The organism is Metabacillus idriensis (assembly GCF_050483325.1).
Taxonomy (GTDB): Bacteria; Bacillota; Bacilli; order Bacillales; family Bacillaceae; genus Bacillus_P; species Bacillus_P idriensis_A.
The window spans coordinates 1-461,373 of sequence record NZ_JBCMYF010000001.1 but is presented as its reverse complement, the minus strand read 5'-3'; the positions used below and the strand labels follow the sequence as shown (position 1 = coordinate 461,373).

The following is a 461,373-nucleotide window of genomic DNA, read 5'->3' as shown; positions in this document are numbered from 1 at the left end:
TCGGTAGACTTCAAGCCACGCAGCTTCAACTGCCGGATCACCTTTATATGTAAGGGTTACGTCCCTGTTCAGTGTTCCCGCAGGAATAGGAAGGCCGGCTGCTGCCAATGCTTGAACGGATACATCATAGATACTTGGCTTATGGAGTGCTTCATTCAGCGTTTGGTGCAAATCTGGATCTTTTTTATAGATTTCCAGCACATGTGTGGTTTTGTATCCCAATGCAAATTCAATCATCCGGTATTGATGAGACTGAAAGCCTGATGCTTGTCCGAGCTTGTCGCGGAACTGGACATATTCTGATGGGGTTAAGGTTGAAAGAACGTCCCAGGCATCAATGATTTGAGATTGGATTTTCGATACGCGGGCAAGCATTTTAAAAGCCATCGATAATTCCCCTTTTTCAATGGCTTCGATGCTTGCGCTGAGTTCATGAAGGATCAGCTTCATCCACAGCTCGCTTACTTGATGAATGATGATAAACAGCATTTCATCATGATGGCCCGACAATCGTTTCTGGCTGCTGAGCAGCGGTTCTAAGTGAAGATACTCCCCGTATGTCATCCGATTGATAAAATCGGTATGTATCCCCTTTTCGTCTTTTGGATCATTCATATGATCTCCCCCTCATAGCAAAAGAGCCCAGACTGCTGCTGAACTCCTCTATTTTTTGCTCAATATCGTTTTTTTCTGATCTTCGGTAATCACATTCATTTTTGAAAATAAATCAGCATAGAATGCGAGTTTATTTGGACGTTTCCACATTCTCATCACACACCTTTTTTGCTCCGGGGCAACTTTTTTAACTATACTAAATAATATGTCGCGCGGGTAAATATGTGACAAGCAAATTAAGAGCGATAGGAAATTTTTTCAAGGTCGAGAAGCATTGCCTTTAAATCCGTCTTTGTGCCTGCATATCCTGTGAGCATTCCTTTAGCTCCAATCACACGGTGACAGGGGACGAAGATTGGCAATGAATTTTTCTTGTTGGCCTGACCAACTGCCCGAACCGCTTTTGGGCTGCCGATTTTAACAGCGACATCAAGGTAAGTCCGAGACTCACCAAAAGGAATTTCTGAAAGGGCGGACCACACTTGTTCTTGAAAAGCCGTCCCTTCCTGTTTGAGCGGCAGCTGAAAAGAGGTTCTCTCTCCTTCGAAATATTCGGATAATTGTTTTTTTGCTTCCTTTAATAAATGATGTTCATCTGACTGCTGCATTGGATGTTCGAGCAAATATTCTTCAAATTGTTCCTCTGTAAGGAATAGCTTTGTAATAAAGTGATCATTAGCTGTTACCATCACTTTGCCAATTGGTGCGGGAACTGTTGTGTATGAGTGCATATGATTTCCTCTCACATGGTTTGTTTGATTGGCAGAGTGATGTGAAAGGCTGTGCCATTTCCGACTTTGCTTTCTACTTCCACTTTGCCGCAGTGCTCTTCAATGATTTTATAGCTGACCATTAAACCAAGGCCGGTTCCTCTGTCTTTTGTAGTATAGAACGGTTCTCCCAGACGCTTGATTTTATCTTCGGGAATTCCTGATCCTTCATCAATAATGGATACCAGAAGTTCATTTTCATTTTTCATCATCATATCTACCTGAATCGTGCCGCCGCTCGGCATCACTTCAATCGCATTTTTCAAGATATTAATAAATACTTGTTTCAGCTGATTTGGCTCACAATAAACAAGCGGGACAGACCCGTTATGATTCAATTGGATCTGTACATTCACAAGGATTGCCTGGGCGTTCAGCAAATCAATCGTTTCCTTCATAATGGTGACCACTTCTTTTTCCTGATAGGAGATCGCCTGGGGCTTTGCAAGGATCAAAAATTCAGTAATGATGGATTCAATTCTGCTGAGCTCAGATGTTATCACATTAAAATACATCGAAAAATCTTCTTTGACATTCGCTTCAAGAAGCTGAATAAATCCCTTTAATGCCGTCATCGGATTGCGGATTTCATGAGCAATTCCGGCTGCGAGTTCACCGACGACACTCAGTGTATCTGATTTGCGAAGACGCTCTTCCAATTCTTTCTTTTCCGTAATGTCGCGGAAGATCGCAAGGTTCATGTTTTCAATTATGTTTCGCTTTAATGAAAACTCCAGAATTTTTTCTTTATTATTTTGAAGCTTAAACGGGATTTCCTCTGTTGTTTCATCGATAAAATACATTGAATTCCCTTCTATTTTGTCGTAGGAAATCAGCTCGTGCAGATTGTATTTATGAATCTCAGGAAGCGGAATTTCAAGGATATGACTTGCTGTCGGATTTGCATCAATAATCGTGTAGCTGTCATCAATCAGCACAATGCCGTCCATCGCCCCGTTAAAAATCTTCCTGAACTTCTGTTCGCTTTCACGGAGCTCTTTTTCCATGCGTTTACGATCGCTGACATTCCTGAGAATCGTTAAATGATGTCCATCAGTCACGTCCATTTTTGATGTGAATTCAAGCTGTTTGCATTGTCCGTTTGGCATGTAAAACAATAATTCCTCCCGGATGGCGCCTTTCCTCACATATTCTTTTTTTGCCGCTCTGAACTTCAGATCGCTTAAGTCCATAAAATCGTAAATGCTGCTGCTGATCAAATTTTCTATCGACAATTCAAAGGTCCGGCAGGCAGACTGATTGGCACTGATGATTCTGCCGTCATTGTTCCAGATGATAATGGCATCGATTGCATTCTCAAAAATCTCCCTGAAGCGTTCCTCGCTCTTAAAGAGCTTCATTTCCATATTCCGTTTATCGGTAATATCCCTCATAATCGCCATATTAAATCCGCTCAGCACATTTGATGTTGAGGTGAATTCAAACACTTTTTTTCTTCCTGACATAAGAAGAACAGGCATTTCGCCTTTAGCACGGCCTCCCTCATTCAGGATCGACCAAAGCTTATCAAGTTTAAACTGATTTTCCCCTTCTATAAAATCATCCAGTTTAAATGAACTCAATTTGCTTTTATCAATTTCAAAGTTCTGACAGAACGAACCGTTTGCATCGATAAACTGGCCGCTGCCGTCAAATATCACAATGCCGTCCACAGCCCGGTGAAAAAGATCTTTAAAGAGCTGTTCATTAATTGTCCGTTCCCGCTCAAGCATTTTATTAGAGGAAATATCGCGCATCAACGCTAAATGCTTCGTTCCAAGGGCATTTTTCTGAATGGAGATCTCGACGAATTTCACTTGTCCATTATCAAGTTTAATAATCAGCTCATCTGTTGCCTGATCATGATCCCTCAGTTCTTCCACTTGCTTATGAAGCTGCTGATGAGGGACCAGGGATAAAAAATCGCACATTTTCCGCTTCTGCATTTCTTTTTTTGTCAGTTGAAAAAGGTGGCAGGCTGATTTATTGCAATCTATAAAATGAAAGGACTCATCAATGATAATGATGGCTTCCATAGCACTCTCAAAGACGATTTCATGTTGACGGCTGTTTTCCAGCAGGCGTTTGTTTTCCATTTCCAGCAACTTAATCTGTTCCTGCAGTGATGTGATTTCACATTTATTGATAACTTTGCTCATGCTATTTTCGCTCCTTGCCGCCGGGCAAATTTTCATCCTTTTTAAATTCAACATGTTTAAATTCAACATGAAAATGAATTGTCCTTCATCATTTTCTGTTTAGTGACAATTTTACTCCATAGTACCTACACAAACAGTTCCATTCAGACAAAAAATGCAAATATTTAAATATTTTACATCTATCTTACATGTTCTTTACAATCCTTTTAAAATGGCTTATATTCCAATCTGGCTGTTTTAAACTCTTTGTAAGATGGGTAAAAGGGTAACAAAGACTGCTTGTGGGGAAACTATACTCGGGAGCCTCTGATGACTTCTGTGAAAATGGGTGATTGTGTGAAAAATCGTGAGAGCTATTTCGATAATGCGAAGTTTATTCTGATCATACTTGTTGTGTTTGGTCATGTGATTCGCTCATTTATTGATAATAATGAATTTATGCTGAATGTTTATAAGTTTGTATATACCTTTCATATGCCGGCCTTTATTTTGATTTCAGGGTTCTTTGCCAAAGGATACAACAAAAAGGGCTATGTACAGAAAATCTTTAAAAAACTGATCATCCCTTATTTGATTTTTCAAGGGATTTACTCTGTGTATTACTTCCTGGTGGAATCCGGAAACACACTTGCTGTTGATCCATTAGATCCGCACTGGTCGCTGTGGTTCCTTATGAGTTTATTCTTTTGGAATCTGTTCTTATTTGCTTACACTAAGCTTGATAAGCGGCTTGCGATGCTGATTGCAATCGGACTAGGGGTAGCGATCGGCTATGTTGATTCAGCCAGCAATTACTTGAGTGTTTCAAGAACATTTGTGTTCTTCCCGCTCTTTTTAGCTGGGTTCTACCTTGATAAATCACATTTCAAGAAATTAACGACGGCGAAGGTTCGTTTGGCATCCATTGCATTATTGCTTATAACGTTTATTGCCTATTTCAATCTTGATTTTGATTATGAATGGCTGTTTGGCTCGAAGCCATATTCTGCAGTAAGCAATGCAGATGCGGCAGATGCATTTATCCGATTAGGATTCTACAGTCTGACATTTATTCTGACGTTCAGCTTTCTGTCCCTGATACCGAAGAGAAACTTTTTCTTCACTCATTGGGGAACAAGAACATTCTATGTTTATCTGCTGCACGGTTTCATTGTCAAATCGTTCAGAAACAGCGAGGCTCTTGATTGGCTTAAGGATTATCAGAGCGTCACTCTGATTATTCTCCTGTCCATTCTGTTAACATTTATCTTATCAACAAACTTTGTCAAAACGGTGACACAGCCGATTATTGAACTGAAGGCTACAAATTTAAAGAAATACTTTAAAAACCGGGAAGAAAAGGTGCAATACAGATAGAAACTAACCATCACCCCATCACAGGTGATGGTTTTTTCCATGTTTTTTACTCTCCTTTCTTTATGGGTAAAATGTGATAGAATAGATTGATTCAAAAATTAAGGTAGAAGTGGTGTTTTAAATGAAAGTTGTACTAAGTACATTAAATGCAAAATATATCCATACCAGTCTTGCCCTCCGCTGTCTAAAAGCACATGCACAGCCTGAATTCGATGTGACGCTTGCTGAATATACGATTAAAGACCCTGCTATGAATGTCGTAACAGATCTTTTCCGCATGCAGCCTGATGTTGTCGGTTTCAGCTGCTATATATGGAACATTGAAGAAACAATCAAGATTATTAAAATGATGAAAAAGATAAATCCATCGCTGATCATTATGCTTGGCGGTCCAGAAGTGACGTATGATACAAGAGAATGGATGGAACAGATTCCCGAGGTTGATCACATCGTCATCGGTGAAGGTGAAGAAACGTTTAAACAGTTTCTAAAAGAGCTTCAGGCCGAAAAAAACTTCAAAAACGTGAGCGGTATTGCCTATCGGGAGAATGGCAGCATCATCATTAATCCGCAGCGAAATAAAATCAATCTGGCTGAACTCGCCTCTCCCTTCCGTTTCGAAGAAGATATTCCCCATCTCTCAAAGCGCGTTACTTATATTGAAACGAGCAGAGGCTGTCCGTTCAGCTGTCAGTTCTGTCTTTCATCGATCGAAGTGGGTGTGCGTTATTTTGACCGCGAAAAAGTAAAAGATGACATTCGCTACTTGATGAAAAACGGCGCAAAAACGATTAAATTTGTAGACCGAACGTTTAATATCAGCAGAAGCTATGCAATGGAGATGTTCCAATTTTTAATTGATGAGCATCTGCCGGGAACGGTGTTTCAGTTTGAAATAACGGCTGACATCATGCGTCCTGAGGTCATTCAATTTTTAAACGATAATGCTCCTAAAGGATTGTTCCGTTTTGAAATCGGGGTACAGTCTACAAATGACGCCACAAATGATCTTGTGATGAGACGCCAGAACTTCAGCAAACTGACTCGTACCGTTACAATGGTAAAAGAAGGCGGAAAAATTGATCAGCATCTGGATTTAATTGCAGGTCTTCCTGAAGAAGATTACACGTCATTCCGTAAAACCTTTAATGATGTGTTTGAAATGCGTCCTGAAGAAATGCAGCTCGGTTTTCTGAAAATGCTGCGCGGAACTGGCTTGCGCCTGCGGGCTGCTGATCATGACTATGTCTATATGGATCACTCGCCATATGAGATTTTGAAAAACAATGTTCTTCCGTTTGAGGACATTGTGAAGATCAAACAGGTTGAGGATGTTTTAGAGAAGTATTGGAACGACCATCGAATGGATGCAACGATTGAATATTTAATTAAAGAGGTTTTTGATACTCCGTTTGACTTCTTCCAGGCATTCGGAACGTATTGGGATGAACAGGGCTGGGTCCGAATCGGACATCAGCTTGAAGACTTATTTAAAAGGCTTTATACCTTCCTGGCCGCTCATTATCATGATCAGGCTGCCGTTGCAGAAGGATTTATGAAGTTTGATTACCTGTCTTCACAAAAGCATAAACCACGCAAGCCTTGGTGGGATGATATGCTGTCGAAAACAGAAAGAAGCAAGCTCTATCAAACCATTCTCTCAAACCCTGGCCTGCTTGGCGAAGAGTTTGAACGGAAAGCATTCGCTGAAAAAGATTTATACAAGCATACGGTGCTGGATAAAGTGCCTTTCCAGCTTGATGCCTATTTAAGAACAGGCAAACTGATTATGGGTGAGAGCATTGTCCTTGTCCATTACGATCCAATCACGATGAAGACGACTCCTTACGCTGTGACAGAACGAAAACTTGAAGATAAAGTTAGTTAACACGAAAAGCGGAATCAGATGCTTAAAGCATCTGCGGTTCCGCTTTTCTTTTTTCCTTAACTCTCTTGCTTGTCGTTTTTATTACATGCCTTTGCTTTTTTCTCTGCAAATGCATCTATAAATTTGGCTGAGTTGAAATCGCCCATTTCGGTACCGAACTCTTCTTCAAGCAGACTTGGCTCCATCGGCTTTTTATGCTGTTCGCTGTGAGCGCTTTTGTTTGATTTTTTTGTCATGAAAAGGATCCTCCAGAGCGTCCTTTGCTTCCATTTTTGCTGTTGCGGTTTGCACCTTTAGCCGGATTTTCCTGACTGTATACAGCTTCGCTTGAGAATTCTGTATCAGGCAGGCTTTCCTTCGGTGTAAAATTGTTTTTCAGCGCTTGATCTCTTGCAGTTTTTCTTTTCATAAAAAATCCCCCTCATCAGATGTGTGAGAATTCCTCACTATATATAGTGTGAGTCATACGTTTCATCTTATGAGAGGGAAAACGAGTCATTTATGGTCTTGTTTGTGCTGATAAGCGATGAGAACGATTTCTTCGCCTGTTTCAGTGCGAAGTTCATTTTCCATTTTCTTCACTTTTTCCAAGTACTCATCTCTAAGCATGGCGACTGGAAATTCCTGATTCATGATGATCACTCCTTTTTTACTAGCATAGCCAGAGGCATTCTTTCATATCCGGGCTTTTAAAAGAACATACTAAAAATGGAGGTGAACAGGATGACCAAAAAAGATGAGTACTCTTTAGGCGATACCCTTCCACATCAAGCCAGTGCTCCGTCTTGGAAAGGCACAGGAATCAGCATGCAAAAGCCTTTCATTAACGAGCATGGTGTTGTCATTGGAGACAGTTTTTATGACTCCAAACAATCTCCCTTAAACAAATGGAGTGATGAAATCGATCCTGCAATTATGGCAGGCGATCAATGGGTTCACCCAACAAACGATATCGGCTGGAATACGAGTGAGAATCGCGAGCTGATTGAAAGCAAAAAAAAGCCCGAGGGCTTTCCTTTTACACATCCGGATAAAGATGCAGGATATGGACAGGATTGAGTCATTCTTTGCAAATAAGCCGAAGCGCATAGATTGCTTCGGCTTTTATTGTCAAATCTTACTCAAGATTACCCGTTAGTACATCTACTAATTCAGGTCCATTTTTAATCAGTTCTGTCTGTTTAAACTCTTTAAATCCGTCACCGCCTGAAGCAAGGTAGTTGCTTGTTGAGACGGTATACGTGCTGTGGTCCTGAATCCATTCTCCCCGATTGTTTTTTATATCGCTGATTTTTTGCCCGAGGGCCGCATTTCGATTGATGGAATAGGTGATTCCCTCTATTTGAAGTAAATTTTCATTTTTCAGGGCCCACTGCTGTTCAAGGATGTTTTTTAATTCTTTTCCGGTCATTGATACCTTCACTGCGTAATGATGAAAAGGAAGAGCCGCGATTGCCTGCTGCTTTGTTATCTCTCCTGCTTTTAAACTCTCACGTATTCCGCCATGATGGACCATGGATATCTCTGTATCCATTTCTTTATTCAGAGCGCCTGCTATGAAGCCTGCTAAAGGAGATTCACCCTGATCATTCTTCTTTCTGGAAAGATTTTGAGAAAGACTGCCAACGGGAGTACTATATTCATCTCCAATCCTTTCCTCATATTTCTTAATCAGCTGAAGAGCGGATTGGTCGGGTTTGACGGTATTGTGGTCCGTAAAGACAATTTCAGCCTCTTTTTGAACGATCTCTTCCTTTTTGCGGTCAATCGTAAGTGTCACGTCTGATAGAGCTTTACCGTACGAGTAGCTTTGAACGAGCAGCTTATTATCTACAACCGTGTTGGCATGCTGATGGCTGTGCGCGCCGAAGATCACATCGACTTCATCACTGATGTTTGGCGCCATATCGGTTAAAGCTTCGCCCGCATTCTCCCCGTTTTCATCTGAATTCACTCCCACATGTGCTAAAACAACGATTGATTTTACCCCTTTTTTATTTAATTGTTCAACTGTATGATTGATCGCTTCTGTTTCATCAATGATTTCAACCTGTTCTTGATTTTCAGGCAGAAGAAATTGATTTGTTTCAGTCGTGACAACACCAATAAACCCAATTCTGACGCCATCTATTTCTTTGATGGAATACGCGGGAAACATCGGTTTCCCTGTTTTTTTACGGATGACATTTGCTGAAATATATTCGAAATGAGTGCCTTTAAAGAAACCTGTTTTAGGATGGAATCCGCCGCTTACAAGCCTCATGAGTTCGTCTGCTCCCTGGTCAAATTCGTGGTTTCCTGGAGTGCCGACATCGACACGGAGCTGATTTAAGAATTCTGCGGTCGGTTCATCTTGAAAAAGAGAAGAAATGGGAGGACTTCCGCCTGTCATATCGCCTGCATGGACAAGCATCGTGTGTTCGTGTTCCTGTCTAAGTCTGTTTACATGAGCAGATAGATATTCTGCACCGCCAACTTTTTTTCCAGAAAGGACAGAATGCGTATTCAGCTGCCCATGCAAATCGTTCAAGCCAAGCAAATGAATCTCCGAAAGCTGATTTTCACCTGTACCGGCGCGTCCCTGACTCCCGCCATAAACAGATGCAAGAAAAAGGATAAACACGCCTAAAAAGAACATGGATGCCATTTTTACAGTATGCTTCAAATCTGCTTCCCTCCTTTAGATGGTTCTAACGTAGCACGCCAAAATGAAGGGCATCTAAAGTTCAGGTAAAGGATTATTAAGTTTTGTTAAGAAAAGTAAAAAAGAATCGAATTCATACGATTCCGCATGATCCTGCATCAATTTCCTCTGTTCAGCCGCTATGAAATCCTTTACAATAGAACACCTGAGCTTTAAAAGATTTCCATTCCGTCAATTCCAAAATCTAACATCCCACATATCCAGTAAAAGCAAGTATACTAGTAGTCAGTTCCAGTCAGTTCCAATGTTTTTAGAAATGAGGGTTTCCTATGCGTTCAGATAAACATCTGCAAAAGAAAAAAAGCGGCAAAAAGAGAGTCCTGATCTTTTTCACCATCATCACTCTTCTCTTTGCGGGACTTAGCTGGTTTGCCTATGATCAATTTCTCTCAGGCGTAAATAAAACAGCAGCAGAATCCAGCATAAAAAAGAAAGAATATACTTTTAACGGCCAAAAAGATGAAAATGGAAACACAAATATTCTAGTGCTTGGCAGTGATTCAAGAGGAGAAAAACATCCCCGCACAGATACAATCATGATTGCTCAATACAATGAAAAAACCAATAAACCAAAACTTCTTTCGATCATGCGGGATTCCTATGTGGAAATTCCCGGGCACGGCCAGAATAAAATAAATGCCGCATTTGCCATCGGCGGTCCTGATCTCCTGCGCGAAACCATCAAGCATAACTTTGATATCGATATTCAGCATTATGCAATCATTGACTTCAAAGGTTTTGAAAGCATGATCAATACAGCCTTTCCAGAAGGCGTAGAAATAAATGTCCGGCACCAAATGTCAGAAAAAATCGGCGTAACGATTGAACCTGGACTGCAAAAGCTTGACGGTGAGCACTTATTGGGGTATGTGCGCTACCGCGGCGGAGCCGACAGCGACTTCGGCAGAGTAAGGCGCCAGCAGGAAGTGATGAATCTGTTAATGAAAGATATGCTTACTGTAGAGGGCGTTACAAAACTCCCTAAACTTGCTGGAGTCATCACACCTTATATTAATACCAATGTAGATACGTCCACCGGGATTTTCATTGCAAAAGATATGATTACGAATAAATCCAATTTAGAAACATTGCGCATTCCCGTCGACGGCAGCTTTGAAAATTCACGATATGACGGAGCGGGATCTGTACTGGATCTGAATATCGAGGAAAATAGAGAAGCGATTCAAACGTTTATGAATTCATAAGAAAAAGCTATTGCCGCTGGCAATAGCTTTTTTCTATGGGTATCAAAATTGGTTTACTCTAGTTAAATTACTTCAGATAACTGGCAAATACATTTTTGACCTTCGGAACGACGTAGTGACTGCCTCCCCGTTCTTTTACATCCTCAATCATCATCGTAATCAGAAGTTCAGGGTTCTCGGTGTTCATACCGACAAACCAGCCATTTTCTTTCCCGATCTCTTCTTTGGTCGTTTTCAGTTCCGCGGTTCCTGTTTTGCCGGCAAGTTTGATATTCGGCAATTTCGGATTGTGCCCTGTTCCGTTTGGATCTTCTACAACTTTGATTAAATCAGAGAGAATAATGGAATTCTGCTCAGGGCTGATTATGCCTTCCTTCCAAAATTCAGGCGCAGGCTGTTCTTTTTTCTCAAGATACGGCTTCAGCATGCTTCCTTCGTTCAAAAAGACGGTATAGGCCGCAGCAAGGTGCATAGGGCTCATCTGCACTTCCCCTTGTCCGTAGCCTGAGTCTGCGAGGAGAACTCCACCAGCCGCTAAATCAGAATTTGAGATGGATGACGCTGCAATTGGGAAATCATAATCAATGTCTTCACTAAATCCAAATTCCTCTAAGCCTTTTTTAAATGCTTCCGGTCCGATTTCTAAAGCAGCTTGAGCGAAATAGATGTTATCGGATGTGACAAGTGCACGTTCTAAGTTTACAGATGAATACATATCTGAGACTCTCGTAATCGTATATTTGCCCCACTCAGGCCCTTTTTGCCATGTTGGCCCGTTAATTTTCTTTACAGCTTCAGGATCAATGCTCCCGGTCTTTAACCCCACCGCTGCCGTGATAGCCTTAAACGTAGAACCCGGTGAAAAATTTTTGTTAAATTTCGCACTGAGCGGTTTTTGCGGATGTTCAGCCAGTGTCTTGTAAGCTGCGCCAGACATTCCAAAAACAAAGGCATTCGGATTATAGGATGGACTGCTGACCATCGCCAGGGTTTCTCCTGTTTTAGGGTGGAGGGCAACAGCAGTGCCTGAGTCCCCTCTCAGCTGATCATACAGCTGCTTTTGCAGGTCAGTATCTATGGTGACTGTGATATCTTCCCCATTTACAGCAGGCGTTTCCGCAATCGTTTCATTGGAACCGTCAATATAGATTCTGTAGCCCTGCTTTCCTCTCAGGCGTTCCTCATATACATATTCAAGACCTGTCTTTCCGATTTGCGAGGTGCTTGTATAGCCTTTATCCTTTAGCTTCTCAAGCTGCTCAGCTGTGATGCTGCCGACATACCCTGACAGATGGGCAGAACTTTCTCCCTGTGGATAATATCTGCTGTCAACATCTGCTTTTTGAAAGCCCGGCAGAGAAGTTACTTTTATAAGAAGCTCCTTATTGGCAGGATCCACTTTCACAATTGGCACAGAAACATCAGGCTTGACCCAGTTGGCCGAAAGCTTAGCGTCAATGTCCTGGACGGAAAGATTCAGCAATTTAGCTGCTTCCGCTTTTACCTTTTCAGGCTCATCGCCAAGCTGCCCGGGAACAACTTGAATTTCAGGAACTTTTGCCTGTATGGCGATTCCTTTTCCGTTTTTATCAAAAATACTTCCCCGAATCGGCTTTAGTTCAGAAACGCGGACAGCATCCCCTTCCTTAAGCTGAGGAAAAATCATTGCTGGATTCCATGCTAAAAACCAATTTTCTTCTTTTTCCGTTTCTTCCTGGACAAATACAGCATCCTGTTCAAACTCCACCGGACCTGCAATTGTCTCCATTTTTAATGCATATGGCAGAGAAGCTTTTTTCTCATCTCCCCTGTCTGCATCCTCTTCAGGCTTGTTATATGTAACATTCAACTTGCTGACTTCAATGGATTCATAAATTTTTTTGTACCGGTCTGTAAACTCTTTTTCGGTCATTTTGCTTTTTGCATCTGCTGACAGGAAATCGTACATCTCGTTAAATTTTTGCTTGTTCCACAGGCTGACATATTCCTGAAATCTCTCTTCAGGCGAAGTCCCTTTTGAACAGCCGCCTAAAACGATGAGCAGCATTACGATTACAGCGAGTATAGGACTTTTCTTCACAATATCTGATCTCTCCCGTTTGTTGATGCTTTAAGTATAGCATAGTCAAGGGATTATTTTCCTGACAACTGTGATCTCATAAGAAATGCTCAAGCGCCCGTTTAGTGCAGGCATACAGAAAAGAGATTCGCCAGTAAAGCGCTTTTTGCCAATACTCTCGGATCCGTGTTGGCCAAGAAGCTTGGCGATTCCGCTCTCCATCAAAGTGCAAAACCTAATACTTTCATCCATAAAAAAAAGCAGGCGCATACACGCCCGCTGAAGCTGTTTATCCAATAATAACCCGTTCCTTTGGATAATGATAATTTGGTTTGACTTCTTTTGAACCGATAATGTAAATAAAGGTCACGATTCCGATCCGGCCGATAAACATGAGGATCATAATGATGCATTTACCGATGATGCTCAAATCAGGCGTAATCCCCATGGAAAGCCCCGTTGTTCCGAACGCGGAACAAACTTCAAACAGAATCTCTATGAAGGTGAATCTTTCAGTAATGGATAAAATAAAGACAGATGTAAAACAAAGAGCAAAAGCCATTAAGGTAACCACAAGTGATTTTTTCACATCATCTTCGTGCAGCTCTCTTTTAAAAATTTTGATTGTTTTGTTCCCTTTTGCAAAGTGATAAAGCGCCAGTAAATTAAGCGCGAATGTGGTAGTCCGGATTCCTCCTCCGACTGAGCTCGGGGATGCGCCGATAAACATCAGGGCACATAGTATCAGCAGTGTTGCTTCAGAAAACAGGCTGACATCCATGGTTGCGAGCCCGCCGCTTCTCGTAGCGGTTGACTGAAACAGTGAGTAGAAAAAGGTCTCATGCCAGGATTTATCCTGAAAGAAAAATTGAAATTCAAGCAATGCAATCATGATCGTGCCGCCAATAACGAGCAGCGCATATGTAACTGTCGTAAGTTTCGTAAAGAGGGTAAAACGGTATTTCCCTTTTTTGCTGAACAGAAAGGTTTTCACTTCGATTAGAACAGGGAAGCCAATGGCTCCAAGCGTTATTAATAGGATGATGACAAATTGAATAAAGTAATCATGTGAATACGGAATCATTGAAGCACCTGTAATGTCAAACCCGCCATTGGTGGTCGCACTGACAGAGTTAAAAAAGCCATGCAGGAAAGCTTCCTGCCATGTCGGATAGTATTTTAGAAAATAAGTGCCGAGGATCATGCCCCCGCTGAACTCGATAATCAGGATTAAAAGCAAAATTTGCTTCATCAGATTCACAATGCCTGACAGAGCATACTGGTTTTGATCAGCCATGATTAATCGTCTCTCTCTAAGTCCGATGCGTTTTCCTACAATCAGCCAGACAAAAGTGCCGAGCGTCATGACTCCAATTCCTCCGAATTGAAGAACAAACATAAGGATAAAAATGCCTGGTACGGTTAAGGTGTCCGATATATTAACTACACTTAAACCTGTCACGCTTACTGCGCTGACCGCTGTAAAAAGACCGTCCATAAAACTCCAGTCCACCCCTGGCTGATGCGCAACAGGCAGGCTCAATAAAGCGACCGAAACACTGACTGCAATAATGTAATAGGCTGCTATCAGCTGAAACGGAGTTAATTTCTGCAAGAATAATTTAGATCGTTTCATTGGTTAGGTTCATTCCTTAAATAATGGGGTTAACTGCATGGTCTCTATCATAATGAAAAGCAGAGCAGTTGAAAAGGGGTATTCGGAAAATTAACGAAGAAAGATACAAATATAAGTCTAGCTTCATTTTCAACATGAACCTAATAAAACATACCTGGCCGATTTTCAAAAACAAGCTGAAAATCAAGATTTCTATTATGGGTTAAGCATATGATTTACTATTCCGTGTTTTGATGCATTTTTCTGCAGTATTGCACAAAGTTCTTGACATATAAAAAACAGATGAGATCTTAGTCTCATCTGTTTTTCCCTGTTTATTTCGCTTCTAAACGGCGAATTCTCTCATCTAGGTCAGGATGTGTTGAAAAGAGAGCAAGCCCGCGTTTCCCGCTGATTTTAAGCGTGGCAACAGACGATTGCTCATTATTGATCCGCTGTGTGTATCCTTTAAGGGCGCGCAGCGCATGAACCATTTTGTCTTTTCCGGCAAGATCCGCCCCGCCGTTGTCGGCATGAAATTCCCGGTGGCGCGAATAAGCAAATACTACAAGACTGCCAAGGATAGAAAACAGCAGCTGGAAGATTAGAATTGCAATGAAATGAACTATTGGAGCCATATCTTCTCTGACAAATCTAGATGCAATCCATGCTGCAATTCTTGCTAGGAAGACAACAAATGTATTTACAACACCTTGCAGCAATGTCATTGTCACCATGTCACCATTGGATATATGCGCTACCTCGTGGGCCAGCACACCTTCAACCGCTGCATCATCCATTTCCTCAAGCAGGCCAGAAGATACAGCTACAAGCGAATTGTTTTTAGAAGGACCTGTTGCAAAAGCATTGACCTCCCGTGATTGATAGATCCCCACTTCCGGCATCTTCCTGATACCGGCAGCTCTCGATAATCTGTGTACACGGTCTACAAGATTTCTTTCATACACAGATAAGGATTGATCTGGTTTTAACACCTTCACGCCCATCATCATTTTAGCCATCCATTTAGACATCAGGAGAGAAATAAATGACCCGGTAAAACCGACGACTGCACTGAACACAAGCAGGCTTATGAGATCGATTCCACCTGAAGCAGTCACATATGAGCCAACTCCTAGCAGGGAGAGGACTGCCCCTATCGTAATGAGCACAAGAATATTTGTTAAAATAAAGAGGAAAATCCGTTTACCCATCTTGCACCTCCATCATTTTGAGTTCAAGTGAACTTGTATTATAATCATATTATAATTAAAATACATTGTATAAGGCAAATAAAAACACTTTGGTAAACTCAGGAAAAACGGCTCATCCATTGGGCTAATACATCAGAAAAGAGGTGTGCGATGAAAACGAAACAGTTAAAGCGGTCTGATATGGCAAGACTGCTGCTTGCTTTAAAAGGAGAAAGCGGACAAACGCCGCTCCAATTGCTTAACCAATTAGGCTTCGGTCACGATGGCCCTGAAAATGCACTGCCTGATATTATTAAAAATCATAAACCATTCCCAAGAGGTCTATCTACAAATGAAATCGTCACACTTGCAAAGCTGTGTGAATTGACGTCACTGAAGTCAACATCCATCCAAAACTGGATAAAGCGAGATATAAAGGAATTGATTGGCGCACCGGAACTCGGCAAGAAGTACTCAATTGAACAGGCTGCCATTCTGCTGATTGTCAGAGATTTAAAATCGGTTTTTGATTTTGATACAATCAGACAATTATTGATGAGTCTGTTTAATACCTTATCAGACCGGAGTGATGACTTAATCTCTCCATTAACTTATTACGCTGCATATGGAGAAATTCTCGAAAGAATGGAATCCATTACGATTTTCTCCTTATCAAAGCATGAAATGGAGGAGGAAATTTCAAAAAAAATCGAAACTTCCAGGGATCTGTTTCAGGATATTTCAAATGAATTATGGATGCAGGTTAAAAATATTTTAACGGTTACTGTCCTATCTGTAATCGCCTCTTATCTTCAAAGAAGAACTGAGCTGTTTTTCCAGCAGCATCTCGAAAAAAAATAGGATTACCTCTCCAAATACATTTGAAGGTCATCGTTTTGCTTTCCTGTTAAATGGTCCCGGATGAGGCTTGCAAGCACGTAGCTGCAGACGGTCCCGTTTCCGCCATATCCAAGCAAAAACAGGCAGTGCGGCAATTCGGGGTATTCTTTTATCATGGGAAGCCCGTCATGAGTACTTCCAAATACGGCTCCCCAGAAGTATTCAGCCTTAATCCGCAGTTCCGGGAAAAGCTTTTTCACTTCAAGCAGGAGCTGATCTCTTTTGTGGACCAGCTTCGAATCCATTTTCAGAGCATCTATTGTTGGTTCATCTAATCCTCCCGCGATAATCCGATTATCTGCGGTCGTTCTCATATATAAATATGGCCTTGCTGTTTCCCAAATCAGGGATTGCCGGTACCAGATATTGTTCTTGGCCAGTCTATTTGTGACAATTGCATATGAACTGGACAAAACGGCATTTTGTTCGCGTCTGATTTCCTGATTTCTGTACCCGGCCGCCATGATGACCTTCTTCGCTTTGATGCATGCCCCGCTTGCTGTATACAGCATCACACAGCCATGTTCAAACTTCCTCCCGACTATTTCGGTCTTTTCAAAAACTCGCACACCCTTAGTTTCAGCTGCATTTATTAGTGAAATCGCAAGCTTATAAGGATTCACTTCTGCATCACCTCCAGAGAGGATTCCTGCCGGCTTTTTAAATCCATACATTTTCTCAATATCAGAAGAGGACAGCCATTCTGCATGAAAGGAATGTTTTTTCAGCATGTCATATTCTTTTCTCAACATGTCAGCATCAGCCTCATCAGATGCATAATACAGACTCTCTCTTCTTTTAAAATCAGGCTGAATTGTCAGTGACGGAATCAGCTTTCCTAATCCTCTTAATGCCTGTTCACAAAGCCGGTAATGCCTCACAGCATTCTCCTCGCCAAAAGAATTTGCACAGGATGTCAGCATTTTATCATTTGAATATTGCAGCAGTCCGGTATTTGCACTCGAACTTCCGCTGCCTGTCCGATCCTTTTCAACTAATACGACGTCCATTCCTGTTTCACTTAAAAAATAAGCACAGTGGGCACCAGATTCACCGCCTCCGATGATTAAGACGTCACAGCTGATATCCTTCTCCAAGGCTTTATAGGGCTTTGGGGTCAATGTTTCCGGCCAGAAAAACGTGCCGCTCCGGATATCCATCTCTTCACCGCCTCTTTTAGTTTGTGATGATAGTTTTTGTTATTCCATAAGTTTCATTCAGCACCTGTTCATACTGCTGTCTGGTGACCATTGCCAGTATATTTTTCAAGCTGAAATCAACACTATAGAAACAGCCATTAAGGGCTGCATCTTTTCATATAAAAGGAGTTGAAAACAATGGCACGCAGCAGCAGCAAATTACTTGTTCCAGGAATTGAACAGGCACTGGATCAAATCAAATATGAGATTGCACAGGAATTTGGAGTTACTCTTGGATCTGATACAGCAGCACGCTCTAACGGATCTGTAGGCGGAGAAATCACAAAACGCTTAGTCGCTCAAGCACAAGCAGGACTTGGCGGACAACCTTCTAAAACTGAATAACATGGCAAAAACCGCCGGGTGCAAGTACCCGGCGGTTCTCAAGTTTATAAGTTATGTAAAAAATAAAAAGCGCCAATCCGTTCTAATCATTCTTTTTGGCACTTTAAACATTAATCACGATCGGATCTTGACCCCTTGTCATCGTCGTCATCGTCATCCTCTTCGCCGTCATCTCTTTCTCGATCATATTGATCCTTGCCCCGATTTTTTTCTCTGCTATCTTCATCTCTATCGTCGTCGTCATCATCGTCATCGCGGTCATCTCTGTCTTCACGCTGCCAATGGCCCTTTTCCCTTTCACGCCGCTTTTTCTCTGCTTCTTTTTTTGCTTTTTCAGCTTTTTTATCTTTATCAATTATCGAAACTTTGTCTTTAGGCGGCTCAGGGATGACTTTTTTCTTCTCCGGAATCGTTTCTTTCAGCTCTTCCTCCTTTATTTCAGGCTTTTCTCTTTTTGCCGGTTTTTCGGGAGGTGCTTGTTTTTCTGTCTCTTCCGCAGGAGGCTTCACGGCTGGAGGTGTTTCCTTGCTGTTTTCTTCTTCATCAGAATGAATGGGTGTCTCTTGCTTTCCTTCTTCTTTTTCGCCCTTATTTTCGTTTGAAGGAGGAGTTTCTGCAGGCTGCTCCGCAGGTTTGGGGTTTAATAGCATATACTTGCCTGTTGAAATGCCTTGATCAGACGCTTTTTTTCTAGTCTCAACATCTGCTTCAACCGCACTTACTTTCACATCTTCGCTTTCATATGAATGTTTCAGTTCATCAACATCCGCAAGCATTTTCTTTTTGGCAGATTCATGTTTGTCATCTGTGGTAACCGTTGTAATAAATATTTCTTTATCGCCCTTTAAATAACCTAAATCTTTGCTTTTGTCGACAATTTTGACAAAAACGTCTGAAATCTTTCTGTTTTTCCAGTCTTTTAAATCACCAAGCATTTTTTCCCCATCTTCATTCATCGGCTCAATCTGCACGACCTGAAGCTTCTCATTTAATCTCAGTTCAAAGCTTGGATTAATATCAATTGTCATGTAAGCATACACTTTGTCATCTTTAAAAACGGGCAGGACTGTAAAAAAAAGAAGGATGATAGCCACAACTGCCAATAACCCGTTTCTCATTCCGCGCAAATTAAAAATGCTTAATGACTTTGCCCTTTCGCTTGCATCTGAAAGTTGAAAAAAAGTAATTTCCTCACCCAGCTCGTATGAACGTTTTTGTTTGTTTGCTTTCAAAAATTGTCCATCGGGGGTAAGTAATGTAATGTAATCATCATTTCGATCAACGACGATCCCTTTTTTCATGATTGAAGCACCCCTCTTATATAGTCTTTCAGATAAATGTAATCCCCAGATAAAATAATTGTCATAGCAATAATGTATTTTCTATTTCTCTCTATTGTTTTGCGACTGACAGATACAAGCGTCTCAAGCTGTTTGACCGGCAGCTGTTTTTTTGTAAACAGGATGCGCTTGAGTTCATCATGTTCAATAAGAATTTGTGCCACCTTAATTGCATTTTGTCTTGCATCCATATGCTTTGGAGACTGCTCCATCAGTTCTGAAAAAGACAAGCCGAATTCCTTCAGTACAGACTGGAAGTAAATAATCTCTTCTCTGCGCTGTTCTTGTTCAATCAGTTTTTGATGCTCTTCAATCGACAGATCCGCCTCGATCTTGCTTTGCGAGGCTTCGCCTTCTTCATGTTCCTGAAGGTCAATGTTTACAGTCTGCGCATTTCTTGCTTCTTTCCGGATATAATCGATCACTTTTCTCTTTATAATCAATTCGGCGAACGCAAGAAGCGAGCTCCCTTTTTCAGTTGAATACTTTTCAATGGCCTCATTAAAAGCAATGAGTCCGATACTGAATTCATCGTCTCTCTCATCAATGTACCTTTTGCAGACCGAAGAAACGGTTTTTGCCACGAAAGGTTTATATTGGTCAATCAGTGTGTTCTGCATTTGCTGATTCCCATCTTGGATCTGCAAGACAGTCTCTTCTAAAGTTGGTTTCTTTTTGCCAAGTTTAAACAGTAGGCTAAGCACCGGTTCTCACCTCAGTTTCTCCCATATTACTTCGTATAATCATAGCTAATTTGCATGGAGAGCGCAAAGGAAGAAAAATGGAATTATGCTTACCCGTTGATTTAAAGGGAATGGGAGACGGAAAAAGAATGAAAGCTCTCAGATGATTTTATATCTTCGGTTTTACTCCTCTCGATTATTTTTTTCTCACTAAACAGCTACGAAATGAATTCGGAATTTGAGGGTGTGAAAATACTTTTTTTACAAAAAGATTACAAAGTATGTGAAAAAATATAGGAAAATTGGCTGCATTTGAAAATTTTATCAAATTAAAGGAAGGGAATTACCAATAAGAAGAATTAATTACTATTTTTTCCTCACCTTCAGAAAAATGTCCAAATTGCACAATACCTATTGAAGATAGGTATTGTGCCAAACACTGTTCATTTTTCCCAGATCAAAAAAAGCATCCGGTTCAAATTCGGATGCTTCCTTCTTATCTGTCTTCCGCTTTTTCAATCATTCGTTCTTCTTCTGATTCCGGCTTGTCGCTTTCGTCTTTTGAAAGGAACCAGCCTGCTATTGCTATGCCTGCAAGGACAATCCAGAAAATCAGTTTCCAAGTGGCAGACTCAATGAAATGCTTATCTATCATATTGATGTCAGGATGTGCTAATGTGTATAACGCGAGCTTCACACCAACCCAGCCTACAATAACGAAAGCTGCAGTTTCAAGACTGGGTCTCCTTTGCAGAAGAGCGACGAAAAAGCTTGCTGCAAATCTCATAATGACCAGACCGATGACCCCGCCTGCAAGAATGACTAAAAACTGTCCGCCGTCAAGTCCCCCGATTGTAGGCAAGGCTGTTTCAGGCAAAGTTACAGCAAGAGCAACGGCTGCTAAAATCGAATCGACTGCAAAAGCGATATCGGCAAGCTCGACTTTGATGACGGTTCCCCAAAACCCTGATTCCTTCCGTTCTTTCTGATTATGGAGATCCTTTTTAAAGACGAACTTTTTAAGAATATGATTGATTGAAATAAACAGGAGGTAAATCGCTCCAATTGCCTGCACCTGCCAGACGTCCACTAAAAATGAAATTAAAAACAAGGAACCAAAACGCAGGACGAAAGCTCCCGCCAATCCGTAAAACAGCGCTTTTTTCCGCTGATCATCAGGCAAATGCTTAACCATGACGGCCATGACCAAAGCGTTATCTGCTGCTAAAATCCCTTCAAGGGCAATTAATACAAGGAGCACCCAGCCGTACTCTAGCAATAAAGCTAAATCCATTCTTACATTCCTCCTAATAGCGTATTTAATCTATATACCCACTATCATTTCACTTCTATCCTAAAAACACCTTTGCCTAATCATGGCAAAGGTGTTTTTCTGGTTAATTCTTATGAGTAAATGTTGACGGCTTAATGGCTTTTCTTGTCATAAACTTGTACAAAAGAAATACAATGACAGCAACAACCCCTGCAGGAAGCAGATAGTCGTTGGCTATTCCGCCGACTTCCTTCCATTTATCGCCCAATTTAAAGCCAAGATAGACATACAAAAATGTAATCGGCAGCATGGCAGCAAACGTATAGACAGAAAAAATCCAGACGTTCATTTTAGCCATTCCGCATGGTATGGAAATCAGCGTTCTCACTCCGGGAAGAAAACGGGCGGTAAAAGCCACCATTGCTCCATTCTTTTCGAAAAAAGCATCTGCTTTTGAAAGATTTTCTTCATTAATGAACATATATTTTCCATACTTTATAAGAAATGGTCTTCCCCCGTAGCGGCCAAGCGCATAAAGCGTCAGCGGTCCGATCGTTCCGCCGACTGTACCTGCAAGAACCGTTCCCCATAAAGTCATATCTCCCTGATAAACCCAATACCCCGCAAGCGGAAGAACCACTTCAGCAGGCACAAACTCAAAGCATAGTGCAAGGAGCACGCCAAAGTACGAAAGGTCTTTAAAGTATTCAATAAAAGCCAGAATGTAATGTTCCATGTTCAGTACCAAACTCCTTTTCAGTTCTACAAGCTATCATACTACACATACGATTAAAAAGGGACAACTTTACAGATTTTTAATTTTCGGCTTTTTTTCTGCGGATAAAGAGCAACTCTTTAATCGAGGTGAAGAAATGGATTGGCTGCAGGCAATGATATTAGGATTTATACAAGGTCTGACTGAGTTTCTGCCGATAAGTTCTACCGGGCATCTCTATTTGGGAAGAATGCTGTTTGGCATGAAAGACGGGGGCATCTTTCTTGATACGATGCTGCATATTGGAACCTTTATCGCACTTATTGTGTTTTACCGGGATATTTTGCTGAAGCTTTTGAAAAATCCTTTTACCAAGCTGACGTTTTTATTATTCCTTGGAACACTGCCGGCTGTTTTCGCAGGAGTATTTATCAGTGATTTTTTTGACGGCATTTCAAAATCAGGCGTTACCATCGGATGGGAGTTTTTAATTACAGGAGTATTTTTATGGTTTGCTGATTCCATAAAGAAAGGCTCAAAAAAACTGGATGATCTGACAGCTGGCGACGCATTATTCATCGGATGCTTTCAGGCGCTTGCTATTTTCCCGGCGATTTCAAGGTCAGGAATGACGATAGTTGCAGGCTTGATGCGGAAAATAGATAAAGAAACCGCTGCTTACTTTTCATTTTTGCTTTCCATACCCGCGATATTTGGAGCCCTCGTATTTCAATCAGCTGATCTTTTTTCAGGTCATGCAGCTTCAATCGGCTTCATGCCATTGCTTTTGGCAACCTTGACCGCCGCATTTACTGGATATGCCGCTGTGAAATGGATGATAGGGTATGTAAAAAAGCACTCTTTAAAAGGATTTGCGGTATATGTTTGGGCTTTGGGTATATGGGTTATTGTGATTCAATCTATTTAAACCAAGTAAAAAATAGCCGCCTTAAGAGGTGCGGCTATTTTTTTTTCTGAACATCAGCTTCAAAAATGAGCGGATTTTAGGATATTTATTCTGATAGGGATACCACTGAATCTCCGTTTTTTTCTTTCCTCGGTCAAGCAAAACGGATTTTTCGTGACAGAACACTCGAATGCCGTCTTTGCCGTGATACTTTCCAATTCCGCTGTGTTTCACTCCTCCGAATGGAAGATGGTGATTGGCAGCTGATATCATCACATCGTTAATGACTGCATTTCCGGTTACAAGCTTTGAAACGACCCGTTTCGCTTTCTTAATGTCTTTGCTCCAAACGCTTGCATTCAATCCGTATATGGAGTCATTTGCAAGTCCTATTGCTTCTTGCTCTGATTTAAAAGGCATAACCGTTACGACGGGACCGAATGTTTCCTCTTGTACAAGTTTCATGTTTTGATGAACGTCAACAACAATTGTTGGAGGAATGAAAAGTCCGGCAGACAAGTCCCAATCACGCGGCATTGTGCCGGTGACCAAACGGGCTCCTCCCGCAATCGCCTCTTCCAGCTGATCTTTAATTATGTCAATCTGTCCGTGATAGGTCATGGATCCAATATCATCATTAACGTCCGTTCCCTGTTTAAGCTTAACCGTTTCATTTTGCAGCTTTTCAAGAAATTCAGCATAAACACTCTGCTCGACATATATCCTCTCAGAGCTCATGCACACTTGCCCGCTGTTCGTAAAAGCACCCCACGCTGCACCTTTTGCAGCGCGGTCGATGTTTGCATCTGCAAAAACAATGACAGGATCTTTTCCTCCAAGTTCAAGCGTCGATGGGATTAATTGTTTTGCAGCTTCCTCCTGTATTTTTTTCCCTGTTGCAACCGACCCGGTGAAAAAAATATAATCAGGCTTTCCGCTCACAAGCGCAGCTCCCACTTCCTTTCCTCCATGAGCCACTTGTACGAGCCCTTTAGGAAACTCAGCAAGCTTGAATAAATGTTCAATGCATTTCCCTACTAAAGGCGTTACTTCAGATGGCTTCAGGATAACGGAATTGCCGGCAGCAAGTGCACTCAGAATCGGGACCATCGAGAGCTGCAGAGGATAGTTCCATGGTGAAATAACAAGCACCGTGCCTCTTGCCATATATTCTATGTAGCTTCTCTTTCCAAAGAAATTAACCGGAGTATGCACACGGCGCGCAGCAAGACTTTTCCCCGCCGTTTTTTCTAAAAAAGAAATCGCATCCAAAACTGGCATTACATCAGCACTGACAGCTTCTACTTTCACTTTTCCAGTATCTGCTGCGATCACTTCGATGATTTCATCCATCCTCTCCAGCATAACGTCCTTTACCTTTCGAATGAAAGAAAGCCTTTCCTTCACACTTTTTTCTTTCCAGGTGTCAGAGGCTGATTTTGATAGATCATACATTTGCTGAATATGATAAATAGGAGTTTCATCTATATTTTCAGCACTGGTTAAAGTAGCTGGGTTCAGGACGGTCATAGACTGATTGCGGGACATTGCAGCCCCTCCTTTTCGGCATCGTTATTTAGCTATTCCCACTAAAAAAGATCATAAACTTTATTAATCGCATCTACTAATACTATCGTCTTATACCTGAAAGAATTGACATTCTTCAGCTAAAAACCATTTTTTTCTGCGCATCATCACACAATAAACGCAGAAGCTAAGAAAAAAAGGAAAGCGGGAGAAAAATCATGCACACAATGTGGAAAGGCTCGATCAGCTTCGGCCTTGTCAATATCCCAATCAAATTATATGCAGCTACTGAAGATAAAGATGTGAAACTCAGAAATTTACACAGCAAATGCCATACCCCTATTCAATATGAAAAAAAATGTCCGAACTGTGATGAAACTGTCGGGAATGACGATATTGTCAAAGGGTATGAATATGTAAAAGGCAAGTTTGTCATTTTAGATGAAGATGAATTGAAACAGCTAAAACATGAACATGAAGATAAAGCTGTTGAAATTATTGATTTTGTGAACCTGGAAGAAATCGATCCCATCTATTTCAATCGATCTTATTTTATCGGTCCCGGTGAAAATGGCGGTAAAGCCTATTCGCTGCTTCGTGAAGCTCTTTTAAAATCTGGAAAAATCGGTGTTGCTGAAATGACCATCCGTTCTAAACAGCAGCTGGCTGTTGTCCGCGTGTATCAAAATACCATTGTCATGGAAACCATTCATTATCCGGATGAAGTCAGAAATACAGCAGACGTTCCAAGTGTGCCCGAAAAAACAGAGCTTGGAGAAAAAGAACTTGAAACAGCGATCATGCTGATTGATCAATTAACAACAACCTTCAGCCCGGAAACCTACAAAGATGACTACCGGGAAGCCTTGCTTAATCTTATTCAGAAAAAAGCCGGCAGTAATGAGGGGAAAACACCGGCAGATGCACCGCGCGAAAATGTTGTTGACCTGATGAGCGCTCTTCAGGCAAGTATTGACCGCTCAAAAGAAAAGCCGGCGAAAAAAGAGACTGCCGCAAAAAAACAGGAGCCAGCCAAAGCGAAGAAAAAAACGAAAACTGCCCGTAAAAAAGCCTGATATCAAAAAACCTCGTCAGGTCATACGAGGTTTTCTTCTTTGACTATCCAAGAAGCCGCTTCAAACAGAGTGTCAAACCGAAAATCTGCACCATGATCCTCTGAACCGATTAAAATCGTTTTCGCGCAAGCGGCCTTGCCTGCAAGGATATCAACATCCCGATCGCCGATCATGTAGCTGTGTTCAAGATTGATTCCATGCTTTTCGGCAAGTGCTGTAATCATGCCAGGCCCTGGCTTTCTGCAGCTGCATCCGGCGTAAGGGGCATGAGCGCAGTAAGCAACCTCCTGGATACGGCCGCCCTCTTTTTCAATTTCACCAATCATTTTTAGGTGAATCTGCTGGAGCATCTCCTCTTTCATATAGCCAAGACCCACACCTCCCTGATTCGTCACGACAAATATAGTAAAGCCTTTATCATAGAGAAGCCTTACTGCTTTTGCAGCTCCTTCTAAAAGATAGAGCTGAGCGGGATGATTCACGAATTTTACGCGGTCCGATAAAACTTCATTGATCACGCCGTCACGATCCAGAAAAATGGCTTTTTTCAAATTGAAACGCTCCCCTTCATAAATAGAATGCTAATGTGCAACAGTAAGAAAAAATGCAAAAGGACGATTGCCATGTATGTAAAACCAATGCTTCCAACCCTTTCAGCCCAAATTCCTGAAGGAGAAAAGTGGAGCTATGAAGTCAAATATGATGGATTCAGGGCTATTTTGTCCATTTCAGAAGAAGAAACCACACTTATCAGCCGCAACGGAAAAGACCTTGGCCCGCTTTTCCCTGAAATCATAGATGCTGTCCAATCTATCTTTGACAGGCTGCAGGAATTTATGCCGTGCACTTTCGACGGTGAACTCGTATCATTAAAAAACCCGTATAAAGCATCCTTTGAAGTCATCCAGCAGCGCGGAAGGATGAGAGCTAAGGACAAGATCAGCCAGGCTTCAGAAACAAATCCGTGTCAGTACTTGATCTTTGATATTCTTGAATGCAAGCACGAAAAAACGGCTCTTTCAGATTATCTTTCACGAAAAAAGAAACTAAAAAACATTGCAGCATCATGCGGATTCCCTCTTGAACCTATAAATAACACTCAGCTTATTCAATATGTTCCCTCCTGTTCAAGGACTTTGTGGAGCAGCATTCTGGCATTTGATTCAGAAGGAATGATTGCAAAAGAACATAAAAGCAAGTGGGAGGCAGGAGTGCGCACGAAATCCTGGATGAAAATAAAAAATTATAAATATGCTTTGTTTTTTATTATAGGATATGACAAGAAGAATGGGTATTTTAAAGCGGGTGTATACAAGGGTGAGGATGTGATAGACGCTGGTGTTTTTTCTCATGGTCTGGAGGGATCTGACCGAGATTCTTTACTTAAAATTCTACGGGAAAATAAAAATAGCGAGGATTCACAATGGATCACCATTTCCCCTGCGATTTGCGTGGAGCTGCAATTTCTGGAGCTTTATAAAAATCAGCTGCGCGAACCCTCTTTTTCAGCATTCCGGTTTGATCAGCATCCTGAAGAATGCACATGGGAGCAGCTGAAGCTGAATGCCGTTTCATTTCACGAAGAAGTCCAGATCACACATCCTGATAAACCGCTGTGGGAAAAACCGCTGAGAACGAAAACAGATTATTTGGCTTATTTAGTGGAGGTTTCCAACTATATGCTGCCTTTCTTGAAAAATAAACTTCTGACGGTTATTCGTTATCCTCACGGAACTTCTGATGAAGCTTTTTATCAAAAAAACTGTCCGGATTATGCGCCAAAGTTTGTGGCAACATCGGAGCAGGATGGTATCAAGTATATCTTGTGCAACGATATCTCTACTTTGATCTGGCTTGGAAATCAGCTCGCCCTGGAATTTCATATCCCTTTCCAGACCTATGATTCCTCCTGTCCGAATGAAATTGTTTTTGATCTTGACCCTCCGTCTAGGGATGATTTTCACTTGGCAGTTTCAGCAGCGATTGAGATGCGCAAGCTCTTTGATTCATTCGGCCTTGCTTCCTTTCCAAAGCTATCTGGAGGTAAAGGAATTCAGATACATATTCCCTTGACTAAAAATCGTTTTTCATATGGGCAGACAAAACAGTTTACGTCCTTTATTGCTGAATACCTTGTCAATGCTTTCCCTGAGCTGTATACAACTGAGCGGCTCAAAAAAAACCGGGGAAACCGGCTGTATATCGACTATATCCAGCATGCTGAAGGTAAAACGATTATTGCTCCCTATTCTGTAAGAGGGAATCCTGATGGTGCATATGCGGCTGCCCCTCTAAACTGGGATGAAGTGAACGAAGAACTGAGTGTTCATCAATTTACGATGGAGGCTGTATCAGAGCGAGTGAAAGATGGCTGCCCTTTTCAAAAATACTTTACTTCCCCGCAGGACGAAGTGATTGAGCAGGTGCTTGATTTCATCGCTAATAATAAAGGACAGCATTCTTTATAATTAAGAAGGAATCGGAAAATTGCAGGTTTGGTTCAGAAGTGCAAAACATTAAAACAGCATAGGAAATAACACTTCAACTAGCCGAATAATTGGTGTGTTTTATCTTACAAAATACCCTTTACTACTGGGTAATTGTGATAAAATGGAAATAAACTTGAAAATTATTAAAGAGCAATATTGTCATATAAAGCAGCCTGTCGCTGTGAAGGGAGTGTGGTCAAAAATAATGAATTTAAAACATAAATTACCTCTAATTGGGTCTGCCTTCTTACTTATAATTACAATCATTAATCTTGTGTCAAAAAATAGCTTGATTAATGGTGTTATCAGCATTTCCCTTTTCCTAATAACCATTATTTTGTACTATATTTCAAGAAGACAACTAATGAAACAAAGTGAGAAATGAAAAAGCCTCTTCAGAAACCGGGGGATATTGATTTGAATATTTTTGAACTGCTCGGCATTTTCACAGCATTTTACGCTATCAGGTTTTTTATGGATACGAACTATAAGAAACGAAAAAAGAAGTGGGTAGCTCTTGATATCATTCTTATTTCAATATTGGCTTTTATAGTTCAAAGGATAATAAATTTCTTATTCAATTAATGAGAGCGATTGATGCAATTCCCCTATGATTACGCTAGATCACTCGGACGCAGAACACTTTTTCATGACCTATGATCAAACAGCAAGACACATGCAGAAAATTGGACATGAGGTGAATATAAAGCTTGACATACTATTTTCTATTTGAACAATAAAAAAAATCCCGGCATCCGCGGGATTTTTTATCGAAATAATAAATGCTGGCTATGAACGCCTGCTTTTTTGAGCAAGGCCATAAGCTGCTGCTGCTCTTCAGTAGAAAGCCCCGAAAAGGCGCGCGCCATTCTAAGCGTGTGAATCGGATAAATTTCATCCAGATAGGTTTGTCCTTTTTCCGTCAGCTTCGCATAGACAGACCGTTTATCTTTTGGATCTTGTTCACGGTAGATAAATTCATTTTTTTCAAGCTTATCAATGACATAAGTTACATTGCCGCTGACAAGCAGCAGCCTGGAGCCGATTTGCTGAAGCTTTTGCGGACCCTTCGTATAAAGCAGTTCAAGAACTGAAAACTCCGTCGGATTAAAACCGTGTTCTTTGCTGTCGCGGATGGAGTGCTCTGACACACTTTTAAAAGCTCTTGCAAACGTTTTAAATAAATTCAATGAAAGTTCAAGTTCTTCATTTGTATAAGACACCATTCTCATCGCCCTCTTACTTTAACATTCTTAAAATGTCATAAAATTCACACAGTTCTTTCATTTATTCTACTATCAATCCTGTGTTTTTTGAAGCAGTTTCTTTTTTAGAATTACTAGATTCATTGTGAGCATCCCTGCGGTATATTGATTCTTTTATTAATGTTAATTGGACTTATTCAGGAATCATTTTGACCATCTGATTCCTTTATTCTCTCATATAGGCTGTATTAGGTAATTAAACCCGTTCATTGATTCCTCTTTTTTAAAATTTGATCTGGTTTTTTGGATTCATACAGGCTCTTTAATTCCTCTTTTCAAGTAGTTCATCTGGAATAAGGAATCATTCAAGCCTAGTGCTCTGATTTCTAACTAAAACTTTGTTTGTGACCATCTACTAGAATCCCCAAATCTTCTCTTCTGTTGATATTGGCAAACCGTTCGGGATTGCTGAAATTAGCTTCATCTAAATAGACGGGATTTAATTGATTCAGCAAGGTCATCATCTTTAATTGTTTTTGATCTAATAATCTCTCAATCTCAGATAAAATGGAGAAATGATATAACGCACATAGAGGATGACACTTTCCGTATACGACTGGGATGACAGCCGGCTGTTTTTCATTTATGCCAGATATGAGAACCGTCAGAATCTCCTTATCAATAAGCGGCATATCGCATGCCAAAACAAGATACCAGTCTGCCTGAACCTCTTTCATGGCAGTATATAGTCCTGCGAGCGGGCCCATCCCTTTATACTGGGCGCTATCGCTGAAAAATTGAACATGCTCTTTAGCATGATCTGTCCGCCCGATAACTGCCGCAGTTTCTGTTACCGCTTTCAAATTCTTTAAAGCTAAATCCAAAAAAGTACTGTCTTCGTAAGGCTCAAGTGCTTTATCTGAACCAAACCGCCGTGACTGTCCGCCGGCTAAAACGATACCTGCAAGTTTCATTTCCATTCAGCCCCTGCCTGCACATCTTTTTCTCATCTTAACACACAATGATTAGTGGAAGCTATTATCTCTAATTTCATTTTATAAGGAAAATGGAAAAGGACGAGGAAAATCATTAAGAAGAACTGAAGGAGTTATCGAAGAATCTGGGTTATCAATCTATTTTGTATGCAAGTTGGTGCCGATTCATCAAACGTTCCCCTCTCAGTCATTTGCTGCATAAAGCACCTGCAGCTCAACAGCAGAAAGAAACAATATTTTATTACACGCAAGAAAAAAAGCCGGAGACGAACTCGACTTTGAACCGAGGCTATTATTATTACATGAATGGACTGAAAACAGTATGCCGGAAATTGATTCTGTCATCTGAAAAGTTCCTCCAAGCCCCAATAAAGACAAGGTCACATACAGGTTAAATGTCATTTTTAAACACTCTTAATTCATGTTCAAACAGACTTTTTATGTGAAAGCTTGATTAAAGGGATATTCTTATAAAAATGATGATATTCCTTTTTTAACTCTGACATGGTCATGCTGCTTAAAACTTCGGGATTATAAATGCCAAGTGATAATAGCTTTTTGCAGTAAAAAGCTCTTTGATCTTCCAATGCTTTTTGAAATAATTTACTCATATTTTCATTTCCCCTTTCATTATGTCCTCTCTTCACTTTACCCGCTGATTGTTGCGATTCAGTTAAGTGCGTGTAAAAATTCACTGACATGTGTTAAAAAGCTGTAAATGGTCGAAACTAGTTTCTAAATCGTTCCAGGAGATGATGAAACAGTGAAGCATATTCGGCCGGCAGCTTTCCGCAAAAACCAGCATGATCAAGACATTTACTTCCTTAATACGTTTGAACCAAAACAAGAACAGCTCTTTTTCGCACGCCTTTCGATTCCAGATGAAAAGCTTCTATTTTTATGTGCATATGAAACGGGCCTTAACCGTTTCGGTGATGTAACTTCATTATTCACAGAAGAATACATCCTTGAGCTGACTCAATATTTGACAGGCTATTCCTCCTCAATCCCTTCAGCAGCCCATCAAGATGATTTTTTCAAAAAGCCATTTTGCACAAAACGCAGAAATTCATGAGCATCTTTCCCGATAACGGTATGCAGATCCTCAAGCATTTCATCCCTCCTTACATCTAATTCCACTATTTTTTTGGCAATTTCAGCTGCCTTCTTCATGTCCATGCTGTCTCCTCCTTCAAACTCTTACTGTTAGTTTAATAAGAAAAAATCCTTTTTTCAGCATTCTTGTCAATAAACCTTACATATTATTTTCTTTTTCTTACAAACCATGTTAGATTTTCTGACAAAACTTCACTTTTCCAGCTCAGAGTGAGGTATAATTGGAAAAAGAATCTAATGTGCGGGGTGGAAAGATGGAACAGCACGACCACTCATATAAAGACAAAAAAGTCATTTCAATTGGAATTGTCAGCGAACTTACCGGCTTATCACTAAGGCAGATCCGCTACTATGAAGAAAGGCATTTAATTTCTCCCCAAAGAACAACACGGGGAACGAGAAAATATTCATTTTCCGATGTAGAGAGGCTCATGGACATCGCAAACAAACGGGAAGATGGAGTACAGACAAATGAAATTCTAAAAGAAATGCGGAAAAAAGAAATGCGCAGCAAACCGGATTACCGTAAAAAAATGCTCGAAGGCCAGCTTAACGCGCAATTTCATTTCCGGAATAAGAAATGAAGGGCATAAAATTCATATCAGTGATGCGAAAAAGCTCAGAGCCTTTATGCTCTGAGCTTTTTCAGGTGAATATGAATAAAAAATGCGGCATCTTAATCAAATTGATTGAAACCGAAATGTTTAAAATTGAAACCGATTAACAAGCCTGCTCAATTTTCCGGACAAGTCTGATAAGGAATCTGCGTTGCTTGAGATTTCTTCCATGGACTGGCTGGACTGCTCTGCAGATGCTGCTGTTTGTTCAATTCCTGCAGCTGCTTCTTCCGATACAGATGCAATGCTTGATATGGATTCATTCATTAGTTCACTGCTTTTCATGATCTGTTTTAAATCCTTTTGAATGGTGACAATTCTTGTTGACATATCTTCAATAAAAGCTTTGATTTCAGAAAAGCTTTCCCCTGTTTGATGAATGGATTTTGCTCCTTTTACAATCTGCTCATATCCGTCTCCAAGGTTTTCAGCTACTTCTTCCGTTTCTTTTCTGACATTGCCTACAATTTTATTAATATCAACAATCGACCTGGATACTTGTTCAGCAAGCTTTCGGACTTCATCTGCCACAACTGCGAATCCTCTTCCATGTTCTCCTGCACGTGCAGCTTCGATTGCTGCATTCAGAGCGAGGAGATTCGTTTGGTCTGCGATGCTTTGAATAACGTCTACTAAAGTAGAAATCTGTCCTGACTGTTCATCAAGACGTTTCACTTTCAGCACTGTATTTTCCATTAAATCATTAATGCGGTTCATTTGACTGACAGAATCGCTCATTAATGAATAGCCTGTCTGTGATTGATTCAGCACTTCAGCAGAGGCTTTTGCGACAGACTCGCCATTCTGATTGGCGATGTATATCGAATTCATCAGCTCGCCCATAGTTTCAGCCAGATCGGACGCTGAGTTTGCCTGTGTTTCTGCACCTGAAGACAGCTCTTGCATGGTTGAGGCAATTTGCTCACTGCCTGCCTTTAGCTCTTTTGATGAGGTTTGAAGCTGTTCACTCTGCTCAGCAACAGACAAAGAAGCTCCTGAAATATCTTTCACAATGCCATTCAGCTGCTGATTCATTTCATTTACAGAATGAATGAGGTCGCCTATTTCATCGCGTGTACTGGATACAAGAGGCTCATGATTCAGCTGACCATTCGAGATCGCCTTCATTCGGCTGACGATTGCTGAAATCGGTTTTGTGAGCGCATTAGAAATCCGGATGGCCAAGTAGACACCGATTGCGACTATTACAACTGAAAACACAATCCCAAGAACATTAATAAACCGGCCTTGATTAATGATTGCATCTCCATCTTCAATAATGGCTTTTTCCCGCTCACCAGCAAGAGAATCAAACCCATCTGTCAGCTCATCGGCTAGATTTTGCACATCCCCGCGGAGTGTCTGGTTCGCCGTTACTCTCATTCCGGAATCAAAGCTTTTGATAACTTCCTCTTCCACGATTTCTTCCCAGTCAGCACTTTTTTCCATTAACTCGCGGCTTTTCGGGTTATCACTTTGGGCAAGAAGTTTTTTCTGCAGCGCCTGACTTTCTTCAGTCAGTTCATAATATTGATCTTTATACTCATCTTTTCCATAAATAAAATACGCTCTAATGAGAGACACGCGCTGCGTAATATTATCTCTGAGCTTTCCTTCTGCGAGAAGCGACTGCATATCCTCCTGCACAATCTGCTTTGTCCCGCTGTTAACCATGCTGAAACCAACAATATTAAACGCGGCCATCATAAGACTGAGCACAATAATAACTGAAAAACTGCCAAGCAGCTTTCCTTTTAAAGTAAATGATGCAAAGCTCTTTTTCTCTCTCGGCTTCCTTTTATTTAACCGCTTCATCCTTTAGGTGCCCCCTCTTTTCTGTACTATAGATACTATTCCTCACTTCAGTTCCATTTTTCCTGTGAAATAAGGCTCATATCTTGTTCATCGGCTATTTTGACAGAATATTTAGAGAGAGATTAAGAAAAGCGAAATCAATTTCTTTAACCCGGCTGAACAGGGAATAGGCAGGCAAATGCACGAATGATTTTGAAAAGCACACCTATTAATTTGGAAACCAAGCGAATTATTTCTAAACTCACATGAATTAATTTGAAAACCAAGATAAAAGCTGCGATGCTATTATTCTGGAAGCAAAAAAAAGACAGCGCATATGCGCCGTCTTTTTTATACGATTTTCGGATGATCCGGTTCAGAAACAATCTTCGGATGATCCGGCTCTGATACAATCTTCGGATGATCCGGTTCAGAAAATAAGCCAACTCCTGCTGCAAATGCTAACGAAAAAACTCCAGCGGTGATGCCCATAACTATTTTTTTCATGACAAGCTCTCCCTTGTTATTTAATTTGCATATGCACGTTTCAAAGCGGTACATACGATTTGGTAATATTGAACGGCTGATTTGTATTTGTGGCGATCTTCGAAGTAGGATGCCATAAGCTCTGAATATTCAATGATATACTGCTGTTTTTCATGCTCGATAAAATAAGGGATAACGACTTCCATCATAAAAAATTCAAATTCAGAAGAGAGATTATCCTCCAGCAAATATTCATAGATTTTAAAATGATAGTCATATTCCTGATTAGGATTATTTTCTAATATGGTTTTACCCTCTACTATCCACTTCTCAGCCTCTTCTTTATTTTCTAATTGATAATAAGCATAAAGAATCGAAAAAATGGTGCTTAATGATTCATTTTTATCTTTAAATTGCAGAGCTTCATTGTAGCGGTCAATTGCCTGTTCATATTTTCTGGTGATTGAACTGAGATACCCCATATTATGATAGATCATTCCAAGCAGACTTTTATCATTCAGCTGCTCGGCAATTTTCCTTGCCAGCAAGTAGCTTTCTTCTGAACGGGTATGTTCCTCGCACCGCAAATAATTAATTCCAAGCAAGATCTGACACTCCGCACATCTCATTAGATCATATCTTGATTGATATATATTTAAAGCAAAGTGAGTGTACTGGATGACCAGTGCCGCTTTTCTTAATTGACTCAGAGTCAGGGCAACCGAATAATAGAGATCTGCTTCTTCCCACTTTTCAAAAGGCAAATGCTTCGTTAAAAAGCGCTCCGCCCCTTTGAGGTGCATAAGGGCTGAAGAATATTTACTTTGAAGATAGTGATGAAGGCCGACAAATTTCTCGTAATAATAAGTCATCTTTTCTTCGAAGATATCTTTGTACAAATTGATCTTTTCAAGCAATGCATCCGCTTCTGCAAACTCTCTTTCAGTCAGCAAATACCTGAATTCAAACAGGACAAAGTAAATCATGGCTGTTGTGTCACTCGATGACTGGATTTCTTTCTGCAGGTCAATGTACCTTTTTTTCAGATGATCGTGCTTGCGGTGAACGATATCATGATACCAGTCAAATAAGGATTTCATCAGGGGAATTTCTTCTTCTTCGATGAGGTTGATCTCAAGCCTGCTGCATAGGTAATCAAGTACTTCAATACTTGCGGTCGTCTGATTGTTTTCGATTTTCGATAAGTAAGAAGTGGAAATGATGCCTCGTGAAAGTTCCTCCTGCGTCTTATTCTGCTGTATGCGATAGAACCTTATTCGACTTCCGATTTCCATGTTCAGCACCTCATCTTATACTAATCTGTATGTTTAGTTCTCTCTTTATTATGCCGAATCCTTTTACATTCGTATTGGGAAAATAGACTCAATTTTTCTGAATAATACATAAAATAAAGACCCATATTTCCCAATATGCAAAAAATCCAGGAAACATCCCTCCTATTTCCTCCTATTATTCCTGAAAATAGCCCCGCTTTTCCCAATACAAATGACTCTATTAAAATGGTAGCATAATTGATAGAATAGTCAAACTTTTTTAGACTCCATGATAATTCTATACTATTTAAGGAGGTTTATTCATGAAAAAGGGGAAGGCTCAGAGTATTTTGTCAGCTATTATTCTTATTTTCTCCATGATTTTTTCTGTATATCCTGCTCTTAATAAATATCAGGATGATGCCATTTTTTATGGAACGTCCATACCATCGCAGCACGCAGCTGCTGCAGCCGCATTCATTTTTTCTAAATGCCCTAACATGTCAAAAACTGAGTTGCACAGCCGTGTGAAAAACACCGCTGTCCGTCTCGGTAATCTCTTTTATTATGGTGCAGGACTAATTAGTGAACAGGGTGCGGCGATCCAAATAGAAAAATAGAGCTCGGTCCTTTTGGACATGAGCTCTATTTCAGGTTTTAGACAACTTTTAATTCTACCTCGATATTTCCTTTTGTTGCTTTTGAATAAGGACAAACACCATGAGCTTTCTGTACAAGCTCTTCCGCTCTTTCTTTTGATATGTCTGGAATGTGAACTTCTAAAATAACAGATAAACCGAAACCAGAATCGTCCTTCCCAATTGATACATGTGATGTAACAGATGTTTGGCCGATATTTTCGCGCTCGGTTCTCGCTACCAGATTTAATGCACTGTCAAAGCAAGCGGAATATCCTGCTGCAAATAATTGCTCAGGATTCGTTCCCTCTCCGCCTCTTCCGCCAAGTGCTTTAGGCATATCAATGGCAAGGTCAAGCTCTTTGTCTTTCGTTTGGACTCTTCCTTCTCTTCCGCCTGTTGCAGTTGCAGTTGCTGTGTAAAGTTTTTTCATGTTAGGATCCCCATTTCATTTTATAAAATTAAATTGTGCATAATTTGTTTTTGCAAAATTAATATAACAGCGATATAATGGGTTTGTCAATCAATAAATGTCGGGAGCAATGAACCAATGCCATCAGAGAAACATCCTCTCAGCCTGGAACAGCAGCTTTGTTTTTCCATTTATGCGTGTTCTAGAGAGATGACAAAAATGTACAGACCCATTTTGCAGGAGCTTGAACTGACGTACCCTCAATATTTGGTCATGCTTGTACTGTGGGAGCATGAAAAAATGAGCGTGAAGGACTTGGGCAAGGAACTGTTTTTGGATTCAGGCACACTCACTCCCCTTCTGAAAAGACTTGAAGAAGCCGGTTTGGTTGAGCGCATTCGTTCTAAAGCAGATGAGCGCAAAGTAGAAATCAGTTTAACGGCAAAGGGCCTGAAATTGAAAGAAGAAGCGTACCGTGTCCCTGAGTATATGCTGAATTCAAGCGGTCTTTCACAGGAAGATTTCCAGAGGCTGAATCACGAATTTCGGAGTCTGCTTAAAAAACTGACTTCTTTATAATTATTTTTCTTCAAAATGAACTATAGTAGTTTATAACAGCTAAAAAGTGACGATATATAAATTATTCACGGATATTTTGCATGAAATGTGAGGTGATTCTCTTGAATATGGTAGATATTCTAATTGAGAAATATCGGCAGGAAATGTTTGAAAGCGCCAAAAGAGACGGACTTAGTTCCGTGACTACCCTAAAAGCAAGCCAGCAGCTTGACCGCATTTTAAATATCGGCATGCAAATAGAACCGTCGAAATGGATGGAACGAAAGAATCAAGTATTGAATTAACGATATAGGAAAAAAAGGGGAAACATCTAAAGCTCACTAAAAGCCAATAAAGATCAGGCTGAATATCCAGTTAGACTATTGACGGGAGGGATAGGCGCTCGATCCGATATAAATGTGTGAAGAAATGGATTGTCTAATAAGTCTATAAAATGAAGAAGACAGGAAAAACAAATGTTTTTTCCTGTCTTTTCTTTTAGGATCATTTCATAAATTTTGTTGTTATTAGACTCCATGTTACAAACTTTAAGTGGATTGCAGCGGAAGGAACTTGACTCCTGCGGGAAAATAGAGGGAAATGGGAGACCCCGCAGGCATGCCGAGGAGGCTCCCACCCTCCCCGCGGAAAGCAAGTTCCTCTCGCTGCAAGGAACGGACAACATTTATAACATATAACAATAATTATGCTAAAACAGACTTTTTGTACTGCTCCTTTTAAGGGTTTTCTTTTTCTTCAACCACCTGATCCACATAATCAACAATCAGTTCATCTTCATCTGTTTCCCTCACACGGAAGGCAATGGCCTTGGTCTCGTTTTGATCATCCTGATCATAATAGGCGCGGAACACATAAAAGCTTTCTTCTTTAATTTCAAAATCTTCGAGTTCCAGATTGTCTATCTTCCACTTCTTTTTCAGCGAAATCAGCTCTTGAGGAGAGTGATAAGCTCCTTCTAAATAGATGTCTCTCATCTCTCTTTTATTTTCATCCAGAATGGCTTCAAGCATATCCTCAGTCACAACAAGCCTTCGGTCACGGCCCTCATCTTCATCCTTGCAGGCAGACAGGAACAGGGCAAGAAGACAGAGGATTAGAACCTTATGTATGTTTCTCACTTATTTACCCCCGTACAAACTGAAACCGGCCCAAAACAGGCCGGCTGATCAGCTTGATAGTTTATTTGAACCTGTCATTTCATCTGGAGGAACAAAAGTCACTTTTTGCCCTTGTTCATTCCATTCTATCTTCAGTTTTTCTCCCACATCAATTTCACATATATTTCGAATCTCACTCGGAATGGTTATCGTTCCCTTGCTGCTTAAAGTCGTTTCATTTTCATAGGCGTTGTTATCATCCATGATTAAATCGATGGTTTTACCATCTGTCTGAACGATGACCCGTTCACCTGTCTGTATGTTTAATTTTTTGCGAATGTAGGAAGGAATCATCACTTGACCATTTGACCAGATTTTCACGAAAAATGGACCTGTTTTCATCGATATCACTCCATTCCTTCTAAAGATACCTTCTATTATAGCATGAAAAACGGCCATTTCCTTTTTTCACGCACTGATTCAGGCTGCAGCCATGGCAGCACTAAAAATCAATCAGAGATCCTGATTGCTTTCAAGCCTCCATTTTTTTAGCAGCGCTGGTGGATTTTCTAAGGACAAGCTCTGTCGGGAGAATGTAATCTTTCCCTTCAATCCCTTCATTTAAAGCCTGATAGATAAGATGAGCTGCGAGCGAACCAATTTCATAATTGGATTGCTTGACCGTCGAGAGCGGCGGTGAGATATATTGGGAAATTTCAATATCGTCAAAGCCGATGATGGATAAATCATCTGGTATATGCAGACCGGATTCTTTAAATGCTTTTAATGCTCCGACAGCCATTTCATCATTTGCACAAAAGACGGCAGATGGCGCATTTCCTTGCATCATGAGGATCTTGGCAGCATAATAGCCGCCTTCCCTCGTATATTGTCCCTGAAGGATCCAGCTTGGATGAAGAGTAATTCCTGAGTCTTTAAGGGCCTGTTTATACCCTTCAAACCGAAGCTGGTTATCACGATTATGGGAAGGTCCTCCAATATATGCGAGCTCTTTGTGGCCAAGTTCTATTAAATGCCGTGTTGCCTGATAGCCTCCAGAAAAATTATCAACAAGCACATGGATGATCGAATCGCTCTCAAGCTTCCGGTCAAGGACGATGATTGGAAAATCCTCTCTTACCGACCCAAGAATCAGTTCATCCGGAAGACTTTCAGCCAAAATAATGACGCCATCCACCCGGCGCTCCTGCAAAAACTTTGAAGCTGTTGTCACATTGCCTCCGATGGAACTGCAGGCGATAAGACCATATTGATGAGTAAGGAGCGTGTCTTGCACACCCCGCATTAATTCAGAATAAAAGGGTCCGGATAGATCCTGCACGATAATCCCGATTGTTTCGGTTTTGCTTCGTTTCAGGTCTCGTGCAATCCCGTTTTTTTGATAGTTTAACGTTTTTGCAGCTTCTAAAACACGTTTTGCGGTTTCTGCATTCACTCTTGAATTATGATTTAACGCATAGGATGCTGTTGAAACAGCTACCCCTGCCAATTTAGCAACATCTTTGATTGTGGCCATACGATTTCTCCACCTTACTTTCATTGCTTCTTTCTGGTTGCCTGAGATGACTTTAACGGAGTTGTTTCCGGGGAGTTCGAGGTTGTGGATACGGTCAATCGCTATTCAAACCGGCACGAAATGTCCGGTTTGAATGCGAAATAGGACCTGTTTAATCTTAGAATACTGCTTAAGCCCACCACATATTCGTCGGCTGTTCTTTAATTAATACGCTTTTCAGATTTGTGACCGCACGCTGGAAACCTTCTTCAATCGACATGATCGGATCTTCATGCTCAATGCTTACAACATAGTCATATCCGTATGTTCTTAGTGCGCTGATCATATCAGACCATTCCTGCATGCTGTGTCCGCAGCCGACAGAACGGAAATTCCATGCTCTTGACTGAATTTCGCCGTAAGGCTGCATGTCAGTCAAGCCATACATGTTGATGTTGTCCTGATCAAGGTATGTGTCTTTTGCATGGAAATGATGTATCGCTCCTGCTTTGCCAAGGATTTTAATGGCGCCGACAGGATCAATGCCCTGCCACCATAAGTGACTTGGGTCTAGGTTAGCACCGATTGCATCACATGTTTCTTCTCTTAGTTTTAAAAGAGTATAAGGAGTGTGAACAAGGAATCCGCCGTGAAGCTCTAAACCGATTTTCACGTTTAGACTTTGTGCAAGCCCTCCGACTTCCTTCCAGTAAGGAATCAATTTTTGCTCCCACTGCCATTTTAATACGTCATTGTATTCGTTCGGCCATGGTGCTACCGGCCAGTTTGGATATTTTGCATCTTCATGATCGCCTGCTGTTCCGGAGAAACAGTTGACAACAGGAACGTTCATTTCATTCGCAAGCTTAATCGTGTTAACCAAAGTTTCATGAGATTCAGCAGCAAATGCCGCATCCGGTGAAATCGGATTGCCGTGGCAGCTGAACGCGCTGATTGTCAGTCCGCGTGAAGTAACTTTTTCCAAATACTCATTTTGCTTTTCCTTGTTGCCCAGAAGTTCTTCTAAAGAACAATGTGCATTGCCAGGATAGCAGCCTGTTCCAATCTCAACCGCTTCAACACCTGATGCTTTCACATAATCTAACATTTCATCAAGATTTTTATCTGCAAATAAAACAGTAAATACTCCAAGTTTCATCGTAATCTTCCTTTCTATGCTTTTAATAGCTCGTCCATTTTTTTCGAATTGAGCGCAACTGCGTCCATCAAATCGCCATCAAAATGCTCCTGTTCAACGATAAACCATGGCAGTTCAAGCTCTTTTCCAAGGGTAAGCAATGATTTCATGTCAAGTTGTCCAGTGCCGATGACTGTGCTCTGTTTCTCGCCATTTGTTTCTTTCATATCTTTAATATGAAGGGTCACAACACGCTCGCGCTGCTCTTTGATAAGTGCCAGAGGATCAAGTCCCGCAAAAGAAACCCAATAGCAGTCAAGCTCGAATTTTACAAGCTTTGCGTCCGTCTCATTGAGCAAAACATCAAAAGGTGTCTGCTCTCCGAATTGATGAAATTCGAAATCATGATTATGATAAGCAAGCTGCAGGCCTTCCTGCTTAATGATTTCACCAGCTTTGTTCAATTCTTCGGCAATTCGCTTGTAATCAACAAGTCCTGTTCTTTGCTCTTCCGTCAAATAAGGCATGATAATCAGGTCGTTTCCGATTTCCTGATTGTAAGAAATCACTTGTTTAAGCCCGTCCCCCGTAATTTGGTCATAAGGCACATGACTCCCCGCTGCCTTCAGTCCATACTCTGTTAATGCTTTTTTCAGACGATCGGCAGGCGTGTCATAATAGCCTGCAAATTGTACCCCTTCGTACCCGAGATCCGCCACTTTTTTCAAAGTGCCGAGAAAATCCTCCTCAAGCAGTGTTCTGATTGTATAGAGCTGAAGTCCTTTTTTCGTCATGATTTCTCCCCCTTATGAAAGTTTAACGATTGTTTTTGTTTCGTTTGACTCTAAAGCGCCGAGAACGATTTTAAGAGATTTGTAGCCTTCTTCTCCGGAAACGGCAGGCTCAGTGTTGCCGATGATGCTGTCTACGAATTTATCGATGACTTTTGAGGATGTTTGTCCGCCTTCATCGTTTGATTGAATTTTGCCTAGTTCATAGTTAACTACTTCACCCGTAGTATATTGAGCAATTAAAGAGAATTCTGGATGATCTTCTAAACGAAGAACGCCTTTTTCACCGTAAATTACTGTTGCATTATCTTCTTTGCTGTAAGACCAGCTGGCTGCAAGTGATCCCATAATGCCGCTTTCTGTTTTTAAAACACATACTGCATTATCATCAACATCTGCGCCTTCTTTAGCAACTGTATCAACGAATGCTGCCACCTCTGTTACTTCTTCGCCAAGAATGTAGCGCATTAAATCTGCTTTATGAACACCAAGGTCTCCCATTGCACCGATAAATGCGTCTTCTTTCTTGAAGAACCAGCTTTCGCGTCCGTCTGCACTCCAGCCTTCAGGACCGCCATGGCCAAATGCTGTACGGAAAGAGAATACTTTGCCGATTTCTCCATTTTTGATCAGTTCTCTCGCTTTTTCATGTGAAGGCACAAAACGCTGGTTGTGGCCGATCATAAGCTTGCGGCTGTTTTCTTTCGCAGCTGCAATCATTGCTTCTGCTTCTTCTTTTGATGTAGCCATTGGCTTTTCGCAAAGAACATGTTTGCCTGCATTTAACGCAGCAATTGAAATTGGCGCATGAAGGGCATTTGGAGTACAAACGCTTACAGCGTCAATCTCTTCTAGGGCAAGCATCTCTCTGTAGTCTGTGAATGCTTTTGCATTGTATTGCTGCGCAGTAAGGTTTGCACGGTCTTCGTTAATATCGCAGACAGCTACGATTTCAGCAAATTTGTTTCCTGCCCATTCAGGCAAATGTCTGTGCTTTGAAATGCTTCCGCATCCGATAACGCCGATTTTTAAAGTTTTCATGATTATTTCCTCCAATGTGTTAAGTTATGAAATCGATTCCCAGATCAACATTCTATTTTATTCTTTTCTTTCAAAATAAACAGGTTCGCCTGTTTCAGACGATTTATAAATCGCTTCCAAAATTTCAGTTACGATAAGGGCTTGTTCAGGTTTTACAATTGGGTCTTTATCTTCAATAATGGATTCAATCCATAGTCTAGCTTCAATATCTGCTTCGCTTTCAAGCTTGCCGTCAACAACGGGTGCTCCTGATTCATCCAAGTCCACCATCGTCGTATAAAGCTTGCCGTGCCGCTCGCCATTGATGCGGAGGCCATTCTCCATATCCGCTCCGCCTTCAGTTCCCATCAGAGTGCATTTGCTCTCCCCGACATTCAAGGAATTCAGTGCCCAGCTTGACTCAAGGAAGATCGTTGCTCCGTTTTGCATCGTAATATAGGCGAATGCTGAATCTTCAACTTTGAATTGTTCAGGATCCCAAGGACCCCAGAGATTTGCAGCATTTTCTTTTGTGCCAAGTTTATGAAAAGCGGTTCCGACAACCATTTTTGGCTCATAATTATTCATCATCCATAACGTCAGATCAAGTGCATGAGTGCCGATGTCGATTAATGGACCTCCGCCCTGCTTTTCTTTATCCAAAAACACGCCCCATGTCGGTACTGCGCGTCTTCTGATGGCATGTGCTTTTGCAAAATAGATATCACCAAGCTCGCCTTCTTCACAAAGTGTTTTTAAATGCAGGCTGTCTGCCCGGTAGCGATTCTGGTATGCAACCGATAATTTTTTGCCTGTACGCTTTGCCGTCTCAAGCATTTTTCGCGCTTCAGCAGCAGAGGTTGCCATCGGCTTTTCGCACATCACATGCTTCCCTGCTTCCAAAGCTGCAATTGAAATGTCTGAATGTGAATCATTCGGCGTACAAACATGTACAACATCCACTCCAGGATTTGCAAGCAATTCTCTAAAATCTGTGTAATGTTCAGCCATTTCTGATCCATATTGCATTTTCGCTTCAATCGCTCTTTCTTCAACAAGATCAAAAAAAGCCACCATTTGAACATTCTTCAGCCGTGCGAGAGCAGGCATATGCTTCCCGGTTGCAATTCCTCCGCACCCGATAATTCCAACTCGAACAATCGTACTCATAGTCCACCTCCGAGTTATTTCCGATTATAATTTGAAACGTTTCACATCAATTAAAAAATATATGTAGAAATTCCTTTATGAATAAAGCGGAATTCAATGTGAAACGTTTCGACAAATTCATTCTAACATGAAAGCGCTTTTAATAAAATAAAAATTTGAAAATATTATTCTATAAATTTATTTTTCATGTATTCTTGAAAAAAGCTTTTATTTAAAACTTTTTTCGAAGATCTCAGTCTAATGGATACAGGCAGCAAAGGATTTGGCAGAAATGCCGTTTTTAATAGTGAAAGCGGGGATTTTCTAGCCTTTATAACAAATCAATTTAACCATTTATATAGCCAGTCTGATTTCCTTTTACACGGAGAAACCGCAGAACAAAAAGGAGGAATACACTTTGACAGACCCCACACTCGCGGAAAAAGCCATCAAAGGTGATGACGGGGCCTTCCTGCTTCTAATAAAGCAGCATAAGGAACAGCTTTACCGGACGGCATTTATGTATTTAAGAAATGAAACGGATGCGCTTGAAGCCGTACAGGAAGTCACATTCCGTGCATATAAATCGCTTCATAAAGTGAAAGAGCCTTCTTTTTTCACCACCTATCTGATTCGGATCATGCTGAATTATTGTCATGATCAATTGAAGAGAAAAAAAAGATTCCAGATTAATGAGAAACTGGCTGCCTCTGGTTCCGGCACCGATTCCTTTGTTTATCTTGAAATTGAAGAGGCCCTGCTGCGGCTGGATGAAAAATACCAGAATGTAATCTTGATGAAATACATTTACGATCTTAAAATCAAAGACATCGCACAGCAGCTGAATCGTCCGGAGAGTACAGTGAAAACCTGGCTTACTAAAGCACTCGCTTTATTGCGCAAGCAGCTTGACGAGGGAGGGAATTTTCATGTTTGAAAGAGAAGAAAGCGAGTTAACAAGATTAAAGAAAAAGACAGATCAGATTAAAGTCCCAAAAGACAGTCTTGATGATGCGATTATGGCAGGCTATCAAAAAGCGAAACGGACAAAAAAGCGGCCGTCGTTTAAATGGGCGTCGCTTGCTGCAGCTGTTTTCATTTTCACATTCATTACACTTGTACGGGTCTCCCCAGTATTTGCAGAGTATGTTAGTTCTTTTCCCGGAATGGAAAAAATGGTTGAAATCATCCGCTTCAACAAAGGGCTGTTGTCCGCAGTCGAAAATAATTTTGCACAGGAAATTGGGGTATCGGATGAACATAGCAGCATTAAAATCACAATTGATTCAGCGATCATGGATCAGAGGAAATTGAAGATTTTTTATACCGTTCATAATCAGTCAGAAAAGGCAAAAGTAAAAGTAAAAAACATGGAATTGCATTCAGGCTCTGCCGATTTAACTCAAAATGCTTTTTTCACTTCAGGGCATATAGACGAGGAATTAGCAAAAAATAAAAGTTCGAATTGGTCAATGGAATATGATTTTTCGGAGCCTATGACTAAAGAAGATTTTCAGCTCAAATTGGAGGTTCATACTAAGAGGCCCCTTTCCCGACCTGAGGCAGCTGTGTTTCAATTCTCCTTTCACCTGGATCAGGATCTGGTTGATGAAAAAATGAAAGTGATCAATATTGATCAGACCGTTACAGTCCAAAAACAGAAAATCACATTCAAAAAGGCCGAGATCACTCCCCTTTCTGCAGCACTGCAAGTTCAGTACGATAAGAATAATACAATGGAGCTCTTTGTATTTGAGGACCTCAGGCTTGTCGATGAAAAAGGAGAGCCATGGTCGATTTATCATAATGGACTTGTTGGAAAAGAAATCAGTGCATCAGAAGATATGATTTATCTAGAAAGCAATTATTTTGAACAGCCAAAGGAACTTTACCTCGAATTCAGCAAAATCCGTGCAGTTAAAAAATCGGATTTAGTTGTCATCGTTGACCCTGAGACGAATACCGTGCTAAAGAGACCTCAAGATGATGTGTTCAATAAAATTGAGGTAATAAAAAATGAAGTTTCTTTTGCCTATTATGAGAAGAAAGAAGCCTCAAGCATGTTTATCAATGAGGTAACAGATGCGAATGGCGTCAATTTGTCCGGCAGTTCTTCTGGCGAAGGTCCATCTTCTGATACCGGCGAAAAACGATTCGCCATCCAGTTTGACCGCAGCAAAATAACGAAAGGCCCGCTTTCTATGAAATTTGTAGACTATCCTGGCTATATAGAAAAAAAGACAAGAATTCAAATCAAATGAGAAAATGCCCGCTGACTGTCAGCGGGCATTTTTTGTTAGTTGCGGCGCAATTTCGCAAGCAGACGCAAAATCTCAAGATATAGCCAAACTAAGGTGACCAGAAGAGCAAATCCTGCATACCATTCCATATGCTTAGGAAGACCTGCCTTTGATCCATTTTCAATAAAGTCGAAGTCGAGCACAAGATTCAAGGCTGCAACAATGACGATTGCGACTGAAATGAGAATGCCAATCGGAGATGCATCATGCAAAAAAGGAACCGTTACGCCGAAGAAGCTAAGCACAAATGACAGCAAGTACATAATCATAATCCCGCCTGTTGCTGCGATAACTCCTAATCTGAAATTGCGTGTTACTTTGATTAATCTAGAACGGTAGGCCAGCAGCAAAGCAAGGAAAACACTTGCCGTAAGAAGCACAGCCTGCATCACGATTCCTTCATAGAGTGATGCGTAATAAGCTGAAATCCCTCCAACAAACATCCCTTCAAGCACAGCATATACAGGCGCCAAAACTGGAGCCGTCTTTGGAACAAAGCTGACAATCAGCGCAACAATAAATCCGCCAATCGCCCCGCCGATCATAATTGCTGTCACATCCTGGCCCTGTGCACTGTAATACCAGGCTGCACCTGCCGCAGTAATCAAAATAAACAGCAGCAAAAATGATTTATTAATTGCTCCCATAAGCGTCATCGGCTTGCTTGCGTATGATCCTTCCCGTTTTGTAAAAGCTTTTAAAGCTGGATTTGAAGTTCTCAAATGATCTCTTCCTCTCTTTTGTGGTTGAGTGTAATACGTCCAATCAGCCAAAAAGTTTCATGACCAAAATAGTTTGCTAGTTTCAGTATATCTTATTTCTTCGCAGGATATGAAAATCTTCTTCACTGTCACTATAAAGAGATATGAAGAATGAGTAGCAGAAGAATGAATTTTCTTCATTTCTCTTTAAATTCTCTTTAAGTTCTCTTTATCTATTCTTTATATATAATCTATCTATGCAGCTGCTCATTTTGAACACCTCTTGTGCTCATTTTGTATGATCAGTATTTTGTTCTTTATTTGAGGTGCTCAATTTGTATTGACCTGATCATTTTGTTCGATTTTGGAGCTTTGCCAATTATAAAAAAACGCCAATCAGCGGTGATCCCCTGTATTTTCTCAACAAGCTCAATTGTTTTCCAGGAAGGGTTTTTTAGAGACCGGACACACAATCCAAGTCCACAAAAAAACCTGAAATTCAGGCGCTCATTTTTCACCCAGATGCCAATTTCCAGATCATCTTCTATGTATAATATATTCAAGTGATTTCATCTCCTCCCCATATATGCTACAAAATATGGATGACCCTGAAAAGAGATAAAAATAAACATACTTGCCGTTTTCATTTTCTCAACAACGAAAAAAACCGGTCAGAAACCGGTTTTTCCCATTATTTTTTCAGTTTTAACACCTGTCCAAGATTAGCCACCAGATTCTCTGTATAGAGAGGGCCTTTTTCAAGCGCCTCTTCTAATGTTGAAATTCCAGGGACGATTGAAAAAACGGAATCAATTCCCTCTTCATGTACGCTTTCATACCCATCGCCGATTGAACCCGCAATCGCAATAACAGGGATATTCATCTTTTTTGCAGTTCGTGATACCCCGACAGGCGTTTTGCCGTGAATGGTTTGTCCATCAATTCTGCCTTCACCAGTTATGACAAGATCCGCTCCAGCCATGTGCTTTTCAAGCTCCACGGTTTCTATGACAATGTCGGCTCCGCGCTTTAGATTCGCATTCAAAAAGGCAAGCAGCCCAGCACCCAGTCCTCCTGCTGCACCGGATCCTTCGCTTTTTTCAACATCCTTGCCCGTTTCTTTTAGGATAAGAGAAGCATAATGTGCAAGGTTTTGATCTAGTAAAGCAACTGTTTCATTTGTAGCTCCTTTTTGTGGACCGAATATGGCGGAAGCGCCGTTCGGCCCTGTCAAGGGGTTATCGACATCACAGGCAACATCAATGGCTACACCTGATAATTCTTTCATCATTCCAGATACATCAATTCTTGCTAGCTTTGATAAGGCGCCTCCGCCGTATGCTAAATCTGCTCCCTCTGCATCAAGGAATTTCACTCCAAGCGCTTGAGCCATGCCCATGCCGCCGTCATTCGTTGCACTTCCCCCAATGCCGATAATCAAATGCTCTGCCCCTTTTTGCACGGCATCTTTAATAAGCTCGCCAGTACCGGCAGTTGAGGTCATTAACGGATTTCTTCTTTCAGGCGGAACTAGATGAAGCCCTGAAGCAGCCGCCATTTCAATGACAGCTGTCTTCCGGTCTCCAAGCCAGCCGTATTCAGCTTCAACAGGAAGACCTAAAGGACCTGTCACAGTCAGGGAGGTAAACGTTCCGCCTGTTGCATCCACCAAGGCCTGAACAGTCCCTTCCCCGCCGTCGGCCATTGGAATTTTAACCGTCTGCACTTCAGGCAAGGACCGTCTTAATCCGCGTTCTATTGCTTCACATACTTCGAGCGCCGTCATGCTTTCTTTAAATGAATCTGGTGCTATCACAATCTTCAACTCTTTCAGCTCCTATCCGAACAGTTTGAATACGCCAAATATTAAGGTAGAGATAACCGCCAGTGTGAATCCGACAAGAGATTCATAGGGAATCAGCTTCATTCTTTCTTTCATTCCCATAAAAACACTTCCGCCTGTTGCATGAAAGAAGCTTCCGTGGGGAAGATGATCAAGCACAGTAGCACCCGCATGCACCATGGCTGCTCCTGCAAGTCCGGATATCCCGATTTCCATAATTGTCGGAGCAAATACACTGCTTGCTACTGCTGTGCCCGCTGTTGTCGAGGCAGTAGCCATTGACATTAAAATACCTGATGCGGGAGCCAGAATAAATGCCGGCAGTCCAGAAGCATTTAAACCTGCTACAATCACATCCTTAAGACCTGAATTCGCAATAATTCCTGCAAGCGTCCCTGTTCCGATAAGCATGATTGCAACACCAGACATTTTCAAAAGCCCTGAAGTGGCAAAATCGGTTAAGCGGGTACCGTTCTTTGTCGCGATTGCTCCAATGATGCCGCCTAGAGGCAAAGCGATAATCGGATCGACCGCAATATCAAAAACCGGTCTTAACGCAAGCAATAAGATGGCCGCAAGCGGACCGCTGATGGCTGCTGCAAAAGAAGGCAAATTGCCGCCATCCTGAGAAGTAATTTCTTCAGCTTTTACCTGTTCACCTTTTAAAACCATTCTTTTAGCTAAAACATATGTGACAATGACACCAAAAACAGCAGGAATGATGCCGGCTGCCATCACGGATGTAAGCGGCACGTCAAATGCATCTGCTGCCGCAATCGTATTTGGATTTGGCGACATAATATTTCCTGCTTTTCCTCCACCGATCATCGCAAGCAAAATCGCCGGCTTAGAGAGCTTTGCCCTTTGTGCAATGGCAAGAGCAATCGGTGCAACGGTAATAACAGCTACATCTATAAAGACACCGACCATTGTTAAAAGCATCGTTGCTATTACGAGGGCAAGCAGTGAGCGTTTTTCTCCTATTTTCTTTATGATCGTATCTGCTATCACTGAGGCAGAACCTGATTCAATCAGCACACCAGCAAGTACGCCTGCAGCTAAAATTCTCAGAACAGCCGGCGTGATATCCTTGGCGCCGGTGATCATTAATTCTACGGTTTCCGTCAGATTGACTCCCCCAAGAAGGCCGCCTGCCAGCGCGCCAGCCATCATGCCGTATGCCGGAGGTACTTTCTTTAAGATGAGAACGATTGCAACAATCAGTGCACACACTGCACCGAAAGCGCTTACTTGAATATCCAATGGTGTTTCCCCCTTTGTAAGTGTTTCATTTATCTAATTGTAATCGCTTACTAAAAAAGAATCATTGTCACAGATAACAAAAAAAGAAAACAATAATGGTGGCTTATTTGTGCAAATGCACAGCTTAAGTCACCATTATTGCTGCATATAAGGTCATCAAATCCAGCGTTTTCCTCGGATTATAAGATGTAATTTCTTCTATTTTATCAAGCCTGTATCTGAGAGTGTTTCGATGGATAAACAGCTCCTCAGCTGTTCTATTCATGTCCCCGTCAAACAGAATGAATGCTTTTAAGGTTTGCAGCAGTTCTCCATTTCGGTCTGAGCGGTGTAAAATGCTCATCGTATAAGTAAATAGCTCATGTTTCGTTTCGTCTTTCTTATTTCTGAGCAATACGGAAAGCGCCCAATCTGTATATGTGTAGAAATAACCATCAGCACAGTGTTTTCTTGCAGCATCCAGGGTTTCTTTTGCACTCTCATAAGAAAGGGATACTCCGCAAAGTCCTTCGTACAGGTAACCAAGAGCACCGTATATTCCAAGGTCCATTTTTATAAGCATGTCATTCATTTTATTCACCACAACCGATGACTGAACAGTTTTGCTTTCGATCAGCCAGACAATCTCTGCAGCAGAAGTTGTTACGATTAAATCATTATTTCCGGCTTTCAGCTCCAATTCTTTCATAAAGCCCTGCCTGTTTTTTAGAGGAATCTCTTCAGGAAGGAGAAAAAGAACAGCCTGTCTTTCTATGGAAATGTTCAGATTCAGGCGTTCTGCCCGTTCTTTAAATTCAGCTGTCTGCTGCTCCCCGCCTTTTAATAGCTGAATGAGCGTTTCTTGTTTTAATGCTTCATTCCACCGCATTTGATCAGCTAAATAAGCCTGTTCTATTGTAAGCTCAGCCGCCATTTTTACAAGCTCTCCAAACGGAGCGACAACTGAGGGATCACCGGTAATGCCGATTACTCCGATTAATTCCTGATGGAAAAAAATCGGCAAATTGACTCCCTGCTTCGTTCGCGGATAATTTTGGCTGTCCTGCTCTGTAAACACAACTTTTTCTTCAGTCTGCAGAACTTTCAGTGCTCCGTGATGTTCATCGCCAAGTCGTGTGCTGTCACCGGAGCCGATTAAGATTCCATCCTTGTTCATGACATTGACATTGTAGGGAATAATGGACATCGTTCTTGCGACAATCTCTTTTGCGAGTTTCTCATTCATTCGATTTCTCCTGCTGATCGTTTTCTTAAATTCTATCATTCAAAAAATAAATGACAATTATTCAATATTTCTAAAAAATATGAAACTTTACGCCTATTATGCCGTATAAGTAAGTGGGACCCAAAGAAAGGAAATTTTACCAAAAAAGAAAGAGAGAGGGGGATAGACATGTTTGGTTACCCGATTGAAACCATTTTTTTAATCGGACTGATTATCGCCGGAAGCTTGACCTTGCTGTTTGTCTTTTTCGGAGACGCCGCCCTAGGCATCACCGAAGGTATTCCGTTTTTAAGTCCGACGCTTGTCCTCGCATTTATGACATTCTTTTTTGCCTGCGGATACATTCTTGAGATGACCGCCCTGTTTTCAATGTTTCTTTCCATACTCATTTCCATCTTCAGTTCAGCAATTCTAGTTACTCTGCTTCACATTTTTGTATTCGTTCCGCTTTCTTCAGCTGAGGAATCGCTTTCTTATCATGAATCAGAGCTCAAAGGCCGTGTCGGCCATGTGATTACATCCATCCCAGTTGACGGATTCGGTGAAGTGCTGCTTTCAAGCAGTGTCGGCTCGATTTCAAAAACGGCTGCAAGCTTTGATAATACCCCAATTCCAAGCGGAACAAAGATTCTAGTTATTGAAAGCAAAAACAGCATCGCATTCGTCACATCGTATCAGCCATTTGAAGACACACTTAAGGGGGACACATTATGACCATGCCAATCATTATTGTTTTATGTATTGTCTTTTTCATTCTCATTGCTTTAATCGCCGTATTTGTTACAAAATACCGGACAGCAGGGCCGGATGAGGCACTTATTGTAACGGGAAGCTATCTTGGCGCTAAAAACGTCCATACTGATGAAAACAGCAACAAGATCAAAATTGTCCGCGGCGGAGGAACGTTCGTGCTGCCTGTCTTTCAGCAAGCAGAACCGCTGAGCCTTCTATCAAGCAAATTGGACGTTTCTACACCTGAAGTCTATACCGAACAAGGCGTTCCCGTCATGGCAGATGGAACGGCGATCATTAAAATCGGCGGTTCCATCGGAGAGATCGCAACAGCTGCTGAACAATTTCTCGGGAAATCAAAAACAGACCGCGAGCAGGAAGCGCGTGAGGTTCTAGAGGGCCACCTCCGCTCAATTCTCGGCTCAATGACCGTTGAGGAAATTTACAAAAACCGCGAAAAATTCTCTCAGGAAGTACAGCGCGTGGCTTCTCAGGATCTGGCGAAAATGGGACTTGTCATTGTATCCTTCACCATTAAAGATGTCCGTGATAAAAATGGATACCTTGATTCTTTAGGAAAACCGAGAATTGCCCAGGTCAAGCGCGATGCTGACATTGCTACAGCTGAAGCTGAAAAAGAAACCCGCATCAAACGGGCAGAAGCAGCAAAAGAGGCGAAAAAATCAGAGCTTGAGCGTGCAACAGAAATTGCCGAAGCGGAGAAGCTGAATCAGCTGAAAATGGCAGAATACCGTAGAGATCAGGATACAGCAAAAGCAAATGCCGATCAGGCCTATGACCTTGAAACGGCAAAAGCAAGGCAGCATGTTACTGAACAAGAAATGCAGGTTAAAATCATCGAACGTCAAAAGCAAATTGAACTTGAAGAAAGAGAAATCCGGCGCCGCGAACTTCAGTATGATTCTGAAGTGAAGAAAAAAGCAGATGCAGACCGCTACTCTGTTGAACAGGCAGCTGCTGCAGAAAAAGCAAAACAGCTTGCAGATGCAGATGCAAATCAGTACCGGATAGAAGCATTGGCAAGAGCTGAGGCAGAGAGAATCCGCATGGACGGATTAGCAAAAGCCGAAGCACAGCGCGCTCAAGGGGAAACAGAAGCCGAAGTCATCCGCCTGAAAGGGATTGCTGAGGCTGTTGCCAAAGAGAAAATTGCTGAAGCATTCGAACAATACGGTCAGGCTGCGATATTGGATATGATTGTGAAAATGCTGCCTGAATACGCAAAGCAAGTTGCAGCTCCCCTTTCAAATATTGATAAAATCACAGTTGTTGACACCGGCGGCAGCGGGGAAAACAGCGGCGCCAATAAGGTTACCAGCTATGCGACTAATCTGATGAGCTCCCTTCAGGAAAGTCTGAAAGCATCCTCAGGCATTGATATAAAAGAGCTGATTGAAAATTACTCCGGAAAAGGCAATATTAAGCAAAGCATCGATCAGCTCTCATTAAATCAGAAGAGAGAAATAGATAAAAAAGAATAGACAAACTAGACGCTTGGAAATCATCCAAGCGTTTTTTCTATATATACATCATGTATGCATCGTTTTCAGGCATAAAAAGATCGCATGCTGTTTTCAGCATGCGCAAGCAGGAAGAGGTGTCTTACAAATATGAGGATTTTGAGAAAAGCATCTTCCTCATAAGACATCCTATTCATTCTTCTTTTTGTTCGCATGTGTGTTTGTCCAAGACGCGTAAAATTTGTCGAAAATCAGCAAATACCCTAATGGGTTCTATGTAAAAAAAAGAGCCCCTGATTTATCATCAGAAGCTCCCGGCTATGATTAGTATCCGCCGTTGCCGCCGTAGAATGAAGCTCCTACGATGATTAAAAGAATAAATAATACGACTACAAGCGCGAAGCCATTGTTGTTTCGATCAGACATTTCTCTTCCTCCATTTCACCTCTTAGTCACTTTCCTTATCAAAATATGTAAAATGATAGTTATTGACATAGGACAAGAGTGGAGTTTGCTAAAAAACCCTCAAATGCCCTAAGTACATTTGAGGGTTCATGCGATTAATCTTCGTCTTCCCATTCTGTTTTCAGAAGGTTTCCGTTTTCTGCTGAAATTTCGACTTCTGCTTCTTTGCCGTTTTCATCCTGAATTTCAAAACTGTAGACTGCTTTTCCGTCTTCATTTTCAAGCTCAGCTTCTTCAACTGTTCCCTTTGCCTCTTTTAATGCAATTTTCGTTGCTTCTTCCAAACTGATTTTCACCTGCTTAGAATCAACATTAGAATCATCGCCGTCATCATCTTGATTATCGACCTGTTTCTTTTTCGTGATTTCGCCTGAGTCGGCATTTACGTGAAAATCAAAGTCTTTTCCGCCTGACTTCACTTCAATGTCATATACCCAGACACCTGATTCACGTTCAAGCTCCATTTCTGAAATGCTGCCTTTTTGCTCCTTCAGGACGATTTCTTTTGCCTGCTCGTAGCTGATTTTCAGATTTTGCTCTTCTGCCTTTTTCTCTGCCTGGGCACGGTCATTCGGTCCGATAAATTGTGATCCAGCCCCAATTCCCCCAATGACGAGTGCTCCTGTTAATAAAGCTGTTGTTAATTTCATGTTTTATTCCTCCTTGTTTTTCTCTTACAATCTTATCTTAGACCTCGAAAATGATAAAAAAGAGATAGAAACATTAGAAATTGATGAGAAAAACATGAAATGCTTATCATTTATCGTATTATTTACATCTGAAAATAAAAAAACACCTTCTGACAAATCAAAAGATGTTATTCAGTCTTCTTCATTTTCAATGGCTACAGATAAAATTTCCCCTGTAAACGCGTCAATTTGGATGGTTGCTTCCTGCTGTCCTGATTCGATTTCGACTTCATAGAACACACTGCCTTCCTCTTCTTCCAGGTCAATATCTTCTATTTTTCCTTTCACTTCATCCAGCGCGATTTTTTCTGCCTGTTCTTCTGTCAATTTGACAGGCTGCTTTGTTTTTTCAATGCTGCTTTTGTCCTCTGATGTAATTTCACCGCTGTCACCATTCATTTCCACTTTAATTTCTTCCGTTTTTGTAAGCAATAAGATGCTGTAGGTTTCCCCCTGCAAAGTAATCATCTGAACGTTCCCGCTGTAGGTTTGCTCTGCCAGCTTTTTCGCTTCTGCTTCTGTCAGGACCGGTTCATTCTCCCTTTCAAAATCTGCCTGCTTTACCTGCTTCAGGTTTTGGATGCTGCCCGTCGCGGCATCAACTTCGAGCGTATATAGTCCCTTCTTTTCTTCAAGCTCCACCTGATAGACTTCTATGCCATCTGATTTCGTTAACGCTATTTCTTTAATTGTTCCTGTATAGTGCGCTTCTACTAGACTTCTGGCTTCTTCTACGGTTACCTTCACATCACTCTTCATGTCAGAAGCAATCCCGATGATTCCAATGACGCCAATGATCACAATCACACTGATGATGGTCCATTTTCTGTTCATGATTCCCTCCTATTATGCATCCCTTGAAATCATCTTACATCTTCAAGATTAAAACTTCATGAGAATTAAGAAAAGCGGAACCGACTGTTCAACCCCGACAGGCAGATAAGAATTCACCCATAAAGTCCGGTTCCCGCCTTTTTGGGTGAATTTGTTCCGACCGAGGGGTTAGGAGGTGGAGCTAGACATCGAAGCGCAATATTTTATCCTTTCTGATTTATCAAAAAAAGATGAACAGCAGTTCCTTTTCCCTCTGTGCTTTCGATTGAAATTTCTCCTCCATGGGCGTGAACAATTTTCCGGGCAATGGAAAGACCAAGTCCTGTCCCTCCTGTTTCCCTGTTTCGCGCTTTATCCACTCTGAAAAAACGGTCGAATACATGCTCTAGATCCTCCGCCGGAATTCCGATGCCCTGATCGGCAATCGAAAGATGCACCTTCCCATTCTTCCGTTCAGCCGTACATGTGATGTTCTTTGAACTGTACTTCATCGCATTATCGAACAAAATAAACAGCAGCTGCTTCATTTTCAGCTCGTCTGCAAAGATGAACAGCTCCTTTTGATCAAAATGAAAGTCAATATGACGGCTGTAAACCTGCTCGATTGTTCTTCCTGACTGGTGACAAAGCGAAACAAGATCGATTTTTTCCAGCTTCAGCTGCATACGCGCATCATTTTCCGCGAGCTGAAGAAGCTGACCTGTCATTTCTTTCATTCTCACTGCTTCAGAGTAAATCGCATCTACAGATTCTTCCATGACTTCAGGCTTTGTTGTCCCCCATCGCCTCAGCAGGTTTGCATAGCTTTCAATTATTGTTAAAGGGGTTTTCAATTCATGTGAAGCATCGGATATGAACTGCTGCTGTTTTTCAAAATTTGTCTGAAGCAGATCAATCATATTGTTGAACGTATTGGTCATCTGCTGGAGTTCATCCTTAGAATGCCCGCTGACTTCGATTTTTTTAAAGGTTTCCTTTTTCTCAATCTCTTCCATCGTCCTTATTAAAGAGTTGATTGGCTTTAGAATCATCCTGCTCAGCATTCTTCCCGCAAAGAAGGAAGGAACCAATACGAGAAGCGAAGCGATGGCCAGGACGATTTTTAATACATTCAAATTCTCATTCACATTCTCCAGATTTTCGGTTACCTCAAGCTGTACGACTTCTCCATTGCTCCAAATCACCGGTACAGCAGCCTTTGCAAAAGAAAGTCCTTCACCCTTGACGACTTCGCTGCTTTCAGAGGACCGAAATTCCGGAGACAGGATGTTTCGATAATCTGCATTTTTTGAAACAACTAAAATTTCTTTTGATTGATCATTAATAATCCTGATCATCCCGTCAGCAGGCAGATAAGCTCTTAAAAGGTCTGATGAGTTTACCGGCTGGGTTTCATCCTCCCTTATGGCTCCTGCTATGGCTTCAGCCTGCAGCTTTACCCGGTCCAGCTCGCTGTTTTGAGTCATCGTTAGAAACAAAAAATAGATGGCAGCATTAATCGCAAGAACGATAATCAGCATCCAGACAGTTGAAAAAAGCTGAATTTTATGATTGATTTTCATGATGCAGGCTCCTTGATTGAGTATCCGACACCTCTTGCTGTATGTATAAGGGCAAAATCAAACTCACTGTCTACTTTTTTCCGCAAATAACGGATATACACATCAACGACATTTGTATCACCGTAATAGTCATATCCCCACACTCCGGTCAGGATCTGCTCCCGGTTAAGCACCTGATTTTTATGGTTAAGTAAAAAGACAAGCAAATCAAATTCCCTCGGCGTCAGTTCAATTTCTGCCGCACCCCGCCTGACGTCTCTTGTTTTTTCATTCACTGTAAGATCTGCAGCCTGCAAGATTCCTTCTTCCTCAGTTGAACGGATTGAATGGCCCGTCCGCAGACAAACCCTGATTCTCGCAAGCAGTTCTTCTATTTGAAAAGGTTTTGTTATGTAATCATTTGCTCCCTGATCAAGACCGCTCACTTTATCAGGAAGCGAATCGCGTGCTGTCAAAAGAATAACAGGAGTTTCCTGATCATTTGCACGAAGCCTTCTAAGCACCTCAATACCTGTCAAACCAGGGAGCATCACATCAAGCAGGATTAAATTCCAGGAAGAAGAACGAATTTGTTCAAGCGCATCAAGACCATCGTGAACGGAGTGAACGGCATATCCTTCAAATTCAAGCTCCAGTTTCAGCACTCTGGCAATCTTCACTTCATCTTCTACAATCAAGATTTTTGCTTTCTCCATAATTGCCCCCCTGACACCGTTTTTACTTGCAGTATATCATGATTTTACCCTTCCTGTTGGCATTGATTCCTAAACTGGGGTACTATGAAAAGACAAGCCGGCCGGAGGTGTATACTTATCGAAACCATTGTTATTGTCATTGTCATTTTTATGCTGACAGCGGTTCTCTTTTTTAAAAAAGCTGCTTCCCCAAAAGGTGCAGCACGCTCAATGCTGATCGTTGCCCACAGAGGGGCATCAGGCTATGCACCGGAAAATACGATTGCATCCTACGATAAAGCGATCGAAATGAAAGCTGATTTTATTGAAATTGACCTGCAATTAAGTAAAGATGGCCGTTTAATGGTCATTCATGATGATTCTGTTGAAAGAACAACAAATGGAAAAGGCAGCGTACGCGATCTCACATATAATGAGCTCCGGAAACTAGATGCCGGAAGCTGGTTTAACGAATCGTTTGCTGGACAAAAAATCCCGACCTTTGATGAGGTACTCGACCGCTATAGTGAAAAATGCGGACTTCTCATTGAGCTGAAAAGCCCTTCTTTGTATCCAGGCATTGAGCAGAAAGTCTACGATGCTTTAGCAAGCAGAGGCCTGATTGAAAATCGGCAGACAACTGTCATTGTCCAATCATTCGATACTGATTCGATGAAACGATTCCATGAAATCGCTCCAACGATTCCAATCGGAGTCCTTGTAAAATTCACGCCAAAAGGGATATCCAACACACAGCTCGAGGAATTTAAGACCTATGCAAACTATGTGAACCCAAACAGACGGCTCGTTACAAAAAAACTAATCGCGCGTATTCATGAACACGATATGAAAATCATTCCGTATACGATTCGCGACCGCAAAACAGCAAAAGCTTTTATGATGCTGGATTTGGACGGAATTACAACGGATTTTCCTGATTATATTAAAGCTCAAAAAGCATGAAGCTGCCCTTCATGCTTTTTTTTATTATAGAAAAATTGTTTATTCGCTTCGATTCAGTGTAAAGCCTATGCGATGCAGGATCTCTTCTAGATTGCCGCCTATCATTACATCTTTCAAATCTAAATTCAGCTGCACAGCTTTCATTGCTAAATCCGGCCTAATTCCCGTCAAAGCAGGAGTTACCCCGATCAGTTTCAGCATTTGAACTAGATTTAACAAATGAAAACTAACGTCGTCGGTCATTTGCAGAATGCCTGATAAATCAATAATCAAGTATTGCAAAGATAATTCTGTACTAGATGAGAGAGCTGTATGAATGATTTTTTCAGCCCGGTATTCGCTGATATCACCAATGATCGGCAGGATTGCAACACCTTTTGTAATCGGGACAATCGGGGCTGAAAGATGAATAATTTCTTTGTTGGCATTATCAAGCTCCAAGACATACGACAGCAGGGATGCCATCGTTTCGAATAGCTCGACATGCTTGTCTGTAAAAGCAAAAGGCTTCGAATCAAGACCGCAAATGGTTCCGTAATTCTCACCATTTTCATAGAAAATCGGAATTCCGATAAAGCAGCCGCCGCCTAAATTTTTGGTCACATTCAGATCTTTTGTCAGATCACTGCCGGCTAAATCAGAAATGATCAGTACTTCTCTTCCCTTATCAACGCTCAATTTACAGAACGTTTCTTTAAAAGGAAGCTCTGAGCCTTCTTCCAAAAGCGTCAATTCCTGATTGAGAACTTTCACAATCTCATTTTTATGACGATCATTTTTTGCAATGAACAATGTATTGATTTCAATAAATTGACTCATCATCTTAAGAATGCTTTCAGAAGCTTCATCAAAATTACGATATTTTTTAATAGGGGTACTTAAACCTAAAAGCATTTCTGACATCTATTTTTTCCAGCCTTTCTGATGGTCTTAGATAGTATCTACACTTTCAAACTATATTCATTACCCATTCTGAAATAATACTAAACAGGCAGATGGTCAACTATTCACCTTATTCGTCATAAATTCAGCAATACTTTAGCAGTCATTTCAATTATAAAGGAAGGGGCTGTATTCTGCCGATAAATCTTTTTTCTGAATCACCAAAAATGAAAAGGTTTTCAATTAATTTTCATAACATTTCCATTTTTCAATAACAAAAGGATACACAAATTCTTCATGTATAATGATGGATATCATCTACAGAAGGAGTCGTCCGGAAACATGCAAAACGTATTTCGCTGGGTCTGCATCCTTATTGGCTGTTTTGCTGTGTCCCTCGGTGTTCATTTGCTATCATCCTCAGAACTGGTGATTGGCGGAACGGCCGGTCTTGGTATCGTAGCACAGCATCTGACCAATTATTCATTTGGAACCCTGTTTTTTGTCATTAATCTGCCATTTTATGCACTCGCTGTCACTCAGCTTGGCATCGCCTTTGCCCTTCGGACGTTTATCAGCGTCAGCATCTTGTCCATCACCTCAGAATTTCTGCAGCAAACTTTCATTGTCCATTTTCCGCACCCGGTCCTTGCAGCCATCCTTGGAGGAATCTCCATCGGCATCGGGCTGATCTTCCTCTTCAGAAACGGATCATCCTTAGGCGGCATGAACATTCTCTGCATTTTCCTTGAGAAGAAATTCGGATTTAACCCAGGCAAAACGATGCTCATCACCGACCTCATGATCGTTGGTTCAGCCCTGCTTGTCTTCGGACCGCTGCAAATTGTCTACTCGACTGTCGCGATCTTTGTTATGACCGCAATCCTGGGCAGATATCATAAAAAAGCCCCGATTGAGAGGGAGAGCCATGAAGCAGATTCTGAGGAGAATCGGGTTTCGGCTACGGCTTAAATATAAAAAACACAAGCCTCAGGCTTGTGTTTTTTCGCGGTGAACTTTTTTACTGAACAGTCTTAAGTTGTCGAATAGATTCAAGGGAGACAGGCTGTGCGGTTTTTGCAGACTGATAGATAGCTGCTATGATTTCGAGTGGTTTAATCCCTTCTAAACCATTCACTAAAGGCTCACGATCTTCTTTAATAGCAGAAATCATATCAAGCATTTGCTCACGGTGAGAGTTCCCGGAAATCGCTCCCGGATCATTCGCCCCTGTTCCTTGTTCTTCATCAGAACTTTTTGCAAGGTTTTGTACTTCCACACCATAATGGTCTGTCAAATTTTCGGCCGCTTCTTTTAGATAAAAATGAGTTAGTTTATCATTATCGATGACAGCTGTGCCTGATGTTCCAAATACTTCAAGCCTTGCAGAAAGACCTGGAAATGCACTTGTAGTCCCAACAATTGTACCCAATGCACCGCTTGTAAACTTAACAGTTGCAACAGCCACATCCTCTACCTCAATTCGTTCATGTGCAAGTGTAGCTGCATGTGCATATACACTCTCAACAGGACCCATTAAATATTGCAGGAGATCTATCGTATGAATGGACTGATTCATCAATGCGCCTCCGCCATCCAATTTCCAAGTACCTCTCCAATCACCGCTATCATAATATTCTTGTGATCTATACCAATTTACCGCAGCCTGACCGAGAATCATTTTTCCAAACTTGTCTTCCTCTATTGCCTTTTTTATGTCAATAGTTGATGAATCAAAACGATGCTGTGAAATGATGGATAATTTCACATTTGCATTTTTACAGGCATCAATCATTTCATATGCCTTCTCGAGAGTAGTATCTATTGGTTTTTCACAGATGATATGCTTCCCTGCTTTAGCAGCGTCCAAAGTAATCGATTTATGAGATCCGCTTGGAGTTAAAATGCATACAACGTCTATATCTTCCCGCTTCAGCAATTCTCTATAATCAATATACCAGTCAGCGTCAGCCCGGTCCCCGAGTGCTTTAGCTTTTTCCAGGTTTTCATCTGCTACAGCGACCAGTACTGCTTCCTCGATTTCCTTTATTTGTAATCGATGCGTCTCACTGATTACGCCGCAGCCGATAATCCCAAATCGTATCTTTTCTGTCATCCTTTTTCATCCTCTCCTGAATACTACTTCCACTTTGAATCTGTCTCTTGAAGCAAATCTTTTAATGCTTTGGCAGCAACTTTAAATAATTCTGGCCCGCTGAATCCGGAGAATGTTTCAGCAGCAGCCAAGTGCGGTTCCAATGAAAGAAAACCATCGTACCCGCTTGTTTTAAGTGTTTGCAGCAGTTCTCTTACTTCCCCATCTCCATTTCCTGCCGGCACAACCTTACCTCCTTCAAACAGAGCATCTTTTATATGGACATATTCAACATATGATTTTAATAAAGGATAAGCTTCTGAATAGGGCTTTACACCGCATTGAACAAAGTTTGCGGGATCAAAGGCCATTCTAAGATAAGGGGAATTGATTGTTTCTAGAATATCCAAGCAGCGAATCGCATTGTCTCCGTATATTTCTTTTTCATTTTCATGCAAAAGGACGATTCCGGCTTGTTCTGCTTTTTCCACAAGAACCGATAATCTGCTGATTACTTTGTCTCTATACGCTTCAGGTTTATGTCCATCAGGAATAAAAAAAGAGAAGATGCGAATATATTTCGCATGAAAAAATTCAGCTGCAAACAAAGCCCGGTCAAATTGAATCAAGTGTTCATCGAAATCATCAAGAATATTAATTTTTCCTATTGGAGAACCAATAGAAGATAGCTGGATTTCTTTTCTCAGCAATTCCTCTTTCAGGCTTCTTAACTCTTGATCAGATAATTGCAGAACATTTTTACCCCAAACTCCCCTAAGCTCAATAAATCGAATATCTTCAGATTCCAGCACTTCAATTTGAACATGCAGGTCTGGCGAAATTTCATCAGCAAATCCAGTTAATGTCAGCATTCTTTTCCTCCTTGTGTTTTTATTTCAAATTTGAGCCGTTTTGGTCTGATTAAGAACGCGCATTGATCTATCCATACACCAAAGTCCTAAAACACTGCTTCCGCACAATGCTATTAAACCTGGCACAAGATACAGCACACAGCATAAAGACAGCAATCCAAAAAGAGTCAAAATTGTATTTAAAGGATATTTAATTGCAAGTTTGATAGATGTTTTAACTATTGCAAAATAGCCTGTCTGAAAATGCGTATAAAATGAAATGCTATATAGGCAAATCACTATAAATAACACGATCAACTGCGCTGTGAAAAACCTTCCCAAAATAAAAAGATGTGTATGACCAGACATAAAAAAGGCAAGGTCTATGATCAATAAGCTCCCAGTAAATAGAATAACTCCATTTGCTTTTTGACTATTCAAAAATTCTTTTCTATAAGTCTTCCAAAAAAGTTGAATCGTATTAAATGGCTGTTCACTGATCATCCATTTTCTAAGTATAGTTTGAGCTGCAATGGAAGCCGGCACCCAGCCGAAAAGCACAAGTCCAAGAAGAGTAAATGCTACCCATAATAAATGAAGGTAAATTAAACGCACGATCCAATCGGTTAAGTGATAAAAAGTTTCGCGGAACTTCTGATTGTTCATATTTGTTAACTCCTTATCAATCTAAGAATAGCCTAAGTATTTCCTCTCCTTCCGCTTGCTTTTTGCTGAAAGCAGGAAGAATGGCGACCAATGGTTCATTTATTGCAATCTCATTTTTCTCGAAAAGATTGATATGTTTGTTTATTGGCAGACCATATAAGTGCCTTTCACCATTTTGATTTTCAGTCATGAATGGATAGAAATCTTCTTTGTCATCTCTTGAAAGAATTAAATGATCCAGAGGATTCAATCCATTTTTGTTTAATAGCTGTGATAGATGATCGTGAGTTGATATAAAAACATCTCCTTCTCTCTTAGAGAGCATCACTGCCAGTTTTTCTCGTGATGAAGGGTATAATTTCACGTTAATTTCATGCCTGTTTTTTGTCATTTCTAATAGCTCAGCTTCAACAGCAGCTTCATATTCAGGTGATATTTTAGAAAAAATCATTACATTTACTTCAGGTGCTGATCTCTGACATCCAGTTAAGAAGACAATAAAGAATAAAGGCACAATATAGAGATATCTATTCATTTCATACTTCCTTTTAAGACTAAGAATGAACAATGTCCCAAAAATTAATGCTTTTGGGACACCATCAGCAATTAATTATTAACGGTTTCAGCAAACTTAGCCTTTATTTCTTCGTATGCCTCTTCTGGAGAAATCTTTTCGAAGATCAGTTCTTCCCCTACTTGCGTATAATCATTTTGTATAAAGTTCCCCCAGCCTTTAGGGCCGCCGTTAAATGGCTGCGCATCAGGTGCAGTCTCATTTATCATATTTAACTGAGCTTTATCAGAGTCTGTAAAACTTGAATTTAATTCGTTCAAAACGATGCTGGATACTGGAAGTCCTCTTGTATTTCCAAGAATGGCGGTTGCCTCTGGATCGTTAATAAAGAAATCAATAAACTTTTTCGCCTCATCTTTTTGAGATGAGTGTTCACTGACAGACCAGAACATAGATGGCTTTAAATATCCTCCAGCTTCCTTATCTCTTGGGGCCTTAATCAGTGCAAAATTGCCTGGAATCACACTGTCAAAGCTCGGAAATTGTGCTGCGAAGCCCTGTTTGAACAATATCGTGCCATTTAAAAGCAAATCCCTTTTAGGGTCATATTCTTGCTCTGAGACAGCTACCTCCGCAGGAGTCACAACCCCTTTTTCACGCAAGTCGTTGAAAATAGTAATCCACTGCATCCAGGTTTCTTTGTCGATGTTGAATTTTCCATTCTCTGTTGTTAAATGTCCTTTTCCCTTGCTTAATTGGTACATCTCATAAACGCCTGCATCGTAAGAAAAATCTCTGACAACATATTTTCCTTTTTCCAATTTCGGCTGGATTTGTTCAGCAAGTTCAAAAAACTCATCCCATGTCCATCCTGTCTTTGGTGCCTCAATTCCCAATTTCTCAAGAGCTGCCTTGTTATAGATCATGCCATATGCATTATTTCCAAGCGGAATTGCCTTCAATTGATCTTCATATACGCCTGAATTCAACAAATTTTCATCAATATCTTTTGTTACAATTCCATCCATTAAATCTGCGAGCTGATTTCTAGAAGCATATTCTTGCAAATATTGTGCATCCATCTGAATAATATCAGGTGCATTTTTTGCTGCAGATTGAGTTGCAAGCTTGTCCCAATATCCGTCCCATCCAGAGAATTCGGTTTCAAACGAAACATCCGGATTCTTTTCTTTGTAAAGCTCGATAACCTTCAATGTTGCATCATGTCTTTCTTGAGATCCCCACCAAACAATCCTGAGCTTTGTTTTTTCAGATTTTCCCCCCGACGAATCCTGACCGTTAGAAGATTGTGCACTGCATGCAGTTACACTGATCGCTAATAGAGATGCAATGATTAATAGCAGCAGCTTTCTTACTTTCCTGTTCATTCTGATTCCCCCTCGAATTAAAGAAAATAATAACTGATTTCTTTTATTATAAAGCGCTTACATATTGAGTTTATATAAGACAGTTGCACAATAACTTTCAATTTTGAACAATGAATTTAGAAAACTTCTATAAAAGCAATGTCATTGTTTTAATAAATCGGTCGGGTTTACTCCAGTATACTTTTTAAATAGAGAACTAAAGTAAGGCGTATTTTTATAACCGACTTCCTCAGCAATTTCATAGATTAACAATTTGCCTTCCAAAATGAGATTTTTTGCTTTCTCCATTCTTACTTTATTTACATAGTGATTAAAAGAGAGACCGGTGGCTTTTTTAAAGATTTGGCTTAAATAGTTTCTAGAAATATAAATTTGTTCTGATAGATCTTGAAGTGTAATATTTTCGCTGTAATGCTCCTGAACATACTGCATCATATATTCGACCGCCTGCTTATGCCGAATATTTTCTTTTTCATTTAATGTTTGATGTTCACAAACTGCAGTCAGCACACCGCTTAACCAAACATTAAATTGATTTAAGCTGGTTATATCATCAATAGCATGATAGATGTCTTTCCCTTCAGTCATTTCATCAACATTTAATCCATTCTCATAAAGAGAATACGTAAGAACTGCCCATATTTCTTTGCAAATTAATTTCATCTGGGAAGGCAAATAATAATTTTTATCTTCACACTCTTTTACAAATTCAGCGATTAATTTCAAGCCATATTCTTTATGGTAGATTTTAAATGCTTCAGCTAATTCCCGGTAAAATGGCACTGGCCGCAGAAATTCTATTTTTTTATTAAGTTGTCCGCTCTCCTTTAAAATCAGCCTTTCATATTGCACAATTTCATATGGCGATGCTTTTGTTAAAGCATATAAAGCCTCTTCTGTTGAAACCGATATATCCGGAAAGCAAGCTTTAATGCTTCCCACCCCCATTTGAAATGGGTGAGTCAGGATTTGACGAACATCCTCTAAAATCATCTTTCCAAGTTTCAATGTGTTATTAATGACTGTTTCTGAGTCCATTTCATCACCAAACGAAAGTAAAATAGATGAATCATAGTAATCAAGCTCAATCCACTCTGCATTTACAAAATGGGGAAAAGACAATTTTCTATGATTAAATGACTTAATAAACAGCGGCCATGAAGGATTTGATTTCAGCCCATGAGACTTTTCCATTTGAATGCACACCACGATATGTTTTAGGTTTGTCATTTTTATTTTCTCATTATTAAAGAGTGTTTCTTGCTGATCCTGTAATCCGATAACAACTGATTTCAGCCATGAATTCTTAAGCATAGACTGATAGTTTTCAAGTTTATCATTTGCTTCTCTTTGCTGCTTCTCAGCTAATGAGTCTTTTTCAATTTGGGATATTACTTTTTGCAAGACTTCAGTGATTGTTTGTATCGTTACAGGCTTTGATAAATAATCATGTACATTCAATTGCAATGCTTTTCTGGCATATTCAAAGTCTGCATATCCGCTCAATATAATGGCTTTTCCATTAAAATTGCGTTCTCTCAGCTTATGAAGCATTTCCAGACCTGTCATTACAGGCATATAGATATCTGTCATAACGATATCCGGACACGTCTTCATAACTGCATCATAGCCTGAAGCCCCATCTGTACCTTCCCCGACACAAACTGCCCCAATTGTTTCCCATGGTATAGCTTTCCTCATCCCAGCCAATACGTGACGGTCATCATCCACAATTACGACTTTCCACATTGCTTTCACCTTCCCCTAAAATCATTTGTTTTGGAATTTTAATTAAAGCTGTCGTGCCAATATTCTCCTCGCCATAAAGCGTGACAGTATATGATGGTCCAAAATAAGCGAGCAGCCTGTCTCTGACATTTTTTATCCCATATCCGCCTTTGTTTACTTTATTAATAGAATGATTCTTTTTAAGACCAGTGCCATTATCCTTGATTGTTATCAGTAAATTATTTTGAATCTCGTAAACTTTAATAAGAATGAATCCCGAATCTTTATTATGCAGACCATGTATAAGAGCATTTTCTACAAATGGCTGCAGCGTCATTTTTGGGATGTAACATTGAAGGAATGCGCCGGGAATATCAATCCGGTAATCAAAACGATGATCTAAACGAATTTGCTGAATTTGAAGATAGGATTCGAGATGAATTAATTCATCTTTTAAATGGATGAAATTTTCACCATTAGATAATCCCACCCGAAACATTTTTCCCATTAGTTCGAGAACGCGGCTTATTTGCACCTGTCCTTCTGCAATAGCCATCCAATTCAATTGATCTAGAGTATTATATAAAAAGTGCGGGTTGATATTGGCTTGAAGAGCAGCAACTTCTGCCCTTCTTTTCTCATTGAATTCCACTTCGAGATCTTCGTATAACTTCTTTATCCTCAGGATCATGTGTTTATATCCTGTAAATAAAGTGCCAAATTCATTTTGATAGTCGTTTGGCAGCTGAAGCTCTTTTTCACATATCGAAAATTCATCCATGTTCTCAAGGAGAGCTTTAAACGGTTTCGTAAATTGTTTCGTTAGATAAAACGTTAACAGAACAACAAGAATGATAGCGATTAATCCTATCAGAAAAAGAATGGCTGCCAGTTCTAAACTGTTTTTTGCAATTTCCTTCCAAGGAGTTATTTCTACTAATAGCCAGTCATTGTTAAATAGTTTTGACCACACTACAAATGTATCTTCATAACGCATAAACCCATCAGAATTAAGGTCAGCTTCTTCATTCTTTTCAATATCAGCAATTGTGCCTAGGGCATTCTCAATGTCGATTTTGCCAATGGAAGCTATGGGCAGCTCGGAGGAGTCAACCAAAATGCGATTTACTTTTCCATTTTCATCTTCGAGCATTTTTCCATAACTGGACGATTTGATGTTTACAACTAATACGCCTTCTGCCTTTCCATTTAATGAATAGACTTTCCTTGCAAAACTGATGACGGATATTGTCCCTTGCGGAGATTGAATTCTATGTTTTTCAAGCCATGAAAAATCAGCCTGATCAAGGCGATTCAGCCATCCGGTCCGGTGGTATTGATCAATCGAATAATAACGGATAGGACCTTCTTGATCTCTTAATGGAGGGTCATTTAAATAAAGATGAATGGAATCGATCATAGGCATACTAAAAACAAGATCAAAAAAAGAAGAATTGATGTTCGAAATGCTTTTGTAAGATGAATAATCATCTTTTTCCCCTTGAAGATATTCCTGTAAATCACTGTTTCTTGTCATGGCCAGGGAAACTTGTTCGATTGCTTTTTTTTGAATACTGATTTGTTCATTCATTTCTCTTAATAGTTTCTGCTGATAATGTGAGGTATTGCTTTGCATTTGTGAAATAGATACTTGATAGCTGACAATCACGATCGTAACTAAAAGGAGGGTGACAAATCCTGCAAATGCAAGAAAGAATACATTTCGAATGGGATAGCGTTTAAATGGACTTTTCATGAAGGTTCTCCCTCTTTCAATGTATGGTTAAAACGGCAAAAAGGCTGTATAAACAGCCTCATTTTAAACCTATGGTTTCATCCTTTTAATCCAGATGTAGCTACTCCGTCTACAATATGCCTCTGGGCAAAGAAGAAAATAAGGATGGCAGGAACAACGGATAGAAGTGACATGGCAAATAACTGTCCCCAAGGTACTGCGGTATTGGTGTCAACAAACATTTTGAGTGCCAGGCCGACTGTATATTTATCAACAGAGTTTATATAGATCAGCTGTCCTAAAAAATCGTCCCAATTCCATAAGAAGCAATAAATAGCCACTGTTACTAGAGGAGGCTTCATGAGAGGAAGGATAATTCTAAAATAAATACCGAACCAGGAGCATCCGTCTATTTTTGCAGCCTCATCCAATTCTTTTGGAATTCCTCTAATAAACTGAACCAGTAAAAAGATGAAAAAGGAGCCCCCTATTCCACCGGCCAGAGTGTGAGGCACGATGAAAGGCAAGTACGTATTGACCCAGCCAAAAGCGTTAAACATATCATATTGAGGAACAAGTGTAATTTGACTAGGCAGCATTAACGTGATTAAAACAATTGAAAACCAAAAGTTCTTTAACGGAAAATCAAGTCGGGCAAAAGCGAATGCAACAAGACTGCATGAAATTAATGTCGTAAATAACACGCCTGAAATCAATTCAAATGTATTCAAATAAAATTGCGTGAATGTAAACCCGGGAATGGCATACCAGCCATCAATAAAATTTGAGAAGGTCGGGTTTGTCGGAAAAAAGTGAATAGAATCAATCTCTTCATTTGATTTAAAGGCAGCTCCGAACCACCAAAGAATCGGATAGACCATAAAAAGACATACAAGCAAAAGAGTGATATGAGAAACCCATTTCTTTTTCATCAATCTCATCCTTTCTCCGATTCGTAAAATACCCAATAGCGGGAGGAAATAAAAATGACTGCAGTGACGATTCCAATAATAACAAGCAGTATCCAGGCCAGCGCTGAAGCATAGCCCATTTCAAATCTGGCAAATGCTCTTTCATATAAATAAAGAGCAAACATATAGGTAGATTGAATAGGTCCGCCTTTTGTGATCACAAAGGCCTGTGTGAACATTTGAAATGAACCGATCGTTTGAAGCACGAGATTAAACAAAATAACTGGTGATAGCATGGGAAGTGTAATAAGGAAGAACTGCCTGATTTTGGTTGCTCCATCAACAGCTGAAGCTTCATACAATTCAGGTGAGATCTGTTTTAATCCTGCCAAGAAAATAACCATTGATGAACCAAATTGCCAGACAACCAGCAATATTAATGTACCAAGTGCAGTATCAGGACTGCCGATCCAGCTGCGTCCAGATATTCCAAATAAAGAAAGCGCTCCATTCACAATACCGTCTGAACCAAAGATGTTGCTCCAAAGGATGGCTACTGCTACACTTGTACCAATCAATGAAGGCAAATAAACAAGTGTTCTATAGATTGAAATACCTTTTAACTTTTGATTTAAGAACATGGCCATAAGAAGTGCAGTAATCAATTTGAGCGGAACTGACAGAATGACAAAAAATAAAGTGATGGATAACGATTTATAAAAAAGCTTATCCTGCAAAAATATCTTCTGATAATTTTCTATTCCCACCCAATTTGGGGCTTCAAGCAATGAATAATCCGTAAATGAGAAATACAATGACTGAAGCATCGGATAGAGAGTAAGAAGAAAAAGTCCAAGAAGCCAAGGTGAAATAAATAAGTAGCCCGTTAATGGCGCATCCCACTTTTTCTGCCTTTTTGCACGTACTTTAGGTTGATTGATAATAGTTGTGATTGCGCTTTCATTTATCGGTTTCATAAATCCTCCTTTTATCTGCTTTTTTCAAGTATAGGTGAGGATTATAAGAGGATAAATGATAGAAACGCACAAAAAATTATAAAAAATCAATAATCTTTTGTCGCTTCAGTGATTGAACTATTTTCACATATCTACTAAACCGATTTATTAACTTATTCTACATAGAAGATACATAAGTTACAATCTATTTTTAAGTTTTTAACGTTGGCAGGCGGCGTTTTTATACTTGCTTAACTTTGTTTTAGCGCCAAAGACAGACAGCGGTTTTTTTCAGAAAATCGCGTTTCCGTTACGGAATAAGAAAGGAGCCATGGATATTGTGATCCTGGCTCCTTCTATGTTTTCATAACATGTGGTTGTTACAGCCACTGATAGAAATCCTTATTTGCTGCCCCAATTCAGGGAATCCATCTGCATTACTTTCCAAAATAAAGGATTTACTTGCCGGAATGCCTCTTTTACTAGCGGGAATCGGAGGAATACTTTCTATTTTCCAGATACCTCCTAAATTTATACTCTACCATTTTATACGCAGATGGAGCTTTTCCTATGTGCACCTGGCAAAATGGCATCTGACTGAGATTTGCCTCTCAGATTCAGGGAATCCATCTGCATTACTTTCCAAAATAAAGGATTTACTTGCCGGAATGCCTCTTTTACTAGCGGGAATCGGAGGAATACTTGCCGGTTTGGGAGGAATACTTTCTTTTTTCCAGATACCTCCTAAATTTATACTCTACCATTTTATGCGCAGATGGAGCTTTTCCTATGTGCACTTGGCAAAATGGCATCTGACTGAGATTTGCCTCTCAGATTCAGGGAATCCATCTGCATTACTTTCCAAAATAAAAGATTTACTTGCCGGAATGCCTCTTTTACTAGCGGGAACCCGAGGAATACTTGCCGGTTTGGACGGAACACTTGCTTTTTTCCAGTTATCCCCTGTTAACAGTAAAAAAAGATGAAATCACAATGATTTCATCCTCTTTCACACTATTACTTATAAATCAAATACTCTTTGCGAACCTTCTTAAATTCATTTTGTTCTTTCTGGTACTTATTCATGATTTCTGTAACAGAAGCTCCATTCAGAATCATCGGTCTGACCCATGTGTTTCCGATTAATTTATCGAAGAAGTTGGTCGATAAGAATTGGAAGTCGTTCGGGTACATGTCATGAACTGTTTTGATAATGTGAAGACCTGTTGGGATGGCTTCAAATTCTTCGCGGTCTGTGACATAGATTTCTACCCCGTGACTCAGCTTTCCAGTGTGTTTAGAAAATGTAGGTGTGAAGGATGCTGCTCTGAATTTCACACCTGGCAGGCTCAGCGAGTTGAGTTCTGCAGCCAGGTCTGTGCTGTTGATGAACGGTGCGCCGATCAGTTCAAATGGCTTCGTTGTACCGCGGCCTTCTGACAGGTTTGTTCCTTCAACCAGACCCGTTGCCGGATAAACAAAGGTTGTTGAAACAGTTGGCATGTTAGGTGACGGAAGGACAAACGGGAGTCCTGTGTCATCGTAATCCATTGAGCGCTTCCAGCCTTTCATTTTCACGACTGTCAGATCTGCCCCAATTTCAAATTCTTCGTTAAAGAAAGAGGCAAGTTCTCCAACGGTCATGCCGTGTTTTGTCGGAATCGGATATAGACCGACGAACGATGCGGCTTCTGGCTCAAGAACGGGTCCATTCACTGAAAGTCCGCCTTGAGGATTCGGACGGTCAAGCACAACGATTGGAATGTTGTTTTCTTTTGCTGCTTCCATCGCATATGCCATTGTATAAATGTAAGTGTAGTAGCGTGTCCCGACGTCCTGGATGTCAAAGACAAGCACTTCCACGTTTTCAAGCATTTTTGGTGTCGGTTTTTTTGTTTGTCCATAAAGGCTGTAAACAGGCAGGCCGGTTTTTTCATCGATGTAGAATTCGACGTAAGATCCTGCCTGAGCATCCCCGCGCACTCCATGCTCCGGACCGAATAAGGCTGTCAGTTCAATATCAGGATCATTGTGCAGCAGATCCACTATGCTGGTAAGCTTTGAGTCGATTCCAGTCGGATTTGTAATTAAGCCGACTTTTTTGCCTTTTAAAAGATCTTTTTGATCTTCTAAAAGAACTTCAACACCAGGCAATACTTTATTCTTTTTCTTTTCCTTATGAGCAGCAACATCTTTTGCTGCAGGCAAAGCACTTAGAGCAAGCATCAGGATCGTAATCAGCACAAAAATTCGTTTCAATGAAACCTCTCCCCTTCAAATCGGATTATTTAAGCTGTTTTCCTGAACGAATATCAAGTCCATAGCCAAATGGATATAGAATTTCATCCGGCTGTGTGACAGATGGAATATCAACAGGCAATTTCCCTTTTGGCTTTGAATCGCCAAAGATTGTTTTGATGCCGGCCGGGATATTCGGCTGTCTGTACGCACCGTTTGAATAGCCTTTAAATCCGTAGACCGCAAGCACCGCTTTTGCTTCTTCAAAATTTGCTGCATCATATGGGTTGCGCAGACTCATTAAGACAAAGTCTTTGTCTTTTGCCTGAGCGTCTTTCATAACCGCTCTCGGGAATGCTGTTGCCCACTTGCTTGAATCCTGTACGCTGTCATCGATCACACCGTCATTTACAGCCGGATCGTTTTTAACAATGTAGGAACCTGTAATCACATAGTCCGCTTCATCAATCATTGCGGCTACTTCATCATTAAACACTTTGCTTGAGAACGCATAGCCAGTTACTTCAATATCTTTCTTTTTGCCTTTTAATTCTTTTATGCTTCTTGTCATTGCTTCCACTTGATCCGCAAAAGGAGCGAGGACTAAAACCTTTTCACCTTTTTTAGGCTTGAAAGGAAGTGTTTTGTCTTCATTTTTCAAAAGAGTGACTGCATCCTCAGCCATTTTCTTTTCTTTCATCAAATGATGTTTATTCCCAACAATTTTCAGAGCATTTTCAACCTTTTCATCAATCGGTGTCTGATCCGGAGTCAAGATTCCGCGTTTCACTTTAAGCTCGAGGATTCTTTCAACAGAAGCATTAACCTGCTCAATCGGAAGGTCTCCAGTTTCAACAGCTTCTTTTACTGCGTTAAAAACAGACGCTAAATTCTCTTCCATTTCAAGCGAATTGACTTGCGCAGGCATTAACGCAATATCCACACCTGATTTTAAAGCTAAGACAACCGCTTCTTCCTGGCCAAAGTTGTCAGAAATGGCTTTCATATTCAGCGCATCTGTCACGATAACACCATTAAAACCCATTTCCTCACGCAGAAGCCCTGTGAGCACTTTTTTCGAAAGAGTGGCTGGAACAAGGATTTCCTGTCCATCTTTTTTGCTGATGTACGTTGTATCGTCAAAAGCCGGGAACTGTACATGTGCAGTCATGACCATATCTACGCCCTCATCAATCGCTTTTTGGAAAGGAGCAAGCTCGACTGCACGCAATCTTTCCTTATCATGTGTGACAATCGGCAGTCCGTAATGGCTGTCTGTTGCTGTATCGCCATGTCCCGGGAAATGCTTAGTCGTTGCAGCCATGTTCTCGCTTTGGAGACCTTTAATCGTCTGGATGCCAAGCTTTGAAACAAGCTCAGGATTTGAGCTGTATGAACGGACTCCGATAACGGGATTTCCAGGGTTATTGTTTACATCCACAGAAGGACCAAAGTTTACATTCACGCCAAGTGACGATAATTCTTTTCCAATGATTTCGCCAGTTTGATAGGCATATTTTTCACTTCTTGCTGCCCCGAGCGCCATATTGCCGGGCAGGTTCGTTCCGGTTTGAAGGCGGGTGACGATTCCGCCTTCCTGATCAATCGTAATAAACAGCGGCAGTTCAGGGCTTGCTTTTTGCAGACCGTCCGTTAGACGTGCTGTCTGTTCTGTTCCAACTACATTTTCGGCAAATAGAATGACTCCGCCAAGGTGATATTTCTGGATAATGCCGCCAACTTCATCATTCATAACCGTAAAGCCGGTCGCCTTGCTTTCCCCTTGTTTTTGCCAGTTGCGGAAGTCCGGCATCAGCATCTGCCCTATTTTCTCATCAACTGTCATATTCTGAACAATGGCATTCACATCTGTTTCAGCAGACACTTTAGCAGGTTTGATGCCTGCTAAAGCAGATACTGACAGGACTGCTGCAAGAGCGGCAGAGACCCATTTCTTTTTCCCCATATTATCCATCCCCTTATTTAGTAGTTTCCATAGCTTCATAAACGGCTGTTACTACACTTCCATAGCTTCCTGTTGTGAAAAGATCCCCGAAAAATTGATTGGAGTTCACAGCCGGATTCACAAGCGGCGAATGCTTTTTATTTGTCAGCAGGACGATTCCTAAATCCTGTTCTGGATCAATAATCGTGACTGTTCCTGTCCAGCCCGTATGACCGTATGCACTGTCGCTTGCATATTGCTGAACATCCAGTCCATGCTGTCATTTCCGTTTAATCTCCAGCCAAGACCATAAGTCCCGTTCATGTCTGAAGGTTCAACGAATTCTTCAATGACGTCCCTGTCGAACAGCTTCTCATTTCCATAACCGCCGCCGTTCAGCATGACCTGCAGCAGAACAGCGAGATCACTTGTTGTAGAGAATAGACCTGCATGTCCTGAAACGCCTTCCATTGAATAGAATGCTTTTTCATCATGCACTTCCCCTTGAAGCGTGTATGTTCGGATGTTAGGGAAGTTAATCACTCCGTCACGCGTGTTGCCCAATAATTCAGTAGCTGCCATATCTTTTGGCTTGAAGCCTTTTTGCAGCGGATTAAAGACCGTATCTTTTAATTTCAAAGGCTTGTACAATTCATTTTCCACATACTCATCAAGCTTCTGGCCCGTGATTTTTTCCACGATGGTGCCAAGCAGCATATAATCAACATCACTGTAGACATTTTGAGTCCCAGGCTCATAGGTAAGCGGCGTTTTATTGATGTTTTCAATCGTTTTTTCGCGTTCCTGTGAGTAAAGCTCTTTTGATACTGCCGGATTATGGTACTGCGGATCTGGTTTAAAACCGGCCGTATGATGCAGGACATCGATAATGCGCATCGTATCTTTTCCTTTAATCACATCTGCTTCTGTGTCTTTAAAACCAGGTATGTAATCCTGCACTTTTGCATGAATATCAAGCTTTCCTTCGCTCGCAAGCTTCTGCAGGGCAAAATTTGCCGCATACATTTTCGTATTCGATGCAAGGTCGAACAGAGTATCGTTTTCCATCTTCAAAAACTTCTTAAGGGGTGTATGTCCGTCAAACTTTTGCTTGTAGCCGTAGCTTTCATTCTTCACGATTTTCCCGTCTTTTATGACAATCAGCGCCGCTCCAGGAAATCCTGCGGCCACTTCTTTTTCAATCAGCTGATCGACTTTTTCAAGCTTTTCAGATGAAAATCCAACTTCTTCTGGTTTTTTGGCTTTAGTTAAAACAGGGTATTGAACATGGCCTTTAGATGAAGCTTTTTCATTTGGTTCTGCAAAAGAAGCACTTGGTGAAAGAAGTGAGATCGCGAGAACAGAAGTTAGTGCACAGCTTGTCCATTTTTTCATTTTGTTTCCCCTTTGAAATCGTATTTTTATAGCTTATGAAACAACCAGTTTCACTTTTTGACCAGGCAGGGCCAGATCAAGCAGCGGCAAATCCTCTGCAGAAACGTGTCCGATGACATTCACCCGCTCGTCAGCTTCCAAGTTACGCCGGCAAATCTGAATTTCTCCTTTATAACGTCCATAGCCGTCGTTGTCCATCGTAATCATTCCTATTTGACGGTCGATTGTGTTCTCAGGTTCTACCTCTGAAGCTGTGCGTGTACCTTGAAGACGGTAGACATCTCTCGAAACATCCGGCCGAAATTGGTATGTTCCGCAGGAAAAAGTACTAGAGATGACATTCATTATTAGAATATTCTGTTTTTTGTAGATAGAAAGATTCTCGATCAATTCATTTTCTGCACCAGGATCCCCAATGAATACTTCATCCACCTGCTGCATCAGTTCAACTCCGGCAGCATATGGGTTCATGTCCCTGTGCTTTTCAAGTGTCGGCAAGCCGTCAAATAATGGTCCCCGTTTTGTTTTTGCACCTGGAATAAAAGCAGCAATTGGTATACCGTATTTTCTGAACATCTGATTCTGCTGATGAAAAAATGCTTCGTCAAGCCCGGTTTCACGCCTTGGATAAAAATTGTGCCAGGCAATGAGCCGTTCTGATTGAATACCGCTGCCAAGAATCGTCTGCAGCTCCTTTTCTGTAAGAGTGCTTGCATTAAGCGAAAGAGAAAAGACGTCGGATAAAGATTTAATCGTTTCATAGTCGAACCCGTCATCTAGCCGGATTCCTTTAACTCCGAATGAGTTTAAATCTTCGAATCTGCTGATGCCAAGGTGATCTAGTGTCTTTAAGGAGACATCTGCATGAATCTCAATATCATGGCTCCCGGCAAGTTTTAGAAGCTCTGTCATCCTGCTTGCGAGGTTTCCTTTTTCTTCAGGGATGTGAAGCGAGGTAAACGCCCGCTTCACTCCTGATTTTGCTGCATGAACAATCTGTTTTTCAGCGTTTGGATCCTGAAGGTAAAATGAAATGCCGATCACTTGAATTCAACTGCCATTTCATCTTTAAATCCGAACAGGTACGTGAAAATAAATCCAAATACATAAGAGATCAGCAGTCCTGCAAGGTAAAGAAGAATCTGGTTTGTATGCACTAAGAATGTAAGCGGAAGGCCTGATACCCCGACTGCGATAGTAGCGATATCAAAATGAGCCTGGAATGCTCCCCCTACGCCTGCTCCTAAACATGCAGTCAAGAACGGACGGCCAAGCGGAAGTGTCACCCCAAAGATTAACGGTTCGCCGATTCCAAGCATTCCTGAAGGAAGTCCCCCTCCGATCGCACGTTTTAAGCTTTTCTTTTTCGTTTTAAAGTAAATGGCAAATGCTGCGCCGACTTGACCCGCTCCGCCCATAGCAAGGATTGGAAGCAATGGGTCATCTCCAATGGAGTTTATCAGTTCAAGATGAACCGGTGTTAATCCCTGATGAAGTCCTGTTACAACTAACGGAAGGAACGTTGCGCCAAGCACAAATCCGGCTACCACTCCGCCTAGATCAAGTACACTCAGCAAGCCTTTTGTGATTGTATCAGATACAAATCCGCCGACTGGCATGAACACGATGTAAGTCACGATACCTGTAATTAATAGTGCGATTGTAGGTGTAACAATGATGTCCAGCGATTGCGGAACAAATTTTCTTACTTGTTTTTCAACTAAAGCAATGAAAATAGCTGCAAATAAAACGCCTATTAAACCGCCGCGCCCAGGAAGCAGGTTTTCGCCAAACAAAGCGATGTCGCCGACAGCCGGGTTAATGACAAGGATTCCCGCCAGTGCACCAAGCGCTGGTGATCCTCCAAATTCTTTAGCAGCGTTTGTACCGACTAAAATGCCAAGGTAAGCAAACAGACCAGATCCGATAACAGTTAAAATAATAGCTAATTGTGAATCTGCAGCAAGCCAGCCTGCCTGAACGATTGCTTTTGTAATACCTGTAATTAATCCAGAAGCAACAAGTGCCGGAATCAGCGGGATGAAGATGCTTGCGATTCTGCGCAAAAATAGTTTAAAAGGTTTTGCATTCTTTTTATCAATCTCTGATTTGTTTTTCGAAGCTGCGTCCTTCAGGTCAAAATCATCAGCAGCTGCAAGCAGTTTTTCAAATTCTGCTGAAACTTTATTTACAGCTCCAGGTCCGAGGATAATCTGGATTGTTTCTTCTTCTACAATCCCCAGTACCCCATCTGTTTTCTTGATGGCTTCCATGTTGACCTTTGACCGGTCGTGCGGTGAGACGCGAAGTCGTGTCATGCAATGTGTGGTGGCTGCAATGTTAGCCGCTCCGCCAAGATGCTCCAATAGTTGTTCTGCAATCAATAAGTTTCTGTTATTCCCCTTTGCCATCTTAAAGCCCCCTTTGAACGTGTCTATTTATATTTTTCTGTCATTGATTTGATGGCCGCTCTTGTATTGTCGATATATTGAACGGTCTCATCGTACTGCTCTGTAGCCATTCCGAGAAACAAAATGTCGATCATATACAGCTGTGCCAGCCTGGAAGAAGTTGCAGCACTCCTGAACGGCGCTTCGTTTGAAAAAGATGTGTGAAGCGACACGTCGCTAAGGGACGATACAGTCGTCTGTCCAAAGTGCGTAAGGCCGATGGTTTTAACGCCGCGCTCTTTAGCAAGTTTCAGCACATTGATGATTTCCTGTGTCTCTCCTGAAAATGAAATGGCGAACAGGACATCATCCGGATCCGCATTGGCAATCAGGGTTGCAACCAGATGCATATCTGTAAAAGCTGTTGCCCCTTTATTAATGCGAATCAGTTTTTGCTGGGCATCCTGAGCTACAATGCTTGAAGCTCCTACTCCGCAAAAATGAACGTTTTTAGCTTTAAGCAGCAAGCTGATCGCTTCTTTCAAATTTTCATGATCGATAATTTCTGCTGTATCCCGGATAATCTGAATCGTATTGCTCGTTGTTTTTTCAACGACTCTGTACAGGGATTCGGAAGGTTCAATATCACGGTACCCCTGTTCGACCGATTTCATCAGGTCGCCGGCAATGCGCATTTTGAGATCCTGAAATCCTTTTAAGCCAAGTGATTTGCAGAGCCTGACAACTGCTGCCCCGCTTGTTTTTGCTGACGTGCTTAATTCACTGACCGTGCTGTTTACTACTTCATGCGGATGCTGCAAAATGTAATCAGCAAGCTTCTGCTCGGACTGCGGGAGCTTGTTCAGCATGGTTTGAATGATGGATAATCCGCCTGTTGCCATAGGATTCGCTCCTTAAGATGTATGGAGTGAGATGGCTTTTCGTACATCCCCATCCGCACGATTTAATAGGTTTGATGCTTCTTCCAATGAAGTGTTTGTTTTGATCATGACAATCGCAGGCTTCACTTTAAGCCCTGCTTTTTCAAGCGTTTCTTTTGCAAGCTCATATTCCGCATCCGTCACCGTTTGGATGATGCTGATTGCTCTCTCCTTCAGCTTGTGGTTGCTGACATTCACATCGACCATAAGATTTTCATAGACTTTTCCGATCTTGATCATTGTCGCTGTTGAAATCATGTTGAGCACCATTTTATGAGCCGTTGCCGCTTTCATCCGGGTTGATCCGGTGACCACTTCAGGTCCCACGACAACTTCAATGCCGATATCAGCAGCTTCAGATATCAACGCATCCTTGTTGCAAGAAAGTGCGACTGCATTTGCCCCTGTTTGTTTGGCATAACGAAGGGCCCCAATCACATAAGGTGTCCGGCCGCTTGCTGCAATGCCGACAACCGTGTCATCTGCCGATAGATGAATCGCTTTTAGATCAGCCACTCCAAACTCTTCTTTATCTTCTGCTCCCTCTACAGCACGGACAAATGCTTTCTCTCCGCCTGCAATCAGACCGATCACTGTATCAGGTGACGTGCTGAACGTCGGCGGGCACTCAACCGCATCAAGAACTCCAAGTCTTCCGCTTGTGCCGGCTCCAATGTAAATCAATCTTCCTCCCTTCTTTAACGATTCATATGCACATTCAACGGCGGCCTTTATTTCAGGCAAAACCTCCTGCACAGCAATCGCCACTTTCAAATCTTCATTGTTCATCATTGAAAGAATTTCGAGTGTATTTGCGCTGTCAATATTCATAGTTTGTTCATTTCTCAATTCTGTCGTTAATGAACGCAGCTGTTTTTCCATAAACGGGTGATGCCTCCTAATAAATAAAATTCTCAATTTTCAGTATATTGCATCTTAAACATAATTTCAAATTAATATTTGTTTTTATGAAATTATGTTTCAGATTATATGTAAATGATAGCGCTTTTATGACTAGACGGCAAGAGGAAATGTTTTGAATAAACGTGTGTTCACGAAATAAAAGTAGGTAGAAAAGCACGTTTTTCCACTAAAAAAGAAATGACATTGAGGCCATCCGTACTGAAATAGATTTCATTTTCTTTCTGAGTAGTTATATTGAATGATTTTTGCATTTTTATATAAATGGAAGACTACTTTAAGCATCACTTTGCGGTATGGAAATCTTTACTTCTAAAGATTTAACAGAGTTTCATGATACGCTGGAGCTCTAGCGTTCCGCATGCCAAAATTCACGGAACCGGGCTCTGCCCAACTCAAAAGATCTGCATAGAAAAACAGCCAAGGATTTACATCCCGGGCTGTTTTTCTGCCTATACTATTCTTTTTTCTTTCGCTTCTTTGATCCAGTCAGGAAATTCGTTCAGCAACCGATCATAGAGCTCCTCATCTTTCATAGTATCAATGTCCTGAACATGGAAGAAGTTCGCGTTATCAATGAATCTTCCTTCCATCGTGTCAAGGTTTTCGAGCACTTTGAAGTTTGAATCACCAACTCCGACAAACTGCCAGAAAATCGGTTTGTCCGAAGACGCGACAACCGGCTTTTTGATCGTGCTTTTGCAGCCGCCGTCATTAATAAACACAATAAAAGCGGGATCCTTGCTCGGGTCTTCTTTTAAATATTTATTCATGACGTCGTACATAACAGGCGGTTCATCGTTGCGGCCGAATTTATGTATCGTATCGTTTGATAAGATTCTTTCATTGACATAGTTTGCAAAATCTCTTTCTGTTACAGAAGGCAGTCTTGAAAACTCATTGTCATAGACCCACACATCAAGCATGCCGTCATCATCAAATTGGCTTGCGACTGCAAGGATGCGTTCCACCACTTTTTGAACGGTTCCATTTTTATAGAGGGTTCTCATTGAACCCGATATATCAAGAACTAATCCGACTCTTGCGACGACTCCGGTGAGCTTCTTTTTTTCAAGAACGATGCCGGCGGTTTTTTTCATTAAGTTAATTGAACTCACAATTTTTATCCCCTTTGCAATCTATTAAACTTCTAATCCGTAATTCTTGCAAAGTGCTGCAAGTCCGCCAGAAAAACCGCTTCCAATTGCATTGAACTTCCAGTCCTGACCATGTTTGTACAATTCACAAACCACTACAGCTGTTTCAACAGAAAAATCTTCCCCCAAGTCATAACGGAGCACTTCTTCTGAATTATCAGCATTCACAACACGCACAAATGCGTTTGATACTTGTCCAAAATTCTGATGGCGGCCATCTGCATCATGAATCGTTACCGTAATACCAATTTTCTCAACATGGGAAGGCATCAGCGCGAAATCAATGATCATTTGCTCATCATCACCGTCCCCTTCTCCTGTACGGTTATCCCCTGTATGCTCAACAGCGCCATTTGGACTTTTTAAGTTATTGTAAAAAACAAATTCCAGGTCGTTTTGAACCTTGCCGCTTCCATCTGCAAGAAAAGCCGATGCATCAAGGTCAAAGTCTTTGCCGCCTGAATACTTATTTGTATCCCAGCCAAGGCCAATAATGACTTTCGTTAAACCGGGGTTTGTTTTTGTCAGATCAATCCGCTGTCCTTTTGATAAAGAAATTGACATATTCATCACCTCGTAAAGTATTTTCCAAAAAGGAAGTCTGCTTCCATTGTACTACGAAATCCGTAAAAAAAAGTTTCAAAAAGAAAGATTGTCCGATTTTTTAGAACACATTGAAATCGATGGGAATGTTTGAGACCAAAGAGGGAGTGGAAAAGTTTAAGACAACCATTTAAGGAGGCTAACCATGCAGCAGCATAAATTGTACATTAACGGTGAATATATAAACTCAACTTCAGAGGAAACAATTGATGTCGTAAATCCAGCAACGGAAAAAGTCATCTCCAGAATCTTCGCTGGTACAGAAGACGATGCAAACAAAGCCATTGAGGCAGCATACGAGGCGCAGAAAAAATGGGAGAAAGTCCCCTCTGCTGATAGAGGTAAAATTGTACGCGAGCTAGGCGATAAGCTGAAAGAAAGACGCGGAACGTTCATTGAACTGCTGAGCGAGGAACAGGGCAAGCCATATGAACAGGCAAGCGGCGAAGTCGATACCGCAATCGACTACTTCTATTATATGTCCGAATGGGCACGCCGGATTGAAGGAGAAATTATTCCGAGTGACCGTCCAAATGAGAACATTCTGATGTTCAGAAAACCAATCGGAGTAGTAGCAGGAATTGTTCCCTGGAACTTCCCGGTGTTTATTTTGGCAAGAAAAGTGGCAACTGCCCTGATTACCGGCTGCTCGATCGTATTAAAACCCAGTCAGCAAACACCGAATACGGCAGCTGAATTCACTAAGATTATCGCTGAAATGAAAGACATCCCTGCAGGGGTCTATAATTTCATAACCGGAAAAGGATCAACCATCGGCACAGTAATGGCCTCTCATCCTAAAGTCGGCATCATTACAATGACCGGCAGTGTGAAGGCCGGAACGAAAGTCATGGAAGCAGCAGCCAAAAACATAACAAAAGTCAATCTGGAGCTTGGCGGCAAAGCACCGGCAATCGTAACGAGAAACGCTAATATAGAGACGGCTGTGAAAAGCATCAAAACGTCCCGCATCACAAACTCAGGCCAGGCCTGCACAAATGCAGAGCGAGTATATGTTCATGAGGACATCGCAGAAGAATTCATTGAAAAAATGACGCAGGCGATGAAAGACACGAAGCTTGGCATGCCGAATGATAAAGATGCTGAAATGGGTCCGCTTGTCAGTCAGGACCGTCTCGATCTTGTTCATGAAATGGTGGAAAAGGCTGTTCAGCGCGGTGCGAAAGTTTTAACCGGCGGTAAACGGGCAGATATGACCAGCGGATTCTTCTACGAGCCGACTGTTATTACTAACGTGCAGCAGGATTCAGAAATCATTCAGGAAGAAATTTTTGGACCGGTTCTTCCAATCATGACATTTAAAACGCTTGATGAAGCGATTGAGCTTGCCAACGATTCAGATTATGGACTGTCTTCTTCTATTTATACAGACAATGTGCATGAAGCGATGAGAGCAGCCAATGAACTGAAATTCGGCGAAACATTCATTAACCGTGAAAACTTTGAAGCCATTCAAGGCTATCATGCAGGTCTTCGCAAATCAGGACTTGGCGGAGCTGACGGAAAACACGGAATCGAAGATTTCACTGTAACACATGCAGTGTATATGCAATATGACGATGAGAAGCAATGATCGGAATGCGTTCAGACAAATGTCTGGACGCTTTTTTTTTCATAAATCCCCCTCAAATGGAGCATGATTAAAAAAGGAGGGATCTGTATGTTATATTCAAAACCGCTTAGAATTCTTTTGCTCATTCTTTCTTGGGGCAGTCTTCTTTTCCTGAAACGTGCTTCTGCAAAACGATTTTCTCCTGCAGCCATTTTAGCATCGCTGCTTTTAACTGTGGAATCGATGATTGCCGTTCCCTATAAATTATGGACAATCAAAGGCGGCTTAAAAAAACGGTTATGGGGAGATCTCAGCTTTATTTTAGGTCCTTTCTTTTCAGGGACCCTGTGGATTTTCCACCTTACATACGGGAAGTTTTGGAAATACATGCTGTTAAATATAGTTTTTGATTTTCTATTGGCTTACCCTCTTACCTTTTTGTTTGAAAAATCAGGATTGTACCGCCTGAAACGATTAAGCAAGAATCGTTTATTTTCTCTGTCTTTGGTTTATGCAGCTGTAATATACGGGTATCAGCGATTTTTGGAAAAACAATCTTCAAGAATGAGTGAGGAATCATGAAGGGGAATGGTCTATTTTCCACAAGAACCCAATAAAGATAAAGAGGAACAAGCGAAAGGGTGATTTGGATTGGAGAAACAAGAAATAGCTCAATATGAGCTTGAGAAAAGAGTAGAAGAGCTGTCAAAAAAACTTGAGAGATTGGAAGCAAAAAGTACACGGAGCAGTATTTTCGGACCGGACATATGGGTTCTTATTCCGGTTGCAGCCATAGTGATGTGGGGTTTATCTAACATTTTCAGCTAATAAAACAGCAGGGAAAGACTTTAACGGGTTAGGTTACGAAGTTTAAACGGATAAATAACACGGAAATAATATATCAAATAAGCATACTGATCCGCATAGGAATTGGTATGCTTTATTTGTGGCAACATAAGGATTTACAATTTTTCATTTCTATATACTCACCTCAACTTAACGTTCATTCTTTTCAATTTTCCAAATCAAATTTTCAGGTTTGTCCTTTTCAAGAAATGTTAAACAATAAACTTTATGAAATTCTTTATCCCCAAACTCCACTTTATGATTCAGCTTCCATTCAAGACTTCCGTAATCACTGAAAAGATCCTGCTCATCCGTGTTTTCAACAAAGAAAAGTTTTTCCTTATTGATCACATTCCCGTTTCTTTTCTTAACTTCCATATAAACATGAATACTCCTTACCTCATGATGACAAATGATGGTACATACGTATTTCTTATTAGGGCTGCTCTTCTTTAGCAGCGGATAGATGTTTTCATAGCCTGTTTTTTTTATAGTGTTATAGATTTCTTCTAAATCAGGTAAATCCCAATTCAGTTCTTGGGCAGCTTTTTTCATCCCCTTATGGACAATCTCAAGGATTTGTTCTTTTTTTTCCCTATCAGAGGTCAAACCTAAGATTCCTTCAACATTTGCAACAACAAAAACAGGAAAGTAATCAAATATGATATGTGCAAACGCATCGATCTGCTCTTTTTGTTTTAGATTCTCTACACAAAAAATCTGAATTCCTTTATCTTCTTTTGCAGTTAGTTTTGGCAATAGACGGCTATATAAAAATGTGATACATCTTGTTTCATGGAAAAAAGCCCAGTTTAAATCCTTGTTCTTTGGAACATAAAGTTGAATATCTTTAATGCGAGGCATTGTTTAATCTCCTTAACTGAAATTCCCTGCTATTTCACTAAAAAGAGTCCTTGTTGAAAAAATGACACTCGATTATGGTTTACAATTTATTAAATCATACGTTTGTATCTCAAGGAACTATACCCTTCTTCCTTTTCTTCATACTGAAGTTTAAACCCCTTAGCTTCATAAAATGGAATTCCTTTAAAGTTTCCTTTCTGCACTGAAATCCATTGTTCTTTAGCATTAAATTCTTTTTGCTGCTTAGTTATAGCATTAAGTAAAAGAGTGCCAATTCCTTGATTGCGTCTTTTGGGATTTAGATATAGGGCATAAATTTCTCCTGAAATATCGCTTATCATTCCTCCACCGCCAGCGCCAATTACCATGTCATTTTGAATAGCAACAAAATACCCGCCCCAAGATCTATCTGAAGCTGTAACATCTTCTAATAGTCTTTCGCAACTGTAATATTCTCTGATCACTTTTTCTAAATATTCTTCTGAGTATATATGCCCGTATGTTGCCCAGTTTGCCACTCTGCAAACTTCTGAAATTCCTTGCACATCTGTGGTGGCTGCTTTACGAATTTGTACCAAAGATAATTTCTCCATTTCAGCATGTCATTTTAGTCCAGTTGAAAAAATTCTCTTCTTTTATATGGGAATTCTCCCTAAAATAGCCGATTTCCTTCTTCAACAATCTTTCCTATCGCAATCACGACGAAAAACACACCATTTTAGCTGCTAAATGATGTGTAGATTACTTTGCGATATCCTTTTTTGCACCACTGAATGAACCCATTAGGACAAAAAATACCGTATTATTTTTTGTTCCGAATCATGCTTATGATATTCAGAAGTACTGCTGCGGCGATCACAATGACTGTCACCACTACGGTTCTCTTAATCGAGACTGGGTCTTGTTGCACATATATTGCGATATATGCCCAAATGAATACGAGCGGATAATAGATGTCATTATTGTTGAATGTAAACCATACTGCCAGGACTGCCCCAACTACCAGCATGATAATCGTCCATGCCAGTTCATTTAGTCCGAGGAAGGACCCGATGCCGTTTGTATAAAAGAAAATAAAGAAATTGACGATCGTTGCAACCGAAATCCATCCTAGATAGATAGAAAATGGTGTGCGCATCATCCATTTAGCATCCGGTGATGACTGGATTCTCGTATATACTGTAATCAGCGAGATCAGAAGGCCAAGCATGACAAGAAGAGAAGCTGTAAACAATTCATAATGGAAAACAAAAATCCAAAGACAGTTAAACAGACAGCTGATAAAAAACCAATAGCCGATCTTTTCATAGACTTTCCGTTCCGCGTCTTTCACAAAAAATAGCCTTACCACCCAGATTCCGAGCAGCAAATAGATCAAGCCCCAAATCGAAAAAGCATATCCGGCCGGAGTGAACAGCACTGGAATACTGTCTGACACTTCACCGGTCGTCTGCCCGTTAATCGGCAGCGCATTTGCGAGATAATTAACTGCGATGACAAGGATGTACCCAATAACATTTATAAGGGCTAAAACTGAAAAACGCTTCATGATGTTCTCCTCCCTTTCCCCTCTAGTTTATTTTGCTTGTCTTTTTTTAATACCCTAAAAAATGATACATAAAAAAAGTGAGCGCATCGAAGAGAAAAACGTGTTACTTTCCAGAACCGGACAATTACTTTCCAACATGCTGGAATTACCAGCTGGAATGAAAAAAATACTTGCTGTTTTTAATAGAATACTAACTTATTTCCATTTCCCTCCTAAAAATAAGAAAAACGCAGGAATCCGTGATCCCTGCGAAAGTCTTCATCATTTAGTTTTATAAAAAAAGCGTGAAAGTCCAATACCAACTGTCCCGAGTGCGATAAACAAAATAGCCCGCAGGACAATTGAGAGAGAAACAAGATCGATGAGAACCAGCTTGGATAACGTGAGAAACAGCAGGCCGATTCCTAAAATCCGCACCTTTCGATGGTTTTTCAAAACGCCATAGACGACACAGACGACCGCATATATAGCCCAAATTCCTGTAACGGACATCATTCTTATTTCAAATGACATATTTGAAGCAGCCGCAAGAGTGAGCATGGTCGCAAAAATAAACGTCGTAATCACTAGGACTGCAAACAAGACGGCATTCAGAAACCGGAGCTCACTTTCCTTGAATTCAGGTCTGTATTTTCGAAGCATTAGCTTCAATGCGATCAATGATGCAACAATACTCATCCAAACGGCTGTTTCATAGGACCATACATGATCAATCACCTTAGTGCAGCTCGCTAAAAGGCCAATAACATAGACAATCAAACCAATATATTTTTGAATGTTCCCTTTCACTGCGAAGCCCACATATAACGCAACGAGTCCATGCAGCAGAAGCAAAAGACTAATTTGTTCTGCCCCTGTTACTTCTACTATATAAATGCCTGCAGCATAAGTAGCGATTGGGGCAAATATATCCAGCTTCTCTGTCTCCATTTTTTTTAAGAAAAGCCAGACTGCAGCTCCTGCATACACAGCGAAAGCAGCGCCTAAAAATCCTAAATAAACGGTCTCATCCGCAAGAGCCTGAAACCAGAAATGCGTGAGGACAAAGCTGATCAGCACCAATGTTTTTTGCTGCAGCTGATAAAACGATTGGATAAAGTAAGTCAGCATAAGCCCCGCATGCTGAAAAAGAATCGCTGATAAAATAAGGGTACTGTGCTGATCAGGAGCAAAAGCAGCAAACACAAACAGCGCCGCATGCAGCAGGAAAAAGGAAGAAAAGTATAGGACAATGTATCTTTTCTTCATTGCATACACCAAAAGTCCGGCATAAAACAAAAATTCATAAGCGACAAATAAAAGAGCATTGTTTGATTCGCTTTCCACTAAAAACGGCACTAAAAATCCGGCAATCCCAGCTAAAACGGCAACCGGCTGAGAACGATGCCTGTGAGAAAGAAACATGCCGGCACTTACCCAAATCACATTTAAAACAAAAGCAAGCGCTGAAGGAATCAAGCCGTATAATACATTTGCCGAAAATGTGGATAAGATGAAAATAACAATAGCTCCTCCGAGCAAAACCTGTCCAAGTGCCGCTCTTCCTTTCCGGATTTGCCATTCCCCGCCTGCAATCAGAGCAGCAGAACTCAAAAAGCCAAGCATGCATTTTACTTCATCCGTAATAAAACCTTCATCTGATGCGGCCTTAAACGCCCATAAAACCCCAAGCAGCAAGACCAGAATAAATACCCGCGGAAGCCAGACTTGTCCAATCACCCGCTCCCAGTCAACCGGTTCTGCCTTTATTTTTGGGGCAGCCGGCCTTCTTTCAGCAGAAACCGGCTCTTGTGCCTGATAGACAGTTTTCGCAGCAGGGGTTTCTCCTTTAATTTGATTCAGCTCAGCTCGAAGTTCACTTACTTCTTGCTGCAAATGCCTCATTTGCGTTTCCATTTCATCTATTTTTCTTTCTAAATTCATACGTCACCTCTGCCCTCTTTCTAAGCTTCATTATATGGCAAAAAATAGGGAATGAATAGTTCTTTGAATTTCCTATTTTTTATCATCTAAAGTCACTTTTTATCATATACCTTAATCATTACGAAAAAAGGAGACGGTAAGGTGAAAGGACAAGTTCGGCTGCTTCCTCATAAATACGGACCGATTGTGAAAAATGTAAAAGCAAATTCTGATGGGGTAGAAATGATTCGTGCTCCAAAGCTCTGGGCACAAGGGGTAAAAGGAAAAGGAATTACGATTGCGGTGCTGGATACGGGCTGTGATGTGAATCATCCTGACCTGAGAGGGAATATTGCCGGCGGCCGGAATTTTACCACTGACGATAATGGAAACCCTAATAGCCTGACAGATTATCACGGCCATGGTACACATGTATCGGGCACCATCGCGGCGGCAAGGTATGTGGGAGTTGCGCCTCAGGCAAAGATTCTTGTAGTAAAAGTGCTGGCGGGTGAAACAGGCAGCGGAGAATATGCGTGGATTACAAACGGCATCTTATATGCCATTGAACAAAAAGTAGATGTGATCTCCATGTCACTTGGCGGACCTTCAGATCACTCAGAAATGCGCAAAGCTGTTAAAAAAGCGGTTGCCAATCAAATCGCGGTCGTCTGCGCAGCAGGAAATGAAGGAGATAACGACAGCAGAACAGCCGAGTTTTCTTATCCGGGATCCTATAACGAAGTCATTTCGGTCGGATCAATCGGCTTCGGCAAAACTTCGTCGCCGTTTTCAAACTCTAATAATGAAGTTGATCTCGTGGCACCTGGCGAAAAAATTGTCTCTACCATCCCGGGAGGAGAATATGCGGCATTCACCGGAACCTCGATGTCAACACCGCATGTTGCGGGTGCCATTGCATTAATTAAACAGCTTGAACAAGAGGAATTTGACCGCAAATTTACAGAAGCAGAAGTATATGCGCAATTAATCAAGCGGACCATCCCCCAAGGAAATCCAAAAACGCAGGAAGGCAATGGACTTGTTTATTTAACTGCACCGGATTTGCTGAGAGAAAGTGTTGAGGAGAACAGGCTAATTGAAGAATAATATGATGGCCATCGCCTGGAATATGGTGATGGTTTTTTTCTCTCAGGAAAAATTTCTAGAACCTCCCACAGCGTTTAAGTATTCCTTCCATTTCAAAAATTTCCTGTAAAACATAAAAAACCCCAGGCTTCCCTAGGGATTCTCATTTATCTATTTCGTTAACAGCTGCAAAATCATCTCTGCATCCTTTTCTTCCACGTTCATTTCATCAGCAAGCTTTGCTGGATTTTCAGCGAGTGCAGGACTTTTTTTGAGGGCAGCAAGCGCCTGATAGCAAAGGCTGATCGGCGTTTTTTCAATACGGGTGCTGATAATTCTGCATACTCCGCTCTTTTTAGTCTTAATAGCCCCGAACTGCTCGAGCTGATCGAGCTTTTGCATGGCGGAGCGCCTTGAAACGCCTAGTTCATCTGAAAGTTCGCTGATTTGATAGTTCACATTACCATCCGCATCTCGTTTGACAAGCAAATAGCCTAATAGTTTTGAATAGATTCTTGATAGATTTACTAATGCTCTGTCATTTATGTTCATATACCTGCCACCTAATCCAATCTGTTACAAATAAGTATACATATTGTCTTAGTGCGAATGTTTCATATCATCGTTTTGTAATATAGTTTTCATTGTTTTGTTATAAATTTGTGAGTTTTTAGGAGGAAAAAACATGTTAATTAAAGCTAACGACCTAAAAAGCGCAGAAATTTCAGTAAAATCTGAAATTAATGATTGAAGAAATGGAAAGTTGAGTTATAATTTAATGAATAAAAGCATAAAAGCGTAAAAGCACAATCATTAATAGGGGGCATTACAATGAATTGGAAAACAAAGCTTGGCATGAGTGCTGCAATCTCAGCAATGATCATCTCAGCGGGATGCGGAAGCAAAGATACGGCAGGCAGTGCAGAAAGTGAAAAGACGTATCAAGTCGGGGTTACTCAAATTGTAGAGCATCCTTCTCTGGACGCTGCATTGGAAGGATTTAAGAAAGCGCTTGATGAAAAAGGATTAAAAGTTGATTATGATGTCCAGATTGCTGGCGGGGATCAAAACAACAGCCAGACGATCGCAAGCAATTTTGTCGGAGATGACGTTGACCTTATTTTCGCGAATTCAACGCCAAGTGCTCTAAGCGCACTGAATGCAACAAAAGATATACCTATCGTCTTTACATCCGTAACGGATCCAATTGGAGCAGGACTGGTTAAAACCTTTGAAGAGCCTGGAGCGAATATTACCGGTACAACCGATACTCATCCTGAAGCGATACCAAGCACGGTTAAATTCATCGATGAAAATGTCGAAGGCAATAAAATCGGAATGATTTACAATTCTGGAGAACAAAATTCAGCTGCGCAAATCGATCTTGTTAAAAAAGCGATTAAAGGAACTGACTTAGAAATCGTTGAGTCATCAGTTTCCACTTCTGCTGAAGTCAAACAAGCGGCTGAAGCACTTGTCGGAAAAGTGGATTCCTTCTATATCATTACTGACAATACGGTCGTTTCAGCATTAGAATCCGTTATCTCTGTAGCAGGCGATGAAGATATTCCCCTGTTTGTCGGTGAACTTGATTCAGTAGCACGCGGAGGATTTGCCGCTTATGGATTTGATTACAGCGACATCGGCTATGAAGCAGGATTAAAAGCAGCCGAAATTTTATCCGGTGATAAAGAAGCAAACGAAATACCGGTTGATTTCCCGCAAAAGCTTAAACTTCAAATCAGCAAAAAAGCAGCTGAAGCAATGAATGTTGAAATTCAGGAAGATTGGAAAGATGCAGAGATTATCGACTAAGGAGGACTCATCATGTTTACTGCACTTTTCTCGTCCGTTGAATCCGGACTGATATATGCCATCATGGCGCTCGGAGTATACCTTTCATTTCGAATATTGGATTTTCCAGACTTAACAGTGGACGGAAGCTTTGTAACCGGAGCTGCCGTCTGTGCAGCGATGATTGTAAATGGCATTAATCCTTTCATTGCAACGCTTGCAGCTCTGCTTGCAGGGTTTGCGGCAGGCTGTCTGACAGGCATCCTTCATACGAAAGGAAACATTAACCCGCTGCTCGCCGGTATTTTAATGATGATTGCCCTGTATTCCATCAACCTGCGGATTATGGGGCAGTCAAATGTCCCTCTTCTTCAAGAAAGCACAGTGTTTACGTCTTTGCTTAATGGGTGGAATTCACTCGGAATTGATTCTTTTATGCAATCATTCTTTCTTTCTATCGGTCTTGAAAACTTTATTCCAAAAACGTGGTCGATATTGATCGCAATGCTGATCCTTATAGTCATCATTAAGTTTGTCTTGGACTATTTCCTGAAAACAGAAGTCGGCATCGCCATCCGTGCAGTCGGCGATAATGAAAAAATGATCGCAAGCTTTTCAGCTAATACAGATATGATGAAAATTATCGGTCTTGGTTTATCAAATGCGCTTGTCGCTTTTTCAGGAGCATTCATTGCCCAGTATTCAGGATTCAGTGATGTCGGAATGGGAATCGGGATGATCATTATCGGTCTTGCTTCCGTCATTATCGGAGAAGCTCTTGTTGGGATAAAAACGATTATCCGGGCAACACTCGCGGTCATTATCGGAGCCATCATCTACAGGATGATTATTGCCCTTGCTCTCAGAGCCGATTTTCTTGAAACAGGCGACATGAAAATGATTACCGCAGCCATCGTCATTGCGGCGCTGGTTGTCCCGCAGCTGCTCGCTAAACGGAAGCGCAAAAAAAGCCTGCATCGAAAGAGAGGTGTCAAAATTGCTTGAATTGAATCAGATACAAAAAGTATTTAACGAAGGCTCGCCTGATGAAAAAAAGGCTTTAAACGGCCTCTCTCTTTCTCTTCATAAAGGTGACTTTGTCACTGTCATTGGAAGCAACGGTGCAGGAAAATCGACTCTTTTGAACATCATTTCAGGCAGAATGTTCCCTGATGAAGGAGATGTATCCATAAATGGAAAAAACGTCAGCTTCGTCCGCGAACATAAACGCGCAAAGTATATCGGGCGTGTGTTCCAGGATCCAATGGCAGGAACTTCCCCCGCTTTGACCATTGAAGAAAATCTGGCTATTGCTTACTCCCGTGTAAAAAAGCGGTCTCTGCGGCCCGGTGTTACCGCCAAACGCAGAGAGTTTTTCAAAGAACAGCTTGCCTCCCTTGGTCTGCGGCTTGAAGACAGGCTGTCCGCAAAAGTAGGTCTGCTCTCAGGCGGAGAAAGGCAGGCCCTCTCCCTGCTGATGGCGACGTTTACTGATCCTGATATTCTTCTGCTAGATGAGCATACAGCTGCACTTGATCCGGCACGTGCTGAACTGATCACACAGCTTACAAAAAAGCTGGTTACAAACGGCAGCCTGACTACCCTGATGATTACTCACAATATGCAGCAGGCAGTTGATCTTGGAAATCGCCTGATCATGATGGACGGCGGCCGCATCATCTATGAAGCAGAAGGCGAACAGAAGAAAAAACTGACAGTAGCTTCACTCTTAAATGAGTTTTCGAAAATTAAAGGAAATGGCTCCCTTTCTGATAAAGTAATGCTGAGTTAGAAAAGCGGAGCCGACTGGTTAGCTCAGGCATGGCAGATAAGAATTCCCCTGAAAAGTCCGGGTTTGACTTTTCAGGGGAATTTGTTCTGACCGAGGGGTTAGGAGGTGGAGCTAGACACCCCGAAAATCGGAACCGCCCGTTCTGGCCGAAGAGTTGGGCGGTGGAGCTGGACATCATGAAAAGCGGAGCCGCCTGTTTAGCTCCTTAACCTTACCTATCATTCTTGAAAATTTCAGGATTAGCTTTCCTCCTTTAGTGGTAAATGCTTACTAACCACACTAAAGGAGATGGACGAAGATGGAACAAGAAAAACGCACCTATTTTGTTGATATTGCAAGTGGAGAAATCCTTGAAAACCCGGTCGAATCCAGTCCAAGCTTTAAAATTTCCGCCAATCAATCGGAGCTGAATGAATTGAAATCGTACTATAGCGATAACAGCGCAGCGGATTTTAAAACGTTCCAGCGCGCACAGGTTCCATTTCGCGAATATCACCATGACGCAGAAAATAAAGAGTATGATGACTCCATGAGAAAAATATATGCCATGATCTACATGCTTGGAGACTCAGAAGCAAGACGCCATATTGAAGAGAACGGCATATTAAAAGACAATCATTCCAACAACCCTGATGAAGTAGAAAATTTTAAATAAGCATAAGGTCCATTGCTCCCTAGGCAATGGACCTTTTCTTTGTTCAGCTGATCGCTTCAAGCTGTTCATATAACCCCGCTATCAGCTTTTCTTTTTCTTCCTTCAATCTGTTCAGCTCCATCAGCTGCTCTAGTTCAGACAGCGAAAGCATCTGTTCTTCGATACGGAACAATTCGGTTTCATGCTGTTCAATCTGCCTTTCAATTTCTGTTGATGCTGTCACCTTCTTTACTGCGTTTGTTTTTTTTGGTTCAGGTTTTGAGACCATTTTCGCTGCCTCTTCCTTTTTATCCAAAAGACCTCTCATCTTTTCCCTGGCCCATGAGTAATTGCCGTCAAATGCATGCAGCTGTTTGTTAGACAGCCAGAATGTTTTGGTGAAAAGTTTATTGAGAAAATACCTGTCATGCGAAACAGCAAGGATGGTGCCTTCAAATTGCTCAATCGCCTCCTCGAGCACTTCCCTTGAATCAATATCCAAATGATTGGTCGGTTCATCCAGAATGAGAAAATTAAGATCCTTCTGCATCAGTTTAGCAAGCTGAATCCTCATTCTCTCACCACCGCTCGTGTTTTTCATTTTTTTAAACACCGCTGGTCCGTAAAACAAGAATTTCGCTAAAATATGGCGGGCGTCATCTTCTGCCACAGACAAATCTTCTCTGAAATAATCAATGATTGTAACTTCTGAATCTGGAAGGGATAGCTGCTGTGAGAGATAGCCGATTTTCACACTGCTGCCGATCCGTACTCCTTCATCATCAGGCACATGTTCTCCCATGATAAGCTTTAGCAGTGTTGACTTGCCCGAACCGTTTTCCCCGACAATTGCGGCCCTTTCCTTATAAATAAGCTCCAGGCTGACATTACCAAACACCTGTCTATTGCCAAAGGTTTTTGTTACATTTTCAAAGGTCAGCACTTTTTTGCCGCTCCGGTCCGTTCCGTCAAAATGAAGATTCATTTTCCTGTGGGTTAAAATCGGCTTTTTTACTTTCTCCATTCTCTCAAGTGCACGCTCCATATTCCGCGCACGTTTATGAAGCCCCTCATTTGGAGGATTGGCCTGATTGGCCCATTCTCTAAGCCTTTTAATGGCTTCCCGCATTTTTTTAATCTTTTTTTGCTGATCCTGGTAAGCCTGAAATTCTGCCATCAGCCTCTTCTGTTTTTCCGCAATAAAACCGGAATAATTATGATGGTAGACTGTGACCTCTCCATCTTCTAAGTCGATGATTTTTGCAGCCGTTTCATCTAAAAATGTGCGGTCATGGGAAATGACAACAACCGTCCCCTTATATTCTTTTAAAAAGCTTTCAAGCCATTCTACAGCCGCTATATCAAGGTGATTAGTCGGCTCATCCAGCAATAGGATCTGGGGGGCCTGCAGCAGCATCAAACCAAGGGCAACCTTTGTTTTCTCTCCGCCGCTGATATGGTCAAAATCAGCGGTCAGAAGCGGCTGCAGCTGCAGTCCGTTTGCAACGGCGCTGATTTTGGCATCCATCTCATACCCTCCCAGATTTTCATACTTTTCCTGGCAAATGCCATATCGTGCAATGGCTTTTTCCAATTTATCAGGATCTTCTGTATCAGACATTTCTTTTTCCAGCTGGCCAAGTTCGTTCGTTAGCTGATGCAATTCTGCAAAAGCCTGTCTCAGAACCTCGTCAACCGTAGTTCCTGGAGGGAACATAGGAATTTGGGCAAGATATCCGACCTTCATTCCTTTTTTAATTGAAATTGTTCCTGCGTCAGGCTGCTCAATTCCTGACAAACATTTAAATAACGTTGTTTTTCCCGTCCCATTTCGGCCTACAAATCCGATTTTTTCATTTTCGTTTATTTCGAATGATAAATTTTCAAAAATAAGCTGGCTTCCATATGATTTAGATAATTGGTGTACTGAACAGATTGTCATTAATAACATCTCCTTTAATAAGTAAAGCGGAACCGCCCGTTTAGCGCAGGCATGACAGATAAGAATGCGTCAGAAAAGTCCGGGTTTGGCTTTTTTGATGCATTTGTTGGCAAAGGATTTAGGCGAAGGAGCTAGACATCGATGTGCATAGCTCTGTTCCTGCATAAAACGAAAAAAAGACCAGAAAGAAGCAGTTTCCTGCTTATCCTGGTCAATCGAAAAACGGAACCGCCGTGCTCAGCTCCAAGGGGCAGATAAAGATCCGGGTGAAAAGTCCGGATGACTTTTTTTGCGGGGCTGTTCTGACCGGGAAGGCAGGCGGTTCGGCTAGTCAATGTTGACATAAAAAAACGGAGAGCGAGTAAGCTCTCCGCATCCCTTTAAATGAATGGATAAGAGAATCTTCTTAACGTTTGATAGTGCCTATGCAATTAGTAAAAAAGGGCATACGTATCCCGTTGATTACAATTGCATGAAAAATTGCACGACATAAATAAAGATATGACAACTCTTTACCGTGCGACACTTTCAAACTCATCATCTCTTATCCACCTCCGTTCCTGTAGTTATTTCCAGTATAACCGATGACTGTCAAAATTATCAATCAATTTTTCAGAATACATTTATTTGCAGCATATGGAAAACATAAACCTGAGATAAAGGAGGAATACCCTTGAAAAATCAGAACTCAAAACTGCCTCAATTTCCAGAACCTTACTGGAGAGATACTGCTAAGCTGCCTTCTTATCAGAAACTCTCCAAGCATTTAAATGTGGATGTGGCGATTGTCGGAGGCGGAATAACCGGGATTACTGCTGCCTATTTGCTTGCAAAAGAGGGAAAGTCGGTGGCTCTGCTCGATTCGGATGTATTGATAAATGGGACAACCGGCCATACAACCGCAAAAATAACGGTTCAGCACGACATCATATATGACGAACTTATTCAGCACTTTGGCGCAGACGGAGCAAAGCATTACTACGAAGCTAATAAAAGCGGTCTTGACTTCATTCGAAAAACGGTTGAAGAAAAGAAGATTGACTGCGGGTTCTCAGACGAAGACGCCATTCTTTATGCCGTTTCAGATGACTCACTGAAAAAACTGCATAAAGAAAAAGAAGCCTACGATACTCTGGGCATTCCTTACGAATACACAAATTCAATTCCGCTTGAGATTGACATCCAGGGTGCGCTGATCGTAAAACATCAGGCTCAGTTTCATCCATTGAAATATTTACATACCCTGCTTCAGGAAATGTCCCAGTCTGGTGTTCAAATTTTTGAAAACACAGCGATTATTGATGTAAAAGGAACAGAAGAAGAACCGAAGCTGATTACAAATGAAGGGTTTGAAATTACCTGTCAGCACGTCATTGCGGCATCGCATTTTCCTTTTTTTGATGGGAATGGATTTTATTTTGCAAGAATGTATGCAGAGCGTTCATACGTACTGAGTGCTAAAACGGAGAAGCCATATCCTGGAGGCATGTATTTAAGTGTGGATGAACCTAAACGGTCTCTCCGTTCAGCCGGAAGCGGAGAAGAACAACTCGTCATCATCGGCGGAGAAGGCCATAAAGCCGGACAAGTAAAAGATACGCATAAGCCTTATGAAAACCTTGAATCTTTCGGTGAAGAAGTTTTCGGCATAAATGATATCACACATAGATGGTCAGCACAGGATTTATACACTCTAGATAAGGTGCCTTACATCGGAAACCTCACTTCAAGCCATAAAAACATGTATACAGCAACAGGCTTTCATAAATGGGGCATGACAAACGGAACCTTTGCAGCCCTTATGCTGAGAGACCTGATTGTAAAAAAAGAAGCCCGCTACCTTGATCTCTTTACACCTTCCCGCTTTCAATCCGATCCGAGTGTAAAAGAGTTTCTGAAACAAAATGCGGACGTAGCCAAGCATTTAATCTCAGGCAAGCTCAAGCGTCCATCGAAAAAGCCTGAAGATCTAAAAACAAACGAAGGCTGTGCCGTCATGTTTCAGGGAAAAAAGGCCGGTGCCTATAAAGATGAACATGGCGTCCTTCACCTCGTTGATACAACCTGCACTCATTTAGGCTGCGAAACGGAGTGGAACAGCGGCGATAGAACATGGGATTGTCCATGTCACGGCTCAAGGTTTTCTTACAGCGGTGAAGTGATTGAGGGTCCTGCAGATAAGCCTCTTAAAGTGCTTGATGCAGAATCTGAATAGAATTTTATAAAAATGAAGCAGTCAGGAAAAACAAGATTTTTCCTGACTGCTTTTTTTCTGTGAAAATGTGACTGCAGTCCCGGTATTGTTACCGCTTTTAATGATTTAAAGCATAAATAGCAGCGGCACTCACCTTAGTGCTGCCACTTCTAACGGATCAATCCACCAAAAATGGCGGCACTCGCGACACTGATGCCGCTTATAAGTTTACAAGTCTCTAAAAAAGTCTGCACTTATACCTTTTTAACAAATTCAGATTTCAGCTGCATGGCGCCAAAACCATCAATTTTGCAGTCGATATCATGATCTCCATCTACTAAACGGATACTCTTTACTTTTGTCCCTATTTTGATGACGGATGAGCTTCCTTTTACTTTAAGGTCTTTGATGACGGTAACAGAATCCCCATCGTTTAAGACATTTCCGTTTGCACCTTTAACTGTCTTTTGTTCTTCCGGATTTTCAGCTTCCGCATCTTTCGTCCACTCATGAGCACATTCTGGGCAGATAAACAGAGTGCCGTCTTCATAAGTGTAAGCTGATTGGCATTTTGGGCAATTTGGCAATTCGTGCATGTGGTTCCCCCCCATTTTTATGCATAAAAAAAGACTCCCGGCATGGGAGTCCTTTCGTTCAATTACTTTTGAACGTTAGCAGCTTGTGGTCCACGAGCGCCTTCAACGATTTCGAAAGTAACTTCTTGGCCTTCTTCTAAGCTTTTGAAGCCTTCGCCTTGAATAGCAGAGAAATGTACGAATACGTCTTCTTGACCTTCTGCTTCGATGAAACCGAAACCTTTTTCTGCGTTAAACCATTTAACTTTACCTTGTAACATGTGTGTATCCTCCTCGTGCGTCGTCCGCACAATTGTATTACTATCCCTGCTCTAGATAATATTCTTCAAGACGAATGCCTTTTTAATCATATTACGAACAAAAATAATTACTCTTATTATAGCAAATTAGGCCTCTGCCCGCAACCGTTTCTCATATTTTTTTAGGCTCATAGCCAATCTTTTCAGGTAACTTCGAAATGTGTCGCCTTTCTTACAATTTGGCAATCTGCTGTCCATAGACTCCTAAAACATATTAAGATGAAAGTTCTAATAAAATTTAAGATAGCGGGTGTGGAACATTTTATATTACCGGACGCTTCGGAATCATGAACAGAAACCGTGGGTTACGTTTATCCACGGAGCCGGCGGAAGTTCTGCCATATGGTACAAACAAATACGCGAATTTAAAAACCATTTTAATATCCTGCTGATTGATCTACGCGGACATGGGAAATCAGAAAAAGGCATGTGGAAAAAGGGCGATAATTTCAATGAGATTGCACAGGAAGTCATTGACGTCCACGATCATCTTAACATCAGCTCTTCTCATTTTGTAGGCATTTCCCTTGGTACAATTGTCATCCAGTCCATTGCAAGGCAGAGGCCTCGTCTCCTGTCTTCCATGCTGTTAGGCGGAGCGATCACTAAACTGAATGCTTTTACCCGCTTTTTGCTCATTCTCGGCAACCTCGGAAAACGGATACTGCCCTACATGTGGCTTTATTCTTTTTTTGCCTGGATCATCATGCCTTCCCCAAATCATAAAGAAGCGCGATCCATGTTTATCACTCAAGCAAAAAAAATGTGCCAGAAGGAGTTTATTCACTGGTTCTCACTGACAAGATTTGTAAACCCTTACTTAATGGAGCTTCAAAAGGATTTTCACCAGATCCCGACTCTCTTTGTAATGGGTGATGAAGACCACTTATTTTTGTCTGCGGTTAAGGAAATTGAAGCTGCACATAAAGAAGTCAAAGCCATTTACATAAGAAATTCCGGCCACGTCTGCAATATCGACCAGCCTGAACAGTTTAATGCAGCTGCCATACAATTTATAAAAGAAAAGCATTCTTTCAAGCTTGTTATATAAAAAACGCCTGGACTTAGTTAGTCCAGGCATTTTTTATATAAGATGAAAACTGAGGCATCATGCTCAGTGTTTTGTCTATGGATCAAACTTTCCTCTACTTATGATTGACGAAAAAATACTGAATTGCCTGTTTCAATTTCCCTTCAGCCTGTTCAATATAAGCTGCAGCCTGTTCCTGTGAAGACCGAGTAACCGTCATAAAGATCGCTTCTTTTAAGTTATATTGTGTTTGATGCATGGCAGTTACAGCTGCTTTTGCTTCAATTCCCGTCAAATCCATTAATATATTTTCAGCCCGCTTTTTCAGTTTCTTATTAATGAGCTGCATATCAACCATTTCATTTTGATAAACTTTTCCGAGACGGATCATGACTGCAGTAGATATCATATTCAGCGCCATTTTCTGGGCAGTGCCTGCCTTCAGTCTTGTTGAACCTCTAATGACTTCAGGACCCGTATTTAATTCAATGGCCGCATCACTTATAGCGGAAACGTCCGTATTCTTATTGTTGCTGATTGAAACGGCGTATGCACCTGCCTCTTTTGCATATGACAGTCCGCTAATAACAAACGGTGTAGAACCGCTGGCAGTCAGTCCGATTACACAATCAGAAGCATTTAACCGATAGGTTTCGAGTTCATTTCGAATAACGTCCGCATCATCTTCAGTCTCCTCAAGGGGCTGCCACATCGCTTCATTTCCGCCTGATACAATGGCCGTCCATCTGCCGGGTTCTGCTGAAAAAGTTGGTCCAAGCTCCACAGCATCGAGCATGCCTACTCTGCCGCTGGTTCCCGCTCCAATAACAAAGACTCTGCCGCCCTCATTCCATCGCTTTACGACTGCATCAACCGCTTTGGCAATTTCAGGAAGAGCTTCATTTACTGCCGCTGTAATCGCTGCATCTTCTTTGTGCATCATTTCCACAATCTGAAGGGAATCCATTTCATCAATAAGCGAAGTCTTCTCATTTCTCTCTTCAGTAGGTTTACTCGCCATTATAATCGCTCCATATCAATCGTGAATTTATAGCGATCTGCGCGGTAGACAGACCTGACGACCTCAAGCGGTTTGTTGGTATCGAGCGTTGTTCTCCGTTCAATCAGCAGGACTGGTGCCCCTTCCGCTACTTCGAGCATTTCAGCCTCCGTTTTTCTGGCAAAGGAGGCTTCAAGCACTTGCCGGCCGTACTGGATCTTTAATCCAAGCTTGTTTTCCACATAATCATAAATGGAGTTCACTGCTATCTCTTCTGTAAGACCGTGTGCAAGCTCTTTTGAGATATAAAGCATTTCATAGGCCATTGGAAGCTGATCAGCAAGTCTCACCCGTTTCAGCTCAAAAAGAGGAGCTCCCGCTTCAACATCAAGTTTAAGAGCCAGATCAGTACTTGCTTCAACCTCTTTAAAACTGATGACACGTGTGCCTGGTTCAAGTCCTCTTGATCGCATATCTTCAGAAAAACTTGTTAATCCCTGAAGCGGCTGCTCGATTTTTTGATGGGCAACGAAAGTCCCCTTCCCGCGCTGCCGGTATAAATACCCATCATTCACCAGATTCGAAAGAGCCTGTCTCACCGTCATCCTGCTTATTCCATACTTTTCAGCGTATTCCCTTTCAGAAGGAATCATTTCACCAGGGACTAATTCCTGCTGTAAAATGGCTTCTTTAATCCCCTCTTCAAGCTGATAATAAATTGGGAGCGGAGAATTCTTTTGAATCATTTTGCAAACATCTTCCTTTCATCTTGATGCAATTTTGACAAAGCTTCTTGATCGGCAATGATGATTGTATTCGGGTGCTTTCTTAAAATGGTTGCCGGTATGGAGTTGGTTACATCAGAATGAAACAGATCATATAAAATGGATGATTTTTGCAGGCCTGAAGCGAGCAGCAGGATTTTTTTACTTTTCATAATAGAAGCAATCCCCATTGTTACTGCATGAGTTGGTACATCTTCAATTGTATCAAAGTAACGTGCATTTGCCTCTCGGGTAGACTGCTCCAAAGCTACTAAATGAGTATTTGATTCAAACGAACTTCCAGGTTCGTTAAATCCAATGTGCCCATTTTGACCGATGCCAAGCAGCTGAAGATCAATTCCGCCGAATTCTTCAATTTTCAGGTCATAGTTCCCGCATTCCGCTTTCATATCATGTGCTTCTCCGTTTGGAAGAAAAGTTTGAGAAAATGGAATATTAACCTCATCAAAAAAGTGTTTTTTCATATAAGCATGATAGCTGTTTTCATCTTCCTTTGATAAGCCGGCATATTCATCAAGATTGAATGATTTCACTTGCTGATAGTCTGTTTTGTTTTGCTGATGATCCAGAATCAGCTGCTGATAAGTGCCGAGGACCGTGCCTCCAGTTGCCAGACCAAGCACAGAATCGGTTTTTGACTTGATTTGATCCAAAATGACCTCTGCTGCAAGCATACTCATTTCATGATAATCTTTTGCTTCAATTAGTTTCATTGTTCAACACTTCCTGTGAAAGAGATTTTGCCCCTGCAATATGTCATCAGCACTTCGCAATTTTCATCAAGTACGACGATATCAGCATCTTTCCCGCTTGATAAACTGCCTTTTCGATCATATACGCCGACTTGTTTAGCAGGATTTACCGATGCCATTTTCACAATCTCTTCAAGTGAACAGCCGGAATAATTCATCATGTTCACTGCCGCATCTCTGAACGTTAAAATACTTCCTGCAAGAGTTCCATCTGCAAGAGTGGCCCTGTCAGAATCAACCGTTACCTCTTGTCCGCCAAGGTCATATTTGCCTGCACCAAGACCTTTTGCTCTCATCGCATCTGTAATTAATATCGTTCCCTCACTGCCTTTTACTTTATAAGCAAACTTCACCATTTCAGGAGAAATATGAATACCATCCAAAATCATTTCAGTTTTCACATCATCCATCATCAGTACAGTACCAGCTACCCCTGGTTCCCTATGGTGAATGCCTCTCATTCCATTGAAAAGATGTGTAGCGTGGTTCACGCCGTTTTCAACAGCCTTTTCAACTTCTGAATAGACAGCATCACTGTGGCCAATTGAAGCCGTAATCCCAGCAGATGTCAAATGGCGGGCAAGCTCATACCCATTCTTGCGTTCCGGTGCAAGTGTGACCAGTTTAATATGATTATTTGCTTCTTCCGCCCATTTCTCAAAAAGATTGATTGATGGTTCAATGATATTGCCCGGCGCCTGTGCGCCTGCACGTTTAGGGTTCAGAAAAGGACCTTCTAAATGAATACCGAGCACTTCGGCTCCATCCTTATTTTCATGATCGATATAATCAGCTGCATTCTTCAGCGCATCCGAAATCTGCCCGCGATCCGCTGTCATCGTTGTTGCGAGATAACTCGTTGTCCCTTCTTTTGGAAGAGCTCTGCTCATGGTTAAAATCGCTTCTTTCGTCGCATCCATCACATCTGCACCATCAGCACCATGGATATGAATATCAATAAAACCAGGCAAAATAGAAGCCTTGCCTTTAAGATTAATCACCTTATCATCAGCTGCAGGTTCCGGCATTTCAGCCAAGTCGCCAGCTGCACTAATTTTATTTTCTTCAATAAGAATAAAACCGTTTTTGAAAACGACTTCACCTGTATATAACTTTGCGTTCATTAAATAGGTTTTCTGCATGGTTCCAGCTCCTTGCATCTATACTCATCCTTACTATATCACCCATTTAGCTAGTTGTCTATACCAGTATAAATCAAGGTAAAACTCCCTCCTATGATGATATGGGTGTTGGCATCATTGAAGGGAATTTAAGTTTATAGACTAAAACAATAAGCTTATGGAATATAGGTAGATCTCGAATTATCTTCTGATTTTTTCAATTTCATCTGCTACAAATTGAACTTGTGTACCCACAATGACCTGAATGCTGTTTTTACCGACAATATTAATCCCCGGTACACCTGTATCTTTAATCTTTTTCTGATCTACAGCATTCATATCTTTCACTTCAATTCTTAAACGGGTCACGCAGTTGTCAACTGACGTCACATTGGCATCTCCGCCTAAACCTTCATAAATTTGAGCAGCCATTCCTGCAAATTTTGATCCTTCAGCGTGAGATTGATTGCTGCTGACTGTATCTTCTTCAAGCGTTTCATCCGAATCTGCTTCTCTTCCAGGAGTAGCCAGATTGAATTTTGTGATTAAGAATCTGAATAACACATAATAAATGACTGCTACAACTAGTCCTTGCAAAAGCAGCATATATGGCTGATTCGCCAGCGGCAATCTTGAACTTAATACAAAGTCAACAAACCCTGCACTAAAACCAAATCCCGCTGTCCAATGGAAAAATGCTGCTACAGCTAATGAAAGACCTGTTAAGGCTGCATGAACCACATAAAGTGCCGGAGCTAAAAACATGAATGAGAATTCAAGCGGCTCTGTAACACCGGTAAAGAATGAAGCAAAACCTGCCGCTAACATAAGCGATGCAGCCTGTTTTTTTCTTTTCGTTTTTGCAGTATGATACATTGCTAACGCTGCGGCAGGTAAACCAAACATCATAATCGGGAAAAATCCTGCTTGATACATTCCTGTAATACCTTTTGTTCCTGTTCCTGCCCAGAAATTACCTATATCGTTAATTCCAGCGACATCAAACCAGAACACTGAGTTTAAAGCATGATGCAATCCAGTAGGAATTAAAATTCGATTGAAGAAACCATATAATCCAGCCCCAATAAACCCTAATTTACTGATCCATGTTCCAAAAGCAACTAAGCCAGTAAAGATGACAGGCCAAGCGAAGAACAATACTACTGAAACAAGCAGCATAGAAACAGCTGTCATGATCGGAACTAAACGCTTACCGCTGAAGAATGATAAAGCAGCCGGCAATTGTACGTGACTAAAACGGTTGTACATCATTGACGCTACAATCCCTGAAAGAATCCCAACAAATTGATTTCCTATTTTAGCAAACGCAGCATTCACATTTTCCGGGTCAACCCCTTGAAGCATAGCTACTGAGTTTGTTGATAGCAGAGTTGTAATAACGAGGTAGGCTACCAAACCGCTCATTGCGGCGGAACCATCTTTTTCTTTAGACATACCTAACGCTACCCCAACAGCAAAAAGAATCGCCATATTGTCAATAATTGATGATCCGGCTTTAATTAAAAATGCTGCTGCCGGATTGCCTGCTCCCCAGCCTGCAGGATCGATCCAATAACCAATTCCCATCAGAATCGCCGCAGCCGGCAATACTGCTACAGGCAGCATCAATGAACGGCCGATTTTCTGTAGATATTTCATCATTTTACATTCCTCCAAAATAAAGTATAGGATAATTAAGAGTTAAAATTGATGAAAAACGACTCCTTGTATTCGTTTTCAAATTTACTATAACATGTATTCAACTAGTTATCTATACCAGTTAACTTTATTTTTTTTTACAAATTAAACCTTTCGAGTGAAAAATGTCGATAATCGCCTAGACCTGTTCTTTTATTCAGTATGGACTTCACATTAAAAAACAGGTACGCTGCTAACTCTTGAGTTCAGCTAAGAAAAAAAGCACCCCATCTCTCAGGGTGCTGCATTCGCTTACTTGTCTTTCTTCTTTTTCAAGTTTACGCCGATGGCTGCGCCATTTCGGCTGGAATCGGCCACTCCTTTAAATGAATCTTTTTCATGATCAATCAGGATGCTTTGCACGTTTCCGATGACCACAGGGCTTGGTCCAAAATTGTGGTTCATTTGATTTAAACGGGTGATGACGTCTGAGGAAATGCCGCTTTCAAAGCGGTACGAGCTCAAATTGTTCGTATAGATTCTAGGCTCCTCGACTGCTGCTTTTAATTCCATATCGTATTCGATTGTGTGAAGAATCGTTTGAAGCACGGATGTGATAATGGTAGGTCCCCCAGGTGATCCGACGGTTAACACCGGTTTTTCATCTTCAAAAACAATAGTCGGAGTCATGCTGCTGAGCGGACGTTTATTCGGCTGCACTTCATTGGCTCCGCCTGGAACAGCGTCAAAGTCAGTCAGTTCATTGTTCAGCATCAAACCGTAGCCCGGAACCATAATCCCTGTTCCAAAAACCTGCTCAATGGTTGTTGTGTAAGAAACAACATTCCCCCATCTGTCGGTCACGCTGAAGTGAGTTGTTTCGCCGTACTGCCTGTCGTTTGGCTGAACCGTTTGTTCATAGTCGGCAGCTCCTTCTTCATATTTCCACGGATCTCCCGCTTGGGGATTTTCATTAACTGCATCAAGACTGATCAGTTCCTGTCTTTCAGAAATGTAATCCGGATGCAGAAGTCCCTCTGCAGGTACATTTACAAACTCAGGATCACCTGCATAAACTGCGCGGTCAGCGTATGCAAGATGCATGGCCTCTGCGAGGAGATGATATTTCTCAGCTGAGCGAACTTCATATTGAGATAAGTTGAAATCATCAAGGATCTTCAGCATCTGCAGCAAGAATACTCCGCCTGAGCTTGGCGGCGGCATGCTGGCAATTTCATATCCTTGATATTCGCCCCAAATTGGTTCATCAATGGTGACATCATATTTCTTCAAATCTTTCGGCGTCATCGAGCCTCCAAAATCCTGAACAGTTCCGGCCAGAGCTTGTCCGATTTCGCCTTTATAGAACGCATCCGTTCCTTTTGAACGAATCAGTTTAAATGTTTTCGCCAAATCTTTTTGAACAAGCTTGTCCCCTTCTTTTAACGGAGTTCCTTTTGGAAGAAAGACATCCTCAGCTGCTGTTGCTGATAACGTTTCGGCATTGTCTGAAATCGCTGCGGCTAGAACCGAATCGATTTTAAATCCCTTTTCAGCAAGCTTAATTGAAGGACTGATCAGCTTATCCATTGATCGTGTGCCCCACATGTCCAAAGCCGTTTCAAGTCCTTTTAATGTTCCTGGAACCCCAACCGCAGTGCCGCCTTTATATCGTTCTGAAAAAGGAATCGGAACCCCATTTTCATCAAGAAACATATCAGGCGCTGCTCCTGCCGGCGCCCGTTCGCGGCTGTTGATAATCGTTGTTTCTTCGGTTTTGCCGTCATACACCATCATGAACCCGCCGCCGCCGATTCCTGACATCATCGGCTCTGTCACATTCAGCGCAAATTGGATGGCAACCGCTGCATCAATCGCATTCCCGCCTTTTTTAAGAACCTCTGCGCCAATTTCTGAAGCCAGAGGATGGGCAGTTGCTACCATTCCATCACGGCCTACATCAACTTGGCTGTACTTCTCTTTTTTCTCGGGCTTTTTAGCCTCTGTACTGGCTGGAAATCCCCCGGCAATCAAAATGGCAATCAGGAAAACACTCAAGCTTCTTTTCATAACCTTCCTCCTCATAAGTAGAATCTCCTCTCTACCATATGGAAAAGAAAATAGAGAATCAAGCGATATATCTGAATTATCTGAATATTAGTCCGTTCATCCTATCCTTATTTATCTCTTTAGGGAATATAGTATGGTATGACATGTAGATATCAATTCCTTTAGCATACAGGAAAAATATGCTAACATTCCTTTATGAAAGGAGACTTAAATGATGATCTTTCAAGTAAAACGAAATGCGATTCTTGTTGCTATTGTGCTCTTTTTGATTATTCTGCCGTTTTTTCTGCTCTTCGAGTCTGAATCACTTCCAACACTGATTATTCCTTTCTTGCTGTCTGCTTTTTTAGCCCACGCATTAATTAAATCTTACTTTGTCATTGAAAATCAAAAATTGATCATCGTGTTCGGGTTAATCAAAAAAGAAATTCAAATTAGGGATATGAAGGAGATCCGCTATTCCAATAACCCGCTCTCAGCTCCCGCATGGACGCTGAAAAGACTTGAAATCATTTTTGCCAAGCCGATTGGAACGAGACCAAATGCCGATACAAGATTTGCCCTTGTCTCTCTGCCTAAGGACGAAACTGGATTTTTTACGGAAATTACGAAGATAAATCCGCATCTTAAAACACCTTAAAAAGTGCCGCACGGCTATCATGCGGCACTTTTTTTCCTAATAAAGCTCAAGCCGGTAAATGGCTTCGCCGTTTTCTTTTTTACCTGTATCTTCAAATCCCGCTTTTTCATAAAGTTTTAATGCCTGAACATTTTCGGGATTGACTCCAAGGAGCAGAAAAGGACTGACATCATAGCGCGATTTCATAAAACTGAGAATGATCTCCAAAGCAGCAAAACCATATCCTTTTCCTTGGTGGCTCTTATCGATCATAAAGCGGACAAGCCAGTACACTCCGTCCTCAGGATCTTTGCCGACCATCGCAAACCCGATCATCTTATTTTCCGCATAAATCCCAAGCGGCAAATAAGATGTTTCAAATTTGGATTCTGCAAGCGAATACAGATTGCCCGCAACAAATCTCTCTTGTTCTTTTTGAACCTTCAGCGATATACACGTCTCCCAATTATGCTTCGTGATGGGATGAAGCTGAATCTGCATGCTGTGCCACCTTCTGTTCCTTTTCAAAGTATGAATCTGTTATTCTTAATACGATGAGGCCGCCGGAAAAATAGACGGCAGATGCTATGAAAAAAAGGTATGTTATGGTAAAGTACTGAGCTAAAAATCCGCCTCCCATAATGGCTGCCGCTGACATAAGCGATGTAAAAAAATGATAAGTTCCAACTTGCATCCCTCTCTTTTCTTCTGTCGTCCACTGTGTCAGCAGCATTTTTTCACCGTGTTTTTGCATTGCTCCAAAGAGCCCCATGATCATTTGGCATACATATACTTCTTCAATTGTCCCAATATGAGGGTAATATAATAGGATCAAAGCCATACCGAACGAAGAAACCGAAAGCATTTCTTTGTCGCTTACCTTCCCAGACATGCGCCCTAAGAGCGGATGAACCAGCGCCGCTGAAAGACCGAATAATCCATATGAGATTCCGAACTGCGAATAAGAGGAACCTATATTTTTTACAAATAAAAGATAGAAAGGGAAAATGAAATTGCCTGCAAAAAACAGCGTGCTCTGAGCCGCAATAAACTTTCTGAACGAATCATTTTTCATCGCGGCCATACTCCTCATAAAAGTAGTTCATGAAAAGTTCCTCTTCGTCATACGCACGCTTCTGCCTGAAAAACTCATCCGATCTGGGATACGCACGCTTCATTTGTTCTTTTGTCGGATAAGGCTGATACGGCAAATAATATGTGCCGCCAAACGAAATGGTGACATCAATCATTTTCCGGATGACGTTCCTGGTCTTTTTAATCTCTTCTTCAGACATCCCCTGATTGATTAACAAAACAAACGCAAACATATCATCACGGCCGTAGGACATGACAGCGTCTTCATTATGATCAACGTATCGAATCGTGATATTAAATAAATTCAGCTCTTCCTCTGTTAATGTCTTCCTCAGACTGTCCACATAGTCTGGGAATGCATCAGCCGGAACAAAGTATTCTTGAAGGATATCTGTATTTGTTTCATGTTCATACTCCAGAAACTCAGACTCTGACCGCATCACATTATTTCTCGTAATATAGGAATCTTCTTTTTTCACAAAATAGTTTTTTTGAGCTTTCCAAAACGTATTTTTTCCCCAGTCGTAATTCCTTGATAGACCAAGCAGGAATTTCATTAGTGCGACATTCTTTTCTTCGCTCAGTTCATCATATTCTGTACGTGCCCCCTGTTCACCTGCAAGCACATAGTTTGTCACATACATTTCCTTCAAAAAAGAATCAGGCGCAGTGGATATTCTGGCAAGATGCATTTTGACATTTTCATTGCCGCTGACTTCATGCTTGAAGTAATCAGCATATTTTTTATAATCGAGAGCTTTTGATTTCATGACATAGAGTTCATCATCCGTTAAGCTGATTTCTGCATCCAAAATGACTCCGAACAAACCATATCCGCCTATGACAAGCGGGAAAAGCTCTGGATTTTCCGTTCGGCTGACGCGCACAATCTCTCCATCCGCGTTCAGCAAATGAAAGGATTGGATGCTTTCTATAAGTGAACCATGACGGATATCCCGTCCATGCACGTTTACACTCATCGAACCGCCAACCGTAAACATATTTTGGGACTGCATGACTTTCACTGCAAGGCCATGAGGGTTGACATGGCGCTGGATATCATCCCACGTCGCCCCGCTTTGAACTGTGATCGTCTTTTTCTTCTTATCAAAATCCAAAATCTTATTGTAAGTAGTCATATCAAGGACGATGGCATCTTTGTAATAAGTATGCCCTCCCTGGCTGTGCTGTTTTCCTGCAATCGAGATTTTCTTATTTGTCTTTTTTGCTTCAGCAATAGCTTTTTTGAATGACTCAATCTCTTTTCCTTTAACGACTTTAGCAATTTTCACAGGCATCAATCTGCTGACATCAGTCATAAGCAACGGATCATTCTTATTTTCCTCAGAAGCTGCATTTAGTGAAAAGAAAAATACTGTTAAAAATCCGAGAGTGAGGAGTACTAAAAATTCCTTTTTCATCAATACACCGCCAAATAGAAAAATGTGTTATTTAGTTACATTTTACACTTAGAGGATATATTTTACAATCATCTTTTATGACAACAGCAGCACCTTCCCATGTTTTAATCTGCAAAAAAGAAGGAATACATACACTAACACCTACTAAAAGGAGATGTTTTTCTTGGATAAGCAAAAATTAAACAAAGATGTACTCGATATATTGGAAAAGCATAAGGTCGGCACACTTGCTACTGTAGTAGATAACAAGCCTCACTCCCGCTATATGACTTTTTTTAATGATGAATTAATGCTTTATACACCTACTAGTAAAAATACACACAAAGCAGAAGAAATTGACGAAAACCCGAATGTTCATATCCTGCTTGGCTATGAAGGTGAAGGATATGGGGATTCTTACATTGAGTTTGAAGGCAGGGCAAGCATCAGCGAAGATCAGGAATTAAAGGATAAAATCTGGAACGATCATATGAAAAACTGGTTGGATGGCCCGAACGATCCAAATTACATCATTCTTGCGATTAAGCCGAATAAAATCAGATTAATGAACAGCGAGCATGAGTCACCCCAGACGTTAGAAGTCTAAGAATTCAAGAACCGGCATCAGGCTGCCGGTTCTTTTTGTGCCAATTTCTTGTTTTCATAAGAACCTCATGAGAAAATGAAAGCAAGAACGCTATCTAGAAGGTGATCAAATGTATTACGTAGTAGTGGATATTGGCTGTTCTGACTGCGGAGAAGCTTCGAATGTTGTCGGCATATTTACGGAAGAAACAAAAGCAAGGACTGCGCTCGAGCACTATAAAGCAACGAACAAACTTGATCTGTATGGGGATGACCATCAATTTTTAATATACAAATTAACAGAGCTCAACTCCATTCACAATAACAGCTTCGACCATCTTATTTATGACAGTGAAGAGGAATGAAGAATCGGGCTTTCTAGGCAAGGCCCTAAAAGAAAGCAGGCAGGAAAAACTTATGTTTTTCCTGCCTGCTTTTCTATGCACTAAATTAGTGGCGTCAGTTCCAGTAGTGGTGCCGCTTTTAATGGGGCATTGCATAAAAAGTGGCGGCTCTCGCCATTGTGCTGCCATTTTTAACGGTTCAATACACCAAAAGTGGCGGCACTTGCCATTGTCCTGCCATTTTTTACGGTTCAATACATCAAAAGTGGCGGCACTCGCTATAGTGGTGCCATTTTTTACGATGCAATACACCAAAAGTTGCGGCTCTCGCCATTGTGCAGCCGTTTTTCACGATGCTATACACCAAAAGTGGCGGCACTCTCCATAGTGCTGCCATTTTTTACGATGTAATATACCAAAAGTGGCGGCACTCGGTTTAGGCCTGCTACTCTTAATTGGACTGCCCCATTCCTTTACCTTAATATCCCTTTAGACCGTGCCTGTTTGAGCCAATCAGGAAATTCGTTTAATAAACGATTATACAATTCCTCGTCTGTCACCTCGTTTAAATCGTCAAGAGCGAAGAAATCAGCATTATCAACGACTCTTCCAGCTAAATCGTCAAGTTTTTGAAGCACACCAAATTTTGCGTTTCCAAGGCCTACAAATTGCCAGAAAACAGGTTGATTGGAGCAATCTATTAATAGGTTCGAAATTTTCTTATCTTCATAGATTCCTCCGTCACTGAAAAACACGACATAAGTAGGCAGGGAATCGCTCGGTTCTTCTTCTGTATACTTGCGGATCACGTCTTTCATGACTTCAGGTTCATTGTTGCCAATGCCAAGACCTCCAAAGAACTTAGGTCTAGGATAGGTTTTCTCTACATATCCCTCAAATTCTCTTTCCGTCACGCTTTTCGCTCTCATTGACTTGCTACCGAAAAACCAAGTATCCATCACTCCGTCATCATCCATGCAGGCAGCGACAGCAAGCACCTTTTCAAAGGCACTTTGAACGGTTCCATTTGAATAAAGATTTGCCATCGACCCGGATGCATCAATGACAACAGCTACTCTTGCCTTCACATGAGGAATCTTTTTCTTTTCAAGCGAAATGACGACTTTCTTTTTCAGCAAATCAATCTTAGTTAAATTAATGGGTGCTTGCTTTATATGATTCTCCTTAATTTCTTCCTCCACGTCCGATTCCTCTTCAACCGTGACACCATGTGCTTCAGCAAGGGGTTTTAGCCCGCCGTTAAAACCTCTTCCTATCGCCCTAAGCTTATACCCCGAAGTATGCCGGTACAATTCGGCAAGAACAAGTGCTTTTTCATCAAGAGCATCAGTAACCTCATATGTAATTTCAGATTGAGCTGTTAAAATTGTTACACTGCATCCCTTTACTTCTTTAAATGAGGCAGATTCTCCATCTAAGGCTGCAGCAAAAACGCACTTTTCCGCTAATGAATTCGGCAGCTGCCCCAATTGAATCGTAAAGACGGCAGATTGGTCAGAAGTCCGCTTGAATGTCACGATTTTCTGAGGATCAGCAGGCTGATTGTAAAAAATCATATAATCATCTGATGGGACCAAGCCATTTGAACCAACCATAAAGCAGCTTATGTCAAGATCGCACGGCGCATATTCCCATGAAATTGAAATGTCGATTGCACCGCCGTTTCCTGCAAGTGCATTGCCCCCTTTTGAAAGCTTAACTTCATTTTTTATCATCCTTATCCCCCCTGTAAAAAGTCCATCTTTATTGTATTACAAAATAGCAGGCAATACTGTAACTCCTTCCAATTTGGGCAAAACGGTTGATTCTTTTTAACAAATCCAGTAAAATTGTAAATTGTGTTTTACGTTCGGATTTAAAAAATGAAGGGAGCCCAGTATGTATAATTCTGTCCTAACACGCAGTGAACAGCCATCCATTGACGCAGAAGAACTTCAGTTTCAGCTTTTTAGAATGCAGGATAATCTGAAGGAAATTGCCAAACGATGGCAGGTTGTCGGAATTGAGCAGACAAAAGAAGATAAATGGGTCGTAGTTTATGCACAAAATGACGGTGATTCATGCAAGGTGATGCTGAATGATTGTGAATCAGCTTATCGGGGGACTTGGGATTTTTCCATCCACGCCACATACAACGATGATAAAGCGATTCACATCGGAGATATTAAAGGCCCTGCAAATAAGGGATACGGATCCATTTGCATGAATTATTTAAAAGAGTTTGCCAAAGATCAAAACATTCCCTACATCACTGGCGACATTGCCAAAAGAGACTGGGATCACGTTGACCGTCTTGTCCATTTTTATGAAAAACACGACTTTAAAGTAAATATTGACTATGACAAGCAAGCTGGCGAAATTGAATGGAATGATATGTATTGAGAAGCAGACAGAGTCTGCTTCTTTTTTTGTTGGTCAAAAAATGCGGAGGTTGCTGTGCCAGCCGAATCTTGATTTTTTACAGTCTGTTTTTCGACGTTACTAATTTTCATTCTTTTTAGGCAATCTTCTAATGGATTATCTCCATTTGAATACTTTTCAAGATCATCTTAGCTTCTATGGTAAAGGTGATGAATACTTTCTCAATAATACGCTTCGTACAGAAGGTACAGCACTTAAAATGGAATCCGACTCGACATAAGTGTTCCAGAACCGAATTTACAGCACTTAATGTGGAATCTGACACGACATAAGTGTTCCAGAACCGAATTTGCAGCACTTAATGCGGTATCTGACACGACATAAGTGTTCCAGAACCGAATTTACAGCACTTAATGTGGAATCTAACACGACATAAGTGTTCCAGAATCGAATTTACAGCACTTAAAATGGAATCCGACACGACATAAGTGTTCCAGAACCGAATTTACAGCACTTAATATAGGCTCCGCCACGACATAAGTGTTTCAAAACCGAATTTACAGCACTTAATGTGGAATCCGACACGACATAAGTGTTCCAGAACCGAATTTACAGCACTTAAAATGGAATCTGACACGATATAAGTGTTCCAGAACCTAATTTACAGCACTTAATGTGGAATCTAACACGACATAAGTGTTCCAGAATCGAATTTACAGCGCTTAAAATGGAATCCGACACGACATAAGTGTTCCAGAACCGAATTTACAGCACTTAATATAGGCTCCGCCACGACATAAGTGTTTCAAAACCGAATTTACAGCACTTAATGTTGACATAATTCTCTCCTCTCTCTCTCACATCCCTAATTTCAAAGTTTTCAAATTATAGGATTACTCTCCTAATACTTAGGGTATGTACAACTAGGGCATTTTTTCCTGTTTACCATAATCGCGCTATTTTAAAAAAAGAAAGGAGCCATGAACCTTCAATGAGAAAAAAAGCATTACTCTTATTCTCTGCCCTTTTTCTAATCAGCATGCTTACCGCCTGCGCAGAAAAAGAGAAATTATCAGATGGCACGGAACTGATTGATAAAGATGAATTTGTGTTTGCGGCTTCAGGTGAATTCAAGCCGTTCAGCTATGTGACGGATGATATGACGATGACCGGATTTGATGTTGCCGTAGGTGAGGCGATCGCAAAGGAGCTTGGCCTTGAGCCAGTTCAAAAGCGGATCAAATTTAAAGGCATTGTTGAAGGCGTGAAAACCGGCCGTGCAGATGCGGCAGTTGCCAGCCACACCATTAATGATCAGCGTGCAAAGCATGTTTCTTTTTCCACTCCCTACTACTATTCGGGTCCTCAGATATTCACACGTCCTGACAGTGATATCAAAACAACAGAAGATTTAAAAGGAAAAGAAGTTGCCGTAGCAAAAGGTTCTACATATGCTGCAACCGCAGGAAAATACACGAAAAACATAAAGATGTACGATAGCGATATTACTGCCCTTAAAGCGCTGAGTACAGGCCGCCACGACGCGGTCATAACTGATTTTGTAACAGGAAAAAGTGCAGCTAAAGGCGGATTTGACATTGCCGGTCAGCAGCTGATCGAACGAAGCGAGCAGGCTGTAGTCATTCCGCAGGATAATCCCGTTCTTTTAAAAAGAGTGAATGAAGCGCTGGAAAAACTCAGACAGGACGGTACCCTTAAGAAAATCAGCATTGATTACTTCGGAGAAGACATTACGACGAAACCTGAGTAACCCACCATTTGCACAGAAAGGATGTTGTTCATTTTGCCTAGTTTTTCACATTTTTTTGATTCGTTAGTTGCGAATAAAGGCGTCTTTTTTGATGCGATGCTTGTCACCCTGCAATTAACAGTTGTTTCTATATTAATCGGTATTGTCATCGGCCTCTTTTTCGCTCTTTTAAAAATTTCTAAATTAAAAGTGCTTGGCATTATCTCGGATACTTACATTTATTTAGTTCGGGGAACGCCTTTGATTGTACAGATCTTCATCCTGTACTTCGGATTCAGCGGTCTCTTTTTAATTCCCGATTTCTGGGCAGCTTCACTGGCTCTTGCGTTCCATAATGGTGCCTATATTGCCGAGATTTTCCGGGGAACCATTCAGTCCATTGATAAAGGACAGATGGAAGCAGGGCGCTCTCTCGGGATGACAAGAGGCCTTACAATGAGAAGAATCATTATGCCCCAGGCTTTCAGACGCGCTCTTCCACCCCTTGGAAACCAGATGATTATCGGGCTTAAGGATTCGTCGCTTGCCGCCTTTATTTCCATAAATGAGCTCTTTAATGTGGCGACAACACTTGGCTCAAACAACTTTGACGAAATGACATTTTTATTAATTGTTGCCGTTTATTACTTAATTTTAGTGGCCATTTTAACACTTATCGTAAATGGTCTCGAAAAGAAAATGTCGATCAGCGACCGCTAAGGAGGTAATGTTTTTTGGAAACGAAAGAAATGATCAAGGTTGAAAAGCTGAATAAATCATTCGGAGACCTGCATGTATTAAAAGATATTGATATGAAAGTGAACGAAAGCGATGTTGTCTGTCTAATCGGTTCAAGCGGATCCGGGAAAAGCACCCTGCTCAGATGCCTGAACTTCCTTGAGAAAAAAGACAATGGAAAAATCATCATTAATGGTGAAGAAATCACTCAGGCTACACATGACATCAATGAAGTCCGCCAAAAAGTCGGAATGGTTTTTCAGCACTTTCAATTATTCCCTCATAAAACCGTGATTGAAAATATCATGGAAGCACCGCTTATGGTGAAAAAAATGAAAAAAGAACAGGCAGCCTCTGAAGCCCGCGCCCTGCTTGAAAAAGTTGGCCTTTCAGATAAAGCCGATGTGTATCCAAATAAACTTTCTGGAGGCCAGAAGCAGCGCGTGGCGATTGCCCGAGCCCTTGCGATGAAGCCTGAAATCATGTTATTTGATGAACCAACATCAGCACTTGATCCTGAGCTTGTAGGTGAAGTATTAGCGACAATGAAAGAGCTCGCTGTTGAGGGAATGACGATGGTTGTCGTCACGCATGAAATGCAATTTGCCCGCGAGGTGGCCGATTGGATTGTATATATGAACGAAGGGCGAATTGTTGAAAGAGGCCACCCTGATGACTTCTTTACCAATCCTCAGGAAGAACGCACGAAAGAATTTTTAAAAACGACTCAGTTAAATTAAATGAAAAGCGGAACCGACTGTTCTGACGAGGGACTAGGAGGTGGAGCTAGCCATTTATCTAAGAACAAAAGCTCAGATAACTATATTTCCTTATCTGCCCCCCTTTTATAAAATCTTAAAAACACAAAAAAGACGTGAGATTTCCGGATCTCACGTCTTTTTATTTGCTCTCTACAATAAATTTCATATTGCTTTTGTCTGCAGAATTGAGTATGATGAAAACGGTTCAAAGAGGTCTGATGACTAACATCCAATTACTTACAATAGATACCAGCTTGAGAGGAGATTTTTGATGAAAGAAAGAGCATTATTTTTTATCACGGGATTATTGATATTAACACTTGGTGTTTCACTGATTATCAAATCAGGATTAGGAGCATCTTCATGGGACGCGCTCGCTGTGGGCGAATCAAACATGTTTGGCCTGACAGTCGGAACTTGTATTTTCATTAATGGAATCGCTTTAATTTTCATCAATGCTTTTTTGTTGAAGAAAAAGCCTGAAATTCTTGCAGCAGCAAGTATTCTCCTAATTGGAGCATTAATTGATTTTTGGCTGCTGGTTGTTTTAAAACACTATTCGCCTACTGTCCTGTTTTTCCAAGCTTCAGCTCTTATTGCAGGCATTCTCTCAATGGGCGTCGGAGTAGCTATTTACCTGCAGGCTAAATTCCCTGCAAGCCCGATGGACACATTGATGGTTGCGATTCATACTCGTTTTGGTCTGAACTTAAGAAATTCTCGAATCATCAGTGAAGCATTCGCTCTTCTGCTTGCTTTTATTTTTCAAGGGGCGATCGGAATCGGAACATTTATCGTCACGCTTACATTAGGCTTTGTTGTTCAGTACTTTTTCCCTAAATTTGAAGGATTATTATCAAGAATGAGCAGCAAACTATCTTATAAATAATCCAAATTTCTTTTAAAAATAGGGTTGCTTTGTTCCTAGTAATCTATTATAGTTGAATACGTCAGAGGTCAGACATCAGATGACGGCTGACTCTCTTTTCGGAATTAGATGAAAGCGTATACAGATTCTTTTCAAAAAAATGCTTTTAAATACATCACAGAGGTGAAGAAAATGAAATACCTAATCGCCCTTCTCGGTTTAGCGATTGTACTTGGATTAGCATGGGTTGCAAGCAGCGACCGCAAAAAAATTAAGTTCAAACCTGTTGCCCTAATGATTGTGATTCAAATCGTATTAACATTCCTTTTATTGAACACGAAGTTTGGTTTGATCATGATCACAGCGATTGCTGATGGATTCGGCAAATTGCTTGGCTATGCAAATGAAGGAATCATGTTCGTTTTCGGCGGACTTGCAAATGATGGACAAGCTCCATTTTTCTTGAATGTATTGCTTCCGATCGTCTTTATCTCAGCACTTATCGGGATTTTCCAGTACATTAAGGTTCTTCCTTTTATCATGAAAGGCATTGGCTTTGTATTAAGCAAAATCAATGGTATGGGCAAACTCGAATCATATAACGCAGTGGCATCTGCCATTGTTGGACAATCAGAAGTTTTCATTACTGTTAAAAAACAGCTTGGCCAATTATCATCACAGCGTCTTTACACGCTTTGTGCTTCAGCTATGTCTACGGTATCCATGTCAATCGTTGGTGCTTACATGACAATGATCGAGCCAAGATACGTTGTAACAGCAATCGTCATCAACCTGTTTGGCGGATTCATTATCGCATCAATCATTAATCCTTACACGGTTTCTGATGAAGAAGATATTCTTGTCATTCAAGAAGAGGAAAAACAATCCTTCTTCGAAATGCTTGGCGAATATATCATGGATGGATTTAAAGTAGCTATTATCGTAGGTGCAATGCTTATCGGTTTCGTTGCTTTAATCGCTGCTGTCAACAATATTTTCGATATGATTTTCGGGATTACATTCCAGGGAATCTTAGGTTACATTTTTGCCCCAATTGCATTCATTATGGGTGTTCCTATGAGTGAAGCAGTTGCTGCCGGCGGAATTATGGCCACTAAATTAGTGACAAACGAATTCGTTGCAATGATGGATTTAGCAAAAGTATCTGAGAACTTCAGCGAACGCACACTTGGAATTATCTCAGTATTCCTTGTATCCTTTGCTAACTTCTCTTCAATCGGAATCATTGCAGGTGCTGTTAAAGGACTTCATGAAAAACAAGGGAACGTTGTTGCCCGCTTTGGATTGAAATTGCTTTACGGTGCAACACTTGTAAGTATTTTATCTGCGATTATTGTAAGTATCGTATTGTAATAATAAAAAGCAGCAGGGAGACGTTATAAGCCCCTGCTGCTTTTTTTGTTTTTATTTAAGCTTCTTCCCATCAAACATAAACCTGTAAACCGGCAGTTCTTGTCCAACTTCAGAAGGAATGTATCCAAATGTGACATAGCTGTCAATCGATTCCGGTTCTAAAGAAAGTGACAGCAAGTTGTTTTGCGGCTGTGCAGATAAGAAAATGTATGTGCCTTTCGGGAACACAACCTCTTTCTTTTCAAGCTTCGTCTGCACTTCTGAAAGCTGGATGCCTTCATACTTCTCCGTGTTTTCCTTGCTGGTTACTTCATAAGCTTCAACCGGCAGCTTCATTTGCTTTGGCAGCTGGAATCCTTTTAAGCCCTGATTCTGAAGCTTAGCAGCAATTTCTCCCTGGTCTGGCTTCAGCACATAGGCTGTCGGCCTTTCTCTTGTTAACGTCGCTTCTGCTTCTGTTGCACTGAAATAGTTCACTGGAATATCTTTTACCGTTCCCGTTGCAATATCAATCATTTCAAGCGTTTGATTTTCAAGTTCCACGGCTTCGCTGTTGACGATGACAGGATCTTTATCATTGCCGCGCAGCCCTTTTTTGATTAGCTTAGCACGCTCTAGCGCTACTGTCGTTTTGACTTTTTTCGCATTCTCTGCAGTCTGTCTTAATATATGCTCGTGCGTGGCAATTTGAGCAGCAACACGGCGACCGAAATCTTCTCTTCCAATGGCAATTCCGCGGCTTTCAACTAAAAATGAAAACGACGTCTGCAGGCCAAAAGCGTTCCGGCCAATGCGCGGCTCAGTTCCCCCTTCAAGGATATCAATCTCTCCATTAGTTACTCCAGTTGTATAATAGCGGTCACCTGTAAAGCCCTTGTCTTCTAACGTATTTAAAGTCGGATCGACATACAGGCTGTCGGACATCGTCCGGATTTTTTCAGGAATGTTTAAGTTTCTTCCTGATAATAGCAGAATATCATGATATTTCAGCAATCCGCTCTCACCGAACTTATCAAAAGAACTAGAATACGGTGTGTATTCATGAGCATCTATGACTACCTCTGGAGTATACTTGTTGTATTCATGATGTATCGCCTGCACCTCTGGCGATTCAAGCTTTACATGATCTCTGTTTCCATCAAGACCGTTTTGCAGCTGGCGTTTAAAATTGTACGAGCCGTCCGGATTCACACGCGGTACGACAATAACGTTTATTTTATCTAAAACCTCATCCCCAAGTTCCCCTGTCAGCCGGTTCGCGATCGCTAGAATCGATTCTCCGCTTGCCGGCTCATTTCCATGAATCTGGCTTTGGATCCATACAGTCGGTTTTCGGGATAAATAACTAGGGTTGATTTTATGATCTTTCGTAAAATAAAGGGCCGGGATTTCAAGGCCATTTTGAGAAGTGCCGATGTTTTTCACCGAAACATACGGGCTCTTCCCTTTCAGCTCTTCTATGTAAGCAAGCATTTCCTCCTGAGTTGTAAAAGCTTCTTCTCCTTTTACAAATGCAGGTGTTCCATCCGTTATTTCAATCTCAGGAAACAGCGGCCTTACTTGTTCAGGCTGGCTGTAAGTCTTCCCGTAATACGGTGTATCAGCGCTCACTGCAGGCGCTAATAAAAAACTGGCTGTCAATAATACTGGAATTGAGCTTTTTTTCAGAACCTTTTTCATGGACTGCCTCCTCTTTCTTCTTGTAATTCTAATGATAGAGGAAAAGAGTTTTATTTTCAAAAAATTAAGAATAGTTTATTACTCCCATGAAATTCGACAATTTTATATATTTCGGCTAAATCAGGACATATGATACAATTATTATTTCGTGATTCGAAGGTTTTATAGCTAAGATAACTCAGCAGCTTTTGATTTCGTTTCGCTTTTCCTTCTTTTGAATCATTTTTCCATTCATACAAAAAGAGCCTGAAATTCATCTGAATTTTGACCCCTCTTCCATGGTTAACCAGACGGTTCAGTTTTCTTTTCCACACAAGTTTATAGGGGCCTATTCTGCTTGTTTGTGTACCTGTATTTTCGTTAATCGATTTTATAGGGATCCATTCTGCTTGTTTGTGTACCTGTATTTTCGTTAATCGGTTTTATAGGGATCCATTTTGCTTGTTTGTGTACCTGTATTTTCGTTTATCGATTTTATAGGGTTCCATTCTGCTTGTTTGTGTACCTGTATTTTCGTTTATCAATTTTATAGGGTTCCATTCTGCTTGTTTGTGTACCTGTATTTTCGTTAATCGATTTTATAGGGATCCATTCTGCTTGTTTGTGTACCTGTATTTTCGTTAATCGATTTTATAGGGATCCATTCTGCTTGTTTGTATACCTGTATTTTCGTTAATCGATTTTATAGGGATCCATTCTGCTTGTTTGTGTACCTGTATTTTCGTTTATCGATTTTATAGGGTTCCATTCTGCTTGTTTGTGTACCTGTATTTTCGTTTATCGGTTTTATAAGGCTTCATTCACATCGTAAAAAAGAGGCCAACATTTATCATTGGCCTCCGGACAGTTTTTTCTTTTTTCTCAGTTCCTTATATTTTTCAAATTCAAATCCATGTAAAAATGCTTTTGCCGCGGAATATCCCGATTGATAAAGCAAGGCAATCTCTTCGTCCTTCAAATCAAAATCAGTCGCGGTAATCCCCCCTGCAGGGATTTGAATCGTTCTTTCTTTTGTTTCTTTAGTTAAATGCCTAAGATCATGTGCCTGCAGCATTGTTTTAAAGATATTCTTAAAAAGATGAATGGGTGTTGGAATCACTGCCCCCATTTGAATTTCCTCTTTCACAAACCTGAAGCCGAAAGTCGGAAAGCGCGGCTCCTCTTTCGAATCAAAGATCCAGATTGGAAAATTGCTGAGCAGCCCTCCATCTAATATATAAGAGGTAAATCTTGTTTTTGACTTCCATTTGACCGGCCTGAAGAAAAAAGGCAGAGAGGCGCTCATCATGACGGCAGTTGATATTTTTACATCGCCTGGTTTCATGCTGTATTTCGGTAAATCATCCGGTAAAATAAGCATTTCTCCGTTTGAAACATCTGATGCGATAATCTTCAGTTTCCCTGCCGGCAGATCGTCAAAAGTCCTGATCCCTTTAGCGGCAAGCATAGAATCCACCCATTCTTCCAGATAATCATTTTTGTAAAATCCTAAATGAATCATGAGTTCAAATAGTCCGCCGACAATCGGGATATAATTTAATAAGGATTTGCCTCTAAATTTAGTAAAATCCATTTGGATAAGAAGATCGCGGATTTCATAGCTTTTATACCCGCTTGCCAAAAGAGCAGCGATTACCGCCCCGGCTGACGTGCCGGCAAGTCTCTCCCACTCCACCTGCTCTTCTTCCATTGCCAAAATGGCTCCGGTAAACGCAATTCCCCGAACGCCTCCGCCTTCAAATACCCCGTCTGCCTTCATAAATGGTCACCCCGCAGGATCAGATTTTCTCTCTTCCTACCTTCAAGATTTCAGCTCCCAATTCCTTTTTGCAATGTTCAAATGATTCCATTCTCCCAGCATTTTCTTTTCATGGTTCAGCAGCCATTCTTTTCTCCACGTTTCCCAGGCGTATCCCGTCAGACTGCTGTTTTTCCCAATCACCCGGTGGCATGGTATTAAAATGGCAAGCTTGTTTTTGCCATTAGTCATGCCTACTGCTCTAGACGCTTTTGGGCTTCCTATTTTATCCGCAATTTCGGAATATGAAGCTGTTTGGCCGAACGGGATAGAGGTGACTTCAGACCATACCTTTAGCTGAAAAACGGTTCCGTTTGCATCGATTGGAACCGTAAAAAAAGGGTTTTCTCCTTTAAAATAATCATCAAGTTCTTGAATACACCGCACAATATAGGGATGACAGTCTGATTCTTTTTCTGCCGCATCCGTAAAAGAAACACCGGATATTCCCTTCTCAGAACCAATCACTTCAATCCATCCGACCGGTGAATGATAATATCCTTTCATTTCAATGACACCTCCCATTTCTTTATTATAAACGCCTTCTCTATTGTATTTTTGCGGTTTCATTTCTCCTATTACGAGATCAAACACCCACATGATAAAATGAAAGAAAGGAGCTGATCTTATGGAAATGAAATTTTGGAATGCCATCGTATCCTGTGATCAAACCTATGATGGCATTTTCTATTACGGTGTCCGTACAACTGGCATCTTCTGCAGGCCTTCTTGTCCTTCAAGAACACCTAAACAGGAGAATGTAACGATTTATGCAGATATTGACACCCCTGTTCTTGATGGGCTGCGTCCCTGTAAACGATGCCGTCCGGATGAGCTGCTGACTCGTTCCATTATACAAACAGCAAAAGCCTATATAACTGATCATCTTACAGATGAAATAACTCTCGGTAAATTGGCAGAAAAGCTATATATAAGTCCCTTCCATCTGCAGAGGATTTTTAAGGATGCAACGAATACGTCGCCAAGCCAGTATTTGCTGGAGAAAAGAGTACAACGGGCTGAGCAGCTTATTCGTGAAACAGAGCTTCCCATACAAGAAATCGCCTCTGCAGCAGGGTTTAAAAATGCAGCTCACTTCTCAGCCGTTTTTAAAAAGAAAACGAATCTCTCGCCAACCGAATACCGTTCGACTCATTAAAAAAGAGAGAATCCGCACGGAATTCTCTCTTTTAACCTCTATTTATTCAGCAGGCCTTCATTTTTCAGATAATCTTCAGCCACTTCTGCAGCCGGCTTTCCTTCTACATTTACTTGATAATTCATATCACGCATTTCATCATCTGTAATTTTGCCGGCCAGTTTGTTCAAAGCATCTTCAATTTCCGGATGCTCTTCAAGTGTTTCCTGCTTTACTAACGGTGCTCCCTGATAAGGCGGAAACAGATTTTTATCATCTTCAAGAACCGTTAAGTCATACTGCTTCAGTTCACTGTCGGTTGAATAGGCATCAATCAGATTGATTTCCCCTGATTGAATCGCTTCATACCTTAGTTTTGGCTCCATTGTTTTTAAGTTTGGAAAGGTCGTTCCATATAGCTTTTGAATCCCTTTATAGCCGTCCATTCGATCTGAAAATTCGAGGGTAAACCCGGCTTTCATATTGCCTGCGACTTGTTTTAAATCCGACATTTTTTCAAGGCCATACTGATTAACCGCTTCTTTCGGAACAGCAAGTGTATATGTGTTGTTGAACTGCATCGGCTCTAGATAAGCCATATCAAATTCTTTTTGCATGCCTTCTTTCGCCTGCTCATACACTTCTTTCCTGTCTGTGCTGACTGCCTCCTCTTTTAAGAAGGTAGTGATGGCTGTACCCGTAAACTCCGGGTAAATATCGATATCGCCAGATTCAAGTGCGTTGAATACAAACGACGTTTTTCCAAGACCCGGCTTCACTTCAACTTCTAGATCTGTGTCCTGTTCAATCAGCAGTTTGTACATATTGATTAAGATTTCAGGCTCAGAGCCAAGTTTTCCTGCAATCACGATATCTTTTTTCCCTGTGCCGAATGAGAGCGGCACAGCTGCGATCAGTACGGCGATCAGCGCTGCAACCCCAATGGCTTTCATCGATCGTTTTGCAGATGCTTTTTCCACTAATCGAAGGATGATGTCAAAGAAAATAGCGAGCAATGCAGCAGGAATGGCTCCAAGCAAAATCAGCATATTGTCATTTCGGTCAATTCCAAGAAGAATCAGCTTTCCGAGGCCTCCTGCTCCAATTAGAGCGGCAAGCGTTGTTGTTCCAACGATAAGAACCATAGCTGTACGAATACCGGCCATGATGACAGGGAGAGCGAGCGGAAGCTCCACTTTGAACAGGCGCTTTGAGCTGTTCATCCCCATCGCTCTGGCAGCTTCTATTAAAGAAGGATCCACTTCTTTGATCCCCGTGTATGTATTTCTTAAGATTGGCAGCAGCGCATAAATCACTAATGCAATAATAGCCGGCACAACCCCAATTCCAACAAGAGGAATCAGCAATCCAAGCAGTGCAAGCGAGGGGATTGTCTGCAGGACCGCTGAAACCCCGATCACCCCTTCAGCCGCCTGTGCTTTTCTCGTTAAATAAATGCCAAGCGGAATCGAGATCACCACTGCAAGCAATAAAGCTATGAAAGAAATTTGAATATGTTCAAACAGAGCGGACACAAGCTCACCCTGTCTTTCCTTAAAAACATCACTAAATGCATTCATAGATTAACCTCTTTCTTCCGTTCGTCCAGATAGAAACTGAACGGCAGACTCTCTAGTAATGGTGCCGATTATTTGCCCATTCCGTTCAACTGGAACCATGTCTTCTTCCCCTAAACGGGCTAAGGCCTCTCTGATTGTTGCGGAATATGAAAGCGGCACTTTAAGTGGATCTGTCTCCTGAGGAGGACGCACGAACCCTTCAATAGAACCATCCAGCACATTAACGGCAGCACGATTGCCGATAAATTCCCTGACGAACTCATTTGCAGGATTTGCAACAATGGCTTGTGGTGTATCGACCTGAATGGCCTCTCCATCTTTCATCACACAAATACGGTCTCCCAACGCGAGGGCCTCTTGCATATCATGTGTGACAAATACAATTGTCTTATGAATTCGCTTCTGAAGATCAAGCATGTCCTGCTGCAGTTTTTCACGGCTGATCGGATCAAGCGCGCTGAATGGCTCATCCATCAGAATAATATCCGGATCTGCCGCAAGCGCTCTGATGACGCCGATTCGCTGCTGCTGGCCGCCTGATAATTCGCTCGGTTTCCGTTTTCGATATGTACTCGGTTCAAGACCTACCATTTCAAGCAGTTCATCTGTTCGTTTACTGATTTTATCCGCGTCCCATTCTCTGAGTTCAGGAACAATCGCGATATTCTCTTCAATTGTCATATGCGGAAACAGCGCAATCTGCTGCAGGACATAGCCAATGTTCCAGCGAAGTTCATGAATATCGTAATCATGAACATTTTTTCCATCGATAAACACGGATCCGTCTGTTGCGTCAATCAAACGGTTAATCATTTTCATTGTCGTTGTTTTTCCGCAGCCGGATGGCCCGATAAAAACAAAAAATTCCCCTTCTTCTATCGTTAAATCCAAGGCATTAACGGCTTTTGTACCATCCTTAAACACCTTAGATACGTTCTCAAAGCGGATCATCAGCTCACCTTTTTCTATTATGTAGTTAAAAAATAGTCATACCTTTTCCTCTATTACCCGAAATAATCAGAAGGTATTCATGTTTTTTCAAATAACAAAAATTTTTTCTTAAGCAAAAGTGGAATTATCTGTATAATACTAGAAAAGAGAGGATGAAGCCAGTAATGAAAATCAAAACGGATTCTGTAACAGGATATAAGGATGCTGTCATTTCTTATACGCTTCTTAGCAAAAATGCTGAAGCGAAAAGCCTCGCCATCATGTTTCCAGGTCTGGGTTATTCAGCTCAGGGACCTCTTTTTCATTATTCGACAGGGGTATTTCTAAATAAGAATGCGGACGTGCTGCAGATTAATTATCAATACAATTCAGCATTCTATGAATCTTTTTCAAATGATGAACTTGACGCGGCGTTAAAAAGTGATGTACGAAACGTCATCGACACTGTATTAAGCTCACATACTTACAGTAATTTTTATCTGATAGGAAAATCATTGGGAACCATTGGCTTAGCTTCTGAGCTTGGCAGAACAGCCTTTTTCGATGCAAGAGTGATTTGGCTGACGCCGCTTTTGAATCGGGAAGATGTTTTTGTCTCGATGGTAAAAAGGAAAAAAAGAGGATTGTGCATTATTGGTGATAAGGATCCTTATTATAAAGAAGATCGATTTCAGGAGCTGAAGGAAAATCCGGCAATCGATACCCTTCTTATTACTGACGCAAATCATAGTTTAGAAGTGGAAGGGGATCCTGCGGATTCCATAGATCTATTAAAAGAAGTGATGAAGAAAATTGCAGCATTTTAAAAGCGCGGCAGTGAGCCGCGCTTCTTTTTATTCAAACAGCTGATCAACGGCACTTTGAGGAAGAGCTTTTTCTCCGCCAATGATGTAATAAACCGCTGTTGAATCCATATACTTTTGAACAGTTGTCTTCGTGGCAGCATTAGCCTGCTTTGGATCTGTCAATACGACAGGGCTGAAACTCATGGCTGCAAGTGCAGAACCTGCAAGTGCATCAGGATAGTTTGTTCCTGTGGCAAGATACGTGTAGAATGGATTAATTTCATCTGCAAATTGGTCAATGATCCGGCTGTTTGTTTCATAGCGGTCTTTGCCGCTGATTCGTTTCATGCCTGGCAGTTTTTTGGCAGTCGCGTCAGAAATAGCACCTGTTCCGCCAATAACATACGTTTTATCTGCTTCCCAGCGTTTCATGTAACTAGTAACAGATGATGGAATTGAGTCTTTATTTGCAAGCAAAATCGGCATTTCCAATTGAGCAGCGATTGGAGCTATAGATAGAGCATCTGCAAATGTTTTTCCTGTTGCAACTACGACTGTTCCATAAGTTCCAATTTCCTCAGCGATTTTAACAGAAGTCTCAAATCGGTCTTTGCCGCTGATTCTAGTAACAAAGATGCCCATTTTTTCAAGCTGGGTTTTAACATTGTCAGAGATTGCTCCCTTTCCTCCCACTAAAAAAACATCTTGTACATTTAAACGGTCAAGCTCAGTTTTCACTGATGCCGGAAGATTATTAGGATCTGTAAGCAGCAGTGGAGCCCCGTATCGATAAGCAAGCGGCGTCGCGCTTAGAGCATCTGGAAAATTCGTTCCGGTTGCAAGAACAGCGAACTCTGATCCTCCATCAGCCCAGCCATCCTGAGAAAGCTTCACAGCTGTTTCATAGCGGTCTTTGCCGGAAATTCTCTCAAACGTATTCTCGAGAGGTTCTTCTTCATAACCGGCAGAATGGAAAATTAAATAATCCTCATTTAAGTCTGTTGAAAAAGGATTTGTAACCTCAATATAATAAGTTCCTGGAGCAAGTGATGCTTCCAGATACTGAAGACCTCCGCCTTCCTCGTCTGCTAACATACTTTCAGCAACTTTTTTCCCGCTGGCATCAAGTAATCGCACATCCATCACTCGTGAAGTTTCTTCACTGATCTCGTCTTCATTTACCATTAAAGATAATAATGAATATTCTTCAGTATCAGCAACTGAAAACTTGAAGTAATCAACATCTTTTCCATTATTGGAAACTTGATTATGTATCGTTCCAGATAAATAATAATCTACTTCCGAATAAGTAGCTTTCTCCATAACATTGTTTGGTTCGTCTTCGTAATAAGTTGCTTCATCCTCATTAAAACTTGCTGCTTTTATTTCATTTTTCCCTAAGCCCTTCTGGTCAACAGCAGATGCCAGTTTCTGTTCGGCTGTCTGTACCGGACTTGTTTCTGCAAATCCCTGCCCCATAGGAAGTGCCAGAAATAATCCGCACGCTAAGATCCATTCTTTTTTCATGTTATCCCCCTGTTTTCTATATGAAATCTATTAGATTATACTCGTAATTTTTGGTAGATGTAAGATACATTTCCCATAAATTAGGCTGTCTTATTAACTATTTCTTTCGACTTATTTTGACAAGTTGAATATAAGAAAAGCGTATTATTAACTATTTCTTTCGACTTATTTTGACAAGTTGAATATAAGAAAAGCGTAAGCGCCCGTTTAGCGCAGGCAAACAGATAAGGATCCGACAGAAAAGGTGCTTTTTGCCAATACTTTCGGAGCGGTTATGGCCGAGGAGCCTGAGCGATTCCGCTCGCCATCGAAGCGCAAAATGATATACTTTCTTATCTCCTTAGAAAAAAGCCCTGATCAGATCAGGACTTTCTCTTGTGCAGCTTACTCAAATAATGAGGCAATTGCTGATTCGGGAAGAGCATTTTCTCCCCCGATGATGTAATACATTTTTGCTGAATCCGCATAAGCAGCAAGTGTATCGATTGTTGTCTGCTCAGCTGCTGCAGGATTTGTTAAAATCAGAGGATTGGCATGAACCGCTGCTGCAGCAGAACCCGACAAGGCATCCGGGTAGTTTGCTCCAGTTGCGATAAACGGACTTGTCATATTCAAATCAGCTGCAAAGTACTTGATAATGCTGCTGTTTGTTTCATAACGGGTTGCCCCGCTGATGCGTTTATGATTTGGAAAACCTTTGGCGATCTTATCAGGCACAGCCCCTGCTCCGCCAATTACAAGGGTTTGCTTCATTTTGCTTGATTTAACGTATTGATTCACAGAATCAGGGATTGCATTTTTCTTTGTTAAAAGAATTGGCATCGTTTTCGATGCAGCAATAGGCGCAATCGATAAGGCATCTGCAAAGCTTTCGCCGGTTGCAACGACAGCACGGTCCACTGTTCCAAGCTGTTTTGCGATATTGACAGATGTCTCGTAGCGGTCTTTCCCGCTGATTCTTGAAACTGTTGTCATGCCGGCTGCTTTTAACTCTTTTTCTACATTAGCTGTAATAACCGATGCTCCGCCAACCAAAATGACTTTTTTCGCTCCCAATCTCTTAAGCTCACTTTTTACAACTGCAGGAAGCTTATTTGTGTCTGTTAATAAAAGTGGAGCTTTGTTTTTATGTGCAAGCGGTGCTGCACTTAAAGCATCCGGATAATTTTTGCCTGTTGCCATCACAACAGTACCGGAAGCAGCAAAGCTTTCTTTTGATACTTTAACAGCTGTTTCATATCGGTCTGAACCAGAAATCCGCTCCATAGGAAGATTCATGCGGTCAAATGCTTTCACTGCTCCGAAAGCATCAAGACGGCCCCAGCCGGAAACTGTGTCATAGCCTGGAATGACTTCTTCTTCAGGGTATGGGTATTCTTCGTCATATGGATACTCTTCATAGTCATCCATAGGATTATCCTGTTCATCAAACGCGATGTCAGCGGCAGATTTCGTTAAGATTCCTTCTACTTCACCTGGTGTTAAATCTTGATTATGTGAAAGAAGAAGACCTGCCACTGCTGCAACATGAGGAGTGGCCATTGATGTTCCCGTCATATTCGTTACATTGCCATCAGGCATTAAGCTTGGAATGTCTGTACCTGGTGCAACAAGATCCAGGCCGTTTCCATAGTTTGAATAATCCGATACTAAATCGATGCGGTTTGTACCGCCTACAGAAATAACATACTTAGAAGAAGCAGGATAAGAAAGCTCTTCCATTCCGTCATTTCCGCTTGCTGCTACAACTGTTACATCATGATCATTTGCATATTTTAAAGCACTCTCGATAACGCGGCTGTATCCTCCGCCAAGACTTAAGTTAATAACTTGAGCACCTTGATCTACAGCATATCGAATGCCAAATGCGATTCCTTCAGTGTCTCCGCTTCCTGCTGCATCAAGGACTTTTACAGGAAGAATTTTGGCATGAGGGTTGATGCCCGCCATTGAATAATGGTTATTTGCTTCTGCCGCAATGATGCCTGACACATGAGTTCCATGTCCATTGTCATCCATGGCATTTGTGTTTTTCTCAATAAAGTTGTAGCCTTTTTCAGTCAGTACCTTGCTGCTTAAATCTGCAAGAGTATGATCTACTCCTGTGTCAGCTACAGCAATGACTGAATCACTGAGCTGCCTGCCTTTTAGTAATTTTTGAAGCTGTTCAAATTGAATGTCAGCACCCGCAATGCCGCCATCTTTTCCTTCATTTTTCAATGACCATTGATATGGATATTGAGCGTCTGCAGTAAATGCTTTGTACTGCTGCACAGGTTCTGCATATTCAACCTCCGGCAGCTTTGCAAGCTGTCCTGCAGCCGTTTTTAACGTTTTTGCTGAAGCTTTGAAATCAGCTGTGCTTCCTTCCACTTCCATTACATACATGTCAGGGAAAACCGATTTATTGGCTTTAAGCGGTGAAGCCGACTGAATACCGTATGATTTTGTTTTTGATTGAATGCTGCTTAACTTCTTGCCTTCTTTCAGTTTTACAATGACACGGTTTTCATAGCTGCTTGCCGCAGGTACAGAATATCCGCCTTTTTGTAAAATAGAAGAAACCGTCTTGTTCGTTACGTTTGAAATTCCGATGCTTTTCCCTGTTTTTTCAATTTGATCCTTCAGGAAAGACGGCACTGATTCAAGCGCTGTGCTGTATAAACGATTGATTGCATCTTGATCCGCGCCTGTAATTTTATACGTACTGCTGCTGCCCTTTGCGGCAACATCTGCAAACAAGCCTTTTAATTGGGTTAAATCCTGAAAAACGTTATCACGGATCGTCTTGCTGAAAACCATTTTTGTGCTTAAAAATGGAGCAATTTTGTAATACATGGAAGACAATTCTTTTCCATTTTCTGTTTTGGCAAGGACATCTTCACGGATGCTTCTCAAATCTTTTAATATAGCTTTTCCGTTTTCTCTTTCTTTTGTGCTGAGCTCAGCCGGACACTCTTCTGTGCTTACATATTCAGAAGGTGGAAGTGTGATCCCGTCGTAGCCGATTGTATAGGAAGCGGCTGGCATGGAAGGCTCTTCCTCTTCTTCCTCAATCGTCATCTCTTCTTCTATGTATTCTTCTTCCATAGCATAATGCTCTACTTTAATGTAAAAAGGTCCAGCCCATGCTGCCGGGAAATCAATGACTGCCGGCTGATCTGTATAAGAATATCCCATATATCTGTCAAATGCGCGATTATCAATGGCATTTTCAAGACTGGAATATACTGTTACGTTCAATTCAGCTTCTGATTGAAGTTTTACGCGCAGGTGCGTGTAATCTTTAATTTCAGCTTCCGTTGGATCGATTGTGTACCAGTGTACTTGTTCCGATTCCTCAAACAAACCTTCAACTGTCTCTGAAATGGTTAAATTGGCTTCTTCTTTCGGCACATCAGCTTCTGCTGCCTCAACATCCTTTACAGGAAATTGGCTGAAAAACAAGGCAAAAATCAGAATGACTGCCATGAAACTGCTAAACTTTCTTTTCGTCATTTGAAACCTCCGCTTAATAGATTCATAATATTTACAGTTTCTATTAAAACACAGAACCTCTCTTATTGGAAAAGTTTTCTATACAATTAAGGTAGATTTAAACAAGGAGCTGCTATCCGCAGCTCCTCGTCAGTATGAACCTATTCTTTTACAGCACCATATCTGATTTCACATATTGATAAAGAAGTTTTGCCGTATTTTCAAGCGAATCTTTATGAGTGCGCTCAAACGCATGGGACGAGTCGATCCCAGGTCCGATTAATCCGTGCACAATATCATTGCCGGAACGGATGGCCGCTGAAGCATCTGAACCATAATAAGGATAAATATCTAATTGATAGCCGATGTTATGCTCCTTCGCAAGATTCGTTAAATTTTTGCGGAGCTCATAATGATAAGGACCGCTTGCGTCTTTCACACAAATGGAGACAGTATACTCATCCGTTGACTGTCCGTCTCCCATCGCCCCCATATCAACTGCTAAATATTCAACGGTTTCAGGTGTGATGTTGGAGTTTCCGCCGTAGCCGATTTCCTCATTATTTGAAATTAAAAAATGAGTTGTATACGGGAGCAGCAATTTCTCTTCCTTAATCTGTTTCATAAGCTGAAGCAAAAGAGCAACACTTGCTTTATCATCTAAATGGCGGGATTTGATAAAGCCATTTTCCGTGATTTCTACTCGAGGATCAAAAGAAACAAAATCTCCGACTTCAATCCCGAGCGCGCGAACATCTTCCGCGTTTTTCACAACCTCATCAAGGCGAATTTCCATATTGGCCTGATTGCGTTCTGCTTTTCCTGCATCTTTGTAGACGTGAACAGAAGTCTGATGCATCAAGATCGTACCTGTAAATACTTTGCCTGAAGAGGATTCGATTTTGCAGTATTCCCCTTCAATCGAGTTGAAGGTAAAACCGCCGATTAAATCAATCGAGAGCCGCCCGCTCGCTTTCACTTCTTTTACAATTGCCCCAAGCGTATCGACGTGTGCTGTCAGCATACGGTGATTCGAATTGTCTTTTCCTGGAATCGTTGCAAGCAGTCCGCCTTTGCGGTTGCGCCTCGTCTCAATTTGACACTCCGCTAAATAGTTTTCTACATATGTAATCACTTCATTTGTATTTCCTGATGGACTCGGTATGGATACGAGTTCTTTGATCAGCTGCATCGTTTCATTCAATAGAATTCTCCCCTTTTGGCTGCTTTTTCTATATTATAGCAGTTTCCGGCTCTCTTAAAATAGCAAAACCGACTCCCCGTCATAGAGAATCGGCTGAAAGACATTATTTATATGAGATGATGCTGAGTCCATGAGCTTCAAGTTCAATCGCTGTTCCTGAAATCTCTTGACCTGTTAAAAGGCACGCAGCCTTCTTCGTTTCATTAGGAAGAGAAGCTTCAACTGTATGCTCTGCACCGTTTAAAATGAACAGGATCTTTTCATCCTTGTACATTTTTGTATACATGACATATTCATCTTTATTGCCGGCCTGCGTAAATTGAATTTTTCCCTTGTTGCCGAATGCCGCATTATTTTTACGAAGATCAATCATCTGCGAAATAAAATTCAATAAGTCGCTGTCCTGTTTCTTTTCATCCCAGATCATACACTTGCGGCAGCCGGGGTCCATCACACCCGTCATGCCGATTTCGTCGCCATAATAAATGCATGGAGCACCCGGTGAGGAGAGCAGAAATGCGAAAAGCTGCTTCACTTTAGCTGTATTTTCCCCGCAGACTGTAGCAATACGAGGGGTATCATGACTTCCAAGCAAGTTAAAGGCAACCTCTGACACTTGCTCAGGATACATAAGCAGTGCTTCTGATGTTCGGTTTATAAACTCTGATGCCGTTACTTTTCCGTGGGCAAAATAGTCGATTGCAACGCTTGTATAGGGGTAATTCATGACCGCATCAAATTGATCGCCCTGCAGCCAAGGCATGGCATCATGCCACACTTCTCCCAAAATATAAACCTCTGGATCGATGGCTTTTATTTCTTTACGGAACTCGCGCCAGAAGTCATGCGATACTTCATTTGCCACATCAAGTCTCCATCCGTCAATGCCAAATTCACGCACCCAGTAGCGTCCAACCTCAAGCAGATATTCCCGCACTTCAGGATTCCCTGTTCTGAGCTTCGGCATATTTTCAGAGAATCCAAATGTTTCATAATGAACCTTGCCGTCTTTTTTCAAAGGAAATTGATCAATGTGGAACCAATCTTTATACTTCGATGCTTCGCCGTTTACGACCACATCCTGAAACGGCGGAAACTCATAGCCGCAATGATTAAACACCGCATCAAGCATCACCTTAATGCCGTTTTCATGACAAACCTTAATTAATCTCTTAAACGTTTCTTTATCCCCAAACTGAGGATCAATTTCCAAATAGTCAATCGTATCGTACTTATGATTCGAAAATGCTTTAAAAATAGGGGTGAAATAGATGCCTGTAATGCCAAGCTTCACAAGGTAATCAATATGTTGAATGACCCCTTCAAAGTCGCCTCCAAAGCTGTTTGATGCTGTCGGCTCTGTACTGCCCCAAGGCAAGGAATTCTTAGGATTAAGTGCAGCATCTCCATTTGCAAAGCGTTCCGGGAAAATCTGATACCAGACAGTATCCTTTACCCATGAAGGAGCAGTAAAGATATCTTCTTCATTAATATATGGAAATGTAAAATAGTAGCCGTTATGATCCTGAGGTTTTTTATCAAGGAAACCCTGCTCTGTGTAAATCAGCGTTTGATCGCCTGAAACCATCTCAAACCCATACTTTAAACGTCTATGGGGAGGTTTAACAGCAGCCGTCCATATATCGTAAAGCTCAGTCTTTCCAAGCAGCGTCATCTCAATATGGTCTTCTGACTTCCATTTCCAGACTCCTTCACTTTCCTGCACCCATGTAAACGGATCACCCCAGATTAAATTCACTTTTTCTGCATCATTTTTCTTTGTCTGCAGACGGATGTGCAGCGTATCTTTATCATAAGCGTATGCAAAATTATTTTTTGGACGGTGGTATACCGCTTCTTTTAAGATCATTTTCAGTTCCTCCAATTATAGACTTAAACGTTTAAGTAGCGGTAAAAAAAGCAGAAGCTACTCTGCCGGTAAATACGTGTATTTTTCTAAATGCAGACCTCGATTATCTTTAATGAGATCAGATAAAACCTGAAAAGCAATCATTGCTTTAGAATTCTTAAATAAAACGGTTTTTGCTTCAGCAGAAAGGATTTCCGGACAATGTGATGTACAGATCACGGCATCACCCTTAATGTTCCGGTATTTTAATACAATGCCTGCCAAAAATTCGTCGAGAATAATCGCCGGCCGATCACTGTTCATTGACAAAAAATCAGCGAGGTCTTTTTCATTCTCCACAAGATGAATATTTTCTTCAGCAACCCCTGACGCCCTTTTAATTTGCTCAGTAAGTCCTGCGTTGTGAAACTTCTCCATAATTAAAACGGAGGATTCTTGTTCCAGCAGGTTTTTGGCAGCTGAAAAAGCTCCATGGTAATCATACATAACCTTATAAAAAAGTTCATCATCAATTACACTGTCAACGAGCACAAGCGGAACTCCTGCTGGAACCGTTTTTGAAATGCTGTAGAAAAAATCTTCCCGGACATCAATCAGGAAAACGCCATCCAGCTTTCGTTCTGCGATAATTTCAAGATTTGGTTTTTCGACATCAATACTTGAGAGCACAACGTGATAACCCTGTTTTGTCAGCAGCTGCTCAAGTTCAAAAATAAACTCGGCATGATATGAGCGCCGCCACACCCCTTCATGCGCAGAGCGGTTTAAGAGAATGCCGATTAAACCGGTTTTCTGCTTAACAAGTGATCTTGCAGCAAGGTTAGGCACGTAGTTCAGCTTCTTGGCAATCTGCAGCACACGTTCCTTTGTCTCTGCTGGAATTGATTGATTTTCTGCATTATTTAATACGTAGCTCACAGTCGCAACCGAAACATTCGCTTCAGCCGCAATATCTTTCATCGTTGCTTTTTTCATAGCTTTCACCATTTCTGCTTAATCGTTTAAGTTCAGTATACGGAAAAAAAAATTGAATGTCCAGAGAGAAAATACGGCCTCGCGCTGCCAGTTTGAACGTTGGTAAACATGAAAAGTGGCGGCATGCGTCCTTGTGCTGCCACTTTCATCGGTGCAGAACATGAAAAATGGCGGCATTTGCCCTAGTGCTGCCACTTTGATCGGTGCACATCATGAAAAATGGCGGCATTCGCCCTAGTGGTGCCATTTTGATCGGTGCACAACATGAAAAATGGCCGCATTCGCCCTAGTAGTGCCATTTTGATCGGTGCACAACATGAAAAGTGGCAGATTTCGTCCTAGTGCTGCCACTTTGAACAGAAAAACCGGCTGCCCAAGTAAGCAAGCCGGCTTTACCATCCTTCATACCGTTCTCAAAATCGGAAGCGTGCAGCATCTAAATGAGCCGCCTGATTTGATGATTTCAGTAATATCCACTTCTATAACATCGTATCCTCTGTCTCTGAGCTGCTGGTTCACATTTTGATTAACAGGAAGACTGATGATTTTTTTATCGCCGATCGACAGGACATTTGTGCCCATAGTGAATTGCTCTGTTTCCGTTACTTCGATTAAGTTGTAGCGTTTTCCAAGCATTTTCAGCTCTTTCTCTTCAAAAGCATCTGGGAAGACAAGGGCTTCCGTTTCAGACAGGACATTAAAAACGCAGTCGAGATGCAGGTATTTTTCATTAATTGGTACAGGAATGACTTCAAAGGCGGGAACGAGCGACTGCAGTTTTTCGATTGCATTCATGCACGTTCTGTCACTTACTCCTACGAAAATTGACGTTCTGTCAATGAGGACATCTCCGCCTTCAATCCGGTGTTCTTTCAGGCATTGCATTGGATAACCTTGTGAGTCTAGCCAGCTCCTTAGCACTTCTTCCTCACCCTGTCTGATGTCCTGGCCCATTTCTGATACAAAAACGGTTTTGCCCAAAGTGAAGCCGATGTCACGGGTGAACACTTGCTCAGGGTACTTTTCATAAGGAGTGAGCATGATTACTTCCGCTCCATTTTCTTCTAATGTTTTCACAAATTGCTGATGCTGTCTGACGGCAAGCCCGACGTCAATATTTTCATCGGCATAATGCCGCTGTGTTTCATTGATGACTTCTGTAATTCGCATATAGTTCGGCTGACAGACAAGCACCCTTTTTAATGAATCATATTCGCTGAAACAGGCTAATGTCTGATCTGGTTTTCGAATTGTCGTCAAAATAAATTCCCCCATAAAAGATTGCTTTTATGAAATTATTCCCTAAATGGCATAAATATTAAACTTATTTGTGACATTATCTTACGCCTATTTATTTTTATTCCTCTGTTAGTAATTGTCAAACATGTTAAATTGTTATATAGTTTTAAAGGTTGTACTATATATTTCTCATATGAGGCTGGAAACAATGAAAATGGAAAATGAACTAGAAGTATTGCGAAAAGAAAATCAGCTTTTAAAAGAACTCATCACACAATGGCCGTCTGCATTTACATATGTAAATCCGGAACTTGAACTTGCTGTCTGTAAAGAGAAGCCAGACACGCCTCCATCTATTTCGAAAATGACCAGCACACAGCTGACGGCTCACACAGATCAGCGCCTCTACCTATCATCATCTGAAAACGAATCATTTCATCATACAGAAGCTTTTTTATCCGACATTTTTGATCTGGTTGCCCATCATGTGGTATTTATTGATGAAGCAGGCATTGTTACCTTATGCAATCTTCAAGCAGCAAAAGATCACGGAGTCAGCCGGGACGAAATCATCGGAAAGCATTTAAGAGAGCTTGTAAATATTCCGGACGAACAGCTACTGACGCTTGAAACAGCCCGCACAGGGATTGAATTTGTTGACCGTGAAGTGCTTGATAAAAATTACGGCATCCTGAACACAAGAATCCTCTGGAATTCCAAAGGATCAATCAAACGGGTCATCGGGACCTTCTACTTTTTAAATGCCATAAAAGAAGCGGAAAAACAGGCGATTGCGGGAAGAATAGCGGCTGGAATTGCCCATGAAATCAGAAACCCTTTAACAACGGTAAGAGGATTTCTGCAAGTGCTTCAAGCTTCAGCAGATGCTGAGACGAAAAACTTGTTTCAAACGGTTTTAATACCCGAAATCGACCGGGCAAATAAAATCATTTCCGATTTCCTGAGCATCGCAAAACCTGCTGAAATCCGGTCTGAGCAATTCGAAGTGAAAGAGTTTCTGCTGAATCATTTAGGAAGAATTTTAGAAAGCGAATCTCTGCTTTACTCGATTGAATTGCATATAAAAATCGATCCCTCTGCAGATGGAATCTGCATTCTTGGAAATAAGGATGAACTGCTTCAGGTCTTTTTGAATTTGTTTCAAAATTCGTTTCAGGCGAAAAACACAGATCCGCTGAGCATACAGATCACCTGCATGCTCCAGGAAAACAGGCTGCAGATCAGCTTTTCTGATAACGGTCGCGGCATCATCCCCTCCGCTCTGAATCATATTTTCGATCCTTTTTTCTCCACTAAAGACAGCGGGACAGGTCTTGGTCTTTCTGTTTCGAAAAAAATTGTGGAGAACCATAAGGGTACAATGACGGCAAGCAGTGATGAATTTGGGACCGTTTTTCATCTTGAATTCCCTGTTTGGGAAAATCGGATTAAAAAATAACTCACATGAAAAGCTCAGAGTTATATGATATGCCCTGAGCTTTCTTATTATAAAAATATCTTTTGCAAAAGCCCGCTTATGAGTTTAAAAATGCAGTCTAATAACAATGATCATCATCTCTTAATCAGCATTTTATCTAATTCACGCACTTTGTCATAGGACTCTAAAAGGTGGTCGGGCACCATTGTTCTCCCATATTCCCATGCATTGTTTTCTATCTCAGCCATAAGTTCCTCTTTTTCATCATCGCCCCCATAGATCAGGGTTCTTAAATCATGTTTGTTTTTCTTAAAACTTAAATAATAGCCAATCTCATGATAAATAAGGATTTTAACAAAGTTTTCATCCGATTCTCTAATTCTCACTTTCCCTCTATATCCGTTTATTTGAAGATAATTGAATTTAATCGTATTCGTCGATACGTTATAACTCATATGTGAAGGCAGCTGATTATCAAATTCGAAATTAATATCTAAATGGTGATCATCTAATACATCTTTAATGATTTTTTCGATATTCCATATATATAACATCTTATCTCTCCCTATCTTTCAGGAATTTACCCTGCTCACTATTATTTCATAAGTCAGAGCTGAAATGAATCATGCTTATTAAAGAAATGCCCTCTGCATAAGAACATTAAACGATTCTTTTAATAGATTCTTTCTTATCAGCAGAATACCTTCTAAAATTAACCGATAGAACTATCTCAATAAAAAACGAGTAAGAAATCTCAGCGATTCCTTACTCGTCTTTTCGATTATCCATTACTAGCTCATCATAAATCAGCTTGCCGATTTCACTGATTGTTCTTCTGCCTGCTTCTTTGTTTTGAACCTGATCAATCAGAACAGCGGCATAAGCCGTCCGATCACCATATCGGATGATGGCGCAATCATGTTCAATACCTGGCAGCTCGCCGGTTTTGTTGCCTGCGTATACCTTATCCTTATCCATATGATAGGGAAGCTTGTCTGTAAATTGCTGCTTTTGCAGGATCTCTTCTATTTGTTTTCTGCTTACTTCCGTGAGAAAGCCGTCCTCGCCGATTGCTTTTAAGCATTTCAGCATGTCATCAGCAGCTGTCCAGTTATTCACACCATTTTTGATTGCTTCCAAATCCATCATTTCCCGGTTCAGCTCTGTGCTTGTAAGGTTCAGATCCTTTATACAGGCTCTGATCGCCTGTATGCCCGCTCTATGGATTAAAAAGTTAGTTGCTGCATTATCGGATACGACGATCATTAATGAAAGCAAATCTGAAACTGTTAAGACAGCATCATCTGAGAAAGACTGCAGGACACCTGCTCCGCCTGTTTTTTTAATATCATAAAGGTTCACTTTTTCATCTAATGAAAAAATACCACGCTCTTTTAGACGAAAAGCTGTCAGCAGGATGGGCAGTTTAATCAGGCTTGCCGATGAAAAAATACCGCGGCTGTTCTGTTCGATGATTTTCCCATCAAGATTGAGTGCGAGTCCAATTCTTCCCGGACAACTTTCCGTCACTTCCTGCAGCTTTCGCTCAAAGTTTACCGTCATTTCGTTGCTGCGATTTGAGAAAAATCCTGGTCGCCCATGATGCTCTTGTCATATAAATGACAGGCAACGAAATGATTTTCTTCTACTTCCTGCCACACTGGCTTTTTAGAAGCGCAGGCTTCCATCGCATAGGCACAGCGTGTTCTGAATACACAGCCGCTCGGGGGGTTCATCGGGCTCGGCAGCTCACCCTGAAGAATAATGCGCTCCCGCTTGTCTTCTATATCGGGATCAGGAATCGGAATGGCAGTCAGCAGAGCCTGTGTGTATGGATGGAGCGGTTTTTTGTACAGCTCGCTGCTTGCCGTCTGCTCGACTAGGTGGCCAAGATACATAACCCCGATGCGGTCGCTGATTTGTTTGACCATCGACAGGTCATGCGCGATAAAGAGATAGGTTAGTCCTTTCTCCTTTTGCAGACGTTTCATTAGATTCACAACTTGAGCCTGGACAGATACATCAAGTGCTGAAATCGGCTCATCTGCAATAATGAATTCCGGGTCAAGGGCAAGGGCCCGTGCAATGCCGATCCGCTGTCTTTGCCCGCCGCTGAATTCGTGCGGGTAACGGTTGGCATGATCACGGTTTAAGCCTACATCTTCTAGGAGCTGATGCACTTTTTCTGTACGGCCCTGTTTATTCTTGTACATGCCGTGAACTTCCATTGGTTCAGAAATAATTTCAAGGACTGTTGACCGCGGATTTAATGAGGCATACGGATCCTGAAAAATCATTTGCATCTGCCGGTAGTAGGCAAATTTGTCTTTCCCTTTTAAATCATGAATGTTTTTTCCGTTAAAAAGAACTTCTCCTTCTGTCTGGTCGTATAAACCGAGAATCGTCCTTCCGGCAGTGGATTTTCCGCAACCTGATTCACCGACAATGCCGAATGTCTCACCTTTTTTCACCGTGAATGAAATGCCGTCTACTGCTTTTAGAGTCGCCCCTTTACCAAGATGAAAATGTTTCTTTAAATTTCGTACTTCAAGCAAATTCTCCACTGTTATCCCTCCGTCTTTTGCCAATAGCGTCTAGCTGCACATAATTCCTTTTCATAAATGGTTCCTGCCATCTCCAGAATCTCAATGGACTTCCCGGTGTTCGGCGAATGAAGCAGTTTGCCGTCTCCATAATAAATGCCCACGTGATGAAGACTTCCTTTTCCTTCTTCGTAGGCAAAAAATAATAAGTCGCCTGGCTCCATCGCGTCCAGTTCAACTTTTTCACCTGAAGCAGCCTGATCATGAGCATCCCTTGGAATGATGTATCCATTTGCTTTGCACATTGTGTAGCTGAAACCGGAGCAATCAAAGCCAAAGCTGCTCATTCCGCCCCAGAGATAAGGAAGGCCGATGAATCTTTCGCCATCAGCCACGATGTCTCCGCCGTTTCCTTTTGGCACATTATCAAACCCATCAAAGATGGAAACATCCGCTGCGTTCAGTTTCCCTCTTCCAACTGGCGTTTCAACTTCAATCCATTCTGTTCCTTCGTTTAATACAGGCAAGATGGTTTGAAAACTCAATGCAAATTGAGGGGTTTCATCTTCAGCATAAAGCATTGTTTTATTGCTGTGAATGACTGCAATCGGACCTTGCAAAGATTCCCCAGCCTCTTCAATTTGACAAATTGGCATCCACCCCGGGTACCCTCTCTCATCCTTTGAAGAGGACTGAGCAGGAATAATCACATGTGCAAAGCCGCCCTGTTCTGCCAAGATCCATACTTCTTCCCCAAGCAAAGCCTGTGTCTGAATTCGATTTTCATTGCAAAGGGCAAGGCTTGTTTCATAAGTCAGTCCGCTCAGCCATGAATCAATGTCAGCCGGATTTACAACGGCTTGTTTATCCAGCTCCCGTGCTGTATCCTTTGCCGTCCATACGGTTGCAACAGATACCGCAACTCTGCCTTTTCGTAACGTCATTTTGTCATAACCTCCCCATCGTTTAGAAGAACATCAGAAATTCCCAGTCCATAGCTTTCTGAAAATGTCATTTTTCTGCCGCTATACCGGACTCCGCCCTCTGCAATTTCTTTTGCAAGCATGAGCGGGGCATCAAAATCAAAACGTGTAATGTTCTTTTTGGCTGCTGCAAAGTGGGCGGCGGCGGTAATGCCGATTCTCGTTTCAATCATGCTTCCGACCATGCATTCCACTCCACAGATTTCAGCAAGCTGATTGATGATGGAAGCTTGATAGATGCCCCCTGCTTTCATTAATTTGATATTAATCAAATCCGCACTTCTCGTTTTCAGCACGTCAAATGCCTGCTTTGGAGTAAACACGCTTTCATCCGCCATAATCGGCGTTTCTACGGAGTCTGTTACTTGTTTTAACCCCTCTATGTCATGAGCTTTAACCGGCTGCTCCACTAATTCTATGTCCAAGCCCAGGTCTTCCATTTTGCCGATGACATTGACCGCTTCTTTCGGCTTCCATCCTTGATTGGCATCGAGCCGGATTTTAATAGCCGGACCGACCCTGCTTCTGATTTCCCGGATCCGGTTAATATCCAGTGTGCTGTTGCCAAGCCCCACTTTAACCTTCAGCACATTAAAACCTTGCTGGACATAGGAAACAGCATCTTCTCCCATTTCGTGCACGTCATTTACACTGACAGTAAAATCCGTTTCCATCTCCTGTTTATATCCGCCTAAATATTGATAAAGCGGCAGTCTGCTATGTTTGGCAAGACAATCATAAAGGGCCATATCAACCGCAGCTTTTGCACTTGAATTGCCTGTTAAAATTGTTTGTATTCCCTGGAAAATAACTTCGTAGTTCAATAGATTTTTTCCGATTAGAAACGGTTTCAGCACTTGATGAATACTTGCTTCGATGCTCGGCAGACTGTCACCGGTAATCACAAGTGTCGGGGGCGCTTCACCCCATCCGGATATATCGTTTTCACACGTCACTTTTACGATGACGGATTCTGCCGTTACAACTGTCCGGAGGGCCGTTTTAAAAGGCTTTGTCAAAGGGACAGCTGCCCGAAATGTTTCGATTTTTTCGATTTTCATAGAAATCCACCCTTTTTAAAGAATCCCGCTTTCAATCACAACCGTTTTCTCATATGTATTCATTACTGCTTGTGTACCAAGCGGAATCGAGATATTAGGACTGCAGTGCCCGATTTTAAATCCTTTTAGTGCAGGTTTGTTTGCAAGTTTTATATAATGAGCAAGCACTTCATCAAGCGGAATCGACTTTTTCCGTTTTTGAGGAACACAGTTATGAAAATCAGCAACAAGAATACCTGCTGCATCCGTTAATTTCCCTGCCATATAAAGCTGATTCAGCATGCGGTCAACTGCGTATGGCTCTTCATCAATGTCCTCGATTAACAGCAGCTTCCCTTTTGTATCAATCTCAAAATCTGTACCGACCGAGCTTGTGATTAATGATAGATTCCCTCCAACAAGCTCACCGCTTACATTACCTTCGATCATAACTTCAAGGGGCGAAAGGGATTCGTCATAAGTAAGTGGACTCTTCTCAAAAAGCTGTTGAAAATACTGTTTTGTTAACGGAAGTACACCCGATTCTTCTCCAAAATCAGAGCTGAGCATCGGACCGTGAAACGTAACTAGACCGGTTTTCTGTATGATCGCTGTATGTAAAAATGTGATATCACTGTAGCCCCAGAAAATCTTCGGGTTTTTTTCAATAAGATCATAGTTTAAGAGCGAGGCCATGCGGGCTGTTCCAAATCCGCCGCACGCACAGATGATCGCTTTTACTTCTTCGTCCTGAAACATCGTATGAACATCTTCTGCTCTTTCTTCATCTGTTCCTGCAAGATATCCGTATTCACGTTCAATATGTTGTCCGAGTTTGAATTTTAAGCCTGTTTCTTCTAAAAAAGAAAGAGAGCGCTTCAGGTTCTCTTTATTTGGAGGACTTGCAGGGGAAATGATGCCGATCGTGTCGCCTTTTTTTAACGCCTGAGGTTTTATCATTCTAGTAGTCTCCTTTATATAGAAAAGGGATGTTCAAACAGCTGAACACCCCTTTTGCATGGCTTACTTCTTATCTGCCCATTTTAATTCTAAATATCCGACAGGGTGACGGACGATGCCTGATACATCTTCATTTTGCAGGTAAACCTGGTTGTAGAAATGGATCGGAATGATCGGTGCTTCTTCAAATAAAATCTTTTCTGCTTTGTACAGCAGCTCAAAGCGTTTTGCTTCGTCAGACTCATTTTTAGAGTCTTTGATCAATTGATCATACTCGGCATTTGTCCAGCCTGTGCGGTTCATGCTGTGTCCTGTCTGGAAGTTCTCAAGGAAGTTCACAGGATCAGCATAGTCTGCTAAGAAAGAACTGCGTGACAATTGGAATTTCAAAGCCTTCTGATCTGTAGCGAACACGTTCGCTTCCAGGTTGGCAAGCTTCACATCCACACCTAAATTATCTTTAAACATTTGCTGCAGCGCTTCTGCAATTTTCTTATGAGTATCATCTGTGCTGTAAGTCAATGTTACTTCAGGCAGCTTGTCATAGCCTTCTTCTTTCATGCCTTTTTCAAGCAATGCTTTAGCTTCAGCAGCATCTGTTTTCACAAGGTCGCCGCTTGTCTCGCGGAAGTCTTTGCCTGATGGATCTTTAAAGCCGGGTGAAACGAAGCCATATGCAGCTGTTTCCTGATTTTTTGTTACGAAATCAACGATTTGCTTTTGATCGACAGCCATTGCGAATGCTTTCCTGATGTTGACATTCTGGAACGGTTCAAGCGTTACATTCATGCGGTAGAAGTAATCTCCAGCCTGCTCCTCAACATTTGCTTTTCCTTCTTCAAAAAGAGATTCTGCCAAGTCAGCCGGTACATCAGATGTATCCAGTTCACCTGTTTGATAAAGCTGATATTCTGTATTTGTATCTTCTACGATAGCCCAATGAACGCCGTCAAGCTTCACGCTTTTTGCATCCCAGTACTGATCGTTTTTCTTCATCATAAATTCTTTGTCATGCTCCCATGACTCTAATGAGAATGGTCCGTTTCCGACAAACGTGTCAGCTTCTGCAAACCAGTCCGGTGTTTCTGTCGCAACTTTTTCATTCACCGGGAAAAATGCCGGGTTTGCAATCACACTCAAGAAGTATGCTTGAGGACTGATTAATGTAACCTCAAATGTTTTTTTGTCAACAGCTTTCACTTTGACATCATCTGCAGAGCCGGTTCCGCTGTTGTAAGCTTCTCCGCCCTCAATAAAATACCCTAAAAATGCTGCTCCTGATCCTGTCTCAGGATTTAAAAGACGTTTCCATGCAAAGACGAAATCATCAGCTGTTAAATCATCGCCGTTTGACCATTTTGCATTTTCGCGGATGTGGAATGTGTACGTTTTGCCATCTTCTGAAACGTCCCATTTCTCAGCCGTTGCCGCTTCAGGCTCATGATCTTTCCCCAGACGAGTAAGACCTTCCATTAAATTGTTCAGCGCATTCCATGAAACAGCGTCAAATCCGATAACCGGATCAAACGAAGTTGGTTCAGCCCCATTGTTCAAATGCAAAATTTTCTCTTTCTCTTTTTCATCTTTTCCTGTGTCTTTTCCTGCACTCTCATTTGCTGTACATGCTGCAAGAACGAATACAAGCAAGGCAGTCAGGAACATCGCCATCCACTTTTTCATAATTCTCCCCCTCTTAATCTTGATCTATAGGTTATTTCATTGATGCTGCAGCTAATGCGCGGCTGTCCTGCAGCCAGCAGTCTACCTGGTGCTCTTTGCTTAATGCTGACGTAAAAGGATACACGTGGTCACATACTTCCATCGCATATTCGCACCTTGCCGCAAACGGGCACCCTTCAGGAGGCGAAAATAAATCCGGCGGCGAACCCGCTATCGGAATCAGCTCTTCTCCCTCAATATCAAGGCGCGGGATGGAACGAAGCAAACCTTTTGTATAAGGATGCTGAGGCTGATAGAAAATTTCTCTTCTAGAGCCTGCTTCCACGATTTTTCCGGCATACATAACAGCAACGCGGTCAGCAACTTGTGCGACCACACCAAGGTCATGGGTAATCAGAATAATGGAAACGCCTGTTTTCTTCTGAATGTCACGGAAAAGATCGAGAATCTGAGCCTGGATCGTTACATCCAGTGCGGTCGTCGGTTCATCCGCAATCAGCACTTCCGGTTCACAGACAAGCGCCATCGCAATGACGATTCTCTGCCTCATTCCTCCGCTGAATTGATGCGGATACTGCTTTAAGCGCGCTTCAGGACTTGGGATGCCAACAAGGTTCATCATCTCGAGAGCTTTTTGTTTTGCTTTTTCTTTCGGCATGTTCTCATGCTGGATAATGCCTTCCATGATTTGATCTCCGATGGTGAGCGTCGGATTCAGAGCTGTCATCGGATCCTGGAAAATCATTGAAATGTCTGCGCCGCGAAGCTTTCTCAAGTCTTTTTCCTTCATTTTTGTTACATCTTTTCCTTTAAAAAGGATGGAGCCTGAATCAATCGTTCCCGGCGGTTCAGGAATAAGGCGCATAATACTTTGTGAAGTCACACTTTTTCCGCAGCCGGATTCTCCGACGATTGCGAGCGTTTCGCCTTTGCGTAAATCAAAGGTTACTCCCCGCACAGCTTTTACACGTCCTCCGTATGTTTGAAATGAAACGTGGAGGTCATTTACTTCCAGTACTTTTTCCATGATGTTACCTCCTTAGCTTTGGATCAAGCGCATCCTGCAGTCCGTCTCCTAGCACGTTAAAGGCAAACATGGTCAGAGAGATGCACAGGGCAGGAAAAAAGAGGCGCCACCAGTGTCCTGTTAAAATTGTTGAAAGAGCGTCACTTGCCATTACACCCCAGCTTGCAAACGGAGCCTGAATGCCAAGCCCGAGAAAACTCAGGAACGCTTCTGCAAAAATGGCAGATGGAACGGTAAGTGTAATTTGAACAATAATCGGGCCCATTGTGTTCGGCAGCAGGTTTTTCCGGATGATCCTGCTTGTTTTGGTGCCGAAGGATTTAGATGCATGTACAAATTCATAGTTCTTGATTTGCAGCACCTGCCCCCTTACAATCCTCGCCATCCCGATCCAGCCTGTGACGGTCAGGGCTACGATAATCGTAAATAAACCAGGTCCCATCACGACCATGAGCAAAATAACGACAAGCAAATACGGAAGGCCGTACAGGACTTCAACAACGCGCATCATGTAATGATCGATTTTGCCTCCTTTATAGCCGGCAATGCCTCCGTAGAGTACGCCGATTGCAAAATCAATTAATGCGGCAATTGCTGCAACGAAAAGCGAAATTCTTGCTCCGTACCATGTTCTAGTAAAAACATCGCGCCCAAGTTCATCTGTCCCGAACCAGTATTTGGCTGATGGAGGCAGATTTTGATCTGTCAGAATTTGTGTTCTGACAGAATGAGGTGAAATAATTGGTCCAAAAATGGCCATGCACGCAATAAAAATCAAGAAGATCATGCCTGTCATCGCAAGCTTATTTTTACGCAGTCTTCTCCAGGCATCGTGCCAGTAGGAAAGACTGGGTCTGACGACGGCTTCTGCAGCCTGCCTGTCCTTTGATTTCGGAACAAACCAATCATCAGGGATATCCCGGGAAGGATCGTGCTGTTTTCTGAGCTCCATTATCTTCCCTCCCTTTTGTTTAATTGAATTCTTGGATCTAAAATTCCATAAGCTACATCGACAAGGAAAAGCATCACGATCAGAATCGTGCTGTAGAAGACAGTCGTGCCCATGATGACTGGGTAGTCGCGTGTACCAATGCTTTCGATGAAGTATTTTCCCATGCCGGGAATCGCAAATATTTTCTCAATAACAAATGTTCCTGTTAAGATACTTGCTGCAAGTGTGCCAAGGACTGTTACAACCGGAAGGAGGGCGTTTCTAAGCGCATGCTTGAACACGATTTTGACAGGTGAAAGTCCTTTTGCACGGGCTGTTCTAATGTAATCCTGAGTCAGCACCTCAAGCATGCTTGAGCGAGTCAGACGGGCAATAATGGCCATCGGTCCTGTAGCAAGCGCGAGTGTCGGCAGAATCATGTGCATCGGACTCGACCATGTCGCAGCAGGAAGTATTTTTAAATTAACGGCCAGATTTTGAATTAAGAGGGTCGCCATGATAAAGTTTGGAACGGATATTCCAAGAACGGCGATGGTCATCGCTAAATAATCAATGAATCCGTTGTGGCGGAGGGCTGCAATGATGCCAAGCGCAATCCCTGAAAATACGGCTACTACAAGAGTGACAATCCCAAGTTCAAAGGAAACCGGAAAGCCGCGGCCAAGCAATTCGTTGACTGTCTGCGAAGACTTTTTGATGGAAGGTCCAAAATCAAACGTGACAAGTGACTTCATGTACATGGCATATTGCACAGGAAGCGGTTCGTCCAAATGATAGAAAGCTTCAAGATTTCGCTGTACGGCTTCGCTTGTTCCCCGCTCTTCGTTAAAAGGCGAACCTGGAATGGTGTGCATCAATACGAACGTGAGCGTAATAATCAGCCAAAGCGTCAGAATCATGGAAAGCAGACGTTTAAAAAGATATGTATTCATAAGTTCTCACTTCCTAACAGAATGTCGTTCTCATCGCAAGCTCCGTCATGACAAGCATCGCCCGGTAGGCTTCAAGAATGTCGCTTGCCTGGAAACGGACTATCGTGGTGTTTTCTACGTGCTCTGTTCCGGGCATAAGTGCTGCCCATTCAGCTTGTCCATAGTTTGCAAACTCAATGGCCATAAGCGGACGGTCTGGAGGAGTGAGCGGCTTTACGTTTTCTCTGTTCTTAATGGCAAGGGCTGTCTTCTCTTTAAGCAGTTTCCCTGCTTTGACCGGTGTCAGTGATTTTACGACCGACCTGGAAATCGTCTCCTTTACGACAGCTGTGGTGATGTTCGGAATGAGTGATTCTGCTTCCATTGCTGCCTGATCGTCTCCAGCCACCATAATGACCGGAACCCCATGATAGCCTGCAACGTATGCATTAAAGCCAAGCTCCCCTACCGCCACATCATTTATGTAGATCTCTCTTACACCAAAAATCATTGTGTGGGACATAACACCTTTTTTAGATGCGCGTGCATGATAACCTGTGAATATTGCACCGTAAAAACTGTCATCAATCCCCTGCACCATACTGTACGGCTTAACATCCCCGGTAATGAGCTGAGTTTCAGGATGCAGCCTTTCAATGAGCAAATTGTTCATTTTAGAGTGACTGTCGTTTACAATCACTTCTTTCGCACCAGCCAGAAAAGCCGATTCAATGACATAATTGGCTTCATCTGTCATGATTTCCCGGCCGCGTTCATAATTGTGCCTGGATGAATTCACATGTGTCTCATCAGCGAGTCCAGTGATTCCTTCCATGTCTACTGAGACAAATATTTTCACCCATACTCCCCCTGTTTGTATTGCTAATTTTCTTAAAATTATAAATTAAAAATCATTACTTTACAATAACATTTACATAAAAATGCACAACCACGAATAGATTTACTTGTTTTACCATGGATAAAAAGACCTAAAAAATACACAATTTAGCAGTATATTTATGAAGGATAACCTATTCTTTTTTTCAATTGATAGAGGAAAAGAAGGAGTTTTACAAGTGGAATGAAAGACAATAATTTTAACAATAAAGAGGAAAAACCCTTTATTCATAAAGGGTTAAAAAGTTTATTCATCCATTAATACTATTGATCAGCTTAATGACCGGACATTTATCCCGATCTGCATACTTTGCATTTTACATAAGTTATTTCGGAAGCCGAAAAACAGTCATTTAGACTCCCTGCCATTTTTCCTGTGCATAATCTTCGTCTATCTAAATAATGGCTTAATCTCTGATTACTTTAAAAGTGCCTGTTCCTTTTGCCAATATTCTCCTATCGGAATCTCTTATTTCGCCTTCCATAAAAGCGACTTTGTATCCAAGCTGCAGAACATTTGCTTCTGCGAAAATGTCGCCTTCTGAAATGGCCGCCAAGTATTGGACGTTTAAATTCATGGTGGCGCATCTTGTTTTTGTAATGGATCTAAGCAGCATCCCCTGAATAAAATCGAGCATGGTTGCATGAACACCGCCGTGCAGCGTTCCATTCGCATTCAGCACATGCTCTTTGATCGAAAGTTTAATTTTGACGGTATTTTCTTCAAAATGAAGGATTTCGATTCCCATATGGTTGTAAAAAGGGCTGCTTTCAAAGCTTTCCCTAATGTCACGAACGAGAATGGCCACAGTAATCGTCCCTTCTTATTTGGATGTAAATTCAGGTTTTCTTTTTTCTAAAAAGGCAGATGTTCCTTCATTTTTATCATCGGTAGAAAACAGCACGGCCTGGGCAAGCTTTTCAATCACAAGCCCTGTTTTTTGATCGGCATCAAATCCGGCATGCACAGCAAGCTTTGCAAGTTTGACCGCAAGAGGGCCTTTCGAAAGAATTTGTCTTGCTGCTTCTTCTGTTTTTTCCTGTAATAATCCTGCTTCTGCAATCTCTGAAACGAGCCCGATTCGGTATGCTTCCTTCGCATCAATGATTTTTCCTCTTAAAATCATGTCCATTGCGACACCTTTTCCAACCAGCCTTGCAAGCCTCTGTGTTCCGCCTGCACTTGGAATGATGGATAAATTCAGCTCCGGCAGCCCGAATTTTGCATGTTCTGAGGCAATCCGGATGTCACATGCCATCGCAAGCTCGCAGCCGCCGCCAAGCGCGAAGCCATTTACCATGGCGATGGTTGGTTTATCGTAGGCTTCTATGTAATCATATACCTGCTGCATGCCCCCGCGATTAAAAACATCCAGCGCTGTTCTTGACTTCAGCTGGCCGATATCAGCTCCAGCTGCAAATGATTTTTCGCCGCTTCCGGTAAAAACGACACACCCTGTTTCATCATCTGCTGCCAGGATATCTAAGGCTTCCATCATTTCAGTAAGCGTTTCTTTGTTTAAAGCATTCCGAAGCTCAGGTCGATTGATGACAAGATAGGCAAGTCCATCTGATTTTCTGATTTCAATATTTGCAAAAGCGTTCATTTTTCTTCAGCCCCTTTTTTTTAGCAGTTTAAAGTCTGCCTGGCTTTTTGCAATCAGGGTTTGGCTTTCATCGTAAACCCAGCCTTCTGCAGATGCCATGCTTTCTGAACAGTGCGTTACTCTTGCCTTGCATAGTAAAGAGCCCTTCGCGGCAGCATCAAAAATGGTTGTGTTTAAAACAATCGTCGCAGTGGGCGAACCTCCCGCTTTAGATGCAGCTGTACCCATGGCGATATCAAGCATCGTGTAAAAGATACCGCTTCCTATCGTTACGGGATCGGCAAGATGCTCCCTCTCAATCATGGCGGAAATAATAATCTCTTCTCCTTGATCCTGCTCCCTCCGAAGGGACAAATGGTCAAAAAAGGAAGAATGCATAATATCCAGCATTTGTCCCGCTCCTTTCCGCTTTAGACAAGTTCAATCATCATCGCCATACCCTGGCCGCCGCCGACACAAAGCGTCGCCACACCAAGCTTGCGATTGCTTCGATTCATCTCATGAACAAGCGTCGTCACGATTCTTGCACCAGTCGCACCGAGTGGATGTCCAAGTGCAATGGCCCCTCCGTTTATGTTGACTTTCTCCTTATCAATTTCTAATTCTCTGATAACAGCAAGTGCCTGAGAAGCAAATGCTTCATTTAATTCAAATACATCTATGTCTGCGATGCTTTTATTGGTTCTTTCTAATAGCTTCCTAACAGCCGGTACAGGACCAATGCCCATAATTTCAGGGGAAACACCGACTGCCGTCCAGTCTACTACTCTCGCAAGCGGTTTTATATGGAGTTCTTTTGCTTTGCTTTCAGTCATTAAAACTAGTGCAGCTGCACCGTCATTCCGGCCGCAAGCATTTCCGGCAGTTACGGTCCCTGACTTTCTGAATGCAGGCTTTAATTGAGCTAACTTTTCATACGTTGTTTCAGGTCGGGGGTGTTCATCTGTGTTAAATAAAGTAGATCCTTTTTTATGAGGAACATCAATCGGCACAATTTCGTCCTGAAAAACTTGATTTCGAGCTGCCTTTTCGGCTCTCTTTTGACTTTCAAGGGCAAAGGCATCCTGATCTTCTCTTGAGACCTGATATTTCTCGGCCACGTTTTCAGCTGTGATTCCCATGCCGAGATGCTCGCCAAACGTTTCCTTTGGCTGCTGTCCGTTCTCTTTATTTGAATCGACAAGATGTGCTGCATCTCCGCCAAAACGGGATCCGCGAAGATAAATCGGAGCCTGGCTCATATTCTCCGTGCCCCCGGCGACAACAATTTCCGCCTGTCCTGACTGAATTTGCTGCACGGCAGAAGCAATGGCCTGCATGCCTGATGCGCAAAGGCGATTAATCGAAAAAGCAGGAGCAGTTTCTGGAATGCCAGCCCGCAGTGCTGCAACTCTTGCAACATTTGAAGCAAGGGTCGTTTGTCTGACTTCACCTAAAATAACTTCATCAACCTGCTGTGCGTCAACTCCGGCTCTCTTTAGTGCCTCTTTGATCGCATAGGAAGCCAAAAAACTGGCCTCAACATCTTTAAGCGCCCCTCCGTACCTGCCGATGGGTGTCCGTACAGCACTTGCTATTACAATGGTTTCCATAGATTCATAGCTCCTTCCTTATTGATATTGCTTTTTCAGCTGACCTGCGATAATATTTTTCTGGATTTCGGATGTGCCTTCATAGATTCTCGTAATCCGTGCATCACGGAAAAATCGTTCGATCGGGTAATCGGCAATATACCCGATTCCGCCATGAACCTGAACCGCTTTATCTGCAATCCGGTTATAAACTTCAGATCCAAACAGCTTCAGCATCGCCGCCTCTTTAATCACCTTCATGCCTTCATCAACCATCCAAGCGACCCGGTAAGTAAACGACCGCAATGCCTCAATTTCCATTGCCATCTCTGCAATCATGTGAGAAACAGCCTGATGTTCAAAAATAGGAACATCAAATTGCACTCTTTCCTGGGAATAGGTCATCGAGAGGTCGAGCAGCTTTTGACAGGATCCCAGATTACGGGCCGCAAGACCTGCGCGGCCATTTGCGAGAATCTTAAGAGCATTAACGTACCCCTGCCCTTCCTCTCCAAGCACATTTTCAGCTGGAACCTCACAATCTTCTAAAATGATTTCAGCAGAATGGGAACCGCGGAGTCCCATTTTCTTTTCAACAGCGCCTACTTGAAATCCGGTAAAATCCTTTTCAATGATAAAAGACGTGATGCCCTTTGCTCCTTTTGAAGAGTCTGTTACGGCCATTACTGTAAAGACATCTGCTTCGGTTGCATTTGTGATGTAATGCTTCGTCCCGTTCAGAATGTATTTATCTCCTTTTTTCGCAGCCGTTGTCTTAAGATTTGTCGCATTAGATCCAGCGCTTGGCTCAGTAAGGGCAAATGCACCGATTTTATCGCCGCTCGCCATGTCAGGGAGGTATTTCTGCTTTTGCTGATCGTTTCCCATCTCGACGATGCCGACTGTTCCTATGCCTGTATGGGCACCGATTAAGGTTGTATAGCCATTATGTGTAGCGCCGATTTCTTCATATAAGGCGCATTTCCCGACCATTCCAATGCCAAGTCCGCCGTACTGCTCCGGAATGCTTAATCCGAAAAGGCCAAGCTCCTTGGACATATCAATGATCCGTCTTGGAATCGAATTGGACTCCTCAATTTCCATTGCAACGGCTTCAACTTCTGTTTGAACAAAATCGCGGACATTCCGTTTTAAAAATTGAATGTCCTCATCAAATTGAAAGTTCATCTGGGCCACCTCCTAGCTGTATTCATAAAATCCGCGGCCGCTCTTCTTCCCGAGCCAGCCGGCTTTAACATACTTCACAAGGATCGGACACGGACGGAATTTTTCGCCAAGCGTTTTATAAAGATATTCCATATTCCTGAGCCTCGTATCAAGCCCCACTAAGTCCGCAAGTTCGAGCGGACCCATTGGATGATTTAAGCCAAGCTTCATCGCCTTATCGATATCCTGAACCGAACCGACTCCCTCCATTACCATCGTCATCGCCTCGTTTCCGATCAGGCAATTCATGCGGCTGACTGCAAAACCCGGGAACTCATTGATCTTTACGCATTCTTTACCAAGCGCCTCCCCAAACCCAAAGCAGGCATCTATCGTTTCTTGTGACGTTTCAAGGCCGCATATGACTTCGATCAGCTTCATTTTTGGCACCGGGTTGAAAAAGTGAAGCGCAATGCACTGCTTGGGACGGCTTGTTTGCGCACCGATTTCAGTCGGGCTCATCGTTGAGGTATTGGTAGCAAGAATTGCCGACGGCTTTGCATAACGGTCAAGCTCTTTAAACACGCTGATTTTCAGTTCCATTACTTCAAGGACTGCTTCAATAATGAGGTCTGCATCTTCTGCAGCCTGTTTTAGTTCTGTTGTGTAAACAATGCTCGCTTCCGCATCTGTTTTGCCTGCCTTTTCAAATTGCCTAGACACATAAGATCTGCAAATATCCAGCGATTGATCATGAATATCCTGTACAATCACTGAAAACCCTGCAGCCGCACATGCATAGGCAATGCCGCGGCCCATTGTACCTGCACCAATTACACTGACTTTTTGCACAGTATCACCCCTATTTCACTGCAGCCTTTTGGTTGTCATAGGTGTAAAAACCTTTGCCTGTTTTTCGGCCGAGCTCCCCTTTTTCTACTTTTTCCTGAACGATCCTGGCAGGCTTATCGCGTTCATTTCCGCTTTCCTCATAGCGCTGCATTCTGACAAAATAATTCACATCAATGCCGGTCAAATCCATTAAGGCAAAAGGACCAATCGGATGATTCAGCGCTTTTGTACAGACGAGATCGATTTCTTCATGGCTTGCATAGCCGTTTTCAAGCAAATACACCGCTTCGTCCATCAGCTTTCCTAAAATGCGGTTTGCAATAAATCCTGAGATTTCTTTATTCAATAAGACTGGCAGTTTATTAATCTTTTTCACAAACTCCATCGAAGTTTGAGCCGTTTCTTCTGAAGTATGTGGCCCTTTCACAACCTCTACTAGCTCCATGACCAATGCAGGATTGAAAAAGTGAATGTTGCAGACCTTTTCAGGACGGTCCGTTACATCCGCAATCTTTGAACTGACAATGGTGGAACTGTTCGTTGCTAAAATAGCATGCGGCGGAGTAATCTCGTCCAGTTTCTTGAAGAGTTCCCTTTTTACATCCAGCTTTTCAACGATCGCTTCTATGACCAGATCCGCTTCCTTTAATTCATCAAGAGATGCGGTAAACGCAATCCGGCCAAACGCAGCTTCAACCTCCTCAGCAGTAAACCTGCCTTTCTTGACACGTTTCTCCATCTGAACTCCCAAAAACTGCTTTGCTTTTTCAAGGCTTTCCGCGCTTACATCCTGCAGCGTGACCGGATATCCGGCAAGTGAACAGACCATCGCAATTTGCGACCCCATCGTCCCCGCTCCGATTACGGCCACATTTTCAATTGATTCAATTCCCATTTTGATTGTCCCCTCTCTCTGTTTCTTCTTTTACAAGCAGTCTTTTTAATAGTTTTCCTACCGTATTCCGCGGAAGGCTTTCCCTCACTTCAAACTGCTTTGGAACTTTATAGGGTGTGAGTTTCGTATAGCAATAACCCCTCAGCTCATCTTTATCAATCGTCTTCCCATCCTTTGGAACTACGTACGCTTTCACACGTTCCCCGTGCTCTTCATCAGGCAGACCTACGACAGCCGCTTCCTTTACATCCGGATGTTCATAGAGGACGCCTTCAATTTCCTGCGGATAAATATTAAAGCCGCCCAATATAATCATTTCTTTCTTGCGGCCGACGATGTAAAAGTAGCCTTCCTCATCCATCGTCGCCAGATCCCCGGTGTACAGCCAGCCATTCTTTAGTGCGGAATGTGTTTCAGCTTCATTGTTCCAGTAGCCCTTCATGATCTGCGGACCCTTGATCAAAAGCTCTCCGACACTTTTAGGCCCGAGCTCAACATTGTCTTCGTCGATAATCAGGCAGTCGGTTTCTGGAACCGGAATGCCGATGCTGCCGATTTTTCTTTTGCCAAACGGCGGATTGCGGTGTGTGGAAGGAGAAGCTTCTGACAGTCCGAATCCTTCCCCTATCCGTGTTCCTGTCAAGGTTTCAAATCGCTGAATAATTTCAACCGGAAGCGGTGCAGATCCTGAAGAACACAGCTTTAGACAATTCAGCTTTGCTTCTTCTACTTCAGGATGATTGACGAAAGCGATATACATCTTCGGCACGCCTGGAAAAAAAGTCGGACGGTGCTTTTTAATTTTTTCCAGCACATCATCAATCTCGAACTTCCTGAATAAAAGCAGCCTTCCTCCAATGTAGATTCCCAGGTTCATGCCGCTTGTCATGGCATACACATGATAGAGCGGTGTTGCAATCAGGACTGTTTCTTTTCCCTGAATCATCGACTCCCCGTACATCAGATAGCTTTGATAAACGTTTGCTGTCAGGTTGAAATGAGTCAGCATCGCACCCTTCATTTTCCCGGTCGTTCCGCCTGTGTACTGGATCACTGCGACATCTTCCTTTGCCATGATATCGGCTGGACGTTTTAAAGAAATCCCAGAAGCTATCAGATCTTCAAGTTTCAGATAACGTCCGTCTGTGTCTGACATTTGTGATGCCATCATATGGGTAAAGGAATACAGGTCGCTGACTTCATTGATCGTTTTCCTGCCTGCCGCATCTGCAACGATCGCCGTCACTTCAGCGTCTGCTGCAATTTGAAGGAGCTCTCTCGCTGTGTACATCGGGTTTATTTGGACAACAATCAGCCCCAGTGCATGAGCGGCGTAATATGAAATCACATAATCGGGATGATTTGCAAGCATCAATCCGATGCGGTCGCCCTTTTTGAACCCCATTTCATTCCATTTTCCTGCAAGCCGATCAACTCTGCTTTTCAGCTCCAGATACGTTATTTCTAACTCTTCAAAAAGGATTGCGGTTTGCCCGCCATATCGCTCTGCCGTTTTCTCAAGCATCGTATAAACGGACTGTTCCGGAATATGAACGTCCCCGTGCTGATAAAAAGAATGCCAGGGACGCAAAATCGTACGCTCCACACTACCTCCTCCTTACTTTCCGATTGCCGCTTGATTTTCTGAGGCAAGGTCAATTTTTGAATTAGGCCTTACAAAAACCGTGAACAATACGCCGAATACCGTAATCAGCCCGGCCATGAAGATAATGGATAAATCAAAGCCTGCCGCACTGTTTTCACCTGATGATCCAACGATGTAACCTGTAATTAACGGGCCAACAATACCCGCCAAGTTGCCTGATGATGTTAAAATACTCGTCATCAGTCCGCCGCGCTCTGGCAGAAGGTGAATGACGATGGTAGGTCCTATCGTTAAAATGCCATACGTAAGTCCTTTGGCCAGACACATCGCGATAATGACCCAGACAGCATTGGTAATAAAGGCTGTGGAAGCAAGCAGCACGGCACCGATGATCATGGCAAGGCCGACTACATACACCCTCGAAATCCGCCAGTCTTTATTCCGTTTAAACATTCTGTCCGACAAGACTGAAACACCGATATAAACTCCCACTGAAACCACGCCGATGCCTGATACCGCATAACCCATCTCGATATTTGTCATATTGACGATTTTAACTAAGTAAACAGGAAGCCACACAGCAAACCAGACAACAAGCAGGTAGGTTGAAAAATAAGCTAGCGTCGTAAACAAAGCAGATGGTTTAGAGAGCATGAGCAGAAACGCTTTTACATCAAGCTTCTCAAGCTGCTTTTTCTTTGGTTTTTCGTTTTCTTCCAGTTCATCAGCGCGAGGAACGTCACGAGTGAATTGGATGGCGACAAACCAGACAATACTAGCGACTCCTAAAAACGCGAAAGCTATCCGCCAGCCGAAAATATGGATCAGCGCAACAAGAATCGGCGCCGCTACCATCGCACCAAGCGTAGCTCCTGATACAACAACTGAATTGGCGAGCCCCCGAAGCTTTGGAGGAAACCAAGTGTTAGCATGGTTATAAGCAATCGGGCTGAACGGCCCTTCAAATGCTCCAAGTAAAAAACGATACAGCAAAAGCAATGGCAGACCCGCAATGGCAAGCACGCCTATTTGCAAAACCGCCCATGTCAGCATCAAAAATCCGAGCACTTTTTTTGCTCCAACCCGGTCAGCCCATGCTGCGCCAAAAATACCTGTTACAGGATAAAGCCAGTAATAACTGCTGCCGACAAGACCCCAATCGGCGTACGAAAGATTAAATTCCTTCATGATCGGGACAGCTGCAAGTCCCGTAATCGATTTATCCGCAAAGTTAATGAACATCCCAAAGAATAGTAGTACAAGCACAGTCCAGCGCATCTAACTCCCCCTATCCGCTCTTGCTCAATTTTCTTCCAGCACGCGTCTTGCAATGATCAGACGCTGAATTTCATTTGTGCCCTCATAAATTTTCGTAATGCGGGCATCCCGGTAAAAACGCTCTACGGGATAATCCGAAACATAACCCATTCCCCCATGAATCTGAACTGCTTTGTCCGCTACCCGATTGAAGACATCAGATGCAAACAGCTTTGCCATTGATGCTTCCTTGATGACCTTTTTCCCTTCATCAATCATCGATGCAGCCATATAAGTGAGAGTTCTTGCTGCTTCCGTTTCTGTCGCCATATCTGCAAGCATCCATTGAATCGCCTGATTATCGGCAATCGGTTTTCCAAATTGAATCCTTTCTTTTGCATACGAAGATGAAAGCGCTATCAACTTATCGCATGATCCAACCGCTCTGGCTGCAAGCCCCACACGGCCTTCGCTCAGAATTTTCAGCGCAGACATATAGCCCATGCCGACTTCACCGATCACATTTTCCTCAGGCACGACGCAATCTTCGAAAATCAATTGTGCCGTATGAGATCCGCGCAGCCCCATCTTTTTATCTTTTTTTCCAAGCGAGAAGCCAGGAAAATCCTTTTCAATTAAAAATGCGGTAATTCCGCCTTTCGCTCCTTTTTCCTTGTCCGTTAAGGCAAATACCGTAAAGACATCTGCAACAGGCGCATTCGTAATGAAATGCTTTGTCCCATTTAAAATCCACTGATTGCCTCGTTTCTCTGCACGCGTCGCGAGATTCGTAGCATCTGAACCAGCGCCAGGCTCTGACAAAGCAAACGCTGCAATTTTCTTTCCTGCAGCCATATCCGGCAAATACTTTTGTTTCAATGATTCTGAAGCGAGCTTCACGAGTCCTGTGCTTCCGATGCCTGTATGGGCACTGATCAAACTGACAAACCCGTTATGTGTATGTCCGAGCTGTTCAAGTACCACTGCTTTTCCCACCGCATTCAGCCCAATTCCGCCGTACTCTTCCGGAATGCTGATGCCGAAAAGACCAAGGTCCTTCGCCTGGTCTACTAAATGATCCGGAATCCGGTCTTCATCCTCAATTTGCTGCGCGTATGGTTCAACCTCGTGATCTACAAAACTTCTCACCATTTTTTTCATTTGTTCGATTTCTTGAGAAACGGTTGCCTGCATGTATAAATCCCCCTTTTAATTTCTTACTCTAATAGATGCAAGAACTGTGCCAACTGGGGAAAAGCATGCGCAGCGGGATTTTTCAAACGAGAAGATTCATTTTTGAATCAATCTTGTCGATTTAAGCGGGTTTTTGTGATTCAGGATTGAATCAGAGGATTCAGGATTGAATTAACGGAAAAGAGGCTGGGAAAAAACTTGTTTTTTCAATTTGCAGGAGACTATTTATTTAATCCTGAAAATACATTCAAGGATAAGCAGAATTGACAGCACTTTGTGAGGTAGCTTCACAATGAAAATTGGCAGAATTCTGGGGAGTAGCGCCACAACTGAGAAGACATCACCTTAAAAGTGGCAGCACTCTAGGGAGTGGCGCCACAACTGAGTATGGGACATCAAATATCCAACAAGAAATACTTTTGCTATAGAAGCCTTTTATACAGAAAAAATCCGACCTATTAACTCCTAGTTCGGATTGTTCTTTGGCTATCTGACTTTTGTCCCAGCCTCTTTGATCATTAAGATATTTTTTATTTCAACTCCACTTTCACAGGAGGCAATTTAACAGGTTCACCGTTCATGCTTAAGACACCGAAGGGAACAGATAAAGAATAGTCATCCAGATCAACATCTGCTGCTACGTTAAAATACGATTGAAAGTGCAGGCTTTCGGGGTCGATCAGTTTGGCGTTATTGCCGTAAATGAAAGTGTCTTCTTTTTGGAGAGAGATGGAATCAGCAAAGTTTTGGAGAATGTCCTGCTTGTAATCCGCTCCATTGACATGTTTTATACGGTAGTCTAAAACGACTCTGTTATTCTTTTCAGTCACTTTCTCTACTTGCAGCTCATACCCAAACCGTTTACTCTCTGCTGTAAAAGGCGCCGAAACGACTGGAGCCAGGGTTCGCGGCTCATCCCGCTCTATTTCCGGATATACCATTAAATATTCGGTTTCATCTGACAATCCCGCAGAAAATAGATAACGCTGCACAGTATACACTTTTCCGTTTCTCGCTTCTGAATGAATCACATCTCCATGACTTAGCGGGAGCTCATTTCCCTGGCCGTCTTTTACACGAAATGACACACTGTCATGTTCATCCGACAGCACGGTTTCATATTCAAGCAAAGTGGTAGCTTTTCCTTTCGTAACGGAGTGAATCACAAGCTTTTCATCACCGATTTTTGATTCGGCATTTACAGCTGCCTTCTCACTCGGAATCCGCTTTACAGGCACGTCAAACTTCCATTCCCCCTTTTGACCCGCCATTGATTCAAATGTAAGCGGAAGCGTAAAGTCAGCCGGCAGTTCCTTTCCTTGATAATAGAATTCCATCGAGCCTATATAGCCATCTTTCGTTTTCACAATCCCGGAATGAGAGCCTGGCCACTGCTCTGCTTCACTCCCATTGAAAAGATAATATCCGTATCCCGAAGCAGGATCATTCGGCCCTTCCTCCCATTTTTCAGGAAGAGAATCCCCTTCTGCCTTGAATGTAACCCCTACAACATTGCCGTCAAAAAACACACTTGTCAGCGTTATGCTGACTCCATTGCTTGCAGCCTTTTCATTCAGCTCTGTTACTAGGTCAGCGGTTGCCAGTTCTTTGCCGATGGATAAAGAAAAGTTTTCATAGATGGAACCAAGCAGCGGGACACTTGCCAATACGTTTGTTACTGGTGAAAAAATGAAACCGGAAGCGAGCAGAATGGATGCTGCCGCTGCAGAAAAAAGGGCCGCTGATTTCACTGAATAACGGCTTTTTTTCCGCTTTTGCTCTTTTCCGGCCATTATTCCACGTGAAACAGCGGCAAAAACCTCATCTTCAGGCAGTTCAATCTCAGCCATCTGGTTCTCAAACCATTTTTTGTCCATACATCTCTCCTCCTTCTAGCACTTGCTTCAGCTCTGCTTTTGCCCTGCGCAGATAAGTTTTAATGGTTCCTTCAGGTTTATTCATTGTTTCTGCGATCGAACGGATGGATAAATCATGATAATAGAATAAAATAATGACGGTTTGATAATTTTGATTCAGCGCTGAAATGGCAAAGGTAAGGTCAAGCTCGCTCTCTTGATAAACTTCAGCTTTCTTTTCAAGAAATGAGCTCTCCATTAAGACTGTCTTTTTCTTTTTCTTCAAAAGTTCATAAGCTGTGCGAATTAAAATTTTCGTCAGCCACGTGCTGAAATATTCCGGCTGTCTTAAGCTTTCTATGGAGATAAAAGCTTTACAAACAGTATCCTGCAAAACATCTAATGCATCTTCTTTATTCCGGACGTATAAAAATGCCGTTTTATATAGCTTGGCACTTTCCGCTTTAACAAGCTCTTCAAATGCTTCTTCATTGCCCTTTATCGCTTTTTTAACAATATGCAGTTGACTCACGCTTTCCTCTCCTTTCACTAGTTAGAGGAATCAGATTTTAGAAAAGTTTCAAAGTGATGAAATCTAAGCAATTATATAAAAATATGTAAAATAGTGGTATCATTTTTTAAAAAGAAAGGGGATGAAATCATGACTGCATTATCCCGCAGCACGATGCTTGAAGCTATGCTTTCGGCTGATAAAACGTTCGACGGCGTCTTTTACACCGGCGTCAAAACGACTAAAATCTATTGTTTGCCCTCCTGCTATGCAAAAAAGCCTCTTCCTCAGAATGTGATTTTTTTCAAAACGCCAGCTGATGCTGAAAATCAGCAATTCCGTTCATGCAAAAAATGTTTTCCGGATTTTCCGCAAAGCAAATGGATGGATCATAAGACTTACATAGAGCTGCTCCCTCCAGCTGATTTTTCCTTCAGTGAATGTCTTGTGTTTCTAGGAAGAGCTTCAGCTGAAGTCCTTCACCGCGTTCAAGGGGATTTTCTGCTGAAATGGATTGAAGTCGCTGGGAAAAGTGTGCTGCTGAAGGTGTCAATGAAGCAGGAAAGACTGGTGATTGATTTCCCTGATTATATCCCTGACAAGTTCAGCCGAGTACAAGCAGGAAAATACATCTGGAAGCTCTTTGATTTAGAAAGAAACATGCAGCCTTTTTACGGCCTCGCTGAAAAGGATGCACTACTAAGACCAGTCGTTACAAAGCATTTTGGATTGCGGATCATTGGCATCCCTGATTTATTTGAAGCATTGACCTGGGCAATCACCGGCCAGCAGATCAACCTGAATTTTGCCTATACGCTTAAAAGGAGATTGATCGAACACTTCGGTGAGAGTCATGATTTTAAAGGGAATCGGCTATGGCTTTTCCCAAAACCTGAAATAATCGCTGAACTTGAACTGTCAGATCTTCAAAAGCTTCAATTCACGACAAGAAAAGCAGACTATATCCTTGGTATTGCAAGAGAGATGGCGAACGGCAGGCTTTCTAAAGAAAAGCTGCTCCAAGTAGAAAAAGCTGATGCAAGATCTCTTTTGCTGAGCTTTCGCGGTATAGGCTCATGGACAGCAGATTATGTCATGATGAAAAGCTTGAACGATTCTTCCGCTTTTCCGATTTCCGATGTCGGCTTACAAAATGCCATAAAAGCACAGCTCGGATTAGACAAAAAGCCGTCAATGGAAGAACTGTCCAAACTTGCTAAAGGATGGAAGGGCTGGGAAGCATATGCGGTCTTTTACTTGTGGAGGTCATTGTATCAGTGATGAAAAAGATGAGTATTTTTGTTTGTACTGTCATTGCTGCAGTCCTTATCTATTTTTACGGTTTATATCAAACTTCAAAAATAGCAGAAGGTTTCCCGGTACCAGTGAGCGCAAAGCTGAGTGAATCAAATGATGAAAACGCATACGAAGAATACAGCTGGACACTCGCTTCAGAAGAGAACGGCCTTCCTTCTGCTTATCTCCTTGCCATTAATCTTTGGGGCTGGAAGAAAGTCGATCAGATGGGAGCACAGACAACATACCAAAAAAACGGGGAGAAAATAGACGTGGTCTCGCAGACTGATTATTTATTTATAGCAAAAAGAGAATAAAAAAAGCTCAGCGCAGGCTGAGCTCTTTTTCAATAATAAGGCGAAATCATCAAGTAAACAATTACACCTGTAAAGCTTACATATAACCAGATCGGCATGCTCCAGCGGACAATCTTGCGGTGCTTTGTCAGTTGCCCTGTCCAGCCCCATACAAGTGAGAAAAGGGCAAGCGGCACAATGATGGCAGCAAGGAAACTGTGTGTAATGAGAATGAAGAAGTAGATGCTTCGAATAATTCCTTCTCCCCCAAAACGGGTCGTTTCTCCTGATAAGTAGTGATACGTCAGATAAGACACACAGAAAAGCAATGTCGTAGTAAAAGCAGCTAGTATAAAGCCTTTATGCAGTTTCACATTCTTCTTTATTATTGAGACAAGCGCAATAACTAGAAAAACAAACGTAAAACTGTTCAGTACGGCATTGACCCTTGGGAACATATGAATATCAAATTGAACTTCGCCGCCATAGCCGATCGGCAAAAAGAACAAACCCAGAATAATCGCATTGACGACAAGAGAAAGGGTGACGATAATCGCCGTATAATTCTTGCCTGTGCGAGCTGTTTCTTCCATAACTTTTCTCTCCTCATGATTCAATATGTTCTATTGTACCACGAGATTATGTGCTAATATTCGACAATTGTATGAAGGATGCTCTTGTAAACGCCTTGCTGCAGAAGGCGTTTTAGTGGACAGGCTGTTCAAAACAGAGTCCGTACTTCTTAAGCTTTCTCACAATCGTCGGCTGGCTGCTCTCAAGCGCTTCCGCAATTTCATAAGTTGTTTTGTACCTTTTTACCGCAAGCGACAAGATTTTTTCCTCTGCAAGCTCAGCCGCTTCCTTCAGTGTGACAATTTTAGAAATATGGATCGGACTTTCCTCGCGCTGATACTCTAAAGGCAGATCCCTGATCATTAATAACTCCTCTTCGCTGATTAAAACGAGCCGTTCAATCAAATTCGCAAGCTCCCGTACATTACCAGGCCAGCTGTACGTGTAAAAAAAATCTTTAAGAGCCGCATCCATCCGTTTATTCTTTTCATACCTTTTATTGGCTTTCTCCAAAAAAAGCTCCGTAAGCGGCAGGATATCGCTTCTTCGCTCCCTGAGCGCAGGTATCAGCATCGGAACAACATTCAGCCGGTAAAATAAATCTTCACGGAAATCCCCGTTTTGAACCATTTCCTTTAAATCTTTATTTGTCGCGGCAAGGATTCTGACATCGACTTTTTTCGGCGCTGTTCCGCCTACCCTCTGAATTTCTTTTTCCTGAATCACACGCAGGAGCTTCACCTGAAGGCTTAGCGGAAGCTCACCGATTTCATCCAGAAACACAACACCCTTGTCCGCCAGTTCAAACATACCCGGTTTCCCATGTTTATTCGCCCCCGTAAAGGCGCCGGCTTCATAGCCAAACAGCTCGGATTCAAGCAGATCAGCAGGGATGGCGCCGCAATTGACTTTAATAAACTCGCCTTTTTTTGCACGGGAACTCTTGCTGTAAATATAGCGGGCGAGGACATCTTTTCCGACACCTGTTTCACCAAGAATTAAAATCGTTGCATCTACATTCACAACTCTGTCAGCCGTTTCATAAATGGAAATCAACTCTTCACTTTGAATGACAACATCGCCGCTCACATCCGTTTTTCCTTTTAACCGTTCAATCTCTTTTTTATAGCTGTCATTCAATTTCGTCGCTTTCCGCAATGCACTCTGAAGATCATTCAGTTCAGAGAGATCACGGATATTTGTCACGATGCTCTCAATTTCGCCTTTATCATTAAAAACCGGATTACCGGTCAAAAGCGTTTCTTTCCCGGCGCGGTTCAGCTGAACAACCGATACACTCCGCTTTTTATCCAGTACTTTATGAGTCACGGAATTTTCGAGAATCCCACGGCTGATGAGTGCATTCACATTTTTCCCGATATAATAATCTTTCGGAATCCCCGTAATCCGTTCAATCGCTGAATTCGTCTTTAATGTGACACCCTTTTTATCTGTAATATAAATGCCGTCATATGAATTTTCGATAATGGCGTCCAGTTCCCGATTGACCCGCTTTGATTCCTTTAGCTCATTGATCAGGGAAATAAGCTCAGTGGAAACGGTTCCAATAAAGAGGAAATCATCAGAATCAGCGAGCTTTGTCTTCAGAAAAATACAGCTGGAACCCCCGCAGCTCGCATGAATCAGTTTCCCGCCTTCTAGTTCTTCCCACACCTCAAACAACTCGCTGACTATCATATTTTGAACGTCTGTCCGGCTGGTGAAATGAAGGACAAACTCATTGCTGTGTAAAATGACATTGCTGCTTGAGGTCACAATACATGGAAAAGGAATGCTTTCAATCATCTTCGCATTCATGGCAATCACCTCTCGATTTTCAGCTGCTGATACTGAAAATGAAGATCTGACAATGCAGCAACAATCGCATGAATCGCTTTCCCGCAGTAATTTTCCTTTACATGCTGGATCACCTCTTCCACTCCATGCTGAAGACTGTAGCCGCGCAGCAGACGTCCGACGAAATCTCTTCCGTGTTCTGTCGCAAGCGTACAGGAAGCTTCCAATATAACTGCGTGCCTTTTATCAATTTCAACCGTAATGGTCAGCATATCATATACATTTTTAGCAGCCATTCCTGCCGGCAAACGCGCATGTCCGGCAATAAACATCGTCTGTGAGTGCATCGTGCAGCACGTCCTTTCGACAAAATCCTTATTTTATACAGACTTACTTCTTTATTTGTTAGGGGAATCCTGCTTTATTTTGCCGTTTCGCTGTGATTTTCGGGGTTTGGTGTCATGGATTATTGTTTATAAGTTTGTGGGCCGCGGTTTTATTTCCGGTACTATTCAAATTAATACGGTAAAAATGGAAACAAAAGCTGTTTATCAACATGCTATGGTATAATAACCTTCAATTATTAGACAAGTACAACAAGGTGTATAATCCTGAATGTGCTTTTTGCAATAGAAAAGTTCTTTCTAATTGCTGCTGGTTTTTAAAATTGAATCCTCATAATATCCATCGTATAAAAAACTGGGTGAAATCCACAATATAATGAATAAAAAAATGTTCCAATGATAAGCAGGTGAATCTAATGATTGCACGACAACAAGCAATCCTACATATTTTATTAACTCAATCAGATCAGCATTTGTTAGTGCAGGATATTGCAGAAAAAGTGGATTGTTCCGAAAAAACAATACGCAATGATTTTAAGGCAATTGAAGAGTACATAAAACAGCATTCAAATGCTTCTTTAGTTCGAAAACCAGGGTTAGGCGTATATTTAGAAATTGAAGAGCGCGACAAGACAACCCTTTTTAAACAGCTCCACCTTGCCAACAATCAAGTCTATGAATCTAAGGATAGGGTCCTCAAAATAGCTTATCAGCTTCTAATGTCCGTTAAGCCAGTATCCGTTCAGGATTTTGCTTTGCAGTATTTTGTGAATAAAGCAGTTATCAAAAAAGACTTGCACAAAATTAATGAATGGCTAAAGGATATGGACTTAACATTAATTTCTAAGCAAAGAGTCGGTCTGACGATTATTGGAGCTGAAAAAAATAAACGAACCGCTTTTTCCAGATTCTATCATCTGACCAACAATATGACATCCAGTAATCAATTTATAAAAGAACAATTTTCATCTCATGAAGCTGAAGCAGTGAAAATTGAATTGAAAGAACTGCAAAATCGGCATTCCCTATATTTTACAGATGAAACGGTTGAAAGTTTAATCATACATACACTCCTGATGATTAAGCGGATAAAACTTAAACAGCCTGTTTCCATCTCAATAAAAGAAAAATCTCTCCTTAGAGATAAGAAAGAATATGAATGGACTTCTGAATTTCTAAAAAGGCTGGAACCCGTTTTTTCATTGCATTTTCCAGAAGAGGAAATCACATATTTAGCTTTACATATATTAGGAGGTAAAATTCGTTATCCACAAAGAAACGAGACAGACAAACTAGCAGATTTTACTGAAAATAATCCAATGCTATTAAAGTTGGTGCATCTTCTAGTAAATCGAATGACCGAGTTAAATATGATTGAATTTACAAAGGATCAAACCTTGTTAAGCGGACTTAAGGTTCATTTGTATACAACATTAAATCGTCTTAATTATGGTCTTTCCGTTACAAATCCAATGTTGGATGATATAAAAAAAATGTATCCCTATATGTTTGATATGGTCATTCACGTCTTAGAAGAAATTAATCAATCTTTCGCTCTGTCAATTCCAGAGGAAGAAGCGGCGTATGTTACTTTGCATTTTCAAGCATCGATTGAACGGCTTAAAAACACAAGAGAAAACAAGAAAAATGCCGTTATAGTCTGCCATATGGGAATTGGTACGTCCCAGTTACTAAAAACAAAAATTGAGAGAAAATTTTATTCCATCCATATCATGGGGTGCATAGCTAAGGCAGACTTAAAAGAATTTGTATCAAAATATGATGTCGACCTTGTGATATCTACTGTCTCTTTGCCAGAATTAAAGATTCCCCATCTTGTAGTTTCCCCTTTGTTAACGGCAGCAGAAGAAGAGAATTTAAAGAGTTTTATCAATCAGTTTGAAGAATCTGTTCATCCTAAAAAAGAAGAATCCGTGCTGTTAAAATATACGAATCCTTTTTTAGTTTTTTTACAGCAAGATGCAGATCATTGTTATGAACTTATCGAAATGCTTGCTGAGTCTTTGTATGAAAAAGGGTATGTGGAAAAAGAATATGCACATAACGCCATTAATAGGGAAAAAATGTCTTCAACAACCATTGGTGCCGGCATTGCCATTCCACACGGCAGCCCCAAACTGATCAAGCAGTCTGCAATTGCAATTGCTACTTTAAAAAAACCGGTTAGATGGGGATCAGAAAAAGTTACACTCGTCTTTTTGCTCGCTGTAAAAAACGATGAGCATGAAGAGACAAGGCAGTTATTTAGTGAATTGTCCAATCTGACTGAACAGCCTGCTTTCATTCAAACGCTCAGTAAAGAAGAAGATAAAATGAACTTTTTATCTAATTTTCATGTTAGAAGATAGTATCCTTTCATGTATTAAAACCGATATTTCCGGAACCTGCGGTAAAAAGTTAAACTTTTCCCCCCGTTTTTTCGCGGTATAGTATGAATGTAAGCGATTGCGAAATGATTTTAGGAGGATTAGAAATGAAGATATTAGCGATTACATCCTGTCCAAACGGGATTGCCCATACTTATATGGCTGCAGAAAATCTTCAAAAAGCTGCTCAAAAGTTAGGCGTTCAATTGAAGGTCGAAACCCAGGGATCAATCGGAGTGGAAAATGAATTTACTGAAAAGGATATTCGAGAAGCGGACGGCGTTATTATCGCTGCTGACAAAACAGTCAATAAAGATCGGTTTATTGGCAAAAAGGTGTTAGTTGCCGGTGTTCAAGACGGTATACGCAAACCAGAAGAATTAATTAATAAAATAAGCGGCGACGTACCAGTGTACAAAGCATCAAAAGCTGCAGAAAATAATCCTAAAAAAGACGAAAAACAAAATCCTTTTTACCGGCATTTAATGAGTGGGGTTTCTTATATGATTCCATTCATTGTAATTGGCGGATTATTAATTGCGATTGCATTAACTCTCGGAGGAGAAAAGACTCCCGGAGGCCTTGTAATTCCGGATGATTCATTCTGGAAAACAATCGAAAAGCTCGGTGGAGCGTCCTTTACGTTCATGATTCCAATTCTGGCAGGATTCATTGCCGTTAGTATTGCAGATAGACCCGGTTTAGCTCCTGGTATGATTGGCGGATATATTGCAGCAAATGGGAGTTTTTACGGAAGTGAAGCTGGTGCAGGTTTTATCGGCGGTATTATCGCGGGTTTCTTGGCGGGGTATGTAGCTTTAGGTATTAAAAAACTAAAAGTACCAAAAGCCATTCAGCCGATTATGCCAATTATTATCATCCCGATCATTGCGTCACTTATTGTCGGTCTTGTTTTTGTTTATATTCTTGGAGCACCTGTTGCCCAGGTTTTCGAATCATTAACCTCATGGTTAGCGAGCATGCAGGGTACAAGTTCAATCCTATTGGCATTAATTTTAGGTGCAATGATTTCCTTTGATATGGGAGGTCCTGTAAATAAGGTTGCGTTTCTTTTCGGATCTGCAATGATTGCAGAAGGAAACTATGAAATCATGGGCCCAATCGCAGTTGCAATCTGTATACCGCCTATTGGAATGGGACTTGCAACGTTCTTAGGAAAGAAAAAATTCCAGCCTGGAGAAAGAGAAGCAGGCAAAGCGTCATTTACAATGGGATTATTCGGAATCACAGAAGGAGCAATTCCGTTTGCAGCTCAAGATCCGCTTCGTGTCATTCCAAGTATTATGGCCGGTTCTATGATTGGTTCAGTTATCGCAATGCTTGGACATGTTGGAGATAAAGTTGCACATGGAGGACCGATTGTTGCCGTACTTGGAGCTGTTGATAATGTTCTGATGTTTTTTATCGCCGTTATTGCAGGTGCATTTGTAACAGCTCTATTGGTCAATATCTTGAAAAGAAATGTCCAAACATTAGATATCCCTGATGCAAAAGAAGCTGAAGAAACACAAGAAGTACCGCAAAAAACACATCAAAAAGAGATTAAGGCAGCAACTATAGAAATTAAAAAATTAACAGATATCACCAGTCTGGAGCTGATTGACGTAAACTTAGCCGGATTAACACGTGATGATGTTATTGATGAAATGATACAAAAGTTAGATGATGCAGGAGCATTAAATTCGACTTCAGATTTCAAACAGGCGATATTAAACCGAGAACAAGAAAGCTCTACAGGAATTGGCATGAACATCGCTATCCCTCATGGAAAATCAATTGCCGTAAAGAAACCTCGCGTTGTTTTTGGTCTCAAAAAAGACGGGGTAGACTGGAAAAGCCTTGATGGTACAGATGCAAAGCTGATTTTCATGATTGCTGTTCCTAAGGATAGTGAAGGGAATGAACATTTAAAAATCCTTCAAATGCTTTCTCGTAAACTGATGGATGAAAGCTATAGAGAACAATTATTAGCTGTTAAAACAAAAGAGGAAGCATTCCATTTATTAGAATCAATTGAGTAAAAAGAAGAGTACTACTACGGTTTAGCACCTAAAAGATAGCGTCAATTAGCCCTTTTACCTAATTTATAGGAAAAGGGCCCTGACATTTCACTCATAGAAAAGGAGATTCAAAGAACACGATATGACAATTTTTGAGAAGAAGATTTGTATTATGTATTAGAAATCTAAGGATGAAACGGAGAGATTGAAGTTGAAAATTGAGCCATTGTTTTTTGAACCTATATTTAAAGAAAGAATTTGGGGTGGAAAAAACTTAACTTCATTCGGTTACGATATTCCATTTAATCAAACAGGAGAGTGCTGGGCATTTGCAGCACATTCAAATGGACAAAGTGTTGTAAAAAATGGTGCATATAAAGGGTTATCCTTGGGTGAACTATGGGAAAAACACCGTGAGTTATTTGGAAATATTGCAGGAGACCGTTTTCCTCTTCTTACTAAAATATTAGACGCAAATCAAGACTTATCGGTTCAGGTTCACCCTAATGATGAGTATGCCAGGATCCATGAGAATGGAGAGTTAGGGAAAACCGAATGCTGGTATATTATTGATTGTAAAGAAAATGCCGAAATTATTTATGGACATCATGCAAAAACACAAGAAGAATTAATGCGTATGATTAAAAATGAGGAATGGGATAAACTGCTTCGTTCAGTAAAAGTCAAACCTGGTGATTTCTTCTATGTGCCCAGTGGAACCATTCACGCGATTGGTGAAGGTATTCTCATTTTAGAGACCCAGCAAAATTCTGACACTACTTACCGTGTTTATGATTATAATCGGAAGGATTCAGAAGGGAATCTTCGTGAGCTTCATATTCAAAAAAGTGTTGAAGTAACGACGGTTCCTTTTACTGCTAGTGCATTAAAAACCAAAATTAAAAAAATGGATGCCTTAACTATCCATTCATTAATTGAATGTCCCTCATTTACAGTGCAAAAATGGGATTTAGATGGAACAACGAGCTTAGGACAACAAAAACCTTTTGTTCTTGCTAGTGTTATATATGGAGAAGGTAAACTAATCCATAAAGAAAAACAATACTATTTTAAAAAAGGCGATCACTTATTATTACCGAGTGAATTCGGTGAATATGAGCTTTTTGGCAAGGCGAATCTAATTGTTTCAAGTATTTGAAGGGCCCCATAATTTATACCTTCTGCCAATTCGAGAATAATACTTTTGTATGTACTGGTTAAACGAATTTATGATCGCGAAGCTGTACCTTTCCTGCTAGCTTTCCATTTTCTAAGCAGATCTCCCCCTTGTATTCATAGTAACATAACCAGAAGATGATGCCCGCAGCTCCCCGCCGCGGGCATCATCTTCTATCTCTCTACTTTCTCTTTAGCATCTTCAAACGGCCAGCCTGGAAGCATGTTTGAGAGCGCTTTATCTTCACGGTAGCCTAAAACATATTCCGCCTGCATAACCGTGTGGATTTCTCTTGTTCCTTCATATATGACCGGTGCTTTTGAATTTCTCAAGAATCGTTCAACCGGATATTCATTGGAGTATCCGTATGCCCCGTGAATCTGCACGGCATCGTTTGCTGCTTCGTTTGCGAAATCACAGGATTGCCATTTTGCGAGAGACGTTTCTCTTGTATTGCGTTTACCTTCATTTTTCAGACAGCCGGCGCGGAATACAAGAAGACGTGACATGTGATAGCCTGCTTCCATTTTGGCAATCATTTGCTGAACGAGCTGATGCTTTCCGATTTCTTTTCCAAACGTTTTTCGTTCATGACAATAGTTGACGCTTTCTTCGATACAAGCCTGAATGAGACCGCATGCTCCTGCTGCCACTGTGAATCTTCCATTATCAAGAGCAGACATCGCAATTTTAAAGCCATCGCCTTCTTGACCAAGCAGGTTTTCTTTTGGAACTTTAATATGATCAAAGAAAATTTCTCCCGTGTTTCCTGCGCGGATGCCAAGCTTGCCTTTAATGGCTTTTGAATCAAAGCCCGGCATTGTGCGTTCAACAATAAACGCTGAGATGCCATGATGTTTTTTGCTTTTATCCGTATAAGCAAACACCAGGAAATGATCCGCATAATCACACAGTGAAATCCATGTCTTCTGACCGTTCAGTATGTAGTGGTTTCCATCTAAAACAGCTGTTGTCTGAAGCGCAGCCACATCAGATCCAGCATTAGGCTCCGTTAATCCAAATGCCCCGACCTTTTCCCCTTTTGCCTGAGGGACTAAGTATTTCTGTTTTTGATCTTCATTTCCCCATTGCAGCAGCGTCAGACTGTTCAAACCCGTATGAACAGAAACGGCCGTACGATACGCCGTATCTCCGCGCTCAAGCTCCTCGCACACAATTGCAAGTGTGTTGTAGTCCATGGCGCTTCCGCCGTATTCTTCCGGAATACAAATTCCCATTAGCCCAAGCTCTGCAAGCTTTTTCAAAATGGAAGGCTCAAAATGCCCCGCTGCATCCCACTCTGCAATATTCGGATTAATCTCTTTATCTACGAAATCACGCACCATTTTTCTTACTGCATGTTGTTCTTCAGACAAGTTAAAATTCATCATTACTCCATCCCCTTTTTGGTTGTAAATATAAAAAAGCCAACTGCACACTGAAGGCAGCTGGCTTTTGTCAACGTTAATCAATCTCTTCCATAGACAAATCAGCAGATTTGAAAAAAATCCTATTTAAGCTGGTGTTAAACAAGATCACGGGACATAAGAGGGCTAACTCTTTAGGCGTGAAATCGTTTAGTTAACTGGATTATACACATAAGCAAGGGAAAACGCAATGATTTAATTGAAAATTCTATCTACTTACATTTTGACAAGCGTTCTTCCCCGTACTTCCCCATTTAATATTTTTTCCACAATGGACGGAATTTCTTCAAGAGAAACTTCATTCACCATTTCTTTAACAAGATTCGCCGGCTTCATTTCAGACGCGAGTCTTTCCCAAACTGTCAGCCTTTTTTCCATCGGGCAGTAAACAGAATCAATTCCCAATAAATTAATGCCTCTTAAAATGAATGGGTAGACACTCGTTTCAACTGCTGCCCCGCCAGTCAGACCGCTTACTGCAACGGATCCTCCGTACTGAGTTGCGCTCAGTAAATACTCCAGTGTTTTTCCCCCGACTGGATCAACTGCAGCGGCAAAAAGCTGTTTGCGAAGCGGTTTACCGTCGTCAGAAGTAACTTCTTCCCTCGATAAAATTTCTTTAGCTCCCAGCTGCTTTAAATAAGCGTGCTCTGATTTTTTTCCGGAACTAGCAGCAACCTCATAGCCTTTTTTAGATAAAATATCGACGGCAATGCTTCCGACTCCGCCTGTTGCTCCGGTAACCAGCACTTTTCCGTTTTCAGGAGTCAGTCCGTTTTCTTCCAGCCTCAAAATGGATAATGCAGCTGTAAATCCAGCAGTACCCAGAATCATCGCTTCTTTTAACGTTAACCCTTCAGGCAGCGGAACAACCCATTCTGCAGGGACACGGGCGTACTCACTGAATCCGCCAAAATGAGAGATTCCCAGTTCATAGCTTGTAACGATGACTTCATCGCCTTTTTTAAAAGATTCGTTGCAGGACTCAACTACTGTTCCAGCGAGGTCAATGCCTGGCACCATCGGGTAATCTTTGACGATCGATTTAGGAAGCGTCGCTAAGCCATCCTTATAGTTAATGCTTGAGTATGCAACTTTTATCGTGACATCACCTTCCGGCAAGTCTGCAAACGACAGCGGCTTTATTTCCGATTGGATCTTATCCTCTTGCTTATCAATGACAAAGGCTCTGAATTTTTCCATACCACTCAACTTCCCTTCTTCTTTTGTTAAAGCCATTGTAATAGATTGACTGCCATAGTCCAATCTTTTACACTTGAAGAACTGAAAAAGAAGCAGGTGAACCTATGGAATTTAAAATTAACTATCTCTCTTTTTATCTCATCCAAGTGGATGGAAAAGAAGAGAATGCCAATAAACAATATAAACACTTTCAAACACTAACTACTGAAGAATACGAAGGAAACGCGCTGAAAGATTTCTTAGACGGAGAACTGAAAAAAATCGTCAAACGCAAAGTCGAGAAGCATCCCCGCAGCGAACAGGTTCCGACTAAACTCGGATACTTTGTCGTTGAACCTGGCTATGAGCTTGACTCTAATCCAAACTACAACCTTTTCCATAAAGCTCTGACATCAGATACAAAGGAATCATTTAAAGAAGCAAGTGAACGATTTGTCAGAGCATATTTGGATGCAAGCGCCGTTCGCGGCGGAGCCTTTCTGGTTCTTTCCGCCACTCCTGAAAAATACTTTGAGGATACCTTTCTGTTCATCTTAAAATGTGATTTTGAACCAAAAGTTGCCTCAATCTCGGATGAATCCACCCTCATCCGCAACGTGCAAATGGCGATCACAACAAAAAACATGAAATCCATCCAATACCCGTACATGCCTGAAGAAGGAATGACAGAGCCGGGCGAGCTGAAAATTCATCAGGCCTCACACGCCCGCTATTTTGAAGACTTCCTGAAATTCGTCGAATACGGGGAATCTATGCCCGAAATCATGAAAACCCAAGTGATGAGCATGGTCCAAGAGCATGTCCTCGAAACGTACGAGGAAAACAGCCAGGAACGCCAGCAGTTTGAGCATGACATGGAAATCTGGGAAGCAAGTGAAAAGCGCGAAATTCAGGAACGTCTTGATACGCATCAAGTCATTGAAGCTGCAGCGCAGATCGTAGAGCACACACCTGAAGCTGAGCTGAAAATGAAGCTTGGTGAAACTTCCATTAAAGGATTGCTTGCGGACTATGGCGAGAATATTCACCTTGGGAAAATCAATGGCAGATATGTGCTGCTTGTTGAAGCGGATACGATTCAGTTTGAGAAAGGCGTTTCGCCGATTGAGTTTCACAGGCCTGAGGAGCTTGGGGAGATTATTGAGAGGATTGAGCGAAAGAGTGCTGATCAATAATAGGATTTTCATAACGGTTAAGGGCTATTACAGATATCACCTTTTAGAAAAATGCAAATAACAAAACATGAGTTACGAAAATATTAATCAATTCAAAGGCAAATTAGTTTGTGATAGTTGCATTGAAGATTTAATTGGTTCCTCATTAAAATAAATGAGTTGGCCAAAACGCAAAATACTGAACCGTGCAACAGGATACCTATAAGTCAAGGTATCCTGTTTTCTTGCTAATTTCTAGGTATTTAGAATTATAAGATGGTAATTTCGGGGAATTTATTGTACTATTAGTATGTTCTTAATAAAGAATAAGGGAGAGGTTAGTTGTGCGTAAAAAATGTATCATTTCATTAGTTGCTGTAGGTCTATTAGCTTCATCATTGTCTTCAGGTGCTGTAAAGGCTGAAGGAAACGAGTACGAACTGTCTAAGAAGAGCATTGAAAGTCAAATTGAAAAACCACTTAATAAAGGAATCATTGATTCACGCACATTAAATCACCTTGAAAAAAAAGTAAAAGGATCTCAATCTTACTTAACAAAAAGTTTAAATAAAATGGGAGTAATGAGCAGCACCGCAGCAAGCGATGAAGAGTATTTGATTGAAATGGAATACAATGACACTTTTAATACTGCAAATGCCACATCGTATAATAAGCCAACAATAGGACAATTGCTTCCTTTATATGATGTAGATTTTCATAAAGTCGTTGTACCGCAAAATGGTTTGCTAATGGTAGCTGGGGGTACTAACTCCTATGCTATTGATCTAGTATTTGCCGCTATGCAAAAAGATTTTGTTGAGAATGATAAATTAGTATATTTAGGTTCTGAGTATGAAGAGGGAATTGAGTATCAGGTGTACCAGGCTAAGGGTGGCACATACTACGTAGGCGTTATCGACAATGATAACGATTACTTTGATGATAATACAGAAGAAGATTTATATGTACTTGCAACTGCATTCGCTGACAATGTGGCTCCAAACAAGCCAACTGTCAACAAGGTAGACAATAATGACAAAGTTGTAACAGGCAAAGGGGAATCTGGCGCCACAATTACTGTTAAAAATGGAAATACAGTAGTAGGTTCTGCTAAAGCTGCATCTAATGGTAATTTCACTGTTAATATGGCCGTTCAAAAAGCCGGTGCAAAATTGACAATCACGGCCAAGGATAAAGCAGGAAATGTGAGTGCAAGTGTGTCAGTAACTGTTGTAGATGGGACAGCACCAAGCAAACCAACTGTAAACAAAGTTGATAACAATGATAAAGTTGTAACTGGAAAGACAGAGGCCAGCTCTGCAGTTACAGTTACAAGAGGTGATGCATTATTAGGAACAACAAAGGCGGGAGCTAACGGTTCTTTCACTGTTTCCATACCTGTTCAAGGAGCAGGCGCCAAGTTGACCGTTACAGCCAAAGACAGTGCAGGAAATGTAAGTCCATCTGCATCATTGACTGTAGCAGATGTAATTGCCCCTTCAAAGCCTACTGTTAATAAAGTCGATAGCAATGACAAAGTTGTAACCGGTAAAGCTGAATACAATTCTACAATCACAATTAAAAATGGGAAAACTGTACTGGCAACAGGAAAGACCCCAAAAAGTGGATCATTCTCAGTTGCTATACCGGTTCAAAAAGTGGGCGTTAAATTAACTGTTACTGCAAAAGACGGTGCAGGAAATGTAAGTTCAGCCAATACCGTTACAGTAGTAAAGCATTAAAATAAGAAGAAAACCGCACGATTGAGTTTTCAACGTGCGGTTAACTATGTACAATTAGCAGGACTGTGTGGGAATCGAACCTATCTTGGCACGCAGGTCTCAAGCAGTTTCTTAATACTGTACATGGATGTCAGTACCACATACAGTATTGAAAATCTCTATTAGTTCAAACACTTTTTTTTACCTTTATCGCATTTGAAAACAATAAATTAGTACTTTATATTTTTTTACCCCCTTCTCCTCTCTGTCTATTCCCCTAAAAATCTTATATACTTAACCTATCTGAGTTTTAAAAGGAGAATGGATTCCGAATGAAGGAAGAGCTGCATTATATCGGATGTAAAATACAGGAAAACGCCAGGCAAATCACGCTGAATATACCAAATGTACAAGACACCCAGCACACACAGCAGCTGGATAAATCCGGTTTCCCGTTAAGCGAACGTATTGCCTATCGGGATGAACTAATTGGCTATTTAGGACAGGCTTTATGCGGAGAATCTGTCAATGAACAAGTCGAAAATTGGAGCCTCAAAATTTCTAAGCGGGCGATTCATTTTAATGTACCGTTAAGTCAATGTCTGCGTGCAATTGCCGCTTATCGTACAGCATTATGGGATACTCTTACTGAAGAGTTTCATAAAAACAATTTTTCAGCCATCACCATGCTCGATGTGTCAAAAATCATTGACCCCCTGATTGATAAAGCATGCAGTGTCACAAGCAGTGTATATGAAAAACACAGCAATGAATTAATGGAAATTGCGTATTCAGCGCTTGAAGAATTATCCGTGCCTGTTGTCCCGATTGCAGACGGCATCGCCGTTATCCCGCTTGTTGGTGCAGTCGATACTCGCCGCGCGTCCCTGATTATGGAGATTGCGCTTTATGAAGGAGCCCGTCTAAATTTAGAACATGTCATTCTCGATGTATCCGGAGTGCCAATTATCGATACAATGGTCGCTGATCAAATTTTTAAAATTGTTAACGCTCTGAAGCTAAGCGGCATTGATACCGTTCTGACAGGCATTCGCCCAGAGATCGCCCAGACGATAATGAGCCTTGGACTTGATTTTAATGCCATAGCTACGAAAATTAATATGAAACAGGCATTACATGATTTCGGTTTTCGAAAACATTAAAAGCTGCCGCCAGCATAACTGGCAGCAGCTTTTTTTCATACAAAGAAACTAATTGCAAAGACAACGGCAAATCCTACAAATCCAATAATGGTCTCCATGACAGTCCAGGTTTTCAGCGTTTCCTTTTCCGTTAAGCCAAAGAATCGGTTCACAAGCCAGAATCCTGAATCATTCACGTGGGAGAAGACAGTGGCTCCGGAAGCAATTGAGATAACCAGCAAACCAAGCATGGCTTGAGACACATCCACTACTTCAAGTACTGGTGCAATTAAACCGGCTGCCGTAATCATGGCAACTGTAGCTGAACCTTGAGCTACACGAACAAAGGTGGCAATGAGGAATGCCAATAATACGAGAGGCATACTCGATTCAGCCATCATATTGCCAAGAACATCGCCGACACCGCTGTTGATTAAAGTTTGTTTAAATACACCGCCAGCACCTGTAATTAAAATAATGATTCCTGCAGGTTCTAATGATTTAGTAGCAATCGTTTGAATTTCTTCTTTTGTATATCCGCGTTTTGTACCAAGGAAATAGAATGTTAGTAATGTAGAAATGGTCAGTGCTACGAAAGGATGTCCTACAAAAGTAAAGAATTTGCGGATATCATTTCCTTCTGGAAGCACCGTTCCAAGGACTGTGTTCAAAATAATTAAGAATAAAGGAATTAAGATCAGGGTAGCAACTAATAAAAAGCTTGGCAGTTCTTTTTCGTTATAATTCTTTTTTCCAACCTCATTCTCTAGGATGTAGGCCGGTACTTTAACATGCATCTTGTTGCCAATATATCTGCCGAAAATCGGCCCTGCAATAATCATTGCCGGAATACCTGCAATGACACCGAATAAAATGACCCAGCCGAGATCGGCATTTAAGACGGATGCTACAGCAATCGGTCCGGGTGTCGGGGGCACAAAGCTGTGTGTAACAGCAAGACCTGCAAGGAGCGGAATTCCGTAGTAGAGCAGTGACTTCTTTGTTCTTTGAGCGAGACTGTAAATAATAGGTACTAAAATTACAAGGGCGACATCCAGAAAAATTGGAATCGCTACAATAAAACCAGTTAAACCAAGCGCCCATTGTACGCGGTTTTCGCCAAATTTATTTACAAGCGTCAAAGCTAGACGTTCCGCTCCGCCTGATACGCGCAGCAGTTCACCAAACATTGCCCCAAGCCCAACGACAACGGCGATAAATCCAAGTGTTCCTCCCATGCCCTGCTCAATCGATTTAATGACTTCGTCAAGGTCCATACCTGAAGCAATACCGATAAACAAACTTGAGATAAGCAGCGCAATAAATGCCTGAAGCTTTGATTTCATTACTAAAAACAGCAATAATGAAATCGCTAATATAGTAACTAAAATAAGTCCTCCTGATGACATTTCTAAACCCTCCCTTTTTTGTAAACGCTTTAAATAAGATTAAGAAAGAAGCGGTGCCTCTCTCTTATTTACCACTCTGCTATCGTTCCATCCTCATGGCGCCACACCGGGTTTCTCCAGTTATGACCCTTTTCTGCTAATTTCCTTACGTGGTCTTCATTGATTTCGATTCCAAGTCCAGGACCCTGAGGAATTTTCACATGACCTTTCTCATAATGAAAAACGGATTTATCCATGATATAGTCAAGCAGATCACTTTCAACATTGTAATGAATGCCAAGGCTTTGTTCTTGAATAAAGGCATTATGTGAAGTTGCATCCACCTGCAGGCATGCTGCAAGAGCGATAGGGCCGAGCGGACAATGCGGTGCAACGGCAATATCATAGGCTTCTGCCATTGAAAAAATCTTTTTGCATTCTGTAATTCCGCCTGCATGAGACAAGTCCGGCTGAATAATGTCTGCATATCCATCTGATAAAAGCTTTTTAAAGTCCCAGCGTGAGAACATTCTCTCCCCTGTAGCAATTGGAATATGGGTGTGGTTTGCAATTTCGCGAAGCGCTTCATTATTTTCAGGCAAAACTGGCTCTTCAATAAACATTGGACGAAAAGGTTCAAGCTCTTTTGCAAGAATTTTCGCCATTGGCTTATGGACCCGGCCATGAAAATCAATCCCAATCCCTATGTAATCTCCAACCGCCTCGCGGACAGCTGCAATACGGGCTACTGTCTGGTCTATCTTTTCATAGGAGTCCACATACTGCAGTTCCTCCGTCCCATTCATCTTAACGGCTGTAAATCCAGCATCTACAACCTCTTTGGCTGCCTGTCCGACTTCTGCAGGACGATCGCCGCCAATCCATGAATACACTCTAATTGAATCACGGCATGCTCCTCCTAACAATTGATGGACAGGTGCATGATAATATTTCCCTTTGATATCCCAAAGCGCCTGATCTATGCCCGCAATTGCGCTCATGTGAATGGGTCCACCCCGATAAAAGCCTGACCGGTACATCATATTCCAGTGATCTTCAATTCTGGCAGGATCTTTTCCAATTAAACCTTCCATAAGTTCATGTACACACGCTTTGACAGTTGATGCTTTGCCTTCGATGACGGGTTCTCCCCATCCCGTTATCCCCTCATCTGTTTCAATTTTTAAAAACAGCCATCTCGGCGGCACTTGAAATAATTCATAGTTTGTAATTTTCATTTACTTGCTCCCCCTTTATATCGATCTGCAATCCATTTAAATTGTTTTGCTTTTTCTGATAGTTTAGTAAGATATTCACTATTTAAAGCTGTTGTGGAATGTACCAGGGAACTTCCGAGGCCGCAGGCAATAGCCCCATTCTTTAAATAGTCTTCAAAGTTATCCAGATCTACTCCGCCCGTTGGCATGAGAGGAATATGGGGAAGTGGTCCTTTAATATCTTTTATATACTTTGGACCAAGGGCCGTGACAGGAAATACCTTTATAATATCAGCCCCAGTTTCATAGGCTGTCAGAATTTCAGAAGGTGTCATAGCACCTGGAATGCTGATTGCCCCATATCGTTTGGTTATTTTTATCGTTTCTTGATCAACAGTCGGTGCAAGGATAAACTGTGCTCCGGCCATTATCGCAGCTCTTGCTGATTCAGAGTCAAGCACGGTTCCTGCTCCGACCGTCATTTCACTCCCAAACTGATCACCTACTAATTCTATTGCCTTTAAGGCTTTAGGGGAGTTTAATGTAATCTCAATGACTTTAACTCCACCGTCATATAAAGCATTCGCTATCTGGAGAACATCTTCAGGAGATTGTCCCCTTACTATTGGAATAAACTTGTTATCTATCATTCTGGCAAGTGCTGGATTCAACTTTATCTCCTCCTATCTGCTGACATCTTCTTTTTTATCTGACATAAAGCGTTCCAGGAGCTGTCGATCAGGAAGTCCTTCAATGTCTCCTACAGTGGTTGCTGCAAGTGCTCCAATTGCACACCCTCTTAAAACCGCTTCTCTGATCGGAATCTGATCGATCAGACCTGAGAGAACTCCTGCAGCAAAACCATCGCCTGCTCCCACTGGATCGATTACGTTCACACGATAGCCTGGAACATAACCGCTCTCCTCTTTTGCAAGAAAATAGGCTCCTCTTTCTCCAAGCTTGACCACAGCAAGTTGTGAGCCCAGTTCAATAAAGGAACGGGCTATTTCTTTTTCATCTTCCTTGCCGAAAAGAAAGCTTCCTTCTGAAATTCCCGGCAGGACAATATCAGCTTGGGCTGCGATTTGCTTCAGTACTCTCCGCGCTTTCTCCTCTCCCCATAATTTCTTGCGGAGATTCGGATCGAAAATGACTTTTACAGCATGTTTCTTTGCATATGTAATTGCCTGCAGTACTGCTTCTGAACAAGAATCACTTATAGCAGGCGTAATCCCTGTCACATAAAGATATTTTGCGTTTGATATATAACCTTCACTGATATCATCCGCTGTCATTTTACTTGCTGCCGATCCTTTCCGGTAATAGTAAACCCTTACATTTTGTTCATTCACAATCTCTTTTAAAAAGAGACCTGTCGGTGCTTCACTATCTTGTTTTACATAGCTGATATCAATCCCCTCTCCTCTAGCAAAAGAAAGAATGGATGCACCGAGCTCGTCATCTCCGACTCTGCTGATCCAGCCTGTTTTGTGCCCTAATCGGGAAAGACCTGCCATCGTGTTCGTTTCTGCACCGGCAAACCTTGAAGTATACTGGCGCGCATATCTCATTAAACCCGTTGTTTGAGGAGTAAAAGCAGCCATTGTTTCTCCAAGTGTAACAACATCCATCTGTCCGTCCCCCTCTCTTTAGAATGAACCTCTGTACCCCAGACTTTCTGAAATGTGTTTAGAAGTTTCTACTAGTTTCATTGCGATTTCTTCTTTTTTAGGAAACATCCTTACTTTTGGACCCGCAACACTGATAGCTGCTGCCATTTCATTTTTACTGTTATAAACAGGTGCAGCTACACAATACAGCCCTTCTTCATTTTCTTCATCATCAATGGAATAGCCCATTGCTTTAAAATCTTTCAACTGTGATCTGAGATCTCCAAACGAAGTGATTGTATTCTCAGTTACTTTTCTCAGTTCCATACCGCTTATAAGCACTTCACTCTCTCCTTCAGGCAGGAATGCCAGAAAAGCTTTTCCAAGTCCTGTGCAATACAGCGGCATTCTTGAGCCGATTTTTGCACCTGTCCTAATGGAGCGATTGAATTCAAGCTTTGAAACATAAACTAATTCATCCTGGGACAAAACAGCCATAAACACAGTTTCCTGGACGTTTTCCATCAATCTTCTTAAATAGGCATCTCCTTCTGTTTGAACATCTAATGAATCCATCGCATTTGAACCGATGTGAATCAGTTTTGGACCAAGTTTGTATTTTTTTTGGGAGGTTTGAATTAAATACCCTCTCCCGCTTAGTGTTTGCACAAGATTAAACGTACTGCTCTGCGGAAAAGAAAGTTCATCGCTTATTTCTTTAAGAGTTAATCCTTCAGGATACTGACTTAATAGTTCAAAGATTTCGATCACACGCACTGCTGACTTAACTGACATTGATGCACCTCATTTAATTCACATATGTGAATAATATTCTTATATGTGATTTTATTAATGCGATCATAACAAAATCAATCACATTCGTCAAACAATTTACGCAATTCAATCAACTAATTGAAAGAAGAGAATGCAAAGCATTCTCTTCACCATTCGTTATCTTATAAAAAAAGAACAGAAAACAATTCCGCCAAACCCCATATATTCAATGACTGGAGACAGTTCATATTTCATTGCTTCATTACAAAAATACATGTTTTCCCTCCCTTCACAGTATTGGCTTTGATCGCTTCGGCAGCCAGTCTGCAAGAAGTTCCGGCAGCTGTCCATCTTTTACAGTTAGAGGAACATGACCATTCTGAATCAGACGGAATTCTTTATCTTTGCTTGAGATAAGCTTCATGATCGGTTCGCTTTGTTCTTTTGGCACCAATCGGTCAAAAGCGGACGCTATGACCAGGACATTGGCTTTTATATTTTTCAGATCTGCTTTTTGACCATTGATTTTCAATTTGCCTTTAACAAGTTTATTTTTTTTCACAAAATCGTGAATCAAGTCTTTTAAAACAGCACCAGGCATTGGAATGTAGCTTTTTGTCCATTTGTTGAAACGTCTCCACTTCATGACGTATTCCGGATCATTGGCCTTGGCAAGAAGAGTCAGATGAGGGCTGTAATAGATTGGGGAGGTGATCAGCCGTATTCCTGCTTCAACATGGCTTGCAGGAAGCACGCCATAATGATCGATGATTTCATTAAAATCGAGCTCTTTTTCTCTCAGAGCTTTTATCCATTCATCAAATAACGGAACGTGCCGGAAGTCGATTGGCGTTGAAAATAAGATTAAGTTGCGGATGGATGCTCCTGCGATAGAAGCATAAATTGCGGCAAGTGTTCCTCCAAGGCAATAGCCAATTACAGTTAAGTCCGCTGCACCTGAATGGCAAAGTGCAAACTCTGCTGCCTCTTTTATATACAGCAGAATATAATCAGCCATTGAAAAATCTTTATCTTCATCATCAGGGACTCCAAAATCAAGCAAATAGACATCAAATCCGTGATTGATAAATGATTCGATTGCACTGATGCCCGGCTGTAAATCAAGGATAAACGGCTCATTAACGGGAGAATAAACCATAAAAAGAGGGGTGCTGTATTTCACTGCAGACGGTGTATAACGCCACAGCGTCGCTTTATTCTTTTTCCAGACTGCTTCTCTTTCCGTAAATCCAGTCTGGATGTCATCATCATCATTAAAAACACTCGCAAAATTCTTCCACCGCTCCAGTTCAATATCCTGTTCAGGTTTCATGGATGATGGTCCCGCTCTTCTTTTTGTCTCTTTTTTCTCCGCGGGTAATGATAAGATCTGAAGTTTGTTCTTCTGCAGCCTGCACTTGGGATGTCTGTCCTGATTTTCGTTCATTCAGGGATTCTTCAAAACGTTCACGGTACTCTTCAAACAATTCTTCGATCATGTTCTTCGCTTGATGTTTTTTTATTTTTTTCATCGCTTTCATCAAACACTTAAGTGAATCCTCCAGGCACTCCATTTTATCTTCCATCTTTTCGATGGCCTTGCAAGGACTTTTCTTCAATTCATGCAGACGAGCTGTCATGCATTCTGCTTTTTCTTCAGCGTGTGCTATGAGACCAGCTGCATATTTCAGATTTTCTTTACTGGACAAGCTCTGGGAAAGTTCCAGTATTTTTTCGGCCATTCCGCTTGCAGACGTCCCTTTAAGAGCTCCTGATTTTAAGAGAACTTCAGCTGACTGAACAATGCCCTTTTGATTTAATCCTGCCTGAATCATGCCATTGAGCATGTGCTCAAGTTCTCCTCCCTTTTCTTTTAAAAGTTCGTAATAACGTTGATTCATTTTCGTTTCCTCCTCTTCTTAATTGAAATTGATTATACTAATGCCGTAATGCCTCCATCGACAACCAATACCTGGCCAATGACATAATCAGAAGCTTTTCCTGATAAAAATAAAATGGCGCCATCAAGATCCTGGTCATTCCCGAACCTTCTTGCAGGAATTCCCTTTAAAATCAACGCATTTTCCTTTTCAAGGACACTGCGGGACATTTTAGTTGGAAAAAAACCTGGTGCAATGGCGTTCACTTGAATATTATGTCTTGCAAGCTTTACGGCGAGATCTTTTGTAAATGTCAGAACCGCCCCTTTACTCGTGCTGTAGGCGATTGTATCCATCAGCTCCGGCTGTGTGCCTCCCATTCCTGTTACAGAAGCAATATTGATGATTTTTCCTCCGCCTTGGCTGATCATGACTTTTGCAGCAGCCTGGCTGAATAAAAACGGCCCTCTCACATTGACATTCATGACTTTGTCCCATTTATCCGCCGGATGATCTAGCGCAGGGGCCATCCATGAGGTTCCGCTGTTGTTAACCAATATATCGATTGAGCTAAATTGGCTGAGTGTTTCGGCAATGACTTTCTCTATTTCCTCTTGCTTTGATACATCACACTGTAAGGCTAATGATTTGACCCCTTTTTCTTTAAGCTGCTCACTTACCTCTTCACATGCCTTCAGATCCCTTGAACAAACCACAACATTTGCTCCTGCCTCTGCAAGCGTCATGGCCATTCTGGCGCCAAGACCTTTTCCTCCGCCTGTTACGATGGCCGTTTTATTTTTTAAGCTGAACAGTTCGTTGATCGTCAAATTCTTTTCTCCTCCTCTTTTATGATTTGATTACTTTGATACTTACTAATATAGTGAAAATCTTGTAAAATGGTGTCGAATTTGATGGATTAGCCTCAGCATATTTTTCAGGAAAAGGGGTTTCTGTTTTCAAGCCGGATGGGTATGGATGAATATTGAATCTTTCAGATGAGAGTTCACATGCTTCGTGTGCTAAAATAAAGGCAAACCTACTAAATAGGAGGAAAAAAGATGAAGTATACTGGCTATATCGGTACATATACAAAAGGTGACAGCAAAGGAATTTACTCGTTCATTCTTGATACGGACGAGAAAAAACTGGGTGAAGTCAGCGTTGCTGCTGCCATTGGAAGCCCTACATACTTAAATCTCAGCAAGGACAACCGCTTTGTTTATGCCGTTGCAAATGAAGGGGATGCTGGAGGCGTAGTTGCTTATTCAAGAAACACGGAAACAGGTGAATTGACAGAATTGAACCGTCAGCTTCTACAAGGCGCTTCTCCATGTCATGTCAGTGTGAACGATGAGAATCAATTTGTCGTAGCAGCTAATTATCACAATGGAACCATAGGGTCTTATGAAATGAATGCTGACAGTGAAACACTTTATCCCGCTCTATCGATAAAAAAGCATGAAGGAGATGGCCCTCACAAAGAAAGACAAGATGGACCACATGCCCATTATGCAGGCTTTACTCCTGATCAAAAATATGTGGCCGCAATCGACTTAGGAACAGATAAACTGTATACGTACGAATTAAATAAAGGCGAATTAAACGAAATTCACAGCCTTCATTTAAATGCAGGAAGCGGTCCAAGACATATGACGTTCCATCCGAACGGAAAAATCGCTTATCTCATGACGGAGCTGAGCAATGAAGTTGTTGTCCTTGCTTACAACGAAGGAGATGGCAGCTTTAGAGAATTACAGTACATCTCAACCATTCCGGATGATTTTACTGAAAATAACCAGGGCAGCGCCATCCATATTTCTTCTGATGGACAATTTGTCTATGCAGCAAACCGCGGCCATGACAGCATTGCCGTCTTCAGCACAAACAGTGATACCGGCGAGCTGACATTTGTTGATCGCACTTCAACAGAAGGCAGCTGGCCCCGTGATTTTGCCCTTGATCCATCAGAGAAATTCTTAATTGCTTCAAATCAGGAAAGCAGCAGCCTTGTTTTATTTGAAAGAAACCCAGAAACTGGCACGCTGACACTGCTTCAGTCAGATGTAACCGTTCCGGATCCGGTTTGTGTGAAATTCCTGAATCAATAAATGAAAAACCCACTCTTATGATATGTTGCATAAGAGTGGGTTTTTCTATTTTATGGATTAATCCAAAGCAGGCAAATCAACTCGCATAACCGAATAAAATAAAGATGATTACACTTAACGGAGGTGCTTCAATGGAAACCATTTTCCTCGCTGTCATTCTTGGTGTCATCGCTTTTTCTTTCTACAAAATCATCAGAAAAAACCGCAAGCTGCCCAGCAATGAATATACACCCGTCAACGACATCGACAATGGACTTGTCCGTGATTATTCGAACGAAATTTCAATGAGCGGGACCAAGCATGAAGCATCTTATGAAGAAAAAGATCATAATAAGGTGAACTAGAATATTCTGATAATCGGTCAGAAGGATAGATTTGAAAGTTTGCCTTTTTGCTGCCCTATAATTCTTGAGCTACAGATTATAAGGATGCATTTTCCCTTTTTGCTGCCCTATAATTCCTGCGCTCCGGATTATAGGGATGCATTTTCCCTTTTTGCTGCCCTATAATTCCTGCGCCACAGATTATAGGGATGCAATCCGGTTTTTGCTGCCGTATTGTTTCTGCGCTCCTAATTATAAGGATCCATTTTAGGTTTTTACAAAACGCGGGGTTATAAAAATGATGCTGGACACGATTAAAGAAAATATAATTGCCGATACAACTATATTTTCTAAAACAAGGCTTTGAAGTGTACGGAGAAGTAAATAACTGGATTAAGGGAGAGAACGGATTATCATTGAACTGAAGCTCAGGCAAAATAAAAGCAGCGGATTCCCCGCTGCTTTCCACTACTCCACCTTCTCAGGCTCCCCGTATTCCTCACCGAATGTGTCGACGGTTACGGTTTTCATTTTCTGATCCTCAATTGGCTTTTCGCCATTTGTTTGTGCACCCACGATTTCATCTACTGTGTCCATGCCTTCTGTTACTTTTCCGAAAGCGGCATATTCGCCGTCAAGGCTTGGGTAGTCAGCAACCATGATAAAAAACTGTGATCCGGCGCTATCAGGTGCCTGCGAACGTGCCATCGAGATGACTCCGCGTTCATGCTTCAGGGAATTATCAAATCCGTTTGAGCTGAATTCTCCTTTAATGGCGTAGTCAGGACCGCCTGTTCCAGTTCCTTCAGGATCGCCGCCCTGAATCATGAATTCAGGAATGACGCGGTGAAAAATCAGTCCATCATAAAATTTATCGTTAATAAGCGAAACGAAGTTCGCCACAGTGTTAGGCGCAACCTCCGGATACAGCTCAACTTTGATTTGCTTATCATTTTCCATAGTAATTGTGACAATTGGATTCTTATCAACCTTCTTAGCCGGTTTATCAGAACTTTGCTGCTCTCCTTCATTGCCGCAAGCTGCCATTAAAAGCAATAACAGCGTCATAATTACGAAACCTGCTTTTTTCATTTCATCATCTCTCCCATTTCATCTGCAATTAATTTGTAAGATTTGAGGCGATCATCGTAGCTGTGTGTAATCGTTACAATCATCAGTTCGTCCGCACCATACTTTTTTTCGATGTCCAAAAGCTGCTTTTTGACTTCAGTTGGATTTCCAATGACCATTTTCTCCTCAGCTGCCTTCATCATTTTCACGTCTTCAGGACTGTACTTGTAAGCCTTTGCCTCATCAATAGCTGGAACTCCGCCAATGATTCCCTGAAGCTGCTGAATTCTCCACAGGTGTGTGCTGCTGGCCATTTCTTTTGCTTTTTCTGCCGTTTCTGCACAAACGGCATTTACAGTCAGAATGGATTTGGATTGCTTCAGTTCATATTTTGGCTGAAACGAATCCTTATATCCTTTCAGTAGTTCCGCCCCGTCCTTATCACTCATAAACTGGCCGAAAGCGTAAGCGATCCCTGTTTGGGCAGCAAGCTTTCCGCTTTTTTCACTTGTGCCGAGAAGCCATACTTCAGGGGAATCTGCCGGAATAGGCGAGGCTTTAATCTTAGAGAACATATGCTCATCTGGAAAATCATTATGTAAAAAGCGAAGCAGTTCTTTCAATTTTTGCGGCATTGTCCGCACGTTTTCAAGGAAATTATCGGACAAAGCCATTGTTGCTTCAGCTGATCCGCCTGGTGCCCGTCCAATTCCAAGATCAATTCTTCCCGGAAACAAAGCGGCAAGGAGATGAAACGTTTCAGCCACTTTGTAAGGCTTATAGTGCGGCAGTAAAATCGCACCAGCCCCGATTCGGATCGAGCTTGTCCCGGCACCAATATAGCTCAGCATCACTTCCGGTGCAGGACAGGCAAGCCCCGGCATGTCATGGTGCTCGGCAATCCAGTAGCGGGTGTAGCCTGTTTTTTCAGCCAGCTGCGCAAGCTTCAATGATTCCTGCAGTGCAGTTTGCGGGGAAGCCCCCTGCGCAATTGGTGCCTGGTCTAAAATACTCAGCTTCAAGCCATCCACTTCTTTCTTGGTTTTGATGCTTCTATTATACACGCATCTCTTCTGAAAATTGAAGGGTACACACATTTACTTCCCTGGTTTTACTATTAGAAAAGAAGGTCTGCACTTTATTTAACCTCCCCCTCCATATTAACATGAAATCTTGAATAATTTTCCACAAATCGGTAAAAGAATGATACATGCCTATCTTGCAAAAGCTAATGGGCAGAGGTGATATGCATGACACAGGTTACGCTTTTGTTCTTATTCTTTTTATGGCTGCCATTATTCATTGTCCTTTTCTATCTTTATATAAATGCTGATCCTGAAATCTTTCAGAGGCAGGATCAAAAGTGTGAAAGCACGATGCAGCGCAGACTTTATGATACCCTCCGCAACAACGGCTATTATGTACGGGTTCAAGAAAAGTGCGGGCCCTATACCCTGGATTTAGTACTCCCTTATTACCGGATTGCCCTCCGCTGCACCCGGGATTCGGACAAAATTGAGGACATGAAAAAAAGGAAATACCTCAATAAACATGGCTGGCACGTCATACCTGTCAAAGAAAAAGAGCTGAATGGCAAAGTAGCCACAATTTTAGCTAAAATTGAAATGGCTGCCATTCAGTACAAAAAATAGGAGCGGAGATTTTCTCTCCGCTCTTCCTTTTTTATTTCACTTCTTCATTTGATAGATCTAAAATCGTATCATCCGTCATGAAAATATCATGATTATTCATTAAAGGTTCTTGCAGTCCTTCAGGAACTCTTTCAGCATCATAGGCGCAAACAGAAAGAATCCCCAATTCAGAAATCGTTTTGTTTGCATTCATTTCGTATTCGCCTATCGTCTTTATCACATCATTGACCTGTCCCCATTCTACATGAGCCCAAGTCCGAATAGGATCATTGTCCTGTAAATAGGGATTGATAATTGAAGTAAAATAAGCGGTGATTTTCGTTGAATTAAACTCTCCGTGCAAACTATAAAAATCAAAATTGTTTATGAAGTGGACTTTAGCGAACTGTTCTTTAGACAGAAGCTCCTTGGATTTATTGACAATGACAGGTGACAGCCTTTCATTTTCAATAACAAAAACACGGTCTCCCCGTTCCGCTCCAGAGACAATATAAGCAATTGTATTTTCAATATAACGTTCTTGATCATGAATGAAATATAAGATGTGACCGCCTGTTGATTGATGTAAGTCTTTAGTGAACTGATCTATTTTTGATTTCACGTCATTTCCCCTTTATGGGCTCAAAAATCCCTATAGACTGTTCGTATACAATTTTATTATATGTCCTATAAAAGCTTATTTAGCTGCAAGTGCCTGAGATAGTGTTGATTTTATGGAAATATTATCAAATGTCAGTCCAAGCTGCATAGATGTTAACGCGATTTCAGGACGAATGCCTGATAGAGTTGTTTTTATACCAATCAGGTTCAAAGCATCAATCAATTGGAAAATTTGATGTGCCACCATTGTATCAATCATGACTACACCAGATAAATCAATATACAGATGAGTTACTCTTTTTTCAGAACATTGCTTTAACGTATTTTCAAGCACCATTTTAGCCCGTGCCGTGTCAATATCCCCTACCAGAGGAAGCAAAGCCGTATCATCTTGAAGTTTAATGACTGGAGAACTAAGCTCATAAATCATTTCCTGCTGAGCTTTTAATTGTCGGTCAGCTGTTCTTTGTGTCTCTTCAACAAAATGATAAATAACCCTGTCATGTGCTCTGACAATTATATCTTTCCAGACATTATACTGCTCTTCTGTATAATCATCAGGATGAAGACGTGAAAATGTACTGACTTCATCTAAATACTGACTGCGCGTTCTCATAAATTCTTTAATAATAAACTGAATCGGTGTACTTAAATGCTCACCGTCTTTAGCGATTTTTTCAATCCATTCTTCAAACAGCTCAAAAAAACCTATTTCTTCCTCAGCAAAAACTTGAATAAACCTTTGATGGAATTCCTGGTTTTGCGCTTTCAAAGCTTTAATAACTTCAGGGTCTTTGGAGGTGTACACGCCGCCTGTTTGGGATGGATCCAGAGAGTCATACCATTCTTCCGTTAAATGATGAGCCCGCTGCTGCAAATAGTTATAAAATTTCTGATTTCTGTGCAAGATAGTTCTCCTCCTGATTTCTCCACTCATACTGTCCTCTATTTTAATCCATAAACCAAAAAAGAACCAAATGAATTGATTCTATTTTGGTGGAAAATTATATGCTGATATCTCTTTTATGGAAATAAAGGAACGTTATTGTCATAAATACTGCATAATAGATGGCCAGAATAAGCAATGAGACAGGCAGCGTAATGGTTTCAAGGATCTTATCCTGGTAGGCATACACGGTCAGATCCATGTGTGGAAAGATTAAAAATTTTGTCCATGTGTATTTTTCAGCCAGGAAAAGGATGACTCCTCCGATTGTTGATGAGAAAAAGAGAACAAATATCCCGATGCCGACTGCTAGTGCCTGGCTTTTAAATAAAGTTGATAGCATGAAAGCAATCGCTGTTACGATGAATAGACTTGGCAGGAAATATAGCAGTTTAAGTACCGCCTGATCGCCAACAGCCACGATATTTTCAGGGTTCATTTGACCTTCCATCGATATTTCAAACATTCTTTCTCCAAAATCACCTGCACCAAACACGATTAGGCCTGCTAAATACCCTGCAGTCAGCAGCACAAGTAAAAGAAGAAGCGAGTAAAGCGTCACTGCGATGTATTTAGAGAGCAATACTTTCCATCTTCTATGCGGTCTGATCAGCAGCTGCTTGATGGTTCCGTCTGAGAATTCAGACGCCACATTTGCACTGCACACAATAACCGCAAACAATGTGACAATCGTCATCATCATAAAGACGACGTTATTTAGAAAATGCCAGGTGCTTTTGGCATTAGGGTTTATATCCTCCTGCAAATAAAGCTGTTTTTCACTGATTTGCATTTGCTGCCATTCCTGTTCCTCTGCCGGAAGATCTTTCATATCCTGCTCAAGCTGAGAGATTTCTGCCTGAACATCCTCGCGCCAGTTATCGCTCGGTTTCTCTGAGAACTTATAGTCAATAAAAGCCGCTCCGGATACGAGGACTACTAGTAAAATAAGATAAATCCAGCTCGAGAGCTTCGAAAAGATTTTCATCCATTCATTTTGTATGAGTCCAATCATAGCAATTGCTCCTTTTTCTCTTTGTTCGTCAGCTCTAAAAAGCGGTCTTCGAGTGTTGCTTTTCGGCTTGCGATTCCGTAAACACCGACTCCGCCTGAAACGAGCAGCTGATTGATTTTCATCGTCATTTCCTTGTCCAAATGAAGTTTAAGCTGGTCGCCATTTGCTTCCAGCACACCTTCATATAAGCCTTTTTCTTTAATAAGTTTGGCCGCCTGCGAGCTGTCGCTTACTTCAAAAACAACCTCGCGTGTCATTTCCTGACTTTCTTCCATTGATTCATGCATGGATGAGATGTGAATCAATTTTCCTTTTTCTATAATGGCGAACCTGTCGCACATCAGCTGCATTTCTGACAGCAGATGAGATGAGACCAGCACGGAGATCCCTTCGTTTGCGAGTTTGCGCAAATAATCTCTGAACTCTCTGATTCCCTGAGGATCCAGACCGTTCGTCGGCTCGTCAAAAATCAAGACAGACGGATTATGCAAGAGAGACTGTGCAACTCCAAGCCGCTGGCGCATGCCAAGCGAATACGTTTTCACCTTTTGCTGCATCGCGTTTTGAAGCCCTACAAGTTCAATAACTTCATTTCTGCGTTCTTCTGAAATCTCTTTTACAGCCATCCGTTCATAATGACGGATATTTTTTAATCCGCTCATATATTTGTAAAACTCCGGATTCTCAACGATTGCGCCAATCTCGCTCATCGCTTCTTTGAAGGAATCATCGAGATTATGCCCATTAATCATCACTTTCCCGCCAGTGCGGTTGATCAGACTGACAATCATGCGGATAATCGTTGTTTTGCCGGCGCCGTTTGGACCAAGAAGACCGAAGATTTCTCCTTTTTCAACTTGAAAGCTGACATCATCCACGATTGTTTTTTTGCCGATTTTCTTTGTCAAAGACTGCACTTCAAGTGCATACTGCGTCATGATTTAGACCTCATTTCTTTGTGCCGATTTATGTATTCAAATGTAATACGATTAAGAAGGGAAAAAGTTTCCATTATCATAAAATAATTTCATGAATACCTGCTGTCCTTTGTTATAATGACAGAGGTTTGAATTTTTTCATGAAGAATTTTACATATTTTTGAAACTAATGTCATTTCACGACGTCAATTCAGTAAGGAAAAAGGGTGGGGAGATTGGAAACAGTAAATGTTGAAAAGCTGATCGAAGCGCACCGTCCCCGAATGGAGAGGACCATCAGAAAGTTAATCAAAAATCCTTCTCTAGTCGATGACATCCTTCAAGATGCTTCGATTAAAATCTTTCGGTACTTTTCAGACAAAGAGAGAGACTATCCTGAAAATATCGAAGCATGGATTACCATACTTTCAAAAAACACAACCTATGATCATCTGCGGAAATTGAAACGCAATCAGGATACGGTCATGCATGTGAGCGAAGAATACAAACACCACATCAGCATCGACACTGAAACACCGGAACGGGCATTTCTGTCGAAAGAAATGATCGGCGAGGTTAAAGAAGTCTTTCAGACGCTTGATCAGGAAACAAAAAAGATTCTCATCTTAAGAAATCAAGGCCGTTCATACGAAGAAATAGCTGCAAGCCTTAAAATTTCCCTTGCCAAAGTAAAAACAAGAGTATTTAGGGGACGCAAGAAATTAATGGACGCTCTTAAAAGCAAGGGGGTGCTCTAAATGAACTGCGTAATATGCCAGGAAAAAATTCTTATCTTTGATCAGCTGTCAGAGACCGAACAGGATGACCTGCTTGATCACATTGAAGAATGCGAGGAATGCTCAGAAGCCTTTGAACACTTTCTGCAGCTTGAAGAAGCATTGGACATCATTCTTGAAGATGAAGCCATCGTTCTCCCGCAGCAGAAAAAGCAAAAGCCAAATCCATATAAATACTTAAAACGCGCAGCACTCATTTGTGCATCCCTTTTCATCCTGTGTCTTGCCGCCTGGAATACACCGCCGGTCAAAGCAGCGATAGAAAGAGCGCTCAATGAATTAATCGGGGACAAGTTTTTAGAAATGGACAAACCGCTTGAGCATAAGGATGATGATAAAAAGAAGAAGGATACGGAGCTGATCATCCGGACTATAAAAGAACTGCCGAATGGCAGCAGAATGATCACATATGAATCAGGAACCAAAAATCGGAATGAATATGAAAACGGCAACTTTGAGGTCTCAGACGGACGTGTACGGATAACCTATTTCAAAGACGAAAATATTTACACATCAGAACCATTAGACGGCACCATTTCACAAATGACGCAGGATATCTTTAAAGACTTAGACCCTGGCCAAATTAAGCACCTCGGGGAAACGACCTATGTCGGACGCAAAGCTGACATGTACGAAATTACGTTTGATGATGGATGGATCGCAGAGTACTGGTTTGATAAAGAAACAAACTGGATCATCAATGAATACAGAATAGAAAATGGGAAAAGATTGCCGAATGATGAAGGACCTAAGCTGATTGAATTCAAGGTAATTGAAAGAGAAACAGACCACAAACTGTTTGATGCTTCTCCCCCGGATGGAGCGGTACTTGCAGAATTTGATCCGATGCGGATATTAAAACTGGCAGATTAAATTCAGATAAATAGTACCATTATGAAATGGTTAATAATTAGATTGCAAATATCAAAGACTCGTCGATTTTGACGAGTCCTTTTTTATTTGCCGTTCGAATTTCACACTTTTAATGAAAGGACAATCCGTTTTATTAATACCTCGCAGTCGATAAACAATAATAAGTATCCTTGCCCACAATTCCGTCAGCAGAAAGGCCTTTATCAGCCTGAAATTCTTTGACTGCACGTTCTGTCTGCGTTCCGAAAATCCCGTCTGCAGCGCCCGTTGAGTAGCCCAGGCATGCAAGCGTTCTTTGAATGCTTGCTACATAAGATGATTTGTTTCCTGAATAGCCATTTTTAGCGAGAAAGGATTCGCTGAAATCAATTACCGTGTTGCTTAAAACGACCCCGCATATGGAGCCTCCAGATTGGACGTATCCTTTGTCCGACGTATTAACAATCCATTGATACCCTTCTTTTTCCGTTCGTGAACTTCCTGACCATGAACTTCTTCCATTGCATGAATACGCTTTTGCAGCTAGTGACATTCTTATTTCCCCCTGATCAATCTATCATTCAGTTCTGGTGTCCGGACTGCTCTTGCTAACTTCCATATGTATGTGTCCAAATTAAAAGAACCGTACTATATGTACGATTCTTTATACAATAAGTTTCACTTTTTCCAGGAAAAATGAACCAATTTCTTTATTTTTCTAACTGAACATTTAGTCGCTGTGTTAGCAGACTTACAGCAACATAGGCACAAAATGAAATCAGAATCGGAAGCACAACGGTATGCATGCCGAGCGCATTTGGATGCAGCCTGTCAAGAAGAATATATGAACCCATGCCAAAAATCATGGATGAAACGGCGCCGTATTTATTTCCTTCGCTCCAGTATAAGCCGAAAACAACTGGCCAGATGAAAACCGATTCGAGTCCGCCAAAGGAAAACAAGTTCAGCCAAATCAGCAGTTCAGGCGGGCTTAATGCAAACAGCACTACGGAAATCCCGATGATGCTTGTTACCCAGAAGCTTGTGGTTTTCACCTGTTTTTCCGTAGCTTCAGGTTTAATATAGTTTAAATAAATATCCTTTACGATCGCTGAGCTGACCAAAATCAGCAGAGAATCAACGGTCGACATGATTGCAGCCATCGGAGCAGCAAGGACGAGCCCTGCAAGAATCGGCGGCAATACTTTCAGCGTCAGCATCGGCATTACCTGATCTCCCACTTCTACACCAGGAAGAATTGGCCGGGCAAAAACACCGATTAAGTGCATGCCTAGCATAATAAAGCCGATGACAGCTGTACCGATAATGATGGCTCTGTGCATTGAACGGGAATCTTTGTAGGACATAGCTCTGACAGTAATTTGCGGCAAGCCGACAACACCGACACCAACGAGTATCCAAAAAGAAGAAACATAAAGCGGAGTTAAATCGCGCTCAGCCCCGTAAGGAGAGACAAGGTTCGGATTTTCTGCCACAAGTTCTGCCATAATGTTTGAAATTCCTCCGCCTGCAATAATTGTTGCCACAAGCAGAACCAGCGTTCCAACAAACATAATGACACCCTGTACCGCATCTGTCAGCGCGACCGCCCTGAATCCGCCGATAATTACATACACTAGAACAGAAACAGCAAATATGAACAAAGCGGTTGTATAAGACAAACCAGTCAGCGATTCTATTAATCTTGCACCGCCAACCCATTGAGCGGCCATCGCCGAGAACAAAAAGACAATAATACTGATGGCTGAAATCATGACGACCGCATGGCTTTTATATCGTTCTTTCAAAAAATCAATCAGCGTAATCGCCTTGTACTGCCGCGCCATAATCGCAAACTTTTTCCCAAGCACCATCAGCACAAAATATCCTGTTGCAAGCTGTGCCATGGATAAGAGCACCCATCCAAGCCCCCGTGTGTAGGCAACACCCGGTCCGCCGATAAAGCTGCTCGCGCTTCCGTATGTCGCGATCATCGTCATCGCAAGCACAAATCCTCCCAGCTGTCTTCCGCCAAGAAAATATTCCTGCAGAAAAGAATCAGAGGATTTCACAAAACGATTAGCCCAAAAACCGACGAAGAAAATGAGAACTAAAAAGAGGAATAACGGAAAAATAACTGCCCAATTCATTCGATATCACCTTCTTCCTCTTCCTCAAACGATACTTCCTTAAAAAAGAATTTCACACAGATGATGACAAGTGCCGTCATCACAATAAATCCAAGTACACAGCTATAAAAAAACCACTCTGGCAATCCGAGTATGTACCGGTAAGATGCAGGATCGCCTGAACCGAGCCCATAAGCGAAGCCAAACCACCAAATAAAATTAAAAAGAACAAGACCAATTCCAATTTTGGCTTCTTTATGAGCAATCTTAAAACGTACATCTTCTTTTTTTTTCATCTCATATCTCCTTTTAGCACAGTTCGCAAATCTAGTTTTTATTATATCTGTCTTTTAGAGAATATTCATTACAGATTTTCATGTGCATTTTTTCACAAAAACAGGTTTATACCCCACCAGAATGGGGAATTGTACACAGAGCTTTGCTTCGAAAACACAAAAACCTGCAAAACATCCTACCTTTCTACCAATTACAATTTTGTTAAAAGACTCATCAGGAAAAGACATTTTCTGCTTAAGTAGTGTATACTGTTGAAGTGCCTTTTTTAGAAAACCATCAAGATCCCCCGCATTCGAGCAAGATGTCCGCGCGGCAAACAAACAAATAACCAAACATCCATCCAGATGTACTATGCCTGAATTAATGTTCGGGCAGCTTAGTGTTCATGAGGAAATAATAGCTAAGTGAGAATGATTAGTTAACGTATTTTATTAACGCAATCTTTAAGGGTTAGTTACTATTGCTTCATAAAAAAAGAAAGAAATGTAATCGTTGGTTTTGCATGTTTTTGTGTTTTCCAATTGAAGTAAAGCCCTCTGCGAATCTATCAAAGATGGGAGTTTTTATTTTAATATGAAAAATGTTTCAGCTGTATTTTACGTATCAGCTGCCATTTTGACCCTTCTCGTTTTGATTGGTGTAGTTTCACCATCATCACTAGAGAGTGTCACAGGCAGTATGCAGGGATTTATCACAGATAAACTGGGATGGTATTATCTGATTGTAGTTACCGCGTTTGTTTTTGTTTGCTTATATTTGCTCGTAAGTCCGATTGGCCGGATTAAACTTGGGAAACCGGAGGATAAGCCTGAGTTTTCACGCCCAACCTGGCTTGCAATGCTCTTTAGTGCGGGAATGGGAATAGGTCTTGTATTCTGGGGAGCGGCTGAACCGATCAGCCATTATGCATTAAGTTCTCCAACTGGTGAAACAGGCACAGATCAGGCAATTCGCAACTCCATGAGATTTACCTTTTTCCATTGGGGTGTACATGCATGGGCCATTTATGGAATCGTTGCACTGGTTCTTGCTTACTTTACTTTCCGAAAAGGCGAGCCTGGATTAATCAGCGCAACACTTAAACCAATCATCGGCCGCCATGCAAATGGACCGATTGGAAAAGCGATTGACGTGATTGCCGTTATTGCGACTGTCATCGGTGTAGCGACTACTTTAGGTTTTGGAGCGGTTCAAATCAACGGAGGTTTATCCTTCTTATATGGCATCCCTTCAAACATGGTCGTTCAATTTATCATTGTTGCAGTATTTACCATTCTTTTCATTATTTCTGCACTTAGCGGACTTGGAAAAGGAATTAAAATCTTAAGTAACGCAAACATGATTTTAGCTTTTGCACTCTTTATGTTAATGTTCATTTTTGGACCAACGCTATTTACACTAAACCTGTTCACAGACACGCTTGGAACGTACCTCCAAAATATCTTGAACATGAGTTTCCGCATCTCGCCATTAAATGAAGAAAACCGCAGCTGGATCAATGGCTGGACGATTTTCTACTGGGCATGGTGGATTGCATGGTCTCCTTTTGTCGGTATCTTTATTGCCCGTGTATCTAAAGGAAGAACCATTCGTGAATTTGTTGTATTCGTCTTGCTGATTCCATCACTTATCGGATTTATCTGGTTCTCAACTTTTGGCGGATCTGCCATCTTGCTTGAGCATGAGGGGATTGCTAAGATTTCAGCACTTGCAACAGAAGAATCCCTATTCGGTGTATTTGAGAATTACCCGATGGGCACGATTCTCTCTATTATTGCGATGCTGCTGGTCGGCACGTTCTTCATCACATCAGCTGACTCAGGTACATTTGTCCTTGGCATGATGACAACAAACGGTTCTCAAAATCCAAGCGGCAGCGTGAAAGTGATCTGGGGAGTATTCTTAGCTGCAATCGCACTCGTCCTCCTTTATTCAGGCGGATTGCAGGCTCTGCAGAACACGATGATCATTGCGGCCCTTCCGTTCTCTATCATCATGGCGCTTATGACCATCAGCTTAATAAAAGCTTTAACAAAAGAGGCGAAAGAACTGGGCATGAATCAAGTGCCGGTTAAAAAGCCAAAGAAAAAAGTAGAAACTCCAGCCTGACGGCTTGGAGCTTCTGCTTTTTTTGTTTCTACTGTTTTATTAATCTGCAGGCAGTCAAATGAATTTGAAAATCGATTCAATTGCTGTTCGAAGCAGCCTGCACTTCGTTAACGGCTACTGTTCCGCTGACTTCATTTCCCACTAATACAAGCGGACGGCCTGTCGGACTCTTCTTTGCAGAAACAAATTCAAGACCTTCTGGGGCAACGTCACCGGCAATTTCACTTGAAAAATCTCTAGTATTAATATAGTCTGCAAATTGAGCATCTTCTGGGTTTGAAATATTATATGCCATGACACCGCCAATCCGCTCAAGACCTACAAACGCAAACACCTCTTGACCGATCATGCCTATTTTTACATCCTCTGGTTCAGGTCCTTTTTTTGCACTGCGCTTCTCAAAGGCGCTATCATCATTCGACCAGTTGAAGTATTCAGGATAGCGCTCTGCTGTTATGTTTTCAAAGTCGCTCCCGCTGTCGTAAACCAGCTCCATCGTGTCAGCTTTCCAAATGGAGAATGACCTTCCGCCGAGCGTATATACGGCGTCGCTGCCTCTGTCAGTCAGCACTTCGAGTTTATCGTATTCGCCCGAGTTCTTCATTTTATTAAAAGCAGTTTTTGCTTCTTTAGCAGACATTCCTTTTAATAGATTAGATTTAGGCTTGATGCTGTTCTTCACCTCTGAAAAGTCCTTAATGTTTTCAAACTCTTCCCATTCTGTGGCATCCCCTTCATTTGCCGTAACAAGGTAGCTGACTCCTCCGATTTCCACGTGGGCAATGGAGTCCGGCATATAGGCACCTAAAATCGGAAGCCGCTCCATCTCAATTTTGTTATTGCGTGCAGCATCCAGCTCATTTCCAGGCATTGAATGATCCTTGTACCCGAGAGATTTCACTGATTTCACTTTTCCTGAGGCCACGTCAATGGCCGCAATTGCATTGTTTTCTTGAAGGGTCACATAAGCTTTGCTCCCGTCTTTAGTCAAAGCAAGATATTCTGGCTCCAAGTCATGTACCGCATCTGCTTTATTTCCGTTATTCCGGATGTGAACATGGCGGTCAATCACTTTTGCATCATTAAATTTTGTCTTTTTCACTTCACCCGTTTCATAATTCACTATAGTTACCGAGCCTTCTGGATCCACTCCATTTTCAAGTCCTGCTCTAGGTTCACCTTCATCAGCAGTCAGAATGAAGTTTCCGTCTTCTGACATTTTCACCATATCCGGCTGGATACCGGCGGCAAATGTTTTTAATACATTCCCCTCATAATCCATGACAACAATTTTGCCTGATTTCGTGTAGTCTGCCTCCTGAACCGCAGCAGCGATCACTTTCTGCTTTGGATTGATATCTATGCTTGTTACATCACCGTAATTGAACGTATCCGTGTTCACAGCTTCTGCCATATTAAGTGACTTTTCTTTTTTCAGCTCCTGCCCGTCTTCAGAAGTTAAGTCTTTTAAACTGACAATATCTATTGTTTGGCTTTTCCCATTAATCACATAAAATTTCTGATTATCAGGATTGTATTTCACAATCTCTGCCACTCCGCCATCCTTGTCCAATGCACCTGTACTGTAGCCTGCCACCTTTTTCAGCTGAAGAGCATCTGGCTTCTTCGGTTCGCTCCTCACAATATCTTCAAGACTGCTTATAATCAGGCGCGGTTTTTTCTTTTCATCAAACGCAATCATTCCTGATGCCGTAATGAAATCTCCGGTTTTGTAATCCATCAAAGTACCGGCAGAAGAATCTGCATAGACAGTCAATGCACCGTCAATCGTCAGTGTATCTGCTGTTTTAGCAGTGATTTCACCTTTTACTTTCACACGCATACCTTCTTTTGAGGCTGCTTCTTTAGGAGAAACAGTTACCTCCTCTACATCTGTTGCTTCTTTATCTATAAAAACAGTTTCCTGTGTTAATAAGGAACGAGTACCTTTTTGATCTTGAACCATCCCGCTTATTCGGACACGCTGACCTTTCTTTGCATCAAGTCCTGCAGCAGCTATCCCTCCCGTTTCATCTTGTATATATGTTACAGGCATGGCATCCGCATGAACCTTCACGTTTGCTGCTGACACCGTGCCTTCCACAGCAGCAAATTTGCCTTTAAGGCCTTTATCTGATTTCAGATCGGATATTTTCATCGTTTTATCGAGAGATACATCGCCTTCTTTATTCCCTGACATCATTTGGGAAGAAGCATTTCCCTCTTTGCTGGATACTGTATCAGCTGCTGTTTCAGCTTTTGCGAAATAATCACTTGCCGGAAAACTCGAAGCCAGTAAAACACCTGCTATAGATAATGTGCCGAATTTACGAAACAAATCAGTGTTTTTCATGAATTCTCCTCCTGAACTTGGTTTTCTATAATTAAAGGGTAACGTGAAAACCATGTCTGAGACTATCAAATTTATGTAAATTTTTGTTTGGTTTTTGTAAATAAAAATACAAAAAAGGATGTTTTTGAAAACACCCTTTTTTCATTCAGCACTACTTGTTTAACTCTTGTATATGATTAACCCCATCTTTGCGAACATAATTTATCGTATACTCTTCCCCTTGATTAAATTGATTACAGAACGTTTCGGCTTTAACTTTGTCGCCGTCTGCATAGCTGAAATCCATTTCCAGGTAGTCGTCTTTCAAAATGCATTGATAACCCCCATCTATTTCAGAAACTGCTTTATAGTCTACATCGATTGTTCTTTCACCATCTGAGGCAGGAATAAGTTTATTTATTGACAGGCCCGCAATGACTAAAACAAGAGCGATGATCAGGACAAGGATTGTTTTCTTTTTTTCATATCCAGTGAAAAGCATAAAGATGCCGAGTCCAATGAATCCGAGTGTTACTGCATAAAGGACTAATGTGAAGATATAAATCATATCTGTTTCCTCCTCTCCTATACCTGATAATACGGAATCCCCGTGTTAAAGTTTCACGATTCTGATAATTATTTCCATTGCATGTCTGATAAATAGGACTAGACCTTAAAAAGAGAATGAACTCCTTTGAGCTTCATCCTCTTTCAAAGCGCGGCCTTTAATTCCTTGCGCGCTCTATGTATTTTTGTTTTAACCGTTGAAATGTTCAAGGAAAGGTAATCTGCTATTTCCTGATCTTTCATTTCCAAAAACAGTTTCAGCGTCATGATTTCCCTGTAATCCGATTTCAGTCCGGAAACAAGCTGCTTCGTCTTTTCTTTCAACAGCGAATAGTCAATCGTATCCTCTAACTGCTCACTCTCATCCGCTACCAGCTGTTCTTCAATAGTAATCTCATTTCTCTTTTTTCTTAAAAACAAATCAATCGCCGTTCTCCTGGCAATAGAAGAAAGCCAATTTTTCAATTTCTCTTTTTCAAAAATCGTGTCCATTTTCAAAAATGCCTTAAGAAAGGTTTCCTGGGCAATATCCTCAGCCAAATGGGGGTCCTTCGTCATCCGCAGGGCAATCCGGTAAATCACTGTATAATAAGTTTGATAGATATCGTTAAAAGAAGTTTGATCGCTTGCTGCAGCTGCTGGGGGCATGGCTGACTCACCCATCTTTCTATTATTCTAGTAAAACTAACATTTTATTATAAACTCTACATTTCGTTTAAATTCACTCTTTTATCTCTACTCCTCAAATTATATGCCAGCCTGTACCATTATGAAAGGAAACTTTTTCTTAAGATTTTTTAAAGAAATTTAAGAAATGCCGATGGAGAAATTAGGGCATACAAAAAGGACCTTATGCGGCCCTTTTTACCTTCTATTTGTTTTCATTAGCGGGTATTTAAATGTAAAATAGGCTGCCTAAAACCATAGACAATAAGCTTACAGTTGAAATCGGTGCTTAATCAATCTCGCCGTTTCTTCTGCAGGCAAATGTGTATTGTTAATCTTAATGTAATTTTCCCGCTTAATTTCACCATCGCTCGAATTCAATCTATACTTTTCCATACTCGTTTTCAAATCGGTTTCTGACCATTTAATATCTCTTTTTGTGGACTTATGATGAAGTCTATGAGGACTTTTATTGCGAACGACTCTTTCTTTCATATCTGCTTCAAGTTCCACAAAACAGACCTCTCCACCTTTGGATTCAAAAATCTTGCAGACCGACTCAACATATTTCCAGTCTGATGCTTGGTCAAATGCCCATACATACGTAAAAATGATTCCAGGCAACCTGCTTTTTGACACTTCCTCAAAGATTGCCTGCCGAAATAAATTTACCAGCCTTTTCCCCTCTTGCGTACCATAGCTAAAAAAAGGAGCAACTAGATCAATCGTCATATGATTATGAAAGAGTTTTAAATCTGTGATTTTTTCAAGTTCCTGGCCGACCGTCATTTTGCCGACTGCCTGTGGGCCAAATAGTAAGATGAATTTCATCATTTCTCCTCAGCTTTCTTCGATTTGCACGCTATGTTTCCACCATTTTGGTTTTCGCACTGTAAGGTGGAATCAACCTCATGCTTTGTTTCCACGATTTTGGTTTTCGTACTGTAAGGTGGAATCAACCGCATGCTTTGTTTCCACGATTTTGGTTTTCGCACTGTAAGGTGGAATCAACCGCATGCTTTGTTTCCACCATTTTGGTTTTTGCACTAAAAGTGAAATCAACCTCATGCTTTGTTTCCACCATTTGGATTTTTGCACGGAAAAGTGGAATCAACCACTTGCTATGTTTCCACCATTTTGGTTTTTGCGAAGTAAAGTGGAATCAACCACACGCTATGTTTCCACCATTTTGGTTTTCGCATTGAAAAGTGGAATCAACCCATTCCCTCTATTTCTCCAAAAGAAGTCAAGTTCCTTCTGCTGCACCACTTATGGTTATACCTTCTAGCCTAAAAGCAGCAATCCTTACGAAAAGAGCCGTAAAAAAACACACATCCGCTTTTTCAGCAGATATGCGTCCTCTATCATCTCGAAATAATAATCTCGTCAATAATCCCATATTCCTTCGCTTCAGCTGCACTCATGTAGTAATCACGGTCAGAATCTCTGGCTACTTTTTCAATGGATTGGCCTGTGCGCTCAGCGATGATTTCATTGATGTGCTCGCGAAGCTTCAGGATGCGGCGGGCGGAGATTTCGATTTCTGTTGCCTGGCCACGAGCTCCTCCGAGCGGCTGATGGATCATGATTTCGCTGTTCGGGAGGGCAAACCGCTTTCCTTTAGTTCCGGCTAAAAGCAGCATCGCTCCGAATGAAGCAGCCATTCCAGTACAGATGGTCCTGACATCGGGATTAATATATTGCATCGTATCAAAAATCGCGAACCCCGCTGTAATGGAGCCTCCAGGGCTGTTTATATAAATGGAAATGTCCTTTTCGTTATCTTCAGCGGCTAAAAAAAGGAGCTGCGCGACAACCACGTTTGCGACATGATCATTAATTTCATCCCCGATCATAATGATCCGGTCCTTCAATAGGCGGGAGTAAATATCATAGGAACGCTCTCCGCGCCCAGACTGTTCAATGACATATGGTATTGTGCTCATTCAAGTTCCTCCTCGATTTGATTTTGCAGGCTATGCAGCCATGCACAGAGAGGCCGAAGAAGAGAAGCTCGATAAAGGCCGCACACTTGTAAGGATGAGTGCCGGACTTTCAGTGCCTTCAAATGTAAGAATGTCAGGCAATGCCTGAAGCAAAGGAGAAGGGTCCTGAAACTGAAGCGACGTATACATCAAGTCAGACAATAGCTCGCGTTCTTCCTCATCCCAAAAGGAATCAGCATCTTTCTTATCCTTTGCCAATCGTTTCTTTGCCCGGAACAATGCGGATTTTATTGAAGTTTCGGATGTATCAAGCATTTCGGCAAGCTCATTAGCCTGATATTGAAATGCTTCCTTCAGCAGGAAAAGAACAGCTTGCTTTGGTGTGCACTTCGCCATTAAATGATCAAGTAGTTCAGACAGCTCATTCATTCGGGATGCATGATCGCGGGCACTCAATTCAGGGAGTTCCCCGAGAGATTCTTTCTTTCGTTTTCGAGTCAAATCAACCCAATGATGATACGCCATCTTATTGAGTAAGGCACTGCTGATTTTTTCTTGATCGTATTTTAGAAACGCTTTTACCATCACATCCTGGGCGACATCTTCCCCGTCATGTTTGTTCTGGGTCAGAAACTGGCAATATTGCTGTAATTTTGGATAATACTCAAGCATTTCGGACGCTTGCCACCCCTGTTTTTCTAAGTCTGACAGCCTGTTACCGTGCATGATCTCACTCCTTTTAAACCTCTCTGCTTTTTAAACGAATGAAGGGGGAAGAAAAGATACGGGTCAGTTATTTATTTTTATTTTATACAACTTAAAAGGGTTTTGACCATTTAATTGAAAATAAACGTGATGTTATTAACAAATGAGAAGGATAACGACTGCGGGAATTGCATCCAATAGGTTTCCTGGTAATTTTATGAATGATTAAGAATAACTGAAAATCCATAGAAAATATGTTAAGCTTTCCGTATGTCAGGAAGAAGGAGTTTTTTTACATGTTGCTTCAAGCATTGTTGATCTTTTTATTGCAGCTGATTTTTGTTCCGGTTCTCACAATGAGAACGATCCTTCTTGTAAAAAATCAAACAAAATCAGCAGCCGGTGTCGGATTATTGGAAGCGATTATCTACATCATCAGCTTAGGAATTGTCTTTCAGGATCTATCAAACTTTTATAACATTATCGCTTATGTCGTCGGATTCAGTGTCGGCCTGCTGCTCGGAGGTTTATTGGAGAAGAAGCTTGCCATCGGCTATATAACGTATCAGGTAAACGTTCCGGAGAGAAACACGGAGCTTGTGAATGATTTAAGAAATGCAGGTTTCGGGGTAACTTCATTTGAAGGACAAGGCATCAATTCTACCCGCTACCGCCTGGATATTGTCTCTAAACGGTCACGCGAAGAGGAATTGCTCGGAATTATTCAGGAAAGAGAACCAACTGCTTTCATGATGTCCTATGAAATCCGCTCATTTAAAGGCGGCTATTTAACAAAGTCAATGAAGAAACGGCAAAGCCTGTTTATGAAGAAAAAAATGAAAGAACCGGCAGAGTCCTATTCGGAAAAAAGCTGATGTGATTTCATAACGGGTTCCAGATTGAAGAAAAATACAGCAACCTGCAGCAAAAAACGGGCAATAAATTGCAAAGCAATTTGTACCCGTTTTTTTCCGTTCAATTATATTCGATTCAGTCTTCTTCATTTTCCAGCTGCTCAATACATTTATCGAGCTTTTTCTGGTTTTCTTCTGAAATTTTCGGATAGTGCGGATCGATTTTTTCCAGACACTCAATCATGACTTCCGTAATAATGTAGCGCGAATACCATTCGTCATCCGCCGGAAGGATGTACCATGGTGCGTAATCCGTTGACGTATTGCTCAGCATGTCTTCAAAGATTTCCTGGTAGCTGTCCCAATGCTGTCTTTCTTCCACATCGCTAAACGAAAACTCAAAGTTCTTTTTCGGGTTTTTCATCCGCTCAAGCAATCTATGTTTCTGTTCTTCTTTCGACATATGAAAGAAAAATTTAATCACTTCAAAACCATTTTCCGTCAGATAGCGTTCGAAATCATTTATTTGACGATAGCGCACTGACCAGATTTCTTCCTTATCCTTATTGTCAGGTATAGTTTCATCCTCAAGCAAATCATGGACCCTTGGTGCAATGACTTCTTCATAATGCGACCGATTAAGGATGCCGATCTGCCCTCTCGCCGGAAGGCCTTCGCGAATCCGCCAAAGATAGTCATGGCTAAGCTCTGTGTCAGATGGCTTTTGAAAAGAAGTCGTCTTTAAACCTTGTGCATTTAAATTCGAAAAGATGTAACTGATGGCCTCATCCTTCCCCGCGGCATCCATCGCCTGCAAAACAACTACTATGCCTTTTTTCGCTTCTGCATGAAGACGCCAGTGCAATTCTTTCAGCTTGCTGACGCTTTCCGGAATGTGCTGATCAAGCAGTTGCTTTTCCTTATAGCCATGATTCTCTGTTGTTGCGTGATTCTTTAAGTCAATTTTTTTATTACCCTCAATCATATAGTTGCTTACGTCCATTTGTTCCTCCTATATCTTCCTTGAATAAAGGAAACCTCGATATCCATTTCGGAAAGAGCGATTTAGAAATTTTTTCTAGCGGCTCCCTCTATATTACCCGCGTTTTTGAAAGCGCAAACGATAAGAGTATATAGGCATATAACTTTTTTTAAAAAAATAATGAAAGCTAAAAATCCGGATTCCTGAATGCCAAGGAAATCCGGATTAGGGCGATAATGTTCACGATACATATCTAAAAAGGGGTTTTTTAATAGACAATTTCAATCATGAAAGGTTTTGCAGGAACTTCTCCTGTCTCCCTATCTCTTAGGTGCCAATTCAATGGCTGAGTTAATCGCAGCGAGCATACTTTGTTCAGATGCAATGTTTTTACCTGCGATGTCGAAGGCTGTTCCGTGGTCGACGGATGTCCGAATGATTCCGCCTTTTAGTCCCACTGTGATGTTGACCCCGTCCTCAATGCCCATAACTTTAATTGGGGCATGACCTTGGTCATGATAGCAGGCTACCACGATATCAAAGTCTCCTCTTCCTGCTCTGTAAAAAAGTGTGTCGGCAGGCAGCGGTCCTGTTACATTGATTCCTTTTGCCTGTGCTTTTTGAATACCCGGCTGCAATTTTTCCTCTTCTTCTCCGTAGCCGAATAAGCCATTTTCCCCCGCATGCGGGTTTATGCCGCAAACAGCGATGCTCGGGTTTTCGAAGCCTGCTCGTGTCAGAGTTTCATGTGCTAATTTAATGACTTTATAGGTTCTTTCTGGATTGATGCTGTTAATTGCATCAATCAGACCCATATGTGTTGTTAAATGAATCACTTTTAAATTTGGTGTTGTCAGCATCATGGAGAAATCTTCTGTATCCGTCAGGTCAGCCAAAATTTCTGTATGTCCCGGGTACATATGACCGCCTTTGTGCAATGCTTCTTTATTTAACGGCGCGGTACAAATGGAATCAATTTTTCTTTCTTTTGCAAGTTCAATCGATTTTGCAATAAATGTAAAGGCTGCATGTCCAGCAATGGATGACACCTCTCCAAATGGCAATTCCGCAGGAACGATGTCTACATCAATGACATCAATTGTTCCAAATTCGTACGTTCCTTCAACTGGATCGGCAATGATATTAATTTTGGCATTTGATTCAACAATCGGTTTTACTCGTTCCAGAATTTTTGCATCCCCGATAACGACAGGACGGCAAATTCGATAAACCTCCTCATGCGCAAGTGCCTTAACAATAATTTCAGGTCCTATTCCTGCTGCATCTCCCATTGTAATCCCTATTACTGGTTTTAACATCATAGCTCCCCCTTTAATTTGTGAATGGCATTGATAAATACCTCTGGCGATCCAAATCCGCCAGCCTTTGTTATCACATACAAATGTTCATTTCCAAAAAACTTCGAAATCGGCACGCCAATTTCTAATTCATCGAATAGTTCAAAGCCTTTGACGTCCCATTGATGGCAAATTTGTTTTGCCGTGTCGCCGCCAGTCATCGAAACACCTTTGAAAAAGTCTTTTTCTAAAAGAACGGCACAAACAGAGCCGATAGCTTTTACGATTTCATTGCTAATCTGGGTACGGGTTAGGCCTTTCGCTTGTCCTATCTTCCAAGCTTTTTCAATATCATTTGTTTCTCCCGTGGAATAGATGACAACATCTAGGCCCTGTTCAGCTTTTTCCACCGCTTGATTATAGATTCTTCTGATCTCGTTTGCACGGACCTCTTCATCTGAAACCGATTTGAAGGATTCAAATGCGATTGGATGCACATTTGTTTTTTCCAGCAATAGCTTTAACTGGGCTCTTGAGTTTTTATTCACGCTTCCTACCACTGTAAGAATTGGACCCTCATTTTTTGGTATGGACAATACACGCTGCTGTTCAGGCAAATCATAGTAAGCTGGAAGATAATTCGTAATACCGGCTGAACCGACCCATGAGAATTGGTAACTCAGCTGCTTTGTATAAGCTAAAATTTGCTCCAGGTGCTGCTCTTCTGTTGAATCCACAATAATGTACGCGATGTTTTGTTCACAATAATGATCTAACTTCTCTTGAATTTTTGCTGGACCCAGCTCCAAGTCAGCGAGTGTGATCGCACCAATTTTCCGGTTTGTTTGTTCCTGTAAAAGCTCTGGCAAAAAAGAGAGGGTAACTGGCGTTTTCGGATCCTTGGAAATTTCCGTTTCTGCTAATGGAACTCCCTTTAAATAATGAGAGGAATTTAAAATTGTACGATTATTTTTTGGATATCCCGGGGCAATCATCATGAAATCCGGTTTGACTACATCATAGACGGCATCAATTTCTGCACCAATATTCCCTCTCATCGTAGAGTCTATTTTTTTGAAAATGAAGGGAAAGCCCGCTTCCTTTAAAAAATGTGCAGCCTCTTTTACCTTTTGATAGGCTTCATCTCGTTCGATGGAACGGCTGTCTGTATCAAAAATGATGGCCTCATAGTTATGAATGGATTCTTTATCTATGTCAAATAATACAGAAGTTTTTAAACCATGCTGTGCTAGTTGAACCCCGCTATCATTAGCACCCGTTAGATCGTCTGCTATGATTGCTACTTTCATTTTGTTCCCCTCCCATGAAAAGCACGAGGCGCCTATCAAGCAATTGGCGCCTTGAACTTCTTTATTCTTTTTTAATAAGAGAGCCATTATGTCTCTCTTCTTCATCTAGCTGCCATTAATCATATTGGGCCAATTTGCCTTTTCCCTCTAAACGTTTTGCTAAAAAGCCCATGACGATTGGAAGCAAGATTGCTGTTGTTACAACACTAGCTGCGATTTGAACGGTTGCAAGTTCAGCAAATTGTGCGAATGACGCATTCGCTGCCACGATTGCCGCCGGAGTTGCAACCGCGTTACCCGCAGTTGTACCTTCTGCTGCACCAACAAGGGGGTTCCATCCAATCCATTTAAATAGTAAGTAACCTGAACCACCCGTGAAGATGACTGTCATTACACCTAATAAAATACCTGCTAATCCACCTTCAATTATAGCTGTGAAGTTAATTCCCATACCTAATGCGAATGCGAAGAATGGAATAAGCATGTCACTGCCTTTTGTTAAAAATGCCTTCAGCTCTGGATCTAAGTTGCCTAAAATCATACCGATTACGATAGGAAGAAGGACTGCAATGAAGGATTGAGCTGAGAACATTCCGTCAACAAACCCCATTGTTCCAAAAATGGATAATGCCACCATTGTTAAGAATGGTCCATCATTTAAGGCTAACAGTGAATATGCTGCTTTGTCATCTTCTTTTCCGTATTGACCCACAAGCGCCATATACATGCCGCCATTGCTATTTGTCATAGCCGCAATAATTGCAAGCGGTGCCATTCCTATGAATAATCCATTACTATCGGCTAACAAGTAGCCGATTAAACCAACAGCGGCCCCAACCACCCATTTTAAAGCAAGTAATGTTGCACCTTTACCAAGTGATACCCCAACGTTTTTCACACTGATTTGTGCACCAGCAATAAATAGGAAGAGGGCGATTAATGTATTGGCACCGGTTACAAATAAGGACTCAGTAAATCCGCCAATTCGTAAAGCATCTGGGAAGAAAGTGTTGATTGTTGCTGCTAATAACAACGGAACAACCATCATCCCTCCAGGAATTTTATCTAATGTTGCTTTAATTCTCATCACGTTTTCCCCCTTAAGATTGTTTAAAATAGTAACAGAAGTTCTAAAGTAAACCGTTTACATTTATTATCTTAAGATGGAATGTTAATAAAAGCAACACTTTTTTTAGAGAATAATATTATTTTAGATTTAACCGTTTAATTTTGCAACAGTTATGGTAAAAAAAACTTGATTAAGCCCTGTTTTAACTTCCCCCAATAAAAAATGGCATAGCCATAAAGATTACTCTTTAAGCTTACGCCATAAGGTTGCACGATTAATACCTAATCGTTCTGCTGCTTTTGTTTGATTATGATTTTCTGCTTTCAGTACCCTTTTAATGATTTCCTTTTCCATTTCCTTGAGGGTGCCTTTGTGAAGAATGTCTTCAGATGGCAGGTGTTCATTCGTAATCGCTTTTTCAATGGATTCCTTTTGGATCACATAATCCTTTGAATTGAGGGCAACCTGCTTGATTAAATTTTTCAGATCATCTATCTGATTTGGATACGTATAGCATTCTAAAAACTTTAATGCCTCAGAATTGATTTTCACTGCTGTTGTTCCATACTTCTGATTGTAGTATGCAATGAAATATTGCACTAGAGTGCGAATATCTTCTTTTCTTTCAGAAAGATTCGGCATGATGATTTTCGTAAGCTTGAGTCCTGGAATAAGCTTAGGAACAAACCCATTTTCTGAAACGATGAAAAGACGAACCTGATGTTTTTGACATTCCTTTAAAAAGAGGGAAAGCCTTTTATGATCTTGCGCATATTCCGTATTCAAAAGCTTGATTGTCTGAATCTTATTTAAAGGCAGTTTATCCAAATATTCCTGCTCAAATTCTTTTAAATTAATGGCAACAAGCATGCCGCCCTCTGTAAGCTTTTGATGGATATAATGCGTAATAAAGGCCTTGCTGGTTCCTTTTCTTCCTTCTAAAAGGGTGATCTGATTACTTTTATAAAGTGTTTCAATATGATTGAGTATCGTTTTGACCGAAACAGATGTATTCGCAATCGGCTCACTAGTAATATCAGTCTCAATTGTGAGTCCTTTTCGCTCGATGAGTGACATTGTATTTTTTTCTGCCACAATGACCTTGTACCGCTCCTCGTCAACTTGAACACAGCTGCCCGTTACAGTAATCATCGTATCATCATGCATAAGATTTCTCATCACCTCAGGCTGATTCAGCTCAAGGTCTGTAGTCAATATATATAAATGTTCATCTGTCAGCGGATTAGAAGGAAAATCCCCCCAGTGCTCATAAATGATTTTATTTTGCCCATCGACAATCATCATATTTTGATTGTTTTTTAAGATAAATTGCTCCATGACCTTTGTGACATTGTTTTTTTCTTGCAGATAACGATAGAGAATCTCTGCATCCTCAATTGAAGCCATAATCGACTCTTTGCCCGATTGAATTAAAAAACCCTTGAGACCATATGCTATGGTGGTTTTCAATGTAATGACATCACCGACAATTTGCTCATAGCCAGCGTTTCTTAATTCTAAAATTAATGGAGCTACCTCTGACTGATCAGAAATTGTGAATACCTGCAATGGCAGATCTAATAAGTCAATAATAGCTTTAGCCCCTGAGGTGATATTTGAGAAGCCCACAATCGCCGTCTTTCTCTCCAAATTCGTTGCTAAAGAAAGCGACCGAATCATGTCATATCCGGAAAGATGCATATCCAAAACAGGAATCCGGACATTTTTCTTAATTAATTGAGCTGTACCGCCCCTGCTAATAAGAATATCTGCTCCATTTTTCTCAGCATAAATCGCTTTTATAACACCTTCCTCTAAATCCCCAAGTGAATAAGTAATATCAAGTGCAGGAAATAGAGGAATGCATTCCTGAATCACAGGGATCATCGCTTCATACGGCACCACTATATGTATTTTTATTTTCATTTCCATTCCTGCCTTTTGCTAGCATTTATCCATCGTATCACCCTGTATTTTATCATAAAACTTGAAGGACGCTGAAATGATCAGGTGAAAATCAAATACTTCACCTCGCAAATGGTCTAAACCTCATTCTCCAAATCCAATTCCCCGATAAAATCAACAAATGCCTTCACTATATTCAGCTGCATGGATTCCTCGCGGAAAAACATCCACGTTTTGCGGATGATTGGCTTTCCTTCAGCGGTTTCAATAACAATCTTATGCAGGTCATCAACATCACTTACTATCATACTTGGCAAAATAGCATAGCCCAATCCATTTACAACCATTTTTTTGCACGTATCGGCTTTATCCACTTCTATGCTTACCAATGGGGGCTGCGTAAAATGCTCTGACCACCAATGATCTACGGCTGTTTTCAGCAACGGGTCTGTATGATAATCAATTCTCGGGAGATCAGGGAGTTTTGAGATATCGATTTCATTTTTTGAAGCAATGCACAAAGTTTCTTCAAACAGCGGACGCTTTTGCCCTTTCCAGCTGTAATCACCCCTGACAAACCCGATGTGGACATCCCCGCTGTAAATTAAATGGGCGATCTCGCTGCTGAATGCGGTCGTTACCTTAAATTCCACATTCGGGTACTGCTCTTTGAATAATTTTAAGAGATTGGGAAGCTTATAATCTGTGAAGAAATTAGACACGCCAAGCCTTAATGTTCCAACCGCGTTATCCTCCATATTGAGGACATTTTCTTTTATTTTCTGCATGGCAGACAGCATATCATGGGCGCATTTCGCCAAATATTCGCCTTGTGGCGTAAATTGAACGCCGCGTCTTCCCCTGTGAACAATGGTCACCCCGAATTCCTTTTCCAGCTGCTGCAGGCGATTCGTCAATGCAGGCTGCGAAATATATAAATGCTGGGCAGCCTTTGTGATGTTTTTTTCACGATAAAGCGTCTGTAAAACCAGCCAGTCCCGTTCATCCATCCTCACTGCCCCCTTATTTAGACATCAGCTATATTTATGGATAAGAATAATAAATCAATATTTTATTTATATCTGAAAGTATACTATATTTGGTTTAATAAGTTGGTGATTCGTTTGTTCACTGCATGAAAATATGGAAAGAAGGAGCTTCAATGAAAGAAAACAGGGAATTTCTACAATGTATTTTCTTTATGGCCGTATGCGGGGCTTGCGGATTTCTATTTTCCCTCACAGGGGTTCCGGTCGGCTGGATGATTGGCACACTTCTCTCAGCAGCATTTCTTTCAATCACAAGTCCGAAATGGCTGAAGATGCCGGATACAGGTGTTCCAAATCATTGGCTGTTAATTGGTCAGGGAATCTTGGGGATAGAACTTGGCATGAAGCTGAATGATTCTGTTTTAACTATTTTCAAAGAGAATTGGCTGATTGTGATGATGATGCTGCTGCTTTCTCTTTTCTTTGCTATGCTGTCCGGCCTGATTTTATGGAAGTACAGCAGACTTGATATGCTGACGAGTTTTTTCGCCTCAGCACCAGGAGGTTTATCAGCGATGCCCAGTATGGCAGAAGAAGCAGGTGCAAATACAGGTATGGTAAGCATCATTCAAACCATGCGCATATTCATTGTCGTCCTTTCCATTCCGCTTCTGCTCTTTATGTGGATTGGAAGCCCTGTTCAGGACACGGTTTCATCTGCCGTTTATCTTTTTAAATTCGAAGATTTGCTTGGTACTGCGGTCTTCTTGCTTGCCGCATGGCTTGGCACTTACACGTTTCATTTATTAAAATTTCCTGCTCCATGGCTGATTGGGCCAATGATCGGTGCAGGTTTGATCAAGTCTATCAGTTCCGCAGCCGGTTATGATCTCTCAGCCTGGTGGCCGCATGAGTTTTTCATTCTTTCACAGCTGTTAATCGGTGCAAGCATTGGCTCCCGTTTTCATAAAAGGATGTTCATCGGGTTAAAAGAAACGCTGTTCATCTCATTTTTAAGCACAACAGGCCTAGTGCTCGCTATGTTCTTCTGTGCTTATCTTGTATCAGCTGCAACAGACCTGCCATTCATCACCTCTGTTCTCGCATTTGCCCCCGGCGGCATTGCAGAAATGACAACCGCCGCTGTCGTTTTTCATGCCGATTCAACATTTGTTGCGGCAGTTCAGGTCCTGCGGATCGTCGCTGTCTGTATGATTCTTCCTCCTTTCTTTAAGTGCTTGCATGTCTTAGAATGTAAGAAGAAGAAACAATCGCAGGCTTCTGCCTCATGAACGAAGCCTATTGGGGGGACAACAGTGAATCTTTTTTCTAATGAAAAGGCAGAGGAACCTGCTTATCGAGTGAAATCCAAAATGAAAACAGAAGTAAAGGAAATTGAAGCTGCAGCCCGGAAATTACGGGAAATTTTCCAGCAAGCTGCACAGGAGAATCAGGAGATTGTTTTCCTATGCATTGGTTCAGACCGGTATGTCGGTGATTCATTAGGACCTTTAGTTGGAACGATGCTTAGTGAAAATGAGATCCCCTTCCGTATTTATGGAACATTAGAAGAACCTGTTCATGCCTTTAATCTAAAAGGAATCCTTAAAGAGATTCAAAAACCATTTAAGAAACCTCTCATTATCAGCATAGATGCTTGCCTCGGAACTCAGGATCAAGTCGGGTCTTTTCTTTTTAATAAGGGTCCTCTTGCCCCTGGAAAAGCGCTCGAAAAGATGCTTCCGGAAGTTGGAGACTACCATTTCAAAGCAATCGTGAATTATATCGATCCGCTGCCTGCTTCTCAATTTTTAAATGATACCCGCCTTTTTACGGTCATGAACCTGGCGAAGATCATTGTCAGCATCATTTCAATCGCCGCGCAAAAAGAAACGGAGCCTCGAATCTAGCAGGCTCCGTTTCTTTTTTAAGTAATCGCACCAGTAAAAAAGGCAGCAAGTATAATCACAAGGGAGCATAGTATCGTCCACTTAAAGGCGTAGCGCTGGAATTCGCCAAGATCCGTTTTGACCATTCCAACAAGTAAGAGCGTGGAAGCAACGAGCGGACTCAGAAAATGAACAGGCTGTCCTAAAACAGAAGCTCTCGCAATCTCCAGGGGACTTACTCCATATGCAGCTCCTGCCTCAGCGAGTATCGGCAATACACCAAAGTAATACGCATCATTGGAAAGCACGAATGTAAACGGCATACTTGTCAGCGCCACAACCAGCGGAAAAAAAGAACCTACAGATTCAGGAATAATTGCGACCAGTGAATTTGAGATCGCATCCACCATTTTTGTTCCGGAAAAAATGCCTGAAAAGATACCTGCGGCAAACACTAAGATAACTACAGTTAAAGCATTTCCCGCATGAGAAAGAATCCGCTCTTTCTGCTGCTCTAAATTCGGGTAGTTGATCATCGCGGCAAGCATGGCTCCAATTAGAAACAGAACTGGAACCGGCAGTATGCCCATGACCAGAATCACCATGACAGTGAGAGTTAAAATGAAGTTGATCCATCTTAATTTTGGGCGTTTTATATCTTCCTGAAGCGTGTATGCGGCCGCCGCTTCACTAAGCGCCAAAGATTCCTTCGAGACTTCTTGCATTTCAATAATCCCTATTCGTGCCCGCTCCTTTTTCCCAAGAACAAAAGCGATAAAAAGAATACATCCCATTCCAGCAAGCATGGTTGGGAGCATAGGGAGAAAGAATTCATTTGCATCAAGGCCTAATGAAGCAACCGCTCTTGTCGCTGGCCCTCCCCATGGTGTCATCCCGCTCATAATACTGACAGACAGCATCGAAATCGTTGCGAGAATCAGCGTATTCATGCCAATTCGCAGGTAAAGCGCAAGCATGGCAGAAATGGTAATCATATGTGTCGTAGTTCCGTCTCCATCAAGCGCAACGATCATGGCGATAACAGCTGTTCCTATCGCTATTTTCACCGGATCGCCTTTCACCAATTTCATCATTTTATGAATAAGGGGATCAAATAATCCCGCATCTATTAAAATACCGAAAAACAAAATCGCAAACAGGAGTAAAGCTGCTGAAGGGGCTACTGTCTTCAAGCCTTCCATCATCATCTCCCCAAGCTCTAACCCGAAACCCCCAATCAGCGCAAAAACAATCGGTACAATAACCAGAGCCGTAACAGGAGATAACCGCTTCGCCATAATCAAATAGGTAAAGACCGCCACCATCGAAATTCCTAAAAAAGTAAGTATCTTCATCCCCTCCTCATTTCGAGTAACCGCTTACAAATAATTCTTATCATCATTCGCAATATTGCATATTTTAAGATTATTAGAAACAAGGAAATAAGTAAAATATATATTTTTTTAGGTTTTCTTAAAAAATTTCTTATAATCAATCATTAAAACGAGAAAATTCTCCATTCCTCAAATTTCAGGATGATGATTTAAAAAGTCAATAAAATGCTTAACAGTAGACAATTGCAGAGAATCCTGATTATACATAAGCCACGTATTTCTTAAAACAGGCTCCCCATTTTTATAAGACAGGCCATATGTATATAGATGATCAGATGGCTGGAGGCAAATTTCAGGCAAAATCGCAATTCCTAAATCATTTTTCACCATTTCCTTGCACGTTTCCTGCCTGTCTGTTTCCATCGTTATAAATGGAGGCTCTGAAAAGCGGTCATTCCACCAGCCTTTTATTAGATTTTTTAAGGAACTATCTGTCTTATATTGAATAAACGGCAGCTGAGGAAGCCGGTCGATATTGATTTCATTTTTTGAAATCAGACACAGCCTTTCTTTATGGAGAAGTGTTTTCGTTCCATACCAGTCATAATTTCCGCGCAAAATGCCTAGCTGCACGCTTGAAGAATCCAGCAGGCTCATAATCTCATTACTCCAGCCGGTGTTCACGCTGAATTGCACATTAGGATGCTCTGTTGAAAATCCTTTTAATAGTTTAGGGAGTTTATATTGTGCAAAGTTGCTAGATACTCCCAGACGTAAAGTTCCCCTTACTTCCTTTTGCATGTTCAACATGTAGTCTTTTGTCTTCTGTAGATTTTGGATCATATCTTCTGCATAAGCAGCTAAATGCAGCCCCTCGGAGGTAAACTCTATGCCCCCTTTAATTTTAAAAAACAAACGGGTTCCGAACTCTTCTTCCAGATTTTTCAGCCTATATGTCAGTGCAGGCTGTGAGATATATAGACGTTCAGACGCCCGGCTGATGTTTTTTTCCTCACTTAAAACCCTCAAAGCGATCCAGTCTTTTTCATCCATACCTTTCAGCTCCAATCTTTGATTATAAGTTTTTTTATGTATTTCAATAAGAATTTATCTATTTTACTTATGATTATCTGTATCATACTATATTTTTAAAAGCACCGGTACTTTTTGAAAATGAATAAGAAAAGGTGGTTACGAGATGAAAGTGCCTGTCGTAGTGATGCGCGGAGGAACAAGTAAAGGCGTTTTTCTGAACTTTGAAGATATGCCGTCTGATCGTTTGCTGTGGGAGGAGTTTTTACTCGATATTATGGGAAGCCCTGACCGCAGGCAAATTGACGGACTCGGCGGAGCCAATTCATTAACCAGTAAAGCGGCGATTATCAAAAAGTCAGATTCAGAAGAAATGGATGTCGAATACACCTTTGCCCAAATCAGCATTGAAAATCAACTGGCTGATTTTAAAGGGAATTGCGGAAACATCTCCTCTGCAGTTGGCCCTTATGCAATTGAGCAGGGACTTGTTCCAGCAATTGAACCGATTACAAGCGTGAAAATTTATAATACGAATACGAATAAGATCATCATTGCTGAAGTAGAGGTTCAAAATGGCCGGGTCAAAACAGAGGGAATGTGCTCGATCCCAGGTGTTCCCGGAACAGGTTCCCCAATCTATCTTTCGTTCACACATTCTGATGGTGCCGTAACTGGAAAGCTGTATCCGACCGGAAAGGCTGCAGATACTATTCAAACACCGAGTGGTCCCATTGAAGTTTCAATAGTTGATGTGGCCAATCCGCTCGTCTTCGTTAACGCAAATGATGTAGGTCTTAAAGGAACTGAGCTTCCGCATGAATTTACGCAGGAAAAATTGGCTGAACTTGAAGAAATAAGAGCGTCGGCAGCTGAATTGTGCGGTTTTGCAAAAAAAGAAAACGCAACGGAACAATCGCCCGCCGTGCCTAAAATGACCATAATCGCTCCGCCAATGGATTACACTGATGTAACTGGAACACCAAGATCCGCTTCTGAAATGGACTGCACCATCAGGATGATGTCCATGCAGAAACCGCATCAGGCCATTGCTATTACAGGAGCGATTTGTACAACCTCCTGCGCATATCTAAAAGATACGATCTTGTCTGATCTCATAACCGTAAAAAATGAAGTTTTCCGTTTAGGACATCCCGCAGGAATTATGCAGACAAAAACAGAAGTAATCGCCGGTCACATTCGCGCCATCAAAGTCGTTCGAACAGCGCGAATCATCTTGGAAGGGTACGTTTACACAAAGAAAAACTATGATGTTTCCGGAATGCTTGCCTGAGAGCAGTCATAATATGTCCATTTCAAAATAGCATTTAATAAGAAGAAAAATTCAGCTCAACAAGGAGGAACTATCATGTGGGTGATTACCCTCTTTTTAAAGGAAACCATTAAAATGTACGAATTCAGCTCAGAAAAAGAAGCCAGAGATGCATTCAAGAAGTTAGATGGCAGCAAGTTTCTGTCTGAGATTGTTTATTTTAATGATCCTTGTTTTGGTTGACGCCTAGTAATATACTGGCGTTTTTTTTGGATAAAAAAAGAGCACCAAATGTAATAGCCATTCAGTACTCTTTTTAAATTTTTTATATCGCTGCTCTTCTTCTCATCATAAAGTATAAACCAGTTCCCGCAAGCAAGCTCACAAAACCAATCAGCAGCATAGTATATTGGTTGGTTGCCGTTCGGGGCAAAAAGTTTCCATTTGACTCCTGATTTTTAGATGGAGCAGATGCGGACTCCTGACCTGCAGGTTTTTCCTCAGTAGAGCTTGGTTCAGCCGGGTTTTCTGAATTTACAGGGGTGTCACCTGGTTCTTCTGGCTGTTTAGCCGGAGGAACTGGAGTTTCCTGTTCTTTTTCGGGTTTGCCAGGACCCGTTTTTTTATCGCTTACTTTTACAACAACCGTTGTTAAAGGCTCGATTGTGATGGAATCTTTTTTCAGCTTAAAGCCTGATTCTTTTTTAACCTTTTTAGCGCCGGCTTCATCGTTGTCAACGACGACGATGCCTTTTCTCAAGTCTTCAGAAAGAGTAAGCTTTCTTGCTTTTGTATCCGCATTTACGAATACAGAATAGCTTTCTTTTCCATTTGAAGATACGTTTTTATAGCCGATGACTAAATCTGAATCGTTCATTTCAGGAGCATGAATCATCGTAACATTTGAGTCAACTATCTCCTTGCTTCCTAACCGGAACGCATCCGATGATTTTCTCAGTTCAATCAGACCAGCTGTGTATTCGCGAGTCGTGTTGTTGATTGGGAATGTGTCTGCATCTGTCGCCTTTTCCCAGTCAAATTTATTGATGGCATCTGATGAATCATAGGAATCGTGAATGAAATAGCCAAACACTTTTCCAGCTTCGTCTTGGAGGGCATGGAATTTCTGTTCAGGCAGACCTTCTCCAAACCATTGTTTTGTTCTTCCGTACTCTTGTCCAGCATGGAGGAAGGCAGTTCCCTGTGAAGTCAGAATCATGGAGTTTCCTAAACGGATTCTGTCATGAATTTCTTCATTGTTGGCTGGAATGGCTGGATCTTTCTTAATCGATTGTGCGATGACATCATATAATGGAAGATTGTCATGCGCTTCAATATACTGAACCATATCACCAGGATAATCTGCAGCAGTATTAGTAGGCTGCCCTTTAATATTTTTCAAAATAAGATCAAGACTTCTTGCTCCGCCAGTAAGGAAGCGCGGTTCCCCTTCAGATCCGAAGCCGGATTTCAGCTCATTGCGGATTTCATCTGAGAAAACTCCGACATCATTTGTTTTATTCATCCAATCTTGATCGGCACCTTTACCTGCAAGTGCCGGATCTGAAAGATGGCCTCCAAACGTTCTCCAGCCTTCTCCGATGAATAAGGCATCTTCATTTACTTCTGCAGCAGCGTTGTAAGCATTCTGGATGGAATCATACGTTGCATCACCCATCATATCAAACCGCATGCCGTCAATCTTGTATTCTTCAAACCAGTATTTAACCGAATCCACCATCAGCTTTTCAGCCATAACGTGGTTTGTGGCAAGGTTGTTTCCAAATCCGCCGATGAAGTTTCCATTCGCATCCTGAAAAGCATAATAGTTCGGGACAATATCATTCAGCATGCTTGCTTTTGCCATATGTGTATAAACAACATCAAGCACAACACCCATTCCTGAATCATGGACCGCATCAATAAGTCCCTTTAATTCTTTGATTCTGAGCTCAGGATCTTTCGGATTCATTGAATAAGCTCCGTCCGGCGAAAAATAACTGTGAGGATCATAGCCCCAGTTATAGGCGTTGTTTGCAGCTGAATAGTCAAGCTCGTGTTCTCTCATATTTGTTTCATCGCCGTAATACCAAGCCATTACAGGGAGCAATTGAACATGAGTCACACCAAGCGATTTAATGTATTCGAGCTTATCTTTAAACGCGTCATACGTCCCCCAGTCAGATGTTAAATCCCCTTCAATGGAAGGATCAGAAGTGAAATCTCTGACATGAATCTCCCAAATAACGGCATCTTCTCTTTTTTCATAACCGTCAATCTTCGCAAAATCAAGTCCTGCAGGATCTGTTCCTGTAAGATCAACTATCGCTGCTTTTCCCACCATATCACCATCAGGTCCTGCTTCACCTTTTGTATTGACAGTGAAAGGAGCCATAGATTTTGCGTAAGGATCAAGGACTTTCTTCGTCTCGCCGCCATTCATTACTTCGTATTGATAGAAGTATCCTTTTAAATCAGAGATTCCAAGATTCTCAGGCTTCGCTTCGACTGACCATACACCTTTTTCTCCTAAGGCTAAATCGAGCTTGCCGATCTCTTTTGCTGAGTCGTTTTTATCATAAAATACCGCTGTTACTTTGCTTGCTTTAGGCGCCCATAATTTCAGCACAGCTTTACCAGATTGATAGACAGCCCCAAGATCATCGCCTTCATACGCATAAAGCTCATCGATCATTCTCCAGCCTTTAGTTGCGGCAAAGGATTTACCAGCGTATGTAACGGTGTAAGAATCATCCGTCAGTTCTGCAGAAGTACTGACTTCCACTGTTGAACCGGACGTGATTTTCACACTTTCAACCGGAATGTCTGTGCCGTTTTCATCCTGTACTTTGATTGCTTCCAGTAATTCTTCTTCCGTCAAACCTTCTGTTCTTGTCAGTCCAAGCAGAAGCTTTTGTTTTGAAACGATTTCTGCACTGACAATGCCAATTGGATTTTCCCATTCAGATGATGTGTAAACGGTGTCATCCGCATTTTTAATCCAGAGGTGATTGTAATCCTCAAGCATCGTGAACACTTTGTCCCCGCCTGTTTTCTCGCCATTCACGCGATTAACAACAAGGAAACCGAGTTTTTTCGCGTCTTCTTTTACTTTCACATCGATATAGCGGCCATGCTCATCGGTTTGCTCCTCCGTAAATGGCACAGCATCCTTCGGCCATTCCTTTGGTGCTTCCGCTACGTCTTCCCATAGCCATAAACCAAGATCATTGTAATTTTTATCGTCTTTCACATAATGAATTCTGACCGTGTTTTCAGGCAGATCCGGGTCCTTACCTGCTGCATTTGCTTTCGGCAAATACAGAGATGGAACAATCAACGAAACCATTAATAGCAAAACTAGTGCACTTTTCAAAATCCTCAGCATTCTTCAACCTCCAATATGAATTAGTAGCTTGTACTCAATGAATCTTTAAAACTGGTAAGAGTGTGTATACGCGGATTGGTATTGCGAAGATGTGCAAACGATTTCATAAAGCGTTTACATTTTAATTAAAAGGAAAATAATGCTTGGTGTCAACATTAATTTTGAAAATTCTACAAATCATGCAGGAGACAGTGCATCCTATCGGGTCTCCTGCATGTACTCTGATAAATTCGCGGGGTTCTGATATTATTTCATGGGGTTTGCGATTTAATTGGAGGGGTTTTGAAATTAATTCATGGGGTTTCATGAGTAATTGGAGTTAAATGTGAACTTTCCCCCTACTTATATTGCTCAAGCAGCGAGCTCAATTGATACTTTCTCCCCTTTGTTTCACCTGAATGTTCAAATGCCCGCAGCAGATTATAAGCAGAAGACTTTGATGGCAGCTGCAAAAATTCACGCGCCTGCTTATTTGTAATCTCACGTGAAATCAAGAGAGCATAATCAATCAGCGATTGAAGATACACATTTCGCGAGGAAAAGCGGCAATTTTGACAACTCCAAGAGGAAAATGTTCTTTCCATAGGAAGCAGGCTGCATGCCGGGCAATAAACACCCTGAATAAGATCCGTTGCATTCAGATTGAATTTGGGCAGGATATTCTGAATGAAAACTGTATGTTTTTTTAACAGAACCCTTGACAGTCTATTCCATTCTTTATCAGACAGGATGTCATTCGGGTAACTGGACTCCAGTTTTTTTATGAATGAAGGAAGATTTGCACTATGAATAATGGTTTTCTTCAGGGAAGATGAGGCTTTAATAATACTCGAGGGATTGCTGATGACAATAAGGCTTTTAAACGGAGGGCAAGTAAGATTATTTTGCTGAAGGAATTGCTTCAGCAGAGTTTCCTGCCGGCCGACTTGCAATCGCGGGTCTGAAAAGCCCGTTTCAACACCATTCAAAGTGCGAATAAGCTGACTGAAATGTTCGTCAAATTAAAGAGTTCCCAGAATATTTTTCGTTTCGATTAAAAGAAGGAGATTTTTTGAAACAAGCAGAGAATCAATTTGGAAAACATGAGGGCCAATCTCCAGTCGTAAACCGTGGTAAATGTAATACTTTTTTTGATCAATCATGGCAATCTGATAATCGACAGACTTTTCGCCATTATAGCCTGCCTTGCTTTTTGCCAATTCCTTAAGAATGTAAGAACGTTTCGGATGGTTTGCGGGGATTCTCCTGAGCAAAGCTTCGTATTGAAGGATGATGATGGGGATTTTTCGTTCTTTTTTTATCATATCTAGCTCCTTTCGGGATGATTATAGCATTCTTAATTTGTGATGAGAATAAAGAATTTAAGGAAAGTCCCTTTTCTCCAACAAATAACGCAGGAGCCTGCGCGCCAAAACAAGCCTCTTGCTAGTAATCAAATTAATTAGCAGGGTTTTGCAATTAATTCATGGGGTTTGCGATTTAATTGGAGGGGTTTTGAAATTAATTCATGGGGTTTCAAGATTAATTGGAGTTAAATGTGAACTTCCTACTTTATGCTACCTGATTAAAGTGCCGGATCACCGTTGCGTTACAGCGTTAGCGAACTGGGAGTCAGGCACTTTTTATGATTTATTACAACTGCTACCCAGAGATGTTCTTGACGCTGTGAAACCTGTCCTGTTATTCTAAGTCCATTGTTCAGATTAATACATAATTGCTGGAGGTTTATTTTGAAACACACAGGAAATACAACAGGTAACAATAAATGGGTATTACTGGCCATATTATTTGTTTGCTTTGCAGCATCTTTTCTATTTGTTCATCACAACTACTCCTTCTATGAACGCCCTATAGCAGAAGTAGTCAAAACAAAACAGACAGATGCATCAAACATAGTGGATATGCACGACAACCATGATCGTCTCTTTAGTCAGGAGATCACAGCCAGGCTGAAAAATGGAGAAGACAAAGGAAAGCTGATCCATTTAACCAATGAATATTCATCATCCGGAGGTTTTGATCAAGAGTATCATGTTGGAAATGAATTGTTTGTGTTAATTGATGAAAAAACAGATGAAGCTTTAACCGGTACAATTAAAGATGTAAAGCGTGATAAATACCTTTTAATTGCAGCATGGCTTTTCATCTTTACCTTATTGATAGTCGGAAAAAAACAAGGACTGTTTTCTGTGATCAGTCTGGCAGTCAACGGCATCATCTTATCCTACGCTTTAGACGTTTATTTGAATACAACAGGTATTGATTTATTACTGATCTGCGGCATCAGCGCCATTTTATTTACGGTTATTTCCCTGATCCTCGTTAACGGGTTTAATGGAAAAACGTTTGCAGCTATTATTGCGACACTTTTAGGTACGTTTATTTCCTTGTTCATTGCCATGTTTGTCATAAAGGCAACGGCAGGAAACGGTCTTCGATATGAAGAGATGCAATTTCTGACCCGTCCCCCTAAAGTCGTATATATGGCGGGAGTTCTCGTTGGATCTTTGGGAGCGGTTATGGATGTAGCCATTACAATGTCTTCCTCTATTTATGGACTGTATGAAAAGAATAACAACATTTCCATAAAAGCATTGAAAGCTTCAGGTATGGAAATCGGAAAAGATATTATGGGACCGATGACGAATATTTTGTTTTTCGCCTATATAAGCGGCTCCATCCCCATGCTGCTTTTGTATTTAAAAAATTCTTCACCGCTCGGATTCACCCTATCCATGAATCTTTCATTGGAATTGGCCCGGGCTTTGGCCGGCGGAATTGGAATCGTATTAACAATCCCAATCGGCCTGTATACCTCTATTTTTTTCATTAAAAGAAAGAGGGCAAAAGTATGAATGTATTAGTCATCCTCGCATCCATTTTGTTACTATTAATGATTCTAATTGGCGGAAGAAAAGGGGCAAGGTCATTTATCGCTTTATTTCTAAATTTCGGCGTTCTCTTTTTCACGATTCTCTTTATGGCAGATCCAAATCTTGATCCGATTATTTTAACCTTGGCAGCATGCGCAGTAATTAGTTGTATTAATTTATTTTTTATAAACGAAGTGAACAAAAAAACAACCACTGCTTTTATATCAACTATTATTACGCTTGCCATTATGTTCGTTGTTATTGTTATGTTCACAGATCAAACAATGATTCAGGGATTTGGCGAAGAGGAATCCGAAGAACTAAGCATGTTCTCCAGGTATATTGGGGTGGATTTTATTAGAATAGGTGCTTCCGTGATTATCATGAGCACGATCGGAGCCATTACTGACATTGCTATTTCCATAACATCCCCGATGCACGAAATTGTCAAACATAACCCGTCCATAAGCAGAAAAGACTTATACGCATCAGGGATAGAGATCGGAAGAGACATTCTTGGGACAAACACAAATACGTTGTTTTTTGCCTTCTTTGGCAGCTATTTGGGACTGCTGATCTGGTTTAAAGAATTATCTTACTCCCTTGGAGACATCGTAAATTCAAAAGTATTCAGCGCTGAAATCATCACGATCCTTTGTGCCGGGATAGGTGTAGCCATCATCATTCCCATCGCCTCCTGGATTGCCTCAGCCTTTTACATCAAGAAAATAGAAACAGCGGAACAAGATAAATAAAGTGCAGGATCAAATGAATAGAAGATAAGGGGCTGTGCAGAAAGTCGGTTTTAACTGAATTTCTTCACAGCCTTTATTGTGTCAATCATGTTGAAAAAAGGTGCCTGACTCCCATTGCGTTATGGCGTTAACGGGGTTTCTAAATGAATTGGAGTTAAAATCCCTCTACCTATATTGCTCAAGCAGCGAGCTCAATTGAAACTTTTCCCCCTTCGTTTCACGATCAGCACACCCTTCAAAGTACTCATTTTTTGACTATATTTACAATTGATAAATTCAGGTATGAAACTGCTGCATGCAGAGAAATTTTGATACAATATCCTCTTTTTCAGAAAAATTGCTTATTACATATTACCCTGCTTACACTAGGAATTTTAACGTTTCTCTTTCTTATGTACTTACATTTTAACGCCTAATGTGAAGAGGTTTACAAATGCTTAACTTGTTAAAAAAATTAGTTGTAGACTATCATTTCTAATAGAGAAATAAATTTCCATTTCCCTCTAAAATTACAGCCCGGTACTGCATCGCGTTTGATGTTAACCTCTCACCTATCAAAAATGAGAGATTGATATAAAAATTATATATAGGAGGCATTTACATGCTGAAAAAAGCGTCGCTGTTTGTTTTTGCACTGTTTATCTCATTAACTTTATTCCTGCCGGAAGCCTATGCTCTGCCGCCCGGAACTCCTTCCAAATCCACGGCACAATCGCAGCTGAACGCGCTGACCGTGAAGACAGAGGGCTCCATGACCGGCTACTCCCGTGACAAATTTCCCCATTGGATCGGTCAAGGAAACGGCTGTGACACCCGCCAGCTGGTTCTTCAGCGTGATGCCGACTACTACAGCGGCAGCTGCCCTGTGACGTCCGGCAAGTGGTACAGCTACTACGACGGTGTAACGTTCTACGATCCTTCAGATCTTGATATCGATCATGTCGTCCCTCTTGCCGAGGCGTGGCGTTCCGGCGCAAGCAGCTGGACAACAGACAAACGCGAAGACTTTGCCAACGACTTAAGCGGCCCGCAGCTGATTGCTGTAAGTGCCAGCACCAATCGTTCCAAAGGTGACCAGGATCCATCTACGTGGCAGCCGCCTCGTTCCGGCGCAGCCTGCGGATACTCAAAGTGGTGGATCAGTACGAAGTACAAATGGAGTTTAAGCCTGCAGTCTTCAGAGAAAACAGCGCTTCAGAGCATGCTCAATAGCTGCTCTTATTGATTGTCCCGCTGTTCGAATGAAAAAAAAGAATGGAGGTGCTTTTATGGAAAAGAAGTCAACCACTTTTACAGCATCCCACGGTGTCATGACCTCTGAAGTTGGCGTAGTCAGCGGTGACCTTGAGCTTGTCACAACGTGCGGCGATGACGGCGACCTTACTCTTGCCATCACATATGTTGGAGCTGAGGAGTGGTATTCCCTTCCTGGTGAGAAATACCGGTTGTATGACTTGCGTGATCACGTGGTCATTCACGAGATGCTTGTCAGGGTACTTGAGCGCCCATAAGCATGTACTCGAATTAATTCGCTGGGTTTTGCAATTAATTCATGGGGTTTGCCATTTAATTGGAGGGGTTTTGAAAATAATTCGCGGGGTTTCAAAATGAATTGGAGTTAAATGTGAACTTTCCCATTGAATGAATTAAAAAAGTGCCTGATCCCCGTTGCGTTACTACGTTAGCAAACTGGGGGTCAGGCACTTTTTTCCGGAGACTGCGCATCAAAACGGGCACCTGTATGTACTTCACTGAAGTCGGAAATGATTTCATAGTGTTTGTGCCTAATAGCAAAATCAGGTCCTTAGTAATACTCCACTACAAAACCTAAGTATTAAGCAGTGTTTTAACTGTGATTTTTTTACATAGTTTTATATAAATGGTAAATCATTCTTGTCGAAGAATGGTTCCCGAATAGAATAATAGGAAGCTTTAATAATATGAAAAAACATTTATTATCCAGTATTTTAGCAATCGGACTTATCACTTCATCTGTTCCGGGAGCATCGCTGAAAGTAAAGAATTACCTTATGTAAATGATATTCTTCAAATGCAGCCTGCCGTTTCTTCATCAGAATTATTATCCAGTGTTAAATCTATAGCCAAAAATACTGGAGATACTCAAGAAGCAGTCCTGACACAAATTTATAAAGAGCTGAAGCAAGATCGTGCTCAAGGATTACAGGAAAAACGTAATTCTGGAAAAATGGGCACAATGGGAGGCAGTGGAGGAACTGTATCGGTTGGGAAGAGCACAAAAGGCAACTTTTACTATACTGCATCACAGACAGCTTATTTAAACCATGGTCATGTAGGAATGTATTATGCCAGCAGTACAATAGTTGAATCTGTTCCAAACACTGGAGTTCGCACAATCTCAACAACATCCAGAAAAGTAGACCAAGGCGATGCACAGGTTAAGTCTGTAACAACATCCTCAACAAATCGAAATAATGCAGCAAACTGGGCTTACAGCCGGGTAGGAGTAGATGGATATTCACTTAACTTTGCTACGAATCGCCAAACTTCTCACACTGGAGATAAAAACTGCTCAAAATTAATTTGGTCAGCCTATAAATTAAATGGTAATCTGGACATAGATGTTGATAAAGGGCTTGGAGTATACCCTAGAGATGTTCGTGATTCTAAAGACACTAAACTAGTTCGCAATATTTAAAATATGTTGAAAGGCAATAAGTTAAGTTGACACTTGTTGCCTTTCCTATTAATGGGAGAATATGATGAAAAAAATAGTCATGTCAGGTTTAGCCATTTTTATTTTAGCTGGAGGAATCATTTTCTATATCTTCTCTAATCAGAGTCTTGAAGCATCACAAACCATTGAAAAAGAAGCCATCCAACAAGAAAAATTTTTAAATGACAAACAAGCCGTTATTTATTTTTCTACCACAGCTGACCAGGATATGGATGATAAAGGAATAAGTTATGCGGTCTTTATAAATGATAATGGTCAAGCAGATGCATATAAAATGAACGGACTTGAATTAGGGAATGTATCGGCTGGTGAAAACGAAGTTTTATTAGTAGATAAAAATAAACTTAGATTAATAGGTGATTCATATAAAGAATTCGATATGAAAAGGCCTCAGTTTACCGGAGAAAGAACTGGTTATTTGGAGAAACAAGATCTATATTTTAGTATCTTTAATACCGGAATAAACAACGATGGAGGATATGATTCCAATGTGTACTTTGGAAACAGCGGCGGTTTTAAAAACGATAACATCCCCTATTACATACTAGCCTCTGGTTCAGATCAGAATGAAGTGCCTATATTGACACATGACGTTGAGAAAAATCAATATCACTTCAGAAAAGTAACATTTACAGATAATGGGGTAAGCGTTCAAGAGATTGTTCCACTCGAGAACGAAAAAGGATCAGAATTCGCTAATTTATCGCCAATCGTAAGTGATGAAGAATACTATTATGTAGTGCTCAGTGAAATAGTAAACGATACAAGTGCTAACACTGTACTTGTTCAAATAAATAAAAAAACGCAGGCACAAGAAAAAATAAATTTAACTACATATAAAAATGAAGATAACCTATCTGCTACCATACCTTATAACGCAAAAAACTCTGCCTATCTAAATAACGGGGTCCTTTATTATGCGAATGGATTAGGCGAGGTGTATGCATTCGACACTAAGACTAAAAAATCAAGGATCACATTTACTATCGAGGAAGCACCACAGGACGGTGTGAGACATAATGAGGAAACATTCTTTAAAGATAATCATTTACATGTCGTTAGATTCAATGAAAAAGCCAACAATAAATATTCAATAGAGAAGTATTCATTAGATAATGGTGACAAAATGGATGAATATGAAATTAAAGGCCTTGAGGATATTTTAAATTCTGTACGCGGAAAATCTATTTATTCATATGATTTAAAAGTATTTTAAGGGAAAACCCAGGCTGCTTGCCTGGGTTTTCTGCAATAATAAATTTCCTATCAAAAAATAATCCCCAATCCCGCAAACGCCAAATCCTCACACTCCACCTTCTGTACGTAACTGTCTTTCTCAAATCGATGTGTATACCTGCTCAGTTTGACCATGCCTACATCGTTCTTTGTATAGAAGATAACTGTCGGTCTTTCATTTTCATAAAAGAAAACCGGTCTGAGGGAAGGCGGGATTGTTTTAAATTCAGTCCATTCACCAAGTGTATACAAATAGTCTGTGACACTGTTTGCCTCTCTATATTCTTCCTCATCTATCGGCAAAATATCGCCCGCACTCCAATAGCACCCGTGCCACAGCGCGCCGAACTCCCCGATTTCATGATAGGCAATCGCTGCCTGCAAGTAGGATAACGGCGAATAATCCCCGTCCACTGCCTGCATGACATGATCATAGGCAAAGTCCGGTTTCGGGTGCTCCAAACTATGCTCGTCTGAATACATGCATTCTTCCGGCGGCGGCAGTTCCCGGTCATGCGGAATGGCGTAAACCGCAGCATTTCCATTTCCTCCAGCTGTATATTGATAGGCTCTCAGCTTATACCCTTTTCGAATCTTCAGCTGTGAAAAGCTTTGAATCACACGTTCAGGATTATCTCTGGAAACCGCCCATCCTTCATTGTCATTGTAATACGTGGTAAAAGGACCTTGATATAGATTAGGACGAGTCGCAGCAACCGTAAATTCGAAGATCTCAGATAGATCTTGTGGTTTAACCTCCTGCACATACAATTGCCTGAGATCTTCAATCATAGAATGCTTTTTAGCTGTCAACTGAGGACATACATGATAATAATCGCCATTTTGATTCTTTTTACCGAACGAAGGAATGCCTGCTTGCTTGATTCGCTCCATCCAGCTGCTTTTCAGCTCTTTTAAAAAGGTGTATGTACTACTGCTGTTTAATCCCCACCCGATGCAAATCCAAGGATTCTTATTCAGCTCACTCAGCGGAACCTCCATCTCAGAAGGAAGAACGATCCCTCTTCCTCCAAAATATTCAATTTGAGCAATGGCTTCCCTGTCCTTCGTATTTTGGAGCGTAAACAAATTATACAAATGAATTCTTCCATTTAAAGGCTCAAGATGATAAAAGGCTTCAACCACTTTCACCACTTGTTTCATCGTGGGATCCATGGACATTTGTACGAAAACACTTTCTCCATCGCGCAAATCCTTTACAGCCTCATGACTGGCACTTCCAGGATTCAGCAGCAAAAAACTGCCGATTGACTTTTCGCTCTCACCCCATTGAAGATAAGCAGACTGGCGGAATAGATGATTCTTTTTTTTCAGAAACGTTCCGAATGCTTTTGGCTGGTACATGAATTTGTCACCCCTAATATCAAAAATTTAGATCTCTACTTCACTGAATACCACCGATCCTTAAACGTCTTACTGTCTAACTGACAGACTCCTTGAGCCACAAGCTGATCCATCACCATCGCTGCATATACAAACGACTTCGGTTTTCCGGAGTCATAATATCCTTTAAATGGATGACTGTACTGATCGATCTCCTCACAGATTTCGAGCACACTTATCGTTCCTGTATTTTCTAATAACCGAATAATCTCTCGGTGAATCTCATCCGCGAGTGGAGACTTCACTTTTGGAATCACTGTTAACTTCTTTGGGGCGGCTCTTGTTATCGTTGAAACTGCTGAAGACTGCCGCAGTCCCGCTTTCTCCTTCAAAATCATTCGATTAAGTCTATTAATCTGCCTGTTTAACAAAGGCAGATCGAGGTCAAGGAGATCCTGCACCTCTTCAGGAAAATCAAGGTTCATTGCTTTCGCTTCTGAAAGAATCTTTTGATCCCAGCCATTCATTACTTTATATAGAAGTTCATCCAGTTCAAAATCAATCTGCGTAAACCCTTTGATAATATCCTTCACCACAGATGCCGGAATCCCGGTATGAAATTCAAAATGATCTTTTCCAAATTTCTTGATCTCGCCTGTCTCTGTATTCTTTACAATATACTGAAACCTCAGCGGCATCCCGCACTCACAGCGAAACGGACGATTCCCGAGACCGCCATCAAGCAGCTCAATAAATTCCCAGTCGTTAATTCCCCGGTCAAGCTCCTGCTCAGAACCACTGTAAGTCCCCTTGCTTTTCACAAGCTCATTTGAAAAAAGAGCCCTTTTTCCGCGCTTTAATCGATCAAGCAAATACATCCGCTGCTCTTCTGTCAACTCTTCAAGAATCTCAGCCCGTTCCTCCGCTTCAAAATAAAAATCCATGGATGCCACCTCCTCTGCGTACTATTCGCCCTTATCCAAAGTTTTCCTTGTTAAGATTCTATTAATTTTACAAATGAAATTGCAGGGGCAAATCAGCCGTATTCCTTTTCCATATCATATGGTCACACCCTTCTCCCCAATAATTCTGAAGCAAATAATCAGGGTCGCCAAACTTCTTCTTCCAGACTTTCTGTGCACTCGAATAACCACTATCGAGGCAAAATTCACTGATCCCTTTATTCTGCAAAGTTAGAAGCATGACATTTAAAAGGAGAGTCCCTATCCCTTGTCGTTGATAATCGGGATGAACAAAAACCGTCCCTACCTCATTCAATTCGCCTAACGCGCCATCTGTACAGCTGACAATCAGCTCACTTACAGGACCATATTCAATACAACCGACAATCTCTTTTCCATCTAAACCTATTAAAAAAAACCGATTCTCCCCGCTGCTTTCCAAATCAGCTTTTAAGTATTGTTTCTTGCACGCCAGTTCATCTTTCATGTCCCCTGCCATATCTGATATTCCTTCTTTTTCAAACGTATCCGCAATGACTTTACTGAAAAATTGATTCAGCTCGTCTCTATCTTCTATACTAGGTCTCCTAATATCAATTTTCATATCACTCACTCCCTGACCTTTTAAACAATTCCACTCATCCTATTCCACCTTCTGCTAGGTTTATCCTTCATCTTTCGCTACAATTAAGAGAGGGAGATGATTTGATGATTAAAAATGAAACCATACATATTAGACCTTTTACACTGGAGGACGCAGAAGCAAGACTTCAGCTGCAGCTCAAAAACAGCGCGTTCTTTGAACAATTCTCCATGATCCGCACACCTGACTTTTACACCCTGGAAACACAGCGCACCATGATAGAAGAATACGACCAAAAAAGCAAAGAAGACACCGAATATCAATTCGGCATCTTCCTGAATGAGAACAATCGCTTACTCGGCACCATCAGCCTCTTCCAAGTCATGCGCAGTTCTCTGCAAAACGCGGTGCTCGGCTATTTCCTTGACCAAGACCATAACGGAAAAGGCTACACAACCCAAGCAGTCAAATTACTTGTTCAATACGCTTTTGAAGAACTCAAACTCCACCGCATCGAAGCCGGCGTCATGCCGCACAATATTGGATCTATCCGAGTATTGGAGAAAGCAGGATTTCATAAAGAAGGACTTGCGAGAAAGAATGTGAAGATTAACGGGAAGTGGGAGGATCATGAGGTGTTGGCGATCTTGAATCCTGCTGATGAATAAAAGATGCCTATTCTCGGAGTCAACATGACACAGGAGGGTGCGCTCCAAAACAAGCTTCCAGCGTATATTCAATTTAATTCGCAGGGTTTAGTCATTAATTCATGGGGTTTGCCATTTAATTGGAGGGGTTTTGAAAATAATTCGCGGGGTTTCAATATTAATTGGAGTTAAATGTGAACTTTCCCGATTCTTTACTTTGGAAAGCATCTACTAAGAAATAAAAGAGGTCCGTTCACTTTGAACGAACCTCTTTTCCTTACTTATTGTCCTCAACTAAATGCTTCAGCATCGACAGCTTATTCTCCCAGAACTTCTCATAATAAGCGAGCCACTGCTTCACTTCAGTTAACGGTTCGGGGTGCAGCTGGTAGATCTTTTCACGCCCTTCTTTTCTGCCGGATATGAGTTCAGCTTCCGTCAATATCTGAAGGTGCTTAGTCACAGCTGTTCGGCTCATATCGAAGTGTTCAGCGATTTCAGTTATCGGCCGTTCATCTTCTGCGAGCAGCCTCAATACTTCTCGTCTTGTTGGATCAGCGATTGCTTTAAAGACATCGTGTTTTTCTGCCGGTGCCGCCACTTAGACCTCAACTACCTTTTTCAATCTTTCATTAACAATCCCAACCCAGCCGCCATTCATGCGGTCATGAATAACCGAACTCTTTTCATTCGCTTTTCCAATCACATCATCGTCTTCTTTCCATCCGCTGTGAATCAAGGTGAACTCTGTCTGATCTCCTTTTTCTTCTAAAAGAAACGTTACGACCCAGCCATCGTTATCCCATGCAAAGGAAAGCTTGTACGGCTCATCGATCACTAACACTTTACACGGTGAAGGACCAAAAGGGGACTGAATATGAAACTCATGTCCTTCCTCAGCTTTAAAGTCATTTGGCATGAACCAAGCTGACATACCTTCCGCTGTTGATACAGAATCCCACACTTTTTGAATCGGTGCGTTGAAGATCGCAGTTTGTTTAATATCCGGTAATGTTGCCATGAACGTTCATCTCCTACAATAAATATATAACCATTTGGTTGTACGTTTAGAATATAACACCTTTTGGTTGTATGTCAACATATGAAAGAGGAACTTATCCTACTAGTGGAGAATATTTACAAACGGATTTTTTTAAGAGGAAAGAAATGAAACGAGGGCAACCACAATGACACAACCCAAATCAACGAATAAACGAAACCATCTGCCAATAGATGTGAATGAAGTAGTAGACATCTACTTGAAGATGATAGAGGAAAGACTGCCCAGCGTGCTGGAATCTTTCTATCTCTACGGATCCGTTTCATTAGGTGCTTATCAAGAGGGAGTAAGCGACTTGGATTTTTATGCTGTTGTAAAAGAAAAGCTGACTGAAACTGATGTTGAGATCTTAAAGCAGGTTCATTTAGACATAAAAAAACAGTTTCCAATGCCAAGTTTAGATGGCATGTATGTGACGCGTGATGATCTAGAAGGACGAACCGAAAGAGAGTCCTCATGTCCGTATTTTAATGAAGGCAAACTCCAGATGTACCGGCCTTTCCGCCGAAACTGGATTGATGCTTACCAACTAAAGACATACGGCATCACAATAAAAGGACTTCCAATCAAAACATATAACTTACCCGCAGATTGGAAGCATTTAAAAACGAACTTGGTTGAAAACATCAATGGCTATTGGCTCAACTGGATGAAGGATTGTGAACGTGTCACATCACTCCAATTCCCGGGTCTATATGTGAACGCCAACATGATTGAGTGGGGCGTACTTGGAGTATCAAGGCTTCTTTACTCCATTCGAGAAGAAGATATCACATCAAAAGTGGGGGCCGGGAAATATGCGCTGCGCACGGTTCCAGAAGAGTATCACCAAATCATCACAGAAGCGCTGCGCATTCGGAATGGGAAAAAGTTCTCTCTTTATAGATCGATGATTAAGAGAAGAAATGATGCTTTGAAATTTATGAAGTTTGTGATAAAAGAGTGTAATCTTTTGTAAGAAAGGTATCTGTTTCCGCTCCAAAACAATCCTGCTGCATATATTCAATTTAATTCACAGGGTTTTGTCATTAATCCATGGGGTTTGCCATTTAATTGGAGGGGTTTTGAAAATAATTCGCGGGGTTTCTAAATGAATTGGAGTTAAATGTGAACTTTCTCACTGCATGAACCTCTACCTATATTGCTCAAGCAGTGAGGTCCAAAAAAACGTGCCTGCCCCCTGTTGCGTTAGCAAACTGGGGGAAAGGCACCTATTCCACTCAATAGTGACATGCACTCAAAATCAATCATTTAGCCATAACTCTACATCATCAACATCATTATCTTCATCTTTTGAAATTTCATCGACTCCCGTTCTTTTTGTTCAAGTTAATTATCTAATGACTTCATAGACTGTTCGATTACTTTTCTTAAGTTTGCTTCATTAAAATTCTTAATATTGATCCACCCTCTTTTATCTACTGAATAAGAGTGGACATCTGAAAAATACTTTCCACATACATAACCATTTCCAGTTTCAGTAGAAAATTGAGTGATGACAGTTTTCTGACGTTTTTTTGCATTTGGATGTTTATATGAGATCCTGATGTTATCTTTGTGTTTTCTTTCAATTAGTGATGAATAACTTTTGAAGATTGATAGTTTTTCTGAGACTGAAAGCATATAAAACTCCTTTCATTTCTGATAATACATACCTCATTTTTAATAATACTGGAAATCATTAAAGAGAGTTGATTTTAAATAAATTTAAAACCGCCCAAAAATGAGGACGGTTGACTCTTAAATACTATTTTAAAACCTTACTATCCTTTTTCTCAAAATACTCATGCAAACGATACTCACAAATCTCCTTTGTCCATCTGTACAATTGCAACGCATCATTTTCATTCACTGAAAGATTAAAAGAGAATTTACCTTCATTAAAGATAACCAATCCATTCGAACTTCCGCTCCATTTAGTCATCGGCATATCTCTTATGAGTTTGGATACTTTATTCAAATCTCCGTTCCACATTTCCATTGCTGCTTTTCCTGAAAAATCAATGTTTCTTCTATATTCTTTTTCGGTCAAATAGTTAAAGAAAAATGGCGCCGTCTCTTCCGAAGTAACAGGCTTCAGCCAGTTTTCAGGACCTTTGTTAAGCATATAGAGAAGCACGATCATTTTGTAGCTCTTCGTCATCCCTGTCTTCTCAACTTCAGTAAACCAATCCTTATATGCTTCAAAAACCCTTCTCTCATTTTCATTGAGCTCATCTGCCCAATTTAAGAAAGCTGGGTAAGATTTAAACTCACTTTTATAAGCTGAAGCTGGCTCTGCTCCCTTTAAATGAAGCTCTAAATAAGATGGTCTTTTCCCTAGTTCTTCTTTTACCTTATTGTAATTAGCCAGCAGCATCTCTTTTCTCGACTGCTTCTTCCTCATCATTTCATTCAGCAAATCAATGACTTTCATCTCTAAATCAAGCACACAATTTGCAGGCAACGTTGGCAAAACACCAGAATTTTTCTTATCAAATGCTAATGGAACCCTTAATAAACTAAGCTTTAGGTCTGCATTTCGATAGTTTCCGATTAAATCGATAATGACACATTTTTCTTTATCAGGATGAAGCCTTAGTCCGCGTCCTATTTGCTGGGTAAACACGGTCAATGATTCTGTCGGTCTTACAAATAAAAGAGTGTCTACAGACGGGATATCAACCCCTTCATTGAAAAGGTTCACTGTGAAAATCGCATCCAGTTCCCCTCGATCAAGCTGTTCTATAAAGAAATTCCGATTGAGTACTTTGTACTGTGAATGCAGGCTTACTGTTCTGTATCCTCTATCTGAAAAAGCCTGTGATAAAAAGTCAGCTTGTCGAATAGAAGAACAAAAGACGATCGTCCGTGACTGTTTATGAGTCTCCCAGGCCTCTATGATTTTATCAGCCATCCCTTGTCTGAGCTGTGCGGCCAATAGCTCTTCTTCATCATATCTTGTACCCAGCCACGAAATCCTGGAGTAATCTGTATCATCGTATACACCAACATACTTAAATGCAGACAGCCAATCCTTTTCAATCGCTTCAAGAAAGTCAATTTTATACGCAACATTTCCTTTACAGAGATCGTACACATCTCGATTATCATTGCGATCTGGAGTGGCTGTAATTCCCAGAAGAAATGTTGGTTTGAAATAATTGATAACTTTTTGGTAGGAAGCTGCAGCCGCATGATGAAATTCATCTACAATAATTAAATCAAACTCATGCGGATCAAACACTTCTAAATGCTTTTTTCTGCTTAAGGTCTGGATAGAAGCAAAAATTATAGATGCTTTTGAATCTTTTATTCTGCCATTATAGATTCCGAGCGAACGATTTTGGATGATCTTTTCAAAAGAAGACTTTGCCTGATAAAGAATTTCTTCTAAATGAGCGATAAATAAAATCCTTGGAAACTTCTCTGCAAAAAATCCCGCTAAGTATGTTTTCCCCAATCCGGTTGCCATTCCGATCATTGCGGAATCGTATCCTGATTAATAGACCGTGTTTAATTCTTAATGCTTCGATTTGTGCAAATCTTGGCTGTATGGATCCGTAAATGACGGGAGGCTCTTTAACAATATCTGCTTTTTCGTCTGAAACAGGAAGCATTAAATCCTGTTCTTCTAATGTCGTCCACTTTTTCACGAGTTGAGGAGTTTTCACATGGAAGATTTCATATTCTGACTTATACAATTCTGCCGTCACTTTATTTAAAGAAATCGTCTGTCCATGATGAAAAACTTCAAGAAACGTCTGAGCTGCGGTTAAAAATAAGTCCCCATCAGACTCTTCATCTACTTCTACGTTCCATTCATAACCCTTCGTTAGAGCAGACCTAGAAAGATTAGAAGAACCAATAATTGATGTCCCATTTCTCTCATCTTCAAATAAATAGGCTTTTGGATGAAAACTGACTCCATTGCTTTTCCACATCCGAACTTCAATTGATGGATGGATTGCAGCAAGCTTCTCGATCGCTTCAGGCTGAGTAATATACAAATAATCTCCTGTACAGATTTTGATGTCGGCGTTCCGCTCAGCTGCTTTCAGCAATGGCTTCTCTAGTAAATCCACGCCAGATTTCATGAGAAAGGATGTTAAGATATAAATGGTATCAGCTGTTTCTATTTTTTCGATCAGCCGCTCAACAAGTTGATTGGTTATTAACTGAACTCTACTCAATCTTCAACATCCACCAAGAAAATTCGTTCTTCGAATCCCACGCGTTTCTCAGCTTTCCTCTTGCGAATTTCTTCTACTTCATGAATGGAAGAACCATGAACAGCAGCGAACGCATGGAGAATCTCAAGGACATCTGCAAGCTCCTCCAAAGCTTCTTCATTAGTTTCAGCTGACATATACTCTTCAAGTTCTTCATAACTTTTCTTTTTCAATTCTTTTATGTAGTCTTCTTGAGTCAATATTGTCGTATTAAATGATTTTCCTGTACGTTCGATTACTTCCGGAATACGGTCTCGGACTAGTTTGTTGTAGGTTGGCATTAGAGAACTCCTTCAAGACATATTTTTTCTAATTAATCCCTATTTTACAGGATTAGAGATAATAGAAAAATCTTTTTCGACTTGTTCTCTATGATAAAATATAATTGAAATTATTTACGAGGAGGATTCCACCTTGAAAAAATCACTAAAAGTCGTCGCAGCAATCATCGAAAATGATCAAAACGAAATCCTCTGCGCGTTAAGATCTCCAGAGATGGCCATCCCGAACATGTGGGAGTTTCCTGGCGGGAAGGTCGAGAAGGATGAAGATATTTATTCTGCTTTGATTCGAGAGATTAATGAGGAATTAGGATGTACGATTGAAACTGATTATTTATTTCACGAACATACTCATGAATATGAAACCTTTATCATTACTCTTTTATGCATTAAAACTCGGATCACTGAAGGGTCTCCTGAGCCGAGTGAGCATTCTAAATTGATTTGGCTGAAGCGTGAAAATCTTGCTTCATTAAATTGGGCACCAGCTGATGTTCCGGCAGTTGAAGCTTTAATAAACGAAAAAATAGTCTTCTCACATTGAGAAGACTATACTTTTTAAACGAACAACTTATTTACTTCATCCTTCTTTTTCAGAGAGATTACATACTGTACTTTATAATATTCTTGTCAATAATTTATCAAATTAAAAGTAACTTTTGAAAAATTATTTTATGTTTGGGGCCAATTAAAATCCTTTTTATAATACACACTCTTAAGCTTAGATAAATCATGCTCCCACTCACTTAATGAATAACTGAATTTATCCCGGCCGTTTTTTTGGCCTTTTCTGAGCTTGATGTGAGATGCAATTGTATACGCAACTTTTTTCAAACCTAATTTTGGAACAGCACTTTGAAGGATTTCCCACCTTTTTTGTCTGGTTATGCCTGTAATCTTGTATCCCATAATCATTAAAGCGCTTTTATCATTGAGAATACTGTCCTGTCTATCTTGCTTGCTGAGAAACTTCTGTAGCGGGCCATGCAAAGGCGTTCTTATTGTTGCTATTACTTTGTTCCTTGATCTCCTTCTTTTTCTTCTTTTCATCCCTTGATACTGAATCTGTGTATTCTCTAACCTTAGGAGTGAGATTACCGTTTTCACTCATAATTTGTCTTACCTCTTTACGGGTAAGAAATACTTTTGTATTATCTGGAGAAGTAAAGGCCATTTTATCTGTGTAGCCTGTTGCTATGCTTTCTCTTAATCCTTTAAATAAAGGTAGATTAACATTAGATTTTTTAAGCTTGTATTTATTAATAAAATGATTTAATTTTTTTTCTTCAATTACGTAAAGCTTGTTTTTGTAAGGTCTCCTTTTGACGGCTGCTTTATCAGGCTTTTGCTTTTGTTCAAGAGCCGCAGCTGTTTCGTTATTTAGTTTATCTGTAAAAGATTTTGTGATTTTTTCTATAACAAGTTTCTTTTCATTAGAATTAAATATAGATGTTTTTCTAAATTTCTCTATTTTACCATTCAGTATGCCCTTATTTATTCCATTAGCATTAATTAAATAGAAATACAGATTCAGTTCAATAGCTTCTTTATTGAAACTCTTTAATGATTTCTTTGAATAATCTATTAAATCTTCATCAAAGCCGAATAAGTAGGCGTACCACAGTAGAAAAGCGAAATCCTTATCATTAAACCGGCTTTCCAACTTATACCACTGTAAATCCATAATAGATATGAGAGAGGACTTTAATTCATCAACAAGATCTAACATTAGCAAAACTCTTATGTACTTTTTTATAAGCGTTTTATTCTGAGTTGACAAAATGTAATCAAAAACTGCTGTGTGCTCCATTTTTAAAAACAACAGCAACCGGTTCTTGTTCTTGATTATTTCACTCTCCTTAAGCTTTAATATTATATCCAAGATAACTAAAACCGCCTGCTTATTAAGTTCGTGATAATCCGATATTTCTTCCAATAAAATATGTTCTGCAAGCGCCATAAACTTTTCATCTGTTCGGTTGTAATTAAGAGTTAGGATCTTTGGATTACGCACTATCAAATTTAATAAATAAATAAGTATTTCAATTTTTTTGTTTTCCAATAACATCTCACAAATCAGCATAAACAGATACGATTTATCCTGTGAAGGAAATTCTGTCCACTCTTCAGCCAATTGATAAACAGATCCTACTACCAGCTTTTCTATCGTATGAACAAAGAAAGCGTAATCATTTTTTTCTTGACCTATTTCATTTTTCTGTTTTTTTAAAAGCTGCTTGTTTTCATTTTCCAGAAATTCAATTCTCTTTAATAATTCAGCTGTCTTTTTCTTTGATTCACCTTGCAGATGCTCATAGTGTTCTATTAATTTCCCAAGTTCATTGTCCATCATTTTTAATATTAATTCTTTATTAGTCACTATTATTTTACCCCTCGTATAATACTAGTCCTAATGTATCAGGTGCTATTTAAATATATAACACCAACCTAAAAATATCCATAATATCCTTAAATTTCATATACCTATTGTTAATATAAATGAGAAATTTTTCTTGAATTTATTCATAATTATGGAATAGAAATAGAATATATTGTACTATTAATTTAGGATTTATTTTCCAAATAATTTAGAAATATATTTTATTATGGGGGCTGCTTAATGCTAAGATCAGGAAATAAAATTGAGATAACTCTGAAAGATGTACACTTGAACTGGGGAACTGAAGGAGCGTCAAGATCTGCAAGAGTCAGAAATCCTTACGAATCTTACATTCCGATCAGCATGGAGCATGCAAAAAGGTTTAATATTCTCAAAGGCGAAACTTTTGAATGTATTTCAGATGACGGTTATTTCGAAGGAGATATGAAAGCGACTGGTTCGCAGGGAAATTTAAAACAATACGGTAAAAACCTTGTCAGGTCAGGAAACATGAGAGCATTGGGGTATTGGCTTAAAGACAGAAAAAATGCAAGACCAGGTGATAAAGTAGTAATTGAGTTTATTGAAGAGAACAAGATCACCATTTCATTCTGCAAAAACACAATATAAAAACGCGGGGTTATAAAAACCGCGTTTTTATTATTGTCAATCTATACACCTGCAAAAGTAAAAGTAGCCTGTTTTTCAGAAGATGATATATCTTTAAATTTTATGAGCTGCTTGTCCCTTAAATTTTGGAGCTGTAATTTTGGTTCAGGTTTTACAAATTCATAACTGATTCCGGCAAACGTTTTTAATATTGCTTCAAATACAATCTTCGCACCATCAGGAGGCACTGCCATACCAATTTGTTTTCTAACAGCCTCTTTGCTTCCCACAAATTGAAATTCGTCCGGAAACGTCTGAAGTCTTGCTCTTTCCCTGTTTGTAAGCGCACGCGGCTCTTCCCAGTGATACATATGCGTTCCTCCCCCACCACTTCCGGTAACAGTGTATGCTGGTTTGGATGGATCAAGCCTTTTGTATATAGAACTGAGTCTTGCTCCTTTAACTTTCAGCTGCAGATGCTGGGGTATTCCTGGGTACCAGGCATTACAGCCTGGAGGTATATAGCTGAGCATTTCTTTCACACGATCTGTATGCTTGGGCATTTCATGATTGTACGCTTCTTCCGTAATAGGAGGGTCTTCAATAGCTTCTTTTGAACTTTTATATTTTACCCCTGATTCTGACAGAGGCTTTGGTATATGATATTTTATGCCTTCCTTAGCGTAATCATTTCGTATTCCCACAATAATGATCCGATGCCTCGCCTGCGGAATTCCATATTCTTCAAATTTATATAAATGAGGTGTAAGTTCATAGCCGCAGCTTTCAAGTTCAGTAAGAATCTGTATAAAAGCTTGTCCCTCATTTGCACTTTGAAGACCACCTACGTTCTCAGCAACAAAAAACATGGGCTGATATTCTTTAAGCACCTTTACTCCATAAGAATAAAGAGGTCCGTATGTACCATCCAGTCCGTGCTTTTCACCCACAAGACTGTAGTCATTGCATGGAAATCCAAATGCAAAGCAATCTATTTCACCAAGAACAGATTTATCTCCTATAGGAAGGTCTTCTACAGGTCCGCAGTGAACAGATGATTCATCCTGATTGCCGCAAATATTTAATCTGTAAGTATCGCACGCAGTTGAGTCATAATCATTTGACCATAAGTGTTCAATACCCCAGAATTCCTTTGTTTCAGGATGAATAAATCCCGCTTTCTTTGCTCCGAGACTCAGACCGCCTGGGCCGTTAAAAAGCTCTCCTTTTTTAAAAATCACGTAATTCTCTCCTTTAAAGTATGCGAAAGTATGTTCTTGCATACTTCTATGCTACTATTTTACACTTAAACACTATAAAAATATAGTGATAATTCCTGATTATAATAGTCTTTCTACAGGGAAAGAAGTTTGTATACATGGCAGTCAGGAGGTATTAAAATGGCAGATTCAATAACCAGAGAACAAAGAAGAAAAAACATGCAGGCGATACGGTCACAGTCTAAACTTGAAAATAAAGTGTCAAGGGAGCTCTGGAAAAAAGGATACAGGTTTAGAAAAAATGATAAAACTCTTTTTGGAAAGCCTGATATTTCAATTAAAAAATATAAAGTAGTAATTTTCATCGATTCATGTTTTTGGCACGCTTGCGAAATACACGGAAACCGCCCAAAAACCAACCAGGACTTTTGGGATGAAAAACTAGCAAGAAACAAGAAAAGAGACCTGGAAGTAAATCAATACTATATTGATAGAAACTGGAACATTAAAAGAGTATGGGAACACGAAATAAAAGAGGACCTATGTAAAGTGGCTGATGAACTGACAGACTTTATTGATCAATGCAAAAAAGAGACACCTGTATAGATGTCTCTCATAAATTAATCATTCCAGTTACTGTACTCCAGTCCTGTCAGATCAATTTCGTAGGTTATCTTAGTAATTTCATGAGGGAGTTTCCCTTCTTTAAAAGAAGATGCATCGATTCTTGGGAAACCCTTCCCGGCATGATACTTTCTGATTTCTAAAAGTTTATATTTTTTATTTCTTGCACTTGAGCCAGGTTCAAATCCCATAGTTGACAAACCCTCATTAAGAATATCTTCATCTACACCTTTTGAGACCAGCATGTTAACCATATCAGAAATAGATATTCCATTATCTGACGGCTCAAATCTGCAGAAGACCAGATATAGAGGCTTATTATCTGTCTGAAGCTGGAATTGCGAATTGATTTTTACTGTATTGTCATACCTGTTTAATGTTGCTTTGACCTCATAGTTGCATCCTCCGGCTTCAATATCCTGAGTGGATCTGTTTTTAGCAGCCCAGACTGGAGCACAGCCTTCATCAAGCAATTTTCCCAAAGTTTTCAGCTCTCCTAGAACACTGTACGGAGTTTTTTCATGCACTGCATTTCCAAGCAGCGTCTTCCAGTTATTCCACCAAGATGCAGGTTCTGATATCAGCTTGCGCCTTTCCCTGCCGTCATCACCTGGATCAACAAACTGTGCACATACAGCTGCAAACTCATATCTAAGTGATTCAACATCCGATGTTAGCAACAGTACCGGAACTTCTTTATTTTCTATAGTTATATAATTGGACCAAAGCTTTACATTTGCAAAACTTTCGGAGACTTCTATAAATTTCTCTAAAGGCACGCCTATACCATACCAGTCTCTGCTTCTGATAACCCATGCAGGAAACTCATTTTTTGCTGTTTCAACCGGAAGAGCATAGTTCTGCTTTGTTTCCGCAATAAGGTGCCTGATCTCTGTCAGCATATCCACTTTTTTTACCTTCTTCCTTGATTCCCGTAAGATTTTCTTTCATAGCCTGGGCTACTGCAAAAGCCAATAACGGAGGCACAGCGTTTCCGATTTGTCTGAAAGCATCACCCATTGGACACTGAAAAAGAAAACCATCAGGAAAAGATTGAAGTCTCGCTGCTTCCCTAACTGATATTCCCCTTGGTTCCCAAGGATGAAGATGGCTGTATGTGTCTGTACTTAAATGGGCCACCAGTGTGTGGGAAGGCTGGTTATAAGACAGCTTTCTCCACTTAGTGTGAAACTTCTCTTTACTGTAAGGCGGCACTGTTTTCTTTTTTAATTGCCTGTACATTTCAGGGTTTTCTTTTTCAACAACAGAATAAAGCCGGCACTTTTCTTCTAAAATTTTCTCTGCAATCTTTGAAGCCGCTAGGTAATCATCACCAGGACTCATCCTCCCAAATATCGGAAAGTCTCTCGCCGTATTTCTGAACCCATGGCCGGAAATCATTTTTTCTTCTCTTCCAAACCAGTTTCTCATAAGTTGCTGGTAGTCATTTTGGACAGCACCATTGTATTCAAAAGAAATATACGGTTTGTAAAGGTGATAATTGCCTGAAGCATCTGGAAAAAGTTCTGGAAGATCAGAAAGTGCTTCTCCGGAAGTCACCCATGCAGGCAAACCTGCATGAGAAGGATTAGGCATTCTAAAATTTTTATTTTTTCTTAATTTCTTTATACGCAATTGTCCCGGGGTAATCTCACTTTCTCTTCCAAAGTGTGTAGGTTCTGGCAGCTTAATAGAATGTCCGGCTGATTTTTTCACAGCCATCACAAAAACCCGTTCCCTTTTTTGAGGGACACCATAGTCTGCAGCATTTAATATTGTCCAGCAGGCTTCATAGCCCTTCTCTTCCAGAATTTCGCAGACATGCTGGGGAATGTTGATTCCTCCGTAATTTACCGCTTCAGGGACATTCTCCATAACAATACCTTTGGCATCCAGCTCCAATGCGAACCTCAGGAAATCCTGGAATAAAAAACCTCGGGAGTCATTAGTATGCTTTCTGTTTTCTCCAAGTGATCTCAGTTTCGCTCTGCCGATCTGTGAATATGCCTGGCACGGCGGCCCACCCACAACGATACAGCCCCTCTCACCAATCTCACTTTTCAGGACTGAAGAATCCAGGGTTGTGATATCACCACAAATATGCTTCTTATCTATACCGTCACGCCAGTGAAGATTATAAGAAGCAGTGTTCGCTGCAGATTGGGACATTTCGATCCCCTGGGCAATTTTATAGCCTGCAGTTTTAAACCCAAAAGAAAGGCCTCCGCATCCAGAGAATAAGTCAATTACTTCAGGGAGATTATTCTTTTTATCAAGTTCATTATTCAAAGTAGTTAAATAATCCTTTAACATAATTCTCTTCGCCACCAATAAACAGACCTGGTTCTATTACTTTAATCCTGGCGGTATTCAGTTTCATCACCCTTCTGAAAACCTGTGAACTTCTCTTCTTCTGTTCTGTATCCAGTGAACCATAAAATGACATAATTTCTCTACAGAGATCAACCCTGTATCCTGATGGACCCGATCTTTCTACCAGCTGTACTATCTCATCAGTTGTATTTCCTTTAAGAGTTTTAAATGTTTCTTGAGCACTCCCCTGCCATGAAAGATGGATATACCACCATAATGCCTTTAGCCAGATTCTGCGGGTTTCTTTCCAATACCTACCCGGATTGTCTCCCCATCTCAAATAAACAAGATCTGGAACAACTTTTAGTGACAAAAATCTCCAGACACCATTATCTGAAGCATGTCTTATCGTAAATCCGAAATTATGATTTAAAATTTCATATAATTTCAGTCCAAAAAGAAGATCAAAATCATAACCTGCACTCTTAATTTCATAATTTTGCAAGTCTAATTCCTGTAAAACTTCTTCTGCAGCTTTAATCAATTCACTGCGAAGAATTTCATACTCAGAATCATAGGGCACTGACGGTTCTGACTTCCAGCCTTCCATAACCTTCTCTGATTCAGATTTACTAATCGTTTTCCATTTCATACTTATCCCTCTTATTTGTTATTGGACCCTGGAGTCAAAATCTTTTCTAATTGATTGGGCAAGACTTTCAGGACTCCCTGGATCCCAGTTAAATGTGCTGATGAAATAATAAACAGCCTGGGAAATGCTACCAGTTTCAAAGTTTTTTCCGTTTATGGTTTCATCCCAATACTCGCTGTCTTTAACTTTTAGAATAATAATATGCAGAGCACTTGCTATTATATCCATCAACAGCGGAGATTCAAATATCCCATTCTCAAGGTTCAACAGTTTATAGCTGGAATGTGATTTATTCAGACATATTCTTACATTTTCTTCATCAAAACTGTCTGCCTGCGGATCAGTCCAATCACATACTACCCACCATAGAGGCTGTGACGGATCTTTAACTTCCACAATTGGGAAAACTGATCCGTTACCTTCTAAAATAACTATAAATTCATCAATATTACCCATTACCATACCTGATACATTTGCAAGATGTGTCTCATTCTCCCGGATTGAACCTGGTGTCTTTAAGAAAAGAACTGTTCGAAAAGAGATATTCCCTTTAAGATGCCCGGGAGGGAATGAATGGCTGAGTTTAAAGCTGATTTCTTCGTTTGAATTCTCCCCGAACGCCCCTATTTCAACGGCACCTCTTTGATTGGAAGTTTTCGAAGTCCAAATCAAAGCTACTCCCAGTTCGGCGTCATTACACGCAATTCCGTTAACACCAAACAAGAAAGCAGGATTTTTAATAAACAGTTTTCTTTCTATGATTAGTTCATGCTCATCAGGATCCCATTCATTCTTCTCATCTGATAATTGGAGATAACTGCTGTTATGGCCTTCAGCCTGCCTTGCTTCAAGCAGGTGTTCAAAACCTTCTTTGCGGTATTTAAATTCATAAAAACCGGACAAAAACCCCATTTTTTGTGTTAGTTCTTCCGTGAGTTCCGGAAAAAAATTGAGTGTCATATTCATTTTTTCCCATCCCCTTCTGAACTAATTGTAAGACCGCCTTTTATATTTCTGTCCCTGCTTATAAAAGAAGCCTTTCCTTTTAGTGTATATCCATTTTTATCGATAAGGCTCAATGTTACCCCATAAGGAATTTGAAACCTTTCAGTCTTTAAGACTTGCATATGAACGTTTCCGTAAGAAACTTTGGAAGAATCCCTGTCCACAATAAAACTTCCGGGGGACTGTTTTACTGCTTTTCCGCCAGGATGGACAGAACTTATTTGAACTCTTTCAAGTCTCAGAGGAAACTCTTTGCCTATTACGTTTTTCATTTCCCAAAAATCTGCGCTGATGCCTCCGGACTCTGAAAGAACCTGAAGCTGCATTCCCAAAGTTTGTTTTTGGCCAAAAGACAATTCAAATTCAAGATGAACCAGTCCATCTGAATATTGAGGACTCCCAATAAACTTCAGGCCATAATTTACCCGTCTTCCGCTCTGACCATCTTTTCCGCCTTTACCTCCGCCTGGAAGCGTACTCTTTGTTCCAAAGTTTTCAGGCGGCAGCAACATTCCCGCCAATGACCTGCCGAGAGCCATGTTTTTATTTTTATATAAGTCATTATTTGTTTTTACGAACTTCGCGCTGATAAACTTTCTTACCTGTCTCTGTATCTTTGATACTATAAATGGTTTGTAAAAATCATAGGTCCAGTCCGTCCAGGAGGTATGATCCGCCTTTTCACTTTTTCGGATATATTCTTCAAGAGTAATTTTTTTATCAGTATTTTTTAGCGTGTTTGTGGACTTCGCCACAAAAATACCGATTATAAATTCATTTGGATTGGTTTTAGGAATTCCGTCAACCCATTCTCCTGTAGTTTCATAGCCAACAATCATGCCTGGCTTTCTCACATACATAATTATTGGAAAGTTAGAGTCAGACGGCAAGTCATATTTATTAAATTGAATATACGGACTTGTGTTATTATGCGGATAAGTCATCAGCAGCTGCTCTTTAGACACTTTTACATATGAAATAAAACCTGCAGTTGTATCTTCATTGAACATATTTCTAAGAGCTATTCTTTCAGTTGTAACTTCTATGCCTTGAAGAATATCTGCAGTATGTTCAGATGCTTCTGCTAAAGGTATTCGGTTATAAAGTGCCTGTACTATACTGAATAAAGGAAGCATTTCCGCTGATTCAATTTCTTTTCCGTTTACACTGGCATCCAGCCACCTTCCGTACGGATAGGAAGGGTTCATGAGCCTCGGAGCATACCATCTCTGTACAGCCACTTTTATATAGTCCTGGATAGAATGACTCCACCAGGTTCTTGTATAAGAACTGTTATCTTCTTCGGACTGACTTTCAGGAAGGATACCTTCAAGTAGGTTTTGCTCATTAATATACGGTATGATAATGGCAGTTCCTGTTTCATCACCTGTAAAGGGTCTGGAATTAAACACACTTAAGATTTTCTGTATTTCGTTTTCATCCGTAAGAGGCTTGGTGGATTTTTCATCAGCAGGCTGTCCCCACCAGGCAATTCCTCTTTTCGGTTTTCCATCATTCAAATTGATTAAAGAATCCGGATTTCTTTCATCCTCCACAAGACACGCTGCAAGTCTTGAAGAATAACTTCCATCTTCATCTTTTACTCTGCTGTAGTAAAATACCAGACCGATACCAATTCTGAAATAAACTGTCTTGCCCAGTCCCCAGGAGCCCCCTGCCCCCTCTTTCTGCTGGGGCATGCTGATTTCATATACCAGTTTCAAAAGGTTTCCAAAATGGTCATCTACAACATCGTTATAGTGTAAAGGTCCCGTCAGTCCTACAGTATTTGAATCTCTAATCTCCAAAAGTTTGTAAGTGTCATCCGGAAATTTATTATTGATATTATCTTTGATTCCGTCCAGGTGTTCATTAATTTCTAATGAACTGAAGTTCCTCACCGAGAAATCAATATTTACTTTGCCTGAACCAGCAAGCGCAGCATCCAGGCTGTTCTGTACGGATTCCCTGACCAGCAAGTCAAGGATAGGCATATCATTGTTTTGAATGAGCCTCAGCAGAGAGCTCCCTCTCTCTGACATTCTTGCATGTTCAGCTACCTCAATTTTCACTCTTCATCGCTCCAGTTTTCTTCCTGCTTAATTGCTTTTGGATCAATTTTTATTGTAAGCACTTTTGCAAAGCCGTTTCTTTTCCTTACTCCCGGAATGAAAATACATAATCCTATTATATCTTCCACTGCATTCAGGTCTACCCTTTGCTCCTGACTCTTTCTTGCTTTTGAGTCTTTTGAAATTCTGTATATAATTAGCTGCGGTGTTTTTTCCAGACCGCTTTCCATTCGGATTTCATCGACCTCAACAGTACTGATGGATTTCTTTAATTTCTCCTGTGAAGATGGTGACAAAAGATTCTCGCGCACATCAGCCAGTAAATCTGTCGGGGCTCTTAGAGCACCGATATTAATTACATCCTCGTCAGGGTTATTCGTTTTTTTTCTTGAACGATTAACTTTACCGACACTGCCTGCATTAAGTATCCAGGTATCTTTACTGGTTTCATTTCCAGCAACTATAATATTCCAGTCATCCAGTTCTTCTTCAGAGGAAACCTTCATTATCCATTCGGAAAAAGCATCGATTTCATTAAAGACTCTTGATCTTTGATGAAAATTAAATGCACTTAAATATTCTTTAAGTACTCCAGCAAATTTCACATTTCTCCAGATAAGAGCATTAAGGCGTGATTTTTCAGCTTTCCCAAGACTGTTTATAAAGTTATCGGTCAGCTCGATATTTTGTTTAAGATTATCCATATTATTTTCAAAGAATATTGTCTGACTGCTAACGCCTGTAAAATCCATTTCTATTTCGTTTGCACTTTGCATTCTGTTTTTGGCAGTAATTTTCAGCCATGCAGCATTAGGCGTGTTTTTAATTTTCGGTCCAACTTCAAGGGGATTACCTCCAGCTACTTCAAACCTGCAAAGATCTTCTCTTAATTCCATTTCTAACTGGGACAAAAATCTGAATTTTCCAACTGTATCATTGGTCATCCAGATTCTTGGAAACAGCTCGTAGCCTCTTCTGTACCCGAACCATCGTCCCATTTGCATTAGTGAATCAGCTTGTAAGGTTGATCTTAGAAAATATGTGCTTACAAGACCTTCAATTGTAAGCCCCCTGGAGAGAGTGCTTCCACCTACAATAATAAAAGCAGGCGCTGGTGAAGGATACGGTCCTTGTTCCGGATCAGGGTATGCAAGACGCACAAACATTCCTTCTTCATTTACACCATTATTTGCACAGTTGTCCACACATAAATGAATGTGAGACTTATATGAAAAGCTTCCGTCCTCTCCCAAAGGAATATGTGTAACTTCTTCCAGGAGAACTTCAATATTTGAGACTATTGAATTGAATTCAGGATAAATATTAATTTCTTCATCCGGTCGTCCGTATTCAGGATATGCTTCTCGGAAAGATTCCAGTGAAAGCTCCTTTTTTTCTTTATTCCATAAATTTTTGCATTTTTCCATAAGCTCGTTTCTGTCTATAGCGTCTATCCAGTTTCTTATTGCTTCCGAGACCTCTTTATGGTGCGATTGTTTTTGGCTAGTATGAACCAGCATGCTTATCGGTTTACGATGTCCCAAATACCTCATTGCTGCAGCAGAGCATAAAAACCAGCAAATTGAATCTTTTAGACTTCCAGGAATTGAAACTGCTTCTCCATTATGTAAAAGCTTTATCTCATCCAAATCACTTTCACTGATGGTTCGAACAATATTTATGCCGTCAGAATCCTCAGTACCCTCTATTCCAAAAATTTGCCTTGGCCCAAAATATTCATTTGAAGGCTGAAGCGTCCTAATAAAATTCCTCGGGTAAAGTGACTCAGGAGCAGATTCGTTTAGAAAATTTGCATAAGGTGTGGCGGTATAGCTGATATAATTCATTGACTTGACCTTTGTTTCGCAAGAATTGCTATTAGGCTTTTTTCCCTCAACAAGATTTACAATAAGGTTATTAATTCTGGCTCTTTCTTTCTTATTAATATCTGCTGTATTGATACTTGCCTGATCTGCTTCATCATCTATCACAATGACTTTCATCTGTCTGTGCTTGTTTGAATCCTGCTGCATCCACTCAATGAGGTTCTTCAAACGGCCTGCGTTCTTCAGGCAAACCGTAAAATACCTCATTATTGACGTTTCTTCAAAGTGTAGATCCTGAGCCCTTTGCCCCATTGATGTCCTTTTGGAAAGATGCTCAAGACCAGACCAATTAATATTACCGGGTCTGTTTAAATCGTTAAAAAGCCGTGACTGGGTTTGTTTTCTTAAGTTTTCAATCGTGCCTGAAAGCACAACAAAGAAATTCCATCCCCAGTCTGCAGCCATGGCCATTAAAGCCGCCATATTAGCTGTTTTTCCAGATTGGACATGTCCAATTACAAGCCCTTTAACAGGCTCTGCATTTGCAGAATTAATATTCAGTCTTCTCAGCACACCGATGGTAGCGCTTTCGATTTCATTTACTGAATCTAAATGGAATCCCGTATCAATCAGATGTTTTCTGTACAGTTGCCACGATGATCGCGAATCAGCTGGTACCGTTACCTCGCTGTCATGATTATCATCAATTAAAAAAGCTTTTCTGTCTTTTATATATATCTCTAAACCTTTTTCTTCAGAGTTCTTTTCAGACTCCACCAATTGAAACCAAAGATCATTGTTCAAAGCTACTGGCCAAAAATTTAATTCTTTTTGTAATTCCAGGAATTTTTGAAGTCCATCTTCATTTTCCTTTAATGCCGTTCTTATTAAGTCCCAAGAAATCCCTTGAACCCTTGCATTGATGATCCAATCCCTGCATCTATCGAAATGAGGCAAACTTACATTAGTCATAATGCCCTCCATTTAAACTCTTTTAATACTATCAATATATATATATCATAACCTCTTGAAATATCCAAGTTAATCCAGTGAAAACACGTGATGAAATATCCATTTCTTTATACCTACTACAAATCAATAATGAAAAGAGAGTACATTATAAAGATATATTGTTCTATTTGTCATTTCCATAATAGGAATTTACGATCAGTTTTTCTTCAACGATCATATTAAGTCTCCTGACGAACTGATATAGTAGGTTGTAAGTAAAATTCTACTATATTAGGAAGAAATAAAAATAGATGCAACAATTTGTTTGGAAGTCTTTATTTCATTCGTATTAGAATGCATGAAAGAGTAAAAGGTGAAGAGATGGAAAATATTAAACAAACCATTGTAGAAGCCATACAAAATTATCACACCATCATCATCCACCGCCACATCCACCCCGATCTCGACGCCATCGGATCCCAGGCAGGCATGCAGAGAACATTAAAACATTCTTTCCCTGACAAAACCGTATACGCCGCAGGCAACGACGAAAAAAGTCTTCTATTCATCAATAAAATGGACGTCATCCCAGATGAAGCATACAAAGAAGCTTTAGTCATTGTCTGTGACACTGCCGAAACTTCACGTATTTGCGACCAGCGCTTTTCTAAAGGAGCCATGCTGATAAAAATAGATCATCATCCTAATCATGAACCATACGGCGATCTCTTATGGGTCGACCCTTCCTACAGCTCGGCCAGTGAGATGCTGGTTGATTTGTTTTTGGAGTATCCAGAAGTTTTTCGGATTAATAAAGAGGCAGCCGGGGCTTTGTATACCGGGATTATTGGGGATACTGGACGTATGCTGAACGGGAAGGTTTCGCCGCGTACTTTGAGGGCTGTTAAGGCCTTGCGGAAGTTTCGTTTTCAGCCTGAACGGATTCATAATGAGCTGAATAAGAAAAGCAGCGGTGTTGCTCGGTTACGCGAGGCGATTTTAAGGACTTTTAAGGTGACGGAGCATGGGGTTGCCTATATTTTTTTAACGGAGGAGAAACTGTCTGCTTATGGGGTGGATCAAGCGGAAGCGGCTAATCTTGTGAATGTCCTGTCTTCGATGGCAAGGGTTAGAATCTGGGTCTTCTTTGTTGAATATCCGAATGAGATTCGGGTTAGGATTCGTTCAAGGAATATTCCGATTGATGACATCGCCCGGAGGTTTGGCGGCGGAGGGCACGCTTTTGCGGCAGGCGCCTCAATTGGATCATGGAAAAAAGCGGATGAAGTGATTGAAGCTTTGAATCGTAAAACTTAAACCGAATATTGGAACTATTTTTGGTTTTTACATAAGGCCTGGTGTTTATGGTAGTGTAGTACTAATACGCTTAAAATAAACACGCTGCAAGTCAGCGTTCAATTATAATGGAGTGATCGTATGGGTAAAGCAAAAGCTAAATCGAAGAGCAGTAAAGGCGGGACAGGCGGCGGAACAGGCAAAAAGGGCTGGAATCGCTGGCAGGCAAGCGCCAATAAAAAGAAGAGCTTTAAGCCTTATACAAGTAAAGGCACGAAACAGCAGTCCGATGGGAAAAGCTCAAAAGATTAATAAGAATGACAGCGCATGGATCCTTTTTGGGTCTTTTTTTATTGCAGAAAAACCTGAAATCTACTTCATGAAGAGATATGAAAAAAATAAAAGACAGATCCATAAAAGCTGCGATCTGTCTTTTCACCGATAACCGCTCCCCTTCACAATCAAAACGAGGATCACTGCAAGCAATAACCCGCCAAGGATAAACGGACCAAGACCCGAACTGTAGACGAGGTAGACTTTCACATGCCTAATTGTATTGACTATTACGTAAATGAAAAAAATCAGACTCAATCCTGCAATCAGGGGAACATAGGGATTTCGCTTCAACCTGATCAGCCCTTTTCAGAAGCCTTTTCTTATCCATATGTCTGCGACAATTTGTATCATGCGAAAAAGGCCTGCTTTCTTATGAGAAAGACAGACTGTTTTTCATTTACATGCCTCTTCCAGCGCCATGCCCTTTTTTCGGGAATACGGTGTAGCTGAAGCTGATAAGAAAATCAAGTCCAAGGACAAGAGTCCAAAGCTGAAGCGTTCTAAGCAGCTGTTCTGTCTGCTGTCCGTTGTTGATGTAGAGAATAATGGCCCCGAGAAAAGATGCTCCAATGAACCAGGCAAGGAGATGGCGGAACCATCCTTCTCTTTCACGCCGTGCATGCTCGGTTCCGTATTTGATTTTTTTGGGCGGTTTTTCGCCATTTGCAAACCGGTAGGCAAAATGCTGATCTGCCCAATTGATCATTCCATGGCCGAACGCAATGCTTATCCCGATATAAATGGCTGCGATTCCATGTACCATTGTCGCTGTCGCCCCGTTTTTTAAATCGAGCACGGTTGCTGCCAGCAGCACTAAATCCACAACAGGTGTACAAATCAGCAGAAACGCTCCAAGTTTTTTCTTTTTGAATATATATCTTGCGACTAAACCTGCTAGAACAAAGACCCAAAATCCAATTTCACACCCTATAATTAACCAGCCAATCACTTCGGAATCCCCCTTATTTAATACAAGTGTACTATTTCATACTAGCAAAATGTTTTAAATAATACAACTGTGTTATAATAAAATTATGCCAAAATTAATTGATCATGATAAACGTAAAATCCAGCTTGCAGAAGTCACTTGGAAAGTAATTTCCGAGGAAGGTATTGAGCAGGCAACCGTTAGAAAAATTGCCAGTGCGGCCGGACTTTCTGTTGGAGCTTTACGGCACTACTTTTCCTCGCAGTCTGAGCTGCTTTCCTATTCCATGGAACTTGTATCAGAACGGGTGAGGCAGCGTGCCTCAGCTAAAACTTATAACGGGAATCCGCTTGATATTGTGAAAGAATCGATTTCTGAGCTGCTTCCGGCAGATGACGAGAGAAGAATTGAAATGGAGGTGTGGCTGGCTTTTTCCGTAAAAATGCTCGTCGATGCTAAGCTCCGGCCTTTAAGTGAAAATGTCTACCAAGAAATGCATGATGGTTTGGGACAGGTTCTGCAGCTGCTGAGCAAACTGGGGATGTTAAAGGATGAACTCGATATGGATGATGAACTAAACCGTCTTCATGCACTGGTGGACGGACTCGCCCTGCATCATCTTCTTCATCCGTCTGTCTTTTCATATGAGAAGATGATGAAAACCCTGGACTATCATTTGCGGTCCATTTGTCTTCCGGAAAGCAAAAACAAAGAACAGTGAGAGATTCGCTGTTCTTTGTTTTCTTTCTAATCAGCTTAGAACCGCTTTCCCGCTCCTCGGCCGCTTCACAAGCTCTCCCCCGCAGTTTGGGCAGACAAATTCCATTTCTTCTGTGCATGTATGGCAAAATGTGCATTCGTAAGTGCAGATGTAGGCATCTGATTTCTTATGAAGGTTTGCAGAACATTTTTCACATACTTTTCTCATCTCTAGTGCCATGACGATTTTCCCCTCCTATTCGTAAAAACAGAGGACACACTTAAGAGTCTGCTCCTCTGCGTTCATTTACTTCTTAAACCCCTATATCCTCTGCAACATCTTTTTTCTTCTTCCGTCTTCTCCCCATTTTCGCAAGCAGTTCATACATTACCGGTACTACTACCAATGTCAGCGCAGTTGAAACAATTAAGCCTCCAATTACGACTACTGCTAAGCTTCTTGAAACCATGCTTGCAGCTTCTGTGGCGCTGAATACCATTGGGGTTAAGGCTACGATAGTCGTTACAGCAGTCATGATAATCGGTCGCAGACGAGTGGATCCCGCTTCTAATAAAGCTTCCCTTATGTCGAGTCCTTTTTCGCGGTTTTGCTGGACGCGTTCAATTAGAACGATCGCGTTTGTCACAACGATTCCAATCAGCATTAGAGCTCCAAGCAGCGCATTGATGTCAACAGGAGTCTGCGAGATGACGAGTCCCAGTATGCCTCCCACTGCAGCAAGCGGCAATGAGAACAGAATCGCAAATGGCGCTCTTGCCTGGCCGAAGGTGATGACCATGATGAGGTAGACGACTAATACGGCGATGCCCATCATCTTAAAGAGGTCGGCGAAATCGTCCTGCATCGATTCAGTTGCACCCGAGATGGTGACAGCTGCCCCTTCAGGAAGATCGATTTCTTTTGTCATTTGATCGATTTTCATTCCCGCCGTTTTTAAGTCCTCGGCACTGATTTCGCCTGATATTTGAATGGTTTCTTTTCCATCTTGATGATAGACCTGAGTTTTGATTTCCTGTTCTTCAATCTCAGCCACTTGTTTCAATTGGACAGGTCCGGCAACTGGAGACGTGACATACGTATTCAGTACTTGTTTTGTTGTGGAGAAGTCGGCATCTTCGTATTCGATGACGGCTTGAAGCTGTTCTCCTCCGACTTTGATTTGGCCAAGCGGCGTTTTATTCAGCATGGCACGGATCTGCTGGCCGATTTGAACCGGACTTAAGCCAAGTGCACCCGCTTTTTCCTGATCCACATTGACAATCCATTCGTTTTTCAAATCTTCGTAATTGCTTTTGACTTTTTCAATTCCTTCGATTTTCTCAAGTTCTTCGGCAGCAAGCTTTCCAGCTTCTGCAAGGTCTTCTTCATTTGAAGCCGTCACATTCAGCTGAATGCCGTTTCCTCCGCCAAAGCTTCCAAATGAGAATTGAGATCCTTCAATTTTCCCAGGCGCATACTCTTTACTTATCTCCTTGAGCATGTCGAGGAATCCTTCAACGTCTTTCCCTTTTTCAAAAATCACCGAGTAATTCGCCTGCTTTTCAGATAACACCTGGCCGTATTTTGCATCTTCTGCTGTAGAGCCCATCTGATAAAACAAATCTTTGAGCTTATCTTCTTTTAATAATTCCTGCTCCAGTTCCCCTGCTTTTTCCTTGGCTTCCTCTAAATCATAATCAGCCGGATACGTTAATGAGACGTTGACGAACGATTCAGACTGACTGTTTACACTTGCCTGCGGAATGGCAGTGAAAGTGAATATGGAACCAACAAATATAAGCAGTGCTGCGACCAATACAATCCATTTATGATTCAGCGACCATTTCAAAATCGATGCATATTTGACAGACGGCTGATGCTCCTTCTGCTTCACTTTTTTCAAAAGAACGAAGCTTAACAGCGGTACTACTGTTAAGGCGACAAGCAAGGATGCAAGAATCGAATAGACGACCGATAAAATCAGCGGTGTCATGATTTCTCCAATCGAACCTCCGACAAGGCCAATCGGCAGGAAGACCGCAATTGTCGTAAGCGTTGAGGACGTAATTGCAGTGGATACTTCTTTCGTCCCGCTCAGTATGACTTCTTTTGACAAGCCTTCCGTCTGAATACGGCGGTAGATATTTTCAATGACTACGATGCTGTCATCAACTAAACGGCCGACCGCAACCGCTAATCCTCCAAGAGTTAAAATATTTAAGGTAATGCCCGATTGATCAAGTAAAAACAAGGTCATTAAAATTGACAGCGGGATACTGACTACCGCAATCAAAGTCGTTCGGATGTTTCTCAAAAACAGCAGAATGATGAGCGTTGCAGCGATTGCTCCAATGGCCACTTCCTTTGCCATGCCAAGAACAGCGCCTTCAACATCTTCTGACGTATTTTGAACCGTGCGGATTGAAAAGTCATCTGAATAAATCTCATGTAATTCTTCGGCTTTCCTGTCGACTTCTTTTCCAATTTCAACGGCGTTTTTGCTTGCTTCTTTAAAAATCACTAAGACGAGTGCTTCTTTTCCATTTAATCTTGCATCTGCTTCATAAAACTGGCGAATGGAAACATCCGCAATGTCTTTTATTTTCGTATCCGGTGCGAGTATGGCATTTTCAATTTGCGTTTCGTCTGTTACTTCCCCGAGCACCCGGATCGCATTTGCTTTCCCGTCCACTGCAATCTCACCAGCAGGGACAGATGCATTCTGAGATTGCAGGGCCATCATCAGCTGATCAGCGGACACGTTCTTTTCTATCATTTTTTCCGGATCGATCTTCACTGACAGCTCCGAAATGGATTTTCCGTAAAATGTGACGCTGGATACGCCATCTATGTCTTCAAATTTCGTTTTTATTTCTTCTTCAATCCGCTCTTCATCTGCTTTTGTAAACCCATTTTCTGATTCAAGCGCCACCTGGGCAAGCGGAATCATCGAGAAGTTAAGCTGGGACACAACAGGCTTTCCCGTGTTTTGCGGCAGCTGAACTTGATTGATCAGCTTTTCAGCTTCAGAAGCAGCCTCTTTCATATCAGCTTCTGATGTGTAATTCAGCGTAATCATAGAGATTCCTTCACTTGTGGATGAAGTCATGCTGTCAAGATACGTGCCATTTTTCAATTGACGTTCGAGCGGTTCCGTTATCTCTTCGGTTACCGTCTCGGCATCCATTCCCACGCCAAACGTGGTGACCGTAATCATTGGTGCATCCACACTCGGAAGCAGTTCCATCGGCAGCCGTGAACCTGAATAGACGCCGAGCACTGTCACCAGAAACACCATAATCACAATGGCTGCCCGATTTTTCAGCGAAAACTTCGTTAAAATAGACATTTGCTTATCCCCCAGAGATATGAAATAGACATACTCCATAAATATACAACAATATTTGGAAATTAGGTGTAAATTTTTGTTAACAATTGGTTAAAATTTCACACTTAAACCCGTTACTGTCTGTCTATATCAGAAGAAAGACATGCTCTCCAGAAAAATAAACCAAAATTATTTTCAACTTAGGGGTAGACGGTTTGATTAAACTTGTTATAATAGGTGAAAGTTAATGTTCATTACGAAAAAAAGGCGGGACAAAATGAAAAACAATTCGTGCAGATATGTCATTAATGCGAGCGGAAAAGGCGGAGAAACATATATGACCCACTGCCAGGATAAGCATGAATTAAATCAATGGATTGCTGAACGAAAAGACAAACTTTTGATGAATGAAATCAAAATAACCGACAAGAAAAACCCGTTCTCCAAGTGGTTTTCTTTTATGAAATAAACGCGATTCCCTGTGAATGGCGTTTTTATTTTTTTATAAAATGGAATAGTCCTTTTTTGAAGAACGATTCCCTGCAGGAGTTAACTAACACCATCCATATTTTTCACCTTTATTCACTAAAATCTACTATAATGGAGGAAATAGAAAAAGTGGGGTGATTACGCTTGAAAAGCCAAATGAATCAGCTATTTGAAAATAAAAGCGATGTTCATGTGCTGTATTCCTATAATGGGATGGAAAATTACATGGATCAGGTTTTGAATTATATTCAAGCAGGGATTGAGGCGGGAGATTACGTGATTCTCATTGAGAATGAACGCTTTTACCGGATGATTCAAAAAGAGCTGAACACAAGACTGTCGAAAGAACAAAAGGAATTTGTCCACTTTGTCAACAACTTCGATTTCTATTATTCAAGCGGCAGTTATCATCCGCCTGCAATCGTTGAATACTTTAATAAAACCATTCAGTCATATGTTGAAAATAAAATTTCCTTCCGTTCATGGGCACATGTAGAGTGGGCCACTATGGAAGAACCGCTGCATCTAATAGGAGATTTAGAAAAAGTAGTGGATGGAGCTGTCAAACAGCTGTCATTTCCTTTAATTTGTGCATACCAGGCAGAGAAAATGCCGGACTATCTCAAAACGATTTTAATGGAAACACATCCCTATGTCTTAATGGAAGATGATATCATTGTCTCCGATCAATACACGCCTGGGCTTGAAGTAAAATGAATATTTCACTTTTTGAGACGCATTCCACAGCTTGTGAAATGCGTTTTTTTCCATTCACTTTCTGCATTTCTTATTTAAATGACAAAAAAACACACCATTTAGGAGACTAAATGGTGTGCAGGATCTGCTGTGAATTAAAAATCAAAATTGTCTGGATCAGGTCCAACCCGCTCATCGCGATTCAATCCATCAATAAGAGCCATGTCCCCTTCCGTTAATTCAAAATCAAAGATGGCAGCATTCTGGATGATGCGTTCTTCCTTTGTTGATTTTGGAATGGTGATGACGCCGTTTTGCAGGTCCCAGCGCAAAATGATTTGAGCAATTGTTTTCTTGTATTTATTTGCGAGCTCCTTAAGCTCCGGATGGTCCAATAACTGTCCCTGCATGAGCGGTGACCATGCTTCAAGCTGAATACCTTGCTCTTTGCAGAAAGATAGGAGATTTTTTTGAGTCAGACGCGGATGGAATTCCACCTGGTTAATCATTGGTTTGATCTCCGCATCTTCCATCAGGCTTTCCAAATGGTGAATCTGAAAATTGCTGACTCCGATAGCTTTTATTTTTCCATTTTTATAAAGCGTTTCAAGCGCTCTCCATGCTTCCTTATATTTGCTTTCCACCGGCCAGTGAATCAGGTAGAGATCCAAGTAGTCCAACCCGAGTTTAGCTAAGCTCGTTTCATAAGCTTTTATTGTTTGATCGTATCCCAGATCCGCATTCCAGACCTTCGATGTGACAAATAGATCTTCTCTTTGAATGCCAGCTTCTGCTATTCCTTCGCGTATTCCTTGTCCGACTCCTTCTTCATTTCCGTAAATCGCTGCTGTATCAATACTGCGGTACCCATTTTTAATCGCTGCTTTCACAGCATCCACAAGCTCTGGTCCTTCTTCTACTTTAAAAACGCCAAGGCCGAACCATGGCATTTTCACTCCATTATTCAAGGTTGTTGTACTTTGTAAATTGTTCATCATTTCATTTCCTCCTCTAATTTTTATCATGTCAGCAAGCAAGCTTTTGTCTTTCGATTTTCTGATCCTTCTGTTCTAAAGCACGGCTCCATCCCGTAAGAATGACGGCGCCGAGAACCATGACTCCTCCGATCCAGGCTGTATGGATGAGGCCGATTGAATCTGTAATCACTCCTCCAAGGAAGGCACCGATTGCAATTCCTGCGTTAAACGCAGCAATATTGATGGCTGATGCTACATCAACGGCACTTGGCACAAAGCGTTCCGCAAGCATCACGACGTAGACCTGCAAACCAGGCACGTTCATGAAAGCAAATACTCCCATCAATAAAATCGTAAGTAAACCTGCGATTTTAAATGGCGCGGTAAAGGCTAATACAAATAGGACGATTGCCTGGACTATAAACATATAGAATAAAGCTTTAATCGGATTTTGGTTCGATAGCTTTCCGCCAATCATATTTCCGATGGCAATAGCCATTCCGTAAACAAGTAAAATGACGGCTACAGTTCCTTCTTTAAAACCTGTAATAGTTTGAAGCAGCGGTGACAGGTACGTAAAGACTACGAATGTTCCGCCGTATCCCAATGCAGTGATCATAAAGACAAGAAGCAGACGGCCGTTCTTTACAAGTTTCAGCTGATCGCCAAACGTTGTGCGATTGCCCTTTTTCAAATCTGAAGGCACTAGAATGCTGTTGGCAATAAGAGCTATTAAACCAATCAAAATAATGACAATAAATGCGAGCCTCCAGCCAAATTGCTGGCCGATAAATGTTCCAAATGGAACTCCTGTAACCGTTGCGACTGTCAAACCGGTAAACATGATGGATATGGCACTTGCACGGCGGTTCTCAGGGACAAGATCAGCGGCAATCGTTGATCCGATTGACATAAACACTCCATGCGCGAGAGCTGCGATAATGCGTCCGGCTAATAATACCCCAATGCTTGTTGCTCCCGCAGAAAGGCTGTTTCCGATGAGGAAAACAATCATAATCCAAAGCAATAGCGTTTTGCGGGACATATTCGATGCGAGGGATGTCAAAATCGGCGCCCCGAACATGACTCCCACCGCATATAATGAAACGGTTAATCCTGCAGTTGTAACAGGAATGGCTAAATCTTCAGCGATCATCGGCAGCAGGCCAACGCTGATAAATTCTGTTGTACCAATGGCAAAAGCACTGACTGCCAACGCGAGCAGGGCAAGTGTACTTCTTTTTTTATCTAAACTCATCTTTTCTCCTCCTAAAAAATTGAATATTTATTAAAAATAAGCGTATGGTAAAGATCAGCCGGCAAATGTTATTATGATACATATCGGATTTAATGAAAAGTACGTACTTTAAAGTGCTGTAGGCACTTTTGGGTGCCTGTCAAATAGGAGGAGTTCTATGCAAAAGAAATATAATATCCCTGTAGAAGCAACACTTGAGATCATTGGCGGCAAGTGGAAATGCGTCATTCTCTGCCATTTGACGCACGGCAAAAAACGCACAAGTGAACTGAAACGCCTGATGCCGAATATCACCCAAAAAATGCTCACTCAGCAATTGCGGGAGCTTGAGGATGATGGAGTCATTAACCGGATCGTCCATCAGCAGATCCCTCCAAAAGTGGAATACGAACTGAGCGAATACGGCTGGAGCCTGCAGACAATTCTGGATTCACTCTGTGCCTGGGGAGAAGGACATATTACGAAGGTGTATGGGGATAAATCAGCCGTGCTTGAAGATAGTATCCTGAATAAATAAAGAAAAACATCGAAATGCCATGAATGGATTTCGATGTTTTTTGTGTTCAATCATAATGTTTAATAGGGACTGTTTGAGTTGAAGAAATCCCCTATGCATACAATGCAGATTAGGTATTTGGAAGTAATTTTCCAAACCGGTAAAAAATGAGGCATTTTACATAAGAAAAAAGGATACAGATTAGAAATGCAATCAAAGGAGGCTTTAAGGTGGCTTTAAAAGTCTTGCTGTTTGGAGATATCGGCATTGATGACACTGTTGCTCTAATCTACGGGGCTTTGCATGATGAAATTGAGATTGTGGGAGTTGTGGCTGATTACGGAAATATTCCGAGAAAAAATACGATGGCAAGCGTCCAATATTTGCACGATTTATTTAACCAATCTGATCAAATCCCGATTTTTGAAGGGGCAGAGCTTCCGATGACAGGGGAAAACCCTACCTATTATCCTGAAATCCATGGAGAGTATGGGCTTGGTCCCATCGTTCCAGAGCAGGAGTATTCGGGTGAGGGTGAAAATTTTCTGGAAATCGCAAAGGTGATTGAAACCCACGGAAATGATCTGACTATTGTCAGCATCGGAAGGCTTACATCTCTCGCCACCATGTTTATTCACTACAAATCGCTAATGAACAGCGTAAAAGCTTGTTACGTTATGGGCGGAGCTTTTTGGGTGCCTGGAAATGTGACTCCTGTTTCAGAAGCCAATTTCCATGCAGATCCTGTTGCCGCCAAGGTGGTTGTGACTCACGCACGGAATTTGACGATCATCCCCTTGAATGTTACCGAGCGCGCGATTGTCAATCAGGAAATGGTCGACTACATTGCAGGGATTGGGAAAGCAAAAATTTTAAAGCCTCTGCTTGACTACTATTATGCTTATTACAAAAAAAGAAATCCCGCTGCCCCCGGAAGTCCCGTTCACGACGCCTTAACCATCATGGCTTCGCTTCATCCAGACATGCTGACATATAAATCACTGCCTGTCTATATCGTCCAGGCAAAAGACGGAATGGAACGAGGCCACAGTATTGCTGATATTAGACCCTATACAACATTCGGCGAAACAGAGAAAAAACACCGTATCGCGTTTGATTTGGATTATCGTCTATTCTTTTCTCATTTTATGTCCACCATGACAGGGGAACCATTTTAATTGATGAAAAGGGAGCCGGTCCAATAAGATGAAGGAAAAAAGCTGCCTTTATGACAGCTCAAGTTAACCAATAGAGTGCAATCCCTAGTTCCGTAACGCTTTTCTGACACTCTTTGCAAAAACTAATGGATCTTCTACAGCATCAATATTCACGTAAATCAAATTTGGCTGATCAAAAAGCCACTCATTGTGGATGGACGAAACAAGGATGCCTTTTTTTAGAATGGAAGCTGCAAAATGGTCAACTTCCTTTTGCAAAAGGGCTACCCTGCCTAAGCACAGTGCAAGTCCTGTCTTCTTATCCCTTGTTTCAAATGAGAAGGATGAGGTTACTCTAAAACGCTTTCCTAAAATGGTTGTTTTTATTTCATCCCGACTTATCGTTGCCACACATTTCCCACCGGCAAATCCTTCTTGTCCTCCGATAATTTCCGCAAATTTTCGGCAAATCAATTCATCTTTTGATGACATCTATTCATCTCCTCCCTAGTATTAAAAGGATATGAATAAATGAATGGTCAGGAAACGGATACCCATCTATTTTGAAATAAAAATGACGATGTTTTACGAATCATAGAAAAACAACAAAAAGCTGCCATTAATGGCAGCCCCTGATTTTAAATATAGCACCCTCGAACCTGATATCCGCAAGCTCTCTTTGTCAGATTTCCCGTTCCCCGTTCACACCATTAATCGAATACCCCGCTGAAATTTCCGCGTTCAATGATTGTGACACCGAACAATATTTGTCCTTCGACAGCTGAATGGCTCTGATTACCTTGTCTTCAGGCAGATCCCCTTCCAATACGTAATGAATATGAATCGCCGTGAAGCGTTTTGGATGATCTTCAGCACGTGTTCCGCTTACTTCCATGTGAAAAGAGCTGGGGCTGAGCCTCATTTTTTGCAGGATGGAAATGATATCAATTCCTGTACAGCCTGCAACGGCATTTAATAACAGCTCCGTCGGTCTTGCGCCTGTATTTTCTCCGCCAAAGTCTTCTGCTGCATCCATCTTCACTTCATGGCCAGATGGCGTTGTACCCGAGAAACTCATTTTTCCGTTCCATTTGATTGATGTGTTCACTATTACCAGCCCCTTTTGACTTGATATCGATAGCTATTCCCTGATCTGTCCATTTCCATAAATGAAGTGTTTGCTTGATGTGAGCGCAGGCAGCCCCATAGGTCCCCTTGCATGCAATTTTTGCGTGCTGATGCCGATTTCTGCTCCATATCCAAACTCAAAGCCATCTGTAAACCGCGTTGACGCATTATGATAAACAGCTGCAGCATCTACCCGTGTTTGAAACTGGGCTGCGTTAGCAGCGTCATTCGTAATGATCGCTTCAGAGTGCTTCGTTCCATACTGATTGATATGCTGAATGGCTTCATCTGCACTCTTTACTGTTTTGATGCTTACAGTAAGCGCCAGGTATTCCGTACTCCAGTCTTCTTCTGCGGCTGGTTTTGCTTTTGAAAAAACAGACCGGATTTGCTCATCTCCAAAGATTTCAACAGATTGCTCATGAAGCTGCTTCAATAGATTCTCTCCGTTGGCTGTTAGCCAGTTTTCATGGATCAATATCGTCTCAATCGCATTGCACACAGAAGGACGCTGTGTTTTTCCATTAAGAACAATTCGTTCAGCCATGAGCGGATCTGCTGATTCATCAATGAATATATGACAGTTGCCAGCGCCTGTTTCAAGAACCGGAACCGTTGATTCTTTCACGACTGTATCGATCAATTTTTTCCCGCCGCGGGGGATTAAGACATCCAGGCAGTCATTAAGAGTGAAAAGCTCTTTTGCTGTTTTGCGGCTTGTGTCTTCAATCAGCTGAACGGCATCCAGCGGAATCGCGGTTTGTGCAAGAGCGCGATGGATGACAGCTACCAGGGCTTTATTAGAATGGATGGAGGATGAACTCCCTCTTAAAATGACGGCATTTCCTGTTTTTAAGGATAGAGTTGCAGCATCTATGGTAACGTTTGGCCTCGCTTCGTAAATCATGCCGATCACTCCAAGCGGAACCCGCTTTTTCTGGATAAGAAGTCCGTTTTCTTTTTCGATCGTCTCCAGGATCTCACCGATTGGATCTTGGAGTTCGATTAAGAGACGGATTGCGTGTACCATGTCTTCAATGCGCTTTTTATTCAGCAGCATGCGGTCCAGGATAGATTCAGATACGCCATTTGATTTTCCAGCATGAAGATCCTTTTGATTTTCTGCGATAAGATAGTCTTGTTCCTTTTCTAATTGCCGGGCAATTTTTTCTAATGCGGTATTTTTCTCTTCTGTCGTTTTTTCGATTAATTGATAGCTGACAGCTTTGGCTGCCTTGCCTTTTCTCAGCACTTCACTCATGGTTTTTCCCTCCATTTCAGGCTTTGACCCAGCGGTCGCGGTGAATCACTTCTACCGAAATGATTTCGTCTGTTAATTCGTGGCTGCGTTTCCCCATCACTTGTTTCAGGCTTTCTGATGAATAGAGCACTTCTCCTTTTCCAAGCAGGCCGTTTGTTCCGAAAACCTCTACGACGTCTCCTGCTTCAAATGTTCCGGTAATGTCGTAAATGCCCGCCGGCAAAAGACTTGAGCCGTTTGCGGTCAATGCAAGCTCGGCGCCTTGATCCACATAGATTGCTCCTCTGACTGGAGAATGCAGAGCGATCCATTGTTTGCTGCTGTTAATGAAGGAGCGCCTGTCACCGCCTATGTAAGTTCCATCGCCTTTTCCTTCAAGAATGTCAATGAATTTCCCTGCTCCTTTTCCAATCCCGATAAAAATTTTTACGCCTAGAGTCAGCGCCGTTTTTGAAGCAATGAGCTTTGATTTCATGCCGCCAGTTCCAACGAGGGATCCGGCACCTTCAGCTCCCTTCATCATCTCATCTGTAATTTCCTGAAGCTGATCGTATTTTTTGGCTTCAGGATTTTCACGCGGATTGGAGTCATACAATCCGTTAATGTCCGTTAAAATGATCAGCTGGTCTGCCTGTACAAGACCGCTGACAAGAGCTGAAAGCATATCATTGTCGCCGAACGTCAATTCTTCAACTGAGACAGAGTCATTTTCATTGATGATCGGCAGAATACCCCGGTCCAAAAGCTCGCGAATAGTTGCATAGGCATTTTTATAGCGGTCCTTTTTTGAGAAATCGTTTCGGGTGAGGAGAATTTGTGCAGGAATTATGCCAAAACTGCCAAGCTGCTCCATGTATGATTGAATCAGGAGACTTTGACCAACAGCAGCTGCTGCCTGCTTTCCTTTTAGAGTAAGAGGTCTTGCAGGATAGCCCAGTTTTCTGAAGCCTGCAGCTACGGCTCCCGATGAGACGAGCAGCACTTCATGGCCTTCTTTTCTTAAAGCAGCGATTGCCGCGATATGATCCGTAAACTTCTCCTGATCAATTTCTCCTTTGCGGTTTGTTAAGGAGCTGCTGCCGATTTTGACGACAATTCGTTTTTTCATGGGTTAGGACCTCCTAATTTCTTGATTTTTACGATTAATAATCGAAAACAGACACCTTCCGATTCACACGCCAAACACAAAAAAGCCCTTCTCATCCTTATAGAAAGGACGAAAAGAGCTTGGCTTTTCCGTGGTACCACCTTAGTTGGATGCACGCAGCATCCCGCTTTGCCTGATAACGCCAGGTTGATGGCGCCCGTGTTTTTGACACAGGACTCTGAGGGCAGGTTCTGCGGCTTTGCTGCGGCAGGGTCTTCCAGCTGATAAACCCCGCTCTCTGTCACATAAAGACCCGCATACTAGTCCCTCTTCAACGTTCATTGATTTTTATATATTATGCGGAGTAAATGTCTTTATGTCAAGAACTTCCTCTGTTATTTTTTCCACTCAAAACCGTGCGAAACACAGCCGATGCTGAGAATTAAGACCAGAACATACACCGTGTTGTTCAGCCATTTTGGCATGATGCATCATCCTTTATTTTATTTTTGCTTCATCGTAATACTTTGCAAGCTCAATGATCATGGCACCCATTCTCTCAAGATCAGGTGCAAGCGGATTTTGCACGCCTTCTTCTATTAAAGCTTCTGCCGTAATTTTCCCCACTGCAACAGGCAGCACATCTGTATTAAATGCATGAAGAATTTCGTGCAGACAATCCTTTTTTTTCACATAGGCAAAAAATTCGCGGACCTGAATCGCCGCTGTAAAACAAACAGCATCTACCTGCAGGCTCTGCATTTCTTCACAAAGCAGACTGACTGCCTTCTCATCGGGAGCTATATGCTGATAAGGCAATACCTGCAGAACAGAAGCGCCTTTCTCTTTAAGAAATTTGATCAGAGCCGGAGCAGTTTCTCCGTGCAGCTGAACCATCACCTTCTTGCCGGACAAATCCTCGTTTTCTAAAGCGCGCACAAGCCCTCTTGTCGTCCCGTCATCATCTTTTGCGGCGGGTGTTAAATCCAGCTTTTTCAAAGCGGCAAACGTCTTGTACCCTCTGGATGCAATTTTCGCCTGATGAATTCTTTTCAAGTAAGCTTCTTCTTCCCCCAGTTTCCGGGCAAGATTTAAAAGCGTTTCCGTTCCTATACCCGTTGTAAAGATAACCCAATCGGCTCCCTCTTGAATAAATGTTCTCAGAGCGGGTTCAACCTGTTCCTCTGCCAAAAAGACGGTTCCCTGCAGAGAACGCACGAACGGAATTCCGCCCTGCTTTTCAATTAACGTGCTGATCTCATCTGTTTTGCGTGAACCTGCAATAACTATCCGTTTTCCTTCTAAGCCTTTTCCCATGTTAGATCCCCATTTCCACTGAATGATTTAAAGAAAAGCCCAAATCCGATTTTTCTTATAACTAAAGGTATCATTCTATAATCAATGTATCAATCTTATCTTACTAACCTATTAATGTGTTTTTTTTCACAAAGTGTTCAAACTTTATGTAATCGCTTTCACAATCTTGTAGTATAATAGGGATATACTCACAGAAACTCAAATTTCCAGACTAATTCACTTTAAATATAACAACATGCGAAAGGAGAAATCATCATGATTTTAAAGGCATTGAGGCGTAACAAATTAGTAACGGTGAACTACTACATCGACGGTGCAATTCAAACATTAAAGGGCCGTGTCCATAACCTGGACCTGAGCGATCAGACCCTTTCTCTAGAAGACGAGAACAAAAACATTTTCTCGATCAGGCTTGCGGGAATCAAAGAGATTTATTGATACAGGAAAGAGCATGCCGGAATGTAACGGACTCGTTTTTAGGGGTGCAAATATATTAATTAACAGTATAAATAGCACATAATTCAACATACCAATTAGCATAGCTTTTGGTGTGTTTTTTTTGATTAAAAAGGGTTGCTATTTTCAGCCTATAAATTATCACAAGAAATAGCAAGCATCTGCTGATCAGCAGAGTGCATTTATTTGAGGGCGTATATACAAAGAAGAATCACCGGATTATTATGGAGTGCCTTTTGTTAATTGAATAAGCAGTGCCTTAAATAACGACCTCAATACATACTCGTAACAAATTAATCAATTTTAAATAATCTAGTTAGTGTGCCGTTGAATGAGCTGCAAGATAAACTATCATAAATATACTAAAACCAGCAAGGAGTATTAAACTTAAATAAAACACTTTTCTCCAAAATCCCCCTTGAAAGTATATATTCACTAAAAAATAATAGATGATAGCACTTCCAAGAATAAATAATAAAAAACCTTTATATTCATTAGAAGGAATTGGATTTGTAACGCTTGTTAAAGCTGAACCTCCAAAAATGAATATACCCATTACATTTAATAACTTACTCAAACTCATTTCTTTTTTGGTTACTATTTCAATATTTCTATACCTTTGCATTTTAGTTCTCAATAAAATCCTCTCACTACTTAGTTAGTTTAGTAGATACCTTATTAACCCTGTCCTTTATTTCAATGAGAAGTGGCTCATTTGTTTCTTCTCCCAATCCTATTCAAGAATCCTGCCCAATTCTAAGCTAAATGGGCGAAAACTTTGTGCTGCAATCGCATCCGATTAGTGGTTAAAAATGCTTTTTATTAATCGGAACATCATCCTCGGAATAAAAGTTAATATATGCCATATTAATTCAACTAATAATTCACTTCTAATTTCCCTAAAAATACCTCTATTAAATCTCCTGTATCTGCTTTTGCTCATCTTCATACTTTCTCCTACTCCATATGTCACTTACTTACTTTTATCCACTCGTACTTATTCTACATTCCTGCCTGAATAACTGCAATTTCCATTTTATCACAAATGCACAGTTTTAAAGGGAAATTTGCAAGATAAAACACACCAATAATGCTGCTGATTGGTGTGTTAAACGGTGGGGTATTAATTACAATGCTGTTTTAATGTTTTGGACTTTGAACCGAATCCGTTACTCGCAATGATGCTATTTTTAATTTGTGCATAAACCCTCATATTCGTTCAAAACAATAAGAATCGCACATCTCTCATCTATTCTCTAAAACTCTGAAGAACTGTTCCCTTCCCATTCTCCACTGTCACTTCCGCATAAGCTCCGTTAATCAGTGTGATTTGCGGAGGCTGATGACCGCAATCGATGTCATAAATGACCGGAATGTTCAGTTCCTCAGTCAGCTCTTTGTATACATCCAGCACTGTGTAATCATCGACTGTATGATTTGCCGCACTTCTTCCGAACAAAATGCCTGAGCAGTTTTCAAACCAGCCTGAAAGTTTCAGCTGTACTAGAGATCTGCGCAAATCGGCTGTTGACAGCTCGCAGTTCTCGAAGTACCAGAGAATGGATTCGTTTGGGATATGCTGTTCTCTGAACGTTTTAACATCCCCAAACCGGGTTCCGGCCAGATGCCTTATTACATCAATGCATCCACCGAGCAGCCTGCCTTCAGCTTTTTCTGGCCGATTGGACACTGTCTTCCATTCTGCAGCTTGAGTTAAATGAAAAATGTGCGGAGTCGGATTGTTATGCTGCCACTCTTTCTGATAATGACTTGAGGAGGATTGTAGAATTGTATCCCCGCTTTTTGTTTTCAGAACGTTTTCCCACATAGCTGTTGTTGGATCAGATGTCTCACCTCTTAAATCCACAAGATTCGTTCCATGAGCGGTTGCCATTCCTGTCTTTAATGTAATAGCGAGCAATAGCGCACTAATATCCGAATAGCCAAGAATCCATTTCTGTTTGATTGATTCATAGTTTACATATTCAAGCATTTCAATCAAAAGCTCGCCGCCCCACGGAGGGATGATCAGATCGATGTGATCATCCTGCATCATGCGGTTAAATTCTTCAGCTCTTGTTTTAGCAGGAGCTGATTTAGCTTTTTCCTGCGTCCAGGCTGTCTCTCCGCAAATCAGCTTATACCCTTTCGATTCCATGCGGGTGCAGGCTTGGGTAAGAATATCGTGTAATTCAGATGGTACTCCTGATGAAGGGGCGGTTACTCCGATTGCGGCATCATTTTTTAAGGCAGGATAGGTGATCATAGATTTCCTCCTGAACATTTTAGATGATTTTATCTGAGAAAAGAGAATCATTCAAGAATCTTTTTGATTATTCTTTCCAGCTTTTTTATTTACTGGCCGGTATGCTCCATTTACTGTCCGGGCTGCTTCATTTACTGGCGAGGCTCTTCATTTACTGTCCGACATACTCCTTTTACTGGCCGGGCTCCTCACTTACTGTCCGGAATACTCCATTTACTGTCCGATATTGTTTTCTTACTGTCCGGTTAAGCAAATTTACTTTCCAAAATGAATCATTTACTTGCTTTTTTCCATTTCACTTCCAGATCCGCGGACCTGCTCCCTAAACTCCTTAGGCGAAATCCCTTCTATTTCACGAAACACACGTGCAAATTGTTTAGGATTTTTGTAGCCGACCTTTTCGCTGATTTCAAACACTTTCAAGTCTGATTCCCGGAGCCATTTTTTGCTGTTAAGGATGCGGACCTGTTTCAAATAATCAACAAAGTTTTGGCCTGTACTCTCTTTAAAAACATGGCTGAAATAAGAGTAGTTCAGTGAAATGTGATTGGATACGACAGCAAGGTTTAAATCTTTATAATAGTTCTCTTGAATAAACTGCATGGCCTGCTCCAGGTGTTTTTGCTCAGAAGAGATGGATTTTGTTTGTTTCATATATTCGTGCAGCCTCATGAGCAAATTCTGGGTTTCATGAAGGTAGTGATAAAAGTCACGGAAGCTGTAAAGACACCCCGTTTTTGACATGTGTTTAAACGTTTCCGCAGATTCCTCTCCAAATCTTGCAAAGAAACTGTCAAAGATCAGCCTGTTCATTTCTTTGTTGATTGCTTCAAGGTAACTGATTGAATAAGTCGAGATTTTTTCATAATCAAAGATCTTTAAGAGGAGAGATTTGATTTCCTGCTCCCGAACCGTGCCAAGCATGTTCTTTATTTTTTTGATTTCATCGATCGGAGGGAGCACATTTTCTTCTCTGGATTGAATATCCCTATACTCAATCAGCTGGTTTCTTGGATAGAGAAATCCATATTTCACCGCTTCGGCTGCTTCAAGATATGATGCCTTTAGGTGCCTGATGTCGGATTTCCCCTTACTGAACCCAATCGACACGGAGCCTAGCTGTTCTTTTAAAAATGGGAGGATGTTTTTATCTTCTGAAAGAATAACGGTTCTCTCTTTTTGATCCAAAAAACAATAAGTCCTCATACTGCTTCTTTCAAGATGTTTTTTAACAGATTCGATTCCATTTTTATTGTCAATCACGCCGGTATAATAGCTTTCTGAAGAGAGATCGAGCTGGATTTTACTGCATATTTCTTTTATTTGTTCTTCTGTAATCAACGGATTCAGCAGGATATATTGCAGCTGGCTGCTTTGTACTTCTTCTAGTTCACGCTGTGTGATCGTCTCTGTTTTCTTAAAATCATCGAGTGTGCTGCGGATTGTTTGAAAGAGTTCTTTCCGATTAACAGGCTTCAGTAAATAATCTTTCACCTTGCATTTGATCGCGGCTTTTGTATATTCAAAATCATCATATCCGCTCAAAATGATGAGAACGGGGATCTGTTCCTTTTCCTGAAGGGATTGAATCAGCTCCACTCCATTCATCCGCGGCATTTTAATATCCGTTACTAAAATATCAATCTGCTCATTATTTAATCTTTCAGATGCTTCCAATCCGTCTCCTGCAAGAAGAGTTTTGATTTCTCCTGAGAACTCCCGCTCGATCATAGCTTGGATTCCGCGCCTGATATTGCTTTCATCGTCAGCGATTAAGAGCTTGTACAACTAGATTCTCCTCCTTTGCAATGAAACTTGGCACGTGAAAGGCCACTTTCGTGTATTCGCCTTGTTTGCTCTGTACCTCAAGACCGTACTCTTCTCCATATAGAAGCTGCATTCTCTCGTGCACATTAACTAATCCGATTCCCGTTCCACTATTCGATTCGGCATCCAAACCGGAACAGATTTTTTCCTTCAAGTTAAGTATGTCTTCAGCAATCATGCCAATCCCATTATCCGTAATTTCAATCACAATATCCGTTTCATTCCGGTACGCATGAAGCCTGATCTCTCCCTGTTTTTCATGCAGAACAGGAGTCAGCCCATGCTTTACCGCATTTTCAACAATCGGCTGCAGCGACATTTTCAGTACTTCGGTCGCCATCAGCTCATCAGGAACATCAATCAAAAGTGTCAAACGGCCTTCAAGCCGCAAATTCATAATGTCCGCATAATTTTTTATATGTGACAGCTCTTCCTGCAAAAGAACAAAGTCATTTTTCCACCTGAGATTGTATCTCATCATTGAGCCAAGGGAAGTGACCGCATCCGACGTTTCGTAATCCCCCTTGATTTCAGCCATCATTTTGATATTTTCAAGGGTGTTAAAAAGAAAATGAGAATCGATTTGCGTTTTTAAGGCTCTGAGTTCGGCTTCTTTTGTCACGGCGTTTTTATTGACTGCATCCGCAATTAAGCGGTTGATTTTAGACAGCATGCTCTTAAAATGATAGGCAAGCTGACCGATTTCACTGTAGCCGTCCACGTCCACTTTCACGCCAAAATCTCCGCTTTCCGCCTCTTTCATCGTATTCATCAGCTTATACATTTCTTTCAGCAGATAAGAGATAATCCGATACGTGAGATATGAAAGGATCAGGACAAGAAAAATAATGCCGCCAAGCACAAGATTCCTGGTGCTCTCGCTCTCCGCAAAGATCGTTTCAAGAGAAACAATGTTCAGCATATAAGAATCAATGCCTTCTAAATAGATCGCTCCGACTAAAATCGGGGTTTCTTTGTTCATATACTGAAAGGAAAAAGTTCCTTTTTTCTTTTTGTTTTCAAAGTGTCTGGTCAGGCTTTTCATATCAATCTGATTGTTTTTAAGAAAGCTGTTATCCGGGTTGATGATGTAATTTTTGTTTTTGTCGACAACCACGATCGAAGAATCAACCGCATCAACCGTACTGAACATTTTCGGGAAAAAGTTTTTCTGCAGCATGCTGATTTCGATGATGCCCAGGTGTTCATCCTTAGGGTAATCAAGCTCCCTGAGCACGGAAATTTTTGCATTTGCACGGTACGGATAGCGTCCCAAAATATCATAGCCCTGCTGTTCAAACCACCAGTACTCCATGCCGTTTCGGGCAATCGTTTCCTGTTTCCACGGCTTGTCTTTTATCCTGTCTTCACTGAAGAGAATCGGCCACATTTCGTTCACGTAAGGATTATTTGTGTAAAGGTGAATGTTTTCAATCGTCGGGTTATTTACTTGAAGACGAGAGACATTTGAGAACGCATTCATTTTAAAATTCAGCAAATCATTCACATTTGTTTCATCTCTTGTTTTGACAAAATCAATAAACTCATTGTCAGATACGACCATCTGTGCCGTCCGCCTCATGGACTCGATGTTATTTTCAATATGAACCTTCTCAATTTCAAGCAAGTACTCATTTTTATTGGTAATATCCTTGATGGCACTGTCATCGACTTGCCTTGTATAGATGAGAGTGAAGGTGATGACCGGAATCATAATAATAAAAATATATAAAGCTATGAATTTTCTTTGCAAAGAGAGTCTGAGGAAATACTCATATATAGTGGTTTTAATTTTATTAAACATGTTCGCACCTGCTGTCTGTATGTAGTCTTTTCAGTATAAACCATACATCTATACGGCGGCAGGTCCAATATAGGGAAAAAGGCTGCCGGAAGCAGCCCTTTTCTTTGTTATTATTCTCCAGCACTTAGCTTCTTCTTATTTGCTTTGTACATTTTCTCTTGGTATTTCTGCACCTTTTCATAGCCAAGGTCTTCACGTTTTTCCAAGTATCCTTTCATAATCTTGTCAAATTCTTTATCGGATTTGGAAAGCAGGAGCTTAGGCAGCGTTTTTCCCCATTCCTGGCTGATTTTCGTGCTGGAAATCGCTTCAGAAGAAGTGCCTGTTGGGTTCAGGCCGTCAAATTCTGCAAAGCTCATTGTTTTTCCTTTTGTCCAATCTTCCATTTGTTTAAACGGTTCAGCTGTTGGCGGGTTCCATGGAAGACTCATGTTTGTATCCATCAGCATCCAGTGCTTATAGGATGCTCCGTACTGCTGATCAAAGGCTGTGCGATCAGAGCTCAGAAGCTTTAAGACTTCAGGTTTAAATTCAGGTTTTCCGTCTTTTTCTTCATATGTTACGTCTTTTTCTCCAAAGAAGAAATCTTTTTGTCCTTCTTCACTGATCAAGTAGCTTAAGAACGCAATCGCACGGTCTTTATCTTTTACATCTTTAGAAATCAATGTTACTGTCCATCCTGAAATGCTGTCTCCTGCAAGTGTCGGCTGATCTCCGGCTGAGTTCGCAGGACCATCAACAGCCATGTAGACGGAATTTGGATCTTTTGCAAAAAGAGCCTGCTGCTGTGCAGCCATGTCACTGCGCTGATACAGCATCGCGAAATAACGGCCCTGTGCAATTTTTTCTTCCATTTGAGGACGTTTGTCTACAAAAATATCTTTAGCAAGAAGTCCTTCTTCATTTGCTTCTCTGAACGTTTTCAGCCACTTGACGTATTCAGGATCTTCTGTACGGTCATAAAGCTTTCCGTCTTTCTCCATTGGGATTGCAAGGAAGTTTTGAAGATACCCTTCAAGCGATCCGTTGCCCACATCTGTAAACTCATTGAGTCCGATTGGAATCAGCGGCGCGCCGTTTCCTTCAGGGAATTTTTCCTGAGCTGCTTTAAGAGCAGAAATAAATCCTTCTGGCGTGCTCATATCCGGACTGCCTAAAGCTTCATACATATCTTTGCGCACTAAGAAAGTTTGATTAGAAGGCTTTAAATCTTTGTATTTTTCAAAGTCCTTAGGTGAAGAGGAAGCATTTGGATATGCATACACATTTCCATTTTCCTGCTTATACCACTCAATCTTTGCATTGTCTGCAACTTTAAAGAAATATGGATCATATTCTTCCGCCAGCTCATTTAATGGAAGAACAAGCTCGCCTTCCTGCATTTTCTTCACAGCATCTTCCCACCAGCCAAGCGTGATAAAGTCAGGAAGCTTGCCTGATGCAATCATCGTATTCATTTTCTCTGCTTCATTTCCCGCTGGAGAAATATAGTTGATTGAAACACCTGTTTTATCTGTTACATATTTGGAAACAGCGTCTTCTCCCCATTTGGAAGCGAACCACGAAAAGTTCATGTACCAGTCAAACGTGATTGGTGAAGTATCTGCTTTCCATGCAGGCTCATCCGCAGAAACAGGCTTCTTGTTTTCTTTTTCACCTGAGGAAACGGTTTCATTACTGCATGCAGAGAGCATGGAAATAAGAAGGATTGAAATCAGGAAAATCGAAATGCTTTTTAACTTTTTCATAGTAAACCCCTCTCTAGTACTTGATTATAATAGACTTTTTTTCTCTATGCATCAGCCTTTTACAGAGCCGATTAACATACCTTTAACAAAATACTTCTGCAGGAACGGATAGACAAGCACGATTGGCAGCGTTGTAATAACCATTGTTGCGAGTTTTATGGACTGGGATGTGACGGTTTTCGTCGTAATGCTTCCCGGTGCGTTCATCATCATTTGATTGGAGCTGGATTCTGCGACTACTTTATATAGATAAGTCTGAATCGGCTGCAAATCTGGATTGTTGACGAAAATGACCCCTGCAAAGTAGTCATTCCACTGATAAACTCCCTGAAATAATGCGATTGTCGCAATAACAGGCATCGATAAAGGAACAATAATCTTAATGAAAATAGCGAAATCATTTGCTCCATCAATCTTAGCAGCCTCTTCAAGCGCTGACGGCAGCTCCCGGAAAAAGGAGACAAAGATAATCAGATGGAAAAAGTTAAACATCGTTGGAATGATATATACAAGAAAGTTATCAAACAAGCCAAGGTCTCTGATTAAGAGGAAGTAAGGAATCAATCCTCCGCTGAAAAACATCGTGACGATTCCGATCATCATGTACAGCTTTCTGCCATATAAATCTCTGCGTGAAATGGCATAAGCGACCATGGCTGTGAAAAAGACATGTGTAATCGTTCCAATGACGGTCTTGGCAATCGTTACTCCAAAGGAAGTCAAAATACCTGAATTCGCGAATACCGCTTCATAGTTTTGCAGGGTAAACTCACGCGGCCAGAAGTAGATTCCGCCATTCATGGCATCGGCACCTTCATTTAAGGAGTTGACGATCACATACCAAATGGGATAAAGGGTAATCGCACAGATGATAAACATGATGACTACATTGATATTGTCAAAAATGTATTCACTTTTCGTTCTGCGATTGAGTTTGAACAGTTTCAGCACTTCTCCATCGCCTCCTTAAAATAAAGATGTTCCATCTAATTTTTTCGTGATTTTATTTGCAGTATACAGCAGGATAAAGGCAATAATTGCTTTTAACAAACCAACTGCAGTTGCATAAGAGTATCTGGCATTTTGCACTCCCATTTGATAGACATAAATATCAATTACGTTGCTAGCGCTTTCATTTAAAGCATTGCGCAGCACCAGGATTTGATCAAAGTTAGAATTTAGCACACCGCTGACTGCAAGTATGAATAAGATCGTAATCGTTGGGCGAATAGAAGGCAGTGTCACATGCCACATTTTCTGAAAGCGGTTCGCCCCGTCAATCGTGGATGATTCGTAAAGTTCGGTTGATACTCCGGCAATTGCTGCGAGATAAATAATCGCCGACCAGCCGATTTCCTTCCAAATATCTGAGAGAATCACAATTCCCCAGAAGTACTGCGGTTCAGCAAGAAAGCTGATGCGTTTATCAATCACGCCAAGATTTAATAAAATTTCATTGATAATGCCAATATCTGAAAGCCATGTTGTCAGGATTCCTCCTAAAACAACCCAAGAAAGAAAATGAGGCAAATAAGTAATTGTCTGCACCGTCTTTTTAAACTTCAGAGATGTCAGCTCATTCAGCAAAAGAGCAAAAATAATCGGCAGCGGAAACCCGATGATGAGCTTAATCAAGCTGATCCCAAGCGTATTCTTGAGAACCGTAATAAAATTCTCATCCTGCAGAAATTCCTTGAACTGCATCAAACCGACCCAAGGCGCCTCCCTGATCGTGCTGATAATACTGAATTCCTTAAACGCAATAATCAGCCCGTACATCGGCACATAGTTAAAAATAAACATCCACACCATACCAAGCAGCGCCATGAACTGCAAATACTTCTGAGAATTCATTCTTCTCAAATTGCGCTGTATTTTCTCTTTGCGTGTACTGGCCGCGATCTCGTGCTCCTGCGCCTGTACAATCTTCGCTTCCATTTCTTCACCACCCCGGTTTCATGATGTTCTCTATCTGTCTTCATTGTAAGAAAACCTGACCGCGAAGATAAGTTAGGAAATTTCACTTATGGTATCAGAATTTTGGATTTGGATTGAGAAGGGGGATTTTATCTATTAAAAAAGCTGTTTTTGCAAAGATCTTTGGTTTGATTATATATTTTGTCCGTTGCTTTTCGCTCCAGGAACTTGCTTTCCGCGGGGAGGGTGGGAGCCTCCTCGTCTTCGCCTGCGGGGTCTCCCATTTCCCTCTATTTTCCCGCAGGAGTCAAGTTCCTTCCGCTACAATCCACTAAGGGGTATAAACTTTTTATTCTATTAGGAACAAAGTGTACGTAAAAAGCCATAACTTATTTAGTGGGTCCAAAGAAGCTATGCAGCAATTTAAGCAATGTAAGCATCGGGAATAAAATAAATAAGGGAAAACAGTCTGTGCTGACCGTTTTCCCTTATTTGAATTGATGTATTTGTGTTTCAGCCGGAGTAACGGAAGAAATTCGAGCAATCTCCTTTTCATCAGCAGCCTCAACAATGATTTCAGTTGCCCAATGTTCGCTTGAAAAATGATCGGCAAAGACAGAAAACCATTTAAACTTCCCTTCACCATCCAGAAAATGATTCAACAGAAAGTCTGCAGTTTCAACAGACAATTCACCTTTGAATATCGTCATATTCTGTTCAGCTTCCACTTTAAAAACTCCTAATTCCTCCAGCTCATCTATGGCTTGTATTTCATCATTCCAGCAATGAATTTCAATCAGTCTGGATTGTTTTAAGTAATAGGCAGCTAATGGAGTCCAGTAATAATAATTTTCCGGCATACGAAAAGCTGAATCGCTTTCTAAAGTTGATGCAGCGGGTATTTGTATGTGCAGGTTCATGTTTCTTCCTCCCTCTTATCTATTTATATCCGGTTAAACCTTGTTCTAGATAAACGCCGTATTATTGAGCAGGCTATTTATTTTAGACTCTTTTCGTAAACTTTGTTGCTTTGAGACTAAATGGTGTAAACCTTAGTGGATTGCAGCGGAAGGAACGGGCAGCATTAATAATCAAAAACAACAATCTATGTGAAAACAACCTTTTAAAATTAATGCACCTATTAGCTGTTAGCACAGTTTATAGCAGGTGGTTCATGGTATAATCATGATAGAAAACCGCTTACAAAAACAATATACTTGAAGATTACATCTCTTAAGGGGCAGATGAAAGTTGACAATTGATACTAAAGAATTAACTATTTTCAATCACACTGGAAATAAAATCATAGCAGAAGATAGAGAAATTAAGATCATTGCCAGATTAGAAGAACCGCTGATCGTCATTTTAGGAAATGTTTTGAGTGACGAAGAATGCGACGAACTGATCAGCTTGTCAAAAGACAAATTAAATCGTTCTAAAATTGGAGTGACACACGAAGTAAATCAGATCAGAACAAGCAGCAGCATGTTTTTTCAAGAAAATGAAAATGAGACCATCACTAAAATTGAAAAAAGAATATCAGCTATAATGAACATACCTATTGAACACGGCGATGGCATTCAAATTCTTAACTATAGTCCTGGTCAAGAGTATAAACCTCATTTTGATTTTTTCACATCTTCAAGTAAAGTCATAAAAAATAATAGAATCAGCACACTGGTCATGTACTTAAATGATGTAGAGCACGGGGGAGAAACGTTTTTTCCTAAATTGAATTTTTCTGTATCTCCACAAAAAGGGATGGCCGTGTATTTCGAATATTTTTATAACGATAGTACCATAAATGAACGAACTTTACATGGCGGAGCACCTGTTACAGCTGGAGAAAAATGGGTTGCTACACAATGGATGAGAAGACAAAAACAGTCTTAATTTTAAATACTCTTAACTTCGGAATCTATAAACAAAAACCACATCAGTCAATATGATGTGGTTTTTCTTATCTTTAACCTAACCGCTTAACGAAAAAGCTCTACTAAACTCCCGAATAAGCCGAAAATCCTCCATCCACCGGAATCACCGTTCCCGTCACAAACCTGGATGCTTCATTGCTCACAAGCCAGAGCAGCGTGCCATTTAAATCCTCCGGATCTCCAAATCTCTCAAGCGGGGTCTGGTTAAGAATTTTTTTCGCCCGATCGGTGTAGCTGCCGTCCCTATTGGTCAATAAATTTCGATTTTGCTCTGTTAAGAAAAAGCCTGGTGCGATGGCGTTGACTCTTATCCCGGCCTTTGACATATGAACGGCCAGCCATTGAGTAAAGTTGCTGACAGCCGCTTTTGCCCCGCTGTATGCAGGGATTTTTGTCAATGGAGTGTAAGCGTTCATTGAAGAAACATTAATGATGACATCGCCTTCGCCCATATCTCTGGCAAAGACTTGAGTCGTCTGGAGTGTTCCAAGAAAGTTCAAATCAAACACGGAACGGACTCCTTCTGAATCCAAGTCAAAAAACGTATTGATTTCAGAGTTGTTCAAGTCCTCATTGAAGTAGTATTCTTTATCTGTATTTCCTTTAGGATGATTGCCCCCTGCGCCATTTATCAGAATGCTGCATGGACCAAGTTTTTCATTCACTTCTGCTTTTGCCTGCTCAAGGCTTGTTTTATCAAGCACGTCAGCAGATAGAGCAATAGCCGTCCCGCCTTCAGCGCGGATTTCGTCAGCAACCAGCTCTACAGATTCCTGCCGCCTGCTGATAACAGCCACTTTTGCACCGCATGCTGCAAGTGCTTTGGCAAATTGGCTGCATAGAACACCGCTTCCGCCAGTAACAACAGCGACCTTTCCCTCTAAATCAATCTGAAAAGGAATTTTCATAGTGATTCCCCTTTTCTGCTTGTCTGTTTTTTTCCTTTGTTGCCGCTTCCCACAAGCCGTTTAGATAGGTAGCACCAAGAGCACGGTCATACAAACCATAACCTGGTTTCCCCGTTTCTCCCCAAATCATCCTGCCATGATCCGGTCTGACTGGTCCTGAAAAATCAACTTCTCTTAAGGCGCGGACAATTTCATACATATCCAAGGATCCATCCGTTGAAAGATGGGCAGATTCCTGGAACGATTTTTCACCTGTCCATTTAATATTCCTTAAATGAACGAAATTGATTTTCCCTTTCCTGCCAAAGTAACGGACAAATTCAGGAAAATCATGCTCTGGATTTGCCCCGAGCGAACCGCTGCACAAACAAAGTCCGTTGTATGGGCTGTCGTATAGATTGATGAATCTGTCTAAGTTCTCTTTACTGTTAATGATTCTCGGCAATCCGAAGATAGACCATGGCGGATCGTCCGGATGAATGGCCATTTTAACTTCTTCTTCCTCTGCAACGGGGATGATTTCTTTGATAAAGTGAGACAGGTTCATCCACAATTTCTCTTCAGATACATTTTGATAGTGGTTCATAAGGCTTTTTAATTGCTCAGGTTCATAGCTTGTATCCCAGCCAGGAAGCATTAAATCTCCGTTTATTGGATTCATCTGATTCACTTGCTCTTCCTCATAAATCAACGCAGTCGAACCGTCCGGCAATTCATAATCCAGGGATGAGCGCGTCCAGTCAAAGACAGGCATAAAGTTATAGCAAACAATTTTTATTCCGGCCTTGGATAAGTTCCGAATCGTTGTTTTGTAGTTTTCTATATACCTGTCTCTTGATGGAAGACCAAGCTTTATGTCCTCGTGTACCGGAACGCTCTCTATTACACTTAAATGTAATCCGCTCTCTTCTATCTTCTTTTTAAGCTCCATAATTTTATCGTAAGACCAGGCTTCCCCGACCGGGATATCGTATATTGCGGATACAATTCCAGTCATACCTGGAATCTGGCGAATATTTTGCAGGGTAACAGGATCATTGTCTCCATACCAGCGAAAAGTCATTTCCATAGTCGTTTTCCCTCCATCTGATTATCTAGTAATCTCAAAATAATTTTTGGCGTTGTTATAGCAAATGTCCTGGACCATCTGACCAAGTAAGTGATAATCATCTGGTGCTTCCCCTTTATGCATCCAGCCGCCGATTACGTTACACAGAATGCGGCGGAAGTATTCATGTCTTGTATAGGAAAGAAAACTGCGGGAATCTGTCACCATGCCTACAAAATTGCTGATCAGTCCTATGCTTGCAAGGTCTGTCATTTGGCGGATCATCCCGTCTTTTTGATCATTAAACCACCAGCCTGTTCCAAATTGAATTTTCCCTTTTGCTTCTTCATTTTGAAAGTTCCCTGCGGCTGAAGCGATGATCGGATTATGTGCAGGATTAAGGTTATAGAGAATCGTCTTTGGCAGCTCATTCTCTTTATCAAGATGATTCAGAAACTGATTAAGCGGCTTTGCCAGTTCAAAATCGTTCATCGAATCAAATCCTGCATCAGGACCTATTTTCTTAAACATTTTCGTATTGTTATTGCGAGTCGCTCCAATGTGAAGCTGCATCACCCAGCCATGTGCATGATACAATTTCCCAAGATGAAGCAGCGTAAAGGTCTTATACTTATTTTCTTCAGATAACGTAATCGAGTGACCGTGAATCGCCTTATCAAAAATCGCTGAAACTTCTGAGAGGGTCCCATCTTCATAGAAAAGATGTTCAAATCCATGGTCAGAGACTCTGCACCCGGCTTCATGGAAGTAGGCAACACGCTGTTCAAAAGTCTCTAATAAATCCTGATAGCTGGTTATTTCCTTGTTTGCTGCTTTAGAAAGAGTTTCTATATAATCCTTAAAACCATGCTGTGCAATTTCAATGCCTTTATCAGGACGGAAAGCAGGCAGCACAGCTGTTTCTATGCTTTCATTTGCATCAATTTCCTTATGATAAGCAAGCGAATCTGCCGGATCATCTGTTGTACAAATCACATGAACATTTGATTTTTTTATAATCTCCTGGGCAGAAAAATCCTTTTGCTGAAGCATCTGGTTGCAGCGTTCCCAGATTTCGTCCCCCGTTTTTTCACTCAGCGGCAAATCAATGTTGAAATACCGCTTCAGCTCCAAGTGAGTCCAATGGTAAAGGGGATTGCCGATACAGGACGGCATTGTTTTTGCCCATGCATCAAACTTCTCTTTATCACTTGCACTGCCTGTAATCAGCTCTTCACTGATGCCGTTTGCACGCATTGCCCGCCATTTATAGTGATCACCATTCAGCCAGATTTCCGTCAAGTTTCGGAACTGTTTATTTCCTGCGATTTCTTCAGGGCTCAAATGGCAGTGGTAATCATAAATCGGCATATCTTTTGCATACTCATGGTACAGAATTTTGGAGCTTTCGTAATCTAATAGAAAATCGTCATCCATAAATTTTTTCACTTCAGATTTCCTCCTGTTTCAAATCGATTTGATCTCCGCTTTTATATTCTGCACCGTCTATCAGCAGCTTTCTTTTTTCACCCTGCGGCAAAATAAATGCTGCTGTGTTATATGGAAGAATAAAATCCCCCTCTACTTCAACATTTATATGAATCTCTGTTTCTGTTGTATTCATGTTGACATCCACAAAAGCGAAGTCTGCTTTGTACTGAGCGGTCACGCCGTCATCTTCATACAATCTGTACAGTGATTCACTTCTGCCCTTTTCCGGGAATAACAGAAACCCTCTTTCATCTTTATCTTTATCAGCAAATGTAACGTCTGCCAGATTAACAGGAAGGATGCTTCCGCCTTTTACAAGCAGGGGAACATAATGAAGCGGTGCGGGAATGGTAACCGTCTTTCCGCCTTCAAACCATGTCCCTTCATGGAAGTCATACCAGCCTCCAGTATGCTGAGGCAAATAGACGTCCCGCTGTTTTTTCCCTTTTTCTACAACAGATGCAACCAACAGGCTATCTCCGAGCATAAAATCATCGTTTTCTTCAAATGTCGTTTCATCCTGCTCAAATTCATAAAAAGTTGGCCGGATAATCGGTTTGTAGTTGGCATGTGCTTCGTAAAGCGCCGAGTATAGATATGGTGCAAGTTTTGTTCTGAATTTAATCAGATCTCTGACTGCAGGCAGCACTTCATGGTACATCCAAGGTTCGTTGACTGTTTGATCGTCATTCCAAGAGTGAATCGTAAATCTCGGATGCATGATGCCATTTTGAATCCACCTTACAAACAGCTCAGGCTCTGGTGCAGGGCCCGAAAATCCGCCGACATCGTGACCAAAATTGTATAGGCCGGACAAGCTCATTCCAATGCCCATCTTGATGTTGAACTTAAGCGTTTTCCAGCTTGTGCGGTTGTCCCCTGTCCATGTTTGAACGTAGCGGTGCATGCCAGGACTGCCTGATCTTGAAATTAAATAAGGACGAAGCTCTGGATTGTATTCCCGCTGCGCTTCATACGAAGCTTTCATCATAAGCAGAGGATGCAATGCACGAATCGTTTCAAAACTGATAGTTTCTCCAAAGCCATGACATTCCGCTTCTTTGCTCCATATCTCAAACTCATTGTTGTCATTCCAGGTTGAATCAATCCCGTAATCAAGCAGCTTTTCTTTTACTTGTGATTTCCACCAGCTGTAGGTATCCTTATTTGTAAAATCCAGATAAGCCCCTGTCTCATCCCAGAACTGAGCCATCTCTGCTTCATTGGTTTCACGGTTTTCAATAAACATCTTTTTCTCTGCAAGTTCATGGAATAAGGGATGATCCTTTAACAGGCAAGGCTTGATATTTGCACACAGTTTAAGACCATCTTCATGGTACTCATTCACCAATTGCTTTGGATTTGGAAACTTGTCCTCATTCCAGGTGAAGACATATCGCTTATCTCCAATAGATGTATATCCCGATGAAAGCTGAAACGAGTCACACAATATATCATGTTCGCGGCAAAGTTCGAGAAACTGTTTCAGCTGAATCTGCGCATCTGGTGCATCTGTATAGCTCATGGTCGAACCTGAATAGCCAAGGCTCCATTTTGGCGGAAGGATGGTTTTCCCCGTCATCCACGCAAATGTTTCAGTCACATCCTGTACTTTCGGTCCCGCTATCACGTAGTAATCAAGATCCCCGTCCTCCGCCTGAAAATAGCGGTACAATCCGTGATAGTTATCCAGCTCAGAGCCCATTTCAAAAACAGAGCTTGATAGATTGTCATAAAATAAACCGAAGGATACACCCGTTTTTTTACTCCTTGTTATGTAAAACGGAATGTGCTTGTAAAGAGGATCCGTGTACTCTGCATCATAGCCCATGGCATCAATCGTCTGCATGCGGTATCGCTTGCCGTGTTTATCTACAGCACCTGTTTTTTCACCAAACCCGAAATACTGCTCTTCTAAGTCACGCTGCAGATAATGGGCAGGTCCGGCACTTGATCCATACTCAAAATGGTAGGCCTGAGTCGTCCGGTCTTTGGCCATTTTGATCCAGCTATTTTCAATTCTTGAATACCACGTCACTTTAAACCCGTTCAGCTGAATGTCCATCTTCAGCTCTTCTGTCTCGATGATGACTGCCTCTTCATTTTGATTGATTTGATAGCTGGGCAATGAAAAACCCGTAGTATCAAATCTGTTTCTTCCTTCAAAAGGAACGTCTTCCATTCCCGGAGCGATACTCCATGTTTGGTTTAGTTTCAGTGAATTTCCTTCCGAAAAAAGAACGCGTACAATGTTCGTTTCAAGAACAAACACATAAGCTTTCACCGTTCCGTTTTCAAGCTGAAATTCAATAGTATTGTTTTCTTCTTTTAATAGTGTGAATGGATCATTTTCTTTAATGCTCAATGTTCAAACCTTCTCTCTGCTGTAATTTATAAGCCAAACAGTTTTGGCAGACTCAGGCTGATTTCGGGAATAAATGTTACCGCCAGAAGCACCACGATAATGGCTCCGTAAAACGGCAGAAGCGGTTTGATGACCTGCTCCATTTTCACTTTACCAATGCTGCAGCCCACAAATAGCGCACTGCCGACCGGAGGTGTAATGTTCCCGATGCACAGGTTAAAAGCCATCATGATTCCAAAGTGAACCGGATCCATGCCGAACGCTGTAACAACCGGAAGAAAAATTGGTGTAAAGATTAATACGGCAGGTGTAATGTCCATAAATGTACCGATAATTAACAGAATTAAGTTCATTATCAGCAGAATAATAATCGGACTGTCTGTTAAGCTGAGCAGACCGCTGCTGATCGCCTCAGGAATGCCAGTGAAAGACATGACCAAAGATAATATCGTGGAAGTGCCGATCAATAACATAATGACTGCTGTCATCTCCACGGTTTCAAGCAGCATTTTCGGCAATTTCTTAAAACTGAATGTTCGATATATAATCGACAGTACTAGTGAATAAGCAACAGCAATGGCTGCACCTTCAGTTGCTGTAAAAACTCCTGCTATGATACCGCCGAGGACAACCACAATCAGCAGAAGACTTGGAATGGAATCAAGAAATACCTTCAGTCCGTGGCTAAACGGAATCCGCGGTGCAATTGGATAGTTCTTCTTTTTAGCAATGAAATAAGCAACAAGCATCGTAGCAAGCCCCCATAAAATGCCTGGAACATATCCGGCAATAAACAAGGCAGCTACAGACGTTCCCCCGCTGACAAGCGAGTAAATGATAAGCAGCCCGCTTGGAGGAATGAGGAGACCTGTCGGAGCAGAAGCAATGTTAACGGCTGCTGAATACGTCCGTTCATATCCTTCTTTATCCTGCAGCGGGGACATGACTCCTCCGATCGCAGCAGCAGAAGCGACAGAGGATCCTGAAATCGATCCAAAGAGCATATTGCCGAGCACGTTTGTGTGAGCTAAAGAACCCGGCATGCGGCCAGCCAGCAGTTTTGCAAGGTTGATCAGCCGGATGGCAATCCCGCCGTTATTCATAATAATTCCTGACAGCACGAAAAATGGAACGGCCAGCAGAGCAAAACTGTCAAGGCCTGTAATCATTTTCTGTGCAGAGGTAAATACCGCAACATCAAACGGGAACAAAATCAGCATGGTAGCGATGGATGCACCTGCAATACTGATGGCAATCGGCACTCCCACTACTAATAGGACAAAAAACACACTCAGTAAGATGAGTCCTGCAGTTAAGGTCAATTTCAATCACTCCTTTGTTTTAGCCTTCAATTCTGGTTTTAGAAACGGCTTCCAAATCATCTGAATATAATTCTACTTTTCTTTTAACAACCGCCTCATAGATGCTCATCAAACTGTATCCGATGATAAGAATGCCGCTTACCGGCAAGGATAAATAAATGAATCCCATGGGAACGCCAAGAGCAGCTGAAGACTGGGCCATCGTGATTGCTACCGTTCTGGATCCGCCAATCACCATTACGAGAACTGCAAATGAAAGGATAAGCACTTCAATAAGGACACTAATAGGAAGTGCTTTATTTTTCGGCAGCTTTTCTGCAAGCAGTTCGATCGCAATATGCTTCTTCTGCCCAAATGCATAAGCGGCGCCAAGCATGGATACCCAAATCAGTGAATATCTTAAAATTTCTTCAGATACAGTACTTGGCGAGTTCAATACGTACCTTGTAAAAACCTGCCATACCGCCACAAGCACCATAAACGCAAGCATTGTGCATGTAATAAATGCAATCGTCTGATCGGCTGTTTTTCTAATTTTCTGCATCACAGTTCCTCCCCCTGGTTATTCCTTTTCAGCAGCTTCCCGTATCTCTTTGTAGTACTCAGCTGTAGACTCTTTTTCGGCAAATTCTTCGTGAAGCGGCCGAACTGCCTTTTGAAATGGTTCCTTATCAGGCGTGCTGAATGTAACGCCTTTTTCCTTGGCATCTTTTATTGATTTTTCAATCGCTTCTTCCCAAACGATTTTATGAAAAGCAGACGATTCGCGGGCGGCCTCATTGAGGGCCTGTTTCTGTTCTGCGTTTAAAACGTCCCATTTTGCCTGATTCATGATCAGAATGTCCGGAACCATGGCATGCTCGCTGTAGGAATATTCCTTTGCCACCTCTCCATGGTTGTTGTCTGTTAAAGCGGTTTCATTATTTTCCGAACCATCAATTACTCCCTGCTGCAGGGAGGTGTAGACTTCACCGAAAGACATCGGAGTAGGAGAACCGCCCATCAGCTCAATCATCCTGATGGCTGTTGCACTTGGCTGCACCCGAATTTTCATCCCTTTCAGGTCGTCCGGATGCATAATCGGTTTATTTTTCGTATAAAAGTTCCTTGAACCCCCGTCATAGAAAGTAAGTCCCCTGAACCCGATCTCTTCGGTAGATTCGTAGATGCCATTAACCGTGCTGCTGTTCATCACTTTGTAATAATGATCACGTCCGTCAAATAAATACGGCAGACTGAAAAGAGAGTAGACTTCTGAAAAACTCTCGAGAGCACTTGCACTGACCTTTGATAGATCTACAGCTCCGGTCTGGGTCAGTTCAATGACTTCCCTCTCCGCCCCAAGCTGTCCATTCGGATAAAGCTGAATCTTTACTTCCCCGTTTGTCTTCTCTTCTGTTAATCTCGCAAACTCTGTCAGCGATTTATGCACAGGATGCGTCTCACTTTGGTTATGTGCAAGCCTCATCGTAATTGTTCCATCACTTGATGCCTTTGTGCTGCAGGCAGACAATGCGCCAGCTGCAAGCAGACAGATCATCATTAATGCCATCCATTTTTTCAATTCCCATCCCCCCTGAAAGTATACCGACCTTTTGTTAACGGTTACATTTAAGATTAACAACGTTGTTATTTCTATTTGCAAAATAACAACGTTGTTATTTTTCATTAAAAAGCATGTTATTCTTCAGCTTTTTATACTATACTACAAGTAACAACGTTGTTATTCCCCAGTATAATATGTATTCCGAAAATTTTCAACATTTCCTTTTGGAGGATTTTAAATGAGTGTGACAATTAAAGATATCGCAAGGGAGTCTGGAGTCAGTTATTCAACCGTCTCAAAGGCGCTTAATAACAGCCCGCTTGTTAAGCCTGAAACGAAGAAAAAAGTCCTTGAAACAGCAAATATGCTTGGATATACTCCTAACTTTGCGGCTAAAAACCTTGTCTCTAAAAAAAGCAGAACGATTGGGCTTGTGTGGCCGGCCATTGACCGGATTGCCCTGACAGCCCTTGTTTCAAAGATAAATGAACTAGTAACGGCTGAAAATTATTTTATGATTCTCTCAGTTGATGAAGCAGACAAAGCCATTGGGATGTTCAAAGGATTCCAAGTAGACGGCGTCATGATTTTTGAAGAAGGGAAAGCAGCCATGCTCCATTCAGAAGTCTTCTCCTCTATCCCGATCCTCACATACGGGGTCTCGGGGAATCATGTATACCCGCTAATTGATGTTAATCATAAAAAAGCCATTCATCTTGCTGTCAGACACTTGATAGAATTGGGTCATACAAGCATTTCCTATATCGGCGATGCCACTCCGGGAGACAAGCGTCAGACTGAGAAACTGAACGGGTTTTATGAAGCTATGGAAAATGCCGGTCTGCCTGCAGATGACAAAATCATAGGCAATACTAAGGGCCTGAGCTGGTATGATGGCTATTTTGCAGCAAAAAAATTGCTCAAAACAAGCAAGCCGACAGCCCTGATCAGCGGAAGCTATGATATCAGCGTCGGGGTTCTGCGTGCTGCGAAAGAACTGAAAATCAGAATTCCTGAAGACCTTTCTGTCATCTCCTATGACAATATCCCGCAGATGGCAAGCCTTGAAACTGAGCTTACAAGTGTCGGTGTCCCGATCGAACAATTAGCTGAAAAGATGGTCACATCACTGCTGTCTCTAATTGAGCAACCAGATTCCATCAGCCTTACTCAGCTGATGGAGCCGAAGCTTGCACTTAGAAAATCAGTAAAATCTCTCGAAAAACACCTCTAACGAGATAGCATTAGCATCAGCACGCTAATTCGCATGCACCGCTTTTAGCGGTGTTTTTTGCAATAATATAACTCAGTTCATTATTGAACTGAGTTAATGGGATATTCCACAAAAACTTATCCTCTGAAGCAGTCCTTTCAAAATCATCTTGCGACTCAGCTTCTTAGAAGTTAAACCGTTTAGCAGAAGACATTTTAGTGTCACCTGTGCCTTTACTTAACCTTAAATGTCCAGCTTACGTGCTTTACTAATCTAAAGATTTAAAATAGATAATTTCAGGATCTCCATCGTCTAAATTTTCAACTGTACCACTTTGTAAAAGAATTTAATCTTTGCTTTTCTTATAAAGATCGGTGGTCTTATTAATCAACTTATTCACACCAAATATAATACTTACAAACCCAATAAAATTTATCAGCATATTATTGGTGAATCCCAAATCATCAAACTTTATACTAGCCAAAAGCACTCCCAGCAGTATCAAAAATACTCCAAAAATAATCCTCATCCGGTATCCTACTTTCATATGAATGTGAAAAAGGTATTGTAAAAGGCTGTATATTTTAATGAAATTCAACAAAAAAAAGCGATATCCCTTCTTGGATTATCTCCCTCTCTGCTCAGAAACAGTATTAAACCATGTACAAACAAAAATAGCAGGTGAAATTCATATGCGAATTACCCTGCTATTGACAGTTTCCCCTCTAATGCCGGAACCCCTTAATCAAAGATCAGAGGTGTCATTTTTCATATTAAGCAACTTAAATACATCAAAATCATGTTCACCAATCTTCTTCAAAGCATACTTCATTGAAAGCCTTAAGTCTTTGACCTCTGCACTCAACTCGCGGAGAGCCTCATCCTGGTCTTCATCCCCATCTGCAAGTTCCTGTTTTGACAGCTTGTACAGCTGCTCTTCCACTTTGTCCAGTCTCATGTCCACCTGTTTTTCAAGCGCGTCAAAACGTTTGTCAATGCTTGCCTTCAATTCCGTGATGGCAAGCAGGAGTTCCTTGTTTTCCATGACTATCCCCTCGCTAATGAATGATGGAATGCTTATCATCTATATTATATTTCTACCAGCTTGAAGAAAGCCAGCAGCAGCCTTCCAGAAAAAAAGAAAAGACAAACTCAGGCAAATGAGCTTCTGTAGCGGTTTAATAGAAAAAGGATATTTTAGCAGAATATCATCCTATCCTACTTTAGACTAAAAAATAGAGAGATAGATTGGAATGGAATCCTATTATACCGGTTTTTTTGATCGTTACCCTATTTTTCAGCAAGCTTATTAAATTATTCTGTGTAAATAATTGGTAATATAGTCTGTAAAGAAAATGAATATATTGATTCTTATAGAAAAAATGGAAATCTTTTATATTTATAGTGTAGTAAAATAATGAATAGGGAGTGGTTAAATTGAAGAAGATTTACAGTCTTGTCTTAGCTGTTTCTTTTTGTTTATTGTCCATTTTCTCCTTTTCTAATGGAACTGCTGCGGCCGAAAACACACAGGCAAATAATTATATGATTAAATCGTTTCACTATTTAAATGTTGATGGAAAAGATGTGAACGCTGCAGAAATGAATGACAAAACCGCAAATGAAGACATAAAAATAACCATGGTTTTGCCTAAACAGAACAAAAATGGCGATTGGCTGGCGTATGGATTTACAAGCAGGGAAACCTTGGATGCCTTTATCGAAAAAGATAAACAGCGAGTTGAAAACAAAGCCGGGATCATGGGCACCGGACCATGCTGTACCGATTTCTATGATTATAAAAATAAAGGCGGCGCGTATATTTATTGGAGAGACGGCTTTAAAAATCTGCCTTCTAGCTGGAATGATAGAATCTCTTCCTTAAGCACCGCTTCACCTTCTTCAAGTTACTCAACGACGCTTTGGGAGCACACTTCTAGCCAAGGCTACGGCAGAGGAGTGCTGTTTAGACATTCCGATTGGTATGGCAAAACAGCTAATATGGCTTCGGATTGGAACAACAAGGCTTCAGCAATTGAAATTAAGTAAGAAAAAATAGTATAAAAAAGCTGCAGGCATTAATGCTTGCAGCTTTTTTGCATTCCCGTATTATTCTGCTATTTTCCTGATCGCTCTTATTTGAAGGCGATTGATAGGGTTATTATAATTCGATTCATACTGGATTCCCGAACCAAAGTGAACTTCTCTCACGTTCTCCTTTTCTAAGAATGCAGGTAAGTTTTGAGGTGTTAACCCTGATCCTGCCATAATTGAAAGACCCGTACCGGCTGATATATCTGCTAGCTGACTCAGCTCTTCTATTGCTTCTATAGCTTTATCTTCGATGCCTGATGTGCGTACTTTTAAATTGGACTTTCAAAAACAAAAAACCTTACTACAAATAAAGTGTAGTAAGGTTAAGACTGTTATGCATGAAAAGGATTGCTCATTATTTCAGATGTTTGTACATATAATAATGAGAAAACCCTTTTGGGAAATCCTCTAGTTTCCCCATTTCTTTGAATCCTAGCTTTTTATAAAATTCAGGAGCCTGAAAACTAAATGTTTCTAATCGCATGAACCTGCAACTTTTTTCACGAGCAAAAGCTTCAGCCTTTTGAATTAATTCCTGTCCTTTTCTTTGCCCACGCAATAACTCGTCTACCCATAAAACATCAATGAAAAAACATTCCCAATCTATATGTCCAACAAGTCCACCAAGAATGCGGCCATCTTCATCTTTTAAAACAAAATTAATTTTTTCTTCTTCCGTATAGGCAACTTTACTTTTATTGTGTTTAATTAAATTATAACGTATAAAAAACGTATCTTCTTCATTGTAACCCGTATGTATTGTTAAATGGGACATTTCGAATCACCTCATATTTTTTCAACTCAGACTAATGTTTTTTCAATTGCTAAAAGCTATTTTACTAAAAACAAATTGAAATTACTAGACGTACGAGTTTTATAAATACAAGCGGGTATGGGAATAAAACAAAAGGGAACCCAATAAATTATGATTTCAGGTGCTTTTTCTGCTTTTTGTTCTAACGCTGGATATTCAATGAAGATTCCTCAATTGAAAGAGGCTTCATCATTCGTTCCCTTTTATCAAAAGTAACGATTTCTTTTACCCCTTTATTAATCAGCATCTCTATGTTTTCATCTAGGAAAGAACCTATGTCTTCTGGAAAATGGGCATCAGAGGATAGGAGCAATGGTATCTTATTTTCAATTAATAGATCAAGAAATGGTTCACTCGGACACATTTCCTTTACCGGGAATCGATAATATAAACCCGCGTTAAACTCTGTTGCTGCATCCATATCCCTTAAAGCTTTTACTATCCTTTTATACAGGGTATGCAAAAGATCATCATTTGGCCGGTAGCCAAAGACTTTAATATTATCCAGGTGGGAAATATAGTCAAATAAGCCGCTTCTGATTGCTTTTTCAACGATTCTAAAGAAGGTTTCATATAAAACATTTACATCATACTTTTCAAATTCATCAGTTGTTTTTGGATTATCAAATCCCCATCCATTGACAAAATGAACAGAGCCATTAATAAAATCCCAATCATGCTTAGAAAGCAATTCAGATAAAGCCTCTTCCTCATCTTCAAAGTAGTCTGCTTCTATTCCTATCTTTAATTGCACACCTTGCTTTGCCCATTTTTCTTTATTTTTTGTAATAGATTCCGCAAAATGATCCATGCTTTCTGTCATGACCAGGTCTAACCATCGCTTTTGTAAACGGCCAATCGGACTTTCATCAAGCATCATATTTTTTTCAAAATATGTCCGGCAATCTGTAAATCGATATAAATGATCTACAATCCCGACTTCTTTGATCCCTTTTCTTTTCGCATTTTCTAGATATAAATCAAGCCAGATAGGATCATAAGCACCTTTTGTCAACCTATCAGATAACTTTTGCACAGATTGAACAGCCCATTGTTTTGAGGTTTTTTCTTCTGTCGAATGCTGTCCCAATAGAAGGTTTTGATAGGTTTTTTTCAGCCATTTCGATGTATACGGACCTTCTTCCAGATGAACGTGATAATCAACTCTCATTGGCGTCACCTACAGTTATCCAATCTACGCCACCAATAACTGGATCTTTAGACCAATCAACCGGCATTTTTTGATCAGTAATCAGACAATCAATTGCAGAGAACGGCCCTATATGGAAAAGAGCCCTTTGATTCAGTTTAGAAGAATCAGCTGCAACAATTGTTTGTCTTGATCTCTTCATCATAATAGAAGAAGCCGTTGCTTCCTCTACATTGAAATCACAAATTCCATCTTTGTTTATTCCCCCGCATGAAATAAAGGCTTTGTCAAAATAAAATTGCTCCAATAACTTATTGGTTATGGACCCGCTGATTGAACGCTGCAAAGGATTGGTAGTACCTCCAAGGACAATGACTTTTCCATCAAATAACCTGTTTTCAATCCGGCTATTTAATAGTTCAGCTGCTGTTAGAGAATTGGTCACGATGGTTACATTTTTGACGTCTTTAATAGCACTTGCAATTTGAAAGATTGTTGTGCCTACATCAAGTGCTACTAAATCTCCATCCATAATAAAAGTTGCCGCAGCTTCTCCAATCATTTTTTTCTGAGGATGAAAGATTCCGACTTTTCTATTGAAATGAGGCTCTTTAATCACACCAAGATATTGGATGGCTCCGCCATGAATTCTGCGCAATTTCTTTTTCTCTTCAAGTGCACTCAGATCTTTTCTGATTGTTTCAGGAGTCACATTTAATTTTATAGCTATATCTGCGACGCCAATCTTATTTTTTATTTCCAGCTCTCTGATTATCGCTTTATATCTTTCATTCATTTTCATTTCTTTCCTCCATTTTGTTTTGTTTTGTTTTGGATTAATCCATTATAAAAAAGGAATATAAATAATAGACTGGAAAAATATTAACGTTTGTAAAATGAATCAAAAATAAAAACAAATTCAAAAGTCTACTCTGTGCGTTTCCTTAATGTTTTATCTCATTACAATTCTAAAAAGCTTCTTTTTCTAGTGAATTCAGCGGTTTATTTTTGCTTTTTTGTTTTTTGTTTTGTTTTTTTTACTTCCTTTGCTGTTTTGTTTAATAATCTATCAATAATTTTATCTTATGATAGAAATGTAGCTAACGGGGATCGTGGCGCCATCTCCATTTACGTAGTGAATGCTTGCAGCATTACATAAATGATTCTCCTTTACTATTGTTATGCAAATCAATCATTTATTTCATTGGAGGGTTTTATATGAATAATCAAGATCAGCAAAAAGGACTGGACAGAAGGAGTTTTATAAAAATAGGCGGAATGAGTACACTCGCTTTAACACTTGCGACTACTGGGCTTCCCGGGAACCTAATAACGAACACTGTACATGCTGAAAAAAAACCAAATGCTAAGCTTCACTTCAACTCAAATGGAAAGTTTAAGGTCGTCCAATTTAACGATACTCAGGATGATGAGCGAATTGATCGCAGGACACTTGAATTGATGGAAAAAGTCCTTGATTCAGAAAAGCCTGATTTTGTAGTACTGAACGGTGACAATATTTCATCAGGCTGTGACTCAGAACTAGAAATGAAGCTAGCCTTGAATAATGTTGCTCAACCAATGGAAAAAAGAGGGATTAAGTGGGCGGTTACGTTTGGAAACCATGATGAAGACTCCACACCAAAGAGCGGAATGGACGAAAAAGCGATGCTGCAATTTTATATGAAGTACAAATATAATATGAACGAGCCAGGTGAAAAAGGCCTATCTGGTACAGGCAATATGAACCTCCTCATTAGACATTCAAAAGGCAATAAAGCTGCATTTAACCTATGGCTGCTTGACAGCGGCAGATATGCTCCATCACAAATCGCCGGGCAAGATTTTAAGGGATATCCGACTTGGGACTGGCTCCGTTTTAATCAAGTAAACTGGTATTATGAACAATCTAAAAGACTTGAAAGACAATACGGATATAAAGTACCTTCACTTGTGTTCATTCATATTCCTTTATGGGAGCATCGTTTTATGTGGCATGGAGGCGTTGATGTAAGAACACAAGCAAGCCATGAGGCTGCAGTGGCCAAACATCAAATTGTTGGAGAACGAAATGAAGATGAATGTCCAGGACCAGTAAACGGCGGTTTATTTTCAGCCATGCTTGAGCGCGGAGACGTTAAAGGAGTATTCTGCGGACATGATCATGTGAACACATACTGCGGCAATTATTATGGAATTCTGCTTGGATACGCCGGAAACACAGGCTTTGGAACTTACGGACTTTCAGGTGCTCAAAGAAACAGACTTCGCGGAGCACGGGTATTCCATTTAGATGAAAACAAAGAAGGCGTACTTGTTGAAACGCATATGGTTTTTGCTAAGGACTATGGAATTGATTTAACTGCGAATGATCAAAGTATGAATCCTCTGCCTTTAGATACGGAAGAGAAGGAAAAAATGCCGAACAGCTAATTCTTATAAAAAGGCTGTTTTCGAATAAATTATCGTTTTACGTTTTGATATTGTTCACGTTTACAAGTCTTGTCGTACTCTTTTCCGAAGATAGGCTAATACGGTTATTAAAATAGATACGATAAAACTGTAAAATATCCAAAACCCGATTAATTACTGACTGAAAAAAAATGGAGGAATTATCATGCTGCAAAATATAGGTGTCCCTGGTCTAATCCTAATTCTGATTATCGCTCTTATCGTATTTGGACCATCTAAGCTTCCGGAAATCGGCCGTGCATTCGGAAATACAATAAGAGAATTTAAGAACTCAGCAAAGGATATCATATCAGACGAAAAAGAAGATAACAGCCAGACTAAGTAAACATTCCGGAAGATGTAAACGCCAAGTTTGCATCTTCCTCTTATTTCAAAAAAGGGAGAAGCTTATATGAATAATAATGAGTTATCTTTTGTTAATCACCTTGGAGAGCTAAGAAAACGATTAATTTTTGTCTTCGTGTTTTTTACCATTCTTTTATTCGGTTCATTTTTTTATGTACGGGAAATATACGAATGGCTGGTTCGGGATCTGGGCCATAACTTAGCTGTTTTAGGACCAAGTGAAATCCTGTGGGTCTATTTTATGATTTCAGGAATCATTGCCATCGCACTCACCATTCCACTTGCAGCTTATCAAACCTGGCTGTTTGTAAAACCTGCATTAACTGTAAAGGAACGGAAATCGGCGTTAGCCTACATTCCAGGGTTGTTTAGTTTATTTATTGCCGGTCTGTCATTTGGGTATTTTGTCGTCTATCCGCTTGTTCTAAGTTTTTTACTTTCCTTATCAGCAGGGCAATTTGAAACCATGTATACTGCAGAAAAATATTTCAAGTTTATGATCAACCTGACACTGCCATTTGGTTTGCTTTTTGAAATACCCTTAATAGCTATGTTTCTTACCTCAATTGGTGTTATTAACCCGATGCTGCTCACTAAAGCAAGAAAGATCTCTTACTTTTTACTTACTCTGATTGCTATTTTCATCACTCCCCCTGATCTTATTTCAGATATTCTAGTAATCGTACCTCTATTCGTTTTATATGAAATTAGCGTGACCTTATCCAAATTCGTATATAGAAAAAAACATCCAAAGCAGCCTGAGACCGTGGTTCCAATGAAAAAAACATCATAAACGACTAAAAGCCTGCAGTCATTTAGGAATGTCTGCAGGCTCTTAGTTCCTGTTAGAACGTTTGATTGAGGATTGTATTCCTCACTTTAAATAGTCTCTAAAATTAGGAAAAAGCGAATTGTGATGGATATTACGATTTCCACTCTTTTTTTATGAAACAATTTTCCTGATTGCTTTTAATTTATTTGGATCTATTGGATTCATAAAGCTTGATTCAAAACGAATTCCGGAACCAAAATGTATTTCCCTCACATTTACTTTTTCTAAGAATGTCTGCAAATTTTGGAGTGTTAACCCTGAACCTGCCATAATTGAAAGACCCGTACCTTCCGAACGATCTGTCAGCTGCCTCAACTCTCCTATCGCTTCTGGTGCTGTTTGCTTGCTGCCGGATGTGAGGATTCTGGAAATTTCAGGGTAATTCTGAAGCACACCTATTGCAGTGTATAGATCATCAACCTCATCAAATGCCCTGTGAAAGGTTATATCTAACCCTTTTGAAGCTTGTATTAACTTAGTAAGCTTCTCTTCATCTATTTTTTTATCATTTGTAAGAGCACCAAAAACAACTCCTGCTGCCCCTAATTCCCGGCAGATTTCAATATCTTCTAACATAATATTCAAGTCTTCATCCGAATAGCAAAAACTCCGGCTATGCGGACGAATCATCACATTTACGGGAATCGTTAATTCACTGCAGACACTTTTAATTAAGCCATAACTGGGAGTCAGCCCTCCTTCCATCAATCCTGTGACTAATTCGATTCGATCGGCACCCGCTGCTTGTGCAATTTTTGCATCTTCAATTGAATCTGATATAGCTTCAATAATCATATTTATGTCCTCCTAACATTTTTTCGTCAAATAAATACAATCCTGCCGGCGAAAACGTCAGCAGGTTTCTTCTTTTCCATTGACAGCCGTTTTCATTCTTAAGAGTGCTTCAGTCAGGACTTCACGAGGACATGCAATATTTATACGCTCAAACCCACCCCCGCCTTTACCGAACTTCATTCCTTCATCAAGACGAACTCTTGCCTTTTCTAAGAAAAACGTATGCAATTCATCAGATGGAATACCAAGTTCACGGCAATCCAGCCAAATCAAATGGGTCGCTTCAGGTTTCACTACTTTAATGGACGGTATATTTTGTTCTAAAAAGGAACATACATACTGGAGATTACTTTCTAAATAACTTTTTACATCTTGAAGCCAAGGCAAACCATTATAGTAAGCGGCAATCGTTCCTTCCACAGCAAAAGCATTTGGACGCATTAATCCGTATCCCATTAAAAGCGTTTCATATCTTTCTTTCACTGCTTTATTCGGAATTATAAAAATAGAGCTTTGCATTCCTGCAATATTAAATGTTTTGCTTGGGGCAGCACATGTAATTGAAAACTTTAAATGGCCGGGATGAACAGTTGCAAACGGTGTATGTTTATTACCAGAGTATGTTAAATCTCCATGCATTTCATCTGAAATCACATAAACCCCATGTTTCTCGCAGATTTCCCCAATCTTTCGCAATTCCTTCTTGGTCCAAACTCTTCCAACCGGATTGTGAGGGCTGCACAAAATAAAGATTTTCGTATCGGGACGGGATGCTTTTTCCTCAAAGTCTTCAAAATTCATTGTATATGTACCATTAGAATAAATAAGAGAATTACTTAATAATGTACAGCCTTGTGTTTCAATTGTTGAAAAGAAAGGATAATATACTGGATCCTGTACGATCACAGCATCACCCCGCTGTGTTAAAGCTTGTAATAATAAATTTATTCCAGGAATAATACCCGGGCTAAAAGAAATCCACTCCCGTTTTAACTCCCAATCGTACTGTGTTTTCCACCAATATTGAACAGCATCAAAATATCGTTCACAAAATGTACTGTACCCATATATTCCGTGCATTGCTTTTTGACTTATCGCATTGACTATTTCTTCTGAAACTTGAAAATCCATATCTGCAATGCATAATGGAATCATATCTTGATCCTCTATGTACCATTTCACAGAATGTGTTTTTCTTCGGTCAATCAATTTTTCTAACGGCATATCTTTTTCTCCTAACTTTCATCTCCTAATGATATTTCATCCATATTATACAAGAATTAAAGAGCATTTATCCTTTTTAACTTGAACTTCTTTTTTTTGTAAGGCTGAAGTCGAAATCCTACTTCCATCTGCTTCAATCCCTTCGCTCTACAAGTTATATATTTAATGGTTTAAAGTTATAGAGCATTTCTTTGAATGAGGAATGCTTTTTATTTTTGCTTAAAACAAAAAATACAATAAAAACGTTATTCAAATTAATAAAAATTTATTGTAATACAATAAAATATAGATTAAAATCAAAATCATAATAAATAAATGAGGTGCTTTTTATGGAGAAAGTAACAACATTGTTTTTAAAATTAGCTGTGATTCTTTTAGGCGTCCCAGTTCTTGCTCTGTGCATCTTTTTGGTGCCTGAGATGGCGAATCTTGCAGCAAAATTACTTCCAGAGTTTGCTTATATAAAATATCTCGTTTTCATCGCTTTTGATGTGTCGGCGATACCTTTTTACTTTGCTTTGTATCAGGCTTTCAAACTCCTACGCTATATTGACAAAAATAAAGCTTTCTCCGATTTATCTGTAAAAGCTTTAAAGAAAATCAAATACTGTGCCATCACAATCAGTATTTTACATGTGCTGGTTTGGCCTCTCTTCTATATCTTTGCGGAAGTAGACGACGCACCAGGAGTGATCTTTGTCGGATTGGCTGTTCCTTTTGCTTCGATGGTTATCGCGGTCTTTGCGGCTGTTCTCCAAAAACTTTTACAAGAAGCAATTACTATCAAATCAGAAAATGATTTAACGGTCTGAGGTGAATAACAATGGCAATTATCATCAATATTGATGTGATGTTAGCAAAAAGGAAAATGAGCGTAACAGAACTTTCGGAGAAGGTTGGAATAACAATGGCGAACCTTTCTATATTGAAAAATGGAAAGGCAAAAGCGATTCGATTATCCACTTTAGAGGCCATTTGCAAGGCTTTAGACTGTCAGCCTGGAGATATTTTAGAATACAATAGTGACGAAGACAGTTAAATGAATCAAGGTAACTTAATACAACAATTATTAGGGGAGGTATCACTATGGACATTAACAATTTAATTATTGAAAATATTGCTGACCCTCATGAGCTGGAGAGAATGTATCGAAAAGACCCGAAAACGTTTAAAAAGGCATTCTCACACGCATGGGAACAAAATCCCGATTCTCAGGTTCTTGGCGTTTGGTATGAAAGATTGCATTTCAAGGAGAGGGCAAATACAGAAAAACCTTCCTTGCTTCAAAAAGGTTTCTTATTCATGGGCATTTTAGCCATTCTGTCCGGGATAAGCACCAGGATCATTTTCCATTTTGTCGAACAGGAGGCAATTGCTCCAATTAACCTGGCTTTTGGTATCATTCCCTTTATTGCTGCCTATTTTGTTTATAATAATACTCCGAAAAAAAGTGTTATTTATTCCCTTGCAGCGTTGTTCCTAATTTCCGGGTTTTATCTTAATATGCTGCCATTAAATGATAAAGACAGTATTATCCTTGCTTATTTACACCTTCCCATATTCTTATGGGTATTGGCAGGGCTTGCATTTACAGGAAATGACTATTCAAAAGGCAGTACAAGATTAGCCTATATTAAATTTAATTTGGAATATTGTATTCTCTACGCCAGCATGGCAGTCAGCGGAATGGTACTGGCAGCATTAACCATGCAGTTATTTAGCTTTGTTGGCTTGGATATAGAAGACTTCTATTTTAGTAATGTCGTTTTATTTGGTGCTGCCGCTCTCGCTATTGTGGCTGCATACCTGGTAACAATGGATCTTAAACTTGCTAAGAATATTACACCATATATAGCTAAAATTTTTAGTCCTCTTGTCCTGGTCACATTGGTGGTCTATCTTATAACGGTAATATGGGTCGGAAAAAATCCATTCTTGGACCGCCATTTCCTGATAGCCTTCAACGGAATACTCCTTGGCGTATTGGCCGTTACCATATTTTCCATTACCGAAAGCGACTCAGACGAGAAAAAGAACATTTCAGATTATATAAATTTTGCCTTAATTGTTCTTGCGCTTATCATTGACAGTGTGGCATTGTCAGCTATCGTATTCAGGCTTTCTTCATATGGGATTACGCCTAATAGACTTGCTGTTTTAGGAGTAAACATACTTATCTGGGCAAATCTAATTTGGATTATGCTCTCCTATATGCGTTTTCTGCAAAACAAATCCGGACCTTCAACTATCCAAGATGCCGTTACTAAGTATTTGCCGGTCTACGGACTTTGGGCAGCTTTCGTTATATTTACTTTTCCTATCATTTTTAAGTAGAAAGACTCTGTTCATGTAACGAAAAGCCAATCTTCTATAACGTATAAATTCCTTAGAGCCGATATTATGCAGCTTTTTATACAGAGTTGCATAGTGTTGGCTTATTTTCATTACTATTGTTAAGAAGAAGGCATTCAAATCATAAGAGATAATATATTGTTGCAACTGGATTCTTTAAAAGATGTCCAGTTTCATGTGTGCCCAACGAAAAAGGACTTCATGAAACGTATTTGATAAGCTTAACTTGCAGGTTTTATGCACCTTATTCATTCTGAGAAAATGTGTGAGTTATTTTTTCTTTTTAAGTAAAATCCTCTTTTTAGTATAGAAGCTTTTAATTTTTGACACCAATTTGCCGCCAATTCCTCTGTTCTACTTCAAATTAAATATCCTGTAATATACAAAAAACCTTGATAACACAAAGGTTACCAAGGTTTTGTAATAATGACCTGTGAGGGATTCGAACCCCCGACCCCTTCCCTGTCAAGGAAGTGCTCTCCCACTGAGCTAACAAGTCGCAGTATGTAGGTATTGCTGACAAACTCTATTATATGAGGCTGCGCGCGCAAAGTCAACAAAATTATTCGGGCTTACGTTCATGCAAAACCTTAGGTACACCAGCCTCTAATTTCAGCTGTTTTAAAAAAATCCCATTGGTTCTATGATTTCTGTTTTTCTTTTAAATCTATATGTTTATGAAAATTTTAAAATGGGTATACTACTAATACCCCCCTTTATTTAAATAAATAGTTGCAAATTCAAATCCTTCTTTTAGAAGGATTTCTTTATGTTCAGATTTCGATTCTAATAGAATAGAATTTGGAGTCTAGTTGATTCGTGGATTATATATTTTTGTCAACTATTCAGATCTAAGAGCAAAAAAGCTAAGAAACGTTCAATCTTAGCTTTTTCTGCCGTTATGACAATTGTTGCGTCGGATGTGACACGATAAACCGGGCATCACCTTTCAATGAAAAGGATTTAACTGAAGAAGGAACAATAAAGTGATCTCCTTTTTTAAATGGAGAAGCACCCTGCTTCATCCTCAATTCCCCTTCCCCGTCCAGCACACTGACTAATTGATAGGAAGGATTCTCCACTTTAGAAACAGATCCCGACAAATTCCAGTGGTAAACGGTAAAATAAGTCTCCTTAATCAGTTTTTTTATTCTCAAATCTTCATTTACTGACAATACAGAATCGAAATCAGCATCAAGGTGTGGAATCATCGCGACTTCAATGGATTTTCCAAGATGAAGTTCACGTGTATTCCCCTCTTCATCACGGCGGTCATAGTCATAAACACGATACGTAACATCTGAACTCTGCTGTGTTTCAAGAATGATCGTACCCGCTCCTATCGCATGAATGGTTCCATTTGGTACATATAGAAAATCTCCTGGCTTGATCGATACCTTACGAAGAAGTTCGTCCCATCGGTTTTCAGAAACCATCTGTTCGAACTGAAGCTTGGAGCAGGCATGATGGCCATAAACTAGTTCTGCTCCGCTCTCACAATCAATCACGTACCAGCATTCTGTTTTCCCGAAAGGTTCTCCTTCAACATCACGCGCATAGGAATCATCTGGATGAACCTGCACAGAGAGATTGGTCTTTGCATCCAGTATTTTTACTAGTAACGGAAAATCATCACCTTCCTGGCCGGCAAACAGCTCTCGGTGCTTGTGCCATGCTTGGTCAAGCGTCATTCCTTTTAACGGGCCGTTACTAATTTCATTTGGTCCGTGCGGATGAGCAGAGATTCCCCAGCACTCACCAGTTGTTTCAGTCGGAATTTCGTAGCCGAACTGGTCACGAAGATTTGTGCCTCCCCAGATTCGGTCTTTAAATACCGGTTTTAAGAAAATGGGTTCTTTATACACAACAATACAATCTCCCTTTGGGTATTTTTAATAGTCTGTTTAATTGCTGTCATCGATTGCACTTTTCTTCTTTTAAAAAATGAAACAACGCACCTATTAAGTTCGCGTCATTGTCAAATTCACATGCTTCTACTTCAATGTCTAAGGTTGCTGTTTCATTTTTCAGTTGTTTTAATTCTTTATTAATGCCATCTATCACTTCTTTCCTCTTGCTAATTCCCCCGCCTATTAAAATCTTAGAAGGATCGAGCGAATATTTAAGATTAAAGATTCCTGCTGCTAATTTTTTATAATGGGCAGTTAAACATTGCTGTATTGTTACATCTCCATCCTCGGCTAGCTGGAAAACTTCTTCTCCATTCAGTGTGCCTGCCAATAAACCTTTCTTTTTTTCCGCTTCTCTTACAAGTGCATGAGTGGAGGATGTTAGGCTCCACGTCTTCTGAAGCGGATTCTCAAGTGGAGATCCGAAAATCATGTAGCCAAACTCTCCTCCGTGAAGGGATGCTCCTTTTAAAATAGATCGATTGAGGACTATGCTTCCCCCTATGCCGGTACCAATTACAACGCAAATATAATAATCCGTATTTTTCGCTGCACCTAACCAGCCTTCTGCTAATGCTGCACAATTCGCATCATTTTCAATTGAAGTCTTTAATCCTGTTCGCTTCTCAAGTAATTCAATCATGTTCATATTGTGGATATAAGAAATGGCGCTTGCCCCTCCGATAAATCCCGTTTTAGAGTTTACTGCACCAGGAGAACTGACAGCAATACCTGAAAAGGTATACATATCCTTATATCCTTTTACGATTGCATCTATTTTCTGAAGTAATTCTTCAATGCCTTCGACAGGAGTAGGTATCCTGCCGCACTCCAGCATATTTGCTTTTTCATCCATTACAGCATATTTCAAATAGGTTCCGCCTATATCAAACACCATGTACTTGTTCATTTGCATCATCTCCGTACTGCCGCATTAAACCGCTGCGTTAACAATGCAGCGCCAATCACACCTGCTTTTGTTCCTAATGATGCACACTTAATCTTTACTTGATGACGAAGCTCAGGATATAAATAATCATTCACTTTTTTATGAAGGATAGGCATGATGTATTCTTTTGACTGCATAACACCTCCACCAAGTACAATCATATGCGGATCAACAGTATGAACAATGTTGGCAATGCCTTTTGCTAAATGATTAAGCACGTTGTCAACAATAACAATTGCTTCCTGATGGCCATCCATGGCTAACAAAAATAATTCGCCTGCATGGCCTTTTAAGCCAAGCTTGTCTCTTCCCGCAGCTTTTAAGGCTGTACCGCTAGAGAGCGATTCCAAAGAGCCAATATTCAGCTTAGGGTGTGCGGGTCCTTCGCGATCAATTATCATGTTGCCGATTTCTCCTGCACAAGAATGTGCACCTTGAATAATTTGTTTCTGATAGATATAACCGCCGCCGACTCCAGTGCTTACAGTCATATAAAAAATAGATTCCTCATCTTTTCCACTGCCTATCATCGCTTCTGCAAGAGCAGCTGCATTAGCATCATTATCAAGTACTGCTTTTTTGTTTAACAATTTCTCTAACATCATGACTATTGGAACATTATCCCATCCAGGCAAATTCGGCGGACTTAAAATTAAACCTTGTTTTGAGTTCAAAGGGCCTGGAGCTCCAATTCCAATAGCATCAATTTGGTATAACGGCATGAAATTTTCACAAAGATTGGCCATGTTTTGAATGATATGTTCCGGTCCTTTTTCTGTTTCAGTAGGAACAATATGTTCTTCAAGGATCTCACCTGCAGCTGTAACAAGCGCTGCTCTTAAATTTGTTCCGCCTAAATCAATTCCAAGAAGATGTCTTTCCATGTTTCGCACCTCTTCCCCGCTCTTAAAAGCCGTTATTTTCAGATAATCCTCTGAACCATCGGCCCGATTTCTTAATAGTCCTCTTAAATTCATGCTTAATGTCTACTTCAACAAGTCCATATCGATTTTTATATGCGTTTGTCCATGACCAATTGTCCATAAATGTCCATAGATGATACCCTAAACAATTAGCTCCTTCTTCAAGGCCTTTATGCACCCACTTTAAGTGTTCTTGAATAAATTCGATGCGATAATTGTCTTCAATATATCCCTCATGATTCCGAAACTTGTCTTCTCCCTCTACTCCCATGCCGTTTTCAGATATAAAAAACGGAATATTGCTGTAGTTGTCACGAATGTCGATCATAATGTCATAAATAACTTCTTCACAGATCTCCCATCCGCGGTGAGGATTTATTTTTCGATCAGGCTTTATATAAGGATCGTATAGATGTTCAGGCATAAACGGGGTCTCAGGCAGGACTCTTTCTTCCTTCGCTTTGACCCGTCTTGGCTGATAGTAATTTACCCCCAGCAGATCAATACTGTTATTGCGTATGGCCTCCAAATCGCCTTTTTGAATAGCCGGGACTACTTCATGCTCTTTTAAAATGTCTATTAATTCTTTTGGATATTGCCCTTTTGTGACAGGATCTAAGAAGCTTCTGTTAAAAAATAGATTGGAAATACGGGCAGCTTTCACATCTTTTTCATCATCACTTCTTGGGTAAGAAGGCGTTAAATTTAAAATAATACCGATCTTTCCATCCAGTTTTAACTTCTTATAAGCTTCAACAGCTTTCGAATGAGCCACAATCGTGTTATGCGCCACTTGTGCACCGCGTTTAAAATCAACGATGTTCGGAAAATGAAGGTTATATAAATAACCGGCTTCTACTGGTACAATCGGTTCGTTAAACGTAAACCAGTATTTCACGCGGTCACCGAATAGTCTAAAACAAGTCTCTGCATAGCGAACGTAAGCATCGACCACTTCAAGAGATTCCCATCCACCCTTTTCCTGCATACACATCGGCATATCAAAATGATATAAATTAATAAAAGGTTCAATATCATTTGCGAGCAATTCGTCAATAACCTCATTATAGAAGCGGACTGCAAGCTCATTTGATTCTCCATCCCCATCTGGGATAAGGCGAGACCACTGAATGGAAGTACGAAAGGAATTATGACCGGTCTTTTTCATTAGCTGAATATCTTCTTTAAACAGATCGTAAAAGTTAGATGTATGCTCCGGTCCTACTTGATTATGAAAAGAATTGGGCTGTTTAGAGTACCAGTAATCCCAAATACTTTGTTTTCTTCCATCTTTCTGCGCGGCTCCTTCTGTTTGCGGCCCTGATGCGGCACTGCCCCACCAGAAGCCTGAAGGGAACTGGTATTTTTGTACAGGCTTTTTCATTTCCTATCACCATCAATTCATAGATTTGTTGAATAGAAAAGTAACCAAGTCACGATGAACTTGGCTACTATTTTCAATTATTGTTCCTTCTTCCACTCTTCATATTGTTTGTTCATTTCATCTAATGCTTTGTCCAATCCGGCCTCTTTCAATTTTTTATTGAACTTTGGCAAGTATTCATCCGGATTAACAGAGCCTGTTAAAAGAGCTTGTGAAAATTCACTTGTCACATTAGAGATAGCAGCAATCTCTGTCCGCACTGGCTTTGGATCAAAATAGAAACCTAGTGTAGGAGCAGCTGAAGACTCTTTGTTAAACTCTTCGAATTTTTCCCACTTATCATCTGAATCTTCCTCATATAGATCTAAGATAAACTGATTGCCTAACGCAAAGCTTGGCATTGAATAATTTTTACGGGCTGGAAGGTCTTTAATGCGGCCATTATCAAGTTTCTCGTAATGCTCTCCTTCAATTCCCTTATCAATCAAGTTGCGCAGATAATCATCTGTATTTAATAGGTTTAAGAACTCTATAGACTTTTCTGGATTTTTTGATGTTGCCGAAATGGCCTGCATAGAACCTGTTACTGAGTTGTTAAAAGTGATTGGAGAATCATGCATTGGCTGTACGACCAATTCATACCCGGCATTACGGCTCCAGATGTTTTCTGCATATGGCTGATAAAGTTCTTTACGTACAAACCAGTTTTCTACATCAAGTGCCCAAGGCTCTTTTGATGTGGCTGCATCAGATTTGATGTATCCAGTCTTATAATATTTATGAAGAGTATCAAGTGTTTGCTTCATTTCATTTGTTTCATAAACGTTAATGATTTTATTTTCGCCTGACAAAGGCACCGCAAATGGCATCTTATCGTCGAGAATATAGTCAAATGGCACATAAGGTGTAAATGTGGTCATTGGCTGAATGCCAGATTCTTTTTCCTGAATGGTTTGAAGCATCGGCTCCATATCTTCAAAACTCTTAATATTTTTAATATCAAACTTGTATTTATCTACTAAGCGTTTATTGAAAACGTATACACTTTGCTGTCCAACTTCTTTATTTGTCGGAATGGCATAAAGCTTTCCATCAATCTTTGCTCCTTCAAGAAAAGCAGGGTCTAATGCACTCTTAAGTTCCTTGCCATGTTCGTCCATCAGCTGATCTAATTCTTTAAAAGCTCCTTTACGTGCATTTAATACGTAATTGTTAGCCCATGAAGCAGTGAATGCAATGTCAAATGGTTCTCCTGAAGCGATTACGACTTGCATCTTTTTATCATAATCTCCCCAATCAATCATTTTCAGATCAATTGTCGTGTTGATTTCTTTCTTCGTATACTTGTTTATTTGATCAACGACTTTATTCAAATCCTTCTGTGGTGTTCCAACCATATACCACGTAAGTTTAACTGCCTCTCCATCCTTAGCTTCTGCATCGCTTTTGTTCGAACTGCAGCCGGATAGTATACCGGCAGTTAAAAGCAAACAGGAAAACAAGACAAGAAATACCTTTTTCATTTCATTTCCTCCTATTATTATGGATTTGCTTATTCCTTTACTCCGCCGATCGTTAACCCCTGGATAAAATATTTTTGAAAGAATGGGTACGAAACAGCGATTGGCAAGGTTGCAATAACAACCATAGCCATCTTGGCTGCATCTTTTGGAACAGACTGCAGGATTCCTTTTACTGAACCTGTTAACAATGTGTTCTGGCGAATGAACTCAATGGTATTTTCAATCTTCATCAGTAGAGATTGAAGTGGTACGAGTGCTGGATTATCGATGAATAATAATGCGTTAAACCAGTCGTTCCAGTACCCTAGTGTACTAAACAAGGCAATTGTAGCTAACCCGGGAAGGGATAACGGCAAAACTATTTTAAAGTAGATTCGCAGTTCACTGGCTCCGTCAATACGAGCAGATTCCAAGATGGATTCAGGTACTGAACGCTGAAAAAATGTTCTCATAATTAAGATGTAAAAAGCATTGACTGCCATCGGAAGAATGAGCGCCCAGATTGTATCGCGCAAATGCAAGACTTGAGTAGCGACGATATAAAAGGGAACAAGTCCTCCGTTAAATAACATTGTAAAGAAGGCAAAAAAGGTGAACTGTTTACGGTATTTGAACTGCGGGCGTGAGATGGCGTACGCATAAAAAGAAATGGTGAACACACTGATGATGGTGCCGAGCACAGTTACTAAAATCGTAATCATATAAGACTGAAGCAATTGACCTTTTATGGCCCATAAGAATTGATAGGCTTCAAAACTCCATGTCTCTGGAAGCAAACTGAAACCGTTCTTATCTAAAACGCTTTCATCTGTCAGTGAAATAATAATGACATAAATAAAAGGAAACACACATGAGAAAGCGAAAATGGCAAGAATCGCATTTAATATCACATTTGCTTTTTTTCCTAATTCATGAGGATTGTAGTTCTTTCTTTTCACTGTTTTTGGCTCGTTCTTCAATTGAGCCAGTGTCTTCGGCAAATCAGATTCTACTATAGATTTACTCATGCAAGAGCCGCTTTAAATGCGACTTCCCCCCTTTCTAAGTTTTAGTTTTCAAAAAACGAGGGCTGTATGTTAAAAGAGTGCATAATCCTTATTGATTCTTTTTACGATATAGTTCGTTAATATGACCAGGATAAAACCAACAACGGATTGATATAACCCTGCTGCTGTACTCATACTCACTTCACCCATCGTCATTAATCCACGATACACATACGTATCAATGACATTTGTAACCGGATACAAAGATCCGCTGTCCAATGGAACTTGATAGAACAAACCAAAGTCTGAGTTAAAAATCTTGCCTATGTTTAAAATGGTTAAAATGACGATTAATGGAGTGATCATCGGAATGGTGATATGCCTTATTTGCTGCCACTTCGATGCACCGTCAATCATAGCAGCTTCATAAAAATTCCGGTCTATCCCAACAATTGCGGCTAAATAAACGATGCTGCCATATCCAATCCCTTTCCACATGCTCATGAACACAAGGATGAATGGCCAATATTCCGGCTCACTGTACCAAGAAACTTTCTCGACGCCAAACCATTGCAGAATATTGTTCATCATTCCCCGATCTACGCTCAAAAAGGTAAAAACAAAATAACTGACAATGACCCAAGATAAAAAATGAGGAAACAGCATACCTGTCTGATACACTTTTGCCATTTTCTTATTTGTAATCTCGTTTAGAATAATTGCTGTTGCTACCGCTAGTATGAGTCCAAGAATGATGAATACCAAATTGTATAGTATGGTGTTTCTCGTAATAATGAAAGCATCATTCGTACTAAAAAGAAACTCAAAGTTTTCAAACCAGACCCATTCACTATTGATGACGCTTGCAAAAAATCCATCTGGATGAAATTGAAAGTTTTTGAACGCGATGACGGTCCCAAACATTGGTAAATATGAAAACAGCAAAAACCATATGACACCTGGAAGAACCATCAAGATCCATGTTTTATTTTTATAAACATCTTGAAAGAACCTCTTTACTCTGGTCATTTCTCTCCCCCCTTGTTCTATAAGTGATTCTATATCCTAATTTTACAAAAGGTCTATTCATTAGAGTAGTTAACAAAATTTAGTTTTACTGTACTATCTTTGTTTTATGTGCAAATTTAAGGGCCACTGGACGAACTAATTAAAAAGAGGCAGGGACATAACAATCATCTCCTGAATGAAAGCCGAACATTGAAGTGTACGAAAACCATTAAAAGAAATGGCTATTTTCGCATAGATTGTTGTTTTTCATGATAAATAATGTCCGTTCCTTTCCGCTGCAGGAACTTGCTTTCCGCGGGGAGCGTGGAAGCCTCCTCGGCGAGCCTGCGGGGTCTTCCATTTCGCTCTATTTTCCCGCAGGAGTCAAGTTCCTTCCGCTGCAATCCACTTAAGGTTTCTACCATTTAGTCGAAGAAAAAATCCGAACTAAAACGAAATTCAAGTTGGAATTTCACATAATAGTTCGGATTTTTCTTTGGTTGGAAACCTTTTGTCCCATCCTCTTTACGACAAATTGAATCAAGGAGAAGGATAGCCGTATACTTCAAATTCATAAATTCTTGCTGCCTGATCACTTCCTTGGGTTGATTTATCGATCCATAATCGGACATATCGCGCATCGGTAAGCGGAATCGCATGTTCGGATACGGCTTCAGTATTATCTGTTACTTGTACAGAATCAGACCAGTTCACCCCATCAGTGCTTATTTCAATTTTGAAGGCTTGCGTATTAAATGCTTGAGCCTCTCCTCCTGCTTGTGCATGCTGTACAACAAACTTTGAAACAGCATACTTTTCTCCCAAGTCGACTTTCAGCCAATGAGGGGCAGCACCAAGTGCGCACCATTTGCTGTTATCTGTAACTTTACCGTCTAAAGCATAGGATGGCCCTTCAGACACAGCACACGCTCCGCTCGCCTCTGCCTCCTTACCTAATGCTGCATTCGTAATATTTTGGGCATCTTTAGAGATGGTGATCAAGCCTTCTTTTTTGAGGACATCTGCTCCTTCACTATTTCTTGCTGTTAACGTAACAGAATAAACACCTTCATTTGCATAGGTAACAACAGGATTTAATTCCTTGCTTACAGATGGTGCACCTCCGTCAAACTGCCATTCTACTTCTTCTGTAACTTCTGATGATGCATTTGAGAATTGAATTTCCTCACCAGGCGCTGCTATCGTTTTATTTGCGCTGAAGTCAGCCGCAGGCTTAGGGTAAGGCGGCCATTCAAATTGAATGCTCGCAGATTTGCTGCGTTTAAATTCTTTGTTTACTGCCACAATTTCTAATACTGTATGTTCTTCTTTCTCTTTTCTCTTAAGTTCAGATAAATAATAGACATGATTTGGCGTTGCTCCAACCCATTCTTTTTCACCATTTGGAAGCGTTCGATAGATTTCATAATGACTTACGTCTGAATCAGACGGAATCCATGAGAGTGAAGCATCAGCATAAATTCCTTTATCAAATGCTACATCACTTATTTTAGCTCCATGAGGACGACTCTTTTCAAAATGTTTAGTTTGTTTATTGAAAACCTTGATTTCACCTACATTTAGTTCATAGTCCCGAACTTCTTGTTGACCCTCAACAAAAAGAGAAATGGCAGAGAGCTTTTTACCGGTATATTTTTTTAACTTAAATGAACTTGTTAACCATTTATTTTCCTTCTTCGCTTTAGTATCTAAGTAAATGAATTTTTCTGGATTGTCTGAGAAACTTATGCCGATTTTTATTTTTGATTGCTTGGAATTGGTTTTATATGTCACGGACAATTCCGTATCCTTTTGTAATAAAAGATCTGTTTTATAAAGTTTTAGATGAGCTGGATCTGCCGGATTTAATGCGCCTGAAAGCTTTAAAGAACTGCCGCCTTCATAAGCCTGTTCCCAATCAAAAGCAGCTTCCAGGTTTTGTCCGCCTTCTTTAAGCCAGCGCCATGTCGGAAGGATATCTTGAAGGCTGCGGTTATTCCAAGACTCCTTGCTTGCAGTCTTTCCTTTTACAGAGAATGACTTTCCGCTGCCTGTGTTAAAGTGTGTCACAAACGGCAATTCACGAATAGGAGTTTTGGCAGTAAAGTAGTGAGCCATTCCTTTCCAGCTTCCATTACGATCCGTATTGGAAGGATCTCCGTTTGCCCCAACCCAAAACTCTTGTTCCTTTTGATAGAACTCTTCCATGTTCTCTGAGGTTTTAAATGCCCAGTCAGGCCTGTAGATGCCTAAAGAGGTATATGGAGTTTTCCCTTCTGGAAAGATGCCTTCCCAAGGAATAGGAGTACTTGTTCCGCGCGCTTCCACATCAATCCCTGTATATAAATCGAATGAACTTCTATTAATCTGCTGCGCTTTTATAGAGGATGATTGTTGATCCCGCCACCAGAAATTTAAAAACATGCTGTCTGATACACGTTCTTCACCATCTTGCAAAAACATACTATTTTTATCCGTAAGAGCGTTTTGCCAGTTAATTCTTCCATCGTTTGTCATGGAATCATACCACATCACTTGAGAGCCTTCTGGCTTATGTTCCTGAAGGTAAATTAAAAACTGCTGCATTTTTTCAGCTGTTTGCGGATTTCCGCCTTCTGTTTCCTGATTGATGAACCATCCGTCAAAGCCGTAATACTCCGATACTTCAAGCAGCTTGTCGGCGGCAGGAAAAGATCCATCTTCCCGCTGAGTCAGCATCTGTTCTACCCATTCTTTCTTTCCGCCGTAAACAGCTGGCGGAAAAAATACATTGCCTAAAATAGGGACGCCATTTTTATGAGAAGCATCAATCACATCTGCACTAGGAGGAACAATAATTCCTTCACCGGATGAACCTGCCCAATACACCATTAAATCAGTATATTGCCAATAGCTGAATGTATTAGCAAAAAACTCTTTTCCGCCTTGAGATGGTACACCGCTTGTATTTGGATTCAATGCAGATAAGGCAACGAGCAACGCATCTGACTGTGAATTCTCATTTACTTTGTACAAGACGTCTCGTTTGGCCAATGGAATGTGACTTTGGTTAAACTTTGCATTTGGATCATTTTCAGGAGACCAATTTAACAGCTGTTCTGGAAACCAATGTGAAGACTGAGGCTGTTCTGCAAAACTGCTGTGTGGCCAAAACATTACTAATAACAAGCACATTCCTAGAAAACTGCTGATCTCGCATACTCTCTTTTTCAGATGATTCAACTTCCATCCTCTCCTCTTTCAAATTTATTATGAAGCAATTAAGCAAGCTCCCTTTCTCAGTCTGTTAAATCACTTTTCTTCTGAAAGCGCTGTCAAAAGATGCGGATCCACTGCCATCTGACATCATCTTCCTTTATGTAGTTATATCTTGGGCCATTCAAACCGTCAATCAACTCCAGTGAAGTGATAAGTTTTTTACACTATAACTAAAATATGTCCATAAAAAATCCCGTATCACGAATGTGTACGGGATGACAGGTTATGAATCAGCACCTTGAGATAACGCTCTAAACTCTGTAGGAGTCAAACCAATCTTCTTTTTAAACTGTTTATAAAAATAAGTAGAATCTGAATACCCCACTTGTTCTCCTATTTCCCCTGCACGCAGATGAGTAGTAAGCAGAAGGTCTTTCGCTTTTAGAATGCGAAGTTCATTCACATAATCTGAAAAAACAACGTTCATTTCCTTTTGAAAAAGCTGTCCTAGATAGACCGTATTAATGTGGAACTGATGGCTTAAGCTTTTTAAAGAAAGATCTTCATGAAGGTTCCTTTTTATATAATTCACCAAGCTTTTAATAATAGGACTAATATGATAATTTCTCTCATTCAGCCCTTCCATGACGTTTAAACAATAGTGATAGAGTATTCGTTCTAACTCAAACATGTTCACAGATTGTAAAATCTCCTGCATAATCCTGGCTGTCTCCAAATAGGTTACTTGAATGGAGATTGAGTTTTTTATAATAGAAATCGTATCAATGGCAAGTCCCCGCAGTACGATTACATGCTGCTGCTCTTCTAAGGAGCAGCCATGTTTCAAGAAAGACTGTATCCATTTTTTAAGGCTTTCCTCATCATATTTTAATATAATTTGCACAAGTTCTTGTCCATTCAGTGATGCAGTATGGGAAGGAACTCTAAATTTTCTGGCCAGTTCTTCTGTAATCACATGTGTACCGTCTGACAGAACAACTTTGAAATCAGCCAATTGTTTAACCTGTTTGAAATGTTCAGAAATAGTAGTCATCATTGAAGTTGATTCACTCTTTGTAATCCAAAAGTGTTTAATCCACTCTTCTTTCTTAAGCATGTTTACTATGGTTTCTATCTCTCTTTCTACTATCTCCATCTCTTTATTCATCCAAAGTATGATGATCTCGCCTCCAGGCTCCATCACAAATAGGGCATCCAATGAGTCTTCCAATTGCTTTTTTAGTGTTATGCGTTTTTTCAACGTATGTTCTTCAGTCGAATCTATCTTTAAGTACGAGATGTATACCTGTTGTTTTGTATAGGGAATATGATACATTTTAAGCCGCTGTTTTAGCTCGGTTTCTTCGATCTCTTCATTTAGCCAGCGCCAAATCACATTATCACGAAAGATTTGACTTTCTTCCACAGACTGCTCTTGCTGGTTTAATTTCTCAACAGCGTTGCGGATCGTGGCATTAAGTTCTTCTTCATCTACAGGCTTTAACAAGTAGTTTTCAATGCCTAACTCAATTCCTTTTTTCACATAGTCAAACTCTTGGTAACCTGTGAGCACCACACATTTAGTATGAGGATGAATAGCCTTTACTTCCTCGATTAACTGAAGACCTGTCATATTTGGCATCATAATATCTGTAATAAGTAAATCACACGGGCTTTCCCGAATTTGCAGAAGAGCTTTTTCTCCATCATTCGCATCTCCGGCAACCTCCAGTCCATTCCCTTCCCAATCAATCAAGTATTTTAACCCTTCAACAATAATAGGTTCATCATCAACGATAAAAACCTTATACATCTTCGTTTCCTCCTTTAAGAATAGGAAGAGTGAGAATCACACATGTTCCTTGTTTTAGAATACTTTCAATATGCAGGCCAAATTGTTTTCCGTATTTCATCTGAATCCGCTGATGGACATTATGAAGACCAATAGACTCTCCCATTGTTTCCTTTTTTAAATTCAGAAGGACTTCCTTTAACCGCTCTTTTTCAATGCCTTCTCCATTATCAATAATAGTAATGGTGATTTTATCCTTTGTTTTTTTCACGACCACTTTTAATAGATTGTTGTCATGTTGTTTCTTAAATCCATGTATCATGTAGTTTTCTACAAGCGGCTGTAAGGTAAATCGCATCATTGGCAGTTCATAGCAATCTTCTGGAATGACAAACTCGACTTTTAATCGATTGGCATATCTGATCTGAAACATGTTCAGATACTGTCTGATGTGATTCACTTCGTCTTCAACGGTTACAATCTGTTTATGCTCAAGTGAATAGCGAAACAATTTACCTAAATAAACAATCATGTCACTCGTTGTGCGTGAACCTTCACTTAAGGCTTTCATTCTGATTGTTTCAAGAGAATTATATAGAAAGTGAGGGTTTATATTCGATTGAAGCGCTTTCACTTCTGCTTCTTTCTGTTTAATTTCACTTATATATACCTGATTAATATACTCTTTTAATCTTTCTAACATTTGATTAAACGTAACTGTAATGGTTGAAAGCTCATCTTTATGAGCAGAAACAGGAACTCGAACATCTAAATTTCCTTCTTGTACTTGTTTCATGGAATGTTCAATCGCATAAATACGTTTAGAATAAGAGCGCATAATGAAGTAAGTCGCTGAAATCGCAATGAAGACCAGCATCACAGTAAATAAAATCATGGTCCATAATACAATTGAAAGCTGCTGGAGTTCACTCTTTGGAAGATAACTGACAAACATAAGCTCTAGCTGATCATCTGCAAGAGTACTGACAATATAGTCTTCCCCATTAATGTTCTTTTCCTCTTGGATTGTCCTAAAGGCAGGCAGGGATAAATCATCGGGAAAGACTTTGCGGTTTGACGAATAAAAGACGTCTCCGTCCTTATTCAAAACATATAAATTGCCTTTATATCTTTCCTTGTTGGTGAGCAAAAATTGATTTAGTGAATCAAAACTAAAATACAAATAAAAGTTTCCCAGTTTTTCTAAAGACCGTGGATCTTTTAAATCACGTTTTATGGTATAAGTATCTTTCAATTCTCTTTGATAGGAACGTTTTATTTCAGGAATTTGTTCATTCTGCGGCATCAGGTAATCATATTGCTTTAAAGAAGGAGGATCATCCTTAATAATGGACTGAGTCCAGCGAAAGTGATTAAAGATAAATAAATATTCATATTTCTCCTCATCACTTGCAAAGCTGATTGCATTTATATCCTTTTCGTCACTAAAGTAGGTTTGTACGAAAGTTTCCATATTGTTAGGTACAAATGAAGGGCTTTCGCTATATTTATTCAGTTTATACGACAGATAACTTGAATAGTTATTCTGTAAAGAATAGCTTATATCATAGATGATATCATCTTTTGTATACATCTCCCGTACGACTTGATTCACGAAGTCGTCCTTTTGATCGAAATAGGAGGAAACTTCATTTAAAATCCTCATATTTTCATCCTGTTCCCGCTGGACGACTACATCTGTATAATAATTCCAAAGGACGCTTAAAAGCAAAAACATGACTAAAATCAAAATAATAGAGTATACCATGAGAATTTTATTAAAAACTTTTTGCTTCATTTGGTTAACTAATTTGTTGATCAACATGTCTATGCTCCTTGTACGAGGTATAAAACATTTTTAATAGTTTAATAGACATTCTCCGCTGCGTAAGAGAAAAGCGCACCACTCCAAAAAGTGCTGCGCTTTTTCACCCATTATTGAAATTTGATAAAAACGGTTTTAATTTCATAAGGAGAAACATCAAGAGTAATGGCGCTGCTTTTCATTTTATCAGAAATTGGCTGTTCCATTAAGTCCATTTCACACCAATATTCGATGTAATAATCTGAATGAAGGGCAACTTTCCCTTTTCTGCCTTCAAATTCATGAAATCGGACGATCACTCCGTCTGCTTCTTCTGCTTTCTTTACGGCATCAACATGAATGTTGACATGATCCGATGAGAGAAGTGACTGGCCGCTATTTGCAGCAGCACCGCTAAAAACCTGCACGGGTGCATTTAGAACCCACGCTTCCTGATGAGTTCCGGCATCACGCCAATCTCCGCAATGAGGATATAACGAATAAGTAAAATTGTGTTCTCCTTGATCCGCTTCCGTATCCGGGTAAATAGAAGATTTTAGTAATGAGAGACGGAGTATGTTCTCTTTTATATCATATCCATACTTACAGTCATTGAGCAGGCTGACACCATAGCCCGTTTCAGATAAATCCGCCCATTGATGGCCTGCTGTTTCGAATTTTGCCATTTCCCATGATGTATTCCAGTGCGTAGGCCGTTTGACATTTCCATACTGAATGTCAAATGTGGCTTCTGTGGAACGAATGTCAACTGGGAATGCAGTTTTTAGAAGTTTCCTTCTCTCATGCCAGTCAACATGTGTTTCAAAATCAATGCGTTTCGTATAAGAATAGAAAACGGCATATTGTGTAACCGTTGACAAGTGATAGTTCCACTTCATTTTCACTGAAAACCTTACTGGGCCATTTTCTGTTACTTCTATAAGTTCAAGTTGATCTACTTCATTGGATTTCTCTTGATAATATAAGTCAATATCCCATGCGTCATGAGCTAATGGCTTATCTTCAAAGATCTGAAGGATGTTTCCTTTTGATCCATCTGCTAGAACATTTCTTTCCATTTCTTTATCATACAGGCTAATGATCTGTCCGCTTTCATTCCATTCCACTTCATAAAAAGGGGTGGATAATGATTGATTCTTATATAAAAAAGGGGTTTTGGCGATTTCATTCGATTCATCTTTTGAATAATTAAGCCTTGTGCCTGCAAAAGAAGGCAGTGTTTCAGGGAGTACCCACCAGCCGCTCTTCCCTTTTTGTGCTGTCAGCATATTGCCTTTTTCATCCCTAAAACAGCCATCCCCTTTATTTGCATCATCATAAGGAATCATTACAGCCTGCTTATGATTCCAAAGAGTTGGATTAAATAGCGTGTAAGTGCCTTTTTGTTTTTCCATCAAAGCAGCTTCGGATTTTTTCATATGGGATTGATAGAGGCTGTGAGCTTCTTCATATTCAACTTGGGCATCTTCATATACTTCCCGTATCGATGATCCTGGAATAATATCGTGGAACTGATTGCGAAGCAGAATTTTCCATGCGGAAAGGAGCTCTTTTGCAGGATAGCTGCTCCATCCATTTTTTAAAGACTCAAGAACGCTGTAGAATTCCCATTGTCTAAAAGCAAGTTCCAGCTTGCGGTTATTTCGTTTCATGAATGCCTGACTTGTGTATGTGCCGCGGTGATACTCTAAATACAATTCACCGTCCCATAGGTGAACATATTGATCTGTATTCTCCACTGTATGAAGAAGCTCTTTAAAGTAATCCCCCGCTTTTCCCGGCTTTACGCGCGGAATGCCGGGCATTTCGTCTAAATGGCGGCGGAGCTCCAGCATTTCTCTGTTAACCCCGCCTCCTCCATCCCCATAGCCATACGACAGAAGAAGATTTTTGTTTACATCTTTATTTCGGTAGCCTTTCCAAGCGCCATTTACTGTTTTAGCAGTCACCTGGCCGTTATAGGTGTAGAACCAGGAATCATCTTCATTCCAAGTTTCTGGTGTGGTAATGAAGTGAGTCAGAATCCGGGTTCCATCAATACCTTTCCAATAAAACGTATCATGCGGCATGCGGTTGTATTGATTCCAGCTAATCTTCGTTGTCATAAAAGAATCAATCCCTGATTTCTTTAAAATTTGAGGCAGCGCCCAGCTGTAGCCGAATACATCAGGCAGCCACAGGACCGAACACTCCACACCAAATTCGTTCTTCAAAAATTGTTTTCCGATGAGAATCTGGCGCACTAATGATTCACCGCTTGGAATGTTGCAATCCGCTTCAAGCCACATGCTGCCTTCCGCTTCCCAGCGTCCTTCACTAATACGGTCTTTCATCTTCTTATAAATATCAGGATAATCATTTTTGATATATTCATAGAGCTGAGGCTGTGATTGCAGGAATAGATAATCCGGGTATTCTTCCATTAAACGAAGAACCGTTGAAAAAGAGCGTGCTGCTTTTTCTCTCGTATGCTTCAAACGCCACAGCCAAGCTACGTCAATATGGGTATGTCCTACACAATGAACTGTGACAGGATGGTTTTTATCAAGTTTGCTTAGTTCCCCTTTGATGAAATCATGTGCTTGGTAACAAGAATCGTAAAAGTGAGTCTCACCTGGAGCTGTCCAGTCGACCAGTAAAAATGTCTTGTTTAAAAGAGTAATAAGCATGGAACGATTAGGGTCTGCTTCAGGCAATTCCATCACTGTCTGATACATGGCTAATGCGGTAAAGTACAGATCATCCAGTTTCTCATCAAGAAAGCTTAATTCTGCACGATCCAATCGGTAATGCTGAATTTGGGGAAGTCCCCCGCCTTCTAAACCAGTCCACATACGAAATGATAAGGATACCTCTTCTCCAGCAAAAGACTCTTTGAAGATTACCTCTTCGTGATTCGAATCCACACCTTGATAGGGCTCATTATTTACAAATAGCAAGGATTCAAATCCCGAGTTATTGCCTCCTCCCGTTCTTCCAAACTGAAAGTTTCCTGCAATCTTTTTTCCAGCCCAATCCTTTGGAAACAAAACCGTTGTTTGCAGCCACTTATAAACATCACGGCCTTCCCAGCGATCCCCTGTTTCTATCTTCTGATGCTCATTTCCAATCTCTGGAGGATATAGACCGATTTCTCCATTATCTTCTATCGTCAGAAAAGACGTTATTGGTCTTGTGTCGCGGTATCGAAGAGGAGACAACTCCTGAATCCGAGCTTCTAATTTTCGTTCTGTTAAAAACATGCCTTTTTCACCAACTCGTAAATTTTAATTGTCTAATGGTTGTACACTTTTTTTTCTAGCTGTTCAAACCGTTTAAGGCAAACCTTCATCATCCAATAAACCGGGAAGACAGCAGATACAAAAGGAATCAATCCCGGCAATTGGTAAATCAAGTAACCGATAAAGAAGATTCCTGCGCCAATCCACAAAGCTGTTGATAGGCTTGATATGGCAAAAAGAAATGATTGTTTTATATATTCTCTGTTTGAAAACTCATAATGCACATAGATGGCAAAGAAATAGGCAAGGGCCATAAGCAATATAAAAGCAAGCACCCATAATAGAGCCAGCAAGAACATAGAAAGAATACCCGGCATGGACTCTGCCGCCCTGATATCTACATATAGAAAAGCTGCTATTCCGTAAAAAATAAAACCTATCTGATTACTTCTTTTCCATTCTTTTAGATACACACGCTTAAATGTTTTCCAAATCGGAATATCCTGCTCATGTTTCAGCCATTTCCGGACGACTGTAAATAAAGCCACCGTTGAAGGAAAAAAACCAAAGATCCCCAGACCAAGAAGTGTGAAAATGATCCAACAAACATTCGCAAGTATTAAACGCCACAGCCAATCGCTTACTTCGACCATCCATTCCGTCCACTTCATGCCATCGCCTTCCTTTCTTACAAGTCAGCTAATTCTTTTAACTTCCTGATTTTACTGCAGCTTCATGCAACGGGCTTCCTTTTACCGCTTTTCCTGTAAGACTTAGAACAAATTCACTGAACATGGAATTTGCCCAAGCAAACCAATCGCGCGTAAACTCTTCTGGCAGATCTGCATTAAATCCTTCATGCATATACTCTGTTCCGCCATCTGTCTGTAAGAAGGCTGTCAGGATTTGTTTCTTTTCTTCTTCGTTTTTTGTTGTCATGCCTTGAATAGCCAGTGCTATATGCCAAATATAATGATCAGGTGTATGCGGACTGCCGATTCCGCTTGCATATTTTCCTTCGTAATAATAAGGATTATCACGGCTTAATAAGAATGAACGAGTATTTAAATAGGTCGGATCATCCATTGAGACATAGCCTAAATATGGACTTGCGAGTAAACTCGGAACATTTGCATCGTCCATTAAATTGACTCTGCCTTCACCGTCTGTTTCATATACATACATTTCTCCGTGGATTGGATGTTCTAACTTTGCAAATTGCTCAATACCACCCTTGATCTCTTTTTGAACGGAAAGGCATTCCTCTTTTAATGCAGCATTGTTCAAAACTTCACCGCATATTTCAGCAGCATAACCTAAGACGACAACAGCGAACATATTAGCTGGGACAAGATAGCCGTATGTGCATGCATCATCACTCGGACGGAACGCACTCCATGTCATGCCAGCCGGCACGACTCGTCCCCCCTTACCGTCACGCAGCAATGTATCAGACTGCCGGCAATCTGAGCGTTCAAACAGATAAGAAGAACGGTTTTCATGATCTTGTTCTGTTCGCCATACTTCAATAATCGTTTCTAGGACATTTTGGAACGTTCCATCAAGGTGAGAGGTGCGGCCGGTTGATTTCCAGAATAAAAAAGCAAGCTGTATCGGATAACAAAGTGAATCAATCTCATATTTTCGTTCCCAAATACGGGGAGTCATCGTCGTGCGATCCAGTTGATGCCCTTTTAAATTAGCCGTTTCATTAAACGCATTCGCATAAGGGTCATGCAAGATAAAGTCAAATTGCTGACGAACGACTCCTTCTAACAGATCAGCCATTTCTTCATCTTCTTCTGCAGCTAAAAGATAAGGCCTTACTTGTGCAGCAGAATCCCTCAGCCACATCGCCGGAATATCTCCTGTAATGACAAATGTTTTGCCGTCTTTTTGTTTCTTCATCGTAGTTTCATAGGTGTTTACGAAACACTTTTCAAACATGCGCTGCAGCTTCTCATCATGAGGAAAGTAGTCTTTTACATGTGTAATCAGTTTTTGTATGGAATCAGGAATGGATTGTGTCATTTTTTATTTTCTCCTTTTCAGCTCTAAACCTAATGTTATAATTTCATTGCTTTTCACTTCATGCGTAACTTTTGAGACGTTTGTTTTCTCTTCAAGAATGTTGCTTCGATACGATGGTTGATCATCATTTATGGCAGCCTCCGCACTTGCATTTTCATCAGAAGGATTAAACCAGCGAATCATCACATCTTCATGTTGTTCCGCCACTTTCATAGAGGTCCACACTAAGCCCTCATTCTTTGTCTTCACGAACTGGCGGACAGCCGGAAGTGTACCTTGGTGACGGTCGGTTTGTACCGTTATTAGAGGCACTTTATATTGAAAAGCTTCAATATATGCTTTTGATTTAATAACATCTTTGCTGTGTGGAATGACAAACCACTCAGCGGTCTGCTCACCGATACATTGTGCTTCAGGTGTCGGAAAGTATCCCCAGTCTCCCAATTCTGCTACTGAGCGAAGAACTGTAACCGCGATAGTTGTATCAGACTCCAAGATTTCATATTCCTGAAGTCCATCTGTCGCAACTGTCAGCCCATTTTCTCCGTCAGATACGCTCGCGAAACGCTGCTGGTGATGACAAAAACTTGGATTATCCCAATCTTTTTCAGGGGTATTCGGACGGGTCACCACTTCAAAAATGCTGTCGGCTTGATGAGTATCTGTATGTAAACCTGTTGGGAACAGTACACGCAGTCTGTGATCTGTTGCCTGATTGTTCATATACAGCTTAAACTGTGGACCTTTCATTCCTTTTTCTAGTGTAACAATGGTTCTGAGAGACATTTTCGCTGTCATGCCGGATCTTCCAGCTTTGCGTTCTTTATGCCAGATGAGTCTGCGCCGTTCCTTCTCTAACTCATCATCTGCAGAAACCGGAATGGTCAACGTATGTTTCATTTCAACAACAGTGCAAAACTCGTTTCTCTCTTTAACTGTAAACTGAGCTTTTGTTCCTTCTGTAGTTATCGCTTTATGTCCTTCCGCTTCTTTAAACATATATTCGTTTCCAATGTCCCCTGTGTCTTCGTATATACCTAACCGATGAAAAGTTTGGCCGGTTTTCTTATCTGTAAGGTCATACGTACCATCCTCATGGAAAATCAAATGTACATGTTCATTTTCTAATTCTATTGGGTTAGCAGATGATGCCGGCTGTATGACCTCGACTGGGTCTTCATGTTGAGGAACCAGATAGAAGGTTTTATAGCCAAAGGATTGAATGTCTTCTGCAAAGAAGGATATCTTCACTTTTTTTGCAAAATAAGGCTGTCTGAATCGGTCATCCGGCAGATCATAGCCAAACTCAATTGATGGAGCCCCAATCAAACAAGGAAACTCCATACCCTGTTCGTCTACAAGCTTGTAAGATATCATTTCTTTTTTATTTAGATGTGCTGGAATGTCTTCAAAATGCATTTGTGAAAAATAGATTTTTTCTATATCCACCTTTGTTTTTACAACTTCATTTTTAGTCATTCCTGTAGTGTTTATTACTACAAGCGGAATGGCACCGTCTGGTGAATGTGAAGTATTTATGGACTGAACAAGTGCTGATGCTTGTTCTTTAACGAACACATCCCCCATATGGATAACTTTTTCAAACCGTGTCACCATTTCGCGATGTACTTCATCTACACTGCAGCCGCAGATGCTGTCATGAGGATGATTCTTCATAAGTGATTTCCACATAAAGCGTATATATTCGCGAGGGTATGTTCCATGTACAAGGTATGTCATAGCTGCCATAGGTTCTGCTATCTTTTCCAGAAGTGTTTGACATCTGTGATTCCATTGCTTCAGATAAATACGCGCAGAGGCCGTATTTACCAAGGTGGACCATCCATCTGTCCGCTGGTTTCTGAGCTCGCCTTGAATCGTTTGCAGCTCTTTTGGAAGTGCCTCTTTTAAAGACCGGATATACTCTTCAAAGCTTGAATGTTTAAAGTCGTACTCCGGATAAAGTGCCGCTGCTGTTTCTATGGCCTGCGGTATGTCTTGCTGCAGTGGCTGATGGTCGCATCCGTTCATAAATAACAACTGGTTTGTTGCTGCGTACTTCTCAGCATCATGAAGTTTTTGGTCCCAGAACGTCTTTGCACTTTCTTTATCAACAGGAATTTCGTTTCCATTTGAATACCAGTTAGCAAACAATACGCCAAGCACACTGGATCCATCAGGCGATTTCCAAATCATCTCTGAAAATGGAGATTCAAACTCATCCGCGTCTGAAACAGTATTGTTAAATCCTGTAGGCTTCACACCCCGTCCGAATGCCGCTGTTTCAATGCCAGCTTGTCTTAGTAGCTGCGGCGCTTGACCATATACACCAAACGTATCTGGAAAATAGCCGATTTTAGAAACATGGCCAAAAGACTTTGCATCAATCATGCCAATCAATAAGTTGCGAACGTTCGCTTCTGAGCTTGTTAGAAACGCATCCTGCAATACATACCATGGACCGATATGAAGCTTTTGATTTACAATCATTTCTTTGATTATCTGGCGGTTTTCAGGATGTATTTCCAGATAGTCTTCAAGCAGGACTGTCTGACCATCCAGATGAAAAGATTTAAACTGATTGCCTTCCTTTTGAAATTGTTCAATTAAAGTATTCATAAGCTTAACGAAATAGTAACGGTGTTTTTCAAAAGGCAAATACCATTCTCTGTCCCAATGGGAATGAGATATTATATGAGCAGTTTTTTTCACGAGTGTCTCTCCCCTTTGTTTACACTTAAAGAAAACGCTATCATTTGTGTATAAACGTATATTATCTAATGCTAACAATAAGAAATAGCTCTCCTGCCCGCAATAGAATCAAGAGAAGTCATAAAGTTATTTCAGTGTATCTAAGAATAGTCCAATAATTAGTTGGGCCATCTTTATATATGACTTTACTAAACAAGCACCAATCATCTGTGTAACAGTAAACTGAACGGCATTAAAATCAGAAACCTTCCATTAGATGAAATTCTGTTCATAAGGATACATTGATAGAGGAAATTGGCACAGGAAGAAATGATAATGACAAGGGGAATAGAAAACATGGAATGCAGAAAATGCGATGAGAATTTTAGAGTATGAGACCGAAAGAAATGCAATGGTCTATGCAAAATTGCCCATGATTTAGAACGAGGCATGAAGTTCCCCATCCCTCCAAAGAGAATGCGGGTACTAATTTGCATAAAAAACTGTTCAGGGTCCTTCCTTTTATGTTTACTAGGGCAATTCCCATAAATATATAAAAGATTAAAAGAAGAAAGTAAATGATTAGATTCAGGCATTCTATTCAATTATTTTCCCCCTCAGATGATCATGGATAAATTCCATTAACTCCTTTTTAATCATTACTGCAGATTCATCAAGAAGTTCCCCAGCTAACTTACTGCCTGGAATCTTTGTTGAAACCTGTAAACCAAGGAAACGCCAGTCGCATTCCCAAATCGGCACTGTATGGAAATTGACCATTTCTCCCCTTTCATCAATGATCCCAATAGATACGGCAGAACGATAACCCGGTTTGAAAGGATGAGGACCCTCATGCTCAAAATCCCCGTCAATCTTAAGGTTATCTTTAAAAATAGGCTGATATTCTTTCATCAAGTCATCTATGTGATTTTTTAGTTTCTGCTCAGTAGTAGTAATTCTGTTTAATAGATTGTCGTTAAAGTCTTTTTGAGTATACTTCATTGGATGTCCTCCCAGGCTTTAAGTGTAAATTGGTAATTATTGTAAAGTTAACTTACTGCCCTTCCGAAATCATCGAATATTTTACCATTCGACTCATTTCCCGGACAATAATCGACTAGATGATGAGCTTCATTTAATTTGTTTCGATTAAAAAAAACATGAAAATCAAAATGATTTTCATGTTTTTCCAGTCAGTTATGCCTGCTGTGCTAAATTTTGATCTTTATCTTTTTTCATAAATAACTGGATCGCGAATAAGCCTGCAAAAAGAATTAAGCCGATCGTATCCGAAATTCCCTCTGGATAGATAAGCAGCAAGCCTGCGGCGATGGCGAGTAGCCGTTCAATCCAGTGCAGTTTTCTCATCCAGAAACCAATCATTCCCGCTCCAATAGCGATCATACCGGAAACTGCCGTGAAGACAACCCAGGCGATTTCGGGCAGCGTTGTATCGATTAACAGCATTTGCGGCTGCAGAACGAATATATACGGAATAATAAAGGCTGCAATGGCGAGCTTTGCAGAGATAACTCCTGTTTTGATTGGTTCTCCGCCTGATACCCCGGCCGCAGCAATCGCTGCAAGAGCAACAGGAGGTGTGATGTCGGCTATTATTCCAAAATAGAAAACGAATAAATGAGCCGCCAAATCTGGATAGCCAAGGAAAATAATAGCGGGTGCAGCTATTGTTGAAGTGATCACATAGTTTGCTGTGGTCGGTGAACCCATCCCCAGAATGAGAGCGGCGATCATAGTAAGGAACAAAGTTGGAATAATCGCTCCGCCCGCCAAATCGATTAAACCATTTGCAAGAGTTAAACCGAGACCTGTCTTTGTGACAATCCCTACAATAATTCCAGCTGCCGCTGTTGCAGCTGCAACGGACAATGCTGATCTCGCACCATCAACAAGTGCCAAAACAATTGCTTTTGGCCCCATGCGTGTTTCTTTATTAATAAAGCCTGCTCCTATGGCAATTAATATAGAATACAGAGCTGCATGCATAACAGGTACTCCTGTCATCAACAGCACCACGATTGCAACAATCGGAAGCAGCAAATAGATTTTCTTTAAAACTTCCTTGCGATTTGGCATTTCTTCTTCTTTTAGTCCCCGAAGACCCAGTCTCTTTGCTTCAAAGTGAGTCATAATCCAGATACCAGTAAAATATAGAACTGCCGGAATCGCTGCAGCTTTGGCAATATCCCAATATGTGATGCCGTTTCCGATAAATTCAACCATCAGGAATGCTGCGGCTCCCATGATTGGGGGCATCAGCTGTCCGCCTGTAGATGCTGCCGCTTCAACTGCGCCTGCAAATTCCCGTTTATATCCTAATTTTTTCATCATCGGAATGGTAAAAGCACCTGATGTAACAACGTTTGCAACGGAACTTCCGCTGATTGTTCCTTGCAGGGCGCTGGAGAAAATGGCAACTTTAGCAGGTCCTCCTACTCGTTTTCCTGCAATCGCGGCAGAAAGATCGTTAAAGTATTGCCCAACTCCCGTTTGGATAAGAAACGATCCAAACAGCAAGAACAAGAAGATAAACGTAGCAGATACCCCAAGAGGAGTTCCAAGAATTCCTTCCGTAGTAAAGAACATAGTTTGAACAAGGCGCTCTAAACTCAGTCCCCCATGCTGCAAAAATCCCGGCATATATTGTCCAAATAATCCATATAGCATAAAAACTACTGCAATAATGGTAATCGGCAGTCCCACTGCACGTCTTGTTGCTTCTAATACTAATAAAATCGCAATTAATCCGATAGCAAAATCTGTTGTTGTTAAAATGCCTACCCTCATGGCGATATCTTCCATGAAAAGCGGCCAGTAAGCTCCTACAGCAATACTGAGCAGGGCTAGGATGATATCAAGCGGGCTTACCTGCCATTTCCCGGTTTTCTTCTTATTTTTTGTTATCGGGAATAAGAGGAAAATGAGGGATAAAGCGAAACCTAAGTGAACAGAACGCTGAATTTGTGCAGTAAATACGGAGACGATGGCAGTGTATAGCTGAAAGAGTGAAAAAGCAAGCAAGCCAAAAAAGACAATCCAGGCAAAAACACCTGTCAGTTTTCTTGTTGCGGATTCAGGGTCATATTTTTCAAGAATGGCTTGCTGTTCTTCTGCTGATAAGGTTTTGTTCTCTTCACTCATTTATTTTCACTCCTCTCAAAAGCTGAAAAAGATTCATGGTTTCATAGCTGATTCTGACCCATGTACCGGGTTTTATGTATTTTTTCAATTCATATTCTTTTCCTTTGTAAACGACTCTGTGATTGGCAACTACCTGTCCTGTTCTTAAATCAAAAAAAGGAAATATCCGATTCATATTTGAAATGATATAACGGCCATCCTTCCTTTCAAAAGTCTCTTCCCCTTCAGGTCCAGAGGGCATGCCTACCGCAAACGTCTCATATGAAAGTTCAATTTGTTTGATCTGTTTATTCGAAAGCTCATATGTTTCCATCACATCTGTCAGATGAATGGAATGAGTATACTTTATTTGAAAAGTATCCGTTTCTTTAACAGAAATGTATGCCAATAGCCTGTTTGTGTCTTCAAAGTGAAAAGCTGCGGTTTTTTTAAACGGGAGAAAAAAGATGAGAATGACCAAGATGAAAAGCAAGAGAACGTATAATCGTTTTTTCTTCATCCCTGTTTCCTCCAAAATCAAGCGATAGACCGCAGTTTCTCTGCGGCCTATCTCTCAAACCCTTATTTCAGTACGCCTTTTTCTTTAAAGTATTTCTCTGCTCCAGGATGCAGCTTTAAGTCGCCGATTCCTTCAAGTGCTGTTTCTGCTTTAATTAGTTTTCCTTTTGCATGAGCAATTTTATCTGTGTTTTCAAAGATTGATTTTGTGATGTCGTATACAAGATCTTCATCAAGCTCATCCTGAACCACAAGCATCGCTTTTACAGCGACTGTGTTCACGTCTTCACCAATCTTATATGTGCCGCTCGGAACAACATCCTCAGAGTAGAATGGATATTTTTCGATAAGCTCTTTCACTTTGTCAGCTTCAAGCGGCACGACTACTACCTTGTTTTGAGCTGAAAGAGTTTCAACCGCAGCAGTTGGAGTTCCTGCTGTAACAAATGCTGCATCAATGCTGCCGCCCTGGATTCCTTCTGTTGACTCATCAAATGAAAGGTTTTGAGCCTGAATATCATCTACTGTTAAGCCGTGAACTTCAAGAACTTGTGTAGCATTTAAGTAAGCTCCTGAACCGATTGCGCCTACAGATACTTTTTTGCCCTTTAGATCTTCTACTGATTTAATGCCGCTTTTATCAGTAGTTATTAATTGAACTGTTTCGTTATATAACGTACCAAGGCCCAGTACATTATCAATCTTGTTATCTTTAAACATACTCTCTCCGCTTAATGCATATGTCGCGATATCTGTTTGAGAAAAAGCAATCTCAGCATCTCCGCTTTTTAGAGTCTGCATGTTTTCAACAGATGCACCTGAAGACTGAACAGTTGCCTTATAATCCGTGCTATCAGAAATGATATCGCCGAATGATCCGCCAAGAGGGTAATATGTACCACCCGTTCCGCCTGTAAGAATACGAAGTGTTTTCGGCTTGGAATCTCCTGAACCGCCCCCGGAACCAGTTGCAGCATCATTCCCGCCGCAGGCCGAAATGATCATCACAACAGCAAGAAGCATGACCGCTAATAAACTTTTACGCAATTTCACTAGTAAATTTCCCCCTCTTTGTCATTTAATTGTAACAATTCTACATTTTTATATTACCATATGTTTGAAGAATATTGTCAATCTATTCTTTAAATTCGAATATTCGCCATTTTCCATCGGAATTAATTTTTCATTCCGTTTTTTTAACCTTTCATAATTTTTCATTTTTCTCTAACCTTATTGCTTCAAATATAAACTATATTTTAGTATAATTATAAATTGATAATGATTATTTTATATTGAATTATCACAATCGTTAGTATATTCACCTTTATTCACAAAACAATCATATAGGAGGGGAATTGAGTATGAACGATAACAATAGCCGCGATCAAAAAAGCCATACAGCAGCAGGTGAAGGCCAGTGCCCTATAACTGGTGCAGGCGGAGGCCACAAAGACAGCGCCATCACGACTTCCAGAAAACCTGGAGGCACAACAAACAAAGACTGGTGGCCAAACATGCTGAACCTCAGCATTCTTCGTCAGCATGATAAAAAATCAAATCCGTTTGGAGAAGACTTCAATTATAAAGAAGAATTTTCAAAACTGGACTATGATGCATTAAAGAAAGATCTTCATAGCCTGATGACAGACAGTAAGGATTGGTGGCCGGCAGATTACGGTCATTACGGTCCCTTCTTCATTCGCATGTCCTGGCACGCAGCCGGTACATACCGTACTGCTGACGGACGCGGAGGCGGCGCTTTTGGCTCACAGCGTTTTGCACCTCTGAACAGCTGGCCGGACAACGTAAACTTAGATAAAGCCCGCCGTTTGCTTTGGCCAATCAAGCAAAAATACGGTAACAAAATTTCCTGGGCTGACTTACTTGTTTTAACAGGAAATGCAGCACTTGAATCAATGGGACTGAAAACATTTGGCTTCGGTGCAGGACGTGAAGACATCTGGCACCCGGAAGAAGACGTCTACTGGGGAAATGAAAAAGAGTGGTTAGCCGACAACCGGTACTCAGGCGACCGTGAACTTGAAAACCCTCTTGCAGCGGTTCAAATGGGACTTATCTATGTCAATCCGGAAGGACCAAACGGCAAGCCGGATCCTCTTGGAAGCGCACAGGACATCCGCGATACTTTCTACCGTATGGGAATGAATGATGAAGAAACCGTTGCTCTGATTGCCGGCGGACATACTTTTGGCAAAGCACACGGTGCAGGCGACCCATCTCTTGTAGGTGATGATCCGGAAGCAGCAACACTTGAGACTCAAGGCTTCGGATGGCTGAGCGAGCACGGAAAAGGAAAAGGCCGTGACACGATCTCAAGCGGTGTCGAAGGTGCCTGGACAGCAAACCCGACGAAATGGGACAACGGCTACTTCGAACAGTTATTAGGCTACGAGTGGGAACTGACAAAGAGCCCAGCCGGAGCATATCAGTGGCAGGCAGTTAATCTTCCAGAAGATCATATGGCACCGGACGCTGAGGATGCATCCATCAAAGTCAAAACAATGATGACAACGGCAGATATGGCATTGCGCACTGACCCGGCTTACGAGAAAATCTCCCGCAGATACTATGAAAACCCAGAAGAGTTTGAGGATGCGTTTGCGCGTGCATGGTTCAAACTTCTTCACCGCGACATGGGGCCGAAAGTGCGATACTGGGGTCCGGAAGTGCCGCAGGAAGAACTCGTTTGGCAGGATCCAATTCCTGCTGGAGATTACACATTATCAGATGCTGAAGCCGCAGACTTAAAAGAAAAAATCCTTACCTCTGGCCTGACAGTGAGCCAGCTTGTAAAAACAGCCTGGGCATCTGCAAGCACATACCGCGGTTCTGATATGCGCGGGGGCGCAAACGGGGCACGAGTAAGGTTAGCTCCTCAAAAAGACTGGGAAGCGAATGAGCCTGCTGAACTTGTAAGAGTTCTGGATGTGTACGAAAGCATTCAAAGCCAGTTTGCTGAAAAAATCAGCCTCGCTGATTTGATCGTCCTTGGAGGAAGTGCAGCGGTTGAAAAAGCTGCGAAAGATGCCGGCTTTGATGTAACGGTTCCATTCACCCCAGGCCGCGGTGACGCAGCAGCCGAACAGACAGATGCCGAAAGCTTCGACGTTTTAGAACCGGTATCTGACGGATTCCGCAACTACCAAAAAGCTGAATACTCTATCAGCCCTGAAGAAATGCTCGTCGATAAAGCTCAGTTACTGGGATTGACAGCACCTGAGATGACGGTGCTTCTTGGCGGAATGCGTGTCCTTGGGACAAACCATGGCGGTACAACACATGGTGTATTCACAGACCGCGTTGGCCAATTAACAAATGATTTCTTCGTCAATCTTTTAGATATGGGAATTGAGTGGAAACCGGCCGGCTTCAATCAATACGAAGGGCGTGACCGTAAAACAGGTGAAGTGGTGCGCACTGCATCCCGCTTCGACCTAGTCTTCGGCTCTAACTCCATTCTTCGCGCACTTGCAGAAGTGTACGCACAAGATGACAACAAAGAAAAGTTTGTGCATGACTTCGTTTCTGCCTGGGTGAAAGTAATGGATGCCGACCGTTTTGATGTAAGACAATAAGTAGCGAACAAAATCTTTAATGATCATGAAGATGAGTGTGTGAAGGTTGTCTTGAAGCCTTAAATTCATATATATAAAAGAGGCTGGAACAAAAGGTTTTCAGCCAAAGAAAAATCCGAACTAATATGTGAAATTCCAACTTGAATTTCTTTTTTCTTTGGCTCTTTTCATTAGGCTATTTTTGCATAAATTGTTATTTTTGATTACCCTCTAAAAATTTGGTTATTGTGCAGAAAAGTGGAATCAAATGCACGCTGCGATTCCAAGATTTTGGTTTTTGCACGAAAAAGTGGAATCAAACACACGCTTTGTTTCCACCATTTTGGTTTTTGCACGGAAAAGTGGAATCAAACGCATGCTATGTTTCCACTATTATGGTTTTTGCACAAATAAGTGGAATCAACCAGGCGTCTTCTTTCCCCTCTAGCCCCTTAATTATTTTCTGACAGGTATTTTTCTTTCCTTTTTTAAAAAACAGTATCAATTAACACCTCTTGTGCAAAATAAACCATGTCTTTTAAAAAGCAGTATTCTTATGACTAATTTTTCACGAATATTAATACAGGCATCAGCTTTGCCAATTAGGAGAGATGAATAATGTATTTTTACAAAGAAGATTTAATCAATATGATTGTTCCAGACAAGCCGGATCCTGCCGCTGCCAAAGTTTTGCAGGAAGCACTCGGCGGCCAGTTCGGTGAAATGCGCACGATGATGCAATATTCCTTTCAAAGTGCCAACTTCAGGGGAAAAGATAAACAGTACCGCGATTTAATCAGAGGCGTTTTCCTTGAAGAAATCAGCCATGTAGAACTTGTTCAAACAACGATTAATCAGCTGTTAAATGGCTCGGGGGAAGTGAATGAAGCCGGGAATTCAGGCCCCAGTGAAGCACCGCTTGCAGACCCGGTGACGCATGGAAATCCACATCATTATATTATGGGAGCTCAAGCTTCACTTCCTGTTGATGCTGGGGGAAATCCATGGAACGGGTCATGGGTTTACAGTCATGGAAATTTAATTAGCGACTTGCTGAATAACGTGATTCTCGAATCAACAGGTGTTCTCCAAAAATCGAGAATATATGAAATGAGCTCTAATAAAACGTTTAGAGAAACCATTGCTTTTTTGATTGTGCGCGACAATGCCCATCAAAATGCGTTTGCAAAAGCACTTGAAACACTTGGAGTTAACTGGGGCAAGATTTTCCCAATTCCAAATTATGATATTAACAAATATCCTGAATGCAGAAAATATGTTGAAATGGGTTTTCACAATGCACAATTTAATTTCCGCTTGGATTCGACCCGCATTGGCGAAATTTTCACAGGTGAATCCCCAAGCAGAAACAGCGGAGATTTACAGGTTACAGATCCTCCAAAGGGCTATCCGGTGCCAGATCTTCCAGAGATGCCGAATGAACACAGCCCCGGCTTAAACGATCTGAATCAATAAATATGAAAACGGCCTTTAATAAAAGGCTGTTTTTCATTTCTCTCATTTTAAGCAGACTTTTGGAAACAATAAAAAGAATGATTTCTATGAGGTGACTTATGACAAGAGCTATCGAATCCATATCAGCTATGATTAAAAACTTTATTGATCAAGATCCTAAACCTCCCCTGCATGTGGGGGAAGTGATGGATTTATGGACCATTTTCACTGCGTTTCATGAAGCACATTCCCTTTACCAAGTAGCACTGAACTCAACAATCGATCCCGATTTGCAGCATGTTGTTCAGAATGCACTGGAGGGCAGTAAGAAAGATACTCAGGATATTGAAGATTTTTTGTTAAAGGAAGGCGTGCCTCTGCCGCTGGTCAATCCTAAAAAACCCCTTTCAAACGCAGCTGCAGTTCCAGAAGGTGTTAAACTATCTGATGATGAAATTGCCAATTTAATTGCTGTAAAAATAGCATCCTCCATCACGTTTTGCGCGCAGGCAATGTCTAAAACGGTTCGAACAGATGCAGGAATCCTGTTTTTTGAAATACAGGTTGAACTGATGAAATTTGCAGCTCCGCTTAAAAACCTCATGAAAGAAAGAGGATGGCTCCGGGTACCGCCAAAATACAGCCCGCCGGGCAGACCTGAGTAGGGAAAATCCAGCAGATTGGAGCAAACATACAGATGGGAAAAAAATTCGAAAAAAAGGTATTAAAATTCTTACTTTCATTTGGGATTTTAGCACTTATCGTCTTGCTAAAAAAACCGCCTGTTAAAGACTGGCTGATCATTTTTCTAGTTAAGAGTTATTTTTCATCATTAGTAGATAATTTCTTAGTTAAAATGGGGTATATTTCGTATCCGGCCAACCTCTTTAAAAAATACTTTAATATAAGTGTTATTTTTGATTATCTCATCTTCCCGATCACCTGTGTTTTTTATAATCAGTTGACACTCCATTCATCAATCAGAGGAATTTCTGCTAAAGTTCTTTTATTCAGTGTTCCCATGACATTAGTCGAAGATTGGCTAGAAAAAAACACACAATTAATCAAGTATCATAAAGGCTGGAATTCAAAAATAAGTTTTCTGTCAATCACTTTCACCTTTTTATTTGCCCGATTGTTTATTGGGTTTGTACGGAAAATTTCAAATCATTCCGTTTTAGAAAAAGGGCCGCGTTAACCGTTTTAGGTTAAAATCGATTTCAAACAAAACTAGACCTCCCTAGCGTGAGAGGTCTTTTAAAGATGCGCGGATCAATTAGGAAGATTTATTGATTGAGCTGGAGCATAAGCATTCACCATCTGCTTCATATCACCTGCTGGCAGCTGCGGCACCTGGTAATAATGATGATTATTTTGATAAATGGAAATTTCGTAAGCCATTTCAATACAATTCGGTATTGTATCAGCCAAAACGCGTCTGACAACAGGATTTGATACTTCTGTTGTTGCCATCCCTTTTAAAGACGCATTTGATTTTACAGATCCAAGCATCAGATCTGAAATAACCTGATCATTTACTTCCTCGGGCATCACCATTGGTTTCATAGGCGGCGTTTGTTTCAGGCCAAACACAAAGTCATTTCCTTGTTTCATGTTATAGACTTCCGTTGATACGGATGGCTTCATTCCCGTTTGGAAACACTCAACAATTGTGTTGTATTCCGTCAGCATAAATTGCTCCTGGCGGTTCATTATATCAAGAAGTTCCGGATCCTTAACGTGAGGTTTTAATATCGTGTATAAATTTAATGTATTGATGGCCCCCGATAAAATCTCGGATACATCAAACATTTCATGTCCTCCATGACTTAAATGGGGAGGCACAGCTCCTGTCTGCATATTTTCAGAACCTGCATTATTTATTGACTGATCCACATTGACCATTCCTTTCTCATCTAATTAACATACATACCTATTCTGTAACAGAGAGAGGAATCTATTCGTCTTTTCTCATTCCATTATCCCTGCCTGTATCAGATGAACATTTGCATCTACCTTGAAATGAACAGAGCCATACTGCTTTTTCCAATCCTTATAGCCTTCCTGCCTCAGCTCTTCCTTTATCCCCAGTGGATCGACATTTAATTTCTGCAGCTTTTCAAGTAAAACTAAAGCTTCTTTTTCAAGCATCTGTTCTGTTTTCTTTTCGAGTTTTTCGATATTCTTTTTTTGAGTAAGATCCAATCCTCCGCCTTCCATGACTCTTCCATCCATTTTAATGTTCACGTTAAACCGATAACCGTTTGGAGTTTTTTCAGGTTTAAACTTTGTGTTGGAAGAAAGATTTTGTATGCTGACCTGTTTGTCTTCTTTTAAATCGATTTCAATGATGCCTTTTCGAATTTTTTCATAGAGAATTTTTAAAATATATCCTTCTTTCAGATCGATGGTCTCGGCTAAATGATCCCCTTTAAAAAGAGCTACACCCGAGACTTGAATGAGATCCCCCTTTTTCTCAATTAAAGGCAAAAATGGATCAAACCCCAGTCCGCGGTAATGAAACAGAAAATGATGCAGATTGATGCTTGGAATTGTTCTCTCCATATTTTGTTTGACGATATCAATGACAAATTGTGAAACAGATTCGTGCTGTTCGGGCTCTGCTGAAAGAATTTCGTTTGATTTTCCTTTTGATACAACTAAACTGATGTCTCTCCCTATATTTGGGTCTCTTTGAAGATTGTCAACGAGATCATCGATTCCGCTTCTCGCTAGTTCCTCATCGAACAAAATCACTCCCACCCTGCCTATTTCAATTGGCCTTGGAGACTGTGCCTGAATTTCCTGTCTTATATGTTTGCTTGTCCGGCCTACAGCGGTTAATGCTACATTTTGCGGTTTGGATTGAATGCCAGGCGGTGTATAAGTGGCACCGGCAGTCACTTGAAATTCTTTTTCATTGACATAATCATAGCCAATTGCCTGAATCAGCTGAACATCTTCCAGTACTTTTGAAACAGGAATACAGCCGCTTAAGAAACACATGCATAGCAGGAATGCAAAACCTTTATAACCATTCATTTTTTATTCCTCACCTTCAAGATGATGAGCTGCAATATAAACAGCAGAGGAATATATCCGTAAATCGTATAGAAGCCAATCTCAGACATGTTGTTATTGAGCAAATCAATTTGTTCTCTGTCTTTTAAAAAGACAGCAGCGATAAATATGATAAGACATATGATTCGGAGCGCATTCCTTTGAGTCATGGAAAAAAGGCGGTGCATTCCCCTGCTTGCGCTCCATAGTCCAATACACATGTTAGGCAAGACCACAAAGAACCATAAAGAAATACCTACATATTCAAACCGTTCAATAATCGTCAAGTCTACTATTTTCCATAGAGTGAGAGTTGCCCAAATGGTCGTTTTCAGCTGATTCTGATCAAAATAAGCAAACGAAACCAATGCAGTCAGCAAATATAAAAACATACTGAATAAAACAGCATAATGAGCCCACTTCTGAGACTTAGGCGGATCTTTTATAAACGGATAAAACATAAACAGAACTTCAAACCCCAGGTAATTCAGCGTCATTCCTTTTGAAGCCGACAAGAGCTCCTTAAATGAGAGGTCAAAAACAGGCAGCAAGCTGCCAAAATAAGACTCCCTTATTGGAAAATATTTGACAAATAATAGCGGCAATCCATAGATGACCCCAAGAAAAGCAATTCCGGTAACAATTCTGAATCCTCCTGTGACATATGAATAACAAATTAGAATAATAATGGCGATGAATACCCAATGATAGACGTCAGGAAAAACCCATACCTGTATGACCTCTACATACGTCCGAATCAGAACAAGGACAAACATGGCGTAATAAATAATAAAATAAAAACTGAAAACCCCGCCAATCCATTTTCCAAAAATCTGGTGATGGATGGCAACGATATCATTTTTCCCTCTATTTAATATTAGGTACGATAACCAAATCAAAACAAGAATTGTCATACCGGAAGTAATGATAGCGATCCACGAGCTGTGACCCGCAGACTTCGCGATATATCTCTCAAATCCTAAGATTCCTACACCGATCTGCATGGTATGGATCAAATAAAACACAAAATAATTGGATACTTTTTTATCTTCTTTAGGCAATGGGAACATGGGAACACCTCCTTTACTCCTCAATATCCCTTTTCTCTTTTTTATGAGCTTTTGGCTGAAAACGATCAGGCGCAGGTGATCTCATTTGAAGAGGTCTTTTATTTTGCATATACATCGGCAGCCTGAAAATGGAATCCTTTAAATCTTTAAGCCTCAAGGGATATACTGGTGCAAGATATGGACGGCCTAATGAGGACAGCTTAAGCAGATGCCCAAGGAAATAAGCAAAACAAAAGGCAATCCCTATTAGTCCAAAAAACTGTGCAGCAAAGATAAAAGGAAACCGGATTAAACGGATAACGTTGCCCATTTGATAAACGGGAGTTGTAAAGGATGCGAGTGCGGCAAGGGCCACAATGATCAGCAGCACATTGCTCGTCAGTCCCGCTTGAACAGCCGCTGTTCCAATAACAATCCCGCCTACGATACCAATTGTCTGGCCAATCTTAGTCGGCAATCTGGCTCCTGCTTCTCTCAGGAGCTCAATTGTCAGTTCAAGAATAATCGCCTCTAATATCGGCGGAAAAGGAACACCGCTTCTGGATGCTACTAGCGGATTCAGAAGGTTTTGAGGAATCATTTCGTAATGATAGGTAAGAACGCCAACATACATGGCAGTAGATATAACGGAAAAGAAAACGGCAAATAATCGGACAAGCCTGAAAATGGAGGCAATCGGCCAGGATAAAAAATAATCCTCAAAGGCAGAGAAAAATTCAACCAGCGTTGTCGGACCAGTCAGCGCATGAGGAGAACCGTCAACTAAAACGGTAATTTTCCCTTCGGACAAAACACCCGCCACCCTGTCAGGCCGTTCTGTATCAATCATTTGGGGAAACGGGGAATTGTTATTATCTGAAATAATCTGTGCAATCATTGAACTATCCAAAATTGAGTCATAATCGATGTCTTTTATTCTCTGGACAACAGTATTTATGTTGTCTTCGTTCGCAATCCCTTTAATATATAAAACAGCGATTCTTGTTTTAGAAAGCCTTCCTGCCTTCATTTCTTCCACAACAAGTTCAGGTATAGGAAGTCTTTTTCGAATTAAATTCAAATTAGCATCCAGAGATTCAACAAAGGCTTCTTTAGGTCCGACAACACTGTATTCAACCTCAGGCAGGCTGACCGCCCTTTTCTCAAGCGACACAGCAGACAGCAAGAGCACTTCATTTAAATTTGTTTCACATTGTATGGCTACAAAACCTGACATTAACCTTTCCTGAATATTGAGCACATTGCTGATGATTTCCGTATTATCGATCGGAAGAATTTCCTGCAGTTCAAATAAACTCGTGTTGCTCTGCCCTTCTGTCAAGAAAGGGAGAATATGCTTATGTAAAACATTCACATCTACTAAAGTTTTAAAGTAGTGAATATAATACGGACTGCTTTGTGAATAGCGGTACGAGGTAAAATCAGCAGACACCTTGCATTGCTTCAGCAAATCCTCAAGGTTAGGGTCATCGTTAGTTCCATCTGTCTTTTTCCTTTGTGTAAAGGATGGATTTTTCTTAAAAAAAGAAAACATATTCTCCCCTCCTGTCGTTGAGGATATTTCATGCAAAAAACAAGACATTCTTAACATGCCTTGTCTGCTGTAAAAATATGCCGGGGTTATCATTTCACAATAAAAGAAGCAAGAAACCCATTTAGGATTCTTGCTTCTTTTATTATTTACCGCCAAAACTCATATGTTCATAACGTCCGCGTATCACTTCATAAATTCCGTAAAGCATCAGGCCTGCAGCTGCAATTCCAAGCAGCCACTGTCCATAAGGCTTAGAAGCGAGTTCTGCAAGTGCTCCATCAATGCCCTTTGATTGTTCAGGGTTAGCCGTAATAGCTGTCTGAATAAAGAAATAACCGATCATAGCAAGAACTGCTCCTCGAGCTATCAGCCCCATTTTCCCTGATTTTCTGGCAATCTTTTTCTCATGCTGATTCATTTCACTGACCCTGAATTTATTCATAAAGCGTTCTGTGTAGCCATTATACAGTTCATAAACTCCGTAGCCGATTATGATTATGCCCACAAGTCCGATCATCCATTGTCCAAATGGCTGTGAGAGCAGCTTGGCAGAAATCGTTTTTTCCGATCCGCCTCCGCCTGAATTTGCATGCATGGCGATTGAGATGGCTTTATACGCGATGCCTCCATATACAATTGCACTTACTCCGTAGCCAGCTCTAGTCACTATCCCTTTAGCGTCCGTTCCTTTATTCTCCGGATCAAGTATTGCCTTAATCACTTCCCAAATCACATATCCGAATAAGCCTATTCCAATCAGCCAAAGAAGGATTTCTCCAAAGGGCTTGCCTGCAACGGTCTCAAACATCCCGCTTGTTCCTGTCATTTTTCCTCCAAGTCCAAGAGCGGCCATTAAAGCAAGAAGCCCGATTAAGAAATAAACGCTTCCTTTAGCCATATATCCAAATCTGCCCAAACGCCTGATCCAGGGCTTCGTTTCATTACCTGCCTGTTTTGATTTTTGCTTGGCACCTGCTTTTGCAGAATACTCCATACCAATCGCTCCCTTAAATAGAATGCCTGCTGAGTGTTAATTTCCCATTGTTAAACGAAAAGAAACCTGCTGGAAAATGTTTCTTGATACAAGAGATATGAGATTTTTCCATTTCCTGTACAATAACCGGTTCTTTCCCGTATACTAATAGAAATACATGACAAGGAGTGTTAAGCATGAGTCAATCTAAGGCAAAAAAACAGCGATTGAAGAAAATGCGCGAAGGAGAAAGAAATCCGGAAGCAGGCAGAAGCCCGTTTGTCTTTCAGGACTTGCGGACCAGACAGACAAAAACAAAAAAAGAGCAGCTGTATAAGCAAAAGTATAAGAACCATTTCCAGGGAGAAGGGAAAGATGGTTCTTTTTATTTTGCCTGTAAGCGGCTCTTCACAAAATAATTGGTAATGGCCAAATATTCTCTAATATATGATTTTAGAATCGCTGATGCTGGCGTTTTGGCGGCCAGTCCTTTTGCATCAAGACCAAGATCTTTTGCAATCATACATGAACGGTAGATGTGAAAATCGTTTGTTACAATGAGACCTTTTTTCACGTTTGGCGGCAGCAATGCTTTTGAAAATGTCAGATTTTCAATTGTACTTGTAGACTTTGATTCTTTTATAATCCGGGATTCTTCTATCCCATGATTCTGAAGAATCCTGCTTATAGCCTCCGCTTCCGTTATTTCTTCGCCGGGACCCTGCCCTCCTGAAGCAACTGCAATCGTATTCGGATTGTCTTTTAAATATTCAGCTGCCGCATCCGCCCTGTATTGCAGGGAAAGCGACGGAACCGTCCCTTTCACCTTCGCACCGAGTACGATTAAGTAATCCGCTTCATCTATCGCTTTTTCTGAGCTGTACCGATGGATGTTGTAATGCAAAAAGCCTGTATAAATGAGACCTGCTCCGAGGAGTACGGTCATAATTATCAAGATTCTTTTTTTCATTTAGTTTCGTCCATTTCATGTTTAATAGTTATATATTTACTATAAATCATAATATAACGGCAAACTAGTATTATTTGGAAATTTATCCTTTGACTGTGAATGGCTTAAAAGATAAGCGCAAGTCTCTCCTGACAATCCCATTTCATCCTATGTAAAAAAAACGATATCTCCCCTGCCAGCTTCCCAGCAAAAAAGATACCGAATTAAGTTTATGCTTTCTTTTCTTCAATTATATGTGTTTCTTCCTTCTTCTCTTTGGATAAAAACCAGCCAGCTAATGCGATTCCAATAAGAACGACATAGAATGTGATTTTCCATGCAGGAGACTTCGCGAATCCTTCTGACAGTATGCCGAGCTCCGGATGTGACAGCGTGTAGACCGAGAGCTTCACACCTACCCATCCAACAATCCCGAATGCGGCAATTTCAAGTCCGGGTCTTTTATGAAGCAAGTCAACAAAGAAGTTAGCCGCAAATCGCATAATCACAAGTCCGATGATTCCTCCTGCAAAAATGACGAGAAACTTGCCGCCATCCAAACCGCCAATTTGAGGAAGGCTTGTATTTGGAAGTGTAACAGCAAGTGCTACGGCTGCAAGAATCGAATCAACCGCAAACGCAATATCTGCAAGCTCGATTTTAAGCACTGTTGGCCAGAATCCCGACTTTTTCTTTTCATCCTGCTTTTCTTCTTCTTTTTTCTTAAATACCAGCTTTCTTAAAATATGATTTGCTGCAATGAACAACAAGTACAGAGCACCGATTGCCTGAACCTGCCATACATCAACGAGATAAGAAATCGCAAACAGGGAGCCAAAGCGGAATACAAACGCGCCGGCCAGACCGTAAAATAAGGCTTTCTTTCTCTGTTCTTCAGGAAGATGCTTCACCATGATGGCCAGCACAAGAGCATTATCTGCTGCGAGCAGCCCTTCGATTGCAATTAACAGGAGCAGTACCCATCCATATTCCATTAACATTGTCAGTTCCATCTAATCAGTCCCCCTTTACCGTAATAAAATCCTGATCTTTGCTGATCACACCTTCATTAAACACAAGTCTTGTATTAAAGTAATACGATCTGTCTTCAGTCGAAGCGGCTAATTCTTCAGGCAAGCTGAATCTAAAATCGATCCTGTTCTGCTCCTCTGACTGAATCTGTTTAGATGTTAAAATATTGGCTGTTTCGATGACCTTTTCCGTTCCTGATGACAAATCAGCCATGACTAAATCACAATCAATCCGCTTCAGCTGCTGCTCAATGACACCGCCTTTGATTAAGAAGTATCCTTTAACACATTCTCCTGATTCAAACTCTTCTTTCGGCAAGATAAGATCAATCTGAGCTGAACCAATTCCTAAAATCGACATATATTTTCTGAGTATCATTGGGCATTCCTCCTGTTATGATTTTACTTTTGAATATTTATCTTCAATGCGTTTTTCAATTTTTTCGAGCTGACGTTTATCCTTCAGCAGCTCCTCTTTGTTTTCTCTAATAAGCTTTTCAATAGAACCTCTGACTTTTTTCATCATTCATCTCACCTTTCAGGACATTTTTCGAATAAAAAAACCTTTGCCTGTGATCCGGCAAAGGTTTTTATCAAAAAATATAAAGACCTTTACCGTTATAGGTAAAGGTCTTGCTAACAACGTAATGGTTGCCAATAGGGCCGGAAGCAAACGCTTCGAAATGACGACTCTATTGTAAAAGCTACTCCCCTTTAGGAGAAACTATTCGATTTGTATACTCTTATCTTAAAGGCAATCCTGAACTGTGTCAACATATATCATAAGAATTTTGAAAATCAGGCCAAGATCATACATTCATGAAAGCAGGCGGATACCTCACAACTCCAGCTGCCGCATCAAGCGCACCAGGCTTTACCTCAATCAGCATAAACACTTCATCTGGAACTACAAAGGGCGGATTAATGCCTTTTGTGCTTGCAGGAACAAATCCAAACTTTGGGTAAAACTCCGGATGTCCAAGGACAATGACTGAATCATAACCAAGTTCCTTGCAGCGTTTCAGTCCAGCGCGAACAAGCTGTGATCCAATTCCCTCTTTCTGAAACTCCGGCTTAACCGCCATAGGGGCAAGTGCCAGTGAAGGAACCTCTCCGTTTACCGTGTCGATGGTTATTTTACTGAACAAAATATGCCCGACGATTTCTTCCTTCTCGGCAACTAAAGAAAGTTCTGGCACAAAAGAAGGAGATTTTCTAATTGTATGAATTAAATTTGCCTCATTTTCCTGACCGAATGCTGCCTCGTTTACTTTTTTAATGGCTGAGATATCTGAAGGGGCTTCTTGTCTGATTTTTATCATCTAATTATTCCTTTCGCTCTCTGACTTCATTAAGAACAGTTTACCTCATCTGCCCATAAAATTTCTATCCATTAAATATAGGAATGTAAGGTCCCGGAAAAACATAAAGTGAAAATAAAAAGGAGTGAAAAAATGCTTATTAAATTGAGTGTAGCAGGAGCATCAGGCGCATTTATTTTTCTTGCTGTCAATCTGGTCGGAACATTAAAAAAAGGGATGGTCACACTTGATGAAACAAACAAGACACTTGCTGAGGTCAGAAACGCGGTTAACGGCCTGACAGAAGAAGCAGAAGAGCTGATACATACAGCGAATCAGATTACCGTTGACTTAAAAGGAAAAATCAAAACGGTCGATCCGCTGCTTGAATCCGCACAGGATGTGGGAGAAATGATTCACAATGTTACAAGCTCGATCAAACAGGTAGGTGCCGTCTTCGGCGGGAAACGCCCGCCCCGCACCGAAATTTCAGTAAATGAACCTCCAGTCCGGATCAAGGGTCCTGTTCATATTAATGTGAAGTAAAAAAAAGAGCGATATGCAGCGGGCAGATCGCTCTTTTTGCATTTACTTTCCAATATGATTGATTTACTGTCCCATTTGCGTCCAATACTATCCAATATGCCTGGAATACTTTCTTTATTGTACGAAATACTTTCTTTTTTCCAATTACCTGCCAATCATGATCAGCAAAAATTTTACAATTCACAGGTTTCACTTCAGGTAAATTATGGTATGATATCTAAGTCATTACCTACATAACTTTAAGATCAGGGAGGTCATAACTATGCAAAAGTACAGAAGAAGAAATACTCCTGCATTCACCTTTTTAGCCTATTTCACTTTTTTTGCAGGTGTCGCCTTATTTTGTATCGGTCTTTACAACGCAGACAATCTTCAGCTGAATGAAAAAGGATACTATATTGCCGTTATGATGCTTGTTGCAGTCGGTGCCATTCTTACTCAGAAAGTAACAAGAGACAACGCCGAAGATGACGAATTGATCGCTGAGCAGGAGCGCAAGCAGAATATCGGTAAATCGATGGATTAATAGACTGGCAATTTGGAAGGTGCATGAGTGCACCTTCTTTTTTATGCCCTAGTAAGCATAGGTTCTTCTGTTTAAATAATCTTATTTTGTTTAAAATCAAAAATTTGTTCTTCACTATAACCTAATTGCTGCAGAACTTCGTTCGTATGTTCTCCATATAATGGAGGGTGTTTTTTCATAGTTACCGGAGTTTTAGATAGTTTTAGAGGAGATCCTGTAACTTTAAGATCTTCAATATGAGGATGTTTCATTGTAACCACCATCTCCCTTGCTTTCATTTGAGGATCTTCAAACATTTCTTTTACTGAATTGATAGGACCGTTTGGTATTCCGCTCCTATCAAACAGTTCCTTCCATTCTTTTCTGGTTTTTCTCTTTATGATATCCCCGCATAATGTGATTAATCGCTCCTTATTTTGAATTCTTGCTTCATTCGTGCAAAACTCTTTCATATCTGCTAAATCAGGCAGTCCCAATTGACCTGTAAACCTCCGAAATTGATCATCGTTTCCAACTGCAACGACAAAATCCCCATCCAACGCTCTGAACACTTGATAAGGGACAATGTTTGGATGCTGATTTCCGAGCCTGACAGGTTCAATCCCGCTGCATAGAAAATTACTGGCCACATTGATTAAAGAAGCGACTTGACAGTCCATTAATGAAATATCAATTTCCTGACCCTCTCCTGTTCGTTCCCTGTGATACAAAGCTGTCATAATTCCAATGCATGTGTATAAACCTGTTAAAACATCCGCAATAGCAACCCCCGATTTCACCGGTTTTCCTTCTGGTTCTCCTGTGATGCTCATTAAACCGCTCATTGCCTGAATGATATAATCGTATCCCGGCAAATCTTTATACGGTCCATTTAATCCAAATCCTGTAATCGAAGCCATGATAAGTGATGGATTACTCTCTTTTAATTGCTCGTAGCCTAAATCCATTTTTTCTAATGTTCCTGTTTTAAAATTTTGAACCACAACATCTCCAGAAGAGACAAGCTGATGAAAAATTTTTTTTCCTTTTTTTGATTTCAGATTAAGAGTCATGCTTTTTTTATTTCTGTTCGCGCATAAATAATAAGCACTTTCCCCCTTAATAAACGGCGGTCCCCACGCTCTAGTTTCATCACCAGATTCATGATGCTCAATTTTAATAATCTCCGCCCCTAAATCACCAAGAACCATGGTGCAAAAAGGACCTGCTAACACACGTGATAAATCAATTATTTTTACTCCTTCTAATGCTCGTCCCATGTTATCTGCCTCTTTTCTTTTGATTTTTGCATAAAAAAGAGCCCGTAAAACAAACAATGTGCACACATTGCCGTTTCACTGGCTCTTAACTCAAGGCTCGTCTTCTTGCAAAAGAAGATCAAATGAATAAGGTGCCAATTTTATATAGTATTCATCATATCCAGCTGTTCCGGCTATGCAGCAAGGTTTTTACTGTCATCGGATTGGTACTGTCATTATAGCTGAGTATTCAGAATTTTTCAATTAGATTAGATTCTCCTGGCAAACTGCCAAAAAAAGCAGCTATCACTTATAGCTGCTTTCCCCCTTACAAACCCATAAGCTCAGACACCGTTACAAGATCATACCCTTCCTGCTCCAGAAAAGTCAAAACCTGATCCAGCGAATCTGCTGTGGATTGATGAATATCGTGCATTAAGATGATGGATCCATCTCTCGTATTCTCTTTTACTTGCTTCAGGATGTCGCCTGCATTCTTTGTTTTCCAATCCAGTGTATCAACTGTCCACAAAATACTTGGAAGTCCGATCACTTCCTTGACTGTCTCGTTTTGGGCGCCATATGGAGGGCGGACGGTGTTTGGCGCTGCTCCGGCCGCTTTTTCAATTGCCTCATTCGTTTGCCGGATTTCTTCACGAATGAACTCAGGAGATAATCTTGTGAGATCTTTATGGCTCCATGAATGATTTCCGACCTCATTTCCCTGTTCGGCTATTTGTTTCACAAGGTCGGGATAAAAGTCCACTCTGCTTCCAAGCACATAAAACGTTGCTTTGGCGTTGTGCTTTTTCAATGTATCCAAAACCATCTGCGTGTAGCGCGGATGTGGACCGTCATCAAAAGTCAGCGCTACTTGTTTTTTATCTTCAGAGGCTTCATTGTTCTCTTCGGGCTGAACCTCCGGCATTTCTTGATCTTCATTTTCAGCGTTTTCATCTTCAGCCTCTGTCTCTTCCTTCAGCGCAAGGTTTTTTTTCCACTTATCATTCAAAACTCGCCCCGTCTCACCGAATGGAATGACAATCTCAGGCATTCCCGCAACTCCGGCTGTGACTTCGTACTCGCTGAATTTGAAGACTAAGGAATCTTCTCTTAAATAAACATGATCGAATGTATTGTCCGGATCATAGACCCAGCTTCTAAGTTCCTCTTGAAAAAAATAAGGACTGTAATCCTCAGAAGTTTCAAAGGCATTCTTTAAATATGAATACAAAAAATCCCTTGTTTCTTTATTATCCTCTAACACTTGGTTTCCTTTAATAAACTCGCTGTCTTTTAGATTCACCATATAGACTTTGGCTATCTGATTCCCATTGGCTCCGCCCGTATAGCTTTCTTCTGAAAAGACAAACGAATACACTTCATCATCCACTTTATGAACGTCAAAGGTCAGCGAAAGATAGGCTGAGTTATTTTCAAAATGCTTTTGTCCTGTCAGATCGACTGATTCTCTGAACTCGGACTTTACTCTATGAACATAGGATTCTATTTCTTTATTAAGTTCATCATCCTTAAATGATGGATAATGAACGGCAGTGTGGAAGTAGCTCTCGTCTTCAATTTTTGAGATGATTTCAACTCCGGGGTAAGCTGTATTTTTCTTCGTCTCATTACTTGATTCTAATGGGCTTTGTTCAACTCCCCTTGCATCAGACAAAATAAAAATTCCTCCCGCAGTAATGAAGAAGAAAAGCAGAAAATAAGTCAATTTAGTTGGTTTCACGTGTTAACACTCTTTCTTTTTCGATAATTAATAGAAGCTCCCATTATTATAAAAGAAAGAAAAGAGAGCCACCATTAATTCAAGCTTAAATGATTGGAAGAACAGATAATGGAAGATATAATAGGAACCAGAATCAGCCATAAGGAGGCAGCTCAATGAAACTATTACTGGTAGGTGCAAGCGGAACAATTGGAAATGCGATAATAAAAGAAATTGGCACAGATTGTGAAATCATTCGTGCAGGCCGCAACGGCGCTGATGTGGAAGTAGATTTCACTTCTCCTGAAAGCATAAAAAAGATGTATGAATCTGTGGGTAAAGTTGACGCTGTTATCAGCGCTGCAGGAAGAGCACAATTTGCCCCACTTGAAGAGCTTACACCTGAATTAAATGAAACAGGCATCATGAGCAAACTAAAAGGGCAGGTCAACCTCGTCTTACTGGGCATTCCTTTTGTTAACGACGGAGGCAGCTTTACTCTCACCAGCGGAGTCATGATGGATGATCCAATTTTAAAAGGAGCTTCAGCTGCCATGGCGAACGGCGGAATTCAGGCGTTTGTCAGAGCATCTGCCATTGAAATGCCGCGCGGAATCAGAATTAATAATGTAAGTCCCAATGTCCTGATTGAATCGATGGATAAGTATGCTGAATTTTTTCAGGGATTTAAACCGGTTGCTGCAGCGGATGCAGCACTTGCTTATAAAAAAAGTGTCCTTGGTGCTCAAACGGGGCAAACGTATAAAGTGTATTAAAAGGAAAACGGCAGTTCACAGGCTGCCGTTTTTGTTAAAAGCTTGAGATGCCGCTCCACTCCTGAAAGCGGTATAAGAAGCGAAGTCGGAGCGAATCATCTGCGAACACTTCGTAATCCTCAGTGTATATGCCTGATTCGTTATTCCAGATCATGTGAAAATAATCTTCGATCTCCTTCATCATTCCAGTGCCAGCAGGACCCGTTATTTTTAAATCCGTTTCAAGGTTAAAATCACCAAGATTCCGTTTTGTAAAGTTAGCAGAGCCGCCAATCACTGTGTCCTTTTGATTTCTCTCAAAAAAGACGAGCTTCGTATGATACTGTTCCCCATTTGTTTTGTACCAGCGGACTTGAATCTTTTGATCCGATTCCGTTACTAGTTCATGTGCGACAGGTCTGTTTGGAACACCGTTCTTCTCGCGTCCGAATGCATCTTTGTTGGCATCAAGAATCAGCTTGATCTCAGCTCCTCTTTTGGAAGCTGCAAGCAGTTCTTTGACAATATCCCGGTCCGATAAGTAAAACGCTCCAACAGTCACTTTCTCGTGTTCCTTCGTCTTATTCAGTTCATCAAGAAGATGCTTTTTTATTTTACCTTCTGTCAAAAGCTGAACATCATATTCGCCAGTTTCGCCCTGCTCAAAGACAGCCGCACTTTCGTTTAGGTTTATATCTGCTCCTGACAGATCGGCAACAGCCTTTTCGGTTTGAACAAGTTCTCTCAATACCTCTCCCTTGACAACAAATGCCATGTTGGAATGCAGGGAGCTGCCGTCATGCGGATTGGCTGAAGTGACAAGTCCCTCTTTTTCATTGACCACTACTTTGCGATGGTTGGCTTTAAAGTTTAAAAGATCGAGATAGGATCTAAGCGTTACATCAGGAGAGTCCGGACTGAAAGCATTCGGAATCCAACCGCTGCCTGATGTTCCGAACCATTGAAGAAACGTTCTATGTCCTCCAGAATAAAAAGGATTCGAATCTCTCAGGGGTTTAAGATCCGTAAAGACAACCTTTATCCCCTGTTCTTTGAGTTCTTCTGCAATTTCAGACGGATATGAACCGTAAAAGGTATTGATGCGGTCTGTAATAACGGTTATGTCCACTTCTTAGTCCTGCTGTTTTTTATCGATTAATGCTTCCATTAAACTCCATGATAAAGCAGGATAGCTCGCTGATCGGTCATATTCATCATTAAACAGGAACATATCCATCAGGATAAACTCGCGAGCTTCGTCAATCATGGTGTCAATTTGATCAAAAATAACCTGGTTATGAGTGACGTCTCCCTCATTTTCATATGTCAGGTCATATAAAAACTCAACCTGACCGGAAGAATGAATGTCACCTTCGTGTGAGATGCCTGCAGGAAGCGGTTTTAAATAATGATAAACAGCAACACTTGCTGAGATCAGCACGAGCAGCAAAATAGCGCCAAAAAACACCTTTCTCTTCTGTTTTATACGTACAACGGACTGCTCGTTTATAACTGGTTTTGGCATGTTGGTTCTCCTTACTTTAGGCGGATAAATGATTAGATTCTCTTTAAATCAGCAGAAACCTCTTCCATTTTCATCCTGTCACTATATAACGCTCAAGGATTGTTTCAGGCCACTGTGAAAAATTTTTCCCTGCTCCCCAATCAAATTTGAACATACTTTCAGAGCTTCCCGCAGAAATACATCTCACTATTGGAACCGTTAAGATTTTCGAGAATGACCGTTAATGAGACCCGGCTGTCGGTGCGCAAATAATATCTGTCAAAAACCATTGTACAAATCTGCTTTCCGTCGCAAAGTTCGTGATATTCCTCGTGCACAAGGTTCTGTCCCGCATAGGAATGCTGCCTCAGAATCTTCGCACATTCAGATGGAGAGATCTTTGTAGTAAATTCCAGCATGAGAATCAATCCTTTTCCTAAAAGTGAGTTTCATATGACTTATATACGCTGATTTTGGCTGAAAAGTTTCAGGTAAAAGACATGACAAAAACTTGCTTTCGCGTCAGTTAGTGCAAAAAAACCGATCTCTTGTATCAGATCGGTTTTAAAAAAAATTATTTATTTTACGGCTGTGATTTCAGAAGGCTTTGATTCCTGCCCATAAGCATCAATGGCTGTTACATAATAAGTGTGATCTGCGGCGTTTTCATCAGTAAAGCTTTTTCGTTCATGTGCCGAGATGCTTCCGGCTTTTTCAAAACTGCTGCCATTTTTATCTCCTCTGTAAATTCGGTAACCTACGATATTTTCTTTTCGTACCGCGTGCCATGTAATAAACGTGCCATTTATCTCTACACTTTCAGGTGAAGCAGGAGGTGCTTCTTTCTTGATTTCTTTTTCTTTTTTTAATTCAGTAAACACGACTAGTCTTTCTTCATGTGTACCAGCTGATCGGTTGAATGTGCCTGAGCATGTAATCAGGTTTAGATTTTGTCCTTCTACCGTCTGAAAGATTTCATCAATAGGAGCCGATCCCCGCGGATAGCTCTCTTGATTTTTCACAATAAAAGTCAGGGCCGTTCCTTTTTCATCCGTCACGATTATTTCATCACCCTGCTTTAAGTCTTTTAAGTTGAAGAAGATGGCAGGTCCTGTTTTGCTGTCCACGTGTCCTGCAAGAACAGCGCTTCCTCTGTTTCCAGGTTTTACCCCCGGTTCAAACCAGCCGACATCATTGATTGCCTGAGGGACTCCCATCTGTCCGTTTTCTATAATACCTACCTGCTCAATGTTCGCTTCTACATTTATTGAAGGGATTTCTACTTTAACAGGCGTTATGCCTTTCATTTGAGCCGATTGTCTTGCTTGTGCATCTGTCAGCTTTTTAACTTCAGATTTTAATAGAGTAAACTCATTGGTTAATGGGCTTTCCGTGTTTTCAGATTCAGCGGCTGCATTCTCGGTCTGAACTTTCGTTTGCTCTGCTGTTTTAGGGGGCTGTTTTTTAGAGGAATGCTGATCTGGAAAAATACCATAGTTGTAGCCTGCGAGGATAAAACAGATAAGACTGCTGATTGTAAGAAAGATGATTTTTTTCATAGGACCGATACCCCTCTTTTATTGAAGAAGAAGAGAGGTCTCCCTCTCTCCACTTATATTTATTTTTGTTGATTAGCTGATTTTCTTCGGAACAAAAACAGTGCTGTAAGAGCAAGGAGTGAACCAAGTCCTGCAAATGTCATAGCAGAAGCAGATGATGCTTCGCTTGCTCCGCCCATTCCTGTTTTCGGCATATCTTCAGGCATTTCAGAAGCTGCAAATTCATCAGGCATTTGCGTTACAATTGCATTTCCCAATGTTTGGCCTACACCAAACATGTATTTGTAGCCTTCGCGGAATGATTGGTAAGAAGCATCATAGTCTCCTGCAACATATTGATCAAATGTTTGAGTGACAAGTGCTTCATGCGCTTTAATAGCACCTTCTGCATCTTTGGCAGGAAGGTTTTCACCAGTAGCTGCACCAAGGAATGCACCAAAATCCATTGCAAACTGATCAAGCTTAGCTTTTGCTTCGTTTACTTTTGCCTCATCGCCTTCAAGAGTGGCTGCTACAATTTCAGCCTGTGCATTGATATGGTTGCCCTGCCATACTTTTTCAAATTGTGCTGCGCCTTCCTCGCCGTAGATAGATCCGATTGCCGCTTTGAAGTCTGCCGTGTTTGCATCTTCAGACCAGCTGACGAAGTCGTAATCTTCTTTTTGGTCAAAACCTTTTTGCATGCCTGCAGCTGCTAATGCGAAATGTTCAGCTGCAAGACTGTTTAATGTTGAACGAAGATCTGCTGCAGGAGTATCTGATTTTGTGTTTTCGAATTTTTCAGGCATTTGAGTCGTGATAGCTCCTGCTAATGCGTCACTGATGACGTACATGTGCTTGTACCCTTCGCGGAACGTTTCATTCGCTTCTTTATAGTCGCCTTCTACGTAGTTATCAAATACTTCAAGAACTTGTGCTTCGTGAACTTTTACCGCTTCTTCAGCTGCTTCTTTTGGAAGCTTGCCTTCAGTTGCTGTTCCTAAGAAAGCAGAAAATTCTTCTACAAATTCCGCAACTTCTTTTTCAGCTTCTGCACGGGCATTTTCATCTTTATCTTTTGCAGCGTTTACTAGATCTGCTGTGTAATCATTGTGGCCTCTGAAGATTCTCTCAAATTCAGCTGCGCCTTCTTCTCCATATACCGAAGCAATTGCCGGCGTCATGTCAGCAGCGTTTTGATCAAGTGCTTTATTTGCGGCTTCTGCATCTTTTGCACCATCATACGATTTTGTCATGGCCGATACGGCTAAAACGAAGTGTTCAGATAAGAGATAGTCTAAATCTGCTCTAAGTTGAGCGGCCGGCGTACCAACTGTCGGCTTCATTTCTTCTGCTTTGGCTGTTCCGAAAGCTGGGACGAGTAACGATAAGCTAAGTGCTGGTACTAATAACTTCTTGATTTTCATGATTACACTCTCCTCATTTTTTTGAGCTCTTTTTGAACTTCTTGTTAAGGATAACGAGAGGGTTTTCCAAATGGATCACTTTTTTTGTTTATTTTCTTTTATTCCTATAAAATGACTTGAGAGAATTGTTTTCGAATGATTAGAACAGCGGGGGAACTCTGTATGAATGAACCGACAATTTTGATAATTGACGATGAAGAACCGATGAGATCATTGATTAAGACCTTTTTAAACAAAGATGGCTATACCGTTTTGGAAGCTTCCAATGGCCTGGAAGCTCTCGAACTGATTTCAAAAAAAGAACCAGACCTTATTCTTGCGGATATCATGATGCCTTTTATGGATGGATTTGCTTTTGCGGAAGAATTAAAGAAGGCTTATCACATCCCGCTTATTTTTTTATCTGCCAAGGGAGAAGAATGGGATAAAATTCATGGTCTTAAGCTTGGCGGAGACGATTACATTGTTAAGCCGTTTCATCCAGGAGAGCTGCTCGCGCGAATTGAATCCGTTTTAAGAAGAGCCAACTACTCTGTCAAACAGACTTCAGAATTATCGATTGGCCCGCTCGTTCTGGATTCCATGGCCTACCGTGCATATATCCATGGCAAGCCGCTTTCCTTAACCCTTAAAGAATTTGACATGCTGTCTCTGCTGGCTAAAAATAAAGGAACTGTTTTTTCGAGGGATCAGCTTCTTCAGGCTGTTTGGGGAAACGATTACAAAGGCACCGGGAGAACAGTCGATACCCATATCAAAACCCTGCGGCTGAAACTAAAGGACGAGGCAAAAATGATTCAGACTGTATGGAGTGTGGGGTATAAGTTTGAAGTGGGCAATTGAGCAGCAGAAAAATGCAAACGACCGATTGATCTAACGGAAAAACGCCTACTTCCGTTTTTCGGGTATCATAGTGGGCCGTTGAATACTCGGATCTCGCTTACTAAAAGTTAGGGAATCCTTGGAGGCGACTGATTCTTATATACGGTTCTCCTCACCAGTTTAAGCAGAGGATTTCTATGTACGGTTCTCCTCACCAGTTTAAGCAGAGGATTTCTATGCAATGTAAAGGGAGAAAACAAAAAACAGGCTGGGACAAAAGACTTTCAGCCCCCAAAAAATCCGAACTATTATGTGAAATTCCAAGTTGAATTTCGTTATAGTTCGGATTTTTTTTTTTGCTCTTTTCATAAATATTGTTGCTGCAGTACTAATTGTAGAAACCTTAAAGTGGATTGCAGCGGAAGGAACTTGACTCCTGCGGGAAAATAGAGCGAAATGGAAGACCCCGCAGGCTCGCCGAGGAGGCTTCCACGCTCCCCGCGGAAAGCAAGTTCCTGGAGCGGAAAGGAACGGACATAATTTATCAAGTAAGAACAGCCATTTATGCGAAAATAGCCATTTCTTTTAAGGGTTTTCGCACACTTCAATGTTCGGCTTTCATTCTGGAAATTATCGTTACGTCCCAGTCTCATTAAATAAAATGCAAGAACCCTTATGTTATAAGAGATTTATCATGTCTTTCCTAAAACAGACATTAGATAATACGTGCTGTGACAACGCCTTCAATTAATCATTGTATAAGCATATTACCCACGGCTTCTGTTCACCATATCTGAGATGTATAAATCATCATACCTTGAGATGGATGTGGTAATCTTTCCAACCCTGCCCGGAACGTTTCGATGAAATTTATTTGCTAATCCACCAATTGCTGCGCTTCTATATAGAGCGATTGAATGAATTTTTTCATGTTGATTCGGCTTTGATTGGTGCTTCGTTCACTTTTATCTTCAAGCTCCAGCATTTTCTTTCGGACTTCCGGGAAATCGAAAAATGTGGATGAATACGCTTCGAATTTTGGATTCGTGTAATCTGTTAACCCTAAAGAGGCAATATAGTTGAGCGCCTGGTAAATAGCTCTGCGAACCCGTTGTTCGGAAGCTTTCATTTCTTTTTGTACTTCCGCCTCGGCAGCCTGTTCTCCAAGCTTTTTTTGGGCATTTCCATAAAATATTTCCTTTAGAGGCGGAAAGATGTAGGAAGATCCGTACTTTTGTTTATCATCCTGCAGGAATCCTAAAATTTTCATCAAGTCTTCACTGCCGCTTTCTCCGATCATCCCCAAATCCGAAATCAATGAACGGCCTGCTTCGATTATATTTTTTGTATGAGAAGAGCTGGATGGCGGCGACTGATGACCTGTAAATAATGTTAACGATTCTTGAATGCCCCGAATTGATTTTTCCAAAATCACCCGCTCGTTTACCTTTTTTAACACTCCTGCTATTTCAAGGCGGTTTAACGGCTTTGTGATGTAGTATTCTGCTCCTGCACTATATGCTTCCCCTATGAGCTCCTTTGCCTCCATTTGAGAAATCATCACGAATTTCCCCTGGAATTCAGAAGAAAGAACACGAATTGTTTCAATTCCATCCCTCTTTGGCATCAGTAAATCCATAAGCACCACGTCTACTTTTTTGAGCGCAAGCTTCCCATTGTCCACCAATGATCCGTCTTCTGCTTCACCCACCACTTTGCCTAAATCCTCATCCTCAATCATGTCTGTCAGCATCGCTCTAATGGCTGGATCATCGTCTATAATGAAGTAGTTCAATTGACCTGTCCTTTCTGTATCATCGCATCAACCGGAAGACCGATGACAAATATGGTTTCTTTATGACTATCTATTAGCTTAATATGTCCGCCAAGCTTGTCAACGGTTTGTTTCACATACGAAAGTCCAATGCCTGTAGAAGGATTGCCCCAAGCATCATACTTCGTTGTAAACCCCTCTTTAAAAATGACTTCTTTCAGCTTTTGCTCAATGCCTGGTCCATTATCACAGACCTTAAATTCTACCATCCGGTCTCTTCGAATGACATACAGCGATACATGTCCCTCTTGTTCAATGGCTTCCAACGCATTTCCGATCAAGTTATTTATCAATGATAATACCATGTTTACTTGATATGGCGGATGTTCCCCTTCTACATGCAGAGAAAACGAAACTTGTTTATTCAATAACTCCGCATACCTTCTATTTGAAACAAACATAATGTTGCTCAGCTGCTCAATGCTCATGTAGTCCTCTAGCTTTTCAGAGTTCATCAACTTTGATAGTCCCGCATAAATTCGCTGATTATCTTTTTTCATTTCATGCACGAGACCTGCGATTTGCAATGCTGTTTGAGCCTCATGACCATGGGAATCTCCCGATTTCAGCCTGCGATAAAAATCATAACATTTGTGGGTGATTTCTTCTGCATTTTGCATCGTTTTCTTAAGCTGAACAGATTCCTCATACAAATTCGAAATGAACAGCAGCATTTGCTCGTTTTGTCTGCGCTGCTCTTCCTCTGCCAATTTTGCTTCTCTCAGTTTAATAATGTTAAAAAAACCAAGTACAAAAAAACTTCGGATAAACGCGATAAAGATAATCTGTTTAATTGCGTGAAATGAAATGATTTGATCCGCTAACGAGGATCGAATCGCCATTTCTGACATACTTGCACAAAATTCAATGAGCACACCCAGTAATCCAATCATAAACGGCTTGTTATGCTGTTCATTCAGCTTTGTAAGATGAAAGATGATAGCGTACATGGCGTAATAAAGAAATACCGGAATATGACGGTAAATTGCCTCTTCAACCGGTATGTCACTGATAATGACCGAAAGCAAAAACCGAAACACAAACACACTTGTCCCTGTCAAAAACCCTGCAATATACGGGTGAATGCCCCTGTTCCATAACAAAAACAAGAAAAATGCCGGTGTCCCCAGGCTGACGCGGAATGCATCATTGAACGGATAGAATTTAAACTCTCCAGCGAGCGGCACGGCAATCATCATCAATAAAACGGCTAAAATTCGTTCCTTCAGTTCGGACACCTCCATACCAAATAATGTACAAACATTACACATTGTACTCAAACCTTTGGAAAGTTGAAACAGTTATGAGAAAATTTTTTTTATATTTTTATAAGTATTTGTAGGTTTTCGTATGATTCAGTAGGTTATTGTAGGTAACCGCTTACACTCATATTAGTAATAGACTTGAAGGGGTGGATGGGATGAAAAAATTAAAACTTGGCTTAGCTTGGCAGATTGTAATTGGTCTCATTTTAGGAATCGCGGTTGGAGCTGTCTTTTATGGAAATCCAAATATAGAAGGACTCCTCCAGCCGATTGGAGATATTTTTATTCGCTTAATTAAAATGATTGTCGTGCCGATTGTCGTCGCAACACTAATTGTCGGTGTTGCCGGAGTGGGTGATATAAAAAAGCTAGGAAAACTTGGCGGCAAAACGATTCTATACTTTGAAGTCATCACAACCATTGCGATTATCGTCGGGTTGCTGGCTGCAAATATTGTACAGCCCGGTGCAGGCATTCAAATGGATGAGTTAGGTACAGCAAGCATCGATCAATATGTCGATTCAGCCAATGAACAAAATAGTCATGGAATTGCCGATACTTTCGTTAACATTGTACCTTCGAACATATTTGAGTCCTTAATGAAGGGCGATATGCTTGCGATTATTTTCTTTTCAGTATTGTTTGGTCTTGGGGTAGCATCACTCGGTGATAGAGGGAAGCCCGTTTTGACCTTCTTTGAAGGTGTTGCCGAGTCCATGTTTTGGGTGACAAATCAAGTAATGAAGTTTGCACCGTTTGGGGTATTTGCCTTAATCGGCGTCACGGTTTCAAAATTTGGACTTGCGTCCCTTATTCCGCTTGGCAAGCTTGTAATAGTGGTATACGGTGCCATGATCTTCTTCGTATTGATTGTACTAGGATTAATTGCAAGATGGTGCGGCACCCATATCTTTACGATCATGAAAATCTTGAAAGATGAAATGGTACTCGCTTTTTCTACCGCAAGTTCAGAGGCGGTGCTGCCAAAACTAATGGAAAAAATGGAGCGCTTCGGTTGTCCAAAAGCTATAACGTCTTTTGTCATTCCTACAGGGTATTCTTTTAATCTGGACGGCTCGACAATTTATCAAGCGATTGGAGCTTTATTTATCGCACAAATGTATGGAATTGACATGTCTATTCCAGAACAGCTGACCCTTGTGTTAGTTCTGATGGTAACTTCAAAGGGAATGGCTGGCGTACCTGGTGCCTCATTTGTCGTGCTCTTGGCTACGCTCGGCGCAATGGGACTGCCGATGGAAGGATTAGCTTTTATCGCAGGTGTGGATCGTGTATTAGATATGGCACGAACAGTGGTCAATGTGATAGGAAACTCTCTTGCGGCCATTGTCATGTCTAAATGGGAAGGTCAATTCAATGAACAAAAAGCGCAAGATTATATCAAATCACTTGATGCCAGTAATCAAACAAATGCAGCATAATCTTTCTTAACATCATAAGTGAGCAAGATATAGATGGGGGAGTTCAACTTGAAAAACGAACATGTACGAAAAGAAAAAGATTTTTTGGGTGAAAGAGAATTGCCTATTAATGCCTATTACGGTGTACAAACATTAAGGGCTGTGGAAAACTTTCCGATTACAGGCTATCGCATTCACGAGGAATTAATTAGAGCATTGGCAATCGTCAAAAAAGCGGCTGCGCTCGCGAATATGGATGTGAAACGCTTATATAAAGGCCTTGGAGATGCGATTGTTCAGGCAGCAGACGAAATCATTGAAGGAAAATGGCATGACCAGTTTATCGTAGATCCGATCCAGGGCGGTGCCGGTACATCCATGAATATGAATGCAAACGAAGTTATTACGAACCGTGCACTTGAGCTGCTCAGCAAAGAAAAAGGGGCATATGTTGAATTGAGCCCAAACAGCCATGTCAATATGTCACAATCAACGAATGATGTGTTTCCAACCGCAATTCATATTGCAGCACTTCATTTAGTTGGAAAGTTGTTAGACACTATGCAATATATGCAGGAAGTGTTTAAAAAAAAGGCAAAGCAATTCGATCATGTCATTAAAATGGGCCGTACACATCTCCAAGACGCGGTGCCGATCCGACTTGGCCAAGAGTTTGAAGCTTACAGCCGTGTATTAGAGCGCGATATCAAACGCATTCAACAATCACGCCAGCATCTGTATGAAGTAAATATGGGGGCAACAGCGGTTGGCACAGGCTTAAATGCAGACCCCCGCTATATCAAAAATGTGGTCAAGCATTTAGCGGACATCAGCGGTCTTCCTCTCGTTGGTGCCGAGCATCTTGTTGATGCAACACAAAATACGGATGCCTACACAGAAGTCTCTGCCGCCCTAAAAGTATGTATGATGAACATGTCGAAAATTGCCAACGACCTCCGTTTAATGGCATCAGGCCCTCGCGCGGGATTTGGGGAGATATTCTTGCCGGCTCGACAGCCAGGCTCATCGATTATGCCGGGAAAAGTAAATCCGGTTATGCCGGAAATGATTAACCAAGTGGCATTCCAGGTAATTGGCAACGACCACACGATCTGTTTGGCTTCTGAAGCAGGTCAGCTTGAACTAAATGTGATGGAACCTGTGCTTGTATTCAACTTACTTCAATCAATCAGTATAATGAACAATGCATTTCGTTCATTCACCGATTACTGCCTTGCAGGCATTGAAGCAAACGAAGACCGGTTAAAAGAATATGTAGAAAAAAGCGCAGGAATTATTACAGCTGTAAATCCGCATATTGGATACGAAGTGGCTGCACGCATCGCACGAGAAGCCATTATAAATGGAAAATCTGTACGCGAGCTATGCCTTCAATATGATGTATTAACAGCAGAAGAGCTTGATCTCATTTTAAATCCTTACGAGATGACAAACCCGGGGATAGCAGGTGCCGCCCTTTTTGAAAGAGAGTAACCCGCTGTTTAAATCCGCATAAATCATTGGAAATGGATTAAAACATCTATGTCAGTGATTTCGTATTAGAGGATGCCAATCTCTCCTGCGGGGTCCTTGTTAAATGCTTTATGAACCTTTATGAGCTTATACAAGATGTAAGAACAGAAAAGCCTAAATGCGATAAAAAACAATTATGATCATACAAGATTAAGAGGGATATAGAAGGCTGAAGAAATACCCTTTCTTCAGCCTTCCCCCTTTTTTTACCGATATGCGAGAGGAGAAACAAAAAGATGAACAGTTTACGTGAAAAAGCGTTGCAGATGCATAAAGAAAATAAAGGAAAACTTGGTGTTCACTCGAAAGTTCCGGTGCGTGACGCCTATGATTTAAGTCTTGCTTACTCCCCTGGCGTTGCAGAACCGTGCATGGAGATACATCATGATGAATCAAAAGTATATGACTATACCATGAAAGGCAATCTTGTTGCGGTCGTATCAGATGGTACGGCTGTACTTGGGTTAGGAAACATTGGACCGCGTGCTGCAATGCCTGTAATGGAAGGAAAAGCCCTTCTCTTTAAATCATTTGCCGATGTGGATGCCTTCCCTCTTTGCCTCAATACGACTGATCCTAAAAAAATTGTGGAATTTGTTAAATTGATAGAGCCTACCTTTGGAGGCGTTAACTTGGAGGATATTGCAGCACCGCAATGTTTTGAGATTGAAGAACAATTACGAAAAGCTTGCAACATCCCTATATTTCATGACGACCAGCATGGAACAGCGATTGTAACAGCTGCCGGGTTGATTAACGCCCTTAAGCTTGCAGGTAAAAAGTTAGAAGAAATTTGTGTTGTTGTCAATGGAGCAGGTGCAGCCGGTGTAGCGATTGTGAAGCTTTTACTGCAAATGGGTGTAAAAGATGTGATTTTATGTGACACAAAAGGAATTATCTATAAAGGTCGCCCTATCGGCATGAATCCTTTTAAAGAAGAAATGGCACTTATCACGAATTTAGAGCAGAAACAAGGAACATTAATAGATGCGATGGCTGGATCCGATGTCTTTGTAGGTGTATCGGCTGCCGGTGCTATCAATGAAGAAATGGTTCAGTCCATGAATCATGATCCAATCATTTTTGCTCTCGCTAATCCAATCCCGGAAATGATGCCTCAAGAAGCAAAAGATTTGGGTGCTAAAGTAGTCGGTACAGGTCGGTCCGACTTTCCGAACCAGGTTAACAATGTTCTTGCCTTCCCTGGTATTTTCCGCGGTGCGCTGGACGTAAACGCAACCGAAATCAATGAAATAATGAAGTTAGCAGCCGTTTACGCTATTGCCGAACTCATTCCAGATCAAGAGCTTCATTCAGACTATGTCATTCCAGATCCATTTGACCGCAGAGTTGCGGCTCACGTTGCAGCAGCTGTAGCACAGGCGGCAATAGACAGCGGAGTGGCCCAGACAACTATCAACCCAGAAGACATTAAAAAACACTTATTATCCCTAAATGAATAAAACATTCTTATTATACTCAAATCGAAAATTAGATAACTTTCAGTATATTACATTCAAAGAAGAATCATTAAAATAACAAAAAACGGGTACTAAATGGCTGTGCACTTTAGTACCCGTTTTCTTCTGTATTTTTCTTCTTTCTGCCGTTATTAACCTAAATCCACATTATGATAAACCTGCTGAACATCTTCTAAATCTTCCAGGGCATCAATCATTTTTTCGAATTGTGCCTGTGCATCTTCAGGAAGCTCCATATCATTTTGTGCAAGCATTGTCAGCTCTGCAACTGAAAACTCTGTAATACCGGCATCTTTAAATGCTTTTTGAACAGCATGAAACTGATCAGGTTCTGCGTAAACAATCACTGAATCCTCTTCTTCCATAATATCGCGCACGTCCAGGTCTGCTTCCATTAACAGCTCAAGGACATCATCTGCTGTTTTGCCTTCAATGCCAATAACAGCTGTTGCGTCAAACATATAGGCAACAGATCCATTCACTCCCATGTTGCCTCCGTTTTTGCCAAAAGCAGCACGAACATCTGAAGCTGTACGGTTTACGTTGTTAGTCAGAGCATCAACGATGACCATTGATCCATTTGGTCCAAATCCTTCGTAACGAAGTTCATCATAGCTTTCTTCTGAACCGCCCTTTGCTTTTTCAATCGCGCGGTCGATAATCGCTTTTGGAACACTGTATGTTTTTGCACGCTCAAGAACTACTTTCAAAGCCTGATTTGATTCTGGATCCGGCTCGCCCTGCTTTGCTGCTACATAAATCTCGCGTCCGAACTTAGCATAAATCCGGCTTGTGTTAGCATCTTTTGACGCTTTTTTCTCTTTAATATTATTCCACTTGCGACCCATATTCTTTCACTCTCTTTCCATTCATATAAAAGGCCATTTCGAGGCCTGTAAAAAGTTGGCTGTACATTTAAAACTAGTGATTTCCTTCATTCAATCTATTATATCAAATTCACCCGATTTTTCACGAGTTACTTGCTGAAAAAAGAAGTGCCGCCGCTCTTGTGAAGAATCTTCCAGAACAACTTCTCGTTTACCCAGTTAATAGAGCGGGTATCTCTAACCTATGGAGGCGATACAAATGAAACCAAAATTCAAAGTATTCCACGATGACGAGCAATTAAGCAAATCAATTGATACATTAAGACATGATGGTATCAGAGATGACGACATCTATATTCTTTCACATGACAATGACCATGTGAGACGTGACCGCAAAGAAACAGATGCCAACAAAATTGGAGTAGGCGTAACCGGAGTCGGAACTGCCCTGAAAAATGTGTTCCGCAGCAAAGGCGATAAACTGCGCGTAAAAATGGAAGAAATCGGCTTTGATAAAGAAATGGCTGAAAAGCTTGAGGAAGAGCTGGATAAAGGGAAAACGCTGCTGGTTGTAAGAAATCAGGATGAAGTGACGTTTTGATCTATTTTATGAATTAGTTGAAAGGTTTTAAAATGCACTAGCATAATTATTTTATTTAAAGTCAAGGTATATAAAGAAATGACTTGATAACAAAGAAGGAATAAATAATGTCACCTGTTATATAAGGAAAAAATAGAAGGATAGATAAAAGCAGAACTTTATCAGCTTTATCTATCCTATAAAGTCAATGATTCTCCTAATTCGAATGCTCTTCTCTGTCCCCTTCGTGCGAGAGTGGGAGTTCTTTTTCTCTATTAAAAAAGACTGGCAGGGATGTTAACCCCTGAGAGCTCAGCGTGAAGTGCCAGGGAGACGTTCTCCCGAGGGACACTGAGACGCAGGTTGGGCATTCGAAGCTTTAGGAAACTCATGAATGAAGAAAACCTTTTACGGCAGCTAAGAAGGATGGTAAATTAGCTTCATGCACAAAGTGCCCAGCATCCTCTATCGTCACCAATTCGCAATTCGGAATCAGCTTAGAAACTTCCTGCAATTTGTTTTGAGGAATATGACTGGATCCGCCGCCTATAATAAGAGTCGGCATGATAATGTCGGTAAGCCGCGCCCACCATTCGGGATTTGGATCATTAAGCTGCCGCAGAATCGAAGGCACAACCAGCCAATCAAACGGAAGGGGATCAGCTGGTTTGGAAGGAACTTCGATCAGCTTATCCAGAAAAGGAGGAGGAGTGTCTTCAACAATTAGCCGTTCTACCCTTGATGGAAACGTTTCAGAGAAAAGGTAGGATACTGTCCCACCCATGGAATGACCAATTAGCGTAAACCGTTCCAAATTCATTTCATTCGCAAAATGAAGCAAGTCATCGCACATCAGTTCAAAAGTGTATGTACTTGTTCTTGCACTCCCGCCGTGCCCCCGTTGATCTAATGCTAGAACACGGTATTTTTCTCCTAATACTGCAGCCGCTTGATCCCATGATTCTGCACTTTTTCCCAGCGCGTGAAGTGCAACCAGCGGAGGTGCAGAAGGTTCACCGCTCTCACGATATTGAAAAGTGAGTCCATTCAACTCAATTTGATTCACCCGTGTTTCCATCTTAGATCATCTCCTAAGGCGGGTTTCGTCATTTAAACCCGTTTATTTAATATCCATACATATATATTTCAGCGAATGTATGAATATTTCCTTCATAAACACTTCTCCTCCTAGTTGACAGGCATTATCCTGGTTTTGAGTACTCAAAGAGTGCGTATGATTCCCTAACTAATTGGAATGTTCTTTCAAGATTGGCTTTCCTGTTTCAATTAATACTTTGTTTCTGCCTAAAAAGAGTGCTAGGATTAAAATGAGCAGCCCTGTTCCAATAAGCAGCCATTCAATTTTTATGAAATCTGCAAGCGGACCGAAAATAAGCATGCCAAGCGGCATCATCGATGTCGATATCATTCCAAATACACCAAAAATTCTTCCTAGATAATTTTCTTCGACTCTCTCCTGCAATAAAACCATTGTCGGGGTATTAAATATTGGAATAGCCACTCCAAATACCGCCATAAAAATTAGATAAATCCAAAAGACAGGTACAATCCCAAGCGCAAACGTACAAGCGCCCATTAAAAGACTTGCGAATGTCATTGTATAAACTTTATTTTGAAAGCCGCCCCATGAAGCAATAATGATTCCGCCAAGCATCATCCCAATCGAAAAAGCGATTTCGATTGCCGTTAACCGAAAGACACCGTCGCCGAAGCTGCGGGTAACTTGCAGCGGTGTTAAAAAGGCTGCAGGAGCCATCAAGACAAAGAAAAAAGCGAAAAACAGAAAGAATTTCTTAAGAAAATCATGATTCTTAATGTACGTTATTCCTTTTTTAAAATCTTCGTAATAGCTCGTAGTTTGTTTTTCGGAAGCTTTCTCATGCACTGGAATATGAAAAAACGCAAGTAACGTCAGAATCGCAGCTGCTGCAGTAATGACATCTATCAGAAAAATCATTTCGATGGAAGCCACTGTTAACAGAGCTGCACTGACGATTGGAGACACAAACATAATAATTGCCTGAAGACTTCCATTTGTTCCGTTCACTTTCGTCAGTTTATCCTTTGGAACGATTTGAGGTAAAATGGCTCCGACAGCAGGGGTTTGAATGCCTGTCCCAATCGCACGAACTGCTGCCATTACAAAGAGCAGCCAAATCGCATCATATCCCATAAAATAGACAATAGCGAGGATAAGTGTTGAAATCGCTATCAGACCATCTGATAAAATAATCAGCATTTTCCGGTTGTAGCGGTCCGCCCACACACCCGCGATGGGTGATAAAATAAAGGTAGGGATGAACCCGCATATGATAAACAGCGTCATCATCAGACCTGATTCTGTAGTAAGTGTGATATACCACATAATTGCATATTGAACCAGGGACGAACCAAAAAGTGAGATTGTCTGGCTGCTTAAAAACAGAATAATATTTTTTTTCCAATCTTTCATTAAATGTTCATTTACTGAGTTCACCTTAATCACAACCTTCTCTAATTCTGCTTTTATCATTTTTATTAAAGAATGAGGACAATGATACCTGCTAATTCCACTCATTAGCTTATCAATATTACCTATAAATTTCCAGTCGCTGCTATTACTTTTTATTTTTAGTAAATAACTCAATCTGCAGAACAAGCCGTCCCCAAGAGAACGGCTTGCTTTTTATCCTATTCAGTTCGAAACCCTCTTAAAAGGCCACCAGTTCCCCTGCCCAAAACTCTTCACCATTACCGGAATAAACAGCGGAAGAATCACCAGCGCATATAAGAACAATCCTATTAATATAATGGATGCAATCTGCAGCAATGACAGCATTCCAGACGGCATCATCGCAGCAAAGGTTCCGCCAAGGATAACTGCTGCTGAAATAATGACAGTTCCCATTTTCTTCATAGCCATGAGCATCGCTTCTCCTACTGAGAGATCACGGTATTCGTTAAATCTATCCATGAGGAAGATGCTGTAATCAACTCCAAGAGCGACTAAAATAACAAATCCAAAGAATGGCACTGCCCAGCTGATGCCGGCATACTGCAGAATGTCTACAAAGATTACTTCATTAATAGCCATAGATGTAAAATAAGCCAAGACTAAGGATCCGATAATATAGATTGGCATAATAATAGATCGGAACATGAAGATTAGAATAATTGAGATTCCCACAAGCATCAGGACAACCGTTCTAGAATAGTCCTGTGCCGAAACTGTGCTTAAGTCTGCATTCGTGCTTGTAATTCCGCCGACTGCGACGACTGCGTTTTCAAGTTTCGTATCTTTCACAGCTCTCTCTACCGCTTCTTTCATTTCAGGCACTTGTTCAATTGCTTCATTTGAATAAGGACTTGATTCCATGACAACATCCAAAGTCATTGTTTTGCGGTCCTCTGACATGTAGGCATCCAGCGCCTGTTCAAATTCTTTGCTCTCCAACACTTCTTGAGGCAAGTAAAAACCATTTGTATCTGATGTTTTTGATAAACCTGCAAGGTAATCCTGAGCGGATCCAAGTCCGTCTGAAACTTGATTGAGGCCATCTGCACTCTGATTCAGACCATCTGTCAGCTGCCCTAATTGGCCTCCTAGATCTCCAAACCCCTCAAGCAGCTGCCTTTGTCCGGAGTTGATTCCGTTAAGTCCATCCGTAAACTTCGGCATGTTCTCTATAATTTGCCCTTGACCGTCAGCGAGCTGACCCAGTCCTGAGAGCTGCTGATCCATACCTTTTATGAGTGCATCAAAACCTCCGGAAATTCCAGCCTGGCCTGTATTCGCTTCAGCAAAACCTGCGTTTGCCTGATTCATGCCTGCTGTCAATCTTGATAAACCGGAGTTCATTTCTGCTAATCCTGCTGAAATCTTAGTCAGCTCTCGCTGGGATGCTCCCACTGTTCCCTTTATGTTTTGATACTGTTCTTCATCTTTTATACCTGTGTATTTATTTTCAAGATAGGCAAAATCCTTCTCGGTTTGAGCCATGGCACCACTTAAAGCTGAAAGGCCATTTTGAATCTGTGCATATTGAATACTCAAGTTTTGCAAATTCCCCTGAATATCTTTGTAACTATTAAGGAGCTCATTATAGCCCGCAAGCAATTCCTCACTGCCGGCTTTAGCCTGCTCCAGTCCTTTCTTAATTTCTCCTGATCCTGCTGAACCCTGACGAATTCCATTTTCGATTTTTGCTAAATTCGCCTGAACTTCAGTCAGTCCGGATTGAAGCTCAGAAGTACCGGAAATTAAGCCGTTTATCCCCTCTGTTGCATCATTCAGCTCCGGCTCTGACTTAGAAAGCTCGCTGCCTGCTTCATTTAGACCTTTGCTGATCTCATCAAGTCCTTCTTTCCCATCTCCAATTCCCTCTCCAAGGTTTTCCGCCTGTTTGGCGACAAAGAAATCTTCGATCGGTTCTCCTGCCGGACGGGTCACAGAACGAACGTTATCGACCAGGTCCACTTTTTCGAGCTCCTGGCTGATTTTTTCTGCAAGTGCCGCATATTCTGCTGAATCCATTTTTTCATCATTTTTCATGACAATCTGAGTCGGCATGGACTCCCCTGGACCAAAGCTGTCTGCGATCGCATTGAATGCTTTGATTGACTCTACATCCCCGCTGACTTCTTCAAGTGAATCAAAAGATAATTCTCCGTCATAAACTGCCAGAAATGGCACGCATATCGCAGCAACTATCAAAAGCGACAGAAAAGGACGTGCAAGCGAAAACCTTCCTAATACTGCCCAAAGTCTGCTTTCCCCATGCTCTGCTTTGCTTTTGGACGGCCAGAAAATCTTTCCGCCTAAAACCGCCATGAAAAATGGAACAATCGTAAACAAAGCCACTAGTAAAATAGCAACCCCAACAGCAACCGCTGAAGCAGATTGATAGAGTTTAAACTGTGAAAAACCGATTGCCGCAAAACCGATCATTACGGCAGCACCGCTGAAAAACACGGTGCGTCCTGCATTTCGGTAAGTTGCCACAATGGCTTCAGGCACCGTTTCATGAGCAGATAATTCTTCTTTAAACCTGCTTAGAATTAAAATACAGTAATCCGTTCCGATCCCAAACAGGACCGCAACTAAAAAGATTTGTGTATAGTTTGAAATCGGAAAATTAAAGGAATCGACTAAAAATGACACAATCGACTGCGAAGCCAAATAACTGAATCCAACTGCAAGCAGCGGAATAAGCGGCGCGACAATCGATCTGAAAACAAGGAGCAGAACCCCTAAAATAAAGACAACTGTAATGCCTTCTGTCTTTTTAAGCCCCTCTTCTGAGCTTTTCATCAAATCTTCATTAATCATCCAGTTTCCCGTATAATCGTGTTCCACCTTCACATCTTCGATCGCACCGTACAGGGCTTCTCTGACCTCACTAGGCTCTCTGTCATTCAAAGCTACATTGACAGATGCCAAGATCGCTTTTCCATCCTTCGATACAAGCTGTTCTTTTAAGCTTTCTTCGTTAAAATGCGTGAGAATTTCTGTAATGCCAAGTTTATCTTCCTTTTTCTCAAGCAGCCTGATCGCTTTTTCAGCTTCGGCAATTTCTGTTTTCGTCAGTTGTTTTTCACTGTAAAAAACCAGGGCCACACTGCTTTCATCTCCGCCGCCTTCATCCCTTTGCACTTCGTCTAAAATCTCAGAGGCATATGAAGAGGAGTATCCTTCTGGCACATCAATCTGTCCTTTTTCCCTGACTAAGTCCGCCATATTCGGGGCTGCAAACAATAACCCTGCCACAACAGCAATCCAGGCAATCAGAACAAGCCATTTGCTTTTAATAATTGTCTTCATGATCTTCCCCCAGTTAATCTTCTTTGCTTTCGATTAATACTTGGTTGAGCTTTTCGTAGGTTTCAATAAATTGTTTAATTTCCATTGGATCAAACTTATTAATAAAAGATTCCACGAGCTTATGAATGCGGTCTTCCGCTTTTTCAAACATGTCATTTCCTTTTTCAGTCAGCGTCAAATAAACGACGCGGCGGTCATTTTCATCACGCGTCCGCTCAATCAGTCCTTTTTCATACATTCTTGTAATAATTGCGGTTATCGCACTTTTTTTCACATTGAACACTTCTGAAAGCTCAGAAGATGTACATGAGTTTGCCTGATTGATATATCTGAGCATGTAGTGCTGGTCATTTGTCAGATCGCTCCCAATCTGCTCTTTAACCAGAGTCTCTGCAATGCTTGTAACGGAGAAAGAAACCTTTATGTAGCGATCGACAAGTTCTTTTATGTTTTCTCCTGACATTTCATCACCCCATTTCAACGATTGTTCTATTGTTTAATTGTTCACTTGTTTAACTATTAACAAATTTAACTATATGATGCTCTATTTAAAAAGTCAATATGGATTTTGAAGAATGGATTTTGGTCTTTTATGCAAACTAATGATGGAACAATTTACAAAAACCTTAAGGAGATGATCTATGTGAAAAAACTTTTTATAACTGCCGGTCTAATCATAATGACGATAGCTTTTACCTTGTCGCCGGCAGCACAAGAAGCAAAAGCAGAATCCAGGGAACAAACGGAGTGCATAACAAAAGAGGCTCTTGCCCTAAAGGAAGGCATGAGAAGGCTCTGGATCGATCATGCGATTTGGACAAAAAGCTATATTGTCAGCTCGATTAATGGACTTGAAAATCAAAAAGAACTGCTAGCAAGACTTTTGAAAAATCAGGATGACATCGGCAATGCCATTAAGCCTTTCTACGGTGAAGAAGCAGGAAACAAACTTGCGGAATTATTAAGAGAACACATTCTGATTGCAGGAAAATTAACGGCAGCTGCAAAAAGCGGCAATCAATCAGACTTTAAGAAGTTTAATGCTGAATGGTATAAGAATGCCGATGACATTGCGAAATTCTTGAGCAGCGCCAATCCGAATTGGTCTGAAAAAGAACTGAAGGACTTATTGTATATGCATCTGCAATTCGTAACAGATGATGTTACGGCAAGGCTTAAGAAAGATTGGAATGCCAGTATACTGGCATTTGATAAAGGATTAGACCATCTGCTGATGATGGCCGATGTTCTTTCTGCAGGAATCATGAAGCAGTTTCCGGATAAATTTTAGAGGCACGACCATCGGATTCTGTCAGTGAAAAATAGTGTTTTGTCAGAATAAATCAATTTTTCATCAGATTTAAGGGAAGACCCGCAATGGATCTTCCCTTTTTTTCAGCATATTACTCAATATTTTTTAATTTCCTCAGAGAACGCAATACTTGCTTTTCTTCTGGCTTTCCTGATCAGCGAGCGCTCTTCAGCTGAATTGAATAAATATTTCTCCTCATCCGTTTCAGGGTAAACTCTTGGAACTTCTTTCGGCTTTCCCTGCTCATTCAGTGAAACAAACGTGATAAAGCTTGTCGCTGCGACTCTCGATTCACCGCTCACTAAATCTTCTGCCGTGACTTTCACAAATATCTCCATTGATGATCTTCCTGTATATGTAACAAAAGATTCAAGATGCACCGCATCAGTCGGCCGAATCGGATGCAGAAAATCTACCGAATCCATTGATGCTGTTACGCATTCTGAACGGCAATGCTTGGCAGCTGAGATAGAGGCTACAACGTCGATTGAAGCCATTAATTTCCCTCCGAACAATGTGTGATGATTGTTCGTATCAGGGGGCAGTACACGGTTTGTTTGAAAAACTCTTGATTCTGAACATGGTTTGCTGTTAGGTGTCTGTGTCATGGTAATCTCCTTTTTCTCAACTATCATCTATTTCTTCTGGATAACCCCAAACCCAATTCCAGTCGGATCAGTCATATATGCAAGATAAAAGTCATCAAACTCCATCTTATCCCGTACAATTACGGCACCATTGGCTTTCGCAGAAGCAAGTGCATCGTTGGTGGAATCAACTTCGATTTGAATTCTTGTTCCGTGCGGATAATCATCCGGCCCCTTGCTGATTCCGCCATTTATGCCGGCAGCAGACTCTTTTCCTGTGGTTACATTCCTATAATCCCATAGAGGTTCACTCACCGTCCAGCCAAAAACGGCTGAGTAAAAAGCTGCTGCTTTTTCAGGCTCAGCGCTGTTTCATTCAAATCCAGCCACTCTTCCCATTTTTATCCCGCCTCTCTTTCAGATACCCATATTCTAACATATTTCCCTATTGCCATCTGCAGATTTTAAACGTTTCAATCCTGTTACAATTAGTCAGATCCGTCCCATAAGGTTTCTTTTTCACTTGATTTCCTTTATAATGCGCACTAGATGATTTTTTTTCAAAAGAAAAATTATACTTCTAGCTTGAAGGAAGGAGATCGATTATGAAAAAAGTGATGTTACCAGTAATAACCGGTCTAATGGCCGTTGTTTTAGCAGCATGCGGAGGAAATGAAGAAAGCAAAGAAGCGAAAAATGATGATAAAGCAAAAACAGCCGAAACTGATCAGCAGAAGGATCAGCAAAAGCAAATGGAAGAAATGCAAAAGAAATTAGAGAAACAGCAAGTAGATGAAAAGAAAACTGTTGCTCTTGTAAATGACGAGAAAATCCTTGGCAGCGATTATAACAGCGTCCTTCAATCAACTCAGGGCCAAATGCAGCAAATGGGACAAGACCCTACTTCTAAAGAAGCTGCAGAGCAAGTGAAAAAACAAACACTGGACAGCTTAGTCGGACAAACCCTGCTGCTTCAAGAAGCAGACAAAAAAGGCTATAAAGCTTCTGATGAAGACGTAAAAAAACAGCTTGATGAAACGAAAAAACAGTTTAAAACTGAAAAAGAATTCGAAGCCGCTCTTAAGAAATCAGGCATGGACATGAAAACACTTGAAGCTCAAATTGCTGATGATATTAAATTCAGACAGTATATTGAAAAAGAAGTGCCTGCAGGCGAGATCTCAGTTGAAGAAATTCAAAAAACATATGATCAATATGCAGAGCAAGGAAAAAGCAGCGGACAGGAAGTTCCAAAGCTTGAAGAAGTAAAACCTCAGATTGAACAATCTCTTCAGCAGCAAAAACAGCAGGAGAAGCTTGCTCAAAAAGTAGAAGAACTGAAGAAAAGCGCGAAGATTGATCTTAAGATTTAATAAAATGACCCCCGTTGCCGTTTGGCTCCGGGGGTTTTCACGTTCTATCAAAACTCAGGTCTCAATGAATCTGCTTTTCAAACAGCACATACCTGTCATTGTACTTCGTGATTCTCTGCATCAAAATGACATTCACCATAAAAATCCCAAGAGCTATCAACAGTGTTATCTGTGCGCCAACCAAAAACAGCCCGCTTGCCTGGCCCGCCATCATTCCCACAACAGGAAGAATAATCAAGCCTCCAATGTTTTGCGCTTCCTGATACGATTTGACACGGGAGGAAATAAAGACGTTAAGCAAGACCGTCATGAGAGACACCATCGGCGACAGACACAAGATCAGCGCCAGCCAATTGGCCGAAGGAAAAATCATTTGCCCAAAGAGCTGATAGCCAAGTACATTAATGATTACACCGCTAAGCAGAAAACTCAGCCATGAAACAAGCAGCGACGGAATAAAGGATCCCAGGATTTTGCTCACAAAGAGCGTTTTTATCGGAACAGGAGAAAAAAGCAGACTCTCAAGGGTTCGGCGTTCCTTCTCCCCTACAAAACTATTGGCAGCGACAACACTGGCTGTAATAATCGGCACCAGCAAAAATAAAGACGGAAGCATGTAGTTGATAAATAAAAAAACATATTGCTGTTCCTTCGTTTCAAGAGCAAGGTCTTCACTTTTCAGGTGAGTCAGGAAACTGCTGATCATCTTCTGTGCATCATTTCCCATCAGCTCTTCGATATCGAAAAAGAGAGCACTTCCAAGAACAGCTGCAGGTATGACCGCTGAAAAGAGAATCGGAATGAGAATGAGCGTAGCAAATAAATTTTTACTGCGGAAAATATCCCTTAAATCTTTTTTAATGATTGCTTTCATCATCACACTATTCATTGTGCTTCTCCCTTACTTTAAAATAAATGGATTCGAGGTCATTATTGATGATTTCAGCTGAATAGACATGATGGTTTTCTAAAATCCCCTTCAGTAAAAATGGAATATCTTCTTTTCCAGGCAGAGTGAATATCACTTCTCCTTCTCCCCCTTGTTCACAAGGAAACGCCATAAATTCTTTTCCGTGAAGGAATAAATCCGTGTTTACTTTTATCTTTATTTCTTTTAAATATTTGTTCTCAAGTTCAGCTTTTGTTCCTTGTTCAACAATGGTTTGATTCTCAATAAAAGCAAAGGAATCACAGACCGGTTCGAGCTGATGCAAAACGTGAGAACAGATGATCATCGTTGTGCCGGTTTCCTCGTTGTATTTTTTCAAATAAGCGAGCACCATCTTGATGCCGTCCGGATCGAGGCCGTTTGTCGGTTCATCGAGAAACAGCAATTTTGGACTGTGCAAAAGCGCCTTTGCGAGAGCCAGTCTCTTTTTCATGCCTGTGCTGTATGTCCCGGCAGGTTTATCTTTATGATCAGCCAAATCAAACAGCAGAAGCAGCTGATGAATTCTCTCAATATCCTTGACCCCATATAAATCTGCAAAAAATGCTAAGTTTTCTTCACCGCTTAATTGATGATACAAACCTGCCCCTTCTGTGACAATGCCTGATATTTTTCTGATCTCATCACCATTTTTCACAGGATCATGGTTCATGATCGAAATCATTCCGCTGTCCGCTTTTATAACCCCGTTTAATATGCGGATAAATGTTGTTTTTCCAGCTCCATTCGGTCCAAGGAGCCCTACAATCTTTCCTTCTTCAGCTTTGAAATTGACGTTCTCAAGCACCGTCACGCTTCCGAACGTTTTTGAAACACCCGCGACTTCAATCATCTGTCCTCAAGCTCCCTTTTTAATAGAATAGTGGAATAAACACCAGCTGCAGTGAAATATGGGCAAACATATGTGAAACAATGGCATATTCAAACCCTTTTTTCCAATACAGATAGCCGAAAAAGATGGCTCCGATTCCGTTCAGCAAAAAGCAGCGGAAAACAATCAACCCTGTAAGTTCGCCAAAAAGCAGGTTTGTAAACGGCAAATGTGCGCCGGCAAATAAGAGTGCTGAAATGAGAATCGCTGCCCAGTAAAAGGTGCTGTCCTCTCTTTTTAAAATGTTGATAAAAACCCATACGAGCAGACTGACAAAGAATAAACGCAGCAATGTTTCTTCAAAAATGCCGCCGTATAAAGCACCTGCAAATAACCCTATCCAAGAAAACTCCGGATTCATTGCTTCAATTTGAGGAATGTGCTTTTCAAAATAAAAACGATCGCCTCCGGCTATGATAAATCCTGTCACTGTACCAAGAAGGACAGCAAGCATCAGAGCTTTTGCACGGAACCATTTCTTTGGTCCTTTTTGAACGAGTGACTGAAGAATATCAAACGAAAAGCCTGTTTTGCGCGCAAGTCTAAAACCAATCCATGAAAGAATAAAACTTATAAAAAATAATTGAAAGGAAGAGATCAATGAGACAAATCCGAGCGAAATATCACCAGTCATCTTCTCAAATTCACTTGCAGGCAGTACAGATTTCATCGCATTCATTTGGTACGGAACGAGGAGAAATCCAGCCGCGAAACAGATCACTCCAATGAGCAGCGCCAATTTCAAATCCGTTTTTTTCATCTCTCTTCCCCCTATGTCTTTTTATCAGGAATGACAATCGTTGCAATGTTTCTTCCTGTCCGTTCTGGCGAAGGTTCATTTAGCATGGCGTTTTGGAGGAGTTCAGCGATGCCCTTTACCAATTCCATAAATTCTGAATCTGATAAATGGACGTTTGCTACAGCGTAACTTACACCATCTTTCACCAAATCCGCTTTGCCATTTTGCAAATAACTTTCATACATTCCAAGCAGCTGTGTTGTAAAATTCATAAAAAGTTCTAAATGTTCTTCACTTGTTAAGTTTAAGAAATCTTCATGCGACTGAACGGATGGTTCATTGAGCGCATATACCTTTTCAATCGTGCCTCTAATCTGGTTTTCTTTTACAACGTGAATGATCTCCGCTTCAAGAAGTTTATTAAGATGTCTGTAAAGTGTAGCCTGAGGAACATCTTTCGTCCGCTCCCCTAATTGCTGAACGGTCATCTCTTTGCCGTTCAGCAGAGATTGCACAATCTTCATTCTCACAGGATGCAAGATCAGGTTCATCTTTGATTTATTCACATCAATTTCCTCCATTATATTCACTGCTTAGTTTTATTATCACTTATGATAATAATGTATATTTTGATAATAATCAATTGTTTTTTTCCAAATTTTATCTTTTAATCAACTTCCAAAACCTATATTCTTTATAGAGGAGGAGGATGAATTATGAATCAGATTTTCCAGCAGCGTTATGAAGACAACCCGTTTTCTGCTTTTTCAGCCGTTCATTTTTCAAGTATATTCCTGCTGCTCCTTACTTTATGGCTTCTTTTCTTATTCAGAAAAAAACTGCTGAATGAAAATAGGAATAAAGCAGCAAGGTGGATTCTGGCAGGGACCGGTTTCATTTTCGAGCTCTCCTATCACCTATGGCTGATTTTAAATGGAACGTGGAATGCTGCCTACACGCTTCCGCTGGAATTATGCAGCATCAGTCTATTCTTATGTTTTATTTTGCTGTTTACAAAAAGCAGGCGTGTATTTGAGGTTGTTTATTTTACCGGCCTTGCAGGAGCTTTCTTCGCATTACTCACGCCTGAACTGAACTATAACTTTCCGCACCTGCGCTTTCTTCACTTTTTTGTGACGCATTCGGTCATTATCTTAACCTGTTTTTTCTTTGTATGTGTTGAAAAATACAAAGTAACCTTTAGATCTGTCTTAAAAACAATGGGATTTCTGAATGCAGCAGCAGTTATTATTTTCTTCATCAATCAAACGGCCGGCGGTAATTATATGTTTTTATCTCGTAAACCAGTGAATCCTACGCCGCTTGATTTTTTAGGGCCGTATCCTTGGTATCTTCTTTCCTTGGAAATCGTGGCTTTCTTGTCATTTCTGCTTTTATTTTTTCCTTTTTCATCACCTAAAAAGAAAACAAGCATAAGTAAGAGCGTTTAACCCGAAAAAACAGGAAGCGCATCTGTACGCTCCCTGTCTTCTTTAAACATGAACATGCCGTTTTATCATTGTTCCTTTCACCTTTTTTTCCATTTCTTTTTTCACGAGCAGCAGAACCGGCAGACCGCTTAATGTGATAATCATCAGACAGCCGAATAAGATGGATGGATTACTGACACCGTAAGAATCCAAAAGCAGTCCTCCCATCCAGGGACCAAGAACGTTCCCAAACTGAGTAAAGCCCATTGCGCCAAAATATGTGCCTTTCATATCAGGATTGGAAATTTCATCAATCAGGACATCCATCATCGAAAAGAGCAGGACCTCCCCCACTGTAAAGAAAATGACAACGAGGCCGATCATCCAAATGCCCTTTGCAAACGCAAAGCTGAAAAGACTCAAGCCGACAAATACATTCCCAAGCATAATCGATCGGATCGGCGAATACTTCCCAGCTATTCGAACGACCGGGTACTGAATAATAAGAACGATTACTGCATTAAGCGACAGCAGAAGGGAAAACGTTTTGGCCCCGTCTTTTATTTGAGGAGACATGGCAAAGTATTGCGGCAATGTAGAAGTAAGCTGTGAAAATCCTGTAATGCAAAGGATAATGCCGACTAACGTTAACAAAAGCAGCTTATCTTTTCGTGTTATATGAATGGCCTCCCTAAATGAAATGCGCGAAGTTTCATTTGCTTCAGTTGCAAGGACTGATTTCATAAATGTAAGCAGCAGCGAGATGCCATAAAGGGTATAAATCGCGGCTGCAATATAGAAGGGAAAGGTCGTTTTTGCTGATCCCAAAAAGATGCCAAGCAACGGTCCGAACACAACCCCGACATTGATGGCCGCATACCTTAAATTAAAGATCAGCAGTTTATTTTTCTGATCGGTAATATCCGACAGGAGCGCTCTCGAGGTTGGTTCAAAAACCGATCTGCACACCCCATTCAGCGCATTCATGATAAAAAAGGATAGTACACTGTCTGCCACCCCAAAACCGATAAAGACAAGCACCCAAAGAAAGATGGATGTCAGCAGCACTTTTTTCCTGCCAAGTTTGTCAGATAAATAGCCCCCATAAAAGCTTGATAAGATGCCGGCGAGTGAACTGACGGCAATAATCGTTCCTGTCATGGACGCTGAAACACCTTTTACCTGAGTTAAATAGATTGCCAGAAATGGAATGCTCATCGATGTTGCCATTCTCCCGAAAATCGTGCCGATTAAGATGTTCCACCCAAGCGGATGAATCTGTTTAAGCTGTTTCATGAACGCACCCTCCACCTTGTGATAAATGAAAGTTTACCACAATTTCTCATTTTGCGAATCCTAAAAAGGGATGGATGAATCTCAACCTTTAGTAGGAGATTGCATGTTTCATAGCGAATGGTAAACCGTTGAGGTTTTTAAATTATCGGCAGGAGGTTATGTTAATGTCAGAAAGATATCCGGTAGTCGAAGGAGCAGAACCCTTTTATTTTGAAGGGAATTCAGTCGGGATTCTTGTATCACACGGATTCACGGGTTCAACGCAGAGCATGCGCCCGCTTGGGGAAGCCTACGCAAAAGCTGGATACACGGTGTGCGGACCCCGGCTTAAAGGTCACGGAACACACTATGAGGAAATGGAAGGAACCACTTATGAGGATTGGGCTGCTTCTGTTGAAGAAGGGTACCAATGGCTTGCAGAGCGCTGCAGCACCATTTTTGTTACAGGACTTTCAATGGGGGGCACGCTTACCCTCCATCTCGCCCAAAAACATCCGGAAATAAAAGCGATCATCCCAATAAATGCCGCAATCGATATTCCTGCAATGACAGACGCCCAGCAAATTCAGGCAAGATTCCTGGACGCGATTGGATCTGATATTAAAAACCCCGCAGTGACCGAGCTGGCTTATGAAAAAACGCCGGTTCAATCATTAAAAGAGATTAATAAACTTATGGCCATAGTGAAAAACAAGCTGGACGAAATCACATGTCCTGCGCTTATTTTTGTCTCCTCAGTGGACAACGTTGTGCCGCCGGAAAACTCACGGGTGGTTTATGAAACGATTTCTTCGAAGGATAAAAACCTGATCACGCTTGAAAACAGCTACCATGTTGCTACGCTTGACCATGACCAGCAGCTGATTATTGAGACGACACTGGAATTCATTGAAAAAATCCTGAATCAGACAGCAGTTTGAGAGTTAATAGAATAAATGAACAAGCTAAGAGCATGAAATCTCATAGATTTCATGCTCTATTTTATTGCTTTTAGATATTGCTAATCTGAAAGGACAACTGGTAAAATTTTTAAGATACAAATTAATTGCTGCTACAAGCAGAAAAGGAGTTTACCATTGGCAGAAAGCATCCTGTATTATGTGACAGCGATTTTCATCGCTGGTTATTTGTTTATTAAAGCACCTCTCTATAACAAAAATAAATGGCTCTGGGCCATTTTAGGGTTTTTCTTTGGAATTATCACATTATGCATCTTCTTTATTAGGACAGACCGAAAAAAACTCGGATGGATTCTCCTCATTTGCATCCTGGTTTTAGGATTAATAGGACTATTATTGATAGTCGGCATCTTTTATTTCTTCGCCATGTTAAAAGGATAGAAGCTTAGATGCAAGCATTGTCTAAGCTTTTTTCACCATCACTTTATATGTTACTCCTCCTTTATCAAACCTCACTGTCTCTACAAAACCTGCTTTCTGATAAACACGTGCAGCCCTTTTGTTAAAAGAAGCAACCGTCAAACGAAGCGGCATGTACGGAAATCCAATCCGGACATGATAAACAATATAAGAAAAGAAATCACTTCCCGCTCCTTTACCCGTAAAATGCGGATTCATTCCCAGACCAATATCAATCATATCTTCTAAATAGACTTCCTCCATGGGCCCATCCGGAACTTGAGCCGGTTTACCGAGGCAAAAAAAGCCCATCAATCTGCCCTTATCATCGACCACCGCATAATAGGAGTTTGAAAGCATTCCAATTATATTGGCTTCTGTAAGCTTCATGTTGTAAAAATCATAGGGCGGTTCGTAGCTCCACTTCAGAATATCAGCAGCCATTTTTCTATTCATCTTTTTGATGAACAAGTGCATTCTGCTAAAGTTTCCTTTTCTTTAATTCTTCTCTTATATCCTTTAAAACTTCATTTCTTTCTTTTGTTAATTTAAGAAAATAGATGATCGCAAAGATTCCAAGGAAAATAGTTCCTGCATAAAGCAAAAGCGGCACTAGCATCAGCAGGGCAGAGTCCATTTATTCAGCTCCTTTCATTCTATCCGCATACAGTTATAAAGTTTAACTGTGTACAAACAGGAAAAACCGTCCTCTATAAACAGAAATACCTGTTTATCATTCTTATCAAAGCGAGGTTATGAAAATGTCTAACATTAAAAATAAAGTTGTGATATTAACAGGAGCTTCAAGCGGAAGCGACCTTTTAGCTCTGGCATGACAGAAAGCTGTGTCCAAGTGACACAGCTTTTTCTACTTATCCTTTTACACCACTGTCTTTACCTATCACAGGCGCTTCCTGCTTCTTAATTACCAGCACAAACAGACTCGCCACTAAACAGAATAGACCTGATAGTAGAAAAGCCCACGTATAAGAGCTGAGAACCTTATATATCATTCCCCCTCCGAAAGCAGCCGCTGCAGCGCCAGCCTGATGGGCAGCAAAAATCCACCCATAGATAATCCCGCTCTTTTCAACCCCGAAGACTTGCCGGGATATCCCGATTGTCGGGGGTACAGTCGCAATCCAGTCCAAACCGTAAAAAATAGAAAATATAACTAATAGAGCAGTAGATCCTTCAAATAATGCATATGGCAATAACAGCAATGACAAGCCCCTAAGCCCGTAGTACCAAAACAAAAGCCAGCGATTATCAAACCGGTCTGAAAGCCAGCCTGATGCCGTTGTTCCAATTAAATCAAATATGCCCATAAAAGACAGCAAGCCCGCTGCCGTTACTGCCGGGATGCCAAAGCTTAAGCAAACAGGAATAAAATGAGTCCCGATTAATCCGCTCGTTGACAGTCCGCAAATAAAAAAGCTTCCGGCAAGGAGCCAAAATTCCTTAGCTTTTATTGCTTCGATTAAGCCTTGAAATGCCATTATAATCGGATTTTTCTTTTGACCCGCGCTTTCGCACGCTTCTTTCAGTACTGACCCATATGGCAGAATCCCGATTTCCTCTGGGGAATTCTTCATGAAAATAAGGATGATCACAAACATTCCAAGACAAAGAAATAAAATGAGTCCAATTGCTCCCCGCCATGAATAAGCTTCCGTGATCCACGCTAAAACAGGCAGTAAAATCAATTGTCCGGTAGCCGTGCTTGCAGTCAGAATTCCAACTGCAAGCCCTCTCCTTTTAACAAACCAGCGATTTGCAACATAGGGGCTCAGTACAGTCAAAAACAGACCAGATCCAAGACCGATAATAACTCCCCATATGAGGATGAGCTGCCAGGAATCCTGCATGAAAAAAGTAAGCACAATTCCTGAAAGCAAAGTGGTCATTGCAAGAATCATCATCTTTTTAATGCCAAGCACTTCAATGAGGGCAGCCATGAATGGACCAGATAATCCGTATAGAAACAGGCTGATCGCAAACGCGAGCGAGATGACGGGACGACCCCAGCCAAATTCATTCTCAAAAGGCACGATAAATACTCCCGAGGAGGATCTGATAATACCGGCAACAATAATGGCAAAAAAAGTGACAGATAAAATAATCCAGCTATAGTGAAAACGTTTCATATATTTACCTTCATTCTATTTTTTCTAAAGGAAACATCTGTGATCTTCAACTATTAACCAGCTGAAAATTCCTTTGCTCCCAAATAGCGTTCTTTAAGGATTTTCCGGTGATGAAGTTCATGGCCAGCAATAATGCATGCTATCGCCCTTACGGTAACATCCAGTTGATTTGCCGTTCCCCATCTCATCCAGTCTTTTTCTTTTAAACTCTTAAGCAGGAGCAGCGTTCCCTCCCGGACAACGAAGAGGTTCTGAAGCAGATCTTCCATCTTCTCTCCATTAAAATCCGCTTGAGCTACGTATGCATTTTCATCGTAGCCGGGAAGCTGCGCCGCATCTCCCCTCGCAATAGATAAAAGACGGTAAGCCATAATTCTTTCCGTATCCACAATATGGCCGATCACTTCTTTTATGCTCCATTTCCCGTCTGCGTACCTGAATTCTCCTTCAGTCTCAGAAAGATGATTAAGCAAATACAGGGTATCCTTTACTTGCTCTTTTAAAATTTGTTCAAGGTTCCCTTCAGGTATCATACGAATATAGCCTTCATAATACGCTGCATATTCATTTTGTTCCGGGCGTTTGTTCATGCTCCTCATCCTTTATCACATATTATCTTTTTTTATAAATTCTGATCCTTCATTCCAAGTCCATTTTCCATCTACCATCATCTTTTCCAAACAGGTCAACAGCCTGAAATCGGTTTTATTTACAGCCCCTATATGTTCACCAAGGTTCCATAAACGAATATCAGATGTTTCTTTATTCACGTTAAATGGCATTAATTCCTTTGCAGAAGCGAAAAAAATGGGACTGTATTTTATTTTTCCAGTGCGTTTCTTTCTTTTTTTCAGCAATCCGGCAAATTCCAGATCCGGAATAAATTGCCCGGTTTCCTCAAATAATTCTCTTATCGCACATTCTTTAGGAGATTCTCCTGCTTTCCTTCTCCCGCCTGGAAGCTCCCACTTCTTACTCTTAATACTGAAACAAAGCAGAATTTTACCCCTGCTTCTGAAAACAACAAAAGATCCTGCCAATGGCTGAAATGAAACCAGCTTAGATTCATCTACGATTAAAAAATCCACAAATACTGATCCGCTTCTGATCGTCTTTTCCTCCCTGAATTCTGTGAACAGAATGATGCTTGGTCATTTGATAAGAGTATGCTCTGTTTTTCATATCTGACACCATTCATCTGTAAAATGATGAAAAGCACCTGCTATTCAAACAGGCGTCATCAAATGAAATGATAACGCCCACCGGGAGAAAATGAATGTTCCTATTTAATTCTGCAGCACATAATAATCCTGAACATGAAACGACCTGAACCCGCATGATTCATATAGCTTAAGAGCATGAGCATTTTCAGCTTCAACCTCAAGGAAGATCGGGTATTGTGCTTCATTTTCCTTCGCAATGACCTTCTGCAGCGCATTTCTGCCGATTCCTCTGCCCTGGTAAACAGGCAGTACCGCAAATCCATAGATCCAGGCCTCCCCGCCCGTATGAGAAACACGCATTTTCCCGACTGCTTTGTTTTCAAATTCAATGATGATAAAATCCTGATCATCTTCCCTTTTTATGGAATGATTGTAATCGGATGCATCTTGTTCCAAATATCCAAAGCAGCTTACATCCAGCGCAATCTCAAGTTCACGGTCAGCAGGCCCAGATTTTCTCAGAGAAACCCGGCGGTCCAGAACCGGAGACTCGTTTTCTGACCATTTCATTTGATATTCAGAGAAACCATATTCACACGAGATGGTTTTTAGAAAATCCTTTGCAGCAGGAGACTTTGCAGGCGCATTTAAAAGAACTTCCCTGAACTGTCTATCTGTGCAAGCTGACAAAACCTGCTTCATAAGATTGGAAAAAATCCCTTTTCTTCTGTACTCTGGTTTGACCATACCGCACAGTTCTGCTTTTTTCCCAAAACTGTATATGCCCAAAAATGCCGCAAGCTTTCCTTCTTCATAATGAAGAAAATCATTTTTTTCATTTTCAGAACGATTCTTTAGCATATCCCAGTTCAGTTTTAATTGTATTTGATCGAACGCTTCGCATTCATGCTGAAGCACCTTGATTTCATTTAGCTGTATCTCAGTTAACATCTTGTTCCCCCAGAACCTTTAAAGTTTGAACTACCAAATTATTATTCTTTAAGAGCAATCAAAAATCCTTTTTAAAAGGAAAAAGAGGGAATTGAAACGAATCATTCATATAAAGGAGTGATTATTGCGTGGAACAAACTATTATGAAGCACATGGAGATTGTAAGAGGCATTACAGAAAATACGCTCAGCAGAATACCTGAGGATAGAGCGGACATCATTCCTCCAGGCTACAACAATAACATCCGCTGGAACTTTGGCCATATTGCCTGCATACAGGAAAAGCTTGTTTTTGAACTCTCTGGCGCAGAATCAGGAGTACCCGGGAACTATAAGGAGCTTTTCAGCGCCGGCACTAAACCTTCTGATTGGAAGGGCACACCGCCCTCATTTGCTGAGATGTCAGAAGTGCTGAATCATCAAAAGGACCGATTAAAAGAATACATTCCCGGACACTTTCATCAAAAGCTGAAAGAACCTTTTACTAACCGGGCAGGCATTACATTTAATACTGTAGGAGAGACCTTTTTATTCAGTTTTTATCATGAAGCCATGCATATTGAAACTATAAAGCGGATCTATCGTGCGGTAAAATAATCATTAAGAAGGATGCAAATTGTTTTTTTTTTGCATCCTTTCCTTACTTGCACTGATTAAAAGACTATTTACTTTCCAAGTTAGGACTTTTACTTTCCAATCTGATATAAATACTATCTTATTTTATAAAATACTGTCCATTCAGTCCGATATACTTTCTTTTTTCCAACAACCCCCTAATTCAGCCAAAACAAAAAACCTCAATTCAGTGTTCTCCACTTTATCAAGGTTTGCATCGATTTATTTGAACCATCCCTTTTCTTTAGATTGGGAAATGGCCTCTATTCGATTTTTCACTTCGAGCTTTTCAAAGATGGTTGAGATATAGTTCCGGACGGTTCCTGCTTTAATGCTTAGTTCTTCGGCTATTTCTTTTGTGTTCATGCCGTCTGCAACCAGCTCAAGCACTTCTTTCTCCCGATCGGTTAAAGGATTTTCTTCACTGTAGACATCATCCATGAGTTCTGGTGCATAGATTCGTCTGCCTTCCATTACGCTGCGGATGGAGCTTGCAAGCTCCTCGCTCGGGCTGTCTTTTAACAAGTAGGCACTTACGCCGGCTTTTACCGCACGCTGAAAGTATCCAGAACGTGAGAACGTGGTTAAAATAATCACTTTACAGCCTTCTGCCTTTAGCTGTTCGGCCGCTTCAAGCCCATTCATTCCCGGCATTTCAATGTCAGTGATGCAGATATCCGGATTGAATTTTTTCACTAGGGCAACAGCTTCTTCCCCGTTATTAGCCTTCCCTACAACTTCCATATCATCTTCCAAATTCAGCAGTGATCCTAGTGCGCCCAAAAGCATTTGCTGATCCTCTGCAATCACGATTCGGATCATATGAGATCCTCCTTATCTTTTTGTTTTACATCATTCGGTACTTTTATGATGAGCGTTGTTCCTTTTTCCGACCTGATCTCGAGACTTCCATTTACAAATTCCAGGCGTTCCTTCATGCCGTTCAGCCCGTTTCCTTTTGTAAAATCACCCTCAGTAATGCTGCCGATTCCATCATCACGGACCGTCATCACAATTCCGTCCCACGTCTGTTCAACCCGGAAATAACAGGTTTTTGCCTTACTGTGCCTTACAACATTGTTTACAGCTTCTTTTAAACACATGCTCAATATATTTTCTGTAAGCAAGGAAACATTAGAAAGTGCCGCATCCTGCTCAAGAACGAACTCAATTTCTGCTGCTTTTAAAATCTGCTTGACGCGGACCATTTCTTCTTTAAGCCTGATGCCCCGCATTTGCGAAACCATTTTTCTCACTTCGTTTAAGGCTGTCCTTGCTGTAGCCTGAACATCCTTTAATTCTTCACGTGCTTTTTCAGGATCTTTATATATTAATTTTCTGGCAAGGTCACTTTTCAGACCAATCAGCGATAACTTTTGTCCTAACGTATCATGCAGATCACGGGCAATTCTCTGACGCTCTTCAAGCTTTACAAACTCCGAAATTTTCTTGTTGGCATCTTCAAGCTTTTCTTCAAGCTGTCCCCTCTCCTTCTTATTATAGATATTAAAGGGCAGAAGAATGACACTGATGCACGTGATAATAATAAATGGGAGCTGTTCTAAAAAAGATGCCTCCTGTAAAATAATACTGAAATTAATGGCAGCTGTGGTCACGACTAAATGGATGACATAAAGGGTAAGAAAAGCAATTCGGTCCCTCACATTTCCAATCAGGTAAGCAATATAAAACGCAAAGTAGATATAAGTGAATAAATACATCGATGTAAAGGAGATGCCGATTAACAGACATGTCCATAGATAGACCGGCCATCCCTTTGAAATAAAAGCGAACCTGAAAATAATGAAAAATAAAATTGTTAAAGATATGCCAATGATAATTTCAGCCGTTGAGGAGGATTGAAGAATAAAATAAAATGGCAGAATGCTGAGTACGGCCCATATATAAGGAGAAATTCCGTTATTAAAATATCGTTTAAACATGATGGAAACTCCTTTTTTACTAACTATTTTATCATAATAAAACACATGCAGCCTATTTAAGACTGCATGTATTTTCCAATTATTCTTATACTTGATGGCTGCTTCTCATTTTAGAGAGAGCTCTTATTTCTTTATAACCTACAAATTTTTTGCTTCTTTCATCCCATAGACGGAATTTCAGGGACTGCAGGCTAGTTGCAAGGGTAATCGTCGGAATGTTTTGAAGTGGCGCTGTGTTATTGTGTGCTTCTTCTAAACGGTAGTTCGGCACTCTCGGGCTCAAGTGATGAACATGATGATAGCCGATATTGCCTGTAAGCCATTGAAGCGGCTTTGGAAGTTTATAGAATGAACTTCCTTCTACAGCTGCTTTTACATAATCCCAGTTTTCATCTTCTTCAAAATAAGAATCTTCAAAAGTATGCTGTACGTAGAAAAGCCATACACCCATAGATCCTGAGATTAAGAAAATCGGTGCTTGTACTAAAAGAAACGCTTCCCAGCCGATTGTGAGACACAGAGCAGCCGCTGCTGCAGCAATTAATGCGTTTGTCAGGTACGTGTTCATTTTCTCGCTTCTTTTTGCACCTTTTTTATTAAAACGGTTCTTGAAAAGAAAAACATAGGTTGGTCCAAGTCCGAACATCACTAGCGGATTGCGGTATAAACGGTAGGCAATTCTGCGCCACATCGGCTCTGCCAAATATTCATCAACTGTCAGAACCCAGATATCGCCTGTTCCGCGTTTATCTAAATTACTGCTTGTTGCATGGTGGATTGAATGATCGTGCTGCCATTGGCTGTAAGGAAACAGCGTTAAAACACCTGTAATTGTACCGAGAATTTTATTTGCTTTTCGGTTCTTAAAGAACGAGTGATGACAGCAATCATGAAAAATAATGAAAATTCTTGTTAAAAATCCGGCAGCAAGGACAGCGAATCCAAGCGTAAGGAAATAAGAAATCGACAGACTCTGATACGCAAGCGCCCAAAGGATAAAGAAGGGTCCTAATGTATTAATTATCTGCATGATGCTTGCTTTCGTATTTGCTTTTTCATATGGAGCTACTTGTTTTCGTAAATTTTTTTGCAATTCTTTGCTCATCGTTTTTGATTCCCTTCGTAATAAGGTAATTCAAAGTATAAACGCTTTCCATTCACCTGTGCAGACATAGGTGTCATGTTAGATACATGATAAATGTCATATAGGGAATGGAGATGATTACCACATTCATTTTCTGCAGGTTAAAAATATTCTATACGTGTTTTTTCAGATTAAAAAATCGTTTCTATTTTTAAGAAGGAAATGAGGATTTTATGGAGAATTCTATAAATGAACAGTACGTATGTTCTTGCAAATAAAAATCGGATGGGAGCTAATCACATGTATTTAACTGTACAGAGCTTTATCAGCGACTACAAAAATGAAGCAGCCGTCACACAAAAATTGCTGAATGCATTAACAGATGCTTCATTAAAGCAAGAAATTGCACCCGGGCATCGTACTCTTGGTGAACTGGCATGGCATTTAGTGCCAGCTGGAGGAATGCTTGAACCAATGGGTGTTAAGATTCAGGCACCTGCAAACAATGAAGTCCCTGCTGCTGCTGAAGAAATTGCGGATCAATACCGCGTCACGGTTCAATCGCTGCTGGATGGCATAAGTGATTGGGATGATGAGAAAATGCAGGAAACAAAAGAAGTGTTTGGTTTTCAGTGGAAAAACGGAATGACATTATCTCTTTTCGTTAAACATGAAATCCACCATCGGGGACAGCTGACTGTTTTAATGCGTCAGGCAGGACTTCCAGTAACCGGCGCTTATGGACCTTCAAAAGAAGAATGGTCTGATATGGAAGCTCCGACGACTTAAATCGAAAAGGACAAGCACCTTGGTGATTTCTTTAAGGCAGATTTGGATCCGCTAGTAAGGCGCTTTTAGCCTATACTTGCGGATCCAATCTGATCGAGGTTTCAGGTGGTAAACAGGACAAAAATACTAGAGATTATTTTTTTGGCCAGCTTTCATTAATGAGCTGCTGCATGATGCTGTATCGTTTTTTTCAGTCCTTGATTTCTTTTCAAATAGTTTTTAATATGCGGAATGACAAACCGGTCTGCCCCGTAAAACCAGGCTGCAGCACCAACTGCCATCAAAAGCATAGCTGCGGTATAGAGAATGGGATTCGTGCTTGTTGTTCCTGCCAGCATAAAGTTCAAATTCATAAATGCACCTGCTAAAAGAGCCGGCAGTGTTGCAAGTCCAGCGATTAATGCAATTCCGACAAGTGCTTCACCCCATGGAACCAGAACATTAATCAGCTCAGCATTAGGTAAAGCGGCATGTTTCAGAAAAACGGCATACCAGCCTTGGACGGCAGGATGATCTCCGCCCGCTTTTGCAATTGCCCCCTGCAGATACCCTGTTGCATCAAAACCGCCTGTGATTTTTCCAATGCCTGCTTCTAACCATTGTATTCCAAGCCAAATCCGCAAAACCGTCCAAATAACTGCCATTTTTGTTCCTCTAAACCATGCCATCTTAAACATCTCCTCTTTGTGAATGTTTTCACATAATAAGTTAAAAAAAGGGAAATAATTTGACAAGCCAGCTTGTGTTAAGAAAGTTTGTGAATGTTTTCACTAACTTTCTATACCCTTACTATACTCCGATTTATTAAGGAAAACAATCGCATTCACAAAATGTTCATGGAATTTTTTTCTATGCAGTTTATCATAAAAAAACAGCCTTATCGGCTTTGCCAATTAGACTGCATCATGTATTCAAATTTTTAAGACGATCCGGTTCCCGGATGGATCTGACGTAATATAGTCAGCGTTTAGTTTCGTAACCTCTGCACCTAATTCTTTTACTTGCTGAAGAGCTTTATTTCTAGCTTCTTCATCCTCATAGACGAGTGTAAACCATTTTAAACCGACGCTGTTTTCGGACGGGGCTTTGGCACCTTCTCCTGCCCAAGTGTTTAGCCCGATATGGTGATGATAGCCGCCAGTTGACATGAAGAGAGCCTGTCTGCCATAACGGGTGACAACTTCAAATCCCAAGCCTTTTCCATAAAATTCTTCAGTATCCTTCAAATGTGAAACGTGCAGATGGATATGTCCCATTACAGTCTTTTCAGGAAGAACAGTCCATGGTTCCCCTTTCCCTTCAGCTAAGACACTTTGTCCGTCAAGCGGTTCAGTCGCCATTGACACTTGACCATCTTGCCATGTCCACTCAGATGCTTTCCGGTCCGCATAAATTTCAATACCGTTGCCGTCAGGATCATTTAAATAAAGAGCTTCACTCACATAATGATCGGATGCCCCAATCGGATAGCTGATCTGAACTAAATGCTGCAGCACTCTTCCTAAGTCAGAGCGTTTTGGAAGCAGCAAAGCAAAATGATAAAGCCCTGTTGTATGAGGCTGTTTAGCTGAAACATTTTCCGGCTGCAGAAGTGACAGAAGCACCGTCTTGCCGTCAGCTGTCAAATTGGCATGACTCTCAGTTTGATCAAGAATCTTAAAACCGATCACATCCTGATAAAAAGCTAATGCCCTGTGCAGATCCTGAACTTTGATGCTGACTTGGCCAACATAGGTGTTCGGGTGCTGATGAAATTCCATAAATGAATCCCCCTTTAAATTCTTTGAATTAAACTTACTTTATGTAAGTAATTATATTTTTGTAACTAACATATGTCAAGCTATATTTATACAATTGTTAACTGAGAAAGTCACTAAATTTGGATCAGCAGCTGGCCGGCATCTTGGATTGTCGTGAAACATGGTGATTGATGGCAGTATTATCTTTAATGCGGTAAAGACCGTCTTGTATAAAAAAACTTGGAGTATCAACCCCAAGCCTTCTACCATTCCATCGGTACTTCACCATATTTTTCCCATAGCTTTGGAAACCTATTTTGCAGTTCTTTCTCGTCATCCTCTTCCCAGTCCAATTCAATTTCAGGCTGTGACTCAAATCCTTCAAGTTTATCAAACAGTTCGTAATAGTCATCATCATCCCGGCCTGTTTTTTCTTCAAAAGCCATGCATGCAGCTGATAAAAGTTCTTCTAGCTGAGGGAGTTCACCTTCTTCTTCCATCTTCTCAAGCAGTGGTAACAGCACTTCCGGATTGGATATGGCTGCTTCGCAGGTCTTTTCCCCCTGGAAAATAAGCCATGCTCTAAAGTAATCAAAACAATCATCCGAGCATCCGCCCATAATAATATAGGCGGCAGCCCAAAGGTTTGAAGAATACGAGTTGTTCATGTACTTCTGAAGAATGGCATCGAAGCGTGCAAGATCCTTAATAGGCATTTTTGATAAGGCATAGATCAGCATCTCAATTTGTTCTTCACTGTCGCCCGCCCTCTCCTTGGCTGTTTGTAATAGATTCCAGAACGCATGCTCAGTCATCCGGCTATCTTTCATAATTCCTTCTTCTTTTTCAGCTGGAAGATAGCCTTTTTTCATTTTTGCTTTAATCAGTTTTTCTGCTTCCTTCCTGCATTCTTCCTCTAATTTGAATGATTTCGTTTTAACCGCTCCGCTTGTTCCAATTTTTCCGTATGTAATCGTAAATGATGTATGTTGCGTCTGTATTTTCCAAAATTTATTAGAAGAATCGTCTTTATAAACCAAAAGTGTTTCCATCTCATTTGCCTCCCTTTCTATGTATTTTACTTTGAATGAAATCCCTTTTATAGATAAATAGAAAAAATGCAAAACAAAAAGCATCACCGATTAAAGTCATGCCGTCTATTTTCCCGCTATTCTGATTTCTTTCTTTATACCAGGCTGTAATCCCGCATCTCCATGTACCTTTCGAGTTTTCTCTTTACCCGCTGGAGTGCATTGTCTATTGATTTAACGTGCTTATTCAGCTCTTCGGAGATTTCAACATACGATTGCCCGTCCATGTAAAGGGCCAAAACTTTTCTTTCCAGATCGCTCAGCATTTCGGCCATTTTCATTTCAATGTCCAGCGCTTTTTCCTGGTTGATGATCAAAGTGGCCGGATCCATTGTTTTTGTTCCGGGAATCACATCGAGCAGCGTGTGGTTATCATCTTCAAAAAGAGGCTTGTACAAAGAGACATAGGAATTAAGAGGGGTGTGCTTTTGACGGGTAGCTGTTTTAATGGCCGTAATAATCTGTCTGGTAATGCATAATTCTGCAAACGCCTTGAATGAAGCCTGCTTGTCCACTTTGAAGTCACGAATGGCTTTATAGAGTCCGATCATTCCTTCTTGCACGATATCTTCCCGTTCTCCGCCAATGAGAAAATATCTGCTTGCTTTGGCCCGGACAAAATTGCGATATTTGCTGATTAAAAAGTCGGTTGATTCTGAATCTCCATTTTGAACGAGTTCAAGCAAAACCTCATCTGTCAAATCAGCATAACTAATAGTCTTCCTCACTTCTAATGTAACACTCATACAGATCCCTCCGCAGATTTCATGATGATGATGATAATCCCTCTCCAAAAACTAGCAACTAGGAAGTATGTTTATATTACCCCAGATAGAACCTGAAAGATATTCAAAAATATCGACTCTTGTTTACAGCGGAAGCCATAAAATAAGAAAACATTGCAAGAAAAGATGTGAAATTTGTCGAATGTTGATGGTTTTTCGCCCATCTTGTCAGTATTTTGTTTAAAAAATAGGTTTTAAATGCAGGAAATCTGAATATGAGAGAAGAAAGGCTTATTCCTTCTTTATCAAGAAGAAATAGAAGAGGTGCCGGGTTCGCCATCGATTCCATTTCAGCTGAAACAATCCAAGAACAAAACGGCTTATTTTTTTCAACTCCCATACTCCTTATCTCTTAAAATAGACTTTTGTTCCGCTGAAATAGGTCTTGCAGACAAGTAGACCCCTGCTATGACAGATAGTCCCCCTGCTAGCTGATACCACATTAATGCTTCACCAATAAATAAAACGGCAAAGATAACGGCAAAGACAGGAATCAAGTTAAGGAATATTCCCGCTTTATTTGCACCTGCTTGGACAACAGCTGTATTCCAGGAGATAAATGCAACAATCGATGCAAATATCCCCGTGTAAAAAATGGTAAAGATTGCTGAGCTTGACCAAATAACCGGGGTCTTTAAAATGAATATCTCGTAAAATGCCAGCGGAGACAGAACGAGAATTCCGACAGCCATACAAACGAGAAATGTACTGTATCCTGGCAAAATCCCTGTATATCGCTTTATTAAAATGGAATAAATGCTCCAGCATACAACAGCTGCAAGTACAATAAAATCACCTGAATTAAACGAGAAATTGACAAGTACAGCAAGCGATCCTTTTGAAAGAATAAAAATGAGCCCTGCAAGTGAAAGAACGGTTCCGATCATTTGATTTCTGTTTAAGCTCTCTCTTAGAATGAAAAAGGAAAGCATATAAATCATGATTGGGGTTGATGTATTCACTAACGAAGCATTAATAGATGTTGTATAATGCAGTGCAAGGTAAAGAAGGCTGTTAAAGCCTGCAATACCTGTAATAGACATCAGAATCAGGATGTGCCAGTTCTTTTTTAACAGGGCATGCTCTTTTTTCAAGTGCGGCCACGCAAATGGCAGAAAGATGATGAAAGCTGTACACCACCTGAGCACGGAGAGGGTAAATGGCGGCATGCTGTCCGTTATGGCCCGGCCGATGACAAAATTCCCTCCCCATAAAATTGTCGCAAGAATTAAAAGAAAATAAGGGTTGCGTTTAATCAAAGCCATTCATTCCTTATCTGGATTTAACTTAAGCTTTTAGACTTCTGTCCAAGTGTCTGGCTTTCCTTCTTTTGAACAAAAGAATTATCTTTAAAAAGATGAGCCATCTTTTTAAAGATTACTAGATCAATTCTCAAAGACAGCGAATTTTTTTTCATTCACGATCAAAAAAATACTTCTTATTTCTAAAGCTGATACTGAATATAAGCCCCAGTGCAAGCATGTTGCTGATCATTGAGCTTCCGCCATAGCTGATGAACGGCAGAGGAATTCCCGTGATCGGAAGTAATCCGATTGTCATACCGGCATTTTGAAATACGTGAAAAGCAATCATTGAAATCACGCCTGTACAAACGTATGAAGAAAAGGCGTCTTTTACTTCCAGTGAAAGACTGATGATCCGATAAATTAAAAGGAAATACAGGCTGATGACAAAGCTCGCTCCGACAAAACCGTATTTTTCTCCTATTACACTGAAAATAAAATCAGTATGGCCCTCAGGCAAATGGACATTTCCAAGGGCTGCTTCTTTTCCCGTAATTAAGCCCGATCCTATCGCAAGCATGGACTGATAAAGGTGGTACCCGTCCCCTTCTTTGAATTCTGCCGGACTTAGCCACGCGTAAATTCTCCCCAGCTGATATTGCTTGACTCCGATGACGCTGAGAACATCGGGCTGAAACACAATGAGGTAAATAAGCAAACCTCCAACCGAGCTCATGAAAAGAAAGATTGGCACAATCACTTTCCATGAAATGCCCGAAACTAAAATCAATCCGCTGAAGATAGCAATGAGAACAAGTGAGGTCCCTAAATCCGGCTGCTGCATAATGATCGCAATCAGAGCAAATGTGGCCAGTCCCATTTTGATCAACAGGAATAAATCTGTTTTCAAATCTCTGAACTCACACTGTTCATGATGCTTTGAAATAAGATGGCTGAGTGTAAGAATGAGGGCTATTTTGGAAAGTTCAGAAGGCTGGAGCGAGCCGATTCCGGGTATCTGAAACCAGCTTTTCGCACCATTTACAGGCCTTGCAATCGATTCAGGCGCCAGAATAAGAAAAATGAGCAGCAGCATCGCAAATCCATAGGCAAACCACCCAATTCTCTCAATTTGCTCCATATCAAAATACATGACTGCTGCGATTATTCCACACCCTATGATATACCAGGCAATCTGCATCCCCAGAAAATTCCGATTGTATTGTCCAAACTCCTGTGCTGTGCTGATGGACAAAAAGCTGATGATTGAAAATAAAAACACAATGAAGACCAGACTAAAGTCAAATGGATGTTCGTTTTTCTCCATTTTCCGCATTCCTTTCAAGGCTGTTTAAGATTAAAAAAAGACTGCTGATTGCAGTCGTTATGTACTAGCTATCCAATTAGACTTACTGCCTCGTCCCGCATCCCCGCATGTTCCTGTCAAATAAAAGCAAGACCCAAAACAAGATCATACTGATTTCCCCACTTATAAGTAAATACGATAGATTTATAGAAAAGGTTTCAGAAAACAAATAATTATTTTTGCCTCTTATATTCTTTTCATCTTTTCTTCAATTAATTCTAAAACCCTCTCATAATAAGCAGCTTCATGTGGTACGAATCTCGTTTTATCTACTTCCGTCTGAATTGATCTTCTAGTCCCATCCTCGTCCACTTCAAAACCTTCAACAAGAAGGGTGCTTCTTCTGCCTGAAATAAGTTCTCCAAATGAATGCAATTCTGCTCGAACCATTCCGGATACTTCTTCTTTTTGCAAAGTGAAAGCCTCACATGCCTGATTGAATGGATAGAAATACACATGGGCAATTTCATTATCGATTAAGTCTGTTTGGGATACACAATACTTCAGCACATCCAGCAGAACCAGCTCTGAGAATGAAACACGAATGCCGATTTCCTCTTCAACTTCCCGTGTTCCATCTTCAATCGTTTCATGAGCCAGGATGTGGCCTGCAGCCGTAATATCAAATAGATTCGGATAATCTTTTTTCTCTTTGCTCCGCAGCTGGAAATAGAGGAACACCGTGCCGTTTTCTATGCCTGCAAACCAGCAGTGAAACGTTTCATGCCAGTGACCTGTCTTATGTACTTCGGCGCGGGATGCTGTTCCAATCGGATTGTGATATTCGTCAAAAATACGCAGTAATTCTTGTTCCATTTATTGCTGACCTCTCATTTCTGCTCTTTATGGTTTCAATTTTCTACCCATCTCTTTATATATCATCAATGTTTCCATGAGGAAATCTCTATCATAACCCGTTTTCTTATAAATTCGATCAGCCCATTCTTCTATGCTCTCTGCATCAGGATCATCAAACAATCCATGGCTGGTGCTTAAAAAGCTTTTCCAATTATAAAACTCAAAATGGGCTGTTTCTTCTCCATATTGAACTCTTTTTTCTAATAGCGGCTCAGGCTTGATTGTATTTTGAGAGTGTTCGGCAGCAGCCAGAAACTGCGTACGTTCAACAGGTGCGGTCTGATAAATTTGTGAGGACGACTTTCCATTAGGACGATAGTAAGTAATCTTCACATCATCCCGGCCCGGTTCTGCTTTTATTTCAGCTGCCGGAAAAAACCCCTTCAGTTTTTCGGCTGTGAAATCCTCTGCTTTTGCGTCTATCAAGATCGGACTGAGCCACTGATCGCCTAAGTCGCACAAATATCTTTGCCCCCTGTTATCCAGTGCGATGACAGCTGCGTGATCTTCTCCAATGGGATAAGCTTCGATTCCTGCTTTCGCAAATTCATCCAGCAGCCAGATGGATAAATCATAACAATTGCCTGTTATGCCATACTGATCCTTGTGTTCTTTCATTAACGAAAGCTCTCTCTGTTTTTTTGAACCAGATTTTACGTAATACCATGCCTTTGTGAAGGTTTCCATCGGAAAATCATCAAATTTCTTCCATACTGACAGGATTTCATCTGTTGCTTTCATTTCTATCACCTCTCCTTAGTTAAAAAGATAGACACTGACAGCAAATAGCAGCTGTGCCAGAAAATAAGTGCTCATCACCATATAGTCCCTGTATTTTAAAGAACGCCTGAACCGGTCCCAAGCGAGCACTGCATCTGACAGGTAAAAGAATAATGCTGCGGTGATGATCAGAACTTGTCCGCTGATAAATGACATTCCGGTCATCATGGTAATGACCGTAATATAAAGTGAAACAGCTGCGATCATAGCAGTCCCGCCTTTTTCTTTTACTCCTTTAAAAAGCAGCCGGAAAAAGAGGAACGCAATCAGAATCAATACAACCCATATTATGGAATGACTCTCAGCATCACCCCATTCAAAGATAAAAGCCGCAGTGTATAGGACATGCGCTATAAAAAAAGAAATTAACCCCTGCAAAAAACGATCAGCAGGCAGCATGAGAAAGACATCGCCGGCAAGGGAAAAGAGTAATCCGCAGACAACCAGGATGCCAAACACTCCGGCGCCATTCAGATTCATACAGGCTATTCCAATGATCAAAAGCATCGTTCCTGGTTTCAGCACATAAATCCATGTTTCTTTTTTATAATATATAGCTGCCATGTAAGACGCAGCAGATGCAAAAACACACATAAATAATAGGATTGTAAACATTTTCCACCCCTTTTTTCCCTAAAAAAGAACCAGGTCCCCCCTGGTCTCCATTTGAAGCTTTGTCAGTTTACAAACTTCTCTTTTTCCTTCCAGAATTCCTTCCGCAGATGAACTTTTTGAATTTTGCCTGAAGCCGTTTTAGGCAGTTCATCTGTGAAGATTACTTTTGTCGGCGCTTTAAAATGGGCAAGTTTGCTGCGCGCGAAGGCGATCAGTTCTTCTTCGCTTGTCAGCATTCCGTCTTTTATGACAACTATAGCCTGCGGCGTTTCTCCCCATTTTTCATGCGGCACAGAAATGACAGCGACCTCCTGCACGGCAGGATGATCGTACAGTACACCTTCTACTTCAATTGAAGAGATGTTTTCTCCTCCGCTGATGATAATATCTTTTTTCCGATCAGCAATTTCAATATTTCCATCCTCATCCACAACCGCCATGTCCCCAGTATAGTACCAGCCGCCGCGAATGACTTCATCTGTTCCTTCCCGGTTGTTCCAATAGCCCTCCATTACACCGTTACCGCGCACCGCAATTTCTCCGATTTCCTGACTGTTGTGCTTAACTTCCTCTCCAAGTTCATTAAAAACTCTTACGTCGCTGCCAATGAACGGATAGCCTGCTTTTGCTTTTAAACGATATTTTTCCTCAGGCTTGAGATGCTGCTGTGTATCACGGATGATGGAAGTTGTAATGAGCGGAGATGCTTCTGTCATGCCATAGACTTGGATAAACTCCCACTTTAATTCCTCTTCCACCCGCTTCACAAATGCAGGAGGCGGGGCAGAGCCGGCTATAACAATCCGAATATCCTGCGGCTGCTTCAAACAGCCGTTCACTTCCGCGTATTGAAGCAGGCTGTTTAAAACCGTTGGGGCCATGTGCATCACGTTAATGCCATACTCATTGATTTTTCTGAAAATATCAGCCGGATGCACTTTACGAAGACAGACCTGTGTTGCCCCGTTTGCCGTGTAATAAAACGGAGAACCCCATCCATTCACATGGAACATCGGCAGCACGTGAAGAAGAATATCACGGTCTGAAACCCGAAGATGATGCATGGATGCAAGCGCATGCAAATAGTTGCTCCGGTGGGTCAGCATAACCCCCTTAGGCCTTCCTGTCGTTCCGCTCGTATAAAGAAGTGTGGCAAGGTCATCCTCTTCCATTTCAGGTCGTCCGAATTCATCTTTTTTATACTGACTCAGCCATTGCTCATATGCGATCGGACCATCACCGCTGATTTCAAGACCGTGAACAATGATCTTTTGAACTGTCATCAATTGATCTGCGACTGGCTCAATTTGTGCAAAAAGTTCATGATCAACAAATAATATTTTCGTTTCACTGTGATTTAAGATATAAACATAATCATCCGGAATCAGCCTCGTATTCAGGGGAACGATAACCGCACCAAGTTGAAGAACACCGTAAAATCCTTCATACATTTCAGATGAGTTTGGTGAAAGATAAGCAACACGGTCCCCTTTTTTAATCCCTAAATCCATCAGCCCCCGTGAAAGCTGATTCACTCTTTCGTTTACTTCTGCGTATGTAAATTCTTTTACCTCATCAATCACAGCTGTTTTATCCCCGTATAGCTTCACAGCCCGATCCAGAAACTGAGGCAGCAGCAAAGGCACCTTCATTTTCCCATCCCCTTTAGTCTAAATATTCAATTATTTTCAAAATCATTATAGCATATTTGAGAGAATGTGTTATATAACAAGTGTGATGTATATGCAAAGAAACCGGCACAGATCTGCACCGGTTTCTTTTTATTCATGATCAACTCTCATTCTAAGTCTCAAATCAAGCCGTTTTCTAAAGGTAAATACAGCTGAACCAAAGAGAAGCTATGGTGGCACTTCAAATCCAGCCTGCTCTGTCAAAAAGCCAAAGAGCTGGGATACGAGTGGAAAAGTTATAGAAAGCATTGGCCTCTGGGCTTTATAAAATTCTTACATTGGCCCTCCAAGATAAATTTAAGGCTATGCATTCCGAAAATGTTAAGTAATTTGTACGCTATCCGATAATTAGAAAGGATGCTTTTTTTCCATTCTCTTACTCTTTTTTAAAAAAAACCGCATCCAAGAGGTTATTTCATTGTACTTTTTGGGTACATCTACTATGTTGCACACCAATTTAATAGAGGAGCCACATCATGTTCATCAGAATTCTTAAATCTTACGACTATCCGTTAATAGCAGCCATTTTTTTATTAAGCTTATTCGGACTGCTTATGGTCTACAGCTCGAGCATGATCACATCCATTCTGAGATATGATGTGACGAGCAGCTATTTTTTCAAAAAGCAGAGCATTTCTCTGATCATAGGCTTCATGATGTTTGCCGTTCTTTCTTTTTTTCCATATAAAATCTTTCTTCAAAAAAAAATAATCAAGCTCTTATTTTACATATCGATTGGCTCTTTATTGTTTGTCATGATTTTCGGGCACACAGCCGGAAACGCTCAAAGCTGGGTTAAATTAGGCGGAGCAGCGATTCAGCCTGCAGAGTTTGCAAAGATGTGGGTCATAATTTATTTATCAGCCCTGCTTGCAAAAAAACAGAGATATATGGATGATTTCTACAATGCTATTTTGCCGCCGGTCATATTTGTGGTTATGATTTTCATATTAATTTTGCTGCAGCCCGACTTTGGAACAGCACTCATTATCTTATTGAATGCAGCGATCATCATTCTTTGTTCAGGGATTACCCTTAAAAGCTTTTTCAAATTATCAGCCTTTACAGTGATGGCTGTTTCAACCGGACTTATGCTTTTATTTATCACAAATAAATTAGCTGACGTGTTCTCATCTGAGAGAATGTCAAGATTCACAGGTTTTTTGGATCCTTTTGAAAATATCGCCGATTCAGGCTATCAGCTTGTCAGCTCTTATTATGCAATTAATAGCGGAGGCATGCTCGGGCTTGGCCTTGGAAACAGCATTCAAAAATATGGCTATTTGCCCGAAAGCCATACGGATTTCATAATGGCAGTCATCAGTGAAGAGCTCGGACTGTTCGGAGTGCTCTTTGTCATCGGACTGATTGCGTTTATCGTATTAAAAGGGTTTGCCATCAGCAAAGCATGTCCGGATCCATTCGGCTCACTCCTTGCTATTGGTATTTCTTCCATGATCGGCATTCAGGCCATCGTCAATCTTGGGGCGGTAGCCGGACTGCTTCCTATTACGGGTGTTACCCTTCCTTTTGTTAGCTACGGCGGGTCATCACTGATTTTGCTCTGCATCTCAGCTGGAATGCTGGTGAATATTTCGATGATGAATACCTTTAAACAGACATACAGCAAGGCGATATAGAAAAGCGGAAGCACCCGGGTCAGCGCAGGAATGCGGAGCTGGCGATGGAGCTTTACATACATGCACTAAGACCATAAAAAGACCCAATCATTTTTCAGATTGGGGCTTTTTTTCTTCCTATCAAGATGTACTCTTTGTCTGCCTTTTTTTAATAAACCAGATAATAAACACAACTGCTGCTGCCCCGAGGACTGCATATATGACCGATGAATAGACGCCGACATACTCATTGATTTTTGGCCAGGCTTCACCGAGTGATGCTCCAAGCATGACAAGTGCAATGTTCCAGATCAGGGTTCCAAAGGTAGTAAATAGAACAAATTTAAAGAAATTCATATTGGACATGCCCGCCGGGATCGAGATGAGGCTGCGGAGCAAAGGGACCATACGGCAGAAAAAAACGGTCCAAATGCCGTATTTATCAAACCATGCATCTGCACGGTGTACATCTTTCTTTTTAACTCTCAGGATATGGCCCCATTTATCAATGATTTTTTCGAGCCGTTCAACATCCAGCTGCAGGCCGATCCAGAATAAAACAATCGCACCGACAACAGATCCTGCTGTAGCGGCGAGAATGACTCCAATCACATTCATGTCTGAATTGGTCGTCATGAACCCTCCGAATGGCAGCACAACTTCTGAAGGAATAGGGGGAAAAATGTTTTCTAGGGCAATCATCAGAAAGATGCCAAAGTACCCGTATTGTTCCATAAAATCCGTAATCCAATTCTCCAAGTACCTCACTCCTTCACTGCTTCCTTTTCTTGTCTAAAAATCATTTCCCTATGCTTGAACTTTTAAAACGCATGCACCCTAAGAAAAGCGGAAGCGCCCGTTTAGCGCAGGCATGACAGATAAGGATCCGACAGAAAAGGCGCTTTTTGCCACTACTTTCGGAGCCGTTCTGGCCGAGGAGCCTGAGCGATTCCGCTCGCCATCGAAGCGCAAAATTTTATGTTTATTTATCCCCTTTTAAAAAACACGGCACCTCCAAAAAGAGATCCCGCGTCAGGTTATCCTGATTTGTTTTGTTCAAAACCAATAAATTTCAAGGCAAGGTGCAGACTTGAAAACGATTTGGTCTCTTTAAAATCAAGACCAAGGCTGATCATGGTCTGTGCAATTTCAGGACGGATTCCGCTCAATTTTGTTTCTACACCCAGAAGCTGCAGCGCATCGAGCACTTTGAAAATTTGGTTTGCCACCATGGTGTCAATAACAGGAACGCCTGATAAGTCTATGATTAAATATTCATATGCACATTCTGCACTTTTTGTTAAAGCAACGTCCATTAAAATTTGTGCACGCTGTGTATCAAGATCTCCGATTAAAGGAAGAACCCCAATTTTTTCTGAAACATTCACTATTGGCACAGATAGCTCATCAACAGCACTTTTGGCAGATTGAATGTTAGTCGAGTATTTTTTCATATAAAAAACACTGATCAAATGGATCGCGTGATCTACCACATGATCGAAAGAAGAAAGAACCTCATAAAACTCATCCAGGGATAAGCTGTCAGCCTTTGCTTTATCTTTAATAATGCCGCCAATCACATCACGGTAAAATTTGATTTCCTCAATGGCAAGGTCAAGCGGAAATTGAATCGCAACCAGCAAATCTGCCGTTTCTCTTCCCCAGTTGTTCAGAAGAACAATCGATTCCTGTTTTTCAAGCAAAATGGCCTCAGCATATACGTTCACCAATTTCCCTCTCCAATTAGAAAGCTCCCCGCTGTCTGACTGGAGAAGATTCGGGTATTTTATGCTTTTTTCTACTTTGATAGTTTGGATTAATTCTTGTTTTTGATCTATAATCACTTCACTGATTTTTTTTAGGGTTGTGTGTAAATTGTTTTTAGTCTGCATGTTTCTCCTTTCCAAAACGAATTTCTATCTATAAGGATAGTACTATACATTTAGAATCTCAAACCCTTTTTATGTTTATTGGCAAAAAAAAAATTACCATTTGGTGCTTAAAATTTGGGATTCCCTTCTGTTTTCAGCTGTATTTTGAATTCATTTCATTTTTTCCGGATATCATGTTCCCAATACATCCGCCGTCTCAAATGCATCTATTCTTCAATCGTCTTATAGTAATACTTACTTAAATCCTCATGCAGGAGCAATTCCTTTTTCCCGGTTTCATTCAGGGAATACATCCCCCTTTTTACCCTCTCAAACCAGCCGTAATAATTCTTGTTAAGAATCGAGAGCGTTTTGTCGCCGGTTCCCATGGCACGGAGATCTTTAGGACTGAGCGGCCCTTTCCTTTCGAGACAGCAGGCAATATGGATGCATCTTTCTTTATAAGCTGTCATGATTTTCGTTTTGTTCACGCCGCCAATATTATGATCCCCGCTTCTCCCCGCCATTTCAGAAAGGATTCTTTCTCTTCTTTTCTTGCTCTGCTTCATGCTTTTGACTCGATCAAATGAAGAAGGTGCAAGCTTGATTTCAGCTTGAGCTTTTCCTTGACGAAAGGATACGATAATCAGCCCAAGCTCCAGGCGCTTCACCAAATAGCAAAGATCCTTCCATTTTTTCGAGCGCAGGCTGTAAGAGGGCTTTGGGATGGCAATATATACATGTTCTGTATAACGCTGCCTTTTGGCAGCCTGAATCAGCAGTTCAACGTTCAGCCTAAGCTTCAGCTCAACGATAATCAGCTCCTCCCCCTTAACGGCAGCCAGATCACAATCTTTTACTTCTCCGTACACTTCAAAGCCTTGTTTCAGAAAATATCTTTGTGTCGGCAAATATAAATCCTTTTCTAAAATCTTGTCCTGTTTCATTTCTAGTACCCCGCGTCTGTTTATTATTTCTAACCCTATCATAATCGTTTTCAGAAAAAAACAATTGGATTTTCGCACAAGGACAAGCAAAAGCACTCTGTCCTATATTAACAGGCTCCATTTTGGGGGAGAAAACATGAAATCACACCGTATATACCAGCGGGAATAGCATTAGAATCAGCAGGCTCATTCGCACCGCATTTAGCGGTTTTTTTGCATTATAAAACTCAGTTCATGATTGAACTGAGTTAATAAGCTAATCCATTAAAGCCTCCGATAGTTGGAATTCTAAATCATTAAAGTCCCACTCACTATTTATCTGATTTTCTCTGCCAACTCTAAAATAATTCCTTCTGGGCCACGAACGTAGCATAACTTATACCTTTCTTCATATTGCTCTATCTCACTAAAGATTTCTTTGCCATTCTTTTTCAATTTTGCAACAATAGCTTCAATATCTTCAACTGCAAAGCAAATATGCCGGATACCGAGCGTATTTGCAAAAGGCTGCTGAATATCTTTTTCATCCGACGGCGTATAAAACTTAACTAATTCTATCCATGTCTGACCATCTGGCATCCCCAAGCCTACACATGCCGTTTTAACATCATTAAGCCCAACTATTCTGTCCAGCTGTTCTCCGTCCAATTCCCATTCCGCTTGCACTTCAAGTCCTAATTCAAGAAAAAACGCTTTAGCCGCTGAAAGATCATTTACGTTTATACTCACATGATCTATTCTATTGATCTTCATATCTCATACCTCCTTTGTCCCTGTTACTTTCTATACCTGTATTCGTAAATCCTTGTACTAACATGCTGTTCATTAGATACCTATTTCTGCTCAGAAACGGATGTAAACCCTGTAATAACAACAAAAACAGCAGGTGAAATTCATATGAGAATCAGCCTGCTATTTAATGTGTTATATACAGTTTCCCTTCCACAAACGGAACCCCTTAGTACTTTTAACCTTTAACAGGAATCCAAACCTCAGAATAATAGTCTGAACGATATGGATCATCATTTGTATATACTTCTAAATCCGGTGTTCCTGCATGCTCATATCCGCTCGTTGGGAACCATTCTGAGATAATTTGCTTCCATGCATTTTGCATCGCATGAGGCATTGGGCCCTTAACTTCAAACACAACCCATTTTGATGCCGGAACCGTGAGTTTTGAGAATCCTTCAGGAAGGTCGCCATTATATTCTGCAGCTATCCAATAATCCATCATCTTGCTGCTGCCTGCTACACATATTCCCATTACGCCTTTAATTTCTCCGTTGTTCAGTTTCATCAGCAAATCATTAGTCCCATCCTGATTGACTTCATTCCAGAGCTTTGGAATCCCGATCAGATTTTCCTCATTCACACATGAAAACTCACGTTTAATTCCGACTGCTTCAAACCCTTTACGCTCCACCACATTGTAATTCATCGGATCTGCTCCTTTCAAACTCACCTGAATGGCCAGGCGGCTGTAAAATTTCAGTTTACAAGTGCTTTTCCTCGCTTCACTCGGCGAAATCCCGTGCTGTCTTCTAAAAGCCTTTGTAAACGATTCGGGAGTATCATAGCCATACTTATAGGCAAGATCAATCACTTTTCTGCGGCTGTTTGAGAGCTCCTGGGCGGCTAATGTTAAACGTCTGCGCCGGAGATATTCTCCAATAGAAATATCTGTTAAAATTGAAAATGTCCGCTGAAAATGAAATTCTGAAGCATTTGCCTCTTTTGCAATCTGTTCAGTCGACATGTCCTCAAGCAAATGTTCTTCCATATAGTCGATCGCCTTTTGTATTGACTCTATCCATGACATATCACTCACTCCCAAGTCCAATCTTACCAGTGCAGATTCTTTAAATCCTGTCATTTTTTGCTTTGCTGAGACTGCTTTTACAGATGTCTAGTACAATTATACAAATCGCAGTCCCATCCCTTTTCTCCTTTTACAATTGTTGAGATTGCCGTATTTTTCAGTCCATCCTTCATTTCTAAATTAGGGACCACCTGTCTTAAAAAATGGGAGATAAACATTCCGTGGCTGACAATTAAAATGTTTTTTTCAGGGTGCTTCTTGATTAAATCATCGAAAAACAGCTGGCCTCTTTTGATGACGGCCTCTGTTTTTTCAATTCCAAGATCGAGCTCCCGCCACTGTTCGCCCCATTTCTTTAATCTTTCAGGTTCTGTCGTTCCTTCAATTTGTCCGCCATCCACTTCTTTAAGTCTTTCATCAAATTGAATAGGAAGATTTCCAAGCTTTGCTGATATGTATTCCGCTGTCTGCTTTGCCCTGGCTAACGGACTTGCATAAATCACATTCCAATCTTCAGAACTTAACCTCGCAGCAAGCTTTACCGCTTCGATGATTCCATTCTCATCAAGGGGAATATCTGAGCTCCCCTGTGCTCTTCTCTCAACATTCCAGGCAGTTCGCCCATGGCGGATAATCCCTATTTTCGTCATATTCAGAACCATTCCTTTCAATAATTTTCTATCATTCTCTAATTCTTCCATCTAAGATTATGATACTCTAAAAGAGGGGTGAATACGATGAAAACAAAACCAATTTATGTTGAAATTTCAATCAGATCAGACATGGAAAAACTGTGGAGTGCAACACAAACTCCAGATTTGCATTCGAGCTGGGATCTCCGTTTTTCATCCATTACCTATCTTCCGAAAAAAGAAAACGAACCTCAGCCCTTTTTATATAAAACAAATATTGGCTTCGGGCAGAGCATACAGGGATGGGGAAAAAGCGTCGGCACCTTTCATGCTGAGGATGGATCAAGAACTTCCTCTCTTCATTTTGGAACAGATCAAAAAATATCCCTGATCAAAGAAGGCAAGGGATACTGGAAGTACATACAAAAACAGGACGCACTCACCTTTCTGACACAATATGATTATAAAGTGAACTTTGGCCGGCTTGGTGCGTTTTTTGATGCACTCATATTCAGGCCATTAATCGGATGGGCAACTGCTTTAAGTTTTGATGTCCTGAAAAGATGGCTTGAAAAAGGTGAAGCCCCGGCCTCCCAGTATTTGCGGTTTTTTAGTACATGGCTTATGTTCTTTCTTTTCTTTTTTATATGGACTTATCACGGCGCAGTGCCGAAATTAATTTTCCAGCATCCAGAAGAAGTATCTATGACGAAAAACTTGCTTCCCATTTCTGTCAATCAGGCCTCCTCAATCGTTATAGCGGCTGGCTTGGCAGAGATTCTATTCGGACTGCTGTGGCTTTTGCCGTTTAATAAAAGAAGGTTATTTGGCCTGCAGATCATAGCGTTCCCGCTTCTTTCCCTGTCAGCTGTTCTGGCAGAGCCTGCTAACCTGATTCATCCCTTCAGTCCTATTACCTTTAATGCCGCTTTATTCACCCTGTCAATCATAGGTTTTTTTCAATGCAAAGACCTGCCGACAGCAGGCACCTGCAAAAGAAAGAGATAAGGAGATTCAGATGTCTATTTATAGAAGTGTATTAGGTGATCAATTTCAGCAACTCCATCCAAAGCTTCAAAAAAGGTATGAGTTTCCCTTTACAGCTAAAGGAGTGATGAAAACAATAAATGGCGGACCAAAATGGCTGTATCCCTTGTTTTTAGCAGGAGTCCGCTTTAAACTTCTATTTCCGGAGAATGGGAAAGAGATTCCGTTTGTCATTAGAAATGCTCCTTGCACTGGAGCTGACGGAGAAGAACAGGTTCACTGGGAGAGGATCTTTTATTTCAAAAAGAAAAAAAGGTATTTCAACGCCTTAATGAGTCTGGATTCTAAAAGAAACTTGATTAAAGATTACCTAGGTGAGCCGAAACTGTTCTATTCTGATTTATCCTTCCATGTGAATGAGAGCGGACAATTAAAAATAGAGTCCAGAAGTCAGCGCTTAGTTCTTGGAAAGCTTGAGATACCTATGCCTGAACTGTTGCAGGGACTGGCTTTTGTAACAGAATCCTATGATGAGGACAGAGACGTTTTTTTAATAGAAGTAAAAGTAGTAAACCGTGTCATCGGCACCGTTTTCTCATATGAAGGAGCATTTACAGCAGATGAAATTTAACACCTTTGTCATCATTCACAGCATCATCTTCCTTCTTTCCGTGCTTTTAAATGAAGGGCCATGGTACTTTTTATTGCTTACGGCAGCACAGCTAATCTATGTTCCGCTTGTCTTGCAGCTTATCATGAAAAAAGGGGATTGGTTTTACAAGATATATCCCTATATCTCTATTCCTGCTTATACATCCGTATTTCTCCTCCAAGTAACTGAAGAATCCTTATTCGATGTTTTTTTTGCAGGAGTCTACTTTTTCTTTACAATTCTTGTCGCAGCTTATGGATGCTCACGTTTTTTAAGCCGGGGTTTTAGCCAATTTGAAGAATTTGCCGTGGATATGGGCCTAATATCGCTAATGATCGGCGGGGCATGGTTTTTTGCTCATATAGGTGATATTGAAACTGGTTTTTCCCCCCTTATCAGGTGGCTGACTGGCATTCACTTTCACTATTCTTCCTTTTTACTGCCGATTTTTGCAGGGTTCCTGGGGAGGATTTCGAAACCCCCATTTTACAGACTGTCGACTTCCATCTTGATCGTATCGCCAATGATTGTAGCCCTGGGAATTACCTATTCAGTCTGGCTCGAACTGTTATCCGTTCTTTTATATATTGCGGGGATTTATGGGGTGATCTATCTTTCATTTAAAGTGCCGCTTCCTCAAGCGAAATGGCTGATCAGACTGTCCTTTTCAGCTCTTGGAATCACGATTCTTTTTTCTTTGGCTTATGCCCTGGGAAATGGCTGGGGAATTTTCAGCGTATCTATTCCCTTTATGCTGAAATTTCATGGCATCCTGAATTGCGGATTATTTGCTTTATTCGGTGTAATTGGCTGGTCTATTTTCACCCCTTCTACTATTGACGGCCCGGCCTTTCCCATCAGTAAAGTCAGGGGAAAACGGGCAATTGGCGAAAAAATACTGGATGAAATCGGAGACAGAAACTCCGAATATCAGGGACTAGTAGATAATATGGGCATCTATGAACCTGATATTTCCTTGAAAATCCTTTCTAAAGAGATTATCTGCTTTTATGAAAAGACAAATCAATACCGCCTGTTTGCAGAAGTAACGTGGCACAGCTGGTTCAAACCGTTCGCATTCGTTTACCGATTGTTCAGCAGACAAGTCAAACAAATCAACCTTCCGTTCTCAAGCAAGCAAGCTGAAATGACCGGAAGGATCTGTCCTGTAAAAATAGAACACGATAACAGAGAATCCGTCCGGGCATGGGTTCGGAAAATGAACGGTGAAACAGCATTTGTTGCCCTCTATTCTTATCACAGCACAAATGGAAAAACTTATATGAATATCGGGCTTCCTCTTCCCGGTTCAGCGATGATTGGGATACTGGAACTTCAGCAGAAAGGACAAGATCTTCAGCTTTCAAGCAAAAAAGAGAAGCTCGATTCAGATGCCGGTGTTTATCTGGCTTTCCGGAACAATCTTTTCAAACTTCCAATAGAAGAAGTTTTCCATGTCAGGGAAACAGATGAGGGAGGGCTGACCGCGAAGCATAAAATGTGGATTTTCCGGGTTCCTTTTTTAACTATTCATTATTCTATTGTAAAAAGACAAAAAAAACTCTCTTTCTAATGATAACGGGTTCGGTTTTAGAGTACAAAACTAAAGATTACACATCAAAAGGAGTGCCAAAACGTATTGATTTTGCACTCCTTTTTTCTTGATTTATCAGCGTTTTTGCCGATAAATCTTCATAATTTGTAATACAAAATGCACCCTGAAATGTAGATGACAGAACTTTCTGTTCCTCAAAATGTGTGATGCGAATTCTTATACACTTTAAGGCATAGAAAAAAAGAAAATGAGGGCAGTATAGTGGAAGAAGGATTTATTTTTTCTCTTCTTCCTTCAGAACTATATTAAATTGCACACAGAAATAAAAAAGATAAAGTCTTATAAGTTAATTCTTTTTTTTGTAAACTAACTATTGAATATAGGCATAGCCCATATTTTAAATGAGTTGAAACAGGAGGAGAATTATCAATGTCTTATTTATATTTATTATTAGCCATTACAGGTGAACTCATTGGTTCATCTATGCTTAAAGCGTCTGAAGGATTTACAAAAATCTACCCTACCATTAGTTTGATTATTGCGTTTGTAGGTTCCTTTTTCTTTTTATCGCTAGCAATGAAAACTATTCCATTAAATACCGCCTATGCACTTTGGTCTGGTATAGGGATTATTGCTACCACTATAATTTCAGTTCTAATTTGGAAAGAAAAAATAAACATAGCCAGTGTTACAGGTATTACTTTAATACTTGTAGGTGTTGTAATATTAAATCTTTTTGGACCTGGTCACGGTGAATCAAACAGTGATGAAAATGAAAGTTCAAAGCTAGCAACAATAATTGCTAACGAATCTGAATGAGTTTGTGATACGTTTTACTTAAACAAACGGGGGTTTTAAATGAGAACATATGCATTTATTAAAGAAAAAGAAACCGAAATTAAAAAGATTATGGCTTTTGAATCTGCTGATGGCATCTCAGTTTTTCTTTATAATACGGTAGATAATGTTCCTTGTTTTGCTGACATTCATTTTGAAGAATTAGAAGCAGCAATGGAGTATTTTGATGAGATGGGTATTGTTGACTAGGATTGGATAGTCATAAATGATCCAATCGAAGGTTATCCGGAGGACATTATATATTAGTGATTAAATTTGCTCACCAATAAGGGGCTTTAATTGAAGAATCCCCATAGAAAAATGGTCAGAGGCACATCAGCCACTGACCATTTTTATGTCAAAGATAATTGTTTTTGGCTACAAATAGCTCTACCATTTAGTTTGTTTATTGGAAGTTTGTACTTCAAAACAGAACCCGTTATTTTATTGCAGGAGTTTTTTTGAACTGAATGATAATGAAGCATAACCCAAAAAAAGAAGACCTGATTTGGTCTTCTTTTTCATTCATCAAGCGATCTCAGATTCTTTCGAATGCACTTTTCTCATAAAGTCGTTTACGTCAGAAGGAACTTTGCGGTCAAGCTTCGAGACGATGTAAACAGACAGAAATCCGATTGGAACGGTAATCAGTCCCGGTACTCTGAACTGAAGGAACTCAGGCAGAGTCGCCGGCAGGAAAATCATGTACATGGAGGAAAGAAGACCAAGGACAAGTCCCGCAATTGCCCCTTTTTCTGTCATGCCTCTCCACCAGATTCCTAGAATGAAGATAGGTGTAAAGGTACTTGCTGCGACCGTAAAGGCGAGTGCAACAAGATGGCCGATTGATGCTTCTTTTACAAGAAGACCAAGCACTCCATAAAGGACACCTAAAACCAGTATCGACACTTTACCGGCAATAACACGTTCTTTTTGTGTGATATTTTTCCGTAAGAAAGTTGCATAAAGATCATGTGCCAACGCACCAGAGCTTGCGATAAATAAACCGGACAAGTTCGAGAAGACGGCTGCAAATGCACCTGCAATGACAAGTCCAAGCAGCCATTCTCCGCCAAGAGCCTGTGCAGTAGAAGGAATAACCATATTGTTTCCTCCGGCTACAAGATCCTTCATAACCTGTGGATCGGCTGAGCCGCTTAAGAAAATAGATCTTCCAACTGCTCCAAGGTAAACAGCGAAGAAAAAGAAAACGCTTGCAATTAAGATGGCCATAAGAGCTGATTTACGAGCGGCCTTTGCACTAGGGTTAGTATAAAAGCGAAGAAGAATATGCGGAAGCCCGATTGTACCCAGCGCAAGTCCGATTGTCATTGAAATGGTCTGCCAGAAGGACGGGAAGTAGTTTCCTGTGCCAATCCAGGTTTGACCATCATGTACAACGTCTTTTCCATCAGGTGCAAACGTTGATGTTCCGGCAATGCTTCCTGTAAACTCAGTGACAGAAGCAAGGATTCTTTCATAATATAAACCGCCGTAAACCGCCGCTACTACCATCAAAATAAATGCGCCGAGACGAATCCATAATTCCAGCGCCTGATTTAAAGTCGTCCCTTTCATTCCACCTATTCCAACATAGAAAATCATGACACTGCATGTGAAAATAATGCCAAATTCATAACTTGTCCCAAAGAACATACTTAAGATTTGTGCTGCTCCCAATAATTGCGGTGCTGCATAGAAACCTGAAATCGCGAGTACGACAGCAACCGCTGCAAGTCTTGCCCGTTTACTGTGAAAACGGTAGCCAAGAAAATCTGCAACTGTATAAGCGCCAAATCTGCGAAGCGGTCCCGCTACAAAGATCGCAAGGAGAGTCAGTCCGATTGAGAAACAAAATGCGTAATAAGCTCCATCATAGCCAAGCTGAAACGTCAGTCCTGCAATCCCCAGGAATGTGGCAGCACTTAAGTAATCTCCCCCGATAGCCGATCCATTAGTAAACCAGCCAAAGCTTCGTCCGCCAACAAAAAAGTCAGATGCCGTTGCATTCTTTTTTGATAGATACGTAATGTAGACGATCGTTCCCATCAGGAAGATCGTGAGCAGCATTTTAGGTTCAAACAAAGCAGCCATCAGTTGACACTCCTTCCATTAGAAGAACGAATGGAGCTGTCTGTCATCTGGCTCTTTTTCAATCTCTTCTCATATAACGCAGTATGAATATAAGCAATAATAAAGGCCATTCCCATTGCAACTATTCCTGTAAAGAACCAGGCATACGTCATTCCGCCGTAAAAATTTGAAAACATAAACTCAGGTGCAAACCAATTCAGGATCGGCATCGCAAAAATAAAAGCAAAATAAAACAATGTCAGTTTCGATCCTGTACTAAATTCACTTTTCATCAAATGGCGTGTCTGCTGATCAAGCGGTTCCAGCTCTCGGACATCAACCGTCCCTGCTTCTACATAATCATATTCTTTAAACTCTGCGGCCAAAATCCTTTCCCCCTTTATTTTTATCTATTTCACTGCATGCTTGTATTTTACAATAGAAGAAAACGGCATACCTTACAATAAATTATCAGAAATGTACAAATATTTAATATATTATCTATTTCATGTATACTAGTACTAGAGACATACTGTAAAGGAACGGGGAATCAAGCGTGTACAACGTTACATTCATAGTGGAAGATACAGCTGAAAAAGAAAAAATGACAACATGGATACAGGAAGAACTAGAGGATACCCCGGACGTGAATGAAGACAGCAGCAACACCTCACTAATAATAGCTGTCGTCGAAATCAGAAAGTTATTTGACTGGGTCAAAATTCACCGTCTGCAAAAAAAGCACCATGACTGCATCATCTTCCCGCTTCTGGATCCATCTATGCTGAAAACATCTCCAATGGCCATCGAACTGCAGCTGCAGACTATGCTTGTGAAACCTGTTAAAAAACATACCTTCATCAAAAGTTTAAGAAAAGTCATGACATCAAACAAAAATGAAAGCGCAGTCATAACGAATTACGGTACGATTTATCAGCAGCTCGAGCAGGACCGCGGCACAGACGCACGCCTTCTTCCTTTTCAAGAAGCTTTTCTTAGGAGACTGCTCCGTGCCGAAGTGAAATCAGAAGAAGAGCTGTTTGCTGCACGATCCTATCTTTCTGATGAAACAGTTCCAAATGCGGTTTGCTTCATACAGGGATTTATTCACAATCAAAGCAGGGAAAATGCAGAAGCGGCTCCTCTTCTCATCCAGTCAGTCTTTAAACATCTCTTATCACAAGTGAACCAGCAGCCTTCTTTTCTCGCTTACAAAAAACATTTGCTCATGCTTATCCAGGTTCCGCATGGCATATCATCCATCAGGAATTGGCAGGAAGGCGAAAGCAAATTGCTCCAGGCGATAGAGCTTCTGAAAAAGAAACATGGCATTCATTTATACATAGGAGTCGGTTCCATTTACAGAGAGCCCCTGCTTTTATCCCACTCTTACCGGGAAGCACGCAAAGCAAGGCGCACCCCTCATTACAACCGGCTCTCGCTTCGATATTTTGAAGAAATAACCAATAACCCGCAAATCAATACGTGCACAAGCTATATTGCCCAAAACTGTCAAAAAGAACTGACGACTAAACTCGTAGCTGACCAAATCAACATCAGCGTTCCGTATTTCTGCAAACTCTTCAAAAAAGAAACCGGCCGCAGCTTTGTTGAATATGTCACCTTCGTCAGACTTCAGCGCGCCGTCTGGATGCTCAGGCATACGGATCAGACAATTGAGCAAATTGCAGATGAACTCGGCTTTAACACCCCGAACTATTTCAGCACAACCTTTAAAAAATACGTGAGCATCACCCCGAGTGAATATAGGCTGACGGATGAGATACTGTTTGTATAGCGAAAAGCGGAACCGACTGGTCAGACCCGACAGACAGATAAGAAATCACCCGAAAAGTCCGGGTTTGACTTTTTGGGGGATTTTGTTCTGGCCGAGGGGCTAGGAGGTGGAGCTGGACAATACGAAAAGCGGAACCGACTGGTCAGACCCGACAGACAGATAAGGATCCAGCTGAAAAGGCACCTTTTGCCCTTTCAGACGGATCCTTTTTTGCCCAGGGACCAGGAGGCGGAGCGGGACAGCACCGAAAAACGGAATGGACCCGTTATTCTGTAAGAACATACCAGATTATCACACGGTTTTTCCTGCATAATCTTTGATTGAAAAAATCAAAATAGTCATCATATCTAATCGTAAAGCAGCGAATGCATGAGCCGAGCGGATAACTTCAATTCCGGCAAGTTACAAAATTGTCGGTATCGAAACGAATTGATGGGGTTTCCATTTTAATTGGAGGGGTTTTGGAATTAATTCATGGGGTTTTCGAATTAATTGGAGGGGTTTCCCTATTAATTGGAGATTTTGTTCCGGCCGAGTGATCAGGAGCCGGAGCTGGACAACATTGAAAAGCAAAAGAGGCAGGACTACGGCGAGTAATCCCAAATAAATAAAGAAAAAAGCAGGCAGGAAAAACGATGTTTTTCCTGCCTGCTTCATTTTATAGCCGGACAGCCGTTTCATGCATTCACATAATGATTCTGTACAAACTCCCCATATTCATTGCTGCTTTTAAGCTTTAGTTTGATCTCAGGGTTCATTGTCTTAAAAAGCGGGATTCCGTCGCCTAAAATAATTGGAGCAGTCGTGATGATGTACTCATCGACTAAATTTTTTTTCATAAAACTGTCCAATAACTCTGATCCCCCAACAAGCCAGATATCCCTTCCATGCTGTGATTTTAATTTTTCAGCAAGCACTGCAGGGTCTTCCATTGTAAAATGAAGATCTGGACTCGTGCTGATTTCTTTTCTTGTAAATATATAGCTTGTTTTTCCATCATACGGATACTGATTATTGGTTAAAAGAAGAACATGGTCATACGTTTTTTTTCCCATCATGACCGTATCTATGGATTCAATAAATTCACTATAGCCATTGTCCCCCGCACCCTGGACCTCATTAAGCCAGCTGATATCCCCATCCAGACGGGCTATATATCCATCAAGACTAATTGCAATAAATAAAACGATCTTTCTGCTCATATTCACGCCTCCTTTAGTAGAAATGATTGACTTTCGCTTTTATGTTAACAGATAATGACGACAGAAACCGTCATGTTCAGAAAGGAAAAAACATGTCAAAATTTCAGCGATTATTCAGTATCCTGTTTTATATCAACCGGAAAAGGAAAGTAACGGCAGGCGAATTGTCTAATGAGTTTGGGGTATCTGCCCGCACGATCCAGCGCGATTTAGCCGAGCTTGAAGAATGGGGCTTGCCTCTTTATAGTGAACAGGGACCTCACGGGGGATACACTGTTATGAAAAATAATATCCTTCCACCGCTCTTCTTCACTGAAGACGAGGGTCTTGCCCTCTATTTTTCATACGAGTACATGATGCACTACCAGACCCTGCCCTTTCAAACGGATATGAAGGCCGCATCCGATAAACTTTACTTATCATTCAATGAAACAAGCAAAAAGAAAATAGATGAAATAAAAAATCACATTTCCTTTTTAACGCCGCCCCAGAAAATTTATGCCCCTTTATTAAATGACATTCTGGGCAGCGCGGTCAGCCATTCAAAAATTGAGATAGAATATGAGGGAAAGAATGGGAAAGCTATTCGCAGCATTTTTCCTTATGGCATTTATGCATCTAATGGATTATGGTATTGTCCAGCCTACGACTACAGCTCTCAGGATCACCGGTTATTCAGAGTGGACCGAATCTGCAGCGTGAAGTTAATAGGTGCAGAAGAATCTATGAAAACGAACCTATCTGTATGGCTTTCTAAAACGGAACAGCGGGAACAAATTCCTTTAAAAGTCCAATTGACGAAAAATGGAGTGAGGGAATGCAGGAGCCTGCCATACCTTGCAGATTATATAACTCAGCATCATGATGGCACTGGGACTATTTCTGCCAAAATGCCAATTGATGAAATCAGCTTTATGGCCAGGAACTTTTATTTGCTTGGAGGAGACGCTGTTGTTAAAGAACCGCAGGAATTGATTGAGATGATCTTATCGCATGCCAAAGCTGTTCAGGATCAGTATAAGAACTAAAAAAATCCCCCTGTGCGGGGAATTTTCATTTCAGCTTAATCTTCACTTCGCGAGTTGGCGCCTTTTCGTTTTTCACCGGCGGAAGTCCATATCCATAGCCGGTTGCGGCCTGTTTTACAGTGTTAGTCACACTGTGAATGACCTCCCCCATATCCTGAGCAGATTCAAGCAAGGGTTCTACCGTTTTCATTTTGCTTTTTACATCAACAGTGATTTGATTGGCAGAGTGAATCAAATCCTCAGCCTCTCCCGATAAATCATGAACAGCCTTTCTTACTTCAACAAGTGTCTCATTTGTTTCTTCGAGGGTAACCATTCCGCGTCTTAGCGTTTGAATCAAATACCCAACAAGGCAAATAAAGGCTAACGCAGCTCCGACAGCACTTAATTCGATTAACATATTCCACCTCCGCGGCCGATTATGTACAAGACAGGCTGTACATTGATAAATTATATGATTCGGCCGCGCAGAGTAGAAGCTTATAGTTTCAGTCTATCATCTTTTCCGAGCACCGGTGCGTCAGCACGTACGGTTTCGGGATATTTAATTCCTTGACCTGTATTCAGGCAAACCACGGTGTCATCTTCCTTAATCCAATTTCTTTCTTTTAAAATACGTGCCGCTGCAAAAGTCGCCGCTCCCTCAGGACAAATAAAACAGCCTTCTAACTCAGCAACTTTTGATTGCTCCGCATGAATCTCTTTTTCAGAAACAGCTATGGCATATCCGTCCGTATCATAAATCCCCTGAAGAACAAGAAAATCACCAATCGCTTTTGGCACATTGATGCCAAACGCATCCGTCTGTGAATTTTCCCAGAACTCTGATTCGGTTTTCCCTTCTTCAAATGCTTTTACAATCGGTGCGCATCCTTCCGCCTGAACAGCAACCAGGCGGGGAAGCTTGTCCTTGCTGATCCACCCAAGCTCCTGCAATTCAAGGAGAGCTTTGTAAATCCCGATTATGCCCACACCCCCGCCTGTCGGGTACAAAATAACATCAGGCACGCTCCAGTTCAGCTGCTCCGCAATTTCATACCCCATCGTCTTTTTCCCTTCAATCCGGTATGGCTCTTTTAACGTGGAAGCATCATAAAAACCTTCTTCACTGACAAGCTGAGCTACCACTTTGCCGGCATCGCTGATCAACCCGTCAATCAAATGAAGATTCGCACCGGAAATTGCCGTTTCTTTTCTAGTAATTAGAGGCGCGTCCAATGGCATGATAATATACGGCTCCATTCCGGCCCTTGCTGCATAAAGAGACCACGCAGCACCTGCATTGCCGTTTGTCGGCATCGCAAATGTTTTCACACCCAGCTCCTTCGCTTTTGATATGCCGACAGCAGCGCCACGCGCCTTAAAAGAACCAGTTGGAATCAGACCTTCATCTTTCATAAGAAGATGCAGAATACCCATTGTCCTGCCGATTTTGTCCATCTTAAGCAGCGGTGTCATGCCCTCTCCCATTGATACAATATTGTCCGGATTTTCTACCGGAAGGAGCTCATGATATTTCCAAAGGCTGTTTTCTCGTTGACTTATCTCTTCTTTCGTCAGCATTGATTTCACTAGATCCAAATGATAGTTTACAAGCAAAGGCGCTCCGCACGCGCAAAGCTGCTGAATCTTCTCAGCTGAATACTCTGCCCCGCATTTTGGGCAGCTTAAATGTGATAGATAACTATATTTCATGAACAAATCCCTCCATAATAGAAAAAAGCCCCTAACAAATAAACGTTAAGGGCCTTCGGTTTTTCCGATCAGCTTATGTATAGAAAGATAGCGCATATTTTTAGAATAGTCAAACTACACTATTCCCTCTGATCCTCTATTCGGACGGTTTTGCAGGCGATCAGAAAGCAGGCTGTAGGCTGCTATTTTCTTTTTGAACCGTTTTACTACATATACGTGATCTTTGTAACTGTATACAAAGATCCTAACATCTTTTTTTCCTTTTTTAGCATCAATGACAATTGGAGTCCCGCCGTTCTCAGGATGTAAAAATAAATTCTCGTTCCCCCGATAAATATAATATTTTTTAATAAATACAGCTTCGTTAAAATCATTAATAACTTGTATTTTCCCTTCATCTTTTAAGGATTTCCCATTAATGGTTACTGTAGAATTTGAGGCACTGAGTTTTGAATGAACCTCAAATTTGCTGATAAGCCAATCGACACTAAAAGTTGGAAGACAAGTCATTACTATTTTTATAGCACTCATTAGAATTAACGAAATTAAAACTGCCAAAGTCATATTTTCATCACCTTTACTTTCATTACTTCTTTTCATTATTCGTTTTCTAGGGGGCCGACAATATTATACATTTAAAAACCCATGTAATAACCGTCCAATTTGGAAAAATTTTGACCATCCATTTGATTGTAGTCTCCCGAAAAGAATCCCCTGCAAAAAAAAACGACCCCACATTGGAATCGTCCTAAACTCTATCAAGCTCTCAACTTATTATTTGCATGCGCAGGCAGCTTCGCCAAAGCCTGCTCAAAATCTTTGATTAAGTCGTCTGCATCTTCGAGGCCGACGCTGATGCGCAGTAAACCATCCGTGATTCCGCGCCGCTCCCGCTCTTCTTTCGGCATCGCCGCATGCGACATTCTTGCCGGGTATGAAAGAATGGATTCTACTGCTCCGAGGCTGACCGCGAATACCGGGAGCTCCACACTTTTGACAAGTGTGCGGACCGCATCTTCATCAGCCAGTGTGAACGAGAGCACGGCACCTGGTCCGTCCGCCTGGTAACGCTGTATCGAGTGCCCAGGATGAAACGTTAGTCCAGGGTAATACACATGACGGACAGCTTTATGATTCGATAAATATTCTGCGAGCTTCCGGGCAGATGCGGATGATTGCTGAAGTCTGACGTTCAGTGTCTTGATTCCGCGGAGGACAAGCCAGCTGTCCTGAACGCCTAGTACCGCACCGAACGCATTTTGCAGTTTTCCAACTTGTGCAGCGAGCTCTGCATCCTTTACTACTGCAAGACCTGCAAGCACGTCACTGTGTCCGGCCAAAAACTTTGTTGCGCTGTGAAGCACGATATCGACCCCAAGCTCAAGCGGGCGCTGCAGGACTGGTGTTAAAAATGTATTGTCTAAAAAGGTTAAACAGTTATTTGCTTTTGCAAGTTTCGCAATACCCTGAATGTCGGTAATTTTCAAAAGCGGATTAGACGGTGTTTCCACGTAGATCACTTTTGTATTCGGCTTGATGTGCGATGCCACTTCGTGCAAGTCGGTCATGTCGACAAAGCTGTATTCAATGCCGAATCTGCTCAATACATCTGTGATGATCCGGTATGTTCCCCCGTATACATCTTCAGTGATTAATACGTGATCCCCTTTTGACAACAATAAAAAACAGGTTGATATGGCTGCCATTCCAGAAGCAAAAGCAAATCCTTTTGTGCCGCCTTCAAGTTCAGCAATGGTTTCTTCTAATGCCTCGCGCGTCGGGTTTCCCGATCTGCTGTAATCAAATTTACCGTAATCATCAAAGTCAAATTGGTGAAAAGTAGAGGAATGATGGATCGGCACGCTTACCGCCCCTGTTTCTTTTTGCACCTTTTGACGATTGTGGAGCAGTTTCGTCTCGAATTTCCAATCACCGTTGCTCAACTTTCTCCGCCTCCTTCATCAGTTCAAATGCCTGTGTTAAATCTTTTTCTAAATCTCCTGCGTATTCAATGCCGACAGAAAAACGCAAAAGCCTGTTGCACACGCCGTTTGCCGCGCGAATCTCTTCAGGAATATCCATATGTGTCTGCGTCGCCGGATATGTGATAAAGCTCTCCACTCCGCCTAAGCTTTCTGCAAATGTAATCGTCTTTAAGGCTTTTAAAAATGGATTCACCCATTCTTCCTTCTGCAGCCTGAATGAAAGCATTCCGCCTTTGCCAGGATAAAGCACATCTGTCACCTCAGACTGATTTTCAAGAAATGCTGCAAGCTGACCTGCATTTCTCTCATGCTGATTCATCCGCAGGGCCAATGTTTTCATTCCCCGGATCAAGAGCCAGGAGTCAAAAGGCGAAAGCACTCCTCCGATTGCATTGTGATGCTGGGCAAGCTCTTCGCACAGCTCATGCCCCTTGGCAACAACCAAACCTGCGAGAACATCATTGTGCCCGCCTAAATATTTTGTGGCACTATGGATCACTATGTCAGCACCTTCTAAAATCGGTGTTTGCAGAATCGGCGTATAAAACGTGTTGTCGACGATCAGCAGCAAATTGTTTTCTCGGGCTATTTTCGCAATCTTGCTGATCTCTGTTTCCTGCATCAAAGGATTTGTCGGGGTTTCAAGAAAAATGGCCTTTGTGCGTTCATTGATCAGCAGCTGCGTACAGTCCCCGTCTTTAAAATCGGCGTAGTGAAAAACAAGGCCGTATTTTCTCCATTCACGTTCGAATAATCGGTAGGTACCTCCATACAAATCAGAGGATACAATGAGCTCATCACCGCTTTTAAACAAGGCCATCAGCGTCTGAATCGCTGCCATTCCAGAACTGAAGGCATAGCCCTGATCGCCATGCTCAAGCTCTGCAATGGCCTTTTCAAGAATCTGCCGCGTCGGGTTTCCGGTGCGGACGTAATCAAATCCAGTAGACTCCCCAATCCCATTGTGCCTGTATGCTGTAGAAAAATAGACGGGCGGATTCACGGTTCCCGTTGCGTTTTCACTTCGATTTCCAATTTGAGCTAAGATTGTTTCAATGCGTTCTGACATTTCCAACACCGTCCCATAATAATTTCTGCAAGTTTTTTCACCATTTGTGTGTTTTCCTTATGACTGCCATTTCATCTTATTCAGCAAGAAAGCTTCATCTCATTAATATATAAACAAAAAACGCCTTCCTCATTTAAGAAGAAGACGTTGATACATGAATGATTGCTTCCCCTTATCTCCCAAGCTTATTACCTGCGCTTGCTGGATTTAGCACCTTGGTTCGAACAGAAAGTTTCTCCGTTCTTTTCCGGTTGCTGAGATTTCACAGGGCCAGAACCCTCCATCTCTCTGGATAAGAATAAATAGTATGAACTTTTTGAATTGATTGTTTTTATAACCTTATCTCATAATCAAATATTTTGCAAGGCTTTTTATGAAGATTTACGGTTTACGATCATCACCCCGGCAATAATCAGAAGACCTCCGGCCACGCTTGCCTTCAAAATCGGTTCATGCAGCAATATGACTGCTGCAATCACAGTTGCAAGGGGTTCAAAGTACAGAAAAGATGACACTTTAGTTGCCTCCATGACTTCGAGCGCTTTGCCCCAAAACCAGTATGCGGCTGCAGAGACAAAAATTCCGAGAAACAGCAAATGAGTCCAGTTTTCCGGTGTCAGGTAGGCCATCTGAACAAAGCCATTATTTCTTAAAAAGAAAGGAAGTGTCATGATAAAGCCGAAGAAGCATGTATAAAAAGTAACTGTCAGCGCGGGATATGGAATTTTCAGTTTTTTTATCAGAATTGAATAAACCGCCCAGTTTAATGTACTTAAAATCATCAGCAAGTAACCAATGTTAGCGTGAAAAGTTATAGACCCGCCTTGTCCATATGAAGTAATGAAAAGAACGCCGAGTACAGCAATTGTCATGCCCACGGCTTTAAAAAGCGTAAATGTTTCTTTCAAAAAAAGAGTGGCCAGAACAGCTGTGAAGATCGGGGAAAAAGAGATGATCCATCCCGCATGCGATGCCTGAATAGACTGCAGGGCTGCTGCTTGAATCACCTGATGAACAAAGATGCCAAGCACTGAAAGAATAAAAATGGGCGGAAGATGAACCATCTTCATTTTAAATGGCTGCCGAAGGAGCAAAAGAAGGAAAAATAAAAAGACCGCAGCAATGCAAAAGCGCAAAGCAAGCAATGTAAAAGGTTCTAGCTGACTTAAAACAGCTTTCGTTGAAACAAAAGATATTCCCCAGAAAGAAATAGCAACGGCTGCATAGATACTTGCTGTCACATGAACAGATTTCCTCATTTTCAGGCATTCGCCTCCCTCGCATCGGGCTTGTCTTCATATAAGGAATATGTACTGAAGAATAGAATTATGCCGCGTCCTGAAACTGTCAAAAATCGCTCAAATCAACTGTCTTTTTTTTACATGTTTTCATGATATATTTATCCTATAAGTGAAAGGTGGCGATTGAATGACACATTCATTAACCAAACCAAAATGGGTTCTTTTTGCAGTCCTGGCACTTCTAATTGCCGGATCGAATGCCGCGCTCTACCGATTTCCTTTCATGCAGCCTGTTCCGCAGGGAGCCGTTATTGGTTCTTTGCTTGACTTACTGGTTGTCATACCGCTTTTAACCTACTTGTTTATCATAAGAAACAGGTACTCCCTTACCTATCTGGTTCCTGTCATCTTAGCCGGTTATGGATTTGCCCGCTTTCTCATTCCTGCTCAGCAAATGGAAGCTTTCTCCTTCATTCCGTGGCTGCTAATTGCTTGTGAAGCTCTAGTTTTACTCACGGAGATTTTTATTCTAATTCTCTTTATCATGAAACTTTCGCGAATCATTGGGGATTACAAGGTGAATACTGACTTCCCATTCTTTTTTCCAAAAGCTAACGCAGCATTTGAAAAGCATGTGCCTTCAAATCGTATGATGGAAATCCTTTTTACGGAGATTTCTATTTTCTACTATGCATTCTTCAATTGGCGGAAAAAAGCCCCTCAGCATGCAGGCGTTTATTTCACCGCTCACCGTCAAACAAGTGTTATTGCCCTGAATATCATGCTGATCCACGCCATTGTCCTTGAAACAGCAGGATTTCATTTTCTACTTCATTCGTTTAGTCCCGTTCTTTCATGGGTATTGCTTATTTTAAACAGCTATGGTGTCCTCTTTATTCTCGCCGATCTTCAAGCCATCAGGCTGACTCCGTACAGACTGACGGATCAGAGCTTATACCTTCAGGCTGGAATCTCTAAACGGGTCACCATTCCGCTTCATTTAATAAAAGAAATCAGGGACAATGATTTCCCTGAAAAATTAACGAAAGAACAAGAAAAAACCGTTCTGGATTTGAGTCTGCCTGATTTCACAAAAGCAAAACCGGCCATTAAAATTGTTTTAAAAGAAGCTGTTGCCGCAGAGCTCATGTATGGATTCAAAAAGCAATCAGATGTCATTCTTTTAAATGCCGATGAAGTCCGCAGCTTTATAGAAGATGTTTCAGCAAAAATCAATCGCCCCTGAAGCAAGAATTTTGCCGCAATTCATGCTAAAATGAATGGAAGCGTTTTTAAAAATGGATGTGATTCGTCCATCATCTTTGGGGGTATCGTGATGACAGCAAAAGCAGGAATTGTAAAAGAGACACTGCTTTATTCAAAGGAATTAGAAGAAGAAATAACGCTCCTGATTTATTTGCCGAAGAATTATTCGCCACTTTATAAGTACAGTCTGATCATTGCACAGGACGGTCAGGATTACTTCAGGCTCGGGCGCATCCCAAGACAGACAGAGGAGCTGTTAAGCAGGAAAGAAATTGAAAATGTGATCATCGTCGGCATTCCGTATCGTGACGTGCAGGACCGCCGTGATAAATATCATCCGCAAGGGTCAAAGCAAAAAGCCTATATTCGCTTTTTGGCTCATGAAGTAGTTCCCTTTTTGGACAAGGAGTTTCCAACCTATCAAATGGGTGCCGGAAGGGCGCTGATAGGAGATTCACTTGCTGGAACTGTCTCTTTTATGACGGCTCTGACTTATCCAAATACGTTTGGAAAAGTCGTGATGCAATCACCATTTTCAGATGAAGCTGTTCTGCAGATGGTGAAGGATTTTTCTTCCCCTGCTCTATTATCGATTTATCATCAAATCGGCACGAAAGAAACTGAAGTAAAAACGACAGATGGTGCCGTTTTGGACTTCCTCGCTCCAAACAGGGAACTGCACGATGCCATTAAAGCTAAAGGAATTCCAGCCGTATATGAAGAGTTTGATGGCGATCATAAATGGACATACTGGCAGCCGTCTCTGAAAAAGATTTTAAAAACAATGTTCTAATGGTCTCATATGCTTCAACCCTTAAATTTTGATATACTATGAATACATATTTATATATGGGAGGGAACCATAATGAAGTACGGAATTGCCATTTTTCCATCAAAAAAACTGCAGGATTCAGCTAACTCTTACCGAAAGCGCTATGATCCCAATTATGCATTGATTCCGCCTCACTTGACGCTTAAACAGCCGTTTGAAGCGACAGATGAGCAAGTAAGGGACATTTCAAGAGAGCTGCGCCAGATTGCACAAAAAATGCAGCCGCTCTCACTCTCAATTAGAAAGTTCAGCTCTTTTTCACCAGTAAACAATGTCATTTATCTTAAAGTGGAGCCGACAGAAGAAATCCTGAATCTGTATGATGCGCTGCACGGCGAATATTTTTCAGATATTGAGCCGGAATATGCTTTTGTTCCGCATATCACGATTGGTCAAAAACTGTCTGACGATGAACATTCAGATGTGCTTGGCCGCCTGAAAATGACAGATTTTCAGCACGAAGAAACCGTTGACCGCTTTCATCTCCTTTATCAGCTGGAAAATGGATCTTGGACGGTATATGAAACATTTCTGCTTGGAAAGGAAGGACTGTAAGTGATCGCAAGAATTGTAAAGTCAGATGAAGAATTGCAGGACGCCTATGACGTCCGCACAAAAGTGTTTGTAGAAGAACAGCAAGTTCCAGAAGAAGAGGAAATCGATCAATTTGAAAGAGAAGCCTCTCACGTTGTTTTATATGACGGAGACAAGCCTGTTGGCGCAGGGCGTTTCCGCATCCTGAACGGCATCGGCAAAATTGAGCGCATTTGCGTGCTTCCCGATTACAGGTCTAAAGGCGCAGGCAAAATCATCATGGAAAAACTTGAAGAGATTGCAGCCTCAAAGGAAATGCAGACATTAAAGCTGAATGCACAGACACATGCAGAGCCTTTCTATGAGAAGCTTGGCTATAACACCATTTCAAAAGAGACATTTTTGGATGCAGGCATCCCTCATGTAACAATGGTTAAAGAAATTAAATTCTAAAAGCAGCGATTTCCGCTGCTTTTTATTTTTCCTTCTTTTCTTTCTCAATAAAAACAGCCTAAGCTGCACATGCTAAATTCATCTAACATGAGACAAGGTGACGTTATGGAATTTGTGCATACAGGTCTTGATTTAATCATCGGTTTTTTCGGTTTATTTTTCTTAACGAGAATATTAGGTAAAACGCAAATCACCCAAATTACAACATTTGATTTCATTTCTGCTCTAGTACTTGGAGAGCTTGTAGGAAATGCCGTTTTTGATGATGATACGGGAATACTTAAAATACTCTTCGCCATCACAGTATGGGGAACACTTATTTATCTACTTGAAATCATTACACAAAAGTGGAAAAAAACAAGAGCATTCCTAGAAGGAAGACCGACTATTATTATTCATCATGGGGAGATATTACGTGAAGCTTTAAAGGGATCTAAACTAGACATAAACCAGCTGCAGCATTTAGTAAGGGCAAGAGGTGCATTCTCCCTGAGAGAGGTGGCATTTGCTGTTTTGGAAACTGACGGGACAGTAAATATTTTAAAAAAGCCAAAGTATGATACCCCGACCCGGCACGATTTTCAAATGGAGCCAAAAAGAGCGATTTTGCCTTTTTCCATGATTCTCGATGGGGAAGTCTTGCTTGATAATGTGAAAGAAGCAGGCTTTTCAGAGGAATGGCTTCAGGCAGAGCTAAGAAAACAAAATATAAAGACCTACAGAGAGGTCTTATACGCTGAATGGCTTGAAGGGGATGGGCTTTTTTTGCAAAAAATGAATTAGCACTTAAAATACTTTCATCTGCAGCACATAAGATGACATCCGTTTTATGCCAACCTGCATAAGGCTTTGACCGTGGAATATCATCACCAAATAGGTGCTCCCTTTCGTTGTCTTTGCATCGATAACAATAGGAGCACCGTTAATTTGATCCGCTTCATGACATACCTCTTATTGACTAATCTTCTTAAATGGATTCGTTAAACAGGTGTCCATTTCCTGTCATTTTTTTGAAATACAGCTCCCTCACCTGTTTTGTTCGTTTTGCCTGACCTTGCATACTGGCAAATTTATTTTCTTCTTCTGCTGATCTGGTGTTAAGCTGGATTCGCGCGGCACTTGATAATTCTGCATAATCCTGCTTGTGCTTTATCATCCGGTTGGCATACTGCACATACTGATCTAACTGAATTGGTGCTACGTAACTCATCTTCATCACCCCTGTCAGAATCTATTCCCATTATTTCGTGCTCTAAAACGAATCTTCCTTCCTCTTTTTTGTTTTGCTTCCTTTTGATAAGATAGAGTTTGTGTCTTTATCTATAAAGATACGCATTTCATTTGTAAATTATGGGAGGACTTTCGTTGATTTGCGGAAAATTTAAAGATGAATTTATACAGCTCCCTTATTTGGCCAGAGAACGGTTTCAGCAGCTCTATGAAGCAGGCCTTCATGGAAAAGTGACATGTGCGTGCTGCAATCAGCCATTAAAGCTATACTTGGGCATCAAACAAAAACCTTATTTTTATCATGCTGATCATGCGGTACATGAGCAATGTGAACAATACAGCGAAACAATCCAGCAGGCTGCTGCCTCAAAAGAGATCGTTTATAAAGAAACAAACGGTTTCCGCATGCCTGCCCAAAGAGCCATTGGCGGAGATGAACCTAAAAAAGAAACAGCCTGGAAGCCTTACCAGCTTGCGAAACTGGGGCAATCACCTTTGAGGGCTAGAGTAAAAACGGCTGCAAAAAGCATTTTGGAAGTCAAGCTTGATGATACGCAGCTTGAAGCTGTTACTACGATTGATGGTCCGCTTCTTGTTCTCGCTGGCGCCGGGAGCGGCAAGACACGCGTTTTAACCACACGCGCTCTTTACATGATGGAGGAACAGCAAATAAATCCCGGCTCCATCATGCTTGTCACCTTTACTTCAAAGGCAGCTCAGGAAATGAAGCACCGCCTGAATGAACATTCGGTTTCGCAAGCTTCAGGCAGACTTGTATGCGGAACGTTTCACAGTATTTTTTATAAGATTCTGCTTCACAATGATCAGGAAAGGTGGAACGGCCAGCACTTGATTAAATGGGACTGGCAGAAAGAGCAGTACATAAAATCTGCCGGACGCGAACTTGGTCTGGATGAAAAAGAGTTTCCATACGATCAGGCCCTGCAGCAGATCAGCTTCTGGAAAAATACATTTCTTTCAAAGCGTGACATAAAGCCTGAAACAGAATGGGAAGAACAAGCCTTATTTTTATACGAAAAATATGAAGAAATGAAAAGTGCTCAGAATCAGTTTGATTTTGATGATATGCTGATTAAATGCTACGGGTTATTACTTGAAAATCCCGATCTGCTTGCCCAATATCAAAAGCGGTTCCGCTATTTTCTCGTGGATGAATTTCAGGACATTAATCCTGTTCAGTATGAGCTTTTAAAAATGCTGTCATCCCACACAAATCAGCTTTGTGTTGTCGGTGATGATGATCAATCCATATACGCATTCAGGGGAAGTGATCCTTCTTTTATTCTGAATTTCAAAAATGATTTTCCTGACGCGAAAATTGTGACGCTTGCAGAAAATTACCGGTCAAGCCACGAAATTGTTTCAAGCGCCAATTCGGTCATTTCTAAAAATAAACAGCGCCATCAAAAAGCCATGAACGCACAATATCAAAATGAAGCACCTCCTCTGTTCTTTTTTCCACATGATGAAGAAGAGGAAGCCACGCTTGTTGTGAATGACATGAAGGAAAAGCTTGAAACCGGAGCAAAACCAGGTGAGTTTGCCGTTCTGTACCGGACACATACAGCCGGCCGTGCAATTTTCGAACGGCTCGCTCAATCGAGCATCCCCTTTACAATTGAACAGGAAGGCCTCTCTTTTTATGAAAGAAGAATGGTTAAGGGGCTGCTTGCATACTTAAGACTAGGTATGAACCCTGACGATTCTGCTGCCATCGTCCATGTGATGAGCGCTCTTTTTATAAAACAGAGTGCCCTGAACGACTTGAAGGCTTTTTCCATCACACACGACTGCACATTCGTTGAGGCGCTGACCAAACTTGAGTCCCTTCAGCCCTTTCAAAAAGCAAAAATCAAGCGGATTGTGCCGATGTTTGCAAAGCTGAGAACACTAAAGCCTGCAGCTGCCATTGATATGATTGAAAAAGATATGGGGTTCTCCGACTTTTTGAAAAAGCGGGGCAATGAAGGGAACGCCATTGAAAAAGGCTCGGACGATCTGAAAGATTTAAGAGTGCTTGCCAATAAATTTGATACGGTCCCAGAACTTCTGGAGCATGTCGAGCATATGACAGCCAAATCGAAAGAATGGAAACAAAAGCGGGACCCTCATGCCGTTCAGCTGATGACTGTTCACCGGGCGAAGGGTTTAGAATATGAACATGTCTATATTTTAGGAGCAGTAGACGGAGGCCTGCCGCATGATTTCGCGCTGGACTCCTTCCGAAAAGGCGATGAAAAGCCAATCGAAGAAGAACGCCGCTTAATGTATGTCGCAATGACACGTGCGAAATCTTCCCTGTCTGTATCAGTTCCTCAATACAGACGGGGTCGAAAAGCCATTCCATCACGCTTTATCAGAGGATTGATGGTTTAAGGTTCAGAAATCAGCAAATACCTCCAACCTCATAAATGGCCTCTCCAAATCTGGAGAGGCCATTTTCTTATTTCTTATTAATCATTTTAGAAATGGTTCCAAAGTCCATCTTCTCTTTTCCATTCACAATGCTGTTTACGATTTTGTCTTCCATTTCTTTATTAACGGGCTTATTGGCAATTTGGGAGACGCGGCGAATGACTCCGCGGACGGTTTGTTCATCTTTGAAATTGGCATTTTGAAGGGAGTTTGCTAGATCTAATACTTCCTTCATATTTACGCCTGTTTTCTTTTCAAGATTTTTAAAGAAGTGATTATCCATGTTTGTTGCCTCCTTTACGATGATATATTCTATGAAGCTCTTGATCTGTTGTGCCTATCTTATTTTAAAAATACTGCGTGCGAATGAAGTTTTCAGACTGCTTTATGATTTTTTCTCTGGCTGGAACCGTATTTTTTTCAAGACTGTTTTCTCATAGATTAATGGTTTTGATTAGAAATGCTGTCCGTTCCTTTCCGCTACAATCCACTATTGATATATAAACATTTGGTCTAAAAGGAACAACGTTTATAAAAAGGGCTTAAAAAAGGAAAGTACGGACACTAATGCCCGTACTTCCTATCCATTCGATTTCGTTATGCTTAGTTATAGAAAGAAGCACCCACGATGATCAATAAGATGAACAATACTACGATTAATACGAATGTTGAACCGTAGTAGCCGCCTTGGTAACCGCCGCCGTATCCACAATATCCGTAACCCATATCTTAGCCACCTCCTTCTGCCTTTCGTCTATACATCTTATGTCAGTTGTACCTGTTTGTTTGGACAGATTGAGTAGGTTAGTGCGGAAATTTAAGATTTTAGATGCTTTTCCTGTGCTTTCATCCATCTTTCCACTTCATTTGCCATCTGCTCCATACGCCCTTCAAATTTGCCGGCTGAGGAGTCCAGTGAATCTAAGTCCTTCTCTTTTTCGTTCATCCATTTCGAATGCTTTTCCTGGATCTCATCATGGCGGCCATAAAGCCCATCAAGAAACTTTTCGAATTCCCCGCTTAACTTTCCCAAGCCACTCACCTCTCTAAATACCTTATTCAACCACATCGCAGTTTGCCAATTTCATGAGGAAGAAAAAAACCCCCTGTGGAAACAGAGGATTTTTTCATATATTTAATGTATAACCCTATCCTTTAACAATCTTCTTTTTCTTGCCGCATCCGCAGCCTGCCTTCAGTGTATTGCCGGATGACTGCTTATATTGGGAAGACCCAAACACCACGACTGAATTTGAACTGGCGGATTTTGTTGATTTTTTATATTGCATCCTAATCCTCCCTTTCTGTTACTACTCATACAGTATGTTCATTACCAAAACTTTGACTTCAGCGAAAGAACTAATTACAAAAGCGGAGGCGCCTGGTTAGCGCAGGCAGACAGATAAGGATCCGGCAGTAAAGGCGCTTTTTGCCTTTACTGACGGATCCGTTCTGGCCGAGGAGTTAGGCGCCGCAGCTGGACACCGCGAAATGCGGAACCGACTGTTTAGACCCGACAGACAGATAAGAATTCACCTGAAAAGTCCGGTTTTGACTTTTTAGGGGAATTTGTTCTGGCCGAGGGGCTAGGAGGTGCAGCTGGACACCGCGAAATGCGGAATCGCCCGTTTAGCGCAGGCAGACACATAAGGATCCGCTCTGACGATTAATTGCTGCGATAAATAAATCTACATATAATACGAAAAACAGAAAAGAGAAGTTACTCCTTCTGCCCCCCATTATCTTTTGCTGCTTGACTTTTCAAGTTGCTCATAAACCATGAGTCAAACTTCTCTGCTGTTTCGTGCTCAGCTTTATCTATTTCATTGCTGCTTTTCGTGAGCAATTCAAATAGAACAAGATTTTCCCCTTCTAAACGCTTAAGCTTTTCTTTGAGAATGTTATTTTCCCTTCTAATTTCATTATATGTGCCATTCTCTTCATAATCGAGCAGCTGTGCTTTTGTATGCGAAAGCTCCCGCTGCAAATAGGCCATTCTCGCTTTAAGTGTCTTTACACTTTCCGTTTGCTGATTTGTCACTCTTTTCCTCTCCCTCCATATACTTAAATTATTCCCTTACTAATAAGAAATTCAGACTTCCTTGCATTTATGCAGGAAACTGACATTCACCTAAAATTCCGCTCTTATCACGGCACACAAATTGGGAAAAAACATACTATACATTAGTCCCGACACCTAATGTATCTGTTCATTAAAATGGACGGGAGAAATTAAGATAGGAGGAAAACAACAGTGAGTCATCATTCTCGTAAAGAAAAAGTTTGTATTAAGACGCGTAAAGTGTACGACTGGGTTACTCGTCCGGTAGATCTGCCATTAATCAGCGTTAATGACAAAGAACTAGATAAATTATTTGACTGCGGAGAAAAACATGATAAACATGATGATCTTTGTAAATTCTTAAAACACAAGGTGAGATCAGGCGATTTAACAGTAAATTGTTTCCTGAGTGATAAGGATGGCCGTAAAATTGATCCTAATTCAGGCAGCAGATCATTCCTTTGCCAGGAAATTTCGCCTTCTGATAAAAGAACAGATGTAAAAGTAAATCTTCCGCACGGCGATGAAGTGACATTGCAAAAAGTGAAAGTTCTTGTAAAAGGCTTCGTGACAGTTGAAGTTTTAGATGCAAACGACAACGTTCTATGTGAATCAAAGCCGATTCCATTCGCTACGGCACAAACTTTTATTCTTTGTGCACCAGAAGGTACAGAGCTTGATTGTCATATTAACTTCTTTGAATGCGACGCAACTTTAGTCTGCACAGACGTGTTCTCACAATTAGATGTATCCATTACATTCTGCTTAGATGTTCAAATGGAAGCTAATGTGAAACTTGAAGTGGAAGCTAAAATCTGCAGACCGCGTGATGAGCTGACAGAAGCAATCAACGCATGCGACAATAACAAATTCCCGCCGCAATGCCCGGATATCTTCCCAGTACACTAATACCTTTAAGATGGCTGCTGTAACATGCAGCCTCTTATTTTTTTGCTTTTTTATATAAACCAGTTGAAATGATTTTCAGTTGTTTCTCATACATATGCTTTAGGGAGTTCAGAAAGGAGCGGCAAAAGATGAAAAAGCAAGAAGGTCCTCATTCTGCAGAACGCCTCATTCAGCTTCAGCAGCAGATTCTGCATTACCGTTCTGAACTAAGCCGCATGCAGAAGCTTGTAAATGATGCAGAGAATCAGGTAAAAAAAGAAATCATCCGCAACCAGTATTTGCAGGAAAAATTAAATGAAGCTCTTCATACTCATACTGAACAATACGAAAAAGAAGTCTTTCAGCTTGAAAAAAAAGTACTTAAACTTGAAGTGGCCCTTGAAGAAGAAAAAAAACGCACAGCGGATATCCGAAAAAAAATGCTGATGCAGGAAGAACAAACAAAGCCAGCTGTTATTGAACCTGTTTTTCAAGTCAGCTCCTATTTCCAGGCGTCTATTTTCCTTCCTCAATCAGAAGATGACAATCTCTCTGTATTTGGAGATTTCATTATAAAAAATACAGGGAATCAGCCACTTCAGCAGCCGATTATCTGTATTCAAATTTCCCCGCTTCAATTCGGATCATTAAGCGGAAAAATCATTATGCAACGTAAAATGGATGACACCAAAATCTATGAGGATGCTCCAAGCAATCATTGGAAGCATGTTCATGAAAATTGGCGAGAGCGAATTCGCAGCGAAAATCAATACTGGCTTCAGCCAATAACCGAAACTCAAATCAATCCAAATGATGATCTTATTTTTTCAGGTTTCGAAATTTCCTTCCCTATACCCGGCAAACAGCCAATATCGGTAAAAGGATTTGTTTATACGAAGGAACTCCCTATGGGTGTTTCCTCACTCAATCATCTTTCTATCCAATAACAAACAAAATAGAAATGGATAAAAAGTTTCAAAAAAAAGAGTCTAGCAATAGACTCTTTTAAAATGTTAATTTTTCTATGATAGACTCAACGATTGCCGCACATCCTGCAATGGCCAATATAAGTATGAGAGGAGCTGCCTGATCTGTCATATATATATAGATAAAATACAAAAAGGCCGATGTCCAAATTCCCGTGCACCAGTAACAGCTGAGCAATTCACCAATCCATTTCTGCAGCCCCGTGCCCTTTATTTCAATGTAGGAAAGTTTACTTCCATCCGGCAATACTTCTTCTGCTTCCCTGTGGAAGGGCCTTCTGATAAATGCGGTTATTCTATCATAAACAAGCAATCTGGTAAGCCGGAAGCTCGCTAAAAACAGCAGGATAAAATCGATCCATCCAATCATACAGGTCTCCTTCTTCGCTTAGATAATGATACATTTTATGAAAGCATTCTTCGTTTATGACCGAAGTTAATGTTTACTGGTCAAATATCCATACTTTCTGGGGAGATGCAACATATACTGGTTAGTAAATCAAATTGAAGGAGGATCTTATGAGTAAATTACAATTTTCTGGTGAAGGCGGATCCACGCAGCCTGTCCAAGAGATACTGATCCAATTAACAGAAGGCACTGAAGTCAATGTACATGCCGGTGAGAAAATTTATTATGAAGCCTCTTTAATTTCTATAGATATTGAAGGTGAATGCGCCCACTTTATGATTGACCGTTTTTACGAGCACGGCGGATCACAAAAGTCTTTTTCTTTCAATGAAATTACAGGACTGGATCTGCCTGTATCTGAAAAGAACATTGAAGGGGAGGATGAATAAAGTGCGGACGTTAAAAGTTTTTCTAAAATGACAGGGGGAATGGATGCTTGTCAAAAAAAGAAATTGTCCCAGTTCAATATGTAAGGACATTAGAAGGCCACTATGCTCATCTGTTTTTATTCAGTGATAATCAAAAATATGTTGTAAAATTTCATCATGTTCGAAAATACCGCAAACGCGAAGTTGTCAATGAATGGCTTGCTGTTAAGCTTGCACAGCTTCTTGATCTGCCTGTATTAAACATGAAAATTGTTGACATGCCAATAGATTCCCTTGGAGATATACCTGCTTACCGTCACTCATCCTATAAAACAGGAAAACACCTTGCAATCCCGTTTCTTGAAAATGCTTTCTCTTACTCTGAACTTAGTGAACTTCCGCATAAAGATAATCTAGTAAACTTTAATAACCTCACAGGCATGCTAGTGTTCGATCAGTGGATAAATAACAATGACCGAAGCAGAACAAACCTCCTGTTCGAAAGGAATGAGTGCGGGGGTTATCATTTCTGGATGATTGACCACGGCAGATGCTTTCCGGGAATGTATGAATGGAACGAAGAAACACTCATTCAGGATCCCTTGTACCGGGTTAAAATGCCTGTATATAAATGGGCAAGTTCACTTGTTCGAGATCCCTCTCTGCTGTTTGCTTTCAGTGAAAAAATCATGACCATTAAGCAAGATCAAATTTGGAATGTACTCAAAGAAATACCTCCTGAATGGGATGTAACGGAGATTGAAAAAGAAAAAGTGCATGCGTTTTTAACTAGAGGACAGCTGAATGAACTGCCAAAATTGGTTATTGAAGCAAACAGCGAGTACTTCTGCACCTTTTGAGGTGTTTTTTTGTTGCGGCTGCAAACTTTAATGATTCCATGTCTTCCCTTACCTGCAGAAGAAATATAAAAAACGCAGCCATCACTCTGCGTTTCTGCACTCTAATTCTATTTGTTTTTTTACAAATCTTTCATACAGCTCATGCTGCCTTCTCAGCTGTTTTTTTAATTCGAACCTTTCCTCTATAACATATCTTGCAGCCTTTGAGTACTCGCTCCAAGCTTCAGGTGAACGGAGAAATGATTCGATTCCGTCAATAAGCTGCTGAATATTCCTTTCTTCAATTAAATAGCCTGTGCGCAGATGAGTAATCAGCTCAGGTATACCTGCATGTCTCGTTGATATGACCGGAAGCCCGATGGCCATCGCTTCTTTTAAAGCATTGGGAATTCCCTCAACATCTCCATTTTGTGCCGTTTCACTTGGCAAGCAAAAGAGATGTGCTTTTTGAAGTTCCGCAGCTATTTCAAACAAACTCATTTTCCCTAATAATGAAACGGATTGTGTTAACTCAAGTTCTTCAATCAGCTTTTGAAGAACAGGCCTCTCTTTGCCGCCTCCGATAATTTTCAGCTTGATTTGAGGATAATTTTTTTGAACTGTTTTAAATGCCTGAATAAGGGTTTCATGTCCTTTTTTTTGAACAAGCCTGCCGACTGAAATAAGGACGAATTCCCCATCACACGGTTTGGGGCGTTCTTTTAAAGGAAACAGATCAAGGTCAATTCCCCCGTACAGGACATTGATCTTGTCACTTGGAACCCCAAGCTTCAGCAGCTCATTTCCGAGATACTCACAGACCGGAACGAATAAGCTGTCATAATTCACAATCGAACGGTACCGGGAAAAATTTTTATTATAAAGCACTTCGCTTTGTGCTGAACCATCAGAACCGCGAATGCTCACTATAAAAGGCAGATTGTGCTGCATGGCAAGCGGAAAAACATCAACGGCATGTTTTCCGTGATGCGCATGGATGGCGACTACCTTCTGTTCTTTAAAAAACGCATCCAGGTCTGAAATCTCATTTATATTATAAAAAGATTCAATTGGAAAATCAGTGTCCTGTTTTCTCGGAAAAGGACCGATGACAATCGACCGGTAAAGCCCCTGATAAACCATTTGATTATATATAAAGCGCTGATTGATTTTCACGTCTTCCATTAAATAATGGGCAATTGTTTCCATCTGAGAAGATTCACTCCTCTGCTCATGGTAAAGATAAGGGTTCTTACCGTCCACTCGCTCTTCATTTTTTATGTTCTAGCCTATTCACAAGCTGCCCCGAAGGCAATTTGTCCTTTTTAAAACCTTCTTTTATGAGTTTTTTCTCAGATGCTGTAACCTTTCAGGCTTGTTTCATAATAGGCTATGGGAGATGGTGTTTAGAAAGGGGTTTCCACTATGAATGTTTGCGTGATTGGCGCTGGCTATGTTGGCTTAACAACTGCAGCCGTTCTCTCAGATATTGGTCATCACGTTGCATGCATCGATCAAGACACAAAAAAAATTGAATCGCTGCAGAACGGCTTTATGCCAATTTTTGAACCTGGTTTAGAAGATTGCATCCAGAAAAATAAAAGCAGGCTCCGCTTTACTGACGATCTTAAATCTTGCATAAACCAGGCAGAAATCATTATGATGGCAGTCGGCACACCGTCCCTTCCGGATGGCAGCTCAAACTTGAGCTTTCTCTATAAAGCGATGATTGATGTCATGGAACATCTTGATTCCTATAAAATAATCATGATAAAAAGTACGGTTCCTCCGGGGACTAATGCTGCGGTCCTGCAGTTCCTGAAAGATAAGGGGTATCAGCCGGAACTTTTTGATCTTGTATCAAATCCTGAATTTTTAAGAGAAGGATCGGCCCTTCATGATATGAAGTTTCCTGATCGGATTGTTTATGGCTTGGCAAATGAAAACGAGGATTTGCTTGGTCAGCTGAAAGAACTATACCGCGGGATAGAAGCTCCCGTTATTGTCACAAATTATGCTGGAGCAGAATTAATCAAATATGCTTCTAATGCTTTTTTGGCTGCTAAAATCAGTTTTATAAATGAAATTGCCCGGTTTTGTGAACAATTTGGAGCAGATGTGACGCATGTTGCTAAAGGGATCGGCCTGGATGCGCGGATTGGCCCCTCATTTTTGCAGGCAGGCATTGGGTACGGCGGTTCCTGTTTTCCAAAAGACATAAAATCATTAAATTTTACTGCTAAAGATCACGGACTTCAGCCTCTCATACTGGATGCTGTTCAATCTGTAAATTCTTCTCAAATGAACATCTATTTTGAAAAAATAAAAGCCATGTTTCAGGAGCTGTCCTCCATGAAAATTGCCGTACTTGGTATTGCCTTTAAACCGAATACAGATGACATCCGCGAATCTCCTGCTGTTGCACTTATCAAAAAACTTCATGAGTACGGGTGTACAGTTACTGCATACGATCCCAAAGCATCTCTGCCGGCAGACCTAAGAATGATTGTGCAGTCTGAGACTCCTGAAGATGCCATGCAAGACGCAGATCTAACTGTTGTGGCAACAGATTGGCAACAATTCATTGACCTCGACTGGAAACAGGCACGAAGTATCATGAAAGGCAGATCAGTAATTGACGCGAGAAATTGTCTGGATCCTGACATCATCAGAGCAGCTGATTTAATTTTTATTGGAGTTGGCCGCATATGAGAATTATTGTAACAGGCTGTGCCGGATTTATTGGCTCACACTTATGCGAAAAGCTTTTGGAGCAGGAAGAAAACACAGTAATCGGGATCGATTGCTTTATCGGTCCGACCCCCTCTTCTTTAAAAGATTTAAATATATACAGTTTGCTTGAGCACCCGCGCTTTCAGTTTATAAAAGACTCAATCATGAATATTGATTGTGAGGAGATTTTGCAAAATGCAGATGTTGTCTATCATCTGGCAGGCATTCCAGGTGTTAGAGCAAGCTGGGGCAAGGATTTTTTTCCATATACCGAAAATAACATTCTCGCCGCACAGCGTTTATTAGAGGCTGCTAAGTCTGTTAATCTGAAAAAGTTCATCTATGCTTCCACCTCGTCTATTTATGGATACAAACATGGAATGGTGCCTGAGGATGCCATGCCTGAGCCGCTCTCGCCTTACGGAGTAACAAAGCTTGCAGGCGAACACTTATGCTCGGTTTATCATCAGAACTTTGATGTTCCTGTTACGATTTTGCGTTATTTTACCGTATATGGGCCAAGACAGCGTCCAGATATGGCTTTTCATCGTTTTTTCAAACAAATTCTAACCGATCAGCCGCTCACATTATTCGGAGACGGCACTCAATCCCGTGACTTTACTTATATTGATGATTGTGTAAAAGGAACAGCGGCTGTGATGAATGCAGAGAATACGACCGGAAAGATTTTTAACATCGGGGGAAAAGAAAGAGCTGCCATTTATGAAATCATTAATGAAATGGAAAAAATCACCGGCAAAAAAGCTGTTATCCGCTATTTGGATGCAGCAATCGGCGAACCGAAACACACCCATGCAGATATCTCCCATGCATCCAGGGAATTAGGCTATTCACCTGATATTTCCTTGCGCGAAGGACTGATCAAAGAATTTGAATATATGAAAGTCATCCTAAAAGGAGAATCAATATGAATCTCGCTTTTATCTGCACAGAAAAACTGCCTGCACCTGCAGTTAAAGGAGGCGCCATTCAGCTAATGCTTGACGGAATCTCCCCTTATTTCAGCGAAAATTACAGGGTAACCGTTTATTCGATTACCGATCCACTTTTGCCGGAGAAAAACAGGGAGAACGGAATAACCTATATCCGGTTTCCGAGAGCTGGTTTTTCAGAGAATGTCGCATTGAATTTAAAAGAAAAATCATTCACTCACATCCACATTTTTAATCGCCCAAGTGAAGTTTGCAGATATAAAAAAGCTTCACCTGACAGCAAAATCATTTTAAGTCTTCATAATGATATGTTTACGACGAGAAAGCTTAGCCGTGAGGAAGCCTGTGAAGTCATTGATCACTGCGACAGCATCACAACTGTAAGTGAATACATTAAACGCACTGTTACCGTCCGGTATCCTCAAGCTGAACCAAAAACTCATGTCGTATATTCTGGAGTGGATATCACAAAATTTCACCCGCCCTGGTCTGTAAAGGGACAGGAAATAAGAGCTGAGCTGAGGAAAAAGTATGGTTTGGAGCAGCATCATAAAGTCATTCTTTTCATAGGCAGGTTAAGCAAAACGAAAGGTCCTGACCTCCTGATTAGATCCATGTACGAGATTATCAGACACGAACCAGATGCCGTTCTTGTCATCGTCGGCGGAAAATGGTTCAGTGAAAACGGAATGAATGATTATGTCAGACACCTGTACGAAATAGCTGAGCCCATTAAACATAATGTACACTTCACAAAATATATACCATCACCTGAAATTCCAAACATCCTCTTAATGGGTGACCTCCTTGTTTGCAGTTCACAATGGCACGAGCCTCTTGCAAGAATTCATTACGAAGCAATGGCAGCCGGCCTTCCCATACTTACAACAGATCGGGGCGGCAATGCTGAAGTCATATTTAATGATGTGAATGGCTGTGTTATCAAAGAATATGATCAGAAGGAGGCATTCGTTTCATTTATTACACGCCTTTTACAAAACACCAGTCTCTCTGAAAATTTCGCGAAAAACGGAAGAAATATGGTTGAAGAGAAATTCTCGTTTATTCATACAGCCAAAAAGCTTGAGCAAATCTATTTAAAATCTTAAAAGAACCAGCCCTAAGGCTGGTTCTTTCATCTTTATCAACTAGATAAAAATAACACGATTCGTTCTGCGGGATGAAACGATTTTTGATTTTCTCTTGCCGATTCCAATAAAAATCGTGTCGTCTTGAATACCGTAAAAATCAGAGTCTTCATCAATCAATTGCTCCATTAATTGATCGTAATTAAAGGCAGATTGATCATCCTGAACCGCTTCCATGACAGCAGGCTCAAAGACATCCGTTTTGATTGGAACAGCTGACGGCGCTGTAACTTCCGCAGAAACAGTTTCCCTTTTTACTGGAGCGAATGCCGTTTGATTCATTGCAGCATTCCGCCGGTTTCTTACAGGAAGCTCTACAAGCATAATATTCTCATTCTGAGGTTCAGGATGTTTTATTTTATACTGGGACAAAAACATCTCAGGATCTTCAAGCATGTTTTCGTACTCGGCAGAGCTCCAGCCCATTGGACCAGGCGGAGAAAAGGAAAAATCACCCAATTTTACGATTGGTATTTCATTGTGATCTTTTTTTGCCTCACTCATCTTTTACTCCCTCCTTTATGCTTTTATTTTGGAATAAAATTCATCAAAATCTGATAGAAATTTTTGCTTTGATTGTTCAACTGCGATAATGTTCTGAATCGCCCAAATGTATTTTTCATCTGACCATGACGTTTTTTGCCCTAAAAAATATTTGTGAACAATGGAACAGTATAAATGCGGAAATTTCAAATCTGTCCATAACACCCGGTATTGATCTTTTGTGAGGGGATTCGTTTGGTCATACTTTCTTAAGAGTTCGATGACAAGGTCATTATCCCACACTGACATTTTTTTCATGACTTTATTTAAAATAACTCTTAGATCCCTGGATGGCAGATCCGCTGTAATGGAATGAAGCTCTTTCATGGCAAGCCCTTCATCAAGCTCAATAAAACGGGCAAGCGTAAAGTCCTGCTGGCAAAACATTCTGGATTCCAGACATTGCAGCGACCACTTCTCATAATGCCCCTCATCGAGTTCTGCCAAAGCCTGTTTTCCGCGGAGAATCATTTCATCTATTGATTCAATCACCATTTTTGAAAATTGATCAGCCATCCACGTTTGTTCCATTTCAGGATCGATTACAGCAGGTGCCGGAAGATTATTTTCGAGGTCTGATTTTATGGCAAGCATTTTATTTCCTTCCAGTTCCTGCAGCTTCCAGCGGAATAACTTGTGCCATTTGCCAAGACGGCTTCTTTTTTTACTTGTTTCATGCGGCATGTATCCGCTTGATGCTTGATGAAACTTTCCTATAAACTCCATGATTTGCAGCATTTGACGCTTGTCATAATAAAGCACTTCTTTTCCTTCTTGCAGGTCATAAAGAACGTATGCCGAGTTCTCGGCGCCTACGCATATAGCTCCAGTTTTGGTGCGGTGAATGGCAGCAATTTGAAGACCATGTTCCTGTAAATGCTCATGTCCTTCTGCGATAAGCAGCATTCTCGCAGGCTTCATCACAACTCTTTTTAATATTTTTATCCCTTGCTCAGTTTCCACCCGCCAAGTCGTTCTTCCGCTTTTATTCGTTAATAGGGTTATTGACTGCACATCAAAAGGGTACAAGCTTAATATATTCATTTGAAGTTCATGCCGGCTTAGTTCTGTATCCACGATGTTCCACCCTTTCTATCTCCCATTTTCATAAACTCTCAATAAGTTTCCTGAAACCGTGTTCCAGCTGAATTCACGCTCTGCTTTTGACCTGCCGTACCTGCCCATTTCTTCTCTTTTTCCCGAGCTGTCAAGCATTGAGTTGATGGCTTCCGCATATGCCATTGGATCTTCAAAATTTTTGATGACTTTTCCGTTTCTGCCCTCATCAATAACCTCTGGATTCCCGCCTCGATTGCTTGTGATAATCGGCAGTCCGCAAGCCATTGCTTCATAATGAACACGCGCAAGCGGTTCTTGCCATTGCGATGAACAGACGAATATGTCTGACATGGCATAGAGCGTAGGAATATTTTTGGGCTGGACAAATTGAATGAACTGAACATTTTCAGGATACATCGCGCCGAGAGTGTATAAATGTCTGACGTAGTTGTTGACTTCATTGTCGCCAAACCATTTCGAACCAATAAAAATCATGACCGTATCAGGGTGCCTTTTTATAATTTCGGGCATTGCCTGTAAGAGGATGTGAGGTCCTTTTACTTTGCTTAATCGCCCTACAAATAAAATAACCTTCTGATTTCTCAGCTTCAGTTCAGAGCGTACCCGTTCCTTTAGCCTCCTGCCTTCAGACGTCCAGTCAGGAAAATAGGTTTGAAGGTCAACACCTGAATAAACGGTTCTCACCTTGCCTTTTGCCTCGGGAAATCGGTCTGTAATCGTCTTTCCGATATAATCGCTCACCGTTACAATCTGGGCGACAGCAGCAATGCAGGCCCTGCCCTCTTCATCCGTCATTTTATCATTGGCGAACATCTCATTGTGAACACTTAAAATCCATCTTGAACCTGGTGATTCTGCATGCAGAAGCGGAATCCATGCGGGCCTGTTGCAGAGGTGAATCACATCATACTTCGTATTTTTCACATGCTCAGCAAGCAAAGAAAGATAATCGCTTTCTGCAAACCGAATATAATGAACAGCATTTCTCGTTTCAGTCTCAGGAAGATCCGGATGCTGAATCGAGAGGATCGTCACTTCATGCTTTTGTGCAAGAAGAGGAGCAATAGAATCAAGATAGATTTGGATCGCTCCCCCTTTAATTGCAGGAACAGGCAGTTTTTCTGTTGCTATTAATGCAATCTTCATACGTTACCTCCATTCGTCTATAAAACCCTTATCTTAAAATACGGAAATAAGCGGAATGGTGTGCTTTCCCCATAGAAACTATTTAAAAAAAAGGCGTATTCATCACTTTTCAGCGGAATATTGCGTGTGATCATCCTGTGCGGATCATACTGATTAAAAATCTAAACAACAAATAAAGTTTACGAAAAGAGCCTAGGACAAAAAACGCACTATTTTCATAACCTATGAAGTAAAAGGATGGGATGGTGACGATATTGGCCGGAAAAATACTCTTTAACTCCTTCGATTATGAAGAAGAGATGGAATCAGAACTTGCAAAATCACCTGCGCGTGCGGATCAGAAAACAACGCATCAATATGATGTTCCAAAAGAAAAGAAACAAAAGGAAAAAAAAGAAGAGAAAGAGGAAGCAGAAGAAATTGGGTTTGTCATGACACCGGAAGAAGAAGCAAAGCTTGTAAAGCTTGCTGAATATATTATTGGAAGCTGGGATATCTCTGTTGACCGGATTGAAGTCATTCAAGGCGGGCAAATGGCCCTCGTATGGAAAATTCACACGAGCAGCGGACCCGTCTGTTTAAAGCGGATACACCGCCCTGAAAAGAAAGCATTATTCTCCATTAATGCTCAAAATTACTTAGCAGAAAAAGGCGCAAGAGTACCAGGAATTATCCGGAACAAGCAAAACCAATTATTTACTAAGCAAGGGCCATATTTATTCGTTCTCTATGATTGGATTGAAGGCGGGGTTTTCGATTTAGCCGTTGATCCTGATCTGGAATTTGTCATGAAAGGACTGGCTGAATTCCACTTGTGGTCAGAAGGATACCATCCGCCGGAAGGCATTCCAGTGTTTAAAAAACTTGGACGCTGGCCAAATCACTACATCAAAAGGTGTCAGCAGATGGAATCATGGAAGCATATAGCAAGAACCACGCCCGATAATCCCTTTTCGCAATTGTATCTACAGGAGATCGATTATTTTATAGATCAAGGAAGACAGACTCTAGAACGTCTGATGAATTCTAAATATGTCCCTTGGATCACAGAGCAAGCAGCAAATCCTACACTTTGCCACCAGGATTACGGTGCTGGGAATACCGTACTTGGAAATGACGGCAAGATCTGGGTCATCGACCTCGACACGGTCTCATACGACCTGCCGATCCGTGACCTCCGGAAGATGATCATTCCATTGCTGGATACAACAGGCGAGTGGGATGAAGCAAGATTCCAATTAATGATGAACGCATATGAAAGCGTCAATCCGTTAACATCCGAACAAAAAGAAGTGATGTATATTGACATGCTTTTCCCTTATGAAATGTACGATATTGCACGGGAAAAATTCGTCAGAAAGACTGATATGTTTCCAGAAGAGCTGGCTCAGGCATTCGAATATGAAAGAATCAAAGAAACGCAATTAAATTCCATGATCAAATCGAATTAAATCGAGAAAACTCATACGCTGTGTATGAGTTTTTTTGAAATGCCGCTGATGAGTGCTTGCTGTATAATCATGGGGTTACCTCTTCATTGGCGTGTTCTTTTCACATTAATTCGCGGGCTTTTGGATTTAATTGGCGGCCTTTCCAAATTAATTCGTGTGCTTTTGGATTTAATTGGAGGGCTTTCTAAATTAATTCATGTGCTTTTGGATTAAATTCGCGGGCTTTCTAAATTATTTCGCGCGGATTAAGATTTCCTTCAACCTGAATGTGAACAAAATCAGATTGAACATTCAAACAGAACCGGTATACACAATACAAAAAAGTGCCCATTCGGACACTTCTCATAAACCTTTTAAATATATGGCCTTTATTTCTTCCAGCGGAACTTTTTCACCGTTTATCGTCACACAATTATCCTTGTATTCTGTTACTTTGCCTATGTGGGTTTTTACGTTCGTTGAGATGCTGCAGTTCAGGCTTGAAAGACGGTCAGGCAAATGAAGCAGAAGCTGAATTTTATCCGGTATCGACAAGTCATTAAAGGAATGCAGAGGCTTTGTCAATTTGCCTTCTTTTTGGACCGCTGCCTCAGGCTTCACTTCCTCGCTTAAAACAGCTTCCTCAGGTGCAGCTGCTGTTTCGGCCGGCAGCACTCTTTTTACGACATATGTTTTTTGCATGGATGTTAACACAGGTTCAAATTCCGGCTGAACGATATACAGCAGCGGAGGATTCTTAACAGATTGATGCTTTTTCACAGACGTCCCTCCTCATGTTCGTGTTCTACAAAGAAGTATATGCGGAGAGATTAGTTTTATGATGAGAGAGTGTTAAAGAGATATTTTCATAAATTTGCTGACGTCTTTGAACCCCATTTGTTCGTAAAGTTTCATTGCTTTCTGGTTATGTGCATACACATTCAGCTTGACATCACTGTACCCGTTTTGTTTGAACTCCTTTAATGCTTCCTCCATCAACAGCTTGGAGTAGCCCTTGCCTCTGTATGATCCTTTTACATATAAATCATTAATCCAGCCTATTTCATCGCCTGTCAGGAAATCGAATGCTTTATCAATCATAATCCAGCCAATCAATGTGCTTTCGTCCATCAGGCAAACAAAATATGCCTGATATTTAGCGGAGTGTTCGTAGGCTTCAATCATTTTTTCCTTATTATCGTCTGAAACGTGGTTTGTTGCTTCTCTGCGGTTTTCTCCCGCTAATTCATATATTTCTTCTAATTCGGCTGATTCAGCCAGTTTAAATGTTACTCCCTTCATCGGTCACAGCCCTTTTTTATCATCTGTCACCTTTGCTTCCAAAGCTTTTTTCATATGCTGAAGATGATCTCCATCTTCTTTTTTCATAATCTTCACAAATACCGGCTTTATGAGTTTCATTGTGAACTTTTTGGCATTGATTTCACATTCAAAACGGATTGTCGTCTGATTTCCTGATGATGAAAACGTGTAATGATAAATAGCTTCCATCCCGTTCATTTCACTTTTAACGGAGTACTTTGAGCTCGGAACAAATTCTGTAAACTCAATAATCGCTGATGCTTCCTTTCCCCTTATTTCACGGGTTTCCCTGTATTTCGTGCCTGCCTGGACCGGGCCCTCCGTCAGCTTTTCGACTTTCTTCACATTTTGCATAAACAATGGGGCATTTTCAACATTTGACGCAAATTTGAATACTTGGTCAAGCGGTGCATCGACAGTAACCTGATCTTGAAATTCACTCATGCTAATACCACTCCTCCTTATAATTAGGATTTCATTCCTTATCCATATTTTATCAGAATAGGGGTGGTCACATGGACAGGGAGCAAATTTATTTTTTTCGAAAAAAATCGCAACTTTGGAAGGTAGATGATTCTTTGGAATACGGTTTATTCTGAAATTGTGGAATCATACGGGGGCTTTGGTTCCACTATTCACATTCCATCATGTAATTGTGGAATCATTCAGGCGCTTTGATTCCACTATTCACGCTCCTTCATGAAATTGTGGAATCATACTGGGGCTTTGGTTCCACTATTCACGCTCCTTTATAAAATTGTGGAATTATCCAGGCTTTTGATTCCACTATTCACCCTTCTTCATGAAATTGTGGAATCATCCAGGCCTTTGATTCCACTATTCACGCTTCCCCATGAAATTGGGGAATCATCTAGGCTTTTGATTCCACTATTCGCCCTCCTTCATGAAATTGGGGAATCATCCAGGCTTTTGATTCCACTATTCACGCTCCTTCATAAAATTGTGGAATCATCCTGGGGCTTTGGTTCCACTATTCGCGCTTCTTCATAAAATTGTGGAATCATACGGGGCTTTGGTTCCACTATTCGCGCTCCTTTATAAAATTGTGGAATTATCCAGGCTTTTGATTCCACTATTCACCATCCTTCATGAAATTGGGGAATCATCCAGGCCTTTGATTCCACTATTCACGCTCCCTCATGAAATTGGGGAATCATCCAGGCTTTTGATTCCACTATTCACGCTCCTTCATGAAATTGTGGAATCATCCAGCCCTTTGATTCCACTATTCACGCTCCTTTATAAAATTGTGGAATCATCCAGGCTTTTGATTCCACTATTCACGCTCCTTCATGAAATTGGGGAATCATCCACGCTTTTGATTCCACTATTCACGCTCCCTCATGAAATTGGGGAATCATCCAGGCTTTTGATTCCACTATTCACGCTCCTTCATGAAATTGTGGAATCATCCAGCCCTTTGATTCCACTATTCACGCTTCTTCATAAAATTGTGGAATTATCCAGGCTTTTGATTCCACTATTCACCCTTCTTCATGAAATTGTGGAATCATCCAGCCCTTTGATTCCACTATTCGCCCTCCCTCATGAAATTGGGGAATCATCCAAGCTTTTAATTCCACTATTCACGCTCCCTCATGAAATAGTGGAATCATCCAGCCCTTTGATTCCACTATTCACCCTCCTTCATAAATTTGGGGAATCATACAAACCCTTCGAGCTCACTAAACATTCTCAATCTAAGTGAAAAGGAATCATAGCTTAGCCCATACTCTCCTCCAACAACAAAAAAACGGGAACAAATTGCTCTGCAATTCATTCCCGTTTCTTCTTTTTTCTCAAGGCTTAGATTAACCTAAAATATGATAGCCAGAGTCTACATGAAGATTTTCGCCAGTCATGCCTCTTGCAAGGTCACTGAATAAGAACAGGGCTGTATCTCCAACTTCTTCTGGTGTTGTTGTGCGGCGCAGCGGCGCGCGTTCTTCGATATCTTTCAGGATCGAGTTGAAATCGCTGATTCCTTTTGCAGAAAGCGTACGGATTGGGCCGGCAGAAATGGAATTCACGCGGATGCCGTCTTTTCCTAAATCGCTTGCCAGGTATCTCACACTTGCATCAAGTGATGCCTTAGCAACTCCCATCACGTTGTAGTTAGGAAGGACTCTTTCTCCGCCAAGATATGTGAGTGTCACGATGCTTCCGCCCTCTGTCATTAAGCCTCTTGCAGCTTTTGCGACAGCTGTCAGTGAATAAGAACTGATATTGTGAGCAAGCAAAAATCCTTCGCGCGTTGTATTCATGTACTCTCCGCTCAGTTCTTCCTTATGGGCAAACGCGATGCAATGGGCGATACCGTGAATAACGCCGACTTCCTTTTTAATTGCTTCAAAACATGTGTCAATTTCAGCATCATTCGTTACATCACATGGAAGAACAATGGAATCATTGCGGTCAAGCGTTTCAACTAGATCACGCACTGATTTTTCAAGGCGCTCACCTGCATATGTAAAGATTAGACGCGCTCCCGCCGAGTGAAGAGAACGGGCAATTCCCCAGGCAATGCTTCGTTTGTTAGCGACGCCCATTACGACTACATTGCGTCCAGTTAATGATAAATTCATTTGGAATCCTCCTAATTAATACATGTTATTAGTACCTGGTTATAATTATATCATGCTATTTGCTTATTTTCTAGAGCACTGCCGGATTTCATCGATAAACCTGAATCATCACAGCTATTTAAAAGAGCATTTTTAGTCCCGTTAAAACAATTCCGATGAAAAATCCGCATACTGCACCGTTCACCCGAATCCACTGTAAATCTTTCCCGACATTATTTTCAATCATATCAATTAATTTTTCATCGTCAAGCTTGTTTAAATTCTCTTCGACAAGTTTGCCGATTTTGGAATGGTTTTTTTCGATAAAAAGAGTGATTTGTTCTTGTATTTTGCTCTCGATAGCATCTGTTTTTTCTTTATCTGCACTGATTTTCCCGATTAATTGATCAGCAAAAGGCATAAGATGGCCGTCCATAAATGAACCTTCTTCAATAAAGGTTATTGTTTTTATTTGCGTCTTCTTTAAGATTGTCATCAGTTTTTCAGAAGGATCCCACTCTGAAATCACACGGTCTACTTCCTCCAGCAAAGCATGGTTTTCCTGAATGCCGAGCAATTCTTTTCGAACGCGCTCAAGGATGGCCTGCCGGTATTCACTTTCAGGATTCCGCAAACCGCCAATTACATTCAGAATAATATCCTGGAGAATTTTCCCCAGTTTTTCTTCGTTTACAATATTCCGGAAGGATTTAATGGCAAATTGCAAAAAACCATCGGCCTGTCCATTATCAATGGCCCTCATCGCAAACCTGCCAAACTCCTCCCGCTGATCGCGTCTTGACGCCCACTCCTCAGCTTTCATCAGGAAATAATCCAGGCTTTTCTCATCATATTTCCGTTCAAGCACCTGATGGATGAGCGCTTTAAGGAGATTCAATACTTCATCAGATGTTAAATAACCTTTCAGCTGCTTCTGGATAAGGGGAGCAAGTTTTTCAAAATCCACACTTTCAATCATTTGGATCATGAGCGATTTCATTGTTTTTTTGAAAGAATCAGAATGAACCTCTTTTTCAAGGATAGGCAGCAGTTTTTCTGTCAAGTTTATTTGTGATAATTTCGTTTGAATACTGTTCTTTGACAGCCAGTCATTTTCGATTGTGTTAACCAGTGCCCTGATCATCCTGTTGCGATTCTTTGGCAATAATGCGGTGTGCGGGATAGGCAAGCCGAATGGGTGTCTGAATAACGCTGTAACTGCAAACCAGTCTGCTAACCCGCCGACAAGTCCGGCTTCAAATCCTCCCTGCAGAAATTCTCCAGCAACAGATCCCTGAAAAGGGATTGTTGCGGCAAACCCCGCTCCCATGACAGCTAGTGATATTCCAGCTAAATTCTTAGATTTATTAGACATGTTCTACCTTCAATCTTTATAAAATAATTGTTAAGTCCATGCTAGTCTAAAACAAGAAAGAAATCCAATAAATCTATGTCATAATCCAGAAAAAAACTGGCCTGTATTGGCCAGTTTTCTTTCATGTATTCTAAACTTGTTATCCTAAATAGCGCTGATAAATTTTCCTTGCTTCCGCTATATCTTTTGTTCCATGTATCAGTGCCCGGCCGTCACGGAAGACGACGATTCTGTGCTGCTCCGTCTGAAATGAAAGTAAATACGGATTTGCCGTGATTTCTGCAGCAGCTCTTCCAAGTGTTTTTGCAAGCTCCTTAAAGTTCATTTCTTTTGAGACTGAAGGTCTAATTTGAACCGTATCTCTGCCGCATAGAACCGACATTTTCACACTATTAGTGCGTGATAAAAACGGATAGACGGCAGATTCGCCGCATGATGGACAAGCTGAATCTTTCAGTGCATGGACTTTTATTTGCGAAAATTGATTTCTCCAAACATCAAACGACAGCAGTTCTTTTCTCAGCTGATCTGCAGCGCCTGTTAACAATTTCAGCACTTCCCCTGTTTGATAAGAGGCAACCATTTGGACAGCAGGACTGATAATCCCCACTGTATCGCATGTTTGACCTTCCATTGGAATTTGCTTCAAAAGGCAGTTCAGACAAGGCGAAAGACCTGGCAAAATCGTATAAGTCAGGCCATAGCTTCCGACACATGCCCCGTAGATCCAAGGAATGCCCTGCTTAAGAGCTGCATCATTGATCACAAGCCGCGTTTCAAAATTATCTGTTGCATCAACAATAACATCTGCATTCTGACTAAATTCAAGAATATTCTCAGCCGTCACATCTTCAATGACCGCGCTGATTTCTACTTCATGATTAATCTGTGATAGTCTTTGTTTGGCAGCTGCTGCTTTAGGAAGACGCAAATTCGCATCTTCTTCTGTATAGAGCTGCTGCCGCTGCAAGTTGCTCCATTCAACGTAGTCACGGTCTACTATCGTCAGTGTGCCGACGCCCGCACGTACAAGCATTTCTGCATTTGCCGTCCCAAGAGCCCCCGCACCAATAATGAGGACATGACCATTTCGAATGTTCTTCTGCCCTGCTTCTCCTATTGGAGAAAATAAGATTTGCCTAGAGTACCGTTCCATTTAGGATGTTATCATTCCTTCGTTCGGGCTGCTTGCAGATGCATAGGTTTTGACCGGTATTCTGCCTGCTTCATAGCTTAACCTTCCTGCTTCAATAGCAAGCTTCATAGCTTCTGCCATTTTAACAGGATTGCCTGCAGCAGAAACGGCGGTGTTTAACAAAACACCATCCGCTCCAAGCTCCATCGCTTTTGCTGCATCAGCAGCTGCTCCAATACCTGCATCCACAATTACCGGCAGATTCGTTTGTTCAATTATAAAAGATAGATTAAGAGGATTGATAATGCCCTGACCTGAACCGATCGGCGATGCGCCAGGCATAATGGCATGAACACCTGTTTCTTCAAGCCTTCTTGCTAGCACGACATCATCGGACGTGTAAGGAAGCACTATAAACCCTTCCTTGACGAGCTCCTCACTTGCTTTTAAGGTTTCTACAGGATCGGGCAGCAGTGTCTTCGCACACCCAATCACTTCTACTTTTATCATATCACATAACCCTGATGCCTTAGCGAGCTTGGCGATTCTGACTGCTTCTTCCGCCGTTTTCGCACCGGCTGTGTTCGGCAGAAGCGTGTAGCGTGAAAGATCAAGCTCCTCTAGAAAATTAGGCTGAGACGGTTCAAAAAGATTCATCCTTCTTACCGCAAACGTTAAAATATCAGCTTCAGCCGCTCGTACTGCTTCTTTTTGAATGTCATAAGACGGATACTTTCCCGTTCCAAGCAGCAATCTCGATTGAAACGTTTTTCCTGCGATTGTCAGCATTTTTTATCCTCCTCCTACAAAATGAACGATTTCAAGAACATCCCCGTCATTGATAACCGTTTTTGCGTATTCTTCTTTGGCAATAATTTCTGAATTATGTTCAACAATGACGATTTTATTACTTACTTTATAAAAAGCCAGCAAATCTTGAACCGTGCGAACAGATGACTGCAGAGCGACCATGCTCCCATTCACTTTCAGCGTCATAATCTCACCTCTAGTTCACGGTCCATTCTAAATTCATGAACGTATTCTTTATTTACATGTTTATTAAAAAATAAATCGCAGATCATTTCACCAGTTTTCGGAGCAAGAAGGATGCCATTCCGGAAATGACCTGTTGCCACAAAAAGGTTCGGCATGCCCAAATGCTTGAAAATAAATGGCTTTCCGTCTGCTGTTTTAGGTCTTAATCCAGCCCATGCGTGATGAAAACTGGCCTTTTCAATTGCCGGCATCATTTTCACCGCTTTATTCATGAGGGCTGCAATCCCTTGAACGGAAGGCTCTGTATTCCACGTATCTTCTCTCATCGTTGCGCCAATTACAATTCTTCCGTCAAGCTTTGGCACAAGATAACAGCTTTCATGAAAAACAGTAGATGATAGTTTTCCCTCTTTTAAAGTCACAGACAAACACTCGCCTTTAACGGGATAAACAGAGGTATTCCGGGCGAAATCCTTTAAGTATCTGGTGCTCCATGTACCATTTGCAAGAATTAGAGCTTCGCAAAAAAAGAGATCTTGAGGCGTTTCAATTTCATAATGGGAGTGTTCAATTCTGTTGATATTATAAACTGGTGTGTTTTCAAAAACCTTTCCGTTCATGAGCTGAATTGCTTTTGTTAAGGCTTTGCAAAGAGCAGCGGGATTAACCTGGCCGTCTTTTTCAATTTTAAGAGCCCCGTATATGGCATCCGATATGCCTTCTTCATTCCTTAGAACTTTTTCTTTAGAATGCCATTCAACATCTGGTTCTTCTGCTGCTCTTTTTTTCAAAGCATCCGCTTCTTCTTCTGAAATTGCCAGTTTGTACATTCCATTGTACTGCAGCTGTATGTCGATTCCGGTCTTCAGCAGCAACTCATGAGCTAATTCCGGATAAAGCGCCTGGCTATCTTTCGCAAACCTGAAAAAAGCATCATCCTTTTTTGTTTCAGTATGGGCGCCAAGCATTCCGGCAGCAGCACTGGATGCGCCGCTGCCTGTTTTCCCGCTTTCAAACACAGCTACGCGGATGCCTGCTTTCGCTAAAAAATAGGCTGAGGCAAGCCCGATGACGCCCCCGCCGATAATACCGGCATCAAATAAAGGTTTCAATCGCCCATTCCCCCTCTTAATAGTTCTGCAATCTCAAGTGCAGCATGATAAGGATGATCGGATGAAAAAACGCAGGACATCACGGCTGCTCCTTCAATCTTTAAATCTCTTATTTCTGGAATGACAGCGGGGGTGATTCCCCCAATTGCAATGACAGGAATGCTGACAGATTCAGCTATTTCCTTTAATGCACCAATCCCTCTTGCTTTTAAACCTTCTTTAGATGATGTCTGAAATACATGGCCAAAAAGGAGACGGTCTGCCCCATTTTCAGCACAATAGATTGCTTCAGCAGCAGAGTGCACAGAACAGCCCGCCACAAGGTGCGGAAACCTCTGTTTCACCAGTTTCACATCAAAACTGTGAGATGGGAGCTGAACCTGATGCAAACCAGAAAGAAGAGCTGCATCCACACGGTCATTCATTATAAGCTTTGATTTCGGCACCCCATTTCGATGGAGAGCTTCAACCAGCTCTATCAGTTCACAAGCTGATTTATTTCTTTCTCTAATATGAATGGCATCGGCAACTGTATGTATGTCTGTGATGATTTTTATGAGCTCTGCTATATTACGGCGGCCTTCTGTCACAAGATGCAATTTCACTTTTGCATCTGCACCGTTTCTGACTCATCCCACGCTTCCATTTTTTCCGCCATGTCCCAGAAACGATATTCATACATCGAACTGATGAGGAAGTTTTCTTTCATCATTTTTCTTTCGTGATCGCTTGCAAGCAGCGCAAGCTCGTCAAATCGTGCAATCTGTTCAAGAACCAGCTCTTTAAACCAGTCACCGTGATAAGTCGCGATCCATTTTTCATAAACATCATCACCCGGCTTGCAATCTTTCAGATGCTCACCGACTTCATAATAGAGCCAGTAACAAGGAAGTAATGCGGCAATGATTTCGCCAAGATTTCCTGTCGCAACGGAACGGTACATATGAGAGGTGTAAGCATACGCAGTTGGAGATGGCTTAAATTCTTCCCTTTCCCTCTCTGTAATGCCAAGCAGGACTGAAAATTGCTGATGCAAAGAGAGCTCCGCTTCATACGTTCCCTGTGAATGAACGGACATTCGGTAGGTAGTATGCAAATCAGGCGCCATTGCCCCTGCAAAAGCCTGCACTTTTGCAAAGTGCGTCAAGTAATATGAATCCTGCATCACATAATATTTAAATTTATCCTTTGAAAGGGTTCCATCGCCAATTCCTTTTACGAAAGGATGTTCAAAGCTTCCTTCCCACCATTTATTTGCATACTCCCGGCATTCTTTTGAAAATGACATGTTTTGTTCCTCCTCTTTTTTAAGTGCGAAAACGGCAAAAAACCACTTTTCGCATAGAAAAGTGGTGTATGAATAGGCCTTTACACCACTTCCCTACGCTGGTTTTAGCCAGATCAGGTTCTGAGGGTCTTGAAGGCAAACTTCAATCTCAGCCCTTCTGACAGGGCTCCCCTAGCGGTAGTTCATATATAATTTTAGAAATATTTACATGTACATCATATCATGATGAAAGAAACTTTCAAGTCAAAACTTTCAGCTTTTATGGAATTCAAGCTCTTGTCTGAGCTCATCGACATATTCAGCAGATCCAGTCAGGATCAGCAGATCTCCGCGTTTAAGCTCTGTATCGCCGTGCGGCACAATCGATTCATTTTCCCTGAAAATACGGACAAAGATAACGTCGCCGGTAAAGGGAAAGCTGCGCAGCACCATGCCATCGTAACGTCTGTTGTTCATTTTAATCTGATACAGCGCCGAATCGTTATGAGTCAGAATTTTCATGATGCCAGGAGCTTCAATCAGTGCTCTGAGCAGAGTTTTTGTAGATAACAGGACAGAGAAGACATCAATACCCTTGACTCTAAGCTGTTCATCCAATAATGGTGACGAAATGCTTGCTATCACGCGGTCCACTTCAAGCTCTTTCGCAAATAAGGAAATTTCCGCATTCGCATCTTCATCTCCCGTAGCGGCTATCAGGATATCTGCATTGAAAACATCTTTTGACTGAAGAGTTTCAATTGAATAATTTTCAAGGTCCTCAATCTGAAAAAGGGATTCAGCGATCTGCAGTTCATTTTTATCGATATGAGTATGATACACCGTTGTATCATACAGCTTCGGATTTAACTCGCGCGTTACCGGAAGTGTCATCTGATTGGCTCCAATGAAAGCAACCTTCAGCTTCTTTTGGGCAGACAGCTGTACAGGGAAAAGCTTCTTAAACCCGATTGGAGTAAAGATACTCGTCAGGACCGCTGTTAAAATGAGCGCCCCGGACATTTGCGCATCAATCACATTCACTCTTTCTCCAATAGTAGCTGCCGCAATAACAAGAGATAATGTTGATGTCAGCAAAAAGCCAGATGCCAGCGTGGTCTTTGTGTCATACCATCTCTTCAGTAAATAGATCGGCACAATTTTAGAGATCAGCAAAGCGATAAACAGCAAGGGAATCAGCATTAGAATCTTAGAATCTTTAAACAGCGACCATATGTCAAGTTCGACACCCACCATGACAAAGAAAATCGGAATCAAAAAGCCGTATCCGAAGGAATCCATTTTATGAACCATTTCTTTGTTCGGTGAAAGCAGCGAGACAAGAACCCCCGCCAAGAAAGCACCTAATATATTTTCAGCTCCGATTGTTTCTGATAGAGCTACAAGGACAACAATCAGGGTGAAAATCGCTCTAGTCCCAATTTGAATCGTGCCTTTTGACAGAGTTTCAATAAACGACCTGCTTTGAAAAGTTTTTCCGAGGAAATATAAAGCAATTCCAGCGCCAAATAAAACTAAAAGCAGCCACGTATTCGTATTTTCACCGCCATAAATCGATGCAAAGACAGCAAGCAGAATCATCGTCACTAAATCGGCGATAACTGCAACAAGCAAAATAATTTGTCCAATGTTGGATTTCATTATGCCCGCATCCTTCAGAGTAGGAACGACCACACCGAGAGATATCGTGGAAATAATGAGTGTCATCAAGAAGGCATTTTCGATAAAACCAAGGAAAACAAACAAATACGATAGGAACAGAGACAAAATAAAGATGCCGACAAAAACAAGGAATGAAACGGCAAACGTATTTGGCGCCTCTTTTCCGCTCGGAAGCTTTTCTTTTTTCCGGCCGCCGATAAAAGCGGTGAAATCAATTTCAAGTCCGCTTAAAAACATAAGAAAAATAAATCCGAGCATGGACAGTGTTTCAAGCCACATATCCTCCTGGACCAGATTAAATCCGCTTTGACCGATAATGATTCCCATAATAATCTCGGCCACTACAACAGGCATGACTTTAATTTTAAAGCGATGCAGCAGGAGAGGGGTTATAAAAGCGGCTAATAATACGATTACAAGTGATGAAAAAGATGCTCCATGCACAGTATTTCCCTCCTATCCTGAATCTAGATTAAATATTGCATGAACAAAGTTGCCATCCCAAAATAGATAAGAATGGAAATAATATCATTAATTGTTGTAATAAAAGGGCCTGATGCCACGGCAGGGTCAACCTTCAGCCGGTGCATCACAAGCGGGACAAACGCCCCGGCGATTGTCGCAACAGTCAAGGTTGCAAGAATGGAGATGCCAACCAGAAGTCCTAAAAAGAAATCATGCTTCCAGAAATAAACGACTCCAATCACAAGAAATCCGCACACTGCGCCATTTATGATTCCTGTACCAGCTTCTCTGGCAATAATTTTTAAATTGCCGCCCTCTTCAAGATCACCCATTGCAATTCTTCTGACGGCAACTGCAAGTGCCTGCGTCCCAGTATTCCCTGCCATTCCAGCAATAAGAGGAATAAATACAGCAAGAATGGCAACTTTATCAAGTGTTTCTTCAAACTGTCCTATTAAATTAGCGGTTAACATTCCGAGAAATAATAAAATAACCAGCCATGGCAATCTTTTTTTGGCCGCTGACAGGGGCCCCCTGTCGATAGAATCCACATCTGATACCGCTGCAAGCTTTGAATAGTCGTCAGATGCTTCTTCATCGATAACATCGACGATATCATCAACCGTAATAATTCCCAAAAGATGATTCTGAAAATCAACTACAGGCAGAGCAAGGAAATTATAGTCTCTCATTTTTCTTGCAACATCTTCTTGATCTTCGCCGACGGATACAGAAAATACCCGTTCGCTCATAATTTCGCCAATCATGAGATCATCGTCGCTGACGATTAAATCCCGCAGTGAGATTACGCCTACAAGATGCTTATCTTCATCGATGACATAAAGATAGTAAATCGTCTCAGCGTCTGGTGCTTCATGCTTTAAAATATGCATGGCAGATTTAACGGTTTGATTGGCAATAATGGCGATGAATTCAGTCGTCATGATACTTCCTGCTGTAAATTCTTCGTAATGCAGGAGTTCACGGATTTCCTGTGCAGCTTCATCATCCATGATGGTCAGATAGCTTGCTACCTGATCTTTATTCAGTTCATTAAGTACATCTACCGCATCATCCGCGTACATGTGCTCAAGCATTTGGGATGCAAAGCGCGGATCCATTTCGGATAGGTACATTTCGTAATTGTACTCTTCGTCTTCTATATTCTCAAAAAGAGCAGCCATTTCTTCAGGAGACAAGTAATGATAAAGCTTTGTCCGTTCCTCCTGCTCAAGCTTGACAAAAATTTTCGCCTGATCGTATGGATGCTGCTCCAAAAACATGGAACGAAACCCTTCAAAGTCTTCATTCTCCAAGGAGGTTACTAATTTAGCTGTTTCCATCTCCAGTTTTTCTCTTTCATCTGACATCAAGAGTCTCCTCCTTCCCCGACACGTTCCTATATTAAAGCCAAGACATCGAAATGTCATCAAATTGTGATACATTTTATACACGTGTATAAAACATGCATGGCACTAGTGTTTGCGCTCTGTACAGACGTTTTTTCCTTGTGATAAGGTAGCATGTTTTGCGATGTTTTACAAATGAATCCTTTGCAAATTCATCAATTTTCGCTAAGATTGATTAGTGAAACTTCAATCAGAGGGAGTTTATTCACCTCTGATTATTGTTTCAGAATTAAAAAAATGATTTTCTTACATTCTTAGTTTTTTTATAGAAAGGGATCCATTATGAACACAGATAAATCCCCACAGCAGCAGTTAGACTACACACTTATTTTTATTATGTTTTTAATGGCGCTGACCAGTGCCATTGCGATAAGCAGTGCCCAACCTACTCTACCCGAAAAATTGCAGAATATAAACTTTGCCTTTCTTCAGCTTAGATGGTACATCATCGGAATTATCGCAGTTATTGGAACAATGGTCATTGATTTTGACCGGTTCAAACAGCTCTCATGGTATTTATATGGATTTGGGATGGTTTTGCTATTAGGGCTTGAAGTCCTGCCGCCGCCGCTTGTAGAGCCGATTAAAGGCGCAAGAAGCTGGTACACTCTCCCTGGTATAGGTAATTTCCAGCCTTCAGAACTTATGAAAATATTTATGATTATTGTCCTGAGCAAAATTATCACAGATCATCGCGAAAAATACGCCACCAACACGGTCAGAGATGACTTGTTCCTTTTAGGTAAAGTATTTGCAGCAGCGGCACCTCCCATACTTCTGCTGATGAGACAGCCTGATACCGGGATGACAATGGTCTTTTGTGCCATTATCGGATCGTTAATTATTGTTTCAGGTGTTAAATGGAAACTCATTCTCAGTTTTATTTTATCCGGTGCCGGAGTGGCAGCTATAGGCGTTTTTATTTTTTTCACCTTTCCGGATTTCTTCAACAAGTACATTCTAGACACTAATTCTTACAAACTGGATCGAATTTATGGCTGGCTTAATCCCTATGAATATTCAAGCGACATCGGATTTCAGCTGATCAAATCCCTTCTTGCCATCGGATCGGGTGAGCTTTACGGAAAAGGCTATCAGCAGCTTGAGGTTTATTTGCCTGAGGGTCACACAGATTTCATTTTCGCGATTATTTCTGAACAATTCGGATTTATCGGCGGCAGCATTGTGATTTCTCTTTTCTTCCTGCTCATCTACCGGATGATTCACATTGCACTTGAGAGCAACGATCCATTCGGAAGCTTCCTCTGTACAGGAGTCATTGGCATGATAACGTTTCAGGTGTTCCAAAACGTCGGCATGACTGTCGGCCTTCTGCCAATTACAGGGTTGCCGCTTCCTTTTATCAGCTATGGGGGAAGTTCACTTGCAACCTATATGATTGCCATTGGCATTGTGCTGAATGTCAGATCACGGACGAGGAAATATATGTTTGATTAAGAAAAGCTGAACATTCAGGAACAAATGAAGCCCGTTTTTATAACGGGTTTTTTCTATTATCCTGCATTCTTTTCTTTCATTATTGGAACGATGAAAGTATATGATATTTTTGATTCTTTAAAGATATCTGCTATCATCTTAGAAAAAGAGACAAATGAGGACGGGTTTAGATGAAAATTGATATTATCGGTGACATTCACGGCTGTTTTGATGAGTTTTATGAACTTACGGAAAAACTCGGATATGATTGGAAAAACGGGTATCCTGTACACAGCAGCAGAAAGCTTGCTTTCGTAGGAGATCTTGCTGACCGGGGCCCACAATCTATAAAAGTAATCAAGACCGTTATTAAAATTACAGAAAATCAAGCAGGATTCTACGTGCCAGGCAACCACTGCAACAAACTGTACCGCTACATGCTCGGAAATAAAGTCCAGGTTGCACATGGTTTAGAAACGACTGCCGCAGAACTTGAAGCGCTCGCTGAAGATGATCGTAACCATATCTATCAAAGCTTCATGAAGCTCTACGACGAATCACCTCTCTATCAGGTTCTTGATGAAGGCAGACTTGTCATAGCCCATGCTGGGATCCGGGCAGACTACATAGGAAAAACGCATAAAAAGGTAAAAGAATTTGTTCTTTACGGGGACATAACAGGCCAGACAAACCCTGACGGCACTCCTGTAAGAAGAGACTGGGCGAAGCTGTACAAAGGAAAACCATTTATTGTCTACGGTCACACACCTGTTCGCGAAGCAAGATTTGTCGGCGATACAGTGAACATTGATACTGGAGCGGTATTTGGAGGCTATTTAACAGCACTCAGGTATCCTGAAAAAAAGGTTGTCTCAGTCAAATCATCCATGCCTTTTGACGAAACAAGGTTTAGGGAGATAGATGGGGGAGCATAAGTGTGATTAGTGGAATTAAAACTACTCTTTGTTTCCTTCTTTCCTTGAATGAGCGGGGTTTGTGGAATCATAGCACCTCTTTGTTTTCCTCCTTTCTATGAAATAGTGGGACTCGTGGAATCATACCACCTTTATGATTCCTCCTTTTCTTGAATAAGCGGGAATCTTGGAATCATACCACCTCTTTGTTTCCTCCTTTTCCTGAATGAGGCGGATTTGTGGAATCAAACACCTCTTTGTTTCCTCCTTTCCGTGAAAATAGCGGGATTCGAGGAATCATATCACCTTTATGATTCCTCCTTTCCTTGAATGAGCGGGACTCGTGGAATCAAACCCATCTTTGTTTCCTCCTTTCCATGAAAAAGCGGGATTCGTGGAATCAAACACCTCTTTGTTTCCTCCTTTCCATAAAAAAGCGGCATTCGTGGAATCATAACACCTCTTTGTTTCCTCCTTTCCTTGAAAAAGCGGGGTTTGTGGAATCATAACACCTCTTTGTTTCCTCCTTTCCTTGAAAAAGCGGGATTTGTGGAATCATAACACCTCTTTGTTTCCTCCTTTCCATGAATAAGCGGCATTCGTGGAATCAAACATCTCTTTGTTTCCTCCTTTCCATAAAAAAGCGGCATTCGTGGAATCATAACACCTCTTTGATTCCTCCTTTCCATGAAAAAGCGGCATTCGTGGAATCATAACACTTTATGCTTCCTCCTTTCCTTGAATGA

At 41.0% G+C, this 461,373-nt stretch carries 436 protein-coding genes, 1 tRNA gene, 7 pseudogenes, 2 riboswitches and 1 other annotated feature (1 of these 447 only partly in view); of the genes and pseudogenes, 134 read left to right on the top strand and 310 right to left on the bottom strand.

Going from position 1 to position 461,373, the window contains the following annotated elements:
- The 3 genes from kynA to ABEQ24_RS02210 all read right to left on the bottom strand — a co-directional run.
- On the bottom strand, positions 1-615 hold the 5' portion of the coding sequence (gene kynA / locus ABEQ24_RS02220; protein WP_430005243.1) for a tryptophan 2,3-dioxygenase. The gene continues 216 nt to the left of window position 1, outside the view; only the first 615 of its 831 coding nucleotides appear in the window; it begins with the start codon at positions 613-615; its stop codon lies beyond the left edge, outside the window.
- A 236-nt stretch (positions 616-851) separates the two neighbouring features.
- Positions 852-1,346 carry a methylated-DNA--[protein]-cysteine S-methyltransferase gene (locus tag ABEQ24_RS02215; RefSeq protein ID WP_430005242.1) on the bottom strand — a complete coding sequence of 165 codons (495 nt, stop codon included), beginning with the start codon at positions 1,344-1,346 and terminating at the stop codon, positions 852-854.
- 11 nt (positions 1,347-1,357) lie between these two features.
- A complete protein-coding gene (locus ABEQ24_RS02210; protein WP_430005241.1) occupies positions 1,358-3,544 on the bottom strand; it encodes a PAS domain S-box protein in 2,187 nt (728 codons plus the stop codon).
- A 309-nt stretch (positions 3,545-3,853) separates the two neighbouring features.
- On the opposite strand from ABEQ24_RS02210, the gene ABEQ24_RS02205 reads away from it, so the two are divergent.
- Both ABEQ24_RS02205 and ABEQ24_RS02200 read left to right on the top strand, forming a co-directional pair.
- Positions 3,854-4,900, top strand: a complete 1,047-nt coding sequence (locus ABEQ24_RS02205; protein ID WP_430005240.1) for an acyltransferase family protein — start codon at positions 3,854-3,856, stop codon at positions 4,898-4,900.
- 121 nt (positions 4,901-5,021) lie between these two features.
- Positions 5,022-6,788 (top strand): B12-binding domain-containing radical SAM protein, encoded by a 1,767-nt coding sequence (locus ABEQ24_RS02200; protein ID WP_430005239.1) that lies wholly within the window; start codon positions 5,022-5,024, stop codon positions 6,786-6,788.
- A gap of 56 nt (positions 6,789-6,844) precedes the next feature.
- Here ABEQ24_RS02200 and ABEQ24_RS02195 read toward each other — a convergent pair whose 3' ends face one another.
- The 3 genes from ABEQ24_RS02195 to ABEQ24_RS02185 all read right to left on the bottom strand — a co-directional run bounded on the left by ABEQ24_RS02195 (position 6,845) and on the right by ABEQ24_RS02185 (position 7,421).
- On the bottom strand, positions 6,845-7,024 hold the full coding sequence (locus ABEQ24_RS02195; protein ID WP_430005238.1) for a hypothetical protein: 180 nt from the start codon (positions 7,022-7,024) through the stop codon (positions 6,845-6,847).
- Positions 7,021-7,197: a hypothetical protein gene (locus tag ABEQ24_RS02190; protein WP_430005237.1), complete on the bottom strand. Its 177-nt coding sequence runs from the start codon at positions 7,195-7,197 to the stop codon at positions 7,021-7,023. Before ABEQ24_RS02190 ends, ABEQ24_RS02195 begins: the two co-directional genes overlap by 4 nt.
- 86 nt (positions 7,198-7,283) lie before the next feature.
- Positions 7,284-7,421: a hypothetical protein gene (locus ABEQ24_RS02185; RefSeq protein WP_430005236.1), complete on the bottom strand. Its 138-nt coding sequence runs from the start codon at positions 7,419-7,421 to the stop codon at positions 7,284-7,286.
- A 90-nt stretch (positions 7,422-7,511) separates the two neighbouring features.
- Here ABEQ24_RS02185 and ABEQ24_RS02180 point away from each other — a divergent pair, with 90 nt between their 5' ends.
- The gene (locus ABEQ24_RS02180; protein ID WP_430005235.1) at positions 7,512-7,847 is read left to right on the top strand and encodes a DUF3905 domain-containing protein; all 336 of its coding nucleotides are present in this window, start codon (positions 7,512-7,514) and stop codon (positions 7,845-7,847) included.
- Between the two features lie 58 nt (positions 7,848-7,905).
- On the opposite strand, the gene ABEQ24_RS02175 is transcribed toward ABEQ24_RS02180, so the two are convergent.
- Entirely contained in the window at positions 7,906-9,453 is a 1,548-nt protein-coding gene (locus ABEQ24_RS02175; RefSeq protein WP_430005234.1) for a bifunctional metallophosphatase/5'-nucleotidase, read from the bottom strand.
- Positions 9,454-9,761: 308 nt separating this feature from the next.
- Here ABEQ24_RS02175 and ABEQ24_RS02170 point away from each other — a divergent pair, with 308 nt between their 5' ends.
- Positions 9,762-10,697, top strand: coding sequence for an LCP family protein (locus ABEQ24_RS02170; RefSeq protein WP_430005233.1), 936 nt, complete (start codon positions 9,762-9,764; stop codon positions 10,695-10,697).
- Positions 10,698-10,764: 67 nt separating this feature from the next.
- Here ABEQ24_RS02170 and ABEQ24_RS02165 read toward each other — a convergent pair whose 3' ends face one another.
- The 3 genes from ABEQ24_RS02165 to htpX all read right to left on the bottom strand — a co-directional run bounded on the left by ABEQ24_RS02165 (position 10,765) and on the right by htpX (position 15,585).
- Entirely contained in the window at positions 10,765-12,777 is a 2,013-nt protein-coding gene (locus ABEQ24_RS02165) for a penicillin-binding transpeptidase domain-containing protein (protein WP_430005232.1), read from the bottom strand.
- 268 nt (positions 12,778-13,045) lie between these two features.
- Positions 13,046-14,392: a TrkH family potassium uptake protein gene (locus ABEQ24_RS02160; RefSeq protein WP_430005231.1), complete on the bottom strand. Its 1,347-nt coding sequence runs from the start codon at positions 14,390-14,392 to the stop codon at positions 13,046-13,048.
- 314 nt (positions 14,393-14,706) lie between these two features.
- Positions 14,707-15,585, bottom strand: coding sequence for a protease HtpX (gene htpX, locus ABEQ24_RS02155; RefSeq protein WP_430005230.1), 879 nt, complete (start codon positions 15,583-15,585; stop codon positions 14,707-14,709).
- Between the two features lie 150 nt (positions 15,586-15,735).
- Between htpX and ABEQ24_RS02150 the strand changes: the two genes are divergently transcribed.
- Positions 15,736-16,425 carry a DUF1836 domain-containing protein gene (locus tag ABEQ24_RS02150; protein ID WP_430005229.1) on the top strand — a complete coding sequence of 230 codons (690 nt, stop codon included), beginning with the start codon at positions 15,736-15,738 and terminating at the stop codon, positions 16,423-16,425.
- Between the two features lie 2 nt (positions 16,426-16,427).
- Here the strand turns inward: ABEQ24_RS02150 and ABEQ24_RS02145 are convergent, their stop codons facing one another.
- Positions 16,428-17,624 (bottom strand): NAD(P)/FAD-dependent oxidoreductase, encoded by a 1,197-nt coding sequence (locus ABEQ24_RS02145; RefSeq protein WP_430005228.1) that lies wholly within the window; start codon positions 17,622-17,624, stop codon positions 16,428-16,430.
- A 177-nt stretch (positions 17,625-17,801) separates the two neighbouring features.
- Here ABEQ24_RS02145 and ABEQ24_RS02140 point away from each other — a divergent pair, with 177 nt between their 5' ends.
- Positions 17,802-18,008, top strand: coding sequence for a small, acid-soluble spore protein, alpha/beta type (locus ABEQ24_RS02140; protein WP_430005227.1), 207 nt, complete (start codon positions 17,802-17,804; stop codon positions 18,006-18,008).
- Positions 18,009-18,118: 110 nt separating this feature from the next.
- Here the strand turns inward: ABEQ24_RS02140 and ABEQ24_RS02135 are convergent, their stop codons facing one another.
- The 4 genes from ABEQ24_RS02135 to ABEQ24_RS02120 form a co-directional block, all read right to left on the bottom strand.
- Positions 18,119-19,309: an anti-sigma-I factor RsgI family protein gene (locus ABEQ24_RS02135; RefSeq protein ID WP_430005226.1), complete on the bottom strand. Its 1,191-nt coding sequence runs from the start codon at positions 19,307-19,309 to the stop codon at positions 18,119-18,121.
- Positions 19,306-20,052: an RNA polymerase sigma factor SigI gene (gene sigI / locus ABEQ24_RS02130; RefSeq protein WP_430005225.1), complete on the bottom strand. Its 747-nt coding sequence runs from the start codon at positions 20,050-20,052 to the stop codon at positions 19,306-19,308. Before sigI ends, ABEQ24_RS02135 begins: the two co-directional genes overlap by 4 nt.
- Before the next feature lie 475 nt (positions 20,053-20,527).
- Positions 20,528-21,325 carry a TerC family protein gene (locus ABEQ24_RS02125; protein WP_430005224.1) on the bottom strand — a complete coding sequence of 266 codons (798 nt, stop codon included), beginning with the start codon at positions 21,323-21,325 and terminating at the stop codon, positions 20,528-20,530.
- Positions 21,326-21,428: 103 nt separating this feature from the next.
- Positions 21,429-22,040 (bottom strand): DedA family protein, encoded by a 612-nt coding sequence (locus tag ABEQ24_RS02120; protein WP_430005223.1) that lies wholly within the window; start codon positions 22,038-22,040, stop codon positions 21,429-21,431.
- 136 nt (positions 22,041-22,176) lie between these two features.
- Here ABEQ24_RS02120 and ABEQ24_RS02115 point away from each other — a divergent pair, with 136 nt between their 5' ends.
- A complete protein-coding gene (locus ABEQ24_RS02115; protein ID WP_430005222.1) occupies positions 22,177-22,947 on the top strand; it encodes an undecaprenyl-diphosphate phosphatase in 771 nt (256 codons plus the stop codon).
- A 21-nt stretch (positions 22,948-22,968) separates the two neighbouring features.
- On the opposite strand, the gene ABEQ24_RS02110 is transcribed toward ABEQ24_RS02115, so the two are convergent.
- On the bottom strand, positions 22,969-24,474 hold the full coding sequence (locus ABEQ24_RS02110) for an aldehyde dehydrogenase family protein (RefSeq protein ID WP_430005221.1): 1,506 nt from the start codon (positions 24,472-24,474) through the stop codon (positions 22,969-22,971).
- A 197-nt stretch (positions 24,475-24,671) separates the two neighbouring features.
- Here ABEQ24_RS02110 and ABEQ24_RS02105 point away from each other — a divergent pair, with 197 nt between their 5' ends.
- Positions 24,672-25,529 (top strand): Ku protein, encoded by an 858-nt coding sequence (locus ABEQ24_RS02105; protein WP_430005220.1) that lies wholly within the window; start codon positions 24,672-24,674, stop codon positions 25,527-25,529.
- Between the two features lie 20 nt (positions 25,530-25,549).
- On the opposite strand, the gene ABEQ24_RS02100 is transcribed toward ABEQ24_RS02105, so the two are convergent.
- A complete protein-coding gene (locus ABEQ24_RS02100) occupies positions 25,550-26,080 on the bottom strand; it encodes a D-glycero-alpha-D-manno-heptose-1,7-bisphosphate 7-phosphatase (protein WP_430005219.1) in 531 nt (176 codons plus the stop codon).
- A 72-nt stretch (positions 26,081-26,152) separates the two neighbouring features.
- Between ABEQ24_RS02100 and ABEQ24_RS02095 the strand changes: the two genes are divergently transcribed.
- The gene (locus tag ABEQ24_RS02095; protein WP_430005218.1) at positions 26,153-27,997 is read left to right on the top strand and encodes a DNA ligase D; all 1,845 of its coding nucleotides are present in this window, start codon (positions 26,153-26,155) and stop codon (positions 27,995-27,997) included.
- A 788-nt stretch (positions 27,998-28,785) separates the two neighbouring features.
- On the opposite strand, the gene ABEQ24_RS02090 is transcribed toward ABEQ24_RS02095, so the two are convergent.
- From ABEQ24_RS02090 to ABEQ24_RS02075, 4 genes are all read right to left on the bottom strand, one after another.
- A complete protein-coding gene (locus tag ABEQ24_RS02090; protein WP_430005217.1) occupies positions 28,786-29,244 on the bottom strand; it encodes a MarR family winged helix-turn-helix transcriptional regulator in 459 nt (152 codons plus the stop codon).
- Positions 29,245-29,609: 365 nt separating this feature from the next.
- On the bottom strand, positions 29,610-30,197 hold the full coding sequence (locus ABEQ24_RS02085; protein ID WP_430005216.1) for a molybdenum cofactor guanylyltransferase: 588 nt from the start codon (positions 30,195-30,197) through the stop codon (positions 29,610-29,612).
- A gap of 446 nt (positions 30,198-30,643) precedes the next feature.
- Positions 30,644-30,829, bottom strand: coding sequence for a Fur-regulated basic protein FbpA (gene fbpA, locus ABEQ24_RS02080; RefSeq protein WP_430005215.1), 186 nt, complete (start codon positions 30,827-30,829; stop codon positions 30,644-30,646).
- Positions 30,830-31,241: 412 nt separating this feature from the next.
- Positions 31,242-31,397, bottom strand: a complete 156-nt coding sequence (locus ABEQ24_RS02075) for a hypothetical protein (RefSeq protein ID WP_430005214.1) — start codon at positions 31,395-31,397, stop codon at positions 31,242-31,244.
- Between the two features lie 191 nt (positions 31,398-31,588).
- Here ABEQ24_RS02075 and ABEQ24_RS02070 point away from each other — a divergent pair, with 191 nt between their 5' ends.
- Positions 31,589-31,918, top strand: a complete 330-nt coding sequence (locus tag ABEQ24_RS02070; RefSeq protein ID WP_070879431.1) for a MerR family transcriptional regulator — start codon at positions 31,589-31,591, stop codon at positions 31,916-31,918.
- A gap of 120 nt (positions 31,919-32,038) precedes the next feature.
- On the opposite strand, the gene ABEQ24_RS02065 is transcribed toward ABEQ24_RS02070, so the two are convergent.
- The 3 genes from ABEQ24_RS02065 to ABEQ24_RS02055 all read right to left on the bottom strand — a co-directional run bounded on the left by ABEQ24_RS02065 (position 32,039) and on the right by ABEQ24_RS02055 (position 35,526).
- Positions 32,039-33,766 (bottom strand): methyl-accepting chemotaxis protein, encoded by a 1,728-nt coding sequence (locus ABEQ24_RS02065; RefSeq protein WP_430005213.1) that lies wholly within the window; start codon positions 33,764-33,766, stop codon positions 32,039-32,041.
- 330 nt (positions 33,767-34,096) lie between these two features.
- The gene (locus ABEQ24_RS02060) at positions 34,097-34,252 is read right to left on the bottom strand and encodes a hypothetical protein (protein ID WP_154318085.1); all 156 of its coding nucleotides are present in this window, start codon (positions 34,250-34,252) and stop codon (positions 34,097-34,099) included.
- A gap of 20 nt (positions 34,253-34,272) precedes the next feature.
- Positions 34,273-35,526, bottom strand: coding sequence for a helix-turn-helix domain-containing protein (locus ABEQ24_RS02055; protein ID WP_430005212.1), 1,254 nt, complete (start codon positions 35,524-35,526; stop codon positions 34,273-34,275).
- A gap of 302 nt (positions 35,527-35,828) precedes the next feature.
- On the opposite strand from ABEQ24_RS02055, the gene ABEQ24_RS02050 reads away from it, so the two are divergent.
- Positions 35,829-36,125, top strand: coding sequence for a S8 family serine peptidase (locus ABEQ24_RS02050; RefSeq protein ID WP_430005211.1), 297 nt, complete (start codon positions 35,829-35,831; stop codon positions 36,123-36,125).
- Positions 36,126-36,162: 37 nt separating this feature from the next.
- On the opposite strand, the gene ABEQ24_RS02045 is transcribed toward ABEQ24_RS02050, so the two are convergent.
- On the bottom strand, positions 36,163-36,576 hold the full coding sequence (locus tag ABEQ24_RS02045) for an organic hydroperoxide resistance protein (protein WP_430005210.1): 414 nt from the start codon (positions 36,574-36,576) through the stop codon (positions 36,163-36,165).
- A 117-nt stretch (positions 36,577-36,693) separates the two neighbouring features.
- On the opposite strand from ABEQ24_RS02045, the gene ABEQ24_RS02040 reads away from it, so the two are divergent.
- Both ABEQ24_RS02040 and ABEQ24_RS02035 read left to right on the top strand, forming a co-directional pair.
- Positions 36,694-37,134, top strand: a complete 441-nt coding sequence (locus tag ABEQ24_RS02040) for a MarR family winged helix-turn-helix transcriptional regulator (RefSeq protein ID WP_430005209.1) — start codon at positions 36,694-36,696, stop codon at positions 37,132-37,134.
- Positions 37,135-37,241: 107 nt separating this feature from the next.
- Positions 37,242-37,418, top strand: a complete 177-nt coding sequence (locus tag ABEQ24_RS02035; RefSeq protein ID WP_430005289.1) for an aspartyl-phosphate phosphatase Spo0E family protein — start codon at positions 37,242-37,244, stop codon at positions 37,416-37,418.
- 432 nt (positions 37,419-37,850) lie between these two features.
- Here the strand turns inward: ABEQ24_RS02035 and ABEQ24_RS02030 are convergent, their stop codons facing one another.
- The 7 genes from ABEQ24_RS02030 to ABEQ24_RS02000 form a co-directional block, all read right to left on the bottom strand.
- Entirely contained in the window at positions 37,851-38,252 is a 402-nt protein-coding gene (locus ABEQ24_RS02030; RefSeq protein ID WP_430005208.1) for a hypothetical protein, read from the bottom strand.
- 48 nt (positions 38,253-38,300) lie between these two features.
- On the bottom strand, positions 38,301-38,633 hold the full coding sequence (locus ABEQ24_RS02025) for an AbrB/MazE/SpoVT family DNA-binding domain-containing protein (protein WP_430005207.1): 333 nt from the start codon (positions 38,631-38,633) through the stop codon (positions 38,301-38,303).
- A 130-nt stretch (positions 38,634-38,763) separates the two neighbouring features.
- Positions 38,764-39,768, bottom strand: a complete 1,005-nt coding sequence (locus tag ABEQ24_RS02020) for a LacI family DNA-binding transcriptional regulator (RefSeq protein WP_430005206.1) — start codon at positions 39,766-39,768, stop codon at positions 38,764-38,766.
- 169 nt (positions 39,769-39,937) lie between these two features.
- Complete coding sequence (locus ABEQ24_RS02015; protein WP_430005205.1) at positions 39,938-40,906, bottom strand: sugar phosphate isomerase/epimerase family protein; 969 nt, start codon at positions 40,904-40,906, stop codon at positions 39,938-39,940.
- A 14-nt stretch (positions 40,907-40,920) separates the two neighbouring features.
- Entirely contained in the window at positions 40,921-41,679 is a 759-nt protein-coding gene (locus ABEQ24_RS02010; RefSeq protein WP_430005204.1) for a sugar phosphate isomerase/epimerase family protein, read from the bottom strand.
- 12 nt (positions 41,680-41,691) lie between these two features.
- Positions 41,692-42,717 (bottom strand): Gfo/Idh/MocA family protein, encoded by a 1,026-nt coding sequence (locus tag ABEQ24_RS02005; protein WP_430005203.1) that lies wholly within the window; start codon positions 42,715-42,717, stop codon positions 41,692-41,694.
- A gap of 57 nt (positions 42,718-42,774) precedes the next feature.
- Positions 42,775-43,866 (bottom strand): Gfo/Idh/MocA family protein, encoded by a 1,092-nt coding sequence (locus tag ABEQ24_RS02000; RefSeq protein WP_430005202.1) that lies wholly within the window; start codon positions 43,864-43,866, stop codon positions 42,775-42,777.
- Between the two features lie 397 nt (positions 43,867-44,263).
- Between ABEQ24_RS02000 and ABEQ24_RS01995 the strand changes: the two genes are divergently transcribed.
- Both ABEQ24_RS01995 and ABEQ24_RS01990 read left to right on the top strand, forming a co-directional pair.
- Positions 44,264-44,782, top strand: a complete 519-nt coding sequence (locus ABEQ24_RS01995; RefSeq protein WP_430005201.1) for a sigma-70 family RNA polymerase sigma factor — start codon at positions 44,264-44,266, stop codon at positions 44,780-44,782.
- Positions 44,775-46,106, top strand: a complete 1,332-nt coding sequence (locus ABEQ24_RS01990; RefSeq protein WP_430005200.1) for a DUF4179 domain-containing protein — start codon at positions 44,775-44,777, stop codon at positions 46,104-46,106. Before ABEQ24_RS01995 ends, ABEQ24_RS01990 begins: the two co-directional genes overlap by 8 nt.
- A 35-nt stretch (positions 46,107-46,141) precedes the next feature.
- On the opposite strand, the gene ABEQ24_RS01985 is transcribed toward ABEQ24_RS01990, so the two are convergent.
- The 5 genes from ABEQ24_RS01985 to ABEQ24_RS01965 all read right to left on the bottom strand — a co-directional run bounded on the left by ABEQ24_RS01985 (position 46,142) and on the right by ABEQ24_RS01965 (position 51,177).
- Positions 46,142-46,867 (bottom strand): Bax inhibitor-1/YccA family protein, encoded by a 726-nt coding sequence (locus ABEQ24_RS01985; protein ID WP_430005199.1) that lies wholly within the window; start codon positions 46,865-46,867, stop codon positions 46,142-46,144.
- Positions 46,868-47,163: 296 nt separating this feature from the next.
- The gene (locus ABEQ24_RS01980) at positions 47,164-47,409 is read right to left on the bottom strand and encodes a hypothetical protein (RefSeq protein ID WP_430005198.1); all 246 of its coding nucleotides are present in this window, start codon (positions 47,407-47,409) and stop codon (positions 47,164-47,166) included.
- A 128-nt stretch (positions 47,410-47,537) separates the two neighbouring features.
- Positions 47,538-48,671 (bottom strand): glycerate kinase, encoded by a 1,134-nt coding sequence (locus ABEQ24_RS01975; protein ID WP_430005197.1) that lies wholly within the window; start codon positions 48,669-48,671, stop codon positions 47,538-47,540.
- Positions 48,672-48,683: 12 nt separating this feature from the next.
- Complete coding sequence (locus ABEQ24_RS01970) at positions 48,684-49,952, bottom strand: GntP family permease (RefSeq protein ID WP_430005196.1); 1,269 nt, start codon at positions 49,950-49,952, stop codon at positions 48,684-48,686.
- A gap of 124 nt (positions 49,953-50,076) precedes the next feature.
- Positions 50,077-51,177: a CdaR family transcriptional regulator gene (locus tag ABEQ24_RS01965; protein WP_430005195.1), complete on the bottom strand. Its 1,101-nt coding sequence runs from the start codon at positions 51,175-51,177 to the stop codon at positions 50,077-50,079.
- Between the two features lie 168 nt (positions 51,178-51,345).
- Here ABEQ24_RS01965 and ABEQ24_RS01960 point away from each other — a divergent pair, with 168 nt between their 5' ends.
- On the top strand, positions 51,346-51,891 hold the full coding sequence (locus ABEQ24_RS01960) for an NfeD family protein (RefSeq protein WP_430005194.1): 546 nt from the start codon (positions 51,346-51,348) through the stop codon (positions 51,889-51,891).
- Complete coding sequence (locus ABEQ24_RS01955) at positions 51,888-53,411, top strand: flotillin family protein (protein WP_430005193.1); 1,524 nt, start codon at positions 51,888-51,890, stop codon at positions 53,409-53,411. Before ABEQ24_RS01960 ends, ABEQ24_RS01955 begins: the two co-directional genes overlap by 4 nt.
- A 303-nt stretch (positions 53,412-53,714) precedes the next feature.
- On the opposite strand, the gene ABEQ24_RS01950 is transcribed toward ABEQ24_RS01955, so the two are convergent.
- The 5 genes from ABEQ24_RS01950 to ABEQ24_RS01930 form a co-directional block, all read right to left on the bottom strand.
- Positions 53,715-53,816: a YjcZ family sporulation protein gene (locus tag ABEQ24_RS01950; protein ID WP_430005192.1), complete on the bottom strand. Its 102-nt coding sequence runs from the start codon at positions 53,814-53,816 to the stop codon at positions 53,715-53,717.
- Between the two features lie 134 nt (positions 53,817-53,950).
- Positions 53,951-54,505, bottom strand: coding sequence for a PepSY domain-containing protein (locus tag ABEQ24_RS01945; RefSeq protein ID WP_430005191.1), 555 nt, complete (start codon positions 54,503-54,505; stop codon positions 53,951-53,953).
- A 171-nt stretch (positions 54,506-54,676) separates the two neighbouring features.
- On the bottom strand, positions 54,677-55,378 hold the full coding sequence (locus ABEQ24_RS01940) for a PepSY domain-containing protein (protein ID WP_430005190.1): 702 nt from the start codon (positions 55,376-55,378) through the stop codon (positions 54,677-54,679).
- Positions 55,379-55,581: 203 nt separating this feature from the next.
- A complete protein-coding gene (locus tag ABEQ24_RS01935) occupies positions 55,582-56,940 on the bottom strand; it encodes an ATP-binding protein (RefSeq protein ID WP_430005189.1) in 1,359 nt (452 codons plus the stop codon).
- Positions 56,937-57,635 carry a response regulator transcription factor gene (locus tag ABEQ24_RS01930; protein WP_430005188.1) on the bottom strand — a complete coding sequence of 233 codons (699 nt, stop codon included), beginning with the start codon at positions 57,633-57,635 and terminating at the stop codon, positions 56,937-56,939. Before ABEQ24_RS01930 ends, ABEQ24_RS01935 begins: the two co-directional genes overlap by 4 nt.
- Positions 57,636-57,719: 84 nt before the next feature.
- Between ABEQ24_RS01930 and ABEQ24_RS01925 the strand changes: the two genes are divergently transcribed.
- Positions 57,720-58,577: a glycerophosphodiester phosphodiesterase gene (locus tag ABEQ24_RS01925; protein ID WP_430005187.1), complete on the top strand. Its 858-nt coding sequence runs from the start codon at positions 57,720-57,722 to the stop codon at positions 58,575-58,577.
- Between the two features lie 39 nt (positions 58,578-58,616).
- Here ABEQ24_RS01925 and ABEQ24_RS01920 read toward each other — a convergent pair whose 3' ends face one another.
- Positions 58,617-59,480, bottom strand: coding sequence for an STAS domain-containing protein (locus ABEQ24_RS01920; protein ID WP_430005186.1), 864 nt, complete (start codon positions 59,478-59,480; stop codon positions 58,617-58,619).
- Between the two features lie 321 nt (positions 59,481-59,801).
- Here ABEQ24_RS01920 and ABEQ24_RS01915 point away from each other — a divergent pair, with 321 nt between their 5' ends.
- Positions 59,802-60,431, top strand: coding sequence for a YitT family protein (locus ABEQ24_RS01915; protein WP_430005185.1), 630 nt, complete (start codon positions 59,802-59,804; stop codon positions 60,429-60,431).
- Positions 60,432-60,480: 49 nt separating this feature from the next.
- On the opposite strand, the gene ABEQ24_RS01910 is transcribed toward ABEQ24_RS01915, so the two are convergent.
- From ABEQ24_RS01910 to ABEQ24_RS01870, 9 genes are all read right to left on the bottom strand, one after another.
- Complete coding sequence (locus ABEQ24_RS01910; protein WP_430005184.1) at positions 60,481-61,575, bottom strand: Gfo/Idh/MocA family protein; 1,095 nt, start codon at positions 61,573-61,575, stop codon at positions 60,481-60,483.
- A 23-nt stretch (positions 61,576-61,598) separates the two neighbouring features.
- Entirely contained in the window at positions 61,599-62,426 is an 828-nt protein-coding gene (locus ABEQ24_RS01905; RefSeq protein ID WP_430005183.1) for a sugar phosphate isomerase/epimerase family protein, read from the bottom strand.
- A 24-nt stretch (positions 62,427-62,450) separates the two neighbouring features.
- Positions 62,451-63,071, bottom strand: a complete 621-nt coding sequence (locus ABEQ24_RS01900; protein WP_430005182.1) for a YesL family protein — start codon at positions 63,069-63,071, stop codon at positions 62,451-62,453.
- 16 nt (positions 63,072-63,087) lie between these two features.
- A complete protein-coding gene (locus ABEQ24_RS01895; protein WP_430005181.1) occupies positions 63,088-63,606 on the bottom strand; it encodes a hypothetical protein in 519 nt (172 codons plus the stop codon).
- A 71-nt stretch (positions 63,607-63,677) separates the two neighbouring features.
- Positions 63,678-64,973 carry an ABC transporter substrate-binding protein gene (locus ABEQ24_RS01890; RefSeq protein WP_430005180.1) on the bottom strand — a complete coding sequence of 432 codons (1,296 nt, stop codon included), beginning with the start codon at positions 64,971-64,973 and terminating at the stop codon, positions 63,678-63,680.
- Between the two features lie 141 nt (positions 64,974-65,114).
- The gene (locus tag ABEQ24_RS01885) at positions 65,115-66,722 is read right to left on the bottom strand and encodes a response regulator transcription factor (RefSeq protein WP_430005179.1); all 1,608 of its coding nucleotides are present in this window, start codon (positions 66,720-66,722) and stop codon (positions 65,115-65,117) included.
- Positions 66,697-68,457, bottom strand: a complete 1,761-nt coding sequence (locus tag ABEQ24_RS01880; protein ID WP_430005178.1) for a sensor histidine kinase — start codon at positions 68,455-68,457, stop codon at positions 66,697-66,699. Before ABEQ24_RS01880 ends, ABEQ24_RS01885 begins: the two co-directional genes overlap by 26 nt.
- A gap of 77 nt (positions 68,458-68,534) precedes the next feature.
- Entirely contained in the window at positions 68,535-69,377 is an 843-nt protein-coding gene (locus ABEQ24_RS01875; protein WP_430005177.1) for a carbohydrate ABC transporter permease, read from the bottom strand.
- Complete coding sequence (locus ABEQ24_RS01870) at positions 69,374-70,324, bottom strand: carbohydrate ABC transporter permease (RefSeq protein ID WP_430005176.1); 951 nt, start codon at positions 70,322-70,324, stop codon at positions 69,374-69,376. Before ABEQ24_RS01870 ends, ABEQ24_RS01875 begins: the two co-directional genes overlap by 4 nt.
- Positions 70,325-70,875: 551 nt before the next feature.
- On the opposite strand from ABEQ24_RS01870, the gene ABEQ24_RS01865 reads away from it, so the two are divergent.
- Positions 70,876-71,289: a hypothetical protein gene (locus ABEQ24_RS01865; RefSeq protein ID WP_430005175.1), complete on the top strand. Its 414-nt coding sequence runs from the start codon at positions 70,876-70,878 to the stop codon at positions 71,287-71,289.
- Between the two features lie 31 nt (positions 71,290-71,320).
- Here ABEQ24_RS01865 and ABEQ24_RS01860 read toward each other — a convergent pair whose 3' ends face one another.
- The 9 genes and pseudogenes from ABEQ24_RS01860 to ABEQ24_RS01820 all read right to left on the bottom strand — a co-directional run bounded on the left by ABEQ24_RS01860 (position 71,321) and on the right by ABEQ24_RS01820 (position 81,854).
- Complete coding sequence (locus ABEQ24_RS01860) at positions 71,321-72,529, bottom strand: exo-beta-N-acetylmuramidase NamZ family protein (protein ID WP_430005288.1); 1,209 nt, start codon at positions 72,527-72,529, stop codon at positions 71,321-71,323.
- A 58-nt stretch (positions 72,530-72,587) separates the two neighbouring features.
- Positions 72,588-74,507 (bottom strand): glycoside hydrolase family 3 protein, encoded by a 1,920-nt coding sequence (locus tag ABEQ24_RS01855; protein ID WP_430005174.1) that lies wholly within the window; start codon positions 74,505-74,507, stop codon positions 72,588-72,590.
- A gap of 13 nt (positions 74,508-74,520) precedes the next feature.
- A pseudogene (gene pbp4b, locus ABEQ24_RS01850) lies at positions 74,521-75,881 on the bottom strand (penicillin binding protein PBP4B).
- Positions 75,882-75,914: 33 nt separating this feature from the next.
- The gene (locus ABEQ24_RS01845; RefSeq protein WP_430005173.1) at positions 75,915-76,925 is read right to left on the bottom strand and encodes a MupG family TIM beta-alpha barrel fold protein; all 1,011 of its coding nucleotides are present in this window, start codon (positions 76,923-76,925) and stop codon (positions 75,915-75,917) included.
- Positions 76,922-78,292 (bottom strand): PTS transporter subunit EIIC, encoded by a 1,371-nt coding sequence (locus ABEQ24_RS01840; RefSeq protein WP_430005172.1) that lies wholly within the window; start codon positions 78,290-78,292, stop codon positions 76,922-76,924. Before ABEQ24_RS01840 ends, ABEQ24_RS01845 begins: the two co-directional genes overlap by 4 nt.
- A gap of 23 nt (positions 78,293-78,315) precedes the next feature.
- Complete coding sequence (locus ABEQ24_RS01835) at positions 78,316-79,173, bottom strand: MurR/RpiR family transcriptional regulator (RefSeq protein WP_430005171.1); 858 nt, start codon at positions 79,171-79,173, stop codon at positions 78,316-78,318.
- 12 nt (positions 79,174-79,185) lie between these two features.
- Entirely contained in the window at positions 79,186-80,094 is a 909-nt protein-coding gene (gene murQ / locus ABEQ24_RS01830) for an N-acetylmuramic acid 6-phosphate etherase (protein ID WP_430005170.1), read from the bottom strand.
- Positions 80,095-80,585: 491 nt separating this feature from the next.
- Entirely contained in the window at positions 80,586-81,251 is a 666-nt protein-coding gene (locus tag ABEQ24_RS01825) for a vWA domain-containing protein (RefSeq protein WP_430005169.1), read from the bottom strand.
- Between the two features lie 24 nt (positions 81,252-81,275).
- Positions 81,276-81,854, bottom strand: a complete 579-nt coding sequence (locus tag ABEQ24_RS01820; RefSeq protein WP_430005168.1) for a TerD family protein — start codon at positions 81,852-81,854, stop codon at positions 81,276-81,278.
- Between the two features lie 184 nt (positions 81,855-82,038).
- On the opposite strand from ABEQ24_RS01820, the gene aldA reads away from it, so the two are divergent.
- The 3 genes from aldA (at position 82,039) to ABEQ24_RS01805 (ending at position 84,294) form a co-directional block, all read left to right on the top strand.
- Positions 82,039-83,487 carry an aldehyde dehydrogenase gene (gene aldA / locus ABEQ24_RS01815; RefSeq protein ID WP_430005167.1) on the top strand — a complete coding sequence of 483 codons (1,449 nt, stop codon included), beginning with the start codon at positions 82,039-82,041 and terminating at the stop codon, positions 83,485-83,487.
- A gap of 87 nt (positions 83,488-83,574) precedes the next feature.
- Complete coding sequence (locus tag ABEQ24_RS01810) at positions 83,575-84,048, top strand: hypothetical protein (RefSeq protein WP_430005166.1); 474 nt, start codon at positions 83,575-83,577, stop codon at positions 84,046-84,048.
- Between the two features lie 69 nt (positions 84,049-84,117).
- Positions 84,118-84,294, top strand: a complete 177-nt coding sequence (locus ABEQ24_RS01805; protein ID WP_430005165.1) for a hypothetical protein — start codon at positions 84,118-84,120, stop codon at positions 84,292-84,294.
- Positions 84,295-84,462: 168 nt separating this feature from the next.
- Here ABEQ24_RS01805 and ABEQ24_RS01800 read toward each other — a convergent pair whose 3' ends face one another.
- From ABEQ24_RS01800 to ABEQ24_RS01785, 4 genes are all read right to left on the bottom strand, one after another.
- Positions 84,463-85,176: a hypothetical protein gene (locus tag ABEQ24_RS01800; protein ID WP_430005164.1), complete on the bottom strand. Its 714-nt coding sequence runs from the start codon at positions 85,174-85,176 to the stop codon at positions 84,463-84,465.
- Positions 85,177-85,265: 89 nt separating this feature from the next.
- On the bottom strand, positions 85,266-85,754 hold the full coding sequence (locus tag ABEQ24_RS01795; RefSeq protein WP_430005163.1) for a GNAT family N-acetyltransferase: 489 nt from the start codon (positions 85,752-85,754) through the stop codon (positions 85,266-85,268).
- Between the two features lie 224 nt (positions 85,755-85,978).
- Positions 85,979-86,725: a TspO/MBR family protein gene (locus ABEQ24_RS01790; RefSeq protein WP_430005162.1), complete on the bottom strand. Its 747-nt coding sequence runs from the start codon at positions 86,723-86,725 to the stop codon at positions 85,979-85,981.
- Between the two features lie 261 nt (positions 86,726-86,986).
- A complete protein-coding gene (locus ABEQ24_RS01785) occupies positions 86,987-88,648 on the bottom strand; it encodes a DUF2339 domain-containing protein (protein ID WP_430005161.1) in 1,662 nt (553 codons plus the stop codon).
- Positions 88,649-88,789: 141 nt separating this feature from the next.
- On the opposite strand from ABEQ24_RS01785, the gene ABEQ24_RS01780 reads away from it, so the two are divergent.
- Complete coding sequence (locus ABEQ24_RS01780; RefSeq protein WP_430005160.1) at positions 88,790-89,737, top strand: S8 family peptidase; 948 nt, start codon at positions 88,790-88,792, stop codon at positions 89,735-89,737.
- 150 nt (positions 89,738-89,887) lie between these two features.
- Here ABEQ24_RS01780 and ABEQ24_RS01775 read toward each other — a convergent pair whose 3' ends face one another.
- On the bottom strand, positions 89,888-90,268 hold the full coding sequence (locus tag ABEQ24_RS01775) for a hypothetical protein (protein ID WP_430005159.1): 381 nt from the start codon (positions 90,266-90,268) through the stop codon (positions 89,888-89,890).
- Between the two features lie 279 nt (positions 90,269-90,547).
- Here ABEQ24_RS01775 and ABEQ24_RS01770 point away from each other — a divergent pair, with 279 nt between their 5' ends.
- The 4 genes from ABEQ24_RS01770 to ABEQ24_RS01755 all read left to right on the top strand — a co-directional run bounded on the left by ABEQ24_RS01770 (position 90,548) and on the right by ABEQ24_RS01755 (position 93,957).
- Positions 90,548-91,531: an ABC transporter substrate-binding protein gene (locus tag ABEQ24_RS01770; protein WP_430005158.1), complete on the top strand. Its 984-nt coding sequence runs from the start codon at positions 90,548-90,550 to the stop codon at positions 91,529-91,531.
- Between the two features lie 12 nt (positions 91,532-91,543).
- The gene (locus ABEQ24_RS01765; protein WP_430005157.1) at positions 91,544-92,515 is read left to right on the top strand and encodes an ABC transporter permease; all 972 of its coding nucleotides are present in this window, start codon (positions 91,544-91,546) and stop codon (positions 92,513-92,515) included.
- On the top strand, positions 92,508-93,302 hold the full coding sequence (locus ABEQ24_RS01760; RefSeq protein ID WP_430005156.1) for an ABC transporter ATP-binding protein: 795 nt from the start codon (positions 92,508-92,510) through the stop codon (positions 93,300-93,302). The genes ABEQ24_RS01765 and ABEQ24_RS01760 overlap by 8 nt, the downstream gene beginning before the upstream one ends.
- Before the next feature lie 298 nt (positions 93,303-93,600).
- Positions 93,601-93,957: a hydrolase gene (locus tag ABEQ24_RS01755; protein ID WP_430005155.1), complete on the top strand. Its 357-nt coding sequence runs from the start codon at positions 93,601-93,603 to the stop codon at positions 93,955-93,957.
- A gap of 43 nt (positions 93,958-94,000) precedes the next feature.
- On the opposite strand, the gene abc-f is transcribed toward ABEQ24_RS01755, so the two are convergent.
- Positions 94,001-95,878 (bottom strand): ribosomal protection-like ABC-F family protein, encoded by a 1,878-nt coding sequence (abc-f, locus tag ABEQ24_RS01750; protein WP_430005154.1) that lies wholly within the window; start codon positions 95,876-95,878, stop codon positions 94,001-94,003.
- 406 nt (positions 95,879-96,284) lie between these two features.
- Complete coding sequence (locus ABEQ24_RS01745) at positions 96,285-96,419, bottom strand: RAxF-45 family protein (RefSeq protein WP_420828836.1); 135 nt, start codon at positions 96,417-96,419, stop codon at positions 96,285-96,287.
- A gap of 132 nt (positions 96,420-96,551) precedes the next feature.
- Here ABEQ24_RS01745 and ABEQ24_RS01740 point away from each other — a divergent pair, with 132 nt between their 5' ends.
- Positions 96,552-98,093, top strand: coding sequence for an FAD-dependent oxidoreductase (locus ABEQ24_RS01740; protein ID WP_430005153.1), 1,542 nt, complete (start codon positions 96,552-96,554; stop codon positions 98,091-98,093).
- Between the two features lie 233 nt (positions 98,094-98,326).
- Here the strand turns inward: ABEQ24_RS01740 and ABEQ24_RS01735 are convergent, their stop codons facing one another.
- Both ABEQ24_RS01735 and ABEQ24_RS01730 read right to left on the bottom strand, forming a co-directional pair.
- Entirely contained in the window at positions 98,327-98,668 is a 342-nt protein-coding gene (locus ABEQ24_RS01735; protein ID WP_430005152.1) for a zinc ribbon domain-containing protein YjdM, read from the bottom strand.
- Positions 98,669-98,730: 62 nt separating this feature from the next.
- Entirely contained in the window at positions 98,731-98,928 is a 198-nt protein-coding gene (locus tag ABEQ24_RS01730) for a cold-shock protein (protein WP_029281940.1), read from the bottom strand.
- A 289-nt stretch (positions 98,929-99,217) separates the two neighbouring features.
- Between ABEQ24_RS01730 and ABEQ24_RS01725 the strand changes: the two genes are divergently transcribed.
- Positions 99,218-100,018, top strand: coding sequence for an alpha/beta fold hydrolase (locus ABEQ24_RS01725; RefSeq protein WP_430005151.1), 801 nt, complete (start codon positions 99,218-99,220; stop codon positions 100,016-100,018).
- Between the two features lie 94 nt (positions 100,019-100,112).
- On the opposite strand, the gene murQ (ABEQ24_RS01720) is transcribed toward ABEQ24_RS01725, so the two are convergent.
- From murQ (ABEQ24_RS01720) to ggt, 6 genes are all read right to left on the bottom strand, one after another.
- The gene (gene murQ, locus ABEQ24_RS01720) at positions 100,113-101,018 is read right to left on the bottom strand and encodes an N-acetylmuramic acid 6-phosphate etherase (protein WP_430005150.1); all 906 of its coding nucleotides are present in this window, start codon (positions 101,016-101,018) and stop codon (positions 100,113-100,115) included.
- The gene (locus tag ABEQ24_RS01715; protein WP_430005149.1) at positions 101,018-101,743 is read right to left on the bottom strand and encodes a GntR family transcriptional regulator; all 726 of its coding nucleotides are present in this window, start codon (positions 101,741-101,743) and stop codon (positions 101,018-101,020) included. The genes murQ (ABEQ24_RS01720) and ABEQ24_RS01715 overlap by 1 nt, the downstream gene beginning before the upstream one ends.
- Positions 101,740-102,495, bottom strand: a complete 756-nt coding sequence (gene nagB / locus ABEQ24_RS01710) for a glucosamine-6-phosphate deaminase (RefSeq protein WP_430005148.1) — start codon at positions 102,493-102,495, stop codon at positions 101,740-101,742. The genes ABEQ24_RS01715 and nagB overlap by 4 nt, the downstream gene beginning before the upstream one ends.
- Positions 102,492-103,676, bottom strand: a complete 1,185-nt coding sequence (nagA, locus tag ABEQ24_RS01705; RefSeq protein WP_430005147.1) for an N-acetylglucosamine-6-phosphate deacetylase — start codon at positions 103,674-103,676, stop codon at positions 102,492-102,494. The genes nagB and nagA overlap by 4 nt, the downstream gene beginning before the upstream one ends.
- A gap of 180 nt (positions 103,677-103,856) precedes the next feature.
- The gene (gene nagE / locus ABEQ24_RS01700) at positions 103,857-105,317 is read right to left on the bottom strand and encodes an N-acetylglucosamine-specific PTS transporter subunit IIBC (protein WP_430005146.1); all 1,461 of its coding nucleotides are present in this window, start codon (positions 105,315-105,317) and stop codon (positions 103,857-103,859) included.
- Between the two features lie 288 nt (positions 105,318-105,605).
- Positions 105,606-107,363, bottom strand: coding sequence for a gamma-glutamyltransferase (ggt, locus tag ABEQ24_RS01695; protein WP_430005145.1), 1,758 nt, complete (start codon positions 107,361-107,363; stop codon positions 105,606-105,608).
- Between the two features lie 214 nt (positions 107,364-107,577).
- On the opposite strand from ggt, the gene ABEQ24_RS01690 reads away from it, so the two are divergent.
- Positions 107,578-108,003, top strand: coding sequence for a PH domain-containing protein (locus ABEQ24_RS01690; protein ID WP_430005144.1), 426 nt, complete (start codon positions 107,578-107,580; stop codon positions 108,001-108,003).
- 36 nt (positions 108,004-108,039) lie between these two features.
- Here ABEQ24_RS01690 and ABEQ24_RS01685 read toward each other — a convergent pair whose 3' ends face one another.
- The 3 genes from ABEQ24_RS01685 to ABEQ24_RS01675 are packed head-to-tail and all read right to left on the bottom strand — an operon-like array spanning position 108,040 to position 110,498.
- Positions 108,040-108,483: a GNAT family N-acetyltransferase gene (locus ABEQ24_RS01685; protein WP_430005143.1), complete on the bottom strand. Its 444-nt coding sequence runs from the start codon at positions 108,481-108,483 to the stop codon at positions 108,040-108,042.
- A complete protein-coding gene (locus tag ABEQ24_RS01680; protein WP_430005142.1) occupies positions 108,449-109,057 on the bottom strand; it encodes an MFS transporter in 609 nt (202 codons plus the stop codon). The genes ABEQ24_RS01685 and ABEQ24_RS01680 overlap by 35 nt, the downstream gene beginning before the upstream one ends.
- Positions 109,047-110,498 carry an FAD-binding oxidoreductase gene (locus tag ABEQ24_RS01675; RefSeq protein WP_430005141.1) on the bottom strand — a complete coding sequence of 484 codons (1,452 nt, stop codon included), beginning with the start codon at positions 110,496-110,498 and terminating at the stop codon, positions 109,047-109,049. Before ABEQ24_RS01675 ends, ABEQ24_RS01680 begins: the two co-directional genes overlap by 11 nt.
- 163 nt (positions 110,499-110,661) lie before the next feature.
- On the opposite strand from ABEQ24_RS01675, the gene ABEQ24_RS01670 reads away from it, so the two are divergent.
- The gene (locus ABEQ24_RS01670) at positions 110,662-111,084 is read left to right on the top strand and encodes a pyridoxamine 5'-phosphate oxidase family protein (RefSeq protein ID WP_430005140.1); all 423 of its coding nucleotides are present in this window, start codon (positions 110,662-110,664) and stop codon (positions 111,082-111,084) included.
- Between the two features lie 109 nt (positions 111,085-111,193).
- A complete protein-coding gene (locus tag ABEQ24_RS01665) occupies positions 111,194-111,427 on the top strand; it encodes a hypothetical protein (protein WP_430005139.1) in 234 nt (77 codons plus the stop codon).
- 452 nt (positions 111,428-111,879) lie between these two features.
- Here the strand turns inward: ABEQ24_RS01665 and ABEQ24_RS01660 are convergent, their stop codons facing one another.
- Positions 111,880-113,142, bottom strand: a complete 1,263-nt coding sequence (locus ABEQ24_RS01660; RefSeq protein ID WP_430005138.1) for a VWA domain-containing protein — start codon at positions 113,140-113,142, stop codon at positions 111,880-111,882.
- A gap of 163 nt (positions 113,143-113,305) precedes the next feature.
- Here ABEQ24_RS01660 and ABEQ24_RS01655 point away from each other — a divergent pair, with 163 nt between their 5' ends.
- From ABEQ24_RS01655 to ABEQ24_RS01630, 6 genes are all read left to right on the top strand, one after another.
- On the top strand, positions 113,306-113,809 hold the full coding sequence (locus ABEQ24_RS01655; protein ID WP_430005137.1) for a hypothetical protein: 504 nt from the start codon (positions 113,306-113,308) through the stop codon (positions 113,807-113,809).
- Between the two features lie 970 nt (positions 113,810-114,779).
- Positions 114,780-115,559, top strand: a complete 780-nt coding sequence (locus ABEQ24_RS01650; protein WP_430005136.1) for a transporter substrate-binding domain-containing protein — start codon at positions 114,780-114,782, stop codon at positions 115,557-115,559.
- Positions 115,560-115,592: 33 nt separating this feature from the next.
- On the top strand, positions 115,593-116,258 hold the full coding sequence (locus ABEQ24_RS01645; RefSeq protein ID WP_430005135.1) for an amino acid ABC transporter permease: 666 nt from the start codon (positions 115,593-115,595) through the stop codon (positions 116,256-116,258).
- A gap of 29 nt (positions 116,259-116,287) precedes the next feature.
- Complete coding sequence (locus tag ABEQ24_RS01640; RefSeq protein WP_430005287.1) at positions 116,288-117,016, top strand: amino acid ABC transporter ATP-binding protein; 729 nt, start codon at positions 116,288-116,290, stop codon at positions 117,014-117,016.
- A 292-nt stretch (positions 117,017-117,308) separates the two neighbouring features.
- Positions 117,309-117,926 carry a YczE/YyaS/YitT family protein gene (locus tag ABEQ24_RS01635; protein WP_430005134.1) on the top strand — a complete coding sequence of 206 codons (618 nt, stop codon included), beginning with the start codon at positions 117,309-117,311 and terminating at the stop codon, positions 117,924-117,926.
- 171 nt (positions 117,927-118,097) lie between these two features.
- Complete coding sequence (locus ABEQ24_RS01630; RefSeq protein ID WP_430005133.1) at positions 118,098-119,279, top strand: NupC/NupG family nucleoside CNT transporter; 1,182 nt, start codon at positions 118,098-118,100, stop codon at positions 119,277-119,279.
- A gap of 51 nt (positions 119,280-119,330) precedes the next feature.
- Here ABEQ24_RS01630 and ABEQ24_RS01625 read toward each other — a convergent pair whose 3' ends face one another.
- The 3 genes from ABEQ24_RS01625 to ABEQ24_RS01615 form a co-directional block, all read right to left on the bottom strand.
- Positions 119,331-120,959, bottom strand: a complete 1,629-nt coding sequence (locus ABEQ24_RS01625) for a M14 family metallopeptidase (protein WP_430005132.1) — start codon at positions 120,957-120,959, stop codon at positions 119,331-119,333.
- A gap of 829 nt (positions 120,960-121,788) precedes the next feature.
- The gene (locus ABEQ24_RS01620; protein WP_430005131.1) at positions 121,789-122,718 is read right to left on the bottom strand and encodes a patatin-like phospholipase family protein; all 930 of its coding nucleotides are present in this window, start codon (positions 122,716-122,718) and stop codon (positions 121,789-121,791) included.
- 42 nt (positions 122,719-122,760) lie between these two features.
- Positions 122,761-123,264 (bottom strand): methylated-DNA--[protein]-cysteine S-methyltransferase, encoded by a 504-nt coding sequence (locus ABEQ24_RS01615; protein ID WP_430005286.1) that lies wholly within the window; start codon positions 123,262-123,264, stop codon positions 122,761-122,763.
- A gap of 121 nt (positions 123,265-123,385) precedes the next feature.
- Between ABEQ24_RS01615 and ABEQ24_RS01610 the strand changes: the two genes are divergently transcribed.
- A complete protein-coding gene (locus tag ABEQ24_RS01610) occupies positions 123,386-123,916 on the top strand; it encodes a bifunctional transcriptional activator/DNA repair enzyme AdaA (RefSeq protein ID WP_430005130.1) in 531 nt (176 codons plus the stop codon).
- Between the two features lie 38 nt (positions 123,917-123,954).
- Here ABEQ24_RS01610 and opuFB read toward each other — a convergent pair whose 3' ends face one another.
- Together opuFB and ABEQ24_RS01600 are read right to left on the bottom strand one after the other, a co-directional pair.
- The gene (opuFB, locus tag ABEQ24_RS01605) at positions 123,955-125,475 is read right to left on the bottom strand and encodes an osmoprotectant update ABC transporter permease/substrate-binding subunit OpuFB (RefSeq protein WP_430005129.1); all 1,521 of its coding nucleotides are present in this window, start codon (positions 125,473-125,475) and stop codon (positions 123,955-123,957) included.
- 3 nt (positions 125,476-125,478) lie between these two features.
- The gene (locus tag ABEQ24_RS01600; protein WP_430005128.1) at positions 125,479-126,426 is read right to left on the bottom strand and encodes an ABC transporter ATP-binding protein; all 948 of its coding nucleotides are present in this window, start codon (positions 126,424-126,426) and stop codon (positions 125,479-125,481) included.
- Positions 126,427-126,590: 164 nt separating this feature from the next.
- Between ABEQ24_RS01600 and ABEQ24_RS01595 the strand changes: the two genes are divergently transcribed.
- Positions 126,591-127,232: an alpha/beta family hydrolase gene (locus tag ABEQ24_RS01595; protein ID WP_430005127.1), complete on the top strand. Its 642-nt coding sequence runs from the start codon at positions 126,591-126,593 to the stop codon at positions 127,230-127,232.
- Between the two features lie 27 nt (positions 127,233-127,259).
- On the opposite strand, the gene ABEQ24_RS01590 is transcribed toward ABEQ24_RS01595, so the two are convergent.
- From ABEQ24_RS01590 to ABEQ24_RS01565, 6 genes are all read right to left on the bottom strand, one after another.
- Positions 127,260-128,738 (bottom strand): cell wall-binding repeat-containing protein, encoded by a 1,479-nt coding sequence (locus ABEQ24_RS01590; RefSeq protein WP_430005126.1) that lies wholly within the window; start codon positions 128,736-128,738, stop codon positions 127,260-127,262.
- A 384-nt stretch (positions 128,739-129,122) separates the two neighbouring features.
- A complete protein-coding gene (locus ABEQ24_RS01585; RefSeq protein WP_430005125.1) occupies positions 129,123-132,236 on the bottom strand; it encodes a cell wall-binding repeat-containing protein in 3,114 nt (1,037 codons plus the stop codon).
- Between the two features lie 148 nt (positions 132,237-132,384).
- Positions 132,385-133,407, bottom strand: coding sequence for a M42 family metallopeptidase (locus ABEQ24_RS01580; protein ID WP_430005285.1), 1,023 nt, complete (start codon positions 133,405-133,407; stop codon positions 132,385-132,387).
- A gap of 115 nt (positions 133,408-133,522) precedes the next feature.
- On the bottom strand, positions 133,523-135,286 hold the full coding sequence (locus ABEQ24_RS01575) for a glycoside hydrolase family 13 protein (RefSeq protein WP_430005284.1): 1,764 nt from the start codon (positions 135,284-135,286) through the stop codon (positions 133,523-133,525).
- 60 nt (positions 135,287-135,346) lie between these two features.
- A complete protein-coding gene (locus tag ABEQ24_RS01570; protein ID WP_430005124.1) occupies positions 135,347-136,264 on the bottom strand; it encodes a LacI family DNA-binding transcriptional regulator in 918 nt (305 codons plus the stop codon).
- A gap of 402 nt (positions 136,265-136,666) precedes the next feature.
- Positions 136,667-137,539 carry a dimethylarginine dimethylaminohydrolase family protein gene (locus ABEQ24_RS01565; protein ID WP_430005123.1) on the bottom strand — a complete coding sequence of 291 codons (873 nt, stop codon included), beginning with the start codon at positions 137,537-137,539 and terminating at the stop codon, positions 136,667-136,669.
- Between the two features lie 172 nt (positions 137,540-137,711).
- Between ABEQ24_RS01565 and ABEQ24_RS01560 the strand changes: the two genes are divergently transcribed.
- Positions 137,712-138,962 (top strand): two-component system sensor histidine kinase NtrB, encoded by a 1,251-nt coding sequence (locus tag ABEQ24_RS01560; protein WP_430005122.1) that lies wholly within the window; start codon positions 137,712-137,714, stop codon positions 138,960-138,962.
- Positions 138,963-139,075: 113 nt separating this feature from the next.
- Here ABEQ24_RS01560 and ABEQ24_RS01555 read toward each other — a convergent pair whose 3' ends face one another.
- The 23 genes and pseudogenes from ABEQ24_RS01555 to ABEQ24_RS01445 form a co-directional block, all read right to left on the bottom strand.
- Positions 139,076-139,495, bottom strand: a complete 420-nt coding sequence (locus tag ABEQ24_RS01555) for a hypothetical protein (protein ID WP_430005121.1) — start codon at positions 139,493-139,495, stop codon at positions 139,076-139,078.
- 211 nt (positions 139,496-139,706) lie between these two features.
- A complete protein-coding gene (locus tag ABEQ24_RS01550) occupies positions 139,707-140,504 on the bottom strand; it encodes a serine hydrolase (RefSeq protein ID WP_430005120.1) in 798 nt (265 codons plus the stop codon).
- The gene (locus ABEQ24_RS01545; protein WP_430005283.1) at positions 140,501-141,511 is read right to left on the bottom strand and encodes an ABC transporter ATP-binding protein; all 1,011 of its coding nucleotides are present in this window, start codon (positions 141,509-141,511) and stop codon (positions 140,501-140,503) included. The genes ABEQ24_RS01550 and ABEQ24_RS01545 overlap by 4 nt, the downstream gene beginning before the upstream one ends.
- Positions 141,508-142,428 carry an NlpC/P60 family protein gene (locus ABEQ24_RS01540; protein WP_430005119.1) on the bottom strand — a complete coding sequence of 307 codons (921 nt, stop codon included), beginning with the start codon at positions 142,426-142,428 and terminating at the stop codon, positions 141,508-141,510. The genes ABEQ24_RS01545 and ABEQ24_RS01540 overlap by 4 nt, the downstream gene beginning before the upstream one ends.
- Complete coding sequence (locus tag ABEQ24_RS01535; protein WP_430005118.1) at positions 142,425-143,528, bottom strand: dipeptide epimerase; 1,104 nt, start codon at positions 143,526-143,528, stop codon at positions 142,425-142,427. The genes ABEQ24_RS01540 and ABEQ24_RS01535 overlap by 4 nt, the downstream gene beginning before the upstream one ends.
- Before the next feature lie 15 nt (positions 143,529-143,543).
- Positions 143,544-144,467, bottom strand: coding sequence for a S66 peptidase family protein (locus ABEQ24_RS01530; RefSeq protein ID WP_430005117.1), 924 nt, complete (start codon positions 144,465-144,467; stop codon positions 143,544-143,546).
- A 63-nt stretch (positions 144,468-144,530) separates the two neighbouring features.
- Positions 144,531-146,147 (bottom strand): peptide ABC transporter substrate-binding protein, encoded by a 1,617-nt coding sequence (locus ABEQ24_RS01525; protein WP_430005116.1) that lies wholly within the window; start codon positions 146,145-146,147, stop codon positions 144,531-144,533.
- 31 nt (positions 146,148-146,178) lie between these two features.
- Positions 146,179-147,174, bottom strand: a complete 996-nt coding sequence (locus tag ABEQ24_RS01520; protein WP_430005115.1) for an ABC transporter ATP-binding protein — start codon at positions 147,172-147,174, stop codon at positions 146,179-146,181.
- A gap of 4 nt (positions 147,175-147,178) precedes the next feature.
- Complete coding sequence (locus tag ABEQ24_RS01515; RefSeq protein WP_430005114.1) at positions 147,179-148,126, bottom strand: ABC transporter permease; 948 nt, start codon at positions 148,124-148,126, stop codon at positions 147,179-147,181.
- Positions 148,126-149,058 carry an ABC transporter permease gene (locus tag ABEQ24_RS01510; protein ID WP_309191075.1) on the bottom strand — a complete coding sequence of 311 codons (933 nt, stop codon included), beginning with the start codon at positions 149,056-149,058 and terminating at the stop codon, positions 148,126-148,128. Before ABEQ24_RS01510 ends, ABEQ24_RS01515 begins: the two co-directional genes overlap by 1 nt.
- Positions 149,059-149,071: 13 nt before the next feature.
- A complete protein-coding gene (locus ABEQ24_RS01505; protein WP_430005113.1) occupies positions 149,072-149,896 on the bottom strand; it encodes a M55 family metallopeptidase in 825 nt (274 codons plus the stop codon).
- Positions 149,897-150,341: 445 nt separating this feature from the next.
- A complete protein-coding gene (locus ABEQ24_RS01500) occupies positions 150,342-150,743 on the bottom strand; it encodes a PaaI family thioesterase (RefSeq protein WP_430005112.1) in 402 nt (133 codons plus the stop codon).
- Between the two features lie 15 nt (positions 150,744-150,758).
- Entirely contained in the window at positions 150,759-151,541 is a 783-nt protein-coding gene (locus ABEQ24_RS01495; RefSeq protein ID WP_430005111.1) for an enoyl-CoA hydratase/isomerase family protein, read from the bottom strand.
- 6 nt (positions 151,542-151,547) lie between these two features.
- Positions 151,548-151,931, bottom strand: coding sequence for a PaaI family thioesterase (locus ABEQ24_RS01490; RefSeq protein WP_430005110.1), 384 nt, complete (start codon positions 151,929-151,931; stop codon positions 151,548-151,550).
- Between the two features lie 20 nt (positions 151,932-151,951).
- The gene (locus tag ABEQ24_RS01485) at positions 151,952-153,133 is read right to left on the bottom strand and encodes a thiolase family protein (RefSeq protein WP_430005109.1); all 1,182 of its coding nucleotides are present in this window, start codon (positions 153,131-153,133) and stop codon (positions 151,952-151,954) included.
- 18 nt (positions 153,134-153,151) lie between these two features.
- The gene (locus tag ABEQ24_RS01480; RefSeq protein ID WP_430005108.1) at positions 153,152-154,300 is read right to left on the bottom strand and encodes an acyl-CoA dehydrogenase family protein; all 1,149 of its coding nucleotides are present in this window, start codon (positions 154,298-154,300) and stop codon (positions 153,152-153,154) included.
- Between the two features lie 12 nt (positions 154,301-154,312).
- Positions 154,313-155,131 carry a 3-hydroxyacyl-CoA dehydrogenase family protein gene (locus ABEQ24_RS01475; RefSeq protein WP_430005107.1) on the bottom strand — a complete coding sequence of 273 codons (819 nt, stop codon included), beginning with the start codon at positions 155,129-155,131 and terminating at the stop codon, positions 154,313-154,315.
- 10 nt (positions 155,132-155,141) lie between these two features.
- A complete protein-coding gene (locus ABEQ24_RS01470) occupies positions 155,142-156,026 on the bottom strand; it encodes a 3-hydroxyacyl-CoA dehydrogenase family protein (RefSeq protein ID WP_430005106.1) in 885 nt (294 codons plus the stop codon).
- Entirely contained in the window at positions 156,016-157,632 is a 1,617-nt protein-coding gene (locus ABEQ24_RS01465; RefSeq protein ID WP_430005105.1) for a long-chain-fatty-acid--CoA ligase, read from the bottom strand. The genes ABEQ24_RS01470 and ABEQ24_RS01465 overlap by 11 nt, the downstream gene beginning before the upstream one ends.
- Before the next feature lie 12 nt (positions 157,633-157,644).
- Positions 157,645-158,910, bottom strand: a complete 1,266-nt coding sequence (locus tag ABEQ24_RS01460) for an MFS transporter (protein WP_430005104.1) — start codon at positions 158,908-158,910, stop codon at positions 157,645-157,647.
- A gap of 24 nt (positions 158,911-158,934) precedes the next feature.
- Entirely contained in the window at positions 158,935-160,083 is a 1,149-nt protein-coding gene (locus ABEQ24_RS01455; protein WP_430005103.1) for an acyl-CoA dehydrogenase family protein, read from the bottom strand.
- A gap of 530 nt (positions 160,084-160,613) precedes the next feature.
- Positions 160,614-161,960 (bottom strand): DUF4179 domain-containing protein, encoded by a 1,347-nt coding sequence (locus tag ABEQ24_RS01450; RefSeq protein WP_430005102.1) that lies wholly within the window; start codon positions 161,958-161,960, stop codon positions 160,614-160,616.
- A pseudogene (locus ABEQ24_RS01445) lies at positions 161,876-162,471 on the bottom strand (sigma-70 family RNA polymerase sigma factor). Before ABEQ24_RS01445 ends, ABEQ24_RS01450 begins: the two are co-directional and overlap by 85 nt.
- 129 nt (positions 162,472-162,600) lie before the next feature.
- Between ABEQ24_RS01445 and ABEQ24_RS01440 the strand changes: the two are divergent.
- Both ABEQ24_RS01440 and ABEQ24_RS01435 read left to right on the top strand, forming a co-directional pair.
- Entirely contained in the window at positions 162,601-163,731 is a 1,131-nt protein-coding gene (locus ABEQ24_RS01440; protein WP_430005101.1) for an Ada metal-binding domain-containing protein, read from the top strand.
- Positions 163,728-164,063 carry a hypothetical protein gene (locus tag ABEQ24_RS01435; RefSeq protein WP_430005100.1) on the top strand — a complete coding sequence of 112 codons (336 nt, stop codon included), beginning with the start codon at positions 163,728-163,730 and terminating at the stop codon, positions 164,061-164,063. The genes ABEQ24_RS01440 and ABEQ24_RS01435 overlap by 4 nt, the downstream gene beginning before the upstream one ends.
- Before the next feature lie 29 nt (positions 164,064-164,092).
- Here ABEQ24_RS01435 and ABEQ24_RS01430 read toward each other — a convergent pair whose 3' ends face one another.
- From ABEQ24_RS01430 to ABEQ24_RS01420, 3 genes are all read right to left on the bottom strand, one after another.
- The gene (locus ABEQ24_RS01430; RefSeq protein WP_430005099.1) at positions 164,093-164,635 is read right to left on the bottom strand and encodes a DUF420 domain-containing protein; all 543 of its coding nucleotides are present in this window, start codon (positions 164,633-164,635) and stop codon (positions 164,093-164,095) included.
- A 112-nt stretch (positions 164,636-164,747) separates the two neighbouring features.
- Positions 164,748-166,433, bottom strand: coding sequence for a sigma-54 interaction domain-containing protein (locus ABEQ24_RS01425; protein ID WP_430005098.1), 1,686 nt, complete (start codon positions 166,431-166,433; stop codon positions 164,748-164,750).
- A gap of 5 nt (positions 166,434-166,438) precedes the next feature.
- Entirely contained in the window at positions 166,439-166,759 is a 321-nt protein-coding gene (locus ABEQ24_RS01420) for a DUF3870 domain-containing protein (protein ID WP_430005097.1), read from the bottom strand.
- Between the two features lie 413 nt (positions 166,760-167,172).
- On the opposite strand from ABEQ24_RS01420, the gene ABEQ24_RS01415 reads away from it, so the two are divergent.
- From ABEQ24_RS01415 to manA (ABEQ24_RS01405), 3 genes are all read left to right on the top strand, one after another.
- The gene (locus ABEQ24_RS01415) at positions 167,173-169,125 is read left to right on the top strand and encodes a BglG family transcription antiterminator (RefSeq protein WP_430005096.1); all 1,953 of its coding nucleotides are present in this window, start codon (positions 167,173-167,175) and stop codon (positions 169,123-169,125) included.
- Between the two features lie 125 nt (positions 169,126-169,250).
- Positions 169,251-171,185: a fructose-specific PTS transporter subunit EIIC gene (locus ABEQ24_RS01410; RefSeq protein ID WP_430005095.1), complete on the top strand. Its 1,935-nt coding sequence runs from the start codon at positions 169,251-169,253 to the stop codon at positions 171,183-171,185.
- Positions 171,186-171,375: 190 nt separating this feature from the next.
- Positions 171,376-172,323: a mannose-6-phosphate isomerase, class I gene (gene manA, locus ABEQ24_RS01405; RefSeq protein WP_430005094.1), complete on the top strand. Its 948-nt coding sequence runs from the start codon at positions 171,376-171,378 to the stop codon at positions 172,321-172,323.
- 191 nt (positions 172,324-172,514) lie between these two features.
- On the opposite strand, the gene ABEQ24_RS01400 is transcribed toward manA (ABEQ24_RS01405), so the two are convergent.
- Positions 172,515-173,729 (bottom strand): acyl-CoA dehydrogenase family protein, encoded by a 1,215-nt coding sequence (locus ABEQ24_RS01400; RefSeq protein ID WP_430005282.1) that lies wholly within the window; start codon positions 173,727-173,729, stop codon positions 172,515-172,517.
- A gap of 255 nt (positions 173,730-173,984) precedes the next feature.
- Positions 173,985-174,971, bottom strand: a complete 987-nt coding sequence (locus tag ABEQ24_RS01395; protein ID WP_430005093.1) for an NADPH:quinone oxidoreductase family protein — start codon at positions 174,969-174,971, stop codon at positions 173,985-173,987.
- Positions 174,972-175,075: 104 nt separating this feature from the next.
- On the opposite strand from ABEQ24_RS01395, the gene ABEQ24_RS01390 reads away from it, so the two are divergent.
- The 3 genes from ABEQ24_RS01390 to ABEQ24_RS01380 all read left to right on the top strand — a co-directional run bounded on the left by ABEQ24_RS01390 (position 175,076) and on the right by ABEQ24_RS01380 (position 179,009).
- A complete protein-coding gene (locus tag ABEQ24_RS01390; protein ID WP_430005092.1) occupies positions 175,076-176,146 on the top strand; it encodes a DUF3900 domain-containing protein in 1,071 nt (356 codons plus the stop codon).
- Between the two features lie 323 nt (positions 176,147-176,469).
- Positions 176,470-177,867, top strand: coding sequence for an Ig-like domain-containing protein (locus tag ABEQ24_RS01385; RefSeq protein ID WP_430005091.1), 1,398 nt, complete (start codon positions 176,470-176,472; stop codon positions 177,865-177,867).
- Positions 177,868-178,178: 311 nt separating this feature from the next.
- Positions 178,179-179,009 carry an STAS domain-containing protein gene (locus ABEQ24_RS01380; RefSeq protein ID WP_430005090.1) on the top strand — a complete coding sequence of 277 codons (831 nt, stop codon included), beginning with the start codon at positions 178,179-178,181 and terminating at the stop codon, positions 179,007-179,009.
- 35 nt (positions 179,010-179,044) lie between these two features.
- Here ABEQ24_RS01380 and ABEQ24_RS01375 read toward each other — a convergent pair whose 3' ends face one another.
- The 8 genes from ABEQ24_RS01375 to ABEQ24_RS01340 form a co-directional block, all read right to left on the bottom strand.
- On the bottom strand, positions 179,045-180,397 hold the full coding sequence (locus ABEQ24_RS01375; protein WP_430005089.1) for a gluconate:H+ symporter: 1,353 nt from the start codon (positions 180,395-180,397) through the stop codon (positions 179,045-179,047).
- A 68-nt stretch (positions 180,398-180,465) separates the two neighbouring features.
- On the bottom strand, positions 180,466-181,614 hold the full coding sequence (dgoD, locus tag ABEQ24_RS01370) for a galactonate dehydratase (protein WP_430005088.1): 1,149 nt from the start codon (positions 181,612-181,614) through the stop codon (positions 180,466-180,468).
- Positions 181,611-182,243, bottom strand: coding sequence for a bifunctional 4-hydroxy-2-oxoglutarate aldolase/2-dehydro-3-deoxy-phosphogluconate aldolase (locus tag ABEQ24_RS01365; protein ID WP_430005281.1), 633 nt, complete (start codon positions 182,241-182,243; stop codon positions 181,611-181,613). Before ABEQ24_RS01365 ends, dgoD begins: the two co-directional genes overlap by 4 nt.
- Positions 182,244-182,276: 33 nt before the next feature.
- Positions 182,277-183,224, bottom strand: a complete 948-nt coding sequence (locus ABEQ24_RS01360; protein ID WP_430005087.1) for a sugar kinase — start codon at positions 183,222-183,224, stop codon at positions 182,277-182,279.
- A gap of 18 nt (positions 183,225-183,242) precedes the next feature.
- Positions 183,243-183,998, bottom strand: a complete 756-nt coding sequence (locus ABEQ24_RS01355; protein ID WP_430005086.1) for an IclR family transcriptional regulator — start codon at positions 183,996-183,998, stop codon at positions 183,243-183,245.
- Positions 183,999-184,266: 268 nt separating this feature from the next.
- Positions 184,267-185,310 (bottom strand): alpha/beta fold hydrolase, encoded by a 1,044-nt coding sequence (locus ABEQ24_RS01350; protein WP_430005085.1) that lies wholly within the window; start codon positions 185,308-185,310, stop codon positions 184,267-184,269.
- Positions 185,300-185,878, bottom strand: a complete 579-nt coding sequence (locus ABEQ24_RS01345; protein WP_430005084.1) for a hypothetical protein — start codon at positions 185,876-185,878, stop codon at positions 185,300-185,302. The genes ABEQ24_RS01350 and ABEQ24_RS01345 overlap by 11 nt, the downstream gene beginning before the upstream one ends.
- Before the next feature lie 32 nt (positions 185,879-185,910).
- Positions 185,911-186,687 (bottom strand): SDR family oxidoreductase, encoded by a 777-nt coding sequence (locus ABEQ24_RS01340; RefSeq protein WP_430005083.1) that lies wholly within the window; start codon positions 186,685-186,687, stop codon positions 185,911-185,913.
- Positions 186,688-186,918: 231 nt separating this feature from the next.
- Between ABEQ24_RS01340 and ABEQ24_RS01335 the strand changes: the two genes are divergently transcribed.
- The gene (locus ABEQ24_RS01335; RefSeq protein ID WP_430005082.1) at positions 186,919-187,968 is read left to right on the top strand and encodes a lactonase family protein; all 1,050 of its coding nucleotides are present in this window, start codon (positions 186,919-186,921) and stop codon (positions 187,966-187,968) included.
- 131 nt (positions 187,969-188,099) lie between these two features.
- Positions 188,100-188,312 (top strand): hypothetical protein, encoded by a 213-nt coding sequence (locus ABEQ24_RS01330; protein WP_430005081.1) that lies wholly within the window; start codon positions 188,100-188,102, stop codon positions 188,310-188,312.
- 447 nt (positions 188,313-188,759) lie between these two features.
- On the opposite strand, the gene ABEQ24_RS01325 is transcribed toward ABEQ24_RS01330, so the two are convergent.
- Both ABEQ24_RS01325 and ABEQ24_RS01320 read right to left on the bottom strand, forming a co-directional pair.
- Positions 188,760-189,383, bottom strand: coding sequence for a peptidylprolyl isomerase (locus ABEQ24_RS01325; RefSeq protein WP_430005080.1), 624 nt, complete (start codon positions 189,381-189,383; stop codon positions 188,760-188,762).
- Entirely contained in the window at positions 189,380-190,384 is a 1,005-nt protein-coding gene (locus tag ABEQ24_RS01320) for an LLM class flavin-dependent oxidoreductase (protein ID WP_430005280.1), read from the bottom strand. Before ABEQ24_RS01320 ends, ABEQ24_RS01325 begins: the two co-directional genes overlap by 4 nt.
- A 228-nt stretch (positions 190,385-190,612) precedes the next feature.
- Here ABEQ24_RS01320 and ABEQ24_RS01315 point away from each other — a divergent pair, with 228 nt between their 5' ends.
- Positions 190,613-191,014, top strand: a complete 402-nt coding sequence (locus ABEQ24_RS01315) for a hypothetical protein (protein ID WP_430005079.1) — start codon at positions 190,613-190,615, stop codon at positions 191,012-191,014.
- A gap of 31 nt (positions 191,015-191,045) precedes the next feature.
- Here ABEQ24_RS01315 and ABEQ24_RS01310 read toward each other — a convergent pair whose 3' ends face one another.
- The 4 genes from ABEQ24_RS01310 to ABEQ24_RS01295 form a co-directional block, all read right to left on the bottom strand.
- A complete protein-coding gene (locus ABEQ24_RS01310) occupies positions 191,046-191,615 on the bottom strand; it encodes an MEDS domain-containing protein (protein WP_430005078.1) in 570 nt (189 codons plus the stop codon).
- 75 nt (positions 191,616-191,690) lie between these two features.
- Entirely contained in the window at positions 191,691-192,521 is an 831-nt protein-coding gene (locus ABEQ24_RS01305) for an STAS domain-containing protein (protein ID WP_430005077.1), read from the bottom strand.
- 97 nt (positions 192,522-192,618) lie between these two features.
- On the bottom strand, positions 192,619-193,575 hold the full coding sequence (locus tag ABEQ24_RS01300) for an ABC transporter permease (RefSeq protein ID WP_430005076.1): 957 nt from the start codon (positions 193,573-193,575) through the stop codon (positions 192,619-192,621).
- Positions 193,572-194,513 (bottom strand): ABC transporter ATP-binding protein, encoded by a 942-nt coding sequence (locus ABEQ24_RS01295; RefSeq protein ID WP_430005075.1) that lies wholly within the window; start codon positions 194,511-194,513, stop codon positions 193,572-193,574. Before ABEQ24_RS01295 ends, ABEQ24_RS01300 begins: the two co-directional genes overlap by 4 nt.
- A 215-nt stretch (positions 194,514-194,728) precedes the next feature.
- Between ABEQ24_RS01295 and ABEQ24_RS01290 the strand changes: the two genes are divergently transcribed.
- Complete coding sequence (locus ABEQ24_RS01290) at positions 194,729-195,250, top strand: RNA polymerase sigma factor (protein WP_430005074.1); 522 nt, start codon at positions 194,729-194,731, stop codon at positions 195,248-195,250.
- The gene (locus tag ABEQ24_RS01285) at positions 195,251-196,162 is read left to right on the top strand and encodes a hypothetical protein (protein ID WP_430005073.1); all 912 of its coding nucleotides are present in this window, start codon (positions 195,251-195,253) and stop codon (positions 196,160-196,162) included.
- 133 nt (positions 196,163-196,295) lie between these two features.
- Here ABEQ24_RS01285 and ABEQ24_RS01280 read toward each other — a convergent pair whose 3' ends face one another.
- The 3 genes from ABEQ24_RS01280 to ABEQ24_RS01270 all read right to left on the bottom strand — a co-directional run bounded on the left by ABEQ24_RS01280 (position 196,296) and on the right by ABEQ24_RS01270 (position 198,566).
- Complete coding sequence (locus ABEQ24_RS01280) at positions 196,296-196,694, bottom strand: peptidoglycan-binding domain-containing protein (protein ID WP_430005072.1); 399 nt, start codon at positions 196,692-196,694, stop codon at positions 196,296-196,298.
- A 157-nt stretch (positions 196,695-196,851) separates the two neighbouring features.
- Positions 196,852-198,291, bottom strand: coding sequence for a sodium/pantothenate symporter (panF, locus tag ABEQ24_RS01275; protein WP_430005071.1), 1,440 nt, complete (start codon positions 198,289-198,291; stop codon positions 196,852-196,854).
- Entirely contained in the window at positions 198,288-198,566 is a 279-nt protein-coding gene (locus ABEQ24_RS01270; RefSeq protein WP_430005070.1) for a YhdT family protein, read from the bottom strand. Before ABEQ24_RS01270 ends, panF begins: the two co-directional genes overlap by 4 nt.
- Before the next feature lie 574 nt (positions 198,567-199,140).
- On the opposite strand from ABEQ24_RS01270, the gene ABEQ24_RS01265 reads away from it, so the two are divergent.
- On the top strand, positions 199,141-200,676 hold the full coding sequence (locus tag ABEQ24_RS01265; RefSeq protein ID WP_430005069.1) for a glycine betaine uptake BCCT transporter: 1,536 nt from the start codon (positions 199,141-199,143) through the stop codon (positions 200,674-200,676).
- A 76-nt stretch (positions 200,677-200,752) separates the two neighbouring features.
- Here ABEQ24_RS01265 and ABEQ24_RS01260 read toward each other — a convergent pair whose 3' ends face one another.
- The 6 genes from ABEQ24_RS01260 to ABEQ24_RS01235 form a co-directional block, all read right to left on the bottom strand.
- Positions 200,753-203,029 carry a choice-of-anchor I family protein gene (locus ABEQ24_RS01260; RefSeq protein WP_430005068.1) on the bottom strand — a complete coding sequence of 759 codons (2,277 nt, stop codon included), beginning with the start codon at positions 203,027-203,029 and terminating at the stop codon, positions 200,753-200,755.
- Positions 203,030-203,180: 151 nt separating this feature from the next.
- Positions 203,181-203,576, bottom strand: a complete 396-nt coding sequence (locus ABEQ24_RS01255) for a hypothetical protein (protein ID WP_430005067.1) — start codon at positions 203,574-203,576, stop codon at positions 203,181-203,183.
- A 143-nt stretch (positions 203,577-203,719) separates the two neighbouring features.
- Entirely contained in the window at positions 203,720-204,223 is a 504-nt protein-coding gene (locus ABEQ24_RS01250) for an RNA polymerase sigma factor (protein ID WP_430005066.1), read from the bottom strand.
- Positions 204,224-204,511: 288 nt separating this feature from the next.
- Positions 204,512-205,072 (bottom strand): shikimate kinase, encoded by a 561-nt coding sequence (locus tag ABEQ24_RS01245; protein WP_430005065.1) that lies wholly within the window; start codon positions 205,070-205,072, stop codon positions 204,512-204,514.
- A 533-nt stretch (positions 205,073-205,605) separates the two neighbouring features.
- The gene (gene clpP, locus ABEQ24_RS01240; protein WP_430005064.1) at positions 205,606-206,187 is read right to left on the bottom strand and encodes an ATP-dependent Clp endopeptidase proteolytic subunit ClpP; all 582 of its coding nucleotides are present in this window, start codon (positions 206,185-206,187) and stop codon (positions 205,606-205,608) included.
- 30 nt (positions 206,188-206,217) lie between these two features.
- Entirely contained in the window at positions 206,218-206,913 is a 696-nt protein-coding gene (locus ABEQ24_RS01235) for a sigma factor-like helix-turn-helix DNA-binding protein (RefSeq protein WP_430005063.1), read from the bottom strand.
- Between the two features lie 278 nt (positions 206,914-207,191).
- Here ABEQ24_RS01235 and ABEQ24_RS01230 point away from each other — a divergent pair, with 278 nt between their 5' ends.
- Positions 207,192-207,767, top strand: a complete 576-nt coding sequence (locus ABEQ24_RS01230; RefSeq protein WP_430005279.1) for a DUF2179 domain-containing protein — start codon at positions 207,192-207,194, stop codon at positions 207,765-207,767.
- A gap of 115 nt (positions 207,768-207,882) precedes the next feature.
- Here ABEQ24_RS01230 and ABEQ24_RS01225 read toward each other — a convergent pair whose 3' ends face one another.
- The 6 genes from ABEQ24_RS01225 to ABEQ24_RS01200 form a co-directional block, all read right to left on the bottom strand.
- The gene (locus tag ABEQ24_RS01225) at positions 207,883-208,749 is read right to left on the bottom strand and encodes a PPK2 family polyphosphate kinase (protein ID WP_430005062.1); all 867 of its coding nucleotides are present in this window, start codon (positions 208,747-208,749) and stop codon (positions 207,883-207,885) included.
- A 299-nt stretch (positions 208,750-209,048) separates the two neighbouring features.
- Positions 209,049-210,050, bottom strand: coding sequence for a 4-hydroxythreonine-4-phosphate dehydrogenase PdxA (gene pdxA / locus ABEQ24_RS01220; RefSeq protein WP_430005061.1), 1,002 nt, complete (start codon positions 210,048-210,050; stop codon positions 209,049-209,051).
- Positions 210,047-211,336, bottom strand: a complete 1,290-nt coding sequence (locus ABEQ24_RS01215) for a four-carbon acid sugar kinase family protein (protein WP_430005060.1) — start codon at positions 211,334-211,336, stop codon at positions 210,047-210,049. Before ABEQ24_RS01215 ends, pdxA begins: the two co-directional genes overlap by 4 nt.
- A 115-nt stretch (positions 211,337-211,451) precedes the next feature.
- Positions 211,452-212,423, bottom strand: coding sequence for a 2-keto-3-deoxygluconate permease (locus tag ABEQ24_RS01210; RefSeq protein WP_430005059.1), 972 nt, complete (start codon positions 212,421-212,423; stop codon positions 211,452-211,454).
- A 222-nt stretch (positions 212,424-212,645) separates the two neighbouring features.
- On the bottom strand, positions 212,646-214,331 hold the full coding sequence (locus ABEQ24_RS01205; protein ID WP_430005058.1) for a PrpR N-terminal domain-containing protein: 1,686 nt from the start codon (positions 214,329-214,331) through the stop codon (positions 212,646-212,648).
- 116 nt (positions 214,332-214,447) lie between these two features.
- Complete coding sequence (locus ABEQ24_RS01200) at positions 214,448-215,320, bottom strand: LysR family transcriptional regulator (RefSeq protein WP_430005057.1); 873 nt, start codon at positions 215,318-215,320, stop codon at positions 214,448-214,450.
- A 152-nt stretch (positions 215,321-215,472) separates the two neighbouring features.
- On the opposite strand from ABEQ24_RS01200, the gene ABEQ24_RS01195 reads away from it, so the two are divergent.
- Positions 215,473-216,591 carry an AbrB family transcriptional regulator gene (locus ABEQ24_RS01195; RefSeq protein WP_430005056.1) on the top strand — a complete coding sequence of 373 codons (1,119 nt, stop codon included), beginning with the start codon at positions 215,473-215,475 and terminating at the stop codon, positions 216,589-216,591.
- 24 nt (positions 216,592-216,615) lie between these two features.
- Positions 216,616-217,209, top strand: a complete 594-nt coding sequence (gene yyaC / locus ABEQ24_RS01190) for a spore protease YyaC (protein WP_430005055.1) — start codon at positions 216,616-216,618, stop codon at positions 217,207-217,209.
- A 17-nt stretch (positions 217,210-217,226) separates the two neighbouring features.
- On the opposite strand, the gene ABEQ24_RS01185 is transcribed toward yyaC, so the two are convergent.
- Together ABEQ24_RS01185 and ABEQ24_RS01180 are read right to left on the bottom strand one after the other, a co-directional pair.
- The gene (locus ABEQ24_RS01185; RefSeq protein ID WP_430005278.1) at positions 217,227-218,537 is read right to left on the bottom strand and encodes a CitMHS family transporter; all 1,311 of its coding nucleotides are present in this window, start codon (positions 218,535-218,537) and stop codon (positions 217,227-217,229) included.
- A gap of 174 nt (positions 218,538-218,711) precedes the next feature.
- Positions 218,712-219,575, bottom strand: coding sequence for a LysR family transcriptional regulator (locus ABEQ24_RS01180; RefSeq protein ID WP_430005054.1), 864 nt, complete (start codon positions 219,573-219,575; stop codon positions 218,712-218,714).
- A 145-nt stretch (positions 219,576-219,720) separates the two neighbouring features.
- On the opposite strand from ABEQ24_RS01180, the gene ABEQ24_RS01175 reads away from it, so the two are divergent.
- Complete coding sequence (locus ABEQ24_RS01175; RefSeq protein ID WP_430005053.1) at positions 219,721-220,848, top strand: 2-methylaconitate cis-trans isomerase PrpF family protein; 1,128 nt, start codon at positions 219,721-219,723, stop codon at positions 220,846-220,848.
- A gap of 75 nt (positions 220,849-220,923) precedes the next feature.
- Positions 220,924-221,070 carry a hypothetical protein gene (locus ABEQ24_RS01170; RefSeq protein WP_430005052.1) on the top strand — a complete coding sequence of 49 codons (147 nt, stop codon included), beginning with the start codon at positions 220,924-220,926 and terminating at the stop codon, positions 221,068-221,070.
- Between the two features lie 82 nt (positions 221,071-221,152).
- On the opposite strand, the gene ABEQ24_RS01165 is transcribed toward ABEQ24_RS01170, so the two are convergent.
- The 3 genes from ABEQ24_RS01165 to ABEQ24_RS01155 all read right to left on the bottom strand — a co-directional run bounded on the left by ABEQ24_RS01165 (position 221,153) and on the right by ABEQ24_RS01155 (position 225,519).
- Positions 221,153-224,215, bottom strand: coding sequence for a pullulanase (locus ABEQ24_RS01165; protein ID WP_430005051.1), 3,063 nt, complete (start codon positions 224,213-224,215; stop codon positions 221,153-221,155).
- A gap of 338 nt (positions 224,216-224,553) precedes the next feature.
- Complete coding sequence (locus ABEQ24_RS01160; protein ID WP_430005050.1) at positions 224,554-225,183, bottom strand: hypothetical protein; 630 nt, start codon at positions 225,181-225,183, stop codon at positions 224,554-224,556.
- A gap of 33 nt (positions 225,184-225,216) precedes the next feature.
- Positions 225,217-225,519 (bottom strand): NERD domain-containing protein, encoded by a 303-nt coding sequence (locus tag ABEQ24_RS01155; RefSeq protein WP_430005049.1) that lies wholly within the window; start codon positions 225,517-225,519, stop codon positions 225,217-225,219.
- 423 nt (positions 225,520-225,942) lie between these two features.
- Here ABEQ24_RS01155 and ABEQ24_RS01150 point away from each other — a divergent pair, with 423 nt between their 5' ends.
- The 6 genes and pseudogenes from ABEQ24_RS01150 (at position 225,943) to ABEQ24_RS01125 (ending at position 231,775) form a co-directional block, all read left to right on the top strand.
- A complete protein-coding gene (locus ABEQ24_RS01150) occupies positions 225,943-227,070 on the top strand; it encodes a YibE/F family protein (protein ID WP_430005277.1) in 1,128 nt (375 codons plus the stop codon).
- On the top strand, positions 227,067-227,843 hold the full coding sequence (locus ABEQ24_RS01145; protein ID WP_430005048.1) for a YibE/F family protein: 777 nt from the start codon (positions 227,067-227,069) through the stop codon (positions 227,841-227,843). Before ABEQ24_RS01150 ends, ABEQ24_RS01145 begins: the two co-directional genes overlap by 4 nt.
- A gap of 601 nt (positions 227,844-228,444) precedes the next feature.
- The gene (locus ABEQ24_RS01140; RefSeq protein WP_430005047.1) at positions 228,445-229,068 is read left to right on the top strand and encodes an HNH endonuclease family protein; all 624 of its coding nucleotides are present in this window, start codon (positions 228,445-228,447) and stop codon (positions 229,066-229,068) included.
- A gap of 43 nt (positions 229,069-229,111) precedes the next feature.
- A complete protein-coding gene (locus tag ABEQ24_RS01135) occupies positions 229,112-229,354 on the top strand; it encodes a hypothetical protein (protein WP_430005046.1) in 243 nt (80 codons plus the stop codon).
- 429 nt (positions 229,355-229,783) lie between these two features.
- Positions 229,784-230,520 (top strand): annotated as a pseudogene (locus ABEQ24_RS01130) (hypothetical protein).
- A gap of 64 nt (positions 230,521-230,584) precedes the next feature.
- The gene (locus tag ABEQ24_RS01125) at positions 230,585-231,775 is read left to right on the top strand and encodes a hypothetical protein (RefSeq protein ID WP_430005045.1); all 1,191 of its coding nucleotides are present in this window, start codon (positions 230,585-230,587) and stop codon (positions 231,773-231,775) included.
- Positions 231,776-231,825: 50 nt separating this feature from the next.
- Here ABEQ24_RS01125 and ABEQ24_RS01120 read toward each other — a convergent pair whose 3' ends face one another.
- From ABEQ24_RS01120 to ABEQ24_RS01110, 3 genes are all read right to left on the bottom strand, one after another.
- Complete coding sequence (locus tag ABEQ24_RS01120; RefSeq protein WP_430005044.1) at positions 231,826-233,160, bottom strand: hypothetical protein; 1,335 nt, start codon at positions 233,158-233,160, stop codon at positions 231,826-231,828.
- Between the two features lie 35 nt (positions 233,161-233,195).
- Positions 233,196-234,083 carry a hypothetical protein gene (locus ABEQ24_RS01115; RefSeq protein WP_430005043.1) on the bottom strand — a complete coding sequence of 296 codons (888 nt, stop codon included), beginning with the start codon at positions 234,081-234,083 and terminating at the stop codon, positions 233,196-233,198.
- 67 nt (positions 234,084-234,150) lie between these two features.
- The gene (locus tag ABEQ24_RS01110; RefSeq protein ID WP_430005042.1) at positions 234,151-234,705 is read right to left on the bottom strand and encodes a GNAT family N-acetyltransferase; all 555 of its coding nucleotides are present in this window, start codon (positions 234,703-234,705) and stop codon (positions 234,151-234,153) included.
- Positions 234,706-234,809: 104 nt separating this feature from the next.
- Here ABEQ24_RS01110 and ABEQ24_RS01105 point away from each other — a divergent pair, with 104 nt between their 5' ends.
- Positions 234,810-235,352 carry a GNAT family N-acetyltransferase gene (locus tag ABEQ24_RS01105; protein WP_430005041.1) on the top strand — a complete coding sequence of 181 codons (543 nt, stop codon included), beginning with the start codon at positions 234,810-234,812 and terminating at the stop codon, positions 235,350-235,352.
- Positions 235,353-235,608: 256 nt separating this feature from the next.
- On the opposite strand, the gene ABEQ24_RS01100 is transcribed toward ABEQ24_RS01105, so the two are convergent.
- Complete coding sequence (locus tag ABEQ24_RS01100) at positions 235,609-235,932, bottom strand: ArsR/SmtB family transcription factor (RefSeq protein WP_430005040.1); 324 nt, start codon at positions 235,930-235,932, stop codon at positions 235,609-235,611.
- Positions 235,933-236,352, bottom strand: coding sequence for an SRPBCC family protein (locus ABEQ24_RS01095; RefSeq protein ID WP_430005039.1), 420 nt, complete (start codon positions 236,350-236,352; stop codon positions 235,933-235,935).
- Positions 236,353-236,518: 166 nt separating this feature from the next.
- Here ABEQ24_RS01095 and ABEQ24_RS01090 point away from each other — a divergent pair, with 166 nt between their 5' ends.
- Positions 236,519-237,349, top strand: coding sequence for an aminoglycoside adenylyltransferase domain-containing protein (locus ABEQ24_RS01090; protein WP_430005038.1), 831 nt, complete (start codon positions 236,519-236,521; stop codon positions 237,347-237,349).
- Between the two features lie 371 nt (positions 237,350-237,720).
- On the opposite strand, the gene ABEQ24_RS01085 is transcribed toward ABEQ24_RS01090, so the two are convergent.
- From ABEQ24_RS01085 to ABEQ24_RS01075, 3 genes and pseudogenes are all read right to left on the bottom strand, one after another.
- A complete protein-coding gene (locus ABEQ24_RS01085; RefSeq protein ID WP_430005037.1) occupies positions 237,721-238,014 on the bottom strand; it encodes a hypothetical protein in 294 nt (97 codons plus the stop codon).
- A 124-nt stretch (positions 238,015-238,138) separates the two neighbouring features.
- A pseudogene (locus ABEQ24_RS01080) lies at positions 238,139-240,563 on the bottom strand (DEAD/DEAH box helicase family protein).
- On the bottom strand, positions 240,560-240,883 hold the full coding sequence (locus tag ABEQ24_RS01075; protein WP_430005036.1) for a nucleoside triphosphate pyrophosphohydrolase: 324 nt from the start codon (positions 240,881-240,883) through the stop codon (positions 240,560-240,562). The pseudogene ABEQ24_RS01080 and the gene ABEQ24_RS01075 overlap by 4 nt, the downstream one beginning before the upstream one ends.
- 133 nt (positions 240,884-241,016) lie before the next feature.
- Here ABEQ24_RS01075 and ABEQ24_RS01070 point away from each other — a divergent pair, with 133 nt between their 5' ends.
- Complete coding sequence (locus tag ABEQ24_RS01070; protein WP_430005035.1) at positions 241,017-241,427, top strand: (deoxy)nucleoside triphosphate pyrophosphohydrolase; 411 nt, start codon at positions 241,017-241,019, stop codon at positions 241,425-241,427.
- Between the two features lie 405 nt (positions 241,428-241,832).
- Here the strand turns inward: ABEQ24_RS01070 and ABEQ24_RS01065 are convergent, their stop codons facing one another.
- Positions 241,833-243,263 (bottom strand): hypothetical protein, encoded by a 1,431-nt coding sequence (locus ABEQ24_RS01065; protein ID WP_430005034.1) that lies wholly within the window; start codon positions 243,261-243,263, stop codon positions 241,833-241,835.
- Between the two features lie 240 nt (positions 243,264-243,503).
- On the opposite strand from ABEQ24_RS01065, the gene ABEQ24_RS01060 reads away from it, so the two are divergent.
- Positions 243,504-243,893 carry a hypothetical protein gene (locus ABEQ24_RS01060; RefSeq protein ID WP_430005033.1) on the top strand — a complete coding sequence of 130 codons (390 nt, stop codon included), beginning with the start codon at positions 243,504-243,506 and terminating at the stop codon, positions 243,891-243,893.
- A gap of 41 nt (positions 243,894-243,934) precedes the next feature.
- Here ABEQ24_RS01060 and ABEQ24_RS01055 read toward each other — a convergent pair whose 3' ends face one another.
- Positions 243,935-245,113 (bottom strand): DNA cytosine methyltransferase, encoded by a 1,179-nt coding sequence (locus ABEQ24_RS01055; RefSeq protein ID WP_430005032.1) that lies wholly within the window; start codon positions 245,111-245,113, stop codon positions 243,935-243,937.
- Positions 245,114-245,272: 159 nt separating this feature from the next.
- Here ABEQ24_RS01055 and ABEQ24_RS01050 point away from each other — a divergent pair, with 159 nt between their 5' ends.
- Complete coding sequence (locus tag ABEQ24_RS01050) at positions 245,273-245,698, top strand: very short patch repair endonuclease (protein ID WP_430005031.1); 426 nt, start codon at positions 245,273-245,275, stop codon at positions 245,696-245,698.
- 14 nt (positions 245,699-245,712) lie between these two features.
- Here ABEQ24_RS01050 and ABEQ24_RS01045 read toward each other — a convergent pair whose 3' ends face one another.
- The 6 genes from ABEQ24_RS01045 to ABEQ24_RS01020 are packed head-to-tail and all read right to left on the bottom strand — an operon-like array spanning position 245,713 to position 254,556.
- Complete coding sequence (locus tag ABEQ24_RS01045; RefSeq protein ID WP_430005276.1) at positions 245,713-246,618, bottom strand: PD-(D/E)XK motif protein; 906 nt, start codon at positions 246,616-246,618, stop codon at positions 245,713-245,715.
- Positions 246,557-248,029, bottom strand: coding sequence for a DNA cytosine methyltransferase (locus ABEQ24_RS01040; protein WP_430005030.1), 1,473 nt, complete (start codon positions 248,027-248,029; stop codon positions 246,557-246,559). Before ABEQ24_RS01040 ends, ABEQ24_RS01045 begins: the two co-directional genes overlap by 62 nt.
- Complete coding sequence (locus ABEQ24_RS01035) at positions 247,998-248,681, bottom strand: hypothetical protein (protein WP_430005029.1); 684 nt, start codon at positions 248,679-248,681, stop codon at positions 247,998-248,000. The genes ABEQ24_RS01040 and ABEQ24_RS01035 overlap by 32 nt, the downstream gene beginning before the upstream one ends.
- Before the next feature lie 18 nt (positions 248,682-248,699).
- A complete protein-coding gene (locus ABEQ24_RS01030; protein ID WP_430005028.1) occupies positions 248,700-249,647 on the bottom strand; it encodes a hypothetical protein in 948 nt (315 codons plus the stop codon).
- Complete coding sequence (locus ABEQ24_RS01025; RefSeq protein ID WP_430005027.1) at positions 249,644-251,758, bottom strand: hypothetical protein; 2,115 nt, start codon at positions 251,756-251,758, stop codon at positions 249,644-249,646. The genes ABEQ24_RS01030 and ABEQ24_RS01025 overlap by 4 nt, the downstream gene beginning before the upstream one ends.
- Positions 251,755-254,556, bottom strand: coding sequence for a Z1 domain-containing protein (locus ABEQ24_RS01020; RefSeq protein ID WP_430005026.1), 2,802 nt, complete (start codon positions 254,554-254,556; stop codon positions 251,755-251,757). Before ABEQ24_RS01020 ends, ABEQ24_RS01025 begins: the two co-directional genes overlap by 4 nt.
- A 360-nt stretch (positions 254,557-254,916) precedes the next feature.
- Here ABEQ24_RS01020 and ABEQ24_RS01015 point away from each other — a divergent pair, with 360 nt between their 5' ends.
- Positions 254,917-255,852 carry a DHH family phosphoesterase gene (locus ABEQ24_RS01015; RefSeq protein WP_430005025.1) on the top strand — a complete coding sequence of 312 codons (936 nt, stop codon included), beginning with the start codon at positions 254,917-254,919 and terminating at the stop codon, positions 255,850-255,852.
- Positions 255,853-255,972: 120 nt separating this feature from the next.
- Complete coding sequence (locus ABEQ24_RS01010; RefSeq protein WP_430005024.1) at positions 255,973-256,143, top strand: DUF3934 family protein; 171 nt, start codon at positions 255,973-255,975, stop codon at positions 256,141-256,143.
- A gap of 123 nt (positions 256,144-256,266) precedes the next feature.
- On the opposite strand, the gene ABEQ24_RS01005 is transcribed toward ABEQ24_RS01010, so the two are convergent.
- Together ABEQ24_RS01005 and ABEQ24_RS01000 are read right to left on the bottom strand one after the other, a co-directional pair.
- Positions 256,267-256,458 (bottom strand): hypothetical protein, encoded by a 192-nt coding sequence (locus ABEQ24_RS01005; protein ID WP_430005023.1) that lies wholly within the window; start codon positions 256,456-256,458, stop codon positions 256,267-256,269.
- A gap of 106 nt (positions 256,459-256,564) precedes the next feature.
- Positions 256,565-257,116, bottom strand: coding sequence for a hypothetical protein (locus tag ABEQ24_RS01000; RefSeq protein WP_430005022.1), 552 nt, complete (start codon positions 257,114-257,116; stop codon positions 256,565-256,567).
- A gap of 85 nt (positions 257,117-257,201) precedes the next feature.
- Here ABEQ24_RS01000 and ABEQ24_RS00995 point away from each other — a divergent pair, with 85 nt between their 5' ends.
- Positions 257,202-257,816, top strand: coding sequence for a TetR/AcrR family transcriptional regulator (locus tag ABEQ24_RS00995; RefSeq protein WP_430005021.1), 615 nt, complete (start codon positions 257,202-257,204; stop codon positions 257,814-257,816).
- Between the two features lie 30 nt (positions 257,817-257,846).
- Here the strand turns inward: ABEQ24_RS00995 and ABEQ24_RS00990 are convergent, their stop codons facing one another.
- Entirely contained in the window at positions 257,847-258,035 is a 189-nt protein-coding gene (locus tag ABEQ24_RS00990) for a DUF1272 domain-containing protein (RefSeq protein ID WP_430005020.1), read from the bottom strand.
- Positions 258,036-258,108: 73 nt separating this feature from the next.
- On the bottom strand, positions 258,109-261,144 hold the full coding sequence (locus ABEQ24_RS00985) for an efflux RND transporter permease subunit (RefSeq protein ID WP_430005019.1): 3,036 nt from the start codon (positions 261,142-261,144) through the stop codon (positions 258,109-258,111).
- A 256-nt stretch (positions 261,145-261,400) separates the two neighbouring features.
- On the opposite strand from ABEQ24_RS00985, the gene ABEQ24_RS00980 reads away from it, so the two are divergent.
- Together ABEQ24_RS00980 and ABEQ24_RS00975 are read left to right on the top strand one after the other, a co-directional pair.
- On the top strand, positions 261,401-261,592 hold the full coding sequence (locus ABEQ24_RS00980) for a hypothetical protein (protein ID WP_430005018.1): 192 nt from the start codon (positions 261,401-261,403) through the stop codon (positions 261,590-261,592).
- A gap of 164 nt (positions 261,593-261,756) precedes the next feature.
- Positions 261,757-262,329, top strand: a complete 573-nt coding sequence (locus ABEQ24_RS00975; protein WP_430005017.1) for an MEDS domain-containing protein — start codon at positions 261,757-261,759, stop codon at positions 262,327-262,329.
- A gap of 134 nt (positions 262,330-262,463) precedes the next feature.
- Here ABEQ24_RS00975 and ABEQ24_RS00970 read toward each other — a convergent pair whose 3' ends face one another.
- Positions 262,464-263,306: an aldo/keto reductase gene (locus ABEQ24_RS00970; protein WP_430005016.1), complete on the bottom strand. Its 843-nt coding sequence runs from the start codon at positions 263,304-263,306 to the stop codon at positions 262,464-262,466.
- A 28-nt stretch (positions 263,307-263,334) separates the two neighbouring features.
- Positions 263,335-264,543, bottom strand: coding sequence for an MFS transporter (locus ABEQ24_RS00965; protein ID WP_430005015.1), 1,209 nt, complete (start codon positions 264,541-264,543; stop codon positions 263,335-263,337).
- A gap of 157 nt (positions 264,544-264,700) precedes the next feature.
- On the opposite strand from ABEQ24_RS00965, the gene ABEQ24_RS00960 reads away from it, so the two are divergent.
- Both ABEQ24_RS00960 and ABEQ24_RS00955 read left to right on the top strand, forming a co-directional pair.
- Entirely contained in the window at positions 264,701-265,060 is a 360-nt protein-coding gene (locus ABEQ24_RS00960; RefSeq protein WP_430005014.1) for a winged helix-turn-helix transcriptional regulator, read from the top strand.
- Positions 265,061-265,269: 209 nt separating this feature from the next.
- On the top strand, positions 265,270-266,217 hold the full coding sequence (locus ABEQ24_RS00955) for a nucleoside hydrolase (RefSeq protein WP_430005013.1): 948 nt from the start codon (positions 265,270-265,272) through the stop codon (positions 266,215-266,217).
- 84 nt (positions 266,218-266,301) lie between these two features.
- Here ABEQ24_RS00955 and ABEQ24_RS00950 read toward each other — a convergent pair whose 3' ends face one another.
- From ABEQ24_RS00950 to ABEQ24_RS00930, 5 genes are all read right to left on the bottom strand, one after another.
- Positions 266,302-266,688: a DUF1259 domain-containing protein gene (locus ABEQ24_RS00950; RefSeq protein WP_430005012.1), complete on the bottom strand. Its 387-nt coding sequence runs from the start codon at positions 266,686-266,688 to the stop codon at positions 266,302-266,304.
- A 190-nt stretch (positions 266,689-266,878) separates the two neighbouring features.
- Positions 266,879-267,274: an OsmC family protein gene (locus ABEQ24_RS00945; protein WP_430005275.1), complete on the bottom strand. Its 396-nt coding sequence runs from the start codon at positions 267,272-267,274 to the stop codon at positions 266,879-266,881.
- Between the two features lie 63 nt (positions 267,275-267,337).
- Positions 267,338-268,585, bottom strand: coding sequence for a glutamate-5-semialdehyde dehydrogenase (locus ABEQ24_RS00940; protein ID WP_430005011.1), 1,248 nt, complete (start codon positions 268,583-268,585; stop codon positions 267,338-267,340).
- 16 nt (positions 268,586-268,601) lie between these two features.
- Positions 268,602-269,693 carry a glutamate 5-kinase gene (proB, locus tag ABEQ24_RS00935; RefSeq protein ID WP_430005010.1) on the bottom strand — a complete coding sequence of 364 codons (1,092 nt, stop codon included), beginning with the start codon at positions 269,691-269,693 and terminating at the stop codon, positions 268,602-268,604.
- 101 nt (positions 269,694-269,794) lie between these two features.
- Positions 269,795-270,016 (bottom strand) — a binding site (T-box leader).
- A gap of 154 nt (positions 270,017-270,170) precedes the next feature.
- Positions 270,171-270,989: a uroporphyrinogen-III synthase gene (locus ABEQ24_RS00930; protein ID WP_430005009.1), complete on the bottom strand. Its 819-nt coding sequence runs from the start codon at positions 270,987-270,989 to the stop codon at positions 270,171-270,173.
- A 255-nt stretch (positions 270,990-271,244) separates the two neighbouring features.
- Here ABEQ24_RS00930 and ABEQ24_RS00925 point away from each other — a divergent pair, with 255 nt between their 5' ends.
- Entirely contained in the window at positions 271,245-271,427 is a 183-nt protein-coding gene (locus tag ABEQ24_RS00925) for a YolD-like family protein (protein WP_133311741.1), read from the top strand.
- Positions 271,428-271,761: 334 nt separating this feature from the next.
- Here ABEQ24_RS00925 and ABEQ24_RS00920 read toward each other — a convergent pair whose 3' ends face one another.
- The 8 genes from ABEQ24_RS00920 to ABEQ24_RS00885 all read right to left on the bottom strand — a co-directional run bounded on the left by ABEQ24_RS00920 (position 271,762) and on the right by ABEQ24_RS00885 (position 281,927).
- Positions 271,762-272,082 (bottom strand): hypothetical protein, encoded by a 321-nt coding sequence (locus ABEQ24_RS00920; RefSeq protein ID WP_430005008.1) that lies wholly within the window; start codon positions 272,080-272,082, stop codon positions 271,762-271,764.
- A 612-nt stretch (positions 272,083-272,694) separates the two neighbouring features.
- Positions 272,695-273,711: a S66 family peptidase gene (locus ABEQ24_RS00915; RefSeq protein WP_430005007.1), complete on the bottom strand. Its 1,017-nt coding sequence runs from the start codon at positions 273,709-273,711 to the stop codon at positions 272,695-272,697.
- A gap of 276 nt (positions 273,712-273,987) precedes the next feature.
- The gene (locus tag ABEQ24_RS00910) at positions 273,988-275,499 is read right to left on the bottom strand and encodes a response regulator transcription factor (protein WP_430005006.1); all 1,512 of its coding nucleotides are present in this window, start codon (positions 275,497-275,499) and stop codon (positions 273,988-273,990) included.
- Positions 275,477-277,342 (bottom strand): sensor histidine kinase, encoded by a 1,866-nt coding sequence (locus ABEQ24_RS00905; RefSeq protein ID WP_430005005.1) that lies wholly within the window; start codon positions 277,340-277,342, stop codon positions 275,477-275,479. The genes ABEQ24_RS00910 and ABEQ24_RS00905 overlap by 23 nt, the downstream gene beginning before the upstream one ends.
- Positions 277,343-277,452: 110 nt before the next feature.
- Positions 277,453-279,090, bottom strand: a complete 1,638-nt coding sequence (locus ABEQ24_RS00900; RefSeq protein WP_430005004.1) for an extracellular solute-binding protein — start codon at positions 279,088-279,090, stop codon at positions 277,453-277,455.
- Positions 279,091-279,141: 51 nt separating this feature from the next.
- Positions 279,142-280,032, bottom strand: a complete 891-nt coding sequence (locus ABEQ24_RS00895) for a carbohydrate ABC transporter permease (RefSeq protein ID WP_430005274.1) — start codon at positions 280,030-280,032, stop codon at positions 279,142-279,144.
- Positions 280,033-280,056: 24 nt separating this feature from the next.
- Positions 280,057-281,028: an ABC transporter permease gene (locus ABEQ24_RS00890; protein ID WP_430005003.1), complete on the bottom strand. Its 972-nt coding sequence runs from the start codon at positions 281,026-281,028 to the stop codon at positions 280,057-280,059.
- A gap of 467 nt (positions 281,029-281,495) precedes the next feature.
- Positions 281,496-281,927, bottom strand: coding sequence for a hypothetical protein (locus ABEQ24_RS00885; RefSeq protein WP_430005002.1), 432 nt, complete (start codon positions 281,925-281,927; stop codon positions 281,496-281,498).
- 331 nt (positions 281,928-282,258) lie between these two features.
- Here ABEQ24_RS00885 and ABEQ24_RS00880 point away from each other — a divergent pair, with 331 nt between their 5' ends.
- Positions 282,259-282,900: a 2OG-Fe(II) oxygenase gene (locus ABEQ24_RS00880; protein ID WP_430005001.1), complete on the top strand. Its 642-nt coding sequence runs from the start codon at positions 282,259-282,261 to the stop codon at positions 282,898-282,900.
- Between the two features lie 103 nt (positions 282,901-283,003).
- On the opposite strand, the gene ABEQ24_RS00875 is transcribed toward ABEQ24_RS00880, so the two are convergent.
- Genes ABEQ24_RS00875 through ABEQ24_RS00845 form a run of 7 tightly spaced genes read right to left on the bottom strand, consistent with a single transcriptional unit; the run spans position 283,004 to position 291,639 of the window.
- Positions 283,004-283,849 carry an SDR family oxidoreductase gene (locus tag ABEQ24_RS00875; RefSeq protein ID WP_430005000.1) on the bottom strand — a complete coding sequence of 282 codons (846 nt, stop codon included), beginning with the start codon at positions 283,847-283,849 and terminating at the stop codon, positions 283,004-283,006.
- The gene (gene uxuA, locus ABEQ24_RS00870; protein ID WP_430004999.1) at positions 283,827-284,918 is read right to left on the bottom strand and encodes a mannonate dehydratase; all 1,092 of its coding nucleotides are present in this window, start codon (positions 284,916-284,918) and stop codon (positions 283,827-283,829) included. The genes ABEQ24_RS00875 and uxuA overlap by 23 nt, the downstream gene beginning before the upstream one ends.
- Before the next feature lie 21 nt (positions 284,919-284,939).
- Positions 284,940-286,346, bottom strand: a complete 1,407-nt coding sequence (gene uxaC, locus ABEQ24_RS00865) for a glucuronate isomerase (RefSeq protein ID WP_430004998.1) — start codon at positions 286,344-286,346, stop codon at positions 284,940-284,942.
- A 1-nt stretch (position 286,347) separates the two neighbouring features.
- Positions 286,348-288,753 carry a TIM-barrel domain-containing protein gene (locus ABEQ24_RS00860; RefSeq protein ID WP_430004997.1) on the bottom strand — a complete coding sequence of 802 codons (2,406 nt, stop codon included), beginning with the start codon at positions 288,751-288,753 and terminating at the stop codon, positions 286,348-286,350.
- Between the two features lie 26 nt (positions 288,754-288,779).
- Complete coding sequence (locus ABEQ24_RS00855; protein ID WP_430004996.1) at positions 288,780-290,075, bottom strand: TRAP transporter large permease; 1,296 nt, start codon at positions 290,073-290,075, stop codon at positions 288,780-288,782.
- A 19-nt stretch (positions 290,076-290,094) separates the two neighbouring features.
- A complete protein-coding gene (locus ABEQ24_RS00850) occupies positions 290,095-290,619 on the bottom strand; it encodes a TRAP transporter small permease (protein ID WP_430004995.1) in 525 nt (174 codons plus the stop codon).
- An 18-nt stretch (positions 290,620-290,637) separates the two neighbouring features.
- On the bottom strand, positions 290,638-291,639 hold the full coding sequence (locus tag ABEQ24_RS00845; protein WP_430004994.1) for a TRAP transporter substrate-binding protein: 1,002 nt from the start codon (positions 291,637-291,639) through the stop codon (positions 290,638-290,640).
- Positions 291,640-291,859: 220 nt separating this feature from the next.
- On the opposite strand from ABEQ24_RS00845, the gene ABEQ24_RS00840 reads away from it, so the two are divergent.
- A complete protein-coding gene (locus ABEQ24_RS00840; RefSeq protein ID WP_430004993.1) occupies positions 291,860-292,855 on the top strand; it encodes a LacI family DNA-binding transcriptional regulator in 996 nt (331 codons plus the stop codon).
- 724 nt (positions 292,856-293,579) lie between these two features.
- Here ABEQ24_RS00840 and ABEQ24_RS00835 read toward each other — a convergent pair.
- Positions 293,580-293,879: a hypothetical protein gene (locus ABEQ24_RS00835; protein WP_430004992.1), complete on the bottom strand. Its 300-nt coding sequence runs from the start codon at positions 293,877-293,879 to the stop codon at positions 293,580-293,582.
- Between the two features lie 383 nt (positions 293,880-294,262).
- Between ABEQ24_RS00835 and ABEQ24_RS00830 the strand changes: the two genes are divergently transcribed.
- Positions 294,263-294,883, top strand: coding sequence for a hypothetical protein (locus ABEQ24_RS00830; protein WP_430004991.1), 621 nt, complete (start codon positions 294,263-294,265; stop codon positions 294,881-294,883).
- Between the two features lie 60 nt (positions 294,884-294,943).
- On the opposite strand, the pseudogene ABEQ24_RS00825 reads toward ABEQ24_RS00830, so the two are convergent.
- From ABEQ24_RS00825 to ABEQ24_RS00810, 4 genes and pseudogenes are all read right to left on the bottom strand, one after another.
- Positions 294,944-295,186: pseudogene (locus tag ABEQ24_RS00825) on the bottom strand (copper homeostasis protein CutC); the annotation flags it as partial.
- Between the two features lie 97 nt (positions 295,187-295,283).
- On the bottom strand, positions 295,284-295,703 hold the full coding sequence (locus ABEQ24_RS00820) for a GNAT family N-acetyltransferase (RefSeq protein ID WP_430004990.1): 420 nt from the start codon (positions 295,701-295,703) through the stop codon (positions 295,284-295,286).
- A 181-nt stretch (positions 295,704-295,884) separates the two neighbouring features.
- Positions 295,885-296,913 (bottom strand): histidinol phosphate phosphatase domain-containing protein, encoded by a 1,029-nt coding sequence (locus ABEQ24_RS00815; protein ID WP_430004989.1) that lies wholly within the window; start codon positions 296,911-296,913, stop codon positions 295,885-295,887.
- Positions 296,903-297,694 (bottom strand): DeoR/GlpR family DNA-binding transcription regulator, encoded by a 792-nt coding sequence (locus tag ABEQ24_RS00810; RefSeq protein WP_430004988.1) that lies wholly within the window; start codon positions 297,692-297,694, stop codon positions 296,903-296,905. Before ABEQ24_RS00810 ends, ABEQ24_RS00815 begins: the two co-directional genes overlap by 11 nt.
- A 416-nt stretch (positions 297,695-298,110) precedes the next feature.
- Here ABEQ24_RS00810 and ABEQ24_RS00805 point away from each other — a divergent pair, with 416 nt between their 5' ends.
- From ABEQ24_RS00805 to tatC, 3 genes are all read left to right on the top strand, one after another.
- Positions 298,111-299,325: a metallophosphoesterase family protein gene (locus tag ABEQ24_RS00805; protein WP_430004987.1), complete on the top strand. Its 1,215-nt coding sequence runs from the start codon at positions 298,111-298,113 to the stop codon at positions 299,323-299,325.
- A 184-nt stretch (positions 299,326-299,509) separates the two neighbouring features.
- Entirely contained in the window at positions 299,510-299,689 is a 180-nt protein-coding gene (locus ABEQ24_RS00800; protein WP_430004986.1) for a twin-arginine translocase TatA/TatE family subunit, read from the top strand.
- 66 nt (positions 299,690-299,755) lie between these two features.
- On the top strand, positions 299,756-300,502 hold the full coding sequence (gene tatC / locus ABEQ24_RS00795; protein ID WP_430004985.1) for a twin-arginine translocase subunit TatC: 747 nt from the start codon (positions 299,756-299,758) through the stop codon (positions 300,500-300,502).
- A gap of 150 nt (positions 300,503-300,652) precedes the next feature.
- Here tatC and ABEQ24_RS00790 read toward each other — a convergent pair whose 3' ends face one another.
- Positions 300,653-301,336: a copper homeostasis protein CutC gene (locus ABEQ24_RS00790; RefSeq protein WP_430004984.1), complete on the bottom strand. Its 684-nt coding sequence runs from the start codon at positions 301,334-301,336 to the stop codon at positions 300,653-300,655.
- Between the two features lie 57 nt (positions 301,337-301,393).
- The gene (locus ABEQ24_RS00785) at positions 301,394-302,560 is read right to left on the bottom strand and encodes a MalY/PatB family protein (protein ID WP_430004983.1); all 1,167 of its coding nucleotides are present in this window, start codon (positions 302,558-302,560) and stop codon (positions 301,394-301,396) included.
- 329 nt (positions 302,561-302,889) lie between these two features.
- Between ABEQ24_RS00785 and ABEQ24_RS00780 the strand changes: the two genes are divergently transcribed.
- From ABEQ24_RS00780 to ABEQ24_RS00770, 3 genes are read left to right on the top strand one after another with little or no spacing between them, the layout of a single operon-like run.
- On the top strand, positions 302,890-303,372 hold the full coding sequence (locus ABEQ24_RS00780) for a DUF2975 domain-containing protein (protein ID WP_430004982.1): 483 nt from the start codon (positions 302,890-302,892) through the stop codon (positions 303,370-303,372).
- A gap of 11 nt (positions 303,373-303,383) precedes the next feature.
- On the top strand, positions 303,384-303,599 hold the full coding sequence (locus ABEQ24_RS00775) for a helix-turn-helix domain-containing protein (protein ID WP_430004981.1): 216 nt from the start codon (positions 303,384-303,386) through the stop codon (positions 303,597-303,599).
- Between the two features lie 47 nt (positions 303,600-303,646).
- Positions 303,647-304,894, top strand: a complete 1,248-nt coding sequence (locus ABEQ24_RS00770) for a DUF4153 domain-containing protein (protein ID WP_430004980.1) — start codon at positions 303,647-303,649, stop codon at positions 304,892-304,894.
- Positions 304,895-305,339: 445 nt separating this feature from the next.
- Here the strand turns inward: ABEQ24_RS00770 and ABEQ24_RS00765 are convergent.
- From ABEQ24_RS00765 to ABEQ24_RS00675, 19 genes are all read right to left on the bottom strand, one after another.
- Positions 305,340-305,411 (bottom strand) — tRNA-Val (locus ABEQ24_RS00765).
- A gap of 400 nt (positions 305,412-305,811) precedes the next feature.
- Positions 305,812-306,777: a mannose-6-phosphate isomerase, class I gene (gene manA, locus ABEQ24_RS00760; RefSeq protein ID WP_430004979.1), complete on the bottom strand. Its 966-nt coding sequence runs from the start codon at positions 306,775-306,777 to the stop codon at positions 305,812-305,814.
- Between the two features lie 49 nt (positions 306,778-306,826).
- A complete protein-coding gene (locus ABEQ24_RS00755; protein ID WP_430004978.1) occupies positions 306,827-307,732 on the bottom strand; it encodes an ROK family protein in 906 nt (301 codons plus the stop codon).
- 5 nt (positions 307,733-307,737) lie between these two features.
- Positions 307,738-308,655, bottom strand: coding sequence for an ROK family protein (locus ABEQ24_RS00750; protein ID WP_430004977.1), 918 nt, complete (start codon positions 308,653-308,655; stop codon positions 307,738-307,740).
- 22 nt (positions 308,656-308,677) lie between these two features.
- Positions 308,678-310,078 carry a glycoside hydrolase family 1 protein gene (locus tag ABEQ24_RS00745; protein WP_430004976.1) on the bottom strand — a complete coding sequence of 467 codons (1,401 nt, stop codon included), beginning with the start codon at positions 310,076-310,078 and terminating at the stop codon, positions 308,678-308,680.
- Between the two features lie 77 nt (positions 310,079-310,155).
- Positions 310,156-311,601, bottom strand: a complete 1,446-nt coding sequence (locus tag ABEQ24_RS00740; protein WP_430004975.1) for an ABC transporter substrate-binding protein — start codon at positions 311,599-311,601, stop codon at positions 310,156-310,158.
- A gap of 29 nt (positions 311,602-311,630) precedes the next feature.
- The gene (locus ABEQ24_RS00735) at positions 311,631-312,608 is read right to left on the bottom strand and encodes a carbohydrate ABC transporter permease (RefSeq protein WP_430004974.1); all 978 of its coding nucleotides are present in this window, start codon (positions 312,606-312,608) and stop codon (positions 311,631-311,633) included.
- A 69-nt stretch (positions 312,609-312,677) separates the two neighbouring features.
- Positions 312,678-313,616 (bottom strand): ABC transporter permease, encoded by a 939-nt coding sequence (locus tag ABEQ24_RS00730; RefSeq protein WP_309190910.1) that lies wholly within the window; start codon positions 313,614-313,616, stop codon positions 312,678-312,680.
- Positions 313,617-314,135: 519 nt separating this feature from the next.
- Positions 314,136-316,817: an endo-beta-N-acetylglucosaminidase gene (locus ABEQ24_RS00725; RefSeq protein WP_430004973.1), complete on the bottom strand. Its 2,682-nt coding sequence runs from the start codon at positions 316,815-316,817 to the stop codon at positions 314,136-314,138.
- Between the two features lie 259 nt (positions 316,818-317,076).
- Positions 317,077-318,606, bottom strand: coding sequence for a response regulator transcription factor (locus ABEQ24_RS00720; protein ID WP_430004972.1), 1,530 nt, complete (start codon positions 318,604-318,606; stop codon positions 317,077-317,079).
- The gene (locus ABEQ24_RS00715; RefSeq protein ID WP_430004971.1) at positions 318,599-320,410 is read right to left on the bottom strand and encodes a sensor histidine kinase; all 1,812 of its coding nucleotides are present in this window, start codon (positions 320,408-320,410) and stop codon (positions 318,599-318,601) included. The genes ABEQ24_RS00720 and ABEQ24_RS00715 overlap by 8 nt, the downstream gene beginning before the upstream one ends.
- Positions 320,411-320,520: 110 nt before the next feature.
- Positions 320,521-323,652 (bottom strand): alpha-mannosidase, encoded by a 3,132-nt coding sequence (locus ABEQ24_RS00710; RefSeq protein WP_430004970.1) that lies wholly within the window; start codon positions 323,650-323,652, stop codon positions 320,521-320,523.
- 32 nt (positions 323,653-323,684) lie between these two features.
- Complete coding sequence (locus ABEQ24_RS00705; protein WP_430004969.1) at positions 323,685-324,302, bottom strand: YesL family protein; 618 nt, start codon at positions 324,300-324,302, stop codon at positions 323,685-323,687.
- Between the two features lie 37 nt (positions 324,303-324,339).
- Positions 324,340-325,662: a glycoside hydrolase family 125 protein gene (locus ABEQ24_RS00700; RefSeq protein WP_430004968.1), complete on the bottom strand. Its 1,323-nt coding sequence runs from the start codon at positions 325,660-325,662 to the stop codon at positions 324,340-324,342.
- 3 nt (positions 325,663-325,665) lie between these two features.
- A complete protein-coding gene (locus tag ABEQ24_RS00695) occupies positions 325,666-328,374 on the bottom strand; it encodes an alpha-mannosidase (RefSeq protein ID WP_430004967.1) in 2,709 nt (902 codons plus the stop codon).
- Positions 328,375-328,950: 576 nt separating this feature from the next.
- A complete protein-coding gene (locus ABEQ24_RS00690) occupies positions 328,951-329,355 on the bottom strand; it encodes a hypothetical protein (protein ID WP_430004966.1) in 405 nt (134 codons plus the stop codon).
- A gap of 195 nt (positions 329,356-329,550) precedes the next feature.
- Complete coding sequence (locus tag ABEQ24_RS00685; RefSeq protein ID WP_430004965.1) at positions 329,551-331,515, bottom strand: TRAP transporter permease; 1,965 nt, start codon at positions 331,513-331,515, stop codon at positions 329,551-329,553.
- The gene (locus tag ABEQ24_RS00680) at positions 331,508-332,014 is read right to left on the bottom strand and encodes a DUF1850 domain-containing protein (RefSeq protein ID WP_430004964.1); all 507 of its coding nucleotides are present in this window, start codon (positions 332,012-332,014) and stop codon (positions 331,508-331,510) included. Before ABEQ24_RS00680 ends, ABEQ24_RS00685 begins: the two co-directional genes overlap by 8 nt.
- A 62-nt stretch (positions 332,015-332,076) precedes the next feature.
- Positions 332,077-333,066 carry a TAXI family TRAP transporter solute-binding subunit gene (locus ABEQ24_RS00675; RefSeq protein ID WP_430004963.1) on the bottom strand — a complete coding sequence of 330 codons (990 nt, stop codon included), beginning with the start codon at positions 333,064-333,066 and terminating at the stop codon, positions 332,077-332,079.
- A gap of 308 nt (positions 333,067-333,374) precedes the next feature.
- Here ABEQ24_RS00675 and katG point away from each other — a divergent pair, with 308 nt between their 5' ends.
- From katG to ABEQ24_RS00655, 4 genes are all read left to right on the top strand, one after another.
- Positions 333,375-335,609 carry a catalase/peroxidase HPI gene (gene katG, locus ABEQ24_RS00670; RefSeq protein ID WP_430004962.1) on the top strand — a complete coding sequence of 745 codons (2,235 nt, stop codon included), beginning with the start codon at positions 333,375-333,377 and terminating at the stop codon, positions 335,607-335,609.
- Positions 335,610-336,206: 597 nt separating this feature from the next.
- Positions 336,207-337,064 (top strand): manganese catalase family protein, encoded by an 858-nt coding sequence (locus ABEQ24_RS00665; RefSeq protein ID WP_430004961.1) that lies wholly within the window; start codon positions 336,207-336,209, stop codon positions 337,062-337,064.
- A gap of 98 nt (positions 337,065-337,162) precedes the next feature.
- Positions 337,163-337,708, top strand: a complete 546-nt coding sequence (locus ABEQ24_RS00660) for a DUF3231 family protein (RefSeq protein WP_430004960.1) — start codon at positions 337,163-337,165, stop codon at positions 337,706-337,708.
- A 32-nt stretch (positions 337,709-337,740) separates the two neighbouring features.
- Entirely contained in the window at positions 337,741-338,241 is a 501-nt protein-coding gene (locus ABEQ24_RS00655; RefSeq protein ID WP_430004959.1) for a CBO0543 family protein, read from the top strand.
- Between the two features lie 74 nt (positions 338,242-338,315).
- Here the strand turns inward: ABEQ24_RS00655 and ABEQ24_RS00650 are convergent, their stop codons facing one another.
- From ABEQ24_RS00650 to ABEQ24_RS00630, 5 genes are all read right to left on the bottom strand, one after another.
- Positions 338,316-338,939 carry a spore coat protein gene (locus tag ABEQ24_RS00650; protein WP_430004958.1) on the bottom strand — a complete coding sequence of 208 codons (624 nt, stop codon included), beginning with the start codon at positions 338,937-338,939 and terminating at the stop codon, positions 338,316-338,318.
- A gap of 75 nt (positions 338,940-339,014) precedes the next feature.
- Positions 339,015-340,085, bottom strand: a complete 1,071-nt coding sequence (locus ABEQ24_RS00645) for a Ger(x)C family spore germination protein (protein ID WP_430004957.1) — start codon at positions 340,083-340,085, stop codon at positions 339,015-339,017.
- Positions 340,082-341,173, bottom strand: coding sequence for a GerAB/ArcD/ProY family transporter (locus tag ABEQ24_RS00640; protein WP_430004956.1), 1,092 nt, complete (start codon positions 341,171-341,173; stop codon positions 340,082-340,084). The genes ABEQ24_RS00645 and ABEQ24_RS00640 overlap by 4 nt, the downstream gene beginning before the upstream one ends.
- Positions 341,174-341,186: 13 nt before the next feature.
- On the bottom strand, positions 341,187-342,707 hold the full coding sequence (locus ABEQ24_RS00635; RefSeq protein ID WP_430004955.1) for a spore germination protein: 1,521 nt from the start codon (positions 342,705-342,707) through the stop codon (positions 341,187-341,189).
- 142 nt (positions 342,708-342,849) lie between these two features.
- Complete coding sequence (locus tag ABEQ24_RS00630) at positions 342,850-343,701, bottom strand: DUF1206 domain-containing protein (RefSeq protein ID WP_430004954.1); 852 nt, start codon at positions 343,699-343,701, stop codon at positions 342,850-342,852.
- 176 nt (positions 343,702-343,877) lie between these two features.
- Between ABEQ24_RS00630 and ABEQ24_RS00625 the strand changes: the two genes are divergently transcribed.
- On the top strand, positions 343,878-344,099 hold the full coding sequence (locus ABEQ24_RS00625; protein WP_430004953.1) for a hypothetical protein: 222 nt from the start codon (positions 343,878-343,880) through the stop codon (positions 344,097-344,099).
- Here ABEQ24_RS00625 and ABEQ24_RS00620 read toward each other — a convergent pair.
- From ABEQ24_RS00620 to ABEQ24_RS00600, 5 genes are all read right to left on the bottom strand, one after another.
- Positions 344,066-344,650, bottom strand: a complete 585-nt coding sequence (locus tag ABEQ24_RS00620; RefSeq protein ID WP_430004952.1) for a YdcF family protein — start codon at positions 344,648-344,650, stop codon at positions 344,066-344,068. The two genes, ABEQ24_RS00625 and ABEQ24_RS00620, sit on opposite strands and share 34 nt — an antisense overlap.
- A 209-nt stretch (positions 344,651-344,859) precedes the next feature.
- The gene (locus ABEQ24_RS00615) at positions 344,860-345,642 is read right to left on the bottom strand and encodes a TerC family protein (protein WP_430004951.1); all 783 of its coding nucleotides are present in this window, start codon (positions 345,640-345,642) and stop codon (positions 344,860-344,862) included.
- Between the two features lie 4 nt (positions 345,643-345,646).
- A complete protein-coding gene (locus tag ABEQ24_RS00610) occupies positions 345,647-346,039 on the bottom strand; it encodes a sporulation protein (RefSeq protein WP_430004950.1) in 393 nt (130 codons plus the stop codon).
- Between the two features lie 15 nt (positions 346,040-346,054).
- On the bottom strand, positions 346,055-346,183 hold the full coding sequence (locus tag ABEQ24_RS00605) for an FbpB family small basic protein (RefSeq protein WP_430004949.1): 129 nt from the start codon (positions 346,181-346,183) through the stop codon (positions 346,055-346,057).
- Between the two features lie 286 nt (positions 346,184-346,469).
- Complete coding sequence (locus ABEQ24_RS00600) at positions 346,470-346,982, bottom strand: GNAT family N-acetyltransferase (protein ID WP_430004948.1); 513 nt, start codon at positions 346,980-346,982, stop codon at positions 346,470-346,472.
- Between the two features lie 132 nt (positions 346,983-347,114).
- Here ABEQ24_RS00600 and ABEQ24_RS00595 point away from each other — a divergent pair, with 132 nt between their 5' ends.
- Entirely contained in the window at positions 347,115-347,507 is a 393-nt protein-coding gene (locus ABEQ24_RS00595; protein WP_430004947.1) for a DUF948 domain-containing protein, read from the top strand.
- Between the two features lie 262 nt (positions 347,508-347,769).
- Positions 347,770-348,033 (top strand): YiaA/YiaB family inner membrane protein, encoded by a 264-nt coding sequence (locus tag ABEQ24_RS00590; protein WP_133311781.1) that lies wholly within the window; start codon positions 347,770-347,772, stop codon positions 348,031-348,033.
- Between the two features lie 71 nt (positions 348,034-348,104).
- Here ABEQ24_RS00590 and ABEQ24_RS00585 read toward each other — a convergent pair whose 3' ends face one another.
- Both ABEQ24_RS00585 and ABEQ24_RS00580 read right to left on the bottom strand, forming a co-directional pair.
- A complete protein-coding gene (locus ABEQ24_RS00585) occupies positions 348,105-349,292 on the bottom strand; it encodes a CaiB/BaiF CoA transferase family protein (RefSeq protein WP_430004946.1) in 1,188 nt (395 codons plus the stop codon).
- A 307-nt stretch (positions 349,293-349,599) separates the two neighbouring features.
- Positions 349,600-351,015, bottom strand: a complete 1,416-nt coding sequence (locus tag ABEQ24_RS00580; RefSeq protein ID WP_430004945.1) for a polysaccharide deacetylase family protein — start codon at positions 351,013-351,015, stop codon at positions 349,600-349,602.
- Positions 351,016-351,170: 155 nt separating this feature from the next.
- Between ABEQ24_RS00580 and ABEQ24_RS00575 the strand changes: the two genes are divergently transcribed.
- On the top strand, positions 351,171-351,770 hold the full coding sequence (locus ABEQ24_RS00575; RefSeq protein WP_430004944.1) for a short chain dehydrogenase: 600 nt from the start codon (positions 351,171-351,173) through the stop codon (positions 351,768-351,770).
- A 34-nt stretch (positions 351,771-351,804) separates the two neighbouring features.
- Here ABEQ24_RS00575 and ABEQ24_RS00570 read toward each other — a convergent pair whose 3' ends face one another.
- The 5 genes from ABEQ24_RS00570 to ABEQ24_RS00550 all read right to left on the bottom strand — a co-directional run bounded on the left by ABEQ24_RS00570 (position 351,805) and on the right by ABEQ24_RS00550 (position 356,218).
- Positions 351,805-352,878, bottom strand: a complete 1,074-nt coding sequence (locus ABEQ24_RS00570; RefSeq protein WP_430004943.1) for a phospholipase D-like domain-containing protein — start codon at positions 352,876-352,878, stop codon at positions 351,805-351,807.
- A 3-nt stretch (positions 352,879-352,881) separates the two neighbouring features.
- A complete protein-coding gene (locus ABEQ24_RS00565; protein WP_430004942.1) occupies positions 352,882-353,274 on the bottom strand; it encodes a hypothetical protein in 393 nt (130 codons plus the stop codon).
- Positions 353,275-353,432: 158 nt separating this feature from the next.
- Positions 353,433-353,672 (bottom strand): DUF6054 family protein, encoded by a 240-nt coding sequence (locus ABEQ24_RS00560; RefSeq protein ID WP_430004941.1) that lies wholly within the window; start codon positions 353,670-353,672, stop codon positions 353,433-353,435.
- A gap of 159 nt (positions 353,673-353,831) precedes the next feature.
- Complete coding sequence (locus tag ABEQ24_RS00555; protein ID WP_430004940.1) at positions 353,832-354,812, bottom strand: sortase domain-containing protein; 981 nt, start codon at positions 354,810-354,812, stop codon at positions 353,832-353,834.
- Between the two features lie 59 nt (positions 354,813-354,871).
- On the bottom strand, positions 354,872-356,218 hold the full coding sequence (locus tag ABEQ24_RS00550; protein WP_430004939.1) for a copper amine oxidase: 1,347 nt from the start codon (positions 356,216-356,218) through the stop codon (positions 354,872-354,874).
- A gap of 162 nt (positions 356,219-356,380) precedes the next feature.
- Here ABEQ24_RS00550 and ABEQ24_RS00545 point away from each other — a divergent pair, with 162 nt between their 5' ends.
- Positions 356,381-357,061: a response regulator transcription factor gene (locus ABEQ24_RS00545; protein ID WP_430004938.1), complete on the top strand. Its 681-nt coding sequence runs from the start codon at positions 356,381-356,383 to the stop codon at positions 357,059-357,061.
- 856 nt (positions 357,062-357,917) lie between these two features.
- Here ABEQ24_RS00545 and ABEQ24_RS00540 read toward each other — a convergent pair.
- The gene (locus ABEQ24_RS00540) at positions 357,918-358,835 is read right to left on the bottom strand and encodes a response regulator (protein WP_430004937.1); all 918 of its coding nucleotides are present in this window, start codon (positions 358,833-358,835) and stop codon (positions 357,918-357,920) included.
- Positions 358,832-360,145: a sensor histidine kinase gene (locus ABEQ24_RS00535; RefSeq protein ID WP_430004936.1), complete on the bottom strand. Its 1,314-nt coding sequence runs from the start codon at positions 360,143-360,145 to the stop codon at positions 358,832-358,834. The genes ABEQ24_RS00540 and ABEQ24_RS00535 overlap by 4 nt, the downstream gene beginning before the upstream one ends.
- Before the next feature lie 149 nt (positions 360,146-360,294).
- Here ABEQ24_RS00535 and ABEQ24_RS00530 point away from each other — a divergent pair, with 149 nt between their 5' ends.
- The 3 genes from ABEQ24_RS00530 to ABEQ24_RS00520 all read left to right on the top strand — a co-directional run bounded on the left by ABEQ24_RS00530 (position 360,295) and on the right by ABEQ24_RS00520 (position 364,556).
- A complete protein-coding gene (locus ABEQ24_RS00530) occupies positions 360,295-361,581 on the top strand; it encodes a cation:dicarboxylate symporter family transporter (RefSeq protein ID WP_430004935.1) in 1,287 nt (428 codons plus the stop codon).
- Between the two features lie 48 nt (positions 361,582-361,629).
- Positions 361,630-363,054, top strand: a complete 1,425-nt coding sequence (gene aspA / locus ABEQ24_RS00525) for an aspartate ammonia-lyase (protein ID WP_430004934.1) — start codon at positions 361,630-361,632, stop codon at positions 363,052-363,054.
- A gap of 275 nt (positions 363,055-363,329) precedes the next feature.
- Positions 363,330-364,556 carry an NAD(P)-dependent malic enzyme gene (locus ABEQ24_RS00520; protein ID WP_430004933.1) on the top strand — a complete coding sequence of 409 codons (1,227 nt, stop codon included), beginning with the start codon at positions 363,330-363,332 and terminating at the stop codon, positions 364,554-364,556.
- A gap of 149 nt (positions 364,557-364,705) precedes the next feature.
- Here the strand turns inward: ABEQ24_RS00520 and ABEQ24_RS00515 are convergent, their stop codons facing one another.
- Complete coding sequence (locus ABEQ24_RS00515) at positions 364,706-365,422, bottom strand: YebC/PmpR family DNA-binding transcriptional regulator (protein WP_133311787.1); 717 nt, start codon at positions 365,420-365,422, stop codon at positions 364,706-364,708.
- 238 nt (positions 365,423-365,660) lie between these two features.
- On the opposite strand from ABEQ24_RS00515, the gene ABEQ24_RS00510 reads away from it, so the two are divergent.
- Positions 365,661-366,002, top strand: coding sequence for a general stress protein (locus ABEQ24_RS00510; RefSeq protein WP_430004932.1), 342 nt, complete (start codon positions 365,661-365,663; stop codon positions 366,000-366,002).
- Between the two features lie 367 nt (positions 366,003-366,369).
- Here ABEQ24_RS00510 and ABEQ24_RS00505 read toward each other — a convergent pair whose 3' ends face one another.
- The 4 genes from ABEQ24_RS00505 to ABEQ24_RS00490 form a co-directional block, all read right to left on the bottom strand.
- Positions 366,370-367,059, bottom strand: a complete 690-nt coding sequence (locus tag ABEQ24_RS00505; protein WP_430004931.1) for an alpha/beta fold hydrolase — start codon at positions 367,057-367,059, stop codon at positions 366,370-366,372.
- A 168-nt stretch (positions 367,060-367,227) separates the two neighbouring features.
- Entirely contained in the window at positions 367,228-368,454 is a 1,227-nt protein-coding gene (locus ABEQ24_RS00500; protein ID WP_430005273.1) for an MFS transporter, read from the bottom strand.
- Positions 368,455-368,676: 222 nt separating this feature from the next.
- Positions 368,677-371,802, bottom strand: a complete 3,126-nt coding sequence (locus ABEQ24_RS00495; RefSeq protein WP_430004930.1) for an MMPL family transporter — start codon at positions 371,800-371,802, stop codon at positions 368,677-368,679.
- Positions 371,803-371,815: 13 nt separating this feature from the next.
- Positions 371,816-372,265: a MarR family winged helix-turn-helix transcriptional regulator gene (locus ABEQ24_RS00490; protein ID WP_430004929.1), complete on the bottom strand. Its 450-nt coding sequence runs from the start codon at positions 372,263-372,265 to the stop codon at positions 371,816-371,818.
- 180 nt (positions 372,266-372,445) lie between these two features.
- Between ABEQ24_RS00490 and ABEQ24_RS00485 the strand changes: the two genes are divergently transcribed.
- Positions 372,446-373,093, top strand: coding sequence for a glycosyltransferase (locus ABEQ24_RS00485; protein WP_430004928.1), 648 nt, complete (start codon positions 372,446-372,448; stop codon positions 373,091-373,093).
- A 116-nt stretch (positions 373,094-373,209) separates the two neighbouring features.
- Here the strand turns inward: ABEQ24_RS00485 and ABEQ24_RS00480 are convergent, their stop codons facing one another.
- Together ABEQ24_RS00480 and ABEQ24_RS00475 are read right to left on the bottom strand one after the other, a co-directional pair.
- On the bottom strand, positions 373,210-373,722 hold the full coding sequence (locus ABEQ24_RS00480) for an acyl-CoA thioesterase (RefSeq protein WP_430004927.1): 513 nt from the start codon (positions 373,720-373,722) through the stop codon (positions 373,210-373,212).
- A 27-nt stretch (positions 373,723-373,749) separates the two neighbouring features.
- A pseudogene (locus ABEQ24_RS00475) lies at positions 373,750-374,055 on the bottom strand (VOC family protein); the annotation flags it as partial.
- A gap of 251 nt (positions 374,056-374,306) precedes the next feature.
- Between ABEQ24_RS00475 and ABEQ24_RS00470 the strand changes: the two are divergent.
- Positions 374,307-375,074, top strand: coding sequence for a SurA N-terminal domain-containing protein (locus ABEQ24_RS00470; RefSeq protein ID WP_430004926.1), 768 nt, complete (start codon positions 374,307-374,309; stop codon positions 375,072-375,074).
- 61 nt (positions 375,075-375,135) lie between these two features.
- On the opposite strand, the gene ABEQ24_RS00465 is transcribed toward ABEQ24_RS00470, so the two are convergent.
- The 4 genes from ABEQ24_RS00465 to ABEQ24_RS00450 are packed head-to-tail and all read right to left on the bottom strand — an operon-like array spanning position 375,136 to position 378,199.
- Positions 375,136-375,963 (bottom strand): ABC transporter permease subunit, encoded by an 828-nt coding sequence (locus tag ABEQ24_RS00465; RefSeq protein ID WP_430004925.1) that lies wholly within the window; start codon positions 375,961-375,963, stop codon positions 375,136-375,138.
- The gene (locus tag ABEQ24_RS00460) at positions 375,956-376,855 is read right to left on the bottom strand and encodes an ABC transporter ATP-binding protein (protein WP_430004924.1); all 900 of its coding nucleotides are present in this window, start codon (positions 376,853-376,855) and stop codon (positions 375,956-375,958) included. Before ABEQ24_RS00460 ends, ABEQ24_RS00465 begins: the two co-directional genes overlap by 8 nt.
- Positions 376,856-376,874: 19 nt before the next feature.
- On the bottom strand, positions 376,875-377,654 hold the full coding sequence (locus tag ABEQ24_RS00455) for a CPBP family glutamic-type intramembrane protease (protein WP_430004923.1): 780 nt from the start codon (positions 377,652-377,654) through the stop codon (positions 376,875-376,877).
- An 11-nt stretch (positions 377,655-377,665) separates the two neighbouring features.
- Positions 377,666-378,199, bottom strand: a complete 534-nt coding sequence (locus ABEQ24_RS00450; RefSeq protein ID WP_430004922.1) for a helix-turn-helix domain-containing protein — start codon at positions 378,197-378,199, stop codon at positions 377,666-377,668.
- 150 nt (positions 378,200-378,349) lie between these two features.
- On the opposite strand from ABEQ24_RS00450, the gene ABEQ24_RS00445 reads away from it, so the two are divergent.
- Positions 378,350-379,084, top strand: coding sequence for a TIGR02206 family membrane protein (locus ABEQ24_RS00445; RefSeq protein ID WP_430004921.1), 735 nt, complete (start codon positions 378,350-378,352; stop codon positions 379,082-379,084).
- Positions 379,085-379,126: 42 nt separating this feature from the next.
- Here ABEQ24_RS00445 and ABEQ24_RS00440 read toward each other — a convergent pair whose 3' ends face one another.
- Positions 379,127-380,359: an MDR family MFS transporter gene (locus ABEQ24_RS00440; RefSeq protein WP_430004920.1), complete on the bottom strand. Its 1,233-nt coding sequence runs from the start codon at positions 380,357-380,359 to the stop codon at positions 379,127-379,129.
- A gap of 164 nt (positions 380,360-380,523) precedes the next feature.
- Between ABEQ24_RS00440 and ABEQ24_RS00435 the strand changes: the two genes are divergently transcribed.
- Both ABEQ24_RS00435 and ABEQ24_RS00430 read left to right on the top strand, forming a co-directional pair.
- On the top strand, positions 380,524-381,279 hold the full coding sequence (locus tag ABEQ24_RS00435; protein WP_430004919.1) for an alpha/beta hydrolase: 756 nt from the start codon (positions 380,524-380,526) through the stop codon (positions 381,277-381,279).
- Between the two features lie 156 nt (positions 381,280-381,435).
- Complete coding sequence (locus ABEQ24_RS00430) at positions 381,436-381,699, top strand: hypothetical protein (protein WP_430004918.1); 264 nt, start codon at positions 381,436-381,438, stop codon at positions 381,697-381,699.
- 21 nt (positions 381,700-381,720) lie between these two features.
- On the opposite strand, the gene ABEQ24_RS00425 is transcribed toward ABEQ24_RS00430, so the two are convergent.
- The 6 genes from ABEQ24_RS00425 to ABEQ24_RS00400 all read right to left on the bottom strand — a co-directional run bounded on the left by ABEQ24_RS00425 (position 381,721) and on the right by ABEQ24_RS00400 (position 385,978).
- Positions 381,721-382,161: a GNAT family N-acetyltransferase gene (locus ABEQ24_RS00425; protein WP_430004917.1), complete on the bottom strand. Its 441-nt coding sequence runs from the start codon at positions 382,159-382,161 to the stop codon at positions 381,721-381,723.
- 37 nt (positions 382,162-382,198) lie between these two features.
- Positions 382,199-382,354: a hypothetical protein gene (locus tag ABEQ24_RS00420; protein WP_165970924.1), complete on the bottom strand. Its 156-nt coding sequence runs from the start codon at positions 382,352-382,354 to the stop codon at positions 382,199-382,201.
- A 235-nt stretch (positions 382,355-382,589) separates the two neighbouring features.
- On the bottom strand, positions 382,590-383,864 hold the full coding sequence (locus ABEQ24_RS00415) for an MFS transporter (RefSeq protein WP_430004916.1): 1,275 nt from the start codon (positions 383,862-383,864) through the stop codon (positions 382,590-382,592).
- Positions 383,865-383,917: 53 nt separating this feature from the next.
- Positions 383,918-384,454 (bottom strand): DinB family protein, encoded by a 537-nt coding sequence (locus ABEQ24_RS00410; protein ID WP_430004915.1) that lies wholly within the window; start codon positions 384,452-384,454, stop codon positions 383,918-383,920.
- Positions 384,455-384,469: 15 nt separating this feature from the next.
- Complete coding sequence (locus ABEQ24_RS00405) at positions 384,470-384,952, bottom strand: NUDIX hydrolase (RefSeq protein ID WP_430004914.1); 483 nt, start codon at positions 384,950-384,952, stop codon at positions 384,470-384,472.
- A 198-nt stretch (positions 384,953-385,150) separates the two neighbouring features.
- A complete protein-coding gene (locus ABEQ24_RS00400) occupies positions 385,151-385,978 on the bottom strand; it encodes a GNAT family N-acetyltransferase (protein ID WP_430004913.1) in 828 nt (275 codons plus the stop codon).
- Positions 385,979-386,106: 128 nt separating this feature from the next.
- Here ABEQ24_RS00400 and ABEQ24_RS00395 point away from each other — a divergent pair, with 128 nt between their 5' ends.
- Positions 386,107-386,574 carry a DinB family protein gene (locus tag ABEQ24_RS00395; RefSeq protein ID WP_430004912.1) on the top strand — a complete coding sequence of 156 codons (468 nt, stop codon included), beginning with the start codon at positions 386,107-386,109 and terminating at the stop codon, positions 386,572-386,574.
- A gap of 240 nt (positions 386,575-386,814) precedes the next feature.
- Here the strand turns inward: ABEQ24_RS00395 and ABEQ24_RS00390 are convergent, their stop codons facing one another.
- From ABEQ24_RS00390 to ABEQ24_RS00380, 3 genes are all read right to left on the bottom strand, one after another.
- Positions 386,815-387,414 (bottom strand): response regulator transcription factor, encoded by a 600-nt coding sequence (locus ABEQ24_RS00390; protein WP_430004911.1) that lies wholly within the window; start codon positions 387,412-387,414, stop codon positions 386,815-386,817.
- Positions 387,411-388,535 carry a sensor histidine kinase gene (locus ABEQ24_RS00385; RefSeq protein ID WP_430004910.1) on the bottom strand — a complete coding sequence of 375 codons (1,125 nt, stop codon included), beginning with the start codon at positions 388,533-388,535 and terminating at the stop codon, positions 387,411-387,413. Before ABEQ24_RS00385 ends, ABEQ24_RS00390 begins: the two co-directional genes overlap by 4 nt.
- An 85-nt stretch (positions 388,536-388,620) precedes the next feature.
- Positions 388,621-389,640: a fatty acid desaturase gene (locus ABEQ24_RS00380; RefSeq protein WP_430004909.1), complete on the bottom strand. Its 1,020-nt coding sequence runs from the start codon at positions 389,638-389,640 to the stop codon at positions 388,621-388,623.
- Between the two features lie 228 nt (positions 389,641-389,868).
- Between ABEQ24_RS00380 and ABEQ24_RS00375 the strand changes: the two genes are divergently transcribed.
- Complete coding sequence (locus ABEQ24_RS00375; RefSeq protein ID WP_430004908.1) at positions 389,869-390,408, top strand: DinB family protein; 540 nt, start codon at positions 389,869-389,871, stop codon at positions 390,406-390,408.
- Positions 390,409-390,563: 155 nt separating this feature from the next.
- On the opposite strand, the gene ABEQ24_RS00370 is transcribed toward ABEQ24_RS00375, so the two are convergent.
- The 10 genes from ABEQ24_RS00370 to ABEQ24_RS00325 form a co-directional block, all read right to left on the bottom strand.
- Positions 390,564-391,076 carry a DoxX family membrane protein gene (locus ABEQ24_RS00370; protein WP_430004907.1) on the bottom strand — a complete coding sequence of 171 codons (513 nt, stop codon included), beginning with the start codon at positions 391,074-391,076 and terminating at the stop codon, positions 390,564-390,566.
- Between the two features lie 243 nt (positions 391,077-391,319).
- On the bottom strand, positions 391,320-392,168 hold the full coding sequence (locus ABEQ24_RS00365) for a VOC family protein (RefSeq protein ID WP_430004906.1): 849 nt from the start codon (positions 392,166-392,168) through the stop codon (positions 391,320-391,322).
- Positions 392,169-392,410: 242 nt separating this feature from the next.
- Positions 392,411-393,199 (bottom strand): DUF4240 domain-containing protein, encoded by a 789-nt coding sequence (locus ABEQ24_RS00360; RefSeq protein ID WP_430004905.1) that lies wholly within the window; start codon positions 393,197-393,199, stop codon positions 392,411-392,413.
- A 134-nt stretch (positions 393,200-393,333) separates the two neighbouring features.
- Positions 393,334-393,984, bottom strand: coding sequence for an RNA polymerase sporulation sigma factor SigH (gene sigH / locus ABEQ24_RS00355; RefSeq protein WP_430004904.1), 651 nt, complete (start codon positions 393,982-393,984; stop codon positions 393,334-393,336).
- A gap of 368 nt (positions 393,985-394,352) precedes the next feature.
- Positions 394,353-395,282: a DMT family transporter gene (locus tag ABEQ24_RS00350; protein ID WP_430004903.1), complete on the bottom strand. Its 930-nt coding sequence runs from the start codon at positions 395,280-395,282 to the stop codon at positions 394,353-394,355.
- 154 nt (positions 395,283-395,436) lie between these two features.
- A complete protein-coding gene (locus tag ABEQ24_RS00345) occupies positions 395,437-396,594 on the bottom strand; it encodes an FtsW/RodA/SpoVE family cell cycle protein (RefSeq protein ID WP_430004902.1) in 1,158 nt (385 codons plus the stop codon).
- A 225-nt stretch (positions 396,595-396,819) separates the two neighbouring features.
- Entirely contained in the window at positions 396,820-397,449 is a 630-nt protein-coding gene (locus ABEQ24_RS00340) for an NUDIX hydrolase (protein ID WP_430004901.1), read from the bottom strand.
- Between the two features lie 27 nt (positions 397,450-397,476).
- On the bottom strand, positions 397,477-398,232 hold the full coding sequence (locus ABEQ24_RS00335) for a hypothetical protein (protein WP_430004900.1): 756 nt from the start codon (positions 398,230-398,232) through the stop codon (positions 397,477-397,479).
- A gap of 15 nt (positions 398,233-398,247) precedes the next feature.
- A complete protein-coding gene (locus ABEQ24_RS00330) occupies positions 398,248-398,886 on the bottom strand; it encodes a lysoplasmalogenase (protein ID WP_430004899.1) in 639 nt (212 codons plus the stop codon).
- Positions 398,887-398,948: 62 nt separating this feature from the next.
- Entirely contained in the window at positions 398,949-400,538 is a 1,590-nt protein-coding gene (locus ABEQ24_RS00325) for a long-chain-fatty-acid--CoA ligase (protein ID WP_430004898.1), read from the bottom strand.
- A gap of 515 nt (positions 400,539-401,053) precedes the next feature.
- Between ABEQ24_RS00325 and ABEQ24_RS00320 the strand changes: the two genes are divergently transcribed.
- A complete protein-coding gene (locus ABEQ24_RS00320) occupies positions 401,054-402,217 on the top strand; it encodes an FtsW/RodA/SpoVE family cell cycle protein (protein ID WP_430004897.1) in 1,164 nt (387 codons plus the stop codon).
- Positions 402,218-402,337: 120 nt separating this feature from the next.
- Here ABEQ24_RS00320 and ABEQ24_RS00315 read toward each other — a convergent pair whose 3' ends face one another.
- The 6 genes from ABEQ24_RS00315 to ABEQ24_RS00290 form a co-directional block, all read right to left on the bottom strand.
- A complete protein-coding gene (locus tag ABEQ24_RS00315) occupies positions 402,338-402,955 on the bottom strand; it encodes a DedA family protein (protein WP_430004896.1) in 618 nt (205 codons plus the stop codon).
- A gap of 278 nt (positions 402,956-403,233) precedes the next feature.
- Complete coding sequence (locus ABEQ24_RS00310) at positions 403,234-404,088, bottom strand: STAS domain-containing protein (protein WP_430004895.1); 855 nt, start codon at positions 404,086-404,088, stop codon at positions 403,234-403,236.
- A 206-nt stretch (positions 404,089-404,294) separates the two neighbouring features.
- A complete protein-coding gene (locus ABEQ24_RS00305) occupies positions 404,295-405,014 on the bottom strand; it encodes a DUF2161 domain-containing phosphodiesterase (protein ID WP_430004894.1) in 720 nt (239 codons plus the stop codon).
- A 315-nt stretch (positions 405,015-405,329) separates the two neighbouring features.
- Complete coding sequence (locus tag ABEQ24_RS00300) at positions 405,330-405,767, bottom strand: VOC family protein (RefSeq protein WP_430004893.1); 438 nt, start codon at positions 405,765-405,767, stop codon at positions 405,330-405,332.
- A gap of 214 nt (positions 405,768-405,981) precedes the next feature.
- Positions 405,982-406,836: a GyrI-like domain-containing protein gene (locus ABEQ24_RS00295; protein ID WP_430004892.1), complete on the bottom strand. Its 855-nt coding sequence runs from the start codon at positions 406,834-406,836 to the stop codon at positions 405,982-405,984.
- A 77-nt stretch (positions 406,837-406,913) separates the two neighbouring features.
- Entirely contained in the window at positions 406,914-407,486 is a 573-nt protein-coding gene (locus ABEQ24_RS00290) for a histidine phosphatase family protein (protein WP_430004891.1), read from the bottom strand.
- A gap of 87 nt (positions 407,487-407,573) precedes the next feature.
- Here ABEQ24_RS00290 and ABEQ24_RS00285 point away from each other — a divergent pair, with 87 nt between their 5' ends.
- The 5 genes from ABEQ24_RS00285 to ABEQ24_RS00265 all read left to right on the top strand — a co-directional run bounded on the left by ABEQ24_RS00285 (position 407,574) and on the right by ABEQ24_RS00265 (position 411,709).
- Positions 407,574-408,476, top strand: a complete 903-nt coding sequence (locus tag ABEQ24_RS00285) for a DoxX-like family protein (RefSeq protein ID WP_430004890.1) — start codon at positions 407,574-407,576, stop codon at positions 408,474-408,476.
- A 10-nt stretch (positions 408,477-408,486) separates the two neighbouring features.
- A complete protein-coding gene (locus ABEQ24_RS00280) occupies positions 408,487-409,086 on the top strand; it encodes a DUF4166 domain-containing protein (RefSeq protein ID WP_430004889.1) in 600 nt (199 codons plus the stop codon).
- The gene (locus ABEQ24_RS00275; protein WP_430004888.1) at positions 409,076-410,680 is read left to right on the top strand and encodes a YndJ family protein; all 1,605 of its coding nucleotides are present in this window, start codon (positions 409,076-409,078) and stop codon (positions 410,678-410,680) included. The genes ABEQ24_RS00280 and ABEQ24_RS00275 overlap by 11 nt, the downstream gene beginning before the upstream one ends.
- Positions 410,681-411,091: 411 nt before the next feature.
- On the top strand, positions 411,092-411,481 hold the full coding sequence (locus ABEQ24_RS00270; protein WP_430004887.1) for a DMT family transporter: 390 nt from the start codon (positions 411,092-411,094) through the stop codon (positions 411,479-411,481).
- A gap of 39 nt (positions 411,482-411,520) precedes the next feature.
- The gene (locus tag ABEQ24_RS00265) at positions 411,521-411,709 is read left to right on the top strand and encodes a hypothetical protein (RefSeq protein WP_430004886.1); all 189 of its coding nucleotides are present in this window, start codon (positions 411,521-411,523) and stop codon (positions 411,707-411,709) included.
- Positions 411,710-412,027: 318 nt separating this feature from the next.
- On the opposite strand, the gene ABEQ24_RS00260 is transcribed toward ABEQ24_RS00265, so the two are convergent.
- Both ABEQ24_RS00260 and ABEQ24_RS00255 read right to left on the bottom strand, forming a co-directional pair.
- Positions 412,028-413,596, bottom strand: a complete 1,569-nt coding sequence (locus ABEQ24_RS00260) for a cation acetate symporter (protein ID WP_430005272.1) — start codon at positions 413,594-413,596, stop codon at positions 412,028-412,030.
- Positions 413,593-413,958: a hypothetical protein gene (locus ABEQ24_RS00255; RefSeq protein WP_430004885.1), complete on the bottom strand. Its 366-nt coding sequence runs from the start codon at positions 413,956-413,958 to the stop codon at positions 413,593-413,595. The genes ABEQ24_RS00260 and ABEQ24_RS00255 overlap by 4 nt, the downstream gene beginning before the upstream one ends.
- Before the next feature lie 170 nt (positions 413,959-414,128).
- On the opposite strand from ABEQ24_RS00255, the gene ABEQ24_RS00250 reads away from it, so the two are divergent.
- A complete protein-coding gene (locus ABEQ24_RS00250) occupies positions 414,129-415,370 on the top strand; it encodes a helix-turn-helix domain-containing protein (RefSeq protein ID WP_430004884.1) in 1,242 nt (413 codons plus the stop codon).
- 677 nt (positions 415,371-416,047) lie between these two features.
- On the opposite strand, the gene ABEQ24_RS00245 is transcribed toward ABEQ24_RS00250, so the two are convergent.
- Positions 416,048-416,572: a dihydrofolate reductase family protein gene (locus ABEQ24_RS00245; RefSeq protein ID WP_430004883.1), complete on the bottom strand. Its 525-nt coding sequence runs from the start codon at positions 416,570-416,572 to the stop codon at positions 416,048-416,050.
- A 92-nt stretch (positions 416,573-416,664) separates the two neighbouring features.
- Here ABEQ24_RS00245 and ABEQ24_RS00240 point away from each other — a divergent pair, with 92 nt between their 5' ends.
- Complete coding sequence (locus ABEQ24_RS00240) at positions 416,665-417,600, top strand: helix-turn-helix transcriptional regulator (protein WP_430004882.1); 936 nt, start codon at positions 416,665-416,667, stop codon at positions 417,598-417,600.
- A gap of 25 nt (positions 417,601-417,625) precedes the next feature.
- Here ABEQ24_RS00240 and ABEQ24_RS00235 read toward each other — a convergent pair whose 3' ends face one another.
- From ABEQ24_RS00235 to ABEQ24_RS00210, 6 genes are all read right to left on the bottom strand, one after another.
- Positions 417,626-418,000: a DUF948 domain-containing protein gene (locus ABEQ24_RS00235; protein WP_430004881.1), complete on the bottom strand. Its 375-nt coding sequence runs from the start codon at positions 417,998-418,000 to the stop codon at positions 417,626-417,628.
- 80 nt (positions 418,001-418,080) lie between these two features.
- Positions 418,081-419,295: a threonine synthase gene (locus ABEQ24_RS00230; protein ID WP_430004880.1), complete on the bottom strand. Its 1,215-nt coding sequence runs from the start codon at positions 419,293-419,295 to the stop codon at positions 418,081-418,083.
- A 114-nt stretch (positions 419,296-419,409) separates the two neighbouring features.
- Positions 419,410-419,859: a YfmQ family protein gene (locus tag ABEQ24_RS00225; RefSeq protein ID WP_430005271.1), complete on the bottom strand. Its 450-nt coding sequence runs from the start codon at positions 419,857-419,859 to the stop codon at positions 419,410-419,412.
- Positions 419,860-420,053: 194 nt separating this feature from the next.
- Positions 420,054-421,238, bottom strand: a complete 1,185-nt coding sequence (gene metC / locus ABEQ24_RS00220) for a cystathionine beta-lyase (protein ID WP_430004879.1) — start codon at positions 421,236-421,238, stop codon at positions 420,054-420,056.
- Positions 421,225-422,349: a methionine biosynthesis PLP-dependent protein gene (locus ABEQ24_RS00215; protein WP_430004878.1), complete on the bottom strand. Its 1,125-nt coding sequence runs from the start codon at positions 422,347-422,349 to the stop codon at positions 421,225-421,227. The genes metC and ABEQ24_RS00215 overlap by 14 nt, the downstream gene beginning before the upstream one ends.
- 169 nt (positions 422,350-422,518) lie before the next feature.
- Positions 422,519-422,648, bottom strand: a riboswitch (SAM riboswitch).
- A 72-nt stretch (positions 422,649-422,720) separates the two neighbouring features.
- Positions 422,721-423,608, bottom strand: coding sequence for a DMT family transporter (locus ABEQ24_RS00210; protein WP_430004877.1), 888 nt, complete (start codon positions 423,606-423,608; stop codon positions 422,721-422,723).
- Positions 423,609-423,777: 169 nt separating this feature from the next.
- Between ABEQ24_RS00210 and ABEQ24_RS00205 the strand changes: the two genes are divergently transcribed.
- The 5 genes from ABEQ24_RS00205 to ABEQ24_RS00185 all read left to right on the top strand — a co-directional run bounded on the left by ABEQ24_RS00205 (position 423,778) and on the right by ABEQ24_RS00185 (position 427,458).
- Positions 423,778-424,836, top strand: coding sequence for a hypothetical protein (locus ABEQ24_RS00205; RefSeq protein WP_430004876.1), 1,059 nt, complete (start codon positions 423,778-423,780; stop codon positions 424,834-424,836).
- A gap of 90 nt (positions 424,837-424,926) precedes the next feature.
- Complete coding sequence (locus ABEQ24_RS00200; protein ID WP_430004875.1) at positions 424,927-425,649, top strand: alpha/beta hydrolase; 723 nt, start codon at positions 424,927-424,929, stop codon at positions 425,647-425,649.
- A 72-nt stretch (positions 425,650-425,721) separates the two neighbouring features.
- Positions 425,722-426,243: a YjcG family protein gene (locus ABEQ24_RS00195; RefSeq protein WP_430004874.1), complete on the top strand. Its 522-nt coding sequence runs from the start codon at positions 425,722-425,724 to the stop codon at positions 426,241-426,243.
- Entirely contained in the window at positions 426,244-426,675 is a 432-nt protein-coding gene (locus ABEQ24_RS00190; RefSeq protein ID WP_070878339.1) for a GNAT family N-acetyltransferase, read from the top strand.
- 105 nt (positions 426,676-426,780) lie between these two features.
- Entirely contained in the window at positions 426,781-427,458 is a 678-nt protein-coding gene (locus tag ABEQ24_RS00185) for a DUF421 domain-containing protein (protein WP_430004873.1), read from the top strand.
- 184 nt (positions 427,459-427,642) lie between these two features.
- Here the strand turns inward: ABEQ24_RS00185 and ABEQ24_RS00180 are convergent, their stop codons facing one another.
- A complete protein-coding gene (locus ABEQ24_RS00180; protein WP_430004872.1) occupies positions 427,643-427,885 on the bottom strand; it encodes a hypothetical protein in 243 nt (80 codons plus the stop codon).
- 155 nt (positions 427,886-428,040) lie between these two features.
- Between ABEQ24_RS00180 and ABEQ24_RS00175 the strand changes: the two genes are divergently transcribed.
- Positions 428,041-430,302, top strand: coding sequence for an ATP-dependent helicase (locus ABEQ24_RS00175; RefSeq protein ID WP_430004871.1), 2,262 nt, complete (start codon positions 428,041-428,043; stop codon positions 430,300-430,302).
- Between the two features lie 67 nt (positions 430,303-430,369).
- Here the strand turns inward: ABEQ24_RS00175 and ABEQ24_RS00170 are convergent, their stop codons facing one another.
- The 5 genes from ABEQ24_RS00170 to ABEQ24_RS00150 form a co-directional block, all read right to left on the bottom strand.
- A complete protein-coding gene (locus ABEQ24_RS00170; protein WP_430004870.1) occupies positions 430,370-430,624 on the bottom strand; it encodes a stage VI sporulation protein F in 255 nt (84 codons plus the stop codon).
- A gap of 320 nt (positions 430,625-430,944) precedes the next feature.
- Positions 430,945-431,067: a YjcZ family sporulation protein gene (locus tag ABEQ24_RS00165; RefSeq protein WP_430004869.1), complete on the bottom strand. Its 123-nt coding sequence runs from the start codon at positions 431,065-431,067 to the stop codon at positions 430,945-430,947.
- A 91-nt stretch (positions 431,068-431,158) separates the two neighbouring features.
- Positions 431,159-431,374, bottom strand: coding sequence for a hypothetical protein (locus ABEQ24_RS00160; RefSeq protein ID WP_430004868.1), 216 nt, complete (start codon positions 431,372-431,374; stop codon positions 431,159-431,161).
- 115 nt (positions 431,375-431,489) lie between these two features.
- Positions 431,490-431,630: a hypothetical protein gene (locus ABEQ24_RS00155; protein ID WP_430004867.1), complete on the bottom strand. Its 141-nt coding sequence runs from the start codon at positions 431,628-431,630 to the stop codon at positions 431,490-431,492.
- 431 nt (positions 431,631-432,061) lie between these two features.
- A complete protein-coding gene (locus tag ABEQ24_RS00150) occupies positions 432,062-432,382 on the bottom strand; it encodes a hypothetical protein (protein ID WP_430004866.1) in 321 nt (106 codons plus the stop codon).
- A 213-nt stretch (positions 432,383-432,595) separates the two neighbouring features.
- On the opposite strand from ABEQ24_RS00150, the gene ABEQ24_RS00145 reads away from it, so the two are divergent.
- Together ABEQ24_RS00145 and ABEQ24_RS00140 are read left to right on the top strand one after the other, a co-directional pair.
- Positions 432,596-433,312: a hypothetical protein gene (locus ABEQ24_RS00145; RefSeq protein WP_430004865.1), complete on the top strand. Its 717-nt coding sequence runs from the start codon at positions 432,596-432,598 to the stop codon at positions 433,310-433,312.
- 128 nt (positions 433,313-433,440) lie between these two features.
- Positions 433,441-434,238 (top strand): hypothetical protein, encoded by a 798-nt coding sequence (locus tag ABEQ24_RS00140; protein WP_430004864.1) that lies wholly within the window; start codon positions 433,441-433,443, stop codon positions 434,236-434,238.
- 58 nt (positions 434,239-434,296) lie between these two features.
- On the opposite strand, the gene ABEQ24_RS00135 is transcribed toward ABEQ24_RS00140, so the two are convergent.
- Entirely contained in the window at positions 434,297-434,647 is a 351-nt protein-coding gene (locus ABEQ24_RS00135) for a DUF1360 domain-containing protein (protein WP_430004863.1), read from the bottom strand.
- Between the two features lie 149 nt (positions 434,648-434,796).
- Between ABEQ24_RS00135 and ABEQ24_RS00130 the strand changes: the two genes are divergently transcribed.
- Together ABEQ24_RS00130 and ABEQ24_RS00125 are read left to right on the top strand one after the other, a co-directional pair.
- Positions 434,797-435,075 carry a hypothetical protein gene (locus ABEQ24_RS00130; protein WP_191556263.1) on the top strand — a complete coding sequence of 93 codons (279 nt, stop codon included), beginning with the start codon at positions 434,797-434,799 and terminating at the stop codon, positions 435,073-435,075.
- A gap of 47 nt (positions 435,076-435,122) precedes the next feature.
- Positions 435,123-435,914 carry a HipA family kinase gene (locus tag ABEQ24_RS00125; RefSeq protein ID WP_430004862.1) on the top strand — a complete coding sequence of 264 codons (792 nt, stop codon included), beginning with the start codon at positions 435,123-435,125 and terminating at the stop codon, positions 435,912-435,914.
- Positions 435,915-435,995: 81 nt separating this feature from the next.
- Here the strand turns inward: ABEQ24_RS00125 and ABEQ24_RS00120 are convergent, their stop codons facing one another.
- Positions 435,996-437,102 (bottom strand): glycosyltransferase, encoded by a 1,107-nt coding sequence (locus tag ABEQ24_RS00120; protein ID WP_430004861.1) that lies wholly within the window; start codon positions 437,100-437,102, stop codon positions 435,996-435,998.
- 213 nt (positions 437,103-437,315) lie between these two features.
- Here ABEQ24_RS00120 and ABEQ24_RS00115 point away from each other — a divergent pair.
- The 3 genes and pseudogenes from ABEQ24_RS00115 to ABEQ24_RS00105 all read left to right on the top strand — a co-directional run.
- Positions 437,316-438,605: pseudogene (locus ABEQ24_RS00115) on the top strand (UDP-glucose dehydrogenase family protein); the annotation flags it as partial.
- Positions 438,602-439,558 (top strand): NAD-dependent epimerase/dehydratase family protein, encoded by a 957-nt coding sequence (locus ABEQ24_RS00110; protein WP_430004860.1) that lies wholly within the window; start codon positions 438,602-438,604, stop codon positions 439,556-439,558. The pseudogene ABEQ24_RS00115 and the gene ABEQ24_RS00110, both read left to right, overlap by 4 nt.
- Positions 439,555-440,688, top strand: a complete 1,134-nt coding sequence (locus tag ABEQ24_RS00105) for a glycosyltransferase family 4 protein (protein WP_430004859.1) — start codon at positions 439,555-439,557, stop codon at positions 440,686-440,688. Before ABEQ24_RS00110 ends, ABEQ24_RS00105 begins: the two co-directional genes overlap by 4 nt.
- Positions 440,689-440,727: 39 nt before the next feature.
- On the opposite strand, the gene ABEQ24_RS00100 is transcribed toward ABEQ24_RS00105, so the two are convergent.
- From ABEQ24_RS00100 to ABEQ24_RS00090, 3 genes are read right to left on the bottom strand one after another with little or no spacing between them, the layout of a single operon-like run.
- Positions 440,728-441,231, bottom strand: a complete 504-nt coding sequence (locus ABEQ24_RS00100) for a hypothetical protein (RefSeq protein WP_430004858.1) — start codon at positions 441,229-441,231, stop codon at positions 440,728-440,730.
- A 15-nt stretch (positions 441,232-441,246) separates the two neighbouring features.
- Positions 441,247-442,314: a CotS family spore coat protein gene (locus ABEQ24_RS00095; RefSeq protein WP_430005270.1), complete on the bottom strand. Its 1,068-nt coding sequence runs from the start codon at positions 442,312-442,314 to the stop codon at positions 441,247-441,249.
- A 48-nt stretch (positions 442,315-442,362) separates the two neighbouring features.
- On the bottom strand, positions 442,363-443,496 hold the full coding sequence (locus ABEQ24_RS00090; RefSeq protein ID WP_430004857.1) for a glycosyltransferase family 4 protein: 1,134 nt from the start codon (positions 443,494-443,496) through the stop codon (positions 442,363-442,365).
- A gap of 431 nt (positions 443,497-443,927) precedes the next feature.
- On the opposite strand from ABEQ24_RS00090, the gene ABEQ24_RS00085 reads away from it, so the two are divergent.
- Positions 443,928-444,947, top strand: coding sequence for a CotS family spore coat protein (locus ABEQ24_RS00085; protein ID WP_430005269.1), 1,020 nt, complete (start codon positions 443,928-443,930; stop codon positions 444,945-444,947).
- A 342-nt stretch (positions 444,948-445,289) separates the two neighbouring features.
- Here the strand turns inward: ABEQ24_RS00085 and ABEQ24_RS00080 are convergent, their stop codons facing one another.
- The 3 genes from ABEQ24_RS00080 to ABEQ24_RS00070 form a co-directional block, all read right to left on the bottom strand.
- Positions 445,290-445,706: a CotO family spore coat protein gene (locus ABEQ24_RS00080; RefSeq protein WP_430004856.1), complete on the bottom strand. Its 417-nt coding sequence runs from the start codon at positions 445,704-445,706 to the stop codon at positions 445,290-445,292.
- Between the two features lie 72 nt (positions 445,707-445,778).
- Positions 445,779-446,228 carry a GNAT family N-acetyltransferase gene (locus ABEQ24_RS00075; protein ID WP_430004855.1) on the bottom strand — a complete coding sequence of 150 codons (450 nt, stop codon included), beginning with the start codon at positions 446,226-446,228 and terminating at the stop codon, positions 445,779-445,781.
- 3 nt (positions 446,229-446,231) lie between these two features.
- The gene (locus ABEQ24_RS00070; protein WP_430004854.1) at positions 446,232-446,693 is read right to left on the bottom strand and encodes an SRPBCC family protein; all 462 of its coding nucleotides are present in this window, start codon (positions 446,691-446,693) and stop codon (positions 446,232-446,234) included.
- A 640-nt stretch (positions 446,694-447,333) separates the two neighbouring features.
- Here ABEQ24_RS00070 and ABEQ24_RS00065 point away from each other — a divergent pair.
- The gene (locus ABEQ24_RS00065; protein WP_430004853.1) at positions 447,334-447,978 is read left to right on the top strand and encodes a hypothetical protein; all 645 of its coding nucleotides are present in this window, start codon (positions 447,334-447,336) and stop codon (positions 447,976-447,978) included.
- A gap of 103 nt (positions 447,979-448,081) precedes the next feature.
- On the opposite strand, the gene fabI is transcribed toward ABEQ24_RS00065, so the two are convergent.
- The 10 genes from fabI to mgtE all read right to left on the bottom strand — a co-directional run bounded on the left by fabI (position 448,082) and on the right by mgtE (position 458,237).
- A complete protein-coding gene (fabI, locus tag ABEQ24_RS00060) occupies positions 448,082-448,855 on the bottom strand; it encodes an enoyl-ACP reductase FabI (RefSeq protein ID WP_430004852.1) in 774 nt (257 codons plus the stop codon).
- A gap of 118 nt (positions 448,856-448,973) precedes the next feature.
- Complete coding sequence (locus ABEQ24_RS00055) at positions 448,974-450,209, bottom strand: DUF445 domain-containing protein (protein WP_430004851.1); 1,236 nt, start codon at positions 450,207-450,209, stop codon at positions 448,974-448,976.
- A 139-nt stretch (positions 450,210-450,348) separates the two neighbouring features.
- The gene (locus ABEQ24_RS00050) at positions 450,349-451,365 is read right to left on the bottom strand and encodes a thiazole biosynthesis adenylyltransferase ThiF (protein WP_430004850.1); all 1,017 of its coding nucleotides are present in this window, start codon (positions 451,363-451,365) and stop codon (positions 450,349-450,351) included.
- Entirely contained in the window at positions 451,366-452,133 is a 768-nt protein-coding gene (locus ABEQ24_RS00045) for a thiazole synthase (protein ID WP_430004849.1), read from the bottom strand.
- A gap of 3 nt (positions 452,134-452,136) precedes the next feature.
- Positions 452,137-452,340 (bottom strand): sulfur carrier protein ThiS, encoded by a 204-nt coding sequence (gene thiS / locus ABEQ24_RS00040; RefSeq protein WP_430004848.1) that lies wholly within the window; start codon positions 452,338-452,340, stop codon positions 452,137-452,139.
- Positions 452,337-453,452: a glycine oxidase ThiO gene (gene thiO / locus ABEQ24_RS00035; protein WP_430004847.1), complete on the bottom strand. Its 1,116-nt coding sequence runs from the start codon at positions 453,450-453,452 to the stop codon at positions 452,337-452,339. The genes thiS and thiO overlap by 4 nt, the downstream gene beginning before the upstream one ends.
- Complete coding sequence (tenI, locus tag ABEQ24_RS00030; RefSeq protein ID WP_430004846.1) at positions 453,449-454,057, bottom strand: thiazole tautomerase TenI; 609 nt, start codon at positions 454,055-454,057, stop codon at positions 453,449-453,451. The genes thiO and tenI overlap by 4 nt, the downstream gene beginning before the upstream one ends.
- On the bottom strand, positions 454,054-454,740 hold the full coding sequence (gene tenA / locus ABEQ24_RS00025; protein WP_430004845.1) for a thiaminase II: 687 nt from the start codon (positions 454,738-454,740) through the stop codon (positions 454,054-454,056). The genes tenI and tenA overlap by 4 nt, the downstream gene beginning before the upstream one ends.
- A gap of 73 nt (positions 454,741-454,813) precedes the next feature.
- A riboswitch (TPP riboswitch) is annotated at positions 454,814-454,923 on the bottom strand.
- Between the two features lie 69 nt (positions 454,924-454,992).
- Positions 454,993-456,846 carry a monovalent cation:proton antiporter family protein gene (locus tag ABEQ24_RS00020; RefSeq protein ID WP_430004844.1) on the bottom strand — a complete coding sequence of 618 codons (1,854 nt, stop codon included), beginning with the start codon at positions 456,844-456,846 and terminating at the stop codon, positions 454,993-454,995.
- Between the two features lie 23 nt (positions 456,847-456,869).
- Positions 456,870-458,237, bottom strand: coding sequence for a magnesium transporter (mgtE, locus tag ABEQ24_RS00015; protein ID WP_430004843.1), 1,368 nt, complete (start codon positions 458,235-458,237; stop codon positions 456,870-456,872).
- A 321-nt stretch (positions 458,238-458,558) separates the two neighbouring features.
- On the opposite strand from mgtE, the gene ABEQ24_RS00010 reads away from it, so the two are divergent.
- Both ABEQ24_RS00010 and prpE read left to right on the top strand, forming a co-directional pair.
- Positions 458,559-459,734 (top strand): FtsW/RodA/SpoVE family cell cycle protein, encoded by a 1,176-nt coding sequence (locus ABEQ24_RS00010; protein WP_430004842.1) that lies wholly within the window; start codon positions 458,559-458,561, stop codon positions 459,732-459,734.
- A gap of 170 nt (positions 459,735-459,904) precedes the next feature.
- Entirely contained in the window at positions 459,905-460,648 is a 744-nt protein-coding gene (gene prpE / locus ABEQ24_RS00005) for a bis(5'-nucleosyl)-tetraphosphatase PrpE (protein ID WP_430004841.1), read from the top strand.
- Positions 460,649-461,373 lie beyond the last annotated feature (725 nt).

Coding starts and splice junctions, on each gene's coding strand:
- ABEQ24_RS01050 (WP_430005031.1), top strand. CDS start 245,273: ATGGCAGATTCAATAACCAGAGAACAAAGAAGAAAAAACATGCAGGCG.
- ABEQ24_RS01785 (WP_430005161.1), bottom strand. CDS start 88,648: ATGAATTTAGAAAGAAAAATAGATGAAATGGAAACGCAAATGAGGCAT.
- ABEQ24_RS00585 (WP_430004946.1), bottom strand. CDS start 349,292: ATGGGACGAGCATTAGAAGGAGTAAAAATAATTGATTTATCACGTGTG.
- ABEQ24_RS00965 (WP_430005015.1), bottom strand. CDS start 264,543: ATGAGTTTAGATAAAAAAAGAAGTACACTTGCCCTGCTCGCGTTGGCA.
- ABEQ24_RS01495 (WP_430005111.1), bottom strand. CDS start 151,541: ATGAACGCTTTTGCAAATATTGAAATCAGAAAATCAGATGGACTTGCC.
- ABEQ24_RS01565 (WP_430005123.1), bottom strand. CDS start 137,539: ATGGGGGAATTTATTTTGACGACAATTCGAAAACCAGATCAGACATTA.
- ABEQ24_RS00800 (WP_430004986.1), top strand. CDS start 299,510: ATGCTGCAAAATATAGGTGTCCCTGGTCTAATCCTAATTCTGATTATC.
- ABEQ24_RS01730 (WP_029281940.1), bottom strand. CDS start 98,928: ATGTTACAAGGTAAAGTTAAATGGTTTAACGCAGAAAAAGGTTTCGGT.
- ABEQ24_RS00790 (WP_430004984.1), bottom strand. CDS start 301,336: ATGATTATTGAAGCTATATCAGATTCAATTGAAGATGCAAAAATTGCA.
- ABEQ24_RS00620 (WP_430004952.1), bottom strand. CDS start 344,650: ATGAAAAAAAGAATCTTGATAATTATGACCGTACTCCTCGGAGCAGGT.
- ABEQ24_RS01895 (WP_430005181.1), bottom strand. CDS start 63,606: ATGAATAGATATCTCTATATTGTGCCTTTATTCTTTATTGTCTTCTTA.
- ABEQ24_RS00550 (WP_430004939.1), bottom strand. CDS start 356,218: ATGAAAATCAAGAAGTTATTAGTACCAGCACTTAGCTTATCGTTACTC.
- ABEQ24_RS00805 (WP_430004987.1), top strand. CDS start 298,111: ATGAATAATCAAGATCAGCAAAAAGGACTGGACAGAAGGAGTTTTATA.
- ABEQ24_RS00330 (WP_430004899.1), bottom strand. CDS start 398,886: ATGTTTACAATCCTATTATTTATGTGTGTTTTTGCATCTGCTGCGTCT.
- ABEQ24_RS01615 (WP_430005286.1), bottom strand. CDS start 123,264: ATGAAAGGATATTATCATTCACCGGTCGGATGGATTGAAGTGATTGGT.
- ABEQ24_RS02145 (WP_430005228.1), bottom strand. CDS start 17,624: ATGGATATCCGGAGCGGCACGTTTTTCTGGCCGGAAACATTGACCCCA.
- ABEQ24_RS00320 (WP_430004897.1), top strand. CDS start 401,054: ATGTTCATCAGAATTCTTAAATCTTACGACTATCCGTTAATAGCAGCC.
- ABEQ24_RS00775 (WP_430004981.1), top strand. CDS start 303,384: ATGGCAATTATCATCAATATTGATGTGATGTTAGCAAAAAGGAAAATG.
- katG (WP_430004962.1), top strand. CDS start 333,375: ATGAACGATAACAATAGCCGCGATCAAAAAAGCCATACAGCAGCAGGT.
- ABEQ24_RS01200 (WP_430005057.1), bottom strand. CDS start 215,320: ATGGATGAACGGGACTGGCTGGTTTTACAGACGCTTTATCGTGAAAAA.
- ABEQ24_RS01935 (WP_430005189.1), bottom strand. CDS start 56,940: ATGAAAATCAATCATAAAATTCAGCTTTTTTCAACTGTCTGGATGCTG.
- ABEQ24_RS01375 (WP_430005089.1), bottom strand. CDS start 180,397: ATGTCATCAGGAGGACTTATTTTAGTTACTATATTAGCGATTTCATTA.
- ABEQ24_RS00930 (WP_430005009.1), bottom strand. CDS start 270,989: ATGGGAAAAGGCTTAGAAGGAAAACGGATAGTTATTGCAGGTTCACGC.
- ABEQ24_RS02020 (WP_430005206.1), bottom strand. CDS start 39,768: ATGGCCACAATCAAAGATGTTGCTAAATTGGCAGGGGTAGCTGTTTCA.
- ABEQ24_RS01420 (WP_430005097.1), bottom strand. CDS start 166,759: ATGCACTCACAGACGATGTTTATTGCCGGACATGCGCGTTTGCCGGCA.
- ABEQ24_RS00615 (WP_430004951.1), bottom strand. CDS start 345,642: ATGGAACTGACAATGTTAATGGAATATGGATGGGTACTGCTCCTGTTA.
- ABEQ24_RS00640 (WP_430004956.1), bottom strand. CDS start 341,173: ATGTTCCCATTGCCTAAAGAAGATAAAAAAGTATCCAATTATTTTGTG.
- ABEQ24_RS02095 (WP_430005218.1), top strand. CDS start 26,153: ATGTATGTAAAACCAATGCTTCCAACCCTTTCAGCCCAAATTCCTGAA.
- ABEQ24_RS02110 (WP_430005221.1), bottom strand. CDS start 24,474: ATGTCCCGCAATCAGTCTATGACCGTCCTGAACCCAGCTACTTTAACC.
- ABEQ24_RS01060 (WP_430005033.1), top strand. CDS start 243,504: ATGCTAAGATCAGGAAATAAAATTGAGATAACTCTGAAAGATGTACAC.
- ABEQ24_RS00515 (WP_133311787.1), bottom strand. CDS start 365,422: ATGGGTCGCAAGTGGAATAATATTAAAGAGAAAAAAGCGTCAAAAGAT.
- ABEQ24_RS01090 (WP_430005038.1), top strand. CDS start 236,519: ATGACACAACCCAAATCAACGAATAAACGAAACCATCTGCCAATAGAT.
- ABEQ24_RS01255 (WP_430005067.1), bottom strand. CDS start 203,576: ATGATTTATATCTTCACATTAGTCCTTTATGCAGTAACACTCGGATTC.
- nagE (WP_430005146.1), bottom strand. CDS start 105,317: ATGATGAAATATCTACAGAAAATCGGCCGTTCATTGATGCTGCCTGTA.
- ABEQ24_RS02090 (WP_430005217.1), bottom strand. CDS start 29,244: ATGGTGTCTTATACAAATGAAGAACTTGAACTTTCATTGAATTTATTT.
- murQ (WP_430005150.1), bottom strand. CDS start 101,018: ATGGCGAGTAAACCTACTGAAGAGAGAAATGAGAAGACTTCGCTTATT.
- ABEQ24_RS00185 (WP_430004873.1), top strand. CDS start 426,781: ATGGAATTTGTGCATACAGGTCTTGATTTAATCATCGGTTTTTTCGGT.
- ABEQ24_RS00645 (WP_430004957.1), bottom strand. CDS start 340,085: ATGAATGGTTATAAAGGTTTTGCATTCCTGCTATGCATGTGTTTCTTA.
- ABEQ24_RS00415 (WP_430004916.1), bottom strand. CDS start 383,864: ATGAAACGTTTTCACTATAGCTGGATTATTTTATCTGTCACTTTTTTT.
- ABEQ24_RS01125 (WP_430005045.1), top strand. CDS start 230,585: ATGAAAAAAATAGTCATGTCAGGTTTAGCCATTTTTATTTTAGCTGGA.
- ABEQ24_RS00940 (WP_430005011.1), bottom strand. CDS start 268,585: ATGAGTGAAGTGCTGAGAAAAGGCAAGGCAGCCAAAGCTGTCAGCTAT.
- ABEQ24_RS01330 (WP_430005081.1), top strand. CDS start 188,100: ATGGAAACCATTTTCCTCGCTGTCATTCTTGGTGTCATCGCTTTTTCT.
- ABEQ24_RS00335 (WP_430004900.1), bottom strand. CDS start 398,232: ATGAAAGCAACAGATGAAATCCTGTCAGTATGGAAGAAATTTGATGAT.
- ABEQ24_RS01485 (WP_430005109.1), bottom strand. CDS start 153,133: ATGGAAACCATTGTAATAGCAAGTGCTGTACGGACACCCATCGGCAGG.
- ABEQ24_RS00945 (WP_430005275.1), bottom strand. CDS start 267,274: ATGAGTTTCTCGGGTACAACGCCATCTGGCCATGAAGTGAAGATGGAT.
- ABEQ24_RS00500 (WP_430005273.1), bottom strand. CDS start 368,454: ATGAAAGATTGGAAAAAAAATATTATTCTGTTTTTAAGCAGCCAGACA.
- ABEQ24_RS00340 (WP_430004901.1), bottom strand. CDS start 397,449: ATGGAACAAGAATTACTGCGTATTTTTGACGAATATCACAATCCGATT.
- ABEQ24_RS00105 (WP_430004859.1), top strand. CDS start 439,555: ATGAATCTCGCTTTTATCTGCACAGAAAAACTGCCTGCACCTGCAGTT.
- ABEQ24_RS02085 (WP_430005216.1), bottom strand. CDS start 30,197: ATGAAACTTGCAGGTATCGTTTTAGCCGGCGGACAGTCACGGCGGTTT.
- clpP (WP_430005064.1), bottom strand. CDS start 206,187: ATGAGCACAATACCATATGTCATTGAACAGTCTGGGCGCGGAGAGCGT.
- ABEQ24_RS00750 (WP_430004977.1), bottom strand. CDS start 308,655: ATGGAAAGACATCTTCTTGGAATTGATTTAGGCGGAACAAATTTAAGA.
- ABEQ24_RS01540 (WP_430005119.1), bottom strand. CDS start 142,428: ATGACGTTACGAAAAGGCAGAGTTGCGGTATCTGTTGCAACCGTATGG.
- ABEQ24_RS01640 (WP_430005287.1), top strand. CDS start 116,288: ATGATCAAGGTTGAAAAGCTGAATAAATCATTCGGAGACCTGCATGTA.
- ABEQ24_RS00265 (WP_430004886.1), top strand. CDS start 411,521: ATGAGAACATATGCATTTATTAAAGAAAAAGAAACCGAAATTAAAAAG.
- ABEQ24_RS01665 (WP_430005139.1), top strand. CDS start 111,194: ATGTATTACGTAGTAGTGGATATTGGCTGTTCTGACTGCGGAGAAGCT.
- ggt (WP_430005145.1), bottom strand. CDS start 107,363: ATGAAAAGAAGCTTGAGTGTTTTCCTGATTGCCATTTTGATTGCCGGG.
- ABEQ24_RS00925 (WP_133311741.1), top strand. CDS start 271,245: ATGATTTTAAAGGCATTGAGGCGTAACAAATTAGTAACGGTGAACTAC.
- abc-f (WP_430005154.1), bottom strand. CDS start 95,878: ATGACAATCTGTTCAGTACACCAATTATCTAAATCATATGGAAGCCAG.
- ABEQ24_RS00575 (WP_430004944.1), top strand. CDS start 351,171: ATGAAACTATTACTGGTAGGTGCAAGCGGAACAATTGGAAATGCGATA.
- ABEQ24_RS01205 (WP_430005058.1), bottom strand. CDS start 214,331: ATGAAAATAAAAATACATATAGTGGTGCCGTATGAAGCGATGATCCCT.
- ABEQ24_RS00690 (WP_430004966.1), bottom strand. CDS start 329,355: ATGAAGTATACTCAAAAAGACTTTAACGACAATCTATTAAACAGAATT.
- ABEQ24_RS02180 (WP_430005235.1), top strand. CDS start 7,512: ATGACCAAAAAAGATGAGTACTCTTTAGGCGATACCCTTCCACATCAA.
- ABEQ24_RS00740 (WP_430004975.1), bottom strand. CDS start 311,601: ATGAAAAAGGTATTTCTTGTCTTGTTTTCCTGTTTGCTTTTAACTGCC.
- ABEQ24_RS01390 (WP_430005092.1), top strand. CDS start 175,076: ATGGAATTTAAAATTAACTATCTCTCTTTTTATCTCATCCAAGTGGAT.
- ABEQ24_RS01885 (WP_430005179.1), bottom strand. CDS start 66,722: ATGTGGAAAGTCGTAATTGTGGATGATGACCGTCACGTATTGGCTGGG.
- ABEQ24_RS00345 (WP_430004902.1), bottom strand. CDS start 396,594: ATGGAGAAAAACGAACATCCATTTGACTTTAGTCTGGTCTTCATTGTG.
- ABEQ24_RS00275 (WP_430004888.1), top strand. CDS start 409,076: ATGAAATTTAACACCTTTGTCATCATTCACAGCATCATCTTCCTTCTT.
- ABEQ24_RS01135 (WP_430005046.1), top strand. CDS start 229,112: ATGGAAAAGAAGTCAACCACTTTTACAGCATCCCACGGTGTCATGACC.
- ABEQ24_RS01085 (WP_430005037.1), bottom strand. CDS start 238,014: ATGCTTTCAGTCTCAGAAAAACTATCAATCTTCAAAAGTTATTCATCA.
- ABEQ24_RS01655 (WP_430005137.1), top strand. CDS start 113,306: ATGTATAATTCTGTCCTAACACGCAGTGAACAGCCATCCATTGACGCA.
- ABEQ24_RS01245 (WP_430005065.1), bottom strand. CDS start 205,072: ATGAAATTCATCTTACTATTTGGCCCACAGGCAGTCGGCAAAATGACG.
- ABEQ24_RS01455 (WP_430005103.1), bottom strand. CDS start 160,083: ATGCAGGCAACCGTTTCTCAAGAAATCGAACAAATGAAAAAAATGGTG.
- ABEQ24_RS01880 (WP_430005178.1), bottom strand. CDS start 68,457: ATGAAAAGTCCATTTAAACGCTATCCCATTCGAAATGTATTCTTTCTT.
- ABEQ24_RS00820 (WP_430004990.1), bottom strand. CDS start 295,703: ATGTCCCATTTAACAATACATACGGGTTACAATGAAGAAGATACGTTT.
- ABEQ24_RS00130 (WP_191556263.1), top strand. CDS start 434,797: ATGAGTAAATTACAATTTTCTGGTGAAGGCGGATCCACGCAGCCTGTC.
- ABEQ24_RS00290 (WP_430004891.1), bottom strand. CDS start 407,486: ATGACGAAAATAGGGATTATCCGCCATGGGCGAACTGCCTGGAATGTT.
- ABEQ24_RS01470 (WP_430005106.1), bottom strand. CDS start 156,026: ATGGGAATTGAATCAATTGAAAATGTGGCCGTAATCGGAGCGGGGACG.
- ABEQ24_RS01335 (WP_430005082.1), top strand. CDS start 186,919: ATGAAGTATACTGGCTATATCGGTACATATACAAAAGGTGACAGCAAA.
- ABEQ24_RS00900 (WP_430005004.1), bottom strand. CDS start 279,090: ATGAAAAAGTTAAAAAGCATTTCGATTTTCCTGATTTCAATCCTTCTT.
- ABEQ24_RS01195 (WP_430005056.1), top strand. CDS start 215,473: ATGAAAGAAAACAGGGAATTTCTACAATGTATTTTCTTTATGGCCGTA.
- ABEQ24_RS00465 (WP_430004925.1), bottom strand. CDS start 375,963: ATGAATAGTGTGATGATGAAAGCAATCATTAAAAAAGATTTAAGGGAT.
- ABEQ24_RS01920 (WP_430005186.1), bottom strand. CDS start 59,480: ATGTCAGAAATGCTTTTAGGTTTAAGTACCCCTATTAAAAAATATCGT.
- ABEQ24_RS00095 (WP_430005270.1), bottom strand. CDS start 442,314: ATGAATATATTAAGCTTGTACCCTTTTGATGTGCAGTCAATAACCCTA.
- ABEQ24_RS00770 (WP_430004980.1), top strand. CDS start 303,647: ATGGACATTAACAATTTAATTATTGAAAATATTGCTGACCCTCATGAG.
- ABEQ24_RS01755 (WP_430005155.1), top strand. CDS start 93,601: ATGGAACAAGAAAAACGCACCTATTTTGTTGATATTGCAAGTGGAGAA.
- ABEQ24_RS00470 (WP_430004926.1), top strand. CDS start 374,307: ATGAAAAAAGTGATGTTACCAGTAATAACCGGTCTAATGGCCGTTGTT.
- tatC (WP_430004985.1), top strand. CDS start 299,756: ATGAATAATAATGAGTTATCTTTTGTTAATCACCTTGGAGAGCTAAGA.
- ABEQ24_RS01910 (WP_430005184.1), bottom strand. CDS start 61,575: ATGACAGAAAAGATACGATTTGGGATTATCGGCTGCGGCGTAATCAGT.
- ABEQ24_RS01685 (WP_430005143.1), bottom strand. CDS start 108,483: ATGCAGATTCAGCTTCATCCCATCACGAAGCATAATTGGGAGACGTGT.
- ABEQ24_RS00980 (WP_430005018.1), top strand. CDS start 261,401: ATGAAAAACAATTCGTGCAGATATGTCATTAATGCGAGCGGAAAAGGC.
- ABEQ24_RS00660 (WP_430004960.1), top strand. CDS start 337,163: ATGACAAGAGCTATCGAATCCATATCAGCTATGATTAAAAACTTTATT.
- ABEQ24_RS00365 (WP_430004906.1), bottom strand. CDS start 392,168: ATGGAATTTCATCAGCACCCGAACACCTATGTTGGCCAAGTCAGCATC.
- ABEQ24_RS00460 (WP_430004924.1), bottom strand. CDS start 376,855: ATGATTGAAGTCGCGGGTGTTTCAAAAACGTTCGGAAGCGTGACGGTG.
- ABEQ24_RS00045 (WP_430004849.1), bottom strand. CDS start 452,133: ATGCTGACAATCGCAGGAAAAACGTTTCAATCGAGATTGCTGCTTGGA.
- ABEQ24_RS01280 (WP_430005072.1), bottom strand. CDS start 196,694: ATGTCACTAGCTGCAAAAGCGTATTCATGCAATGGAAGAAGTTCATGG.
- ABEQ24_RS01530 (WP_430005117.1), bottom strand. CDS start 144,467: ATGATAAAACCTCAGGCGTTAAAAAAAGGCGACACGATCGGCATCATT.
- sigH (WP_430004904.1), bottom strand. CDS start 393,984: ATGAGTGTTACATTAGAAGTGAGGAAGACTATTAGTTATGCTGATTTG.
- ABEQ24_RS01410 (WP_430005095.1), top strand. CDS start 169,251: ATGAAGATATTAGCGATTACATCCTGTCCAAACGGGATTGCCCATACT.
- ABEQ24_RS00090 (WP_430004857.1), bottom strand. CDS start 443,496: ATGAAGATTGCATTAATAGCAACAGAAAAACTGCCTGTTCCTGCAATT.
- ABEQ24_RS00205 (WP_430004876.1), top strand. CDS start 423,778: ATGACACATTCATTAACCAAACCAAAATGGGTTCTTTTTGCAGTCCTG.
- ABEQ24_RS00875 (WP_430005000.1), bottom strand. CDS start 283,849: ATGAAAATTCCTTTTCAGATTGATTTAGAGGGAAAGGTCGCTGTTGTT.
- ABEQ24_RS02045 (WP_430005210.1), bottom strand. CDS start 36,576: ATGAAAAAACTTTACACAGCAACTGCAACTGCAACAGGCGGAAGAGAA.
- ABEQ24_RS00055 (WP_430004851.1), bottom strand. CDS start 450,209: ATGTCTAATAAATCTAAGAATTTAGCTGGAATATCACTAGCTGTCATG.
- ABEQ24_RS02040 (WP_430005209.1), top strand. CDS start 36,694: ATGCCATCAGAGAAACATCCTCTCAGCCTGGAACAGCAGCTTTGTTTT.
- ABEQ24_RS02060 (WP_154318085.1), bottom strand. CDS start 34,252: ATGAAAAAAATAGTTATGGGCATCACCGCTGGAGTTTTTTCGTTAGCA.
- ABEQ24_RS01030 (WP_430005028.1), bottom strand. CDS start 249,647: ATGAATATGACACTCAATTTTTTTCCGGAACTCACGGAAGAACTAACA.
- ABEQ24_RS00635 (WP_430004955.1), bottom strand. CDS start 342,707: ATGTTTTCTTTTTTTAAGAAAAATCCATCCTTTACACAAAGGAAAAAG.
- ABEQ24_RS01770 (WP_430005158.1), top strand. CDS start 90,548: ATGAATTGGAAAACAAAGCTTGGCATGAGTGCTGCAATCTCAGCAATG.
- ABEQ24_RS01925 (WP_430005187.1), top strand. CDS start 57,720: ATGAAAAGACAAGCCGGCCGGAGGTGTATACTTATCGAAACCATTGTT.
- ABEQ24_RS02015 (WP_430005205.1), bottom strand. CDS start 40,906: ATGAAACTTGGAGTATTTACTGTTTTATTTGCAGATAAAAATCTTGAT.
- ABEQ24_RS01395 (WP_430005093.1), bottom strand. CDS start 174,971: ATGGAAAAATTCAGAGCCTTTGTCATTGATAAGCAAGAGGATAAGATC.
- ABEQ24_RS02035 (WP_430005289.1), top strand. CDS start 37,242: ATGGTAGATATTCTAATTGAGAAATATCGGCAGGAAATGTTTGAAAGC.
- ABEQ24_RS00625 (WP_430004953.1), top strand. CDS start 343,878: ATGAGTCAATCTAAGGCAAAAAAACAGCGATTGAAGAAAATGCGCGAA.
- ABEQ24_RS02075 (WP_430005214.1), bottom strand. CDS start 31,397: ATGGACATGAAGAAGGCAGCTGAAATTGCCAAAAAAATAGTGGAATTA.
- ABEQ24_RS01110 (WP_430005042.1), bottom strand. CDS start 234,705: ATGAAAATTGATATTAGGAGACCTAGTATAGAAGATAGAGACGAGCTG.
- ABEQ24_RS02150 (WP_430005229.1), top strand. CDS start 15,736: ATGAAAACGAAACAGTTAAAGCGGTCTGATATGGCAAGACTGCTGCTT.
- ABEQ24_RS01515 (WP_430005114.1), bottom strand. CDS start 148,126: ATGGAGCTCAGAAAACAGCACGATCCTTCCCGGGATATCCCTGATGAT.
- ABEQ24_RS00285 (WP_430004890.1), top strand. CDS start 407,574: ATGAAAACAAAACCAATTTATGTTGAAATTTCAATCAGATCAGACATG.
- ABEQ24_RS00685 (WP_430004965.1), bottom strand. CDS start 331,515: ATGAGTGAAGAGAACAAAACCTTATCAGCAGAAGAACAGCAAGCCATT.
- ABEQ24_RS00505 (WP_430004931.1), bottom strand. CDS start 367,059: ATGGAAACACGGGTGAATCAAATTGAGTTGAATGGACTCACTTTTCAA.
- uxuA (WP_430004999.1), bottom strand. CDS start 284,918: ATGGAAATGACTTTTCGCTGGTATGGAGACAATGATCCTGTTACCCTG.
- ABEQ24_RS01595 (WP_430005127.1), top strand. CDS start 126,591: ATGAAAATCAAAACGGATTCTGTAACAGGATATAAGGATGCTGTCATT.
- ABEQ24_RS02200 (WP_430005239.1), top strand. CDS start 5,022: ATGAAAGTTGTACTAAGTACATTAAATGCAAAATATATCCATACCAGT.
- ABEQ24_RS01300 (WP_430005076.1), bottom strand. CDS start 193,575: ATGATTGGACTCATACAAAATGAATGGATGAAAATCTTTTCGAAGCTC.
- ABEQ24_RS02125 (WP_430005224.1), bottom strand. CDS start 21,325: ATGGATTTAGCTTTATTGCTAGAGTACGGCTGGGTGCTCCTTGTATTA.
- ABEQ24_RS01820 (WP_430005168.1), bottom strand. CDS start 81,854: ATGTCAATTTCTTTATCAAAAGGACAGCGGATTGATCTGACAAAAACA.
- pdxA (WP_430005061.1), bottom strand. CDS start 210,050: ATGATGTTAAAACCAGTAATAGGGATTACAATGGGAGATGCAGCAGGA.
- ABEQ24_RS00915 (WP_430005007.1), bottom strand. CDS start 273,711: ATGATCACCTATCCTGCCTTAAAAAATGATGCCGCAATCGGAGTAACC.
- murQ (WP_430005170.1), bottom strand. CDS start 80,094: ATGGAAAAACAGCTGCGTTCATTAACGACAGAATTGAGAAATGAACAA.
- ABEQ24_RS00300 (WP_430004893.1), bottom strand. CDS start 405,767: ATGAAGATCAATAGAATAGATCATGTGAGTATAAACGTAAATGATCTT.
- ABEQ24_RS00835 (WP_430004992.1), bottom strand. CDS start 293,879: ATGGAAAACAAGGAACTCCTGCTTGCCATCACGGAATTGAAGGCAAGC.
- ABEQ24_RS01235 (WP_430005063.1), bottom strand. CDS start 206,913: ATGCACGGTAACAGGCTGTCAGACTTAGAAAAACAGGGGTGGCAAGCG.
- ABEQ24_RS01960 (WP_430005194.1), top strand. CDS start 51,346: ATGTTTGGTTACCCGATTGAAACCATTTTTTTAATCGGACTGATTATC.
- ABEQ24_RS00010 (WP_430004842.1), top strand. CDS start 458,559: ATGAACACAGATAAATCCCCACAGCAGCAGTTAGACTACACACTTATT.
- ABEQ24_RS01315 (WP_430005079.1), top strand. CDS start 190,613: ATGACACAGGTTACGCTTTTGTTCTTATTCTTTTTATGGCTGCCATTA.
- ABEQ24_RS00715 (WP_430004971.1), bottom strand. CDS start 320,410: ATGTTGATCAACAAATTAGTTAACCAAATGAAGCAAAAAGTTTTTAAT.
- ABEQ24_RS01950 (WP_430005192.1), bottom strand. CDS start 53,816: ATGTCTGATCGAAACAACAATGGCTTCGCGCTTGTAGTCGTATTATTT.
- ABEQ24_RS00995 (WP_430005021.1), top strand. CDS start 257,202: ATGCCAAAATTAATTGATCATGATAAACGTAAAATCCAGCTTGCAGAA.
- ABEQ24_RS02115 (WP_430005222.1), top strand. CDS start 22,177: ATGGATTGGCTGCAGGCAATGATATTAGGATTTATACAAGGTCTGACT.
- ABEQ24_RS00810 (WP_430004988.1), bottom strand. CDS start 297,694: ATGAAAATGAATGAAAGATATAAAGCGATAATCAGAGAGCTGGAAATA.
- ABEQ24_RS00745 (WP_430004976.1), bottom strand. CDS start 310,078: ATGAAAAAGCCTGTACAAAAATACCAGTTCCCTTCAGGCTTCTGGTGG.
- ABEQ24_RS01170 (WP_430005052.1), top strand. CDS start 220,924: ATGTGGGTGATTACCCTCTTTTTAAAGGAAACCATTAAAATGTACGAA.
- ABEQ24_RS01015 (WP_430005025.1), top strand. CDS start 254,917: ATGGAAAATATTAAACAAACCATTGTAGAAGCCATACAAAATTATCAC.
- ABEQ24_RS00100 (WP_430004858.1), bottom strand. CDS start 441,231: ATGAGTGAGGCAAAAAAAGATCACAATGAAATACCAATCGTAAAATTG.
- ABEQ24_RS01360 (WP_430005087.1), bottom strand. CDS start 183,224: ATGGATGTTGTTACACTTGGAGAAACAATGGCTGCTTTTACTCCTCAA.
- thiS (WP_430004848.1), bottom strand. CDS start 452,340: ATGACGCTGAAAGTGAATGGGAGCATGGTCGCTCTGCAGTCATCTGTT.
- ABEQ24_RS01520 (WP_430005115.1), bottom strand. CDS start 147,174: ATGGAAAAAGTACTGGAAGTAAATGACCTCCACGTTTCATTTCAAACA.
- ABEQ24_RS02195 (WP_430005238.1), bottom strand. CDS start 7,024: ATGACAAAAAAATCAAACAAAAGCGCTCACAGCGAACAGCATAAAAAG.
- ABEQ24_RS00410 (WP_430004915.1), bottom strand. CDS start 384,454: ATGAACAAACGCCCGGAACAAAATGAATATGCAGCGTATTATGAAGGC.
- ABEQ24_RS01210 (WP_430005059.1), bottom strand. CDS start 212,423: ATGAGAATTAAAGCAACATTAGATAAAATTCCTGGAGGGATGATGGTT.
- ABEQ24_RS01590 (WP_430005126.1), bottom strand. CDS start 128,738: ATGAAAAAAGAATGGATCTTAGCGTGCGGATTATTTCTGGCACTTCCT.
- ABEQ24_RS00435 (WP_430004919.1), top strand. CDS start 380,524: ATGTCAGAAAGATATCCGGTAGTCGAAGGAGCAGAACCCTTTTATTTT.
- ABEQ24_RS02185 (WP_430005236.1), bottom strand. CDS start 7,421: ATGAATCAGGAATTTCCAGTCGCCATGCTTAGAGATGAGTACTTGGAA.
- ABEQ24_RS02160 (WP_430005231.1), bottom strand. CDS start 14,392: ATGAAACGATCTAAATTATTCTTGCAGAAATTAACTCCGTTTCAGCTG.
- ABEQ24_RS02120 (WP_430005223.1), bottom strand. CDS start 22,040: ATGGAACATTACATTCTGGCTTTTATTGAATACTTTAAAGACCTTTCG.
- ABEQ24_RS00780 (WP_430004982.1), top strand. CDS start 302,890: ATGGAGAAAGTAACAACATTGTTTTTAAAATTAGCTGTGATTCTTTTA.
- ABEQ24_RS00840 (WP_430004993.1), top strand. CDS start 291,860: ATGAGTGTGACAATTAAAGATATCGCAAGGGAGTCTGGAGTCAGTTAT.
- ABEQ24_RS00210 (WP_430004877.1), bottom strand. CDS start 423,608: ATGAGGAAATCTGTTCATGTGACAGCAAGTATCTATGCAGCCGTTGCT.
- ABEQ24_RS01735 (WP_430005152.1), bottom strand. CDS start 98,668: ATGCACGAATTGCCAAATTGCCCAAAATGCCAATCAGCTTACACTTAT.
- ABEQ24_RS00385 (WP_430004910.1), bottom strand. CDS start 388,535: ATGTTTAAACGATATTTTAATAACGGAATTTCTCCTTATATATGGGCC.
- ABEQ24_RS02190 (WP_430005237.1), bottom strand. CDS start 7,197: ATGAAAAGAAAAACTGCAAGAGATCAAGCGCTGAAAAACAATTTTACA.
- ABEQ24_RS01325 (WP_430005080.1), bottom strand. CDS start 189,383: ATGAAAAAAGCAGGTTTCGTAATTATGACGCTGTTATTGCTTTTAATG.
- ABEQ24_RS00360 (WP_430004905.1), bottom strand. CDS start 393,199: ATGGAAACACTTTTGGTTTATAAAGACGATTCTTCTAATAAATTTTGG.
- ABEQ24_RS01765 (WP_430005157.1), top strand. CDS start 91,544: ATGTTTACTGCACTTTTCTCGTCCGTTGAATCCGGACTGATATATGCC.
- ABEQ24_RS02170 (WP_430005233.1), top strand. CDS start 9,762: ATGCGTTCAGATAAACATCTGCAAAAGAAAAAAAGCGGCAAAAAGAGA.
- ABEQ24_RS01550 (WP_430005120.1), bottom strand. CDS start 140,504: ATGACGGTAAACTTTGAGCGAAAGCTGCAGGAAGTGACGGAAAGTTGT.
- ABEQ24_RS00230 (WP_430004880.1), bottom strand. CDS start 419,295: ATGAAATATAGTTATCTATCACATTTAAGCTGCCCAAAATGCGGGGCA.
- ABEQ24_RS01900 (WP_430005182.1), bottom strand. CDS start 63,071: ATGAACAATCAGAAGTTCCGCGAAACTTTTTATCACTTAACCGATTGG.
- ABEQ24_RS01215 (WP_430005060.1), bottom strand. CDS start 211,336: ATGAAAGTAGCAATCATAGCAGACGATCTAACGGGTGCTAATGATAGC.
- ABEQ24_RS00295 (WP_430004892.1), bottom strand. CDS start 406,836: ATGTCATGGATAGAGTCAATACAAAAGGCGATCGACTATATGGAAGAA.
- ABEQ24_RS01045 (WP_430005276.1), bottom strand. CDS start 246,618: ATGCTGACAGAGATCAGGCACCTTATTGCGGAAACAAAGCAGAACTAT.
- ABEQ24_RS00705 (WP_430004969.1), bottom strand. CDS start 324,302: ATGAAGTGGACGGAATGGATGGTCGAAGTAAGCGATTGGCTGTGGCGT.
- ABEQ24_RS01580 (WP_430005285.1), bottom strand. CDS start 133,407: ATGCAGCTGATCAAAGAACTCGTATCCATACCGAGTCCATCAGGAAAT.
- ABEQ24_RS00390 (WP_430004911.1), bottom strand. CDS start 387,414: ATGATCCGAATCGTGATTGCAGAGGATCAGCAAATGCTTTTGGGCGCA.
- ABEQ24_RS01555 (WP_430005121.1), bottom strand. CDS start 139,495: ATGTTATATATATGGAATATCGAAAAAATCATTAAAGATGTATTAGAT.
- aldA (WP_430005167.1), top strand. CDS start 82,039: ATGCAGCAGCATAAATTGTACATTAACGGTGAATATATAAACTCAACT.
- ABEQ24_RS01775 (WP_430005159.1), bottom strand. CDS start 90,268: ATGAACATAAATGACAGAGCATTAGTAAATCTATCAAGAATCTATTCA.
- ABEQ24_RS01095 (WP_430005039.1), bottom strand. CDS start 236,352: ATGGCAACATTACCGGATATTAAACAAACTGCGATCTTCAACGCACCG.
- ABEQ24_RS00535 (WP_430004936.1), bottom strand. CDS start 360,145: ATGTGTAATGTTTGTACATTATTTGGTATGGAGGTGTCCGAACTGAAG.
- ABEQ24_RS01535 (WP_430005118.1), bottom strand. CDS start 143,528: ATGAAAATCGAAAAAATCGAAACATTTCGGGCAGCTGTCCCTTTGACA.
- ABEQ24_RS01715 (WP_430005149.1), bottom strand. CDS start 101,743: ATGATTCAAAAGAATTCTCCGCTCCCAATTTATTATCAGCTTGAAGAG.
- ABEQ24_RS01660 (WP_430005138.1), bottom strand. CDS start 113,142: ATGATAAAAAATGAAGTTAAGCTTTCAAAAGGGGGCAATGCACTTGCA.
- ABEQ24_RS00905 (WP_430005005.1), bottom strand. CDS start 277,342: ATGTTTAATAAAATTAAAACCACTATATATGAGTATTTCCTCAGACTC.
- ABEQ24_RS01630 (WP_430005133.1), top strand. CDS start 118,098: ATGAAATACCTAATCGCCCTTCTCGGTTTAGCGATTGTACTTGGATTA.
- ABEQ24_RS02000 (WP_430005202.1), bottom strand. CDS start 43,866: ATGAGTACGATTGTTCGAGTTGGAATTATCGGGTGCGGAGGAATTGCA.
- ABEQ24_RS00700 (WP_430004968.1), bottom strand. CDS start 325,662: ATGACACAATCCATTCCTGATTCCATACAAAAACTGATTACACATGTA.
- ABEQ24_RS00985 (WP_430005019.1), bottom strand. CDS start 261,144: ATGTCTATTTTAACGAAGTTTTCGCTGAAAAATCGGGCAGCCATTGTG.
- ABEQ24_RS00235 (WP_430004881.1), bottom strand. CDS start 418,000: ATGTTAATCGAATTAAGTGCTGTCGGAGCTGCGTTAGCCTTTATTTGC.
- ABEQ24_RS01675 (WP_430005141.1), bottom strand. CDS start 110,498: ATGAAAAAGGAATTTTTAGTACTCCTCACTCTCGGATTTTTAACAGTA.
- ABEQ24_RS01180 (WP_430005054.1), bottom strand. CDS start 219,575: ATGGATGAAAAAGACTGGATCGCTTTGAGGGTTTTAAGTGAGGAAAAA.
- ABEQ24_RS00155 (WP_430004867.1), bottom strand. CDS start 431,630: ATGCAATATAAAAAATCAACAAAATCCGCCAGTTCAAATTCAGTCGTG.
- ABEQ24_RS00545 (WP_430004938.1), top strand. CDS start 356,381: ATGAATGAACCGACAATTTTGATAATTGACGATGAAGAACCGATGAGA.
- ABEQ24_RS01140 (WP_430005047.1), top strand. CDS start 228,445: ATGCTGAAAAAAGCGTCGCTGTTTGTTTTTGCACTGTTTATCTCATTA.
- ABEQ24_RS00240 (WP_430004882.1), top strand. CDS start 416,665: ATGTCAAAATTTCAGCGATTATTCAGTATCCTGTTTTATATCAACCGG.
- ABEQ24_RS01105 (WP_430005041.1), top strand. CDS start 234,810: ATGATTAAAAATGAAACCATACATATTAGACCTTTTACACTGGAGGAC.
- ABEQ24_RS00960 (WP_430005014.1), top strand. CDS start 264,701: ATGCAAAAGAAATATAATATCCCTGTAGAAGCAACACTTGAGATCATT.
- ABEQ24_RS00885 (WP_430005002.1), bottom strand. CDS start 281,927: ATGAACCTGCACATACAAATACCCGCTGCATCAACTTTAGAAAGCGAT.
- ABEQ24_RS01425 (WP_430005098.1), bottom strand. CDS start 166,433: ATGAATGCGAAGATGATTGAAAGCATTCCTTTTCCATGTATTGTGACC.
- proB (WP_430005010.1), bottom strand. CDS start 269,693: ATGAAAAAACGAATTGTCGTCAAAATCGGCAGCAGCTCCTTAACAAAC.
- ABEQ24_RS02215 (WP_430005242.1), bottom strand. CDS start 1,346: ATGCACTCATACACAACAGTTCCCGCACCAATTGGCAAAGTGATGGTA.
- ABEQ24_RS01010 (WP_430005024.1), top strand. CDS start 255,973: ATGGGTAAAGCAAAAGCTAAATCGAAGAGCAGTAAAGGCGGGACAGGC.
- ABEQ24_RS00680 (WP_430004964.1), bottom strand. CDS start 332,014: ATGAAGAAAAAACGATTATACGTTCTCTTGCTTTTCATCTTGGTCATT.
- ABEQ24_RS01250 (WP_430005066.1), bottom strand. CDS start 204,223: ATGCCCCCAGCAGCTGCAGCAAGCGATCAAACTTCTTTTAACGATATC.
- ABEQ24_RS00445 (WP_430004921.1), top strand. CDS start 378,350: ATGAATCAGATTTTCCAGCAGCGTTATGAAGACAACCCGTTTTCTGCT.
- ABEQ24_RS02055 (WP_430005212.1), bottom strand. CDS start 35,526: ATGGAAATCGGAAGTCGAATAAGGTTCTATCGCATACAGCAGAATAAG.
- ABEQ24_RS00595 (WP_430004947.1), top strand. CDS start 347,115: ATGCTTATTAAATTGAGTGTAGCAGGAGCATCAGGCGCATTTATTTTT.
- ABEQ24_RS01835 (WP_430005171.1), bottom strand. CDS start 79,173: ATGGCAACAGGCGGATTATCCATCATTCAAACCATGCTGAACAAGCTC.
- ABEQ24_RS00420 (WP_165970924.1), bottom strand. CDS start 382,354: ATGGACTCTGCCCTGCTGATGCTAGTGCCGCTTTTGCTTTATGCAGGA.
- ABEQ24_RS00200 (WP_430004875.1), top strand. CDS start 424,927: ATGACAGCAAAAGCAGGAATTGTAAAAGAGACACTGCTTTATTCAAAG.
- ABEQ24_RS00610 (WP_430004950.1), bottom strand. CDS start 346,039: ATGATACTCAGAAAATATATGTCGATTTTAGGAATTGGTTCAGCTCAG.
- ABEQ24_RS01260 (WP_430005068.1), bottom strand. CDS start 203,029: ATGAAAAACACTGATTTGTTTCGTAAATTCGGCACATTATCTATAGCA.
- ABEQ24_RS01915 (WP_430005185.1), top strand. CDS start 59,802: ATGCAAAACGTATTTCGCTGGGTCTGCATCCTTATTGGCTGTTTTGCT.
- fabI (WP_430004852.1), bottom strand. CDS start 448,855: ATGAATTTATCATTAACTGGACGCAATGTAGTCGTAATGGGCGTCGCT.
- ABEQ24_RS01165 (WP_430005051.1), bottom strand. CDS start 224,215: ATGCTGAGGATTTTGAAAAGTGCACTAGTTTTGCTATTAATGGTTTCG.
- panF (WP_430005071.1), bottom strand. CDS start 198,291: ATGAATTGGGCAGTTATTTTTCCGTTATTCCTCTTTTTAGTTCTCATT.
- ABEQ24_RS00590 (WP_133311781.1), top strand. CDS start 347,770: ATGCAAAAGTACAGAAGAAGAAATACTCCTGCATTCACCTTTTTAGCC.
- ABEQ24_RS00070 (WP_430004854.1), bottom strand. CDS start 446,693: ATGAGTGAATTTCAAGATCAGGTTACTGTCGATGCACCGCTTGACCAA.
- ABEQ24_RS01560 (WP_430005122.1), top strand. CDS start 137,712: ATGAAAATGGAAAATGAACTAGAAGTATTGCGAAAAGAAAATCAGCTT.
- ABEQ24_RS00215 (WP_430004878.1), bottom strand. CDS start 422,349: ATGTCAGAACGCATTGAAACAATCTTAGCTCAAATTGGAAATCGAAGT.
- ABEQ24_RS01350 (WP_430005085.1), bottom strand. CDS start 185,310: ATGAAACCTGAACAGGATATTGAACTGGAGCGGTGGAAGAATTTTGCG.
- ABEQ24_RS01870 (WP_430005176.1), bottom strand. CDS start 70,324: ATGAAACCGATAAATGAAAGCGCAATCACAACTATTATCAATCAACCT.
- ABEQ24_RS01525 (WP_430005116.1), bottom strand. CDS start 146,147: ATGAAAAAGTGGATGGCGATGTTCCTGACTGCCTTGCTTGTATTCGTT.
- ABEQ24_RS01610 (WP_430005130.1), top strand. CDS start 123,386: ATGGAAATGAAATTTTGGAATGCCATCGTATCCTGTGATCAAACCTAT.
- ABEQ24_RS00730 (WP_309190910.1), bottom strand. CDS start 313,616: ATGACCAGAGTAAAGAGGTTCTTTCAAGATGTTTATAAAAATAAAACA.
- ABEQ24_RS00370 (WP_430004907.1), bottom strand. CDS start 391,076: ATGGCATGGTTTAGAGGAACAAAAATGGCAGTTATTTGGACGGTTTTG.
- ABEQ24_RS01945 (WP_430005191.1), bottom strand. CDS start 54,505: ATGAAATTAACAACAGCTTTATTAACAGGAGCACTCGTCATTGGGGGA.
- ABEQ24_RS00665 (WP_430004961.1), top strand. CDS start 336,207: ATGTATTTTTACAAAGAAGATTTAATCAATATGATTGTTCCAGACAAG.
- ABEQ24_RS02070 (WP_070879431.1), top strand. CDS start 31,589: ATGGAACAGCACGACCACTCATATAAAGACAAAAAAGTCATTTCAATT.
- ABEQ24_RS00325 (WP_430004898.1), bottom strand. CDS start 400,538: ATGAAGGTGCCTTTGCTGCTGCCTCAGTTTCTGGATCGGGCTGTGAAG.
- ABEQ24_RS02005 (WP_430005203.1), bottom strand. CDS start 42,717: ATGAAAACTTTAAAAATCGGCGTTATCGGATGCGGAAGCATTTCAAAG.
- ABEQ24_RS00085 (WP_430005269.1), top strand. CDS start 443,928: ATGACACCGGAAGAAGAAGCAAAGCTTGTAAAGCTTGCTGAATATATT.
- ABEQ24_RS00280 (WP_430004889.1), top strand. CDS start 408,487: ATGTCTATTTATAGAAGTGTATTAGGTGATCAATTTCAGCAACTCCAT.
- ABEQ24_RS00305 (WP_430004894.1), bottom strand. CDS start 405,014: ATGAAACAGGACAAGATTTTAGAAAAGGATTTATATTTGCCGACACAA.
- dgoD (WP_430005088.1), bottom strand. CDS start 181,614: ATGAAAATTACAAACTATGAATTATTTCAAGTGCCGCCGAGATGGCTG.
- ABEQ24_RS00655 (WP_430004959.1), top strand. CDS start 337,741: ATGGGAAAAAAATTCGAAAAAAAGGTATTAAAATTCTTACTTTCATTT.
- ABEQ24_RS00735 (WP_430004974.1), bottom strand. CDS start 312,608: ATGAGTAAATCTATAGTAGAATCTGATTTGCCGAAGACACTGGCTCAA.
- ABEQ24_RS01295 (WP_430005075.1), bottom strand. CDS start 194,513: ATGACGCAGTATGCACTTGAAGTGCAGTCTTTGACAAAGAAAATCGGC.
- ABEQ24_RS00815 (WP_430004989.1), bottom strand. CDS start 296,913: ATGAGAGTTGATTATCACGTTCATCTGGAAGAAGGTCCGTATACATCG.
- ABEQ24_RS01510 (WP_309191075.1), bottom strand. CDS start 149,058: ATGAATACATATCTTTTTAAACGTCTGCTTTCCATGATTCTGACGCTT.
- ABEQ24_RS00510 (WP_430004932.1), top strand. CDS start 365,661: ATGAAACCAAAATTCAAAGTATTCCACGATGACGAGCAATTAAGCAAA.
- ABEQ24_RS02025 (WP_430005207.1), bottom strand. CDS start 38,633: ATGAAAACAGGTCCATTTTTCGTGAAAATCTGGTCAAATGGTCAAGTG.
- ABEQ24_RS01265 (WP_430005069.1), top strand. CDS start 199,141: ATGAAAAATGTTTCAGCTGTATTTTACGTATCAGCTGCCATTTTGACC.
- ABEQ24_RS01940 (WP_430005190.1), bottom strand. CDS start 55,378: ATGAACAGAAAATGGACCATCATCAGTGTGATTGTGATCATTGGCGTC.
- ABEQ24_RS01450 (WP_430005102.1), bottom strand. CDS start 161,960: ATGGACAAAAAATGGTTTGAGAACCAGATGGCTGAGATTGAACTGCCT.
- ABEQ24_RS02140 (WP_430005227.1), top strand. CDS start 17,802: ATGGCACGCAGCAGCAGCAAATTACTTGTTCCAGGAATTGAACAGGCA.
- ABEQ24_RS00050 (WP_430004850.1), bottom strand. CDS start 451,365: ATGGAACGGTACTCTAGGCAAATCTTATTTTCTCCAATAGGAGAAGCA.
- mgtE (WP_430004843.1), bottom strand. CDS start 458,237: ATGTCAGATGAAAGAGAAAAACTGGAGATGGAAACAGCTAAATTAGTA.
- ABEQ24_RS01460 (WP_430005104.1), bottom strand. CDS start 158,910: ATGCGCTGGACTGTGCTTGTACTACTATTCTTTGGGATGTTCATTAAC.
- ABEQ24_RS01905 (WP_430005183.1), bottom strand. CDS start 62,426: ATGCTGACATTAACTGGATTTGCTGATGAAATTTCGCCAGACCTGCAT.
- ABEQ24_RS00400 (WP_430004913.1), bottom strand. CDS start 385,978: ATGTTAACTGAGATACAGCTAAATGAAATCAAGGTGCTTCAGCATGAA.
- nagB (WP_430005148.1), bottom strand. CDS start 102,495: ATGAAACTAATTGAAGCAAAAGATTATCATGAAATGAGTATGCTTGCA.
- ABEQ24_RS01620 (WP_430005131.1), bottom strand. CDS start 122,718: ATGAAGGCAGACGGGGTATTTGAAGGCGGAGGCGTTCGGGGAATTGCG.
- ABEQ24_RS00495 (WP_430004930.1), bottom strand. CDS start 371,802: ATGAAGACAATTATTAAAAGCAAATGGCTTGTTCTGATTGCCTGGATT.
- nagA (WP_430005147.1), bottom strand. CDS start 103,676: ATGCAGAAAACCTATTTAATGAACGCAAAGTTATATACAGGTGAAGTC.
- ABEQ24_RS00440 (WP_430004920.1), bottom strand. CDS start 380,359: ATGAAACAGCTTAAACAGATTCATCCGCTTGGGTGGAACATCTTAATC.
- ABEQ24_RS00425 (WP_430004917.1), bottom strand. CDS start 382,161: ATGGCTGCTGATATTCTGAAGTGGAGCTACGAACCGCCCTATGATTTT.
- ABEQ24_RS01860 (WP_430005288.1), bottom strand. CDS start 72,529: ATGCTTGCTCTAAGTGCTTTGCCTGCAGCAAAAGATGTTGCTGCTCAT.
- ABEQ24_RS00075 (WP_430004855.1), bottom strand. CDS start 446,228: ATGAAGGGAGTAACATTTAAACTGGCTGAATCAGCCGAATTAGAAGAA.
- ABEQ24_RS02050 (WP_430005211.1), top strand. CDS start 35,829: ATGAAAAAGGGGAAGGCTCAGAGTATTTTGTCAGCTATTATTCTTATT.
- ABEQ24_RS00195 (WP_430004874.1), top strand. CDS start 425,722: ATGAAGTACGGAATTGCCATTTTTCCATCAAAAAAACTGCAGGATTCA.
- ABEQ24_RS00140 (WP_430004864.1), top strand. CDS start 433,441: ATGAAAAAGCAAGAAGGTCCTCATTCTGCAGAACGCCTCATTCAGCTT.
- ABEQ24_RS00225 (WP_430005271.1), bottom strand. CDS start 419,859: ATGACTTTGGCAGTTTTAATTTCGTTAATTCTAATGAGTGCTATAAAA.
- ABEQ24_RS00530 (WP_430004935.1), top strand. CDS start 360,295: ATGAAAAAATTAAAACTTGGCTTAGCTTGGCAGATTGTAATTGGTCTC.
- ABEQ24_RS01650 (WP_430005136.1), top strand. CDS start 114,780: ATGAGAAAAAAAGCATTACTCTTATTCTCTGCCCTTTTTCTAATCAGC.
- ABEQ24_RS00245 (WP_430004883.1), bottom strand. CDS start 416,572: ATGAGCAGAAAGATCGTTTTATTTATTGCAATTAGTCTTGATGGATAT.
- ABEQ24_RS01365 (WP_430005281.1), bottom strand. CDS start 182,243: ATGATAGATAACAAGTTTATTCCAATAGTAAGGGGACAATCTCCTGAA.
- ABEQ24_RS01600 (WP_430005128.1), bottom strand. CDS start 126,426: ATGATCCGCTTTGAGAACGTATCTAAGGTGTTTAAGGATGGTACAAAA.
- ABEQ24_RS01955 (WP_430005193.1), top strand. CDS start 51,888: ATGACCATGCCAATCATTATTGTTTTATGTATTGTCTTTTTCATTCTC.
- ABEQ24_RS00555 (WP_430004940.1), bottom strand. CDS start 354,812: ATGAAAAAAATCATCTTTCTTACAATCAGCAGTCTTATCTGTTTTATC.
- ABEQ24_RS01745 (WP_420828836.1), bottom strand. CDS start 96,419: ATGATGAGTTTGAAAGTGTCGCACGGTAAAGAGTTGTCATATCTTTAT.
- ABEQ24_RS01490 (WP_430005110.1), bottom strand. CDS start 151,931: ATGCTGGATATTATGCATTCTTCCTTTTTTGACCATTTGTCCCTTCGG.
- ABEQ24_RS01175 (WP_430005053.1), top strand. CDS start 219,721: ATGAAAGTGCCTGTCGTAGTGATGCGCGGAGGAACAAGTAAAGGCGTT.
- ABEQ24_RS02210 (WP_430005241.1), bottom strand. CDS start 3,544: ATGAGCAAAGTTATCAATAAATGTGAAATCACATCACTGCAGGAACAG.
- ABEQ24_RS01075 (WP_430005036.1), bottom strand. CDS start 240,883: ATGCCAACCTACAACAAACTAGTCCGAGACCGTATTCCGGAAGTAATC.
- ABEQ24_RS01480 (WP_430005108.1), bottom strand. CDS start 154,300: ATGAACTTTCAATTTGATGAGGACATTCAATTTTTAAAACGGAATGTC.
- ABEQ24_RS00950 (WP_430005012.1), bottom strand. CDS start 266,688: ATGTCATCAAAAGATGAATTGATTTGCCGAAAATTTGCGGAAATTATC.
- ABEQ24_RS00375 (WP_430004908.1), top strand. CDS start 389,869: ATGAACAGTACGTATGTTCTTGCAAATAAAAATCGGATGGGAGCTAAT.
- ABEQ24_RS01155 (WP_430005049.1), bottom strand. CDS start 225,519: ATGATAAAAAAAGAACGAAAAATCCCCATCATCATCCTTCAATACGAA.
- ABEQ24_RS00600 (WP_430004948.1), bottom strand. CDS start 346,982: ATGATAAAAATCAGACAAGAAGCCCCTTCAGATATCTCAGCCATTAAA.
- fbpA (WP_430005215.1), bottom strand. CDS start 30,829: ATGAGTAAATTATTTCAAAAAGCATTGGAAGATCAAAGAGCTTTTTAC.
- ABEQ24_RS01840 (WP_430005172.1), bottom strand. CDS start 78,292: ATGGCAAAGGGGAATAACAGAAACTTATTGATTGCAGAACAACTATTG.
- ABEQ24_RS00180 (WP_430004872.1), bottom strand. CDS start 427,885: ATGAGTTACGTAGCACCAATTCAGTTAGATCAGTATGTGCAGTATGCC.
- ABEQ24_RS02010 (WP_430005204.1), bottom strand. CDS start 41,679: ATGACGAAAAAAGGACTTCAGCTCTATACAATCAGAACACTGCTTGAG.
- ABEQ24_RS01790 (WP_430005162.1), bottom strand. CDS start 86,725: ATGAAGCGTTTTTCAGTTTTAGCCCTTATAAATGTTATTGGGTACATC.
- ABEQ24_RS00170 (WP_430004870.1), bottom strand. CDS start 430,624: ATGGATAATCACTTCTTTAAAAATCTTGAAAAGAAAACAGGCGTAAAT.
- ABEQ24_RS00135 (WP_430004863.1), bottom strand. CDS start 434,647: ATGATTGGATGGATCGATTTTATCCTGCTGTTTTTAGCGAGCTTCCGG.
- ABEQ24_RS00480 (WP_430004927.1), bottom strand. CDS start 373,722: ATGACACAGACACCTAACAGCAAACCATGTTCAGAATCAAGAGTTTTT.
- ABEQ24_RS01990 (WP_430005200.1), top strand. CDS start 44,775: ATGTTTGAAAGAGAAGAAAGCGAGTTAACAAGATTAAAGAAAAAGACA.
- ABEQ24_RS02065 (WP_430005213.1), bottom strand. CDS start 33,766: ATGAAGCGGTTAAATAAAAGGAAGCCGAGAGAGAAAAAGAGCTTTGCA.
- ABEQ24_RS01585 (WP_430005125.1), bottom strand. CDS start 132,236: ATGACGAAAAGAAAGTTTAGCAGTTTCATGGCAGTCATTCTGATTTTT.
- ABEQ24_RS01035 (WP_430005029.1), bottom strand. CDS start 248,681: ATGAAATGGAAAACGATTAGTAAATCTGAATCAGAGAAGGTTATGGAA.
- ABEQ24_RS00970 (WP_430005016.1), bottom strand. CDS start 263,306: ATGATGAACAATTTACAAAGTACAACAACCTTGAATAATGGAGTGAAA.
- ABEQ24_RS01270 (WP_430005070.1), bottom strand. CDS start 198,566: ATGAAAAAAAAAGAAGATGTACGTTTTAAGATTGCTCATAAAGAAGCC.
- ABEQ24_RS01810 (WP_430005166.1), top strand. CDS start 83,575: ATGTTATATTCAAAACCGCTTAGAATTCTTTTGCTCATTCTTTCTTGG.
- ABEQ24_RS01380 (WP_430005090.1), top strand. CDS start 178,179: ATGAAGGAAGAGCTGCATTATATCGGATGTAAAATACAGGAAAACGCC.
- ABEQ24_RS01115 (WP_430005043.1), bottom strand. CDS start 234,083: ATGGATTTTTATTTTGAAGCGGAGGAACGGGCTGAGATTCTTGAAGAG.
- htpX (WP_430005230.1), bottom strand. CDS start 15,585: ATGGGTAAACGGATTTTCCTCTTTATTTTAACAAATATTCTTGTGCTC.
- ABEQ24_RS00560 (WP_430004941.1), bottom strand. CDS start 353,672: ATGCTGGAATTTACTACAAAGATCTCTCCATCTGAATGTGCGAAGATT.
- ABEQ24_RS01145 (WP_430005048.1), top strand. CDS start 227,067: ATGAATGTATTAGTCATCCTCGCATCCATTTTGTTACTATTAATGATT.
- ABEQ24_RS00720 (WP_430004972.1), bottom strand. CDS start 318,606: ATGTATAAGGTTTTTATCGTTGATGATGAACCTATTATTGTTGAAGGG.
- ABEQ24_RS00565 (WP_430004942.1), bottom strand. CDS start 353,274: ATGCCAAAACCAGTTATAAACGAGCAGTCCGTTGTACGTATAAAACAG.
- ABEQ24_RS00455 (WP_430004923.1), bottom strand. CDS start 377,654: ATGAAAAAAACGGATTTGAAATTGGCGCTGCTCATTGGAGTGATCTGT.
- ABEQ24_RS01890 (WP_430005180.1), bottom strand. CDS start 64,973: ATGAACAGGAAAGTAAGAAAGCTGCTGCTATTAATCATTGCATCTCTA.
- ABEQ24_RS01345 (WP_430005084.1), bottom strand. CDS start 185,878: ATGAATCAACGTTATTACGAACTTTTAAAAGAAAAGGGAGGAGAACTT.
- ABEQ24_RS02205 (WP_430005240.1), top strand. CDS start 3,854: ATGACTTCTGTGAAAATGGGTGATTGTGTGAAAAATCGTGAGAGCTAT.
- ABEQ24_RS00110 (WP_430004860.1), top strand. CDS start 438,602: ATGAGAATTATTGTAACAGGCTGTGCCGGATTTATTGGCTCACACTTA.
- ABEQ24_RS00120 (WP_430004861.1), bottom strand. CDS start 437,102: ATGGAAACAATTGCCCATTATTTAATGGAAGACGTGAAAATCAATCAG.
- ABEQ24_RS01635 (WP_430005134.1), top strand. CDS start 117,309: ATGAAAGAAAGAGCATTATTTTTTATCACGGGATTATTGATATTAACA.
- ABEQ24_RS01415 (WP_430005096.1), top strand. CDS start 167,173: ATGATTGCACGACAACAAGCAATCCTACATATTTTATTAACTCAATCA.
- ABEQ24_RS01355 (WP_430005086.1), bottom strand. CDS start 183,998: ATGTCAGTTAAGTCAGCAGTGCGTGTGATCGAAATCTTTGAACTATTA.
- ABEQ24_RS01855 (WP_430005174.1), bottom strand. CDS start 74,507: ATGGGGAAAAAGAAATGGGTCTCTGCCGCTCTTGCAGCAGTCCTGTCA.
- ABEQ24_RS00310 (WP_430004895.1), bottom strand. CDS start 404,088: ATGCAGACTAAAAACAATTTACACACAACCCTAAAAAAAATCAGTGAA.
- ABEQ24_RS01400 (WP_430005282.1), bottom strand. CDS start 173,729: ATGAATTTTAACTTGTCTGAAGAACAACATGCAGTAAGAAAAATGGTG.
- ABEQ24_RS00605 (WP_430004949.1), bottom strand. CDS start 346,183: ATGAAAAAAGTCAGAGGTTCTATTGAAAAGCTTATTAGAGAAAACAAA.
- prpE (WP_430004841.1), top strand. CDS start 459,905: ATGAAAATTGATATTATCGGTGACATTCACGGCTGTTTTGATGAGTTT.
- ABEQ24_RS01680 (WP_430005142.1), bottom strand. CDS start 109,057: ATGAAAAATGATTCGTTCAGAAAGTTTATTGCGGCTCAGAGCACGCTG.
- opuFB (WP_430005129.1), bottom strand. CDS start 125,475: ATGAATGCATTTAGTGATGTTTTTAAGGAAAGACAGGGTGAGCTTGTG.
- ABEQ24_RS00630 (WP_430004954.1), bottom strand. CDS start 343,701: ATGGAGTATTCTGCAAAAGCAGGTGCCAAGCAAAAATCAAAACAGGCA.
- tenA (WP_430004845.1), bottom strand. CDS start 454,740: ATGTCATTTTCAAAAGAATGCCGGGAGTATGCAAATAAATGGTGGGAA.
- ABEQ24_RS00990 (WP_430005020.1), bottom strand. CDS start 258,035: ATGGCACTAGAGATGAGAAAAGTATGTGAAAAATGTTCTGCAAACCTT.
- ABEQ24_RS00850 (WP_430004995.1), bottom strand. CDS start 290,619: ATGCAGAAAATTAGAAAAACAGCCGATCAGACGATTGCATTTATTACA.
- ABEQ24_RS00270 (WP_430004887.1), top strand. CDS start 411,092: ATGTCTTATTTATATTTATTATTAGCCATTACAGGTGAACTCATTGGT.
- ABEQ24_RS01690 (WP_430005144.1), top strand. CDS start 107,578: ATGATCTTTCAAGTAAAACGAAATGCGATTCTTGTTGCTATTGTGCTC.
- ABEQ24_RS00380 (WP_430004909.1), bottom strand. CDS start 389,640: ATGAGCAAAGAATTGCAAAAAAATTTACGAAAACAAGTAGCTCCATAT.
- ABEQ24_RS00755 (WP_430004978.1), bottom strand. CDS start 307,732: ATGAACAAGTACATGGTGTTTGATATAGGCGGAACCTATTTGAAATAT.
- ABEQ24_RS01040 (WP_430005030.1), bottom strand. CDS start 248,029: ATGTTAAAGGATTATTTAACTACTTTGAATAATGAACTTGATAAAAAG.
- ABEQ24_RS01120 (WP_430005044.1), bottom strand. CDS start 233,160: ATGTACCAGCCAAAAGCATTCGGAACGTTTCTGAAAAAAAAGAATCAT.
- ABEQ24_RS01965 (WP_430005195.1), bottom strand. CDS start 51,177: ATGAATGAGAAACTCGCAAAAGAGATTGTCGCAAGAACGATGTCCATT.
- ABEQ24_RS01430 (WP_430005099.1), bottom strand. CDS start 164,635: ATGGAAGAAACAGCTCGCACAGGCAAGAATTATACGGCGATTATCGTC.
- ABEQ24_RS01020 (WP_430005026.1), bottom strand. CDS start 254,556: ATGACTAATGTAAGTTTGCCTCATTTCGATAGATGCAGGGATTGGATC.
- ABEQ24_RS01625 (WP_430005132.1), bottom strand. CDS start 120,959: ATGAAAAAGGTTCTGAAAAAAAGCTCAATTCCAGTATTATTGACAGCC.
- ABEQ24_RS00490 (WP_430004929.1), bottom strand. CDS start 372,265: ATGTCAGGAGAAAACATAAAAGAACTTGTCGATCGCTACATAAAGGTT.
- ABEQ24_RS00520 (WP_430004933.1), top strand. CDS start 363,330: ATGAACAGTTTACGTGAAAAAGCGTTGCAGATGCATAAAGAAAATAAA.
- ABEQ24_RS02135 (WP_430005226.1), bottom strand. CDS start 19,309: ATGAAAAAAGGGATCGTCGTTGATCGAAATGATGATTACATTACATTA.
- ABEQ24_RS01800 (WP_430005164.1), bottom strand. CDS start 85,176: ATGCCTCGCATTAAAGATATTCAACTTTATGTTCCAAAGAACAAGGAT.
- ABEQ24_RS01225 (WP_430005062.1), bottom strand. CDS start 208,749: ATGGACGTAAGCAACTATATGATTGAGGGTAATAAAAAAATTGACTTA.
- ABEQ24_RS02105 (WP_430005220.1), top strand. CDS start 24,672: ATGCACACAATGTGGAAAGGCTCGATCAGCTTCGGCCTTGTCAATATC.
- ABEQ24_RS01440 (WP_430005101.1), top strand. CDS start 162,601: ATGACTGCATTATCCCGCAGCACGATGCTTGAAGCTATGCTTTCGGCT.
- ABEQ24_RS01285 (WP_430005073.1), top strand. CDS start 195,251: ATGAACTGCGTAATATGCCAGGAAAAAATTCTTATCTTTGATCAGCTG.
- ABEQ24_RS01570 (WP_430005124.1), bottom strand. CDS start 136,264: ATGAAAAAAGCAACGATGAAAGATATTGCGGCTGAAGCGAATGTTTCG.
- ABEQ24_RS01875 (WP_430005177.1), bottom strand. CDS start 69,377: ATGAGATTGATGAAAAAGAAATGGGTTTCTCATATCACTCTTTTGCTT.
- ABEQ24_RS00165 (WP_430004869.1), bottom strand. CDS start 431,067: ATGGGTTACGGATATTGTGGATACGGCGGCGGTTACCAAGGCGGCTAC.
- ABEQ24_RS01930 (WP_430005188.1), bottom strand. CDS start 57,635: ATGGAGAAAGCAAAAATCTTGATTGTAGAAGATGAAGTGAAGATTGCC.
- ABEQ24_RS00890 (WP_430005003.1), bottom strand. CDS start 281,028: ATGGAAGCGAAGATTGTACAGGCGCAGGAGCACGAGATCGCGGCCAGT.
- ABEQ24_RS00710 (WP_430004970.1), bottom strand. CDS start 323,652: ATGTTTTTAACAGAACGAAAATTAGAAGCTCGGATTCAGGAGTTGTCT.
- ABEQ24_RS00785 (WP_430004983.1), bottom strand. CDS start 302,560: ATGCCGTTAGAAAAATTGATTGACCGAAGAAAAACACATTCTGTGAAA.